Source organism: Prolixibacter sp. NT017 (assembly GCF_009617875.1).
Lineage (GTDB): Bacteria > Bacteroidota > Bacteroidia > Bacteroidales > Prolixibacteraceae > Prolixibacter.
The window spans coordinates 288,357-749,729 of sequence record NZ_BLAV01000001.1 but is presented as its reverse complement, the minus strand read 5'-3'; the positions used below and the strand labels follow the sequence as shown (position 1 = coordinate 749,729).

372 protein-coding genes, 2 tRNA genes, 1 other RNA gene and 1 CRISPR repeat array (2 of these 376 running past the window's edge) are annotated in these 461,373 nt (G+C 44.5%); of the genes, 185 read left to right on the top strand and 190 right to left on the bottom strand.

Translation table 11 applies throughout. From position 1 onward, the window contains the following. Window positions 1–423, top strand: partial view of a pitrilysin family protein gene (locus tag GJU87_RS02990; protein WP_153638142.1) — the 3' portion only. The gene continues 2,394 nt to the left of window position 1, outside the view; the window shows 423 of its 2,817 coding nt (coding positions 2,395–2,817); its start codon lies off the left edge, out of view; its stop codon occupies window positions 421–423. Between the two features lie 580 nt (window positions 424–1,003). Here GJU87_RS02990 and GJU87_RS02985 read toward each other — a convergent pair. The 4 genes from GJU87_RS02985 to GJU87_RS02970 all read right to left on the bottom strand — a co-directional run bounded on the left by GJU87_RS02985 (window position 1,004) and on the right by GJU87_RS02970 (window position 4,788). Continuing rightward, window positions 1,004–1,897 carry an IS3 family transposase gene (locus tag GJU87_RS02985; RefSeq protein WP_153638141.1) on the bottom strand — a complete coding sequence of 298 codons (894 nt, stop codon included), beginning with the start codon at window positions 1,895–1,897 and terminating at the stop codon, window positions 1,004–1,006. 14 nt (window positions 1,898–1,911) lie between these two features. Further along, window positions 1,912–2,319 carry a hypothetical protein gene (locus tag GJU87_RS02980; RefSeq protein ID WP_153637049.1) on the bottom strand — a complete coding sequence of 136 codons (408 nt, stop codon included), beginning with the start codon at window positions 2,317–2,319 and terminating at the stop codon, window positions 1,912–1,914. A 60-nt stretch (window positions 2,320–2,379) separates the two neighbouring features. After that, on the bottom strand, window positions 2,380–3,099 hold the full coding sequence (locus GJU87_RS02975; RefSeq protein ID WP_106543272.1) for a nucleotidyltransferase family protein: 720 nt from the start codon (window positions 3,097–3,099) through the stop codon (window positions 2,380–2,382). A gap of 258 nt (window positions 3,100–3,357) precedes the next feature. Then, window positions 3,358–4,788 carry a phosphotransferase gene (locus GJU87_RS02970; RefSeq protein ID WP_106543273.1) on the bottom strand — a complete coding sequence of 477 codons (1,431 nt, stop codon included), beginning with the start codon at window positions 4,786–4,788 and terminating at the stop codon, window positions 3,358–3,360. 239 nt (window positions 4,789–5,027) lie between these two features. Here GJU87_RS02970 and GJU87_RS02965 point away from each other — a divergent pair, with 239 nt between their 5' ends. Together GJU87_RS02965 and GJU87_RS02960 are read left to right on the top strand one after the other, a co-directional pair. After that, the gene (locus tag GJU87_RS02965; RefSeq protein ID WP_153638140.1) at window positions 5,028–7,049 is read left to right on the top strand and encodes a glycoside hydrolase family 97 protein; all 2,022 of its coding nucleotides are present in this window, start codon (window positions 5,028–5,030) and stop codon (window positions 7,047–7,049) included. Window positions 7,050–7,674: 625 nt separating this feature from the next. After that, complete coding sequence (locus tag GJU87_RS02960) at window positions 7,675–8,022, top strand: DsrE family protein (RefSeq protein WP_153638139.1); 348 nt, start codon at window positions 7,675–7,677, stop codon at window positions 8,020–8,022. 11 nt (window positions 8,023–8,033) lie between these two features. Here GJU87_RS02960 and GJU87_RS02955 read toward each other — a convergent pair whose 3' ends face one another. Continuing rightward, entirely contained in the window at window positions 8,034–8,810 is a 777-nt protein-coding gene (locus GJU87_RS02955; protein ID WP_153638138.1) for a creatininase family protein, read from the bottom strand. A 213-nt stretch (window positions 8,811–9,023) separates the two neighbouring features. On the opposite strand from GJU87_RS02955, the gene amrB reads away from it, so the two are divergent. The 6 genes from amrB to GJU87_RS02930 all read left to right on the top strand — a co-directional run bounded on the left by amrB (window position 9,024) and on the right by GJU87_RS02930 (window position 17,069). Beyond that, on the top strand, window positions 9,024–10,493 hold the full coding sequence (gene amrB / locus GJU87_RS02950; RefSeq protein ID WP_153638137.1) for an AmmeMemoRadiSam system protein B: 1,470 nt from the start codon (window positions 9,024–9,026) through the stop codon (window positions 10,491–10,493). A 2-nt stretch (window positions 10,494–10,495) separates the two neighbouring features. Further along, entirely contained in the window at window positions 10,496–12,949 is a 2,454-nt protein-coding gene (locus tag GJU87_RS02945) for a hypothetical protein (RefSeq protein ID WP_153638136.1), read from the top strand. Between the two features lie 27 nt (window positions 12,950–12,976). After that, entirely contained in the window at window positions 12,977–13,762 is a 786-nt protein-coding gene (locus tag GJU87_RS02940; RefSeq protein ID WP_228491838.1) for a radical SAM protein, read from the top strand. A gap of 1 nt (window position 13,763) precedes the next feature. Then, window positions 13,764–14,096, top strand: a complete 333-nt coding sequence (locus GJU87_RS21395; protein ID WP_228491836.1) for a hypothetical protein — start codon at window positions 13,764–13,766, stop codon at window positions 14,094–14,096. A 170-nt stretch (window positions 14,097–14,266) separates the two neighbouring features. Continuing rightward, window positions 14,267–15,052, top strand: a complete 786-nt coding sequence (locus GJU87_RS02935; RefSeq protein ID WP_153638135.1) for a PhzF family phenazine biosynthesis protein — start codon at window positions 14,267–14,269, stop codon at window positions 15,050–15,052. Between the two features lie 40 nt (window positions 15,053–15,092). Further along, window positions 15,093–17,069, top strand: a complete 1,977-nt coding sequence (locus GJU87_RS02930) for a sialate O-acetylesterase (protein WP_228491835.1) — start codon at window positions 15,093–15,095, stop codon at window positions 17,067–17,069. 72 nt (window positions 17,070–17,141) lie between these two features. Here GJU87_RS02930 and GJU87_RS02925 read toward each other — a convergent pair whose 3' ends face one another. From GJU87_RS02925 to GJU87_RS02905, 5 genes are all read right to left on the bottom strand, one after another. Beyond that, window positions 17,142–17,672, bottom strand: a complete 531-nt coding sequence (locus GJU87_RS02925) for a hypothetical protein (protein WP_106543281.1) — start codon at window positions 17,670–17,672, stop codon at window positions 17,142–17,144. Window positions 17,673–17,996: 324 nt separating this feature from the next. Further along, a complete protein-coding gene (locus GJU87_RS02920; RefSeq protein WP_153638134.1) occupies window positions 17,997–19,124 on the bottom strand; it encodes an SGNH/GDSL hydrolase family protein in 1,128 nt (375 codons plus the stop codon). A 110-nt stretch (window positions 19,125–19,234) separates the two neighbouring features. Further along, complete coding sequence (locus GJU87_RS02915) at window positions 19,235–19,888, bottom strand: vancomycin high temperature exclusion protein (RefSeq protein WP_228491833.1); 654 nt, start codon at window positions 19,886–19,888, stop codon at window positions 19,235–19,237. A 12-nt stretch (window positions 19,889–19,900) separates the two neighbouring features. Then, window positions 19,901–21,262: a PAS domain-containing sensor histidine kinase gene (locus GJU87_RS02910; protein WP_153638133.1), complete on the bottom strand. Its 1,362-nt coding sequence runs from the start codon at window positions 21,260–21,262 to the stop codon at window positions 19,901–19,903. Then, window positions 21,252–22,625, bottom strand: a complete 1,374-nt coding sequence (locus tag GJU87_RS02905; protein WP_153638132.1) for a sigma-54 dependent transcriptional regulator — start codon at window positions 22,623–22,625, stop codon at window positions 21,252–21,254. Before GJU87_RS02905 ends, GJU87_RS02910 begins: the two co-directional genes overlap by 11 nt. A 308-nt stretch (window positions 22,626–22,933) precedes the next feature. Here GJU87_RS02905 and GJU87_RS02900 point away from each other — a divergent pair, with 308 nt between their 5' ends. The 4 genes from GJU87_RS02900 (at window position 22,934) to GJU87_RS02885 (ending at window position 28,071) form a co-directional block, all read left to right on the top strand. Continuing rightward, window positions 22,934–23,623: an ABC transporter ATP-binding protein gene (locus GJU87_RS02900; RefSeq protein WP_153638131.1), complete on the top strand. Its 690-nt coding sequence runs from the start codon at window positions 22,934–22,936 to the stop codon at window positions 23,621–23,623. A gap of 13 nt (window positions 23,624–23,636) precedes the next feature. Beyond that, window positions 23,637–26,153 carry an FtsX-like permease family protein gene (locus tag GJU87_RS02895; protein WP_194831425.1) on the top strand — a complete coding sequence of 839 codons (2,517 nt, stop codon included), beginning with the start codon at window positions 23,637–23,639 and terminating at the stop codon, window positions 26,151–26,153. A gap of 498 nt (window positions 26,154–26,651) precedes the next feature. After that, window positions 26,652–27,053: a hypothetical protein gene (locus tag GJU87_RS02890; RefSeq protein ID WP_153638129.1), complete on the top strand. Its 402-nt coding sequence runs from the start codon at window positions 26,652–26,654 to the stop codon at window positions 27,051–27,053. 562 nt (window positions 27,054–27,615) lie between these two features. Beyond that, a complete protein-coding gene (locus GJU87_RS02885; RefSeq protein WP_153638128.1) occupies window positions 27,616–28,071 on the top strand; it encodes a hypothetical protein in 456 nt (151 codons plus the stop codon). A 168-nt stretch (window positions 28,072–28,239) separates the two neighbouring features. Here the strand turns inward: GJU87_RS02885 and GJU87_RS02880 are convergent, their stop codons facing one another. The 4 genes from GJU87_RS02880 to GJU87_RS02865 all read right to left on the bottom strand — a co-directional run bounded on the left by GJU87_RS02880 (window position 28,240) and on the right by GJU87_RS02865 (window position 32,608). Then, complete coding sequence (locus GJU87_RS02880; RefSeq protein ID WP_153638127.1) at window positions 28,240–29,451, bottom strand: aminopeptidase C; 1,212 nt, start codon at window positions 29,449–29,451, stop codon at window positions 28,240–28,242. 152 nt (window positions 29,452–29,603) lie between these two features. Continuing rightward, window positions 29,604–30,299, bottom strand: coding sequence for a lycopene cyclase domain-containing protein (locus GJU87_RS02875; RefSeq protein WP_153638126.1), 696 nt, complete (start codon window positions 30,297–30,299; stop codon window positions 29,604–29,606). 4 nt (window positions 30,300–30,303) lie between these two features. Further along, window positions 30,304–31,140, bottom strand: coding sequence for a phytoene/squalene synthase family protein (locus GJU87_RS02870; RefSeq protein ID WP_153638125.1), 837 nt, complete (start codon window positions 31,138–31,140; stop codon window positions 30,304–30,306). After that, window positions 31,112–32,608, bottom strand: coding sequence for an NAD(P)/FAD-dependent oxidoreductase (locus GJU87_RS02865; RefSeq protein ID WP_153638124.1), 1,497 nt, complete (start codon window positions 32,606–32,608; stop codon window positions 31,112–31,114). The genes GJU87_RS02870 and GJU87_RS02865 overlap by 29 nt, the downstream gene beginning before the upstream one ends. A gap of 254 nt (window positions 32,609–32,862) precedes the next feature. Between GJU87_RS02865 and crtD the strand changes: the two genes are divergently transcribed. The 7 genes from crtD to GJU87_RS02830 all read left to right on the top strand — a co-directional run bounded on the left by crtD (window position 32,863) and on the right by GJU87_RS02830 (window position 38,812). Next, on the top strand, window positions 32,863–34,323 hold the full coding sequence (gene crtD / locus GJU87_RS02860) for a 1-hydroxycarotenoid 3,4-desaturase CrtD (protein WP_153638123.1): 1,461 nt from the start codon (window positions 32,863–32,865) through the stop codon (window positions 34,321–34,323). 5 nt (window positions 34,324–34,328) lie between these two features. Next, window positions 34,329–34,982 (top strand): carotenoid biosynthesis protein, encoded by a 654-nt coding sequence (locus GJU87_RS02855; protein WP_153638122.1) that lies wholly within the window; start codon window positions 34,329–34,331, stop codon window positions 34,980–34,982. Between the two features lie 2 nt (window positions 34,983–34,984). Next, entirely contained in the window at window positions 34,985–35,665 is a 681-nt protein-coding gene (locus GJU87_RS02850; protein WP_153638121.1) for a fatty acid desaturase, read from the top strand. Then, on the top strand, window positions 35,662–36,279 hold the full coding sequence (locus GJU87_RS02845; RefSeq protein ID WP_153638120.1) for a 1-acyl-sn-glycerol-3-phosphate acyltransferase: 618 nt from the start codon (window positions 35,662–35,664) through the stop codon (window positions 36,277–36,279). Before GJU87_RS02850 ends, GJU87_RS02845 begins: the two co-directional genes overlap by 4 nt. A 2-nt stretch (window positions 36,280–36,281) precedes the next feature. Further along, the gene (locus GJU87_RS02840) at window positions 36,282–37,382 is read left to right on the top strand and encodes a glycosyltransferase family 2 protein (protein WP_153638119.1); all 1,101 of its coding nucleotides are present in this window, start codon (window positions 36,282–36,284) and stop codon (window positions 37,380–37,382) included. Continuing rightward, window positions 37,352–38,116, top strand: a complete 765-nt coding sequence (locus GJU87_RS02835; protein ID WP_153638118.1) for a tetratricopeptide repeat protein — start codon at window positions 37,352–37,354, stop codon at window positions 38,114–38,116. Before GJU87_RS02840 ends, GJU87_RS02835 begins: the two co-directional genes overlap by 31 nt. Before the next feature lie 141 nt (window positions 38,117–38,257). After that, window positions 38,258–38,812 carry a hypothetical protein gene (locus GJU87_RS02830; RefSeq protein WP_153638117.1) on the top strand — a complete coding sequence of 185 codons (555 nt, stop codon included), beginning with the start codon at window positions 38,258–38,260 and terminating at the stop codon, window positions 38,810–38,812. A 5-nt stretch (window positions 38,813–38,817) separates the two neighbouring features. On the opposite strand, the gene GJU87_RS02825 is transcribed toward GJU87_RS02830, so the two are convergent. Then, window positions 38,818–39,384 carry a DNA-3-methyladenine glycosylase I gene (locus tag GJU87_RS02825; RefSeq protein ID WP_153638116.1) on the bottom strand — a complete coding sequence of 189 codons (567 nt, stop codon included), beginning with the start codon at window positions 39,382–39,384 and terminating at the stop codon, window positions 38,818–38,820. Between the two features lie 99 nt (window positions 39,385–39,483). Between GJU87_RS02825 and GJU87_RS02820 the strand changes: the two genes are divergently transcribed. The 4 genes from GJU87_RS02820 (at window position 39,484) to kdsA (ending at window position 43,976) form a co-directional block, all read left to right on the top strand. Then, window positions 39,484–41,490 (top strand): tetratricopeptide repeat protein, encoded by a 2,007-nt coding sequence (locus tag GJU87_RS02820; RefSeq protein ID WP_146142046.1) that lies wholly within the window; start codon window positions 39,484–39,486, stop codon window positions 41,488–41,490. Window positions 41,491–41,493: 3 nt separating this feature from the next. Next, window positions 41,494–41,727 carry a hypothetical protein gene (locus tag GJU87_RS02815; protein WP_106543302.1) on the top strand — a complete coding sequence of 78 codons (234 nt, stop codon included), beginning with the start codon at window positions 41,494–41,496 and terminating at the stop codon, window positions 41,725–41,727. Then, a complete protein-coding gene (locus GJU87_RS02810; RefSeq protein ID WP_153638115.1) occupies window positions 41,724–43,004 on the top strand; it encodes a replication-associated recombination protein A in 1,281 nt (426 codons plus the stop codon). The genes GJU87_RS02815 and GJU87_RS02810 overlap by 4 nt, the downstream gene beginning before the upstream one ends. A gap of 147 nt (window positions 43,005–43,151) precedes the next feature. Then, window positions 43,152–43,976, top strand: a complete 825-nt coding sequence (gene kdsA / locus GJU87_RS02805; RefSeq protein ID WP_153638114.1) for a 3-deoxy-8-phosphooctulonate synthase — start codon at window positions 43,152–43,154, stop codon at window positions 43,974–43,976. A gap of 61 nt (window positions 43,977–44,037) precedes the next feature. On the opposite strand, the gene GJU87_RS02800 is transcribed toward kdsA, so the two are convergent. Further along, window positions 44,038–45,270: a nucleoside recognition domain-containing protein gene (locus GJU87_RS02800; RefSeq protein WP_106543305.1), complete on the bottom strand. Its 1,233-nt coding sequence runs from the start codon at window positions 45,268–45,270 to the stop codon at window positions 44,038–44,040. 376 nt (window positions 45,271–45,646) lie between these two features. Here GJU87_RS02800 and GJU87_RS02795 point away from each other — a divergent pair, with 376 nt between their 5' ends. Then, window positions 45,647–46,408 (top strand): outer membrane beta-barrel protein, encoded by a 762-nt coding sequence (locus GJU87_RS02795; RefSeq protein ID WP_194831424.1) that lies wholly within the window; start codon window positions 45,647–45,649, stop codon window positions 46,406–46,408. Between the two features lie 137 nt (window positions 46,409–46,545). On the opposite strand, the gene GJU87_RS02790 is transcribed toward GJU87_RS02795, so the two are convergent. Genes GJU87_RS02790 through GJU87_RS02780 form a run of 3 tightly spaced genes read right to left on the bottom strand, consistent with a single transcriptional unit; the run spans window position 46,546 to window position 52,612 of the window. Next, a complete protein-coding gene (locus tag GJU87_RS02790; RefSeq protein WP_153638112.1) occupies window positions 46,546–47,604 on the bottom strand; it encodes a hypothetical protein in 1,059 nt (352 codons plus the stop codon). 12 nt (window positions 47,605–47,616) lie between these two features. Beyond that, a complete protein-coding gene (locus GJU87_RS02785; RefSeq protein ID WP_153638111.1) occupies window positions 47,617–49,338 on the bottom strand; it encodes a RagB/SusD family nutrient uptake outer membrane protein in 1,722 nt (573 codons plus the stop codon). A 28-nt stretch (window positions 49,339–49,366) separates the two neighbouring features. After that, entirely contained in the window at window positions 49,367–52,612 is a 3,246-nt protein-coding gene (locus tag GJU87_RS02780; RefSeq protein ID WP_153638110.1) for a TonB-dependent receptor, read from the bottom strand. A 732-nt stretch (window positions 52,613–53,344) separates the two neighbouring features. On the opposite strand from GJU87_RS02780, the gene GJU87_RS02775 reads away from it, so the two are divergent. From GJU87_RS02775 to GJU87_RS02560, 44 genes are all read left to right on the top strand, one after another. Further along, on the top strand, window positions 53,345–53,863 hold the full coding sequence (locus tag GJU87_RS02775; RefSeq protein ID WP_194831423.1) for a UpxY family transcription antiterminator: 519 nt from the start codon (window positions 53,345–53,347) through the stop codon (window positions 53,861–53,863). 874 nt (window positions 53,864–54,737) lie between these two features. After that, window positions 54,738–57,167 carry an SLBB domain-containing protein gene (locus GJU87_RS02770; RefSeq protein WP_153638108.1) on the top strand — a complete coding sequence of 810 codons (2,430 nt, stop codon included), beginning with the start codon at window positions 54,738–54,740 and terminating at the stop codon, window positions 57,165–57,167. A 109-nt stretch (window positions 57,168–57,276) separates the two neighbouring features. After that, complete coding sequence (locus tag GJU87_RS02765; RefSeq protein ID WP_153638107.1) at window positions 57,277–57,663, top strand: GxxExxY protein; 387 nt, start codon at window positions 57,277–57,279, stop codon at window positions 57,661–57,663. A gap of 70 nt (window positions 57,664–57,733) precedes the next feature. Beyond that, complete coding sequence (locus GJU87_RS02760) at window positions 57,734–58,864, top strand: Wzz/FepE/Etk N-terminal domain-containing protein (protein WP_153638106.1); 1,131 nt, start codon at window positions 57,734–57,736, stop codon at window positions 58,862–58,864. Window positions 58,865–58,906: 42 nt separating this feature from the next. Continuing rightward, window positions 58,907–59,056: a GxxExxY protein gene (locus tag GJU87_RS02755; RefSeq protein WP_153638105.1), complete on the top strand. Its 150-nt coding sequence runs from the start codon at window positions 58,907–58,909 to the stop codon at window positions 59,054–59,056. A gap of 91 nt (window positions 59,057–59,147) precedes the next feature. Further along, window positions 59,148–59,399, top strand: a complete 252-nt coding sequence (locus GJU87_RS02750; RefSeq protein ID WP_228491832.1) for a GxxExxY protein — start codon at window positions 59,148–59,150, stop codon at window positions 59,397–59,399. Window positions 59,400–59,648: 249 nt separating this feature from the next. Further along, entirely contained in the window at window positions 59,649–60,176 is a 528-nt protein-coding gene (locus GJU87_RS02745; protein ID WP_228491831.1) for a hypothetical protein, read from the top strand. Between the two features lie 207 nt (window positions 60,177–60,383). Beyond that, window positions 60,384–60,686 carry a nucleotidyltransferase domain-containing protein gene (locus GJU87_RS02740; protein WP_153638102.1) on the top strand — a complete coding sequence of 101 codons (303 nt, stop codon included), beginning with the start codon at window positions 60,384–60,386 and terminating at the stop codon, window positions 60,684–60,686. 23 nt (window positions 60,687–60,709) lie between these two features. Beyond that, on the top strand, window positions 60,710–61,201 hold the full coding sequence (locus tag GJU87_RS02735; RefSeq protein WP_153638101.1) for a hypothetical protein: 492 nt from the start codon (window positions 60,710–60,712) through the stop codon (window positions 61,199–61,201). A 680-nt stretch (window positions 61,202–61,881) separates the two neighbouring features. Next, a complete protein-coding gene (locus tag GJU87_RS02730; protein ID WP_228491830.1) occupies window positions 61,882–62,247 on the top strand; it encodes a nucleotidyltransferase substrate binding protein in 366 nt (121 codons plus the stop codon). Further along, on the top strand, window positions 62,232–62,543 hold the full coding sequence (locus GJU87_RS02725) for a nucleotidyltransferase domain-containing protein (RefSeq protein WP_153638100.1): 312 nt from the start codon (window positions 62,232–62,234) through the stop codon (window positions 62,541–62,543). The genes GJU87_RS02730 and GJU87_RS02725 overlap by 16 nt, the downstream gene beginning before the upstream one ends. 286 nt (window positions 62,544–62,829) lie before the next feature. Then, window positions 62,830–64,359, top strand: coding sequence for a UDP-glucose 6-dehydrogenase (locus GJU87_RS02720; RefSeq protein ID WP_153638099.1), 1,530 nt, complete (start codon window positions 62,830–62,832; stop codon window positions 64,357–64,359). A 71-nt stretch (window positions 64,360–64,430) separates the two neighbouring features. Continuing rightward, window positions 64,431–65,453 carry a UDP-N-acetylglucosamine 4,6-dehydratase (inverting) gene (gene pseB / locus GJU87_RS02715; RefSeq protein ID WP_153638098.1) on the top strand — a complete coding sequence of 341 codons (1,023 nt, stop codon included), beginning with the start codon at window positions 64,431–64,433 and terminating at the stop codon, window positions 65,451–65,453. 2 nt (window positions 65,454–65,455) lie between these two features. Then, the gene (gene pseC / locus GJU87_RS02710) at window positions 65,456–66,661 is read left to right on the top strand and encodes a UDP-4-amino-4,6-dideoxy-N-acetyl-beta-L-altrosamine transaminase (RefSeq protein ID WP_153638097.1); all 1,206 of its coding nucleotides are present in this window, start codon (window positions 65,456–65,458) and stop codon (window positions 66,659–66,661) included. Further along, window positions 66,654–67,343, top strand: coding sequence for a pseudaminic acid cytidylyltransferase (gene pseF / locus GJU87_RS02705; RefSeq protein WP_153638096.1), 690 nt, complete (start codon window positions 66,654–66,656; stop codon window positions 67,341–67,343). The genes pseC and pseF overlap by 8 nt, the downstream gene beginning before the upstream one ends. Then, window positions 67,336–68,328, top strand: a complete 993-nt coding sequence (gene pseG / locus GJU87_RS02700; RefSeq protein WP_153638095.1) for a UDP-2,4-diacetamido-2,4,6-trideoxy-beta-L-altropyranose hydrolase — start codon at window positions 67,336–67,338, stop codon at window positions 68,326–68,328. Before pseF ends, pseG begins: the two co-directional genes overlap by 8 nt. Then, window positions 68,325–69,197: a methionyl-tRNA formyltransferase gene (locus GJU87_RS02695; RefSeq protein WP_153638094.1), complete on the top strand. Its 873-nt coding sequence runs from the start codon at window positions 68,325–68,327 to the stop codon at window positions 69,195–69,197. Before pseG ends, GJU87_RS02695 begins: the two co-directional genes overlap by 4 nt. A gap of 2 nt (window positions 69,198–69,199) precedes the next feature. Next, window positions 69,200–70,240 carry a pseudaminic acid synthase gene (gene pseI, locus GJU87_RS02690; protein ID WP_153638093.1) on the top strand — a complete coding sequence of 347 codons (1,041 nt, stop codon included), beginning with the start codon at window positions 69,200–69,202 and terminating at the stop codon, window positions 70,238–70,240. Between the two features lie 275 nt (window positions 70,241–70,515). Further along, entirely contained in the window at window positions 70,516–71,790 is a 1,275-nt protein-coding gene (locus GJU87_RS02685; protein WP_153638092.1) for a lipopolysaccharide biosynthesis protein, read from the top strand. Window positions 71,791–71,811: 21 nt separating this feature from the next. Continuing rightward, a complete protein-coding gene (locus GJU87_RS02680; protein WP_194831422.1) occupies window positions 71,812–73,035 on the top strand; it encodes a putative nucleotide-diphospho-sugar transferase in 1,224 nt (407 codons plus the stop codon). A gap of 69 nt (window positions 73,036–73,104) precedes the next feature. Next, window positions 73,105–73,971: a 6-hydroxymethylpterin diphosphokinase MptE-like protein gene (locus GJU87_RS02675; protein ID WP_153638090.1), complete on the top strand. Its 867-nt coding sequence runs from the start codon at window positions 73,105–73,107 to the stop codon at window positions 73,969–73,971. After that, window positions 73,968–75,302, top strand: a complete 1,335-nt coding sequence (wzy, locus tag GJU87_RS02670) for an O-antigen polysaccharide polymerase Wzy (RefSeq protein WP_153638089.1) — start codon at window positions 73,968–73,970, stop codon at window positions 75,300–75,302. The genes GJU87_RS02675 and wzy overlap by 4 nt, the downstream gene beginning before the upstream one ends. Window positions 75,303–75,325: 23 nt before the next feature. Then, window positions 75,326–76,075, top strand: a complete 750-nt coding sequence (locus GJU87_RS02665) for a glycosyltransferase family 2 protein (RefSeq protein ID WP_153638088.1) — start codon at window positions 75,326–75,328, stop codon at window positions 76,073–76,075. Between the two features lies 1 nt (window position 76,076). Then, a complete protein-coding gene (locus tag GJU87_RS02660) occupies window positions 76,077–77,069 on the top strand; it encodes an NAD-dependent epimerase/dehydratase family protein (protein WP_153638087.1) in 993 nt (330 codons plus the stop codon). A gap of 73 nt (window positions 77,070–77,142) precedes the next feature. Next, window positions 77,143–78,018 carry a glucose-1-phosphate thymidylyltransferase RfbA gene (gene rfbA, locus GJU87_RS02655; protein WP_153638086.1) on the top strand — a complete coding sequence of 292 codons (876 nt, stop codon included), beginning with the start codon at window positions 77,143–77,145 and terminating at the stop codon, window positions 78,016–78,018. Window positions 78,019–78,214: 196 nt separating this feature from the next. Further along, on the top strand, window positions 78,215–78,508 hold the full coding sequence (locus GJU87_RS02650) for a GIY-YIG nuclease family protein (protein ID WP_153638085.1): 294 nt from the start codon (window positions 78,215–78,217) through the stop codon (window positions 78,506–78,508). 331 nt (window positions 78,509–78,839) lie between these two features. Continuing rightward, complete coding sequence (gene rfbC, locus GJU87_RS02645) at window positions 78,840–79,400, top strand: dTDP-4-dehydrorhamnose 3,5-epimerase (RefSeq protein ID WP_153638084.1); 561 nt, start codon at window positions 78,840–78,842, stop codon at window positions 79,398–79,400. Window positions 79,401–79,630: 230 nt separating this feature from the next. Continuing rightward, window positions 79,631–80,650 (top strand): dTDP-glucose 4,6-dehydratase, encoded by a 1,020-nt coding sequence (gene rfbB / locus GJU87_RS02640; protein ID WP_153638083.1) that lies wholly within the window; start codon window positions 79,631–79,633, stop codon window positions 80,648–80,650. A 337-nt stretch (window positions 80,651–80,987) separates the two neighbouring features. After that, entirely contained in the window at window positions 80,988–82,196 is a 1,209-nt protein-coding gene (locus GJU87_RS02635) for an IS256 family transposase (RefSeq protein WP_153638082.1), read from the top strand. A gap of 570 nt (window positions 82,197–82,766) precedes the next feature. Then, window positions 82,767–83,423 (top strand): hypothetical protein, encoded by a 657-nt coding sequence (locus GJU87_RS02630; protein WP_153638081.1) that lies wholly within the window; start codon window positions 82,767–82,769, stop codon window positions 83,421–83,423. 780 nt (window positions 83,424–84,203) lie between these two features. Next, window positions 84,204–85,385 (top strand): GDP-mannose 4,6-dehydratase, encoded by a 1,182-nt coding sequence (gene gmd / locus GJU87_RS02625; protein WP_153638080.1) that lies wholly within the window; start codon window positions 84,204–84,206, stop codon window positions 85,383–85,385. Between the two features lie 66 nt (window positions 85,386–85,451). Then, a complete protein-coding gene (locus GJU87_RS02620) occupies window positions 85,452–85,826 on the top strand; it encodes a four helix bundle protein (protein ID WP_153638079.1) in 375 nt (124 codons plus the stop codon). Window positions 85,827–85,891: 65 nt separating this feature from the next. Beyond that, window positions 85,892–87,127: a GDP-L-fucose synthase gene (locus tag GJU87_RS02615; RefSeq protein WP_153638078.1), complete on the top strand. Its 1,236-nt coding sequence runs from the start codon at window positions 85,892–85,894 to the stop codon at window positions 87,125–87,127. Between the two features lie 150 nt (window positions 87,128–87,277). Beyond that, window positions 87,278–88,420 (top strand): adenylyltransferase/cytidyltransferase family protein, encoded by a 1,143-nt coding sequence (locus tag GJU87_RS02610; protein ID WP_153638077.1) that lies wholly within the window; start codon window positions 87,278–87,280, stop codon window positions 88,418–88,420. Between the two features lie 187 nt (window positions 88,421–88,607). Beyond that, window positions 88,608–89,678: a mannose-1-phosphate guanylyltransferase gene (locus GJU87_RS02605; RefSeq protein ID WP_153638076.1), complete on the top strand. Its 1,071-nt coding sequence runs from the start codon at window positions 88,608–88,610 to the stop codon at window positions 89,676–89,678. A 716-nt stretch (window positions 89,679–90,394) separates the two neighbouring features. Next, complete coding sequence (locus tag GJU87_RS02600; RefSeq protein WP_153638075.1) at window positions 90,395–91,606, top strand: glycosyltransferase family 4 protein; 1,212 nt, start codon at window positions 90,395–90,397, stop codon at window positions 91,604–91,606. A gap of 1,153 nt (window positions 91,607–92,759) precedes the next feature. Next, on the top strand, window positions 92,760–92,942 hold the full coding sequence (locus GJU87_RS02595) for a hypothetical protein (protein ID WP_153638074.1): 183 nt from the start codon (window positions 92,760–92,762) through the stop codon (window positions 92,940–92,942). Window positions 92,943–93,878: 936 nt separating this feature from the next. Next, entirely contained in the window at window positions 93,879–94,973 is a 1,095-nt protein-coding gene (locus GJU87_RS02590; RefSeq protein ID WP_153638073.1) for a glycosyltransferase family 4 protein, read from the top strand. 552 nt (window positions 94,974–95,525) lie between these two features. Next, window positions 95,526–96,611 carry a DUF2027 domain-containing protein gene (locus tag GJU87_RS02585; protein WP_153638072.1) on the top strand — a complete coding sequence of 362 codons (1,086 nt, stop codon included), beginning with the start codon at window positions 95,526–95,528 and terminating at the stop codon, window positions 96,609–96,611. Between the two features lie 241 nt (window positions 96,612–96,852). Then, window positions 96,853–97,134, top strand: a complete 282-nt coding sequence (locus tag GJU87_RS02580; protein WP_305071370.1) for a four helix bundle protein — start codon at window positions 96,853–96,855, stop codon at window positions 97,132–97,134. 207 nt (window positions 97,135–97,341) lie between these two features. Beyond that, an RNA gene (gene rnpB, locus GJU87_RS02575) (RNase P RNA component class A) lies at window positions 97,342–97,737 on the top strand. 46 nt (window positions 97,738–97,783) lie between these two features. Next, a complete protein-coding gene (locus tag GJU87_RS02570; RefSeq protein ID WP_153638071.1) occupies window positions 97,784–98,137 on the top strand; it encodes a four helix bundle protein in 354 nt (117 codons plus the stop codon). Between the two features lie 57 nt (window positions 98,138–98,194). Next, window positions 98,195–99,613 carry a capsule assembly Wzi family protein gene (locus GJU87_RS02565; protein ID WP_153638070.1) on the top strand — a complete coding sequence of 473 codons (1,419 nt, stop codon included), beginning with the start codon at window positions 98,195–98,197 and terminating at the stop codon, window positions 99,611–99,613. Between the two features lie 39 nt (window positions 99,614–99,652). Beyond that, the gene (locus GJU87_RS02560; protein ID WP_153638069.1) at window positions 99,653–100,882 is read left to right on the top strand and encodes an S-adenosylmethionine:tRNA ribosyltransferase-isomerase; all 1,230 of its coding nucleotides are present in this window, start codon (window positions 99,653–99,655) and stop codon (window positions 100,880–100,882) included. A gap of 157 nt (window positions 100,883–101,039) precedes the next feature. Here the strand turns inward: GJU87_RS02560 and GJU87_RS02555 are convergent, their stop codons facing one another. After that, a complete protein-coding gene (locus GJU87_RS02555) occupies window positions 101,040–102,731 on the bottom strand; it encodes a sodium:alanine symporter family protein (protein ID WP_153638068.1) in 1,692 nt (563 codons plus the stop codon). Window positions 102,732–103,027: 296 nt separating this feature from the next. Here GJU87_RS02555 and GJU87_RS02550 point away from each other — a divergent pair, with 296 nt between their 5' ends. From GJU87_RS02550 to GJU87_RS02540, 3 genes are all read left to right on the top strand, one after another. Further along, window positions 103,028–103,288 (top strand): hypothetical protein, encoded by a 261-nt coding sequence (locus tag GJU87_RS02550; RefSeq protein WP_106542235.1) that lies wholly within the window; start codon window positions 103,028–103,030, stop codon window positions 103,286–103,288. 12 nt (window positions 103,289–103,300) lie between these two features. Then, entirely contained in the window at window positions 103,301–103,501 is a 201-nt protein-coding gene (locus GJU87_RS02545) for a PspC domain-containing protein (RefSeq protein ID WP_106542236.1), read from the top strand. Window positions 103,502–103,876: 375 nt separating this feature from the next. Beyond that, window positions 103,877–105,079 (top strand): hypothetical protein, encoded by a 1,203-nt coding sequence (locus tag GJU87_RS02540; protein WP_153638067.1) that lies wholly within the window; start codon window positions 103,877–103,879, stop codon window positions 105,077–105,079. 100 nt (window positions 105,080–105,179) lie between these two features. On the opposite strand, the gene GJU87_RS02535 is transcribed toward GJU87_RS02540, so the two are convergent. Then, window positions 105,180–107,312: a Tex family protein gene (locus tag GJU87_RS02535; protein ID WP_153638066.1), complete on the bottom strand. Its 2,133-nt coding sequence runs from the start codon at window positions 107,310–107,312 to the stop codon at window positions 105,180–105,182. Between the two features lie 211 nt (window positions 107,313–107,523). Here GJU87_RS02535 and GJU87_RS02530 point away from each other — a divergent pair, with 211 nt between their 5' ends. Genes GJU87_RS02530 through GJU87_RS02515 form a run of 4 tightly spaced genes read left to right on the top strand, consistent with a single transcriptional unit; the run spans window position 107,524 to window position 110,659 of the window. Continuing rightward, entirely contained in the window at window positions 107,524–108,489 is a 966-nt protein-coding gene (locus tag GJU87_RS02530) for a hypothetical protein (RefSeq protein ID WP_153638065.1), read from the top strand. 23 nt (window positions 108,490–108,512) lie between these two features. Then, window positions 108,513–109,607, top strand: a complete 1,095-nt coding sequence (locus GJU87_RS02525; RefSeq protein WP_153638064.1) for a sensor histidine kinase — start codon at window positions 108,513–108,515, stop codon at window positions 109,605–109,607. Further along, on the top strand, window positions 109,604–110,359 hold the full coding sequence (locus GJU87_RS02520) for a LytTR family DNA-binding domain-containing protein (protein WP_153638063.1): 756 nt from the start codon (window positions 109,604–109,606) through the stop codon (window positions 110,357–110,359). Before GJU87_RS02525 ends, GJU87_RS02520 begins: the two co-directional genes overlap by 4 nt. Window positions 110,360–110,413: 54 nt before the next feature. Then, entirely contained in the window at window positions 110,414–110,659 is a 246-nt protein-coding gene (locus GJU87_RS02515) for a hypothetical protein (protein ID WP_153638062.1), read from the top strand. 31 nt (window positions 110,660–110,690) lie between these two features. On the opposite strand, the gene GJU87_RS02510 is transcribed toward GJU87_RS02515, so the two are convergent. Further along, window positions 110,691–111,467 (bottom strand): NUDIX domain-containing protein, encoded by a 777-nt coding sequence (locus GJU87_RS02510; protein ID WP_228491829.1) that lies wholly within the window; start codon window positions 111,465–111,467, stop codon window positions 110,691–110,693. A 269-nt stretch (window positions 111,468–111,736) separates the two neighbouring features. On the opposite strand from GJU87_RS02510, the gene GJU87_RS02505 reads away from it, so the two are divergent. After that, window positions 111,737–114,196 (top strand): glycoside hydrolase family 3 C-terminal domain-containing protein, encoded by a 2,460-nt coding sequence (locus GJU87_RS02505; protein ID WP_194831421.1) that lies wholly within the window; start codon window positions 111,737–111,739, stop codon window positions 114,194–114,196. Window positions 114,197–114,437: 241 nt separating this feature from the next. Here GJU87_RS02505 and GJU87_RS02500 read toward each other — a convergent pair whose 3' ends face one another. Beyond that, the gene (locus tag GJU87_RS02500) at window positions 114,438–115,379 is read right to left on the bottom strand and encodes an aldo/keto reductase (protein WP_153638061.1); all 942 of its coding nucleotides are present in this window, start codon (window positions 115,377–115,379) and stop codon (window positions 114,438–114,440) included. 371 nt (window positions 115,380–115,750) lie between these two features. On the opposite strand from GJU87_RS02500, the gene GJU87_RS02495 reads away from it, so the two are divergent. The 5 genes from GJU87_RS02495 (at window position 115,751) to GJU87_RS02475 (ending at window position 119,723) form a co-directional block, all read left to right on the top strand. Continuing rightward, window positions 115,751–116,716: a PD40 domain-containing protein gene (locus GJU87_RS02495; protein WP_153638060.1), complete on the top strand. Its 966-nt coding sequence runs from the start codon at window positions 115,751–115,753 to the stop codon at window positions 116,714–116,716. A gap of 63 nt (window positions 116,717–116,779) precedes the next feature. Further along, window positions 116,780–117,478: an HAD family hydrolase gene (locus tag GJU87_RS02490; protein ID WP_153638059.1), complete on the top strand. Its 699-nt coding sequence runs from the start codon at window positions 116,780–116,782 to the stop codon at window positions 117,476–117,478. Continuing rightward, a complete protein-coding gene (locus tag GJU87_RS02485) occupies window positions 117,471–118,097 on the top strand; it encodes a chloramphenicol acetyltransferase (protein WP_153638058.1) in 627 nt (208 codons plus the stop codon). The genes GJU87_RS02490 and GJU87_RS02485 overlap by 8 nt, the downstream gene beginning before the upstream one ends. Window positions 118,098–118,219: 122 nt before the next feature. Continuing rightward, window positions 118,220–119,149: an NAD-dependent epimerase/dehydratase family protein gene (locus GJU87_RS02480; protein ID WP_153638057.1), complete on the top strand. Its 930-nt coding sequence runs from the start codon at window positions 118,220–118,222 to the stop codon at window positions 119,147–119,149. Window positions 119,150–119,267: 118 nt separating this feature from the next. Beyond that, window positions 119,268–119,723 carry an RpiB/LacA/LacB family sugar-phosphate isomerase gene (locus GJU87_RS02475; RefSeq protein WP_106542248.1) on the top strand — a complete coding sequence of 152 codons (456 nt, stop codon included), beginning with the start codon at window positions 119,268–119,270 and terminating at the stop codon, window positions 119,721–119,723. Between the two features lie 295 nt (window positions 119,724–120,018). Here GJU87_RS02475 and GJU87_RS02470 read toward each other — a convergent pair whose 3' ends face one another. From GJU87_RS02470 to GJU87_RS02450, 5 genes are all read right to left on the bottom strand, one after another. After that, window positions 120,019–120,504, bottom strand: a complete 486-nt coding sequence (locus GJU87_RS02470; protein WP_153638056.1) for a hypothetical protein — start codon at window positions 120,502–120,504, stop codon at window positions 120,019–120,021. Between the two features lie 193 nt (window positions 120,505–120,697). Continuing rightward, entirely contained in the window at window positions 120,698–121,267 is a 570-nt protein-coding gene (locus GJU87_RS02465; protein ID WP_153638055.1) for a hypothetical protein, read from the bottom strand. 198 nt (window positions 121,268–121,465) lie between these two features. Continuing rightward, window positions 121,466–122,260 carry a hypothetical protein gene (locus GJU87_RS02460; protein WP_153638054.1) on the bottom strand — a complete coding sequence of 265 codons (795 nt, stop codon included), beginning with the start codon at window positions 122,258–122,260 and terminating at the stop codon, window positions 121,466–121,468. A 152-nt stretch (window positions 122,261–122,412) separates the two neighbouring features. Next, complete coding sequence (locus tag GJU87_RS02455) at window positions 122,413–123,405, bottom strand: hypothetical protein (RefSeq protein WP_153638053.1); 993 nt, start codon at window positions 123,403–123,405, stop codon at window positions 122,413–122,415. A 166-nt stretch (window positions 123,406–123,571) separates the two neighbouring features. Further along, the gene (locus GJU87_RS02450) at window positions 123,572–124,216 is read right to left on the bottom strand and encodes a hypothetical protein (protein WP_153638052.1); all 645 of its coding nucleotides are present in this window, start codon (window positions 124,214–124,216) and stop codon (window positions 123,572–123,574) included. A 907-nt stretch (window positions 124,217–125,123) separates the two neighbouring features. Here GJU87_RS02450 and GJU87_RS02445 point away from each other — a divergent pair. Together GJU87_RS02445 and GJU87_RS02440 are read left to right on the top strand one after the other, a co-directional pair. Continuing rightward, window positions 125,124–125,843, top strand: a complete 720-nt coding sequence (locus GJU87_RS02445; RefSeq protein ID WP_153638051.1) for a DUF6261 family protein — start codon at window positions 125,124–125,126, stop codon at window positions 125,841–125,843. 753 nt (window positions 125,844–126,596) lie between these two features. After that, the gene (locus tag GJU87_RS02440; protein ID WP_106542255.1) at window positions 126,597–126,830 is read left to right on the top strand and encodes a 4a-hydroxytetrahydrobiopterin dehydratase; all 234 of its coding nucleotides are present in this window, start codon (window positions 126,597–126,599) and stop codon (window positions 126,828–126,830) included. Here the strand turns inward: GJU87_RS02440 and GJU87_RS02435 are convergent. From GJU87_RS02435 to GJU87_RS02420, 4 genes are all read right to left on the bottom strand, one after another. Continuing rightward, window positions 126,827–129,451 carry a phosphatidylglycerol lysyltransferase domain-containing protein gene (locus GJU87_RS02435; RefSeq protein ID WP_153638050.1) on the bottom strand — a complete coding sequence of 875 codons (2,625 nt, stop codon included), beginning with the start codon at window positions 129,449–129,451 and terminating at the stop codon, window positions 126,827–126,829. The two genes, GJU87_RS02440 and GJU87_RS02435, sit on opposite strands and share 4 nt — an antisense overlap. A gap of 419 nt (window positions 129,452–129,870) precedes the next feature. Further along, the gene (locus GJU87_RS02430) at window positions 129,871–131,958 is read right to left on the bottom strand and encodes a copper-translocating P-type ATPase (protein ID WP_153638049.1); all 2,088 of its coding nucleotides are present in this window, start codon (window positions 131,956–131,958) and stop codon (window positions 129,871–129,873) included. Window positions 131,959–132,115: 157 nt separating this feature from the next. After that, entirely contained in the window at window positions 132,116–132,721 is a 606-nt protein-coding gene (locus GJU87_RS02425) for a hypothetical protein (RefSeq protein ID WP_153638048.1), read from the bottom strand. Window positions 132,722–132,775: 54 nt separating this feature from the next. Then, on the bottom strand, window positions 132,776–132,988 hold the full coding sequence (locus tag GJU87_RS02420) for a hypothetical protein (RefSeq protein ID WP_106542259.1): 213 nt from the start codon (window positions 132,986–132,988) through the stop codon (window positions 132,776–132,778). A 318-nt stretch (window positions 132,989–133,306) separates the two neighbouring features. Here GJU87_RS02420 and GJU87_RS02415 point away from each other — a divergent pair, with 318 nt between their 5' ends. The 4 genes from GJU87_RS02415 (at window position 133,307) to GJU87_RS02400 (ending at window position 135,731) form a co-directional block, all read left to right on the top strand. Then, complete coding sequence (locus GJU87_RS02415; protein WP_194831420.1) at window positions 133,307–133,549, top strand: DUF2007-related protein; 243 nt, start codon at window positions 133,307–133,309, stop codon at window positions 133,547–133,549. Between the two features lie 6 nt (window positions 133,550–133,555). Further along, window positions 133,556–133,942: a diacylglycerol kinase gene (locus GJU87_RS02410; RefSeq protein ID WP_153638046.1), complete on the top strand. Its 387-nt coding sequence runs from the start codon at window positions 133,556–133,558 to the stop codon at window positions 133,940–133,942. A gap of 13 nt (window positions 133,943–133,955) precedes the next feature. Beyond that, window positions 133,956–134,339, top strand: coding sequence for a VOC family protein (locus GJU87_RS02405; RefSeq protein ID WP_153638045.1), 384 nt, complete (start codon window positions 133,956–133,958; stop codon window positions 134,337–134,339). Window positions 134,340–134,477: 138 nt separating this feature from the next. After that, window positions 134,478–135,731, top strand: a complete 1,254-nt coding sequence (locus tag GJU87_RS02400; RefSeq protein WP_153638044.1) for a DUF4153 domain-containing protein — start codon at window positions 134,478–134,480, stop codon at window positions 135,729–135,731. Here GJU87_RS02400 and dinB read toward each other — a convergent pair. Further along, window positions 135,728–136,801 (bottom strand): DNA polymerase IV, encoded by a 1,074-nt coding sequence (gene dinB, locus GJU87_RS02395; RefSeq protein ID WP_153638043.1) that lies wholly within the window; start codon window positions 136,799–136,801, stop codon window positions 135,728–135,730. The two genes, GJU87_RS02400 and dinB, sit on opposite strands and share 4 nt — an antisense overlap. Window positions 136,802–136,941: 140 nt before the next feature. On the opposite strand from dinB, the gene GJU87_RS02390 reads away from it, so the two are divergent. Continuing rightward, complete coding sequence (locus GJU87_RS02390; protein ID WP_153638042.1) at window positions 136,942–137,643, top strand: XRE family transcriptional regulator; 702 nt, start codon at window positions 136,942–136,944, stop codon at window positions 137,641–137,643. 11 nt (window positions 137,644–137,654) lie between these two features. On the opposite strand, the gene GJU87_RS02385 is transcribed toward GJU87_RS02390, so the two are convergent. From GJU87_RS02385 to GJU87_RS02365, 5 genes are all read right to left on the bottom strand, one after another. Then, complete coding sequence (locus GJU87_RS02385; protein WP_153638041.1) at window positions 137,655–138,923, bottom strand: DEAD/DEAH box helicase; 1,269 nt, start codon at window positions 138,921–138,923, stop codon at window positions 137,655–137,657. A gap of 98 nt (window positions 138,924–139,021) precedes the next feature. Next, window positions 139,022–140,209 (bottom strand): class I SAM-dependent rRNA methyltransferase, encoded by a 1,188-nt coding sequence (locus tag GJU87_RS02380; RefSeq protein ID WP_153638040.1) that lies wholly within the window; start codon window positions 140,207–140,209, stop codon window positions 139,022–139,024. Between the two features lie 60 nt (window positions 140,210–140,269). Continuing rightward, a complete protein-coding gene (locus tag GJU87_RS02375) occupies window positions 140,270–140,878 on the bottom strand; it encodes a 3'-5' exonuclease (protein ID WP_153638039.1) in 609 nt (202 codons plus the stop codon). A gap of 14 nt (window positions 140,879–140,892) precedes the next feature. Beyond that, window positions 140,893–141,525 carry a DUF5063 domain-containing protein gene (locus GJU87_RS02370; RefSeq protein ID WP_153638038.1) on the bottom strand — a complete coding sequence of 211 codons (633 nt, stop codon included), beginning with the start codon at window positions 141,523–141,525 and terminating at the stop codon, window positions 140,893–140,895. Between the two features lie 86 nt (window positions 141,526–141,611). Beyond that, window positions 141,612–143,519 (bottom strand): ATP-dependent DNA helicase RecQ, encoded by a 1,908-nt coding sequence (locus GJU87_RS02365; RefSeq protein WP_153638037.1) that lies wholly within the window; start codon window positions 143,517–143,519, stop codon window positions 141,612–141,614. A 161-nt stretch (window positions 143,520–143,680) separates the two neighbouring features. On the opposite strand from GJU87_RS02365, the gene guaB reads away from it, so the two are divergent. From guaB to GJU87_RS02335, 6 genes are all read left to right on the top strand, one after another. After that, window positions 143,681–145,159 (top strand): IMP dehydrogenase, encoded by a 1,479-nt coding sequence (guaB, locus tag GJU87_RS02360; protein WP_153638036.1) that lies wholly within the window; start codon window positions 143,681–143,683, stop codon window positions 145,157–145,159. A gap of 64 nt (window positions 145,160–145,223) precedes the next feature. After that, on the top strand, window positions 145,224–147,173 hold the full coding sequence (locus GJU87_RS02355; protein ID WP_153638035.1) for a peptidylprolyl isomerase: 1,950 nt from the start codon (window positions 145,224–145,226) through the stop codon (window positions 147,171–147,173). Then, on the top strand, window positions 147,170–148,021 hold the full coding sequence (locus GJU87_RS02350; RefSeq protein WP_153638034.1) for a hypothetical protein: 852 nt from the start codon (window positions 147,170–147,172) through the stop codon (window positions 148,019–148,021). Before GJU87_RS02355 ends, GJU87_RS02350 begins: the two co-directional genes overlap by 4 nt. Before the next feature lie 109 nt (window positions 148,022–148,130). Then, entirely contained in the window at window positions 148,131–149,486 is a 1,356-nt protein-coding gene (locus GJU87_RS02345) for a peptidylprolyl isomerase (protein WP_153638033.1), read from the top strand. Window positions 149,487–149,497: 11 nt separating this feature from the next. Continuing rightward, a complete protein-coding gene (locus GJU87_RS02340; protein ID WP_153638032.1) occupies window positions 149,498–150,463 on the top strand; it encodes a MoxR family ATPase in 966 nt (321 codons plus the stop codon). A gap of 31 nt (window positions 150,464–150,494) precedes the next feature. Beyond that, entirely contained in the window at window positions 150,495–152,186 is a 1,692-nt protein-coding gene (locus GJU87_RS02335) for an OstA-like protein (RefSeq protein WP_153638031.1), read from the top strand. Window positions 152,187–152,198: 12 nt separating this feature from the next. On the opposite strand, the gene GJU87_RS02330 is transcribed toward GJU87_RS02335, so the two are convergent. The 4 genes from GJU87_RS02330 to GJU87_RS02315 all read right to left on the bottom strand — a co-directional run bounded on the left by GJU87_RS02330 (window position 152,199) and on the right by GJU87_RS02315 (window position 154,594). Next, window positions 152,199–152,420 (bottom strand): DUF2795 domain-containing protein, encoded by a 222-nt coding sequence (locus GJU87_RS02330; protein WP_073170646.1) that lies wholly within the window; start codon window positions 152,418–152,420, stop codon window positions 152,199–152,201. Window positions 152,421–152,507: 87 nt separating this feature from the next. After that, the gene (locus GJU87_RS02325; RefSeq protein ID WP_153638030.1) at window positions 152,508–153,053 is read right to left on the bottom strand and encodes a cob(I)yrinic acid a,c-diamide adenosyltransferase; all 546 of its coding nucleotides are present in this window, start codon (window positions 153,051–153,053) and stop codon (window positions 152,508–152,510) included. Between the two features lie 17 nt (window positions 153,054–153,070). Further along, window positions 153,071–153,769, bottom strand: coding sequence for an ABC transporter ATP-binding protein (locus GJU87_RS02320; RefSeq protein ID WP_153638029.1), 699 nt, complete (start codon window positions 153,767–153,769; stop codon window positions 153,071–153,073). Between the two features lie 63 nt (window positions 153,770–153,832). Then, entirely contained in the window at window positions 153,833–154,594 is a 762-nt protein-coding gene (locus GJU87_RS02315) for a hypothetical protein (RefSeq protein ID WP_153638028.1), read from the bottom strand. A 100-nt stretch (window positions 154,595–154,694) separates the two neighbouring features. Between GJU87_RS02315 and recG the strand changes: the two genes are divergently transcribed. The 9 genes from recG to rsxA all read left to right on the top strand — a co-directional run bounded on the left by recG (window position 154,695) and on the right by rsxA (window position 164,430). After that, window positions 154,695–156,803, top strand: coding sequence for an ATP-dependent DNA helicase RecG (gene recG, locus GJU87_RS02310; RefSeq protein WP_153638027.1), 2,109 nt, complete (start codon window positions 154,695–154,697; stop codon window positions 156,801–156,803). Window positions 156,804–156,849: 46 nt separating this feature from the next. Next, window positions 156,850–158,700, top strand: a complete 1,851-nt coding sequence (locus tag GJU87_RS02305) for a sensor histidine kinase (protein ID WP_153638026.1) — start codon at window positions 156,850–156,852, stop codon at window positions 158,698–158,700. 210 nt (window positions 158,701–158,910) lie between these two features. After that, entirely contained in the window at window positions 158,911–159,333 is a 423-nt protein-coding gene (locus GJU87_RS02300; RefSeq protein ID WP_153638025.1) for a SoxR reducing system RseC family protein, read from the top strand. Between the two features lie 12 nt (window positions 159,334–159,345). After that, window positions 159,346–160,233, top strand: a complete 888-nt coding sequence (locus GJU87_RS02295; RefSeq protein ID WP_153638024.1) for a Fe-S cluster domain-containing protein — start codon at window positions 159,346–159,348, stop codon at window positions 160,231–160,233. A gap of 38 nt (window positions 160,234–160,271) precedes the next feature. After that, the gene (rsxC, locus tag GJU87_RS02290; RefSeq protein WP_194831419.1) at window positions 160,272–161,609 is read left to right on the top strand and encodes an electron transport complex subunit RsxC; all 1,338 of its coding nucleotides are present in this window, start codon (window positions 160,272–160,274) and stop codon (window positions 161,607–161,609) included. 39 nt (window positions 161,610–161,648) lie between these two features. Beyond that, window positions 161,649–162,629 carry an RnfABCDGE type electron transport complex subunit D gene (locus tag GJU87_RS02285; protein ID WP_153638023.1) on the top strand — a complete coding sequence of 327 codons (981 nt, stop codon included), beginning with the start codon at window positions 161,649–161,651 and terminating at the stop codon, window positions 162,627–162,629. Next, window positions 162,626–163,270 (top strand): RnfABCDGE type electron transport complex subunit G, encoded by a 645-nt coding sequence (locus GJU87_RS02280; protein ID WP_228491827.1) that lies wholly within the window; start codon window positions 162,626–162,628, stop codon window positions 163,268–163,270. The genes GJU87_RS02285 and GJU87_RS02280 overlap by 4 nt, the downstream gene beginning before the upstream one ends. Then, window positions 163,267–163,851 carry an electron transport complex subunit RsxE gene (rsxE, locus tag GJU87_RS21320; protein WP_194831418.1) on the top strand — a complete coding sequence of 195 codons (585 nt, stop codon included), beginning with the start codon at window positions 163,267–163,269 and terminating at the stop codon, window positions 163,849–163,851. The genes GJU87_RS02280 and rsxE overlap by 4 nt, the downstream gene beginning before the upstream one ends. Before the next feature lie 6 nt (window positions 163,852–163,857). Further along, window positions 163,858–164,430 (top strand): electron transport complex subunit RsxA, encoded by a 573-nt coding sequence (gene rsxA / locus GJU87_RS21315; protein WP_106542286.1) that lies wholly within the window; start codon window positions 163,858–163,860, stop codon window positions 164,428–164,430. Here the strand turns inward: rsxA and GJU87_RS02270 are convergent. From GJU87_RS02270 to bcp, 8 genes are all read right to left on the bottom strand, one after another. Beyond that, window positions 164,427–164,681, bottom strand: coding sequence for a hypothetical protein (locus tag GJU87_RS02270; protein ID WP_153638022.1), 255 nt, complete (start codon window positions 164,679–164,681; stop codon window positions 164,427–164,429). The two genes, rsxA and GJU87_RS02270, sit on opposite strands and share 4 nt — an antisense overlap. Window positions 164,682–164,885: 204 nt before the next feature. Further along, window positions 164,886–166,979, bottom strand: coding sequence for a S9 family peptidase (locus tag GJU87_RS02265; RefSeq protein ID WP_153638021.1), 2,094 nt, complete (start codon window positions 166,977–166,979; stop codon window positions 164,886–164,888). 135 nt (window positions 166,980–167,114) lie between these two features. Then, the gene (locus GJU87_RS02260) at window positions 167,115–167,816 is read right to left on the bottom strand and encodes a NigD-like C-terminal domain-containing protein (protein ID WP_228491826.1); all 702 of its coding nucleotides are present in this window, start codon (window positions 167,814–167,816) and stop codon (window positions 167,115–167,117) included. A 159-nt stretch (window positions 167,817–167,975) separates the two neighbouring features. Then, window positions 167,976–169,277, bottom strand: coding sequence for a threonine synthase (thrC, locus tag GJU87_RS02255; RefSeq protein WP_153638019.1), 1,302 nt, complete (start codon window positions 169,275–169,277; stop codon window positions 167,976–167,978). A gap of 3 nt (window positions 169,278–169,280) precedes the next feature. Continuing rightward, a complete protein-coding gene (locus GJU87_RS02250) occupies window positions 169,281–170,492 on the bottom strand; it encodes a cofactor-independent phosphoglycerate mutase (RefSeq protein WP_153638018.1) in 1,212 nt (403 codons plus the stop codon). Window positions 170,493–170,525: 33 nt separating this feature from the next. Further along, the gene (thrA, locus tag GJU87_RS02245; RefSeq protein ID WP_153638017.1) at window positions 170,526–172,949 is read right to left on the bottom strand and encodes a bifunctional aspartate kinase/homoserine dehydrogenase I; all 2,424 of its coding nucleotides are present in this window, start codon (window positions 172,947–172,949) and stop codon (window positions 170,526–170,528) included. A gap of 105 nt (window positions 172,950–173,054) precedes the next feature. Then, window positions 173,055–174,077, bottom strand: a complete 1,023-nt coding sequence (gene recA / locus GJU87_RS02240; protein WP_153638016.1) for a recombinase RecA — start codon at window positions 174,075–174,077, stop codon at window positions 173,055–173,057. Between the two features lie 21 nt (window positions 174,078–174,098). Continuing rightward, a complete protein-coding gene (gene bcp, locus GJU87_RS02235) occupies window positions 174,099–174,563 on the bottom strand; it encodes a thioredoxin-dependent thiol peroxidase (protein WP_153638015.1) in 465 nt (154 codons plus the stop codon). Between the two features lie 180 nt (window positions 174,564–174,743). On the opposite strand from bcp, the gene GJU87_RS02230 reads away from it, so the two are divergent. From GJU87_RS02230 to floA, 4 genes are read left to right on the top strand one after another with little or no spacing between them, the layout of a single operon-like run. After that, entirely contained in the window at window positions 174,744–176,270 is a 1,527-nt protein-coding gene (locus GJU87_RS02230; RefSeq protein WP_194831417.1) for an SPOR domain-containing protein, read from the top strand. A gap of 60 nt (window positions 176,271–176,330) precedes the next feature. After that, on the top strand, window positions 176,331–176,654 hold the full coding sequence (locus tag GJU87_RS02225) for an ATP-dependent Clp protease adaptor ClpS (RefSeq protein WP_228491825.1): 324 nt from the start codon (window positions 176,331–176,333) through the stop codon (window positions 176,652–176,654). 36 nt (window positions 176,655–176,690) lie between these two features. Continuing rightward, the gene (locus tag GJU87_RS02220; RefSeq protein ID WP_153638013.1) at window positions 176,691–177,170 is read left to right on the top strand and encodes an NfeD family protein; all 480 of its coding nucleotides are present in this window, start codon (window positions 176,691–176,693) and stop codon (window positions 177,168–177,170) included. Further along, on the top strand, window positions 177,167–178,162 hold the full coding sequence (floA, locus tag GJU87_RS02215) for a flotillin-like protein FloA (RefSeq protein ID WP_106542297.1): 996 nt from the start codon (window positions 177,167–177,169) through the stop codon (window positions 178,160–178,162). The genes GJU87_RS02220 and floA overlap by 4 nt, the downstream gene beginning before the upstream one ends. Before the next feature lie 1,316 nt (window positions 178,163–179,478). On the opposite strand, the gene GJU87_RS02210 is transcribed toward floA, so the two are convergent. Next, the gene (locus GJU87_RS02210) at window positions 179,479–180,933 is read right to left on the bottom strand and encodes an SDR family oxidoreductase (RefSeq protein WP_153638012.1); all 1,455 of its coding nucleotides are present in this window, start codon (window positions 180,931–180,933) and stop codon (window positions 179,479–179,481) included. Between the two features lie 302 nt (window positions 180,934–181,235). Here GJU87_RS02210 and GJU87_RS02205 point away from each other — a divergent pair, with 302 nt between their 5' ends. Together GJU87_RS02205 and GJU87_RS02200 are read left to right on the top strand one after the other, a co-directional pair. Continuing rightward, complete coding sequence (locus GJU87_RS02205; RefSeq protein WP_106542299.1) at window positions 181,236–182,087, top strand: UDP-2,3-diacylglucosamine diphosphatase; 852 nt, start codon at window positions 181,236–181,238, stop codon at window positions 182,085–182,087. Then, window positions 182,084–183,157, top strand: a complete 1,074-nt coding sequence (locus GJU87_RS02200; protein ID WP_153638011.1) for a glycosyltransferase family protein — start codon at window positions 182,084–182,086, stop codon at window positions 183,155–183,157. The genes GJU87_RS02205 and GJU87_RS02200 overlap by 4 nt, the downstream gene beginning before the upstream one ends. Before the next feature lie 110 nt (window positions 183,158–183,267). Here GJU87_RS02200 and GJU87_RS02195 read toward each other — a convergent pair whose 3' ends face one another. Both GJU87_RS02195 and treF read right to left on the bottom strand, forming a co-directional pair. Continuing rightward, window positions 183,268–186,810, bottom strand: a complete 3,543-nt coding sequence (locus GJU87_RS02195; protein WP_153638010.1) for a PAS domain-containing sensor histidine kinase — start codon at window positions 186,808–186,810, stop codon at window positions 183,268–183,270. Between the two features lie 136 nt (window positions 186,811–186,946). After that, entirely contained in the window at window positions 186,947–188,581 is a 1,635-nt protein-coding gene (gene treF / locus GJU87_RS02190) for an alpha,alpha-trehalase TreF (protein ID WP_153638009.1), read from the bottom strand. 406 nt (window positions 188,582–188,987) lie between these two features. On the opposite strand from treF, the gene GJU87_RS02185 reads away from it, so the two are divergent. From GJU87_RS02185 to GJU87_RS02155, 7 genes are all read left to right on the top strand, one after another. Then, window positions 188,988–190,373 carry an MFS transporter gene (locus GJU87_RS02185; protein WP_228491824.1) on the top strand — a complete coding sequence of 462 codons (1,386 nt, stop codon included), beginning with the start codon at window positions 188,988–188,990 and terminating at the stop codon, window positions 190,371–190,373. Window positions 190,374–190,617: 244 nt separating this feature from the next. Further along, window positions 190,618–190,938, top strand: a complete 321-nt coding sequence (locus GJU87_RS02180) for a hypothetical protein (RefSeq protein ID WP_153638008.1) — start codon at window positions 190,618–190,620, stop codon at window positions 190,936–190,938. A gap of 168 nt (window positions 190,939–191,106) precedes the next feature. Next, entirely contained in the window at window positions 191,107–191,499 is a 393-nt protein-coding gene (locus GJU87_RS02175; RefSeq protein WP_106542304.1) for an HU family DNA-binding protein, read from the top strand. A 311-nt stretch (window positions 191,500–191,810) separates the two neighbouring features. Further along, complete coding sequence (locus GJU87_RS02170; RefSeq protein ID WP_106542305.1) at window positions 191,811–192,176, top strand: hypothetical protein; 366 nt, start codon at window positions 191,811–191,813, stop codon at window positions 192,174–192,176. Between the two features lie 114 nt (window positions 192,177–192,290). Continuing rightward, window positions 192,291–192,878: a class I SAM-dependent methyltransferase gene (locus GJU87_RS02165; RefSeq protein ID WP_153638007.1), complete on the top strand. Its 588-nt coding sequence runs from the start codon at window positions 192,291–192,293 to the stop codon at window positions 192,876–192,878. Between the two features lie 232 nt (window positions 192,879–193,110). After that, on the top strand, window positions 193,111–194,010 hold the full coding sequence (locus tag GJU87_RS02160) for a hypothetical protein (protein WP_106542307.1): 900 nt from the start codon (window positions 193,111–193,113) through the stop codon (window positions 194,008–194,010). Window positions 194,011–194,175: 165 nt separating this feature from the next. After that, window positions 194,176–194,892, top strand: coding sequence for a dienelactone hydrolase family protein (locus GJU87_RS02155; RefSeq protein ID WP_153638006.1), 717 nt, complete (start codon window positions 194,176–194,178; stop codon window positions 194,890–194,892). A gap of 81 nt (window positions 194,893–194,973) precedes the next feature. On the opposite strand, the gene GJU87_RS02150 is transcribed toward GJU87_RS02155, so the two are convergent. The 3 genes from GJU87_RS02150 to GJU87_RS02140 all read right to left on the bottom strand — a co-directional run bounded on the left by GJU87_RS02150 (window position 194,974) and on the right by GJU87_RS02140 (window position 196,771). Further along, window positions 194,974–195,738, bottom strand: coding sequence for a hypothetical protein (locus tag GJU87_RS02150; RefSeq protein ID WP_153638005.1), 765 nt, complete (start codon window positions 195,736–195,738; stop codon window positions 194,974–194,976). Between the two features lie 136 nt (window positions 195,739–195,874). Beyond that, complete coding sequence (locus GJU87_RS02145; protein WP_228491823.1) at window positions 195,875–196,111, bottom strand: hypothetical protein; 237 nt, start codon at window positions 196,109–196,111, stop codon at window positions 195,875–195,877. 90 nt (window positions 196,112–196,201) lie between these two features. Further along, window positions 196,202–196,771 carry a hypothetical protein gene (locus tag GJU87_RS02140; RefSeq protein ID WP_153638004.1) on the bottom strand — a complete coding sequence of 190 codons (570 nt, stop codon included), beginning with the start codon at window positions 196,769–196,771 and terminating at the stop codon, window positions 196,202–196,204. Between the two features lie 179 nt (window positions 196,772–196,950). On the opposite strand from GJU87_RS02140, the gene GJU87_RS02135 reads away from it, so the two are divergent. From GJU87_RS02135 to GJU87_RS02125, 3 genes are all read left to right on the top strand, one after another. Continuing rightward, on the top strand, window positions 196,951–197,910 hold the full coding sequence (locus GJU87_RS02135) for an integron integrase (protein WP_153638003.1): 960 nt from the start codon (window positions 196,951–196,953) through the stop codon (window positions 197,908–197,910). Between the two features lie 117 nt (window positions 197,911–198,027). After that, window positions 198,028–198,486 carry a DoxX family protein gene (locus GJU87_RS02130; RefSeq protein ID WP_153638002.1) on the top strand — a complete coding sequence of 153 codons (459 nt, stop codon included), beginning with the start codon at window positions 198,028–198,030 and terminating at the stop codon, window positions 198,484–198,486. Next, the gene (locus GJU87_RS02125) at window positions 198,483–199,217 is read left to right on the top strand and encodes a hemerythrin domain-containing protein (protein ID WP_153638001.1); all 735 of its coding nucleotides are present in this window, start codon (window positions 198,483–198,485) and stop codon (window positions 199,215–199,217) included. Before GJU87_RS02130 ends, GJU87_RS02125 begins: the two co-directional genes overlap by 4 nt. On the opposite strand, the gene GJU87_RS02120 is transcribed toward GJU87_RS02125, so the two are convergent. From GJU87_RS02120 to GJU87_RS02085, 8 genes are all read right to left on the bottom strand, one after another. Next, window positions 199,212–200,495: a hypothetical protein gene (locus tag GJU87_RS02120; protein WP_153638000.1), complete on the bottom strand. Its 1,284-nt coding sequence runs from the start codon at window positions 200,493–200,495 to the stop codon at window positions 199,212–199,214. The genes GJU87_RS02125 and GJU87_RS02120 overlap by 6 nt on opposite strands. A gap of 336 nt (window positions 200,496–200,831) precedes the next feature. Continuing rightward, entirely contained in the window at window positions 200,832–201,488 is a 657-nt protein-coding gene (locus GJU87_RS02115; protein WP_153637999.1) for a DUF2202 domain-containing protein, read from the bottom strand. Window positions 201,489–201,807: 319 nt separating this feature from the next. Continuing rightward, window positions 201,808–203,268 carry a glycoside hydrolase family 30 beta sandwich domain-containing protein gene (locus GJU87_RS02110; RefSeq protein ID WP_153637998.1) on the bottom strand — a complete coding sequence of 487 codons (1,461 nt, stop codon included), beginning with the start codon at window positions 203,266–203,268 and terminating at the stop codon, window positions 201,808–201,810. A 21-nt stretch (window positions 203,269–203,289) separates the two neighbouring features. After that, window positions 203,290–204,738 (bottom strand): glycoside hydrolase family 30 beta sandwich domain-containing protein, encoded by a 1,449-nt coding sequence (locus GJU87_RS02105; RefSeq protein ID WP_228491822.1) that lies wholly within the window; start codon window positions 204,736–204,738, stop codon window positions 203,290–203,292. Between the two features lie 50 nt (window positions 204,739–204,788). Further along, the gene (locus GJU87_RS02100; protein WP_194831416.1) at window positions 204,789–206,513 is read right to left on the bottom strand and encodes a SusE domain-containing protein; all 1,725 of its coding nucleotides are present in this window, start codon (window positions 206,511–206,513) and stop codon (window positions 204,789–204,791) included. A 145-nt stretch (window positions 206,514–206,658) separates the two neighbouring features. Next, entirely contained in the window at window positions 206,659–208,149 is a 1,491-nt protein-coding gene (locus tag GJU87_RS02095) for a RagB/SusD family nutrient uptake outer membrane protein (protein WP_153637996.1), read from the bottom strand. Between the two features lie 13 nt (window positions 208,150–208,162). Beyond that, a complete protein-coding gene (locus GJU87_RS02090; RefSeq protein WP_228491821.1) occupies window positions 208,163–211,138 on the bottom strand; it encodes a TonB-dependent receptor in 2,976 nt (991 codons plus the stop codon). 562 nt (window positions 211,139–211,700) lie between these two features. Next, entirely contained in the window at window positions 211,701–213,356 is a 1,656-nt protein-coding gene (locus GJU87_RS02085; protein ID WP_153637995.1) for a DUF6377 domain-containing protein, read from the bottom strand. A 378-nt stretch (window positions 213,357–213,734) separates the two neighbouring features. Here GJU87_RS02085 and dcp point away from each other — a divergent pair, with 378 nt between their 5' ends. After that, window positions 213,735–215,882: a peptidyl-dipeptidase Dcp gene (gene dcp, locus GJU87_RS02080; RefSeq protein ID WP_153637994.1), complete on the top strand. Its 2,148-nt coding sequence runs from the start codon at window positions 213,735–213,737 to the stop codon at window positions 215,880–215,882. Between the two features lie 205 nt (window positions 215,883–216,087). Here the strand turns inward: dcp and GJU87_RS02075 are convergent, their stop codons facing one another. The 4 genes from GJU87_RS02075 to GJU87_RS02060 form a co-directional block, all read right to left on the bottom strand. Further along, window positions 216,088–216,669: an NADPH-dependent FMN reductase gene (locus GJU87_RS02075; protein ID WP_153637993.1), complete on the bottom strand. Its 582-nt coding sequence runs from the start codon at window positions 216,667–216,669 to the stop codon at window positions 216,088–216,090. A gap of 180 nt (window positions 216,670–216,849) precedes the next feature. Next, window positions 216,850–217,770 carry a LuxR C-terminal-related transcriptional regulator gene (locus GJU87_RS02070; protein ID WP_153637992.1) on the bottom strand — a complete coding sequence of 307 codons (921 nt, stop codon included), beginning with the start codon at window positions 217,768–217,770 and terminating at the stop codon, window positions 216,850–216,852. A gap of 165 nt (window positions 217,771–217,935) precedes the next feature. After that, window positions 217,936–225,294, bottom strand: coding sequence for an S-layer family protein (locus GJU87_RS02065; protein WP_153637991.1), 7,359 nt, complete (start codon window positions 225,292–225,294; stop codon window positions 217,936–217,938). Between the two features lie 994 nt (window positions 225,295–226,288). Next, window positions 226,289–227,020 carry a DUF6261 family protein gene (locus GJU87_RS02060; protein WP_153637990.1) on the bottom strand — a complete coding sequence of 244 codons (732 nt, stop codon included), beginning with the start codon at window positions 227,018–227,020 and terminating at the stop codon, window positions 226,289–226,291. A gap of 1,255 nt (window positions 227,021–228,275) precedes the next feature. On the opposite strand from GJU87_RS02060, the gene GJU87_RS02055 reads away from it, so the two are divergent. The 12 genes from GJU87_RS02055 to GJU87_RS02000 all read left to right on the top strand — a co-directional run bounded on the left by GJU87_RS02055 (window position 228,276) and on the right by GJU87_RS02000 (window position 239,978). Next, the gene (locus GJU87_RS02055; protein ID WP_153637989.1) at window positions 228,276–228,725 is read left to right on the top strand and encodes a hypothetical protein; all 450 of its coding nucleotides are present in this window, start codon (window positions 228,276–228,278) and stop codon (window positions 228,723–228,725) included. Between the two features lie 164 nt (window positions 228,726–228,889). Continuing rightward, a complete protein-coding gene (locus GJU87_RS02050) occupies window positions 228,890–229,393 on the top strand; it encodes a GNAT family N-acetyltransferase (RefSeq protein WP_153637988.1) in 504 nt (167 codons plus the stop codon). Window positions 229,394–229,685: 292 nt separating this feature from the next. After that, window positions 229,686–229,967: a hypothetical protein gene (locus tag GJU87_RS02045; protein WP_153637987.1), complete on the top strand. Its 282-nt coding sequence runs from the start codon at window positions 229,686–229,688 to the stop codon at window positions 229,965–229,967. Further along, on the top strand, window positions 229,960–230,523 hold the full coding sequence (locus tag GJU87_RS02040; RefSeq protein ID WP_153637986.1) for a class I SAM-dependent methyltransferase: 564 nt from the start codon (window positions 229,960–229,962) through the stop codon (window positions 230,521–230,523). Before GJU87_RS02045 ends, GJU87_RS02040 begins: the two co-directional genes overlap by 8 nt. A 144-nt stretch (window positions 230,524–230,667) precedes the next feature. Continuing rightward, entirely contained in the window at window positions 230,668–231,405 is a 738-nt protein-coding gene (locus GJU87_RS02035) for a carboxypeptidase-like regulatory domain-containing protein (protein ID WP_153637985.1), read from the top strand. A 196-nt stretch (window positions 231,406–231,601) separates the two neighbouring features. Continuing rightward, window positions 231,602–232,288, top strand: a complete 687-nt coding sequence (locus GJU87_RS02030; RefSeq protein WP_153637984.1) for a hypothetical protein — start codon at window positions 231,602–231,604, stop codon at window positions 232,286–232,288. 262 nt (window positions 232,289–232,550) lie between these two features. Continuing rightward, the gene (locus GJU87_RS02025) at window positions 232,551–233,873 is read left to right on the top strand and encodes an MFS transporter (RefSeq protein ID WP_153637983.1); all 1,323 of its coding nucleotides are present in this window, start codon (window positions 232,551–232,553) and stop codon (window positions 233,871–233,873) included. Between the two features lie 152 nt (window positions 233,874–234,025). Further along, a complete protein-coding gene (locus GJU87_RS02020) occupies window positions 234,026–234,979 on the top strand; it encodes an L-threonylcarbamoyladenylate synthase (protein WP_153637982.1) in 954 nt (317 codons plus the stop codon). Between the two features lie 293 nt (window positions 234,980–235,272). Then, entirely contained in the window at window positions 235,273–235,776 is a 504-nt protein-coding gene (locus tag GJU87_RS02015) for an RNA polymerase sigma factor (RefSeq protein WP_153637981.1), read from the top strand. A 4-nt stretch (window positions 235,777–235,780) separates the two neighbouring features. Beyond that, window positions 235,781–236,446, top strand: a complete 666-nt coding sequence (locus GJU87_RS02010) for a hypothetical protein (protein WP_153637980.1) — start codon at window positions 235,781–235,783, stop codon at window positions 236,444–236,446. Window positions 236,447–236,672: 226 nt separating this feature from the next. After that, entirely contained in the window at window positions 236,673–237,509 is an 837-nt protein-coding gene (locus GJU87_RS02005; protein ID WP_153637979.1) for a hypothetical protein, read from the top strand. Between the two features lie 15 nt (window positions 237,510–237,524). After that, window positions 237,525–239,978 carry a bifunctional YncE family protein/alkaline phosphatase family protein gene (locus GJU87_RS02000; protein WP_153637978.1) on the top strand — a complete coding sequence of 818 codons (2,454 nt, stop codon included), beginning with the start codon at window positions 237,525–237,527 and terminating at the stop codon, window positions 239,976–239,978. A gap of 142 nt (window positions 239,979–240,120) precedes the next feature. Here GJU87_RS02000 and GJU87_RS01995 read toward each other — a convergent pair whose 3' ends face one another. The 6 genes from GJU87_RS01995 to GJU87_RS01975 form a co-directional block, all read right to left on the bottom strand. Next, complete coding sequence (locus GJU87_RS01995; protein WP_194831415.1) at window positions 240,121–242,334, bottom strand: glycoside hydrolase family 3 C-terminal domain-containing protein; 2,214 nt, start codon at window positions 242,332–242,334, stop codon at window positions 240,121–240,123. A gap of 276 nt (window positions 242,335–242,610) precedes the next feature. Beyond that, window positions 242,611–243,249, bottom strand: a complete 639-nt coding sequence (gene nth / locus GJU87_RS01990) for an endonuclease III (RefSeq protein WP_153637977.1) — start codon at window positions 243,247–243,249, stop codon at window positions 242,611–242,613. Window positions 243,250–243,675: 426 nt separating this feature from the next. Continuing rightward, window positions 243,676–244,374: a hypothetical protein gene (locus GJU87_RS01985; RefSeq protein ID WP_153637976.1), complete on the bottom strand. Its 699-nt coding sequence runs from the start codon at window positions 244,372–244,374 to the stop codon at window positions 243,676–243,678. A 116-nt stretch (window positions 244,375–244,490) separates the two neighbouring features. Further along, on the bottom strand, window positions 244,491–244,787 hold the full coding sequence (locus tag GJU87_RS01980; protein ID WP_153637975.1) for a hypothetical protein: 297 nt from the start codon (window positions 244,785–244,787) through the stop codon (window positions 244,491–244,493). A gap of 185 nt (window positions 244,788–244,972) precedes the next feature. Beyond that, on the bottom strand, window positions 244,973–245,095 hold the full coding sequence (locus tag GJU87_RS21550) for a hypothetical protein (protein WP_255454154.1): 123 nt from the start codon (window positions 245,093–245,095) through the stop codon (window positions 244,973–244,975). Between the two features lie 346 nt (window positions 245,096–245,441). Then, window positions 245,442–247,073 carry a carboxylesterase/lipase family protein gene (locus GJU87_RS01975; RefSeq protein WP_228491820.1) on the bottom strand — a complete coding sequence of 544 codons (1,632 nt, stop codon included), beginning with the start codon at window positions 247,071–247,073 and terminating at the stop codon, window positions 245,442–245,444. Between the two features lie 322 nt (window positions 247,074–247,395). On the opposite strand from GJU87_RS01975, the gene GJU87_RS01970 reads away from it, so the two are divergent. Continuing rightward, window positions 247,396–248,085, top strand: coding sequence for a hypothetical protein (locus tag GJU87_RS01970; RefSeq protein WP_153637973.1), 690 nt, complete (start codon window positions 247,396–247,398; stop codon window positions 248,083–248,085). Between the two features lie 170 nt (window positions 248,086–248,255). Here GJU87_RS01970 and GJU87_RS01965 read toward each other — a convergent pair whose 3' ends face one another. The 7 genes from GJU87_RS01965 to GJU87_RS01935 form a co-directional block, all read right to left on the bottom strand. Next, window positions 248,256–250,154, bottom strand: coding sequence for a glycoside hydrolase family 97 protein (locus GJU87_RS01965; RefSeq protein WP_153637972.1), 1,899 nt, complete (start codon window positions 250,152–250,154; stop codon window positions 248,256–248,258). Between the two features lie 103 nt (window positions 250,155–250,257). Beyond that, window positions 250,258–251,904: an alpha-L-fucosidase gene (locus GJU87_RS01960; RefSeq protein WP_153637971.1), complete on the bottom strand. Its 1,647-nt coding sequence runs from the start codon at window positions 251,902–251,904 to the stop codon at window positions 250,258–250,260. 55 nt (window positions 251,905–251,959) lie between these two features. Next, window positions 251,960–253,264 carry an L-fucose:H+ symporter permease gene (gene fucP, locus GJU87_RS01955; RefSeq protein ID WP_153637970.1) on the bottom strand — a complete coding sequence of 435 codons (1,305 nt, stop codon included), beginning with the start codon at window positions 253,262–253,264 and terminating at the stop codon, window positions 251,960–251,962. 48 nt (window positions 253,265–253,312) lie between these two features. Next, on the bottom strand, window positions 253,313–254,329 hold the full coding sequence (locus GJU87_RS01950) for a zinc-binding alcohol dehydrogenase family protein (RefSeq protein ID WP_153637969.1): 1,017 nt from the start codon (window positions 254,327–254,329) through the stop codon (window positions 253,313–253,315). A gap of 11 nt (window positions 254,330–254,340) precedes the next feature. Beyond that, entirely contained in the window at window positions 254,341–255,168 is an 828-nt protein-coding gene (locus GJU87_RS01945; RefSeq protein ID WP_153637968.1) for an amidohydrolase, read from the bottom strand. A gap of 13 nt (window positions 255,169–255,181) precedes the next feature. Further along, window positions 255,182–256,225 (bottom strand): aldo/keto reductase, encoded by a 1,044-nt coding sequence (locus GJU87_RS01940; RefSeq protein ID WP_153637967.1) that lies wholly within the window; start codon window positions 256,223–256,225, stop codon window positions 255,182–255,184. Next, window positions 256,225–256,617 carry an L-rhamnose mutarotase gene (locus GJU87_RS01935; protein ID WP_153637966.1) on the bottom strand — a complete coding sequence of 131 codons (393 nt, stop codon included), beginning with the start codon at window positions 256,615–256,617 and terminating at the stop codon, window positions 256,225–256,227. Before GJU87_RS01935 ends, GJU87_RS01940 begins: the two co-directional genes overlap by 1 nt. A 264-nt stretch (window positions 256,618–256,881) precedes the next feature. Between GJU87_RS01935 and GJU87_RS01930 the strand changes: the two genes are divergently transcribed. Beyond that, entirely contained in the window at window positions 256,882–257,898 is a 1,017-nt protein-coding gene (locus tag GJU87_RS01930; protein WP_153637965.1) for a LacI family DNA-binding transcriptional regulator, read from the top strand. A gap of 200 nt (window positions 257,899–258,098) precedes the next feature. Here the strand turns inward: GJU87_RS01930 and GJU87_RS01925 are convergent, their stop codons facing one another. Then, window positions 258,099–259,817: a glycoside hydrolase family 43 protein gene (locus GJU87_RS01925; RefSeq protein WP_153637964.1), complete on the bottom strand. Its 1,719-nt coding sequence runs from the start codon at window positions 259,815–259,817 to the stop codon at window positions 258,099–258,101. A gap of 490 nt (window positions 259,818–260,307) precedes the next feature. Between GJU87_RS01925 and GJU87_RS01920 the strand changes: the two genes are divergently transcribed. The 17 genes from GJU87_RS01920 (at window position 260,308) to GJU87_RS01840 (ending at window position 288,552) form a co-directional block, all read left to right on the top strand. Then, a complete protein-coding gene (locus GJU87_RS01920) occupies window positions 260,308–261,177 on the top strand; it encodes an esterase family protein (RefSeq protein ID WP_153637963.1) in 870 nt (289 codons plus the stop codon). 144 nt (window positions 261,178–261,321) lie between these two features. Further along, window positions 261,322–262,248: an alpha/beta hydrolase gene (locus tag GJU87_RS01915; protein WP_153637962.1), complete on the top strand. Its 927-nt coding sequence runs from the start codon at window positions 261,322–261,324 to the stop codon at window positions 262,246–262,248. 204 nt (window positions 262,249–262,452) lie between these two features. After that, window positions 262,453–263,298 (top strand): sialate O-acetylesterase, encoded by an 846-nt coding sequence (locus GJU87_RS01910; protein WP_228491819.1) that lies wholly within the window; start codon window positions 262,453–262,455, stop codon window positions 263,296–263,298. Window positions 263,299–263,354: 56 nt separating this feature from the next. Then, window positions 263,355–265,142 (top strand): family 43 glycosylhydrolase, encoded by a 1,788-nt coding sequence (locus GJU87_RS01905; RefSeq protein WP_228491818.1) that lies wholly within the window; start codon window positions 263,355–263,357, stop codon window positions 265,140–265,142. Window positions 265,143–265,174: 32 nt separating this feature from the next. Continuing rightward, window positions 265,175–266,506 (top strand): glycoside hydrolase family 43 protein, encoded by a 1,332-nt coding sequence (locus tag GJU87_RS01900; RefSeq protein ID WP_153637961.1) that lies wholly within the window; start codon window positions 265,175–265,177, stop codon window positions 266,504–266,506. A gap of 21 nt (window positions 266,507–266,527) precedes the next feature. Further along, a complete protein-coding gene (locus tag GJU87_RS01895; RefSeq protein WP_153637960.1) occupies window positions 266,528–268,987 on the top strand; it encodes a TIM-barrel domain-containing protein in 2,460 nt (819 codons plus the stop codon). Window positions 268,988–269,313: 326 nt separating this feature from the next. Further along, the gene (xyl3A, locus tag GJU87_RS01890; protein WP_153637959.1) at window positions 269,314–271,929 is read left to right on the top strand and encodes a xylan 1,4-beta-xylosidase; all 2,616 of its coding nucleotides are present in this window, start codon (window positions 269,314–269,316) and stop codon (window positions 271,927–271,929) included. Between the two features lie 45 nt (window positions 271,930–271,974). Beyond that, window positions 271,975–273,099, top strand: a complete 1,125-nt coding sequence (locus GJU87_RS01885; protein ID WP_153637958.1) for an alpha/beta hydrolase-fold protein — start codon at window positions 271,975–271,977, stop codon at window positions 273,097–273,099. 19 nt (window positions 273,100–273,118) lie between these two features. Continuing rightward, a complete protein-coding gene (locus GJU87_RS01880) occupies window positions 273,119–274,288 on the top strand; it encodes an alpha/beta hydrolase-fold protein (RefSeq protein WP_153637957.1) in 1,170 nt (389 codons plus the stop codon). A gap of 16 nt (window positions 274,289–274,304) precedes the next feature. Continuing rightward, complete coding sequence (locus GJU87_RS01875) at window positions 274,305–275,870, top strand: carboxylesterase/lipase family protein (protein WP_153637956.1); 1,566 nt, start codon at window positions 274,305–274,307, stop codon at window positions 275,868–275,870. Window positions 275,871–276,165: 295 nt separating this feature from the next. Next, window positions 276,166–278,778, top strand: coding sequence for a glycoside hydrolase family 31 protein (locus GJU87_RS01870; protein WP_153637955.1), 2,613 nt, complete (start codon window positions 276,166–276,168; stop codon window positions 278,776–278,778). A gap of 18 nt (window positions 278,779–278,796) precedes the next feature. Next, on the top strand, window positions 278,797–279,762 hold the full coding sequence (locus GJU87_RS01865) for a glycoside hydrolase family 43 protein (protein ID WP_153637954.1): 966 nt from the start codon (window positions 278,797–278,799) through the stop codon (window positions 279,760–279,762). Between the two features lie 56 nt (window positions 279,763–279,818). Beyond that, complete coding sequence (locus GJU87_RS01860; RefSeq protein ID WP_153637953.1) at window positions 279,819–281,396, top strand: glycoside hydrolase 43 family protein; 1,578 nt, start codon at window positions 279,819–279,821, stop codon at window positions 281,394–281,396. A 69-nt stretch (window positions 281,397–281,465) separates the two neighbouring features. Next, window positions 281,466–283,115, top strand: a complete 1,650-nt coding sequence (locus tag GJU87_RS01855; RefSeq protein WP_228491817.1) for a glycoside hydrolase family 27 protein — start codon at window positions 281,466–281,468, stop codon at window positions 283,113–283,115. 53 nt (window positions 283,116–283,168) lie between these two features. Continuing rightward, window positions 283,169–284,530 (top strand): family 43 glycosylhydrolase, encoded by a 1,362-nt coding sequence (locus tag GJU87_RS01850; RefSeq protein WP_153637951.1) that lies wholly within the window; start codon window positions 283,169–283,171, stop codon window positions 284,528–284,530. Window positions 284,531–284,560: 30 nt separating this feature from the next. Continuing rightward, a complete protein-coding gene (locus GJU87_RS01845; protein WP_153637950.1) occupies window positions 284,561–286,090 on the top strand; it encodes an alpha-L-arabinofuranosidase C-terminal domain-containing protein in 1,530 nt (509 codons plus the stop codon). Window positions 286,091–286,095: 5 nt separating this feature from the next. Beyond that, window positions 286,096–288,552 (top strand): glycoside hydrolase N-terminal domain-containing protein, encoded by a 2,457-nt coding sequence (locus GJU87_RS01840; protein ID WP_228491815.1) that lies wholly within the window; start codon window positions 286,096–286,098, stop codon window positions 288,550–288,552. A 729-nt stretch (window positions 288,553–289,281) separates the two neighbouring features. On the opposite strand, the gene GJU87_RS01835 is transcribed toward GJU87_RS01840, so the two are convergent. From GJU87_RS01835 to GJU87_RS01790, 10 genes are all read right to left on the bottom strand, one after another. Beyond that, entirely contained in the window at window positions 289,282–290,253 is a 972-nt protein-coding gene (locus GJU87_RS01835) for a glycoside hydrolase family 43 protein (RefSeq protein ID WP_153637949.1), read from the bottom strand. An 11-nt stretch (window positions 290,254–290,264) separates the two neighbouring features. Next, window positions 290,265–291,422, bottom strand: coding sequence for an endo-1,4-beta-xylanase (locus tag GJU87_RS01830; protein WP_153637948.1), 1,158 nt, complete (start codon window positions 291,420–291,422; stop codon window positions 290,265–290,267). A 26-nt stretch (window positions 291,423–291,448) separates the two neighbouring features. Further along, the gene (locus GJU87_RS01825) at window positions 291,449–292,912 is read right to left on the bottom strand and encodes an MFS transporter (protein WP_153637947.1); all 1,464 of its coding nucleotides are present in this window, start codon (window positions 292,910–292,912) and stop codon (window positions 291,449–291,451) included. Window positions 292,913–293,500: 588 nt separating this feature from the next. Then, on the bottom strand, window positions 293,501–295,123 hold the full coding sequence (locus GJU87_RS01820) for a glycoside hydrolase (RefSeq protein WP_228491814.1): 1,623 nt from the start codon (window positions 295,121–295,123) through the stop codon (window positions 293,501–293,503). 108 nt (window positions 295,124–295,231) lie between these two features. Next, window positions 295,232–297,481, bottom strand: coding sequence for a family 43 glycosylhydrolase (locus GJU87_RS01815; protein ID WP_194831414.1), 2,250 nt, complete (start codon window positions 297,479–297,481; stop codon window positions 295,232–295,234). 318 nt (window positions 297,482–297,799) lie between these two features. Beyond that, window positions 297,800–298,843, bottom strand: a complete 1,044-nt coding sequence (locus GJU87_RS01810; protein ID WP_153637945.1) for a DUF5627 domain-containing protein — start codon at window positions 298,841–298,843, stop codon at window positions 297,800–297,802. Window positions 298,844–298,873: 30 nt separating this feature from the next. Continuing rightward, a complete protein-coding gene (locus tag GJU87_RS01805; protein WP_153637944.1) occupies window positions 298,874–300,631 on the bottom strand; it encodes a RagB/SusD family nutrient uptake outer membrane protein in 1,758 nt (585 codons plus the stop codon). Window positions 300,632–300,654: 23 nt separating this feature from the next. After that, a complete protein-coding gene (locus tag GJU87_RS01800) occupies window positions 300,655–303,483 on the bottom strand; it encodes a SusC/RagA family TonB-linked outer membrane protein (protein ID WP_228491813.1) in 2,829 nt (942 codons plus the stop codon). 25 nt (window positions 303,484–303,508) lie between these two features. Beyond that, complete coding sequence (locus tag GJU87_RS01795) at window positions 303,509–305,329, bottom strand: RagB/SusD family nutrient uptake outer membrane protein (RefSeq protein WP_153637943.1); 1,821 nt, start codon at window positions 305,327–305,329, stop codon at window positions 303,509–303,511. Window positions 305,330–305,339: 10 nt separating this feature from the next. After that, window positions 305,340–308,495 carry a TonB-dependent receptor gene (locus GJU87_RS01790; RefSeq protein WP_153637942.1) on the bottom strand — a complete coding sequence of 1,052 codons (3,156 nt, stop codon included), beginning with the start codon at window positions 308,493–308,495 and terminating at the stop codon, window positions 305,340–305,342. Between the two features lie 544 nt (window positions 308,496–309,039). Between GJU87_RS01790 and GJU87_RS01785 the strand changes: the two genes are divergently transcribed. Beyond that, window positions 309,040–309,210, top strand: coding sequence for a hypothetical protein (locus GJU87_RS01785; RefSeq protein ID WP_153637941.1), 171 nt, complete (start codon window positions 309,040–309,042; stop codon window positions 309,208–309,210). A gap of 346 nt (window positions 309,211–309,556) precedes the next feature. Here GJU87_RS01785 and GJU87_RS01780 read toward each other — a convergent pair whose 3' ends face one another. From GJU87_RS01780 to GJU87_RS01740, 10 genes are all read right to left on the bottom strand, one after another. Continuing rightward, the gene (locus tag GJU87_RS01780) at window positions 309,557–313,369 is read right to left on the bottom strand and encodes a hybrid sensor histidine kinase/response regulator transcription factor (RefSeq protein WP_228491812.1); all 3,813 of its coding nucleotides are present in this window, start codon (window positions 313,367–313,369) and stop codon (window positions 309,557–309,559) included. Between the two features lie 736 nt (window positions 313,370–314,105). Beyond that, the gene (locus GJU87_RS21740; RefSeq protein WP_373921483.1) at window positions 314,106–314,381 is read right to left on the bottom strand and encodes a hypothetical protein; all 276 of its coding nucleotides are present in this window, start codon (window positions 314,379–314,381) and stop codon (window positions 314,106–314,108) included. Between the two features lie 1,257 nt (window positions 314,382–315,638). Then, window positions 315,639–317,072: a glycoside hydrolase family 125 protein gene (locus GJU87_RS01775; RefSeq protein ID WP_153637940.1), complete on the bottom strand. Its 1,434-nt coding sequence runs from the start codon at window positions 317,070–317,072 to the stop codon at window positions 315,639–315,641. Between the two features lie 44 nt (window positions 317,073–317,116). Beyond that, window positions 317,117–319,255 carry a GH92 family glycosyl hydrolase gene (locus tag GJU87_RS01770; RefSeq protein ID WP_153637939.1) on the bottom strand — a complete coding sequence of 713 codons (2,139 nt, stop codon included), beginning with the start codon at window positions 319,253–319,255 and terminating at the stop codon, window positions 317,117–317,119. A gap of 92 nt (window positions 319,256–319,347) precedes the next feature. Then, window positions 319,348–321,336 (bottom strand): glycoside hydrolase family 97 protein, encoded by a 1,989-nt coding sequence (locus GJU87_RS01765; RefSeq protein ID WP_153637938.1) that lies wholly within the window; start codon window positions 321,334–321,336, stop codon window positions 319,348–319,350. A gap of 209 nt (window positions 321,337–321,545) precedes the next feature. Continuing rightward, window positions 321,546–322,676 carry a glycoside hydrolase family 76 protein gene (locus tag GJU87_RS01760; protein WP_153637937.1) on the bottom strand — a complete coding sequence of 377 codons (1,131 nt, stop codon included), beginning with the start codon at window positions 322,674–322,676 and terminating at the stop codon, window positions 321,546–321,548. 78 nt (window positions 322,677–322,754) lie between these two features. Further along, window positions 322,755–323,900 (bottom strand): SusE domain-containing protein, encoded by a 1,146-nt coding sequence (locus GJU87_RS01755; RefSeq protein WP_153637936.1) that lies wholly within the window; start codon window positions 323,898–323,900, stop codon window positions 322,755–322,757. A gap of 43 nt (window positions 323,901–323,943) precedes the next feature. Further along, a complete protein-coding gene (locus GJU87_RS01750; RefSeq protein WP_228491811.1) occupies window positions 323,944–325,584 on the bottom strand; it encodes a RagB/SusD family nutrient uptake outer membrane protein in 1,641 nt (546 codons plus the stop codon). Window positions 325,585–325,592: 8 nt separating this feature from the next. Continuing rightward, a complete protein-coding gene (locus tag GJU87_RS01745; RefSeq protein ID WP_228491810.1) occupies window positions 325,593–328,820 on the bottom strand; it encodes a TonB-dependent receptor in 3,228 nt (1,075 codons plus the stop codon). 334 nt (window positions 328,821–329,154) lie between these two features. Then, on the bottom strand, window positions 329,155–330,141 hold the full coding sequence (locus tag GJU87_RS01740; RefSeq protein WP_153637934.1) for a FecR family protein: 987 nt from the start codon (window positions 330,139–330,141) through the stop codon (window positions 329,155–329,157). Window positions 330,142–330,455: 314 nt separating this feature from the next. Between GJU87_RS01740 and GJU87_RS01735 the strand changes: the two genes are divergently transcribed. Beyond that, window positions 330,456–331,028 carry an RNA polymerase sigma factor gene (locus GJU87_RS01735; protein ID WP_153637933.1) on the top strand — a complete coding sequence of 191 codons (573 nt, stop codon included), beginning with the start codon at window positions 330,456–330,458 and terminating at the stop codon, window positions 331,026–331,028. A 204-nt stretch (window positions 331,029–331,232) separates the two neighbouring features. On the opposite strand, the gene GJU87_RS01730 is transcribed toward GJU87_RS01735, so the two are convergent. The 10 genes from GJU87_RS01730 to GJU87_RS01685 all read right to left on the bottom strand — a co-directional run bounded on the left by GJU87_RS01730 (window position 331,233) and on the right by GJU87_RS01685 (window position 351,828). Beyond that, window positions 331,233–332,417, bottom strand: coding sequence for a sugar MFS transporter (locus GJU87_RS01730; RefSeq protein ID WP_153637932.1), 1,185 nt, complete (start codon window positions 332,415–332,417; stop codon window positions 331,233–331,235). Window positions 332,418–332,449: 32 nt separating this feature from the next. After that, window positions 332,450–333,385, bottom strand: coding sequence for an ROK family protein (locus GJU87_RS01725; RefSeq protein WP_153637931.1), 936 nt, complete (start codon window positions 333,383–333,385; stop codon window positions 332,450–332,452). Window positions 333,386–333,578: 193 nt separating this feature from the next. After that, window positions 333,579–336,818: a glycoside hydrolase family 38 C-terminal domain-containing protein gene (locus tag GJU87_RS01720; RefSeq protein ID WP_153637930.1), complete on the bottom strand. Its 3,240-nt coding sequence runs from the start codon at window positions 336,816–336,818 to the stop codon at window positions 333,579–333,581. Window positions 336,819–336,957: 139 nt separating this feature from the next. Beyond that, a complete protein-coding gene (locus GJU87_RS01715) occupies window positions 336,958–339,471 on the bottom strand; it encodes a glutaminase family protein (protein ID WP_228491809.1) in 2,514 nt (837 codons plus the stop codon). Between the two features lie 531 nt (window positions 339,472–340,002). Beyond that, window positions 340,003–342,183 (bottom strand): hypothetical protein, encoded by a 2,181-nt coding sequence (locus GJU87_RS01710; RefSeq protein ID WP_153637929.1) that lies wholly within the window; start codon window positions 342,181–342,183, stop codon window positions 340,003–340,005. A gap of 197 nt (window positions 342,184–342,380) precedes the next feature. Beyond that, window positions 342,381–343,196 carry a DUF3823 domain-containing protein gene (locus GJU87_RS01705; RefSeq protein ID WP_153637928.1) on the bottom strand — a complete coding sequence of 272 codons (816 nt, stop codon included), beginning with the start codon at window positions 343,194–343,196 and terminating at the stop codon, window positions 342,381–342,383. 35 nt (window positions 343,197–343,231) lie between these two features. Then, window positions 343,232–345,289 carry a RagB/SusD family nutrient uptake outer membrane protein gene (locus tag GJU87_RS01700; protein WP_153637927.1) on the bottom strand — a complete coding sequence of 686 codons (2,058 nt, stop codon included), beginning with the start codon at window positions 345,287–345,289 and terminating at the stop codon, window positions 343,232–343,234. A 42-nt stretch (window positions 345,290–345,331) separates the two neighbouring features. Next, complete coding sequence (locus tag GJU87_RS01695; protein WP_153637926.1) at window positions 345,332–348,502, bottom strand: TonB-dependent receptor; 3,171 nt, start codon at window positions 348,500–348,502, stop codon at window positions 345,332–345,334. A gap of 23 nt (window positions 348,503–348,525) precedes the next feature. Beyond that, on the bottom strand, window positions 348,526–349,980 hold the full coding sequence (locus GJU87_RS01690) for a glycoside hydrolase family 76 protein (RefSeq protein ID WP_153637925.1): 1,455 nt from the start codon (window positions 349,978–349,980) through the stop codon (window positions 348,526–348,528). 18 nt (window positions 349,981–349,998) lie between these two features. Further along, the gene (locus GJU87_RS01685; protein WP_153637924.1) at window positions 349,999–351,828 is read right to left on the bottom strand and encodes a collagen binding domain-containing protein; all 1,830 of its coding nucleotides are present in this window, start codon (window positions 351,826–351,828) and stop codon (window positions 349,999–350,001) included. Window positions 351,829–352,108: 280 nt separating this feature from the next. On the opposite strand from GJU87_RS01685, the gene GJU87_RS01680 reads away from it, so the two are divergent. After that, window positions 352,109–354,607, top strand: a complete 2,499-nt coding sequence (locus GJU87_RS01680; RefSeq protein ID WP_153637923.1) for a DNA-binding transcriptional activator — start codon at window positions 352,109–352,111, stop codon at window positions 354,605–354,607. A 710-nt stretch (window positions 354,608–355,317) separates the two neighbouring features. Here GJU87_RS01680 and GJU87_RS01675 read toward each other — a convergent pair. The 14 genes from GJU87_RS01675 to GJU87_RS01610 form a co-directional block, all read right to left on the bottom strand. After that, window positions 355,318–356,466, bottom strand: coding sequence for an aldose epimerase family protein (locus tag GJU87_RS01675; protein WP_153637922.1), 1,149 nt, complete (start codon window positions 356,464–356,466; stop codon window positions 355,318–355,320). Between the two features lie 106 nt (window positions 356,467–356,572). Beyond that, window positions 356,573–357,550 carry a glycoside hydrolase family 43 protein gene (locus GJU87_RS01670; RefSeq protein ID WP_153637921.1) on the bottom strand — a complete coding sequence of 326 codons (978 nt, stop codon included), beginning with the start codon at window positions 357,548–357,550 and terminating at the stop codon, window positions 356,573–356,575. A gap of 100 nt (window positions 357,551–357,650) precedes the next feature. Next, on the bottom strand, window positions 357,651–359,498 hold the full coding sequence (locus GJU87_RS01665) for a glycoside hydrolase family 2 protein (RefSeq protein ID WP_153637920.1): 1,848 nt from the start codon (window positions 359,496–359,498) through the stop codon (window positions 357,651–357,653). A gap of 69 nt (window positions 359,499–359,567) precedes the next feature. After that, window positions 359,568–360,527 (bottom strand): glycoside hydrolase family 43 protein, encoded by a 960-nt coding sequence (locus tag GJU87_RS01660; protein ID WP_153637919.1) that lies wholly within the window; start codon window positions 360,525–360,527, stop codon window positions 359,568–359,570. A gap of 148 nt (window positions 360,528–360,675) precedes the next feature. Continuing rightward, window positions 360,676–362,301 carry an arylsulfatase gene (locus GJU87_RS01655; protein WP_153637918.1) on the bottom strand — a complete coding sequence of 542 codons (1,626 nt, stop codon included), beginning with the start codon at window positions 362,299–362,301 and terminating at the stop codon, window positions 360,676–360,678. A gap of 70 nt (window positions 362,302–362,371) precedes the next feature. Beyond that, window positions 362,372–363,430 (bottom strand): 1,4-beta-xylanase, encoded by a 1,059-nt coding sequence (locus tag GJU87_RS01650; RefSeq protein WP_153637917.1) that lies wholly within the window; start codon window positions 363,428–363,430, stop codon window positions 362,372–362,374. 119 nt (window positions 363,431–363,549) lie between these two features. After that, a complete protein-coding gene (locus tag GJU87_RS01645) occupies window positions 363,550–364,629 on the bottom strand; it encodes a family 43 glycosylhydrolase (RefSeq protein WP_228491808.1) in 1,080 nt (359 codons plus the stop codon). 158 nt (window positions 364,630–364,787) lie between these two features. After that, window positions 364,788–366,629, bottom strand: coding sequence for a beta-L-arabinofuranosidase domain-containing protein (locus GJU87_RS01640; protein ID WP_228491807.1), 1,842 nt, complete (start codon window positions 366,627–366,629; stop codon window positions 364,788–364,790). A 409-nt stretch (window positions 366,630–367,038) separates the two neighbouring features. Then, window positions 367,039–369,486 (bottom strand): glutaminase family protein, encoded by a 2,448-nt coding sequence (locus GJU87_RS01635; RefSeq protein WP_228491806.1) that lies wholly within the window; start codon window positions 369,484–369,486, stop codon window positions 367,039–367,041. A gap of 175 nt (window positions 369,487–369,661) precedes the next feature. After that, the gene (locus tag GJU87_RS01630) at window positions 369,662–370,363 is read right to left on the bottom strand and encodes a DUF3823 domain-containing protein (protein WP_153637914.1); all 702 of its coding nucleotides are present in this window, start codon (window positions 370,361–370,363) and stop codon (window positions 369,662–369,664) included. Between the two features lie 5 nt (window positions 370,364–370,368). Further along, window positions 370,369–372,246, bottom strand: coding sequence for a RagB/SusD family nutrient uptake outer membrane protein (locus GJU87_RS01625; protein ID WP_153637913.1), 1,878 nt, complete (start codon window positions 372,244–372,246; stop codon window positions 370,369–370,371). A gap of 21 nt (window positions 372,247–372,267) precedes the next feature. Further along, on the bottom strand, window positions 372,268–375,600 hold the full coding sequence (locus GJU87_RS01620; protein ID WP_228491805.1) for a TonB-dependent receptor: 3,333 nt from the start codon (window positions 375,598–375,600) through the stop codon (window positions 372,268–372,270). 186 nt (window positions 375,601–375,786) lie between these two features. Next, window positions 375,787–376,794 (bottom strand): FecR family protein, encoded by a 1,008-nt coding sequence (locus GJU87_RS01615; RefSeq protein ID WP_194831412.1) that lies wholly within the window; start codon window positions 376,792–376,794, stop codon window positions 375,787–375,789. Between the two features lie 368 nt (window positions 376,795–377,162). Beyond that, window positions 377,163–377,771, bottom strand: coding sequence for an RNA polymerase sigma factor (locus GJU87_RS01610; protein WP_153637910.1), 609 nt, complete (start codon window positions 377,769–377,771; stop codon window positions 377,163–377,165). A gap of 486 nt (window positions 377,772–378,257) precedes the next feature. Between GJU87_RS01610 and GJU87_RS01605 the strand changes: the two genes are divergently transcribed. Both GJU87_RS01605 and GJU87_RS01600 read left to right on the top strand, forming a co-directional pair. After that, window positions 378,258–378,530 (top strand): hypothetical protein, encoded by a 273-nt coding sequence (locus GJU87_RS01605; RefSeq protein ID WP_153637909.1) that lies wholly within the window; start codon window positions 378,258–378,260, stop codon window positions 378,528–378,530. Beyond that, entirely contained in the window at window positions 378,497–379,054 is a 558-nt protein-coding gene (locus GJU87_RS01600) for a transposase (RefSeq protein ID WP_153637908.1), read from the top strand. The genes GJU87_RS01605 and GJU87_RS01600 overlap by 34 nt, the downstream gene beginning before the upstream one ends. Before the next feature lie 168 nt (window positions 379,055–379,222). On the opposite strand, the gene GJU87_RS01595 is transcribed toward GJU87_RS01600, so the two are convergent. From GJU87_RS01595 to GJU87_RS01495, 22 genes are all read right to left on the bottom strand, one after another. Beyond that, window positions 379,223–379,837, bottom strand: a complete 615-nt coding sequence (locus tag GJU87_RS01595) for a DUF1062 domain-containing protein (protein WP_153637907.1) — start codon at window positions 379,835–379,837, stop codon at window positions 379,223–379,225. 1,090 nt (window positions 379,838–380,927) lie between these two features. Further along, window positions 380,928–381,524: a peptide deformylase gene (gene def, locus GJU87_RS01585; protein WP_153637905.1), complete on the bottom strand. Its 597-nt coding sequence runs from the start codon at window positions 381,522–381,524 to the stop codon at window positions 380,928–380,930. 62 nt (window positions 381,525–381,586) lie between these two features. Beyond that, window positions 381,587–382,153: a Crp/Fnr family transcriptional regulator gene (locus GJU87_RS01580; RefSeq protein WP_153637904.1), complete on the bottom strand. Its 567-nt coding sequence runs from the start codon at window positions 382,151–382,153 to the stop codon at window positions 381,587–381,589. A 105-nt stretch (window positions 382,154–382,258) separates the two neighbouring features. Continuing rightward, window positions 382,259–382,870 carry a WD40 repeat domain-containing protein gene (locus GJU87_RS01575; RefSeq protein WP_153637903.1) on the bottom strand — a complete coding sequence of 204 codons (612 nt, stop codon included), beginning with the start codon at window positions 382,868–382,870 and terminating at the stop codon, window positions 382,259–382,261. A 216-nt stretch (window positions 382,871–383,086) separates the two neighbouring features. After that, the gene (locus GJU87_RS01570; RefSeq protein ID WP_153637902.1) at window positions 383,087–383,932 is read right to left on the bottom strand and encodes a class I SAM-dependent methyltransferase; all 846 of its coding nucleotides are present in this window, start codon (window positions 383,930–383,932) and stop codon (window positions 383,087–383,089) included. A 30-nt stretch (window positions 383,933–383,962) separates the two neighbouring features. Then, window positions 383,963–384,421 carry an SRPBCC domain-containing protein gene (locus GJU87_RS01565; protein WP_228491804.1) on the bottom strand — a complete coding sequence of 153 codons (459 nt, stop codon included), beginning with the start codon at window positions 384,419–384,421 and terminating at the stop codon, window positions 383,963–383,965. Window positions 384,422–384,651: 230 nt separating this feature from the next. Further along, window positions 384,652–385,488, bottom strand: coding sequence for an SDR family NAD(P)-dependent oxidoreductase (locus GJU87_RS01560; protein WP_153637900.1), 837 nt, complete (start codon window positions 385,486–385,488; stop codon window positions 384,652–384,654). A gap of 193 nt (window positions 385,489–385,681) precedes the next feature. Then, window positions 385,682–386,083, bottom strand: a complete 402-nt coding sequence (locus tag GJU87_RS01555; protein ID WP_153637899.1) for an SRPBCC family protein — start codon at window positions 386,081–386,083, stop codon at window positions 385,682–385,684. 348 nt (window positions 386,084–386,431) lie between these two features. Beyond that, entirely contained in the window at window positions 386,432–386,779 is a 348-nt protein-coding gene (locus GJU87_RS01550; protein ID WP_153637898.1) for a cupin domain-containing protein, read from the bottom strand. 13 nt (window positions 386,780–386,792) lie between these two features. After that, a complete protein-coding gene (locus tag GJU87_RS01545; RefSeq protein ID WP_153637897.1) occupies window positions 386,793–388,313 on the bottom strand; it encodes a PepSY-associated TM helix domain-containing protein in 1,521 nt (506 codons plus the stop codon). Between the two features lie 30 nt (window positions 388,314–388,343). Next, window positions 388,344–388,862, bottom strand: a complete 519-nt coding sequence (locus tag GJU87_RS01540; RefSeq protein ID WP_194831411.1) for a hemerythrin domain-containing protein — start codon at window positions 388,860–388,862, stop codon at window positions 388,344–388,346. Between the two features lie 50 nt (window positions 388,863–388,912). Further along, window positions 388,913–390,103 (bottom strand): PAS domain-containing protein, encoded by a 1,191-nt coding sequence (locus GJU87_RS01535; protein WP_153637895.1) that lies wholly within the window; start codon window positions 390,101–390,103, stop codon window positions 388,913–388,915. Window positions 390,104–390,424: 321 nt separating this feature from the next. After that, a complete protein-coding gene (locus GJU87_RS01530; RefSeq protein WP_153637894.1) occupies window positions 390,425–390,841 on the bottom strand; it encodes an Rrf2 family transcriptional regulator in 417 nt (138 codons plus the stop codon). 518 nt (window positions 390,842–391,359) lie between these two features. Then, entirely contained in the window at window positions 391,360–391,431 is a 72-nt protein-coding gene (locus GJU87_RS21735; RefSeq protein WP_373921482.1) for a hypothetical protein, read from the bottom strand. A 14-nt stretch (window positions 391,432–391,445) separates the two neighbouring features. After that, window positions 391,446–391,616, bottom strand: a complete 171-nt coding sequence (locus tag GJU87_RS21730) for a hypothetical protein (protein WP_373921471.1) — start codon at window positions 391,614–391,616, stop codon at window positions 391,446–391,448. A gap of 12 nt (window positions 391,617–391,628) precedes the next feature. Further along, complete coding sequence (locus GJU87_RS21725; protein WP_373921470.1) at window positions 391,629–391,751, bottom strand: hypothetical protein; 123 nt, start codon at window positions 391,749–391,751, stop codon at window positions 391,629–391,631. A gap of 70 nt (window positions 391,752–391,821) precedes the next feature. Next, a complete protein-coding gene (locus GJU87_RS01520; protein WP_153637893.1) occupies window positions 391,822–392,385 on the bottom strand; it encodes an alpha/beta hydrolase in 564 nt (187 codons plus the stop codon). A gap of 12 nt (window positions 392,386–392,397) precedes the next feature. Next, entirely contained in the window at window positions 392,398–392,610 is a 213-nt protein-coding gene (locus GJU87_RS21385; RefSeq protein WP_228491802.1) for a glyoxalase/bleomycin resistance/extradiol dioxygenase family protein, read from the bottom strand. Window positions 392,611–392,903: 293 nt separating this feature from the next. Next, window positions 392,904–393,701: an alpha/beta fold hydrolase gene (locus GJU87_RS01510; protein WP_228491801.1), complete on the bottom strand. Its 798-nt coding sequence runs from the start codon at window positions 393,699–393,701 to the stop codon at window positions 392,904–392,906. Between the two features lie 160 nt (window positions 393,702–393,861). After that, window positions 393,862–394,413 (bottom strand): dihydrofolate reductase family protein, encoded by a 552-nt coding sequence (locus GJU87_RS01505; RefSeq protein WP_153637892.1) that lies wholly within the window; start codon window positions 394,411–394,413, stop codon window positions 393,862–393,864. A gap of 102 nt (window positions 394,414–394,515) precedes the next feature. After that, the gene (locus tag GJU87_RS01500) at window positions 394,516–395,109 is read right to left on the bottom strand and encodes a Crp/Fnr family transcriptional regulator (protein ID WP_153637891.1); all 594 of its coding nucleotides are present in this window, start codon (window positions 395,107–395,109) and stop codon (window positions 394,516–394,518) included. Between the two features lie 459 nt (window positions 395,110–395,568). Continuing rightward, window positions 395,569–396,036: an SRPBCC family protein gene (locus GJU87_RS01495; RefSeq protein ID WP_228491800.1), complete on the bottom strand. Its 468-nt coding sequence runs from the start codon at window positions 396,034–396,036 to the stop codon at window positions 395,569–395,571. Between the two features lie 284 nt (window positions 396,037–396,320). On the opposite strand from GJU87_RS01495, the gene GJU87_RS01490 reads away from it, so the two are divergent. Beyond that, on the top strand, window positions 396,321–396,965 hold the full coding sequence (locus GJU87_RS01490; RefSeq protein ID WP_153637890.1) for a TMEM175 family protein: 645 nt from the start codon (window positions 396,321–396,323) through the stop codon (window positions 396,963–396,965). Between the two features lie 551 nt (window positions 396,966–397,516). Then, window positions 397,517–403,579: a CRISPR direct-repeat array (repeat unit 30 nt; unit sequence ATTTCAATTCCAGTATGGTGCGATTGGGAG). 253 nt (window positions 403,580–403,832) lie between these two features. Here GJU87_RS01490 and cas2 read toward each other — a convergent pair. The 17 genes from cas2 to GJU87_RS21540 form a co-directional block, all read right to left on the bottom strand. Then, the gene (gene cas2, locus GJU87_RS01485) at window positions 403,833–404,132 is read right to left on the bottom strand and encodes a CRISPR-associated endonuclease Cas2 (RefSeq protein WP_228491799.1); all 300 of its coding nucleotides are present in this window, start codon (window positions 404,130–404,132) and stop codon (window positions 403,833–403,835) included. Window positions 404,133–404,296: 164 nt separating this feature from the next. After that, window positions 404,297–404,488 carry a four helix bundle protein gene (locus GJU87_RS01480; protein WP_228491798.1) on the bottom strand — a complete coding sequence of 64 codons (192 nt, stop codon included), beginning with the start codon at window positions 404,486–404,488 and terminating at the stop codon, window positions 404,297–404,299. 67 nt (window positions 404,489–404,555) lie between these two features. Beyond that, entirely contained in the window at window positions 404,556–405,560 is a 1,005-nt protein-coding gene (gene cas1b / locus GJU87_RS01475) for a type I-B CRISPR-associated endonuclease Cas1b (RefSeq protein WP_153637889.1), read from the bottom strand. A 61-nt stretch (window positions 405,561–405,621) separates the two neighbouring features. Continuing rightward, window positions 405,622–405,975: a four helix bundle protein gene (locus GJU87_RS01470; protein WP_153637888.1), complete on the bottom strand. Its 354-nt coding sequence runs from the start codon at window positions 405,973–405,975 to the stop codon at window positions 405,622–405,624. A 70-nt stretch (window positions 405,976–406,045) separates the two neighbouring features. Continuing rightward, window positions 406,046–406,558 carry a CRISPR-associated protein Cas4 gene (gene cas4 / locus GJU87_RS01465; protein WP_153637887.1) on the bottom strand — a complete coding sequence of 171 codons (513 nt, stop codon included), beginning with the start codon at window positions 406,556–406,558 and terminating at the stop codon, window positions 406,046–406,048. Window positions 406,559–406,613: 55 nt separating this feature from the next. Then, a complete protein-coding gene (locus GJU87_RS01460) occupies window positions 406,614–407,210 on the bottom strand; it encodes a hypothetical protein (protein WP_153637886.1) in 597 nt (198 codons plus the stop codon). A gap of 122 nt (window positions 407,211–407,332) precedes the next feature. Continuing rightward, window positions 407,333–409,615 carry a CRISPR-associated helicase Cas3' gene (cas3, locus tag GJU87_RS01455; protein ID WP_373921481.1) on the bottom strand — a complete coding sequence of 761 codons (2,283 nt, stop codon included), beginning with the start codon at window positions 409,613–409,615 and terminating at the stop codon, window positions 407,333–407,335. Further along, window positions 409,615–410,274 carry a type I-B CRISPR-associated protein Cas5b gene (gene cas5b / locus GJU87_RS01450; protein ID WP_153637884.1) on the bottom strand — a complete coding sequence of 220 codons (660 nt, stop codon included), beginning with the start codon at window positions 410,272–410,274 and terminating at the stop codon, window positions 409,615–409,617. Before cas5b ends, cas3 begins: the two co-directional genes overlap by 1 nt. Continuing rightward, entirely contained in the window at window positions 410,274–411,371 is a 1,098-nt protein-coding gene (gene cas7i, locus GJU87_RS01445; protein ID WP_153637883.1) for a type I-B CRISPR-associated protein Cas7/Cst2/DevR, read from the bottom strand. Before cas7i ends, cas5b begins: the two co-directional genes overlap by 1 nt. Window positions 411,372–411,384: 13 nt before the next feature. Then, window positions 411,385–412,821: a type I-B CRISPR-associated protein Cas8b1/Cst1 gene (locus GJU87_RS01440; RefSeq protein WP_228491797.1), complete on the bottom strand. Its 1,437-nt coding sequence runs from the start codon at window positions 412,819–412,821 to the stop codon at window positions 411,385–411,387. Between the two features lie 9 nt (window positions 412,822–412,830). Next, entirely contained in the window at window positions 412,831–413,514 is a 684-nt protein-coding gene (locus GJU87_RS01435; RefSeq protein ID WP_194831410.1) for a hypothetical protein, read from the bottom strand. 217 nt (window positions 413,515–413,731) lie between these two features. After that, a complete protein-coding gene (locus tag GJU87_RS01430) occupies window positions 413,732–414,121 on the bottom strand; it encodes a hypothetical protein (protein ID WP_153637882.1) in 390 nt (129 codons plus the stop codon). Between the two features lie 149 nt (window positions 414,122–414,270). After that, a complete protein-coding gene (locus GJU87_RS01425) occupies window positions 414,271–414,657 on the bottom strand; it encodes an HU family DNA-binding protein (RefSeq protein WP_153637881.1) in 387 nt (128 codons plus the stop codon). A gap of 198 nt (window positions 414,658–414,855) precedes the next feature. Then, window positions 414,856–415,680, bottom strand: a complete 825-nt coding sequence (gene cas6, locus GJU87_RS01420) for a CRISPR-associated endoribonuclease Cas6 (protein ID WP_153637880.1) — start codon at window positions 415,678–415,680, stop codon at window positions 414,856–414,858. A gap of 315 nt (window positions 415,681–415,995) precedes the next feature. Then, the gene (locus GJU87_RS01415) at window positions 415,996–416,346 is read right to left on the bottom strand and encodes a hypothetical protein (RefSeq protein WP_153637879.1); all 351 of its coding nucleotides are present in this window, start codon (window positions 416,344–416,346) and stop codon (window positions 415,996–415,998) included. A 119-nt stretch (window positions 416,347–416,465) separates the two neighbouring features. After that, window positions 416,466–416,693 (bottom strand): hypothetical protein, encoded by a 228-nt coding sequence (locus GJU87_RS01410; protein WP_153637878.1) that lies wholly within the window; start codon window positions 416,691–416,693, stop codon window positions 416,466–416,468. A 34-nt stretch (window positions 416,694–416,727) separates the two neighbouring features. Next, entirely contained in the window at window positions 416,728–416,850 is a 123-nt protein-coding gene (locus GJU87_RS21540; RefSeq protein WP_255454153.1) for a hypothetical protein, read from the bottom strand. Window positions 416,851–418,036: 1,186 nt separating this feature from the next. On the opposite strand from GJU87_RS21540, the gene GJU87_RS01405 reads away from it, so the two are divergent. The 10 genes from GJU87_RS01405 (at window position 418,037) to GJU87_RS01360 (ending at window position 425,740) form a co-directional block, all read left to right on the top strand. Continuing rightward, window positions 418,037–418,885 (top strand): AraC family transcriptional regulator, encoded by an 849-nt coding sequence (locus GJU87_RS01405; RefSeq protein WP_194831409.1) that lies wholly within the window; start codon window positions 418,037–418,039, stop codon window positions 418,883–418,885. Window positions 418,886–419,000: 115 nt separating this feature from the next. Beyond that, window positions 419,001–419,681 (top strand): peroxiredoxin-like family protein, encoded by a 681-nt coding sequence (locus GJU87_RS01400; RefSeq protein ID WP_153637876.1) that lies wholly within the window; start codon window positions 419,001–419,003, stop codon window positions 419,679–419,681. A 292-nt stretch (window positions 419,682–419,973) separates the two neighbouring features. Next, complete coding sequence (locus tag GJU87_RS01395; protein WP_153637875.1) at window positions 419,974–420,588, top strand: heavy-metal-associated domain-containing protein; 615 nt, start codon at window positions 419,974–419,976, stop codon at window positions 420,586–420,588. 80 nt (window positions 420,589–420,668) lie between these two features. Further along, window positions 420,669–421,049 carry an SDR family NAD(P)-dependent oxidoreductase gene (locus GJU87_RS01390; RefSeq protein WP_153637874.1) on the top strand — a complete coding sequence of 127 codons (381 nt, stop codon included), beginning with the start codon at window positions 420,669–420,671 and terminating at the stop codon, window positions 421,047–421,049. A 335-nt stretch (window positions 421,050–421,384) separates the two neighbouring features. Continuing rightward, window positions 421,385–422,317 (top strand): DMT family transporter, encoded by a 933-nt coding sequence (locus GJU87_RS01385; RefSeq protein ID WP_194831408.1) that lies wholly within the window; start codon window positions 421,385–421,387, stop codon window positions 422,315–422,317. Window positions 422,318–422,637: 320 nt separating this feature from the next. After that, the gene (locus GJU87_RS01380) at window positions 422,638–423,021 is read left to right on the top strand and encodes a DoxX family membrane protein (protein ID WP_153637872.1); all 384 of its coding nucleotides are present in this window, start codon (window positions 422,638–422,640) and stop codon (window positions 423,019–423,021) included. Between the two features lie 245 nt (window positions 423,022–423,266). After that, the gene (locus GJU87_RS01375; protein ID WP_153637871.1) at window positions 423,267–424,109 is read left to right on the top strand and encodes a methylated-DNA--[protein]-cysteine S-methyltransferase; all 843 of its coding nucleotides are present in this window, start codon (window positions 423,267–423,269) and stop codon (window positions 424,107–424,109) included. An 81-nt stretch (window positions 424,110–424,190) separates the two neighbouring features. Beyond that, window positions 424,191–424,904: a 2OG-Fe(II) oxygenase gene (locus GJU87_RS01370; RefSeq protein ID WP_153637870.1), complete on the top strand. Its 714-nt coding sequence runs from the start codon at window positions 424,191–424,193 to the stop codon at window positions 424,902–424,904. A 3-nt stretch (window positions 424,905–424,907) separates the two neighbouring features. After that, window positions 424,908–425,153, top strand: coding sequence for an Ada metal-binding domain-containing protein (locus GJU87_RS01365; protein ID WP_153637869.1), 246 nt, complete (start codon window positions 424,908–424,910; stop codon window positions 425,151–425,153). Further along, window positions 425,132–425,740: an alpha-ketoglutarate-dependent dioxygenase AlkB gene (locus tag GJU87_RS01360; RefSeq protein WP_153637868.1), complete on the top strand. Its 609-nt coding sequence runs from the start codon at window positions 425,132–425,134 to the stop codon at window positions 425,738–425,740. The genes GJU87_RS01365 and GJU87_RS01360 overlap by 22 nt, the downstream gene beginning before the upstream one ends. Before the next feature lie 543 nt (window positions 425,741–426,283). Here GJU87_RS01360 and GJU87_RS01355 read toward each other — a convergent pair. The 5 genes from GJU87_RS01355 to GJU87_RS01335 form a co-directional block, all read right to left on the bottom strand. Beyond that, a complete protein-coding gene (locus tag GJU87_RS01355; RefSeq protein ID WP_153637867.1) occupies window positions 426,284–426,673 on the bottom strand; it encodes a tyrosine-type recombinase/integrase in 390 nt (129 codons plus the stop codon). A gap of 306 nt (window positions 426,674–426,979) precedes the next feature. Continuing rightward, a tRNA-Pro gene (locus GJU87_RS01350) sits at window positions 426,980–427,054 on the bottom strand. Between the two features lie 37 nt (window positions 427,055–427,091). Next, window positions 427,092–427,181: transfer RNA gene (locus GJU87_RS01345), tRNA-Ser, on the bottom strand. Window positions 427,182–427,793: 612 nt separating this feature from the next. Then, window positions 427,794–428,729, bottom strand: a complete 936-nt coding sequence (locus GJU87_RS01340; RefSeq protein WP_228491796.1) for a bifunctional UDP-sugar hydrolase/5'-nucleotidase — start codon at window positions 428,727–428,729, stop codon at window positions 427,794–427,796. Continuing rightward, the gene (locus tag GJU87_RS01335; protein ID WP_153637866.1) at window positions 428,704–429,507 is read right to left on the bottom strand and encodes a 5'-nucleotidase C-terminal domain-containing protein; all 804 of its coding nucleotides are present in this window, start codon (window positions 429,505–429,507) and stop codon (window positions 428,704–428,706) included. Before GJU87_RS01335 ends, GJU87_RS01340 begins: the two co-directional genes overlap by 26 nt. Window positions 429,508–429,661: 154 nt before the next feature. Here GJU87_RS01335 and GJU87_RS01330 point away from each other — a divergent pair, with 154 nt between their 5' ends. Together GJU87_RS01330 and GJU87_RS01325 are read left to right on the top strand one after the other, a co-directional pair. Next, on the top strand, window positions 429,662–430,675 hold the full coding sequence (locus GJU87_RS01330; protein WP_153637865.1) for an N-acetylmuramoyl-L-alanine amidase: 1,014 nt from the start codon (window positions 429,662–429,664) through the stop codon (window positions 430,673–430,675). Continuing rightward, window positions 430,672–431,094, top strand: coding sequence for a thiol-disulfide oxidoreductase DCC family protein (locus tag GJU87_RS01325; protein ID WP_153637864.1), 423 nt, complete (start codon window positions 430,672–430,674; stop codon window positions 431,092–431,094). Before GJU87_RS01330 ends, GJU87_RS01325 begins: the two co-directional genes overlap by 4 nt. 12 nt (window positions 431,095–431,106) lie before the next feature. Here GJU87_RS01325 and GJU87_RS01320 read toward each other — a convergent pair whose 3' ends face one another. From GJU87_RS01320 to GJU87_RS01285, 8 genes are all read right to left on the bottom strand, one after another. Continuing rightward, on the bottom strand, window positions 431,107–431,649 hold the full coding sequence (locus tag GJU87_RS01320) for a DUF4924 family protein (RefSeq protein WP_153637863.1): 543 nt from the start codon (window positions 431,647–431,649) through the stop codon (window positions 431,107–431,109). Window positions 431,650–431,705: 56 nt separating this feature from the next. Next, window positions 431,706–432,086 (bottom strand): RNA-binding S4 domain-containing protein, encoded by a 381-nt coding sequence (locus GJU87_RS01315; RefSeq protein WP_153637862.1) that lies wholly within the window; start codon window positions 432,084–432,086, stop codon window positions 431,706–431,708. 38 nt (window positions 432,087–432,124) lie between these two features. Next, complete coding sequence (gene pth / locus GJU87_RS01310) at window positions 432,125–432,688, bottom strand: aminoacyl-tRNA hydrolase (protein WP_153637861.1); 564 nt, start codon at window positions 432,686–432,688, stop codon at window positions 432,125–432,127. Window positions 432,689–432,703: 15 nt separating this feature from the next. Beyond that, window positions 432,704–433,288 carry a 50S ribosomal protein L25/general stress protein Ctc gene (locus GJU87_RS01305; RefSeq protein ID WP_153637860.1) on the bottom strand — a complete coding sequence of 195 codons (585 nt, stop codon included), beginning with the start codon at window positions 433,286–433,288 and terminating at the stop codon, window positions 432,704–432,706. A gap of 202 nt (window positions 433,289–433,490) precedes the next feature. Beyond that, a complete protein-coding gene (locus GJU87_RS01300) occupies window positions 433,491–434,426 on the bottom strand; it encodes a ribose-phosphate pyrophosphokinase (protein ID WP_106542395.1) in 936 nt (311 codons plus the stop codon). 138 nt (window positions 434,427–434,564) lie between these two features. After that, window positions 434,565–435,167 (bottom strand): ribosome biogenesis GTP-binding protein YihA/YsxC, encoded by a 603-nt coding sequence (gene yihA, locus GJU87_RS01295; protein WP_153637859.1) that lies wholly within the window; start codon window positions 435,165–435,167, stop codon window positions 434,565–434,567. Between the two features lie 55 nt (window positions 435,168–435,222). After that, window positions 435,223–436,212: a type I phosphomannose isomerase catalytic subunit gene (locus GJU87_RS01290; RefSeq protein ID WP_153637858.1), complete on the bottom strand. Its 990-nt coding sequence runs from the start codon at window positions 436,210–436,212 to the stop codon at window positions 435,223–435,225. 81 nt (window positions 436,213–436,293) lie between these two features. Next, complete coding sequence (locus tag GJU87_RS01285) at window positions 436,294–436,596, bottom strand: Dabb family protein (protein WP_153637857.1); 303 nt, start codon at window positions 436,594–436,596, stop codon at window positions 436,294–436,296. 184 nt (window positions 436,597–436,780) lie between these two features. Here GJU87_RS01285 and udk point away from each other — a divergent pair, with 184 nt between their 5' ends. Together udk and GJU87_RS01275 are read left to right on the top strand one after the other, a co-directional pair. After that, entirely contained in the window at window positions 436,781–437,398 is a 618-nt protein-coding gene (udk, locus tag GJU87_RS01280; protein WP_106542399.1) for a uridine kinase, read from the top strand. Window positions 437,399–437,409: 11 nt separating this feature from the next. After that, window positions 437,410–438,141 (top strand): 3'-5' exonuclease, encoded by a 732-nt coding sequence (locus GJU87_RS01275; RefSeq protein ID WP_153637856.1) that lies wholly within the window; start codon window positions 437,410–437,412, stop codon window positions 438,139–438,141. A gap of 62 nt (window positions 438,142–438,203) precedes the next feature. Here GJU87_RS01275 and smpB read toward each other — a convergent pair whose 3' ends face one another. Both smpB and GJU87_RS01265 read right to left on the bottom strand, forming a co-directional pair. After that, window positions 438,204–438,659, bottom strand: coding sequence for an SsrA-binding protein SmpB (gene smpB, locus GJU87_RS01270; RefSeq protein WP_153637855.1), 456 nt, complete (start codon window positions 438,657–438,659; stop codon window positions 438,204–438,206). A 42-nt stretch (window positions 438,660–438,701) separates the two neighbouring features. Beyond that, the gene (locus GJU87_RS01265; protein ID WP_153637854.1) at window positions 438,702–439,286 is read right to left on the bottom strand and encodes a Yip1 family protein; all 585 of its coding nucleotides are present in this window, start codon (window positions 439,284–439,286) and stop codon (window positions 438,702–438,704) included. A 106-nt stretch (window positions 439,287–439,392) separates the two neighbouring features. Here GJU87_RS01265 and miaA point away from each other — a divergent pair, with 106 nt between their 5' ends. Both miaA and map read left to right on the top strand, forming a co-directional pair. Then, window positions 439,393–440,295 (top strand): tRNA (adenosine(37)-N6)-dimethylallyltransferase MiaA, encoded by a 903-nt coding sequence (gene miaA, locus GJU87_RS01260; protein ID WP_228491795.1) that lies wholly within the window; start codon window positions 439,393–439,395, stop codon window positions 440,293–440,295. Window positions 440,296–440,411: 116 nt separating this feature from the next. Continuing rightward, a complete protein-coding gene (gene map / locus GJU87_RS01255) occupies window positions 440,412–441,188 on the top strand; it encodes a type I methionyl aminopeptidase (protein WP_153637852.1) in 777 nt (258 codons plus the stop codon). Between the two features lie 84 nt (window positions 441,189–441,272). Here the strand turns inward: map and GJU87_RS01250 are convergent, their stop codons facing one another. The 4 genes from GJU87_RS01250 to GJU87_RS01235 all read right to left on the bottom strand — a co-directional run bounded on the left by GJU87_RS01250 (window position 441,273) and on the right by GJU87_RS01235 (window position 446,191). Then, window positions 441,273–441,908: a cysteine hydrolase family protein gene (locus GJU87_RS01250; protein ID WP_153637851.1), complete on the bottom strand. Its 636-nt coding sequence runs from the start codon at window positions 441,906–441,908 to the stop codon at window positions 441,273–441,275. Window positions 441,909–441,999: 91 nt separating this feature from the next. Beyond that, the gene (locus GJU87_RS01245; protein WP_153637850.1) at window positions 442,000–444,021 is read right to left on the bottom strand and encodes a cytochrome c biogenesis protein CcdA; all 2,022 of its coding nucleotides are present in this window, start codon (window positions 444,019–444,021) and stop codon (window positions 442,000–442,002) included. 111 nt (window positions 444,022–444,132) lie between these two features. Then, the gene (locus GJU87_RS01240) at window positions 444,133–445,680 is read right to left on the bottom strand and encodes an Rne/Rng family ribonuclease (RefSeq protein WP_153637849.1); all 1,548 of its coding nucleotides are present in this window, start codon (window positions 445,678–445,680) and stop codon (window positions 444,133–444,135) included. A 226-nt stretch (window positions 445,681–445,906) separates the two neighbouring features. Next, window positions 445,907–446,191 (bottom strand): HU family DNA-binding protein, encoded by a 285-nt coding sequence (locus GJU87_RS01235; protein ID WP_025864131.1) that lies wholly within the window; start codon window positions 446,189–446,191, stop codon window positions 445,907–445,909. A 132-nt stretch (window positions 446,192–446,323) separates the two neighbouring features. Between GJU87_RS01235 and mutY the strand changes: the two genes are divergently transcribed. The 7 genes from mutY (at window position 446,324) to pgl (ending at window position 452,992) form a co-directional block, all read left to right on the top strand. Further along, window positions 446,324–447,388 carry an A/G-specific adenine glycosylase gene (gene mutY / locus GJU87_RS01230; protein ID WP_153637848.1) on the top strand — a complete coding sequence of 355 codons (1,065 nt, stop codon included), beginning with the start codon at window positions 446,324–446,326 and terminating at the stop codon, window positions 447,386–447,388. A gap of 91 nt (window positions 447,389–447,479) precedes the next feature. Further along, window positions 447,480–447,926: a single-stranded DNA-binding protein gene (locus GJU87_RS01225; RefSeq protein ID WP_153637847.1), complete on the top strand. Its 447-nt coding sequence runs from the start codon at window positions 447,480–447,482 to the stop codon at window positions 447,924–447,926. Between the two features lie 18 nt (window positions 447,927–447,944). Beyond that, window positions 447,945–449,291, top strand: coding sequence for a gliding motility-associated protein GldE (gldE, locus tag GJU87_RS01220; RefSeq protein WP_153637846.1), 1,347 nt, complete (start codon window positions 447,945–447,947; stop codon window positions 449,289–449,291). Between the two features lies 1 nt (window position 449,292). Beyond that, window positions 449,293–449,895 (top strand): gliding motility lipoprotein GldD, encoded by a 603-nt coding sequence (gene gldD, locus GJU87_RS01215; protein ID WP_228491794.1) that lies wholly within the window; start codon window positions 449,293–449,295, stop codon window positions 449,893–449,895. After that, on the top strand, window positions 449,895–450,536 hold the full coding sequence (locus tag GJU87_RS01210) for a 4'-phosphopantetheinyl transferase superfamily protein (protein WP_106542411.1): 642 nt from the start codon (window positions 449,895–449,897) through the stop codon (window positions 450,534–450,536). Before gldD ends, GJU87_RS01210 begins: the two co-directional genes overlap by 1 nt. A gap of 203 nt (window positions 450,537–450,739) precedes the next feature. Next, window positions 450,740–452,251, top strand: a complete 1,512-nt coding sequence (zwf, locus tag GJU87_RS01205) for a glucose-6-phosphate dehydrogenase (RefSeq protein ID WP_153637845.1) — start codon at window positions 450,740–450,742, stop codon at window positions 452,249–452,251. A 15-nt stretch (window positions 452,252–452,266) separates the two neighbouring features. Then, a complete protein-coding gene (pgl, locus tag GJU87_RS01200) occupies window positions 452,267–452,992 on the top strand; it encodes a 6-phosphogluconolactonase (protein WP_153637844.1) in 726 nt (241 codons plus the stop codon). Window positions 452,993–453,066: 74 nt separating this feature from the next. Here the strand turns inward: pgl and trxB are convergent, their stop codons facing one another. The 4 genes from trxB to GJU87_RS01180 form a co-directional block, all read right to left on the bottom strand. After that, window positions 453,067–454,026: a thioredoxin-disulfide reductase gene (gene trxB / locus GJU87_RS01195; RefSeq protein ID WP_153637843.1), complete on the bottom strand. Its 960-nt coding sequence runs from the start codon at window positions 454,024–454,026 to the stop codon at window positions 453,067–453,069. A 92-nt stretch (window positions 454,027–454,118) separates the two neighbouring features. Next, a complete protein-coding gene (locus GJU87_RS01190; RefSeq protein ID WP_106542415.1) occupies window positions 454,119–454,469 on the bottom strand; it encodes a thioredoxin family protein in 351 nt (116 codons plus the stop codon). 286 nt (window positions 454,470–454,755) lie between these two features. After that, entirely contained in the window at window positions 454,756–455,553 is a 798-nt protein-coding gene (locus GJU87_RS01185; protein ID WP_153637842.1) for a DUF6599 family protein, read from the bottom strand. After that, entirely contained in the window at window positions 455,553–456,725 is a 1,173-nt protein-coding gene (locus GJU87_RS01180) for a DUF362 domain-containing protein (protein WP_153637841.1), read from the bottom strand. The genes GJU87_RS01185 and GJU87_RS01180 overlap by 1 nt, the downstream gene beginning before the upstream one ends. Before the next feature lie 148 nt (window positions 456,726–456,873). Here GJU87_RS01180 and GJU87_RS01175 point away from each other — a divergent pair, with 148 nt between their 5' ends. After that, on the top strand, window positions 456,874–457,563 hold the full coding sequence (locus GJU87_RS01175; RefSeq protein ID WP_153637840.1) for an NUDIX domain-containing protein: 690 nt from the start codon (window positions 456,874–456,876) through the stop codon (window positions 457,561–457,563). 130 nt (window positions 457,564–457,693) lie between these two features. Here GJU87_RS01175 and GJU87_RS01170 read toward each other — a convergent pair whose 3' ends face one another. Further along, complete coding sequence (locus tag GJU87_RS01170) at window positions 457,694–458,020, bottom strand: hypothetical protein (protein ID WP_153637839.1); 327 nt, start codon at window positions 458,018–458,020, stop codon at window positions 457,694–457,696. Between the two features lie 226 nt (window positions 458,021–458,246). Beyond that, a complete protein-coding gene (gene ychF / locus GJU87_RS01165; protein WP_153641307.1) occupies window positions 458,247–459,347 on the bottom strand; it encodes a redox-regulated ATPase YchF in 1,101 nt (366 codons plus the stop codon). A gap of 216 nt (window positions 459,348–459,563) precedes the next feature. On the opposite strand from ychF, the gene GJU87_RS01160 reads away from it, so the two are divergent. From GJU87_RS01160 to GJU87_RS01150, 3 genes are all read left to right on the top strand, one after another. Beyond that, a complete protein-coding gene (locus tag GJU87_RS01160; RefSeq protein WP_153637838.1) occupies window positions 459,564–460,310 on the top strand; it encodes an NUDIX hydrolase in 747 nt (248 codons plus the stop codon). 72 nt (window positions 460,311–460,382) lie between these two features. Beyond that, window positions 460,383–460,928, top strand: a complete 546-nt coding sequence (locus GJU87_RS01155) for an RNA polymerase sigma factor (protein ID WP_153637837.1) — start codon at window positions 460,383–460,385, stop codon at window positions 460,926–460,928. A gap of 62 nt (window positions 460,929–460,990) precedes the next feature. Continuing rightward, window positions 460,991–461,373: the 5' portion of a hypothetical protein gene (locus GJU87_RS01150; RefSeq protein WP_153637836.1), read on the top strand. The gene runs 109 nt beyond the window's last position; 383 of the gene's 492 nt are visible here — the first part of the coding sequence; its start codon is at window positions 460,991–460,993; the stop codon falls past the right edge of the window.

Here is a 461,373-nt window from a genome sequence, read left to right as displayed (position 1 = left end):
GACAAATCCAGTGTATATTACATCGGAGCACAACCTTCGTTCAATAAACTTCCGGAACCGGAATATACCATGACGATTTATTATGGTACCGCTCCGGAGAAAATTGACACACTGAAAACAGCTGTTTTCGATGAAATCAAGGATCTGCTCAAAAATGGTCCGTCTCAGGAAGAAGTACACAAAGCAATGGAAAAGATGTTGCGTGAGCGTGAAACCAATCTCCGTGAAAACAGCTACTGGCTGAGCGCACTGAAATCGTACTACCTGAATCATGACGGTGATTTCTCAACCTTCAACCAGTTCAATACCGAGGTAAATGCCCTGAATCCAAAAGAATTGCAGAAGGCAGCCAAATGGGTTTGGGATTTCAACAACTACATAAGTGTTGCGTTGCTTCCTGAAAAAGGAACAAAAGACAAATAACCGGCATTCCCGATAGGATAAAAAAAGAAGGTGTCCCCGAGGTAGCTCTGCAGTTTCCAAACGCTGGAGTTAACCGACAGGGACACCTTTTTTGCATCCGAAAATTCGTTTTAGGACGAAATGCTTTCAGTCTCTGCCACATCCCACCGATACCCGCGTGTAGCAGTAAGTACCCCGCACGAAGCAACACACGACTGACTGGTAGCAAGCCGTGCCGTATGTGTAGCAACACAAGACTGACAGGTAGCAGGCCACGCCGTATGTGTAGCAACGCACCACTGACCTGTAGCAGCCCATGCCGCACGTGTAGCAATTGACCTCTCCTAAATATTTTGACCTCCCCTAAAATAGCTTGACAGATTTATACTTAATTGGTGAGTCCGGTTGCTTGTTATTTCGTAACAACTGGATTCCAAATATACTTCTTTTTATCTTCCTGCCCGGTCCGTCGTTTGTAAGAGTAAAACCTGAAAACAGAGTTCAGATTGTTTCTAAACCCTGAAGTAGCCGGAAACTCTCTCTGTTATTCCTGTTCTCTCATCACAGGTTTTCTCTTACACCGGGTTCGTTCGACAGATTTTTATGTATCACCTGATTCACGCTTCAACGGATAGGACCGCTTTTTCCAGTGTTTCTTTAATGTTCCGGTTTGCTTATGTGCATCAGTGGGGAACATCATGTCCACACTACGATGCGGCCGTTTATGATTGTATTTGTATACAGCGAGTTTTACCGCTTCCAGGGCTGCGTGATAATCGGCAAAAGTGTCCTGTAAGCTGTACTCTCCCTTCAGAATACCATTAACACGTTCGGCTACCGCATTTTCATAAGGGTCTCCGTTTTCAGTCATAGATATGTTGATTTTAGCTCCTTTCAGGTAGTTCACGTAATCATTGCAGCAATACTGAATCCCCCTGTCGGAGTGATGAATCAGGTTCGGCTTTACACCTTCGCCGGCAACGGCCATTCTTAGGGCATTTAAGGCCCCTTCACTGGTCAGGTCGGGCCAGAGGCTCCATCCGACAATTTTCTTCGAATAGGCATCGGTTACCAGGGACAGGTAGACAAAGCCTTTTTCGGTTCGCAGGTAAGTAATATCACTGACCCAGAGTCTGCCTGAACTGACCAGTTCGATATCCCGGATTAGATTGGGATATTTACGGTAAAAATGGTTCGAATTAGTGGTTTTCGGGCCCCGCTTACGGCGCCGCACCAACAAACCGTGCTCCCCGAGCAGGTTGAAAAACTTGTCTCTTCCGTATTTGATGTTGTGTTCCTGTAGTGTGGAAGTCAGTAATAAAAGGAGTTTCTCTGCTCCCATGCGGGGATGTTCGCGGCGAAGTATTTTTACCTGCTTCAAAATGAACACCTCCTGCATTTGTTTTACTGAGTGACGCTTTTTGCTATCGTACCAGGCCTGGCGGCTAAACCCAAACAGTTCACACAGTACCGATTTGGATACCAACGGGTACATGTGTGCCAGTACATCTACTGTTTGGGGCCAGACTTTTTTCGAATCTCTAATTTGTAGTCCTGCTCAGCAATGTCAATCATCGTATTCAGGCCCACATTTTTCATCTTCGCCAGTTCAAGCTGTTTTTCCAGCTCTTTGATACGCTTCTCCAGCGCTTTTACATCTGTTCTTTCTTTTCCACTCATCGCCTGTAAAGATAAGTGAATATCATCGGAATAACGTTCCTGCCAGTTCCTGATAATGCGCCGGTACTGGGAACCTAAATCAAACCGGTCGCGTGCCTGCTGAAAACTCATCTTTTCTGCATCTATCTGGCCGACCAACCAGCGCCTGAAACTAACTTCGTAAGCATTGTAATTAATCGGTTTTTCCTGAAATCCTTCCATGTGATCGCTTAACATGGCCTCTTTTCCTTTCTTCATTTTCCTGACTTTTTACGTCAAGCTATTTCAGGACAAGACATTTTCCTACCGGGATGTTCGTTATTCTGAGAGTCTTTCTTCGGCAACCTGCAACTGCTCCAGTTTGCCCAAATCCATCCACAAATCTGAAGTATCTTCGAATCCATAAATGGCATTCTGCGCAGCTAACCGCAAATACATGTGAATAATTGGAAATTTGCCCGTTTCAGTAATTAAGGGAAAAACGGAAGGCTCGATGATATGAATGCCGCTAAAAGCGAACTTTTCGACTTTCGGTGTTTGCCGGGCCATTTTCACTTCACCGGTTTTGATATTGGTCCAACCGGACAATTGCATATCCTCATCGAACAACAAATAACGAGAAGTGTCCCGCCTGCGAACAACTAATGTAGCCAGCGCCTTACGTTCCTTGTGCCATTGCAGTAACTTTTTCAAATCGAGGGAGCACAATACATCTACATTGTACACCAGGAAAGGTTCCGAATCTTCCAGCAACGGCCGGGCCTTCAGTATGCCTCCGCCTGTATCGAGCAATTCATCGCGCTCATCGGAAATTCGGATATCCAGTCCAAAGTTGTTATTCCTTTCCAGGAAGTCAATAATCTGGTCGCCGAAATGATGAATGTTCACCACAATCTCTTCAAAGCCGGCACTACTCACCTTTTCGATGGCTCGTTGAAGCAAAGTTTTTCCGGCAACTTCCACCAAGGCTTTGGGCTTGTTATCGGTGAGCGGACGAAGGCGGGTTCCCAGACCCGCTGCAAAAATCAGGGCTTTCATAGGTTTCGGCAATATTTAAAAATTGACTTTTTGTTTCTTCACGAAAATAAAAAAACATCGGCGGTTCACAGAGTAAACCGCCGACATCATGTATTCTGTTGAATAAATTAACTTTTTACTTTCCGAGGCTTGCAGACCTTTTTTTCCTTCAAGGTCACTTTGCCGCATTTCTTGCACTCGTACTTAGGATTCTCAGGAGGTTTGTACTCCTTCTTCGACTTACACAAAGTTTTTGACATAACTACTTTTTGCTACTAATCACAGAGCTTCCTGCTCTCTGTGGAAAGTAACAACACGAACCGGATATTTGTTTTTCAGGTGTTCTGTAAGCCGTTCCGCCGCGTACACCGAGCGATGCTGCCCTCCGGTACACCCAAAACTCACCATCAGATGGTTAAACTTGCGTTCGATATATTTCTCCACGCTTTGATCGACCAAATTGAAAACAGGCCGGAGAAAATCTTCCATTTCCGATTCTTCTTCAAAGAAAGAAATGACTTCCGGGTCTTTTCCCGTCAGGGTTTTGTATTGATCGTACCTACCGGGATTGTGCACAGCGCGACAGTCAAAAATATAGCCGCCTCCGTTCCCGGAAGGATCTTGTGGTACTCCTTTCTTATATGAAAAGCTGGTAATCCGAACCGTCATTTCATCCTGCTTCGACGCAATCTTCTTCAGTGTTTCTGATTCCGGCAACGAACGGAGAACCTTTTCCAGTTCCGGCAACTCAATTGGGAACGAAAATTTATCGAGCACAATCACCAGGTTCTCCAACGCATACGGGATACTCTTCAGGAAGTGCTCTTTCTTTTCATAAAATCCACGGAATCCATACGCCCCCATCGACTGCATCATACGAATCAAAACGTAGCCGTAGAAATATTCACGGAAATCTTTCCGGTTAACCGGATGATATTTTTCTAATTCATCGAGATATGCTTCCAGTAACTCATCTCGAACCGGTTGCGGAATGTCGGCTTTCGAATCATACAGCAATGATGCCAAATCGTATTGCAACGCTCCTTTTCGTCCTCCCTGGTAATCGATGAACCAGGGTTCGCCGTCCATCAACATCACGTTGCGACTTTGGAAATCGCGATAGAGGAAAAAGTCTCTTTCAACCTCCAGCAAATAATCGGTGAAACGCTGAAAATCGTCCTCCAGCGATTGTTCGTCGAACGAAATCTTGGCCAACTTCAGAAAATAATACTTGAAGTAGTTCAGGTCCCACATCATCGATTGCCGATCGAATGCATCGCGCGGATAACAATAGCTATAATCGATATTCTTCCCGGCCTCAATCTGTACTTTTGGCAACTGCGACACCACCTTGCGGTACACATCGACTATCTTCTCCGAAAAACCATCTTTTTCACGAACATCACTCAGAAACTGGAACAAGGTGGTATTCCCCAAATCCTGCTGCAGATAAATATGCTTTTCGGTTTCCTCGCTGTATATCTCCGGCGCATTGATACCACTTGTCCGCAACGCTTTCGAAAATTCGATAAACGCCCGGTTTTCTTTATCGTCTTCATTCCAGGCACCAATCACGTTACGTTTGTCCGAAACCAACCGGCAATATTCCCGATAGGAACCGGAAGGTGGCAATACCTCGATATCCGTTACTTTCTCGCCAAACGTTTTCTCAAATAATCCGATGATATGTTGTTGTGTCGTCTTTTTCAATGCATCAATGGTTTTAGCAGTTCAAATGTAAGGATTCGCCCGGAAATTCTAAAGCTATCTGTCCGGCGTAAAGAAAAGCATTTTTCGTTGAACAGGAATCATAACGCCAGCGCAAATTCCATTCCCCGTGTCGTTTCCGATAGCTTTAACTAAAGTATCAAATCAAAATCACTGAGGCCGTTTCAAACTTTTTCAGTAAATTATTTGTACTAATAAACGTAGCCTAATCTAACAGACATATGAAAAAATACCCAAACATATTTCCCGCCATCAGTACCGTATTTCTCATCATCGCTGCCATATTCATTTTAAGTCGCTGCGAGGAAAACCCAACCACTTCCCGAACAGTCGTCTCTCCCGACGAAACACTGAACGTGACCTTCTATCTCGACCACGAAGGAAAACCCTTCTATTCGGCCAAACTGGGCGAAAAACCACTATTCTATAAATCGCAACTGGGCTTCGAATTAAAAGGCGCTCCCAATCTACTCGATGATTTCGTTGCCACCCGGTTCGACCGCGATCAGGTCGACCAAACCTGGACACAGCCCTGGGGTGAGCAAAAGGAGATTCGGAACAACTACCGTGAGTTAAAGATTGAACTGAAAGAACAGCATGGTTTGCACCGGAAAATGAACATTATATTCAGAGTGTACAACGAAGGCTTTGCTTTCCGTTACGAGTTCCCGGGGCAAGAAAACCTGAAAGATTTCGAAATATCCAACGAAGTGACAGGGTTCGCCTTCAGCGGCGACCACACTGCCTGGTCGATTCCGGCATATGGCGACAACCGTTACGAGTATCTTTACACCAGCCATCCTCTTTCAGAATTAACAGATACTGTTTGTACACCGCTTACGCTGGAAACCAAAAGCGGAAACTATATCAGTATACATGAAGCTGCACTGGTCGATTATGCTTCCATGTCATTATATCATTCGGGAAATAATAAACTGCGTTGCGATCTGGTGCCGTGGTCCGATGGTGTGAAAGTAAAAACATCAGCTCCCCGGGTTACTCCCTGGCGGACCGTTCTGGTTTCCTCAACCGCCGCCGGATTGATGAATTCACGAATGCTCCTCAACCTGAATGAGCCGAATCAACTGGGAGATGTTTCCTGGATAAAACCAACAAAATTTGTAGGAATCTGGTGGTCGTTGCACCTCGGAAAAGAAACCTGGCAGTACTCTCCCACACATGGAGCTAACACGCAAAATGTGATGAAGTACATCGACTTTGCCGCGAAGGCCGGCATTGGGGCAGTGCTCGTCGAAGGTTGGAACCAAGGCTGGGAAGACTGGAAATTCAGTTTCACCAAGCCTTATCCCGATTTCGACATCAAAAAAATAACCGACTACGCGCGCAAAAAGGGTGTACAACTAATCGGTCACAACGAAACAGGTGCCGATGTAGCCAATTACGAACAGCAACTCGATTCTGCTTTCAACTTCTATCAGAAATACGGTGTCCATTATGTGAAAACCGGTTATGTTGGTTCGCGCGTAAATGGAAAAGAGTGGCATCACGGGCAGTTCATGGTCAATCATTATTTACATATGGTTCAGGAAGCAGCCAAACGGCACATCATGCTCGATGTTCATGAGCCCATCATCCCTACTGGTTTGCGGCGAACCTATCCCAATCTTATGTCGGGAGAAGGGGCCCGCGGACAGGAATATAATGCCTGGAGCGAAGATGGAGGGAATCCGCCGGAACACACCACCATTCTGCCTTTTACCCGCTTGCTGGCTGGCCCGATGGACTTTACACCTGGTATTTTTGAACTTACGCTGAAAGACAAGCCGCACAACCAGGTCAATACCACACTGGCCAAGCAATTGGCACTTTATGTTGTACTCTACAGTCCACTGCAAATGGTTCCCGATTTACCCGAAAATTACCAGGGGCACCCGGCCTTTCAGTTCATTCACGATGTTCCCGTCGATTGGGAATATTCCAAAGCTATTAATGGTGAAATTGGCGATTATGTTACGGTTATCCGGAAAGACCGGAACAGCCGCGATTGGTACCTGGGAGCTATTACGGATGAAGACCCGCGAAAGATTGAAGTCCCGCTGAGTTTCCTGGCAAAGGGAAGAAAATACACGGCCGAGATGTACCTCGACGGCCCACAGGCCAACTACAGCAACAACCCGGTATCCATTGAGATTACTAAAAAGGAAGTCAACCGTCGTACCACATTACGCCTGAACTTAGCCCCCGGCGGAGGTGCTGCCATCCGTTTTACTCCCGCCCGGTAACCTTGATTTACAACCGGATTTCAAAAACAAAAAGAGAGGATGTCCTTTTCAGGACATCCTCTCCGTGTTAAAGGCATTTATCAAGCAACTTTAATCATCAACCAAATCAACACCTGATAGAATTTTGATAAATGCTTTTTAACGAAAATTGTTTCCGGGATATCATGACCATTTTCCCGCAACATTTTCACTTTAGTAAACAACAGGCAAGCACCATGGTTTAGGTCGCACCTCGCTTTTAAGAATAATTCTTAATAATAAACATTACTTGATTAACTTCTTAGCAAGATACCCCAGAAAGAATTATATAAAGTAACGTTTGGGGCTATTTTAAGGCACTCCAGTTTTCGTTTTCTCTCATTTGTAAAGCTCAATTCATAGTCCTGCAGTGCAAAAACATCATTTTCGCGAACGAATGAAATAATCACAGGTTTCCGGCGCCGCTGATATCATTCCAAAGAAAGACGCATAATACCTTCGCTCCGCGTACGAAACCAATGGTAACATCTCTTCACATTATTAAACAGGAAATTCTTTTCGCCGTGGTAGCTTTATTGTAAATTTAAGGAATCAGAGCAATTGCACGTTAAATTACTCACTTGTAGAATCACAAAATACCTGAGATATGAAAGATCATGACGATCACTTAGCAGTTATTTGGGCAAGTGGCGATCCGGATGTTGCCGAAAAGGTTTGCCTCATGTACACCCACAACGCGCATCTTCAACATTGGTTTCAGGAAGTGCGGTTAATCGTATGGGGTCCATCGGCCAAGCTGCTGACCGAAAATGAAAGTTTGCAGAAACAAATTAGGGACATGCTGAATAACGGACTCACCGTTGAAGCATGCGCAACCTGTGCCAGCATGTACGGCATCACCGATCAGCTCCGGCAATTGGGCATAGACGTGCGTCCGATGGGCGTACCACTGACCAGTTACCTGAAAGACGGCTGGAAAGTACTCACATTCTGATCTCCTGAATATCAGAGCTGATCCGGGTCGATGTACATATCTTCCGGAGTTGTTGTAGCCATATCGTAAAAAAAGGTACCAACCTTTTCGGAAACATGTCGGAAAAAGCGTTCGCCTTTCTCCCTTGTAGCCTCTTTGGGATTTCCAATTCCCGTGTCGGTCGTAACCTGTGTCCACTTGCGTTCGGACCAGGCCCAACCTTCGCGTAAAGCCGGAATGCGGGGAACTTTCGCTTTACCTTCGCCAGCATCTTCCAGCGAGCGCACCAAATCGGGTCGAAACAATTGCATCAGGCTGGTTTCCATCTCACCGGCGTGTTCACCGACATCTTCAAAAAAGTCCTCTATTCCGGGCATTTTGAACCAATGGCACTGCGACAGTAACATTTGCGGAAAACGAAGATTCAATTCCCGGATGTGCATTTTAAAGTCGTTCCCACCATGCGAATTCAGAATCACCAGCTTCTTTATTCCCTGACGATTCAGCACAGTAATCAAATCGTCGAGAATCGCCAACTGCGTCGAGGGATTCAGGTTCATATCAAGTTTCACATCTGGCTGTCCGGTATTCACACCATAGGCAATAGCCGGCAAAACAATCACCTTCGCTCCTTTTTCCCATGCGATTTTTGCCGATTCCCAGGCAAAATATTCCGATTCAAAAACATCGGTGGCATAGGGTAAGTGGAGATTGTGAGCCTCGGTGGCTCCCCAGGGAAGAATAGCCAGTTCATAATCAATTTCACGAACGGTTTTCCAATTGGTTTCAGCAAGAATATACGGTCTCATAGCTCGCCAGTTTTTCCCGAAAATAGTCATTTTCAGAATAGAATGCCATTCATCCGGCAATTCCGTACCGATATGGGATTTTATCTCGACACTATTTATACTTATTATAATCAACACTATACAGAGACTTCACAACCAATAATCTCCGACAATTCTTGATGGATGAGTCAAGCTATTTCTTAATTTTAAAGGTAAACCAATAATACCTGAGCCATGAGAACACACATTCCGTTTCGGGTCATCGTGGTTTTGCTGCTGCTATTCCCGGGACAGCTGCTAGCACAAGACAGGCAGCCTGCCGTAGCCGGTTCCTTCTATCCGGGAAATGCAGGTACGCTTAAAAAAGAGCTGAGTCAACTCTTTCAAAATACGAGTACCCAAACAGATTCGTCAATTGCCGCACTGATTGTTCCCCATGCCGGTTATATCTTTTCAGGAAAAGTAGCCGCCACCGGATATGCTCAAATTCCTGCCGGAAAAGCATACAAGAATGTGTTTGTCATTGGCGTATCACATCGGATTCGTTTCAGTGGAGTTTCCATTTATCCTCATGGAAATTATATAACTCCGTTGGGGAAAATTCCGGTGAACGAGACATTAGCCGAAAAGCTAATAGCAGAGAACAGCTTCATCCATTTTGTTCCCAAAGCACACCAGAGCGAACATTCCATTGAAGTTCAGTTACCTTTTCTGCAATATCATTTGAAAAAAGGATTTCGCATCGTTCCCATACTAACCGGAGATTCCAATCCAGCAACGACTCGAAAACTGGCAGAAGCACTTTTGCCCTACTTCACCGGCGACAACCTGTTCATTATTAGCACCGATTTTTCACATTATCCGACGAATGCGACTGCACAAAAGGTGGATAAAGAAACGGCTGATGCGATTCTTTCCGGGAAACCGGAACAATTACAAAAGGTATGTCAGAAAACAGCTCCCAATCCGCCGGAAAATGTGTTGACCCGCCTCTGCGGCGAAAGTGGCGTACTCACTCTCATGGAGATGGTCTCGGGAAAACCGGACTATCATTACCATCAAATTACCTATCAAAACTCCGCCGCCAGTTCGGCGGGCGATCCCAGCAGAGTCGTTGGGTACTACGCTATTTCGGTAACAAGAAACAAAGAGCAGACATTTCATCTAACCGAAAATGACAAAAGCTATTTACTCAAACTGGCCAGAAGTAGCATTGAAACGTATTTAAAAACCGGCACGGTTCAGAAAATTGCCCCAGGTTATCCTGAAGACCTTCAGCAACATTGCGGTGCCTTTGTGACATTAACAGAAGATGGAAAACTGCGCGGTTGCATCGGGCAATTCAATCCGTCGATTCCGTTGGTGGAAGTCGTCCGGAATATGGCGATTGCCGCCGCCACAAAAGACAACCGTTTTCAGCCTGTTCAGTTACCCGAAATGAAATCCATTGAAATCGAGATTTCTGTTTTGACTCCGCTGCACAAAATCAAAAATGCCGAGGAATTCACGCCCGGGAAACAGGGAATCTACATCAAAAAAGGAAACCGTAGCGGAACCTACTTGCCACAGGTAGCCGAGCAAACCGGCTGGGACCGGGAAAAAATGCTTGGCCATTGCTCCCGAGACAAAGCCGGCATCGGGTGGAACGGCTGGAAAGACGCTGAACTATACACCTACGAAGCCATTGTTTTTCATGAAAAATAAACATGAATACGCCCTACAGCATCATACCCATTTTGTCAGGTACCCTGCTTGCCTATTTTATTACCTGGATATTGAGCCGTCAGAAATGGATTTCCCGTAACGTTCACCGGCAAATTTGGAACACGCTGCTGCTAATTACCTTCCTCTTCACAATCGTTCTGGGACTGTTGCTGGCACTGAAAGCCAATTACAATCTGAAGTTTGCCTTTCTCGACGAAGCCTTACCGGTGCATGTTGACTTTGGGATTGCGATGAGCATTATTGGCCTGCTACATATTTTCTGGCACCTCAACTACTTTAAACGCTTGTTTGGAAAAGAAACGGAACCAAAGTCTACAGAAACATCAGAAGAGAAACAAGTTGACATCCGGAAGACTCCTTTACTTTTTCCTTTTATTTTGGGATTTGTCACCCTTACGGGACAACTGGTTCTGTTCCGTGACTACCTGGCTATCTTCGGAGGTAATGCCTTGTATGTCGGCATTTTGCTTTCCCTTTGGTTAATTCTTACCGGAGTTGGGACACAACTGGCCCGGGACAAAGCTTTTTCAGTTACCAAGATAATCCGGATGCTCCTCATGTTGACAGTACTTCCCTCCATCAGCATTCTCATCATCCGGATAACACATGGCTGGCTTTTCGAAACGGGAACAGAAACCGGTCCATTAAGCTTTGCTTTCTTTGCCCTGTTTACGCTAGCTCCACTTTGTCTCACCGGCGGATTGGTATTTCCGGTTTTAAGCCAGCATCGGCCGGGCGAAACCACCGGTCTGATTTACTCGTGGGAATCGGCAGGGAGTTTGCTTGCTGGTATGTTGTTCAGTTTTGTATGGGTATTTCTCATCTCGCCTATTCAAACCGTGGCGCTCACCGGAATTATCAGCCTGGCATTATTACTCTTCCTTCGAAGAAGGATGAAAGAAATTCCTCTTTACACAACCTCAGCCATTACAATACTTCTAGTCTTCCTGGCCATTTTTCCTCCGGAGAAATCAACAAGAGCCTCCCTTTTCCCGGGACAGCAAATTCAAAGCATTATTCAAAGCATCTCCGGTGAACTGGTAATTACGAAAGCGGAAAGTCAATCCAATGTATTCGAAAACAGCCGACTTCTTTACTCCCAGGGAAGTCCTTCGGCAGCTGAGGAACCGGTTCATTATGCCTTATCCCAGCTTGCACACGTCAATCAAATAGCCGTAGTTTCCGGAGCGTTAACAGGGGTTCTGACAGAATGCCTGAAATACCACCCCAACCGGATCGACTACTTCGAAGTGAATGGCAAGTTACTGGAACTGGAGCAGCAGAGTCATGCCATTCCAAATGATTCCCTCATTCACATCCACCGGACCGATTTTCAGCGCTGGATTGCTCAACATCCCGCTCAATATGACGGTGTACTCTTAAACATTCCGCCTCCGGAAACACCTTCGGCCAGCCGGTTCTATAGCAAAGAATTCTTCCGAAGCATCCGGAAAAAACTCTCCGATAGCGGAGTCGTTGCCATCCCTTTGTTGTCAACCGCCAATTACCTAGATCCAACCACGGTTCGTCTCTATCAATCCGTTGTAGCAACTATCCAACCTTATTTCAAACATTGGCTTATCCTTCCGGGAAACCGGGATATTTTGCTGGTTTCAAACGGTAAATTACACGCCAACATTTTAACCCGGGTCAATGATTTGGGCATCATGACCAATTACATCGCTTATTTTGTCGATGAGTCAGAATTGGTTACCCGAAGCCACGAATATGCGGAGATGATGACAAACGGAGCACCAATGGTCTGGGCCAATCATCCCATCGCAGTGAGTTATTTTACCGGTTTCTGGCTGAAAAAGCACGGCCTTTCCTACATTCTTTTCGGGACCATACTCTTTGTCATTTTCATCTTCCTGATAAGTTTCACACGAGGCATTTCCCGAAGCATGTTCGCTGCCGGCTTTACAGCGTCCACGATGGAGATTATTCCGCTTATACTGATTCAGTCGGCATTCGGATATTCCTATTACCTGATTGGAGTTATTTTCACCCTTTTCATGGCCGGACTCACGCTGGGAGCGCGTTGGAAAATAGCTGAAGGACCAAAAAGTAATGACCGGATTTACCGGCAGCACATCTGGTTTATGGTCTTGCTGATATTGCAGTGGGCCATTGCCGGATGGCTTTCTCCCGGAAGAACGGTCATTTATATTGCCTCGGAACTGCTGCTGATTGCTCTCACCGGATGGCTAACCGGACGAATGTTTCAACTAATTTCCAGGCAATACCAACCCAAAACGGAAGCTCCGGCGATGGTGTACAAAGCTGATCTGTACGGCTCGGCCGGAGGCGCCATGTTAGTATCGGTGTTTTTGGTTCCGTTGCTTGGAATTAACCTGACACTCATCGTACTTTTAATGATGCATCTCCTCCTGACCTTTGTGTCGAAACACAGAACTTCTTCGGTTTCAACCTGAAAAACGCAAACGCAAAAAATTTTCGTCATGAAAGCACCTTCGATATCGAGACGAACATGTATCAAAACCGGATTGATGGGAACGTTGGGAATGGCCTTTATACCGACGTTGGCAGCAAATGACTCCGTTCCCCCAAAATACCAGCGTGAAGCACGTTATTACAAAGTAACCGGTCGCGGAGTAAAGTGCACACTGTGTCCGAATGAGTGCAACATCAGCCTCAACGACACCGGTGACTGCCGGACGCGAATCAACCGCGATAATAAATTATATACAACAGCTTACGGAAACCCGTGCGCTATTCACATCGATCCGGTCGAGAAGAAACCCCTGTATCATTTCCTGCCGGGAAGTCGTTCCTTTTCCATTGCCACGGCTGGGTGTAACCTGGTTTGCCTAAACTGCCAGAACTGGCAAATTTCGCAGGCAACTCCGGCCGAAACCCGGAATCAGGAACTCTTTCCGGAACAAGTAGTTGCTTCGTCCATTGGGAATAACTGTCAATCGATCGCCTATACCTATGCCGAACCGCTTGTGTTTTATGAATACACTTATGATTCATCTGAAAGGGCGCACCAGGAAGGCATCAAAAATATCCTCGTTTCCAACGGGTACGTCAATGAAGAACCGCTCCGCAAACTTTCCAAAGTAATCGATGCGGCCAATATCGATTTAAAATCATTTGACGATGATATTTATGTCAGGCTGAACACCGGTTCGCTGGAACCTGTCCTTCGAACCCTGAAAAATACTAAAAGAGGAAGGTGTTTGGCTCGAAATTACCAACCTGGTTATTCCCGGCTGGACCGATGATATGGACATGATAAAAGAGATGTGCGGCTGGCTGACGAAAAACGGCTTCGACGGAACACCGATACATTTCAGCCGGTTCTTTCCGCAATACAAACTACAGCAGCTGCCGGCGACTCCGGCCGAAACACTTACCAAAGCTCGAAATATCGCGATCCAGGAAGGAATGAAATTCGTGTACATTGGGAACCTGCCGGGAAGTGATGCATCGAATACGCTTTGTCCCAAATGCCATCAGATAGTCATTGAGCGAAAGGGTTTCCGCATTATGCAAAACAATCTGACAGAGGGAAAATGCCAATTTTGTCGCACGCCGGTTCCTGGTGTTTGGAGTTAGAACTACAGATTGAAAAGATCCGAACGAAAACAAAAGTTGCTATCTTTGATTTTCGGCGGACTTAGGAACAAAATGCCTTTCATTTCCAAAAGTAAAACCGCCAAACTGATGACCGATCGCTAACCTTCATTCCTGTTAAGGTTAAATACAAAATCGTTAAAAACGAACACATGAAAATACAGGTTTTTCAGGTCGACGCCTTTGCTTCCGAGCTATTTGAAGGAAATCCGGCTGCTGTTTGTCCGCTGGAAGAATGGCCCGAAGACGAAGTCCTTCAGAATATTGCCATGGAGAACAACTTATCCGAAACAGCATTCTTTGTGCGCAATCTCCACGATTACGAACTCCGGTGGTTTACACCCAAAGTGGAAGTGGCCCTGTGTGGACACGCCACATTGGCTACCGCTCATGTCCTTTTTCATCATTTGGGAAGTACAAAGAATCCGCTCATATTCAAAACCCGCAAAAGCGGTGAATTGCAGGTGAAAAAAGACAAAGGCTTATTAACGCTGAATTTTCCGGCTGATAAGCTGGAACCGGCCCTTCCTCCCAAAGGATTGATTGAAGCATTGGGCAAAAAACCAGAAGAAATCTGGAAAGGGAAAACTGATTACCTGCTATATTATCCCGCCCAGGAAGACATTGAAGAAATGGCTCCGGACTTTTTCCGTCTGGCCAACGTCGAAGCGCGGGGCGTCATCGTAACAGCTCCGGGCTATGAAAGCGATTTTGTTTCCCGTTTTTTTGCCCCAGCCGTTGGGGTGAATGAAGATCCGGTAACCGGCTCAGCACATACCTCGCTAACTCCATTCTGGGCACACCGAATGAACCAGCTGGAATTTGATGCTCTACAACTTAGTGAGCGAGGAGGCAAACTTCGGTGCCATCTTTCAGGTGATCGTGTTTTAATTTCCGGGCAGGCTAAAACATTCCTGGAAGGAACCATCACATTGTAAAACAGAATACGATTCAAACTACTATACAAAAACACACGTTATGAAGATTTTTTCAAGCAATCTTACCAGGATAACACTGGTAATGTTGGTCGTTTTGTCTTTCTCTTTCCAGGGAAAAGCGGAAATAACGATGCCCCGTATTTTTAACTGCGGAATGGTGCTGCAGGAGGGCATGGAAGTTCCCGTTTGGGGCTGGGCCTCACCTCACGAAAAAGTGACTGTTTCCATCGATGGGAATACTGTAAAAACCAGGGCTGACAACAACGGAAAATGGCAACTAAAGCTGCCCGAAATGAATGCCGGAGGTCCTTACTCCATGAAAATAAAAGGGAAAAACACCATCGTTTTCGAAAATATCATGATCGGTGAAGTCTGGGTATGTTCGGGGCAGTCCAACATGGAGTTCCCAGTCGATAGCATCGACCAAAGCTATCGTGGAGTCAATAACTATCGAAAGGAAATGGCAGATGCAGACAACTATCCCGAAATAAGGCTTTTCACTGTTCCCCGAAAAATTGCCCAAACGCCACAAAAGGACATGGATGATGGCGAATGGCTCGAGTGTTCGTCAGCAACCGTAGGAGACTTTTCGGCAGTTGGTTATTTCTTTGCCCGCGATTTATACAAAAAGCTGGGCGTGCCTATTGGAATGATTTGTTCATCATGGGGAGGAACGGTAGCTGAATCATGGACCAGTCCCGAAACGATGGCAAATGATTCTGATTTTGCTCCAATGCTGGCTGCATTGCAAAAATTAGATCTGAAAAAATACAAGGAAAGCAAAGAAGCTGTAATCAAAGCGAAACTGGGCGATCTACCCACCGTTGATAAAGGTTTGGTTGACGGCAAAGCAATTTGGGCTGCAACAGATTTCGACGATTCGGCGTGGAAGTCGATGCAACTCCCCGGATTATGGGAAAGTCGTGGCTATGAATCAATCGATGGCATTGCCTGGTTCCGGAAAACCGTCGAGATATCGCCCGAAGATGCCGGCAAACCGGCGAAGTTGAACCTTCAGAAGATTGATGATTCGGACCAAACCTGGGTAAACGGAATCCCGGTAGGCAAAACCATGAATGCATATGACAAAAACAGGCATTATGATATTCCGAAAGGATTGCTAAGAACTGGTAAAAATGTCATCACGGTACGGGTAGAAGATACCGGAGGCGGCGGTGGAATATATGGCAGCGCGAACCAGTTGAACCTGCAGATTGACGGCAAAAACATTCCACTGGCAGGCGACTGGAAATTTAAGTTTGGTAAGATAGATACCAACGCGATATCTCTGGGACCGAATGACTATCCTACGTTGTTGTATAATGGAATGGTCAGTCCGATAATAGGCTACGGAATAAAAGGAGTTATCTGGTATCAGGGAGAATCGAACGCCGACCGACCTACCCAGTATCAGCGTATTTTTCCGAACCTGATCAAAGACTGGCGCATGCACTGGAACGAAGGCGATTTTCCATTCCTTTTCGTTCAACTAGCGAATTACATGGCTCCGGCTAAACAACCCGGTGATAGCAACTGGGCACGTTTGCGCGAAGCTCAAACCAAAACGCTGGCGTTACCCAATACCGGAATGGCTGTAGCTATTGATATAGGTGAAGGAGGAAATATTCATCCTAAGAACAAACAATCCGTCGGTTACCGACTTTCGTTGCCGGCACTCAAAATCGCTTATAACAAAGACCTGGTATATTCGGGACCAATGTATGACCACATGGATATCGATAAATCAAGAGTTTTCCTCACATTCAATCATGTGGGCGACGGACTCAAGGTTCGCGATAAATATGGCTATCTGAAGGGCTTTGCGGTAGCCGGTGCCGATAAGAAATTCCACTGGGCAAAAGCGGTTGTAGTCAATCCAACCACGGTTGTTGTCTTTAGTTCTGAAGTGAAGAACCCAGTGGCTGTTCGTTACGGGTGGGCAGACAATCCGGATGATGTCAATCTGTATAACAGCGCAGATCTGCCGGCTTCGCCCTTCCGGACCGATAACTGGTAAGTCGGAAGAAAACGATATAAAAAAACAGGCTCACAAATTGAAATGTGAGCCTGTTTTCTTTGTTTCGTATCGTTAAGGTTCCAGCAGGTACGGCCACTGCATACCCGCCAACATCGCCTTCTCCCATATTTTATAGGGTTTCCCCGACATAGATATGCCATACTCGGCTACGGCCTGTGGAAAGGTTACTCCCTTTCTAAAAAGCCAAAACAAATGACTGTCAAATAAACTTCCGGGTGTTATTTTCTGATTCATGGTAACAGCAACATCGAATAAATCATTCTTAATCAATGCTTCCGATACAGGGAGATTTTTATCCTTGTGCAACAGAGGCTCCTGAGCCTGAAGACCTTTTAATACCCTATAAAAAAGACGATAATTCTCGAATTGAATTTTATAGTGATGTTCCTTCTTTGTCTTCTCCCTTATAAACTTGAAGATAATAAATTCACGTTTTACCATGAATTGCCCCGAAGTTATCTGAATCATTTCAGGTACAGTAATTCCGTAATTATATAAGAGAAACAGTATTAACCGTTGCCGATCGGTCGTACTTCTGTTCATAAAATTACGTACATCATCCGGCGAAAAAAACTCATCCATAAATTATGAATTTTTCGAAATACGTTAACTATCCACACAAATTTTACACATGCATAAGTAAAGGCCAGTGCTATTTCAGGAACGTGATAGCTTTCAGTAAAAATTAAACCCCTATTTTAAGTAGCATTCCCAAAAAAACAGATAGACCTAAACGGTAATCCATATCACAAAAATACATATTTTTTCAGAGATTCAAATACCAGTGATATATATTCTTACACATCTTATCAACACTCTTCATTTGAAGTGAAGAACAAAAGAAAAACGTCGGCTATCGGCACAACTATTTCATTGCTATTTCTCTATATTTTTCGGCTATTTCAGTTATTTATTCATGAATTCGTTTCCGTTGTAGGGCCACCCCAAAACGGAGGACATCACCGGGACTAAAAATGCAGCTGTTTTTTTCTGTCCCGAATAGTTCGGATGAGAGTCCGCGCCCAAATCGTGTCCGGGAATCATTAAGTAGGTAGGAACACCAACAAAATAAACGTTATTCACCTGATGAACCTGACGAAATGCTTCGACCATCTCTTTCACGTAAGAATAACAAGGCTCATCAATCATAGGGCCAACGATACAAAACACCGGTACTCCCGGATAATTCTTTTGCACCCGCAAAATCAGGTTTTCATAACCTCTCTGAAATACAGCTTTATCAGGAAAAGGATGAGTAGAAAAATCATTGGTACCCAAATTAATTACCACGGCATCGGGTATCCAATTCGAAAAATTCCATTTGGGCTGCTTCTTCATATCGTACACCTGGTCATACTTTGACGGCATGGGATCCGGCGAAGTTTTCTCTTTATAGCCATAATTCCTTACCACTCCGTATCCCGAATGAGACACCAGGTGGTAGTCCGCATCAAAAGCACGAGCAGTAATTGGTGCATAACTTTTGTAGCTATTCTCGGTCTCCGGCTTGAAGTGAACATTCTTCGATTTCCCTTCTACTCCATAACCACAGGTAATCGAGTTACCAATAAATTGGATTTTATGTTTGGGTACATTCGCCCAGGGAGAAATGACAGCTCCCTCATCCAGATAAATACCGCTAAAAGTGGCTGTTCCCTGCTCTCCTTCAGTTCTTTTAACTATCTCTACCTTATGTAGTTTATTTTTGAGATTATCGGCAATCACCAAAATTGTATCACCGGTAACCTTCATCACCTTTGCGGGAAGATTATCAACCATTACCTGAAAATAATCGTGACGGGTATCACTCATTTTCACGGCACAAGACTTGCCTGTAAACTGAAACTGAATATACACTCCGGGCCAGTCGAAACGAGGATTTTCCTTATCAGAGAAATCAATCCGCCCTACATAACGAATAGCCGGATTGGCCGCGTCGACGAACTGCTTTCCCAATTGCCCGGCAAAGGCCTTGAAATGAAACAGTAGTGCAAGAATGAAAACGAGCGAGAGTTGCGCTTTCCGAAAATTCATAGGATAAGTTTTACGTGTTGAATGGCTAAAAATAGCGATTCTTCGCCGCTCACAGGCTCTTTTAACAAGAATTATGAAATCAGAAAGTCGTTATCCTTCCTGGAAAGGACTCATTCAGGAATTGTTATTTTCTTACCCAGAAAATGAGGTTGAGTTCCGAACAACAGATCGAAATATCCCCGAATTCTCGCACCAGCTTCGCGAAGATGGACCTTCCAGGCCGGTATCCCGGAAACTTCACGAGCATTGTAGCCAATGGCATCAATCCCCTTCAAACGTGCAATAAACACAGCCCGTTCGTTGTGAAAAGGCTGGCTAATGATTGTAAATTTCTGCTGTCCAAAAATCTCACGACAGCGGATGACTGAATCAAACGTTCGAAAACCGGCATAATCTAAATAAATCCGATCAGCCGGAACACCTGCTTCCACCAAATCTTTTTGCATGGTTACCGGCTCGTTATAATTCCGGTAACGGTTATCGCCACTCACAATCAGGTAGCGAACCTTCTTGCTTTTATACAAACGAACAGCTGCTTCAATCCGGTAGCGGTAAAACAGGTTTTCAGTTCCCTCGGAGACGTACTTACTCGTCCCCAAAACGAGTCCACATTTATTCTCGGGAATTTCGGTGAGCGACTGATAAAGATATGGACGTGAATAAACGGACACAATAAGATAACCCGTGAGCAACAGAACAAAACCCGTCAATATACTCCCGACTATCCATTTGCTCAATTTTTTCCGCCACCAACGCCTCATCATAAATTCTTTCGGTTAGAACCGAAGAGTAAAAATAGTTTCTACATCAGGTTCCGAATGCACAGTTAACGTTCCACCATGAAGTCTCAGAATCTGTCTCGACAAACTCAAACCAATACCGCTCCCCTTCGGTTTCGTGGTGAAGAAAGGTACAAAAATTTTGTCCAACACATCAGGCAATATTCCCTGTCCGTTATCGGAAATCTGTATCAGGATTCGGCCCCGCTGATCGAGCGATGACTTCATTGAAAGCTTTGGATTATCCGTTTTATCCAGTGCCTGAATTGAATTGCGAATGAGATTGATAATAACCTGCTCAATGAGTTGCTCGTCTGCCGAAAGCTCCAGATTAGGCGGCTCAACGGAGATATCGCAGGTAATTTCTTTCCGGTGAATTTCCTCTTTCATCAGGGATGAAATCGTGTCGAACAACTTCTGAACCTGGAATATCGTATAATTGGGTTTGGGAATCCGGGTCAAATTCCGGTACGATTCCACAAAGTGAAGCAATCCGGTACTTCGCTTGTGAATCGTTTTCAAAGCCATTTCAACCTCTTCGACAACTTCGGCCTCGCCTTCATCGGAGAAAATATTATCATACCGCTCCCGCACATCTTTAATCAGGTAATCAAGCGTTTGTGTCAACGAGGCAATAGGCGTAATGGAGTTCATGATTTCGTGTGTCAGTACCCTGATGAGTTTCTGCCAACTCTCCATCTCCTTCTCCTCCAGCTCGCTTTGAATATCTTTGATGGAAACCAGTCGAATATTCTTATCGGCCACCTTGAACTCGGTTGCATAAATTGCCAGCTGCAGAATTTCGTCCTTCTCCCGTATCTTAACCAGAATATTGTCTCCGTTGCTGATGTTCATCAAACCGTTCTTCAACTCCGGCGAAACCGCTTCCAGTTCCTTCAGATTTTTCAGTTGCGAAAGCTGAAACAGTTTCTTCGTCGCATTATTTATTAGCTCTACCTCACCATTCTGCCGATAGGCAATTAAGCCAATACCGATATGCTCGACCACCGTCCGCAGATAGAAATAATTTTGTTCCCTCTCTTCCCGAACCTTGCGGAAATCGCTGATAACCTGATTAAACGATTCGCTCAACCTGGCGAACGATTTCCCGGCACCGGAAATCTCATACGTTCTCGAAAAATCGGAATAACGGAGCGATTCGAGGAAGTTGGTAAGCAACGTGTTGGTCGTTTCAACGAAAGATATCAGCGAATAAACTTCATATATCAACACAGCCAATACCAACAGACTCGTTAAATAATAGTCCGTCAACAGAAAGAGAACTACCATCAATACAATGGTAGCAATCAGGGCCAAAACCCTTAAAACAACAGAAAGCCGAAAATTTCTAGAGCCCATATTTTTCAAGTCTGCGGTAAAGTGAGGTTCTTGTCAGTCCAAGCTCCGAAGCAGCCTTGGATATATTACCATGATGCATCTTCATCACTTTCAGAATAACCGTTTTTTCCACCTCATCGAGGTTATAATTTTCGAGGTCAAGTCCCTCGCTGGATTGTGAAACCGTACGCAATTGAAGATCGTCGGCATTGATCCACTCGTCTTCACTCATGATGACTGCCCTTTCAACCACATGCTGAAGTTCCCTGACGTTTCCCGGCCATTTATATTCTTCGAGCCGTTGCATCGCATCCTTCGTTATGCCGCGAACAGCTTTTTTATATTTCCGGGCATACACCGCAAAAAAGTGATTGGCCAGTAAGGGGATATCGCCTTCGCGCTCCCGCAAGGGAGGCAAATCAACCTCCACGGTATTGATCCGGTAAAGTAAATCCTGCCGGAATTTGCCTTCAGCAATCATCTGAGGCAGGTTCATATTTGTCGCACAAATCAACCGGACATCAATTGGCTTGGGTTTGTTCGAACCTACTCGCAAAACTTCTCTCCTTTCCAAAACCGTCAGTAATTTAGCCTGCAAGGGAAGCGACAGGTTACCAATCTCATCCAGAAACAAGGTTCCACCGGAAGCGATTTCGAATCGTCCGGGCCGATCGACTTTAGCATCAGTAAACGAGCCTTTCACGTGTCCAAAAAGTTCACTTTCGAATAGTGTTTCACTAATGGCTCCCAAATCGACACTAATAAACGTCTCGTCCTTCCGAAGGGAATTAGCATGTAAAGCTCGGGCAACCAACTCTTTCCCAGTACCGTTTTCACCGAGAATCAAAACGCTGGCATCCGTTCCAGCCACTTTGCTAATCGAATCGTACACATCCTGCATCTCGGGGGATTTACCGACAAAATCGGCGAAAGATTTGTTCATCACCCGGTTGATAGCCTGCTGCCGAATGCGCAGCTGAGCCAGCTCTCTCTTCGATTTACAAAGGTTTAGGGCTGAATTGATAGTCGCCAGAAGCTTCTCATTTTGCCAGGGTTTCAGAATAAAATCGGTGGCACCTTCCTTTATAGCCCGAACGCTCTTTTCAACATCACCATAAGCTGTGATGAAAAGAACAACTGCCGATGGATCAATTTCCAGTATTTTCTGCAACCAGAAAAACCCCTCCTGCCCGCTGATAGCATCCTTGGTGAAGTTCATATCGAGCAGGATGACATCGAACTCTTCTTTTTTCAGTAAGACCGGAATATTTCCCGGGTCGCTTTCAGTAGTTACCTTTTCTACATGCTGTCGCAGAAGAAGGCGGAGAGAAAACAAAATATCCTCGTTGTCATCTACAACGAGAATCTTCCCAAATTTTTCCATAGGTAGTTTTTTACAGGCATTTACAAGTATTAAGCCACAATTCAGTGCACTCCGTACAGGCCGGCTATTTCTCAATCCTAAGCGAGTAACTATCAATACATACTCGGTAAATGCAATTTACTAAAATAAATTTTCTGTACTTTCAGGAACTGAAATAAATGTACGAATTCGAACACAAACTGTACGCATTCGGACATAAAAATTAAAAGATAAAATTATATTTGCCTGATTATATGACCATTGCAAGTTGGCACAATTCATGGTTGCATTTGTCATAAAAGGATAAAAGCATTCGAACTACATAACTTATGATAAATTTACAGGATATCTCTAAGGTTTTCACAACAAGAGAGGTGGAAACCAGAGCATTAACCAATATAAACCTAACAATAGATGAAGGAGAATTTGTCAGTGTAATGGGACCTTCAGGCTGCGGAAAAACAACCTTGCTGAATATTATGGGCCTGATTGAAACTCCCAGCTCCGGCACTTATTATTTTGACAACCGGATCGTTTCGAGCTTAAGTGAACGTCAACGAACCGATATCCGAAAAGAAAGTTTCTCGTACGTTTTTCAGAGCTTTAATTTGATCGACGAATTAACCGTCCGTGAAAACATTGAGTTGCCACTGATTTACCAAAAAATACATTCGACAGAACGCAAGAAGAGAGTAGACAATTTACTTGACCGGTTCAACCTGGGGCATCGCTCCGATTATTTTCCCCAGCAACTTTCGGGAGGTCAACAGCAAAGGGTTGCCGTAGCCAGAGCGATCGTGAGCAGGCCGCGCATTATTTTAGCTGATGAGCCAACCGGAAACCTGGATAGTACGCATGGCGAAGAAATCATGCGGCTGTTAACCAGCTTGAATGAGGAAGGAACCACCATTGTAATGGTCACCCACTCCAAAATGCATGCACAACGGGCACAACGTATCATCCACCTGTTCGACGGACACGTTGTTACCGAAAATTTCACGATGCCAACCGGAATTTAATCGTCGCAATATCATGATGACCAAAAACTACATAAAGCTGGCGATCCGGAACCTCCGCCGAAACAAGGATTACTTTTTTATCAACGTTTTCGGATTGGCGATCGGTATGGCCTGTGCTATACTGGTAATGCTTCATGTATGGACCCAAACACACTTCGATGATTTTCATCCGGATGACAGCCGGTTGTATCGGGCCACTATCGAATCGAAAATGGGAAGTATCGGAACCAACTTTGCAGTTACCCCTCCCCGATTTGCTTTTGGTTTGAAGAAACGCGTTCCCGAGATTGAACAGGCGTGTCGCATATACAAAAGCGAACGTAAAATTCTGCTGAAAACAAAGAATGACGAAGTTTTGGATGCACCGTCACTCCTTTTTGTCGATTCCACGTTTTTCGATATGTTCGGGTTTAAACTCCTGCAAGGTAATCCTGCCACCTGCCTGTCGAAAGAAAAAAGCATCGTCATTACCAAATCGATGGCGAAAACCTATTTCCCGGAAGGAGCCCTAGGCAAGAAGATTATTTCGGAGAACGATACCAAATGGACAATTACCGGTGTGGTTGAAGATTGTCCGTATAACACGCAAATTCAATACAGTGCATTAGCCTCGCTTCCTACGCTGGAGTTACCCAACAACTCCTGGTTATCGAGCTTTCTCTACACCTACTACCGCTTTAAGCCGGGAGTAGATATGGACAAGCCGGCTCCGCCCAATGCCATTGGCGGCATTACCGATATTGAATATAAATTGCTGCAGGCATACCTCAAAGCCGCGACACCGGAAATTGAGCGAACTACCAAGATGACTCCCCAGGAATTCCATGACATGGGGAATAATTTCATTATCAAACTGCAACAAATTAGCAGAATTCATCTTTTCTCGCATCTCAACTACGAGATGTCGAAGAATGCCAATATTGAAACGCTGATCGTTCTTGGAGCCATTTCGCTGTTAATTATCCTCATTGCTGCCATCAACTACGCTAACCTGTCTACTGCACGATTGGCCGGAAGAACCCGTGAAATCGGAATCCGCAAATTGTTAGGCTCGCACCGGAGAGATATGGCCCGTCAGTTTTTAGCTGAGTCGATTACCATCAGTTTTATTTCGCTATTCCTTGCCCTGGTCATTGTTGAACTGGCTTTCCCACAGCTCGAAGAGATGTATCAGTTTTCGAGTCCGTCACTATCGCAGTCATTGCTCAAACTATCCCCGATAATATTCGGAATTGCTTTAATTACGGGAATCATTGCGGGGTTGTATCCTGCTTTTTATGTTACCCGCTTCACCCCGGCCACCATTTTGCAGAACCAGAAAAAACTGGGCCCACGTGCCAAAGGTTTGCGAGGCGTACTAGTGATTCTTCAGTTCCTATTTTCCATTGTGATCATCTATTCAACCTCGACCATCTACCGACAACTGAATTACATTCAATCCAAAAGCATTGGCTTCGATAAGAATAACTTGCTCGTTTTGGACAATTCAACCGGCTTGGGAGACAACCGTGACGCATTCGCTGAGCGAATAAAAGCTCTACCGCGTGTTACCGATCTCTCTTATTCAAGCGCTGTTCCGGGTCAACTAATCGATATGTATACTTTTCATAGAATGAATGATTCGACCAACCAGAACTATCTTCTGCAGGTAAATTGGGCAGACAATCATTTTCTCAAGACCTATGGTATGCACTTTATCGATTCGACCAAAGCAATACCGGACGAATCGACCGACCCAAATCACCTGTTCAGCCAGTCAAAGGATTCAACGGCTCAATCGGGTAGTGAAATAAAACCAATCGCTGTTATTCTCAATGAAAAAGCAGTGCAATACATGGGACTAAAAGACCCGGTTGGTAAGCATCTTCTCCGTTTGCTCCAAAATGGCGACCAGGTTGAATACACCGTTAAGGGAGTCGTGCGTAATTTTCATTTCGAATCATTTCACGAAGAAGTGCAACCACTGATTTTTCTACCGGAAGTTCCGCGTTTCAGCAGGTTCACCTCCATACGTTTTAAATCTCCGCCTTCCGATAGAGATATTGCAGAAGTGAAAAAAATATGGAAAGAGGAAAACCCAACCACCTTGTTTAGTGAGTTTTCCATGTCGGACAACTTGCAAAAACAGTATACCGAAGAACGCTCGACGGGTGAAGTGGCCGTAGCATTTTCATTCTTTGCCATATTCATTGCCTGCATGGGATTGTACTCACTCATGGCATTGATAACGGTATACCGGACCAAAGAAATTGGTATTAGAAAAGTACTAGGTGCTGGTACACGAGAATTGGTATTCCTTCTATCAAAAGAAACATTGCAGTTGGTCGTATTAGCCAGCTTGCTGGCACTGCCGCTCGCCTACCAGATATCCAGGTTATGGCTATCGAGATTTGCCTACCAGGTTAACCTCAGTATTACCAATTACCTGTTTGTTTCTGCAGCTGTTTTTGCGATAGCTATATTTACTGTTTATCGTCAACTGTGGAGAACAATTAACGCCGACCCAGCTGAGTCACTTAGATACGAATAAGAATATTAAGAACTGAAATAATCAGGGGAGGAAATCAACTGGATTACCTCCCCTTTGCTGTTTATTACAGGAGCCGTCCAGACTCAATTTCACACACACTCCATTAACAACAGCAATACTACCTAATCTATAACCTCATAATTTTACCCACTATAACGCAGCTTATTTTTGAAAATGCTCCCTTTTGCAATTCGTTATATTTAATAGACAGGCAACGCTTACTTTCCCCCTAAGCAGCTATAGGCTTGCCACTAACCAATCCGACTTATCATTTTGACATAATCCCATCAGATGCTGTCTGGTAAGAAGCCAGTCTCTCAACATAAATCAAAATTTTGTTCGGATTCGCACAAGTGAACGAACCAATTCGTTCACTTTTTTGACCTTATCAAACATCAAATGCAAGCATAAAACACTGAAATACTAGCAATTACATGTTATGGCACACATCATGCTTTAGGGTAGGTGATTAACCATCTTAATGAGGAGGGCCATAAAATGAAAGCAAAAGTATTAACCGCACAAGTGAACTACCAACTGGCTGCAGTCCTTTTGGCAGTTCTTCTGAGCCTGACATTCGTCTTTCGGGCTTATTCACAAAGTTCAGATGAACAACTGGCTTTGAATGAAAACGCAACCTATACAGCCGCAATCGAGGCATACGAAAATGATCTTCAGTTGAACACGAATACTTCGGAAGCAGAAGAAAATTTCGGGCGGGCTGTCGTCTTTAACCGCTTCGAAACCGACAATGAACTGGACATCGAATTGTGGATGTACTGTGATTACTACTGGACAGGTGTACCATGTGAAGCATTACTTAACCCTTCAGTAATTGAGGAAGAACCTCTAAAGGTTGAAGAGTGGATGCACGACAATCATTACTGGAGTGGCAAATAAACATCCGATGTGCCCTCTCCTGTAATTCAATATACCCCAAACCCGGAATAAGCTTCCGGGTTTTTTGTCGCTCATAGGTTTCTACCTTCGCCAGAAGAACCTCTTTCTGAGTCACTCTTTCTCAAAAAGTCTTCTTAACAATCGTTTATGGCACACTTTATGTAATAAACTAGGTACAGAGTTTAAGGAAAATGATTTTCAAGATATTTTAAAAAGATTGGTTTTGAATTTGATTACAGCACCAGTTATTGAGTAATTGTATTGAAAGAGTGCCCGGTTTTCTTCGGGCACTCTTTTTTTACACTTTAAAGGCTACCATCCCGGAACTTCACATCTAGTACCCACATTTTACCGGTAAAATCAACTGTCTCATCTACCGAAAAAATTTGCTCCGAAATGTTCGGAATCGTACACAGTGTGTTCTAATTCGTTCAAAATGATACAAGTCGGAAGCAAACAATAAATCCCATTACTTTCTACATATGAGCGACTTAAGCTTTTTGGCACGCAAACTGTAATAACAGAGGCAAACGGACAAAAACAAGTAAAAAAAAATAAAGTCATGAAAGCACAAGCATTAAAATCAACAAAAAGGGTCATCGCTACCATCATGATAGTTTTAACAGTAGGTGTAACCAGTATCGCTAATGCTCAGGGAATTTCGGCATTCATTGCCATGTTCTCGCCAGCAGCCAATCTCTCCAGCACTTCTCTCGAAGCAGTTTCGGACATCAATGTTACTGCTGAAGCCGATAATTCACTGGAAGTAGAAAACTGGATGAGTAACGAAAACTACTGGACCGGAAGCGAACAAGACAACCAGTTAAATATCGAAAATTGGATGAGCAATGAAAACTACTGGGGAGTTAACAATAAGGAAGATGCATCAGACAGCTCGCTGACCATTCAAAACTGGATGACCTCCAACAGCTACTGGATGGGACCTGAAAAAGAATCAGACCAGAAACTGGCAATGGAAAACTGGATGACATCGAATGAATACTGGGGAGTAAAATAAATAATTTTCAATACAGAGGTTTTAGATTAAGTATACAGCACAAGTGAGTTAGTTTTTCGATTTTCTTCAAAAAAAGCCCGGCAATCATGTCGGGCTTTATTTTTCTAAAAAAGAAAAGGTTGCAGACATCAAGCCCGCAACCTCTCTATATTTTTTCAGCACTTCTTCTTAAAGTCCCAGCTTTTCCCTAATTGCTTTCGGAATAGCATTTTTATTTACCATGATACAAGTGGTCTTGTAACGAACGTAAGGTTTCGAAGCATAGAAGTATCCGTCCCATGCGTTATAATCACCCCACGAATTTTTCACTTTGTAGTACATGGTACCGTTTTGATCTTTAGCCAAACCGATAATGTGCATTCCGTGATCGTCGGTTGTTTGCCAATCGTCGAATGCTTCCTGGCGTATTTCCTGGGTAATGTGCTTCTCTTTTCCGGGCTTATCCATTTTGTAGAGTTCCTCATTCTTCTGTTTGTCAGTCAGCTTTTCCCATTTAGACAGTTCAGAATTCGTCATATCCTTCACATCTGCATCCGGAACGACTGCAACTCCTTTTTTAGAAGTAGAAAATCCTTTCTCACTCACATCGGCAGCCCAGGCAACGGTATAACCGTTATTCAGCGAATTGTCGATAATTTTCATCATCTCGTCCAGCGGAACATTGTACACTTCGTCCCACTCCCAGTTATCCGGCACTTCGAGTTTGAACTTAGAGTAGAAAGGATGATGCGTAAACGAAGTAATTTCGACATAATCATTAGGATTCAAACCGCAATATTCGTTGGCAAAAGTCTTCGGAGTATAATCTTTCCCTTTGTATTCAAATTTTGTCGGCAAGTCACCAAGATACGCATCCAGCGTTCCGGTTACTGATTCTTCCCACGCAGTAGAAAGCTTCTTGTTTTTGTTTTCAATCACTGCATCAACAATACCTTTCAACACGTCGTCCATCTCCCCATGAACATGCTTCTTCTCTCCGTAGTTAAGACCAGTGTATACATCTTCCGGAACAATACCGTAGTTTTTCAGCACGTAGGTCACATCGTGGAAAGCACCACCGGGACCGAAATTCAGGTTTCCGTGCAAACGTACGGTCTTAATTGCCTTGTCGATATAGCAATGGTAAACCACAAACATTTCCGAAAGATTAACCTTCGGCTTGCCCATACGCAACATTTCCGACTCGAGAAAAGAGAGGCCGCTGAATGCCCAGCACGTTCCAGAACGATATTGATCTTTAACCGAAGTATGGGGTAACTCTTTGACGGTCGTAAAATGATAGCCTTCTTCTTTATTACTCTTCTCCTTGTCCTGTGCCGAAACATTCCACGTAAATGCTAATAACCCAGCCAGGAGCATAAAAAACTTAAAACGATTCATTAGAGATATTTAATTTATATGTTAACTACATTTAACTCATAGCCAACGAAAATATGAAAATAATTAACGGCAACAAACGACTAAGATCACAATTGGTTAACGAGAAATTAACAGAAAGCGTGTCTTCGTGTTTCAAGTACACTTATTACCTGTCACTTACTATTTCTCCGCAAAAGCACTTTGTAAAAATCAGTCACCATTAAAAGCAGCAAAAACAAATAGACAAAATCTTCAAGCGGAATGGTCATAAGACGCACGCCAATATTATCGGACGGGTTGTACCGAACAACCGGAAGGCTGGTGAGGATTCCGTTCACAATCGAGAATGGAATTAAGGCAATCAGGTAGGCAATCAGAAAGTGGGCCAGCCAGTTAATACGACGCCTAAAAATGAGAATCATAACGAGATAAGAAGCAGTCAGAAGTGACACAATAAAGGTGTAGTACCGGTTTCTGAAATAAAGAGAGAAAGCTAACAAGAGGCCAGCTAAAACAACCAAAATTGCTCTATTTAAACGCTTTGACCGAAATTCCGCTCCCGGGAAATAAAAAACAATTACATCAAAAATAAACAAACAGCTGAACGGGATAATCAGGAAAAAAAGCCACTCTTCCACCGGAAGGTGCCAAATCTGCCATCCAACAATGTACTTTTCATTGAACCCCCAGATAGCGGCCTGGGTAAAAATGACATCCCACAAAATGAACAGTACCGCTGCCCGCAAGATGGCAGGAAACAGAAATTTCCAGCACTTATGGTAATGCACCTTCTTGTCGAAACTAAGCAATAACGGCCCGAGAAGGCTCAGGAATAAAAGAATAAAATATGTATACTTTCCGGTAGCCATTTAATTAAATAATCAAACCAAAAGCATGACGGGCATACGCCGTAAAAAGCAATGTCATTTTTCGAAATCCGGGAACACGTAGCCGCGCTTTCAGGATATGATTTGGTTTGGTGTGTTTAATTTTTTCGAATAATTTACGATAATACAAATAGGCAAGATAAACCCCAAGCCGGACGTCGCGGTGTAGCCTGATGATTCCCTGAAAAGCCTCTTTAAAATCAGCTTCAATATCCTCCTCTATTTTTCGCTTGGCTTCCTCATCAAAACATGAAAAGTTGATGTCATGAAAATAAAGGCGTCCTTTCCCCTGGTAATCATCTTTGATGTCGCGCAGGAAATTTACTTTCTGAAAAACCTCTCCCAGCTTCCTCGCCGGATAAACCAATTCCTGGTAAGTCTTGTCATCATCGGGATAAAAAACACGCAGACACATCAATCCAACCACTTCGGCTGAGCCATAAATGTAGTTCTTGAGCCGCTTTTCATCGTACACATCAAAATCCAGGTCCATCTCCATGCTGTCGAGAAAAGCATCGATGAGCTGATGATCGATATGATATTTGTTTACCACATGCTGGAAACTGTTCAGCACCGGGTTCATACTAATGCCCCGCTCAATTGCCTCGTAAGTTTGCTTCCGGAACTCTTGCAAAAGCTCCCGTTGCTGATACTCGAAGAAGGTATCGACAATCTCATCCGCAAAACGGACATAACCATAAATGGAGTAAATCGCATCACGATAACGGGGTTTCAACATCAAAATCCCGAGCGAGAACGATGTGCTGTAGTTCCGGGTGGTAACACGACTACAGTCAATGCTGGTTTTCAGATACAAGTCCATAAGCCTGATTTATTCGTTCAGTAACTAACCGGGAGCTGATAACCGTCATTGGCAAACCCGTGCCGGGCGTGGTCGAAGCTCCAACATAAAATACATTGCGGAAATATTCATCGAAGTTCCGGGGACGCAATCCTCCAACCTGCATCAGGTTATGTCCCAGTCCTAAACCGCTTCCGCGGAACAACCTGAATTTCGACTCCCATTCGACAGGTGAGAAAACCGTTCGCGAGACAATGCGCTCCCTCAAATTCGTTCCGGTCCGTTCGGAAAAATCATCAATTATCCGATCGGCAATCTCGTCAGCATCGTCCCACGAGGGTTTGTATCTCCTATCGGGAACAGGACAAAGGATAAAAACACTTTCGTGCCCTTCCGGAGCGTAATCCGGATTATGCATCGACGGAATATTGACGTAGTAATACGGCTGGTCGAGGCTCACTTTGTTTTCAAAAATTCCTCCTGCATATTCCTCAAAATTCTTCCGCAGGAAATAATTATGGTGATACATGTCATCCAGCTTCCCTTTGATTCCGAGGTAAATTGTCAACGGGGCCATGGTCCAGTTCATCTTATCCAGCTTGGCTTCAGAATAAGCCGGTCGTTTCAAAACTGCTCCACGGAACCAGGCTGCGTCAGCGTTTATCACATAGGCATCGGCATTCCAGACCTTTCCTTCACCGTCTACCAAACCGGTTATCTTTTTACCATCCGCCCGGTAGTCGACAATCTCGGTATCGAAGGCGAACTGAACGCCTCTCTTCTTCAGTTCATCCATCAGCGTAGTGACAATTTTGTACATGCCACCTTCCACGTTGTAATAGCCGTCGTGTTCCATTTCGGTATATGACAGCAGAGTGAAAACCGCCGGCGTGTTGAACGGCGTATTTCCCAGGAAGAAGCCAACCAACGAAAAAATCACTTTTACTTCGAACGAGGTAAAATGACGTTCCAGCTCTTTCCACATCGTTCGAAACAATTTCGGCGCATGCTTCAGCGGAACCCGCGTTAATTGCAATGCGTACTGCAAAATCGAATCGAAATTTCGTCGAATGATAACCTGTTCGGTATCGTGAAACAAACGGCCTGTTTCATCCAAAAAACGGCGCATCTTCTTCTCAAAATCAGGCTCTACATCCCCGAATTCATTAGCCAACTGACTTAGTTTCTTGTAAATTAAACGTGGTTTACTTTCATCGGCGAAATGAACAGCATATAATGGGTCTAACTCGACAAAACGGAAGGGCATCTCCAACCCACAATAATCCATGAGTTCGCGAAACTCGTAACTCATGCTGAAAAAGGTCGGCCCCAGGTCCCAGGAAAAACCATCTTTTTGCAGAAGATTCAACCGGCCTCCGGCCTGGTTATTCTTCTCTACCATCGTCACCCGATACCCGTCAGACGACAGACGGAGTGCGGTAGACAAGCCTCCAAGACCGGCACCAACAACTATAACTGATTTTTCCATTCGTCAATAGATTAGAAAGATTCTTACTTTATAAATCATTAGATTGAGTCCTTAAAAACAGTAAGAAATCAAAATATTGTTTAATGTTTTATTTGCAAAGTTAAACAAAATTATTTTCCTTTGGTTCAAAGGGCAATGGTTATTTTTATTAAAATGTTAGAAATTCTATTTAGTCAGGCTGCAAGTATGTCAAGGACAACAGCTTAAATTATTTATAATTTACACAAATAAAAAGATAATCACCACATATTCGCATGAAAAAGGTAATCGTCATTGGAGCAGGAATTGGAGGATTGGCATCAGCAATTCGTTTGGCCGCAAAAAATCACCAAGTAACTGTTATTGAGCAGGAATCACAACCCGGCGGAAAGATGTCTGAAATCAGAACCGGAGATTTTCGTTTCGACACGGGGCCGTCGTTGTTAACCTTACCTCACCTGGTAGAAGAGCTTTTTGAGCTGCTGGGCGAAAATGCCGAAGACTATCTCTCCATTCGAAAACTGGAGGAATCATGCCGCTATTTTTATCCGGAAGGAAAAAGGATTCGTGCCTGGACATCGCCGGAAAGATTTAGCGATGAGCTTGAGTCGAAATTAGGAGAACCCAAAGAGAATACGCTACGCTACCTGAAAAAGGCAAAACGATTATACCACTTTACAGCAGACCTGTTTATTTTCTCATCTCTTCACCGACTAAAGACATTCCGTAACCGGAAAGCGTTTGGCACGTTGATGCGTCCCGGATTGCTCGATCCTTTTCGGTCACTGCATCAGGCTAACAGACGAGCTTTTCAGACCAGGGAAGCGCAGCAGATATTTGACCGGTATGCCACTTACAACGGCTCCGATCCTTTCCGGGCTCCCGCAACCCTGAAAATCATCTCCCACCTGGAACACAACACCGGCGCATTTTTCCCTTCCGGAGGGATGTACAAAATTGCCAGCGAATTGCATCAGCTCGCTATGCGCCACGGAGTAACTTTTCGGTTCAACACACGGGTCGAATCACTAACAACTTCAAATGGAAAAGTAACCGGAGTGGAAGCGGGCAACCAACATATCCCGGCCGATATAGTCATCAGTGATATCGACATTCATCACTTCAAACGACAGTTTTTAAACCAGCAGGTTCAGAGAAAAGAACGGCCGGAGTTGTCTTCCTCGGCGTTAATTTTCTTCTGGGGAATGGATACCCAAAGCGACGAAACGGGCTTGCACAACATTTTCTTCAGTTCAAACTACATGGAAGAGTTTAGAATGTTGTTTTCGCAAGCCGCTATCAGCGATGACCCGACCATTTATCTCTACATCAGCAGTAAGATGGAAGCCGGAGACGCCCCCTCAGGAAAGGAAAACTGGTTTGTCATGGTAAACGCCCCGGCTGACAATGGACAAAACTGGAACAATTTGATTGAGCGGACGCGTCGGCATATCATAGCCAAACTGGAAGCACAACTCAACATGGAGATCGAAAAACATATTTTAGTCGAAAAACGTTTAACTCCAAGAGATATCGAGCGCCGTACCAGCTCTGAAGCCGGGGCCCTTTACGGCTCCAGCTCCAATAACATTTTCTCCGCTTTCATGCGGCATCCTAATTTCAGTAAACAACTGAAAGGCCTGTATTTTACAGGAGGAAGTGTGCATCCGGGAGGTGGAATTCCTCTTTGCCTGGCTTCGGCAAAAATTGTATCCGACATGATACCCAAAGAATAACGACCATGAAAAACCTCCGAAAATCATTACAAAACGTTTCACAGGTTACCTTACGCAGAGTGTTGATGTTGTTTTACGCCGTTGGCCTCATCGGATTGGTTTTTCCTGATTCACGGCCATTTTTCCAGGCCATCACACCCATTTTTCTGGTTGCAACCATCGTTTTGCTATATCTCTTCGAGGAAAATCCGACCCCAGTATTGTATATCGCATCGTTTCTGGTCTTTGCCATCGGTTTCTTCGTTGAAGTAATGGGCGTAAAAACAGGACACGTTTTCGGAGTGTATGAATACGGCACTACCCTCGGCCCAAAACTCTTTGAAACGCCCATTATTATTGGTGTTTTATGGCTGATTCAAATCTACTGTGTTTATACGATATTAGAACCATTTTCATTTCCATTATGGCTGAAGGCGCTTATCGGAGCCGTTATATTGGTCGTATTCGATTTGATACTCGAACCGGCAGCAGTTAAAACCGGAATGTGGAACTGGAGCAATGGCGAAGTGCCGTTTCAAAACTACCTGGCGTGGTTCATCACGTCAGTCGTGATGCTCGATCTGTTCCATCTGTTTCGTTTAAAAACAAAAAATCATATGGCCTTGCCATTAATGGCGATACAGCTCGTATTTTTTCTTTTCCTCGGAATTTTGCTGTAATCATGGGAATTCTGCTAGCCGTCATTATCATCCTCTTCTGGGCTACACACCTTCTCTATTCCCTGCTTTATGTCCAGACTACCATGGCAAACCCGTGGATGTGGTTTCATATGCTGGTTCAGGGATACCTGTACACCGGTCTTTTCATCACGGCTCACGATGCCATGCACGGCACAGTTTCCGCTAATCGGAAAATCAACAATTCACTGGGCTGGCTCGCAGCCTTTTTGTTTGCAGGCATGTTGTTCCCAAGACTCCGCCGCAAGCACATGCTTCATCATCAATTTCCGGGTACGGAAAAAGACCCCGATTTCAATGAACGCCATCAGAACTTCTGGCTCTGGTGGTTTGGCTTCATGAAAAATTATGTCACCTGGTACCAGCTAATCATCATGGCAGTACTGTTCAATCTGTTGGCTATTATCTTCCCTCAACCGGCAATTTTCACTTTCTGGGTCATCCCGGCTTTTCTGGGAACACTGCAACTTTTCTATTATGGAACTTATATTCCTCACCGGAAACCACATACACCGGACATGGATATTCACCGGACCCGAACGCAGAAACGCAACCATCTGAAAGCCATGCTTACCTGCTATTTTTTTGGCTACCATCACGAGCATCATCTGTTTCCACGTATTCCCTGGTGGCGACTCTACCAAACAAAAGAGCAACAAACATGATAAAAGCAAAACATCTCTTTTGGCAAACTAATTTCTTCAATGTTTATGTACCGCTCATCCTCCGATGGGACTTTAGTAAAGTAACATTCGTCAACCAACCTCCGGTTTCAGATGAATCGATTCTGTTAATCGGCAACCATTTTTCGTGGTGGGACGGATTCATCGCTTATCACCTCAACCGGAAGTTTTGGAACAAGCGCTTTCATGTGATGATGCTGGAAAAAGAGCTTACACAACGGATGTTTCTGAACAAAGCCGGCGCTTACTCCATCAACAAAGGCAACCGCAGCATCCTGGAAACCATGAACTACACAGCCGAACTGCTGCAGGAACCCGGCAATTTGGTGGTCATCTACCCACAGGGAAAAATTCAGTCAATATATAACCGCTCTTTTTCTTTCGAGAAAGGAATCAGGTTCCTGACTGACCGGAGCAACCTTAATTTCCGGATTGTCTACTACGTGGCTATGGTCGATTATTTTTCCAACCGCCGCCCCGGACTGTATCTCTATTTTCAGGACAAAGGCCTTTCCGGAAATTCTTCCTACCCGGACATTGAGAATGATTTCAACCACTTTTACCGTGACTGCATTGCTCAGCAAACTAACCAATAAGGATGTACCTATTTGCAACCATATCGTTTGTATTCCTGTGTTTACGGCTTATCATCGCCGTTCTGAACTTCCTTACCCGCCCAACGAATTTCGCGTCTTCCCTCCCGGAAGAAAATCCAAGGGTATCAATTCTGATTCCGGTCCGCAACGAAGAACACAACTTACCGGCTTTACTCGAATCGCTCAGCAAGTTGACTTACCCGGATTATGAAGTCATCATCTGCAACGACCATTCCACAGACGGTACAACTGATATTCTGTACGAATTCACGCAACAAACAGAAAATTTTCGATGGTTCACCAGTGAAGAACTTCCCGCCGGATGGCTGGGAAAGAACTTCGCCTGTCACCAGCTCGCCGAAAAAGCAGCCGGAGATTACCTGCTCTTCCTCGACGCAGATGTCCATGCTCAACCCGACTTTCTGGCGCCCCTTATTAGCCGGGCCGTGGAGGCAAAACTTTCACTCCTCTCCATCTTTCCCCGACAGGTTATGCATTCGCAAGGGGAAAAATCAACAGTCCCGTTAATGAACTGGATATTGCTTAGCCTGCTGCCCTTGCCTCTAGTCAGGTTATCGAAGAAGACTTCGCTGGCGGCTGCCAATGGCCAGTTCATACTATTCGAAGCAGGCAACTACCGTGAAAATAGATGGCATGAACAGGTAAAAGTGGAAAATGTAGAGGACATTTTAATTATGAAAAGAATGAAGAAAGCAGGCTATCCGACAGAAGTGCTGGCAAACTTCGGTGCAGTTTCCTGTCGAATGTACTCCTCCTGCCGGGAAGCAGTGGAAGGTTTCTCGCGTAATATTCATCAGTATTTCGGAGGTAGCTCAGCCATTATGTTGCTCTTCTGGTTGCTCACCGTTCCGGGAATTTTGCTGGCCTTGTTGATGCTTCCAGTAACAGGAATGTTCATATTAATCGGGCAAATTCTTCTTTTGAGAATTATCATCTCGTTACACAGCGGCCAGTCAGTTTGGACCAACCTCTACTATCATCCGGCACAAATGGCTGCCTTAACAAACATCATCGCCCGGAACCTTCTGGGGAAACACAAAAAAACCGTAAAATGGAAAGATCGGGAAATACCTTTTGGCTGACAGTGTGTTTTCTTCTGGTTGCCGGTCTGTCCAACGCTTTTCCGCAAGAAAAACAACCGAAAGAAACACCTCTTGATTCCATCCGGCATCAAATAAAAACCAGCTATCTTCAAAGTAAAATGGACAACTGGCCGTCGCTCATTGACCAACTTGAGCGCCAGCCAGGGTCAGATGATTTCAACTTCATTTTTACGCTCTGTCAGGCCCAATATGGCTATATTGGATATCTCCTTTCGGAAAAAAAGAAGAAAGAAGCCAAACAGCGCATCGAAAAGACAATGACAATTCTGGATCAGGCCATTATTCAATACCCGGATTCAGCAAAACTCTATACTTTAAAAGCAGCTCTCATCGGTTATCAAATAGGTTTAAAACCATGGAAAGCGCCTTGGTTGGGGCCACAAAGCCAGGAAAACATTGAGCTGGCTAAAAAGTTAGATCCAAAGGAACCTAGTGTATGGTTTGAAGAGGGAAACAGTTACTTCTTCCGTCCGACTATTTTTGGTGGCAGTCGCGAAACAGCTATCCGGAATTATGAAAAAGCCTGGAAATTGATAAATGCCGAACCAGATGCGAAAAAAAACTGGTTCTATTATTATGTCGGGGCGTGGCTGAGCAACGCATATCTGGAAGAGAACCGAAAAAAGGAAGCAAACAATTTATTGAAAGAACTACTAACCGAAGCCCCCGATTTCAAATGGGTTAGTGAAGAGTTGCTTCCGCGAAGCAAGTAATGACAGTTTTCAACAGAAAGCAACCGTCATAAAACTTGAAAAAACAATAAAAAACCTTAGTAAATTAAGGGAATACACAACATTTTCTTAATTTAATGGTTGGCATATTTTGCACCGAAGACAGAAAAGAAAAAAAAGAAAATGGATAGCACTATCAGGAAAAATAAAATCATTGACGCATTAAAACTGGAACTTCGCTGGCATCCGGAAGCAAGGCTAGCGGATCTATATAAAAACTTCTTCCAGGACCGTTATGGCCCCGGCCATCTGGTAGAAGATGTCGACCGTGCGTATGACTACCTGGAAAGAGAGGTCAGAGAAGCGAAACAGTTTGATGTTCCCGATTTGCTTCCTCTGGGTTACCGCCAGCAGTTTTTCAGAGTTAACCTGAAACTGCTGAAAGAAGATGTTATTCCAATCGAGGTCTTTTTTCCGCTTTTCCTGGAAAGTGCGCAGTCCGTGAATCCACCTGAAATAACGGAGTGGAGAGCAGAGTGGAATGATATTCTCGAAATTATCAGGGAAATCACACCTGCGCTCAACAATTTTGCCGAAGACGAAAAAGCGCTCGAAGACCAGCTGCAAAGTGAAAATTACGTGGGGCATCACAGCCAGGTTTACGAAAAGCTTTACCACCCGCATTACCGGCTGCTGGATTTTTCGCGCGCCAACTTTCTGAAAAAACGGTATCTATAAAATGATTATTCTGCTACTTCTTTGTACCTAAAGCAATCTACCAGGTGATCATTCACCATGCCGGTAGCCTGCATGTGTGCATACACGATAGTAGGCCCAACAAATTTAAACCCGCGCTTTTTTAAATCCTTTGAGATTTTTACCGACAGCCGAGTTTGTGCAGGAATTTCATTCAGTTTCTTCCACTTGTTCTGAATCGGTTTCCCGTCAACAAAGCTCCAGATGTATTTATCGAACGACCCAAATTCCTCCTGCACTTTCAGGAAAGCCTGCGCATTGGTAACGGCAGAATTAATTTTCAGACGGTTGCGAATCAGATCGGGGCGTTGCAGCAGTTCTTCGATTTTTGCTGCATCATAACGGGCAACCTTTTCCGGATCGAACTGGTCGAAAGCATCCCGGTAGGCTTCACGCCGTTTCAGAATAGTTATCCAGCTCAACCCGGCTTGGGCTCCTTCCAAAATCAGGAATTCGAACAGTTTCCGATCATCATGGACCGGAACGCCCCATTCTTCATCGTGGTAACGGATATAAATATCTTCGTTGGTACTCCAGGAACATCGGTGCATCATGGCTTGTTTTTTGTTGTAAGGTAAAATTAAAAAACCATCAGGTACGAAACACCTATAAAATGTTATTTTTGTTCATCATATAATCCGGGATTCTTGCCGATGAAAAGACTGATTTCACTATTATTTCTTGTAATGAGCGTGTTGCCGGCCATGGCCCAGCTCAACACCGACCACTATTTTTATGTCGGCAAGAGTCGAATATATTTTGGCAACTACGTAGGCGCTATCGAAAATTTCAATATCGTTATTAAACTGAAGCCTTACCTTCCCGAGCCTTATTTTTATCGGGCTGTTGCCAAATATTACCTCGAAGATTACCGTGGAGCCAAGGAAGACCTGGACAAAGCAATTTCCATCAAGCCTTTTTACCCCGAAGCCTACATGGAGCGCGGTATGGCGAACCACGAACTAGGTGATTTGAAAGCAGCCATAGCCGATTACGATAAAGCAATTCAACTCGATAATGACAATGCCGCCATTTACAACAACCGCGGAATTGCCAAGGTGTCGATGGACAGCATCGATTCCGGAATTGCAGATTACACCAAGGCGATAGAGCTCGATCCGACAATGGCCAATGCCTATTTGAACCGAAGTTCGGCCAAGCAAATGAAAGGAGATTTGGACGGTGCCATTGCCGACTGTAACAAGGCTATTCATTTGCGTCCTCACTTTGCCAGCGCCTGGCTGATGCGCGGTATTGCCAAATTTGAAAAGGAAGATTATGCCGGTGCATTAAAAGATTACGACATCTGTATCCGACTGGATTCTAAAATGGCACAAGCATTTGTCAACCGCGGAATTGTCAAACACAAACTGGGTGACCCTGAAGGTGCAATTATCGACTATGACATGGCCATTAAGCTGAATCCGAATATCGCGGTAGCCTGGTTGAACAGGGGGATCGCCCGGGAAACACTGGGAAGGCCCGGAGCAAAACAAGATTACGCGATGGCAAAACAGCTCGACCCACGTTTTGCCGAACAAGAAAGAAGATACGAAGAAGAACAGCGTCGTCAACAACAGCAATACTACGCTTCGGCTGGTTCTTCATCCTCACAGAAAAAAAGTCAACAACAAGGAAAACAGACAGCACAAGCAGGAAGCACACAACAGCAAAATACGGCCGCCAAAGTCGATTCGACTTCAACTAAATCTTCTGTGCAGGCTGGCAACACATTGGCTGCAGCTGACTCAACCAGCAATAAATCGAAAGCAACCGGCCCATACACCCGAAAACGCCGCCGCCGCCTCATCGTGGTGGATGATGAAGGAGACGTGAAAGAAACGGAAATAACCGATGGCAAAGTTCAAAACCGGAATGTCATCATCAAACTGGAGCCGGATTTTTCCATCTCGATGTTCCACAAAGACTCGGTTGATTACGACAAGCTGCAGTATTACAGCATGACCATCGATGCATTGAACCAAAAGAATCACAACGACCCATTCCTGGTTATCACGAACAAGCCGGCAAGAGACAACGACTGGCGCATGCAGCAATACCGCGATCGGATAGCACTGGAAACTGCCATTCTTCAAACCAATCCAAAAGACGAAAGGGCTTATTTGAACCGGGCGATTTATTACGCTTTGGATAACAAATTCAACGAGGCAATTCAGAATTATGACAAGGTGATTTCTCAGGATTCGCATAACCTGCTGGCCTACTTCGGCAGAGCGACAGCCCGCATGCAAATGACCGATTATATTCAATCATTGAATACGTTGCCAGAGCCCGAGACCATCAATCTAGGTGGAAAAAACGCCGCTTCACAGAACAACAAACCGAAGACACAGGAACAAATACTCGACTACGAAAAAGTCATCAAGGATTACGAAACGGTGATTTACATGAATCCAAAATTCATCTTTGCATGGTTCAACATGGCCAATACCAAAGTGAAGAAAAAAGATTATTACAGTGCCCTGGATGACTATTCGAAAGCCATTAAGCTCGAGCCTGACTTTGCGGAAGCCTATTTCAACCGGGGGCTGACCCGGATTTATCTGAACGATATCGATGGCGGCGCGTTGGATTTGAGTAAAGCTGGTGAGCTGGGAATTGACGAAGCCTACAGCATTATCAAACAATATTGCAATTGATGTATGGACAACTATCGGTTGAAAAATCTTTCAGATGATGAATTAAAGCGTAAAATCAATCAACTGCGTGCACTTATCTGGGCCGCAGTGGGCCTGATCATAGCGCTTGAGGTTTTTCTGCTGGCAACCGGGCGTAGTAACGTCCTGCTGGTCGTACTACTGTTTCCATTGACACCATTTATCCTGCGTTCGAACAAGTACTACCGGGAATACCGGAAAAGAAAAGGAGAATTATGAGCAGCAACCAGCCTCTTGCTGAACGTCTGCGCCCGAAAACATTGCATGATTATATCGGGCAACAACACCTGGTCGGTGAAAATGCCGTCCTGCGCAAAATGATTGAATCAGGAAATATTTCCTCGATCATTCTATGGGGGCCGCCTGGAGTAGGAAAAACTACACTGGCCAAAATTATTGCGAATACACTGCACCGGCCGTTTTATGTGTTGAGTGCCATTAATTCAGGCGTAAAAGATGTTCGGGAGGTCATTGAAAAAGCGCAAAAACAGCAATTTTTCTCCTCGCCCAACCCGATTCTCTTCATTGATGAGATTCACCGGTTCAGTAAGGCCCAGCAGGATTCGCTACTTGGAGCCGTAGAACAAGGAATCGTGACTTTGATTGGTGCTACTACGGAAAACCCTTCGTTCGAAGTTATTTCTGCACTTCTCAGTCGCTGCCAGGTATATGTTTTAAAATCACTGGAAAAAGAAGACTTGTTGACTCTCCTCAACCGGGCATTAACCGAAGACACCGAGCTGTCCAAAAAGAAAATCACGGTAGAGGAACATGAATCATTGTTGCGTTATTCAGGCGGCGACGCACGAAAACTGTTGAATATCCTCGAAGTCGTTCTCAATGCAGAAGAAGGTGATGAATTTGTGTTGAACAACGAAAAAGTCACCAACCGTTTGCAGGAAAACTTGTCGATGTACGACAAGAAAGGCGAAATGCATTACGATGTAATTTCAGCCTTCATCAAGTCGGTTCGTGGCAGCGATCCCGATGCAGCCGTTTATTACCTCGCCCGCATGCTCGACGGTGGCGAAGACATCAAATTCATCGCCCGGCGTCTCGTTATTCTGGCATCCGAAGATGTCGGGTTGGCCAATCCCAATGCACTACTCCTGAGTCAAAGCACGTTCGATGCCGTCCACAAAGTCGGTATGCCCGAAGCCCGGATCATCCTTTCGGAATGCACGATTTACCTGGCCACCTCGCCCAAAAGCAATTCAGCTTACGAAGCCATCGACAGTGCCCTGGCAGAGGTTCGGAATTCCGGTCATCAGCCGGTGCCGCTGCATCTGCGCAACGCCCCAACCAAGCTGATGAAAGAATTGGGCTACCAGAAGGGTTATAAATATGCTCACTCGTACGACGGGAATTTCGCTGAACAGGATTTCCTTCCGGAGAAACTTCGTACGAAGCGATTCTATCATCCGCAAAACAACCCGGCAGAGCAGAAAATTCTGGAGCGATTGAAGCAATGGTGGAAACAACGTTTCACAAAATAATTCAGTAATCTGAATTTCTTTTGGTTACGAAAACAAATCAAATTCAGTCAGAATTTACGGGTTTTTCACTACCATTGCAGTCCCGTTTACGGCATACAAATGTTTGATATCGGGATAGTTTGAATAAGAAAGAACAAGTACATTACCATGATTTTTAACGGAATTGACCATATCCGGCACAAAGAGAGCGACAATTTCTTCCTCCTGGCCGGCCCCTGCGCCATTGAAGAAGAAACCCTGGCGCTGAAAATTGCAGAGCGTATTGTTCGTATCACCGACGACCTGAAAATCCCATACATTTTCAAAGGCTCCTACCGGAAAGCCAATCGGTCGCGCCTCGATTCCTTCACCGGCATCGGCGACGAAAAAGCGCTGAAAATTCTGCGTAAAGTGAACGAAACGTTCGGTGTTCCCACTGTTACCGATTTCCACAGTGCACCTGAAGCGGCTATGGCAGCCGAATATGTCGACATGTTGCAGATACCGGCATTCCTCTGCCGCCAAACCGACATCCTGGTAGCAGCTGCCAAAACCGGCAAAGTCGTCAACATTAAAAAGGGACAATTTCTTTCGGCCGAAGCCATGAAATTTGCGGTAGATAAAGTGAGAGAATCCGGTAACCCGAATGTGGTCATCACCGAAAGGGGAAGCACCTTTGGGTACCAGGATTTGGTAGTGGATTATCGCGGCATACCGGAAATGAAGGAAACCAATGAGTGCCCGGTTGTGATGGACATCACACATTCACTGCAACAACCCAACCAGTCATCCGGAGTTACGGGAGGAAAGCCCGAGCTGATTGAAACGATTGCCCGGGGAGCTATTGCGGTGGGCACGGACGGTTTGTTCATAGAAACACATCCCGATCCGGCCAGTGCCAAATCGGACGGAGCCAATATGCTCCACCTCGACAAACTGGAAAACATGCTGAAAAGGCTCACCATCCTGAGACAAGCCGTTAATCAGCTATAAAAATATTTTCCGGAAAGGAACAGATTAGCAGGAATGCGGGTAACTTCCCTTTCCTGCTTTTTTAATGGAAGAACATATAGGAAATCAGGATCGCTGCGACGATACCTGTAAAATCGGCAATCAATCCGCAGGTTACCGCATACTTGGTATTCTTGATACCAACCGAGCCAAAGTAGACAGCCAAAATATAAAAAGTCGTATCGGTTGCTCCCTGCACGGTGGACGCTACCCGCCCGACGAATGAATCGGGACCGTAATTTTTCATCGCATCCACCATCATGCCCCGTGCGCCGCTACCACTCAACGGTTTCATCAAAGCGGTGGGCAATGCATCCACAAAGTCGGTGTTAATTCCCATTGAATGAAATATCCAGGCAATCCCGCTCGTTATAAAATCCAGCGCCCCTGAAGCCCGGAACACGCCAATAGCAACCAGAATGGCCACCAGGTACGGAATAATTTTAATCGCTGTCGAAAAGCCGTCCTTTGCCCCCTCGATGAAGGTTTGATACACGTTGATTTTCCTGACGACTCCCAACGTGATGAATGCGATAATGGTGGAAAACAGAATCACATTGCTCCCCACCTGCGAGTAAAGTGTCACCTGGTCTTTCGACAGAGTCGACATCCAGGCAATCATACCGACAATCAAAAGTGTCAATCCGCCAAGATAAGCCAGAATCACTTTATCGTAAAGTTTGATGCGCTGGTAAATGGAAACGCTGATAACACCGGCCAGCGTAGAAAAAAATGTGGCCAGTAATATGGGAATAAAAATATCCGCCGGATCGGCCGCTCCCAATTGTGCCCGGTACACCATCACCGATATGGGAATGAGCGTTAACCCCGACGTATTCAATACCAGGAACATGATCTGCGGATTCGAGGCAGTCTTCTTCGATGGATTGGTCGCCTGCATCTCTTTCATGGCCTGCAATCCCATCGGAGTAGCTGCATTGTCCAGTCCCAGCATATTCGCCGCCAGATTCATCATAATAGAACCATAAGCCGGATGGTCTTTCCCCAAATCGGGAAACAGCTTATTGAAGAAAGGCCCGATAAGACGGGAAAAAATCTTCACTACTCCCCCTTTTTCACCTATCCGCATGATTCCCATCCATAGAGTTAAAACGCCGGTTAAACCAAGAGAAATTTGGAATCCGGTTTTGGCCATATCAAAGGTGGATGCTACCATATCGGTAAAAACCGAGGTGTCTCCAAAGAATATGAGTTTGACCAAACCGAAAACAAATGCAGTAAGAAAAAAGAAAATCCAAATGTAATTCAATGCCATAAAAAGCGTTTTATATTTCAGGATGGGTCCGGATGAGGTAACAATTTGTTACTGCCGGAGCGGAATCAGGCGTAAATTTAAAAAAATCCGGGAGCATATCTTTACCAGAATCGGGTAGCTTTCATAATTATTCTGCGATAATTGCTTTTCGCGAAAGAAATATCCGTAGAGTCTACAAGAAAAGATACTGGTTGTCAAATCATTTTCATGAAATTGTCAGTTTTAACAACTGACAACGAAACGTTATTGCGTCTTTTCCCGTCAAGTAGATAGATCGCAACGGCGGGAAGAAATTCCGGATTCCGCCTGATTAATACGAATAAAAAATATACTTTGGCTTAAGGAACCTGTTTGATTTTACTTAAAAATGAATTATATGAAATACATATCTGTCCTTTCATTGCTTCTGTTATTCACCGTCAATGCTTCAGCGCAATCCGAAAACTGGTCGTTTGCGTTGTCAATGGGTGGCGCCTGGCCAGTGAATGCCTTCAAAAACAATAATCCGGACAATGTGAAAGCCGGTCATGCCGAAAAAGGTTTCAACATGACGCTTGAGTCGAACTACGCACTCCAGGATAATCTGTCGCTCACCGGAATGCTCAATTTCGGCAACAATCCGGTCAACCGGGATGGCGTTGGCACCAGGCTGGAAAACATGTTCAAACAGAACTACGACATCACCGCAGCTGAGCGGGATTACCTAAAACTAAATTCCAACTCATGGCTTTGGGGAAGTATTTTGGTAGGGCCGAGATACAGTATCAATTTCAACACCTTCAGTTGGGATTTTCAGGCGCTGGGAGGCGTAAATGTCAATTTGGTGCCCAACCAGCAGCTTACTTATGACAATCCGAATAATAACTGGTTTTATATCAATCATGCCACCAACCGGAATAACCTGGCATTTGCCTGGAAAGCAGGAACAGCTCTGCGCTTCGCCGTCTCTCCACGAACAAATTTACAGGTTGGCCTGAGCTACTTTCAATCGTCTGCTAAAATTTCCCGCGAAGAAAAAGAAGTAGATAAAGGAACCGGCACCAATCTTACCAGAGCCATCCTAAGCGAGGAAAGTAATCACTACACGCTTTCTACTCTGAATGCTACCATTGGGTTCGTTTATTATTTGGACATTTAATCAATTGAATAAACGAGAAGGAAATTATTCGTCTACTCCTCTGTCTGTAAACAATATCTCAGTAATAAAATAAAGAGAAAATGAAATGAGGGAAACCAAATGGTCTCCCTCATTTTATTTATTTACGAACTAGTTAACTATTCAAGATATTTTCGCTCGAAACTAATAGCAACCTGATCTTCCTGACCAGCAAAAGCACCTTGCAACTCAGTGATTTTCAACAGACCATAATAAGTAATTGTATTAGTATCAACGATTCTGACTGTTTTGTAGATATAATATTCGTCTACCGTAGCATCATTTACTGTAGTGACAGCAACTCCGGAATTAAACTCATCTTCAATCGTGTTTACATCGGCTGTGGTATAAACTGCCTCAGTAGTCTTGACAAATTCCGCACTTCCAAGTGACGTAAATCCTACAGATTGTCCGGGTACAACAACCCTTGCAATATCACTAGAATCAACATTCGAGACTTTCACAAACGCACCATCAACAAAATCATAAGCCATAGTATCCTGGCTGAGCGTGAAATTGTCAGAGGCGGGGAAAGTGTACTTACCAACCACAAACGAAACAGAATGACTTACCGAACCATTTGCATTAGTAGCAGTTACGCTGTAAGTCACCGTATCTCCCTCGGCAAACTCATCACCACTAAAAACAATATCATCACTACTCACATCCCAGCCACCGGTTTTGGATACCTCAACCGCTGAACCACTGTTTATTTTTTGCATAACAGTAATTGCATCAGGAGTAGTCGAAGCCGCATCTATTTCGTAGGTAATGGTATCATTCACAGAGTTTAGAATTACTGCACCAGGCTCAGATACAGACAGCGGATCCATCATAGTGAAAATTGCATACGCATATGAAACATAACCATTGATTGTCGCTGTAAACTCAACCTGTTTAGTATCATCTACAGATGAAATTCCGAGCTGAGATTTTGTCGCAGTAAAAGTTCCTTTTCCACTAGATAAAGAAACAGTCACACCAACATTTGTATTTACTTCTGTAGCGGTCGCATCTGCCTCAATACTAGCTGAGGCTCCTGGATCCAGAAGATAAACATTCGTATTCTGGACAATAATGTCTGTACGATTTGGATTATATTCCCAGTTATTATCTTCTTCGCATGAAGCAAAGAACAGGGCAAGAACTGGTAACAAAAGAAATATTTTCTTCATCATGATTCAATTTTATTAATATCCGGGATTTTGAGTTAAAACACTTTGTCCGTCAGCCACAGAAAGGTCAATCTGTGTTTGCGGAATCGGGAAATACTCGTTCTTACCGGCCGTAAAACTGGTACCGGAAAGGTGAGTTCGCTTGGTAGATTCTTCAGCCAGATATGCGTTCATCACATCAGCAGCTATGCCCCAACGTACCAGGTCGAAGAAACGCATACCTTCCATCGCAAACTCGAGACGCATTTCCCACTGCACGGCGCGCAAAGCGTATGCCTGATTGGGGAATGACGTATACGGCTCAACATCATAGTTGGCAGCAGGTGTACCATCATCAAATTTGACAACAGAACTATTCTTCGCACGATTACGAATCTGGTTGACCAGATTCATCGCTGTACCCAAATCGTTTTCCTGGGCAGCTACTTCAGCACGCCACAGAATAACGTGAGCCAAACGATACATGCGATAGTTGTTTGCATTAACACCGGTTGCCCAACCGGAAGTAGTTGACAACGTTCCTCTTTCCGATTTCAGGAACATGTTTTTCTTATACAAATAAGGACCACCGTTACCAACGTCACGAACCCAGGTTTTATTTCCCTGAACACCCCAGTCAAGATAAGGAATACCAGGACGCCCAACGGTAAAATCCAAACGCGGGTCAACCGGATCAGTATACGTATTAGTTAAGATAACATCTCCTGAAGCATCCAGACTTGGAATATCTGAATTATTGAAGGTATCGAATAATGGAAGACCATTCGCATCTACCTTGTACGCATTCACCAGGTTTTGAGAAGGCTGGTGGAATCCGCAACATACACCAATATCCGGTGCATACGGGAAGTTCAGTGCGTCACCATAACCTCCGTTGAACGATTCAGGAGCACCATCATTCACTGAATACTGCACCTCAAAAATCGATTCTTTGTTGTTATTATAGGCAATCAGGTAGTTCTGCTGAAAATCATCCATCAAAACAAACGGACCATTATTAATAACATCATCCAACAACGGCTTGGCTTCGCTGTACTTTTCTTCGAACATGTATACTCTGGCTAAAGCGGTCTCTGCGGCCCATTTGGTAGCGTAACCAACATTAGATTCTGATTCGTTGAGGTTTTGTACTGCGAATTGGAAGTCCGCTTCGATTTCCGGCCACAACATGTGATCATTCGGAACAGCTTCGGGTGCCTCTGTATTCTCATCGATATAAGGCACTTTTTTGTAAGTACGGGTCATATCGAAATAGAAGTGCGCACGCAGGAAACGAGCCTGACCCGCAAACCACGCTTTCTTATCCGCCGATACAACATCATCCGGAGTTGCGGCAATCGCTCTCAACACATCATTACAGCGTGAGATACCATCATACAATGCATGCCATTTGTCCGATACATAACCGTTAGTTGAAGTAACTTCAAAACGCTCAATCGGATTGATAGTCGACTGGTCACCAGCTTCCGATCCTTTATAAGCATCGTCAGAAGCGACCGATCCCCACACCCAGTTCGATACGGAACCGGCCCAGGCGTAGGTACCAGCCCATCCGGCATCGGTACCTTCACCGTCAAGCGCAGCATACGCTCCAATCAACAGAGCATTCAATCCCTTCTCATTATAGAACTGGGAAATTGATGCGGCACCTTTTGGTTTTAATTCAAACCAGCTGTCGGAGCAGGAATAAAATGTTCCGACAACAGCCAATAAGGTTAGGAAAATTATCTTTTTCATAATGAATTTCTTTTTAAGTTCCTTTTAATTACAAGTTCAGATTCACACCAAACATGAAGGTTTGTGCTGTCGGATAAACACCTTCGTCTACCCCCAGACGTTGGTCCGCATTACCCGCAGTATCGCGAATTTCCGGATCCAGTCCACTGTAATCAGTAATCGTAAACAGGTTAGTAGCCTGGAAGTAAACACGCAGGCGATCGATTCCCCAACGGTTAGACAGACGTGCAGGCAGGGTATAACCCAACTGGAAATCCTTCATCCGGAAATAAGAACCGTCTTCAACAAAGAAACTGTTCGGGTCCTGACTGGTCTCATCGTTCGATTCAGCAATCGGCAATGAGATTTTTTCGCCGTTGGCATACCGTTCAACTGTCCACGATTCGTACAGACGCTTTTTGCTTCGGTTACCGGCAAAGTTGTTGAAATCAATCCAGCGGTTCACATAGTTGATAACATCGTTTCCAAGTGATCCCTGGAAGAACATGGTCATGTCAAAGTTCTTATAGGTCATATCGATGTTCAAACCATAAGTCAGGTCCGGGTGAGGACTACCAATATAAGTACGGTCATTGTCAGCATCAATTACACCGTCACCATTCTGATCCTTGTATTTGAAGCGACCAGGTTTGTTGTAATCACCGAAGGCTGGCCATGAATTCGCCTCATCCCAACTGTTAAAAATACCAACAACCTCATAACCGTAGAAGGAAGAAATCGGATGTCCGGCTTCTGAACGGGTATAAGTACGTTGGCGCAGGTTGGCTCCCCAAAGAACCTCAGCCGAATTATCATTCAACTTAATGACTTCATTCTTGTAATGCGATGCATTAGCCCTTACGTTATAGATGAAATCCTTACCTACTTTTCCGTGGTAAGTCAGCATGATATCATAACCGGTGTTCTTCATGTCACCGATATTCACTGATGGACGGGTTGCATTACCATAGGTAGCAGGTAACTGTACCGGATAAAGCATATCGGTTGTTTTCTTGTCATACCAGTCAAAATTAAGTTCCAACCGGTTATCCAGAATGGTCATATCCAACCCAATGTCTGTAGTAGTAGTGGTTTCCCATTTTACATCCGGGTTAGCCAGCGAAGTATTGTTAAAACCGGCTGATGAAGATGTATTGTCTCCGGAAACGGAATAGAACGACATCCAACTGGTAGCACTATAAATGGCATAAGTATCATAGTTACCAATCTGGTCGTTACCGTTTTGTCCCCAACCGGCACGCAGTTTCAGGTCATCCAGCCACGGGACGTCGCCCATAAAGCTTTCTTCTGAAATACGCCATCCGACTGAGAATGCAGGGAAAGTACCCCAACGGTTAGCAGCTCCGAATCGGGAAGATGCATCACGGCGAACAACAGCTTCCAGCAGGTATTTGTGCATGTAGTCATAGTTCAAACGACCAAAATAGGAGAACGTTTTCCAGTCAGTAGCATAACCGGTATTCACCTGGTTGATCTCACCGGCATTCAGATAGCGGTAATCAACATCGTCCGAGAAGAACTTGCTACGTCCGGCTGTGAACTCTTCATATTTATTGGAAACAGCTTCAGAACCCAACAATACATTAATGTAATGCGTATTGTTTATGGTCTTATTATAGTTCAGCGTGTTCGCCCAGTTCCACTGCAAAGTATAACCATGATATTCGGAAAGGCTGTTGGTGGCAATCGCTTCGGCGAATTCGATGTTACGAATGGTATAATCCTTGCTACGGCCATTGTTCAAATCGATCCCAAACAGCGTTTTGAAAGTCAAATCTTTCATCGGCTTAATTTCCGCATAGCCATTGGCCAGAACGCGCAAATCGGTGCCCCAGTCATCTTTATCACGGGTCAGGTTCGCAACCGGGTTGGCTCCGTTACCGGTTCCGTTTGCTTTGGTACCGGCGAAATTGCCCATAATATCGTAAACCGGAACAATAGGCTGCATACGATAAGCCTGTGATACAGCGTTACCTTCATCGTTGTTGGTTCCGTACGAACCTTGACGTTTGGTGTAGGTAACTCCCAGGCTCTGTCCCATCTTCAACCAATCGGTCAGCTGAGCATCCATATTCGAACGCATCGAATAACGCTCAAAACCAGTATGTATCACAACACCTTCCTGGTTCAGGTATCCCATACTTACGGCATAGGTACCTTTTTCGGTTCCACCGGAAATATTAACGTTATATTCCTGAATGGGTGCCGGATCAAAAATCTCGTCATACCAATCAGTACCCTGCTTGTTGGCGCGGGTAATCAGGTTCAGCGGCCCTTTGGTATCATCATTGTTGTAGGTAGAAGGGTCAGTCATCGGCTCACCTTCAAACGCAAAGGTAGGGATGATATAATCCGGAATCTGCGGAGAAGCTCCGGTTCCGTACTGTGGGTGATTAGGTACAACGGTCGCTCCCGTCAGATAACTGTCATTGGCAGCTACCATCCAAACCAAATCACCATATTCCTTGGTATTCAACAGGTCAAGTTTATTGGTCGTACGCTGAACACCATAACGGGCGTCGAAGCTTACTTTCGGTTTACCGGCTTTACCACGTTTAGTAGTGATAATAACAACACCGTTTGCAGCACGCACCCCGTAAATAGCTGCCGAAGAAGCATCTTTCAATACGGTCATCGACTCAATATCGTTCGGGTTAATACGGCTCAATCCACCGGTTGTCGGCACTCCGTCAATCACGAACAAAGGGTTGTTGTTATTAATGGTACCATAACCACGGATACGAACCGTAGCGTCACCACCAGGAGAGTTGTCGTTGGTAATGGTTACACCGGCAACACGTCCCTGCAGACGAGAGGCAGCGTTCGCAGCAGGAACAGCACGAAGCTCATCCTCCGAAACAGAAGCTACGGAACCGGTCAACGATTTTTTCTGTTGGGTACCATAACCCACAACCACCACTTCATCTACTCCCACAACGTCAGGAGCCAAGGTGGCACTAATATTGGTCTGATCCCCTATCTCAATTTCCTGCGTTTTCATACCAATGTACGAAACCACTAATGTTTCAGCATCTGCAGGAACACCGGTCAGGGTATACTCACCATTAAGGTCGGTAACTGTACCAACAGATGTACCTTTCACCATGACGGTTACACCCGGAATAGGCACTCCGTCCTCACCGGTTACTGTACCGCTTAAGGTCTTTGTTTGCGCAAAGGCTGATCCTGCCATAAAAACAAACAGAAGGAGCATGGTCAGGAGCTTCCTTGTCCAATTTCCATCCGGAACAGAACTCAGATTACATTTTTTCATAGATAATAGATTTAGATTAGTAAAAAATGGATACTTGTTGCGTGTATCTGTTAGTTGTATTGAACAGCAAAAGCCATTCAACTACTAGTTAGTTTCAAATTTTAAAATGAAGAAACGATCCCGAAACGGATCAGGGTAAGTTACAGTTAGTTTCAATGCATGCGGCAACAATGAGCCACATGAATGTAGCATTTCATTGTACTTCATAATATTCGGTTCAGTTAGCTTCGTTAGTTTGTTAGCAGTGGCAATTTAAACATTTTTTTACAAAATTTAATTTTTACACAAAAAAGTTTACCGACACATGAATCCGAACAATACCAGAAAAACATGAACAGTTAAATATGAATCAATTACACCAAAAACAACAAACCAAAATCCATTAACTTTTTTTCACAAAAGGCGTCAGTAACAGTTCGATTTTCACGAAAAGAAGTCGAAAGACGCCCGTCTTCTTGTCAAAAACACAGTTTAAACCGACATAAAATCCGAACACTTCAACATCAAAGTTGATTTACTCTAAAATTTCCTCTCCAATTTAGTCTGCAGCTGTTCGGAATCAATTAATTTCCTTTCTTATGATGACACTCAACAGTCAACCAAACAGAACAATGCAAAACGATAGGATACCCAATAACCTGCTTAAAAAAAATCAAATGAACTCCCCGCACTTTCATGGCTTTTTATAGATTTGCATTCAGAATAAACCTGAAGCACAATAAACACCGGGGAATGGAAGCCACAAAAGAATCTCTGACGCGCTGGTATGCGGTATATGTAAAAAGCCGTTCTGAAAAGAAAGTGCTGCAAACACTTGCTGAGAAAGATATCGAGGCTTACTTGCCCATCCAGAAAAAACTCCGTCAGTGGAGCGACAGGAAGAAGCTGGTAGAAATGCCGCTGATGCCCGGCTATGTCTTTGTTCATATCAACCGGAAGGATTACGACCGGGTACTTCAAACAGAACATGTTGTATGCTACATTACCTTTGGAGGCAAAGCGGCACCCGTGCGCGACGAAGACATCGAATCGCTGAAAAAAATGCTTCACCAGGACCAGATCAAAGTGGAACTGACCCGCGAAGATTTGAAGACCGGCGAAATGGTCGAGATTCTTTCCGGCCCCTTAATGGGCATGAAAGGAGAACTTGTCCAAATCAAAGGAAAAAACAAAGTAGGTATTCGTTTACAGCCCGTTGGCTACACAGTCATGGTCGAAGTTCCCATCTCCGAATTGGCAGTTACCCGTTAACCGTTCATCAAAAAGTTTTGCACGTTCATCAAAGATTTTGATACGTTCACCATCATTTTTTGACCATTCGCCACAATTTTAACAATTCCCTTACGTTTCAGATTTTGAGTAATATTTTTATTCATTACATTTGACCGTGTAATCCGCACAAGGCAAGGTTACACGTATTTTTAAAAGACTAAAACAGATGAATCACTGGCACACTGACGGTTAATAATGAACAACAATTGTAGTTCAATTTTCAACCGCTGCCAATAATTTTGCCTGCTCACCCATTCCATATGGGACTGAGGAGGCGAAGCTGTGAAAAGAAGACGCTTCGCGATTAGAGGTTACAGGTTTCAGGTTGAGCTTCGCGGTTTCTGTTGTTACTGTAGTTACTATTGTTCACCTCCGGTTCGTCCGGTAGCAGTCAGGCAGGGCCACGATACATCGTCGCCGCACAGTGATCAGATATTAGTCATAGGTTTCAGGCTGCGCAACTTTCGACCTCTTCATCACACATTATTCATTATTAATTGGTTGAAGGGTTTCAGATTGGACAGAGTCTAAGTGTTAAGTAAGAGACTTAGAGACAGGAGATTTTAGACATGGGCCCCCGATACTTCGATCGCGATTTCGCTTTGCTCAACTTTTGACTCTAGACCTTTGACTTTCAACGTTCGACCTTTATTACTAAAGACTCCACGCAGAGGCCGCAAAGAAAATTCACGCTAATCACTTTTTGCCATAGCAACGTCGAAGCGCAATTAGCGTAATTGGCCTTAATTAGCGTAATTCATATTTATTGGAATTGACTGCGTCGAACTACGTTTCGTGTAATTCGCCCTAATTCGTGTAATCCGTATTTTACAAATAATTATATAATCCGAATATGTTGAAGTTGAAAACCATTTTCACCCTGGTGATACTGTCACTGACTCTGACGGTTTCGCAGGGAATGGCACAAACCCAAAGTAGCGATATCAATCCATCGCAGGTGGATGTAAGTAAGCTAAGCGATGCTCAGGTCCGTAAAATCATGAAGGAAATACAGGACCGCGGTTTGACACAGGAACAGGCCGTCGCGCTGGCCAAAGCACGGGGCGCATCCCAGGCGCAAATTGACCAGCTGATGGCACGAATCCAGCAGCTGCAAAATGGTACGGGCCTCGAACAGCCTGTTAAGGAAGACACTTCAACGGAAACACCAACGGCACAAACCGACTCCCTTTCGGTGAAAGCCCCCATTTTACCCACGCCGGAAAACGAAAAAGTCTTTGGCTTCAAACTGTTCAATTCAAAAAATCTCACCTTCGAACCCTCTGTCAATATTCCTACACCCAAAGATTATGTATTAGGCATTGGCGACGAATTGGTGATTACGGTTTGGGGAGCCTCTCAGGCCACTTACCAGCTGACCATCGACCAAAATGGCGCCATCAACATCCCCGATATCGGTCCGGTATATGTGGCAGGCAGCACGTTCGAAGAAGCCAACAAGCAAATTCAAAAACGACTTATCAGTATTTACAGCGGACTTTCAGGTGCCAATCCCAACACCTATGCAGAAGTCAGCATGGGAACGGTTCGCAGCATCAAAGTCAATGTCATTGGCGATGTGAATGCACCGGGAACCTATACCCTGCCGGCCACTGCTTCCGCGTTCAACGCGCTTTACCTTTCCGGTGGACCTACTGAGAATGGTTCGTTCAGAAACATCCAGGTGATTCGTGGCGGCAAAGTCGTTCACACCATCGATGTATACGACTTCCTGGTCAATGCCAACCCAAAAGCCAACGTGCAGTTGCGCGACCAGGATATCCTTTTTGTCCCCACCTACGAAGAACGCATTGACGTTGAAGGCGCCTTCAAACGCGATGGTTTGTTTGAAGTGAAAAAAGGGGAAACACTGGCCAACCTGATCAAATATGCCGGTGGTTTTGCCGAAAATGCCTACACACAAAACATTTCGGTTACCCGGAATACAGAAAAGGAAAAAAGCATTCAGGACGTCGACCATGCTCAATTCAGCAAATTCACCATGCAAAATGGCGATATGGTGAAAGCCGACACTTTGCTCGACCGGTACACCAACCGCGTCACCATCAACGGAGCCGTTTTCCGTCCCGGTTCCTACCAGTGGAAAGAGGGAATGAAACTCTCCGACCTGCTGAAAAAAGCGGACGGTCCCAAAGAAGAAGCGTTCCTCAACCGTGCCATCCTCTCCCGCCGCAAAGCCAACTGGGAGTGGGAAAACATCGCTTTCAACCTGGGTGATGTGGAAAAAGGCACGTGGGATACCGATCTCAGGCCCAATGATGTGGTCACCATCCGCTCCATCTTCGATATGCGGGAAGACCAGACAGTGAATATTGTGGGAGAGGTACTCAATCCCGGCAAGTTCCCTTACAATGACAAAATGACATTGGAAGACCTGATTTTCCGCGCTGGTGGCTTCAAGGAAAATGCCGATGTGGGCTTCATCGAAGTGGCCCGCCGGCTGAGTCACAGCGAAGCGTCGGAAACGACCAACCAGCTGTCGCACATTTTCACCTTTCAGGTCCCCCGGAATTTAAAACTGAACCCGAAGGATGCCGGTTTTGTTCTGGAACCGTTCGACCAGGTATATGTACGCCGCGCACCCGGATACCGCGACCAGGGAAGTGTAATGGTTGACGGGGAAGTTGTTTACGCCGGGAGTTACAGCATCGCGCACAAAAACGAGCGCATTTCCGACATCATCAACCGGGCCGGAGGCTTTACCCGGGACGCTTACCTGAAGGGAGCGACCCTCACCCGCAGCACCGGCTTAACCCAGGAAGAGATCGATGCTCGTAAAACCTTGATGGAAAAAGACAGTACCCTGAAGTTAGATATCACTCCCAAACAACTGGTCGGTATCGATCTGCAGAAAATCATGGCCAATCCCGGCAGTGATATCGACCTCATGCTGATGCCCGGTGACGAGCTGCACATTCCGAAAAAGATGCAGACCATCAAGGTATCCGGTGGTGTGATGAACCCGGTAGCACAGACCTTTGAACAAGGAAAATCCCTCCGGAGTTACATCAATAAAGCCGGAGGTTTTGCCCCGCGCGCACGGCGCGGAAAGGTGTATGTCATCTACCCCAACGGTACAACAGCTACAACCCACTCCTTCCTGTTCCTCGCCCGGAACTATCCGAAAATAACACCCGGCAGCGAAATCATCGTCCCGGCCCGCCCGGATAAGGAAGGCATGTCCGCCGCTCAATGGATCAGCCTCTCCAGTGCCCTTAGCGCCATGTCGTTAACGATCGTCACACTGGTAAATAAATTGTAACATAACTGATAGACCTTATTGATTTAGTCACGCGAAACGAAGTTCGACGAAGTCAATTTAAATCATACCAATTACACGAATTTAAAGCGAATTACACGAATTGGGTGCGATGGATATCCTTTTCAAACAAGAAAGCTACCAAATCATCGGGGCATGCATGAAGGTCCATCGAACCTTAGGACCTGGATTCTTGGAAAGTGTTTATGCCGAAGCGTTAGAAAAAGAATTATCGACCAGAAATATTCCACATCATCGTGAAATCAAACTGGAGGTACACTACGAAGAAAAGCCGATGAATAAATTCTTTAAGGCCGACTTTCTTTGCTTCGACAAAATCATCTTGGAAATCAAGAGTAAAACATTTTTATTGAAAATAGACGAACAGCAAACCATCAATTACATCAAAGCAGCCAATCTTCCCGTCGGACTTTTAGTCAACTTTGGTGAAAAAAGTCTTCGATGGAAACGGTTTGCCAACTCGAAAGCATACTATTGAACGAAGTGTAATTCGCGTAATTCGCTAAAATTCGCGTAATCCTTCTTCATTAAAAAATACATCTACAGAAATGACAGAAGAAAAAAATTATAATCCAGGTGCCACCGCCGACGACGAAATCGATCTCATTCAGATGGCGAAGACCCTCTGGGAAGGACGGAAAACCATCATCAAAACGGTAGCCATCTTTGCGGTGCTGGGCCTGTTGGTAGCGCTCTTTAGTGCCAAACAGTACACCGCTGCCACCACCATGGTACCCCAGGGCGCCGGTGGCCAGTCCAAACTGGGAGGTCTTTCCGGCCTGGCAGCCATGGCTGGTTTTAACCTCAATATTGGCAGCAACTCCGATATCACGCCGGCCGTCTATCCGCAAATCATCTCCAGTGTACCCTTCCAGTTGGAACTGATGAAAACCAAGCTCACTTTCAAAGGCATCGACCATCCGGTATCGCTTTTCGATTACTACACCGAATATGACAAGCCCAATCCTCTCATTAAATACACCATTGGCTTGCCGGGAGTCATCCTGAAAGCCATCAAAGGAAAACCGGAAGACGGAACTTCGTCCGGCAACAACGGTCCCATCCGGCTAACCAATGGCCAACGGAAAGTACAAAAGAAACTGGCCGATTTGGTCTCCATCGATTACAACGACAAGGACGGCTATGTCACCCTCACGTGTAACATGCCGGAAGCGTTGCCCGCTGCACAACTGGCAGAGCACACGCAGAAAATGCTGCAGCAGTACATCACCGACTTCAAGGTAAAGAAAGCGAAGGCCAATCTCGAGTTCGTGCAGCAACGGTACGACGAAACAAAGAAACAGTTTGAAAAGGCGCAGAACGAACTGGCCCGATTCCGCGACCGCAACAAAAATGTGGCCACCGCCATGGCACAAACTGAACTGGAGCGTTTGAACAGCAATTACAACCTCTTATCGAGTGTCTATACCGAGCTGGCCAAACAACTGGAGCAGGCCAAAATTCAGGTGAAAGAAGACACGCCGGTCTTCACCATCATCGAGCCGGTATCCGTTCCCCTGGAAAAATCCAAGCCCAACAGACCGATGATCCTCATCATCTGGATCTTCCTCGGTGGCATCATCGGCACAGGAGTCGTCTTCGGAAGAGAGTATTTGCAGCAGTTCAAGGAGCGCTGGAATTCTACCGATGAGGACGAAACAGAAAACATCGAGAGTTAATCTTTATAATATTACGCTAATTATAGCTAATTCCGCGAATTGATGTCAGAGCTTTTACTCAAGGACAAAGTATTCTCGATCATTGGAGCCTGTATGAAAGTTCACAGAACATTAGGACCGGGATTTTTAGAAAGTGTTTATGCTGAAGCATTAGAGAAAGAATTAACGACCACCCCTCCAAACCTCCCCTAAAGGGGCGGCTTAAGGGTCTGCTCAGAGTTTCAAGGCTTCGAAATAAAATAGGCTAATTCAGCGATGCTAACAAAAGCAAAAATTCATCGGAGTGACAAGTCCCCTTCAGGGGATTAGGGGTGATTTAACCGATGTCAAACTGGACAAGTACTTCAAAGCTGACTTTTTTTGCTTTGACAAAATCATCCTGGAAATCAAAAGTAAAACCATTTTATTAAAGATAGACGAACAGCAAACCATCAACTACATCAAAGCAGCCAATCTTCCCGTCGGACTCCTGGTCAATTTTGGGGAGAAAAGTCTCCGATGGAAACGGTTCGTCAACTCAAAAGCACACTATTGAACGAAGCCAATTGGCGTAATTAGCTAAAATTCGCGTAATCTCTTTCAATAGAATTCGCGTAATCAAAATAAACAACAAGTTGAACGAAGCCTAATTCGCGTAATTCGCCATAATTAGCGTAATCCAAATAAGATTTATGAATCGCCCAACCACCCCCTCAAAAACACCATTAGTAGCCAATATCAATACCTAATCACTCGATCGATCGTGCTGGAATCCCTCATTACATCCCAAACAAGAATTAAGCTGTTGCTGAAGTTTTTCCTCAACAGCAGTACCTCGTCTTACCTGCGTGGGCTGGCCGATGAATTCAACGAGTCATCCAACGCCATCCGCGTGGAGCTGAACCGTTTCGAACAGGCCGGGTTGCTCACATCGAGCTTCGACGGCAACAAAAAGATGTTCACAGCGAATACAAAACATCCGTTGTTCCGCGACATCCACAGCATCCTCATGAAACATGTGGGGATCGACCACGTGGTCAGTGATCTGATCCGTAAGCTGGGGCATGTGTCCCGCGCCTGGCTGACCGGCGAAATGGCTGCCGGCCGCGAGAGCCGCATCATCGACATCATCCTGGTCGGCGAAAACATCGACCGCAACTACCTCGGCCGCCTCACGACCAGCGCCGAAAAGATGACCGATCGCAAAATACGCACCCTCTGCATCACCGAGGAGGAAGAACAGGAGTACCTGAAAAGTGAAAAGAATGCCCTGCTCCTTTGGGAAGCAGACGAGAAACAGGAAGAAGTAGGCGGGGAGAAAAAGAGTTCTTGAAGGGGCAACATGCTATCGCCCCGGGTAATTACCCCTCTCCCAACCTCTCCCCAAATGGAGACAGGAGTTAGGCCGGAGCCTTCGAAACATAATCAGCGTCAATCCGTGATTAAAATCCGCGAAAATCCGCGATCTCCATTGGAAAACAGACGCCCATAGTAAAGACCTAAAAAATTCTTAACACTTAAATCTTTTTATCTTTGTTTTATGCGTTTAACTCAATTCGAAATAGAGACGATCACCCAGCTGGCCCGGAAATATTTTGGGAAAAATGCCCGTGTGTTTCTGTTTGGATCAAGAACCGACGACAAGAAAAGAGGAGGAGACATCGATTTATTTGTCAAAAATGACATGGAAAGTCTTTTAACGCTGGAAGCCAAGATCCATTTCCTGGCCGACTTAAAAAACCGTATCGGAGATCAAAAAATCGATCTGGTTTTTGATAACGTTCACACACGACACAAAACAAATTTCTATCGTTCCATCAGGCAGCATCAAATTGAATTATAAACAACACCCGGCACAAAATAGCAATGGCCAGTAAACGAGCAGAAAACAGGAACAAACTCACAGAAGCGTTGCAATTAGGTAAAATCCATTGTGAACGAATGAGTTTTGCCTGGCATAAAATTCATAACAGGTTTCCGCTGCCCCCGGAAATATACCAGGCACTCGAACCGGAAGAATCAAGTTTCTTTGACCAGTTGATTTTTCGTTTTTCAAAATTACAGGATTGCATGGGAGGCAAACTCTTCCCCTCCCTGCTGGAAAATCTGGATGAAGAAATTAGAGAGAAGCCCTTTATCGATATCCTGACACGACTGGAAGAACTGAATATACTGAAAAGCAAAGAAGACTGGCTCTTGCTTCGTGAAACAAGGAATACGGTGACACACGAATACCCCTTCATCACAGATGAAGTGATTGAAGGATTAAACCTGTTGAACAAACATTACAAGCTGATTCTTTCTATCTGGAACGACTTTGTAACGTACATCGACAAACGGTTCCAACCTGAAACCTGAAACCGCGAGAGGGAGAATGGGCGAAAGGCAATGAAAAATTGGAATGGGAGAAAGGACCAAGGTGTAAGGCTTAAGGTAAATAAAGATTTAATTCCCGGATTTACGCGGGTAAACTTCGATTCAACGGGATGCTCTGATTACCCCGGAGGGGTATAATCTTAATAACCCGGGGTAAGGAGGTCACGACGCTACCCCGGTAGAATGACCCGCATGGGAAAGAGGCGCACCCCCGACCGCCATCGGGGCCGGTAATGTTTGAAAGTCGTCCCTAACCGGTGCCGCACATAATGCACAAAAACAATGTTCAACGAAATCAATTATATCGAAAACATCAACCCGGCATACACGGATGCCCTTCCAGGGTATGGAGCCGCTAAGGGCAACATGTTATCGCCCCGGGTAATTGCCCCTCTCCCAACCTCTCCCCGAATTGGGGAAAGAAGTTTGGCCGGAGCCTTCGAAAACACAAACAGCGTTAATCCGTGAAATCATCAGTGCTAATCCGCGACCACAAATCCGTGTTAATCCGCGATTTCAAAATCCGTGTTAATCCAAACCTTAATTGAAAAACAGACTTTCTTAGTTTAATACCCTCAAAATATAGTTCTACAAAACCAACAATTATCTGTACGATGACCGATATCCGGTGGAAACAACGATTTTCCAATTAAAAAAAGGCATTGACCACCCTGAAGAAGGGTGTTCACCAATACCACGAAAAAGGCCTCTCCGACCTGGAGAAGCAAGGCCTGATTCAGGGGTTTGAGTTCACGCACAAACTTTGCTGGAAGGTCATGCAGGACTTTTTAAAAGACCAGGGAGAAGCCAATATATACGGTTCTAAAGATGCCACCCGCATGGCCTTTAACCGGGGGCTAATCACCAACGGGACTGTCTGGATGGATATGATTGCAGACAGAAACCTGACGTCACATACCTACCGGGAAGAAATTTCGGAACAAATTCTGGACCGGATCGTCCACGCCTATTATGATTTGTTTACCGGCTTCGAAAAGAAAATGGATGAGTTATGCCATACGGATTAAGCGATGCAACAATTGCCTTGCTGAAAAAAGTGTTCGACCGCTACGAACAAGTCAGTGAAGTCATCCTTTACGGCTCGCGTGCCAAAGGAAACTATGCCGAAGGCTCCGACATCGACCTGACCCTAAAAGGGCAGGAACTCGAATTCTCGGATTTGCAGAATATCAGTAAGGATATTGACGATTTGCTGTTGCCCTGGATGGTAGACATTTCGATCTTTACCACCATCAAAAACAACGACTTAATTGAGCACATACAACAGGTTGGAAAAACGATATACAAACGACCCCGGCCATGATAAACCGGATGTATGCCCGTCGAGGTTACGGGGAAGTTAGGGACGATATGCTATCGCCACGGCTAATACCCCAACCTCTCCCCGAATTGGGGAAAGAAATTTGGCCGGAGCACAATTGGCGTAATTAGCTAAAATTCGCGTAATCTCTTTCAATAGAATTCGCGTAATTAAAATAAACACACAGTTGAACGAAGCACAATTATCGTAATTCGCTTTAATTAGCGTAATCAAAAATATTTGAAGAATATTTCCTTAATCAATATACAACCCGCAACATCAACGAAATATGATTCCATCAAAAGTAACAAACATCGCCTGCATAGGCGCCGGATACGTGGGAGGGCCTACCATGGCCGTTATCGCGCAGAAATGCCCCCATATCAAAGTTACTGTGGTAGATATTAACGAGCAGCGTATCGCCGACTGGAATGATGCCGACCTCGATAAATTACCGGTGTACGAACCCGGCCTCGACCAGGTGGTAGCCGAAGCCCGCGGTCGCAATCTCTTTTTCTCCACCGATGTGGAAAAGGCTATTCGCGAAGCGCAGATGATCTTCATCTCGGTCAATACCCCCACCAAAACGTACGGGGTAGGAAAAGGCATGGCGGCCGACCTGAAATACGTGGAGCTCTGCGCCCGGCAAATTGCAGAAGTCGCCACCGAGGACAAAATCGTTGTGGAAAAATCCACCCTCCCGGTCCGCACTGCCCAATCCATCCGAACCATATTGGATGCCTCCCGTTCTCCCCATCACCCTCTCTCCTCTTCACCCCTTCTCCCTGGCTCCCCCTCTCCGGATTCATCTCCCGCTCCCCGCTTCTCCGTATTATCCAACCCGGAATTCCTCGCCGAAGGCACTGCCGTGAAGGATCTACACAACCCCGACCGTGTTCTCATCGGAGGCGAGGAAGATGAAGACGGCCAACGAGCCATGGAAGCGCTGGTGGATGTGTATGCCAACTGGGTGCCGCGCGAACGCATCCTCACCACCCGGGTCTGGTCTTCGGAGCTGTCAAAGCTCACGGCCAACGCCTTCCTGGCACAACGCATCTCGTCCATCAATGCCCTGTCGGCCTTGTGTGAGAAAACAGGTGCCGATGTCGACGAGGTAGCCCATGCCATTGGGACCGACAGCCGCATTGGCCCCAAATTCCTGAAATCCTCCGTCGGTTTCGGGGGAAGCTGTTTCCAAAAGGACATTCTCAACCTGGTGTATCTCTGCCGCCATTTCAATCTGCCCGAGGTAGCCGATTACTGGGAGCAGGTGGTAAAACTGAACGATTACCAGAAACACCGGTTTGCCAAACAAATCATCGACACCCTCTTCAATACCGTGTCCGGGAAGAAGATTGCATTCCTGGGCTGGGCGTTTAAGAAGGATACCAACGATACCCGTGAGTCCGCCGCCATCTACGTAGCCGACGAACTCCTGCAGGACCACGCCGAGATTCATATTTATGATCCCAAAGTAACTAAAGAACGCATTTATGCCGATCTCGAATACCTACAGGAACACAGAAGAGAAAACAGTTCGCATAATTCCTCCAATTCGCGTAATTCGCTTGAATTCGCGAAATTATCCCCGGCATTGATCAGGGAACTAATGCATGTACATGCCGATCCTTACGAAGCGCTAAAAGACTCGCATGCCATAGCGGTACTCACTGAATGGGACGAGTTCCCCACCTACGACTGGCAAAAAATCTACAACGTCATGCGTAAACCGGCTTTTGTGTTCGACGGACGAAATATCCTGAACAGAGAAGGGCTTAAGGGCATAGGGTTCGAAATAAAGGGGATTGGGAAAGGATAAGAGTTGATCCCATTTTAAATCAACGAATAAGAAAATAGCTCTAAAATATTAATCATAAAATCTCAAATCAAATGCTCAACGAAAAAGCAATTTTAATTACCGGAGGAACCGGTTCATTTGGTAAGAAATTTACAGAAACCATTTTAAGCAGATATCCTAACGTCAAAAGGCTAGTCATCTATTCTCGTGATGAACTTAAGCAGTTTGAAATGAAACAGATGTACCCCCCACATAAATACCCACAACTTCGTTTTTTTATTGGGGACGTTCGTGATGCTGCCAGATTGAAAAGAGCCTGTGAAGGTGTTGATGTCATTATTCATGCTGCTGCAATAAAACAAGTCGATACTGCAGAATATAACCCTGACGAGTGTATTAAGACCAATGTTAACGGAGCTCAAAATGTAATCGACGCGGCCCTGGCTACCAATGTCAGGGATGTTGTGGCTCTTTCGACTGATAAAGCATGCGCGCCAATTAACCTGTATGGCGCAACCAAATTAGTTTCTGATAAACTGATAACGGCAGCCAACAATATGAAAGGGAAACGAGATATTCGTTTTTCAGCAGTACGATATGGGAACGTAATGGGATCGAGAGGTTCCGTTATACCTTTCTTCATGAGCAAACGGGAAAATGGAAATGGAACATTACCCATCACTCACCAAGAGATGACCCGATTCAATATCTCCTTACAAGCGGGAGTCGATTTGGTAATGTATGCGATAGAACATCATCTGGGCGGCGAAATATTTATCCCAAAAATTCCATCCTATAAAATTATGGATGTTGCCAAAGCCATTGCTCCTTCGAAAGACACTGAAGTTGTTGGTATCAGGCCAGGAGAAAAATTACATGAAGAAATGATCACCGAAACAGATGCACTCAACACGATTGATTTAGGAAAATATTATGCCATCCTCCCATCGGTGTCCTTTGCTCATACTAAAGAGGACTACATGAAGCATCACAATGCGGAAGCTGTTCCCGCAGGATTTAAGTACAATTCCGGAACAAATACGGATTGGGAGACAGTTGAATCTCTACGTGGAGCAATTATCGAACATGTGGATCCAAATTTTAAACCATTGTAGAAATGAAATCCATCCCTTACGGCAGACAGCATATCACACAGGCGGATATTGATGCAGTAGTTGAGGTACTCCGTGCTGACTATCTAACCCAAGGCCCTAAAATCGCCGAATTTGAGCAGGCTTTTGCGAACTATATAGGTAGCCGTTATGCAGTTGCGGTTGCCAACGGAACCGCTGCTCTGCACCTTTGTACTTTAGCACTGGGAGTTCAACCGGGTAATAAAGTAATTACAACTCCCATTACCTTTGCGGCTTCAGCAAATTGTGTCCGTTATGCAGGTGGAGATGTTGTTTTTGCAGATATTGAACCGGAAACCTACCTCTTAGATATTAAAAAGGTTGAAGAATTATTGAACAACGCTCCGGAAGGTACATATAAGGGAATCATTCCTGTTGATTTTGCCGGACGAAGTGTTGATCTGGAAGCTTTCCGAAAGTTAGCCGATAAGTACAACTGCTGGATTATTGAAGATGCTTGTCACGCACCTGGAGGGTATTTCATCGATTCCAATGAAAAAAAACAATTTTGCGGCAATAGTCAATTTGCCGATCTGGCCATTTTTTCCTTTCACCCGGTAAAACACATTGCTGCAGGGGAAGGTGGCATGATTACCACGAACGATGAAAAACTCTATCAAAAACTTCTTACGCTTCGAACCCACGGTATATTGAAAGACGTAGAGCTTTTCCAAAATTCGCCACAAGTTGCATACGGAAATAACCATGAAGCAGAAAATACAAATACTGCAACATATCCGGGCTGGTATTACGAAATGCAGGAACTGGGTTTCAACTACCGCCTCACTGATTTCCAGGCAGCATTGGGGAATGAACAGCTAAAACGGGCTGATGAAGGTTTAAAACGAAGAAGAGAAATAGCTCAAACGTATGATGAGGCATTCAAAGGCAAATCGTTTATTAAAGGGCAATCGGGTGTTGTTGATGGTCACGCATACCATTTGTATGTGATCGAAGTAAATAATCGCAAAGAACTGTATGAACACCTCAGAGCAAATAATATTTTCGTTCAGATTCATTATGTTCCGGTGCATCTGATGCCTTATTACAGGCAATTTGGATGGAAAAATGGGGATCTGCCTGCAGCTGAAAGATATTATAACCGATGTATCAGCTTACCCATGTACCCAACGTTGACAGATGAGGAACAACAATACGTTATCCAGAAAATCAATGAATGCTATGAGTAATCTATGCATTATTCCTGCCCGTGGCGGAAGTAAACGAATTCCTAAAAAGAACGTCAAAGATTTTTTAGGGAAACCGATCATCGCCTACTCCATTGTAACAGCCCTAAAAAGTAATCTTTTCGATGAGGTTATGGTCTCAACCGATGATCCGGAAATCGCAAAAACCGCTTTAAAGTACGGGGCCAAAGTGCCTTTTATGCGATCAGGAGAAAATGCAAATGACTTTGCCACACTGACCGATGTGCTCATTGAAGTGGTAAACCAATACAAAAAAGCTGGAAAATTTTTTGAAAACATCTGTTGTATTTTGCCAACTGCTCCGTTAACCACCTCTACACGTATTGATGAAGCATTTAAGAAACTTGTCAAAGAAGGATTAGAATCTTCAGTTCCGGTTGTGGAATTTTCTTATCCTATCTTAAGGGCTTTAGAATTTGATCAGAACTACAAACTAAAAATGGTTTGGCCTGAATACGTAAAAACCAGAAGTCAGGATTTAAAACCAACTTTCCATGATACCGGTTCGTTTTATTGGGTAAAAGAAGCAGCTTTAATGGAGCAAAAATCTTTGTTTTGCAAAAATGGAGGCGCAATTGTACTTCCAGAAAACGAAGTTCAGGATATCGATACCTTGACCGATTGGAGATTAGCTGAAATGAAATATAAGTTGATACATGGGTAAGCGCACAATCATTTTCAGAGCCGATGGAAACGAATCGATAGGGATGGGGCATTTCATTCGTACTTTGGCTCTTGCAGAAATGCTTAACCAGGATTTCCATTGTATTTTTGCAACAAAAACTCCATCACAATATCAAATAGACGAAATTGAAAAGGTTTGCCACAAAAGAATCGATTTACCTACAGATAAAACGCATTTCACAAAATTCCTTGACCTTTTAAATGGAGATGAAATTGTAGTACTTGACAACTATTATTTCACAACTCAATATCAACATGAAATCAAGAATAAAGGATGTCGTTTAGTCTGTATTGATGATCTTCATGATGAACATTTTGTTGCAGATATAATCATTAACCACGCAGAAGGTATTAGTTCTGAAGATTATTCGGTAGAACCCTATTCTCAACTTTTGTTAGGTTACAACTACGCTTTATTGAGAAAGGAATATTTGGAAGAGGACATCAATTTAGACAACAAAAAGTATTCATACTTTCTTATGATGGGAGGAGCAGATCCGCATAACCTTACTCATCATATCTTAAATATCCTCGAACTTAAGGAGACTAAATTACCAATTGCCGTCGTCGTCGGTTCTGGATACAAAGAGAATTCTTCTCTAAGTAAATTTTGTAATGTTGCTTTATTTAAGAGCATCACTTCAGCACAGGTTTTCAGATTAATGCTCCAATCACAATTTGGAATCCTTCCTGCAAGTACAGTAGCAATTGAGGCATGCGCTGCCAGATTGCCTTTCATTTGTGGATACTTTATCAATAACCAGTCCGAAATTTATAATGGAATAAAAACGAGTAACCTGGCTGTCTGCATTGGAAATTATCTTGATATAAATGAAAAAAAACTACTTACTGCCCAGAGGAAACTGTCTGAAATAAATACTGTAGACACAATCAAAATAAACCAAAGAACAAAACTCGATAAAAAATCAAAAGAAAGATTTCTCAAAGTATTTCATTCACTATGACAAACAAAATCGGCTTTCTGGTTTCTGGCGAATTGGGTTTGCATTGTTTAAAGCATATTGATAACATTATTAAGCCCCAATTCATTTTTACTGATAAAAACTCTACAGGTATTATCCAATATGCAGAAATTAATAAAATCCCAGTCTTTATTGGTAATCCCAGAAAGAAAGACTCAACCTCTTTTTTAAAAAAGTTCAATACAGATATCATTTTTTCGATTAACTATCTATTTATTGTTAATGATGATGTTTTGGACTTTCCCGAAACTCACGCTATCAACTTCCACGGTTCCTTACTGCCTAAATACAGGGGGAGAACGCCACATGTTTGGGCGATTATCAACGGCGAAAAAGAAACAGGAATTACAGCCCATTTGATGGAGAAGGGATGTGATACGGGAGACATCGTTTTGCAGGAAAGATTTGAAATCAATCCAAGCGCCACGGGAAATGACATCTTACACATTTACAAAGAGAAGTATCCATTGATGGTCGAGAAAATTCTCGATATGATAGCTAATAATAAATTAGTCACTCAGAAACAGAACAACAAAGAAGCCACATATTTTGGCAAAAGGACGCCGGAAGATGGTCATATCAACTGGGACTGGCAGAAAGAGAGAATTTACAATTGGGTTAGAGCTCAGGCAATGCCATATCCGGGAGCATTCTCTTACCTAAACGGGAAAAAAGTAATAATTGACAAAATATGCTTTACTGACTTTGGATACGATAATGAAATGCCAAATGGCTTGATCATTCAAACAGAACCTGAAATACTGGTAAAAACTCCTAATGGAGTGGTTAAACTCCTTCAAATACGAGATCAAAACACTATTAGTTTTAATGAAAACGATCAACTCATCTAGCTATGAAAATAGGAAGTTTCGATTTTGAAAAAGGCAAAAATACCCTGATTATTGCTGAATTATCTGCAAATCATGGACACAATAAGGAGATTGCATTAGAGACAATTAGAGCTGCCAAAAGGGCTGGTGCAGATGCTATTAAGTTACAGACTTATACAGCAGACACGTTAACAATTGATTGTAAAAACGAGTACTTTACCATCCAGGAAGGATTGTGGAAAGGGAAAACACTTTATGAATTGTATGGTGAAGCATACACTCCCTGGGAGTGGCATGAGAATCTGTTTAATGAAGCCAAAAAGGAAGGACTAATCTGTTTCTCGACACCATTTGATAAAACTTCAGTCGATTTTTTGGAGCAGTTCAATCCACCAGCGTACAAAATTGCTTCATTCGAGATTCAGGATATTCCCCTAATTGAATACACTGCATCTAAAGGTAGACCCATTATTATGTCAACAGGAATTGCCGAGATCGAAGACATTGAACTGGCTGTGAAAACCTGTCGCGGTGTTGGAAATAATGACATTACCCTACTAAAATGTACCTCTTCTTACCCAGCCCCAATAGAAGAAGCCAACCTCAATACAATCCCCGACCTTAAACAACGCTTTGGAGTGGAGGTCGGTTTATCCGATCACACCTTGGGCATTGTGGCTCCGGTAGTTGCCACAACACTCGGTGCACGTGTCATTGAAAAACATTTCATTTTGGATAAATCGATTGGTGGTCCAGATGCCTCCTTTTCGCTCGATGAAAAAGAATTCACCGAGATGGTTACAGCAGTTCGTCAAGCAGAGAAAGCAGTTGGGAAAGTTTCCTACTCACTTACAGAGAAAGTTAAGGCAAGTAGGAAATTCGCTCGTTCTCTTTTTGTGGCAAAAGACATGAAGGCGGGTGATATTTTTACTGAAGAGAACGTGCGTTCCATTCGCCCTGGGTATGGTTTGCACCCAAAATATTTGAAAGATGTTATTGGTAAAACAGCTACGAAAGAACTTGAAAAGGGAACACCGTTAAGTTTAAGGCATGTAAATAATTAATAAATGTCCTTAAGGAGCTATTCAAATACGTCTCTCAATCAACGGAATATGAAAAATCCAGTTACTCATCAGAAATAATTACTATACGAATGGTAACATATAGAATCCTCCTAAAATTCCAGAAAAAATATTACCAATTTCTTCAGTCAGAATGCAGCACCATAAATAATCGATTCAAAATTGTGTTTTTGTAGCTTATATTGTGACAATATGCAGGAGATTCGATGCATAAAACTGAGATTGCGCTATAATTAAATATAATCCAGAAATTATAGATGAAACCACTAACTACTTTAAAAAATAAATTAAATCAAATTTCAAACAGCCGTAAACTAGGATTAGAATTTCTCATTTATAATATTATAGGTAACATTTTTACTTTTCTGTTAAATTTGATATTACCTTTTTTGTTGTCTACGGACAATTACGGGTATTTTGCATTATTATTTTCTATTTACAACTTAGGTGCTGCATTTTTTACTTTTGGCTTAAATGTTAGTATAATTAAATTTACAGTTAGAAAGAATGAAAATGAAAATACACTACTAGACAGTCTTATAAGCTGGGCAATTGTTACGTTCATACCATTAGTCATCTTAATTATTATTTCGTACTACCTGACAAGTAACAATATACTCCACACCTCTTTCAAAGCGCTAGTTCTGGTAGTTTTCGCTAGTTCGCTAATTTCAATACAAAGAATAGTATTATCATATCATATTGCTACCGAAAGCATTAAGAAGTATGGTGTTTTATTTATTTCCAACAAGATAATTCAATTCATACCGATTATTTTAGTAGCATTACTTTTTTCAAACTCGACTTTTATTAATGTTTTACCTTACCTCTTCTTACTCCAGAGTTTTACATTAATTTCCTTCATTCTCATTTCCGAGAGAAGAGATATTTTTCATAGACTTAGCAGCAAAAAGAATATATTTAAAATAATAAAATTTACATTACCGCTTTCAGTTAATACATTTGGCAGTTTCGGTTATAGTTATGGATTCAATGTATTTATATCTCCTTTCCTAACACTTAGTCAGTTGGGAATTTTAAATATTTTCAACCAATTATCAAGCATTGCTTCCATTACAATTAATGCACTAAATAATGGTTATATCCCTACTTTTTACAGAAACTTTCCCGATAGACCGAAACAAGCAATAATAGATTTTCTTAAATATATATTTCAAAATTCACTACCCTTAATAATAATTGTTTTTATCGTAGGTTTTGCATATAAAACTATTTCACTTAATTCAAACAGTGATTATAGCATAATCCTACTTACAATCTATTGTATCGGTGTATTTCTGTACGCTTTTAAAGCGATAGGTAGTAATATATTAATAATTGAAGGAAAAACCATGAGGACCTCTACAATAACTATCTTCACATCAGTAATAAATATTACGATGGCAATAATTTTCACAAAATATTTCGGTTTTTTTGGATGTATTACTAGCCTAAGTATTGGCTACATATTGCAATCCATGGTTTTTAATTATGTACTTCTTAATCATCACGCTATTAAAATTCATCAATAACCCAGGAAAATTTCAATGTTTATGAATAACAATATTTCCATTTTTACCGTATGTAATGTCGCATATTTGAATAAAGTTTCAGTATTAGCGAAATCAGTTTTTAAGAACACCGGAATTAAATTGGACATTTTCGTTTTTGACATAAAAAGAGAAGTTAATGTTAATTCAAGATACTGTCAAATCACGTGGATAGAAGAGCTGGAAATTCCTAATCTCAAAAAATTGGCTTTTAAATATACAGTAATTGAATTAACAACTGCTTTAAAACCGTATATAGCCTTAAAGCTTCTTGAGAAAAATAACAAAGTGATTTTCTTTGACCCAGACGTAATGGTTTTCAATTCTTTAAATAGCATATTTGACAACCTAGACCAGAATCCCATAGTAATAACACCTCATTATTTCCATCCTAAGATAAATGGTTTGATTGACGATGCAAGACTAATGAGGTTTGGTTCTTTCAACTTAGGATTCTTTGCGGTAAATAATTCTGACTATAGTAAGGAATTTCTGACCTGGTGGTCAGAACGATGTTTAACAGATGGATTTGATGATACACAATTTGGAATTTTCACTGACCAAAAATGGGTCAGTATTGCACCAAATTTTTTCCCGCAGATTCACATTACATATGATCCCGGCTATAACGTGGCATTTTGGAATATTGATGAACGAACAATCACTAAAAATTCAGAAGGAAAATACATCGTTAACAAGGAATATCCTTTATCATTCTTCCATTTTAGCTCATTCTCCTCGGAATTTCCTGAGAAACTAACTGCTAAAAATTTTAATTTAGGAGAAAACGCGCCTGAGCTAATTTCAGAAATATCTGTCTTGTATTCTAATGAATTAAGAAAGCATAATAATATATCTAGTGACACAACGTACTCTTTTGATTATATGTCTGATGGCAGATATATCTCTCCAGCTTTAAGACGGGCTTATGCTTCGATGATGAACAAACTCCCGGAAAATCACGATCCTTTTGACAGTAAAGATATTATTGCAACATTCGCTAAGAAAAACCATTTATTTCAAAAAAATAACAAACGATATTCGGCAAATGGATATAAAAACGTTGGCGAAAATACTTGGAAATTCAAAATAGTATATGTCTTAATGAAGTTTACATTAAGGATTATTGGCCCGAATAACTTCATGAATCTTTCTAGACTATTAGTCTACTTGTCAAGCTATCATAAAATTGATGAAATGTGGAAATATGGTAACAACGAGAAATAAATAGTATTACTAAAAATTAAATCAGTCTCTTTCTTTAATATAGAGCACTAATATACCAGACGAATCTATATGAAAAATATATTAATAAAATTGTATAGTTTTTCAAAGAACTCCTTCAACTCTTTAGTTTCTACTTTGAGTGTGCTAATTTTCAGTTCCTTCTCGTGTAATAAGAGTCTTAAAAAATGTAAAACTAAATTTGATATCCTGGATGAATGTATTGTGATGGGTAATGGCCCATCGCTAACCACATTTTTAGAAAAAAATACAGCAGCAGCAGCAGGGAAGCATGTGTTTGCAGTTAACTTTTTTTGCAATACAGAATATTTCGAAAAAATAAAACCTTCCTTCTATGTTTTATTAGATCCAAATATATTTTCTACTCCTTTAAAAACTGCTTTGAAAGACAATGTTGAAGAATTAATAGAAAGATTTAAAAAAATTTCATGGGAGATGTATTTGTTTGTCCCGTATAAATTCAAAAAATCATTGTTTACTCAACAACTCAACAATAAAAATATTAAAATCGTCCCGTTCAATTCCACACCAGTTCAAGGATATAGTTTCCTGGAAAATTGGCTATTTAAAAGGAATCTTGGAATGCCAAGGCCACAAACAGTAATAAATGCTGCGATTTTTCTAGCTCTAAATATGGAGTTTAAAGTAATTCATTTATTTGGTGTCGAGCAATCTTGGTTAAAATATTTATCAATTAATGATGACAACAGCATTAGTGTAGGTCTGTCACATTTTTACAAAGACTCTGACAAAACAGGCGAAAATAGGACGCTCAGTGAGTTTCTCACCTCTCAAGCAACTGTTTTTAAAAGTCATATGAGGTTACAAAGATATTCTGAAAGAAATGAGCAACTCATTTTAAATCACACATCAGGCTCCTATATAGACGCATACAAAAGAACAAATCAATTTCTATGAAAAATTTCATCTTATTTTTCATATTATCTACCTTTGCTTTAACAACTATTTACATAACGAGCACCCCAGGAAGCAGCCAAGTGGATATATTATTTTCACTAGAAGCTATTCTAATTAGCTTCTCACTATTTTATCTAAGAAAAACACCTTTCTCATTATTTCAAATCTTTCATTTATTTTTCTTTATATTTTTTTGCATTGCTCCTATCGCACAGTTTCACCACGGAACTATAATGTGGAAAAGAACAAATATTTTTACCTTATCAGACTATACTATCGCAATATTATATATAATATTAATAATCGTGATTTTTAATATATCCTATATAATATCTTATAAAATAATAAAAATCAAACAAAGTACAGAACATAAATTTTCAAAACTTAGTACAAAACATGAGTTTATTCTTATATCTGTCTCATTAATTTCTTTTTTCATTGTTTTAGCATGGAATGATTTTAATTATTTCTCTGTACTATTTAGAGGTGGCGTATTTGCTACTAAAATAAACATAGAGAGTACATCTCTCGTTTTAATTATTAGGTTTTTCATACGACCAATCGGAATCTTTCTGTTTTTATTAGCCAAACAAAGAGGAGTGAAACACAACATTTCTTTATTCGTACTAGGATTTATCGCAATTATTACTGCACCTCCAACCGGCATGCCAAGATTTGCTGCTGCATGCTTATATCTGCCCATTGTATTAACTTTTTTCCCTTTTTTTCAAAGGAAAAACAGAATTGTAATTTTATTACTTTTTGGTTTGCTATTTATATTTCCTTTACTTAATAATTTTAGACACTTCTCTGGAAATCAAAATATTTCCATATTCGCAAATTTTGATACGATGTTTCTTAGTGGTGATTTCGATGCTTTTCAAAATTTCATGTATGTCGTAAAATATAATATTATAACTTTTGGTCATCAGCTTGCCGGAGTGTTGCTATTCTGGGTACCTCGCTCGATCTGGCCTTCAAAACCAATAGGCAGTGGTTTCTATATCGCCGATTTGTTGAATTTGCAATTCAATAACATATCAATGCCATTCTTTGGTGAAGCCTATATTAATTTTGGTTTTCTAGGATTGATCATATTTGCGAGTACGATAGGATACACACTAGCTTACGTTGACAAATATTATACTAACAATTATAAAAAGAACAACTTATTCAACATATTTTATTTCGTATTATTCGGTCTGCTTTTTTATATGCAAAGAGGCGATCTAATAAATTCATTTTCATATCTATGTAGTTTCTCTTTGTTATACTTTATTTTTTCCAGATTGATAAATAAATTTACTATTACAAGAGAATTCGCTTCCTAAATCACATTTTAAAATTCATATCAATGAACCTATCTGTTATTACAGCCACATATAATAGCTCCACTTTCGTTGCCCAATGTATAAAATCAATAAAAAATCAAACTTATTCGGATATTGAACATATTATTATAGATGGCAAATCAAAAGACAATACACTTGAAATCATAAAAACCACTCCAAACAGGATAACCAAAATTATATCAGAACCAGACAACGGTATTTACGATGCCATGAACAAAGGGATTCAATTGGCATCCGGCGACGTAGTTGGTATTCTCAATTCAGACGATTTCTATGCTTCTGATACAATCATCGAAGAGATTGTCAATATTTTTGAAGCTACTAGTTGTGATTGCGTCTATGGAAATTTAGATTTCGTGAAAGCGGAAGAGCCTCAAAAAGTGATTCGTCGCTGGAAAAGTTCCCCTTTTGTTTCTGGCAGCTTCTCCAAAGGTTGGCATCCACCCCATCCAACTTTCTTTGTACGAAGAGAGATATATGAAAAATATGGAACTTTTGATACTTCACTAAACGTTTCGGCAGACTTTGAATTAATGCTTCGGTTTTTGGAGAAATACCAAATAAAGCATCAATATATTGATAAAACCATTGTGAACATGCGTTATGGAGGAGAGAGCACGGGCAGTTTGAAGAAAATTATTGAGGGCAATAAGAATATTATGAAAGCTTTTCGAAAAAATAATATTCCGGTTTCTCCATTTTATCCTATTATTCGCTTATTACCCAAGCTAAAACAGTTCATTACCAAATAATATGAATAAGATTCTACTTATCGGAGCTTCAGGTTTTGTCGGCACCCGAGTACTCGATATAACCAAAGAAGAGTTTAGTACTTCGAACTTCGACAAACAACAAAGCATCTACCATCCTGAAACAACCACAATTGGGGATGTTCGAAATCAAACCGAACTGGACAATGCGCTGCAAAACCAGGAAGCTGTCGTACTGTTGGCGGCTGAACACCGTGACGATGTCAGTCCGGTTTCGTTATACTACGACGTCAATGTGCAGGGTGCCAGAAATGTTTTGGAGGCAATGGACAAGAATGGTGTAAAGAACATCATCTTTACGAGTTCTGTAGCCGTTTACGGATTGAACAAAAAGAATCCGGATGAAAACCACCCAGCCGATCCATTCAATCACTACGGCAAGAGCAAATGGCAGGCAGAAGAAGTTTTACGGAAATGGCATCAAAAAGATCCCGAAAACCGTTCGCTAACCATTATTCGGCCGACCGTCATATTTGGAGAACGCAACAGGGGAAATGTATTCAACCTGCTCAAACAAATCGCTTCCGGTAAATTCCTCATGGTGGGCAAAGGAACCAATAAAAAGTCCATGGCCTATGTGGGGAATATTGCAGCGTTCATCAAATTTCAGTTAGACAATCTACAACCGGGGTATCTGGTTTACAATTACATCGATAAACCCGATTTCAATATGAATGAGTTGGTGGCACAGGTGGAGAAAAGCCTAAATAAAAATATCCCGTCAACACATTTTCCCTATTGGTTGGGAATGTTAGGCGGTTACGGCTTCGATGTACTAAGCAAAGTAACAGGCAAAAAATTTGCGGTCAGCTCCGTTCGCGTCAAAAAGTTCTGTGCCACTACCCAGTTTGATGCTGCTAAAGCACACAGTTCCGGTTTCAAGGCTCCGTTTACTTTAGCCGAAGGATTACATCGGACGCTTCACTATGAATTCATCGACACAGAAAAGGACGGAGTCACTTTTGAAAGTGAATAAAGTATCATCTGCATCACAGTTCAACGCCACCAATTAAACTTATAAACGCTTCAACGATTAAACAAGATTTCCAATGAAAGGCATCATCCTTGCCGGCGGTTCCGGCACGCGGCTCTACCCCATTACCAAGGGGATTTCCAAACAGTTATTACCGATTTTTGACAAACCGATGATCTATTACCCACTGTCGGTGCTTATGCTGGCAGGCATCCGGGAAGTGCTCATCATCTCCACACCGGAAGATCTACCGGGTTTTCAAAAATTATTGGGCAGTGGTGAAGATTTAGGCATGCAATTCAGTTACAAAGAACAACCCAGTCCGGATGGACTGGCCCAGGCATTCACCATCGGGGAAGAATTTATCGGAAACAATAGCGTCTGCATGGTCTTGGGTGATAACATCTTTTACGGCCACGGCCTGGTGGATTTGTTGAAACAAGCTCGCAGAAACGTGGAAGAAGAGGGCAAACCTACCGTATTTGGGTATTATGTGAACGACCCGGAACGTTACGGAGTGGCCACGTTCGATAAAGAAGGCAATGTCACCTCTATCGAAGAAAAACCGGAAAAACCGGCTTCCAACTATGCCGTAGTAGGGCTCTATTTCTACACCAATGATGTAGTAGAAGTTGCCAAAAACATTCAGCCCTCCGCTCGTGGAGAGTACGAAATTACCACGGTTAACCAGCACTACCTGGACGAAGGCCGGTTAAAAGTGGAACTAATGGGCCGCGGCTATGCCTGGCTCGATACCGGCACACACGAATCCTTCCTCGATGCCAGTCAATTTATCCAGACCGTCGAAACCCGTCAGGGACTTAAAATTGCCTGCATTGAAGAAATCGCATACAAAATGGGCTACATCGATGCCAACCAGGTCCGCCAACTCGCTGAACCGTTGAAAAAGAACGGTTACGGACAATATTTGTTGAAGCTGGTCGCTGAGTAATCCTGTCATTGCGAGGAACGACGAAGGAGTGACGCGGCAATCTCCCCTTAGTCTGTCATTGCGAGGAACGAAGAAGGAGTGACGCGGCAATCCCCCGACAAACGCACTGCACCCAAACGGAGCGACAAAGAAACACATTGAACAACAGATTGCTTCGTCGTGCCTCCTCGCAATGACAGCACAATGAAGGACACCCATGCAATACCGTACCTACCAAACCTACATCCTGACCAACAAGAACCACATGGTTCTGTATACAGGAGTAACGTCCGACCTGAAGCAACGGGTAGAAGAACACAAACGAAAAGCCTACCCAAAATCCTTTACTGCTCGGTACAATGTGGATATTCTGGTTTGGTTCGAACAATACTTCGACATTGGTGAGGCCATTGCAAGGGAGAAGCAGATCAAGGCCGGTTCCCGACAAAAGAAAATTGACTTAATCAACTCCATGAATCCAGAATGGGAGGATTTATACGAAGAGTTGTAACTGTCATTGCGAGGGAGGAGGTACGACGACTGCGGCAATCTCTTGACAAACGCTGTGTCCCCAAACGAAGCGACTGCGGCAATCTCCAGATAAACGCTCTGCCCTAACATCAGGACAAAGAAACTCATTAAAACAACAGATTGCTTCGTCGTACCTCCTCGCAATGACACTTCATTGTGGCTGTCATTGCGAGGGAGCGACATAGGAGCGACCGCGGCAATCTCCCCTCTTCCTGTCATTGCGAGGAGCGACGAAGGAGTGACGCGGCAATCTCCCAACGAAAAACGCTACCAATAAACGAAGAACGACACAACAAAAAATATTTAAATACATGACCTTCACCCAAACCACCATCCCCGGTGTTTTCGTTATCGAACCCAAAGTTTTCGGAGATGCACGCGGATATTTCTTTGAATCATTCAGTCAAAAAGAATTTGAACAACATATTGGTGCTATCAACTTTGTACAGGATAACGAATCCCGTTCAACAAGGGGCGTTCTGCGCGGACTCCATTTTCAGCGTCCGCCGTTTGCCCAGGCCAAACTGGTCCGTTGCATCGAAGGAGAAGTGCTCGATGTAGCCGTCGATCTGCGCCAGGGATCACCGACCAACAAACAATACGTGGCGGTAAAACTCACCGGAGAAAACAAACGCCAGCTATTCATTCCCCGCGGTTTTGCCCACGGGTTCGTGGTATTGAGTGAAACGGCCACTTTTGCCTATAAAGTAGATAACGTGTATGCTCCCGACCATGACGGTGGCATCGCCTGGAACGATCCGGAAATCAATGTTGACTGGCAAATTGATGGTTCGGAAGTACTGCTTTCTGCCAAAGACCAGGCATTAAAACCATTGAGCGAAACAGACATTCCATTTGAATACAAACAGTAGAAGATAAATTCAACAGATTGCTTCGTCGTACCTCCTCGCAATGACACTTCGTTGGGGCTGTCATTGCGAAAGAGGAGGCAACGACGACTGCGGCAATCTGCAGATTAATGCTCTGCTCCCAAACGAAGTGACCGCGGCAATCTCCCCTTAGTCTGTCATTGCGAGGCCGACAAAGGAGGCCGCGGCAATCTCACGCTTAACATCTAACACGAATAGAAACACAACCAACAATGAAACATATCCTAGTCACAGGCGGTGCCGGATTCATCGGCGCCAACTTCATTCCCTACTACCTGGAAGCCCATCCCGACACTTTCATCATCAATCTCGACAAACTGACCTATGCAGGCGACCTGAACAACCTCTCCGAAGTGGAAAACCACAATCGCTATGAGTTAGTGAAAGGAGACATCGGTAACCGTGAACTGGTAGAATACCTGTTTGCCAAATATGATATCCGGGGGGTATTTCATTTCGCCGCCGAATCGCATGTCGACAACTCCATCACCGGGCCGGAGGTTTTCATCCGTACCAACGTGAATGGAACTTTCAATCTATTAGATGTCGCTTACAAATACTGGATGGAAAAGCCCTTCACCGTGAAACCGGGTTACGAAGCGTGCCGTTTTCACCACATCTCGACTGATGAGGTATACGGAACGCTGGGTGTCGAAGGCCTGTTCGAAGAAACCACGCCTTATGCGCCCAACAGTCCCTATTCGGCGTCCAAAGCCAGTTCCGATCTGATTGTTCGGGCTTATTTCCATACCTACGGAATGAATGTCACCACCAGCAATTGTTCCAATAACTATGGTCCCAAACAACATGATGAGAAGCTCATTCCGATCATCATCCGAAAAGCATTGGCCAAAGAGCCTATCCCCATTTACGGTGATGGCAAAAACATCCGTGACTGGTTATACGTACTAGATCACTGCAAAGGCATCGACCTGGTGGAGCAGAAGGGCAAATCAGGTGAAACCTACAATATTGGCGGCCGCAACGAACGCGACAACCTGTTTATCGTAAACCACATCTGTCAACTGCTCGATGAAAGGGCACCGCGTAATGATGGAAAGAAATACGCCGACCTTATCACTTTCGTCACCGACCGTGCCGGCCACGACCGCCGCTACGCCATCGATGCCACCAAAATCGAAACCCAGCTCGGCTGGCAAGCCGATGAAAATTTCGAGTCCGGCATCATTAAAACCGTCGTTTGGTACCTGGAGAAATATATCGGTCGGTAGTTAGGAAAATCGGTAGCAGAGAAGCTAAGAATGTGAGAGGACGGGAAAGTGAGAATTTCACATGGTCCCGCACAACCATTAAAATACGCCCCTCATCACAACCACCGGCCCAAAGCCCATCTCTATGTTAGAGAGGGGTTGGGGTGAGTAGAAATCAACCGGCCGACCAAAAAAACACCGCCAGAACAAACAGAAAAACAGATTTTAAACCTGTCCGTGAACATCAGTCAAAACAATCTGTGCCCATCCGTGGAAACTTAAGACTGACACAGTTCAGAGTCTGTTCAGCCAACTGTGTCAAGGAATAATTGAATAACAAATTATAACTTGTAGCATTATGGAGGAACAGAAATTTGACTATGAAGCCTTTGAGAAGGAAGCTATCGAGCAACTGAAAAAGGGAAAGAAGCTTGAAGGGAAAGGCGGGGTGTTGGCTCCGTTATTGCAACGGCTGCTAAATGCAAGCCTTCATGGAGAACTTGACGCCCATCTACAGGAAGGTGAAACGCAAAATCGCCGTAACGGCAAGGGGACAAAGAAGGTAAAAACAAGTTTTGGCGAAATCGAAATCGATTCACCCCGGGATCGTGAAAGCAGCTTCTCACCGCAGATTGTCCGCAAACGGCAGCTGACCCTGGGAGATGGAATCGATCACAAAGTGATTTCTCTTTATGCCAAAGGGATGAGTTATGAGAGCATTTGTGAACACCTGGAAGATTTATATGGCATCACACTTTCTCCGGCCACATTAAGCGCAATAACCGACCGTATTATGCCCGAGGTTTACCAGTGGCAAAACCGTCCGTTGGAGGCTTTATATCCGATTGTATGGCTCGATGCAGTCCATTACAAAGTGCGTAGTGAAGGAAGGATTGTTCACAAAGCAGTTTATCATGTTCTCGGAGTCGGTCAGGATGGCATAAAAGAAATACTGGGGATGTATATCGGTGAGAAAGAGGGAGCTAAATTTTGGTTACAGGTGCTGAGCGACCTTCAGAACCGGGGAGTCAAAGACATCCTGATTGCCTGCATTGATAACCTGACTGGCTTTAAAGAAGCTATCGAAAGTATCTTTCCCAAAACCGATGTTCAACTATGTGTGATTCACCAAATCCGTAATTCCTTTAAATATTTACGTAAAAAAGATTACAAGGAGTTTGTAGCTGACCTGCGATTAATTTATACCGCTCTAAATTACCAGGAAGGGGAAAGGAATCTGGACAAGTTTGATGAAAAATGGGGGAAGCAATACCCTGCTGTCATTCGTTCATGGAGGAATAACTGGGACGGACTCAGTACTTTTTTCCACTACCCCTATGAGCTCCGCAGGCTCATGTACACCACCAACATCATCGAAAGTTATCACAGCCAGTTACGTAAAATCACCAAAAGCAAGAGAATATTTCCAAACGACGCAGCTCTGTTAAAGCTGCTGTACCTGATAACAATAAGAATAACAGAAAAATGGTCGAGGCCAATTAAGAACTGGAAAAATACGTTAGCTCAACTTTCAATACTATATGAAGAGAGAATGAATCCTGAATAATTTTTTCTTTTCCAAAACCCTGTTTTTAACTGAAGGGCTTTGAAAAAGAAAAATTTAAGACTGACACAGTTCATTGAATAGACCCACAGTTCATTGAATAGACCCTTGAATAGACCCCATAATTCATTGAACAGTTCCAAAACATGTTCCGGATACATACTTTTTCTTACGGCGCACCCTAAAACATGTTAAGCATACATACTTTTCCACGCAGCGATGGTCAAAACATGTTAAGCATACATACTTTTTCGCGCAGCAGTGGCTAAAACATGTTAAGCATACATACATTTCGCTCCAGTAAAGGCCATATTATGCTAAGCAACATGTGTTTCATCAACTACATTTATCAAAAAAATATTCAGACAATATAAAATAGGTGAAATCAGAGCATAATAAGCCAAAATAACCCATCAATAGATAATTATAATTAACAATTATATGTCAGCTATCATACCAATAAGCGTAGAATACCTACTTTTCGAATAATCAATAGTATTGTTTGATTTTTTTACTCATACTAAAATTTGTAACTTCTTGTAACAAAAATTAATTAATCTAAAATTTTAAACCATGGGTAAAGACCAATCAATTAACGATTTCATGGAAGACTGTCGCATCAAGATTTACAATGCATCCAGCGACGAAATTATCAGCGCCCGCCTCCTCCCCTTCGGATACGACGAGGCCAAACACACCGCCAACAAAACAATCTACACCGACACGGTAGCGCTCGTTAAGAAAAATGAAAACGAAAATGCCGAATGGCAAACGGCCAGCGAACTATTCAACAACCAGCAGAAAAAGACCCGGAAGGATTTCTCCCGGATTAGGAAAAAACTGAAATTCTACTATCCGGCCTCCTCTGCCGAAGCAAATACATTGGGACTCTACGAAGACAAAATCACCAAATACACCGACTTCCTGCAGGTAGCCAAAAACTTTTATGGTAACCTGGTGGGCATGCAGGAAGTGCTCGATAAACTGGCACCGTTTGGGTATACCCTCGAATCGGTTCAGGCGCTGCAGGCAGATGTAGACCAACTCGATATTCTCCGCGCCGATCGCGAAAAAGAAGGCGGGGATGCCCAATACGCCACCAAAGAACGGAATACCAAAATGGATGAACTCTACGAAGCAGCCAATGAGATTGCTCGTCTGGCCAAGCTCATCTTCGAGGATGACGAGGCACAATATCTCGAAAAACTCGGCATCATCGCCCGTTCGTAAAAAAATGAATCAGGTAACCCAATCCGTTACCTGATGCTCATAAATACACGCGATCCCATCTTATCAGCAAGGTGGGATCGCGCTCAGTTAAAATGGTGCCAAAAGCAAACAACAGATTGCTTCGTCCCGACGCGCGTATCATCTTCACACCCTGTCGGTGGTTGGAAACCCCGACAGTGGTCATCTCACCACAACCATCAAAATAAACGACGAATCTCATCACAATCACCGGCCAAAACCCCTCTTTGTGTCAGAGAGGGGTTGGGGTGAGTAGTTAAAATTAGTTTTAAGTACTAAGATTTAAGTGTTAAGAAAGACGATGACGCCAGAAGCGAGAACTTTCGACTTTCGACTATCGACCTTCGACCCTTTATTTTATTTCCGGCTCCGTAGGGCCACGATATATCGTGGCCGTGTACTACACCGCCTCTATCATATTTTATCTAGTGCACTGTGTGCGGCGCAATAACGTTTCCGTTTCAATCCGAATCGAACCGTGCGCCTCGTTTAAATGCGTGGCATTCATTCCCCAAGGCGTTGCCATTGGGCTAAATTAAACCGGCCTTTCAGGCCTTGCAGTCAATTGGCACCGAAGCGCATCCGTGTCAATCAGTGATAGCAATCCGTGTTAATCCTTCAGCGAAAGCAGCCTCGAAGCAATTGACTTTGTCGAACTTCATTTCGTGTAATTCGCCCTAATTCGCGTAATCTTTGTTATCGTTATTAATATTTGCATTTTTAACTTTCAGAATATAAATCAACAATAAAATACCTTAATAAATGTCACAAAAAGTAGCTTTGATTACCGGTGTCACCGGACAGGATGGCGCCTACCTGAGTGAATACCTGCTGAAAAAAGGATACATCGTACACGGCATCAAACGCCGCTCCTCGTTGTTCAATACCGACCGCATCGATCACCTGTACCAGGACCCGCACGTGGAGCACCGGAACTTCATTCTCCATTACGGCGACCTCACCGACTCGATGAACCTCACCCGCATCATCCAGGAGGTACAACCCGACGAGATATACAACCTGGCGGCCATGAGTCACGTAGCTGTCAGCTTCGAAACCCCCGAATATGTGGGCAATGCCGATGGTCTGGGAACGCTCCGCATCCTGGAAGCCGTTCGTCTCTTAGGCTTAACCGAAAAAACCCGTATCTACCAGGCATCCACCTCCGAACTGTATGGCATGGTACAGGAGGTGCCGCAAAGCGAGAAAACACCGTTCTATCCCCGTTCCCCCTATGCCGTAGCGAAACTGTACGCCTACTGGATTACGGTAAACTACCGTGAAGCATACAAAATGCATGCGAGCAACGGAATTCTCTTTAATCATGAGTCCCCTATCCGTGGTGAAACATTTGTGACCCGGAAAGTAACCCGCGCCCTCAGCCGTATCGCATTAGGCATGCAGGATAAAGTCTTCATGGGAAACCTGTCCAGCAAACGCGACTGGGGACATGCCAAGGATTACGTACGGGCCATGTACCTCATCCTGCAACAGGACCAACCCGATGATTATGTAATTGCAACCGGTATCACCACCACCATTCGTGACTTTATCAAAAAGGCTGCAGCCGAAGTGGGTATGGAAATTACCTTCCAGGGCGAAGGCGTCGATGAAAAAGGATACCTGACCGCTGTCGATGAGAAAGTATTCAGCCAAAAAGTCGGAGAACAATATCTTGAAGGCATCAAAGCGCGAATCACACCTTCTCACGCTCTCACTTCCGCATCTTCCCCACTCGTGGCAGTCGACCCGGCTTATTTCCGTCCGACGGAAGTAGACCTGCTGATTGGCGACCCAACCAAATCGAACACCGTACTGGGATGGAAACCTGAATATGACCTTGACGGCCTCATCAAAGACATGATGCAATCCGACATCAAAGTCATGCAAAAAGATGCCTGGCTAAAGGAAGGGGGGTATAGAATTATGAACTACTTCGAGTAAGAATTTTAAAAGAATGAAGATGTGAGGGTGAGAAGATGAGAAAGTGAGATGATAAATTTCGTGAATATGCAGATCATCAATAGTCATAGGGAATTGAAAGTTTATCAACAGGCATTTGAAAGTGCCATGAAGATATATATGCTTTCTAAATCATTTCCTAAAGAAGAAACATATTCACTGACTGATCAAATAAGACGTTCATCCCGATCGGTATGCAGTAATATAGCAGAAGCGTTCAGAAGAAGGAAATATCCTAAATCATTTTCCTCAAAATTGAGTGAGAGTGAAGCTGAAGCTGCTGAAACACAAAATTGGCTCGATTTTGCACTGAAATGTGATTACATTACAGCAGACATGCATATAAAACTTGATCAGGAATATGAACACATTATCGGAATGCTTGTCAACATGCAAAAGCACCCCGAAAAATGGGGCATTTGATCTCACATTCACATTTTCTCACATTCTCACTTTCACACCTTCGATTTTTAATTAGCATATAACACATGGAACAAAACAGCAAAATATACATCGCCGGCCATCGCGGACTTGTCGGTTCGGCTATTCTGAAAAACTTAAAAGAAAAAGGGTACACCAATTTTGTATTGCGCACACATAGCAAATTGGACCTGACCAATCAGCAGGCCGTAGCTGATTTCTTTGCCGAAGAAAAACCCGAATACGTTTTTCTGGCGGCAGCCAAAGTAGGCGGCATTGTGGCCAACAACACCTACCGGGGACAATTCATCTACGAGAACCTGATGATTCAGAACAATGTCATCCACGCGGCATACAAAAACAACGTCAAAAAACTGATGTTCCTGGGCAGTACCTGCATCTATCCACGGGAAGCGCCGCAGCCTATGCCCGAAGATTCGCTCCTCACCTCTCCGCTGGAATACACCAACGAGCCCTATGCCATTGCCAAAATAGCCGGCATTAAGTTGTGTGAGAGTTACAACCTGCAATACGGCACCAACTACATCTCGGTGATGCCGACCAACCTCTATGGTCCCAACGACAACTTCGACCTGGAAAAATCACACGTACTTCCTGCACTCCTTCGCAAAGCCCATCTGGGTAAATGTCTCGAAGAAGGCAACTGGGAAACGCTCCGCGCCGATCTGGACAAAAATCCGGTAGAAGGGGTTAATGGAAAAGCCTCCGAAGAACAAATACTGGAAACGCTGGAGAAATACGGGATACGAAGTCAAAAGTCAAAAGTCAAAAGTCAAAAGTCGAACGATGACCTGGGACCTTCGACCTTAGACCTTAGACCAGTCTCTATCGAGATATGGGGAAGTGGCAAGCCCATGCGCGAATTCCTCTGGTCGGAAGACATGGCCGATGCATGTGTATTCTTGATGGAAAATGTTGAATTCACCGATATTATTGAAAGTCAAAGGTCAAAAGTTGAGCAAAGCGAAATCCCGACCTTAGGCGTCGGGGTCAAAGGTCAAAAGTCAGATGAGGACCTGAGACCTTCAGACATTCGACGTTCGACAGAGATTAGAAACACCCACATCAACATCGGTACCGGAAAAGAAGTCTCCATCAAACAGCTGGCAGAACTCATCAAGGAAAAAGTTGGTTTCAAAGGCGATTTGGTCTTCAACACCGACAAACCGGATGGAACCCTACGCAAACTAACCGATCCGTCCAAACTCCACCAACTGGGCTGGCAGCACAAAATCGAAATCGAAGACGGCATCGAACAAATGTATAACTGGTACCTTGGTTAGGAGAAAGAGAGAAGGTGAGAAGGTGAGAAAATGGGAAAATGAGAACTCTCACCTTCACACGTTCCCACCTTCTCACATTCTATTCTTCAGGAATTTATACCTTCCCATCCCCGAATCGTCTGTGTCAACCTGTGGATAAACTATAAAACTATGCCAAACCAAAAAGTATTTGTATCCGGTTGTTTTGATATGCTCCATTCGGGGCATGTCGCATTTTTCGAGGAAGCAGCCACCCACGGCGACCTTTATGTCGGCCTGGGTTCCGACCGGAATATCGAGCAATTAAAAGGACGTAAAACCATCAATACCGAGCAGGAACGACTCTACATGGTCAAATCCCTGAAGCATGTAAAAGATGCCTGGATAAACCAGGGAATGGGGCTGCTCGATTTTATGGAAGAACTGGAAGCACTCCGTCCCGATATTTTCTTTGTGAACGAAGACGGTTACACACCCGATAAGAAAACCCTATGCAGCAAACTCGGTATCGAGCTAAGGGTGAGTAAACGTATCCCGCATGCCGATCTGCCGGCCCGCTCCACCACCGCCTTACGACAGGAGTGCCGTATTCCTTACCGGCTGGATCTGGCTGGCGGTTGGCTTGACCAACCCTACGTGTCGAAATTACATCCCGGACCGGTGATCACCATCTCCATTGAGCCCGACTTCGAGTTCAACGACCGGAGCGGAATGTCCAGCAGTACACGCAAGCGGGCCATCGAATTATGGCATACGGATATTCCCGATGATGACAAGGAGAAACTGGCTTATACCCTCTTCTGTGTCGAAAATCCTCCGGGACGGAAATACGTCAGTGGATCGCAGGATGCCGTCGGAATTGTCTTTCCCGGCATCAATAAGCTCGATTACTCACAGGAACAGTACTGGCCCGAAAAGATTACTCCTTTTACCAACGAAGACACGTTAAAGTGGCTGGAGCGACGCTTGTGGTTCATTAACCTTTCACCACGCGAAAGTGGTTATGATGTTCTCTCTGATACGGCAATTACAGAGCAGGGAGCCCGGGAACTGGCTGAAGCAGCCGAAGGTGTCTGGAAAGCCATTCAGAAAAAAGACATTAAATCATTCGGACAGCAATTCCGTCGTTCATTTGAAGCACAAATCAGCATGTTTCCGCACATGGTGAATGAACACATTTGGGAACAAATCAAACAATACGAAAATACGGCACTCGGATGGAAAATATCCGGTGCCGGCGGAGGTGGCTACCTGGTTCTGGTTTGCGAAGAACCTGTTCCCAATGCCATGCAAATCAAGATCAGAAGGCCATAGATAAAAAAGTATTAAGTGTTATGTTTTAAGTGTTAAGAAGTAAAACCCAAGACGTCAGACCTTCGACTTTCGACCTTGGACCTTCCCCTAAACCTTAAACCATATGCCCTATCCCCTACACCTCACATTTCATTTTTTCACCAACATATATTTTCTTCGCACTTTATAAAAAGATAGAATACAACTTATGAACACCAACAACTATCTCGTCATCATGGCCGGAGGCATCGGCAGCCGGTTCTGGCCCATGAGTACAGCAGAAAAGCCTAAACAGTTTCTGGACGTATTAGGAACCGGGAGAACTTTACTTCAACAAACCGTTCACCGTTTCCGGAATATCGTTCCCAACGAAAACATCTACATTGTCACTTCAGCCAACTACCAACAACTGGTACTGGAACAAATACCGGAGCTAACTTCCGGACAAGTCTTGCTGGAACCCTGTATGCGGAACACAGCGCCTTGCATCGCCTATGCAGCCTGGAAAATCAATCAGCAAAACCCGGAAGCCAACATCGTGGTTGCTCCTTCCGACCACCTCATCACTGATGAGTCGCAATTTGAGCAAGTCATTCAATCCGGACTGTCCTTCACCGCTGCGAACGATACCCTGCTTACGTTAGGCATGAAACCACATCGCCCCGAGACCGGCTACGGTTACATTCAGGCTGGTGAAGAAGAGGATGAGCTGTCCATCCATTCCGTGAAAGCTTTTAAAGAGAAGCCCAATCGCGAAACTGCCCAACAATATCTCGACGAAGGAAATTACTACTGGAACTCAGGTATATTTATCTGGAGTGTGCAAAGCATCATGAAAGCTATCCGGTCGTATCTTCCCGACATCGCTGAGATATTCGATCAAGGTGAGAATGTCTATTACACCGAAAAAGAGCAGGACTTCATCAACGAGATGTTCCCGGCTTGTCCGAAGATTTCCGTAGACTACGGCATCATGGAAAAAGCCGACAATATTTTTGTCATGCCGGCCGACTTCGGCTGGAGCGACCTGGGAACCTGGGGCAGCCTGTGGGAGAAACGGGATCGCAATCACAATGGCAACACGGTAGTCGGCAGTGGCGTTCATCTCTTCGAATGCTCCGATACGATTGTCCATGTTCCCAATGAACGCCCGATGGTGTTGCAGGGACTGGACGGTTACATCGTGGTGGAAGCCAACGGTGTACTACTGGTCTGCAAAAAAGAGGAAGAACAGCGCATCAAAGATTTCCGCGAAAGCGTGGTAACAATGAAAAATTAAAAATGAGAAATTAAACATATTTATAAAACAGTCAACGACCGGCTCATCGATGCATTTCATTGGTGAGCCGGTTGTCTTTTGTGGAAAATCCTTTGCAACCTTGCGTGAAACAAGATTCTCATGGTCTCCCCATCCCCCTCTCTCCATTTCACTAATTCTCACTTTCACATTTTCTCACATTCACTTGTTCAAAGTCGGCATTGCGGCGCAGGAACGCTATCATTTCAATCCCGGTCTGAATATGCGCCTCTTTTAAATGCTTCGCATTCGACCCCGGGGCGTCGTCGTGACCTCCTTCCCCCGGGCTTTGGACTTACGGCCCTCCAGGCCTTATTGTAAGCAACATCAAAGCGTCAATCCGTGGCATCCGTGAATCAAATCCGTGTCAATCCTCTTACAACAGCAACATCGAAGCGCTAATTCGCGTAATTGACTTCGTCGAACTTCGTTTCGCTCTAATTCGCGTAATTCGTGCTATCGTAATTGACCTAGTCGAACTTCGTTTCGTTAGGGTTGACTGGGCTGAGGCAAAAAATTCGCGTAATTCGTATTTTCAGGCAACCTTTTTCATACAAAGAGCATCAATTATGGAGATGCACACAATGAAACCCGAACAACTACGTTAAAGTTAAGTATGATTTAAAGTAGAAGTAATACGGGGTAAAGTGCAGATTGCCTACATTTGTGCGTCTCTTAACCTCAAACTTATAGAAGACATGCCAGAAATCATTTATGTGATACTGAGTTTCGGACTTTCGCTACTGATTGCGGTCAGGAGCATTCCAACCATCATCAGTGTCGCCCACCAAAAACACCTGTTCGACGAACCGAACGGACGTTCAGCCGCCACACAGGTGGTACCTACCCTCGGAGGAATCGCCATCTTTTTAGGTTTTGTGTTGAGCGTAACCATTGCCGGCAACGGCTTTGTGATGCCCGGATTGAAGTACATCCTGGCTGCCGTTATCATCATGTTCTTCGTGGGGCTGAAAGACGATATTCTTTCGCTCTCTCCATGGAAAAAACTGGCAGCTCAGCTGGCATCGGCCTTCATGCTGATTGTTTTGGCAGATATCCGCTTTACCAACCTCCACGGTTTTATGGGCATTCATGAAATAAGCTATCCGGTTAGCTTTTTGCTTTCCGGTTTTGTGATGATCGTTTTCATCAACGCCTTCAACCTGATTGACGGTATCGACGGCCTGGCTTCCGGTATCAGCATCATTGCAGCCGGTGTGCTGGGAGTATGGTTCTACCTGGCAGGACATATCGAATACACCATTCTGGCCTTTTCACTCATTGGTGCGCTGAGTGGATTTTTCTACTTCAATGTCTACGGAAAAAAGAACAAGATATTCATGGGCGATACCGGCTCCCTCATTCTGGGAACCATCATGTCGGTCCTGGTTATTCAGTTCAACGAGCTGAACATCATACAAACCCGTCCGTTTGCAATCGCATCGGCGCCGGCAGTATCGTTTGGCATTCTCATCTACCCGCTGTTCGATACTATCCGGGTATTTGCCATCCGTATGTACCAGGGACGGTCGCCGTTTTCACCCGACAAGAACCACATCCACCACCGCCTGCTGGCTTTGGGGATGTCGCATAAGCAAGCCACCTTTACTTTATTGGCCGTTTCAGCACTTTATGTTGTTCCGGTGTTTTTGCTGCAGGGACTGGGCATCTGGGGACTGATGGCTGTCAACCTCACATTTGCCATGGGCTCGGTAATGCTGCTGGGAAGGCACATCCAAATAAGACAGTTAATTCGGAAAGACGATCCATTCCAGCAGATTTTAATTCCCCGGCGCAACGAACGCCTGATCGACATGCCAGGATTGGAAAGGCAGGATAAAAAACCGGCTGCTGTACGTCGTGGCCTGGTGAGAGCACTCAGTCAGCTCGATAAGATTAGTTTCTGGTAAACACGAATTACGCTAATTATACCCCGCACACAGTTCTATCGCGCACAAATTACGCCAATTAGGGCTCCGATGTTAGTTACAAAGCCTGAAGGGCCGTAAGCCCATAGCCCAGGGTAACCCGAGATGGACATCGAGGGGCCGCCCTGGGGTAAAGTAGCGTACCTTTGCAAGAGGCGCACCTTTCTACCCCGATTGAAAAACTGAATAACTTGCGCCGCAGATGCTGGCATCGAATTGAAATAGTCATTAGGGGCGTACATCCGGCAACGGCGTATCGTGGTCTTGGCAGGCCGGAAGCGAAATCATCGGTCAACCATTTCCAGGATCCACAATCCACGTCTCTCTTCTAATATCTGATGCCTTTTATCTTAACAACAGAAACTGCGCAGCCCAACCAGGCCGGTAAAAGCTGCTATAGGCACCACCAATCGCGTGATCTTACTCCTCCCCGGGTGGGGAGGCTGGGTGGGGCAAAAAACAAACCTGAAATTCTTATATGTTAACCATCAACGCTTCCCCCGATAGCTGTCGTGGGGTACGGCGCAACAACTTCTATTCTCCAATTAACACCGGGTATGCGCCTTTGACTATCGATACAACCATTCCCGGGCTTTCCCGGAACGCCACCCAGGACCAAATACCTGCATCGAAACGCCTTTTCTTAAAACTTAACACCTAACACTTAAAACTTTTTTCAACAGAAACATTTCGCCCCATAGGATGGGGATAATACAAAGCCACGATATATCGTGGCCCTACCAGGCCGGCGCTGAATGGAACCAGGTGCTCATCCCTGTTCAACGATGCCTTTGTGAACATAGCGGTTTCTTTGCGTTCCTGGTGGTTACTCTCTTTTACCACGAAGCACCAAAAATCCCCTTCATCAAATCCGAACTGGCAAACCCAAGCCAAAGTTGACGGGTTAAAGGCTGAGCCAGGCCAAATTCCGGCTGTAACGTCGGGGTCAAAGGTCTAATGTCTATAATCTCTTGTATGGAGTCTTTTACTTAAAACTTAACACTCTATCTAACAACAGAAACTGCGCAGCCAACCAGGCCGGTAAAAGCTGTTATAAGCACCACCAATCGCGTGATCTTACTCCTCCCCGGGTGGGGAGGCTGGGTGGGGCAAAAACCAAACCTGGAATTCTTATATGTTAACCATCAACGCTTCCCCCGATAGCCGTCGTGACGTACGGCGCAACAACTTCTATTCTCCAATTAACGTCGAATATGTGCCTCTGACTATCGATACAACCATTCCCGGGGTTCCCCGGAACGCCACCCAGGACCAAATACCTCCATCGAAACGCCTTCTCTTAAAACTTAACACCTAACACTTAAAACTTGACACGCTACTCTAACCACAGGATGGGGATAATACAAAGCCACGATATATCGTGGCCCTACCAGGCCGGTGCCGAATGGAACCGAGGTGCTCACCCCTTTTCAACGATACCCTTGTGAACATTGCGCTTTCTTTGCGTTCCTGGTGGTTACTCTCTTTTACCACGAAGCACACTAAGTTTTACACACAACGAACATAAAAATCCCCTTCACCAAAGTCAAACGACAAACCAAGGTCAAAGTTGACAGGGTTAAAGGTTGAGCCAGGCCAAATCCCGGCCGTAGCGTCGGAGTCAAAGGTCTAATGTCTAAAATCTCTTATCTGGAGTCTTTTACTTAAAACTTAACACTCTATCTAACAACAGAAACTGCGCAGCCCAACCAGGCCGGTAAAAGCTGTTATAGGCACCACCAATCGCGTGCTCTTACTCCTCCCCGGGTGGGGAGGCTGGGTGGGGCAAAAAACAAACCTGGAATTCTTATATGTTAACCATCAACGCTTCCCCCGATAGCTGTCGTGACGTGCGGCGCAACAACGTATCCGCTTTTCATGAGGCCGTAATGTGCGCCTTGGATTGTTGCCTACCATCCAACCCGGGCTTTCCCGGACCGCCACCCCAGGACCAAATACCTCCATCGAAACGCCTTCTCTTAAAACTTAACACCTAACACTTAAAACTTGACACACTCTCTAACCACAGGAGCCACAAAGCCCAACCTGAAACATGAAACCTGAAACCAGACCATCTAACATCAGAATCCAATTTGGAATGATTCCAGCAGCAATCACCTATAAATCAGGTTTCGAAGCCCCAAAATATGCTGTAGAATTATTTTGTTTACAGAAATATTCATTTAACTTTGCACAGATTATATGTAAGACAGACACCAACAGTTCTTATTGTAATAAAATTTAACCTCAAAAAATGAACACATTGAAGGAAGTCATCTACTTGTTTGTCACCTTCATCATGGCCGCCGGATTAACCTATTTTTCCATCCCGACCTTAATCAAGGTAGCCCGATTGAAGCACCTCTACGACGAACCCAATCACCGTTCAGCCGCAACCACGATTGTTCCCACACTGGGGGGTGTAGCCATTTATGTCGGTTTTATCATTAGCATGATTATCGGTAGCAATGGTTTCATGTTTTCCGAAATCAAGTACATCATCGCAGCATTGACCATCATGCTCTTCATTGGCCTCAAAGACGATATTGTCGATATGGCGCCGAAGAAAAAGCTGTTGGGGCAGCTCCTCGCCTCACTTATCGTCATCATCCTGGGCAACATCCGCTTCACCAGCCTGCACGGATTTCTCGGTATTTACGAAATCCCGTTCCTGGTCAGTGTACCGTTAACGTTGTTTGTGATGATCGTGCTGATTAATGCCCTCAACCTGATTGACGGTATCGATGGACTGGCATCGGGAATTACCATCCTGACCGCAGCAACTTTCGGCGGCTGGTTTTTTGCTACCGGACATTACGCTTACGCGATAACGGCGTTTGCGCTGGCTGGTTCACTAACCTCGTTCTTCTGGTTCAACGTATTCGGCAAAGAGAATAAGATATTTATGGGTGACACCGGCTCCCTCATTTTGGGGACCATCATGTCGGTACTGGTCATTCAATTCAACGAATTCAATATCGGTCTGAGCGGTATCCATGCCTTCAAAGGTGCACCGGCCATTTCCATCGGCATCATGATTATCCCGTTGATTGATACGCTGCGGGTATTCGTATTACGCATTCTTCGTGGTACTTCGCCTTTCACGGCCGACCGGAACCACATCCACCACAAACTGCTGGATTTGGGTATGAGCCATCTGCAGGCCACCCTCACCATTCTGACGATTAACCTCGGCTTCATTGCCCTGAGCATATCGCTGCAAAACGTCCCGGTAGGAAAAGCGTTTATGATTATTGCACCGCTGGCCGTTTTAATGTCCAGTGTTCCGTCATACCTGCTGCGCCGTAAAAAAATCCGCGAAACAGCATTGCAGACTTATCCGGATTGAAAAGAAGACAGCTAGACTTTAGAATAAAGACATTAGACAAAAGAGCCGGGTTATTCGAACCCGGTCTTTTTTTCGTCATACAACCTCACATTCAAGCCTTGAACATTACAACTACAGAAACTACAGGCAGTAACCTGAAACCACTCCTATCTTCAAACCTCAAATCTGAAAACTTCCCCTTAACTTAAAATTTCTATCGCCTACTTGTCTTTCATCTAACGTCTAAAGTCTGGCGTCAGTCTCCTTTAAACTCTTCGAACGATATAAGCTACAGAAACGGCAGCTTAACCTGAAACCTTATAAACAATTAGTAATGGGCAATGAACAATGAAGACGCGCAAGGGATACGGTGTATGAGGTAAGTTTAAGGTAGACGAACACAACCTGAAACTATTCTTAAAACTTAACACCTAACACATAAAACTTTTTTCAACCTGAAATTTTCCCATAAAACTTAAAACTATCCTAACATCGCAACAAATCTACTGTCTCTCCTCTAACGTCTATTGTCTGGTATTTTGTACCTTCGCAGGAATAAAAACAGACAGCAACATGCAAATCAAAATAGGAGACCGCGTACGATTTTTAAATGATGTAGGCGGCGGGAAAGTAACATCCATCATCAACCCGAATATGGTGAATGTGGAAACGGAAGACGGGTTTGAATTGCCTACCCTGGTAACTGAACTGGTTGTAGTGAGTGGCGGAGACACCTACGGTATGCCCGATGAAGCTTCCGAAAAGAATACGGTAGCGGATGCACCCACAACAACAAAAGCAGCTTCAGAAGACGAAGAGGAAGAAGCCGAGCCGGAATTCTATGGTTTTGCCGAAATCAACCAGGTGGAAGGCAACGACCAGCCACGATTCATATTTGCCGTAGTTCCTGAGGATGCCAACAATGCGGTAGGTGCAGGAATTACCCTCTACCTAATCAACGATTGCAACTACTCCGTTTTATACCAGTTTGCCTATCGTCGTGATAAGAACTACGAAACCCGCGACAGCGGCACACTGGAACCCAATACCCGCATCCAGTTGGAGCAACTGACGCAGGCCGATTTAGGTGATCTCCCTGCTTTCTGTTTCCAGTTACTATATTTCCGGAAGCATTCCACTTCGATGGAAGCGCCGGTACAAAAGGAAATCACACTCAACCCGGTCAAATTCTATAAGCAGAACTCGTTTTCGAAGAACGATTACTTCCGGAAACCGGCCATGACCTTCTCCCTGGTGACCGATCCGCTGACAGCAGAATTGGAAAAGCTGTCTGACAAAGAATTCAATAAAATGGTCAGGGAAAAAGAGAAGCCGTCCAAAAAGAAGATGAAGACAGTCACGCTCCCGAACCAGGATTTGGTCGAAATCGATTTGCACATAGAGGAGTTGATGGACGACACCCGTGGCCTGTCCAATGCCGACATGCTGAAAGTTCAGATGGACACCTTCCGGGAAGAACTGGCCAAAGCCATCGAAATCGGAGTGAAAAAGATTGTCTTCATACATGGTGTAGGCAATGGTGTGCTGAAAAATGAGCTCCGTCGCGAGTTGCAACGCAAATACCGTAAATACTCCTTTCAGGATGCCTCTTTCCAGGAATACGGATTCGGTGCCACAATGGTGAACCTGAAGCGATGATCTTGAGAGCGGAACTGAGAATGGGTGAAACGGTGAGTGGGAGAAAATGAGAGTGGGAGATTAGCGATAAGAAGACCAGGTGACTTGAAAACGGATTAATGGGCTATTTTTCTTAATTTCATTATGTCTTAAAAAGTCGACCTCATGAAGAAAATGATTCGGACGCATAATGAGTTGGAAGTATATCAGATAGCATTTAAAACAGCCCAAAAAGATTCACCAACTGACGATTCATTTTCCGATGGAAGAACGCTATTCGTTGACAGACCAGATCAGGAGAAGTTCAAGATCGGTTGCCGCAAATTTGGCCGAGGCTTACCGAAAAAGGCGTTATCCAAAGGCTTTTGTTTCAAAACTATCGGATGCAGAAGGAGAGGCTGCAGAAACGCAGGTCTGGCTTCAGTTTGCTCGTTCATTTGGCTATCTCTCACAAGATGAAGAACAGCACCTGAGTTCGTTATATGACCAAATCATTGGAAAAATTGTCACCATGATAAATGCTCCGGAGAAATGGTCGCTTTAATACCGATGAGAAATTCTCCCGGTTCCCCTCTCGCCACTTCCTCCAATCACCTCTTCTCTCCGTTTCTCCCACTCTCTTTTTCACCAATTCACCGCCTCACCGTTTCTCCCCTTCTCATCTTCTCCCCATCTCCGTTTCTCCCACTCACCCACTCACCATTTCTCCCTCACCCATACAGTTCTCAATATTATTCAGTATTTTCGTCCCGTCGCAGACCGTTCTATCGCGTTCCTTTCGGGGAATGAGGAAAGTCCGGGCAACACAGGGCGCCATGCTTCCTAACGGGAAGGCGGGTGTAAGCCTGCAGCAGTGTAACAGAAAACAACCGCTGCTCCGGGCCTCGGTCCTAAACAGTAAGGGTGAAAAGGCGGGGTAAGAGCCCACCGGTATCTGTGGCAACACAGGTAGCCGTACGCCTCATGGGTTGTAAGGCCAAATATATTGCGAGTCCGCAAGGACACAGTGCGGCCCGCGCTGGTTTCGGTTCGCCGGAAGTCGCAAGGGGTAGGCTGCTCGAGGCTGCCGGTGACGGTAGTCCCAGATAAATGATAGAAACTTTGCTTCGGCAAGGTACAGAACCCGGCTTACAGGTCTGCGATTTTTTAATTATTAGACAACAAGACATTAGAGGAAAGAAAAAAGACCATCAATGTCACATGCATTCGAGAAACTGGAAGTATGGAAACGAAGCTTCGATTTAACAACGAAGATTTATCTGGAATTTGAAAAATATCCGTTGTACGCACTGCGTGAACAAATTTTTCGCTCATCGCTTTCTATTCCCAGTAACATAGCTGAGGGGGCAGAACGTAGTTCCGATAAGGACTTCATCCGCTTTTTGCATATAGCAAAAGGCTCTGCTGCAGAATTGCGAACACAACTCATGCTGGTTGAAAAGTTGAACAATCATTCTTCTAAATCGGTCACTGATATGATTAAGGAGTTAAATGAAATTTCTTCCATGCTGCATGGCTTAATCGAAAGACTGAAACAACAACTGTAGTTTATTATCGGATGTTACTCATCTAATATCTCAAGTCTACCATCTAAAATCTTTTTAATGAAATACTTCGCCACCATCATCCTCCTGAGCTTCAGCTCGGTTTTATTTGCTCAGAAATCCGGATTTGCCCCGGTCTTTAATACGTCCTTCAGCAGTTATGCCTCTTCGGGTGACGACCTGCCCTTTTGGATGACTGCGAACCAGAATGGTATGTTCACCATGCACAACAGTAGCTACCAACTAGTGCAGGCCGGGCTGAACAGAAGTCTCGAACGTGACTCTGCCAAAACCTGGGGATACATGTACGGAGCCAATTTCGTGTATGGCTATGCCGGCGCTTCCGATTTTCAGGTCAATCAATACTGGGCCGGATTGAGATATAAATGGTTGATATTACGGGCAGGGGCCAAACCGGAACCGATTCAATATGCCGGGCTCTCGTCTACCAATGGCAACATGTACTGGTCCAATAATTCACGACCGCTTCCGGGAGTTACCCTTTCCACCGATGGCTTCATTCCATTCCTCTTTTGGAAAAACTGGTTCTCGTTTAAGGCCGAATACCAGGAGAATTTCCTTCGCGACGACCGCTATGTGATGGACAGCCATCTGCATCATAAAAATTTATATTTACGAGCGGAGTTACCAAAAAACTGGAGAATCACAGCCGGACTGGAACACTGGGTTTTTTGGGGTGGTACTTCATCCGATCCGAGATACGGAAAACTTCCCGGAATGAAAGATTATCTTCGATACATTCTCGGCCAAGCCGGAAGCAGCACTGCTCCGGAAACCGATATTCTAAATGCCGAAGGAAATACACTGGGAATGTACAAACTGGAGGTGAAAAAAGGATATAGTAACTTTGACCTAACCTTTTACTACAACCACCCATTCGAGGATGCGTCGGGCCTGGAAATGGCCAACGTGCGTGATGGTTTGTGGGGGCTGCACTATACCAACACCAACCGGAAAGCATTCCTCACCGATGCTGTGGTCGAATACATGAATACCCGCAACCAAAGTGGATCATTCCACGATGTTCTTGCCCCAACACCTGATAACCCTACTCGACGGCACGGACGCGGGAATGACGACTATTTCAATCACGGGGTTTACAAATCGGGATATGTGTACGAGAATCGCATGATGGGAACGCCGTTCTTCATTCCCAACATTAATAGCGAGGGAATCTCCACTGGCTTTCGCAGCACACGCATGTGGATGCAACATTTCGGCTTAAAAGGTAATCTGTGCAGTCACTTGACATGGAAAACCATGCTATCCTGGTCGCGAAACTTTGGTAGGTATAATGCGCCTTATCCTTCACCGTTGAATGAATTCTCATTTCTGGCGGAAAGCCGGTACCACAGCAGCAAATTACCATTCGATGTGAAGTTCGGTGTAGCCGGAGACTATGGAGACCGCTTTCAGAAACGTATCGGCGCTTATGCCGGGATTCACTATGCATTCTAATTAATAAATTAATCGCTTAAATCACGATTTCCCGCTTGCATGTTTCAATCAAAAAATCTTCAAAATATTTCCGTACAGGAGTTCACCTACGATTTACCAGACGAACGCATTGCCAAATATCCGTTAGAAGAACGCGATCAATCGCAATTGCTCATCTGGAACCAGGGACAAATCTCCGATGACACATTCAGGAATCTTTCTGCCCATTTGCCGGAAAAGACTCTGCTGGTATTCAACAATACCCGGGTCATTCGGGCGCGGTTGCATTTCCGGAAACAGACCGGCGCCCGAATCGAGATATTTTGCTTAGAACCCACCACTCCAGCTGACTATGCTCTTTCCTTCACGCAAACGGAAAAATGCCGGTGGAAATGCATTGTGGGTAACCTGAAAAAGTGGAAAGGCGAAATCCTGGAACAAACGCTGGAGTTGAACGGCGAAACTATCAAATTCCGTGCAGAAAGAATCGGTGAAGCAGGCAATGCACAGGAAATTGAGTTTTCCTGGGATAACCCGGCTTTTACCTTCTCCGAACTGCTGGAAGCGACCGGAAACATTCCTATTCCTCCGTATCTACACCGCGAGTCGGAAGAAAGCGACCTGACGCGTTATCAGACGGTTTATTCCCGCATCAAAGGTTCGGTTGCTGCGCCAACAGCCGGTTTGCATTTCACCGAAAGGGTATTTGACTCTTTACCTGAAAAAGGTATTGAACGGGCAGAGCTTACCCTGCACGTAGGTGCCGGTACCTTTCAGCCGGTCAAATCAGACACTATCGGCGGCCACGAGATGCATACCGAGCACATTCTGGTAGAGAAAACCTTCATCGAGCAACTTCGTGATAAGCTGGATTCGGTGGTAGCCGTTGGAACGACTTCCATCCGCACACTGGAGAGTCTGTACTGGATTGGTAAGAAACTGATAGAAAATCCGGAGCTGAGTGAAAAGAAACTGCTGGTAGCCCAGTGGGAACCTTACCAGGAAGAAAATCATCTTCCTTCTCCAAAAGAAGCTTTGACAGCGGTGATTGATTACCTTTCCCGCAACAACATGGACAAACTGAACACAGCCACGCAGATTATTATCCTGCCGGGATATGAGTTTCGCATCATCAGGGGAATGATTACCAATTTCCACCAGCCGCAAAGTACCTTGTTGCTACTCATTTCAGCTTTTCTGGGCGATGACTGGAAGCGCGTCTACCAGCATGCCATGGAAAACAATTACCGGTTCCTCAGCTACGGCGATTCGAATTTGTATATCAAATAAGAGCAAAGACTTCAGACGCAAGAGTAGAGACAATAGAAGATTCCTGTTTTCATTGAATACTCATAAAACGGAGCGTCAACAACAGAAACAATCGTAACTACAGAAACCGCGGAGCTCAACATGAAACTTGTAACCTGAAATCTCTTTAACTTTATTTTTACCCTTTCGGGACCTTCTCTCCTGGGAAACGATCGGCATATTCCACCCAGAAGTTTCTGACCTCCGATTTCATCTCTTTCCGGAGCAATAAAATACCGATCAGGTTGGGAATGGTCATCATAGCAATGGTGATGCCGGAGAATGTCCAGACGATCGTCGTATCGACAAACGAAGCCAGGAAGAATCCGATAACGTAAATGATACGGTAATAAATTACGGTATGTACACCGAATAGATAGGTCATGGCCCGACCACCGTAATACGACCAGGAAATAGCTGTAGAAAACGCAAACAACAGCAAGCCTATCGAAACGATATAACTACCGTAACGACCAAACCAGCTTTTGGTGAAGGCCACCGTGGTTAACGGTGCGCTATGTAACAACGATCTTCCCCTGAAATAATAGTCACTCAATTCCGGGACTTTCCCATCCTCTACTTCAATTTTCCCCGTATAGAGCTCATTATCCCGGGTGTATACTTTTACATGGTCGGCAATGGAACGGGCGTGAATAATGGTCAGGTTATTCTGAATGGCGCCGTTTTTCACGGTTAAATCACCTGAGAAACGAGGAAATTCGGAATCATTTTCCCGTCCATTCAGGTCTTTTCTCAAATCTTTCAGCTCGGCTTTATTACTTTGATCTACCGGATGGGCCAGAATTTCCAAATCGGCAGCCTGAAAACGGTTTTCAAACTTTTTGTTCCAAACTCCCGATGACAAAAGCACCAGTCCGGTTAGCGAACAAATAATGATGGTATCGATGAATGGTTCCAGCAAGGCTACCAATCCCTCCGATACCGGCTCATGTGCACGGGCAGCAGCGTGGGCAATCGGCGCCGATCCCTGACCCGCCTCGTTCGAAAACAAGCCCCGGTTCACACCCCGGTTAAAGGCAAATGAAAAACCAGCTCCCAGGAATCCTCCGGCAGCGGCCGTTCCGGTGAATACATCACGGAAGATGGAGATAAAAGAAGGGATAATATTCTCATAGTTATACAGAATAACGGCAAATGCTCCGATGAAATAGATGAGTGCCATGGCCGGCACCAGCTTGGACGTCACCTTGGCAATACGCTTAATTCCGCCAATAATAACCAGTCCAAGTAAAACAGCCAGGATGGCTCCTGATAATATCTTATTGATGCCCCACGTGGCAAACAGTGAATTGGAGATACTGTTGATCTGCGGCAAACTTCCTGTTCCAAACGAAGAAAGAATGGTGGCAATAGCAAAAATGACCGCCAGCCAACGCATATTTAGCCGGTTTTTCATGTAAAACATCGGTCCACCGGCAATACTGCCATCCGATGCCTTTTCGCGGTACTTATGCGAAAGGGTCACCTCCACAAACTTGGTGGTCATACCCAGCATAGCTGTTACCAGCATCCAAAATAAGGCAGCTGGTCCTCCCAGGTGAATAGCCAAAGCTACACCGGCAATGTTTCCTGTTCCTACGGTTCCTGAAAGTGCTGTCGTTAACGCCTGAAAGTGGGACGTGTCTCCTTCATCGCCTTCCTTATCGAACTTACCACGAACGATGCGAAGTGAGTGTTTCAAATAACGGAATTGGGGAAATTTCAGGTAAATGGTAAAAAACAAGCCGGTTCCCAAAAGCAAAAAAACAAACCATTGCGAACCGCCTACATAACTGTCAATCAATGAAAGAATCTCGTTCAGTTTTTCCATGAAACAGGTTTTAAGGTTAAGCGACAGCTTCCAAAAATAGGAATATTACAATGGAATCAAAGATTTGGCGGGGATTAATCCTTTCGACGAGCCGTTCTATCAAGTGATAACTTCACTAATCGTCAGCAGGGAAAAAATATATCTTCTTCCCTTTACATTTAAATATTTCCGGGAAACCGGAATGATAAGTAAGATTAACATTCGGGCATCAATTACTTTACAAAAATTCCTTACTTTTGGTAAGGATTCCGGCAGGTCCGGTTCATTTGAATTTTAATCAATCAAATTCAGATACTATGTTACCAAAGTTTCTTTTTGCTGATAACTCGCAAGAGTTACCTGATAACATCTTCATTGTTCACACCGAACAACCTCGTTTTATCGTTCAATGTGACATTGAAGGTTTCTGGACCAACCAGGAAGTTTATTGGCTTGATGATAAGCCGGAAAGCGATGAATTGATCTCGGAGTTGCTCGATCAGGCTGCCGATTTTATGGAGATGGAGCTGGAAAATCAGGAGCGGCTGTACGACGAAGAAGAAGATGATGAAGACTAAAATAAACTAATCATGCAAACCGGAGCACCTAAACGACTGATACGCTCGAGAACCGATCGAATGATTGCCGGTGTTTGCGGAGGGTTGGCTCTGTATTTTGATTTAGATGTCAGCCTTATTCGGATTCTGTTCGTGATATTAACACTTTTCACCGCAGGATTTCCCGGTATTCTGGTTTACATTATCATGTGGATAGTCGTTCCCGAACAATAACCCTCTTCTCATCTGCATCTTCTTTTCATCTGATGAAGGTGCGGGATTGGTGTGTCTTGTCCAAAAATACTCATGTTTCTATCAGAACGATTTTCCCACTTTCATCCGACACATAAAAAGCACATTGCCAATCTATTGACTTTCTCAAATCAATTTCTTAATTTTCATTAAGTAAACTAACCGGAATTTAGTTGTATTACTGAGCACCTCCCCCTCTATAACCTGCATCAGTAATCATCCAATTTGTCTTTTATAGAAAAAACTGGGGAGTGCTCACCCTTCACGGGAAAAGTACACCCTAATTTCGTGCGTTCATCCGAAAACAAGCAACCAATCAAACCCAAATACAATTAACCAATCTTAAAACGTAACATTATGAAACAACTTTTTACGCTAATCTTTTCTCTGTTGATCTGTATGTCGCTTTCAGCCATTGCTGAAGAAGGCGGCGGAAACAGCGGCAACAACGGAAATAACTCCGGCCAGCAACAGGGTAACAATGGTAACTCTGGTAACAATGGCAATCAGGGGAATCAAGGAAACAACGGCAACAGTGGTAACCATGAGAATGGGGAAGAAGGCGAAGAAGATGAAGGTGAACACGAAGGTGGCTCTGGTGGTAATCATGAAGGCGGAAACGGCGGGAACCACGAAGATGGCGATCACGAAGAAGGTGAAGAAGGCGGCGGTCAGGGAAACAATTCTGCTTACATCATTCAGATTGGCGGAAATAACCGTGCCTACATCAACCAGGAAAGCGTGCATAACGGCATCGCTTCTATCGACATCAATGGAAATGACAACAACGCCTACATCATGCAAAAAGGCAATGGCGGAATCGCTGGTTCATCTTACGAAGCCACAACCGATCCATGTCATGGCTTTTCTGTTATCTTCTCCAACGGAGATCCATCCGGTTGGAGTTCTACACAATGTCTGAGCAACATTGAACTCGCTTGTGGAAAAGAACTGGTTATTACGCCGGCAAGCTTTTCGTTTGCGTTGGTGGCCCCCGGAATACATATCAATGGCGACAAGAACAAAGCCATGATTGAACAACGGGGAAAAACCGGAATTGCGGGAATTCAAATTACCGGCGACAAAAACATCGCTAAAATTGACCAACGAGGCAATTCAGGCCAGGCATACATCAACATTACATCGGGCGAACTGAGAGGTAATGTCAGAGGCTTAATCGCCAACATTTCTCAACGAGGCAAAACCAACTTTGCCTACACTATCCTGAAAGGCATCTCAACCGATCCGTCGATTAAAGCCGGAGCAATTATCCTGCAGGAAGGCAACTCCAACAACGCGCTACAATATTCCGAAGGAAATGACATTCAACTCGGAATTGATCAGAGTGGCAACAGCAACGTCGCACGCCAGGTAAACAAGGGTGATGTCATTTTCATGGGAATCAAACAAAGTGGTAGCAGCAACGTAGCCATTGAAATGTCAACCGGAAACTACAACAAAAGCTACATTGAACAGAATGGAAGCCGGAACGAGGCTTTGATTCTCCAGGGACAACCCAACGTCTGCGGAGTAACAGGCCCTTCAGTTTCGGTCAACTAACCCTTCCGAAACAAAGATTTCCAGAAAAATAGATCGATATATTTGGGTGAGGTGAGGCAGACTTGAAGGTCTGCCTCTATTTTTATTACCCTAATATGGTCTATCTTTCTGCCTGTTTCAACGAAAGTGAAATTCGCTTTCGCGGAATATCGACCTCCAATACTTTTACCGTCACGTGTTGGTGCAATTTCACCACTTCATTCGGATCGGAAATAAAGCGGTCGGCCAGTTCACTAATGTGCACCAAGCCATCCTGTTTAACGCCAACATCGACAAAGCAGCCAAATTTGGTGATGTTGGTAACAATTCCGGGCACGACCATTCCTGGCTGTAAATCGGTGATGGAGAAAATGCCCTCGGCAAATTCAAATACCTTGATTCCGGAACGCGGGTCACGACCCGGCTTCGCTAATTCAGAAATAATATCGGTCAATGTCGGCAATCCAACCTCGTCATCCACATAGCGGTTCAAATCAAGCGACTTCCTTAATTCCTTACTGGCAATCAAATCGGTCACCTGTTTGCCTAAGTCTTTTGCCATTTTCTGCACAAGCGAATAACGCTCAGGATGCACTGCCGAATTGTCCAGTGGATTGGCTGCATCGGGAATGCGAAGGAAGCCGGCGCTTTGTTCATATGCTTTTGGCCCCATCCGGGGAACCGTCTTCAATGCTTCGCGCGAAGCAAAAGGGCCATTTTCTTTGCGATAGTCAACAATATTCTGAGCCAGCGTAGCGCCCAAACCGGAAACGTACGTTAGCAGATGTTTGCTGGCCGTATTCACATTCACCCCCACCAGGTTCACACACGATTCGACGACTGTGTCCAGACTTTTCTGCAATTGCTTTTGGTCAACATCGTGCTGGTACTGCCCCACTCCGATTGATTTCGGCTCAATCTTCACCAATTCAGCCAGCGGGTCCATCAGACGGCGGCCAATGGATACCGAACCACGAACTGTCACATCGTACTGTGGAAATTCCTCGCGGGCCACTTTCGATGCGGAATAAATGGAAGCTCCGTCTTCGCTCACCACAAAAACCTGCAAATCGCGATCGTAATGAGTGTTCTTCACAAAATGTTCCGTCTCGCGGCTGGCTGTTCCGTTTCCGATGGCAATCGCTTCAATCTTATAAGTGCTCACCAATGCGGCCAGCTTCTTTTTCGATTGCTTCACTTCCGATTGCGGCGGATGCGGATAAATGGTTTCGTTATGCAACAGGTTGCCTTGCGCATCGAGGCAAACCACCTTGCAACCGGTCCGGTATCCCGGGTCGACTGCCAAAACCCGTTTTTGTCCAAGTGGTGACGAGAGCAGTAACTGGCGAAGGTTTTCAGCAAAGACACCAATTGCTTCCGTGTCGGCTCCCTCTTTCGAGGAGTTAAAGAATTCCGTTTCAATAGAAGGTGCCAAAAGACGTTTGTAACTATCCTTCACCGCCAGGGAAACTTGGTCGGCACTCGCATTGCGGCCTTTTACAAAAAGTCGCTCCAAGCGCTCCAGTACGCGATCTTCGTCAGGAGAAATCGACAGTTTCAGGAAGCCCTCTTTCTCGCCGCGACGCATCGCCAGCATCCGGTGCGACGGACAACGTTTCAGCGGCTCTTCCCACTCAAAATAATCGCGGTATTTAATTCCCTCTTCCTCCTTCCCTTTCACCAAACGGGAACGAATCACTCCATCGCGGGAGAAAATATTCCGAACGATGTTCCGGGCCGCTTGATTCTCATTCACCCATTCCGCAAGAATATCACGGGCTCCGGCCAGGGCATCCTCAACGGTTGGCACCTCATCCGACAGGAAACGTCCGGCACGTCCTTCCGGATCGTTCTCAAACTGCTTCATCACAATTTTCGCCAGCGGTTCCAATCCTTTTTCCCGTGCAATGGTAGCTCGGGTACGGCGTTTGGGTTTGTACGGAAGGTAAATGTCCTCCAACTCATTTGGCTCAAGACAGTCTTCTATTTTCTTTTGAAGCTCCGGAGTCAATTGTTCCTGTTCTTCAATAGTCTTCAGAATCGTCGCTTTACGCTTTTCCAACTCCGTCAGCTTCTCCAACTCCTCTTTGATGTTGCCAACGGCTACCTCATCCAGGCTACCGGTCGCTTCTTTCCGGTAACGGGAAATAAACGGAACCGTAGCGCCTTCTTCCAGCAAAGAAATGGTATTCCGAACCTGACGTTCATTGATATTCAGCCTTTCGGCGATGATATGATTGAATTTTGCGTCCATTTAGATTGAATTAAGGAACCCAAATTTACTGAAAACAGCAGGGATTTCCGCACGATAGTTATCCACAATAATAGAGTTACGAAGCAAAAACGGATTCCGGTTCGAAGGACAAAATCAACGATTCATGGACACGATTCTCCTACCCAAACTCTTTTTCTTTCTTCCCCCCTTTTGTCACCGTTACTTTGGACTAAACCTTAAAAAATAAGCCATGAAAAAATTGAACACTTTTTATCACATCGTCATCATTACACTGATGATAGCCTTCGGTTCAGGATTAAATGTGACAGCACAACCGCTAACCGAAAATCTGGCCGGAACATATAACCTGGCTGCTCCCCGCTCCGCGGAGGTCCAGTATTTTCATATGGAAACCGTACTAATTAATCGTGCTCCCGACGGCGTGGAAACCGGAAGAGAGAAATATATTCTCGATTTGAAATGCGAACCTTCCGGCCTAACCGGGAAAAATGGAGATACCTACACCTGTCTGCAATTTGCCGTCCAAAAGGACAGCGGTAAAGTCGCAACCATCCCGGCACTCAAGAATTGGAGTTATGTTTTCACTGGAGGTCACGATGACAAAGGCCAGGTATTGGGCATCGAACATGCCAAATTTGAAAACCTAACCGACAGCAACGGGCAACCCTTAGCAGCTAATCAATCGTACTTTGTATACAATACATTCATCGATTTTCATGCGTTTTGCGATGTTTTTGGCAGTCCAACCCAAGCTGGGAAAGGCATACAGGACCTCCATAAGATTGGCGACAAAATCGTCCACGCCGCAGCCAACTCCGAAGCGCCGGTCGACTTAGGAAGTAGTGTGAGCAAAGGCTCAACATTCACGAATGGAGAAATCACACTCAACTTCAAAGGTTTGTCAAGAACAAATGGCACACCTTTAGCTTTGGTCGGGTTCGATTCTGGTGACAGTCATTTCGTTATGAACATGGAACCCGCTCCCGGCTTTACGGTAAAAACCCGCGGAAGTTCACATTATTGGGGCGATTTGTACGTCAACCTGAAAACCCATTGGATTAGCCATGTGGAAATGGAAGAAGTAGTGGTAGCACAGACCAAACTTCCGGCTCCCAACAATCCGGTTTCATCGGTCACCGTCCGTCATTCCGTTATCCGGAATATGGCTCAACCCGAAATTCTCTCAGTCAAATAATTTGTAACTTTTAGACGGGTGAAATGAATTCTAACCTTGCATTTCGTCCGGCTGATGAAACCAACAAAGTCATGAAAAACCAGTACGAAAGAAGTTTTTTCCGTCCGGATACGTTAGGATACCACATCAAAATGATTGCCGTATCCGCTTCTCTTATTATCGTGTCCTCTCTTTTACAAGGCTCTCCTTTACTCACTGAAGGACATATAGTCGGCTTCATTTTGATTCTATTTCAAGTGGAATTGTATACCTGGCTGGGAGTTCACTTTTTCCGATCGTTACCTGGTGAATCGGGGAAAGGTGCCATGCGAAAAATATTGAGACGTTTTGTTTGGTTCTATCTGACCTGTTTCGTTGCTGCCGCTATCATTTTCACACTGGTAATGGGCGGATTATTTCTCTGGCACGGAGATCCCCTCCGTGAGTTGTTTCCGCATCTTATCCACCAGGAACTGAGTGGTTGGTTAGTTGGAACAAACTTTGGATTGCTGGGCGGTACACTCATTTTCCTATACATCCAGTGGAACGATGCCATGAAGCGCGAACAACGGCTAAGGGAAGAAAACCTGATTTTTCAGAACCAAACATTGAAAAACCAAGTCAATCCACATTTTCTGTTCAATAGTCTGAACACACTGTCTTCACTGGTTAATACCAATCCGGAGCTGGCCGAACAATTTACCGGTAAACTGGCACAGATCTATCGATACATACTGGAAAACAATGCGAAGGACAGCGTCATGTTAAATGACGAATTAAATTTCGTTCAGGATTATTTCTACCTGCATAAAATACGCGATGAAGATAAAATCAACCTGACAATTGATATTCCGGATACAAATGGATATCAAATTCTGCCGGTTTCGTTGCAATTGCTTATCGAAAATGCGTTGAAACACAACATGGCGACACGGGAAAATCCGCTGGAAATAAAACTGCAAATAGAGGACAATTCAATCGTGGTTTCCAACAACCTGCAGCCCATGGCTACGCTTCCGCAGTCGGTGGGAACGGGACTGAAAAACCTGGCTGAACGAATCAGGTTGTCCACAGGAAAAGAATTAATCGTTGAAAATAACCGCGAAACCTTTATTGTTAAGATACCTTTGTTATTATGAAAGTACTGCTTGTCGAAGATGAAAAGCCGGCAGCACAAAAGATGGCCCGACTGCTAAAACAGACGGCTCCTGATGCCGACTTAGTGGCAATAACCGAAACCGTAGAAGATACGGTTAACTGGCTACAGGAGCACGGAGAACCTGATCTGATCCTGATGGACATTCATCTGGACGACGGGTTATGTTTCGAAATTTTCGACACGGTGAAAGTAACTGCCCCGGTTATCTTTACCACCGCATACGATGAGTATGCCATCCGGGCATTTAAAGTCAACAGCATCGATTACCTGCTGAAACCGGTTGGAGAAGAAATGTTACGAAAAGCCCTGGATAAATACCGCGCCATCCACGAAAAATACCACTATGGTCAAGCTGGTTACCGGCATTTGCTTCAGGAGTTTTCGGCAGCCTACAAATCCCGTTTTCTGCTAAAAATCGGAAGCCGTTACAAATCGGTATCTGTTAATCAAATCAAGTATATCTTCAGCAGCGACGGGAACGTTTTTCTTCAAAATACCGATGGGCAGGCATTCGCATTGGAATTTTCGCTCGACCATGTTCAAAAGCTACTCGACCCGGCCGATTTTTTCCGGATCAACCGCAATTGTCTCATACACATCGATGCTGTTGAAGAGATGGTTGCTTACTCTTCAAGTCGTTTGCAACTGCATGTTAAAGAAGAAAAACCGCAGGAAATGTTTGTGGTAAGCCGCGACCGTGTTCCTGAATTTAAACGTTGGATGGATCGGTAGACCGGAGAAATCTATATCTTCGTGGAAAGATATACACCACAAAAAGTCATACTTATGAAAAATCCAATTGTATCCGTTATTCTATTTGCCATCGTCGGCTTGATACTGGGTTACCTGATTTTTGGACGGATTTCAGGGGAATATGTCGACATCAGCACCATATTCCACGGTTCATCAGGTGCGCTGGAGTCGTTTGGCCGCAAACTGGCCGGAATTACCAAAATGCGCCAGAACATCCTTATTTCGGGTGGCGTTGGAGCAGTTGTCGGATACATCGTTTACCTGATTCGCAAGAAGTAAATTTGCTGATAGTCGTTGGCAAAAAATAAAATTACCAACCGCCCTGAAGACCTTCCTTCAGGGCTTTTTGATATTGTTCCAGATTGAATTTGTACAAATACGGCGCTTTATGTGCACCACCTTTACGACGCTCATCCAATCTGTCAAGAATGCCGTAAGCCAGCATTCTTCGCTGAAAGTTTCTCCGGTCGAGCGTTTTGCCCAGAATGGTTTCATACAACTTTTGCAGCTCCGGCATGGTGAATTTTTCAGGAAGAAGATTATATCCAATAGGCAGGTAATTCAACTGCCGCCGCATGGTTTCCAGGGCTGCACCGATAATTTCATTGTGGTCGAGTATCAATTCACCGACGTTATCAAGGTCGAACCATTCACAAGCTTCACTGTCCCATCCTTCTGCAGGAATAGCTTTCTCATAGTCAACCAACGCATAAAACCCAACGGAAATAAATCGCTTTGTCAGCCAGTTATTCTCCTCAACCACGATTCCTTCACTACGCATCAGCTCTAAAAACTTCTCGGTATTGGAGCGATGAATGTCGCTAAACACATGAAACTGGCGCAGAAAGATATCATTCAGCCCGGTTCGTTCATTCAACACACGGTCGGCAGCTTCTTCCATGGTTTCTTTTTTTAAAACGAAACCCCCGGGCAATGCCCACCGATCGTCATGACGGATTTTCAACAGGAGAACTTTCAACTGGTTGGCATGAAATCCAAAAATGACACAATCGAGTGAAATATGCGCCATGAAGTGCTCATCTCCCCGATTGATAAACTCGTGCATTTCCTGTTTTTGCTCCATCATGAAAATTTTACTGCAAATAAAATCAATTTTTTGTTTCAGTTTCAAATGAAAATAAATATCATTGTGTCAGTAAAACACATTGGTAAATGTAGACATTTTCTGAATCACGAAAAAGTCCGTATTTTAAACAAAGCTAACCAACAGATATACAACCAACCGGAAAGCTTTATCCTGAAATAGAAATTTGGTGTTTTACTGAGAACTGGTAAAAATAAAACGACCTGAAGAAGCTTGTTTAAAACAATAAAACCGGATTTAATTAAGAACCTATGAAACAATTTCGCAAACATTTGCTCCTCGGAGCACTATTTCTAATGTTCTCATCTCACTGGGCAACAGCCCAGGAACCGAAGTTGGGTGAAGCCTCGATTTCGAAAGTAATTTCGGCTATGACACTGCAACAAAAAGCCGAATTGGTCATCGGTACCGGAATGCATTTCGAAATTCCCGATTCTATCAAAGCCAAACTGCCCGGAGGAGGCGCCAATTCACCTTTTTTCCAGGCTCCTGATACAACACTGGGAAAGGCCTACAACGAAATGCTGGAGAAACTGCAGAAGATAGTTCCCGGTGCTGCCGGACATACAGCCATGTTCCCCGAGTTCAATATATCAACAATGGTTTTGACCGACGGTCCTGCCGGGCTGCGTATTCAGCCAAAGCGAAAAGGCACCGATCAAACTTTTTATTGCACCGCTTTCCCGATTGCAACCTTACTGGCATCTACCTGGGACAAAGACCTGGTGACCAAAGTAGGTGAAGCCATGGGCAATGAGGTATTGGAATACGGTTCCGACGTGCTGCTGGCACCCGGAATGAACATTCAACGTAACCCACTGTGTGGTCGTAACTTTGAGTATTACTCAGAAGATCCGTTTGTAACCGGACAAATGGCAGCTGCTATGGTGAAGGGTATCCAGTCGGAAGGCGTGGGTACATCCATCAAACACTTTGTGGCCAACAACCAGGAAACCAACCGTCTTTCGGTAAACACCATCGTCAGCGAGCGGGCACTTCGCGAAATCTATCTCGAAGGATTCCGGATTGCCGTCGAAGAAGCCAATCCATGGACGGTGATGTCATCATACAACAAAGTGAACGGAACGTACACGTCCGAAAGTGGTGACCTGCTGACCAAAATCCTGCGCGACGATTGGGGATTCAAAGGTTATGTGATGACAGACTGGACCGGTGGAAGCGATGTGATTGCTCAGATGGAAGCCGGCAACGATTTGATTATGCCTGGAAATACCAAACAGATTCATGAAATCATCGACGCTGTAAAATCAGGTAAGCTGGCCGAAAAAATACTCGACAGAAACATCGCCCGCATCCTGAAAGTATTAATGATGTCGCCCGATTACAAAGGATTCCATCATACCGATAAACCGGATCTGAAAGCACACGCTGCCATCACCCGCCGGGCTGCTACCGACGGAATGGTGCTACTGAAAAACGATAATTCTGCACTTCCCCTACCGGGAAATGTGAAAAAGATAGCTGCTTTTGGAAATACTTCTTATGAAATGATTACCGGTGGAACGGGAAGTGGTGACGTAAACGAAGCATATACCATTTCGCTGACCGACGGTCTGAAAAACGATGGTTACACAACCGATGCGTCGTTGAAAGGTACTTATGAATCTTACATTAAGGACGAAAGAGCTCATCAGCCAAAACCGAAGAATATTCTGGCTGCTATGATGGGTGCCAAGATGCCGGTTGCAGAAATGAATGTAACTCCGGAGCTGGCAAAAGAGATGGCTGCCAAAACCGATGTGGCTTTGATTACCATTGGACGTAACTCAGGCGAAGGTAGTGACCGCTCTGCTGGTCCCGGTGATTTTGAGTTGACAAACACCGAAAAAGCGATGATTAAAAACGTGACCGACGCTTATCATGCTGCCGGCAAAAAAACCATCGTTATTCTAAATATTGGTGGCGTAATCGAAACAGCCAGCTGGCGAGACATTCCGGACGCCATTCTGTTAGCATGGCAACCTGGACAGGAATCCGGTAATTCTATCGCCGATGTTCTGAGTGGAAAAGCCAATCCATCCGGAAAACTCGCTGTTACTTTCCCGATGAAATATTCCGATGTTCCTTCATCTGACAATTTCCCGGGCCATGCAGTGAAGACTGACAAACCGATGGACGACAAAGCCGATGGTTCAGGTTTCTCTTTCATGCGCCGCGTTCCGTGGGAAGTGACTTATCACGATGGCATTTATGTGGGCTATCGTTATTATGATGCATTCAACGTAAAACCGGCCTATGAATTCGGTTACGGACTTTCATATACAAACTTCGAATACAGCAACCTAAAACTGAGCTCTGATAAATTCGATGGTTCGCTGACCATTACCATGAATGTGAAAAATATCGGAAAAGTAGCCGGACAGGAAGCCGTTCAGCTTTATGTTAGTACCCCGAAAGGGTCCATTAATAAGCCGGTTAAAGAATTGAAGGATTTCGGTAAAACGAAATCGCTGAAACCGGGCGAATCGCAAACACTCACCTTCAAACTCAGCCCAAGAAGCCTGGCATCATTCCACACCGATTCGTCGGAATGGATTGCCGATGCCGGAACGTATAAAGTAGAAGTTGGTGCTTCGTCGCGGGATATTCGTTTGAACGGAACCTTCGACCTTGACAAGGAACTGATGGTGAAAAAGGTGAACAAGGCATTAGCTCCGGCAGCACCTGTTAAGGAAATTCAACCCAGGTAAGTTTTAGGTAAAGCGATTAGTAATAAAAAGGTGTTTCCCTGCGTATCTCTTGCCAGGGAATACCTTTTCTCCAAATGCTTAAAGAGAAAATTTTTGATTTTCATTGATTAACAAATACAAGGAAGAAGTTTTAGACAACTCGATTTTTTCACTTTTTGATTGACTGTTAATTTACATTTGAAGTGTAAAAAAAGCGCCTCTGAGCAGGGCGCTTTTTTCATTTGTATGATTATATGTGTTCTCAATCAAGATTCTCCCGGATGGCTTTATTGATTTTTTGCAAATCATCTAAGGTCAAAGTGAAACTGCAGGCTTCTGCATTCTCACGAGCTTGCTTGTCGCTCTTCGCTCCCACCAAAACTGAAGTGATTCCCAACTGACTAAATGTCCAGTTAATGGCCACCTGTGCAACGGTTTTGTTATGCTCCCGGGCAACTGACTTCAAAACCTTGATGACCTTTTGCACTTTCGACCATTCCGGTTCCTGGTAGTAGTTATAAAACTTGTCCCGGAAATCACCTTCTTTGAAAGTAGGAATCTCTTTAAATTTTCCGGTCAGCAGGCCCCCTGCCAATGTTCCGTACGAAATAATTCCCAATCCGTTTTCCTGGCAATAGGAAACCACATCTTTCTCTATGCTCCTCTCGAGCATAGAGTACTGAGGCTGCAGGCTAACGAGCGGAGTAATCTTTCTGACCTCATCCATCTGCTCAGGCGTAAAGTTGGAAACACCCAAATAACGGAATTTCCCCGCTTTTTTGATTTTCTCAATCGCCTCCAGCGTATCTTCAATCGGGGTATCGGGATCAGGCCAGTGTAGTTGGTACAAATCGATGTAGTCGGTATTCAGGCGACGAAGCGAATCATCAATCTCTTTCATGACCGATTCCGGCTTCAGGTTTTTGACGAAATCATCTTTCGTTCGAACGATTCCGCATTTGGTCGCCACCACCACCTGGTCGCGATAGCCTTTAATGGCTTTTCCAACCACCTCTTCTGCGTGACCGGCTCCATACGCAGGAGCTGTGTCAATCAAATTAATTCCCGCATCTATTCCGGCCCGAAGCGCATATATCGATTCACTGTCATCGACATGGCCGAAAAAATCGTTTCCCATGGCCCATGTTCCCAGCCCAACGGCAGTAACACTCAAGTCCGTGTTATGAATTCTTCGTATGAACATAATAACATTTTAATTTTTCCACTGCATCGTGCACACAAACAATGGATCAGCTTAATTTGCATGCGCTGCAACGTAATATGAAGTTTCAATTTAAGCTAAACTCAGAACGTATAACTGAAGTCAACGGTTCAGCCGCAATGGCTAAGAAGTCAGGACGAAGGTCCGGACAAAAGGAAATCAGGTTGTTGGTAGCATTCTTCCCAAAAGGGAGATTAAAGATAAAAAGTCGTGGCATTCCTCCCAAAAGAATTCCCGTTCACTCCGGGAAAATAGTTCCCGGAAGCCTTATCTTTATCAGAGCATAAAGTTAATTAACCTAAGGCCATTACAAAATGGTCTACTGAATTCAAACCACTAAACAAACTTCATCGATGAAAAAAATGCTTCTTCTTCTCGTCCTGTTGACTGGAATTAGTATTACAGGACACACACAGGACTCATCGGAGGAAATCGTTCCTTTTATGCCGGAATTAATGGCCCGTTTCCCTAATGTTCGTGATGTAGCCATTTCTCCCGACGGCTCCGAAATCTATTTCTCGGTTTCTTCCTTCCGGAAGGAATTTTATGCCATCATCGTCATTAAAAAGGATGGTGATGAGTGGAGCGAACCGGTCGTTGCTCCATTCTCAGGTCAGTACAACGATTTGGAGCCAGCCTTTTCACCCGATGGACTAAAGCTCTTTTTTGCCTCACAACGTCCGCTGCATGATACCATCAACGAGCCTAAGGACTGGGATATATGGTATGTCGAACGAAAAAGCCCGGATGCTGAATGGTCGGCACCAATCAATCCGGGTGCGCCCCTCAATTCCGACGGAAACGAGTTTTACCCTTCGGTAACGAACAAGGGCGATGTATATTTTACAACCACACCGAACGAAAATACCGACAAGGAAGATATTTTTGTCAGTCGTTACAGCAAGAAAGGCTTTTCCCGGCCCGTTGCACTTCCGGCCGAAGTAAACACTGATGGTTACGAATTCAACGCGTTCATCGCTCCCGACGAATCCTACCTGATTTTTTCGTCTTTTGGAAGGGAAGATGACAACGGCGGCGGCGATCTGTACATCGCTTTCCGCGGAAGCGATGGAAAATGGCAGCCTGCACAAAACATGGGGCCAGAAATTAACAGCGAACAGCTCGATTATTGTCCGTTTGTCGATGGCCATACACAAACTTTATATTTCACGAGTGAAAGCAGCAATGTCCGGAAATATTTCGACCGGCCACAGACGCTGGAAGCGCTTGAAGACGAGTTCTATCAGTTCGAAAACGGGTTGAGCCGGATTTACCAAATGCCATTTTCGGTAGAAGATTACCAAACAAAAACCGAGTAAAAACGGTATAAATTGAAAACCGCGGGACTGTTATTAAAATCCCGGCAGGAATGAAACTTAGAAATGAAGAACATTAAAGTAATTGCCTTTGACGGCGACGACACCCTGTGGGTGAATGAACCGTATTACCAGGAAACAGAAACACAATTTTGCAACTTATTAACGGCTTACCTTCCGGAAGAGGAAACTCGAAAAGTCCTATTCCAAACCGAAATAGAAAACCTCCCGCTTTATGGTTACGGAGCCAAAGGATTTACCCTTTCGATGATGGAAACAGCCCTGAAAATATCGGAAAACCGATTGGAACCATCCGTTCTGCAAGAAATCATCCGCTTGGGAAAAACACTGCTCGATAAGCCAATTGAACTGCTCGACGGCGTTCAGTCCGTTCTTGCCTCGCTTCAAAACCGATATAAACTCGTATTGGCTACCAAAGGCGATTTGCTCGACCAGGAGCGAAAGCTGTTCAAATCCGGCTTAAATCCGTTTTTTCACCACATCGAAATTATGAGCAACAAGAAAGAAGATGACTACGAAAAGTTGCTTCACCATCTCGATATCGAACCGGAAGAGTTTTTGATGGTAGGCAATTCCCTGCCTTCCGATATCATTCCTGTCGTCAAACTCGGCGGATTTGGAATCCACGTGCCCTATCACACGACGTGGCAACACGAGGAGGTTGCCAGGCACAACCTGGATACAAAATACTACCGTGAAATCGAAAAGCTCAGTGAAATCCCGGAACTTTTAAGCCATGAATAAAATTGATCTCTCCAACTGGAACCGGCGCGAACATTTCGCCTTTTTCAGTCAGTTCGATGAACCCTTCTTCAGCATCGTTAGCGAAGTCGATTGCACCGTTGCCTACCGGAAAGCGAAAGAGCACGGCATTCCGTTTTTCGTCTGGTACCTCTATCAATCGCTTCAGGCCGCCAACCTGACAGAGCCTTTCCGCTACCGGATTATTGACGGCGAGGTGGTTATTCTTGATGAAGTCCATGCCTCCTCAACCGTTGCCCGCGACGACCACACATTCGGCTTTACCTTCATGCCCTACCGGGAAGATCTGAAAGCCTTTGTTGCCGAAGCCTTACCCGAAATCGAACGGGTTCAACAACTGGAAGGAATTTGCTTTGATGAGCAAACCAGTCGCATCGACGTCATTCACTATTCGTCGATACCGTGGATCAACTTTACGGCATTAACCCACGCCCGTCACAATGCGCGAAAAGATTCTGTTCCGAAAATCTCATTCGGTCAGTATCGTGAAAAAAATGGCAAATTGCTGATGCCGGTGTCGATATCCGTACACCATGGACTGATGGACGGCTATCACGTTGGACAGTTTTTGGAGAAATTTCAGGAACTACTTGAATCATAGGAGATGGAAAATTGCATATTACAAGGTGATACTGAACAAAGATTTCATTTTTCGGTTTTAATCCGAAAGCATCGAATCCGGATGCAGAATGAAGACAGTATGTAACCTATAAACGAATGACCATGCAAACCATTTTAGGCGCAGGAGGTGCCATTGGCATTGACCTCGCGAAAGAACTTTTGGCTTACACCGACAAAATCCGGTTGGTAAGCCGGAACCCGGTAAGAGTGAATGCCGGAGACGAGCTTTTCCCGGCCGATTTGACCAAAGCCGAAAGCATCGATGAAGCAGTGAAAGGCTCCGACGTTGTTTACCTCGTAGTCGGATTTCCGTACGACATCAAGGTATGGCGTAGAGTATGGCCACAAGTTATGACCGACGTGATTGCCGCCTGCAAGAAACACAATGCCAAACTGGTTTTCTTCGATAATATCTACATGTATGACCGGGATGCATTGGGCTACATGACTGAAGAAACTCCCATCCGGCCAACCAGTAAGAAAGGGGAGATTCGCCGCCAGATTGCCCAGCAATTGCAGGATGAAACGGCCTCCGGTGGACTCACCGCCCTCATCGCGCGTTCGGCCGATTTCCTTGGATTGACCAACAGCGTTCCGGTCGAGATGGTGTATAAAAACCTGGCCAAAGGGAAAAAGGCACAATGGTTGGCCGATGCCAACAAAGTGCATCAATATACATTCGTTCCCGATGCAGCCAAAGCGACCGCGATGCTCGGCAATGCCCCCGATGTATGGAACCAGGTCTGGCATTTACCCACCGATCATTCCCGGTTAACCGGAAAAGACTGGATTGGGCTTTTTGCCAAAGCGCTGAACACTGAGCCTAAGTTTACCGTCGTTCCCGGTTGGATGCTGGGAGTCATTGGACTTTTCATGCCCATCATGCGGGAGCTGAAAGAGATGAACTACCAGAACGATCGCGACTATGTTTTCGACAGCACCAAATTCGAGCAACGTTTTGGCTTTACGCCTACCCAACCGGAAGATGCCGTAAAATATGTGGTCGGGAAATTAAAAGAGCTGGAAAGCTAAGTGAGTATTTGAGGTATTGTTAACCTATCGTCATGAAGCCGGGCCGCTGACAAAACAATCGCCGCCACCTTGAAAAAATTCCTAAATTTGCTCAGCTAAAAATTAAAAACACACACAAATGATTTACCTGGCATCTGACCACGCAGGATTCGAGCTAAAAAAACAGATCGGCGAGTTCCTGAAAGAGATGAACCTTGATTTTGAAGATGTGGGTCCACACACCTATGACGCACAGGATGATTACCCCGATTTCATTATTCCGGCAGCCGAGAAAGTAGCCGAAAAACCATTGGAAAACAAAGGCATTGTGCTGGGTGGTTCCGGTCAGGGCGAAGCACTGGCGGCCAACAAAGTAAAAGGCGTACGGGCAGCGCTTTATTACGGCGGTTCAACCGACATCATCACCTTGTCGCGCGTGCACAACAACGCCAACGTACTCTCACTTGGAGCCCGTTTTCTGACAATGGACGAAATCAAAGAAGTCATCAAACTCTGGCTGGCAACCGATTTTACCGAAGAAGAGCGCCATGCAAGACGGTTGGACAAAATTCTCGACTACGAGATGAAGAAATAAGTCGGTTCAAAATAGTTGGATATAGGCTAAAAAGGCTTCCTGTTAACGGGAAGCTTTTTTTTCAGCAGGAAGGCGCAAAGTCATCCGGGAATAGGACAAAAGCAGTGTGCGTTTCGCAAAAAAGAATGTAACCAAAGCATCGTTCAAGCGGGAAGCGATACCGGGTCGTTTCGACCGCCTAACGTTCCCGCGGTGGGGTGTCGTGCGGTTGACTGTCCCACGAAGTGGAGACTGTCAAGCCGAAAACGACAGCATACGGAATAAGATTTTGCCAGTTAAAAAGAAACCGCATGCACTATGACCGTGTGTTGTGCTTTCGTGCTTTTTCAATTAATTTTATTTTTTCTCTAAATTCTTTGCTGTTGTGAGGCGGAGTGTCTTCATAGGTTATATAACCTTCGTCATTCCCGCAAAATTCTTTGATTTCCTTAAAAATCTTGTCTTCAATCTCCGTGTTGGGATATTTTGTCTCACAAAAAATTCCCATGATTACATAGCCATCGTCTGTGAAGAAAATCTCAGCTCCCCTTAATTCTGATTTTATAGGGTTTGCCCAATATAGGCTGTGTTTAATTGATTTATTCTCAACTAAGAATTTTACAGCTTCATGAGCTGTTTTGAAATTCTCAACAGGGTTGTTCTCATATTGAGGAACTTCATATTCGTCTGCCGTCTCTCTTCTTTCCGGAACGAAATGGTCAAGGAATTCTTTAATAAAAGATTCAGTCCTTTTATCAGTTAATGCATAACAGTCCGCAAAATATCCTTCGTATTCGTCCATTAATTTTTCTTTTTTTTCTAATGCCGCACAACGGTCACTTGTAAGTTGTCGGGGCGTTCCGACGCTTCGGCCCCGAATTTTCGGGGGAAGAGCGTTCCCGTCCGAAGGACACGGAACTGCGAAACGAGCCCCGACCAATCGGGGCGCAGTTGGCATACCACCAACCCCCCCTGCAATATGTACCGTGTTAGCGTTAGTTTTTTATTTCTTTAAATTCTGTCAATTTAATTAATGGTTTATTTTCATGGTCAAAATGACAGTCAAATCTGAACTGGAATAATTTTGACTCAACCTCGTAATTCTGATAATAGGAAAATTTATCTATATCCTCGTAATTCCTATTGGAATAGAAAATCATGTAACGCAGTATTTTTTTCTCTTCTTCTGTTAGTTTCTCTTGGTTTTTAAAAATGTATCTAATCAATGATTTTTTGGGAACTTTAGGAAGTTCATTATGAATATTCCAACTATAACTATTTTTTAAATGAATCCAAGTACTATCAGATTTAAAGTAAATCCTCACATTACTTGAATCAACAATTTGGGTTGTTTTCGAATTCAATGAATCAATGATATTCGCATTTATTTTAGGATTGCATCTTATACTTATCATCTGACTATTTAACTCCAGAAAAACGCTCAAATCTCTATCGTGTTTATAATCTTTGAAAACCAATGCGTTTTTTCCCTCGATAGGTTTTGCATTCTGTCCCATCGCAACATATCCAAGTGAAAGTATTATTATAAATATGATTGATTTCATTGACATAAAAACTCTGTTGTTTTCAGTTAAAATTACCGCCAACGGTCACTTGCAAGTTGTCGTTGCGTTCCGATGCCTCGGAATCAAAGAGCGTCTGTGTCCGGTAGGACATGACGGTCAAGAAAGGAGCAGAGACAACACACACCACTGCACCCGCAATGCAATTTGCAATATGTTAGGCAACGTAATTTATTCTCATCATATATTATATCTGTCATAGAATGTACTCAATTCTCCAAATATAAAATCCTTTTTATCAATCGTTCCGAATGTACAGAAACCTAGTATGTTGTAGTTCAATTCAAAACTTTTCCCAAATGTTGATGAAAACTCCTTAAAAAAGTCTTTAAATTCTTTGAATTTTATCAAGTCAACATGCCACAAAACCGGCTGAAAAAATAATTTATCATTAGCCTCTGATAAATCAATTCCTACAGTTTCCTTCTCTATTTTCTCTTTCATCTTTCCAAACAAAAATATTTTTAAGTTATTTAAAGTCTGAAAATCATCTTTAATATGAATATTGACTACTTCTATTAAAATCTCTTTATTTTGAGGCGTTCGAAAAAGAAAATCTTTTGGTTTTGCAGATGGAAAACAGATTTTGTCTTCAATTCTAATTAATTCATATCCATAGTCTGTCAATTTTTTCAGAACTGCCAATTCTCCAATCGGATTGAGATAATTTAAGTCTTTAAAATTTGTTATTTTACCGATTAAAATTTCTCTAAATTTCCGTTTCTCTTTTGATATTTTCTGTAAGTTTTTAGCTAAAAATTCGCAATATCTTAGAAAGTAGATTGGAAATTGTTCTCCACTCTCTGCGTGTAATAACAATCCAACTATATTTGCTTCAGTCGCAATACCCAACTTTAAATGATTGGCCTCAAAATCATAATCAAGTCCTTTCCAATCAATTTTTGCTTTTTTTGTTAAAGCATAAATTGTCGGGCAATGTTTTTCAAATAATATTTCTGAGCGATATTGTTCCATTTTATGTTGCCTAACGGTTGGTACATGTTGTCGGGGCGGATTTCGGAGAGCGTTCCTGTCCGAAGGACACGGAACTGCGAAACGAGAATCCGCAGTTGGCGTACCACCGAACCCCGCCCTGCAATATGTACTGTGTTAGCGGTTCGGGCTTTTTATTTTGTTGTCTTGAATACATTGTCAATGATAGTTTCTATTGCTTTTTTTGTTTTTGGAACGTTGTCAATATTTAAATAATCACTAAGTCTGTAAGCAATTGTTTCAGGACTTGGATTGTCAATTAGACTTGGGTTCAATCGTCGTAGCCAAAGGGATTGGTTTAACCGTTCTCCAACTGTTGTGCAATAAATTAAACTGTCAAGTGCTATCAAACTGAGTGGTCGCCCGATTGTCAACCATTTATTTGCCCTTTCCCAAGTAAACTTTGAACTTGCAGCAAGTTGTCCCCAGGTTGAAGAAATATTTTTGATTCTCTCACTTACTTTCTCAATCCAATCAAGTGACTTGTCGCTTTGGAAGTAGAGAAGTGCAGAAACGTTTTCAGATAAAAATTTGTCGTTGCCGCTTTCAAGTTCTCTTGTAAGAATTTTAAATGCTTCGTCTGAATCCAAACACTTTGTTATCGGTTCTGCAAATATTTGAAGTTCATTTTCTCGTCTGTTTTCCCATTCCTCCTTTATCCATTCTTCTGCTTTCCTCCCAATTACCTTTCCAGCTATTTCATAGGCTTTGTAATTGATAGCACGATTATAATCTACCTTTTCGTGAAGTCTTTTTAAAACTTCCAACTTGTCAAACTTTTGAAGCTCTATTAAAACAAAATTGTCCGTAAAATACTGAACAAATGCAAAGTCAATAAGTCTGTTTAAGTCACTTTTGATTTGTTGAAAGTCTGGAAACGGAAATTTATCAGCATCGATTACTTCAATTTCTGATTGCATTGCTTCTCCAGTGTCATAATCGTAAAAGTCATCGTGCAGATAGTAGCCGTGCCCATGAATTGCAGTTAAATTGAAAAACTCCAAAGGTCTTAACGCTTTGTTTAACAGTCTGTCGTGGCAAGACAAACACAAACGATAAGGATTTTGTCCTTCGTCAAAAAGTTCTTCAACTTCAATTTCTCTTATATTACAACTTTCACATTTCATTGTTTGTGTCGTCTTTCAGCCTGACCGCTAACGGTCACTTGCAAGTTGTCGTTGCGGATTTCGAAGAGCGTCAGTGTCCGCCAGGACATGACGTTCAAGAAAGGAGCAGAGACAACGCACACCACTGCACCCGCAATGCAATTTGCAATTTGTTGTAGCACGTTTTTTATTCAATTTTATAAAATCTTTTTTCGTAATAATATTCGTTTTTGCTATTATCAATCAAATGTTTGCCTCTGATTTTCCACACTTCATTCTCAAAATATTCATACATATTGTCAACAGGAAAGTCAACCGAAACTATCTTGAAATAGTCATTTGGCGAATCGGAAATCACAATGTCTTTGAGACCGATAAAGCTTATCTTGATGCTGTCATATTCTTGTTTAGGAAAAGTCATCAATCCATTTGCGTCTGAAATAGATTTAAATATTGTGTCAGTATCATAGAACATCAGTCCATTAGCACCAATTAATGCCGTAGAATCTGAGAAATACAATTGAAATTCGATTTTTGACGAATTATTGATTTTTTTGTCAAGTAGATAGAAATTTGGGGTTGCGTCTTTTATTCGATGGAAGTCACTATTTAGAATTAAACTATTTCCATTAAAGTTCCATTTCCCAGTTTCTTTTCCAAAAAGCCCGCCTATTTGCCAATTATAAACAAAGTTTGAATCTTGTTTCAAAATAATCGATGAGCCCCACTCAAATCCCCCTTTAGTCCTGTAACGACCAGAGATGGTTTGAAAATTATAAACTGTACAAGAAGTCAGTAATAGAATCAATGATATTTTGACGATTTGCTTCACTCAGTTTTTGGTTTTTCAAAATGTGCTACAACTAGCTTACATGTCTACTAAAACTACCATATATTTCCCGTACAGGAGTGTTATGTGTACCTTTTGTATTTTATATTTCCGGTTCTGGTTGACAACGGCTACTTGTTCGTTCGGTTTTCATGTTGTTGGTTCATTTGGTTCCTCAAGGTAAAAAAATCTCCCAAAAACTCATTCTCACCTTCTTCAGTGAGTCCTGTTTTTGGGGCTCCCAAATTTCCGTTCGCATACCAGATCGATACGTTCACCATAAAAAAACGACCGTTCGTCAAAAAAATTGGGTGGGCTAACTTTTTCTATTTAAATTCAATTCACGGTTTTCGACAGACAGATTAATCAGCAAAAATTTTGTGGGGAATGAGACGAGAGATGGAAAAACCGTCACCGCGTTCATTGACCAAATCAGCTTGTTGTATTCACACACTGCTGAACAATTCGCTGTAGCTGCCGATGGCATGTTAGCACGTTAACTGAGGAATCTGGCTTCAGCCAGGCTATTCGTCTGCGTTAAACGGAGCATCTGGCTCCAGCCAGCCTGTCCGTCCAAATTTTTTGGTGTGTCTGGCGCGAGCCAGCCTGTTCATCAAAATTAATCGGAGTACCTGTCGCCGGCCAGCCTCTTCATTTAAGATTTTCGGACTATCTGGCGCGGGCCAGGCGGTTCATTTGCGTCACGCGATGTAGCTGGCTCCAGCCAGGTTGTTTATCTGGATTAAACGAAGTGTCTGGCCTCAGCCAGGGAATTCATTTGAATCACACGGGGCGTCTGGGTAGCGCCATGCAGTTCAACGCGGTATGGCAGGGTACACCGGAAATTGATAGCTGTTACCGCCATACCAAATGAAGACTAATTAACAAACCACTAATAAAATCAATACTTATGGAAAGACCTGCGTTTTATCAACTCACCCAGGATGATGTTTATACATTTACCGATCGTTTTTTAGCATTGCAGAAGAATGCCACTTCAGAAACACTGGATTTATCACTCATTATTAGTCCGCTGGATAGCATCTTTCAACGGTACGAATTAGTTCTCCGCAAGGAGCGAAAGAGTGAATATACCGTTAAGTTAGCTGCAGCCGACGAGGTGCGCGACCGGGCCTACCTGGCGTTGCGCCATTACCTGGTGGCCTGCTCGTATGCCAGTTTGGAGGGGTATGCTGCCGCCGCCGATACCCTGCTGAGTATTTTCAAACGGCTGGGCTGGTCAATGCACAGTTTAGGATACCAGAACGAATCGTCGCGGCTGGGGAACCTGATAGCCGAACTGCAGCAGGAGGGAAATGCTGCATTGCTGACCACAGTTGAAGCAACGGCCTGGTTGGAACGTTTGATGACGGCAGCCGACGCATTTGAGGCAATGTACCAGCAGAAACTGACCGCAGAGGCCGCCGATCATACCACTTCGGCGTACCGGTTGCGGAAGGTTCTGCAACAACAAATCGAAATGAACTTGTCGTGGATGGAAGTGCAGCAACAGTTCAACAAATCGGACGAACTGGCCACCCTCATCGGGCAAGTAAACGAGTTAACAGCAAATACCATGACCACCGCCCGGGCCAACAGCACCCGGAAGTCGTCGGTGGAAGAAGAATAATTGTTTTATTGGTTATCATTTTTGTTACTCATGCTTGTAGTTACATTTTTGGTTTAGTCGCCGGGCAAATGTCCGGCGGCTTTTTTTTTATTCTCCCCTGTAGGTGGTTGGAAACCCCGACATTGATTCGCTTTGGAGCAGATGCGTTGAATTGATTTTTATTGCCCCATCCGGGGAGGAGATCGGTCGCGAAGAGGGTGTACGAAAAGTCCAAAGAGCATTTTCAGAACTGGCAAATTGTAAGTACAGCTTAATTTGCTCACCCCTAAATCCCCTGAAGGGGACTTTAAGCCGCCCCTTTAGGGGAGGTTTGGAGGGGTGAAACGGAAGGCCCGATTACAATCTGTAAGCTTCAAATCTTGCTGTGGTACTTTTCGTACGCCCTCTTTTTGTACGGCCTGAAAGGCCAGGTTACTTCAGCCCGGTGGCAACGCCCCGGGAAAACGTGATGCAATATAGAGGCGTGGTCGCGCGAGGGTGTTGATTGAAAAGGGGATATTGTTTCGACCGCAATGGAGCGGAGCATTTCAAAAAAGATAAATTTCATGTTAACCTGCCCTTACAGGGCGACGGTCATTTCGTGGGCTACTATCCCAAGGCGGTGCCATTGGGCTGAATTAAACTGTCCCTTCGGGACGGAATATCATGAGCTGCCAAAGTCCCGTGGAGGACAATATGATAGTAGAAAACGGGGTACACCGGAACATCAGGAAACAATCCGGCGGCCTGATTCGTTGGACAAATAAAAAGCTTATGAAGTGGGAAGAAAAAAACAATCAACTGGAAAAAGAATTCACCTTCAACAACTTTGTGGAAGCGGTCGATTTCGTTAACCGGGTAAAAGAACCGGCTGAAGCGATGCAACACCACCCCGATATTTTTATTCACAGCTATAAAAAGGTGAAAATTACGCTGACCACACACAGCGAGGGGCATGTGACACTGAAAGACCACGAACTGGCCGGAAAAATCGACGAGCTTGCTTAAGGCTTGATGACTTTCCGCAGTACGCCAGGCAAACTGAACAGGTCGTAATCGTTGTTGTAGATGATGTACTTGTTGACCCAGCGGGGTGAAAACTTATCCTTGAAACTCTTCAGCCCCTTGTAGTGGGCAAACGAGCGAAGCTTTTCGTACGCAAAGCGGATGGACTTCTCGGGGAAGTTACGCCCGGCGTCAATGCCCGCCATCGGGGCAAAGCCCATGTTCACCGCTTTGAACCCCTCCTTTTTCAGGAAGAAAAACATCTCCACCATCAAAAACTCAATGGTACCATTGGGCGCGTCCTTGGTTTTCCGGATTAAATCGTAAGTGGCCTCGCCTTCCACATAATCAGGCATGATGTTGGCAAAGGCAATCACCTTTTCCTCCGGACTTTCGATGGTCAGGATGGTTTGCTGCTTCAGTTCGTCGAAATCGAAAATGCCCTGCGAGAAGACCATTTCGCCATACCCGCGGTCGTCGAGCCATTCGTTCGATACTGCGTGGATTTTCTGCAGCGTTCCGTCCTTTACCGGAGGACGGTGCACGTTGAAAGTGTAACCGGCATCACGCAGTTTGTTGTTCGAATTCCGAAGTGACTTCTTCTCTTTTCCATCCGTGTTAAACGTCTCCATTTCCAGGATGGCCTCCTGACCGAAGTTCAGGGATTTCAGTTCGAGCGATTCATACACCGGCAAACTCTCTTCCGGTATGCGGTAATAAATGCTCTTCATCCCGTTGCCTTTGCAGAATTTTTCGAACTCGAGAATGATAACTGCCATGTCCTCATCGTTGGCGCAAACCGGATTTTCCAGTACCACCGCATAATTCCCGGCCACCCGGTACGACACGAATCCTTCTACACCTTCAGCGATGAAGAGCAGCTTGTCAGAATAGGTCTTGAAATAATCGAGCGGCGACCGGCCGTATTTCTGCACGAGTTTCTTTGCTTTCTCCAGCTCCGTTTCATCAATTTCCACCTCAATCACGTAAGGACGGATGAGTGAGTAGAGCAAAAATGCCATCGAAAGAAAACCGGAAATATTGATCGAACGCAGGAATGCTCTTGAATAAGCGCTGGTCGGATGCAAAATGTCGCTTCGGTACAAAAAGAAGTTCTGAATCGTATATTTCACCGACTGGTAGAAACTGAAGTCGATATTGAAGCGGGTTTTATCGAGGAAGTAGAAGCCCACCACACCGTAAATCAATACCGCCAACATGGTAAGCAGCGATGCCGCCAGCCCAATTCGGCCCAGCCGGGCGCTGTTCTGCACATAGTACTGTCGACGGGTAATCACCAATGCAATCAGCAAGAATAGCGAAAGCGTGGCTTCTTCGTAGTCGATGGCTTTGAACAGGTTTCCGAGGATGGACACAACAGTCAAGCCCAGGGCCATGTACCAGGCCGTTTTCGAGCCCTTTAGCAGGAAAGCGGAAACCACCAGCAACAGCAGTCCCACGGCAAAAACCGCGTCGTTGGAGATGTGCATAGCCGACAAGGGAAGGAAATTGTGCAGCATCTGGACCCGGCTGTGAATGGCCGGCGTCAAGGCTGAGATAATATTGACAATTCCGACCGCAAACGTCAGAAGAACCGGCAGCACTCGCAGTATCAGGTTATTCCTGACAAAGAGAAAACTAAATGCGCCCGCCAGCAACATTAACCAGAATTCGAAAAAGCGGTAGAGGAACGTGGCCGCAACAGCATCCGTCAGTGAGTAGCCATAGCGGACTAGAATAAAACTCAGCGAAAGCTCAATGGCTCCCAAACCACGCAGGAACGGCGAAGCGATCAGGAACAACACCGAGATGACGTAGCCCATCACCGCTGCTTCGATCGAAATGGGCAATCCCAGCGCCCACATCGCGATAAGCAGATGAGCAATCCCGATAAATTCGATAACTACCGAGACGATAACCGTGGCCAGAAATCCTTTCCGGTTAACGGCCACTGCCAGTATTTCATTGATCTGGGCTTCGAATGACGGACTCAGTTTGACAATCCACTGATACAGTTTCCCTCTTCGGACAATGGAGCGGAAAGCCCAGACAAATAGGAGAATCAATAAGATGGAACCACCCAGGGCGTACACCTCGTCGGATGAGACGGTGTGTTGAACGGCAGAAATGAGGATAGCCGGAACCGCCACAATCACCACCGACAGAATGCCCACGAACGCGTAGATGGAAGAGGCAAAGTGAATTTGCGATTTGGTTACCTGTTGCTCTTCGATGTCGCGGGTGAAGAATGCCAGCGAAGAGATTCCGCCTGCCGGCAGAAAAACGCTCACGAAATTGCGTTTCAGAAACAAAATCATGGCGCTGCGCAAGGTGATGCGCTGGTTCACACTACGAAAACTGTAGAAGTACATCAATCCCTGCACGCCTATGTAAATGGCTGCCAGAGCAACACCGGCCAGCACCTTCAGCCGGGAGGCGTTTTCCAGCGTCTCGCGGATTTGCACCAACTCCGACCGTTCGTGCTTCACGAAATAAACGGCCAGGCCAATAAACAGAAAAGCCAGAATGGCCTGAAAGATAATACGACGGTTTTCGCGAATGAGGGTGATGGTCATTTGCGGTAATTCGCGCCGCCAGCGAGCACTCTTCAAATTTATCTGCATCAGTGATTGTGATTATACCACCGTAAACAAAGTTAACAAAATGAAGTTTTGCTTTCACGACTTTTTATGAGCAGGTATGTTTTGCTGCGGCCCACGTTCCCGGCTAAACTGACCTTCTTCTCCCAGCTACCGGGTCCTTCTATTCCGGTACGAACCCTTTCGCCCCTCTTACCGAGCTTTTCTAGCTTGGTCCAGACCATTTCTGTCCTGGTCCGGACCATTTCTCCCCAGCTCCCGTGCCTTTTTCCCCAGGTACAGCCCCTTTCTATTCCGGTACGGAGCCTTTTCTCCCCAGTCCTGCCCCTCTCAACCCAGGTACCGACCTCTTCAATCCAGGTACGGCCCCGTTTTGTCTGATGACCGGGCATTTCTACCTTTTACTTCAGCATTTCTGACGGGTGCCCGGGCATTTCTTCCGGTTACCCGCCTGTACCGGCTACCATTTTTCGCTTCAGCAGCTGAGCATTGATGGCTACGATGACGGTACTCAGACTCATGAAGACGGCTCCCACCGCCGGGCTAATCAGAATTCCGGCACCATACAGCACACCGGCTGCCAGCGGGATGGCCACCACGTTGTATGCGGTTGCCCAGATGAAGTTCTGAATCATCTTCTTATACGTTTCTTTACCGAAAAGAATCAACGCCGAAATGTCGAGCGGATTGCTGTTGACCAGGATGATATCGGCGGTTTCGGCAGCGATGTCGGTTCCTGAGCCCACGGCAATCCCTACATCGGCAGTTGCCAGGGCCGGCGCATCGTTGATACCGTCACCCGTCATGGCTACAAACTCGCCGCTTTTCTGGTATTCCTTCACTTTTTCCAGTTTCTGGTCGGGCAGCACGCCGGCAAAATAATCGTCGAGGCCCAGCTCGTCTGCTACACTTTTGGCTACTTGTTCATTATCACCGGTCATCATGACCAGTTTCAGACCTGCTTTCTTCAGCTGCTTAACCGCCTGGTACGACTCCTCGCGTATTTCGTCAGCCATGGCGATGAAACCGGCCAGCTCTTCGTCGACCAGTACGAACACAACCGTTTCCTGGTTATTTTTAAACGCCTCGTCCGGCAGTTCGATGTTTTGCTCCTTCACGTAATCCGGGCTTACCACCTTCACGTTCTTCCCATCGACGGACGCCTGAATTCCTTTTCCCGTTAAGGAATCGAACTCTTTCGCCCCGGGAACATCGACGCCTTCGTCTTTCACCTTCTGCATAATTCCGGCGGCCAGCGGGTGTTCCGATTGTGCCTCCAGGGCACCGGCCAGTTTCAGCACCTCTTTATCCGAAAATTTTTCCGCGAAAGCGCCATACCGGGTGACCCCGAAATTCCCTTTGGTGAGCGTACCCGTTTTATCGAACACCAGCAGGGAAACTTTCCGGGCATTCTCGAAAGCCGTCCGGTTCCGGATCAGGAGTCCGCGTCGAGCCGACACAGCAGTAGAAATAGCCACGACCAACGGTACCGCCAGCCCCAATGCGTGCGGACAGGTAATCACCATCACGGTGGCCATCCGCTCCAGCGCAAAGACAAACGATTTTCCCAGAGCCAGCCAGGTAGCCAGTGTTCCGAACCCGATGGTCAGCGCAATCAGCGTCAGCCAGAAGGCAATCCGGTCGGCCAGGTGTTGTGTGCGCGACTTCTCGGCCTGCGCATCCCGCACCATGTTGATGACCTTGTTCAAATAGGCATCCTCGCCCACCTGCTTCACTGTCACTTCCAGCGAACCATTTCCGTTAACCGTACCGCCAATCACCTCGTCGCCGGTCGATTTTTTCACCGGTTTCGATTCGCCGGTTACCATCGCTTCGTTCACGTTGCTCTCGCCTTTGCTCACTTCGCCGTCCACGGGAATTTTCTCGCCCGGACGTACCAGCACCACATCATCCTGGTTGAGTTGGTCGACCTTCACATCTTCGGTTTCGCCATTGGACAAACGGTGAGCTTCCGAAGGCATCATCTCGACGAGCATCTGCAACGAGCGGGACGCTCCCACTACGGATTTCATCTCGATCCAGTGGCCCAGCAACATGATATCGATTAAGGTAGCCAGCTCCCAGAAAAAGGTCTGCCCTTTCACACCAAATGTAGTGGCCGAACTGTATCCCCAGGCGACGGTTACCGCTACCGCGATGAGGGTCATCATGCCCGGCAGCTTTTGTTTCAGCTCCGATACGAGTCCTTTTAAAAACGGCCAGCCCCCGTAGAAATAGATGAAGGTGGACAGGACAAACAGCAGGTAGTTGCTGAAGCCCAGGTTGAGCTGATAGCCCAACAGGTTTTGAATCATGGGCGACAGCACCAGGATAGGGATGGTCACGATGAGCGAAATCCAGAACCTTCGCCGGAAATCGACAATCATGTGCGCGTGGTGCCCCGCATGATCGTGATGAGAATGGTCATGATGCCCGTGTTCCGAATTTCCGTGTTGATGGTGATGTTCCTGGTGTTGATGATGATGTTCACCATGCTGATGATCGGTATGATGTTCGTGTTGATGATCCATAGTTGCTTTTTTAGGTTAACAAAATCGATAACTGAACGAATGCACCGTCCGGAGGAGATTGATGACAACGCAAAAATTTTCGGAACGGGTGAAGCCGATTTACGACTTCACTCATTCCGAATAAGGGTATTTCTATTTAATAATACGCCTCAACTCATTAATTGTTCATCATTCCTCTTCTCATTCTGTTGTTGTACATGTTGCCATTCTGCATGGAATTCATCATCCAACCCTGAAATTCCTTCTGCTGTGAATCGTTCAGAACTGACTCCATCTGCTGCACAGTTTTATAGGCATCTATTCCGATATTAATTCCTGCATCGGTGCAACTCTGCAGCTGTTTACGCACTACTTCGGGTGAAGCATTATTTTGCAGCAATGACTGCAGTTTCAGTTGCCGTTTTTGTCGTAAAGCCTGCATGTCGACCTCTTTCTTCTGATAAGCCGTTTGCAGGTCAATCAGTTTCTCGGTCTGGTCGGAAGTAAGCGCCAATTGTGACTGCATATGAGGCAGCATAGCCACCACGCGTTCGTACCGCCACATGGGCAAAGTTCCGCCCATCATCATCATGTGAGAATAGTTACCATTCATCATGCCCTGGCCCATCATTCCGCCGGACATCATTCCGTAGTTTCCCTGCATCATCATGCCGGATTGGTTATGCATGTTACGCATGGTTCCCTGATTCATGTTTGATTGTGCTTCAGCTGTTAGCCCTGTTGCCAGGAGTACAGCGACAATCAGTACCGCAATTTTCTTCATCTTAAATTCTCCTCTAATTTTTTATTTCAACATCTGATTCTTTACATCGGGCCATCACCCGGAAACAGTTTGTGCCGATTTATTTTCGTTGCAATCGGTAATTTCTTTCACCTGGCAGGCTGCGCATCCTTCCGAGCTATCGTTGGGATCCATCGAGCAAGAGTGGGCTTCGAATGTTGCTTTCGGATCGAAAAGCATTTTCACTCCCAACGCTAACATCACGATGGCTACCAGTACAATTGATATGAGAAATATTTTGAAAAACATGACTCCTGATTTTTATGATTCAACTTCGGTTACCTGTGTATTGTATACCATTGCTAGTTCCTGTTGTGTAGCTTTTGATCGATTTCCGTTTTCATCGGAACCTCCTTCCCTTTTGATTTCAAAGGTAAAACCAACCCGCAAGCTAGCTGTTACACAATCTGTGATAAGATTTATACATTCTGCAGGTTATCCTGTTTTTTAGATTTTTTAACATGAAATCTTCTTATGAGGCTGTTGGTTGTCTTCAATTTCCTGTTGCTGGAATTGAGTTTTATGAATTAACTGCTAACTTTAGTCATCATCAAAGTATCTATGACCATGAATGATATAAAAGCCGTTGAAGTGTTTGCCGGAACCAGTTGGGAATCCGGTTTAGTGAAAAGCCTGCTGGAAAATGCGGAGATTGAAGTATTTGTTCAGGATGAAATACAGGGAAATTTAGTGCCCTGGTACACGAGTCCCGGAGGAACAAGTTCGATCCGACTGGTGGTTTCCAGCGAAGATGAAGAAAAAGCCCGCGAAGTAGTAAACCAGTATTTGACTGATACAGCCCACCGTTAACCGTAAATGGAAAAATCAAACGATAACTTTTTTGTCCGCAGAAAACGGGCCTTTGGCCATGCCGGGAGAGGATTGCGTCTCCTTGCCGGGAAAGAGGTTCATTTCCGCATACACCTGATCGCTTTCATCGTGGTGCTGGCGGTTGGTTGGTGGACAGGACTCTCCACTGTCGAATGGCTTAGCATTATCATTGTGAGCGGACTGGTGCTTGCGGCCGAGGCCTTTAACAGCGTACTGGAACGACTTTGCGACTTCGTATCGCCGGAGTATCATGCACGAATAAAAGATATCAAAGATATGTCGGCAGCAGCCGTTACCCTGGCAGCGATTGCAGCCTTTGTCACCGGATTGATTATTTTCATTCCCAAACTTATTTTCCCACTGTTTTCATAACCGAAAAGAATAGATGAAGATCGAACACATTGCTATCTGGACGCTCCATCTGGAAGAGATGAAAACGTTCTATGAGACTTATTTCTCGGCGAAAGCCGGAAAACAATACCACAACCCGGCCAAACAGTTTCGCTCGTATTTTCTTTCGTTTGATGAAGGTCCGCGAATGGAGCTGATGCACCGGCCGGGAATGAGTCAGAACTCGGGCAGCACCGATCTGACCGGCATCACACACCTGGCCTTTTCGGCAGGCAGCAGGGCAGCTGTTGACCAACTCACTGAAAAGTTACGCCACGAAGGATATGTTGTTGCTGGAGAACCCCGCGTAACCGGAGACGGCTACTACGAAAGCGTCATTCTCGATCCGGATGGAAACCATATTGAAATTACCGAGTAAAACAAAATGCCGGATATAAATGTCTTCTCTTTACATACCATGGTTGACTTGCCATGATGAATGATGTAAATTTACTCTGCGGACACTCCAACCATGCCTGAAACATGAATCTACAACTAACCAGTAAAAAGCTATTTTGTGAAGAGTTCCATTTATAATAATCTGAATAATCCTGAAAAGCTGGAAGAGCTTTACCAGTCCAATCCCAAACGGTTTGAGGCAGCCTTTCGGGAACTATCTCCTTACCTCACCGATAAGCCGGGCTTTGACTTTTGGATGGCCCGCCTTGATTACCAGAAAACGGAAACACCCGCCGAAAAGGAACGGTACCGAAATAGTCTTTGGTTGCTGGTTCTTTGCAGTGTTTTTGCCATTTTCCTCATCCGGCTCCCCGACATAGCCGGATGGAAGGCCGAGGATTTTTATCCGCCCAATGCGCCGTTCATCGTCTTTGCAGCGATGACTATTTACATTTTCTTCGACCGGAAAAGATGGAGCAAAAGTCGCTTTGGCCAGGTTATCGTCTTGTTGATTGTTCCTGCGATCTACATCAATCTGCTGCCGGGCTATTTTAACAACGACATCAGTAGGTTGATCTATATCCATTCCCCTGTACTTCTTTGGGGCATCTTTGGCTGGGTTTATATCAATTTCAACCGGAGGGATTTGTCGCGTCGCGCTGTTTTCATCCGTGCCAACGGCGATATCATCATACTGACCGGCTTACTCCTGATTGCCGGCGGCATCATGACGGGGTTAACACTGGGCCTCTTCGATGTAATTCATCTCAACATTAAAAGATTCTATCTATTCAATATCGTTCCTGCCGGGTTGGTTTCCGCTCCCATAGTTAGTTTGTGGGTTATCCGGCACCACCCGACCATCACGAATAAACTCGCCCCGGTCATCGCCCGAATATTCACACCATTGGTTTTTCTCTCATTGCTCGCCTATCTGGTTGCGCTTCCATGGGCCGGCCCGAATTTATTCAGCGACCGTGAATTTCTGTTGCTCTTCAACCTGATGTTGCTCGCCGTTGCGGCCATCATTGCTTTCTCTATATCGGAAACCAAGCAGAAAGCCAGCCGTTTCAATCTTTACATGTTGTTTGGACTGACCGTTATGGCCGGAATTGCGAACCTGATGGCTTTAGTTGCCATTGTGCACCGCATCAGCGAATACGGGATTACGCCCAACCGCTTTTCGGTTATCGCCATCAATATTCTGCTGTTTGTCCACTTGATATTTATCGGACGGCGATTGGGGCAGGTCATTTTTCATGGCAAAAAAGTCCAGGTTGTGGAAAAAGCGATCACGTCGTATTTGCCGGTCTATCTGCTGTGGGCAGGATTCGTCGTTTTCTTTTTCCCGATTATTTTCGGCGCCTATTAAAACTCCAGCGTAAGCTGAACAGGAATTCCTTCGCCCGGGAGGGTTAAATTTGACATGGTCAAGCCCAAAAGACGAACTCCTTTTTGTGCCGCTTCGTCGTAAGGCAACAAATCTACACCAGTGCGGTAGAGCTGTTCCATGCCAATAACGCTTCCGCTGAAGGTATGGCTCCGGGTAATCTGCTCGAAGTCGGCATATTTCACTTTTAACGTGATGGTTTTTCCCATCGCCTGCTTCTTCTTCACCCGGTTCCAGACAATTTCGGCAATGATTTCCAGTTCGTGTTGCAACTCTTTCGCATCATACAAATCACGGTCAAAGGTCCTCTCGCCGCCGATGGATTTTCGTTCCCGGTTCGGGTTTACCGGACGATTGTCAATACCCCGGGCAATATCGTAGTAATAGCTTCCGGCTTTGCCAAACGAACGAATGAGTTCAGCCCGATCGAATTTCTTCAGGTCGCGACCAAAATGAATGCCCATTTCATGTAAGCGGGCTGCCGTTACTTTTCCAACCCCGAAGAACTTATCAATCTCCAGTTTTTCCACAAATGCTTCAGCCTCTTCTGGCGGAATGACGAACAAGCCATCCGGTTTCCGGTAGTCGGAAGCAATCTTTGCCAGGAATTTGTTGCAGGAAACGCCCGCAGAAGCTGTCAGATTCACTTCTTCTTTTATTCGCTGCTTGATTTCACAGGCAATCAACGTTGCCGACGGTTTTCCTTTCTTGTGAAAAGTAACATCCAGAAAAGCCTCGTCGAGCGAAAGCGGCTCCACCAAATCGGTATATTCATGAAAAATAGATTGGATGTGCTCTGAAACCTGGCGGTAGATATCAAAATGAGGTTTCACGAAAATCAGGTTAGGACATTTTCGGGCAGCCGTTACCGAGGGCATGGCCGATCTGACACCGTACCTCCTCGCTTCGTAACTGGCCGCAGCCACCACACCCCGCTGCCGGCTTCCACCAACAGCAACAGGTTTTCCACGTAATTCGGGATTATCGCGCTGCTCCACTGACGCATAGAAAGCGTCCATGTCGATATGGATAATTTTTCTGGCCGGTTCCATCACGGATTTCGTCTATACAAAGTTAACAGGGAAATTGAATTTTGTATTCCAATTCTTCTGTCCGCTTCTTTAAACCCACTTAATTTATTGGTATTTCAGACGGCATACGTTATTTTTGCCGGCCTTGTAATTTTGAGACCATGCACTGTTTAGCTAACAATATACAATACCTCCGTACCCGGAAATCGATGTCGCAACGCCAGCTGGCCAGCCAGGTAAAGCTGAGTGTTTCCACCATTCGCTCCGTCGAAAAAGGAAATTCGTTACCAAGGCTCACCACACTACAAAAGCTGGCTGAAGCTTTCAACTACTCGCTGGATGAGTTGCTCCGTACCGATTTGAAAAGTCAGGCAGAGACCATTCCGGAAAACCTGGATGGCTCAAAGATTCGCGTACTGCCAATTATGGTGGACGAGGAGAGCCAACAGGAGAAAGTATCTTTGGTTCCGGTTAAAGCAGTAGCCGGTTATGTGCGCGGGCTTTCGGACACGACATACATTGCCGGACTTTCTCATTTCGCCATGCCTTTTCCTGAACTGTCCGCTGAGCGTACCTACCGGGTTTTTCAGATTGAAGGAGAAAGTATGCTTCCGGTGCTACCGGGCTCATACATCATTTGTGAATATTTGCAGGATTGGGCGCTCATTCGTCCGGGAAACCTTTATGTGGTGGTCACCCGCGACGACGGCATTGTTTTCAAAAGGCTTTACCCCGGGAAGGAAAAGCACTTGCTCGAATTCCACTCCGATAATCCGGAATTCGAGCCTTATACCCTGGAGTTGAGTAATATTTTGGAAATCTGGCCAGCCCGTGGCTTTGTCAGTTTTACCTTTCCTGAATAACAGACGGTCTGTTAATTCCTTTTACCAGAATTTGGCGTTCCCGGCTTTCGACCTTTGCCGCCGGAGCGCTGTCCGCCACCTTTTCCACCTTTACGGTAGGGCTTTCCACGGCCTTTCCCTTTAAACTCCCTCGGATTGTATTCAGGTGATTTTCCCAATTCGGGAGGAACCGGCACTTTGGTCACTTCCCGCTCAATCAGGTTTTCAATCTTCTTGAAATCGTGCTGATCTTTTTCAGTAATGAAGGTAATGGCAACACCGGAGCGCTGCGCACGCGCCGTCCGGCCAATACGGTGCACATAATCCTCGGCATCGTTGGGCACATCGAAGTTCAGCACCAGGTCGATGCCTTCGATATCGATTCCGCGGGAAAGAATATCGGTAGCCACCAGAATTTGTGTTTTCTTATTCCGGAAGTTGCGCAGTACTTCCTCCCGTTCCCCCTGATCCAAATCAGAACTAATACCATCCGTGCGGAATTTCATCTTCTTCAGCTCCCGCACAATCTGCGTTACATTTGCCTTCCGGGAAGTAAAAATGAGGATGCTCTCAAAATCCTCTTTATCCTTCAACAGACTGCTAACCAAATGCAGTTTCTGAGGCTCGTAAGCCATGTAAGCCACCTGCAGAATATTTTCAGCCGGCTTGGAAATTGCTATGTTCACCTCTTCCGGGTTCCGAAGAATGTTATTGGCCAGTTTGCGGATTTTAGGCGGCATAGTAGCCGAGAAAAGCAACGTCTGCCTTTCGACGGGCAACTCGCGAACAATTCTCATAATGTCATCGAAAAAGCCCATGTCAAGCATCCGGTCGGCTTCGTCCAGAATCAGGTGACGAACCGTCGAGAAGTCTCCGTAACGCAAATTCATGTGCGCCAGTAACCGTCCGGGTGTGGCCACAATAATGTCGGCACCTTTTCGGAGTGCTACTCTCTGCCGCTCGAAAGCGTTCGCTTCGCCACCGCCATATACGGCAATCGATGAAACCGGGCAAAAGTAGGAAAAGCCTTCTATTTGCTGATCGATTTGCAGCACCAGCTCCCTCGTCGGGGCGATGATGAGCGTATCGATTCCTTTGCTGCCTTCGCGGGAAACGCGGTTGAGTACCGGCAACAGGTAAGCTGCTGTTTTCCCGGTTCCAGTCTGGGCACAGGCAATCAGGTCCTTTTCCTGAAAAATAACCGGCATGGCCAATTCCTGCACAGGCGTGCAGTCCTCAAATCCCATGGATTCGAGTCCGTCCATTACTTCCGGTTCAAAATCAAATTCGGTGAATTTCAATGTTATTGGGTTTACTGTTTTTAATTCTTTAAACTGAGTTGGGTATACGCTCCGGAGATTTTATTCCGAAACAATTCATTTTCCTGCTAAGCTATAAACTATTCGACATAAAGCACTAGTCCCTTCAAATATTCTCCTTCCGGATGATAAATATCGATTGGATGATCAGCTGGTTGCGTCAGTTGATGCAGGATGCGCACCTTTCGTTTCGCGATAGCCGCACCTGAAAAAACCGCCTGCCGGAACTGGTCCTTGCTCACCGCTTGCGAGCAGGAGAAGGTGAAGACAATTCCACCGGAACGAATCTGCGAAAAAGCTCTTGCATTGAGCTTCTTGTAACCCTGTAAAGCTTGTCGCACCACTCGCTGATGCTTCGCAAAAGCGGGCGGGTCGAGTACAATCAGGTCGTACTTGTCTTTAATGTCGCGCATGAAATCAAATGCGTCGGCTGTAAAAGCCTCGTGCCTTTTGTCGCCCGGAAAATTCAGTTCCACATTCCGGTTGGTCAATTCAATGGCTTTCGCCGAAGCATCGACTGAATGGACGAGTCGCGCACCACCATTCATGGCATAAAACGAAAAGCCTCCGGAATAGCAGAACATATTCAGTACATCGCGATCTTTGGCATAATCGGCAAGCAATTTCCGGTTTTCTCTTTGGTCAACGAAGAACCCGGTTTTTTGTCCGGTTTCCCAGTCCACTTCGAATTTGTTGCCGTATTCCATCACTTCCCGGGTGATCGATTCGCCCCACAGGTAACCATCCTCCGGTTCTACATCCGCTTTGTAGGGAAGCGTTTTGGCACTTTTATCATAAATAGCTGTTACCCGCTCGCCCAGCACGTTCCGGATGGCTTCAGCAATCAACGAACGGTTGAGCCACATACCCACCGAGTGCGCTTGATAAACCACCGTGCCATTGTAATAGTCGACGATGAGTCCCGGCATACCGTCGCCTTCGCCATGAATGAGCCTGAATACATTGGTATCGTCCCGTTCCGTTAATCCGATCTCCTGACGGAGTTTCCACGCCGATGCAATTTTTTCGGTCCAGAAGGCCAAATCAGGAACTTCTTCCTCGAAAGAGAAAACCCGCACCATGATGGAGCCAATCTGGTAGTGTCCAAATCCAAGAAAACGACGCTCATGATTGTAAACAGCCACGACATCGCCCTCTTCCACCGGACCTTTTACTTTTTGAATAGCACCTGAAAAAATCCACGGATGAAACCGAAGCAACGATTCATCCTTACCCTTTTTCAGAATGATTTTTGAAAAACCTTGCATTTGCTTTATTGATGGTTAATTAACGATACCGGGAATGAATAAGGTATCGTCCTGTCGGGATCAGATAGCCATCTGACCTTCCATTTCGAGCAGGCGAACATATATTTCATACGAAACCCAGGCATCAGTTGCCGCATAAATTTGTTGCGGCACCGTTAAAACCGGAGCTTCCCAGTTAGTCAAACGCTGTGATTTAGAAATACGGAATCCCAATACAATGCCGGCCAGTTTCTTCAGACTGAAATTCTCAATGCCGAAATCCTTGACGTACTCCTGCAACTCGACAAATCCTCCCGGACGGAAATGATTGACATTCTTCAAAATCTTGATATCGTCACGAATGGCTGCCCCGCTTTTTACAATTTTCGGATTGGAAAGGATACGAACCAAACTTTCCGGAAGGCCGATTTTGTTAATGCGGAATAAAAATGCTTTGTCAGAAGTAGAAAGCTGAAGAAGAGCCACCGGATTGGTTTGCCCTTTTTTGAATGAAGGACGCGTTTCAGTATCAAAACCAAGAATGAGCTGCTGCTCCAGATAACGAGCCGCTTCATCCACCTGTTCCAGTGTTTCGACAAGCTGAATCTCTCCCTCGAAATGACTCAAAGGCAATTCGTTCAGTTCATCTTTCGAAATACACTTATGTAAAACAGTTGTTTCTTCCTTCATAATTAAAAATCTTCCTACTCCCCTCTGAAATTCTTGAATTGCTGTTTCAGAATCCAGTCAGGACTATCAATTTGTTCCTCATCATCTTTCTTTTCAGCCTCTTTCTTCTTTGCATCTTCAGACAGATCCACATCGCCAAAAGTGAGATTGTGCAATGCACGAAGACCGTTAACCAGACGCTGTCCCCAGTATTCTGCAAAATTATTACGACACTCCAATAACGCATCGTTCATCACTTCAACGGTGCCAATGCGATAAGAAAGAATGAAATCTTTCAGATCCTGATAGATATCGGCCATATTTTCCGCCAGGCTTCCTTCAACAGGACCTTCGCTGTATTGCATCATTGGATCGAAAACTTCCAGGTAGGCGTCGTGCTCGCCAAGTTTCACCTGCAATTTCCGGTGCAGGTAGTTGTAATCTTCTTCAGCAACAAACTTTTCCGGCTCATCCTCCAGCATTTCCTCCACTTCCGGAAGCAGAGAAGCTTTCAGGTAAAGCAACGGAAAAATCTTTTGCATCTTATGCACGAAATCCTTCCTGTTAAGATCATCCATCGTTTCCAACGTGGCGCAATACTCATTGGCCACTGTCACGAACTCGATTACGTTGACTGAATAGACAATATGTGAAGTTTCCCCTTCCATTAGCTGATGAGAAATGTTTTTTCTAAATCAGCCACAAAGGTAATATAAAAAAGCGAGAGACCTCAGGAGTTTGCCTTAAGCTTCAGTCAGGATTCTCTACAATGTAAACGTCCGTCGGAACCGTTTATTATGTCGCCATTATCTAGCATCCAGCGGGTCACACCCAACACTTGTTTTTCCTTTCCATCCACTTCGCGCACCAACTCCTGAATAGCCAGCGGCTGTTCAAGTAGCAATTCGTTTACCTTCCGGGAAATATGTTCGAACTCCGAGCGGGTTACACCAGCCTGATGTTCCCGCCGGCAAACATCGCATTCACCGCACGGTTGCCCATCCGTTTGTCCGAAATAATTGAGCAGAACCACGCTCCGGCATTGCTCTTCCTGCGCCGCGTAATGAATGACGGCATCCACCCGGTCGAGAAACTGCTGTTTGCGAATGGCATAATTCTCCGGACTGATTTTGATGCGTTTTTCTTCAATGCGTTCCTTCGTAAAAATGATCAGCGCACTTTTTCGGCGCGGAATATAGTGAACCACTTTCAATGTATTCAGGCGGCTCAGGTATTCCTTCACCACATCAACAGTCGTTTTGGCCCGTTGCGCCAGAATTTGCTCATTTACTACCGTGAATTCGCTGAAAACACCGGTATAAGAGCGGAGCAGCAACTTGACAAATGCATCGAACGAAGCATTGGCGACCTGGAACTTATAAAGTTCATCCCGGGTTATCCGGAAAAAGATACGCGACGAATGTTCCAATTCGTCCGTGAACTCCAGATAACCTTCTCGCTGCAGTATTTTCAGACAATGAAAAACCGCCAATGGCTGGAGGTTGAAATTACGCGAAAAGTCAGCCAGGTTAAAATCGAACACGCGTCCTTTTCCTGTCCCAACGGCTACGCTAAAATAATTTCCCAGCGCCTTGTACACCCGGCGAATCATCTCCATTTCCGGAAAACTGTCGGTTACTTGCTTATGCAATCGGCGCTTGTCGGTCGCATTGAACAGCAAAACAGCCGCCGCCCTTTTACCATCACGACCGGCCCGGCCGGCTTCCTGAAAGTAAGCCTCCAGCGAATCAGGCAAATCGACGTGAATCACAAAACGGACATCCGGCTTATCGATGCCCATTCCAAACGCATTGGTGGCAACAATGACCCGCGACTTGCCACTCATCCATTCATCCTGCTTCCGTGCGCGGATTTCAGGTGCCAACCCGGCATGGTAAAAATCGGCGGAGACACGCTCTCTTCTCAGCAATTCGGTAATCTCCCGGGTTTTCTTCCGGCTCCGAACGTAAACCACACCGCTGCCTTTCGCTTTTTTCACCGTTTCCACCAGATAGCCCAGCTTGTCTTCCTTTTGCCGGACCATGTACACCAGGTTTTCACGGTAGAAACTCTTTTGCAGGACATTCTTCTCTTTGAATTTCAGCTTATCCTGAATATCATCGACCACATCGGGAGTAGCTGTCGCTGTCAGCGCCAATATGGGAACTTCCGGGAAATGTTCACGCAAAGAAGCGATATTCAGATACGAAGGACGAAAATCATAACCCCATTGCGAGATACAATGCGCTTCGTCCACCGTAATCAAATTCAGGTTCATCCGGTGCAGGTACTCCTGAAACGAAGCGCTGGCCAATCGTTCCGGAGAAACGTATAGAAACTTGTAATCGCCATAAACCGCGTTCTTCAGGGTTACATCAATCTCCATCGAAGTCATTCCCGAGTATACGGCCAATGCTTTGATGCAGCGCTTTTTCAGATTCTCCACCTGATCTTTCATGAGCGCAATCAGCGGCGTTACAACCAGGCATAATCCCTCGTTTGCCATCGAGAAAACCTGGAACGTAATGGACTTTCCACCTCCGGTAGGCATTAATCCCAACGTATCTTTCCCCGAGACAACCGATTGAATAATCTCCTCCTGCAACGGACGAAAATCGTCGTAGCCCCAGTATTTCTTTAATATTTCGTGAAAATCGCTCATATGATCAGTTGCACAAATTTAGGAAATACCCTCATCAAAAACAGAGCAATTCATTTTCTTTCATATCACTGTTGATTTCTGGTCTAAACCTCCATATCAGATGAAGTACATTTCACACATTTTTCTTATTTTAGCCCATCATTCACCTAAAAGCTTTACCCATGTCGTTTCTGTCCGATAAAGTTGTTCATGAAGGCCTCACCTTTGATGATGTGCTGCTCGTACCTGCCTACTCAGAAGTGCTCCCCAGAGACGTGGATATCTCTTCCAATTTTACCCGGAATATCCGGTTGAATACGCCCATTGTTTCGGCGGCCATGGATACTGTGACCGATTCGAAGCTGGCTATCGCGATTGCCCGCGAAGGAGGCATCGGGGTGATTCACAAAAACATGAGCATCGAAGCGCAGGCAAAGCAGGTGACGATTGTGAAACGGGCAGAAAACGGAATGATTTACGACCCCATTACTATCTCGAAAGAGAAGAAAGTGGGTGATGCTCTCTCCATAATGGAAACATTCAAGATTGGGGGAATTCCCGTGGTAGATGCTGCCGGTTTACTGGTAGGGATTGTGACCAATCGCGACCTCCGGTTTGAACGCGATTTGCAGCGCCCCATAGCGGAAGTGATGACAGTCGAAAATCTGATTACCACTGATGTATCGACCAACCTGGAAAAGGCTGCCGATATTTTGCAACAATATAAAATCGAAAAGCTCCCCGTTGTCGATAAGCACAACAAACTCATTGGACTGGTTACCTACAAGGACATTACCAAAGCGAAAGACAAGCCGCGGGCTTGTAAAGATGAGAAGGGCCGCTTGCGCGTAGCCGCTGCGGTTGGTGTAGCACGTGATACTATTGAACGAATTGATGCGCTGGTGGAAGCACAGGTAGATGCCATTGTGATTGACACCGCACATGGTCATTCGCGTGGCGTGTTGGAAATGCTGAAAAAGGCAAAAAATAAATATCCCGAGAAGGAATTCGTCGTTGGAAATATTGGTACGGCTGAAGCTGCCTCCGAGCTCGTTTTCGCCGGGGCGGATGCTGTTAAAGTTGGTATCGGGCCAGGTTCCATTTGCACCACCCGCATCGTGGCCGGCGTGGGTATACCGCAACTTTCGGCTATTTACAGTGTGGCCAAAGCCATTAAAAACAGTGGCGTTCCGATTATCGCTGACGGCGGACTGCGCTATTCCGGCGATATCGTGAAAGCACTGGCTGCCGGTGCGCACAGTGTGATGGCCGGTTCTTTGTTTGCCGGTGTGGAAGAGTCACCCGGCGAAACCATCATTTACCAAGGACGGAAATTTAAATCCTACCGGGGAATGGGCTCCATCGAAGCCATGCAGGAAGGTTCAAAAGACCGCTATTTCCAGGATGTTGAAGATGACATAAAAAAACTGGTTCCGGAAGGCATTGTTGCCCGGGTTCCATACAAAGGCACATTGTACGAGGTACTTTTTCAGATGGTTGGTGGCCTGCGGGCTGGAATGGGATACTGCGGAGCACATAACATTCACAAGTTGCACGAAGCAAAATTCACCCGAATCACCAATGCAGGCGTTACCGAAAGTCATCCGCATGATGTTTCCATTACCCGTGAGGCACCTAATTATTCACGGGATAACAATTAATGTCATTTTCGACAACACAAAAAACGACATACTTTTCATTTTTAGCTAAATAGCCCTTAAGTTCATGCTCAAATCCATTTGCAGTGTACTGCTCCTTCTCCTGCTAACGTTAACCGGAATTTCGGCTAATGCCAAAGAGAAACAGGTCATCATGACCATTGGCGGCGATAAAATTTACAGCGATGAATTTCTCCGGATGTACCGTAAAAATAATTTGAGTCTGCCGGATTCCCTCCAGAAAACGCCACAACAGTATTTACAGCTTTTCATCGACTTTAAACTAAAAGTTCGGGCAGCGGAAGCGCACGGAATGGATACGCTCAGTTCCTTCAAAAGCGAACTGGCCCGTTACCGGGAAGAAGCGGCCTCTCCTTACCTGACCGATTCCACCATCGACGAACAGTTGGTACGGACAATGTACCACCGGATGACGACCGAGGTAAAAGCTTCGCATATCCTGATACGGATTCCGCGCAATGCCTCTCCGGCCGACACACTGAAAGCATGGAATCAAATCAACGACCTGCGTCAGCGAGCCGTGAATGGAGACGATTTTGCCAAGTTAGCCCTCAACTATTCACAAGATCCATCGGCCAGGAACAACAAAGGTGAACTGGGTTATTTCAGTGGCTTCATGATGGTATATCCATTTGAAAAAGCAGCTTATGAAACTCCTGTGGGACAAATCTCTCCCATCGTTCGCACCCGTTTTGGTTATCACCTGATAAAAGTTGAAGACAAAAGGCCATCGCCGGGCGAAATGCACGCAGCGCACATCATGTTTTTTGTCCGTCCGGGAAGCAGTCCGGAAGCAGAGGCACAAATCCACGCAAAAGCAGATAGTGTTTACCGAATGCTGCAAAACGGCGCCGACTTTGCTCAACTGGCAAAAAAATACTCCGACGATAAAAAGAGTGGCGCAAATGGTGGCGTGCTGCCCTGGTTCCGTTCCGGACGAATGATTCCCGAAATTGCAGAAACAGCCTTTGCTCTGAAGAATGATGGCGATTACTCAAAGCCCGTTCGCTCGCCGTATGGCTGGCACATCGTTAAAAGATTAGCGGTCAAACCGGTCCCCACCTTCGATGAATTGCGTCCGAAGATTGTAGCAAACCTGAAAAAATCTCCGGAAAGGAATCAGGAAGCTAAAGCAGCTTTCATCAGGAAATTAAAATCGGAATACACGCTCAACGAAAATCCGACTACACAGGAATGGCTTTCTTCGTTAAACGGAAGTACCAAAGACTCACTTCAGGCGAAAGCCGAATCGACGACAAACAAACCACTGTTCAGCATCAACAAAAAACCTTTTAGCCAGGCTGAATTCATCAATTTCATTCAGCAAAAAAAACACAACCACAAGCCACTGACCAAAGAACAAATCGATAATTATTACGACCATTTTAAAGACCAAAGTTTTCTGAAGTACGAAGATTCGCAGCTTGAAAAGAAATACCCGGATTTCCGGTTATTGGTAAAAGAGTACCACGATGGCCTTCTGCTATTCAATATTACCGACCAAAAAGTCTGGCAGAAAGCAGCAAAGGACACGACAGGGCTGAAGGAATTTTATGCAAATCATCGTGAAAATTACCGAACGGAAAGATATTTCGGCGGGACTGTTTATCTTTGTCCCTCGCATAAAATTGCGACTGAGGTTGATAAAATGGTAGAAGCGGGCAAAGACAGTACAATCATCATCCAAAAACTTAAAAACCTTGAAGGTTTTTCTCACCGAACGGGAAAATTCAAAGAGGGAGACAACCCCGCTGTCGATTTTTACATCTTCAATGATAAGGACACAATAACAAAGACACAAGCCGGATTAGCTGTATTGCAGGGCAAATCGCACCCCAGGGGGTATGAGCCGCTAAAAGACGTAAGGGGAACCTGCCTGGCAGACTACCAGGATTACCTTGAAAAACAATGGGTAAAACAGCTGCGGCAGAAATATCCGGTGAAAGTGAAACAGCAGGCAATAAACAGAATTTTGAAGCACACGGCAGAAAAATGAGGAACATATTTTTAGCACTGGCAGGCATAGTGATTCTTTTTACAGCCTGTCAGAAAGGAAACAAGGGAAACGGAAAAAATGCAATTGCGAAAGTTGGTGATAAATACCTTTACCGGGAAGATTTAGCCAGTGCCCTGCCGAAAGATATCAACAGCACAGACAGTACCAGGCTGGCGAGCGACTATATTCAACGATGGATTCACCAAGAATTGATTTTGCAAAAGGCGGAAGAAAACCTGACCCCGGAACAGAAAAATGTGGAACACGAACTGCAGGAATACCGGGCATCGTTGTTAATCCATAAATACCAGGAAGAATGGGTTCACCAACGACTCGACACCGCAGTAACAGAAAAAGACATTCGGGATTTTTACGACCATAATCCTGAGAAATTCAACCTCAACCAGGATCTGATTCAGGGAATTTACATGGAAGTTCCCAAGGAAGTAGACCATACCAGCGAAATCAAAAAGTGGATGTTGTCCAATAAATCGGAAGACATCTCGGCCTTGGAAGTATTTAGTTTTCAATATGCTACCAAATATGACAATTTTTCAAGCAAGTGGATGGAATTCAGCCGCATTGAATCACGTTTACCGATGGAAATTATGAATACGGACCGCTTTTTGCGACGGAATAATTTCATTGAAACCACCGATTCCGTCAGTGCTTATTACGTTGCTATTAAAGATTTTCGCGTAAAAGGGGAAAAAGCTCCGTTCAACTTTGTGAAGGATCGGATAGAAAACTTAATTTTGAACAGCCGAAAAATGGAGCTAATAAAGGAGCTAGAGAAAAAAATTTACGAAAAAGGGGAAGAAGACAATCTTTTCACCATCATGAAATGAACATGATTCCCGGAAACACTTATTGAAATAACGCTTCCCGATCATGCGAATTCCATGTGGCAATTAAAAAAGATTAGAGATAAACACAAGAAATGATAATCATTACGATATGCTGAAACATACATTGAAAATTTTACTGCCAGTTCTGTTTTTATTCGCAGGTTCGGCTCAAACCTTTGCTCAGGACAAAGTCATCGACCAGATAGTTGCTGTTGTTGGAGGAAACATCATTCTGAAATCGGATATCGAAACACAGTATCTGCAGATGCAGGCACAGGGTGCCACCTCTACCGGAGACATGAAGTGTGAGATTCTGGAGAACTTGCTCGAACAAAAATTGCTGTTGGCAGAAGCACAACTCGATACAACCATTACGGTGACGGATAACCAGATCAACCAGGAGATGGACCGCCGGATGCAGTACTTCATCGAGCATATTGGTTCGGAAAAAGCCGTGGAAGAGTATTTCCATAAGCCCATCATTCAAATCAAGGCTGATATGGAAGACGCCATCCGGGAACAATTGATGACGCAACAGATGCACTCGAAAATTACCGAAAACGTGTCTGTAACGCCTTCCGAAGTTCGTCGTTTCTATAAAAACATGAAACCGGATGAAATTCCAATGGTGAAAGAACAGCTTCAGTATGCTGAAATTACCGTTCTCCCCAAAATCAGTGAGAAAGAAGACCTCCGGGTAAAAACTCAGCTTCGTGACCTGAAAAGAAGGGTGGAAAACGGAGAAAACTTTGCCACACTGGCTGTACTCTATTCCGAAGGACCTTCGGCACGTAACGGTGGTGAACTGGGCTACCTGGGACGTGGCCAGCTCGACCCGGCCTTTGCAGCCGTTGCTTTCAACCTGAAGCCGGGCAAAGTATCGAAAGTGGTGAAGAGTGAAATGGGTTACCACATCATTCAGCTCATCGACCGGAAAGGTGAAAAAGTGAATGTACGACACATTATTATTAAACCGAAGGTGAGTCCGAAAGAACTGGATCACGCCAAAGAGCATATCGACAGCATCGCCGACTACATTCGCCGCGACAGTATTTCGTGGGAGCGCGCTGCTTACCTCTATTCGTTCGACAAAGATACCCGGAACAATAGCGGGCTGGTAATTAATCCGAATACCGGTTCTTCCAAGTTCGAAGTAAGTCAGTTAGATCCAGCTGTTAGTAAGGTGATCACCAAGTTGAAAATCGGCGAAATTTCCGATCCCTTCCTCATGCAGGATCCCAAACGTCAGCGGCAGGTTTATACCATCGTTAAACTACTGGACAAAAGCAAACCGCACAAAGCGAACCTGGCAGAAGATTACCAGATGCTGAGTGATATGTGCCTGCAGAAGAAAAAGGAAAAGGTATATCAGAACTGGATTGCTGACCGGGTAGCCAAAACGTACGTTCGTATCGACGATTCGTATGTCAATTGTAACTTCAAGTTCAAGAACTGGGTTAAATAATCACCTGGAACATGATGTTTAAGAATGATACAGAAGCCGTCGATGCTTTACGCGTAAAGCACGATGAGCTTCTTAGCGAAATACAAAAAGTTATCTATGGTCAGGACGAGATTATCAAGGAAGTCCTGATTTCCATTTTCAGTAAAGGACATTGTCTGCTGATTGGTGTTCCCGGATTGGCTAAAACGCTCTTGGTGAATACCATTGCGCGGGTACTTGGCTTGCATTACAAACGCATCCAGTTTACACCCGACTTAATGCCATCCGATATTATCGGTACCGAAATTCTGGATAAAGACCGGGCATTCAAATTTGTAAAAGGCCCACTGTTCGCCAATATCATTCTGGCCGACGAAATTAACCGTACGCCGCCGAAAACGCAGGCAGCTCTGTTGGAAGCCATGCAGGAAAAATCGGTGACCTCAGCCGGAACAAGCTATAAGTTGGAAGAACCTTTCTTCGTGCTGGCCACACAGAATCCGATTGAGCAGGAAGGAACCTATCCCCTTCCCGAAGCACAGCTCGACAGGTTTATGTTCTCCATCTGGCTCGATTATCCGGCTCACGAAGATGAAATGACTATCGTGAAGAACACCACTTCCGATTTTAAAAATGAAGCAAAGAATGTTATTTCGGCTGAAGAGATTCTTCACTTCCAGGAATTGATTAAACGTGTGCCCATCAACGACAACGTGCTACGATATGCTGTAACGCTGGCCGCCAAAACCCGTCCGGGAACCGAGCATGCGCCGGCAATTACCAATGAATACCTGAAGTGGGGTGCTGGCCCGAGGGCATCACAATATCTTGTAACAGGAGCTAAAACCCACGCAGCGCTGCACGGCAAATATTCGCCGGATATCGAGGACGTAAAAGCGGTCGCAACAGCCATTCTACGCCACCGGATTATCAAAAACTACAGGGCGGAAGCCGAAGGAATTGGTGTGGATGACATCATCGCACAACTCATGAAATAACCACGTCTGCCACTAATTTGAAAAACCACGAATGAAGCTACCGGCAACATATAAAAATGCCTTCCTCTTTCTGTTAACAGTTATTGCCCTGTTTTCACTGCAATCCTATACTCCTCAGTCACAGCCTCAGAAAAAAAAGAGACGAATAGAACTGGATCATGCCGACAGCTTGATGTACAACGAAAAAATCGTCGCTGATGCACAACGTCTAATCGGACATGTGCGACTGCATCACCAGGGAATTGTTATGATGTGTGACAGTGCCTATTCATACAATAGTAAAAACATGGTAGATGCCTTTGGAAATGTTCACATCATCCAGGGCGACACACTCAACTTATACGGACAATACATCAATTACAACGGCGACACCAAAATGGCTAAAGTCCGCCGGGACGTGAAACTCGTAAACAAAACCATCACCCTGACCACCGACTCGCTCGATTTCAACATGAATACGAATATCGGGTATTATAACCACGGTGGAAAAATCGTCGACACAGCGAACGTTCTAACCAGCTGGGTTGGCCGCTATTATGCCGATCGTGATTTGTTTTTCTTCAAGGACTCGGTGAAGGTGACCAACAAAGATTTTGTGATGCACGCTGATACGCTGGAGTACCAAAGCGAAAAAGAACGTGTCATCATTGTCGGCCCCACAACCATTGAAGGAACCAAAGAAAAAGGAAAGCTCTTCTCCAGAAGTGGATGGTACGATACACAGACGAATATTTCGGAGTTGTACAAAGATTCGCGGCTCGAACGCAATGACCAGATTCTGGAAGGCGATACATTATACTACAACAAAACGACCGGCGACGGACGGGCTTTTCACAAGGTGAAGCTTACCGACCTGAAGAACCACACCGTCATCACTGGCAAGCGTGCCATTTACAACGAAATCAGCGACAAAGCGATGGTGACCGATTCGGCGTTATTCATGCAGTATTCAAAAAAAGATACGCTGTTTATGCATGCCGACACGCTGCGTTCGGTTCCTGATACATCAGTAACTAAAGATACATTACGAACTAAAAAAGACGACAAGAAGATATTCCTGGCTTACTTTGGTGTCCGTTTTTACCGTGCCGATCTGCAGGGCAAATGTGATTCGTTGGCCTACCGGATGAAAGATTCAACCATCGAGATGTATCATGATCCGGTATTGTGGTCGAAGAATAACCAGATGACAGCTGACGTAGTAAAAATGACCACGCATGAAAAATCACCGGATATCGTGAATATGGAGAACAATTCCTTCATCATCTCCGAAGAAGATTCGGCCAAATTCAACCAAATAAGTGGAAAAGACATGCTCGGCTATATCAGGGATAACAACCTGTACAAAGTGGAAGTCAACGGGAATGGTCGCTCAATTTATTTCGCAAAGGATAAAGACAAATATATCGGTCTGAACCGTGTTGAAAGCAGTAATATCAATATCTATCTGACCGACGGGCACATTAACAATATCACCTTTATCACCCGACCCGATGCCAAAATGCTTCCGCTAGACGACGTAAATACAAGTGAAACGATGCTGCAGGGATTTAACTGGCGACCGAAAGAGAGACCCAAAAACCGGTATGACATTTTCCCTAAAAAAGAGCAGGCCAAGGGAAAGAAAACACCAGGCAAGAAAGCTTTGGCGCCAAAAGAAAAAGCGCAGAAACAAAACAAGATTGAATCTGCGCCCAAATCTCTTTCAAGGACACGTGACTAAATAAAAACCTATTTAATATTCATCTTCATTGAAGAAGAAATCATCCTTACTTGGATAATCAGGCCATATATCTTCTATGGATTCATATACTTCGCCCTCATCCTCAATTTCCTGTAAATTCTCGATGACCTCTAAAGGTGCTCCTGATCGGATAGCATAGTCGATCAACTCATCCTTGCTCGCAGGCCAGGGAGCATCCTCTAATTTTGAAGCTAGTTCCAATGTCCAGTACATAATATTATTTAATTATATTATATTTTGCTTTTTCTGCGATTATAAGCATTTTTTTTTAAAACTTAATGCCTAATTTTCAATCTTTTTTTAGGCTTTCCAGGCAATTTCATCCGCCCCTGTATCATACGATACCTTCCGGGATAAGACAAACAGGTAATCTGACAAACGGTTCAAATATTTAATTATTTCGTGCGGTATGTCGACATTTTGCGACAATTTATAGACATTTCGTTCAGCTCTGCGGCAAACTGTGCGCGCCAGGTGACAGTACGAAACCGGATTATTTCCACCGGGAAGGATGAAATGAGTCAGCGCCGGAAGCTCAGCCAGAATCTTATCCATCTCTTTTTCCAACTGTTTAACATCATCGTCGCAACACGGAAGATGCTCCTTGTTATCGACGCGATCGGTATCGGTGGCTAACCGGGCCCCTATTACGAATAATTTATTCTGAATCTGAATAAGTTCCCCTTTATCGGATTGCATGATATCCTGCGAACGAATCAAACCAATCCATGAGTTCAGTTCATCAACCGTTCCATAAGCTTCGAGCCGTAAATCAGACTTGGGAACTCGCGAGCCACCAATCAGTCCGGTAGTTCCGTCATCTCCGGTGCGGGTATATACACTCATTTGAAAAAGATTTAGCGTTAATAAATCGGGTTACTGTTACGGTAATCGGCTTCAACCTCACCATCCTTGAGTTTGATAATGCGATGTGCGTGCCGGGCAATATCTTCTTCGTGGGTAACCAGAATAATGGTATTTCCCAGTTTATGAATTTCAGCAAAGAGTTTCATTATTTCCTCCGAAATCTTCGAATCGAGGTTACCGGTCGGCTCATCCGCCAGCAAAATAGACGGATGATTCACCAACGCGCGGGCTACAGCTACGCGTTGTCGCTGACCACCCGACAACTCATTCGGCTTGTGCTCCACGCGATCTTCCAGGCCCACCTGAATCAACTGCTCCATCGCCTGTTTTTCTCGTTTTTTCCGGCCAATACCGGCATAAACCAAAGGCAACATTACATTTTCGAGGGCAGAATAGCGGGGCAACAAATTGAAGGTTTGAAATACAAAACCAATCTCATCGTTGCGTATCTCCGCCAATCGATCGTCATCCAACGCCCCCACATCGATATCACTCAGATGATAAGAACCGGAAGTGGGTGTATCCAGACAGCCGATAATATTCATCAAGGTGGATTTTCCCGAGCCGGACGCTCCCATGATGGTCACATAATCGCCCTTGTCAATCGACAGTGATACTGAACGTAAAGCGTGAACCACCTGTGTCCCGACATAGTAGTTCTTAACGATGTTGTTGAGTTGAATGACTTTTTCCATTTAACAGAATATTTCAACTTTATACAAAGTTAACGGAATTGCAACGGTACATCCAATGCCTTGTTAATATCTTATCACAAAATTTTCTTTTTGCAAATCCGGAAGGCAGATAGCCAAACCCAAGGTAAAGAAATCGAGGGAGACACGCACAAATTGGTTCGTTGTCAGTTCACTCCAAATCTCCTCCATTTCCTGAGACTCATGAATGCCGTTAACCACGATTGCCTTGGGCTTTTCGCCCGGATTTCTGACAATATTCTGAATAACTTCGCGACAGCGAACGGAATCTTCCGGATAACTCAAAACAACGAAAGCGTCTTTCATATCCAAAGCATAAAAATCAGGCAAACCGTCGTGTATCTTCACATTTTCAACGCCGGCGGTATCGAGCAGATACTTTGTCACGGGCAGTAATTCCTTTTTCCCATCATAATGATTCACTGAAATCCGACTATCTGCTTTCGCCAGATACAAAGACGTCATTCCGGTAACCGGACCAATGCAAACGATATGTTTTGGCTGAAATTCGTTGATCAGCCGAAACAACATCTTTCCATACTTCGGCAACAGGTCAAACCTTCTGACCAGCAACTTCAGCTTTTCCGGGACATCCTCATGCGTCGACGTACTTCCGGAAACTTTCACATTCGACCGCATCAACGATGCCCATACGCCATCAATCGTCTCATAGGCGTAATAATTTCCATCGTTTTCAATCACGTTTGTCAGCAATCCGAAAAGATATGGAGAGTGAATTCCGTGTCCGCGACGGTGACGAGCATTGAGCCAATATGAAATTTGTCGTTTTAAGCGAAATAAGGACATAAACGGTTATTGAAAGGGTGCATTTCTTTCTCGCAAAAGTCAGGTTTTTCCTTCATTCCCGCGCACGAATCCAAGTATAATTTATTGTTATATTTGCTTCATGCCTGAATTTCTTGACCAAGATATCAAATTCCTGCCGGGAGTAGGTCCCAGGCGTGCCAGTTTGCTGAACAGCGAGCTGAAGATTTTTACTTTCCGGGATTTGCTTTATTACTTTCCTTTCAAATATGTCGACCGAACCCGATTTTACAGCATTCGGGAGATTGACACCAAGTTACCGTATATCCAGGTAAAGGGCCGGATTACCGGCAGCGAAGTAGTCGGAGAAGGACGTAGCCAGAGGCTCGTAGCCTATTTCACCGATGGCACCGGCGTGCTGGAACTGGTTTGGTTCAAAGGCATTAAATACGTCCGTTCGTCGCTGAAAACCACCAAACAATATGTCGTTTTTGGGAAGCCGACCGAATTCAACGGGCAATACAATATTGTTCATCCCGAACTGGAGGAAGTCGATAACCAACAAAGCAAGCAGGCACAAGGCTATATCCAGGCTTTTTACAACACGACGGACAAACTGAAGAAGAGTTTTCTGAACTCAAAAGTAATTTTGAAGCTTCAGCAGAATCTTTTTCCGCTGGCCAAAGGAAAACTCAGGGAAACTTTGCCAGCATGGCTGGTTGAAAAATATAATCTGATGTCGCTGCCTGAAGCCATCGGAAATATTCATTTTCCGCAAAATCCGAATGCCTTACGCAAAGCGGAATACCGACTAAAATTCGAAGAGCTGTTTTACATTCAGCTAAAAATACTCCATCTGAAAGCCGACCGGCAACAAAAATTCCGGGGACATCCTTTCACCATCATCGGTGATTACTTCAACGAATTTTTCCATAATCACCTCCCCTTCGAACTGACCGGAGCGCAAAAGCGGGTCATCAAAGAGATTCGGAAAGATGTGGGTTCCGGCAAACAGATGAACCGGCTATTACAGGGAGATGTGGGAAGCGGAAAAACCATGGTGGGTTTGATGACCATGCTGATGGCGCTCGATAACGGTTTTCAGTCGAGCATGATGGCACCCACTGAGATTCTGGCCAACCAACACTACGCCTCCATCAGGAAATTTCTGGGCAACATGTCGGTAAATGTTCGCTTGCTCACTGGTTCCACCAAAAAATCGGAACGAAAAGAGATTCATGAGCAACTCGAAAACGGCGAACTTCACATTCTGATTGGCACCCATGCACTGCTCGAAGAAAAAGTGAAGTTCAAAAACCTAGGGATGGTCATTATCGACGAACAACACCGGTTTGGTGTAGCCCAACGTGCCCGCTTGTGGCGGAAGAATTATGTTCCGCCTCACGTGTTGGTTATGACTGCAACACCGATTCCGCGGACGCTCGCCATGACCGTTTACGGCGATTTGGACGTTTCCGTCATTGACGAATTGCCTCCTGGAAGGAAACCCATCAAAACCATGCACTTCTTCGAGAACAACCGCAAGAAGGTGTATGATTTTATGCGAAAAGAGATTGAAATTGGACGCCAGATTTACATGGTATATCCGCTCATATCCGAATCGGAGAAGATGGATTTCAAAAACCTGGAAGAAGGATATAAACATATCAAAACCGCGTTTCCCGAGCCCAAATACCACGTGAGCATGGTGCACGGCAGAATGCGTCCGGCAGACAAAGATGCTGAGATGATGCGTTTCAAGAACGGGGAAACAAACATCATGGTGGCTACTACCGTTATTGAAGTGGGCGTAGACGTTCCTAACGCTTCGGTGATGGTGATCGAAAGTACCGAGCGCTTTGGACTGTCACAGCTTCACCAATTGCGCGGTCGTGTAGGACGCGGTGCAGAACAATCGTTTTGTATCCTGATGTCGAAATATAAACTGGGGGCCGAAAGCCGGAAACGCATCGAAACCATGGTGGCAACCAACGATGGATTCGAAATAGCCGAAGCCGACATGAAACTCCGCGGACCGGGCGATATTGAAGGAACGCAACAGTCGGGCATGGCCTTCGACATGAAAATTGCAAATATCGCCAAAGATGGTCAGATACTGCAGTATGCACGCGACATTGCGACTGATATTTTGGATGATGATCCTACATTAGCCAAACCGGAAAATAACCTGATGCGCAAACAATTGATAGCATTACGAAAAAACCACTTAAATTGGAGCTCGATAAGTTAATGAGATTCCATAACTTGAACTTTACCTGATTTGCTTTTTTCAACCGATGAATAAAACGCTAAAAAATAACAACCAACGAAGCATATTTTACCGGTATTTTTTCACCTATGCCTTACTTTTCGGCGGTTTTGCCGCGCTATTCTTCCTACCCTACTTACGCATTCGCATTGACGAATTCATCGGTAACATCCAGCTACAGGAGAAAAATAAAATTGCCGTTCAATATCGTAGTTTACTTGATGACATTGCCTTCGTGGTAACCGATATCATGTTTCTCTCACACGAAGAGCACATGAACGAGTATGTCAACCAGCCCAATCCTCAGGATAAAAAAGCACTCGTTCGTGAGTTCAGTAACCTGATGATGCAAAAATCGTTTTACGATCAGATTCGGTTCATCGACCAAAATGGCATGGAACGTCTCCGGGTAAAAATGGACAAAGAAGGAAAACCTTATCAAGTGCAGGAAGATGGGATGCAAAACAAAGCCGACCAGGAATTTTTTCAGCATACCATTCGACTCAAACCTTACGAAGTATACCTTTCGCCACTTGACATGAACGTGGAGAACGGCAAAATCGAGCTTCCGCTAAAACCCATCATCCGGATTGCAACGCCTATTCCTGACAAAGACGGTATGGTGAAAGGTATTCTTGTTCTCAATCTGAATGCAGGTTATGCATTGCGCAAATATATTGAAGGCGACGGAAGCCGGCAGGGTAATTCTCTTCTGGTCAACCGTTCGGGCTATTACCTGCTTCACCCTGACCCCACCAAAACCTGGTCGTTCATCGATGAAGGAAATTCACGCAAGACTTTCCGGGACGATTTTCCAGAGGCTCACAAGAAAATATGGGCCGATAAAAACGGGCAATTCCGAAACAATGAAGGACTTTTCACTTTCCAGACTTTACATCCGCTAACGCGAATCAAGGAAGTTTACCGGGCATTGAACCTTCCGCTCGACAGCCTCCCGATATTTGGCGAATCACAGGATTATCTCTTCAAAGTAATTTCGCATGTACCTGAATCAAGAATAAAAGAAGGAGAAAGAAGAATTTACGGACGATTGGGAGCGCTCTTTTTAGCAGTGTTCGTTCTATTGCTTTTCCTGGCACGATCAGTTGCTAAAACCCTGACTCACCGCAGACTTTATGAGATAAAACTGAAACTATCGGAAGAGGAATTGCGCAAAGCCAATGCGACCAAAGATAAATTTATTAGCCTGCTGGCACACGACTTAAAGAATCCACTTTCGTCCATCATGGGTTTTGCCGAAGTTTTGCAAAGCAAAGATGAAGCTTTCTCGGAAGAACAACGCCGGAGTTTCGCCAAAGTCATTCGTCATTCGTCGCGCAGCATGGTCGATTTGATTGACGATGTACTCGACTGGTGGCATGCACAAAGCGGAACTCTCGCCGTTCAGGCTGAGGAGTTCGACGTAAAAGAACTGGTTGAAGCCGTCCTGATTCTGCCAGCCGGTCAGGCCGAAAAGAAAGATATAACACTGGTAACCAAATTTGAAGAGGGCATGTATGCTTATGCCGATCCGAAAATGATTGCCACGGTCATCCGGAACCTAGTATCCAATGCCATCAAATTTTCGCATCGCGGAGGAGAGGTCATCATCAGTGGTAAGAAAGAGCATCACCGGATAACAATTAGTATTCAAGACTTTGGGATAGGAATATCAGAATCCAACCAGAAGAAATTATTCCAGGTGGGGCATAAATTTTATACTAAAGGAACCGAAAATGAATCGGGTACCGGGATTGGATTGATCCTGTGTAAAGAATTCCTGGAAAAAAACAATAGCGCCATCGAAGTAGAGAGCGCCGAAAACAAAGGAACCATCTTCCGGTTCCGCCTTCCGGCATCAGAAGATAGCAATACTTAGCAAGCTTGCTTTTTTCAAATTTTTCCTAAAACCTGACTATCAACACAATTCATTCTCTCCTTATTTCGAATTATCTATATATCGAATTGTATATATTTTATTTAAAACAATGCTAAATTACCAATAGGTGTTTAAAGATATATACTCAATAATCTGATAGATAAAAAAGCTCGTTACATTTGCGGGAAAATTTTCTACCGTTTAGGAAAAATGGAAAACAAGGGAAATATCTTCCATCGGGGAGTTGTAAAGTTTGTGGATGACCATCGGATAGTAGTTGGAATCGTTTCCCAGTCAGCATGTGTGTCATGTTCGGTTAATGGTTCGTGCAACATGTCCGATGTCAAGGAAAAGGAAGTGGAGATTGAGAGCTGGAAAGGCACCTATACAAGGGGAGAATTTGTCGAAGTTATTGCCAGCGAATCACAGGGGTTCCGGGCACTTTTTGTAGCATATATCCTGCCCCTTATTATACTTTTGATCACACTCATCGTTTTGCTTCAGACTACCGGCAATGAATCGCTGGCAGCAGCAGCTTCTTTGGGTGTTTTGGTGCCGTACTACGGTGTTTTATATCTTCTGCAAGAAAAAATCAAACAAAAACTGAATTTTAGTATTCGAAAACTGAACTAAACCTCAGATAAAATGAGCATTACACTGATTTATACTGTCGTTGTTCTCAGCGCCATCGGGATCATTGCTGCGATCATCCTGTATTACGTATCACAAAAATTCATGGTTCACGAAGATCCGCGTATCGACCAGATCGAGGAAGCGCTTCCAAGCGCCAATTGTGGTGGTTGTGGATATGCCGGTTGTCGTGCTTTCGCCGAAGCTTGTGTGGAAGAAAACGAGTTGAGCAGCTTGTTTTGCCCGGTTGGTGGAAACGAATGCATGAACGAAGTTGCCAATATTCTCGGCTTGGAAGCAGTACAGAAAGCTCCCAAGGTAGCTGTACTTCGTTGTAACGGAACATGCGACCATCGTCCGAAGACCAACCAATTCGACGGAGCCAAATCCTGTTCAGCCGCTTCTTCACTTTACAGTGGCGAAACCGCATGTGCTTTTGGCTGCCTGGGTTACGGCGATTGTGTGGATGTCTGCGATTTCGATGCATTGCACATGAATCCTGAAACCGGTCTGCCGGAAGTAGACGACGAAAAATGTACCGCATGTGGTGCCTGCGTCGATGCCTGTCCGAAAGACTTGTTCGAGTTGCGTAAGAAGATGCCGAAAGACCGCAAGATTTACGTGGCCTGCCGCAATGAGGATAAAGGTGCCGCCGCCAAAAAAGCCTGCGACGTTGCCTGTATCGGTTGTAGCAAATGTTTCAAAGAGTGTCCGTTCGATGCCATTACCATGGAAAACAACCTGGCCTTCATCGATTCGGATAAGTGTAAGCTTTGCCGCAAGTGTGTGACCGTTTGTCCTACCGGCTCCATCATCGAAGAGAATTTCCCGCCGAGGAAAATCAAACCCGAGAAGGTAGCCGAGCCGACATCAGCTGGTCCCGATTCAACAGATAAAGCCTAAGAACTAAACGAATAATTAACGATAAACTGGAGGTCAACGTGTTAAAGACATTCAAAATGGGAGGTGTTCACCCGGCCGAGAATAAATTGTCAGCCGGTAAAGCCATTGAAAAGCTTCCCCTCCCGAAAACCGTCAGTATTCCCGTTGCTCAACATATCGGTGCTCCCGCCACCGTAGTGGTTAAACGCGGCGACGAAGTCAAAGTCGGTACGGTAATCGCGCAAAGTTCGGGATTTGTATCCACCAATATCCATTCATCCGTTTCCGGGAAAGTGAAGAAGATTGATGATGTGATGGATTCGTCCGGATACAAGAAAAAAGCAGTCATCATCGATGTTGAAGGTGATGAATGGGAAGAAGGTATCGATACTTCCGAGAACCTGATTAGAGAAACACATCTGGACGCCAAGGAGATTAATGCAAAAGTTCTGGCAGCCGGAATCGTCGGTTTGGGTGGAGCCACCTTCCCAACACACGTGAAACTGAGCCCGCCTCCGGGAATGACTGCCGAGGTACTGCTCATCAATGGTGTGGAGTGTGAACCTTACCTCACCTCCGACCATCGCCTGATGCTGGAAAAAGGCGCTGAAATTATTGTCGGCACCAAGCTCCTGATGAAATCGCTGGGCGTGAATAAAGCGGTAATTGGTATCGAAAACAATAAACCCGACGCGATTACCCGCATGCAGGAGCTCACTGTCAACGAATCGGGAATCTCAGTTCAACCGCTGAAAGTGAAATATCCGCAGGGTGGTGAAAAGCAGTTAATCAAAGCTGTTACCGGTAAGGAAGTTCCCTCAGGGGCACTGCCGATTGCTGTTGGTGCGGTGGTAAATAACGTAGGTACAGCTTTCGCCGTTTACGAAGCGGTGATGAAAAATAAACCGCTGGTCGAGCGAGTGGTTACCGTAACCGGAAAATCGGTCAAAGAACCGTCGAACCTGATGGTGCGCATCGGTACGCCGGTTACCGACCTGGTAGAAGCCGCTGGCGGCATGCCCGAAGATACAGGCAAAGTGATTAGCGGTGGCCCAATGATGGGACGCGCCGTTACGACCCTGGAAGTTCCGGTAACCAAAGGAACGTCAGGCATTCTCCTCATCCGCGACGAAGAAGCTAAGCGAAACGAGGTGGAACCTTGTATCCGGTGTGGTAAATGTGTGAATGTTTGCCCCATGGGACTCGAGCCTTACCTGTTGATGACCATGTCGGAGAAGAAACTGTGGGAACGCAGCGAAGACCGTCATGTGATGGATTGCATCGAGTGCGGCTCCTGTTCGTTCACCTGTCCGTCCAACCGCCCGTTACTGGATTACATCCGGTTGGGAAAAGGAACGGTGGGCAAACTCATCCGGGCACGGAAATCACAGAACTAATCGAATATTAATCAGACAAAACAAACAGCAAAAATACCGATGAATAAACTGCTAACCGTATCACCTTCCCCGCACGTACAGGGTGACGAGTCCATACGGAAAATCATGTACGGCGTGGTACTGGCCATGTTACCGGCCTTCGCCATGTCGGTTATGTTTTTCGGCTGGAACAGCGTAAAGGTGACACTCATTGCCATAGCGGCGAGTGTATTCTTCGAATATGTAATTCAAAAGTATATCATGAAGGTCAAGCCCACGGTCGATGATGGTTCTGCCATCGTTACCGGGATTTTACTGGCCTTTAACGTACCGGTCGGATTGCCGGTGTGGCTCATTGTTCTGGGAGCATTGGTCGCCATTGGCGTAGGTAAAATGTCGTTCGGCGGACTGGGACAAAACCCGTTCAACCCGGCATTGGTGGGACGTGTTTTCCTGCTTATCTCCTTCCCCGTTCAGATGACCACCTGGACAGCCAACAAAGTTGTGGCTGACGGTTTCTCCGGTGCCACACCCCTCGGGCTGCTGAAAGAAGGATTGAAGAATGGCGAAACCATTTCTCAAATCACATCTCAGCTTCCAAGTCATTTCGACCTCTTCTGGGGTAACATGAGTGGTTCACTGGGTGAAATTTCCGCTGTTGCATTGCTGTTGGGTGGTGTTTACATGCTCTGGAAGAAAATCATTAGCTGGCATACGCCGGTTGCCGTTTTGGGAACCATCTTCATTTTCGAAGGAATTTTATGGTTAGCCAATCCGGACCGTTTCATGGACCCGATGTTCCACCTGTTCACTGGTGGTGCCATGCTTGGAGCCATCTTCATGGCAACTGACATGGTCAGCTCACCAATGACACATCTGGGACAATTGATTTTCGGAATCGGTATCGGAATTATTACCGTGCTCATCCGAAACTTTGGGGCGTATCCGGAAGGTATTTCTTTCGCGATTCTCATCATGAACGCGTTCACCCCGCTGATCAATGCCTATGTCAAACCTGCTAGATTCGGGAGGGTTGCATGATGGCTAAAAGAGATTCGAGTTTCATCAACATGCTGGTAACGCTGTTTGCTGTTACCTTCATCGCCTCGGCATCGCTTGGTTTGGTGAACGAATTCACCCGAGATGCCATCAAAAAAGCCAACATTAAGGCACAGGAAAAAGCGATAGCCTCGGTACTTCCCAAATTCGACAAGCTGGGAAAAAGTCTGATGGTACTTCCAAAAGACGGGCCCGATAGTCTGGAATTATTCCCGGCATACGACGCACAGGGAAAAGAAGTTGGAACCGCCGTTAAATCGTATACCAACAAAGGTTTCTCGGGCCACTTCACCATCATGGTCGGCTTCAAACCTGACGGCACTATTTCCGGTTACGAAGTATTGCAACACCAGGAAACACCTGGACTGGGTTCCAAGATGGGCGAATGGTTCCGGAACAAGGATAAACCGAAACAAGACATCATCGGGAAAAATCCCGGCATGGTAAATTTCCACGTATCGAAAGACGGTGGAGATATCGACGCGATTACAGCGGCTACCATTTCATCGCGCGCATTTCTGGATGCCGTACGCAGGGCGTATAACACCTGGAAAAATGAATCGGATGGAATGAGCGGCTCAACAACCAAAAACGAAGCTCAAACGGAAGGAGGTAACTCATGAATCAGATGAAAAACTTCACCAAAGGATTCCTGAAAGAGAATCCGGTATTTGTACTCCTGCTGGGAATGTGTCCCACGCTGGGTGTCACCTCATCTGCTATCAACGGGATGGGCATGGGACTGGCAACGACCTTCGTGCTGGTGATGGCCAACTTCGTGGTATCATTAGTGAAAAGTGGTATTCCGGATAAAGTTCGTATTCCAAGCTTCATCGTCATCATCGCTACTTTCGTAACCATCGTTCAGCTGACCATGCAGGCTTACCTGCCATCGCTGTACGAAAGTCTGGGATTGTTCATCCCGCTTATCGTGGTCAACTGTATCGTACTCGGACGTGCCGAAGCATTCGCATCGAAAAACACTGTATGGTCATCCATCGTCGACGGTTTGGGCATGGGACTGGGGTTCACGTTTGCTCTGACTTTGTTAGGAGCTGTTCGCGAATTCCTCGGAAGCGGTAAGATTTTCGGATTAACCATCTATCCGGAACATTACGGCAGCCTGATTTTCGTACTCGCTCCCGGAGCCTTCATCGCGCTGGGTTACCTGATTGCCATCATCAACAAACTCAAAAAAGCCTGATAAGTTATGCAATACATTATCATTATCATATCGGCCATTTTTGTCAATAACATCGTACTGGCACAGTTCCTCGGAATCTGTCCTTTCCTCGGTGTTTCGAAAAAGACGTCAACCGCTATCGGTATGGCCGGAGCCGTTGCCTTTGTGATGACACTGGCAACCATAGTGACCTATTTGATTCAGTACAATATTTTGGTGCCGTTGAACGTGGCTTACCTTCAGACCATTTCGTTCATCCTGGTGATTGCTGCGCTGGTTCAGCTGGTCGAAATCATCCTGAAAAAGGTAAGTCCTGCACTCTATCAGGCATTGGGAGTTTTCCTTCCGTTGATTACCACGAACTGTGCTATTCTTGGTGTAGCCATTCTGACCATTCAGAAAGACTTTAACCTGATGGAAGGCGTGGTTTATGCCATCTCTACCGCCATCGGTTTTGGATTGGCGCTGGTAATTTTCGCTGGATTGCGCGAGCACCTCGACTTGATGAATGTACCGAAAGGTTTGAAGGGAACGCCTATCGCACTGATTACCGCCGGTATTCTGGCGATGGCCTTCATGGGATTCTCCGGAATCGTTTAAGCCGAAAAATTCATACGAATTCGATATAAAAAAGCTGCCTTGATAGATGTCGGGGCAGCTTTTTTATGTTTGTTCTTGTTTTCCCAATAGGTGGAGGTTTTCTCCACTTCCGTAATCCCGTTCCCGCCTTTGGCCAATATTTCCTCATCGCTGGTAGAGACTTTCTCTACATTTGGGGACTTTTTCTCTCTTCTGGTTAACACCATCACCACTCTTTCAGATATTCCCGCGTCTCTTTCAATGTTCTTCACCAGTTTAGCAGTTATTTTCTCTTGTCTTTCGACCCTTTCCCCGCCTCTTTCAGTGTCTTCCTCCACTCTTTCGATGTTTTCCTCCGCGGAGAAAATGGTTGCTAAACAGCGATAACATTGTGCGCATTTCCCGGGAAAACGTTATTACACAAAAAAAGGCCACCTCAACCGAGGCAGCCTTAACTATCTTATCAGGAAAAATCCTTATTTCAGGTATTTATCGAGCCAGTTGAAGAAGACCCGTTGCCACAAAATACCATCCTGTGCCTGCAATACCCAGTGACTCTCTTCCGGGAAGTACAGGAACTCGGCCGGCAATCCGCGCAGACGGGCTGCATTGAATGCTGCTTCACCCTGCGTATAGGGAATCCGGTAATCATGGCCACCGTGAATGACCAGAATCGGGGCATCCCAGTTCTGAACGTACTTATGCGGAGAAAACTTGGCATATGATTTCATCGCTACCGGGTTTTTGAAATCCCAGTACGAACCGCCCAAATCCCAGTTCACAAACCACATCTCTTCCGTAGTGGTGTACATCGCTTCCATGTTGAAAATACCGTCGTGCGAGATAAAGGCTTTGAAGTAGCCGTTGTTGTGTCCGGCCAGATAATAAACCGAGTATCCACCAAAACTGGCGCCAACGGCACCCAAACGGTTGTTATCCACGTAAGGCTCTTTAGCTACTGCTTTGATGGCCGACATATAATCGTCCATCGCCAGGCCACCGTAGTCGCCGGAGATTTCTTCATTCCACTTGGTACCGAAACCAGGCAATCCGCGACGGTTCGGGGCAACGATGATGTAATCGTTGGCAGCCATCATCTGGAAGTTCCAGCGGTACGACCAGAACTGGCTAACCGTGCTCTGCGGTCCACCTTCGCAATAGAGCAAAGTCGGATATTTCTTGTTCGGATCGAAATGCGGCGGATAAATTACCCACACCAGTTCCTTCTTGTTATCAACCGTTTTTACCCAACGTTTTTCCACCTTACCGAAAGTGAGCTGGTCGAGGTATTTTTTGTTGATAGCGGTAATCTGCATCGCTTTTCCATCAGCCGGGTTCACACTGTACAGGTCAGCTGGGTGCGACATGGAAACGCGCTGTCCGATTAGTTTATCACCGGCAAGCATCACACTCTGATAGTTGTGTACTCCGTCTGTAATTCTGTGAATGCTGTCAGCAGCTACGTCCAGCGAATACATTTCGTCGGTAGCGTGAATATCGGAAATGAAATAAATCGTCTTACTGTCGGCAGACCACAGCAAGCCGTGGACATTCTGATCGAAATTCTTCGAATAGTCCATCTTATCGCCGGTTGCCAGATCTGCAATAAAGAGGCGGTTTTTATCCGATTCGTAACCGTCATGCTCCATGCTTTCCCACGCCAGCTTTTTGCCGTCGGGCGAGAAAACCGGATTGATATCGTAGCCCATCATACCTTTGGTATAGTTGATGGTTTCGCCATTGGCAATATCATAGATATAGATATCGGAATTGGTCGAAAGCGCATAAGCGCGGCCAACTTTCTTCTTGCAGGTGTAAGCAATCTTCTTCCCGTCGGGCGAGAAATTAATCTGCTCGATGCCACCAAATGGTTTCATCGGGGTGTCAAAGCGCTCACCTTTCATGATATCGGTTCCGGCTACCACATTATTCTCGTTGTAATCGGTTACGAAAACATGCTGGTAAGTGTAATCATGCCACTGGTCCCAGTGCACATACATCAGGTCCGTTTCCAGGCGGGCGTTTGCTTTCGGAAGGTCAGGGAAGAGATCGTGCACACTCTTGTCAAGCTTCACTGCTTTGATGTAGAGAATCCGGTCCTGGGTAGGCGCATACTTGAATCCGATGATGCCGCCATCGATGTGTGAAACCTGATGTTTGGCAGAACCGTCAGGGTTCATTTCCCACAACTGCGTGCTACCCGATTTGGAAGAAAGGTAACCAATCTTCTTGCCGTCAGGGCGCCATTGCGGATTATATTCCTTCTCCGGCGTATCGGTCAACTGCACCGGTGTACCTCCATCGGTGGAAACCGAATACAAATCGCGGTACGATTTATTTTCCGGAATATTGAAATAGGTTACAGCATACACGACCGATTTTCCATCGGGTGAAACTTCCGCTTCGCTCATACGGCCAAAAGACCAGAGCACTTCGGGAGTCATAATGTCGGAGGTCAGCTTGGGAACCTCAGGCACAAAATTCTTTTTCTCCACTTTCGGCGCTTTGGTGGTACAGGCCATCAGGCCGACCATTAATAGCGGAAGTGAGAAAAGAGCCAGTTTTTTCATTGTACAACAATTTTCTGATTTGACACAAATTTAACCGGAATTATTATTTGGTCAAGAACGGGCAAAACAAAACCCGCTATGTTACACAGCGGGTTTTTGCTTTTTCTGTTTATGAACAACAATTAATCAACTCGGTCAGCTGCCGTAATGGTACGTCATAACGGGCTCCTGAACGGTCTGACCGTCATAGTTGGTATAACGGACAATGAAATTAATTGAATCGTTGCCGGCTGCTTTCAGTGTTCCCAGCTTGAAGCTGACGATTCCTGAAGTTCGGTAAGCCTGCTCATCACCACGGGCATTGTGTGTCAAATCGAGCATGTAAGGCTGGTCTACCCCGTTTCCGGTTTCATCATTCACCAGGTTAATATAGTGCGTTGAACCAGCCGTGTAGAAGGAAATCTCCAGATTGAGAATACTATCCTGCGACATCCAGATGTCTTTCACATTGACCGGATCGTAGCCCATGCTATCAGCAGAAACCTCGGAAGCATTCGAAATGTTTTTGTAGAGAATTTCCCTTAAATCGTTCACTTTTCCGTAATAGGTGAGTGAACCATCGCTGTTGGTCTTATCATCCAACGGATTGAAATTCACCCATACCCGCTGATTATTGTAAACATTGAAATAGGGAACCGATGTAGCCATCGGAACAAAGGAATCGCCGTTGTCCAGCTGAATCACGTATGAATTATCACTCGGATTCTCTTTCTGAACAACGCCCAGGCTGACGATGAAGTCGCCTACAGAGTATTTTCCGTCGTCATCCAAATCACAGGATGTAACAAACACAGCCAGGAACGATGCGCCTAGCAGCAGTGTTAAAACCTTTCTCATATTCATACTTTTCTCTCTTTATTTAGCTCAAATTGTATAAACATGATACAAAAATCGTGTCAAAGGTTGCGTTGCAAAGCTTACTATCAGATGTTTTTTAACAAAAAAGGTCATTGCTTCAAAACAACGACCTTTTGATATTTCAGATATAGGAAATTTCTATTCCGCGTGTTCCAGCAAAAAGGCTTTGAATGTTTCGAACGAAGCGCCTAACGAATCAATCACACGTTCGTTGCGCAGGAAGTTCTCCAGGCGTTCGGGCATCGGGACATTACCCTTCCCAATCACACCCTCTACTGTTTCGGTAAACTTGGCCGGATGGGCTGTTTCCAGGAAAATCCCGGCTTCATCGGGTTGCAGGTTATCTTCCAATGCCTGGTAACCAGTGGCTCCGTGCGGATCGAGTAGATAGCCGGTTTCCTTATAAATCCGACCCAATGTTTCGCGAATTTCTTCGTCAGTGTATCGAGTTCCGGAAATATCCTTGCGAATGGCTTCCACATCATCCTGATACAAATCGAGAATACGGGCAAAGTTGCTAGGATCTCCCACATCCATAGCATTGGCAATGGTAGCCACCGACGGACGCGGTTTGAATTCACCGGTTTTCAGGTACTCAAACACCACATCGTTGCGGTTATTGGCAGCAATAAAACGGTGGACCGGAAGTCCCATCCGTTTGGCAAATAGTCCGGCCGTCAGATTGCCAAAGTTACCGCTGGGCACCGAGAAGACCACTTTTTTATCCTTTTCGGGAAGACGGGCCCACGCATTAAAATAGTAGAACGCCTGTGGCAGAAAACGCGCCACATTGATCGAGTTGGCTGAAGTCAGCGTCAGTTGCTTCTTCAGCTCATCATCCATGAAAGCAGATTTCACCAATCGCTGGCAATCGTCAAACGTACCGTCAATCTCCAGCGCGGTAATGTTATGTCCCAGCGTAGTAAACTGCTTCTCCTGAATTTCGCTCACTTTCCCTTTCGGGTACAGTACGTAAACGTGAATTCCGGGTACGTTGAAAAATCCGTTCGCTACCGCGCTGCCGGTATCACCGGAAGTCGCAACCAGCACGTTCACTCGTCCGTTTTGCTTTGCCAGGAAATAGCCCAGCAAACGTGCCATAAACCGCGCCCCAACATCTTTAAAAGCCAACGTTGGACCATGAAAAAGTTCGAGCGAATAAATGGAATCACGTACATGCACCAGCGGCGCATCGAACGAGAGCGTATCAAACACAATCTCCTGCAAATCGGCTTCCGGAATATCCTCGCCAAAGAAACGTTTCGCCACTTCGAAAGCAATTTCACGGAAAGTGAACGATTCCATCTCCTTGAAAAACCATGCCGGAAGCGGAACAATGCGTTCGGGCATGTACAATCCACGATCGGGCGCGAGGCCTTCGGTTACGGCTGTACGCAAATTAACTTTCGGAGCCTTTTTCTCTGTACTGTAATATTCCATGAGCTATTCAATTCCAAGAAATTTCTTCATAAACTGGTTGCCTTTCACCGTACCGTAACTGCCTTTGGCCGCAGCTGATTCCGAATATTCGGTTACCTCATCAGGCGTTTCCCCCGGGCGGTAAATCACGAATGGAATGGCGTCACGAGTGTGCGTCCTGATTTTCCACGGAGTCGGATGATCGGGCAACAACGCCATCGCTACCGGCTCGTCCATCTTCTCTGCCTCTTCCAACAGGAAACGAACCACGCGGTTATCGAGGTATTCAATGGTTTTCACTTTCAAATCATAGTCACCTTCATGCCCCGCCTCATCACTCGCTTCGATATGAAGATAGACAAAATCGTGATCACGCAAAGCATCGATGGTAGCCTGCGCCTTGCCCTCGTAATTCGTATCGTACAAACCGGTGGCGCCTTCCACTTTGATGACATCCATGCCGGCATACACGCCAATCCCCTGAATGAGATCGACGGCCGAAATCACAGCTCCGGGACCCAGACCATACATTTCCTGTAGGGTTTGCATCTTCGGTTTGTAACCGGGCGACCAGGGCCATACCGATGTTGCGGGATCTTTCCCGGCTTCCCTCCTTTTCCGGTTCACCGGATGGTTGGCTAATATTTTTTGAGAATCCAGAATCAACTGACGAATCAACTCGGCCGTTTCTTTGCCTGCCGGCGATGAAGCTTCCGGCAGTAAGCCAGCAAAAGGCTTTTCCGGCACATCGTGCGGAGGCACACATTTCACCATTTTGTTTCCGCCTTTAATGACGAGCAAATGACGGTAGGAAACACCCGGATAAAATCGAACCTTATCGGTTCCCAGTTTTTCATTCAGATAATCAATCAACTCAGCCCCTTCTTCCGTTCCAATATGGCCGGCTGAGTGGTTCTTCAGAATATCGCCTTCCACGCAAACCAGGTTGCAGCGCATGGCCAAATCATCCGGCTGAAGTTCGACTCCCATGCTGGCAGCTTCCAACACGCCACGACCTTCAAAAACGGCTTCCACGTCGTAGCCGAGTACTGCCATGTTTGCCACCTCGCTTCCCGGATGCAACGACTCGGGTATGGTCTTGAATAATCCGCTTTTCCCCATTTCCGCCAGCTTATCCAAATGCGGAGTCTTAGCAGCCATCAGCGGAGTGAGATTATTTTTGGAAGGATCTGGTAAATCAGCCATCCCGTCTCCAAGGATTACAATATATTTCATCTTCTTTCTAATCTATTTTCAATTCCACATCCGTTATATATTCGAAACTTTGATCAAATCGGCAAACACGCCGGCTGCCGTCACTGCAGCACCGGCTCCGTATCCTTTGATTTGCATCGGGAATTCGTTGTACCGTTCGCTCGTCAGTAACACGATGTTGTTACTTCCTTCCAGATCGAAAAACGGATGGTATGAATTGACCACGCGCAAAGCAACCTCCGCCTGACCATTCTCGAATTTACCAACAAAACGCCAGCGTTGGTTATTCGCGACCAATTCCTTCCGGCGTTGCTCAAATTCTTCATCCATCTCATGGATGGTATTCCAGAATTCATCCAATGTACCGTCGAAGTATTTCTGCGGAATAAACGACTCCATCTTCACATCCTCTTTCTCTATTTCGTAACCGGATTCGCGGGCCAGAATAACCAGTTTTCGCACCACATCGATACCACTCAAATCGATTCGTGGATCGGGTTCGGCAAAACCTTGTTCCTTCGCCATCCGGATAGCCTGACTCAACGGAATCTCTTCGCTCAGTGTATTAAAAATGAAGTTCAGTGTTCCCGAGAGCACCGCTTCGATGCGTTGAATCCGGTCACCCGAACGTTGCAGATCGTTAATCGTTGAAATCAATGGTAGGCCAGCGCCCACGTTGGTTTCGAACAGGAACTTCACGCCTTTTTTGCTGGCGGTATCTTTCAGTTTTTTATAGCGTTCAAACGACGATGATGCCGCCACTTTGTTAGCGGCCACCACCGAAATGAAGTTATCGATGATATGGAAGTAGTGTTCAGCAATTTCCGCATTCGCCGTACAATCGACAAACACCGAGTTGAACATATTCAGATCAATCATCTTCTGGCAAAAAGCCGACATATTCGACTTCTCTTCCGAAGACTTTAGCAAATTATCTACTTCGCTTACCTGGATACCATCGCGGTCGAAATACATCTTTCGTGAATTCGCCACGCCGGCCAATTTAATCTTCAGACGATGTTCCCGCATCAAACGGGGTTGCTGTCGCTCAATCTGCTTCAGCAAGTCTCGCCCAACGGTTCCGATTCCTACCAGGAAGATATTCAGTTCGATATAAGGAGACAAGAAGAACGACTCGTGCACCACGTTCAGCGTTTTTCGCAAATCGGAGTGTTTCACGACCCAGGAAATATTCTGCTCGGAAGCTCCCTGGGCAATCGCGACCACATTGATTCCGTTTTTCCCGATGGTATGAAAAAGCTTTCCGGCAATACCGGCCGAATGCTTCATGTGCTCTCCGACAATCGCCACGATGGAGAGATTTTCTTCTACCGTGATTTTATTGATACGTCCGGAAGCAATCTCTGCGGCAAATTCATTTTCGATGCCTTCCTTCGCCACTTCAGCACAGCCTGAATCAACTGCAAAACTGATGGAGTTTTCCGATGAAGCCTGTGAGATGAGGATCACATTGATCTCCTTCTGCGCCAACACACCAAAAATCCGGGAAGATATTCCGGTCACGCCAATCATACCCAGTCCCTGAACGGTTATGAGGGTAATGCCTGACATAGAAGAAATTCCCTTGATGGGTCGGTCCTTCCAATCTGTTTCTTCCAATCCAATCAACGTACCTTCGGCCTCGGGCGCCATCGTATTTTTTATCTGAACAGGAATTCCCTTTTTGTACACCGGCAAGATGGTCGGCGGGTAAATTACCTTCGCACCAAAGTGCGATAACTCCATTGCCTCCGAGTAAGTTAAAGAAGGAATCGGATATGCTTTACTGATGACGCGCGGATCAGCAGTCATAAAGCCATCCACGTCGGTCCAGATTTCAAGCTTTTCCGCATCAAGTGCAGCCGCAAACAAAGCTGCTGTATAATCGGAACCACCACGACCAAGCGTTGTCATCACACCATTTGACGAAGACGAAATAAAACCGGGAGCTACCGCTACACCTTTCAGGTTCCCGCAACGCTCAGCAATTAATTGGTAGGTTTTGTCCAAATCGACATATGCACGGCCAAAATTTTCATCTGTCTTAATAACCGCAGCGCTGTCAACGAGTTCTGCATCCAAAAATTCACTAATCAGTAATGACGACATTCGTTCGCCAAAACCAACAATTTTATCGAGTGTTTTCGGAGTTAGTTCATAAATCAGCGAAACTCCCTGAAATATTTTTTCCAGTTCCTCAAAGTAAGGATGCAATTTCGCCAGAACCCTGTTCAGTTGTTCGCCTGCAAAAAGTTGTTCGGCCATCTCTTCGTGCCGCGTTCGAATCGCTGATAAACCTGTTGTAAATTCTCCACCTTCGGCTGTTGTTCGGGCTGTCAGCAGCAACGTATCCGTAATGCCGCCAAGTGCCGATACCACCACGATGACAGGGGTATTTTGTCCTTTTACAATCTCGCCGATTCTTCTTACATTTTCATACGAACCGACTGACGTTCCTCCGAATTTCAAAATCTTCATGGGCAAAATATTATGAATTATCAGCTATTCATTTGCACAAAGGTTAAAAAAAATCTGAACCGGGATTTCCCCGGTCCAGAATCACATGTATTTCTTAAGAAAAATTTATTGCTCGACCGACGAAGTAATGGCTTCCAGAATTTTTGTTTCTAATTCCTCTGCCAACTCCGGATTGTCTTTCAGCAGGTTTTTCACGCTTTCGCGCCCCTGTCCGAGTTTTGTTTCGCCGTAGCTAAACCAAGAACCACTCTTCTTAATGATGTTCAAATCAACACCCAGGTCAATAATTTCACCCGTTTTCGAAATACCTTCACCATACATAATGTCGAATTCCGCTTTGCGGAAAGGTGGAGCGACTTTGTTTTTCACCACTTTCACACGTGTATGGTTTCCCTGTACTTCTTCACCATCTTTAATCTGACCGATACGACGGATATCCAGACGAACGGAAGCGTAGAACTTCAGCGCATTACCACCGGTGGTTGTTTCCGGGTTACCGAACATCACGCCAATTTTCTCACGCAACTGGTTAATGAAGATACAGCAGGTTTTGGTACGGCTGATGTTACCCGTTAGTTTACGCAGCGCCTGCGACATCAGACGGGCCTGCAAACCAACACGTGCATCACCCATCTCGCCTTCAATTTCTGCTTTTGGCGTTAACGCAGCTACCGAGTCAATTACGACCAGGTCTACCGCTCCGGAACGAATCAGGTTATCAGCAATTTCCAATGCCTGTTCACCGTTGTCGGGTTGCGAAATCAACAACTCATCGATATCCACACCTAACTTTCGGGCATAAAACGGGTCGAAAGCATGTTCCGCATCGATGATAGCTGCGATGCCGCCTTGCTTTTGTGTTTCAGCAATGGCATGAATTGCCAGCGTGGTTTTACCGGATGATTCCGGTCCGTAAATTTCAATAACGCGACCTTTGGGATAACCGCCAACACCCAATGCCACATCCAGAGAGACAGAGCCTGACGGAATAGCAGGAACATCTTCATGCGCGCGGTCTCCCATACGCATAATAGAGCCCTTCCCGTAACTCTTCTCAATTTTGTCCATTGTCAGCTGAAGTGCTTTCAGCTTTTCTTTGTTTACATTCTGCTGTTCTTCTTTAGCCATATAATTAAGCGTAATTTAGTTTCAAAGGTCGAGTTCTCCGGCTATTTGTTTTGTGTGTTCCTTAGTTTTCACTTTCCGGAAGATTTTCTCAATAATCCCTTCTTCATTAATAACAAACGTGGTACGCAAAACTCCCATGTAAGTCTTGCCGTACAGTTTCTTTTCGCCCCAGGCACCATAGGCCTGCAGGAGTTCTTTGTCAGGATCAGAAATTAAATTGAATTTCAATCCATATTTATCGATAAATTTCCGGTGCGATTGTTCGGAGTCGGGACTGACTCCTACCACTTCATATCCTTTTGAAATCCAGTAATCGTAGTTATCATTCAGGTCACAGGCTTCGGCAGTGCATCCCGGCGTATTATCTTTCGGGTAAAAATACAGAATTAACTTCTTCCCTTTGAAATCATTAAGCGAAATAGTTTCACCTTCTTGGTTTTTACCTTTAAAATCAGGAGCTTTATCTCCTTCGTTTAGTTCTTTCATCGTCATAAATTTGGGCTGATTAATACAAATATACTTTAAAATAGGATCACCACATAAAACAGATTATTAAAAGTGGTGTTCAAATTGATGACCGAGTTAGCGGAAAATAACCCAAAATTTGTATTTTTAACTCACGGACATCAATCGAAAAGAGCTTTTCATTCCCAAAGAGAAAAAAAAATGAAACCAAAGCACCGGATTTTAAACGTTTTCTTTGTACTCACTTTACTCTCCATGTTGCCGTTGAATGTATCAGCGCAACGAGAAAGAGATTTAGAGGCTAAGGCCGCTGATTATTTTCACGATCAGAACTATCAGGAAGCACTTCCGCTCTACAAAGAGTTGGTGAAGATGTATCCTGAAGATGAAGAACTCAATTACTGCTATGGAGTTTCCATGGTAGAAACTGAGCACTATGGCCCCGATGCATGGAAAGCGCTGTTAACGGCTTCTCTCGGGCGGGTACCGTCTGATGTTTATTTCTATTTGGGAAAATGTTTCCATGCCGAGTCCGACTGGGATTTGGCCACAAAATACTATCAGCGTTTTGCCGATTATGGCCGGAATAAGGATTTGAAGCGGCTGGGATTAAGAGAATACATGGATCTGTGTAGTCGAAAAATCAATCCATTTAAAGCTGCCACAGCCGAGAAAAAACCGCAAAAAGATACGGTAAAGCCGGTGGCAAATCAGGAAAAGCCGTCTTACGAATCATTCATCGCACTCACAGCAGAACAGAAAAAACACCATCCTGAACTCTTTACTGAGAATGCACAATCGGTAAAGCCCGAAAATATTGACAGCTCCAACAACGTACCGGTATCGGAAGTAACAGCAGAGCAAAAAGAAAAATACCCGCATTTGTTTGCTACCGAGAAGATCAACTCAGAAGAAGATTCCTCGAAAGAGATGACGCCCCCTCCACTTGTGCCGAAGAAAAAGACATTCCCTTCACCCGCGGGGTTGGATAATGCCTGGTTCAATTTCCAGGTGAACAGCCGTATCAAATACCATGAGCTGAAGGACTTCCGCACCCCTGAAGGAAAATCGATCTTCGCCAAAGGTTGGATTGCCAGTATCCGGCAGGACTCGTTGGCAGCAGCAACCCATCATTTGCGTAAAGAATACGAAGGACAGGATCCGAAAGATAATGCCGAACTGGCACAAAAAATTCTCGAAGCCGAGCAGCTCTCCTACAAATTAATGAGAGAAAGAGAAGATTACTTCCGTAAGGCCCGGCAAGCCGAGCAACAATACTGGGATGGCCAACCCGATAATGAAATTCAGCAATTTGCTGACGCGCTTCAGAAGAAGCAGGAACAACATGTAAAAGAGCGGCAGGAAGCATTAGCCGCCGAGCAGCCGGCTCCTGCAGCAAAGCCTAAACCGGTTGTTAAAAAGCCGGTTGTTACACCGCCCGCTGATCAAATTGAATACCGGGTTCAAATCGGTTCCTTCAGCAAAGGATTGCCGGCCTATATTCAGCGGTTGTACGACAAGCTTTCAAAATTCAGGAAAATAGACCACTACACCGATGATAAAGGAATCGTTGTATATACCGTAGGAAAACTCAGCGATTACCATGATGCCGTTAACCTGAAAAAACAACTTCGGCAGGAAGGTGCCAGTGATGCATTTGTTGTTGCGTATAAGAACGGGGAAAGGATTAAGGTGAGTGATGCGCTGAAAATTCAGAAGGGTAAATAAACGTTTTTATTAACCAATGTCCTTTCTTTCCGTGAAATTTGGAAATTGTTACTAATTTTAATGGAAAGTAACCTGCGCAAGGTTCAGCATGTAAAACAGCAATTTCACATGGGAACACAGAAGAAAAAACAACATAGTGTAACAGAAGAGGTCGAAAAGGAAAAAAGATATTCGTTGTTTCTTCATAACGATGATTTCCATTCGTTCGATTACGTGATTGATGCGTTGATGGATATTTGTAACCACAGCACGCAACAAGCTACGCAATGCACTTATCTCGTTCATTTTAAAGGCAAGTGCGACATAAAGCAAGGCTCCATGGAATATCTCAGGCCTATGCGTCAGGCCTTGTCCGGAAGAAGCCTAAAGGCAACAATTAAATAAGCAATCAATTAATTATTCACCTACTTTCATACTCTAATGACTATTCTGACCATACTGCTCCTCGTCTTTCTGGGAATCGTTTTGTTACTTCTCGAATTTGCTGTTATTCCCGGAATCACCATCGCAGGAATTGGAGGTATGGTGCTATTCGGTTACAGTATCTACCTGGCATTTGATACCTATGGCGTAGCCGCCGGAATAGGGACACTGCTTTTCATCATCATCATTGTTCCGATATTAATGTTCAGGATTCTGAAAGGAAAACTCGGGGACAAAATGTCTTTGAAGTCGACCATTATCGGCAAAACCAATTTGATTGAAGATACCCGTTTCCATGCAGGCGACAAAGGAGTTACCGTTACACGGCTCGGTCCTATCGGGAAGGTGGAATTTGACGGACAGGTAATGGAGGGGAAATCAATCGGTCCCATGTTGGATGCCGGCACCGAAGTTGAAATTGTAAAAGTTTTAAAGAATCAAATAATCGTTAAACCTATAAAAAAAGAAGAGTTATGATTCCAGGAACTGTGGGAATAATTGTCGGGATAGTCGTCCTGCTGATTATCTTCCTTTATTTTATACCGATTGGACTTTGGTTTTCAGCCATTGTATCAGGGGTAAGAATTTCGTTGATGCAACTATTCCTGATGCGCTTCCGTAAAGTTCCTCCGGGTGTGATTACCCGGGCGATGATTGAAGCGCATAAAGCAGGTTTGGGAGGAATCAAACGTGATTTACTCGAAGCTCACTACCTTGCCGGCGGACATGTTGCCAGCGTTGTACATGCGCTGGTTTCTGCTGAAAAAGCAAACATCGATCTACCGTTTAATATGGCTACCGCTATCGATCTTGCGGGTCGTGACGTATTCGAAGCTGTTCAAATGTCGGTTAACCCGAAAGTAATCGATACTCCGCCGGTAACAGCCGTATCAAAAGACGGTATTCAGCTGATTTGTAAAGCCCGTGTAACCGTACGCGCTGCCATCAAGCAGTTGGTTGGTGGAGCCGGTGAAGAAACCGTTCTCGCACGTGTTGGTGAGGGTATTGTATCGTCTATCGGTTCATCCTTCTCACACAAAGAGGTGCTGGAAAATCCGGATTCCATTTCACGTGTCGTGTTGGAAAAAGGACTCGACGCCGGTACTGCTTTTGAGATTCTGTCAATCGATATCGCTGATATTGACATCGGTAAAAACATCGGTGCTGTTCTACAAATGGACCAGGCTGAAGCAGACAAAAATATTGCACAGGCGAAAGCTGAGGAACGCCGGGCTATGGCCGTTGCACTCGAACAGGAAATGCGTGCCAAAGCTCAGGAAGCCCGCGCCAAGGTTATCGAGGCAGAAGTTCAGGTACCGCTGGCTATTTCCGAAGCCTTCAAAAACGGAAACCTCGGCATCATGGACTACATGAAATATAAGAACATCAATGCCGACACCGCTATGCGCGATTCGATTGCCAGAGATGAAAACAGCAGTTCATCTTCCGACAACAGTCAATCAGAATAATAAAGTCGATTCATACCTAAAGAAAGGGACGAAATAATTCGTTCCTTTTTTTTTGTGCTTAACTTTTTTCGCAAAACCTCTACCTCGCAATCGTTTGCGAAATATTTTTAACATTGCCTTAATAAAATATAGTGTTTTAAAACATACATTTGTCATGTGATTTTTATTCATAGGTTTGGATTTAGTTAGTTTTTATTGGTTTAGTTAGTTTTAGTTAGGTTGGAAAAGGATAGATGCCCGTCTATCCTTTTTTTATGTCCAAAAACATTATAAACTAACCAATTACAAAAATCCCCTTACCTTCTTCCTGTCTCGAAAAGAATGAACGGGAAAGCCGGAAAAGAAGCATACCAAAAACGATCATCTTTTTCATATTCTTTTAAAAGTAGCTTAACACAGAAATATGTTTTTCAGCATATATTTGTAATAGATTTTTATTCATAGGTTTGGATTTAGTTAGTTTTATTGGTTTAGTTAGGTTGGAAAGGATAGATGCCCGTCTATCCTTTTTCTTTTGCCTAAGTTTTTGTGCCGACACCCACCTGTGAAAAATGGAAATTGAAAAACAACTTGAAATATTGAATTGGATGGAGAGACAATTGGTATGACTTATTATCCATTTAATCTTCTTTTAAAAGTGACTTAACACAAAAACATGTTTTTCAGCATATATTTGTAATAGATTTTTTATTCATAGGTTTGGATTTAGTTAGTTTTATTGGTTTAGTTAGGTTGGAAAGGATAGATGCCCGTCTATCCTTTTTTTATGTCTCACTTTTCTGTCGGAGCCAACATTACAATTCAAATCTGAAAAATGGTCTTTACCTTTTTCCAAAACCCAACCAACACAAGCAAAGGCAACTTCTTTTCGGGAAAAATATTTCGACAATGTCTTTAATTTTTAAGAGATGCTTAACACAGAAACATGTTTTTCAACATATATTTGCATCGATTTTTCAAGCATAGGTTTGGAATTAGTTAGTTTTATGGATTAGTTAGTTTAGTTAGGTTGGAAAAGGATAGATCTCATCTATCCTTTTTTTCATTAACAACATCACGTCATATTGTGTCGTAAAACACGAGCTGACAAAGTGAGAAATCCTGAATTGTAAGATTATTTCAAATCTTTTTAAAATATTTTTAAAAGTGACTTAACACAGAAACATGTTTTTCAGCATATATTTGTAATAGATTTTTTATTCATAGGTTTGGATTTAGTTAGTTTTATTGGTTTAGTTAGGTTGGAAAGGATAGATGCCCGTCTATCCTTTTTTTTATGTCCAAAAATTTTGGAATGACTTAGGATGAGTTCAACTCTATGCATCGGATTCAGGGCGAGAACGAACAATTTGACGAATCATTCCCCGGAAAATGAAGAAGTGAAAAGGCTGGCTCAAATACCAGTATAAACGCCCAAACAACCCTCGCGGACGAAAAGTCGCCACCTGGTAAAGCCAGGTATGTTCGTTTCCACGAACCATCTTAAACTCCAGCCAAGCCTCGCCGGGTAGTTTCATTTCAGCAAAAAGCAATAACCGTCCCCCCTCTTTATCGGCATACAAAACCCGCCAAAAGTCCAGTGCATCGCCGTTTTTTATCTCGTTCGGAAGCCTCCGGCCACGTCTTAAACCGACACCTCCAACCAGCTTATCGAGCAGTCCGCGTAATTTCCAAAGCCAGTTAGCATAATACCAGCCCCGCTCGCCGCCAATTGACCAAATATTTTCAAGCACTGCTTTTTCCGATACATCTACTTTTTTTCTTTTCACGTCTTTAAAACAACCAAACCGAGGTACCTCAATATGTCTTGACAGGTTCCCCTCCAGACGGCCGCTGGCAAAAGCATCCTTCCAACTCGAAATTACCATATTCTGCTCAATCCGGTCATAAGCCAGCTTCACGGCTTCCCGAAAGGAAATTGGTTGATGTCCAAGCATTTCCGACAACCGATTATCCTTACATACGACTTCAACTTTCATGCTGTCGACCAGGTTGACGGCCAACTTGTATGATATAGCCGTGACAAAATATAGCCAGTAGGATGACAAACGGGGCGTCATAACCGGAACGGTAACAATGTATCGTTTCAACCCTCTAGCCCTGGCAAACTGAATCATCATTTCCCGGTAGGTAAGAATTTCCGGACCTCCGATATCGAAACGTTGATCGAAAAAGCGTTCATCCAGCAAAACCTGCGTCAGGTAATAAATAACGTCGCGAATGGCAATCGGCTGAGATTTGGTCAGTACCCACCGGGGCGTTACCATGAAGGGAAGTTTCTCGACCAAATCGCGTATAATCTCGAACGAGGCACTTCCCGAACCGACAATAATTCCTGCCTGTAAAATGGTTGTATGGTAGTTGCCTCCCGCCAGAATATCTCCGACTTTCTGCCTCGATTGCAAATGCTTCGAAAGCTTTTTGTCATTGCTAATGCCACCAAGATAAATGACCTGCTGAACACCAGCTTCCTCTGCGAACTTCCGAAAATTCATCGCCGTTTGAGCTTCCAGCACATCGAACGAATCGATGGACGAGGACATGGAATGTATTAAGTAATAAGCCACATCAATCCCGGTAGGAAATTGTTCAACTGATTTAATACTCAGAAAATCAATTTCCAGAATAGTAAGTTGATCCGAAGGCAGGTTATTCGCTGCGAACCTTTGCTTGTCGCGTACACAGCAAACCACTTCATGTCCCTGTTCCAACAAAACCGGGAGAAGCCTTTTCCCGATATAACCCGTAGCACCAGTCAGTAATATCTTCACTTTAACAGTTATTTTATTCGTTAAGTAACAAAAGCAACAACGCTCTCATTAATTAAACGCAGAATGCCTTACGAAAGATTAAAAAAACAGTAAATACGCGCAACCTCAGCCGACAGGTACACTACAATAGAAAAGTAAAAGCCTCAGTGTTATGCAGAAATTAACTCCATACTACATTAATATGACAGCTAGTATTCTGCTAACAATAACCTTTCGTTTTATTCACTATACGGTCATGTCGCCTTAACAGCCAAATCGCTGAACATGACTTAATTGCCATATGCGAATTTTGATAAAAACGTATGACTAAACGAAGAAAAGTTGACCTGGTGGTTCTGTCCGACATTCACCTTGGAACCGGCGGAAGCCACGCTGTCGAATTGCTGAAATACCTTAAAAGCATTCGTCCCAAAACCTTAATTCTGAACGGTGACATCATCGACATCTGGCAGTTCAGGAAACGCTATTTCCCAAAATCACATTTGAAAGTAATCAAACATCTGCTGGGAATGGCGTCCAAGCGAACCACCGTGTATTACATTACCGGGAACCACGACGAAATGTTCCGTCGTTTCAGCGGACTGAAAATTGGCAAGCTGAAAATAGTCAACCAACTGGAGCTGGACCTGGACGGAAACCGCAGCTGGTTTTTCCACGGCGATGTTTTTGATGTGGTGATGCAGTATTCCAAATGGCTGGCCAAACTCGGTGCAATCGGATACGATACCTTAATTTGGCTAAATACAAAAGTCAACTGGATCAACCGTCAATTCGGATTTGAACCCGTTTCCTTCTCAAAAAAGGTGAAGAACTCGGTGAAAGGCGCCGTTAAATACATCAACTCTTTCGAAGACACGGCTGCATCGTTAGGCGCACGGAAGGGTTACAAAAACATTGTCTGCGGCCACATTCATCACCCCGAGATCAAAGAACTGGAATTCCCGCAAGGAAACATTACCTACCTGAATTCCGGCGATTGGATTGAAAACCTCACCAGCCTGGAGTACAACGATGGCGAGTGGAAGATTTTCAGTTTCCGTGACGACTTCGTGGAGGAAGACGGCTTTACTCCCAACGAACGTGAACAACTGGTCGACTTCGATCCGAAAGAACTTTTCCAGATACTGTTAAACGAATTTCAAGCGGAAGCGTGAAAGTTCTATACGCCATACAAGGAACCGGAAATGGTCATTTGAGCCGGGCACGGGACATTATTCCGGTAATCGAAGAATATGCTCAGCTCGACATTCTGGTCAGCGGAACGCAAGCTGAAGTTGAGTTGGGCTACCCGGTTAAATACCGGAAAAAAGGACTGGGCTTTGTCTTCGGTAAAAACGGAGGAATCGATATCCTGAGCACTTATCGCGATGCCGACATTTCAAGCCTGATGAAGGAGATTAACACCCTTCCGGTAGAAAACTATGACCTGGTCATTAACGATTTCGAACCGGTTTCGGCATGGGCTTGTCGCCGAAAAAAAGTACCGTGCATTTCACTTAGTCACCAGGCTTCGTTGCTGAGCAAGATAGTGCCCCGTCCGAAAAAGAAAGATCCCGTAGCTACTTTCCTCCTGGAAAACTACGCTCCGACCGATTTCCAGCTGAGTTTTCACTTTGCTTCGTACGACGAGAATATTTTTACGCCGGTTATCCGGAAACAAGTCCGGAACACTGAGTCCGAGGACAAAGGACACTATACAGTGTATCTTCCGGCATTTGACGATAAGAAGCTGATAAAAAGACTTTCGGCATTTAGTGATACCCGCTGGGAAATTTTTTCCAAGCACACCCGGTCGACTTATCAGAAGGAAAACATCACGATTCGCCCTGTTTCGAACGAGGCATTTCTGAAAAGCATGGCCGAATCGACAGGCGTACTTTGCGGAGCCGGTTTTGAAACTCCAGCAGAAGCTTTATTCCTGGGCAAGAAATTGATGGTAGTTCCGATGAAAGGTCAGTATGAACAGCAATGCAATGCAGCTGCGTTGAGACAGATGGGGGTACCAGTTATCAAAAATCTAAAAGAAAAGAATCTACCGAAGATTGGTGAGTGGTTAACGAATGGCAAGCCCATTCCGGTTTTCTACCCCGACCAAACCCGGACTATCGTGAAGCAGATATTCGAAGAATATATCTGGATGCTCAAAGATAACGAGCCCGAAAACAATTTACTGATCAGAGAATATTGTCGCACCAACACACCCAAATATGAAATAGCTGATTAACCGACTGAATTGAAACAAAGCCACACACACAGTCCCTCCTATTTATTTATCAAATAACAGTAATCCATTTTCCCGTACAAAAGCAGCCCGGAATCTCCCTCCGGGCTCTTTTATATCTGATTGTTTCCTGCCAAAGGAATTGTGAAGTAAAAAACCGAGCCTTTTTTCGGAGCCGATTCCACACCAATTTGTCCGCCCATCAATTGTACAAGGCTTTCGGCTATGCTAAGGCCCAAACCAGTTCCCCCGATAGCTTGCTTCTGAGCGCTCACGGTTCGGTAAAAGCGTTCGAAAATCTTTTTTTGATCTTCTTTTCGAATCCCCATTCCTGTATCGCGGACGAAAAAGCGTGCCTCGCTCTCCTCAATGGTGTAGCCTACTTCAATCGTTCCTTCGCGGGTATATTTGATGGCGTTGGAGAGAAAGCTTGACATGACCTGTCGGATTTTCTCACGGTCAGCAGTCAAACGATCCTGTCCGGCCGTATTGGGAAGTCTTTTAAGCAGCGTTATGGGCTTACTTCGCACTTCGCGACGGAACGATAGGTGCAAGTCTTCCAGGAGCTCGGATGGGCAAAAATCTGTTTCTTTCAACGGTATTGCTTCCGTATCCAAGCGGGAAACAGCCATCACATCGTCTATAATATTCAACAGATGATCAGCATTTGAATTGATAATACGAACAAACTGTCCACGTTCTTCCGAGTCGATATGCTCCTCCAGCAAATTGGTAAAACCAACAATAGCGTTCATCGGTGTTCTGATTTCGTGACTTATATTAGCCAGAAAAGCCGATTTCAGCTTATCTCCTTCTTCTGCCTGTTCTTTCGCTTTCACCAGCGCTTTTTCCATTTGCTTGTACTCGGTAATATCGGTCACAACACCTTTAAGGCGGGTTAGTACGCCATTTTCGAACAACGGAACGATACGATTATTTAACCACCGGTATTGGCCTCCCGGAAGAACGATTCGCACCTCTTCCTCAATCATCTGCTTCTCAATCTTCAGTCGCTCAAAGGTTTTCTTTACCAGGTAGTGATCGTCTGGCAATAATCGATCGAGGAATTCACGGTAGGATACCCCGTCTTCTCTCGAATCCATTCCAAATATGCTGTTGCAGTTTTCCGACGCATGTAAGGTCTCGTTAACCAAATCGTACTCCCAATCTCCCATCCGGGCAATTTCCTGTGCCTCTCTCAGCGATGCCTCACTTTTCTTCAGCTCGTTTTCAGCCCGTTTCTTATCGGTCACATCTTCCATGATAACGATGTACTGAGTAATTTCTCCGGCATCGTTGGTAATGGGCGATATTGTTACGTTTTCCCAATAAAAGCTGCCGTTCTTTTTACGGTTCAGAAACTCACCTTTCCACTCCTTTCCCTGCCTTAAAGAAGAGAGCATTGTATGGAAATCTTCTTCCGGAAGGTGACCCGGATTCATAATTCTCGGACTCCGGCCTTTTACATCTTCCAGTGAATATCCGGTTAAGGCCGAAAAACGAGGATTGACATACTGAATCAAACCATCGGCACCGGTAATCACAAAGGAAGCCGGGCTCTGCTCGACCGCAACACTTAAGGTCATCAACATTTCCTCAGCCTTTTTCCGGGGTGTAACATCGTGCACAATGGCGTGCACCATAGGTTTACCACGAAGAATAATAGGGCCGCTAAATACCTCCACATCACAGGTAGAATGATCCGCTTTCCGATGCTTAAACTCGTAGTGATTATGCGTTGAATAATCGACCTGACGCAACCGGTCCCTTATTTCGTTGGGAGAAAGCGTATTGATATCCGCAATATTCATCGAAGTGAGCTCTTCGTATGTCCATCCGTAGAAGTCGACTGCGGCATGATTGACATCAATGATATTGCCGTTTTCCTTGTCAATCAAAAACATCACCGCATGGTTATTGCTGAATAAGGTGCGGTAGCGTTCCTCACTTTCGTGTAAAGCGTTCAGCGCTTTGCTTCGTTCAGTCACATCAGTTGCCAGAACCAAACGTGCCGGGCGGCCATTAAAAGTAAGGCGATGAGAGCTGATAGCAACGCTAATAATTTCCCCGTTTTTCTTCTTGTGTCGCCACTCCCCGGCCCAGTCGAAGTCATCCTCATGCCTTCCCAAATCGATCATCAACTGTGGAACATCTTCTTCCGGACGGATATCTTGTATCGTCATTGACAGAAATTCCGTCCGTGAGTATTTATAATGTTTAACAGCCGCATTGTTTACTTCTATAAAACGACAGGTCTCCAGGTCGTAAATCCACATAGGGTGCGGATTATTCTGAAACAGGTATTTATACTTTTGCTTACTCTCAATGAGTGCTTTTTCCGCTTTCTTCTGTTCGGTGATATCTTCAACACTGGCCCAAATATATTTAACCCCTTTTTCGATCATAATCTGACCTTTGAGCCTCACAGGCACGAGATGACCGTCTTTATGGATATATTCCTTTTCGTATGGTCCAAAATGTTCCTGATGTGATAAACTTTTCAGCTGTTCTTTTTCACTTTCCCGATAGGGTTGAGGTATCAAATCCGAATAAGACAACTTTAGCGCTTCTCTACGACTATACCCAATAATTTCGAGCATTGCGGAATTCATGTCAACCAGTTTTCCTTCCAGCGCTGCCAATACCAGTCCAATCGAAGTAAGGTTAAAAAGATTTCGATTATATTCCCGGCTCTCTTTTAAGTTATTCTCTGTCTCTTTTCGTTCCGTGATATCCATTACGATGCCCTCAAGAGCAATCAACTCGCCATCGCCATTGTATACTCCGCTTCCCTGTTCCCAGACCCACTTAATACTTCCATCGGCTGTACGAATCTGGTACTCGCCCTGATAAACGCTTCTCTCTTCGATAGCCTGCTGCCAATCATTCCACAGCGACTCCCGATATTCTTCGACAACCAATTCACCATACGATATAACCCGGTTATTAATGAATTCTTCCGGTTGATATCCGGTGAGTTTCACACACCCACGGCTCACATATTCCATCGTCCAGTCTACATCATTCCTGCAACGGTATATCAAACCGGGAACATGTCCAAGAAGAGAAGAATGTAAGCTAAAATTATCCGGCAGCAGAACTCCTTCTTCAGTAACCTGATGGTTTTCGGCTTCATTAGATAACCTTTCAACCGTCTGTTCAACCAACAGCGTCAATACCGGAGCCATCTTAGCCAATTGCTGAAAATTGTCATCATCGATAGTCGCCTCATTCTGAATCCCCCAGAACAGTATCATCCCATTTAACCTGTTGCCCCCCAATAACGGAAGACTAAATACCGGAAGTGAATCCGCAGGAACTGTTTTTCCATCCGAAGTATTCTCTTCCTTCGAAGAGATTATCCGGGGCTTTCGATGGTTGCTCCATTGATATACGACCGGAAACCAATCGGGGAGTTCGTTATCTGGCACGATAACCGAAAGGTTAGAAAAAACAATGTCGAATTCTTTTCCCCCGGAGCGGGAAAAAACCGATAAGGCCCGGGCGTTTGCTAAATTCTGAAGAAAAGATAACAAAGACATCGAGAAAGAACCATCTCTCGAAATAATTGCGAGAAAATCATCAAAGGCCTTTTCAGCAATATCGCTGTCGTTTTGCATCAGGTCAGCTTCCGGGGTTACGTTTTTCATCATCATGAAACAAGCGTCCAGGTTAGCAGGTTAAAGTTGGTAAGTTAATTAAAATCTTTATGTTGTCGAAAAAAAATCATTCCATATCTATGCTGTTCAACGGAACAGCTAATTTGGGATGACGAGCAACATATAAAAAAGGTTACCTTTCAGCAGCCAGTCGCTGATAAACTCCGTTCGTCCATCCAAAACCGTCCTGATTGGGATATTCGCCACCACCACCGGGCACTTCCGGATTGACCACATTGTATTTCTCTTCCACGCGGTGATACTTGTGATAAACTTCCTCGTTCACCTTCATCCAGCGTTGTTTGATTTCGTTCGCCAATGCGTTAAAATCATAATTGCGGAGTCCCTGAATGGTCATCCACTGCAGTGGTGCCCAGCCGTTGGGTGAATCCCATTGCTGACCGGTATTATAGGGTGTCGTGGCCACTCCACCTGCCTTCAGCAACTCGTCCTCAACCATTTCCTTTATTCCGGCAGCCTGTTTGGCGGAAGCCATGTGGAAGAAAAGAGGATAAACAGCGGCCAGCGAAAAAATGCCTGTCTGTTTTCCCGTGGTATAATCGTAGTCGAAATAGTATCCTTTATCAGCATTCCAGCAATACTGGTTCAATGCCTCCAGCCGATTCTGTGCTTTTTGCTCATACCGGGCAAAGGAAGTCGAATCGCCCTTCAGCTTGTAAGCTTGAGCAATGGTCTTTTCCATGTTGTACATCAACGCATTCAGGTCGACCGGAACAATGTCTGTAGTATGCATGGTATACAAAGGAAAACTGCCATCAGGAGCTTCTTTCAGCCAACGGCTCGAGAAGTCCCATCCCGATTCAGCAGCCGATCGAATATCGCGGTACATTTTCAATGTATCCAGTGATGGATTAAGAGCCAATGCTTTTTTTACCGTCTGAACGTCTTCGCGATAAGCTTCCGAACGAGGAAAATCCCCTTTATCATAATACCTGTTCAACAAAGTTCCGCCATCCATCCGAACGACATGCCCACAAGCGGACTTGGCATCGTTAACATTATTGGCTCCGTGCATCCAAAACCGATATTCTTCAACCATGTAAGGCAAATAGTGCACATACACTGAGTCATCCTTTTTTAATCGTGCCAACAGGCTTACCATCAATGCGAAGAAAGGTGGTTGCGACCGGGTGAGATAATACGTCCGGTTACCGTTCGGGATAAACCCAATGGTATCAATCAGGTAAGCAAAGTTATCAATCATCGAGTTAATGATATCAACCCGACCATCGGTTGCCAGTCCCAACATGGTAAAATAGCTATCCCAATAGTACACTTCGCGGAAACGTCCGCCGGGCACTACATACATGTTAGGCAACGGAATAAGTGTTCCTGAATGGGCCACATCGGGTTGCCGCGCCAATACTGACCACAGATTCCGGATATGTTCACGGATAGGCAATGTGTCTGGACTACTGATTGGATGATAGGTTGGGATAATGAAGTGCTTCTCCAAGAACTGCTTGAGCACTTTAGTATCATCCTTATCAGCAACCGTTTCATAGGCTTTTCGAATCTCCGCCGGAGATTCCTTCGGAACACAATCGACGAAAGTTTTACTGTCGGGGAAGATGTCGGACTTTTGTACATCGTAAAATAATTGCCCATAAAGGGCCTGAGGCGTGCCAACATCGACGGGTTGAGGAGTTTGTTTCTGACAACTGGTTGCGGACGCAACCAATAGGGTTAACAACAGCCAGAAAAACGGTCGGTGGATTGCCTGCCGGAAAGCATAAGAATTTTTCATATTCTCTATTTTACTCCTAAATTGCCTTGTACCTACCCCACGTCGGGATAGTTTACCAAATTAATGATAACAGAACATTTGGGTAACCAGGTACGTTTGTTTCCTTAATCCAAAGCTTCCGGCAAAACTTTGTTTGCTCCTACAATACATCCTACCAGAAACTTCTGAACCAAAAATACGACATCTCAAGCAAAAAAAACAGCAGCAAGTAGAATTTCCAATGGCTCACTTTCCGTCTTCATGAATAAACAATTATGTTATCAATTAAAAAACAGACCAATAGACGCTCTCACCGTTAATTCAACTTTATGTAAAAAACTTTCAATTCACTCTCCCCATGGTGAATCGCCAATTAACAAAAGCATAATATGAAACGCACGCCCCCTGAGGACAACATGAAGCGGGAATGACTAATTTTGAGGTTTCATTCCCCGGCTTAAAGATCTCGTGTTTTACGTTAAAGAACCAACCGGGAGAATGGAACTTCTTCTCTATGCATACACCCGGAAACACACATTGGTCGAAAACCCTGAAGGGACTAAAGAATACCTTTCGTTCGCTGCAATACCGCAATTACCGGCTTTTCTTCGGGGGACAAAGCATCTCACTCATCGGTACCTGGATTCAGCGCATCGCCATGCCTTGGTTGGTGTATCACCTGACCGGCTCAGTAGTTCTATTAGGTGTTGTCGGCTTTGCCGGCCAAATCCCTACTTTCCTGCTGGCCTCCTATGCCGGTGTTATTACCGACCGCCGGAACCGCTACCATATTCTGATTGCCACCCAGGTACTCGCCATGCTGCAGGCACTTACCCTGGCGCTGCTTTTCTTTCTCGGCATCATCCAGGTTTGGCACATCATTGCCCTCAGCATTTTGCTTGGCCTCATCAATGCATTCGATGTGCCCGCCCGGCAGTCGTTCGTTATAGAGATGGTGGAGAAGAAGCAGGATTTAGGCAACGCCATTGCGCTGAACTCCTCCATGGTGAACGGTGCCCGATTACTGGGCCCCTCCATTGCGGGCGTGTTGATTGCCGTTACCGGAGAAGGTGTTTGCTTCCTCATCAACGGGCTGAGTTACCTGGTGGTCATCGCGTCGTTGCTGAATATGAAAGTCACTCCGCGTCAAATCAGCAAAAAGACGACACGCATCATCGAGGAACTGAAGGAAGGTTATCACTACACGTTTGGCTTTGCGCCCATCAAATCCATCATTCTGCTGCTGGCATTGGTCAGCCTGATGGGCATGCCTTACAATGTACTAATGCCGGTATTTGCCAAAGAGGTCCTTCACGGCGACTCACATACCTTTGGTTTCCTGATGGGCGCTTCAGGGCTGGGAGCCATTACAGGCGCCATGTACCTGGCTTCGCGTAAGAATGTGATTGGCCTGGAACGACTGATTCCGGCAGCAGCTGCCGTTTTCGGACTGGGACTGATTGCCTTTTCGCAATCCCGGTTTTTCTGGTTGTCGATGCCACTGATGGTCATTACCGGCCTTGGAATGATGCTGACGATGGCCTCCAGCAACACGGTGATTCAAACGGTGGTCGACGACAGCAAGCGTGGCCGCGTGATGAGTTTTTATGCGATGGCTTTTATGGGCACTGCGCCTTTCGGAAGTTTGTTTGCCGGAGCCGTCGCGAAAGCCGTCGGTGCCCCGCTGACGTTAACGATTGGCGGTGTGGCTGTTGTTCTGGGCGCCCTCCTGTTTGCCCGCCAACTTCCCAAAATCCGGGAAGGCATCTTACCGGTGTACCGGGAAATGGGGATTCGCTCCGGAAAACAATAGCCCCCATAAACATTTTCCCGGTTCAAGTACCCCAAACCTAATTTTTCATAAATTGGGAAAGCAAATTTGATTTTTCACTCTTGATACTTTGTTGCTCATGTTCAAACAAAAGCCTCAAACGATAGTTTTGAAAGCTGTCACGATTATTCTCGTTAGCTTTCTGTTCTTTAGTTGCGATTCAAATCTTCTTCATAAAACCCCAATCGACAATTTTAAGGGAACGTGGCAACTCAAGGGGAGAACCATGTTTGACGGAATTAAAATAAAAATCACCGAGGATAAGAACGGCAATTTCGTGGGCAAAGTTGTAGAACTAAATGACAACAAATATGTCGACTTGTTTGTCAACGTGGGAGATACATGGGTAACCGGCATCGGTCGCTCATCCAATTTTGAGTTTGTTCTGACCGAAAAGAAAATCGCCAGTCAATTGTTTTCACTATACGGGCTGGATACCACACAAGACTACGAAGTGAAATTTATTGACAATAATACATTTGGACTTGGGACAGGCAGCGCTGATCCTGGCCAGTCATCCATCAGGTATATCCGGGTGACACCTTGAAAAGCTAAAAAACGATTAATGACCATAAAACCTCTTCGTCCATTATTCACTCAATCATAATATCCATACCATTAAAAATTTAAATTGACTCTAAATAGTTATTATGCTAACTTGAAGAGACAAATACCAGGATAGACTCCTATTTTACTAACTTAAATTTTTAACCAAATGAGTATCAATTACAAGGTGATACCGCGGAAAAATCCGGGTAATATTACCGCAGATCCCAAGTATTATGCGTCGATCAACAGCAAAGGACGCAGAAACAACCGCTACATTGCCAAGCAAATTGCCGACCGCTCTTCCCTCAACGAAATGGATGTATTATCGGTTATCGAAGGTTTCCTGCAAATTGTTCCCACAACCCTAACCGACGGCTATACTGTCGACCTGGGTGATTTTGGCACCATGAACCTGATAGCCAAAAGTCAGGCTGCCGAAACCGAAGAGGATTTTAACAGTAGTTTAATTGAAGGCGCTAAAGTAGCTTTCCGCCCCGGAAAGCTGTTCCGTAAAGAACTGAATGCCGCGGAATTCGTCAAACTCAACCACGCCGAATAGCATATAAAGGTTAATTGATTGGTTATCCTCGGGACTTTAATAAAACAAGGTCCCGATCTAATTTCAAGAAAGTCCGGATCTTTTCACGACAAGGTCCGGATCTTTTTTGAAGAAGGTACCGATCTCCTTTCAATCAGGTCCGGTCTTTTTTAAAAAAAGTCCGGACCTTCTTTCAATGAAGTCCCGATCTGGTTTACTCCAACTTTTAATCACCCAAAGGATTTCACAAAAATCGCTGAAAAACAGGCACAAGAAATACACGCAACGAAATCATTCATCCCCGCATCTTACCGGTACCTAAACGAAACGCCATGACTGGAAGAACCATCCTGCTCGGATTACTTTTATTCATCGCTGCACAACCGGGGTGCAAAAAAAACGATGACCTCCCCCCGGAGAAACAAATTCTGGGTGTGTGGGTATCGACCAGCACAGAAGACATTCTCGATTTCACGGATGAAGATACTTTCTACAAATCGAACAAAAATATCCACGAACCCTATCGTTACCAACTCGAAAAAGATTCAATAGAAATTCAGTACGTTGGAGAATCTTTCATTGCGGTACCCCCCACCAAACACAAATACACCATTAGCGGTAGCCGACTCACCATCGATTTCGCCAGTAAACATTGTTTTGGCTTTCCTACTGAACTTCTCACCTTCGTGAAAAGATAAGCATTGCACATCTCTTCATTTCCCTTTTTTCAGAAATCTCTCTTTGTGCAACATTTAATTGTTGCGTACAAAATTTTGTAACTTTCGCCCCTGAAACTTCGGAATATTCAGGCCATGAGCAAACGAGAGAAAAAGGACATCGGCGGCAGGCTGGCCGGCAAAGGCGTGTTTCCCCACGAAATGGCTTTTACCCTGCTCATTCCCTTGCGGAATATGTTTCTCTCGCCCAGGCAGCTCATCAAACGACTCGAACTGAATCCATCGTCCAAAGTACTGGAAGTAGGTCCCGGACCGGGCTATTTTAGCGTGAAAGTGGCAAAAGCCATTCCCGACGGCGAACTGGTACTGGCCGACATTCAGCAGGAAATGCTCGATTATGCCAAAAAGCGCGTCGACAAACGGGGCCTTACCAACGTATCGTATTCGCTTTGCAACGGCCAGACTTTCCCTTTCCCCGACGAATATTTCGATCGCATCTTCCTGGTCACTGTTATTGGTGAAGTCGAAAACCAGGAAGCTTACCTCAAAGAGTTCCTCAGGATACTGAAAAAGGGAGGCATCCTCTCCATCTCGGAACTTGCGGGCGACCCGGACAAAATGAGCACCACCGAAATTAAAGCACTCTGTGAAAATGCCGGATTCACGTTAGACAAAATTCACGGTAACAAACGAAATTACACCGCCAATTTTCGAAAGGAATAACACTCTTTCTTTGTGTAACTCCTCCGGAGTAACAAATCCCCTTACCAGCTTCGTCCTACAATACTTAATGCCCTACGGGCAAAAATTCTGCGTTGGACTCCTACTCTACTACTCTTCCATAACCTTATGCTATCAAACACATGCGGGTAATGATGAAATCACATAACTATTTAAAAGGTTAAATATATTTTTACATGGATAACTAAATCATAACCTTTAAATCAAACCTATCATGAGAATTACGGGAATTATCCTGCTGACTTTCTTGTCCTTCCAGTTGGCCGTAGCCCAAAATCTGAAACCTTACATCCTCGGGGTTGAATCAGCCGAAAGCGTGGCTGACCTCAAAGGAAGAGTGGCAACGAACCTGGAACAAAACGGCATTCAGGTTGTGGGACAATACGAACCGGCTGCCGATGCCAACCGCTGGCTGCTCGTTGTTACATCGCCGGAGTTGCAAAAAGCGGTGGAAACCGTTGGCGGCCTCACCGGCTTTGCTTCCACACTACGCGTAGCCATTACGAAAGAAGACGGCAAGACGCTGGTCACTTATACCAATCCGGAATATTGGGGAAACGCATACTTCCGCGATGATTACAATAAAGTAGCGTCCGATTATGCCGCATTAACAGCTCACCTGGAAAGCGCCATGAAAGCGACCGGCACTTTCGTGGGAAAACCATTCGGCTCGGAAAAAGGATTGTCGATAAAAGACCTGCACAAGTACCACTACATGATCGGGATGCCCCGCTTTGACGACACGGTAGAACTGGGTGAATTTGATAATTACCAAACAGCGTTGAATAAAGTCAACTCATCAGTCGATAAAGGCGTGCCGAATGTAAAAGAGGTGTACAAAGTGGCCATTCCCGGCAAGGATTTAACCCTGTACGGATTTGCCCTTTCGGGAGAAGACGGCGAAAGCGATTTCCTCCCGACCATCGACATTAGCCAACCAAAGCATACCGCTTTTCTGCCATACGAAGTGCTGGTGGACGGCAACCAGGTGTTGATGTTGCACGGCCGGTACCGGATTGCGCTCTCATTCCCCGACCTGACCATGGGAATCTTCACCAAAATCATGTCGACCCCGGGCAACATCAAAGATATGCTGGAACAACTGACAGAATAACCATTCGAAACCAACTACCTACCTATGACGATACCCTATTTAGGGGCAAAGGCCAGTGAATTCACTTTCGCTGGCTTTTTTTATACTCTTTAACGCTCTCACCGAAACTTAGCTTGCCAACTGCTCGTTATGAGGAAAGATTACTCCTGATAAAACGAAGTTATTATGATTCGGACAGAAACAATTACTTACCACGATGCAGACCAGACCTTCGAAGGGAAAATCAGTTGGGACGATTCCCTTAACGGGAAAAAACCGGGCATTCTCATTGCCCATGCTTTCGGCGGTCAATCTGATTTTGAAACAGGAAAATCAGTCGAACTGGCCGAACTGGGCTACGTTGGAATGGCTATCGACATTTACGGGAAAGGACGCCGGGCTTCTAATCCGGAAGAAGCCGCTAAGCTAATGGCCGAGTTCAACAATGATCGCGCCTTGCTGCTGAAACGCATGGAACTTTCGTTGAAAACACTGCGGGATCATCCGGAGGTAGATGAAGATAAAACAGGCGCTATTGGATTTTGCTTCGGCGGGAAATGTGCCCTCGACCTGGCTCGTTCAGGAGCCGATGTAAAAGGTGTTGTTAGCCTTCACGGCATGTTTGATAAGCCCGGCCTTCCGGAAGAAAACCCAATAAAGGCTTCCATACTTGTGCTTCATGGCTGGGACGATCCACTGGCAAAACCAGAAATGTTTGTAGAATTCGCCAATGAAATGACCGAAAGAAAGGCCGACTGGCAGATGCACGCCTTTGGACATACCGGCCACGCCTTTACCAATCCAAAAGCCAACGCGCCCGAAAGAGGATTATTTTATCAACCCACATCAAGCAAAAGAGCCTGGAAAGCCATGGCTGACTTCTTTGAAGAAATGTTTGTATAAAAATAAAACAGGGCAGCACATAAAAGCACTGCCCTGTTTTCATCGATTCAATTACACATCTGAGTCCTGAAATTCTATTTTCTACATACCTTTTGCTTTCACCGATAAATCTTTCCGCCATTGCACCACATAACCATAAACATCTGAATAACTATTCACAAGTTTGTCATGCACCATTTTGGCTTTTTCCTCACCCAACACACGCTTGGTAAAATCTCTCCACTTCTCTTTCGGTCCTTCCATTTCTGCCCAATTTTTATAGGGAAAAACGAGATCAACGACCAATGCTGAACCTCCGTTAACATTCCAGATGACACCATAATAGTCCTTTCTCCCCTCCTTTTTAATCGCGTCACCATACGCTTTAATGGCATTATAGAAATCCATTCCATGCCCGGGATTCAGCTTATAGGCATATACCTGAATAAGATTCACCTCGTCGTTATTTGGATACCAGTTCACAAGCGTCGTATCATTGGCTGATATTTCGCTCGTAATTTTGGCTATGTACGGGCTTACATTCTTTACAAACTCAGCGGATCCCTTAGCATTAAAATCCTCGTAGTTGTCGAAATCGGCCCAGCTATGACCACCTGAGCGAATAATGAAATCCCCCATGTTCTTGCCGTTTACCACCTGGTAAATATTCCAGTTCCAGGGATCGCCATTGTCCATTCGCCATTGAGCGTGTTGCTTCAAGGCATTTTGAAAGGCTCCACTTTCACCGTCTTTTACCTTGACATAATATACCTTAGCCAAATTCTTCGATTGGGCAAACAGACCATTTGCTGTAAGGCCGAACATAACAACGACCATTAAACCAACTAGCAGTGTCCTTTTTTTCATAGTGTATCTATTTTGGTTATTTGTTGAAATAAAAATTCTCTTATCGCGTATATATTCGGACATAGACCAGTACGCTTCTAAGCCCAACGAGAACCTATCTTATCCAAACGAGCCTGTCCCAATTCTTCGGGGCTCATCACCACATGAAACTCCACTTTGGCTTCAAATGCCAGGAACCAGGGCTCTGCCAGCGCAGGAACCGTGAAGCTTTTTCCAGGTTAGCCTGAATAACGACAGCCCGCAAACCTTCCAATTCAGTAAAATAAGCTGCTTCCGGTTTAGTTTCGTCCAGGATGGTTTTCATTTTCGACTCAACGCTTCCGTCTCGGACTGCAGCATTGAACTTTGAATGCGGCATTCGGACAATCATCATGATACGCATGATCCATACTCCTTTCTTTTGGTTAAACATTCCCTTATCAACCTTCCGGAAGCAAAGCACCTAAGACAAAACCTGCAGACTTTACAGCCGGTGAGGTGTGTAATTGTTCGCGGCATACGATGCCAGCTCTTCGTCAATTTTCGAAACGCGGGCTACTGCGGTTGTGATTTGTTCGCGGGTCAGGATTCCTCCTTCGGAAGGAACAGCTGCAATAGCCAGCCACAGTGGGAACGAGATGGTATGGATGCCGGTATATTTCAACCGGTGGTGCTCCCGGCACAGAACCACCAGGTTACGCGCATCATCGGGAGTGTCAAGAAATTTTTTGGTTTTCGAAAGTTCTGTCAAATACTGGTGTAGTTTTTCAGGATTGTCGACGGAAGCGATGTAGTCTTCGTCGTAAAATTCTATTGCGTTAAGAATATTGGTTACTTTTTGGGGTGAAAGCGCATTCCAAAATGCCCATTCAAAAACATGATGAACTTCGCGGTCTTCTTTTTTCCCACATACCCAACAGGGTGCTCCGCATTCATCACGTATCAGTTTTTTGTTCTTACGGAAGAGAGATGACTCTCTTCGTTCGTTATGTGCCGGTATCCAGTATTGTTCTTCGAATGTGCCTTTTTTAAAATGCTCAACCAGTTTCGACATATATCGCCTCCTCGTTTTAGTTCGTATTACACTGTTAACGAACCTATTAAATTTACAACACTAAACAGCGGCAATCAATAGACTAATGAAAAAGCATAGTATGAGATATATCGTCAGAACGTAGCATTTTGATGGATAATAGCTTAGATTTGTAGTAATATGCACAAAATGGTTATCCCATGGAGCACACTGAGTTTTTAGATGAAGTCAGGGATATCATCCACAAAAACCATTTCAGCAGCAGTACCGAAAAGAGTTACCTGGCTTGGATATACCGCTTCATCATCTTCAACAACAAGCAACACCCGAAGGAGATGGGTGCCCCCGAAGTAACTGAATACCTTGATTACCTGAGCCAAAAGCGCAGTGTTTCCCCCTCGACCCGCAACCAGGCACTCAATGCACTTGTTTTTCTGTATACCAAAGTGTTGAGTATTCCCTTTGATGATTTCCATTCGAAACATTTCAAAATCAAGAAAAAACTACCAACGATTTTGACTCGCGAAGAGGTGCAGGAGATTCTGAACGACCTGCAGGGAGAGTTCCGTTTGATGGCGTCGTTAATTTACGGCAGTGGTTTGAAACTGAACGAATGTCTGCGCTTACGTATTCGTGATATCAATATAGAGAAAGAAGAAATCATTGTCCGGGACGAAAACAACGAGATGGAACGAAAGACCTTGTTGCCATCGCTGCTCATTCCACGATTATCCAGACAAATCCAAAAAATCAGTATCCAATTCGAAGAAAACAAATTAATCCCAGGCTTTGCAGGTACCAACCTTCCGGAACCTATCCAAAAAGCACATCCCGAAGCAGCGATGGAATGGGACTGGCAATACCTTTTTCCTTCCGGGAAACCGAGTACCGAGAATGGCTCAGAGAAGCTTTTCCAACACCACATTCATGAAAATCACCTGCAAAAAGCCGTAAAAGAAGCGGTACGCCATACCGGAATTTCCAAACATGTTTCCTGTTATACTTTCCGGCATAGCTTTGCCACTCATCTTTTAGAAGACGGTTATTGCATCGAAACGGTTCAACGATTACTGGGACACAAAGACATCCGGAATACTATGGTTTACAAGCAAGTACTAAACAACAATCGATTCACTGTGCGCAGTCCTCTTGATATATAATTACACTAACATCTGAACAGATCTCCTGCCAACCTGTTATACCACTGACAATGAATCGCACCTGAAGCAACTTGCGTACAACGATTTGACCAGTCGTTGAAAAACATCCATGTTGCTATGTCAGAAAAGAATAACCTTCTTAACCGCCTCCTCGTAACCGTACACAACAACAGCGCACTTCTCATCAGGTTAACTGTCGGGCTCATTTTTCTGTCGGAGGGAATCCAGAAGTTTCTTTTCCCAGATGCCCTGGGAACCGGCCGTTTTGTGAGAATTGGTTTTAGCCATGCCGAATTCTGGGCTTACCTCACTGCTGTCTTCGAGACTGCCTCCGCTCTGCTCATCCTCCCGGGATTATTTACCCGAATCGCCTCCATTCCACTGCTCATCATCATGATAACAGCTTTTGTCGCTACCAAATGGCCCATACTGATGCACGAAGGATTCTGGACTTTTGCTCATGAATACCGCACGGACTTTGCCATGACAGTGCTGCTTATCTATCTGCTTCTCTACGGAAGTGGCAAAATTTCCATCGATTACCGATTATCAAAACGATTAAAACAGAAATCATGAAAAAATTCAACCGACCATCCAATCATCCTTTCGGAAAGCCGAATGAAGAACGACGCCAATTCATGAAAAACGGTCTGCTGTTAGGCTCACTTGCCGGAATAGCTGGTTTGGGGCTCCTGCCGGGTTGCGAAAAGGAAGAAGGCGAAGATGTGGCTCCGCCGGAAGACCTGATGCGTGAACACGGCGCACTGAACCGGATTCTACTTATCTACGATACCTGCCGAATACACTTGTCCACTGGCGAATCGTTCGATGTATCGGTCCTCAACAACTCAGCCCAAATCATTCGGAATTTTATCGAGGATTACCACGAAAAGCTGGAGGAAAACTACCTGTTCCCTCGTTTCGAAAAGGCCAACTTGCTGACTGATTTAGTTGCAACGCTGCGTAAACAGCACAAAGCTGGTCGCGACGTAACCGCCCAAATCATCCAACTGGCGAACATGAATTCCCTTTCGAATGAAGACAATGCGAAACAGATGATTGAGTTGCTGCGATCATTCAATACGATGTACCGTCCGCACGAAGCCCGGGAAGACACGGTGCTTTTCCCTGCCTTACGGAAGATTATCTCTAGAAACGAATTTTACTCGTTGGGGGAAGATTTTGAAAAGAAAGAACACGAACTATTCGGGCAGGACGGCTTCGAAAGCGTCGTGGAAAAAGTAGCCGATCTCGAAAAGAAACTCGGTATATACGATTTGAGCCAGTTCACACCACAAAAACTATAAAATAGCAATGTATGACTTTCCTTCTTTACGGAGAGCATAATGTCTTTTTAGCTCAAATTCCAACATTGGCGGTTCTGCTTTCAAGTAGTTCAAAATCTGTTCAGCCCGGGGAATCTTTTTAGCTGGTTTTTTAGCTTTGTCTTTGGCAAATTCGAGTACAGGACCGCAGCCAGCCTCTTCAAACATTACTTTTAATGTTTGATTTTCATAAATATCGGAATTGACAAATGAACTCAACTTACATAAGTTCAGATAAGCAATATCTTCTTTGGACAAACCGGTATTCGAACACAATTTTTGTTCTTCTGGTGTACCGCACTGCGTAACCAGAAGGAAAGTCCGAATAATTATCTTCCTTTTCATTAAGTCGGCAACCAGATAACCGATTTTATATCCCAGTACACGATACTCAATTAAATAGGAATGATGGCGATACGGAATAACCGTTGGTTCTGCGAGAGAGTCATACATACACCAGCGAAGCTCTCCCGGGGCTAACAAATCCACCCGCTCGCTCAAACGGCGAAGTGCATGACTTTGTATATAAACATTTAATAGTTCGGGATATTCTGCTGTTTCGAGATGTAGTACTTCAGCCTTAAGTTTCAGCGGGACAAATTCTTCGATAGCAAAACCTACCTGGTAGGCAGGGCGCCGTGAACCACCTGTTTTGATATGAATGACTGGATTTGCAACCCTACTAACTATAAATGCAGCAAACACTCCCCGATGGGCACTTTGCCCTCCTCTCCATTCGAACTGAACCGGATAATGATCGATATCAATTCCATCATAGATCATTCCCAGATTTGTTTTTAACGTCTTTATCAGCAACTCAAGTTCGTCACCAAACAGATTTTCCGTAATTGGTCGCATTTCCTCAAAAAAATTATCACCTTTCGGAAAATTAGGATTTGGCTCTCGCAAAATAAAAGCATAAATAGTCAGGCCTGTAGTCAGATAGTCATACGCGCTAATTTGATAATCAGTATCTGAAATATCCACTTTATATTCATCCAGATAATAATATAAAGCTTCGGTCATCATTTTCGCATGTTTTGCCGATAAAGAACAACCGTCTTCCGGTTTTATTTTTGGCGCACGCATTCGCAACTTCCAGAGGTATTGCAATTCACGTTCGGAAATCTGTCGGAATAGATGTTCCTTTTCAATAAGAGTGAAAAAATGCCTGACTTTCCGGTAAAATTTTTTTCGTTGTTCGGCTTGTGCTTGTTTTTGTTGCTGCGCCGATGGTCGTTTTTTTCTTCGCTTCGACATGGGAAGTGAGTTAGGTTAAATGCAATTTTACCTCTCCACATCGCATATCGGAATATCAGCATTGGTCAGTTAAACGACAGGAGAGGGTTCGGTTTCTCCTGAATTTAATAATTAAAGTGCTAGATCGTTCAAATTGTATTGTAAAACATATAGAAATCAAGACATAAAACTCGCATGCAAGGTTGATTAAGCAAAAAAATAGCTGACTGCTGCTATGATATCAAGTACCGTCAATAGCCAGCTATTTATTTCCAAACCTATGAAGAAAGCTATTAGCTCAGTGTTCAATGAAAGCCCTGAAATATTTATCGATGAAATGTTGCGGGCGGTAAAATATTATTGCCCGATAATCGCATCATAAGCATCGGCATCCATAACCTGCGGCTCGTAAGTAATTCCCAAAGAAGCCAGATTGCGGACGAATGCGCGAAGATGATTGGTTGAACCTTTTAGCAAATTGGCATAAACTATTTCTACGTTGGCATTTTCTACCTTTTCCAGCCAGTTATTCAAATCGACAATGTCAGTCTCTTCAATTAACGCGCCGACCTTCAGTGCCTCTTCAATTCCAGCGCGTCCTTGTTCAACTAACGTATCGTAGAGGCTTTGTAAATCTGGATTCACGAATACACCACGCTCATCGGAAGCCGGATTTACAACGTTATAACCATCAATCAGAAAAAGGACGGCATCCATATGGCGCTGTTCACTTTTCGAAACATTGTCGAATACACGAAGGTCATGAACGTCAAACATTTCCAGATAAACATCGCGGGCGACTTTTTCTTCTTCTATCATGAATTGCAGACTGGCAACTTCCTCATCAGTCAGGTCACCAGCTAAATTGCCATCATCATCAATTATTAAAGAGAGTGCTTTTACCTCAGAAGCCTGAACTTCATCGGCAGATACAGAGGGGTTTTCGCTACAGGAGGTTACGATAATTAGTGCGGCTATTGCAAGGAATGCAATAAAGAAACTCGTTTTTTTCATCACAACTGATTTTAAGTTCGACTACAAATAATTCAAAAGATGCAGCATTTGAAGAGTCTCAGCTCCGTCGTCGGCAAACAACCATTTAACAGTGAGTTATTCTCAGCAAATGCTACATTTTTTCAGTGTACCGCATGAGACGAATTTTACCCTACACCAATTGGAAAATAATCTTCTATAAATCAGTTCTCTCCCGTTAAAATCTATGTTTTAGGTAAAAAATTATCCTCCAGTGGAAAAAAAAAGCTGACAACAGATACTTCGATATCCGTCGTCAGCTGACTTGCAAACCTATGAAATCCTGTTTGTCTACATATACTTAGTACACCAGCGTTTGAATGGCATGCGCCGGTATTTCCAGGTGTGTTTCCGCTTGTCCTACAATCAGGTTGTAAGTAACCGGGCTGTCGGAACCATTCATCACCACCGTGGCCATCTTTCCGTCTTTATTCATGAAAGAAGTACTGAGCAGTGTACTCCGGCTGGAAGCCGTACTGATGCGCTTCGCTCCCGGATGAATGAATTTGGAGAAATGACCGATGTAATAATAAGCCGGCGTGAAATTCAGTTCGCCGGTTCGGGTATCGGCATGTACGGGCGCGAAACAGAAGTTGCCCACATGATTCGGGCCGCCATTCTGATCGAGGAGAATATTCCAGTCTGTCCAGCCTACCGTTCCGTTGTTGAAATCGTGAATCATATTGCTCCCGTAACGCTCGGCATTAGACCAGCGCTGGTATTCTTCCGGCGTAAATGCCTCGTTACACCCTTCGGTGAACAACAGGTTCTTATCAGGATAAGATTCCTTCACTACTTGCTCATTGTCCCATTTGGGTTTCGCGCCGGTCCAGGTTTCGTACCAGTGCATTCCCATTCCCCAGGCATATTTAGCCGCATCCGGATCACCGAAAATGGTGTTGGCGCGGTCGACCATCAAATCACGATTGTGGTCCCAGACAATGATTTTCTTATCTCCAAAGCCTGCTTTTTCCATGGTCGGACCGAGGAAGTTTTTCAGGAAATCCCTTTCTTCAGCAGCTGTATATACACATGACTCCCACGTCTGCACAGCCATTGGCTCGTTTTGAATGGTAATTCCCCAAATCGGAATTCCTCGTTTTTGGTATGCCTGAATAAACTTCACATAGTAGTTGGCCCACGCCTGATCATACTCCGGAAGCAATTTTCCGCCGTGCAGCAAACTCTTGTTGCTTTTCATGAAAGCCGGCGGACTCCACGGGCTGGCAAACAAAACCATATGACCGCCAGCCTCGGCAATCGCTCTTTTAATCATCGGAATACGGTATTTCATATCATGAGCTACCGAGAAAGTTTTCAGATCTTTATCCCCATCTTCCACGTAAGTGTAACTCTCGCTACTAAAGTCGCAACTACCAATATTCGTCCGCATCAGCGAATAATCGATACCACTTTTTCCGTAATAAGCCGCCAACAATTCCTTCTGTTTATCAGCCGGAAGCTGAGCAAACACCTCTGCCGAAGCGTCAGTAATTGCACCACCGATTCCCAGGAATGACTGGAAAGACTTCTTCGGATTAACGAAAATGGAAATTTCCGTTTCTTTGGGTTGAATAGCTTTCTGAAAGCTCGATTCACCGGTATGAGCCAGGCGCAGATTGGTATCTTTCGCCGTAGTGAATACCTCAATTTTCTTTCCGCTGGTCGAAAAATCAGGTGCGGTCGTGTCTTTCTTTTCCTGAACTGGCTGAGCGCACGACCAGGCCCAAAAGACAGTAACAATTATTAAGGAGTACTTCATCTGGTTTTATTTATTGTTCGATTACCAAATATATGTTCCCACAGCGCCTCCTGCAAGTGTGCTGCACACTGTTTCTTCGCCGAGTTTCACATTGAATGCCTGGGTAACCGAAGCATCGTTCAAAACAATCAGTACAGTTGAACCATCGGGTGTTTTGAAGGCCACGTTGGGCAAGTTACCGGGTTGACTGCTCGAGATACGTTTCGAGCCAGGACGAACAAATTTGGACGCATGAGCAATGATGTAGTAGGCCGGATTCCTCTTCACATTGTCACCGTCGATGGTTAACGCTCCCAAACACTGCGAACAACCTCCATCGGTGTGTGGTTCCAGGCTTGAATTCGCTGCCAGGTTCCATTCCAGAACGGTTTTGCACCAGTTCCGGCTTGCGCCGATGATTAATTCCCGGGTATGCCATTTCAAATCACTCGGGAAGTCCCCCGGAGCACCAATCCACTGCTCTGTAAAGTACAGGTTCTTATCAGGATAGCTGTTATGCAAAGCAGCCAGACTGTTAATAGAACCGGCATAAAGATGGAACGCTGCACCATCAACATATTGCGAGGCATCAGCATCGTTGTATATTTCTGCCGGGTAATCGGTCCGGTCGCAATTATGATCGTAAACAATAATTTTTGTTTGAATTCCTGCTGCTTTAAACGCAGGTCCAAGGCTCGTTTTAATAAACGCCGCCTGTTCCGTGGCCGGCATATACATACTCGGATTGTTTCCGTCATGCAGCGGCTCATTCTGAATGGTAATGGCATCGATGGTAATTCCTTCCTGCGCCATCCCTTCAATATACTTCACGAAATATTTCGCGTATGCATCGTAATATTCAGGTTTCAGACTACCGCCGACGGAATTATTGTTGGTTTTCATCCACAATGGCGCCGACCAGGGCGAACCCAGTATTTTGATATTTGGATTGATTGTCAGAATCTCTTTCAGAACCGGAATCAGGTATTGCCGGTCGGGAGCCAACGAAAAATGGTCCATGTTGACATCCGTTTGACCGGAAGGCAAATCGTCGTATGAAAATACGGAAGCATCCAAATCGGAAGCTCCGATGCTGATACGAAGGTAACTGATACCGATATTGTTATCGTTATCATCGAACAACTCTGTCAGCAAAGCATGTCGTTTGGCAGCCGACATGTTGTAAAGATGCATGGCACTTCCGCCGGTTAGCGCGAAACCAAAGCCATCCATGGTCTGAAATGTTGTCGATGGATCAATTTCAATCGTTGGCAAATTACTATTCGTCGACTCGGTTAAACTGTTTTCCTGCGGTGAAAACAACACCGATTTATCAGGCTTAGTCAGATAGAAAGCTACATCTACCGGCACCGAAGGAGGTGGCGGAGGTGCGGGAGTTGCCTCTTTTTTGTCGTTACACCGCCATCCCATCACACTCAATGTCAACAATGCAGCCAATCCAACCGTTAATTTTCTCTTTCCAACCATCATTCAATTCGTTAAGGAACCAGGTGGCCGAAACCACCTGGCTTTATTTTAGTTTAGTTTTTGACAAACTGGTAAGTTCCTGTTTGATAGTCATCACTCACAACAATCGTTGCCGTATAGTTACCATCAGCTGTCAGGTTATCAAAGTTTTCACCACCGTTATTGGTCATCGTACCACTCAATGCAGAAGGATCGTCTGCTCCGAACTGCACGTCCCACGGCGAGTTGAATTTCATCAGGTAACCTGCTTTCAGGTCTGTTGTTACCGTAAAGGTATAAGGATGAACGTAAGTCATCACAAACTCATCGCGCGTATCCCAGTTCGACCAGTGGAACAACTTCATGTTGTAATAATACCAGCTCGCTTTCGCTGAAGAGAAATCAATGTTCAGCATGTAAGCCTGGTCTTGTTCAACCGTCATACCATCGGCGCTTTCTGACAAATCAGAAGTTCCGGCCACCTTATCAGCAGTAGGATTATCAGAAGCACCCACATTTCCGCTCAACGCGTAACTGGTTCCCGAACCATCGGATGCACTGTTCAGGGTATACGCTACGCCACTTTGCAATGCCAGATAAGTACCCGAAGTAAAGGTATCACCATCTTTGGTCAATTCCTTCATCATTGTTCCATCAGCGAACAGATAAAGGTGATCTGGTGTCGCAACCGGACCAGCAGCATTCGGATCACGCTCAATGGTGTAGGTATACGGATCGTTGGACAAGTCGAGCGTGAAGATGCACTGCCCCGACAACGTTGACTGGTCATCCTCGAATGAGATACCCAGCTCATTTCCTTCCGATTCCATGATGAGCGAATTATCAGTACCGACAATGTGCTTCAGCAGATAGCCCCAGTCGCCGTTAGCGCGGAATACAAATCCACCTTTATCGAGCAGATTGATGCTGCCTTTCCAGACACCGCCGCCCTGGTATTGCAGAGGTTCGTCACCTCCCCAACCGCCATCGATGATACCACCAACAATACTCCATTTGTCAATTTTCAGTAATGAATAGGTGTTGTTATCCAAATCAACCGAGATACGGTAAACAGCTGAATCGGGAGCAACAATCGCGGTACCTGATTTCACCAGGTTTCCGTCAGAACCACCATATTGATGAGCCGGCAGACTCGTAGCGCTGAAGAATTTAAAGGCTTTTCCTTTATCCAGATGAGTGTAAGCTTCGTAACGGTTCAGTCCGTTTCCATTGGCATCCTTCAGACGGCGCATCGGAATTGCTTTCGACAAATCCGTGCCGGTCTCTGTAGCTTCTCCTGAAACATAGAGAGAAGTCGGAATAATTTCGTGTTGGAAACGGGTCACCAGCAAATCGCCCGAGGAGTAAGTGCTTTTACTCAAACAGCTGGCAACGACGGCCCAGGTCACTTTCGATTCGGCATCCGCCGGATAACCGGCCAGCGACATCGCTTCATTCAGCTGACTGGCCGAAATGGACGCGGTAAGTGCGGCACCCGTGTTCGCCGCTTTCACCGAAAGAATCGGCGTATCGAAACTGGTTGAACCGGCAGTATCGATTACGACAGAATAATAGACGCCAAAACCAGCCGTGGAAGAGGCCCCTGTCCAGGTAAAGACGATAGTTGAATCAGGTTTGTTCTCATCCAAAACGATGGATGAATTCGTCGCCGGAGAAACAATCGCAGGATCACTTAGCTCCCAGTTTCCTTCCGGCGCAAGATTATCTTTTTCGGTGCACGACCAACCGGCAAACAACAGCGCGATGACCGTGAGCAATAAACTATATCTTGTCTTCATTTTTTTCATTTGTTGTTTGAAAGAGACATGGTCCGGGCGTCACCATAAATGCCCTTAAATTCGTTGTCCTCCTGAATGGAGAGTCCAACTAGCAACCACCCTTCCATGTCCTTTCATGTAACATAAATTTCAATATTATCCAGTACTAAAGCGGATTCTGCTCCAGCTGCGGGTTTCTGTCAAGTTCCTGCTGCGGAATCGGGAGCAGAGTTTTGGCTTCCGTTGCATTATACGGTGTAGGCTGACCAGTCCTAAGGTCAATTTCCTGCAGGTTGTTCATGGTCGAAACCACCAGGTTGTGACGTTTCAGATCATCCCAACGCTGTCCTTCCTGGGCCAGCTCCAGACGGCGTTCGTTGAGAATCGCCGTACGCAAGGCATCTTTCGTAGCCGTTTGCGCGGCAGTCAGTGGTGCCAGGTTTACGCGGGCGCGGATTTTATTTACCTCAGCAGCTGCATCGGTCAAGTCACCGGTTTCGTTCAAAGCTTCTGCTTTCAGCAAGACAATGTCTCCGTAACGAAGAATGTACAACCGGTCGGTACTGGCCCATCCCATCGCGTTCTTCATTTTGTAGGCAAACGGGATGCTGCTGCCTTTGGCATTGCCCCAATATTCATCAATCCAGTCGTTCACTTTTTCGAAAATAACGCTGGCGTTTTTCCGCACTACATCGCCTTCTGCATCGTAAGCATCAATCAGGTTATGCGACGGGACAACAAATTTCCGCCAGGTGTCGCCACTCAGCGACGGAGGCAACATCATCTGCGGGGCCCAGTTTCCTTCACTTCCGCCGGTGTATTGTACTTCCAGAATCGATTCGGCATTGTTGTAATGATTACCATCGAACAGGTCTGCATAGTTATCCAGCAAACGGTAATTGGCGGTGCTGGCTTCCACTTTGGCAATGTATTCCAACGCTTTGGCATAGTCATGTGCTGGTTCCTGAGCACAGGCTTTCGCGGCAAGCGCATAAGCAGCACCGGCAGTGGCACGGGCCTTGTTCACCGTTGCATCGCTACCGTATGTATCCGGTAACAGTTTGGCTGCTGCGTCCAGATCTTTCAGAATCTGAGCATACACTTCTGCTTCGGTAGCACGAGGCAGTTGTGTTTTACCCGGATCGGTCGTTGTGGTCGATTCGAGAACCAGGGGTACCCCGCCCCAGTTTTTTGCCAGGTTGTAGTAGTGCAGCGCTCTCAGAAACAGAGCTTCTCCCTTAATCTGCTGTCTGCGCTCGTCGGTCAGTTTGGGATCGGTAACGTCCGGTAGCCGGTCAAGTACGGTGTTGGCCTTCAGAATCCCATTATAGAGAGACGACCACCACCCCAGTATACGACTATTCGTGGGGGTGATATTGAATAGATCAATGGCAAAAATCTCCGGGTTATCTCCTCCGGCATAGTCATTATCCGTACGAACATCTTCCAACAGAATCTGATCCCACACATAGTAGTCAGACGACTGAAAAGTCTCATACGCACCGGTCAGTGCGGCCTCGATTTGATTGGCGGTAGAATAGGCACTGCCACTCGTCTCTTCCGAGATGGGAGTCAAATCGAGATAGTTGTCACAGGCAGCCGCCAAAAAGAGGATCGCTGCGCTGAGGATATATTTTTTGAATGAATGAAAATTCATATCTCTATCTTTTTTAGAAAGTTATATTTAAACCAAAGATGATGTTCCGGGTCTGTGGATACGTACCATAATCGATGCCTTTTGCCGTATTGGAAGTTCCGAAGGCGTTCACCTCCGGGTCAAATCCAGAGTAGTCAGTCAATGTCCAGAGGTTTTCGCCGGTGGCATACACCTTCACGTTCTGCATCTTCACTTTGTCCGTCCATGCTTTCGGCAGTTGGTAGCTCAGGGTAACTGTTTTCAAACGGAGGTAAGAACCATCTTCGATAAAACGGCTGGAAATACGTGAGTTATCATAGCTCCCCCAGCTGGCTTTCGGAATATCAGTCTGGTCACCGGGTTGTCTCCAGCGGCGCAGTACAGCCGTCGACTGGTTCTGCGGGCCGGTCATGCCTTCAATCTCCATGCGGGAAGCATTCAACATATCGTTTCCTTGCGAACCTTGCAGGAATACGGACAAAGACAGTGATTTATAGCTGACGTTGTTGGTCATACCGTAAATGAATTTCGGGTTGGCGTCACCAATCACTACGCGATCGTCAGCCGAAGGCGTGAAAGTACTGGAGCCATCTTTAGCGATGTAATAAGCATTACCGGTCTGCGGGTCAACACCACCCCAAACATAGCCGAAGAGTGTTCCGAGCGGCAGGCCTTCTTTCACCAGGCTGGCATCGCCACGGTTCGTAATACCTCCGGCAAAGATCTCTTGTCCAACCAAATCAACGACTTTGTTCCGGTTGAAGGAGATATTGAAATTCGTTGACCAGTTGATGGCTTTCTTCACGTTGACCGTAGTCAAATTGAATTCCAGGCCTTTGTTCTGCAGTTTGCCTACGTTCTGGATAGCTGAATCGAACCCGGTACTGCGGGGCAGCGGTGCATTCAACAACAGGTCGCTGGTGTTCCGGATATAAGCATCAGCTGAAAACCGGATGCGTCCGCGAAAAACAGACAAATCAAGACCTACGTTGGTCTGTTCCGACTGCTCCCATTTCAAGTTCCGGTTTTCTACCGAAGAAGGATATGTTCCTGGCAGTGTAGAACCACCAATCGGATAATTAGCTCCACTTCCTACGCGTCCAAACCAGGCATAGTTTGTAATCTGGTCGTTACCAACAACACCCCAACCGGCACGTAATTTCAGGTCGTCGAGGAAACTCAGGTCCTGCATGAACGGTTCCTGCGAAATACGCCATCCGATGGATGATGATGGGAAATATCCCCAACGGTTGTCCGGACCGAAAACACTGGAAGCATCGGCACGGAAGTTAACGGTCAGCAGATACTTGTCTTTGAAACTGTAGTTGATACGTCCCAGAAAGGAAGTATTCCGCTTTTTAGCCTTATCGGAAGACGCCGCAATCATTTCAGAACCACCATTGGTTGTCTGAACACCGTTGCCGGAAAAGTTGCGGGTTTCGATATGGGCGTTTTCCCAGTAAAACTCCTGGATAACACTACCGGCTAATGCTTCGATTTTGTGTGAGCCTAACGTTTTATTGAAAGTCAAAGTGTTATCCCAAATGTAGTAGCTGGTTTTGTTGGTATTGTTAATTCCCTGTCCGTTCAAAGCACGACCGTAGCTGGTCAGGAACGGATCGAGGAAATAATCGTAAATTTCATTGCGATCATCGATACCCAGATTCGTTTTAAAACTAAAATCTTTCAGGAAATCGATTTTAGCATACACATTCCCCAGTATTCGCTGGCTCTTGTATTTGCGATTCGAACCATCGGTGCTGGCAATCGGGTTTTCCCAGTTTTGGAATGGGTTGCTGGTAAACGTTCCATCCGGATTATAAATGCCAATAACAGGGGGAGTTGTTAACGCTCCAAGCAGTACACCGCCTTTGTCTACACCCTGGTTATCATTCACGTCCACATCCGAATAAACCGAGTAAGCCATGCGGGTTCCCACGGTCAGCCACTTATTCACTTCCTGGTCGAGGTTGATTTTGAAGTTGTAGCGGTTCATCTGCGCACTGCGGACAGCACCAACCTGTTCAACCCAGCCGCCTGACATGTAGTAAGAAGTTTTATTGCTTTTTCCGGAAACGGACAACTGATAATTTTGTGAACGTCCGTTCTGGAAAATCTCTTTCTGCCAGTCGGTATTGTGAGTATACAACGACCAGTCGGTGTTTTTTCCCATTTCGGTCATCAGGTCGCGATATTGCTCACCGTTCAATACCGGCAAGGTTCTCCATACCTGGGAGAAACCATTGTACACATCCAGTTTCACGGTCGGGCGATCGGTAGTTCCTTTATAGGTTGTAATCAACACAACACCGTTTGCTCCCTGAGCACCATAAATAGCTGCCGAAGAAGCATCTTTCAGGATTGAAATACTCTGAATGTCAGCCGGATTTATGGAACGGGTATCGGTTGTCGGTACACCGTCGACCACGTAAAGCGGCTCACTTCCGGCAGTAATGGAGTTCGTTCCGCGAATGCGAATACTAAATCCCTGAGAAGGTTTTCCAGAACTGGAAAGTACCTGTACGCCGGCCGCTTTACCTTCGATGAGTGCCCCCATTTGCGTATTGGGTCGCGAGTCCATCTGTTTGGAATCGACCATGGCAACAGATCCGGTTACATCTTTTTTCTGCTGAGTACCATAACCAACCACCACCACTTCATCGAGGCCCGTTACATTCTCTTCCATGGTCACATCAATGGTTGCGCGATTGCCAATGCTCACGTCTTTGGTCTTCATACCAATAAAACTGAAAGTGAGCACACCATCAGCAGGAATATCTCCCGAAAGGGAATACTGTCCATCAAAATTGGTGATAGTACCAGTTGATGTTCCTTTCACCATAACGGTAACCGAAGGAATGGGCTCCCCGGATTTGTCCGTCACAGTTCCTGTAATCGTTCGTTGCTGTGCATACGAACTTACCGACAGGAGCAATCCTGCCAGAAGGCATAAAACAGATTTATGCCAGAGACGAATTTTCAAGAACGTCATTGTTTTTTCTTTTTTCATAGGATTATTTGTTTACCTTCCATTGCATTATCAGGCTATCCGCGCATTATGCTATAACACATAACTTTCGCCCGCCCGTTGCCAGACGCAGCCTGACATTCAGATGCAATTCTTTCTCGTTACCGGCTGCAGATTTCCGCCGGAATAGCTGTATTCAACTCGAAAAGTTTATCGGAGTTTTTATCCCTCTTTGGTAGGCCTATGCTAGCCCCGTAACGAAAGGACAAAACAGGATGGTTTCACACACCGATGTGTTTAACGTCTTCTTCATAGCGATTGTAATTTTAAGTTAGCAATTGTGCCCAATTGGTTGTCTGACGGAATATCAAAAAGCTCCACCCGATTTTCAGGTTTTAAAGCGATGGTAAATAGAATGAGATTGGGAAGGAATTACGAATGACGGTAGGGAAAATATAGATAAAAGTAGGACATCTAAAATGATTATTGTCTCATTTTATGGCACTTGCATTTTTTCGGAGATTCAAAAAAAGTGGATGGTTTAAACCCGAAATGAGTACAAATTTACCTCTCAGACGTAAAAAAGGGGGGAAATTTCGGTCTGCTATTCGCTTGAAAATTCTCCGATTTTCATCACGTAATCTTCGAAGTCGTCGCGGGGAACGACAGCCCTGTTTTTCACTTTCACCCGGTAATTATAAATGGTGTTTACCGAATAGCGTAAAAGCTTGGCGATGGCGGCACTATCGGAGATTCCCAGCCGGATTAAAGCGAAAATGCGCAGTTCGGTATTTAGCATTTCGCCCTTCTTCACGGTAATTTGCTCATCCTCTTTCAACAAGGCGTTGAATTCTTCCACGAAAGTGGGATAAATCTGCAGGAAGGTATGATCGAAATTATCGTAAAACTCCCGGATTTCGTCTTCGATCAAACGCTTCGATTTGGTTCGCTCGAACAGTTCCGACACTTCCCGGTCGGCAATTTGCTTGTTCACATTCCGGCGGAAGCCATCAAGCTTATCGATATAATCGGAGCAAATGCTGAAGAAGCTGCCGATGTATTGTTCCTTCACATGATTCGATTCAGAAAGTTGGCTGTTCAACTCATTCAGCTGAGTATTCGCTTCGGAAAGATGGCCGTTCAAATCACGAAGTTTCAGATTGACGGCCTGCAAATCCTTCCGGGCACGGGCCAATTTCTTCACCTGACTGTAAATAAATAATATGGAGAGCAACAACACAACCGACAGCAGACTAATGATAATAAGCAGGTTGCGCAGGTGTGCCTTTTGCTTATCGCTTTTCTTTTGATAAGCTGCTGTCACCACGGGCAGAATGTTCGATATCTGCATGTACCGAAGCCGCGAGTTGAAATAAGCCGCATCTTCGAATGAGAACTTGATGTACTCGTAAGCCCGATCAATTTTATTTTGATGGTAGAGGATTGTCGAAAGCGCTGCCATCGATGCATTGTCTTTCACCGCCGCCCGGATATCGGACATCGCCGACAGAATCAGGTATTTTTCGCGTTTTTCTGTATTGTTTTGCAGCTGATAGGACAAGGAACGATCGAACGTAATCATCGAATACTCCCGGGTTCCCATCTGCGTCATCGCCAAACGCTTGCTGTTCACCCAGCGACACGAATCATATTCACCGGCATCCCGGTACTGTTTTTCCTCGATGGCCAGGTAAGCTTCCGAGTTTGGGTCGAGCAGCTTCACCACCGAATCACGGTAGGCTTTATACAACTTGTAGTATTTACCTGCATTTTCCTTCACCTGGTTATATACGTTCAGGTCGGAATACACGTGCATGAAATCGTGGTAGTAATTCGGTAATAGTTTTTCCGAAAGGTGTTTCCGATCGACTTCGTGCAAAATATCCAGCGCCTCTTTGTACCTGCCCGATGAAGCCAGAATTCCCGAAAGGTTAATGCGGGTCTCATTCAGCATCGTTTCATTATCCAGGTCACGGGCCAGCTGGAAATTCAGGTCGATGTAGTGGAGGGCCGAATCGAAGTTGAACGGGATATACTCATCAAGGATACGGTTATTAATGTAATACCGTTGAGACGAACTCAATCCCGGATCATTGAGTAAGCTTTTGATGCTCTTTATCTTTTGCAGCTTTACTTGTTCATATTGCTTTCGCTGCTTCATGGTTACATCCAGCTGATGTAACAACGAATCAATCTCGCTGGCCATGGTCATCTGCCAGCTTCCTGCGAAAAGAATAAGCAACAACAGTAACTTCCTCATTCTGCAAAATTAAAAAACAATAACAGGTCTTTGATACGATGAATTAACAGAAGTCTTCAAATATACTTTATTTGACAATAAGTGAATCGTTTAGATCAAACATAAAGGTCCGATTTTAGTTATCATGTCATGAAGCATATTCACATCCCATCATTCATCAGGGATATTCCCAACATATTTTTTTATTTTCGTTGGTTATTTAGAACGACTCTTTCTAACACTCCCCGTTAGATGGGAGCCAATACAGACGCATTTATTCATTCAAATTTTAAAACAGACAGAATGAAATGAGCATGATTCTTCGAAATACCAATAGAAATAAGTATTTTCCAATCATGCGAATTCCATGTGGTAATTTAAAAAGTAAAAGACAAACACATGAAACGACATCTTTCTTTTTTGCTGATTGCGCTGGCGGTTGTGATAACCTCCTGCAGCAATGGCAACAACGGCAAATCAGCCAATTCTAAAACCACCGATTTGAAGAACAACCCCTTTATGAAACCCAGCACCTTGCCCTACGGCGCCCCGGATTTCACCAAAATCAAAGACAGCGATTTTCAGCCTGCCATGGAGGAAGGCATGAAAGAACAACTGGCTGCCATTGAGAAAATTGCCAACAATCCGGAAGCTCCGACGTTTGACAACACCCTGGTAGCCATGGAAAAAACCGGTCAGCTATTGAACCGCGTTTATGGCGTATTTAACCTGTTGGCAGGTGCCAATACCAATCCTACCATTCAAAAAATTGGCGAAGAAGAGGCGCCAAAACTGGCAGCTCACCACGATGCCATTTACCTCAATAGCAAACTCTTTAAGCGCGTAAAAACGATTTACAACGAGCGTGACACATTGAATCTCGATCCGGAATCGAAAAAGCTGGTAGAGTATTATTATCAGCAGTTCCAACTGGCCGGAGCGAATCTTTCGGATGCCGACAAGGCGAAATTGAAAAAACTGAACGAAGAGGAAGCAACGCTTAGCGCCCAGTTCACCAACCGTCTTCTGGCTGCAGCCAAAGCCGGAGCCCTGGTCGTAGATAACAAGGAAAAACTGGCTGGACTGTCGAACGCCGAAATTCAAACGGCAGCACAAGATGCCAAAGCCGACAAGCAGGATGGTAAATACCTGATTCCGCTGCAGAACACCACGCAGCAGCCGGATCTCCAGTCGTTGACCAACCGCAAGGTTCGTCACGAACTGTTCGAGCACTCCTGGACCCGTGCCGAGCAAGGCGATAAAAACGATACCCGCGCCATCATTTCCCGCTTAGCGGAAATCCGTGCCGACCAGGCCCAATTGCTCGGTTACAAAAACTTTGCTGCCTGGAAACTGCAGGACCAGATGGCTAAAACTCCCGAAGCAGTAGAAAAATTCCTCGGCAAACTGGTTCCTGCCGCTACCGCGAAAGCAGAACGTGAAGCAGCCGAAATCCAGAAAGTCATCGACAAAAACAAAGGCGGTTTCAAACTGCAGCCATGGGACTGGAACTTCTATGCTGAAAAAGTGCGGAAAGCCAAATACGATCTCGACGAAAACCAGATCAAACCCTATTTTGAGCTGAACAACGTACTGGAAAATGGTGTGTTCTATGCCGCTCACGAACTGTACGGACTGACTTTCAAAGAGCGTCATGACATTCCGGTTTACCAGAAGGATGTTCGTGTATTCGACGTGATTGACAAAGACAGTACCACCATCGGTTTGTTCTATTGCGACTACTTCAAACGCGACAACAAATCGGGCGGTGCCTGGATGGATAACATCATCGGACAGTCTAAATTGTTAGGTACTAAGCCGGTTATTTACAACGTTTGCAACTTCACCAAACCTGCTGAAGGACAACCAGCATTGCTGAGCTTCGACGACGTAACCACTATGTTCCACGAGTTCGGTCACGCCCTTCACGGCTTCTTCGCCGATCAGGAGTATCCCAGCCTTTCAGGAACAGCAGTTGCCCGCGACTTTGTGGAATTCCCATCTCAGTTTAACGAGCACTGGGCGATGTACCCGAAAGTGTTTAAACACTACGCGGTGAATTACAAAACCGGCAAACCGATGCCGAAAGAATTGGTTGACAAAATCAAGAAATCAGCTACGTTCAACCAGGGTTACGCTCTGACTGAATTGCTGGCTGCCGCCGAACTGGATATGCAATGGCACACCATCCCGGCAGGCGATTCCATCAAGAATGTAGACCAGTTTGAGACCAATGCGCTGCAGAAAACGCACCTGAACCTGGAGCAGGTTCCGCCGCGTTACCGCTCCACTTACTTCCTCCACATCTGGGGAAATGGTTATGCAGCTGGCTACTATGCATACCTGTGGACCGAAATGCTGGACGACGATGCTTATGCATGGTTTGAAGAAAATGGTGGTCTGACCCGCGCCAACGGTCAGCGTTTCCGCGACATGATCTTGTCTCGTGGTAACACCGAAGATTACGAGAAGATGTACAAAGCATTCCGCGGCCGCGATCCGGAAATCGGACCGATGCTGAAAAACCGCGGTCTGGTAGCAGAATAGTTTATTCTTAGCCGAAATAATAAGTACCTGGATTGCCCCTGGTTCCTGCCTGGAATCAGGGGTATCTTTTTATACCAAAAAATCAGGACTATTATCCGGACTTAAAAAGGTCGACGATCGTCGAAAAGATTTCTTCATTGACTTAGAAACCCTGCATTCACCCACATTGTATTTCTTATACGGGTGTATACACAGGTTTTCCACATCAGTTTCTCATGTATTGAACAGCTACTTCTTCTGCTGTTTTCTTTTGATGAAGTGCTTCGGCAAACCACAAGAAATCCGATACAAATTGATTGACCTGTTCAACAATCAAGTCATTCTGCGGCTCATAATTATCATCGAATGCTTCATGGATTCCGGCAATTAATAATTTACCCGGAAGGGGAAAAGCACCCAGGCTCAGAATAACGTGCTGCAGTTGGGTCGAAGCATTAATTCCGCCCATCTTACCGGTCGATGTAGAAACCACGCCAATGGGCTTCCGTTTGAACTCCGCCCAGTAATAGTCCAGCGTATTCTTTAGTGCGCCGGAGAAGCTTCCCTGGTATTCGGGGGTTACAAAAATCAGGGCATCGGCCTCTTCCAGTCGCAGGCGGATACTTTCGACGATCTTCCCGGCAGCCGGACTGTCATCGAGACTGCCAAAAACAGGAAGCGGGGTTTTCAGCAAATCGATCACATCCGTTTCCATGTCCTCTTCTTTTAACAATTTGTCCAGATAGTATGCTGCTTTGTGTGACTGGCGTCCGGGACGGACAGCTCCCAACAGTATGGCTATTTTCATCTTTGTGTCTGTTTTATAAAATGAATTTCTATTGATTGATGTTGTGTCGCAGATACCAATGATGAACGACACGACAAAGATGAAGCAAACCGGGCACCCCGGAAACAGACTAAAGGACAGAAGTGAACCTGTACCATCGGACAGGTGTCCGACATGCTGCATTATCTTATAAACTACAAATCAGAGTAATCCACGCTGAATAGCTGTCTCGACTGCCTCTGTACGAGTTTGTGCAAACAGTTTGGACAGAATCGATGAAATGTGGTATTTAACGGTGCGTTCCGAAATAAACAGCTGGTCGGCAATTTGCTTGTTGGTCATTCCTTTTTTTACCAGCACCAATACCTCCAGTTCCCGGTTGGTTAACGGCGACGTGGGATAATGGAAAGCATTGTCAGCAACCTTTTCAATGGTTTCTTCGCCAACCTCTTCGCGAATAAGAAGCAGTTGTCGGTGCAATTCCTGTGCTTTTTCCAATGACGATTGCACATTCTTATCTGCGCTTTTAGTCTGCTGAAGAGATTGTACCAGCTCGTCCATTCCCGGTTCAATCACCCGGTTGAGTACTTCCATGACTGCCGACGGCCGGTTCTGCTGCTCTTCCTGCCGGCGCGTCCGCTGAACCGCGATACTAATCAGCTCCGCAATGGTATTCAAAACCGACAGTTTCTTTTCATCCAGTTCCTGGGTTTGCTTACTCACCAGGTTAATCAGTCCGACCTTTTGTCCTTCGATGGAAATCGGAATGGTAGCATGGAACTTCAAGCCGCGTGTACCGGCTGTGATATCCTTCAAACGGGTACAGGTAATCTCACTGATGTTGCGAGCTTCCGAAATGCCATCCGCCAGGTACGAATCGATGCAGTAACAGTTGCCGGAAAGCCGCTCCGGATAACGACTGAGTGCTGGCGGCAGGTTATACGAAGCCGCCAGGTACACCGAGTGCGTACCTTCCTGTACCAGCCAAATCCAGCCGGTTTCGAGGTGCAATAATTCCACCGTCTTTTCCAGTGCTATTCGCAAAGCGGAATGCAACGAGAACTCCTTGTTCAGGTTCCTGGCAATTTCGTACAGATGGGCAAAATACTCGTTGTCTTCCATGATTCAATCTTTCCGGATGATATGACTTCAACAAACATACGGAGTTCTGGTTTGATTCTCCCATTACACTCTTTCCATTCCTAACAATTCGGTTGATCACCACAGATGAAAAGAGGCCAGAGAAGTTACCTCCCCTGGCCCCAGATAATATTTACCCTCTTATTCTTATCGTCTGATGACGCGTCGGGTCACTACCTTATGATCAGCTTTTATCCTCAAAATGTACATCCCCTGATGGTAAGCCCCCAGATTCAACGTTACATTGTCAGTGACTCCATTCCACTGTTTCAACTGTACTCCCTGAAGACTGTACAACGCCACATCAAATTCGGTGTTCGCCAACTGAACATGAACCTTATCGTGAGTGGCCGTTGGATATACCTTCACCAGCTTTTCTACCGAATGATCATCAACGCCGGTGGCTGTAACCACTGTCGCCTGCAAATTGACCACATAAGGATTTTTGTTTGGATCGTTATTCTCAATGCTTATCGCAGCAGTTTTGGTTCCAATAGAAGAGGGCGCAAACCGCACCACAAAAGTGGTCGACGACGAAGCTGCAACCATTGACTCCGGCTGCTGAATGATTTCGAAATCGCTGGCATCAGCACCGGAAAGCGAGATGGGAGTGGTCAGAGTTAAAGTCCCGATTCCGTTGTTTTCAATAGTAAATGTTGTATCGGTACTGGTATTCACCGTCTGAGTTCCAAAGTCAAAGGTCCCATCTGCAGCCAGTGCCTCAGCTTCCTGAAACAGGTCCATGGCCGGCGGGTCATCCGTTCCCGTAATCGTAATGGTAACCTGTTGCGTGGTGCCGTCGGTGGCAGTGAACGTGTGGGTATCGGTGACGGTAGCGCCGGCTGCCAGGCTCTGCACCTTGCTTTCGTCCAGCGTATAGGTCCAGGTTCCGGAAGCAAGAACAAAACTACCGTAGCCATTATCTCCAACCGTAGAAGCTTCGTCAGCAAACGAAGGACTGGTTGCTGCATCCACATCACTAATGGATAGCGTTCCGGTAGCCGTTACCGGGCTGTCGCCGATGTTTCCTTCAGTCACCGAGCCGGTAAATGTTCCCGCCAATACCGGCGGGTCATCCGTACCCGTAATGGTAATCGTAATCTGCTGTGTCGTACCGTCGGTGGCGGTATAGGTGTGCCTATCGGTGACGGTAGCGCCGGCTGCCAGGCTCTGCACCTTGCTTTCGTCCAGCGTATAGGTCCAGGTTCCGGAAGCAAGAACAAAGCTGCCGTAGCCATTATCTCCAACCGTAGAAGCTTCATCAGCAAACGAAGGACTGGTTGCTGCATCCACATCACTAATGGATAGCGTTCCGGTAGCCGTTACCGGGCTGTCGCCGATGTTTCCTTCGGTCACCGAACCGGCAAACGTTCCCGACACAACCGGCGGGTCATCCGTACCCGTAATGGTAATCGTAATCTGCTGTGTCGTACCGTCGGTGGCGGTATAGGTGTGCCTATCGGTGACGGTAGCGCCGGCTGCCAGGCTCTGCACCTTGCTTTCGTCCAGCGTATAGGTCCAGGTTCCGGAAGCAAGAACAAAGCTGCCGTAGCCATTATCTCCAACCGTAGAAGCTTCATCAGCAAACGAAGGACTGGTTGCTGCATCCACATCACTAATGGATAGCGTTCCGGTAGCCGTTACCGGGCTGTCGCCGATGTTTCCTTCGGTCACCGAACCGGCAAACGTTCCCGACACAACCGGCGGGTCATCCGTACCCGTAATGGTAATCGTAATCTGTTGTGTCGTACCGTCAGTGGCAGTGTAGGTATGTGTATCGGTGACGGTAGCGCCGGCTGCCAGGCTCTGCACCTTACTCTCGTCTAACGTATAAGTCCAGGTTCCGGAAACAAGAACAAAACTACCGTAGCCATTATCTCCAACCGTAGAAGCTTCGTCAGCAAACGAAGGACTGGTTGCTGCATCCACATCACTAATGGATAGCGTTCCCGTAGCCGTTACCGGGCTGTCGCCGGTGTTTCCCTCGGTCACTGAGCCGGTAAATGTTCCCGCCAATACCGGCGGGTCATCCGTACCCGTAATGGTAATCGTAATCTGTTGTGTGGTGCCGTCGGTGGCAGTGTACGTGTGGGTATCGGTAACCGTAGCGCCGGCTGCCAGGCTCTGCACCTTGCTTTCGTCCAGCGTATAGGTCCAGTTCCCGGAAGCAAGAACAAAACTACCGTAGCCATTATCTCCAACCGTAGAAGCTTCGTCAGCAAACGAAGGACTGGTTGCTGCATCCACATCACTAATGGACAGCGTTCCGGTAGCTGTTACCGGGCTGTCGCCGATGTTTCCTTCGGTCACCGAACCGGCAAACGTTCCCGACACAACCGGCGGATCGTTCACCGCCGTGACATGAACCGTTTGTGTTACCGGTGTACTATCATCGGTACCATCGCTCACGATAAAACTGATTGTCCGGGGCGATGTGGAAGGATTGTTCGAAGAATTTGCATAGCTCACCGCTCTCAGGGCAGTCTGCCATTGAGCAAGGGTTGCGGTAGAGCCGGACGATGCCATCGTCAGGACTCCGGTAGAACTGTTATAGCTCGCCGAAATATTCCCCATCGTACTGCCGTCATTGGCAAAAGCCAATACATCTTCATCGGATGCAAAGTTTCCGCTGACAGAAACGGTTGCCGATGCGAGCGTGGCATTATCCACATCCGAAACCGTAATTCCCGCATCGATGACCGATGCGGCATCGCCTTCGGTGAAATCAAGTGCGGTAGATGAAGTCGTAACGACAGGTGCATTGTTCACTGCCGTGATGGTAACTGAGGCCGTCCCGGTATTGGAGGACTGCGTGTCGCTGCCACCGTTCGCCGTACCGCCATTGTCTTTTACGCTTCCCACATAGAAGCTGCGATAGTTGTACCCGTAAGCCGTTGGATCATTGCTTGTACTCAACCACTTGATTCCGTCAATCACCGCATCGAATTGAGCAGTGGACAAGTTGCCGCCCGAAAGTGTTACAGTTGCCGGATGATCGGCGCCCCCCACTTGCGTAACAACATAGCTCAGTCCATTTCCACCGGTGGTCCCGGAATTACCATCCACAACGACAATGGAAGTACCGTCGATGGTCAGAGTTTCGTCTGTCGTGCCGTCGGCGTGGGTCATCCCCACTACAAAGCCAGTAATATTTTGGCCGCTCTCAACCGTCGACGATGTCGTTCCCGAGAACAATGCAACCGCACTACCGCCTTCGGTAAAGCTTGCCGTAGCACCGGTTGTCGAAGAGGTCGGTGCATCGTTAACGGCCGTTATGCCAATGCTAACATCGGCGTTGCCACTGGTTCCGCCATCACCGTCATTCACGGTCACCCGCGCTGTACGGGTCGAATTGTCAGGCGTAGTCGTATTGCTGTTGCTGTAAGTCAGTGCCTGCAGTAAGGCCGAAGTGGCCGTGGGAGTAGCGTTGGCACTCAACGAAATGACCAAATCGTTCGTTCCGCTACCTCCTGTGAAAGTACCTATCGTAGCTCCTCCGTAGGTCACACTACTGCCGGAGACTCCTATCTGTCCTGCACCGGTGCCTTGATTGGCAATTGCCAGAACATCTTCCGATGCCACCCGGTTAGTCACCAGGGAGACGGTCACATTTCCTCCGCTGAAATTGGTATTATCGGCATCACTGACATTCGCTGCCGTACCGGTGTCCAGTGCAACCGCACTGCCTTTTTCGGTAAACGAGGCGTTGTCACCATTCAGGTTCGATACCACCGGTGCAACGTTCGCCGGGGTCGTTAATGTCAAGTCGTTACCATCACCGCCAACATAGCTTGCTTTTAACACCGTGCCATTACCGCCGGAAGTCAGAGTGGCGCCTTCCGCCAGATTGGCAAACGTTCCGGTTATGGCATCCGAACCGTCATTGTTGATGATGGTATAGCTAACACTTTTTCCGGCGGAATAATTGTGCGCGACAGAAATGGTTGCGCCGGTGACATCTACCGTACCGGATACAGCTACCTGGTCGTAGCCGGTACCAGCTGTGTTTCCGTTAATATCTATTACCAGCATACCGCCGGAACTCACATTCAGGTTACCGTTAACCGTCAGAGTGCCTACGCTGTTTCCCGGAGCCAGGGTACCTCCGCTCTGTACTGTCAGCGTTGGAGTTCCGCTGCCAAAAACCGAGCCATCGCCGGCCAGCGTGGCCGTATTGCCTACCGTTAGCGAAGCGGTGCCCGACAAAGCGCCTGTAACCATCAGCGTACCGGCGCTAATTGTCGTGCTGCCGGTATAGGTGTCGGTGTTGCTTAGCGTCAGCGAAGCGCTGCCCTGTTTGGTCAGACTTCCGCTTCCGCTGACAACTCCCGACAGGGTGGCATCAGCCGAAGCACGAACCGTTGAACTGCCGGACAAGTTAACTGCATTATCAATCGTTGTCGCACCACTGACAGCAAGGGTGCTGCCCGCCAGGTTAACCGCACCTGTCCCAAGGTTGCTGTCGGAAGCAACCTGAAGTATTCCCGCGGAGGTACTGGTCGTACCCGAATAGGTATTGCTACCGCTAAGGGTGAGCGTACCGGTTCCGGTTTTCGTCAGGTTGCCGGTACCGCTAATCACTCCCGACAAGGTAGCATTGGCCGAAGTATTCACCGTAGCGTTGCCGCTGAGGACCACTGCATTGTCAACCGTGGTAGCTCCCGTAAGGGCCAGGTTTGTACCTGACGATAACGTCAGGGCACCGTTGCCGAGATTGCTGTCACTACTCACACTGAGCGTACCCGCATCAACAGTAGTAGTACCCGAATACGTATTCGTACCGGAGAGGGTCAGTGTTCCCGGACCGGATTTGACGAGGTTGTTCGCACCTGTGATGATGCCGGACAACGTAACGGCTGCGCTGTTATCGATGGTAGAAGTACCGTTTAAAGCGATGCTGTTATCGATGGTCGTCGGCCCGGTGACCGCTAGCGTGGAAGCGTTATCCAGTGTGAGTGTTCCTGTTCCCAGGTTACTGTCGCCGGCGACGGACAATGTTCCTGCAAAAACCGTTGTAGTGCCGGCAAAAGTGTTGCTACCGTTCAACCGAAGGATAGCTGCCCCTGTTTTGGTCAGGTTTCCGGTACCGGAAATCACGCCGGTAAAATCGGTTATGTTGGCACCGCCCCCGCCGCCGATACTCATGGTACCGCCATTGGCCCCCAGGACAACATTGTTTGCGATGGTCCGGGTAGTACCGGCGGTCCCTGTAACGGTACACTGCAAGGTACCACCATCGAGCGTCAGATTGCCCGATGGCAGCGAACCGGGCGCACTGACTCCGGCTGAAAGGGTTCCCCCGGTGACTGATATCGCCCCGGACCAACCAGCGTTATTGCTCCCGGAACTTAACGTTAAGGTACCCGACCCTGTTTTACTCAGGTTCCCGGAGCCGGACAGCGTGGAGTTAACAGTCGCGCTACTGCTGCCACTCCAGGTGAGGACATCGCCGCTGCCCAGCGTAATGGTATTGCTGTTGATAGATACGCCACCGGCATTACCGGTATTCACAGTCAAACTTTCGTTAATGGACAGGTTCCCGGCCAGCGCTATCGTCTGTGATGCCAGCGACGAACCAAAAACAATCGTCTGGCTACCGGTATTATCGGCAGCAGCGATGGCAACGGCTTCGCTCAAACTAACACCATTGGAAACATCGATGCTGGTTGCATCCGTCGAATTGGTCACATATATCGTATTGCTGGTCACGGTCACATCAGCGGTAGCAGAAGTATTCCCATCGCTCAGGCTAAACCGGAGGGTAGCATCACCTGCCGGCGTATCGTTCCGGTAGTCGGTGTGCCGGATGACATCCTGCACCAAAGCAGTTGTGGCGGAGGTACCGCTGCTCGTGAAACTGATGGTCAGTACGCCGCCGGTATTGGTAAAGGTGGCAAACGTTAGTCCGCCCGATTGCAGGTCACTGCCACTCACGGTGAAAAGAGCGCCGGAGGTATCAAAGCCAAAAACATCGCTGCTGATGGCAGTTCCTGCACGTTGAACAGAGAGGCTGCCCCCAGCCCAATCGCCGTTTCCGCCATTCAGTGCGTCAAATTCGGCATCGCTGGCGGTGGCATCGCCCAAAGCATCCAATGCCACGGTATTGCCAACACCTCCCCAGGCATTACTGTCTCCATCGAGGTTCGAGAGAACAGGCGTTGTATTCACCCCGGAAACCGTAATCTGATTCCCGGTCAGGTCCGAAATATCACCGCCCGTAACGTTACTGTTCCAGTCGTCGGCAGCAGCCAGGTCATAATTCGTTCCGTCAAGCGACGAAGTTCCGTTGTTATTCAGTAGACCGGCCACGCCTGACTGGTCCGCGCCATTCAGCGTAACCGAAAACGAAGTGGCATCGGTAATCTCCACGTCACTGCTGGTCAGCGTATAATTTCCGTTGTTTTCTCCGATTACCGTCAGTTTATTCACCGTAATATCGTTCGCGGCACCGGGTACCCTCACCAGGTTGGTACCGGCTACCGCCAGCACATGAGTACTGGCATTGTAAGTAGCCGAAGTGATAGTTGGCGACATCACATTGCTGACGGTAATGCCATTTCCGGTAACATCAGCCGGTGAAGCAGCCGTTGCGTCCCAGCCGGAAGCACCGGCCAGGTTATAGGTAGTATTGTCCACCGAATAGGTACCGTTCCTGTTTAATATACCGTTGATGGCCAGTTGATCGCTCGCATTCAATCCAACCGAGAAGCTGGTACTGCCCGAAGCTGTAACCGCAGAAACAGAACCGGTCAGGGTATAGGTTGCGCCGCCCTGTCCGGTGAGGGTTAGTTTGGTCGGGTCTATCACATCCCCCGACGTCATATTGGTCCCGGTAACTGCCAGTATGCCGGTAGAGGCATCGTAGGTGGCATTGGAAATAGTGGGTGAAGGAGTAACCGCACTACTCACCTGGATATTGTTGATGCTATGATTGGTGGCAGACTGGTCGCCCAAATATCCTCCGGCACTGATGTAGAATCGCACCTCATCGACATTCTCGAAAGCTGAGCCCAACGTAACGGTGATTGGGTTATAAGAAGCATCAAATCCCTGAAAGGTGGTAGAAGCGACTTCACTCCCATTTCGATATCCCTTAATGGTATTGGTAAATGGATTACTTTCCCCCCAATTATAATAATCAAACTTCATCAAACGGAATTCACTACCGTCTGCAGATTTGATATCCATCCCTTTCGAGCCGCTATTGTTAGGGTTCGTCAAGGCTGAAAACGATGAGTTGGCACTAGCAAGCCAGCTGTTGTTCTCCCAACTTAAAGCGGACTGCATCGTCCCGTTTACATCCGAGATGTTGAAAATCTGGATATCAATGTCGCTGATAGGCGTTGAACCTCCATCGCCATCCTGAGCGATATAATCCGAGAGACCAGCAGTACTCGAAAAAGTAAGTGTTGGGCTGGATGACAGCGTGGTTTGTGCCCCAGCATTTTGCAGGAAGAAGAGGGCAATCAGTAGAAAAAACAGTTTTAGGATTGGAATCTTTTTCATTGTCGAATCGTCTTTGATTATGGTTTGGATAAATTCTTTCAGGACAATGCACTGCCAACTGAAAGAGGAAAATCGTGTAAAACAGAATCACTGCTCATACAATTCAAATCTTGTTGAGAACCGCAGCTACCTGTTTCGTTCACCATGCCAGGCATTTTTTTGGATTAGTCATTATCAATTCACACACTCTGTTACAGGTCCCATAGCGGTATTTCAGCCGTTCCATGCCAATTCATTCCACAAGACCTTTTTTTCGTTCCGCGAATGCTTGCGCAGGCGAGCGTTGTTATAGCGCATTCTATTTCGGACCTATTTGTCCTTTATTTAACGATGCGAAGATAAAAGATATTGTTCCGGATACCTCTTTCGAATAAAATTCTATTGATTATTTAACATACACATGCACTTACTTTTTAGAGTATAAAAGCACAACCGCGAAATGATTCCGGGAAGTATTTTCTACTCATCCCAACCCTTCTCTAACATAGAGAAGGACCAGCGGCACTGCAAAATTGCGGGGACTCAATTCCAAAATCGCCCTCCTTCCATTCCAAAGGAACAGCTTATTTCAGCCCAACGGCAACGCCCCCGATGTTCGTCAGGACAGGCTTGGGGTAAAAAAGTGCCGTACATTGACCATCGCCCTGAAGGGGCGGGTTAAAACCTATCAACAAAACGAGGGTGTCACTGCAAAATCTCAATTACCTGATTCAAAAACGAAAATTCAACCAGCATTGCAATAAAAAGCAAACGCTGAATGAACCGCCGCCCCCTGGTTCCGTGCGTCCGTCCTTCGCGACCGCTCTCCTCCCCAGGGGAGGCCGGGAGGGGCAATAAAACCAATTCAACGCATCAGCTCCCAAATAAACCTCTGCCAGGATCTGCAGCCTCTGACAGGGTGCGGGCATAAAAAAAACCGCCGGACAATCGCCCGGCGGCTAAACCAATAATTAATAACCTCAAAAACGTATGATGAGCAACCAGGATAAGTGCGTTATTCTTCTTCCAAAGCCTCTTCCTCCGCCGATTTCCGGGTGGCATTGGCCCGGGCCGTCGTCATGGTGTGGGCAATTAATTCGTCGACCTGCCCGATGAGGGTGGTCAGCTTGTCCGACGGGTTGAACTTCTGTTGTACTTCCAGCCACGACAGGCTCATTTCAATCTGCTCCTGCAAAACTTTCCGCAAACGGTAGGCCGAGGTGTTTGTATCGGCTGCTTCCGCGGTCAGTTTTTGCTGAAAAATAGCCTCGAAGGCATCGGCAGCTGTCATCAGGCGTTCCAGCCAGGCAGTCCCCTGAACCGTGGTCAGCAACGCGGCGTTTTCTTCCTGTCCCAGCTCAGCTATCAGGTTCCCCAGGCGCGACGATTCGGTCTGGTAGCTGGCCAGTTGCATCGACCAGCCCAGCCGTTTAAGAATGCTCAGCAGCGTATCGGCAGCAGCCTTATATCCCTCAACGCTGGCATACGAGCAGGCCACCAGGTAATGACGCAGCGCCAGGTACGCCCGGTCGCGCGCCTCGTCGGCCGCCGCCAGCTTAGCGGTATATTCGCTTTTCCGCTCTCTTTTGTACGCCGTTTCAAACCGGAGAAATACCGATTCGAGCGGGGCTATCACCGCCGACAAATCGAATGTTTCCGAAACGGCAGATTTCAATAATTCGAGAAAACGCTGACTGAATGTGTAATATCCGTCGACCGGAAGGATCGAATAAACTAGTTTTTTCATGTGATAAACATTTTAAAAGGTTAGTATATAAAATTTGATATGATTTGATTCGTTCGGTTATGCCCTGCCTGGTGCCAACAACATACCTCGGTTCCCGGAAGCTATAAATCGGATGCTGAGTTCCTCCCTGTATCCGTGGAAGTACCAAATCAGACGCTGAGTTGGTTCCTGTATCCGCAGAAGTACCGAATCAGATGCTGAGTTCGTTCCTGTATCTGTAGAAGTAGCAAATCGGATGCCGAGTTCGTTCCTGTATCTGTGGAAGTACCAAATCGGATGCTGAGTTGGTCCCTGTATCTGTAGAAGTACCAAATCAGACGCTGAGTTGGTCCCTGTATCTGTAGAAGTACCAAATCGGATGCTGAGTTGGTCCCTGTATCTGTAGAAGTAGCAAATCAGACGCTGAGTTGGTCCCTGTATCTGTAGAAGTAGCAAATCAGACGCTGAGTTGGTCCCTATATCTGTAGAAGTACCAAATCAGATGCTGAGTTGGTCCCTATATCTGTAGAAGTACCAAATCAGATGCTGAGTTCGTTCCTGTATCTGTAGAAGTACCAAATCGGATGCTGAGTTGTTACTTATACCGGCAGAAACACTTCGTCCGGTGCCAACGAAACAGTCCGAATGGTTCGGATTGATTCGATTGGGTGCCGTTGACAGACCGGGATGTATCATTTTCAATGAACGCACAACGGTTCATCACTCCCACTGTCACTCTTCACAAACTTCCGGCTAACATCTGTCCTTCTCCAAAAACCGTATAATCAATATAGATTAAACTTTCCGGCTATGCCATTTTTTTTGATGAACGTGCGAAACTTTTTGATGAATGGCCGGATCTGTTGAGCGAACAAAAATTATGATAATAGAAAAACAGCGTTTTCAGGAAGGTCAAAAACCGGTTTCCGGATGTTTTTTGTTAAATTGGGAAAGCGAAATGACCGAACAGATGAAACGAGCATAATTCGTTAAAGCAGAAACACGAATGAGAATTTGTCATGCAAGTTCCATCCGGTAATTAATAAACAAAAATTCACGGATGAAAACTAACTGCATCAAACCAAGACAGAAATCGTGTGAGGTGACAGAAATTTCGCCGCATGTGAGCCTGTCCGCTCTTGCAAAAAGAAAAAGTCCATTGGTTTTGTTTTTGCACCGTAAACCTGGACTGACAGACAATTGAAAAACAATGCATATATACGATATATAACGCATATGCAATATCGTAAGTTGGCGGTAATTTTAATAAAACCAAATGGAGAAATTTGAAATCATAGGAGAAAACGGATTTGTCCGGATTATTTTGACAAAAGTTATAGGATTTCCTGAAACAACGAGTGTTTTTGGTGGATATGACACTGAAAGTACAATTGAAATTAGAAGTTCAAATTACTATGTGAAAGGATTGCTCTGGATAACGACCGGAAATATTTTTAATTTCTTCCAAGAGTTAGAGAAATGCCAAAAGAATTTAGATGGAATTGCCCGACTTGAATCTTACGAGAACAATCTTCAATTGACTATAAAATACGATGAAACAGGACATGTCATTACCAATGGAAAATTTGTTGAAAATTATATGCTGAAGAATATACTAGATTTTGAAATAACAGGAGACCAAACCTTCATGAACTCAACAGTCAACGAATTGGATGATATTTATAAAAAATATGGAGACAATAAAGGAATAAACTACAGCCGCTAACATTTTGTCATATGGCAGGCGGGGTGTTTCTCGGTTTGACAAGTCAGACCTCGTGCCCACTTTCTTACTGGTCTGACAGCTCCGATTGCTTCGGAACCGCCCGACCACCTACAAGTGACCGTCAGCATTCATTGTAAAACGACAATCATCAACTGACAAATATTATGAATATTATAGATATTGTAGAAATCAAGTCTGACCAAGTTGAACAGTATAAAAAGTTCCTGACTTTCGGACTTATTAATGACGAAGAAAATTTTCGTATAACACCTAATGACGACTTAAATGCGCCTTTCCCAACGGAAGACAAGTTGGACAGTTTTTCACTTGGGGCATATTCAGACAATGAATTAGTAGGTGTAGTAAGTTTTGCACGTGACGGCAAAGACAGAGAAAAATTAAAGCATAAAGGTATTCTGTTTAGAATGTATGTTTCCAAAGATTTTCGTGGACAAGGAATTGCAAAAAAGTTAATTGAGAAAGTAATTGAAAGAGTGAAGCAAATCTCTGACATTGAACAAATCAATTTGACAGTAATTGCAAATAATGACAAAGCAAAAAAACTCTACGAGAAATTTGGCTTCGTCACTTTTAGTTCTGAAAGCAAAGCAATAAAATGGAAGGAAAAATATTTTACTGAAGACCAAATGGTATTGCAACTGAAATAAAACAACGAACCGCTAACATTTTTTATACGTAATGGCGGATGATGTGTCAAATATCAAGGTTTCCATCCCTGTCAGACTGCGTAGCGGCCCGACAGGGATGAACCATGCAGTCGGCCACTACTCATACAATTTGTCGTTAGACGTCATATTAAAAAACAAAATATGATTCGAAATTACTTTTATTTAATTGTTGGACTTCTATGTATTCTTTTTGCAGTTGCTCACACACTGAATGGAATCGAGACGGTTCTGTCAAGTTTAGACCGTTCCCAAATTTGAAAACACAGCAAAAGTGGCGTTTACCTATGTATGGCATACAATAGGCATAGAAAATCTTGTTTTTGGAATAGCTTTACTAATAATGGCATTTCAACAGAATCTATTAAAAGTAAAGTTTACCGCCTGGCTAATTATTGCTGTTTTAACAATGCGCTGGATAGTAATTTCATATATTACCGTAATGAGTAGTAAAGGTAATTGTACGCTATTAATACCCGATGCGATTACAATTTTTGTAGTAATTATTTTGCTTTTACCTGGGACAAAAGTAAAGGAGCAAATTTTAAATGAATGATTTTTCCAACATCCATTTGCACCCAATAGAAAATGCTGGTGCTTTAGATAGCCGACTTCGACTATTATTACAGAATCCGAGAAGAATATTGAAAAAATATGTTCGCCCGGGTATGACCGTTCTTGATTTAGGTTGTGGAACAGGCTACTTTACATTAGAAATGGCAAAATTGCTTAACGGAAAAGGGAAAGTCATAGCAATTGATGTGCAGGAAGGAATGCTTGAAATATTGAAACGTAAATTACGTAATAGTGAATTACAAAAGCTAATTGAAATTCACAACAGCGAAGAAAATGAAATCTGTTTGACAGAAAAAGTTGATTTTATCTTTGCCTTTTATTCTTTTCACGAAATGAAATATATTGACCACATTATTCGTGACCTGACAAGAATTGTAAAACCTGAGACGATGATTTATATTTCCGAACAAAAATTTCACGTTTCGAAAAATAAGTTCAACAAAATAATTGAAAAGATGGAAACCAGAGGATTTGAAATCTGTGAAAGACCAGAGATATTTTTTAGCAGAACAGTAATAATGAAAATAAGACAATAGAAACTACGACCGCCTACTATGCGGTATAAAATGCAACTTTTCATACTGCCATCCGTTAGCAACTATTTTACGAAAATTCTCAGAACTGTAACTTTTTATATTTTCACGTTGTCTAATAAAAAGTACTAATGACAAACATGCAATATGAAACAATTAATGGTTCTTTTTTTCTTAGCTGTTAGCGGCTTGAACCTATATGCACAAGACACTATCAACATCCATGGACGTGTAACAGACTTCAAAGACACCCCTTTAGACAGTGTAACAGTTCGATTGAAGAATAAAAAATTTGAAAATCTATATGAAACCCTAACAGATAAGGATGGATATTTTTCTATGAGAGTAGAAAAAAAGACATACTGTTGTTTATATGCGATAAGATTAGATGATTATGGAAAGACAAAACTTGAGTATTGGGCATGGAATATTCCGGCATACAATGATTTGGAAATAAATCCAAAATATGAGCGAATGGAAATTTATGGGATGAATGCCTTTGAACCACAAGTTAGTCCGTACGATACATACATGGTATATTTTAGACCTATGAGCTTAACCAAGTCTTTAGAATTTCAAGGAAGAAATAATAAAAAAGAACTTGAACAGAAGGCTATTACAGCGAAAAAAATAATAGACATTGCCCCAAATACAATTTCAAAAGATGAGCTACGGGCTAGTATAAATGGATACAAATCTGAAGTTATCGGCATAAAAAAGGTAACTGAATATGCAAGAGGAGCCTATATGTATGGTTTTTTGGTACAAATTCGAAAACCAGAAAATTCTGAGAAGTTGGATTTGAATTATAATAAGATTTCCATTGTTCTTCATTCAAAAGAAACTGATGAATATGGCATGGGTGAATGCTTTGTGAAAAGATAGAAATAAAAACATTTACTGTTTTACACGTAATGGCGGATGATGAATTAAATATCAAGGCTCCCAGCTCTGTCAAACTACGTAGCGGCCCGAAAGGGTTGTACCATGCAATCGGCCGCTACTCACACAGCAAACCGCAATAAACCGGGCAGAACGATGAACCACTGCTAAACAATTAGGATGTAAAAACAAGAATGATATGATAAAGAAAAGTATAGCGGTTGTCTTTTTAATTCTTGCCTGTTGCACAACTCAACGTCTCACAACAACGCCTAACCTTCAATTAATCCGTGTTGATAATAATAGGAGACAAAGCCATAATTACGAGGCAGAAGTTAATTTTACCAGGGTGCGAAATAAGAACTACCAGTTTAGTGTCGCCATCAAAAACAATTCGAACAATCCTGTTTCAGTTGATCCTTCCCTGTTTTCGTACATTTTTTGGCCGGGAAAAAATAAAATAAGCCCTCAAATTTACTGTGTAAACCCTGACGAAACAATCAACAGATTGGAAAGGCAAAAGGACAGCCTGATGAATGAAAAAAATCCCTATTCGCTGAAAGGGGAAAATACAAAAGAGATAGTAAAAAATGGACTTATTCAGGGAACCGTAGCAGCTATTTTTGGCCAGGATCCTAAAAAATGGGAGTCGCAAAGAGAAGAGGATGAATATAACTGGGAACAAGACCATAGTGCCCGGTTAAGCAGGGTAGAAAAAGAACTTGATTTTTGGAATAACCGTGCTTTGTTACCTCAAAACGTCGCTCCAAATACTAAAATTAGCGGGGAGGTCCTGTTTCCGGTTGCCATGAGCATAAAAGGACTGCAGATTAGCATTCTGTTACAAAATGACACGCTGAATTTTGGGTTTAAACAGTCAAACTAACCATCATATTCCATTTACGACACACAAGAGGCTGCCCCAAAAGCCTCTCATATCCGGCCTCATTTCTCATACTTGCCGGAACTAAAACCACCATTCTTCCTTTCTGTTTCAAACCATGGGGTTCTGCGTGAAAAGCCAGCCCGTTACTGGCACCTACCAGCGTCCCGGGGCCGCACTCTGCAAACTATTCCCCCGCAAGCGTGTTAAAAAAGTAGCACCTCAACGATTAACACGTCAAAAAACGGAATAAGCCAGTTGCAGAATGATTAAGAAATTGTATCGCTACCTCACCAAAGACAACGATGACGAACAAGTATGCACCGAAATATCGGAGGAGGCCTGCCGGTACGTTCCCCGGAATTTCTTCCTGACCATCTTCAGCCAGATTTTCACCAAACTCGGCGATACGTTGAGCAATCCCAAAACGGTTTTAACCTGGCTGATGAGCTATGTGAGCGCTCCGGTCTATCTGATTAGCTTCATTGTCCCCATTCGGGAGTCGGGCGCCATGGTTCCGCAGGTGCTGTTTGCCAAATACATTAACAAGCGGGCAGTGAGGAAGTGGATTTGGGTGCTGGGTTCGCTGCTTCAGTTTCTCGCCATCGCATCGATTGGTTTCATCGTACTGAACTTTGAGGGACGCACGGCAGGATGGCTCATCATTGTTGCCCTGGTATTCTTTAGTTTATCGAGAAGCCTCAGTTCTTTGTCGTCGAAAGCCATTACCGGGAAGACCATCCCAAAAAACCGGCGGGGAAAACTGAAGGGATACTCCGTTTCGGCATCGGGTGTTTTGGTTTTGGTAGCCGGTCTGTACATTCTTTACCAATCGCATCACCATCCCACCCTCTCGTTTTACAGCGCCATCATCTTTTTTGCCGCCGCAACGTGGCTGGTGGCTGCCGTGATTTATTCGCGCATCAAAGAGTTTCCGTCGGATGTGGTACCGGAAGATGAAGAGGAGAACAGCGCGGTCTCGCACCTGAGCCTGCTAAAAACCGACCAGCATTTCCGCAATTTCATTATTGCCCGCACCCTGCTGTTGTGCTCGGCCCTGTCGGCTCCGTTTTACGTGATACTGGCGCAACGATACGTGGGGAAAGAAGCCTATCTCCTGGGGCTGTTTGTGATCGCTAAAGGAGTTGCCTCCATCGTCAGTTCGCCCATTTGGGGGAAATATGCCGACAAATCGAGCAAGAATGTGATGTCGACAGCCATACTGATTGCTTCGGGATTGGGAATTGCCACTTTCTTCATCGCCCGGTACACCGACTCGGTTAGAAGTTACCACTGGATTTATCCGGCTGCCTTTTTCATTTTAGGAATTGCCCACCAGGGCGTCCGGCTGGGAAGAAAGACTTATGTGATCGACATGGCTACCGGGAACGAGCGTATTAACTATGTGTCGATTAGCAATACGCTGATTGGTATCATCCTGCTGCTGGTAGGAAGCCTGAGCGCTTTGGTATCGTTGCTTTCGGTTGAAGGCGTTGTTTTGTTCCTATCGTTGCTGGGGCTGCTGGGCGCTTACCGAAGCTATCGCCTACCCAACGTAGAGAAGCGGGTGAAGACAGGCGAGGAATGAAAAAGACCATTTATCGCATGGCAGAAGTGTAAAGCGCCGGAATATTTTTCCAATACTCTTTCTTGTGCTATTTTTGCAGCCGGATTAATGAACCTTTGCAGGACAACGTTGTATTTGGAATGCAACATGTCAAAAAATAGCTAGGAAGAAGGATGGATCGACAAAACAACATGGAGCTGGCGGCTCGATTGATTCAGGAAGGAAAACTGGTAGCCTTCCCTACCGAAACCGTTTATGGTTTGGGAGCCAACGCGCTTGACCCGATGGCAGTAGCCAAAATTTTCGCGCTGAAAGAGCGTCCTTCGTTCGACCCGCTCATCATCCATATTGCTGATCTGGACGACCTGAAAAAGCTGACGGCTGAGGTGGACGACCGAGTTTACGTGCTGGCAGAAAAATTCTGGCCCGGCTCGCTAACCCTGGTGCTTCCCAAAAGCAAACTGGTTCCCGACATCGTTACTTCAGGACTGCCTACCGTGGGCATTCGCATGCCTGCGAATGAAATTGCCCGCGAACTCATCAGAACATCCGGCCGACCGATTGCCGCTCCCAGCGCCAATAAATTTGGCCGCATCAGCCCCACCACAGCCAACCATGTGAGAAAGCAGCTGCCCGACGTCGACTACATTCTGGACGGCGGAAAAACGACGGTTGGTATCGAATCCACCATCATCGAGCTCACCGAAAAAGGGTTCCGGATTTTGCGCAATGGCATCATCACCAAAGAGGACATCGAAGAAGTTTTATCTTTCGACGATTCCGAAAAAACAGAATCGATCGTTGCCCCGGGAATGGTGAAATCGCATTACAGCCCGGTGAAAAAAATGATTGTGGCCGACGAAAATATTCCGGTAGATATTGATAAAAGCAAAGCTGGTTTGCTGTCGTTTACCGGAAAACAGGAAAACGGCTACCGGAAAGTCATCCGAATGTCGGAGAACAACGATTTGAAAGAGTACGCCGTGAACATGTTCGATGCGATGCATACCTTCGAAGACGACAGCGAAATCGAAATCATTGTTGCTGAACCGGTGGCCGAAACCGGCATTGGCAAAGCCATCATGGACCGACTGAGAAAGGCAGAATATAACTGGAGAAAAGGTTAATCCCGTCGCATTAGCTACACTCTTTCTTCGTTTATCGATTTGCTGCCAGCCACCCACCTCCCGTCCGCGACAATCAACCTAAGCAATCATCGTACATTTGTTTTCATCACCCCAACGGAAAGTAAGAATAAAAAAAAATTCGCCGGTGTGTGATTTTTTTGAAGGCCGCGCGATAAATGGGGTAAACAAAACCAAAAAGAAAACAAGATGTGTAGATGCAGAACGAATATAACCGGCCCAAACAGCGAAACTTGTGAAAACACACAGGCATTGTCCGTTAAAAACTAAACGGGATGAATAACAGGAAAATGGGAGATCATACCGAGATAGTTCATCTCATAGAGGAACACCGGAGACTCATATACAAGGTCGTCAACAGTTATTGCTCCGATATTCATGAACAGGAGGATCTGCTCCAGGAAATCATTTTTCAAATCATCAAAGGATATGAGAAATTCGATCACGGGGTGAAAGTAACCACCTGGATGTACAAAGTAGCTTTCAACGTTTCCATCTCGCACTACCGGAAACTAAGAAGCCGGCAAAAATATGTGGTAGCGATGCCGGAGAAACTGGTCAGCGTGGAAGAAGACGAAGAGCCTGAAATCGATGAAAATCTCAAACGGCTGCGGGAACTCATTGACGAACTCGACCCGTTGAACAAGGCGATATTCATTATGTACCTGGATGAAAACAGCCATGCCGAAATCTCGGAAGCGATGGGAATTTCGGTCAGTAACGTGGGCACCAAAATCAACCGGATCAAAAAACAACTCAAGAAAAAATTTAATCAATAACATCATGGAAAACGTCAATATACACGAACTCTGGAAACAGAATGAAGCATTGCTCGACAGTACCCGCAAACTCAATGCGACACTCTTACGGGAAGTCAAATTGGACAAAGCCAAATCATCCCTGAAAAGTCTGCTTTTCCTTCCCATCAGTACCCTGATTTTTTTCCTCTTCGCCACATCCTATGCCCTCTATTTCGCGGTAGCGAATTGGGGAGCCTGGTACTTCATGTTCTCAGCCGCTGTTGTGGCCATATTCTCAGTTATGCTGGTCGTTTCATCCTTCAAACAGCTACAACAAATCCTTTCGGTCGATTACAACGCCCCTATCGTGAAACTCCAGAAAGATATTTCGAAGATCAAATTCTCGGTGGTGACCAATTTGCGAATCGGAGCATGGATTCTTCCGTTCAGCCCGTTCATTGGCTTGTTTGTCGTGAAAGCGCTGTTTCAATTCGATATGGTGGAAGTGATGAATTACAACATGGTCTTCTCCTTCGGCATCGCCACCATCATCCTGGAAGCATTGTCGTTGATGGCACTCAGGGCCCTCAGACCTAAAAACATCAACAAAAGATGGTTGAACTGGATGTTACAGGGAAGCGGCAGCCAGGTGGATGAAGCACTCGGCTTCCTGAAACAAATAGAGGAGTTTGAGCGGGAAGAAAAGTGAAAAGGCTTTCAAAACCCATTCGATAAAAACATTTCTGTCATCAAGTTTTAACCCAGACTTTACGAAAGACTGAAAGGTTTCGTGTTCCTTTATGTGGAATGATTTTAATTAATGCATCTTTGTTCTCCATAATATGCAAAAAGTGGAAACCCTCGTTGCTTTCGGGCGTTTACAAAACATGATTCAATAATATGCTTATCAAGTCTAAGGCAAAATGAACAGTCGTATGAACAAAAAACTCCTGCTCCTGGCCCTTTCAGGAATGCTGAGTTTCTCAGCCATGGCACAAACCGTTGATGACAACAGTCTGTATGTTGAGCCATCCAACCGGACGCCAGAACCTTTTCTCTTCTCGGTTTCAACACTTACTCCGGACGATCATTCCTGGAGTGTAAACTATTCCAGCAGTTACGGTAAACGCTCCGAAGAGCTCTTTGGGTACGACGGCGTTGGTCAGCAGTTCGCCTTAAAGGGCTATTTAGGCCATCGGTTCACCTTGTACGTGAACGCCGCACTGGGCTTCCAGACCGACCAGAATGTTGTCAGTTCGCAGCAAGCGGAAATCATCCGTGATGTCATTGGTGGAAAGAAAGCCACCGGATTGCGACTCGGAGTCGGGCTGGGATTGCAACGCGACTTCAGCAATGTCACCTCGGCATTAAGCAGGATAACTGCATCATGGGAAGCTTCCCGCTGGGACATCGGAGGAAATGTATTACTGGAAAAGGCATTTTCCAGCAACCGTGATAAAATTGACATCCTCACAAGCCTGGGTGTCCAATATCAGTTATTAGGCAGTTTGTACGGCGGAGTAGAAGCCGTAGGAGAAGATTTGGAAGGCCTTTGGGACCCGGAAGAAGCCGAAGGTGGTGCCAAAATACTGGTAGGTCCTTCGCTCAACCTGGTTCCCAGCGCATCCCGTTTTTCCTTTTCCCTCTCTGGTGGTCCCGTCATGTACGCCTCCCGCAGCAATGAGACCAATCCCGCCGCCATCCGGGAACTACCATCACAGGCGGGTTTGATGGTACGTGCGCGAATTGTCTTCAATCTTTCAGGTAGTTAAAAATAATTTCACCAGATGAGTCACATTTACAAAGCCGGGGTCATCCTGGCTATTCTTATTACATTTCTATTTCAGGGAAAACCCGCCTCAGCACAAACGCCGGGCCCCACCGGGCAGGCCCAACAGGTTTTGTTGCCTAACGGCTGGAAATTAAGTCCGGCCGGAACAGCTCTAACTCTTGGTGATTTACCGCTCAACCTGCAAGTCAGTCCGTCGGGGAAATATGCAGCTGTAACCAACAATGGCGAAAGTACGCAAACGGTACAGTTGATCGACCCGAAGCACGAGAAGTTACTCGACACGAAAGTGGTTGGCAAATCGTGGTACGGGTTGGCCTTCAGTCATAATGAAAAGCACCTGTATGCCTCCGGCGGATACGACAACATCATTCTTGATTTTCACCTGAACAACAATCGACTCAGCGTCCCCGATACCATTCGGTTGGCAAAACCCTGGCCCAAAGGCAGAGTTTGTCCTACCGGGATAGCGGTTACCAAAAACGACCGGGTTCTGTACACGGTAACCAAAGAGGACAACCGCATTTACACCATCGACCTGAAAACGAAAAGGGTCACAGATAGCGTTCCGTTGCCGGGAATAGCGTACAGCTGTGTGTTGTCGCCCGACCAGAAGAAATTGTATGTTTCGCTGTGGGGGAAAAATCATGTGGTTGTTTTCAACACAACGCAAAAAAAGATCACCAACGAGATCAAAACGGGTAGTCATCCAAATGAGTTAGTCCTGAATAAAAAAGGTACGATTCTGTTTGTTGCTAACGCGAATGACAACACAGTTTCGGTTATTAACACCGACAAAAACAAGGTCATCGAAACGCTTTCAGCAGCGCTTTATCCAACCCGTTTAACCGGCTCAACCACCGATGGGCTGGCTTTGTCGAAGGACGAAAAGACCTTGTACATTGCCAATGCGGACAACAATTGTTTAGCCGTGTTTGATGTCTCCGAACCGGGAGATAGCAAGAGTAAAGGCTTCATCCCGGTAGGATGGTACCCTACCAATGTAAAAACACTGGGCAACAAAATTTTGGTGACCAACGGGAAAGGCTTCACTTCGATGGCCAACCCGGACGGACCGCAACCCGTATCGAAAAAAGACGACAGCGGTTATCAGCAGGGGATTTCGGCGAAGAAACATGTGCAGTACATTGCCGGGCTATTCAAGGGCGCGCTCTCGTTTATTGACAATCCGGATGAAGCACTGCTAAAGAATTACACCCGCCAGGTTTACGCCAACACGCCGTTCAACGAGAAAAAGGTAAAAGACGCGCCGGGCGAAAAGGGAAATCCCATTCCCCGCAAGAAAGGTGACGTCTCTCCCATCAAATACGTCTTCTACATCATCAAGGAAAATCGCACCTACGACCAGGTGATGGGCGACGTGAAAAAAGGGAACGGTGTTGATTCACTCTGTATTTTCGGAAAAAAAGTAACTCCCAACCATCATGCCATTGCCAACGATTTTGTGTTGCTGGACAACTTCTATACCGACGCGGAGGTGAGTGCTGACGGTCACAACTGGAGCATGGCGGCCTATGCCACCGACGTAGTAGAAAAAACGTGGCCTACTTATTATGGCAGTCGGGGTGGAACCTACGGCTACGAAGGGCAGATGAAAGCGAGCTACCCACGCGATGGCTATATCTGGAACTACTGCCAGCGGGCCGGAGTGAGTTACCGCAGTTACGGCGAGTTCTGCAACATGGGCAAAACATCGCTGAAAGCACTGAAAGGCCATATTTGTCCAAAGTCACCCGGCTTCGACCTGAATATTAAAGACCAGGTCCGGGTAGATGCCTGGATGCACGACTTTGATTCGTTGGTTACCCGCCATGCCGTTCCGCATTTCAACACCATCCGGCTGTCGAATGACCACACCAGCGGGCAGCATTTGGGAAGTATTGCGCCACGGGCTGCCGTCGCTGATAACGATTTGGCACTGGGCCGTTTCCTCGAACACCTTTCCCACAGTCCAATTTGGAAAGAATCGGTAGTTTTTGTCTTGGAAGACGATGCGCAGAACGGCCCCGACCATGTGGACGCACACCGCTCACCGGTATTTGTAGCCGGCCCGTATGTGAAGCGCGACACGGTTATTCACGACATGTATTCCACTTCAGGGGTACTACGGACCATTGAATTGATTCTGGGCCTGCCGCCCATGAGCCAATACGATGCGGCCGCCACTCCGCTCTACAAGTGTTTCACCAATCATCCCGATTTTACGCCCTACGAACATAAGCCGGCCAACATCGACCTGAACAAACGCAATGTAGCCGTAAACGCCAGTAGCAAGCTATCGGCCACCTTCGACTTTTCGCACGAAGACGCGGCTCCGGATATCGCTTTGAACGAAGTCATCTGGAAAGCGATTAAAGGCGAAAACACCGTCATGCCTGCCCCGCGTCACAGTGCATTCGTAGTTCCTGTGAAAGACGATGACGACGATTAGGCAAAGAGCAACAAAATATTGATGATTCAAAACAAAAAGAGCCGGGAAAATTTCCGGCTCTTTTTATCATATCGAAATCTTTCAATTCATACCGGGTAGCTCATCTCCGCCAGGGAAAATTCGCTAACCGGTATATCGTATCTTATTTCAAAAGTTGGGCAACATCAACAGACATCTCCTGGCATTTCGATGCCCCTAACGCTGTGCTCCGGTTCCCGGGAAGCGATCCGCCAATCCAAAGCTTGTAGTTGCCTTTTCGAAGCACCCGTTTTCCCGCTTCATTAACCTCCGTGAAAGCTTTTTCGGGCAATTCAAACTGAACAACTTTCGACTGGCCTGCAGGCACAGATACGCGTTGAAAAGCGACCAGTGAATAAAAGGGATCGCCCTTTCCGGCTAACGGGGAACTGGTATACATCTGAGCCACCTCCTCGGCATCAAATTTACCGGTGTTCGAAATCGTTACTTTGGCGGTTATCTTGCCATCCGGGCCTGCGCCGATAGTCATTTTACTATATTCGAATTTGGAATAGGAGAGTCCAAAGCCAAACGGGAAAAGTGGTTCCTTCTCCATGTATTTGTACGTACGCCCCTTCATCGAATAATCCTCATAAGGAGGAAGATCGTTAACCGATTTAGGTACTGTGAACGGTAACCGTCCGGAAGGAACAGCATCGCCAAAAAGGATATTACCAACTGCGGTTCCGCCTTCTTCACCCGGGTACCAGACATATAAAACGGCATCGGCAATATCATAAATTTCGGGAATGGCGATTGGCGAACCACCTGTAATCACGACAACCAATGGGTTACCTTTCCCCTTCGCTTTAATTTTCTTGAGAAAGTCGATCTGGCTTTGCGGAAGCCTGATGTCCTTCCGGTCGCCTTTATGCTCTGAAGCAATGGCAGCTCCCTCTTCGCCTTCCACTAATCCGTTAATCCCCATCACAGCAATGCAAACATCGGCCGCAGCAGCTCCTCCGGTGACATAATCCATCGGATTTACATTTTTCTGGTAAGGAAGTTGACCATAACGGTAATTGATGGTCGTTCCCAGGCTCAATTGGCTGACAATTCCGTCCAGAATGTTGACGGTATTGTTGTTAACGCCATAGTAATTCCCCAACAGCACCTCCTCGTTAGCCGCTTGCGGGCCGGTGACAAAAACACTTTTCAGATCCTTTTTTAGTGGAAGAACATGGTTTTTATTCTTCACCAGGACGATTGATTTTTCTGCTTCCTCGAGCGCCAGTTTTCGATGCTCGCTGGAGCCAATAACATCCGGCGAAATATGCGCATATGGATTATCCCGGTTGTCGTCAAAAAATCCCAGGCGAAACTTGGTTCTCAACAAATCGTGCAAGGCTTTGTCAATATCTTTTTCTGTCACCAGCTTTTCATCCAGTGCTTTTTTCAGGCTCTCAAATGTCCTCCCGCAATTCAAATCCAGGCCGGCTTTAATGGCCATTGATGAAGCTTCTTCAGGCGTCTTTGCAAGATGATGATCTTTCCAGATATCCTGAATTGCTCCGCAATCGGAAACAATGTGCCCTTTAAAACCCCACTGTTTGGTGAGAATATCCTGTAACAGAAAGGGACTCGCACAGCTGGCTTCTCCATCTGTTCGGTTGTATGCTCCCATGACGGCCTCAACCTTTGCCTCTTTCACAAGGGCTTCAAAAGCCGGCAGATAAGTTTCCCATAAGTCTTTGGGAGAAACCACCGCGTTGAACTGATGCCTAAACGCCTCCGGTCCGGAGTGTACGGCAAAATGCTTCGCACAGGCAGCAGCTTTCAGGTAGTTGGGATTATTTCCCTGCAATCCTTCAACGAATGCCACTCCGATTCGGGATGTCAGAAAGGGATCTTCGCCATACGTTTCCTGCCCCCGGCCCCAACGCGGGTCTCGAAAGATATTCACATTCGGTGTCCAGAAGGTCAGACCGGCATACCGGTTATAATTCCCCATTTTCTGGGCGATGTTAAACTTTGCCCGGGCTTCGTCGGAAATGGCAGTTGCTACCTGGAAAGCCAGTTTGGTGTCGAAGGTTGCCCCTAAAGCAATGGCCTGCGGGAATACCGTCGCTCTTCCGTTGCGCGCCACGCCATGGAGACATTCGTTCCACCAGTCGTATTCCTTAACGCCCAGTCGCGGTATCGGGGCGTTGGCATTCATCAACTGACTAATTTTCTCATCAACGGTCATCGCCGAAATCAGGGCATCGATTCGGTCTTCCATCGGCAACGACATGTCGTACCACTCAAAGTTTGCTTCATTAGGTTTCTTTTCCTGAGCCATTAATCCTGCATGAAAAAAATGAAACAGGACGAGCAAGGCAATTACTTTTGTCTTCATAGGAGTTATCAATATAAGTTATTATTCAAATTGGTTTAATTAATTCGCTGCCCGCTTTAACCAGCCCTTTCCCGATGTGACGTCCCCCTACCGGTTCTCTTCTATCTCATCCGTAATCCGCCGCAAAACCATGCCATCACCGGTAGAGTTCAGATCCCACCACCTTTATTTCCGTAAAAATCTGAGAAAACAAATTTGTAGAAAAAGTGTAAAAAAAACACGAATTCCACAGCAAAACTCAACAGTCTCTTCCAATAACGCTACGTATCAGTAGTTTTACCGTCTCGCTTCTCTGTAATACCGGCAAACGGAATTCATGACACACTGCTCGCACCTGGGATTGCTCGGACGGCAAATCTCACGTCCGAGGAAAGAGATCGACATACCTGCTTCATTCCACCGCTCCTGCGGGATGGCTGCCATCAATTGCTTCTCAATCTTTTCCGGCTTAGGCTTTTCTTCCTGCATAGCAATCCCTAACCGCGGAGCCACGCGTACCACATGTAAATCGACGATAATGCCCTCAGCCGAATCTCCCGATTCCCGGATAATTACATTGGCCGATTTTCTTCCGATACCCGGTAGCTTGACCAACTCGTCCAGGGTTCGGGGAATATTTTCATCCGCTCCAACCATTCCGGCCATTTTGATGAGCCACTTCGATTTGTTGCCAAAATTCCGGACCGAGCCAATGTGTTGTTGTAAATCGGCTGGCTCAGCCCTCGAAAGCGCCTCCATATCCGGGTAGGCCTCAAAGAATCCGGGCGCCACCTCGTTGATGTGTTTGTCCGAATCCTGAGCAGATAAAACAACCATCACCACCAGTTGGTAGCGGTTCTTATAATCCAAAGGGTGCTGACGTTTTCCGTATTGCTGAAATAGCGGTTCTAATTCCTGTGTCCAATTTATTTCCATAGCCTGCTCATTTAGTTACCAAGAATATCAATTGCCATTAAAAGTAGGGAAAATCGGCCGCTTACAAAATTCAGTGAAATGAAGAAGGAGTTAAAGCACTGCTCTGACTCCTTCTTTATTTTAACTGTTACTACCGGTTATTGTTCTTTGGCAGCCGCAGCAAAAACCTGTCAGCGTTAAACATCCTGTTTTCCCGACGCTGTCAGGTGCTTTGCACGCTGACAGGTCTGCGGGATATTCTTATGCCACCGTCAGGGTTTACAACCACTGACGGGGAATAGGCCACGACCCTGTCGGTGGTCGGAGAACCCCGACAGTGGTCTGCCATCTTGCAACAATAACCCTGACAGGGTTCAGAACCCTGTCAGGGCAGTAAGCCTTTTCATTTCCCCGCCAGGTGGTACCAGGCCGGCGGGGAAAGAGAGTTTAGAGGTCGTCAGACGGTTCGTCTGTTTCGCCCGGAGCACTACTCGTGCTGGTTAGGGTGTATTTGCTCAGGCGGGCCGGATCGTTGCGATAGATGATCTGTGCCGCTTCGCTGAGGGGAACCAGCAACTGGTACACCTCGTTCAGGCGTTTCACCCGTTCCTGGGTCAGCACGCCCCGCTCCTTCTTGAACTTCTCCTGGCCAATATTCGACTCACGCAGTTCGGTGGCTACCTCGGAGACGGTTGTAATCACATCTTCGCCGCAACCCGCAGCTACCAACTCATCGTGATGTGCGGTGGCCTGGTCGCCCAGCGTTTCCATGAACAATACCATTTTCGCCTGGCTGTCGCGCGCCTTCTTGTAGTCGTTCAAACCAAACTGGTTCTGGACTGCTACATTTCCGTTGAACGCTTTGCGGACAAAGTAGGCCAGGTTGGAGTAGGCATCGCTGCTCTTTTTCATAGCAGCATCCACCTTCTGCGTCCATTCACCCATCTCGTCAATGACCACGTCATCCGGTTTGACTTCCTTCACCTGGGCTACAGCTCCCTGGACCGTTGTCACATAGTCGGCCGTCAGCGTTGAATCAAAGGCTGTAAAATCACCGATATCATCACCCAGTGATGCCGCAATCACGTCGGCTGTTTCCAGCATTTCTGCATCCGATTTCGAATACATTCGATCATTTTTTCCCATTTTACTTACTTTTAAATTTCTATTTCAATTAACGATGGGGGTAAGCGGATGTACAGGGTGTTGACCTGTCAGAGTAGCACCATTTCATCCACTTCCCCCGTTTTTATAACCGGTAGTCAGCGCCCACACCATGGCGGATGCCGGCCACCACTCAGCGAACAGTCCCCACTACTTAGCGAAGTCTGACCACCACTTAGCGAACGTTCCCCACCACTCAGCGAGGTCTGACCACCACATAGCGAACGATCCCCACCACTCAGCGAGGTCTGACCACCACATAGCGAACGATCCCCACCACTCAGCGAAGTCCGCCCACCACTTAGCGAACGATCCCCACCAGTGGTTACACCCGGGTGTGGGCTGGCCACCAACGCCATGGTACCGGTTGGCGTTATGGAAGTGGTGTGGTTCATTGTTTTTGGTTGTTTTGGGTTGTTTGTTCTTTTCGACCTGACAGCGTCGTCAGACCTGTCAGCGTCAAACATCTTTTTTCCCGACGCTGTCAGGAGCTTCACACGCTGACAGGTCCGCGGTTATTTTTCGACCACCGTCAGGGTCTGTGACCACTGACGGGGTTAGGAAACGACTGTTCATGGGTTTAGTCTCTCCTGCCCGGAGCGAGCGGGATATTTTTCTCATTGATAGGATAAACATGGGAATGGGTTACCTCCGGAGTGAGGTTTCCCTGTTGGGTCAAAAGGTTGTTCGTCGGTCGTTTCATCAGTCTCGGTTTAAGGTTATACTTTTCTGTTTCAGCCTGGAATCACCTATCGATTCCGGTTGTTTTCTTTTTTCCCCCGTAAACTGATGCTATTGTTTTCTGTCTGTGGCTAGCCGGGCGATCGTCCGGCTGAACCAAAATGATAGTCTAACTTAATCATTATATCGTTAAGAATCAATCTAAAAAAAGTCAATTACCCTGCAATATAGCTTCTTGCTGCGTGTATTAATGACCGATCACTTATTGCCAGCTGGTAACTCTTTTCCCGAAAACGGAAGATATCACCAATAAAAAAGGAGCTAAAGCACTGCTCTAACTCCTTCTTCATTTCAAATGTTACTATCGGTTATTGTTCTTTGGGGAAGAACAGCTTATCCATGAACCGGTAGCGGGCTTCCAGCTCCGGGTCTTTCTTCTGATAGGTATCCACATTGATCTGCATGACCGGGGCCACGGGCTGGTTATTCACTGCTTCCCATTCGGGGACACCCAGGCCGTTCGGGTTACCGGTTTTCACGAAATTGGCGTAATACATCTGGAAAATATCCGAAACGATGTAGTCGCCCGGCTGCCAATCGTACACCCGGTTGGTGGGCAGGTTCCCCATCGCGTATTCGATATCGGCCGAATGCACCGCTCCGGTGGCTCTCGGTGGTTTGGGAGCGCTCTTGTCTTTGTTATCCTGGACACCGCCGGCCAGTCCGGCTGTTTTGCCCGCCATCGCGGCTACCATTTCGGGCCGGGGATGACAGAAGTGGTAACGGTACACCTGTTCGCCGCCGGTTTTGGCCTGCATCTCACTCCATTTCCAGGTACTGAATGCAATGAACAGGTCGGAAGCCAAATCGATGCCTCCCTGCCCCATCACAGAGGCGTCGTCGGTAATATGATACTTCTGCAGCACTTCGTCGGTTTGATCGCCAAACCGTCCTTTGAGCGCTTCTTTCAGATTTTCCAGTGTCGGCTTTTTCCCACGCAGCAAAAAGCCCGGCGCCATCTCCTCGGAGTTCCAGCCCACCAACAACGGGACATGAGCTTGTTTCCCTTCCGAAAAGATTTTCACCGGTTGTTCGGGCAGGAAATAGCCGTCGATGACGGTGGCAAAGCGGGGCGCTTTCATGTGCAGCAATTTCTTAGCCGGGATAGCCCTCAGGTCGGCCAGCGACTGGTATCCCTCCTTTTCAGCATACGCTTCGCCGGCTTTCTCCGCCTCCTTTAAGGGTTCGGGCGACAGGGCTCCCATGAGTGAGCCACTGGAACCAATCGCCTGCTCGAACAGGTTTCTCGACAGCGGGGAGCACATCAGCGCGCTCACCGAAATCGAGCCGGCCGATTCACCGGCAATGGTAATGCGATTGGGATCGCCGCCAAATGCCTTGATATTTTCTTTCACCCACTTCAACGCGGCCACCTGGTCGAGGAATCCGTAGTTCCCCGATGCGTGATTGGGCGACTCCTTCGTCAGTCCGGGATAGGAGAAGAACCCGAAGATGCCGAGCCGGTAATTGGCGGTAATGGTAATCATACCCCGCCGGGCCATCCGTTCGCCACCGTAACGGGGCTCACTGCCGGCACCGGCAATCAGTCCGCCGCCATAAAAATAAACCAGCACGGGAAGACCTTCTTTCCCGGTTTTGGAAGGCGTCCAGACATTCAGATAGAGGCAATCCTCGCTCATCGAATCGGTGCCAAAATTCATATCACCAAACACCGGCAATTGCATAGGATTGGGGCCGAAATGGTCCGCTTTGCGAATCCCCTCCCAGTTTTTCGCCGGCTGAGGTTCCCTCCAGCGCCATTTTCCTACCGGTGGAGCAGCAAATGGAATTCCTTTAAAAACGTCGACACCCGACTCGTTGACACCTTCCAATACCCCGTTTTGAGTCGTCACGCGGGGATGCTGGCCGGTTAACTGGGCAAAAACGCCGACAGCCAGGAAGAGTAGTGTGATGGTTAGAAAACTTCTTTTGGTATGCATATCCATTTGCTTTAGTGATTTAATGATAGTTTTCACTTCCCGTGAATAGAAGTGTTACTGTGCAAAATACATTTTCATTGACATAAAACCAACATAAATAGCGGTCGGAATAAGAATTGCGCACATATCGGAAATATCCGGAAGCAAACCCCAAAACAGAAATCAGTGATTCAATTTAAAGGTCTTGCAGAGATTATAACGACCTGCCAATACATACAAAATATCTACAATGAGAATTCAAATAACCAAAATTGGAACAACATTTATTCCCTGAGTAATAACTTCATCATCGAATTCGTAATCATATTAAACCAACAAATCTATGAAACCAGTTTGGATATTTTTCTTGCTTCTGTCTTTTAGCTATCCCGCACTTTCGCAGGTTTCTCAAACGACAATCGACTTAGATAATCTTTCTGACAAAATCAGCTATGAGGAAAGCAAAACCGCTACACTCGATGGTGTTTACGTAGAGGGAACCCCTTATTTAAACAAAGAATTTACTCGGGGCGAGGTAGTCATAGACGATAGCATCAAGTACCACAACATTCCACTTAGATACAATATTTACACAGATAAAATTCAGTTTTTGAATGCTCAGAATCAAATACGGGTACTCGACAATTCGCAACAGACCTACAGATTTGATTTTGGGAACCACACATTTACTATTTGTGATTACCTGGGCGACAAAGGTAAAGTCAAACACGGCGTTTTGGAAGTACTGGCCGATGGACACATTCAACTGTACAAGAAATACCAGGTAGATTTTGAGCAAGCCACAAAGGCAATTGGATACAAAGAAGCCGAACCCAACCGATTTGTCAGGCAGGATGACGAACTCCTGATCGCTGTGGGAAAAGCTGTTCCTCAAAAAATTCGCCCCAACAAAAAACTGCTAAAAAAACTGGCACAGTTTAAACCCAATATTGAACAATACGCCAAAAGTCATCGCCTGAAACCGAAATCAGAGCAAGATCTCATTCAACTCATACAATACTGCAATAACTAAAAGATACAAGCAAAGCACCTGATGGGCAAATAGAACAATCATTCAATGAGAACGCCCCAGAGGATATTGATGATTTGAAACCAAAGAGACTTGCTGTTTTTTGTTTTGTGTAAAAAAAATATCTGATGCAGGTCAGCAGGCCAGCATCAGATATTACCTTCGTTTGTTGTTTATTTTATCACTGCAACAAATCCTCCTCGCGGAAGACACTCCGCGCTCATTTTCCGGTTCTTCCTGTTAAGACGAACATCCTTACGAATATCAAAACTTTTGTCATCGGCACCATCTTTAATGATGGTCATTCGCTTACCCAAAGGAGAAAGCCCGCTTAGCGAAAACGAAAGTGTTTTCGGATCGTTTGTACCGTTGATGCCAGCCACATACCAAACCTTTCCTTTTCTGCGTGCAATAACCACGTCAACACCCGGATACCCGGCCAACAGTTTTGTATCATCCCATGCAGTTGGAAGGTTGGAAAGAAAGTCTTTGACTGGCTTTGCAAATGAATAGTAAACCGAAGGCCTGTCCGGCATATGCTGTATCCCGGATTCAAAAAGAAGAGGAAGCGCCAGTTCCTGCCCATAAGTAGTAATGTGCGGATGTTGTGAATTAGAGAAAGTACCGGGAGTATAATCCATCGATCCGATAACATTTCGGGTAAAGGGCAATGTAGCATTGTGTTCAGCAGCCCGGTTGGTCAGGACACCGTTATTGTTATACCATTCGGCACCGTACACGGCTTCCATGCTCACCAGATTTGGATAGGTACGCTGCCAGCCCCGGGGAATGGTACATCCATGAAAATTGAGCAGTAATTTATATGGAATAGCATCTTCTAACAGATTAATGTAGTAATTCATCGTAGCGGCGTTATCGTCCGGGAAAAAATCGACTTTGATACCGGCCACTCCGATTTTGTGCAACCACGCGTATTCTTTCAACCGGTTTTCTTTTTCATTTAGCCGGAAAAACGGTCCCCCACCAGCGGGCATCCAGGCCGTACTGGAATTATACCATAACAAGGGTTTGATGCCTTTACTTAAGGCATACTTTACTGCATCTTCTACATTTCCCCCATTGGTCATATCATCCCATTGCCAATCGATTAAAGCGTAAGGCCACTTCATGTTAGCTGCCAAATCGATATACTTTTTCACAACCTTAAAATCCTTTGAGCCGTGATTATTTGCCCAGTAAATCCACGAGGCCAGTCCTGGTTTGACCCAATCGGTGTTACTTATCACCGAAGGATCAGACACGTCGGTGACCAACGTTGACTCTACGATTTCGTTAAGCGGACCGATAATAAGAACCCGCCAGGGAGAAGTCCATTCGCCGGAAAAGGGCAGTTTTTTGTCAACCAATTTCACCCGGTAAGTATTCAGATCCGTAGTGTTGTCCAGAAAAGAACCACAATGGTCCCGCTCGATATTCGCTTCGGTAACTAACACGAAAACCGAATCTTGCGGCTCGATAAGAGCCGGATAATTCCATCGGGTGCCGTTCTGCTTTTTATTCCCAATGCCATTTGTCGACATTGGATAGAAACCTTCGTAGCCGCCGTTAAATTTTTGTATCCAACGTTTTTTACCGTTGGCAACAGGATATTCAGTAAACTCATTGGTAATATTTCCCGATGCACCGGAAGCTTTCAGGTTATATCGGAACGCTATGCCGTCATTGTATACGCGGAACGTAACACCAAGCGTCTGCCCTTTACTATTTTGAAAACGGTAAGTGCTTTCGTTGGCAGAATTGACACAATGACTTCTTTTGCCAGTCAGCATCATATAATCATCCTTGTGTAACCTGGGCTTTGAAGCGGATACTATTTTCAAGTCTCCTGAGAAATCCTGCGACTCAGTCAACATGCCCAATTTTACTTTAGAAAAAACACTTTGTCCGTTATAGTCAACAGAAAAATAAGCTTCGCCACCACTACTAACCGGAGAACAGGCTACATCAACATGTAGTTTACCATCCGGAGAAGATAAAATATCGGAAGCATATAAATATCCGCGTCCGCAAAAGAGAACCATTACTAATGCTAAAACTTTAAATAATCTCATACTGCTAAGTATTTTATTTGCCTGTTTATGTATGGAGAACCCAGGTATTCCCCCAAAAGCTTTCCTCCGATCTTTCCGACAGATACCTTACCATGGAAAACATTCACGAACGAATCTTCAAGGCAAATGCTATCTTACCCGGAACTTTTCCCGGCAAGGTTACATGTAAGCCCTCTGTGTCGCGGGTAAATTGCAAGGGTTGTGATATTCCCAACATCTGAACGGAGCGAATCTGCCCGGGCCAGTGCTCTGAATTTCCCGATAAGGAACGAATCGTAACCTTTCCGTCTTTGGGGAAACGCAATACCATCGCATAAAGCGTGCTTTTATCTTTAGATTGTGTAAAGCGGATATCCTGCGCCGTAAACGGTTTCTTCTGGACATCGCTCTGCCCGTCAAATTGTCCTTTCTCGGACGACTTGGTAGATGGTCCCTCACCATATATTTTCCAAGGACGAGTGGCATAAATAGCTTCGCCGTTTACTTTCAGCCATTCGCCAATTTCTTTGACAATTTGTATCTCATCCGAATCGGGCATACCACCCCGTTGCAGAGGCACACTCAACATCAGGTTCCCGTTTTTACTGACGATATCTGCCAACATGGGGATGACGGTAGAAGCCGTTTTATAGGAGTGATTCTCAAAAATGGCGCGATCGTAATGCCACGACCCAATACAGGTATCTGTCTGCCAGGGTAAGGGCAATATTCCATTCGCCTTTCCTCGTTCAATATCGTAAACGATGGAACGCTTCTGAATATCATTGAGGTGTTTCCCGGTGATGACCGCCTGGTTATTCCCCATATTCCATTTCAAACTGGAATTGTAAAAATGCGCTGCCAGCTTCAGTCCTATCGCTTTATCTACCTCGTACAGCGGAAGCACATCATCGTCGAAATAAATCATGTCAGGTTTATAATCATCCAGCAACTGTTTGGTCCGACGGAAGAATTTTTCCTGATACGCTTTATCCGGAAGACTGCTTCCCTGTTTCGGGTCCCAGTCCCACACCAGTTTCTTTCCCGGCTTATGATTCTGGGCATAAAGCGCCTGAGGATCGAGGCCTTCCCACCATTTACCCCGTCCGTCTTCTTTGGTCATGGTCCCGTCGTAAGGAACACCCGCCAACGGGCCACTTTTGTCAGCTCCCTGTGCTGGTTCATACCACGACCAGGTGTGGGAAGCATGAACACTGACAGCAAAACGAAGTCCGTGTTTCCGGGCTGCCTTTTCCCAGCCCCCGATCAAATCCTTCCCGGGACCTAAATTCACCGAGTTCCACGGTTGATACCGGGAATTAAAGTTATCGAAGTTATCATGGTGATTGGCGAGCGCCATAAAGTACTGAGCTCCATTTTCCCTGTAAAAGGATAACAATTGATCCGGATTAAAATCGGCTGCCTTCCACTGGTGAATAATGTCTTTGAAACCTTTCACCGAAGGATGGCCATACTCAGCCAGGTGCGATTTATAATCCCTGCTTCCTTCAATGTACATTTCACGTGCATACCAATCGCCATGCTCCGGTTGGCACTGAGGTCCCCAATGTGCCCATATTCCGAATTTAGCATCGCGAAACCATTCCGGCACCTCGTAGCGTTGCAAGGAATCCCAATCAGGTGCAAATGGCCCCCCGGCTATTTCATCTTCCGATTGTGGGTTAAGCAGGCCGGATGCAACGCTTTGACGCGCCAGCATCACTCCCGGCACCGATAATCCCAGCAATTTAATCAGTGATCTTCGTTTCATGTCAATGGCTTTATGATATTGGACAATTAATCAAGTATTTATTTCATCGATGCAGCTATGCATTACCCGATGGCAAGTTGAACCGCTGGCACCGCCAGCCATACAAAGCGATAATGATAAAACAGAAGAGCGGCAGGATAAATGAAAAATTAACCGCTGGCAAACCGGCCACCTGTCCCAAATCAATGATAGCTCCCTGCAATGGTGGAAGCAAAGCGCCTCCCACAATCGCCATCACAAGTCCGGATGCGCCCAAAGGCGTATCATTCGGATCAACTTTCTCCAATGCGATTCCATAAATTGTGGGAAACATCAACGACATAAAGGCCGATGTGGCAATGAGGCTGTATAGACCGCCCATACCCTGAATAAAAATCGCCCCTGCCGATGTAATAATTCCGCCTAGCGCAAATACGGTCAATAATTTCCGGGAATTGACATATTTCATCAAAAAGGTGCTGATAAAGCGGCTACCCAGAAAAACACCCATTGCTACCATATTATACCCCTCGGCTGCTGAATAAGAAATACCCAGATGATCGGCATATTGAATAATGAAAGTCCAGCACATAATTTGGGCCGCCACATAAAACAGCTGGGCGATTACCCCTTCCCTGTATAACTTGTTTTTCAATAAACGTTTTGTCGTTTTTCTGATGTGAATTTGATGTTCCGGATTGGTTACCGGAATTTTAGCCAATGCTATTACCACGAACATCACGCAAACCACAATCCCAAGCAAAACATAGGGGTTCCTGATAATCATGAGATCGTGAGCCCGGATAACTGCTTTTTGTGAAGCTCCCAGTGTATTAAAGATCAAATTCCCTGTCGAGTCCTTAGCACTCGATTGCAATGAATTAAGAATATATGTTGAAGCCACAAACATGCCTAAAAGTGAGCCCATAGGGTTGAATGCCTGTGCCAGATTCAATCTCCGGGTTGCCGTTTCTTTCCTGCCCATAGAAAGGATGAACGGATTGGATGTGGTTTCCAGAAATGCCAGTCCGAAGGTCAAAATGTACAGAGACAGCAAAAAGAATCCAAACATTTCAAACCGGGCCGCAGGATAAAACATCAGTGCCCCGATGGCATATAACCCCAACCCCATTAAAATTCCCTTCTTGTAGCTAAAACGCTGGATAAATAAAGCCGCGGGAATCGCCATGGTAGCATAGCCTCCGTAAAAAGCAAACTGTACCAACGCTGCCCTGGCATTGGATATCTCCATTACGGTCCGGAAGGCTGCCACCATCGGATTGGTGATATCATTGGCAAATCCCCACAGGGCAAACAAACTGGTGATCAAAACAAAAGGGAAAAGATATTTTCGTTCGACCACAGGTAAAGACTTATTCATTGGATGATGGATTTAATAGCGTTTCATTGAAATTTGACACTGGAATTACTAAAACCGGACCAGTATTTTCATAACTTTTCCCGGATTCTCGGTCCACTTCTGCATTGCCGTTCCCGCCTCCTCCGGTTTTACAATATCGGAAATCAAATTTATTTCATTTAAACTGCCTGACTTGAGAAACCGGATGACTGATTCAAAGTCGGAGGGACTAGCGTTTCTAGCTCCCATTATCTTCAGTTCCTTCTGGACCCACAGCTTCGTTTTAAACTGAATTTCGTCGCTCGCATAGCCGATGCAAACCACTCGTCCGGCAAAACTCACCTCCTGAATGGCTGCCTGATAGGTTTCTGACCTGCCCACGGCCTCAACCACCACCGAAGGACCGTTACCTCTGGTTATTTTCATCAATTCTTCATGAAGATCCTGTCGGACCGAATTAATCACATAGTTCGCTCCGGCAGATTTGGCTTTTTCCAGTTTTACATCATCCACATCTGCCGCAATAACTGTTGCTCCACGAAGGTTCGCCCGAACAATCGCTCCATAACCAATCATACCGCACCCGATAACCAGCACCGTATCCCAGTCGGTCACCATCCCGTTATCCACGGCATGAAAACCAACCGTTAAAGGTTCGACCAGTGCCAGCTGTTTTTCATTCAATGCATCTTCCGACAATACCTTTTGCCATGGTACCGATATGTATTCGGCCATAGCACCATCGCGCTGTACACCCAACGTCTCATTGTTCTTACAGGCATTGAACCTTTTTTGCCGGCAGGCCATACATTGCCCGCAATTGGTATAAGGCACAACTGTTACCTGCTGTCCTTTCAGAAAACTTTCGGGAACATCAGCTCCCAGTTCCTCAATAACAGCCGAAATCTCGTGCCCGGGTATTCTGGGATAGCTTACCAGCGGATTTTTCCCAAGATATGAACTTAGGTCGGAACCGCAGAAACCAACATATTTCACTTTCAACAGTATTTCACCAGTCCCCGGGATGGGTTTTTCCCGTTCATTAATACTTATTAATCCCGGTTCTACTATCTCGATTGTCTTCATTTGATTTTTCTTTACAGATGATATACATATTGTGCATTCCCGCCGAAAATCAGCTCTTGTTCATCATGACTTAACGTCGAAAAAAAACGCAAAACCAAATCAAACCACTTACTATATTCTGTTGCGACCAAACACACTGGCCAGTCGGAGCCAAAGAGCAAACGCCCTGGCCCAAAAGCATCCAACACCGTTTCCAAATAAGGTTGAAGCTGCTCCTCCGTCCAGGTCCGGTAATTGGCTTCTGTCACCATCCCGCTTACCTTGCAAAATACATTATCGCAGCGCCCCAGCTCCTTCAGGTCTTGTTTCCACCGGGTAATTTTGTTCTGTTTGATTTCCGGTTTGCCAATATGATCCAGTACAAAAAGCTGTTCGGGATGTTGTTTTACAAAGCGGATAGCTGCAGGCAACTGATGAGCAAAAATCAATACATCATAAGCAAGTCCGTAATCTTTTAGCAGGGCAATTCCCCTGTTAAATTCACGGCCCATCAAAAATTCCGGCTCCGGCTCTCCCTGCACAACATGTCGTACGCCTTTCAACGCTGAGAACCCGGAATACTTTTCGAGCAAATCTTTTATATTCCTTTGGCGAAGCGGCAACCACCCAACAATTCCTTTGATAAATTCGTTTTCTGATGCCAGTTTCAATAACCAGTCAGTTTCCTCAATCGATTGTCGTGCCTGTATTGAAACAACTCCCTCAACCGGTGTTTCCAATATGGTTTCCTGCAGGTTTACCGGTAAGAAATCTCTTCGGATAGCGGACATCTCATCATCAATCCAGTTATATTCCACCGGATCATATTCCCAAAAATGATGATGTGCATCAATGATCATACAAATACAATTGTTACAGGTATGGATAATTTCTACTAATTATTTCCTCTTTCTTCAGCTCCTCCCAAAAATCCGTTGGCAATGTGTTTTCCAATACCTTCCTATTGTCTGCGATACGTTCAGGTTTACTCGGATTCAGTGCCACTGCCTTCACAGCGTGTGGCGAAATACCAAATTTCAGGCAGGCATCTCCCGGCTTTACATTGTGCTTACTGCAGATACGGAAAAAATTATCGCGCCAACCAAACAGCTGACGGTCCTCCTGAAGCTCAGGATTCAGCTTTCGATAATTAAAATAAGCTCCACCAGTCAGGAATCCGGCATTAAAAACAGCTGAGTTTATCACGCATACACTATCTTGTTCCAATTCATCCATGAAGCGAAGCAACTCAGCGGGGTGATCATATATTGTAAATGAATTGGCAAACATCACCCAGTCGAAGCCTATACGGTGATATAATTCCCTGATAACGGCCCAATCTTTGGCACCAATACCTACTGCTCGCACCAATCCTTTATTCTTCAGCTCAAACAGAGCTTGATAAGCTTCAACGATATCTTCCAAACGCTCCTCTCGTTCCTGCTCATTTGAAGCCCCGGCAAGATACTCATCCGGATCATGCACCGAAACCACCTCACTTTTGTACCTGTTCCCCAATAAATCGTTTCCCTGTTTCCAGCACTTTAAAATTCCTTTATAACTAATTTTCTGTACCGCATCGAACCGGAGATTCGCCCAAACTCCCCTTTCAAATGAAGGTTCACTTCCCTCCAGGGAAACACGGTACCACCCCAGTTTATTACTGATTATCACCTTTTCAGGATGAACTCCCAGTTTTTCCAAACCGGCACCAATTACCTCCAGGGCCAAACCGGCACCATATTTACCGGCACTGTCAATCATTACAGGACCTTCAGATTCGTGAAACCAGGCCTTCATAATGGCCATTTTTTCATCCTCCGTCAGCTCCCGATAAAGATTTCCCAGAAAACTGGTTCCATAGATGATCGGTGGAAAACAAATGCCTGTTTTACCAAGCGTTCTTTGCTCGCTCATTAATCGTTCTTTTTTAGCTGCCCTTCACTGGCAGAATAAACCTCTTGCTGGTCCATCTCGAAAATGCGTTCCATCAGTTGCCACTTCTCATCTGCCGAAGCTTTATCAGAGCTTTGCTGGTACTTAGATACATGAGCCTCCCATTCAGACTGACGGGGCATCGCTGCTAATCGTTTCATATCCCGTTCATGGTCAAATTCGGGCACAGTATCCATTATCATGAATAGAATATTACCATGTATGTAGATTTCCATATCCAGAATTCCGACTGCTTTCATGCCCTCCGTTATCTCCGGCCACGATGCTCCAGGCGCATGTACCTTTTTATAGGCATCAATTAACCGCGGATCGTTTTCCAAAGACAAAGTCTTACAATAGCGTTTATATTTCATGTGCTTATATCTTATTTTTTAATTGCCGCGTAGAACCCGCCGATAACATATGAATGTCTTTATAGATTCCTTGTCACGGCTCGTTTCTTGAAAACATTTTTCAACAAGTTCTATAAAATTGAAAATCAAACAACACAAGATATGCAGACTTCTTCATGCAAAGCTTTGCGCAAAGCTTTGCGGTCACTAAAAAATGTTTAATAACATTGTTGAAGAAATCATCCGCGATAAATTAATTAGCTTTGAGCAAGAATCGCATCATCTATGGGGAATCGGTATATTTCGTTGAAAGATCTGGCAAACGAACTGCATGTTTCTATATCGACCGTTTCCAGAGCACTGAAAGATCATCCGGATATCAGTGTGGAAATGCGGCAGAAAGTAAAAAAGCTGGCGCAGGAGAGAAACTATTCTCCTAATCCGCTGGCCATGGGATTACTGAAACAGACGACCGGGATGATAGGTGTTATTGTTCCTGATGTGGTAACCCATTTTTATGCTTCTATCATTGCCGGGATTGAAAGCCTTGCACGAAAAAAAGGCTATTTTGTTGTGATTGCCAGTTCGGGCGAATCATACGAAAAAGAGGTTGAAGCCGTTGAAAACCTGGTAAAAGCAAGAGTAGACGGCCTGATTGTATGCCTAAGTCAGGAAACACAAACCTACCACCATTTCGAAAAAATAATCGAACAAAATATTCCGCTGGTTTTCTTCGACCGGGTTTGCCTGGAAAACCGGGTTTCTTGCGTTACTGCAGACAATATAGATGCTTCCAAGCGAATTGTACACCATTTTAAAAACCAAGGCTACAAGCGTATTGCATTCATATCCGGACCTCGTCATTTAAATATTTCAAAGGAACGATTAGCTGGTTACATGGAAGGTTTGAATGAAGCTGGTTATCCTTTTTCTCCAGAGTTGGTTGAACAGTGTAATTTAAGTTTGGAGTCAGCCAAATCAGCCATGAGTCGACTGTTACAATTACCCAATCCTCCCGATGCTGTTTTTGGTATCAATGACACAGTTGCTTTCGGTGCGATGAAGGAAATAAAGGAACAAAAACTACGAATCCCAAAAGACATTGGTTTAGTGGGATTTACAGATGAGTTCCATGCAACGGTCGTGGAGCCTCCACTAACCTCCATCACACATCCGACATTTAAAATTGGCCAGGAAGCGGCTAAACAATTTTTTAAAAGGATGAAGTATCAAGACACACATCATGTTAGCATCCTCAAAACAAATCTAATAGAAAGAGCCTCGTCGGTACGAAATAGGTAAGTAGACATCCCCTTCGCTTCACTTGCACATTTGTCAAACTATGTTGAATATAAAAAAGATGGACTCTGTTCTATTCCAAATCAGAGTCCATCAGCTGCTACATCTATGAAAAAATGTCGATATCCTAAAACATAACGATGGCTTACAAAGCAAAAATTCTGTTAATTAGCTACTAAGAATTTCTGTCAACAATTCACTTCCTACTTGCGTGTAGCATACATTCCAATGGTTGTTCCCGTAAATCCAAATGAATTGGCGGTGGATAAATAATAAGCATCTATATCCTTGCAAAGGCTTTGCCAAGCTCCATCGCCGGATGCATAGTAAAAGTCATAAGTCTTTCCTTTGGAAACAACTTTCAATCGAATTGGGGTAGTTCCTCCGGCAATCCGATTACTTGCTAAAGTGAAGTCTCCTGAATCCGTTATCTTCTCAAGACTTACTTTTCTGCCTCCATCCAGTTTTCCTACTGAAAGAAAATATTGATGCTTTTCATCTTTCAAGAGCAAAAGTCCGGCGGTTTCTTTTTCATTGGTTGGCTCGAAATACAATTTTGTCGTGCATACAAATTTGTGATGTTGCATTCTTCGACAAACATAAGCGGGAGCTTTCAGCTCTGTAGAGGAAACATCCGCACACTTAAGGCTTAAATATCCGGGATTACTAGTTAAAGAGTAAAGGGAATCGATCGGTTCTCTTAAAGTCATCCATTCATCATCCAGCTTCCCGGAGTTAAAATCATCGTCCTTTTCGAAATTCCCAAATGTGCAAATTGAATCTCTTTTCACACCCACCATGCGAACGATTCTGGGAACTACCTCATTACCCTTTGTTATGTATGGGAAGCCATCATCGCTCCATTTTATAGGCAACAAAAAAGTCTCACGTCCCAGGTTCTCAAACTTATTCCCGATGGGACGACACGCCAGAAAAACGGCCCACCATTCTCCGTTTCCCTTCTGTACCAAATCTGCATGGCCTGCACATGTAATTGGAACAGGCCGGTTCGGGTCAAGATTCTTCTGAGTCAGAATTGGATTTTTGTCCCAGGGAGTGAATTTTCCCATAGGTGTATCGCCTCTGAATATCACTTCCGAATGATTGACCGATGTGCCTCCCTCCGCACACATCAGGTAATACTTACCATTGATCTTATACATGTGAGGCCCCTCAATCCATATCGGCTTTTCAGCGAGGTTCACCCCACCATTAACCAACATAATCCTTGGACCAAACGTTTTCTCCTTTTCTACATCAAACTGTTGAATACGGATGGCCCGATGTCCTTCATATTTCGAACCACCAACCGGCTCGTCATTATTGACAATGTATGCTTTACCGTCATCATCGAAAAAGAAAGAAGGATCAATTCCATGCACGTCAGGTAACCAAACAGGATCGGACCATTCACCAAACGGATCTTTTGTTTTCACGAAGAAATTTCCGCCTCCAACATTGGTGGTAATCATATAGTAAGTCTGGTTATGGGGATTATAACTTATAGCCGGAGCAAAAATTCCCTGGCTTACTCGTTGTCCATTGAGCTTTAATTGAGAAGGCCTGTCCAGAACGTTCCCGATTTGCTTCCAATTTACCAGGTCTTTACTATGAAAAATCGGTACACCAGGGAAATATGAAAAAGTGGATGTTACAAGAAAATAATCATCGCCATTTTTACAAATGCTGGGGTCGGAATACCATCCGGGCAAAATCGGATTGTAGAAGTAATCGTCGCCCGGCAAAGGATTTTGTTTGTAAAAATCATCGTCCCCACGATAATTGAAATAATCAAAATGGGCTACAAAACCATCTTTCGAGAAATGAGCTGTTTTTGATTTTGCGCCAGAGGAACAACCCGAAAGCGAAAAACAACACAAAGAGATCAGCCCCAAATAAATGTAAGAAAGCAGTCTAGTCATCAGGAATGTAGTTAAAAAGATTTATTATTAACTAACGAATCTGCCCGACAATAGAAACAGATTCAGTAAACGGTTTATCGGTCAAAAATGATTCTTCAACCAATACTGCAATATATATATCACTCCTCAATCTGCATTTGAATTTTGAGTATCTGACTTTTGATTTGAGGTATTTTTAATGTTCTGGTTTGCTGATACGAAAAACGAAACATTCGCAAAGACCTCAAGATTTCCTCTGACGGTTTCCCTCTTAACAATAATCAGAACCTGCATTTGAAGGCAATACGTTTGTACCCAAAAAAAACACTGGAGAGAACACAGTTTATCTATTTTTTCAAAAAGATTATCCGGATTTGAAACCTTAACAACAGAGCAATTTGTAATTTTTCAACATCAATATTCAGTCATAGCGGGCACATTCTAAGCCGCTGCAATATCAACAACCTGAAGAGACAATTACAAAACACTAAATCAATATTTACGATAACCTATGAAAAGACTAATTTTTATTCTCTCTGCCATGCTGCTTACCAGTATGACAGCGGTTTCGCAAAATCTTGTGAAACAGGCACCGCAAGGTTTCGACGTGGTGAAATCCGACATCCCTCACGGAAAAATCGATACCATCGTCTACCATTCATCAACTGTAGAAACAAGCCGAAAGGCCCTGGTTTATACTCCACCAGGATATTCAAAAAAGAAAAAATATCCGGTTCTTTATCTTTTACACGGGATAGGCGGAGATGAATACGCTTGGCAGAAGAACGGGCATATGCAAAATATACTTGACAATCTGTATGCCGAGAAAAAGGTGGAACCCATGATTGTGGTGATGCCCAACGGTCGGGCCATGAAGGATGACAGGCCTGTTGGAAACATCTTTGACAAAGACAAAGTTGAAGCTTTTGCAACGTTTGAAAAGGATTTACTCAGTGACCTGATTCCTTACATTGAAAAGAACTATCCGGTCATGAAAGATCGCGAACATCGTGCACTTGCGGGACTGTCGATGGGCGGCGGACAATCGTTGAATTTTGGACTGGGGCATCTCGATAAATTTGCATGGGTAGGTGGTTTTTCTTCTGCCCCGAACACCAAAAAACCGGAAGTACTGGTGCCCAGTCCGGAAAAAGCAAAAAAACAGCTCAAATTGCTATGGATTTCCTGTGGCGACCAGGATAACCTGATCACGTTCAGCAAACGGACTCACGACTATCTCGTTGCGCATCATGTTCCCCACATTTATCACGTCGTCCCGGGCGGACATCATGATTTCAGCGTATGGAAGGATAACCTGTACATGTTCTCACAACTGCTTTTTAAGCCGGTTTCTCCCGCCGTTTTTTCAGAAAATGATTAACGATATAGGGGAAAACAAAAAATTTACCCGAACGAGATACGTTGACAATTTGACCTGATGCAAGACGGGAGGACGAGCATATGCCTATGAACCCGGTCCCCACACAATGGCCAAAACAACTGTTCACTCGCTATTTCAATGAAGATGAAAAAAATACGAAACAAACCAATTTATCCGCTGAATTTAGGAATCAGCTGTCTGCTGCTTTTGCTTTTGTTTCCCACATTAGTAAATGCACAAAAGATCATCAAATTATATCCCGACACTATCCCGAACGCAAAGGTCAACGACATAAAAGAAGTATATACCTCAGGAATGTACAGAGGAGTGACCCACCCCACTCTCGAAATATATCTTCCTGAAAAAGAAAATGCTTCCGGAACGGCCGTTGTGATTTGCCCGGGCGGTGGATACAGTGTGTTGGTTTACCAGGGAGAAGGCGTATCGACGGCAAAGAAATTTGCGGCGCACGGAGTTGCTGCTTTTGTGCTTAAATACCGGCTTCCCGATGATTCGACCATGAGGAATAAAACAATTGGCCCTCTGCAGGATGCGCAACAAGCCATTAAAGTAGTCCGGGAAAACGCAGCCAAATGGGGAATTGCTCCAAACAAAATTGGAATCATGGGCTTTTCGGCCGGCGGACATCTGGCTTCAACTGAAGCAACCCATTATAAGAAGGCACTCATTGAAAACAATCATCATACAAGCCTTCGTCCCGATTTTCAAATTTTGGCTTACCCGGTCATAAGCATGGAGGATAGTTTGACACACTTCGGTTCGAGGATCATGCTACTGGGTAAGAATCCCACCCAGGCTACGATTGACGAATTCTCAAACGAATTGCATGTCAATGAAAATACTCCACCCGCATATATAACCCATGCAGGTGACGATACATTAGTTGACGTGGACAACAGCATCATCTATTTCGAGAAATTGAGACATCTCCACGTTCCTGCGGAATTGCATATTTACCAAAAAGGCGGCCATGGCTTTATTTTCAGACAGGAAGGTTGGATGGTCCCTCTATTTCAATGGATGAAGGATTCGAACTTAATTGATGATTAATAAGCCGCCATCGCATTCACTAAAAGCACCAATAAAAGAAGCAAAAGGGGCGGTCGCTCCCTTCAATTGCGTCGGCAATTTTAACGTTCAAACACTTTTAAAATACAACGTTAACTACTTGATGCTCCTTACCGCTTTTTCTGAAATGCACCTGATAACAACCGATTAAATAATAACGAACATAAAATAAGCTAAATAAACATCATGAAAATAAAACTATTCGCAGTTGTTGGATTACTTCTGTTCAGTATGAACGCTTTTTCACAGGATCCTAATTTCTATATTTTTTTGTGTTTCGGGCAATCGAACATGGAAGGCCATGCCAAATTTGAACCTCAGGACAGCACGGTAGACAGTAGGTTCCAGGTTTTAGAAGCCGTAAATTGTCCAAAGCTGGGAAGAGAAATGGGCCATTGGTATACAGCTGTTCCTCCTTTGTGCCGATGCAATACGGGCTTAACTCCTGCAGACTATTTCGGTCGGACTTTGGTTGCCAATCTTCCGAAAAATATTAAAGTCGGCGTAATCAATGTTGCTGTCGGAGGCTGTAAAATCGAACTTTTCGAAAAGGACCACTACAAGGCATATATCAAAACAGCGCCGGACTGGATGATCAATATGATCAACCAATACGACGGAAATCCTTACGCCCGTCTTGTAGAAATGGCTAAAATCGCTCAGAAATCGGGGGTAGTTAAGGGAATACTCCTGCACCAGGGAGAGTCAAACACCGGAGACAAGGAATGGCCCAATAAAGTAAAAGGGATTTACGATAACCTAATCACAGATCTAAACCTGAATGCCAAATCGGTTCCCCTTTTGGCCGGTGAGCTAGTGAGCAAAGGAGAAGGTGGCGCTTGCGCAAGTATGAACGCCATTATCGACAAGCTCCCCGAAACGATTCCGAACTCATATATCATTTCGTCCGATGGATGTCCGGGCATATCTGACCACTTGCATTTTACCGCCGAAGGGTACCGGATTTTAGGAAAACGCTACGGAGAGAAGATGCTTTCGATATTGGGCTATAACGTCAATAATAAAAAATAGCTAAACGTTGTACATCGCGAAGTGCGAAAACTGGTTAAAGTGATAAAAACATTGGAATGAAGAATTTTTCAAAAATCATATCTATAATATTACTGTCCTTATTGATAACGCCTTTTGCAGGACATGCTCAAAACCCAATCATTCAGACCATTTATACAGCCGATCCGGCACCAATGGTCTATAACGATACAGTATACTTATATACGGGGCATGACGAAGATGGCTCCAACTGGTTCACCATGAAGAACTGGCATGTTTATTCCACCACCGACATGGTTAACTGGACAGACCATGGTTCACCATTGTCACTCAAAAAGTTCAAATGGGCTAAAAAGGATGCATGGGCAGGACAGTGTATCGAACGAAATGGCAAATTTTATTGGTATGTACCCATGAATCAAGACAATGGTAAAGGCATGGCAATTGGCGTTGCTGTATCCGACAGGCCAACAGGCCCCTTTGTTGATGCACTTGGCAAACTGCTTGTGACCACCGGCTGGGGAGATATTGATCCTACCGTGTATATCGACGATGATGGACAAGCCTATCTGTACTGGGGAAATCCGCAGCTTTACTATGTCAAGCTCAATAAAGACATGATTTCGTATGACAAGAATGTGGGAATTGTGAAAGTTCCGCTCACTGCAAAGAGTTTTAAACTCAGGATTATCAACGCTAAAAAAACTTTTAAGTGGGCTAAATCAATTAACGGGCTGGCATCGCATACCGTTAAAAACACTTCCGGCAACAAGTACTATTGGTATGTAAGCGCAATCGATAAGCGAACAAATAAAAAAGTTATTGGCGTGGCCGTCGGTGATAAAGCCATCGGCCCGTTCACGGATGTCCTTGGTAAACCCTTGATTTCGGAACATTGCGGTAAAGGGAACATTAACCCGACAATTGTCTTTAACGACGCCAAACAACCCTATTTAACCTGGGGAAATTCAAAGCTTTGGTATGTAAAGCTTAACAGTGATATGAGTTCGTACGATCAAAAGGTCGGTATCAGGCCAATTCCCTCGGACAAAAAAGATTGGTTTGTTTCCAAAATAAAAAGAACAGTAAACAGCACCGGCAAACGATTTACGACCTATGAGGAAGGACCATGGTTCTACAAACGAAATGGCTTGTATTATCTGATATATCCGGCCGGTGGCGTACCTGAACATTTGGCCTACTCTACCAGTACAGGCCAGACCGGGCCATGGGTATACCAGGATACAATCATGCCGGTCATTGGCAAAGGTGGTGCTTTCACCAATCATCCCGGAATTATTGACTATAAAGGGAAATCGTTCCTCTTTTATCATGATGGAGCCTTACCTGGTGGCGGCGGTTTCGACCGTTCTGTTTGTGTTGAAGAATTTAAATACAATCCGGATGGCACCATTCCGAGAATTGCCGCGACAAAAGCGGGAGTCGTGAAAGGAGTTGCCAACCTGAATCCGTATATCCGCCAGCAAGCCGAAACAATCGCATGGGAAGAAGGTGTAGAAACAGCTTCAGACAGTATTACCGGCATTTATGTAACCGATATCGACAATGGTGACTATATTAAAGTACGCAGTGTCGATTTTGGCAAGGGAGCCGGGTCGTTCGAAGCCAGCGTCGCATCTGCTTCCACAGGAGGCAAAATTGAAATTCACCTCGATAGTGTAACCGGTGCCCTATTGGGTGCATGCCCTGTCAAAAACACCGGCGGATGGCAACACTGGGATATTCAATCCTGTGGTGTAAAAAATGTGAAAGGAGTACATGATCTATTTTTTGTATTCAAAGGTGCTCAAGGCAATTTATTCAACTTCGACTGGTGGCAACTACATTCACACAACGCCCGATAACTTTAAAAATAAAAACAGCTTAATCGACAACAATGAAAATTTCATCCCGAATACTTACGACATTGTCAGCCTTGCTGACAATCACTTTTACCGCTACGGCACAGAACCCCATTATCCAAACCAAATATACCGCCGACCCGGCTCCCATGGTCTATAACGACACCGTATTCCTTTATACAACTCATGATGAAGACGATGCGACCGGTTTCAAGATGCTCAACTGGTTGCTCTATACCTCTACGGATATGGTAAACTGGACCGACCACGGAATTGTAGCCTCATTGAAGAATTTTAGCTGGGCCAGGCAGGATAATGGTGCCTGGGCTCCGCAATGTGTAGCGCGGAACGGAAAGTTCTACCTCTATTGCCCGATGCACGGCGGTGGAATTGGTGTTTTGGTTTCCGACAGTCCGTACGGCCCCTTTAAAGATCCGCTGGGAACGAGGTTGATCAACGATGACCACATCTGGAATGATATTGATCCGACCGTTTTGATTGACGACGATGGACAGGCTTATTTATATTGGGGAAACCCTGATCTTTACTACGTGAAACTAAATAAAGATATGATTTCCTACTCCGGCGAAATCGTCAAGGTAGCATCCAAGCCTCAAAATTATCAGGAAGGTCCGTGGGTTTGGAAGCGAAGCGGACATTACTACCTGGCCTACGCCTCCACCTGTTGTCCGGAAGCCATTGGCTATGCAATGAGTGATTCGCCCACAGGTCCCTGGGAATATAAAGGGATGATCATGGACGTGACACCGAAGTCCCGGGGAAACCATCCCGGAATTATTGACTACAAAGGAAATTCGTATTGTTTCGGCCTGAATTATGATCTACTCAAAGAGACCACCCAAAAACATTTCGAGCGTCGTTCCGTGTCGGTCGATCAAATGACCTACAACGATGACGGGATCATCCAAAAACTACCGTATTGGTCAGCAACAGGTCCCAAAAGATTAGGAACGGTAGATCCGTATCAAAGAGTGGAAGCCGAAACCATTGCCTGGAGTCACGGTCTGAAAACAAGGCAGAACAGCAAGGTGGGAGTTTACGTAACAGACGTCGATAGTGGCAATTACATTAAGGTACAGGGTGTCGATTTTCAAAAAGGCGCTAAGTCATTCGAAGCCGGCGTCGCGTCTGCTTCCAAAGGAGGTAAAATTGAAATTCATCTTGATAGTGAAACCGGTACGTTATTGGGTGTGTGTCCTGTCAAAGATACCGGCGGATGGCAGGAATGGTCGCTCCAATCCTGCAAGGTGAAAAAAGTAAAGGGGGTTCATGATCTCTTCTTTGTTTTCAAAGGTGCTCAAGGCAATTTATTCAACTTCGACTGGTGGAAGTTCAAGGCACAATAAACTGAATTAAAAATTGATAAAATGAAGTTATTACGCACTGGCATATTGATGTCCCTGGTTCTTGCTATGAGCATGACTGCCAAAGGACAATCCTATCAGAAAACAGATACCGGGATCCGTACGGTGGTTGCATCTGTAGGGATTGAAATCCAGTTTTATTCTCCTTCAACGGTACGGATATTAAAATGGCCGGCAGGAACAACCTTTACAAAAAAAAGCCTTTCGGTTATTGAAAAGCCACAAAAAACAGATTTTCGGGTCAGGCAGTCAGGTGGCAACCTCTTACTTAAAAGTAAGAAGCTCCAGATCAGTCTGAATTTATCCAGCGGACAGGTTGAATTTTCTACTTCATCAGGGAAACCGCTGCTAAAGGAAGAAAAGTCGGGCGTTAAATTCACCAACTACAACGATGCCGGGGAAAAAACATACAATGTATACCAGGCATTTGTTCTGGATAAGAACGAAGACATTTATGGGCTGGGGCAGCAGCAGCAAGGAAGACTGGTTCAGCGAAACCTGAAACTACACATGATACAGGGAAATACTGACGATTATGTCCCCTTTTTCGTGTCGGACAAAGGCTATGGAATGTTTTGGGATAACTACTCTCCAACCACCTTTTCTGACAACCAGGAAAGGACATTCTTCAAATCAGACGTAGGTAATTGTGTTGACTACTATTTTATGTACGGCAATAGTCCCGACGGAGCAATCGCACGTATGCGTGACCTGACCGGGCAAGCTCCTATGTTCCCTTTGTGGACATTTGGCTATTGGCAAAGTAAGGAACGGTACAAAAGCCAGGACGAACTGATTGGAGTAGTCAGGAAATACCGTGAGTTAGGCGTCCCGTTGGATGGAATTATACAGGACTGGCAGTATTGGGGCAACAATTACCTGTGGAATGCCATGGAGTTCCTGAATACGGAGTACTACAATCCACAAAAAATGGTGGATGATGTGCACAGTATGAACGCACACATGATTATCTCCATTTGGTCGTCGTTTGGCCCAATGACCAAACCTTACCGGGATTTAAACAAAATAGGTGCACTTTTAAGCTTTAAAACCTGGCCTGAATCGGGCGTTCAAAAGTGGCCGCCCAATATGGACTATCCGTCAGGCGTCAGAGTTTATGATGCATATAATCCCAAAGCACGCGACATTTACTGGAAGTATTCGAACAAAGGTATTTTCTCTCTGGGAATCGACGGATGGTGGATGGATTCCACCGAACCGGATCACCTGGAATTCAAACCTTCCGACCTGGATGAAAAAACCTATTTGGGCCCGTTCCGTAAAGTTCGGAATGCCTATCCATTGATGACAGTCGGCGGGGTTTATAAGCACCAGCGCGCTGTCACTTCTGCCAAACGCGTGTTCATCCTTACCCGGTCGGCATTTGCCGGTCAGCAGCGTTATGCTGCCAATACCTGGTCAGGCGATGTTAGCTCGTCATGGCAATCATTGCGCAATCAAATTCCTGCCGGGCTGAACTTCTCCTTAAGTGGTATTCCTTACTGGAATTGCGATATCGGCGGTTTCTTTGCCGGTGCCTATAACCGAAGTTGGAATGGCAGTAAGGGAGCAAAAAATCCATTATTCCAGGAGCTCTACGTTCGATGGCTGCAGTTTGGAGCATTCACACCAATGATGCGTTCGCACGGAACCGATATTCCCAGGGAAATTTATCAATTTGGGAAAAAGGGAGAGCCTGTTTACGATGCAATAGCAAAAGCCATAAATCTGCGTTATTCCCTTCTACCTTATATATACGCCGATGCGTGGCAGGTCACACACAACCAGTCGACTATGATGCGGGCCCTGATGATGGATTTTAACGATCCAAAAGTCAGGAATATGAATAATGAGTACATGTTTGGGAAATCAATATTGGTAGCCCCGATTGTCCATGCCCAATACACACCCGAAACGATAGTCAAAACGGATCCAAACTCCGGGTGGAACAAGAATAATAATACGGAAAATAAGCCCAAAGCGACTGCCATTGATTTTACTCAGTCAAAATCGAAAAAGGTTTATTTACCTGCCGGAACTGTATGGTATGACTTCTGGACAAATGAGAAGCACAAAGGCGGTCAGGAAATTAATCAGAAAACAGAGATTGACGAGATTCCTTTGTACATCAAAGCCGGAAGCATCATTCCGTTCGGACCCAAAGTACAGTATGCCACCCAGAAAAAATGGGACGACTTGGAAATACGTGTTTATCCCGGCGCTAATGGTCAATTCACCTTATATGAAGATGAAAACGACAATTATGATTATGAAAAAGGAATTTATTCGACCATTACCTTCAACTGGAATAATGCACGAAAAATTTTAACCATCAACAGCCGGAAAGGGACTTTCCCGGGAATGCTCGGGCAACGAAAATTTCGAATCATTCTGGTTTCGCCCAACAACGGTGCCGGCAAAACCGTGACCTATACCGGAAAGAAATTATCGGTAAAACTTTAGTCTGCCCGCTCTGGGAACATAACGGTTACCGATATCCGATATCGGGGGATTAGGTAGCGTTCGAAGAACGAAATAAATCATCCCACGACAGGAAAAATCAGAATAAATGCTCATCCGTTGTTCAGGAGCCGCACTCCCGGAACAACGGATGAGTTAAACGTGCATTGGAAACAGGTTCCGGTTATTCTTTTCGTCACATTTTATCTCGTAGTGATCAGGAATATCCATTCTGCCATAGCCTGAAGCACACCATATATCCCAATTTTAAAACAGCGTATCTAAAATTAAAAACGCAACAGAGACTCAATTATTAACTTTAAGTCCAAATGAACCTAATTAAAGCAATTGTGAAAAAATACTTGATTTTAGTTGTTTGCTTCTGGGCTTCAACGACTGTCCGGGCACAACAATATCCATTTCAGAATCCTCAATTAACTACTAAGGAGAGAGCTAAGGATTTAGTTTCAAGACTAACCCTCGATGAAAAAGTAACGCTGATGTGCGACCAGTCAGATCCGGTACCCCGATTAGGGATCAAACGGTTCAACTGGTGGAGCGAAGCGTTACACGGATATGCCAACAATGATAATGTTACGGTTTTTCCTGAACCAATCGGTATGGCTGCTTCCTTCGACGATGCGTTGCTGTATAAAATTTACAACGCCGTTTCAGACGAAGCCCGTGCCAAATACAACCAATGGATCAAGGCGGGAAATGAAAATAAGCGCTTTCTCAGCCTTTCGGTGTGGACGCCAAATGTAAATATCTTCCGTGACCCTCGTTGGGGACGTGGTCAGGAAACGTATGGCGAAGACCCCTACCTGACTTCGCGGATGGGCATACAGGTGGTCAGAGGATTACAGGGTCCGGAGAATGCTAAATACCGTAAATTACTGGCTTGTGCCAAACACTTTGCTGTTCATTCAGGTCCGGAATGGAGCCGCCACGAACTCAACCTGAATAGTGTTAGTCCGCGGGAGCTATACGAAACCTATCTGCCGGCATTTAAAGCACTGGTACAAAAAGCAGACGTGCGGCAGGTAATGTGCGCTTATCAGCGTCTGGATGACGAACCGTGCTGTGGAAGCACCCGCTTGTTACAACGGATTCTTCGTGATGACTGGGGATATAAATATTTGGTTGTATCAGACTGTGGTGCCATCACCGATTTTTTTACGTCACACAAAGTTTCTTCCGACGCAGTTCACGCGGCATCAAAGGCCGTATTAGCCGGGACCGATGTGGAATGTGTCTGGCAAAATTATCCTTTTAAGAAATTGACAGATGCAGTTGAGAGAGGTTTGATCAGGGAAGAAGACATCAACAAAAGTTTGATGCGTGTGCTGGAAGGACGGTTCGACCTGGGAGAAATGGATCCCGATTCAATCGTTCCCTGGGCACAAATCCCGCCATCGGTTTTGAATGAAAAAGAACATCAGGAGCTTGCCCTTGAGATGGCACGTGAAACCATGACGCTGCTTCAGAATAAAAATCATGTCCTACCACTGTCAAAATCGGGAAAGAAAATAGCCGTGATTGGACCCAATGCCGACGACAAACCAATGTTGTGGGGCAATTACAACGGTACACCCGTGCGTACCATCTCAATTCTGGACGGGATAAAAACAAAACTTCCGGCTGGAAAGATTCTATACGATAAGGGGTGTGATCTGGTCGAAGATAAAGTAACCCAAAGTTATTTCGCTCAATGCTCGTTTGACGGCAAACCCGGATTTAAAGCAACCTATTGGAATAATCCCGACCGCAAAGGAGATGCTGTAATCACGCAGCAGATTGTCAATCCGATAAAGATGACAACTGCCGGGCAACACGAATTTGCATCGGGTGTGAAACTGGAAGGTTTTTCGGCTGTGTACCAAACCGAATTTGTACCTAAAACTACTGAAGAAATCGTGTTTAAAGGCGGCGCAACCGGGCATTTTGAATTGTTGGTGAATGGAGAATTCCTGAAAAAATATGACAACTGGAGAACACTTTCATCAAGAGTTCCTTTTAAGGTTGAAGCGGGTAAAAAATATTCTATTGAAATTCGCTACGCACAGCTGAATAACTGGCAGGCAAACATCGAATTCAATTTTGGAAAAGAAGTGGATGTGGATTATACCGACCTGATTAAGAAACTGAAAGGCATTGATGAGGTGGTCTTTGTTGGTGGTCTTTCCGGTAAGTTGGAAGGCGAAGAAATGCCGGTTTCGTATCCCGGATTCAAAGGAGGTGACCGCACCAATATAGATCTTCCAGCCGTACAGCGCAATTGTTTAAAAGCGTTGAAAGAAGCAGGCAAGCAGGTGATTTTTGTGAATTGCTCGGGTTCTGCTATCGCTTTAACTCCTGAAACTGAAAGTTGCGATGCTATTTTGCAGGCATGGTATGGCGGTGAATCGGGCGGACAAGCAGTTGCAGACGTGCTTTTTGGCGATTACAATCCATCGGGGAAACTACCGATCACATTCTATAAAAGTTCCGATCAGCTCAAAGACTTTGAAGACTATTCGATGCAGGGCCGCACGTATCGTTACATGAACGATGCCCTGTTCCCTTTCGGTTATGGATTGAGCTACACAACATTTGATATTGGTACAGCCAAACTTGATAAGACAAAGATTAATCGGGATGAATCTATTCGAATGACGATCCCGGTGACCAACACAGGTGAAAGAGACGGTACTGAAATCGTGCAGGTGTATGTACATAAGGTCAATGACATTGATGGCCCCATAAAAACACTGAAAGGGTTTAAACGAGTCCGTGTTACTACCGGCAAAACAGAGCAGGCAACCATTATGCTTCCACCTTCATCGTTCGAATTCTATGATTGGAATACACGTCGAATGAAGGTAACCTCTGGTGAATATGAAGTATTTTACGGAACCAGTTCGGATTCAAACGATTTAAAAAAGACCAACATTACCGTCCTCTAATCGTGAAATATCAGTTTAACGAATCATAACCATAACGACAAAACAATGAAAACTCATCTGACAATTCTTGCATTCCTACTTCTGTTGGCCGGTTCGTCTTGTTTAGCGCAGAACAGCCAGCCAGCGATCAAAGAAGATTTCAAATCTTCAAGTCTCAATCAACCCGGGAAAAAATATCCGATGGTCAACTCACAGGGCTATGCCCGTTTTCGCATTGAAGCTCCGGATGCGCAAAGTGTTGTCGTAAGTCTGGGCCTCGGTGGTACCAAAGGCGGCACTCCCCTCACAAAAACTAAAGATGGCTCCTGGATGGGAACCACGGCAGGCCCGATGGACGAAGGTTTTCACTATTACCATGTAACAATTGATGGCGGTGTTTTCAACGACCCCGGAGCGTGTAATTTTTATGGTTCAACCCGTTGGGAAAGTGGCATCGAGATACCAGCTCATGATCAGGATTTTTACGCACTGAAAGATGTGCCTCACGGGAATGTTCAGCAATTTTTTTTTCCTTCAAAAAGTACCAATTCGGTTCGAAGAGCATTTGTCTACACTCCTCCCAGTTACGATAAAAATGTGAATCAACGGTATCCTGTTCTGTACCTGCAACACGGCTGGGGCGAAAACGAAACAGCATGGTTCAACCAGGGGCATGCTAATTTGATTATGGACAACCTGATTGCTGAAGGTAAAATCAAGCCTTTCATCATTGTAACGACTTATGGAATGACCAACGAAATCAAGTTCGGGGGACTCCGAAACTTCGACATCAAACCATTCCAGACAGTTTTGACTGAAGAGTTGATCCCTTACGTTGATACGCATTTCAGGACAAAAGCCGACCAGGCTCATCGGGCAATGGCCGGACTCTCGATGGGTGGCATGGAAACACACATGATCACGCTGAACAAGCCTGAAGTGTTTTCTTATTATGCCCTGCTGAGTGGCGGTTTATACAAGCCCGAAGAAATCAAAGACAAATCAAAGGTTAAACTCATCTTTATCAGTTGCGGCAGCAAAGAAAGACCCGATGGTGTTAAGAATGCAGTTGCTGCACTTAAAGAAGCCGGATTCAACGCGGTTTCGTACATTTCGGAAGGTACAGCACACGAATTTCTGACCTGGCGGCGAAGCCTGCATGAGTTGGCGCCACTGCTTTTCACGAAATAAGACATAACCTGAAGTCAAGATGAAACAAAAATCAATATTTTTTGCACTGGCAGCTACCTTTTTAAGTGTAATTTGCTTTGCACAAACCAATCAAACGGTTGTCGAAAATTTCAAACCGTCAACAGTCAATCAACCGGGGAAGCAATATCCGATGGTTAATTCCGAGGGACGGGTACGGGTTCAACTGTCGGCACCCGAGGCACACAAAGTTCAGCTTGATATTGGCGGTGTGAAGTACGATCTGGTAAAAAACGACAAAGGTGTCTGGACCGGCGAGTCGGCTCCTCAGGATCCCGGTTTTCATTACTACCAATTAAATATCGACGGTGCTTCGGTGCCAGATCCGGGCAGCCTGTACTTTTATGGAGCCGGCCGTTGGGGAAGCGGTATTGAAATCCCAGCGGAGGATCAGGACTTCTATGCCTTAAAAGATGTTCCTCACGGTTTGGTGAGCGAAAATCTTTATTTCTCGAAAATCACCGGAACATGGAGACGTTGCTTTGTGTACACTCCGGCAGGCTATCAGAAAGATACAGAAACCCGTTATCCGGTGCTCTATCTTCAGCATGGAAGCTTTGAAGATGAGACTGGCTGGTCGGCGCAGGGAAGGGCAAACCTGATTTTGGATAACCTGATTGCAGCCAAAAAAGCGGTGCCCATGATCATCGTCATGGACAATGGCTATGCTTATAAACCTCAGGATAACTCTGAAACAAATGCTGGCACTCACCCACCTTCCGCTTTTGAAGAAGTAATGATCAACGAAATCATTCCGATGATTGATTCCCGGTACCGAACGATTGCTGACCGCGAGCACCGCGCTATTGCCGGTTTATCGATGGGAGCCAATCAAACGATGCGGATTATCATGAACAACCTGGATAAGTTTGCTTACTACGGTGGTTTTAGCGGGACTTCCAATTACCCAAGCTCCGATGAAATTGATCCGGCTACTTTTCTGAACGGAAAATTCAACGATGGGAATGCGATTAACAGGCAAATAAAAGTGTTTTGGCTAGGCTTGGGGACCAAAGAACCCAAACCCTTTCCTGCCTCAGTCGGCGCATTTCGAAATATGCTTGAAAAACAAGGCATAAAATACCATTTCTACCAATCGCCGGGTACTTCACACGAATGGCTTACCTGGCGCAGAGATCTCAATAATTTTGCTCCATTATTATTCAAATAAAAAAACCAATCAACCAATGAAACGAATATCTTTTTTAATTGCATCGATTATGATAATTGCCTGTGGGTGCAGCACTTCGCTCCAACCTGGGCAAGTTAGAGTGGAACAGGGAGTTTTGCAGGGAACAGTCACCGATAGTCTGACGATTTTCAAGGGGATTCCCTTTGCAGCACCTCCTGTGGGCGACTTGCGCTGGAAAGCACCTCAACCCGCTGCAAAATGGAAAGGTGTGAGAGAGGCAACTAAATTTGCCCCGGCCCCAATGCAGGGAGGAAATCCACCTTCGGGTAAAAGCGAAGATTGTCTGTATCTGAACGTATGGACTCCGGCCAAATCAGCCAACGACAAGATTCCGGTACTCGTTTGGATTTATGGTGGAGGCTTTAGCTTTGGCTCCACGTCAGAACCTGGATATAACGGAGCGAAACTGGCAAAAAAAGGTGTCGTGCTGGTAAGCATAGCCTATCGTGTCGGTCAGCTTGGATTTTTGGCTCATCCCGAATTGAGTGCTGAAAGTCCAAATCACGTTTCAGGAAATTATGGTTTACTCGACCAGATAGCCGGATTAAAATGGATTAAGAAAAATATTGCCGCATTCGGTGGCGACCCAAACAGGGTGACCATTTTCGGTGAGTCTGCAGGCGGAATTTCCGTGAGCATGCTGTGTGCCTCACCGTTAGCCAAAGGATTGTTCGAAGGAGCAATTTCGGAAAGCGGCGGATCATTTGGCCCAACACGACCGACAACGTATCCCGGCGAAAACATGAAAACGCTCAAACAAGCGGAAGCAGATGGCGAAGCTTACATGCATAAACTTGGTGCTTCGTCCATTGCCGAACTTCGTAAGATGGATGCAGAAAAATTTATCCCTTCAGGATGGGCAATGGCTGGAGGCTGGCCAATTGTAGATGGTTATGTCATTCCCGGCGACCAGCACAATCTGTACGAAGAAGGAAAATATAACGATGTTCCGGTTCTAATCGGCTACAACTCCGATGAAGGTGCAAGTTTTTCTCATTACAAGACTCCGGAAGATTACATTGCAGATGTAAAAAAACGTTATGGCAAATTTGCAGATGTATTAATCAAAGCCTATCCGGCCGGAACAAATACAGTACCGAAAACAGCACGCGACCTGATGCGTGATGCCGCATTTGGATGGCAGACCTGGAGTTGGGCTCGGCTTCAATCGAAAACCGGTAAATCAAAAGTTTTCTATTATTACTTCGACCAGCACCCCGACTACCCCAAAGATTCTCCATGGGCGGGGCATGGTTCGCCGCATGGGCAGGAAGTGGCCTATGTATTCAATCATATCGATCCAAATAGCCCACATACCTCTGCGACAGATGTGAAAATCTCAGATGCCATGGCAACCTATTGGACCAACTTTGCCAAATACGGTGATCCAAACGGTGAAGGACTGCCCCAATGGCCTGCTTTTAGCAATGCCAACCCGGATGTGATGTATTTCAGTCAGACACCGCATGTGGGGCCTGTGCCCAGTGCAGAATCTTTACAGGTTTTGGATGACTATTTCAAATGGAGAAGAACACCGGAAGGTGAAGCCTGGGCGAAATAGATTGTGGTTGCACTGATTTGTACAGCCAGGTTCGGCATTTAGCAATAATGTAGAACCCACTCCTAAGGATAATAATGGTGGGATATTGGATCATCCGTCAAAGATCGACAACCAACTCTTCAATCTTTGACGGATGAAGAAGAGCGATGGTTCCTGGCTCGCCCATGATATCGGTCAAGGGACGACAGCATCCGTGCAACCACTCGGAAGCAACCGACCGGGAGAGAAACCGCTCCCATCGGAAAATTAGGGAGAACATGACAATGCCTCCAACGAACAATTTTATGGATAAACGATGAAACGAAAACTCCTCTTGCTGATTTGCCTGATACCTTCGATTGCATTCGGAAAGGTATATAAAACATATACGCTGCAGAATGACCGCCTTTCCATACAACTCGATAAGGGTGTGCTGGATATTATTCCGTTATCAGATTATGCTATCAGAATCCGGTTTGAGAAAGACTCGATGAAAGAAAAGCGGGAACTCATCCTTATCAATAAACTTCCCGTTCCAAAGTTCAGGTTTTCGGAAAGTGATTCAAATCTTCGGTTAAGTACCAAAGCGGTAAGCGTAATATTTGACAAGGCAAGCGGAGCAATCAGGTTTACCGATAAAAACGGAAAAGTATTTCTGAGCGAAACTCCGGGGAGTCGGAAACTAAAGTCCAATACCATAATGGGTGAGCCATGTTTTGTTGCTGAACAAAGTTTCGATTCGCCCAAAAACGAATACTTGTTTGGTTTGGGACAATTCCAGGATGGACATCTCAACTTGCGGAATGTCAGTCGAAAGTTGATACAGGTCAATTCACAAATATCCATTCCCTTTCTTTATTCGAGCAGAGGATACGGAATTCTCTGGCATCAGTACGGACTGACGTATTTCAATCCGGCCGATAATAAGGTGCCATTGACAAAGAAAAATGAAGCAACAGGAGGTAATCAGGATGTAGATGTAACAACGACCTCGGGAACACAGAAAGTTTCGCGGCAGCAATCCCTCTATTCCGGACAGTTTACTGTTCCGGCAAACGGGAAATATACCCTAATGCTCGACCTTGGGAAAATGGATAGTCGCTATTTTTTAACCGTAGACGATTCCATTTGCATTGATGAGTCGAATCTATGGCTCCCCCCGGCAATCAGTACAACCATTCCGCTAAAAGCCGGGAAACATCAGGCGAAAGTGATCTGCAAGTCGTCCAATACTCCAACATTATCGTGGAAACCGGTAAACGATGAAACAGCATTCCGTTCGCCCGATGCAAAATCGCTGGACTACATAGTTTTCTATGGGAAGAATGCGGATGAAGTCGTTCGGCGCTATCGCAATTTATCCGGCAATGTTCCGATGCTTCCGCTTTGGGCCTATGGATTTTGGCAGTGCCGGGAACGTTATTCATCGAGTAAGCAGCTGGTTGAAACCGTTCAGGAGTTTCGAAAAAAAAAGTTGCCCATGGACGTGATTGTTCAGGATTGGCAGTATTGGGGCAAAAATGGCTGGGGAGTTCCCATCCTGGACAAAACAAATTATCCGAATCCTTCCGGGTTTATCAAAGAACTACACGAACTAAATGCTCATTTCTGCATTTCTATCTGGTCAAATCCCGATAAGAATTCAGAACTGGGAAAGAGGTACGTAGCCCAAAAACTATTCATTCCTGACACAAAATGGTTGGACTATTTCAATCCAAAAACCAGAGAAACGTATTGGAATACGCTTAAAACAAATTTATTTGACCACGGAGTCGATTCGTGGTGGATGGATGCAACGGAGCCCGAAAACGATGCATTGGCGGGCACGCATACCTGGTTTGGATTGGGCGATTTTTACCGGCTTACCTATCCATTGTTCGTAAGCCAAGCCGTCTACGAAGGACAACGCCATACAACATCCGCCAAAAGAGTTTGCATTTTAACCCGTTCGGCTTTTGCCGGTCAGCAACGCTACGGGACCATCAACTGGTCGGGAGATATTGGCGGCACGTGGGATTCTTTTAGAAGACAAATTGTGGCTGGTCTCGACTATTCACTGACAGGAATGCCGTACTGGACAACCGATATTGGAGGATTTTTCCGTCCAGGCAATTCTCAATATACCGATAAAAAATATCATGAATTGCTCATCCGCTGGTACCAGTGGGGAGTTTTTAACCCAATTTTCCGTATTCATGGCTACCAGTCAGAAACCGAAGCATGGAAGTACGGCCAACAAGTTGAGGATGATATGCGGAAAATGCTTGAGCTACGCTATCGGCTAATGCCCTACATCTACTCCAACGCATGGCAAATTACCCATAATGGTTCAACCATGATGCGGCCTTTGGTGATGGATTTCAATGGAGATACTACCGCTATGCAACAGCAGGCGGAATACATGTTTGGCAAGGCATTCCTCGTAGCTCCCGTGACCCAATCCGGTATGCACGATTGGCCAGTCTATTTGCCCCGGGGAACTTCCTGGTACAATTTCTGGACCGGACGACAATTAGACGGCGGAAAGACAATCCATGCAGCCGCTCCGTTGGACCAAATTCCGTTGTTCGTCAGAGCCGGTTCCATTGTTCCAATGGGAAAATTCCAGCAGTATACCGGACAAAAATCTGCTGATACAATTGAGGTGCGCATCTACAAAGGCGCCGATGGCCGGTTCACTCTATACGAAGACGAAGGAGATAGTTACGATTACGAAAAAGGCAGCTACACATTGATTCCATTCACATGGAACGACCAACGGCAAACGCTTACCATTGGAAAGCGCCGGGGAGAATATCCCGGATGTCTGATGGAACGCTACTTCAACCTCGTATTGGTGAGTACATCGAAAGGCATCGGTACAGGTGTTGAGAAAACTCCGAAAAGGGTGAAATATACCGGAAAAAGAATTGAAATAAAGATGAACTAATTCAAAATATTGTTCGAGATGAAAAGACAGCTAAAAACGTACATCCTGCTTTTAATTGCGATGGTGGCAGTTGAAAGCGGGCGAGCACAGAATCCTATCATCACCAAATTGTTTACAGCCGATCCGGCACCGATGGTTTACCATGATACGGTTTTCCTGTATACCGGACACGATACAGCATCTGTAACGGCAACCAATTATCACATGCCCGACTGGCATGTTTTCTCGTCTACAGATATGGTTCACTGGAAAGATTATGGCGCCTGCTTATCGCCGAAAACCTTTTCATGGGCTACCGGAGATGCCTACGCTGCACAATGTATCTATCGTAATGGCAAATTCTATTGGTATGTGGCGACTTTTCACAAAAAGGACAAAAATAGCAATGGAGGAGCAGCTATTGGCGTGGCTGTTTCCGACAGACCCACCGGCCCGTTTAAGGATGCGATTGGGAAAGCACTCATCACAAACGAAATGACAACCGACATGAAATATGGCTGGGATGATATCGACCCGACGGTATTTATCGACGACGATGGGCAGGCTTATCTATTCTGGGGAAACGGGAGTTGCAAGTGGATTAAGCTCAAAGATAATATGATTGAAGCTGACGGTCCCATCCATACGTTTAAGCCCAAACACTACATTGAAGGTCCCTGGGTTTATAAACGAAAAGGCTTGTATTATTTAGTCTATGCCGGGGCCGGAACCAAACCCGAAATGATTGAGTACTGCACGGCGAAAAGTCCGGAAGGACCGTGGACCTACCGGGGAATCATCGAGGGAAATGTCGAAAACAGCTTCACAACCCATCCCGGCATCATCGACTATCACGGCGAGACCTACTTCTTTTATCACAACGGGGCACTTCCGACAGGAGGAAGCTACCGGCGTTCGATATGCGTGGACTATATGTATTACAACCCCGATGGGACGATAAAGAAAGTAATACAGACCAAGAAGGGGGTAGAACCTGTTAAATAATTTTGTTTTCAATCCATCATCAAAACTGGTTTTTAAGTAAGCCCAAATACATTACCATGAAAAAATTAAGTTTCATTTTCATAATCATCCTGCTCACTAGTTTTTCAATAAAAACATTTGCTCAGGAAAAATCAGCGCATAACCCCATCATATATGCCGATGTTCCGGACGAGTCAATGATTCGGGTGGGCGATACCTATTACATGAGTAGCACTACCATGCACATGAGTCCGGGAGTGCCGATCATGAAGTCGAAAGATCTTGTCAACTGGCAAATCGTGAGTTATGCTTACGATACACTGGCCAATGTGGATGCTCTGAACCTTGTAAATGGAAAAAGTTCTTACGGAAGAGGATCGTGGGCCAGTAGCTTGCGGTACCACAACGGTACTTACTATGTCTCCACCTTCGCCCAAACAACCGGGAAGACCTACATCTATTCAACAAAGGATATTGAAAAAGGTCCCTGGAAAGAATCTTCATTCCGCCCCAGCTTCCACGATAACTCGCTGTTTTTTGATGATGATGGCCGCATTTACATGATTTACGGTGCCGGAAAACTTCACCTGGTCGAATTGAAGAAAGATCTTTCGGGTGTGAGAGAAGGCTCGGATCGGGTGCTTATCGAGAATGCAAGCGCGCCTGCCGGTTCGAACATCATGCTCGGCGCCGAAGGCTCCCAGCTGTTTAAAGTGAATGGCAAATACTACCTGTTTAACATTACCTGGCCGCGTGGCGGAATGCGTACGGTCGTTATCCACCGGGCCGATGAAATTACGGGGCCTTATGAAGGAAAACTGGGATTACAGGACAAAGGAGTAGCCCAGGGCGGTTTGATTGATACACCGGATGGAAAATGGTTTGCCTACTTATTTCAGGATCATGGCTCCGTTGGACGTATCCCGTATCTCGTTCCCGTAAAATGGGAAAATGGTTGGCCGGTATTGGGAGTTAACGGCAAAGTGCCTGATGTCCTGCCGGGGCTTCCCGCCAATAAAAGCTTAATTCCGGGAATTGTTAACTCCGATGATTTTAACCGGAGCAAAGGAGAAGCTGCATTGCCTTTGGTTTGGCAATGGAATCATAACCCCGACAATAAATTGTGGTCGGTAGCCCAGCGGAAAGGGTACCTGCGCCTGACAACCGGCCGTGTTGATACCAGTTTCCTGATGGTCCGAAACACCCTGACTCAACGTACAATCGGACCGGTATGCTCCGGGGCTACCTCACTTGATGTGTCGAACATGAAAGAAGGCGATTTTGCCGGGCTTGCTCTTTTGCAGAAAAAATACGGACTGGTAGGAGTTAAATTCAAAAACAGCGGGAAATCGATTGTGATGGTAAGCGCCGAATCGGGAGAGCCGGTTGAGATTACAAGTATTCCGTTGAACCAGAAAACAGTTTACCTGAAAGCTGAATGTGATTTCAGAAACCGTACCGACAAAGCGCATTTTTTCTATAGCCTCGATGGCAAATCATGGAAATCAATCGGAGCACAACTTCAAATGCAATACACCATTCCACAGTTCATGGGGTACCGGTTCGGACTATTCAATTATGCCACCCAAACCCCTGGCGGTTATGTCGATTTCGATTATTTCCACATAGCTAATCACATTTCGTCAGAAGATTAAAATAAGTAATACCACAGACAATTATCCAAACCGATGAGAACACATAAATCAACACCCGGAAAATATCGGATGACAGCAATCAGAAAAGTGGTGATATCCTCACTGCTTGCTTTACTTTTTTCGGTTCCGGTTAAAGCTCAGCAGAAGTCGGATACCAGCCATTCCCAGACACCGCTGATGGGATGGGCCAGCTGGAATCAGTTCGGTCCCCATATCAGCGAAAGCCTGATTAAACGGCAAGCCGACGCCATGGTATCGTCAGGATTATCAGCTGCAGGATTTCAATACATCAATATCGATGATGGTTTCTTCGATGGCCGCTATCCCGACGGAAAATTAAGAATTGATTCGGTGAAATTTTCTGACGGGATGAAGGCTGTGGCCGATTATATTCACTCCAAAGGATTAAAAGCCGGCTTTTATACGGAAGCCGGAGAAAACACCTGCGGTTCGATATACAGCCACCAGCCCGGTGGTGTTGGTGGCGGACTTTACGGCCACGACCAGCAAGACATCAACCTGATTTTTAAAACATGGGGATTCGATTTCCTGAAGGTAGATTATTGCGGCGGCCTGAAGCAAAAGCTCGACGAAAAAACACGGTATACCGAAATTCGCAAAGCGATTGACAACACTGGTCGCACAGATATCAACTTTAACGTTTGCCGGTGGCAATTCCCCGGTACCTGGGTTACCCGAATAGCCAGTTCATGGCGAATGTCGCATGACATCAACTACGTCCCCGGTTCCAAACCCAAATGGAAAAGTATCATCAGCATTATCAACCTGAGCAAATACCTAGCTCCTTATGCCAGTCCGGGCCATTATAATGATATGGACATGCTGGAAGTTGGCCGGGGAATGACTGCCAATGAAGACAGAAGCCACTTTTCGATGTGGTGCATCCTTTCGTCGCCTTTGGTACTGGGTCTGGACATGACCAAAATGAGCGAGGAAACGAAGGCCATCATTACCAACCCGGAAGTTATCGCCGTCAATCAGGATACAACGGGCTTACAGGCCCACTTACTGTATGAACAAGACAGCTTGCAAGTTTGGGCAAAGCATCTGAACGGGCGACAAAGTAAAGAATTTGCCGTGGCGTTATTGAATCAGAGCATGACCCCGGCAACCATTTCGGTTAAATGGAAGGACTTAAATATCGTTGGAAGCGCTAAAGTGCGCGACCTCTGGGCCCGTGCGGATTTGGGTTCAAGAGATTCTGTGTATTCAGCAACCGTACCGGGCCACGGTATTTCATTCATTAAGGTAACAGCCCATAAAACGAAGTTGAAAGATGTTTTCGAAGCAGAGTATGCGTGGCTCAACGACTTTAACCTGACACAACACAGTGAGACACTTCCGGGACTGGCAAAACCTGTCGGAGACAGCATTTGCTCTGGTAAGGCAAAAGTCATTCAAATCGGTAACCGGCCCGATAATTATATCGAATTTCAGCATGTTTACGCCCGGAAGGCCGGCCAATACAACCTCTCTCTTTACTACCTATCGGGAGAAGACCGTAACGCAACGCTTTCTGTCAACGGAACCGATATTCCCCTCTCCTGCCTCAACTCAGGCGGATGGGATAAAATTGCCCGGGAAACGCTACCGGTCAAATTGCATAAAGGCTACAATATCATTCGCATTTCAAATGCTACGGACTGGGCACCTGACATAGACCGAATTGAAATCGACTTAAATAAAAAACACAGGTAATTGCCGAAATTTTAAATCTGACAAATCAGTTCATCAATCAAAAGCTTAAACCAATGAAAAAACACCATCGCAAATTGTCCGTACTAATCATCCTGATACTCTTTTGCCTGAACAATACGCAAGCTCAAAATCCAATCATCCGTAATCAGTTTACTGCTGACCCTTCAGTAAGAGTATTCAACGGGAAAATATACCTCTTCCCGTCGCACGACATCCCTACGCCCCCCGGGAAAGGGTTGAGAGAAAAATGGTTCTGCATGGAAGACTATCATGTGTTTTCATCCTCCAACCTGACTGATTGGACGGATCATGGTATCGTCGTGAGCCAATACAATGTCCCCTGGGTCGACTCAACGTCCTACAGCATGTGGGCGCCCGATTGCATTGAACGAAACGGGAAGTATTATTTCTATTTTCCGGCCAATACAAAAACGGTTGGCCCAAACGGCAGAAAGAACTTCGGAATAGGCGTGGCTATAGCCGACAAACCGGAAGGCCCGTATGTTCCGCAGGCAAAGCCAATCGAAGGGGTCCATGGAATTGATCCGAACGTATTTATCGACAAAGACGGACAGGCCTATCTCTACTGGGCCATGGGAAATATTTATGTGGCCAAACTGAAAGACAACATGCTGGAACTAGCCTCAGAACCTCAGAAGATTGAAAACCTTCCTGAAAAAGGATTGAAAGAAGGCCCTTATTTATTCGAACGAAAGGGAATTTACTACCTGACTTATCCGCATGTAGAACATAAAATTGAACGGTTGGAATACGCCATTGGTGATAATCCGATGGGGCCATTCAAAGTTACCGGTGTCGTCATGGATGAATCGCCAATGCATTGCTGGACCAACCATCAATCAATGATTCAATATAAGAATCAATGGTATCTTTTCTATCATCAGGATGCCTTGTCGCCCAACTTCGATAAGAACAGGTCAGTTTGTATCGACAGCCTGTTCTTCAATCCTGACGGAACCATACAAAAAGTAACACCAACGTTACGCGGAGTGGGAACAACCCCGGCAACCCGGGAAATCCAGATTGACCGGTACAGTCACATCAGCGGAAAGGGCGTATCCGTTGCGTTCCTCGATTCGCTCGATACCTTTAAAGGCTGGAAGACCCTATTTAATACCCAAGGCGCCTGGGTAAAGTACAATGCGGTCGACTTCGGGAATAAAAAACTCAAGTCGGTTCAGGTGAGAGCCCTGTCACAACAGGGAGGAAAAATACAGATACGGTTGGACAAACCTGACGGTCCCCTGTTGTCCGAAGTAAAAATTCCCAAAGGAAACCAATGGGCAACCACCGATGTGCCCGCTTCGAACTATCAAAAAGGAGTTCACAACCTGGTCGTTGTACAACAATCCAACTCACCGGTCGAAATTGACTGGGTCCAATTTAAACGGTAAGAAAAAACTAAATCAATAAAAATATCTGTCATGAAAAAAGTATTCACGCTTTTGGGCCTTGCTCTTCCTCTTTTCCTGAGCGCCCAAACAGCTAAAATTAGAATCGATGTTGACCGGACTATCGGAAAGATTGATCCGAATATTTATGGTGTATTTATGGAGCCTATCCACTTTAACGGAGCAAGGATGGGATTACCCGATACGGTAAGCTTCAATACCCTTTACGGGAATTTGTACGATCCCTCCTCCCCGCTTGCCGATAAAGACGGTTTCCGGAAGGATTACATCGACGCCGCGAAAGAACTTAAGGTAACAAACATGCGCTGGCCGGGCGGGAACTACGTGATGGCCTATAACTGGGAAGATGGTATCGGGCCGAAAAGCCAGCGCCCCGTTCGCGTGAATATGGCCTGGGGCGGAACCGATAACAACCATGTAGGAACCGACGAATGGGTGGAATTAAATAAGTCCATCGGAAGTGACAACGTTGTGTGTGTCAACCTCGGCCTTGGAGACATCCAAAACGCATGCCATTGGCTGGAATACTGTAACTACCCGAAGGGAACCTACTACTCGGATTTACGCATTAAATACGGGCATAAAGAACCTTACAACATCAAAATATGGGACCTTGGTAACGAAGTAGACGGCGCTCCGTGGGAACTGGGCCACAAAACGGCCGATGATTATGTGAAAACAGCAAGGGAAGCCGCCAAGGCAATGAAGTCCATCGACCCGACCATCCGTTTTGTTGCTTCCGGATCGTCGTACTACGAAAGTACCGGCAAATGGATTGACTGGAACCGGAAGGTACTGGAAGGTCTTGGCGATAAAATTAATTACCTCTCCATTCACCGTTACTGGGAAAAGTCACCCGACTATTACACCTACATGGGCCAAAGTGCAATGGATTTTGACGAAAAGATTCGCATAACCGCCGATGAAATTCAAACAGCTAAAGCAAAGAAAGACTTCACCAACCCGATTTATGTTTCGGTAGATGAATATGGCGCTTTCGGGAGTAATTTCCGGTCGGTACTGTCCGTGGCACAATGCCTGAATTCCTTTGTTCGTCACGCCGATGTAGTGAAGATGGCCAACTTTACCATGTTTACCTCATTGCTGGGAAGCGACCGCGAAAAAGGAACCTACAAAACGCCGCTGTTCTACATTTTCAAGTCATTTTCCAACAATTGCCTCGGCAATTCGGTCGATACCTATGTGGCTTGCGATACCTTTAATACCGAAAAATACAAAGGCATTCCGTACCTCGACGTTACGTCGGTCTATTCGCCCGAAACCCAAACACTTTACATCAACGTGATTAACCGGAACAAGGACAAGGCAATTACCGCCGATATACTGCCCACCTCCGGCGAAATGACAGGGAAAGCAGTGGCCGGCATCATCGACAGTCAGTCGCTCGAGACACCGTTCTCGTTCGATAAACAATCACAATATATTCCGGTAACGAAGGAAATCAAAACAAACAAAACCGGGTTGACCTACTCATTTCTTCCCCATTCGTTTACCCAGATAAAAGTGGAAATCAAAAAATAATAACAGTGAAGAGAATCCTTTTATTCTGGCTCGTGATGGGGTGTGTAGCCGGTGCCTACGCCCAAAACGACTCACTTTTGAAGCTTTGGTATTTGCACCCGGCCAAACAATGGGTCGAAGCTCTGCCTGTCGGGAATGGCCGCCTGGGGGCGATGGTCTTTGGCGACCCAAATCACGAAACCATTCAACTGAACGAGAGTTCCGTGTGGGCCGGTCAACCCAACCGGAACGATAACCTGAAGGCCAAAGAGGCGTTGCCCGAAGTCCGCAAATTGATTTTTGAAGGGAAATACAAAGAAGCAGAGACACTGGTTAACCAGGATTTTATCAGCAAAAAGTCTCAGGGCATGCCCTACCAAACGGTAGGCAACCTTCGTCTTTCCTTTCCGGGACACGAAAACTACTCGGACTACTACCGTGAACTCGACATCGACAAAGCCGTAGCGAGCAGTCGGTATAACGTGAACGGCGTACATTATACGACACATGTACTGTCCTCGTATCCCGACCAGGTAATTGTTGCCCGTATTTCGGCCGATAAACCGGGCGCCGTCAGCTTTTCCGCCACAATGGACCGTCCGGGACCGTCTAAAATGCTCAACCTGTCAACACAAGGTAACAACGAACTCGTACTGTCGGGTACAACCAGCGACCACGAGACGGTTAAAGGCGCCGTCCGATTCGAAGCCCGGGTAAAAGTGGTTCCCCGGGGCGGTACAGTATCCGCCAACGATACCGTCGTAAAAGTTTCCAATGCCGATGCGGCAACCATCTACATCTCCATTGCCACCAACGTTAAAAACTACAACGACATCAGTGGCAATGCCGATGCTTTGGCAAGTTCCTATCTTCAGCAGGCGCTAAAGAAAAGCTACGAGCAGATACAGAAAGCCAGCACAGCCGACTACCGGAAATATTTTCAACGGGTAATACTCGACCTGGGAGTAACGGATTCGGTGAAAAATCCCACCGATGTTCGCCTTGCGCAATTTGCCGGCGATAATGATCCGCAACTGGTAGCTCTGTACTTCCAGTTTGGCCGCTACCTGCTCATCTCTTCTTCGCGACCGGGAGGACAGCCGGCGAACCTGCAGGGAATATGGAACAACCAGCTTTACCCACCATGGGACAGCAAATACACCATCAACATCAATACCGAAATGAACTACTGGCCGTCGGAAGTCACAAACCTGACGGAGATGAACGAGCCCTTGATTCAGATGGTTCGCGAACTTTCGCAAACCGGAATAAAAACCGCTGAAGATATGTACGGAGCCGGTGGCTGGACAACCCATCACAATACCGATATCTGGCGCATTACCGGCCCCATAGACGGAGCCAACTGGGGAATGTGGCCCATGGGCGGCGTATGGCTTTCACAGCATCTGTTCTACAAATACGCCTTCGGTGGCGATAAAGAATACCTGAAGTCCATCTACCCGGTAGTGAAAGGAGCGGCAAAGTTTCTGCTCGATTTCATGGTGGAAGAGCCGGAACATCACTGGCTGGTTGTTTGTCCCTCCATTTCGCCGGAGCATATTCCGCCGGGACACAGCACTTCTTTAACTGCCGGCGCTACCATGGATAATCAATTGGCGTTCGATCTGTTTAGCAAAACCATCATGGCCGCAAAAATCCTGCATACCGACGATGCCTTTGTTGCCCGGCTTCAGGATGCGATCAAACGTCTTCCTCCTATGCAAATCGGGCGCTGGGGGCAGTTACAGGAGTGGTTGCACGACTGGGATAGTCCGAATGATCATCACCGCCATGTATCGCATTTGTATGGCTTATACCCGTCGAATCAAATTTCGCCATACCGTACCCCAAAATTGTTTTCTGCTGCCAGAACATCGCTTTTGGCACGCGGCGATGAATCGACCGGGTGGTCGATGGGATGGAAAGTAAACCTCTGGGCGCGGCTGCTCGATGGAAACCATGCCTATAAATTAATCACGGACCAGCTGAGACCGGTGAACCATTCGAGAGGAATGGAAGGCGGAGGCACCTACCCCAACCTGTTCGATGCCCATCCCCCGTTCCAAATTGACGGTAACTTCGGCTGTACCTCGGGTATTGCAGAGATGTTGTTACAAAGCCAGGATGGCGCCGTTCAGCTGTTGCCGGCACTTCCAACGGCATGGAAAGAAGGTAGCATATCAGGACTCAGGGCCCGGGGTGGTTTCACAGTCGATATAAAATGGAAAAACGGTGAACTGGCCTACGCAACCATCCACTCAACCGACGGAGGTAATTGCCGCCTGCGCTCATATGTTCCGCTAAAGGGCAAAGGACTGAAGAAAGCCAAAGGGCAGAATACCAATCCTTTTTTCGCCATTCCGCCTCAGAAGAGTCCGCTGGTACACTCAAAAGTTCCGTTAGACTTGCCCAAACTGAAAAAAGTATACGAGTATGATATCCCGACCCGAAAGGGAGATGTTATTGAAGTAAGGAAAATGTAGTTTGATAAATAACGACATGCAATAAGGAATAAAAGCAAACCTTAATCAAACAACCAACTACTGCAAAGGTCGTCCGTTTTTCGGACGGCCTTTTTTTGTTGCAGCTCAAAAAAAAGCAGGAAACTCTCCGTCGTTATATGCCATAAGAGTAAAGCGAATTTTATGTGAAATGAAGTCCACCTTTAAACACCGGAATTACAATTCCCAAACCATCTGCCACTCGTGTTCAAAACCTAAACGCAGAAGGTTTCCATCTTTCTACGTATAACGATGGAAAGAGAAACGTATAAAGACGCCGCGAGAAACGTATAAAGGGTGAGGTGAGAAACGTATAAAGACGGTGGGAGAACAGTATAAAGATGACAAGAGAACAGTATAAGTTTTCACCGTCCGGAAATTAATCATCATTTAACATCTTCTTGCGATGGTTCAACCCCAGCTATACAACTCATTCACTACTCTTTCTGGCGATATTGAATATTCCGTCACAGTACACTTTATTGTTATAAACAGTCATTCATAACTACCTGGAAATATCTTTAACCCGAATGGCAGAAGAATGTAAATGAACATACCAGAATAACATGTGCTAAATAAATAATCGGAAGCTCCTTAAAAAGAAGCTTCCGATATTTAATAGTCAATCTAACTGAAACAAAACTAACTAAACCTATTTCTATAACAACTTTGGAAATGTTTATTCTGACAGATACTTTAGGTATCTCAATTCTAATCTTCTATTCCTTCAATCGTTTTAATGCTCCCCTCTTTCGTATATTCCAGTTCAATCACTTTCATGCTTCGCAACCATGTTTTGCCGCCCGACGGAACACTGTCGTGATAGAACAGGTACCACTTGCCTTTAAACTCCACAATGGAATGGTGAGTTGTCCAGCCAACCACCGGTGTAAGAATCACTCCCTGGTAAGTAAAAGGACCGTAAGGGTTGTCACCAACTGCATAACACAGTTTGTGAGTGTCACCCGTTGAATACGAGAAGTAGTATTTCCCTTTGTATTTGTGCATCCACGATGCCTCAAAGAACCGGCGTTCGTTATCACCTGCTTTCAACGGCTCTCCGTTTTCGTCAAGTATAATTACCGCTTTCGGCTCCTCGCCAAATTCGAGCATATCGTCATCGAGTTTCACCACCCGCGAAGGCAATGCAGGCTGTTCGTCATCGGGAAGCTGTCCGCATTCAATGGCTTTGTTATCGCGGTAGCGTTGTAATTGGCCACCCCACAAGCCACCAAAATACATGTAATGAGTACCATCGTCGTCACAAAAAACACAGGGGTCAATCGAATAACTCCCTCTGATTGGATTGTCAAGCGGAACGAAAGGTCCTTCCGGTTTCTCACTCACAGCGACGCCGATTCGGAAAATATCAGTCTTGTCCTTCAACGGAAAGTACAAATAATATTTCCCATTCTTAAAAGCTGCATCACAATCCCACAGTTGTCTTCCGGCCCACCGGATGTCTTTTACATCCAGTGCCACTCCATGGTCAGTCACTTCTCCGTCAATGGAGTCCATTGAAAATACGTGATAGTCACGCATATCAAAATGGTCGCCGTTATCATTCTCAGGAATGCCCGCATCGATGTCGTGTGAAGGGTAGATATACAGTTTGCCATTAAAAACGTGTACTGCCGGATCGGCTGTATACATGTGTTCAACCAGGTATCTTGATTTTTTCATTGACATATAAATTAATCGGCTTTCGGATAATTCATTGCCGCATCAATAATTTCTTTTACTACAGGTTTAGGCTGATTATTCCGATCGAACAACAGCGGATAATCGGTGCGACCTCTGACCGGCCAGTTATTTTTCCACGACTGTCCGTCGTTTACTCCCCAGAGCGTAACCCGTTCGATTACATCCTGATGTTTCAAAAAGAGTTTGAAGAAGTCCAGGTAGCGCTGGTTGAATGCCTGGGCTACACTGTCGGGAAGTGCTTCTGCATAAGGATTCAATTTCTTATCATACTTGAAATTGTCAGACACATTCGCGCCTGTATGGAAGTCCGGGTTAGGTAGAACAGAGAGATCCAATTCGGAGATATTTATTTTCACACCCAAACCGGCAAAGGCTTCGAGGCTTTTTTCAAACTCATCAATATCAGGGTGTGTTAATCCAATATGCCCTTGCATGCCAATGCCATCAATCCGGACGCCCTCGCTTTGAAGTTCTTTTACCATCCGGATGACTCCTTCCCTTTTTTGCGGATTGGCCATCGAATAATCGTTATAGTATAGTTCGGCATTGGGATCCGCTTCATGGGCAAATTCGAAGGCAAGCTTGATAAAATCGGGACCAATGATTTGGTAAAACTTGCTTTTCCGTAAGGAACCGTCGTCCAGTACTGCTTCATTAACTACGTCCCATCCTTTAACTTTTCCTTTGAAGTGCTCCACCACGGTGGAAATGTATTTCTTCATCCGCGCAATCATAACGTCACGCGACACATCGTGTCCCAGACTATCTGTAAAGAACCACCGAGGAGCCTGAGAATGCCAGATTAAGGTATGACCGGTGACAAACAAATGATTATCTAATCCAAATTTCACAAACTTATCAGCCGTCGAAAAGTCAAAAAAACCTTCCTGGGGTTCGAGATGCCCGCTCTTCATACAATTTTCAGCAACGATCGCATCAAACTGTTTTTTAACCACCTTCAGTGAACCAGAATCTCTTCCAAGTATCTGCGGAATATTTAGTGCTGTGCCAATATGGAATTTACCGGCAAATGCATTTTTCAACGTAAGGTCTTCTCTTGTTTCCGGGCTCTTTGCACAGCCACTTATCACTATCGTGGCGAGCAACAACACCCTGGCGATTTGGTTTCGTTTTTTGTTTATTTTCATAGGAATCAATCTATTATTTACAAATTCTATTTTCTTCGAAGCATCAACTCTTCCTGTATTTGGATTTCCTTTTTCTTATCAATCTCATAGAAGAACAGAAAGGCAACCCCGATACAAAAAGTCAAAGCAGGAAAAACACTAACAGATAGTTTTATACCGGTAATTGTACCGGGAGATTGAACTGGTAATTGTGGATCGTAGCCATATACAGCCAATATGCCGGCAACTAATGCCCCACCAATACTAAGCCCGGCTTTCAATCCAAAAATCATGGCCGAAAATACGATAGCAGTTGCCCGGCGTTTGTTCTTCCACTCGGAATAGTCGGCCACATCGGCAATCATTGCCCATAATAAAGGTGTTGATATTCCGTAAAAGAATCCATGGGCAAGTTGAGTTCCGAAAACCAGCGCAATAGATTGCGGACCATAAAACAGGAAAAGCAACAGGCACACAGCCGAAAGAAACAGGCTAGCTCCAAAAACATCACGCTTTCCATATTTATCAGCCAGTCTTTTTGAAAAAGCAATTCCCACAATCATCATGATGATACCTCCCCCATTGAAAAGGCTAAACCCGGAGGTCGGGGCATCCTTGGGCCACGTAAAACCATGCAGTCCCATCCTGATAAGCAAGTTGTTCAATCCATTAATAAAATCGTTGAATCCAATATTCTGAAGGAAATCGGCCAGATGTTTCGCACTCAGATAGTTTTCAAAATAATAAACATACATTCCCCCCTTAAGCGATAACGTGATGAAAACGAATATGGTAAGGACAAGCATAATGAGCCAGGGCCGGTTTCGAACCAAATCCTTCAGGTCGTCTTTTACACTGGTTTTCTGCTCCGGATTAGGCACAACCCGTTCGCGGGTAGTCAGAAACGTGATCAAAAAGAAAACAACTCCGGTTACAGCGAAAATGCCGATTGTATGTTCAAATCCTTTAGTCTTGTCTCCATCTCCCAAAATAAGTACGAGGGGTAACAACAATCCCTGCACAATAAACTGGGCAATCATTACGGCAACAAAGCGGTAAGACGAGATACTGTTACGTTCAGCCATATCCCCCGTTAGTACGCCACTCAGTGATGCATAAGGCAGGTTATTCGCTGAATAGGTAATAACCAATAAAATGTATGTAATCAGCGCATAGGCAATTTTTCCTCCCGGGCTAAAATCGGGAGTACTGAAGGCTAGTATGGCAATGATACCGAATGGGAAAGCGGTCCATAATATCCAGGGCCGGAACTTACCCCAGCGTGTATTGGTCCGGTCAGCGATGATGCCCATAACCGGATTAAAAAATGCGCCAACCATACCACCTGTGAATATAATGGCTGATGCTGTTCCCGGTGGAATTTTGTATACGTCCGTATAAAAGAATGCCAAAAAGGTCATTAAGGTTTGAAAAATCAGGTTCGCAGCCAGGTCACCCAAGCTGTAACCGATTTTTTCGAGAACGGTAACTTTCGAAGAAGTTGTTTTCATTTGTAGATTTTTTATCGTGCCAATCAAATGTGACGAGCCACCACGTTTTGCACAAATTGATTTTTTGGTTCGGAATTGTTAAGCAATCTCAATTGAGACACTCATTGCATAATAAAATTCCGGTTTTTCACCAGAGTAATTTCCTGTTAAGACTCACATCACGGTGGAGTTCTACGTTTAGAAGGCATGTAGTGTCTGGATTCATTTTGTCTGTTTTATTTATCGGGCGGAGAAAGAATTAAACACCTCATGATCTTCTATTATTCGACGACTATCAGGCTCAATTCAAAATCCTTAATCAAGTTAGATGGCTAAAATTATCGATACCACCCCATATGGACTTTTGATTTGAGATATTTCACTTCAAATTTGAGACACGAAACTTCCCGTTAAAAAAAATTACTCGTTATCAATCGTTTTAAAAAGAGGGAAATATTCAGGACTTAAATTGGATAACGTAAAAACAGAGCCCGGATAATTCTGGCTCTGTCCTGTTTTTAGTTATCAATAAATGATGCTCTATTGACAAGCTAATTATTGCAGATACTAAATAAAAACTCACTTCAATGCCCGGTTTTCCTAAATCAATCATTCAATGACAATCGTTGTAACACTATTGGCAGTTATATCCACAGTTACATTAGTATTATCCGGGGTCAGATTTTCCATTTTCCGGTTGACAAACTCTGAGGTTGTATATGCCACAGCTGATGAGACGACCGTTGAATTGATCAGGTTGACACCCGGAACATCCACATTGGTTGGATTAACAATTGCCACAACAATTTTATTGTCTCCTTTGTAGGCAGTAATTATCAATCCGGATGATGTATTCTCAAGCCGGGCTTGTATTCGAACATATCCTGGCCTGACGAATTTGGCAAACTGAGACATGGCATAACCTCTTTTTAAAATCTGTCCCCGGGTTGTTCCTCTTTCACCATCGCCCAGAAAGGAATAATAACGACGAATGTACCACCAAATGTATGCGTTCCAGTTATCCATCATAGCGGTTTGAATCTCTCTGACCATCTTCATTGATTCATCCCAAATGGTTTTCACACCCGTATTCCCGGTCCAGTTATCAGGATTATTACCGCTATCGAGATTTAATAAGTGTTCCGTCATCCAAATTTCTTTCCCTTTTTGTACGGCTAACGGATAAGGTTCAAGGCCCGCTCCATACAAGTGACCACCAATAATATCCAGATTATCAGCGGCAACCGGGTCATTCAAAATATCGTCGGTATATGCCTGATTGAAATTCAGCGATTCGGCCGCCAGCACCTTAGCTCCCTTAATGCCACCGGCATAGTTTTTCACAAAATTGAACATCTCCGAAGTCGTATATTCGCATCCCTCGTATGGTGCTTTCCAGTCGGGTTCGTTCTGTATGGAAACCACATCGACAGTAGCACCTTGTGAGCTCATATACTGGATGAACTCATTTATGTAATTAACAAAGTCGGCATAATGTGTCTCCAGCAAAGAACCACCGCCATCCACACTGTTGTTACTTTTCCATACAGCAGGTGGCGACCAGGGAGTAGCCAATACTTTCACATGATGGGCATTGGCACCTTTAATACTGTTGACCAGGCCTGCCCAATCGTTTTTATCAGAAGACAACCGTACTCTCAAAATTGACAGTCCCAAATCATTGTCTCCTGTGCCAAAAGCCAAATCCATTTCTGAAGATGATAGATAATCTGTTCCCCAAATGGCGTTAGCACCGCCAAACCCGGACACAGTTTGGTAAGTGATGCTGGGATCAATTGTCACATTCTGTTTCACGACAGGTTTGGCAGCCTGGATAATAACAATGGTATCGCTCAGATTATCCGTAACAGAAGAGATAATAACCTGCTGACGATTTTGGGTACTCGTCAGATTAGAGCCATATATGATGCTGACAGAAGTCTGCGTGTTCTCTTCATAGGCTGAACCAGCATTAGCCGGAGTAATTTGGGTGATAAACTTCTGCCCTTCTTTCGCATCGCCAGCTTTTATATTCCAGGTTGTATAGGACGATTCCACTTCAATGCTGATCGTTCCGCCATCCGTTGAAAGTTCTTCCAAGGGAACGGTACTCTCAATGAACGAAAGCGAAGCATTCTTCGGTACAATATCCCCGGAGTTTTTACTACATGCAACGAACAAAAAGAGAATCCCCCAAAAGCACCATTTCATGTATTTCGGCAGGTTATTCATTTTTATTTAGCTCAGTTTAATCAATTGGTTTATCCATCGTTAGCATCAAATCGGATATGACAGATATCGACTTCAGATATATTTATCGTGATTTAAGTATACTCCTTATTATTGAACAAATATTTTGGAACTGGCCGATAAAGTATTGTTCGATACTTTCAGGATATACATATCCTTGTTTAATTCAAGTCTTAAAGTGGTAGCATTAATTTCTGCACTATAAGATTTCTTTGCCATGCCCCTTCCCAGCATATCATAAATCGACAAATCCTTAAAATAAAAATCGGACGTGACATTGATTTTATCCTCTGTCGGATTAGGAAATATTTTCAGGGTACCTCGCGCTCTCAGGTCATTTACAGAGGTTGGTCTGGAAGACGTTGCAAAAACCAGATTTTTTACCGTCATGAAATTTTCATTGTCTCGCCCGATAAATCTGAGATAAACGTCATGCATGCCGGTTGTTGCAATAGTTGGGGCAGTAAAGATTTTAAATGAACCCGAACCACCGGTATTTGAAATCTTACAGGTTGCTATTTTCTTTCCGGTGCCAATCGAATCCAGCCAAACCTCTACGGTCGCATCGTGAACGCATGAAGCCGTAATCTTTACAGAATCACAGGTCTTAGCATAATCATCACTACCAAACTCAACACCTGCATACAATGCCCAGTCTCCGTTATGAATATCACCCAATGCATATTCACCTGCTGACACCTGGATGCGCCTGGTACCAAGCTGGTTTGCCGGACACTCAGCCAGAATAGGCGTGTAGGCATCCCGGTAGATATACAAATCGAAATCTGCACTCCTGCTGCCCTGTACATATAATCCCTGCCGGTTACCGCACCAGCCATTAAAATCGGCACTGTAACTATCCATTTTTGAAACATCAATATCTCTCCCCACTTTGATCCAATCAAATCCATCTGTACTGTAATAGCCAGAAAGTATATGATCATTTCTTAGCAGTTTCAACCAGATGACATTCCCGGTCTGATTTGCTGAATTATAGATAGCATTACCATAACTGAACCGTGCAACTTTTTTTCCGTCAGAATTTAGCGTACAGAAAACCTTTGCAAAAAGGTTTTCCTTACCGTTCATGATACGAATTCCTGCTTCATCATTAGTAGAAGATGGACTGAAATCAACCCTGGTTATCAGCGAATAGTTATGTTCCGGATCGGTTTTAATAATTGTATTGGGTTTCTCAATTGATTTCGGCGTTAACCGAATCCAACCCGGACGAACAGTCAGAGACCATGTATTATCAGGTGTATAGCCTAAAAAAGACCATTCCGGATTAAGCTTGTCACTGGTAAAAAAGTCAGCTTTGGGAACCATCCACGGTATTCCGCTACTGGATAATTTGGGTGCGGTAAAACTTCGGTTAGAAGGATAATCGGCTACCGCATTATTATTTGCATCATAGTGAACCTGATTTAATAAGCCTTGCCTTCCCTGGCCAAACCATTCCCCCTTGTTACCTCTGGCCCATACGGGATGTACAACCCAACTGGTACTATCATCAATCATCACTGCAGCCGAGCTATGATTTGGTCCGGAAAATATGGCAGTGGCTTTCCCCGGGTCGTTTTCATTAAAAAAATCGACAGGACTTGTCCAGGCTGAAGAATCAGCGGTCAATGTTTTACTCCTCATGTATTTTTGACCACCACTTACATCCCTTGCAAATGAATAATAATAGTACCCATTACGCTTCCACATAACAGGTCCCTCTGCCCAACTATATGGGAAACGTCCATTAGAATCCTTTGCATTCAACCACTTTAAATTATAAACAACACCAGTCGGTTGGCCATCCTTACTCAATTCAACTATTCCATTATTCTGTTGGCCATTTTTTACCACCATATACCATTTCCCATCATCATCAATGAAGATAGAATTATCATATCCGAGCGGATATGGTAATTGTGGAGGATTCTGAACTTTCACCGGCATGCTCCATGGTCCCTCAGGTTTATCTGCAGTTGTAAAGTACATACTCCCATGGCTGAAGAAAAACCAATACTTATGATTGTAGAAAACCATCTGTCCACCCCAGCAACCGCCCTGCGGCTTATCACCATAATCTTTCCAATTTGCTGATACAGGTTGAGCAATAGCTTCCCAGTGCACTAAATCGGTCGAGTGATAAATAACCGGAGTCGGATTAAAAGACGAGCCCGTTGTATAAAAGTCGTGTCCAACTTTTGTCAATGTACAGTCGGAATGATCGCCCGGAATTACCGGATTATTGTAGGTTTTAAATGATACTGACTGACAATGAGCAGCATTAGTCCCCAGCATATATATAATCATATATAACAGGACAAAAAATATCTTTTTCACGCTATAAACCGTTTTTAACTTTGATGTTTTAATAAGATGAGAAATTCTGCTCTCCCGATATGAAATCCCGACGACCTCCATATCACTCCTAGTGTGATGTCATGCACCAGGCACATTTGTATACTTTGCGTAATATCCTTCGCTGACGACACCTTCATTTTTCCATATACCGACCCCATCACGTATCCAAATGACTGACAAGGGCCTTCAACGAGAATCGTTACGACATCTAGCTGATGTCACACACGCCTTCTCATATAAAAATATTGGAGAGGCTTTGAAGACCTCTCCAATATGATATAGCTCTAACTTATTTGATTAATTGCCGACAACATAGGGGGTAAACGTTTCCATTTTTACGTTCCGATCCCGAATGACCAGTGTATCGGTAAACGAATGTGTTGTCGTTCCAAAATCGACGTTGTATTTCAGGTGCATCACATCGTGTTTTTCACCGCCCCAGGAATCTCCATTTTCTACAAAATCACCACTACCCGTGATAGTATAACCAGCAGAATCAGGATTAGAGACAGTGCATTTCCCTGAATCATCCACTTTAATTCTGAGTTCGAAAGGCATTTCGGTTGCATCTCCTTTGTTTACTGTTTTAAGCACAATAGAAACCTCATCCATCGACAACGTTTTCGCGGTAACAACTTCATCATCTACCGTATATTCCTGATGATAAACGATTGTCGTATCCAGAGAACTGTTTCCACCATTGCCTTTCACGTCGTCTACACCTCTTCTCAGGTAACTACCATTCCAAGGATTCACATACTTGACACCGTAAAGAATGTAATTCTTAGGAACAATTGTCCAATCAGCAGCCACCCGCGGATCAGGGTTATCCATACTGCTCTTTCCGCTCAATATCGAATCAGCATTTTCTACCGACGTAATACGCACAGGAATAACAAACGTGTTTTTAATCGAACGGGGATCAGCAAAGAAGGCATCGGTAAGTTGCACTTCAATTCCCCCCACGATGGAATCAGCAGGAATGACGAGCTGCTTATCACTTGAAAGCGTGTAATAATTTGATGGCATAGCGATCACATCATCTCCGGATGCATCATCAAATTTCAGATTGTCACAGAGCGAATTGTCTACTTCAATGTGAAGTATCCTGTCAACGTTATTATTGTACACTCCTCCCATAGTTGCCATAATTTTGCATTTGTGCGCATTATCGAGGGTGTTGTCGTAGATATCCTTTCCGAGTACCAATGTCCTCACCGGAGCCTGGTAAGGAAAATACACCGTAGTATATTTATAATCAGGGAACGACCAGTCCTGATTATGGCAAGCACTCATCAGGAAAGGAAGAGCTATTAATAAGATATAAAAAATCCTTTTCATTGTTCTAAAGTTTAAAGTTGTAACTGAGCATTACCAACCTGCATTCTGTTCCAGATTATTTGCTTTAAGTATTTCATTATATGGAATCGGTCCATAGTACATGTAATCACTATATTGCCTTTTCTCGACAGTACTAAACTGGAAATTTCCACCGGTAATACGGACTCCCAGGGCAGGATCAGTAATGCTTTCCTTCCAACGGCGCAGATCCCAAAAGCGGAAACCTTCGAAGCACAATTCCAATCGTCTTTCGTTGTGGATCAGTTTTCTCATATCCTCCTTTGTGCTAATGGATGCCAAATAGTCATCAGGTTGAGAAATACCAGCTCTTTCACGTAATGCAGCAATGACATCACGTGCAGAATATCCGTGAGTTCCTTCACCATCAGGTCCCCAGGCCTCGTTTGCCGCCTCTGCATAATCGAGGAATATCTCGGTATAACGAATACGCGCAACATAATGCTTTTGTGTATTGGTATTCACTGGGTCAAGATTGACATCTTCACGAAGCAGTTTGCGCATATAGTAACCGGTACGTGTAGAGGTTGAAATAGCATCCAGTCCGTCGTCGGTTTTTCCTACCTCGGTATAGACAGTCGATCCACCGGGACCTTCCGAACTTCCGTTCACAACAACATACTTGTTTAACCGAGGGTCGCGATTCGCATAAGGGTTGTTGGGATCATAACCACTGTTAGCGTCAGTGATGGGATAACCATTGGCCATTGGAAAAGCGTTCACCAAATTTTGGGTTGGATTAACTCGTCCCTTACCATACAGACTCGGTGGATAATTATCCGATTCCAAACTATTCTCATCACTTATATTTGTTCTCCAAAGCACCTCAGCAGGATTAGCCCCTGCGGATAAACCATCAATCTCACCCGAGTTAGACTTGGCATACCAGGAGCCTCCATTGCTTGCCATACCAGAGACACCACCAATCAAATCAAGAACCTTCGCCGCATCATCCGCTGCATCCGACCACTTTACAGTGGTTCCCTGATTAAAGGCAGGACTTGCTGCGAGTAACGAAATCCGGGCACGTATTGCTTTAACAATGCGAGCAGTTAGTCGTTGTCGATTGTAGGCACCAAACACCCTGTTATAATCAGAAACATTTGTTTTACCTGCATATTTGTCTGGTATCTCACTGGTGCTATTGATATCCTCAAAGTCGAGAGGCAAATATTTCTCGGCTTGATCGAGATCCTTATAAATTTGCTGCACACACTCTTCAAATGTATTACGCGGCAGATTAAAATCAGACTTAGCATCCAAAGGTTCAGTCAAGATCGGTACTCCTAAAAGTCTACCGTCTGAAGTCCATCCACCATGAGCCTGTAAAAGGTAGTACATAAAGAGAGCACGTAATCCGTACGCTTCTCCTTTAGTCCGATCATTGAACATTTCTTTAGTGTACTCACCGGTGGTCGCCCAATCGACCTTATCGGTTTCTTTCAATATCCTATTTAAATATTGAATGGCTGCAAAACCGCTGGTCCATTCTTCCATCGGATTATTCATAGCCGACCATTGACCAGTAGCCATCGAGAGATATTGGTTATTTCCGTCATTCGTTACCGCATCATCTGTAGCAACATCATTGAATGAATAACTTCCGGAGGGTAACCGAACGTAACCGTTTAGCAGGAGTCCCTCTGCAAATGCTGCATCGCTATATATATCGTCCAAACCACGGTTGTTTTCATCAGCAGGAGATAGAAAATCCTGACAACCGGAGAAAACCAAGGCTATGGCTAACAATATGATTAATTTCTTTTTCATATTCATGTCTGTTTTTTTGTCCCTTAAAATTCAGCTTTGATACCCATATTGTAGAAGCGTGTCTGGGGTACCCCACCAACGTTCAGCTGCAGAATATCCTTATTCTTTGAAATAGTCAGCAGGTTTGAGCCACTGACATAAATATTCAAACCTTTCAGATAAGAGTTTTGCAAAACACTCTTCGGCAAAGAATAAGTCAACTGTACCTTAGAAAGATCGACACGATCAGTACTGTAAGTCCAGAAATCTGAGTTACGGAAGTTATTGTTTCCACTTAGAGTAGTTAACCGAGGATAGGTTGCAGTATTCTTATTTTCTTCAGTCCAGCTGTTGCGGACGACATCTGAATACTTTCTATCACCGTATACCCAATAATAGTCACTGTTCTTCATGCCTGTTCCTCCAATCGACGTTGTTCCCAGGACAAAAAGTGTCAAGTCTTTCCATTGGGCTGTAAAATTTAATCCGCCGGTAAACGTACTTCCCCAATGTCCGATCATTACTTCATCTCGTTCATCAATCACACCGTCTCCGTTCTGATCTTTGTACTTAATATCACCCGGCTTAACCTCACCAAATTTCTGCAATGCATGGCCGTCAATATCAGCTTGGTCGGCGAAAAAACCTTCGCTCTGCAAGCCGAAAATAGCATCAACCGGTTTACCGGCACGATTGCGATACGAGTCTTCATAAAGCTCATCGCGCTTCAATGCTTTTGTCTTTACATAGGTTCCGGCTGCACCAATCGTCAAATTCACTTCTCCCAACTGTTTATGGAAATTCAACTGAAAATCAAATCCATGATAGCTGTTTGCTTCAAAATTTGTATAAGGCACAAAAGAGGTTTCGGGGTAAGAAGTATAAAAATAACTCGGATATTGCGTATAAGCCTGAACAGGCATTCCATCCTTTTTGATAAAGAATGCAGTCGCCTTGAGATCCAGTTTCCGGTTAAACAAAGAGCTTTCTATTCCGAAATTGACTTCCTTTCGCTTGGTATAGGCCAAATTTCTGTTTGCCCCACGTAAAATGGTGGTCGTTCTGTTCGTGAAATTTCCATCCTGCCATGAAAAATAGGCAGTGGGAGCGTAAACAGCATCGTACAAATAATAGTTGTCAATATCCAAATCGGTGTTGACAACACCAGCGGAGGCGGTCAGCTTTAAGCGATTAACAACGTCGGAACCTTTCAGAAAACCTTCATCGCTCAATACCCATCCCAGATTCAGAGTTGGTGAAAAAGCAACTCGTTTTTTGGTAGACAATTTAGTCGAGTTAACAACAGCGCCACTGAAGTCGACGTAGTATTTGTGCGCGTAATTGTATGCCATCTGAACTCCAAGATTGGCGTTAGTGCCATACTGGAAATTGCCGGTTTGTCGTTGCCGGGTTGCCGCAGCAACCAACATGGCAGATACGTTATGCTTTTCCTTGAAAGTATTCACATAGTCGAAGTGAAAATTAAAATCAATCACCTGATCGTTCCAATTGTCACTCAGGTTTTGAGTCCCGGTATTACTATCTTTATTGTATTTGGTAAGACTGGTAATGGAATCATTATTAGCGTCCCAAGTCGGCACATAGACAGCATAAGTATTATTAATCGATTCATTATACGTATTCGAATAGTCTACACTCATTTGTCCATGAAAGGACAAGCCTTGCAAAAACTTGTTAAGGTCGGCGTTAACTCCGCCAGTATACTGAAACTGACGACTGGTGAAAGTAGTATGTCCAGCCGCATATGCATCGGCAATCGGGTTGGTGAGATATTGCTGAGAGCCTCCCAACAAATATTTTCCATCAATAATATGCCGGCTGTTAGCCACCAACTGCTGAGCAGCATCCGAGGTTTTCGAAATTAAATCAATCGGGATAAGTGGTGAAAAACGATGAGGCTGAATAGAAGCCGCCTCATTCCAATAATTACCATTTGCCGAGCGACTGTCATAGAATACTGTTGATACATTAACATAAGTAGTGATATAGTCATTAATCTTTAAATCAATATTACCACGTACATTCAACCGGTTATTTGTCTCGTTGTTTCCTTCACCAATTTTCAACAACGAATTCTGGTTCTGAAAGCCAACCTCGGCATAAAATCGGGCACGATCGTTACCACCCGAAAACTGCGCATTAGCAGAATAGGTGTTAAACAACTTGCGTAAATAATCGGACGAATAGTAGTTAACGTCCGGGTATCGATACGGATTTGATTGAGTTGCATAATTACTAATCGTGGCATCATCATACAAAGGAGCAAGTCCGTCATTCACTGAAGCCTGATTGTAATACTTCATGTATTCAGCTGAGCCAAGATATTTTGGATAAGCTATCGGCATGTTAACACCTGCGTTAGCGCGAACACTAGTCCAACGTTTACCAGCTTTTCCTCGCTTTGTCGTAATCTGAATTACTCCGTTGGCAGCACGACTACCATATAGTACTACTGCATTAGCGCCTTTCAAAAATGTAATCTGCGCGATTTCACTTGGCGTAACATCGTTTATAGAACGAGGGACTCCGTCAATTAGTACTAACGCTTTTCCCATATTCCACAGATTATTTCCACCAACAAAAGCGGCAACACCATCCAACGGATTAGTACTATACCCCTTATCCAGGTAATCTGAAGGATTCAATACGGAGATAGCACCGGACACGTCTTTCTCTTTTTCAGTCCTATATGCTACATTCACCGATTTATCGCCGGCTCCGTAAACCACATGTACCAAAGAGTCATTTCCGGAAGTGGCAGTATTTTCAATATTGGAAGTTTGTCCTGCAGCTCCCCCAATGAAACCGAAGCACATTCCGAATAAAATCAATCCTATTCTTATTAGTTTCATTATTCTTCCTTTTTAGTTAAGTTATTTACCATCCCGGATTCTGACCAAATGAAGGATAGAGTGATACATCGTCAATTTTCAGTGGCAACCAATAGTCTTTGGGTTCAAAGGGACGCGTCAAAATCACTTTTTCTTTCATATTGATTGGTTTACCATCAGGACCACGGTCAAAATCGACTTCGGTTTTTTCCCGGTATTTCAATTCTCCTGCAAGCATCCAACGCCTTAAATCATTAAAACGGAAGTCACCCTCAAAACCGAGTTCAACAGCACGCTCACGAACAATTTCGCCCATAAACTTATCTTTGTCGGCTACATATTTCTGTGCAACCGGACCAGCTCCACTGCGGGTTCGTACCTTGTTGAATGCCTCCTCAGCAGTCATATATCCGGGATAACTAGCAGTTGCCGAACCATATCCTTGCAAAACTGCTTCGGAATACATCAGGTAAACATCGGCCAAACGCATATAGGACAAGTGCATGTAATTGTCGGGAAAATTATCGATACTATTGGCCGTCATTGGCGTCAGTTTTCGAAGCAGATAGCCGGTACGACCTGTAGCCTGGGCATTTCGACTGTGACCTCCATTGTATAGTGCCGCATAACGATACTTTTCTTTGTCAGCCGGAGCGGAACCTTTAATTACCTGATCGCCGTCAATAACAATGTCGTGGTAAAAGCGTGGATCACGATTAGCCCAGGGATCTGCCGGATCATAACCAGATTGGGGATCATCGATCGGCAAACCATTAGCCATACCATAATTTTCAACAAACCGGGCATTCGGAGATGAATAACCACCACCAATATTTGCCTCCGTAAACAGGGAACTTGGCCCCCAGGGACAACCTAAAAACCAAGAGCTATAAACAGGTGACTGAAAAATGGTTTCTGGATATCCCGGTATTGCTCCGTTTCGTCCACTACTATAAAAAAGATTGCTGTAATTCGAGAAATCAACTAACCTTACTTTAGTAGCTCCGCTATCGACATACTTCAATAATTCAGCAAATGCTGCTGCTGCTTTCTGACAATAGTCAGCGTTAAATGTGGCACTGCCGGTAGAAGATTTATTCATCAGGGGGCTTCCTGCATAGAGATAATCTTTGCCTAAATAGCCCAACGCTGTTATCTTGGTGATTCGCTGTTCGTTTTTACCCAAAGTAAGCTTCCCTGCCTCAGTATTATCCCAATCAACTGGTAAAAGGTCGGCAGCTTCCCTAAAGTCCCGGGCCACACTATCAGCCAGCTGTTGATAACTCAGACGTGGCAATTCCAGTTTTTCGTTAGATGATAACACATGATTTATGTATGGAAGTCCTCCCCAGTAAGTCATCAGTTCGAAATGGAACCAGCCACGGAAAAACAACAATTGACCCTTAATCAGATCCTTCTCTTCCTGAGTCGCATCTGTTAGCAGATCCAAATTCTCCAAGCCTAAATTCGCTTTACGAATAGCATACCAGGCATTGGGCCACAGACCTCTCCCCCGATCACCAGCTCCAGTTACAACAGAGCCATTATCTAACCAGGAAATCCACGAGCTGTTTGTCCAACCCCAGTAATCTCCCTTATCAAATATGTCATCCAGCCATATTCCACCGTCTTTATGAACTACCGCATCGCCCATATTCCAATCTGTGGCCCAGTTCGCCGAAGTATAATCAGGAACGCAACTATACAGCATTTCTGTATATCCCTGAAAGTTAGTGAAGTTGATAAAAGCATCCGTTGACGAAACTTCCGCCTCAGGTGCCCTGTCGAGAAATTTAGTACAAGCGGTCAGTCCGATTATCGAGAAAAAGACCAGACCTCTTAAAATATTTTTTATATATCTTTTCATTACGCCTGTTTTAGAAAGTTAAATTAAGCCCAAGATTGATGCGTCTCACTGTAGGATAGGCTGTAGATGCCCCCATATTAACTTCACGGTCATCCGGCATCTTCGTCCATAACAATAAGTTATCGCCGTTCAAATAAACACGAAGAGAATTAGCACCAATTCGGTCAAGCCAGGATGATATATTGCTCCTGAACGTATAAGCAATCTCAGCATTCTTCAATCGAACGTAGGAGCCGTCGTACAAATACGTGGTTCCCGTATAGGCCATGTGAGAATCCCACCGCGGCATCGGTATATTCGCGTTCGGATTGTCTTTCGTCCAAACTGTACCATTGTTGTAAGCCCTGTCAATATGTCCCGAGAAATCGGCCAGTGACAAATAGCGATTGGCATTGTTTACACCGTAGAACTGCACAAAAGCGCTAAATCCTTTCCAATCGACACCGATTTTTGCGCTATATGTATTCTGAGGACGCTCGGGATATCCATAGGGCACATTATCGTAAGAGTCAATCACTCCATCGCCGTTAAAATCCACGATATAAAGGTTCCCTGGTAGTTTTTCTGCATCATATGTATTCAACCGGGTACTACTGTAAACCTGATCCCATGTATTATAGTAACCATCACTTATCATGGAACGGGTTTGCCCAATTTGCTTTCCTTCAGTTTTCAAATAATTATCTTTGAGCAGCGGATCATCCGCTTCAATAACCCGATCCTTCGCATGTGACATATTAAAGTTCCCCCACAGGCGAACTCCGTTAGGTAATGTCTTATTAACACGTAATTCTAATTCATAACCTTTTACACGAACCTTACCAAGGTTAGCCATTGCCGGTGTACCTCCAAAATATGAAGGAACCGCCCGGCTGTTGCCTGCCAAGAGAATATCAGTCCGGTAATCGTTGAAAACATCTACACTACCTGCGAATAAGTTATTCAGGAAAGAATAATCTACTCCAAAATTAGCTTTTGCAACCTTCTCCCAATGAATATCAGGGTTTCCAATTTTGGATTCCGACCACCACGTATAAGGACTGGTATCGGAACTGGTTGATCCCAAATGCGTATTTCCACCATAGGTCCACTGGGTCATATAGAGCCATCGTTCACTCACGTTGTCATCTCCTACCAATCCATAGGAAGCACGAAGTTTCAGCATATCCAGAAATTTCAATGACTTCATGAATCCTTCCTGGCTAATCATCCATCCTACAGCTCCGGAAGGGAAAAAAGCAAAACGATTGCTGGGGCCAAACTTCTCCGAACCGTTATAGGCACCATTTACCTCAAGAAAGTATTTGGATGCATAATTATAAGTGACACGGGAAACCCAGTCCTCACGAAAATGCTGAAATTCACTACCCGTAGCGTATTGGTCACGACTAAACACTCCCATAGCTGTTACGTCGTGCTGCCCGAATTTTCTGCCATAGTTTAGCTGTAACTCATAATATAACTTACGGTAGTTTTCACTCCCTCCCCATCTGTTTGTATACGTTTCATCAGCCCGGGGACTCCAACGCGTTGGTATAAAATCAAACTGGTTTGTCCCTAAATATTGAGTATAGGTTGCTTCTCCAGTAGCAGGATCTATCCATTTTTGTTGGATATTGCCATTGTCATAAATTCCTCCTACGGTTTTAAAGGTATTATCGTAAGAGAGTGTACCTTTCGCATTCAGCCCCTTTAAGAGCATACTTAAATCCTGCTTCAATGTATAATCAGTATTAATCCGGGTAGTTGTAATTTTCCGGATACCGTTATTGGCTATTGTAGCAGCGGAGTTAATAGCATCAACCTCGTGCTTGAAATAGTATCCCCACGAACCATCAGGATATTTAGGTAAGTAGGCGTCCGGTGGGGTACTGTAAATACTACTCCAAATACGATATTCCCAGTCGTCCTGGCCGTATGCATCCTGCTTAACACCATAAGAACCGGAAAGATTAACCGTCAGAACAGTCGTTTTAGTCAAATTGAAATCTAAGTTACTTCGAACATTGAGACGGTTGTATCCATATCCAGGATTATAAGATTTCCCATTGGGGATCTTCTTCAAAATATCACCTTCGTATAGATAGTCGACCGAAGTGAAATATTTAACGAAAGAAGTACCACCCGAAGCATTCACATTGACGTTATGGTCCATAGCAAATTTTTTGATCATCACGTCGTGCCAATCCACGTTCGGGTAGCGCTCTCTTTCTGTTTCATTGGCAGGATTACGATACTTATTGAGTATTGCCTGAGGCAGGTATTCATCCCACGCTGACGGATAAAGCGCCAATTCACGTTCGATTGCTTGATTTCGCAAATTCAGCGCATCATAAGAGTCGTATTTACTCGCCAGTTTCGATGGCAATTTCATGGTTGTATTAGCAGTAACCCGTATCTGAGCCTTACCTTCCTTTCCATGCTTTGTGGTAATCAAAATTACACCATTCGCGCCTCTTACACCATATACCGCAGTAGCCGACGCATCCTTTAATACAGAGATACTGGCAATCGAACTAACATCCACACTGTTCATTGGTCGTTCGATTCCATCGACCAAAATCAGCGGATCGCTGTTATTCCACGTACTTTGACCCCGAATATAAATCTTGGGATCTTCGGCTCCAGGAGTTCCTTGTGTTGAAACAGTTATAACTCCCGGTAAATTACCGGTTAAAGCTTGCCCCACAGTCGGAACACCTCCAGACTTCTCCAGGACTTCGCCTTTGGTCTGCGCTATTGCGCCAACCACACTCTTCTTTTTCTGCTGACCATATCCAACCACAACTGTTTCATTCAACTGAACCGATTGAGGCTTTAAGACAACAGTAATACTCTTTTTTGTATCAACCGGAATTTCCTGTGCCTTCATGCCGATGAAAGAAACCATAAGTGCTTTTGCCCCTTCTGGCACTTTGAGAGAGAACTTTCCGTTTACATCAGTAACAACACCAATCGTTGGCTCTCCTTTTACCACAACTGCAGCTCCGACAATTGGTTCGTGCTGTTCGTCTACCACAGTACCATGAACGTAAGTCTCGTTTTGTGCAAACACTGATGTACTACTGCAAATTAGCAATAAGACCATCCCGATTCCTGTGACAAACAACTTCAATCTTAATGCTGATAAAGAAATCGTTTGATATTGTATCTTTCTGTTTTTCATTTCCTATATTAATTTCATTATCTATATCTTTTGACAGTTTTTCACTAACAAGAAATATTCAGGTGACTATTTTGTCGTAAATAATCATTGCCCTCTCAAGAGGCATACAGTAGTTGTTCTTTGTCTTAATCATAGGCTTGAATTTTAAATCGATTTTAGTTATTCAATGAGTAGTCGTAGTTACAAATCACTTGATATGAGAATCATGTGTATTAAGCTCAAATAAGCGTGCTGCAGAAGAAGTCAGAAAATTCCTGAAAATGAAAAAGTAATCTACAATCCTGATGATATGCTTTTTGTCTGCTTCAATTGGAGTAGAGTGAATCGCAAGAGATCCCAACACACAAAATACCCGATAAGTATTCCGATAACTCCACTTACAAATACAGCTTCTAAAGCTATGCACAACAAACTATTTAACTGACTCATATCATCATGATAATGAGATATCTTCTTGCATTGCAGTTTACATTCCAACTCACCAAATCAACCTACCATCTGGCAACGTTGATTTATCACCCGAAGTCAGCAGGCAATCAAACTCATGCAATTAATAAGTGATACTGCACAATCTTCTGAACAAGAAGAAGATGAGGGCATAGGAATTTTAATTTTAGAAAAAGCCAAACGCTTTACCGGTCGTAATGATGATTTATTCATAGCAACAATGTTAGGTTTGAAAAATTTATCTTACTGGCGTAAAACTAAACCCTGACATTATTTTGATATTTCAATTACAGACACAGATTTTTAAATTTGAGATACAAATAAATGGAGAGAATCAAAAATAATACAAATCACTCACATTGTGCACATTAACAACAAACACCCTAACCTCAATCCTAAGTCATATGTTAAATAAACTTCTTGGCGATATACTTTTGTAATTTTAGATTTTGATTTTAAAATTTAGATTTTCACCACCCGGACACAACATTCTATAACCTAAATATCAACTATTTAATAATGCATAAAAAAAAACTGACATACGACGACTCTTCATATACCAGTTTAACAAACATACATCAGCTGCAACCACGACCAGACCAATCCATACCAACCTACAATATATCCGTCGGAGATTTTCCAAAGTGCTTTTTAAATACTGTACTAAAATATCCGACACTGGAGAATCCGCATAATTCGCTTATTTCTGTGACTGTGTGACGCCCCCCTTGCAAGAGCTCCAACGCGTGATCCAGCCGAACGCTTTTTACGAAATCTGTGGGAGATTGATCCGTCAGAGATTTAACCTTCTTGTACAATAGAGATGAACTCACGTTCATGGCAGATGCAAATTCATCTTTGTTGAATTCGGTATTGGAAATATTTGCCCTGACAACCTCTAACATCTGTTTTACAAACTTATCATTCATCTCATTTGCCAATATAGATTCCTGCTCGTCGCTCCTTATTAATTTCAGAGCCTTTTCCCTTACTGCATTTCGGTTCTGAACAATTGATTTTATCTTCTGTATCAAAACAGACACATCAAATGGTTTGGTCAAATAATCATCGGCCCCCAGTCCCAGACCATGCAACTTCTGCGCTTTTGCAGACATAGATGTAAGAAGAATGACAGGAATGTGAGAAGTCTCGTAAGTTGACTTCATCTTTTGGCACAATTCGAAGCCATCCATATTAGGCATCATAATATCCGAAACAACCAAGTCAGGCATGCTCTTCTGAATGAACCTCCACGCCTCATCACCATCGCCAGCATCGTGCACTTCAAATTGTTCCCGAAATGCATTCCTCAAAAACCCTCTTAAATCATCATTATCCTCAACCACCAAAATCCGCATTCTAGTCAGCGGAGCCTGAACAGGTGGTTCTTGGAGCTCCTCGTTGTCCACAGATAAAGGTGAAACAGTGGTCTCGCTTCTTTCACCTTTCCTGAGGGACTCTTCATCCGGCAATATTTTTTTCTTTGGAATAACCACCTGAAATGTAGTTCCTGTATTTTCCTGGCTAGTGCAAAAAATATCGCCGCCATGCATATGAATATAATTCCTGGTCAGTATAAGCCCGATGCCTGAACCAACTATTTTTGAGTTTATCGCATTCTCTGCCCGGTAAAACTCTTTAAAAAGCTGCCGTTGGGCCTTTTTACTTATACCAATACCATGATCTGTTACTTCCACACTCCATTTACTATCGTTGCATTCCAAACTAATGTGAACCTCAGAATTGGGATGAGAATACTTGATTGCATTTGATAAGAGATTATCCAAAACTTTCTCAATCAAAACTTCATCCAAAGCCGCTTCATAGCTCGATTGATTTGAATCGAAGACAAGACGGATATCTTTGCTTTTCGCCAGTGATTCAAACATCTGGATTCTATTTTGAATCACTTTCACTACATCTGTCATCGTCAGGTTAAGTTGCTCTTTTCCAACATCAACCTTCTCAAAGTCCATTAATTGTGTAACTACCGAAGATAAACGGCGGGCTTGTTCGGTTGCCAGATTTAAATAATAACGTCCAAGTTTACTCAGATTCGACTCTTTATTCAGTTCTTCAATGGGTGCACCGATAAGAGTCAGCGAAGTACGAATATCATGCACAGTATTTGTGAAAAAACGAATTTTTTCTTCGGAGTGTTGCTTCTTGAGCCTATCGATATAGTATGCAAAAACAATTATTGTTATTCCCATGACAAAAAGGAATATCAAAAACTTAAACCAGCCAAGTTGCCAAAAAGGGGGAATCATATGCAAAACGATAGTCCGCTCATCAATCAGATGAGAGATTGAACCATCATACATCTTGATTTTCAACGCATAATCTCCACTCGGAATATTAGCATAAGTAAGTGTATGATTACCGGAAGGCGTACTCCACTGATTATCCAATCCTTCCAGTTTCCACGAGAATTTCGAATCTGCGACAGAGGTACCTACTGAGACCAAACTAAGAGTCAGCGTATTCTGCGTATACTTTAGAGAAATAGATTTCAGACTATCAAGAGGGCTTTTTAGCTTGAATTTTGGTATATCGCGAATTGAACGCCCCGAAATCAAAAGATCCTGGAAATAGATTTTTCCTTTGGGGTTTACCCTATGTATTGATTTGGGATTGAATATCACGGCTCCACGGTTCGTACCCCAAATCAATCGACCATCCCTAAGTTGATAGTTTGCATCCCGATTAAATGATACATGAGAAAGAGCCACACGAGATGGATACACAAGCACACTATTGTCATTAGGATCGAAACGACATAATCCATTTTCGGTACCTAACCACAAAAAGCCTTTAGCATATGAAATGCTGTTGACAAAATTTGATGGTAAACCCGATTTTGTAGTGAATGTGCCTGACTTATGAGTTTTGACGTTATACCACACCAATCCATCCCCACTGGTACACAGCCATATAACATCTCCTCTTACCAGAATATCATAAACCAGAAATCCATCCAACAACCGGGTCGCTTCTCCGGTGCGTTTGTCTAACATCAACAATCCATAGGTGCAACCAAGTAAAATCTTCCCGGGTGAAAGCTCCTTAATAACATCAACTGGAAAATTGGGATAGGAACGAACTTTATCCTCTTTGTCCGAGTAACAAATTAAATCCCCCTGAACCCCACCAATCCATATATCTCCCTGAGAATCCTTAAGAATACTAAAGACATAATTAACCGAAATTTTAGAGCCTCTGATCCCTTTGGAATAATGCGCCAGTTCCCTCCCATTCCGACTATCCAACACATATACACCCGAAGAATAAGTACCCGCCCAAATTCTTCCTCGATTATCTTCAGATAGGGAAAGAAAAACCTGCGCTTGTTTTTTCTCGTTTTTGTAATAAGAACTCCACTTATTGTTTTTTGTATCCCAGCGACTTATCCCATTATTTGTTGCAAACCAAATATTCCGGTCTCCATCTTCACAAACACTATTAACATCATTATCGACCAGCGAGTTGTGATTATTAATCATATGTTCCACTCTCTCAACCTGAGGAGTTGCCTGCTCAAAATATGAAAGCCCCCCGCTATAGGTGCATACCCAAACCCTCCTTGAATCATCGCAAAAGATATCGTAAACTCCATTTCCATTAAGAGATGTTGGATTATCAGCATCTTGTTTGTACACGTTAAGAATCTGATCGTTATTTTTATTCAACTCCCAAATTCCTTGTCCATCGATCCCAAGCAATAGGGTTGAATCGGAGTTCGCCTCAACAGCCAAAATCGGTTGTTTAGGTAAACCATTTATTTTATGGCTCGATACTTTTGTATTATCAGAGGTGAGATAAAACATCCCGCTAGACAAAGTTCCGACCCACAGTCTCTGAGATTTTTTATCGTAATACAATTTTGAAACATTGATATCTTCAGGTATTCCCTTATAAAACAGCTCTGTGTCCCCGTCATGAGTATCCAATAGTGTGATCTTGTTTAGATGAGCAACAAATAATTTGTCTCTTGTATACCATTCCAAGCCATTAATATTAGTATCGTACTTTCCAACTTGTGCCAGCTTTCCGTCAGCATATCGATAAAGCCCCGCCGATGTTCCTAACCAGATAACATTGTTGTCGCTAACCAGCATATTATTTACACTTAAATACTGGTTGGACATCATTTTACTAAGATTGACCAGTAAATCAAAACGGTCATAGACAGAGTTATATTTAAAAATCTGCCCGTTGTTCGTATAGGCAAAAAGAACAGATTTTTTCTTGTTAAAAGCGAGCTTAACGCTAATGACATCAGCGGTTTCATAGGGAAGCTTATAAATGTGATAATCATCTTCGGCAAGTCTTAAAATTCCCATCTTGGAAGAAACCCAAATGAAACCATAATTGTCCTTCATGACTTCATTAGTCTCTCTTAAAGAAATGCCAAATTTCTTGTTCATATCATGAAACTGAACATTGGCAGAAAACGAGACTATACTTGAAAACAACAAAAACATCAAGAGTAACCCCTTCACTATGATAAGCTTACTTTTCCCCATCTTTTCGACATAAGTTCCATTTCCGGAATAAGTGTAAATTATACAAATCTAAACAATACAAACAGCCATCCAAATAAATCTGCTTCTAATTCACCCTTCTCATGTCCTGTGCTTTGTCATGCTCCCTCAAATATATACAAGAATTTCACTGGGGTTTTGATAACTGTTATTAAGCATCAGATGGTTTGAATGAGTACTGAGTTTATTCGCGAATAATGAAGGTTATTCAGTTGGATCGACCAACCTTAATTGATGACATCTTCCCTCAACAATAGTCAGTTTCTTTATCAAATCTTTTTTTTCCGATTCTTGCTGCCGAAATCCTTTACCAAAGAGAGGTGGAACTTAGATAAGACCAGTCTTGTCTATTGTGACAATGAGAATAGCCAAAGTGATGGGGTGATCGGCAGAAAGACTTTTGGGACTTGCGAAAAACCGGAATACTTTTGAACATGGTAGAATAGTCCCCCGTGTCATCATAATTCACGGCCACAGAATACTGAAACGCCCGAAAATGATCGTCTCCAAATAAACCGAAACCCGTGCTAAATTCTCTGCGGTGAAAAAAAATTTTTATGCCGTGAGAATTTATTTTTGTGCTGTGAAAAAAAAATTTCCACGGCGCAGAATTTTACGGTCATCCCCCCCTTTTCGTGCAGCTTACTGTTTTCAGCATTTCTTTTATCTCTTTGCCCGGAGAAAAAACGACTTTCGCTCCTTTAATTGTAGTGGCATTTGCTTCATCAGCGGTCGCTTTCCCTTCGGCACTGATGCTGCCCCAAAGGCTGCTCACCCCATCCAATCGGACAATTTGCCCGTCAACCAGTAAACAGCTGACAATAGAAACGATGGCATACAAAACCGCACAAATGTCGGCTCCTCTGACCGTATTGGCTTCCTTCGAACAATTCAGTTATGTTATCCAGATTGTCTCCCCTGATGAATCCATAAGATTTGCGGGAAAATTATTTATCAGTTGATTACATCTCGCACAGAACAAATAGGGTGTTTTGCTTCGTAACTGGATAATACAGGAAAGCAGGAGTCACAGGAAGATAAATATCTTGTTTGGTCAGGTTGTTAAACGGTTGTTTCATCAGTCTCGGTTTGAAATTGAAATTATCCGTCTCAATCGGGAATCTTTTACAAATACCGGTTTTTTCCCTTTGTAAATTAATAATTGCCACTTATTCGCATTTGATGACTTATTTCGAAAACAGAAGATATCACAAACAAAAAAGGGGTTAAAGCATCGCTCTACCCCCTTCATTTTCGACGAGGTACCAGGATTCAACCCCCTCTTTACTTTTATATGAAAAACAACTATTTGCCGCAAACGCTTAAAAACAGATCACCTTATAGTTCACGCAATTCAGAATGCATTTATTATAAACACGTTATACGTTTATTTCAAAAGGAAAAATGTGGATCAAATGCGAAAAACCACTAAATCATTAAGCACCTCATGATGAGAAATATACGTCATTCCTCATGGTGTATAAGAATAACAATCTTGCTTATTTTTGATTCATCAAAGTATTATGAAACAATTCCAAAAACCTCAATCACAAAGGAATACAATCTGATAAAATTCTGAAATATGAACTTAAGAAAAGAAAACAGTCGAAAAAAATGTCATGGAATTCCACGAGTCTACTCAGACACTAGAGACTATAACCAAAGGGTAACGTAGAATCCAACCTTTGTCCTCAGAATGGGGAAAACCGGGTATTGATGAAAGGTATTTTTACGATTATTACCAAACTTATTACGATATCGAGCTGGAAAAGAAGAAGAAATAAAAATCTCCCTCTGACTTGTCGAAAATACAAAGAGTAATATCTGGGGATATAGACAAAACAGACTGGTTAAACGTGAGCCCAGTAAATTAAACACGTTTTTGAACAGGGAGATGAACGACAGATTATTTGCCTCCCAGAAAAAGATGAAGTTTTAAAGGTATTAGAACATTTGAAAGTTCTGTTGTAAATTGATGCGTCGCAAAGGCATTTAGCACCAGAATCAGATGTTTCCTACCAGTAAAAATGTTTTCTCATGGACTGAGCAATAAGACGCGCTTTGAAAATGGACTCTCCCCCGTTATGGAAGAAGAGTCCGCTAATCTACTATCTATGAAAAAACCTGCCAGTTGTTTGTCTTCTGTCGTTGTTTATTCCAGGCATTTCATTTTTCCTTCGTTAACCAATTTTAGAATTAACTCCCCGAAAAGTGTGTTAGCCCAGGCAAACCATGAACGGGTGAACGTCATGGGATTATCCTTATGAAATGCTTCATGCATAAATCCAGTCCCCGCATCCGTGTCTCGAAGAGTTTTCACACACCATGAAATTTCTCTGTCGTCCGTGCTCGTCATTGCCCTCATAATAATACTCATGGGCCAAACCATATCGTACCCAATATGTGGGCCGCCAATTCCTTCCGCTGCCTTCCCCTTAAAAAAATAGGGATTATCCTCACTCCACACCAGTTCCCGGGTGTTCTGATAAGTTTCATTATCTGACTCCACACACCCAAGATAGGGCAATGCCAATAAACTTGGCACATTACTGTCATCCATCAAAGTTGCATTACCAAATCCATCCACCTCGTAGGCAAAAACCTTTCCATATTTGGGATGTTCAATTATCGCGTAACGCTGAATAGCATCTTCCACCTCAGTTGCCAATGCTCTGCATTTTTCCGCAAAAACTTTATCACCATAGATTTCTTCACTAATATCTGACATCTGTTTTAGTGATGTAACAGCAAACAAGTTGGACGGAACAAGAAAACCATAAGTGGTTGCGTCATCGGACGGACGAAATGCGGAATTTATGAGTCCGACCGGATTGAGCGGCCGGCCGTGTCCGTTGTTCGAGAGGGTATCAAGTTGACGGGTTGTTTCCCGTTCAAATTTATAAGGGCCCAATCCCTCTTTCCGTTGTTGAGTGACGAAGGTTTTATAGATCAATTCAGCTGCTTTTTTCCATTTTTCGTCGAAAGGATGAATATCACCGGTTTTCTGCCAGTAATGCCAGGCAAGCCGAACAGGATAACACAAAGAATCAATCTCCCATTTTCGCTCATGCAAGCCTGGCTTCATATCCGTCAGGTCACTCATCCATTCACTTTTCTCCGTCTCATCTTTATTGAATGCATTTGCATAAGGATCGAAAAGAATACATTGCGTTTGTCTGTTGATGACACCGGAAAGCAACGCTTTCAATTCCGAATCCTGGTTCACCAACGGGAGATAGGGCCACACCTGGGCAGAAGAGTCGCGGAGCCACATAGCATGAATATCACCGGTAATCACAAATGTATCAGGGCGTCCGTCAATTTTTGTGAATTCCACAGTTGTATCAAGCGTATTAGGATAACAATTCTCAAACATCCAGGCCAGCTTGGGGTCTTTTATTTTGGCTTTTGTATCCCTGACCGCTGTTTCAACGGCTTGAGAGGTAAAATTGCGTTTCGATGGTTCAGGGCGTTTCGACCGGAACGCAGTCATTTGCTTTTTTCCTTTCACCACATTCAGACCGGAAATGGTCAGGCCCGCAGTGGTAAGCGTCCCTGTTCTGATAAAGTTCCTTCGGGTAGTCATATTTTTCTGGATTTAGATTCTGTTTGACATGAATATCCTTGTCGCTATTCAGTTGTGATAATTATTCTACCTCCCTCTTTCAATTTTTTATGGGAAATAAACCAGCCATCTAGCGGTTGTTGATCATAGGTGATACTACGGATCCGCTTTCCGACACCTTTCCTCTCAATCGTGAATGTTGACTGATCATCCAGACGGATCTCGACCTTATCAAAAACCGGTACCGTAACGATATAATTTGGGTCAGCCGGAGAGTAGGGATATAGCCCGATAGCATTAAATACATACCAGGAAGACATTTCGCCTGCATCATCCATTCCGCATAAAGCCAATCCGTCTTTTCCCATACCGTAGAAATGGTTCATAATACTGTCGATGACCGCCTGTGATTTTGGCTGTTTCCCTATAAAATAATAGAGGTAGGGATAGTTATGGTCGGGCTGGTTTCCATGACAATATTGACCGATAAAAGAAGAGACATTTCTGGCTATGTATTTGCTATTCCAGGGAATCGTAAATAAAGAATCCAGCTTTTCTTCAAATGCCTTTTTACTTGGGTATAGATCGATTAGTCCCCGCGGATTTTGCGGTACAAAAAAAGACGATTGCCAGGCATTAGCTTCCCGATACATATATTCATAATATGGGTATTCAGGATTGAACGGTGTCACCCATTTCCCATTTGCAAGACGCCCCCTCATCAGACCTGATGAAGGATCGAACAGGTGTCGATAGTTTTCCGAACGTTTCATCAAAGCCTGATAATTTTTCTGGTCATGAAATACTTTTGCAAGCAAAGCTACCGCATAGTCATCGTAAGCATATTCCAGTGTTTTGGTAACAGCCGCTTTCGCCTTGGTCTCTACATTTGGATTCTTTACCTCCGGGGTGGATATATATCCTTTCTCGATGTATTCTGCCAGGTAAGGTCTCGTACCGCCTGCCACCGTAGCATTTCTAAGCAGCAGACGATAAGCCTCTTTCGTATCAAAATTATGGATTCCTCTAAGATAAGAACCGGCAATAAATGCTGCCGCATGGTCTCCATGAAAGAATGTTGGGATAAACCCTGTAACCTCTCCCCGATCCACCAGCGATTGAATAACATCACCGGTAACTCCAGGCGATAGCCATCCCAATAATACCAACTTGTTCCTGTAAGTATCCCAAAGTGAAGGAAGCGTATAATACCTGAAATTCTTTTTCACGACTTTGCCACCCTCATCCATAAATTGACCATTCACATCACTTCGCAAAGCAGGCCACAAAAAAGACCGATACAAAGAGGAATAAAACAGCTCCTTTTGTTCTTCGGTACCTCCCGAAACCACGACTTTCGAAAGCAGATTCTCCCATTCGTCAGCAGCCTCGTCTTTTACCTCTTCAAAACTTTTGTTGCCCAATTCAGCTTCCAGATTTTCCCTGGCATTAGCAACGCTTACAAATGAAAGGCCTATTTTCATTTCCAGAGCTGCTGTGTCTTGTTTAAAACTGACAACAGGCAGATCTTTACCGCTTTGCTTCAACTCCTCTATTCGTTGAATCTCTATATTGGTCTGAGCATAAAAATAAATCCGGGACCCGGTTTCCTGATAGCCACTGAAGGCATGTGCGCCTTCCTGTTTTATCCCCCAATCCCGGACACGCTCATTGGAAACGGGCAGGTTTACAACGAGTTTTTTATTGTCGCCTTTCGGATAAGAATAACGGTGAAAACCACAATGTAAAGTGGAAGTCAACTCAGCATTAATTCCATACCGTTTCAGGTTCACTTGATAATATCCGGGATGAGCAGATTCATCATCATGGCTAAAGACTGACCCAAAGTTATCGGCGGATATTTTTCCTGATACCGGTAAAACGGGTATATTACACAAGTTCCAGTGTCCTTTACACGTATGAGTAAAAGCTTGTATAATGGTATCCTCATATTGGTATCCGGCCCCTGTATGAAATTTGGTTACCGGACTTAACTGCACCATAGCGTTAGGAACTGAAGCTCCGGGAAATACCAATCCGGCCCAAACCCGCCACCCCTCAGGAGGGTGGTAGCCAATATCCTGAGTGTTTGTTAAGGGAGCAGTTCCTAAAAAGGGATTGACATATTGTGTTAATTTTTTTTGTGCCTGCAACGAACCCGCCAGCATCAGTCCGACCAGTACGGTAACTATCTGTTTTATCATGCTATTAAATTATTTCTTTAATAAATTGGACAACCGCCCAGAGCATTGGTGCGGTTGCCCTTCCTCCAATCTCAATCAATTCTGTTGTAAATTCATTGAAACACAGCGGTCCATCCTCCATCGCGAACCATATGGATTTGCAAACTGTCACCCTGTTGAACTGTTTTGGTTATTTTTCTATAATCCATGGCCTGGACGTCTGCATTTATACCATCCTCAAAAGCAGTCATCTGGTAGCTTCGTCCCGTGGTTAAAAAATTAAGATGGAGCGTCAAATCACAGACAGAACTATTGGTTATTGCTCCGATGAACCATTTATCCCCTCTTCGCTTTGCGACAACGAAATATGAGCCAACCCGGGCTGCCATTACCCTGGTTTCATCCCAGAGCACCGGAACATGAGTGATAAAATCTGTGCATTCCTTTTCCCGGTAGTAATAAAACGGGTTATCTGCCAACATCTGGAGGCCGCTTTCAAAAACCACATACAAGGCTAGTTGGTAGGCACGCGTCCCCATGCTTTCCGGGTTCGTTCGTGTTGAGCAGTAATCTTCCGGATGTACAGAGGTCATGGCACCTGGCGTAAAATCCATTGGTCCCACCACATTCCGAATAAACGGGAGATAAGCATTATTATCAGGAGTCGCCCTTCCTCCGCTAATATTCTGTTCCATTCCGACCACTCCCTCGTAAGCAAGAATATTGGGAAAAGCCCGCTCCATTCCTGCCGGTTTAAAAGCTCCATGGTAGTCGACAAACAGATGATATTGGGCTGCCTCCCTCGCTACACGCTCGTAGAAATTGACCATCCATTGATCACTCCGATCCATGAAATCAATCTTTACGCCGGCAATTCCCCATTTACTGAACGTTTTGAAAAGTTCCGGATGATTTTGAACCGTAAGCCAGGTAAGCCACAGGATAATTTTAACATGCCTGGTCTGACCATAGTGGATGAGCCGAAACAAATCGATATTAGGGTTTGGTGTATATGGGTCCAGTGTACTTTTAGCCCAGCCTTCATCCATGATGATATAAGGGATACCAAATTTAGAAGCAAAATCGATATAATATTTATATGAATTGGTGTTATATCCCGATTTAAAATCGACTCCGTACAAACGAGCGTCGTGCCACCATTCCCAGGTCACCTGGCCAGGCTTAATCCAGTCAGTTTTTCCCAGTTGATTTGTCCGTGATAACTTAAAGACCATTTCATTTTCGAATATTTGTCGGTCGTTATGACTAATCATGAACACCCTCCACGGAAAGCTTCTGTTTCCATCGGTCCGGGCGATATAATTAGCTCTTTTCACGATCTTCAAACTCCGATCGCCATCCGGACCAAATTCCAGAGGGCATTTGGGGAAAACTCCTTTTGATCGGTTTCCTTTTTCTCCTTTCAAAAATAAACATGGATAGTCAAATAGATCTGCTTCTGATACCAGGATTTTATATCCTTTCCGGGTATCGATCAACACCGGTAACGTACTTTTATGCAAATCCGCATTCTTCCCTGAAGTTGTTCGGACATAGGAAATCTCATAAGCAGTCCGAAACGAAGCAGTTGGCGTAACCACCATATCACAGGTATCAGGAGTGTGCAAGTCGACTACTTCATCCGTCACATCTATTTTCCGCTCTCCCTGCCGGGTAACGAAACGATAAGCAACCCCATCATTGTATGCTCTGAATTCGACCGAATAGTGTTTTTGAAAACGTAGTACCAACACATTACAATTGTTATTAACTAATGCGTTTCGAAGCGGCACCGGACGCTTAATCGTTTCATTGATAGTATAGATGCGATGTGCGACCAATTCCGGATTGCTTCCTAAAGTTTCGTCTTTCAGAGCAAGAGCCATCGAGCAACTATCCATCAAAACCGTATCATCATAACAAACGGCATAATCTATATGGTCGGTTAAATTAATTGCTATGTTGATATGACCGTCCGGAGAATGAAGGTCAAAAAAAGATTTTTCAGCCAGGGCAGGAATAACCGGAAAAGCCAGCAGAAACAGTACCAAAAGTATGTGACTGTAACGAGTCGGATAAATCGCATGTTTGTGTTTTGTCATTTTACAGGTTTGATTTAATCAGTTGTCAGGTCTCCGGAACTACCAGAGCGAAATCTAAATCAGAACATACATATACTCATCAAAATGAATGCGTTATAAATTTTCAACCACAAAACCTGAATTAAGGCGGACCTTTTAGCGTAAGAGCAATCCAATGAAAACGGGAAGTGTTCTCCTTTATGACAAATCTTACATCAACTTGACATTCATTATGGATTTGCCAGCAGCAAAGCCGCCGCTTCAATCAGCATGGAACCACTTAGTTGTTCAGTTAATCCTGTCGCGCTTACAGGTTTTGTTTTCCAATACGTACTATAAAAGACCTGTTGTTTATTGGTGCCTTCTCTCCAAAGTATTTCGGCATTGTGTTTTAGGAATGTCAAATAGCGTTTTTGTGTTCCAGAGTCCAAATCAGGCAGCTTGATTAATTCGCTGAAATACCGGATAAAAATGCCTTTGAACAAGCCTCCGTCGCCAGAACCTTCGTCTTTCAACAACTGATCATTGCTATTAACCAATGTATTTAAGGTGTAATCAGCGGCTTTCACGGCATCGTTCAGATAACTCTTATCTCCTGTAATCTTGTACAATTCCAATGCCGCTCCCAAAAAAGTACCTTGATTATAGGTAAAAACCCAACTCGTTTTTATCTCTCCTGTTTTCGCATCCAGGTTATCATAAACCGCACCACTGGCAGGATTAAAAAGTGTCTCCTTTTCCCAGTTATAGATTTTGATGGCCCATTCTTTGTTTGATTCATCCCCGAACCTCTCATATAAAAGAGCAGCCAGTACAGCAGCTGGTCCGTTTGAGCAGGCGTTTTTACTGTACAATTCAGACTTATTCCAGGCAATGCCCCCCCCGCCGTTTGTATTCCAGCCTGTCTGGATATCGGACCATACCGTTTCGGCTGCCGTTTTGAAGCGGGTATCACCGGTTGCATCATACACGCGAAGCATAGCCAAAGCATTCCATTCCATGTCATCATAAAAATGATTCAGGAATGAGCCGCCATTTCCTGCCTTCACTCCATCGTACCATTGATTGATAATCGACAGATAGGTATTGTCCCCCGTCCTTTTGTAGGCATCTACCAATACATTTAACGCGTGAGCCTGCGGCCAGTATTGAAAATTGTTGTTGCCGTCGCTACTACTGTTAAAATAATGAACCGATGCATTCCAGAAATTATCAGTCAAACTCATGCTGCTGCTATCTGCAGCATCATTCCAATCAATAGTATATTCTCCATTCCCTTCACCACCAGACGGTGTATTGTCCTTTCCACAGGCCTGAACTATTGCTACCAATAGTAACAGAAAATAATAGGTTCTTTTCATTGGCTTTATTTTCTTCGGTTAGAATAAAATGAGGGGGCAGGCATACACCTGCCCCCAGGTTTATGTAGTTAACTTGGTTTACTGATCGCCAACTTTTACCACAGAATGAGTGTATGGTTCTTCGGCTCTGAAGTAAGCGGTTACATCCACCAAAGCCATATCCATCTCACTTGCAAACTTGAATTTCCCGTCCCATTGGCTGTCATTCACCGGATACAGATAGTAATAAGAAGCCGGACTTGAAGCCGTCGGTCGACTGTCGGTGTTGGGCGTTCCCCACCATTCATCAACCGTATCTCCTGTACTGGTCAGCGTAGTCATCTTGAACTTATACCGTTCATCCCGTCCCCACGATTCCTGTTTGAAGGTAATCGGCTGATTGGTTGCTTTAAAGGTTCCATCACCGACATAATCCATGGAGAAAAGGAATGAATTGGTCGGGCAGAAAAAGAGTTGAAAATCGGTGATCTCCGTGTAAACAGTTGACCCAAGGTTGAAATCCAGGTGAATACGATAAACCCCCGTTTTTTCGACAGTCGAGTTTTTATCACCTTCTTTGAGCAGACCGTTTTCTACATAAAACTGTCTCGGAGTTCCCACTTTTGCGTCGGTAAAGTGGTATGATTTACCAGCTTCCAGTTTAGTATATACGTCAAACTCGCCATTAGCAACAGATTTCATCATGGTTGCTTTGGACAAATCGGTTCCTCCTTCGCTAGCGTCACCAGTTACGTATACATCTACAGGAATATCTGCAAACCCAGCCAAACGGGTAATTTCAAGTGTCCGGCTCTCTTCAGCTTGCAAATCATTAATTCCTTTAGATGAAAACACCGTCCAGATAATCTTCCCTGTTGCCGAAGACTCGATTCCGGCCATTCCAGCAATTTTATTCAGTAATTTGTGAGTAATTGTCGCATGGTTGTATGCACCATTATTATCTGAAGCCATCCGGTATACAGGAGCGGAAAAATCCCCTCCTTCCTTGTCAAACGCTACTTCGTACAATACCATTCCGCTATCTTCGGCCTTAGCTGGTTCCCACTCAAAATAGAGAGAGGCTGAAGCCGAGCTTTGCAGAACGACGGATTTAGCATCAGCCGGTTCATAAAGCATCTTTACGGCTGTGACGCGGGTATCTTTTAGTTCTTCATCGTTCGTACATCCCAGAATAGCAATAACCAATGATGATAATATAGTTAGTTTTATTAATAATGTTTTCATGACCAATATATTAGGTTTTTGTTTTTACTTTTCATATTTCAAATCAATAGCCAGAATTCTGTCCCAGAGAAGGATTCAAGTCTTTTTGCGACTGCGGTACTGCCCATAGATAATCACGTTCCGGATTAAAGGAGCGTTTATCCAACCGGATATATCCATCGTCAATTCCCGGATCCCCAAAACGGGCACCGTGCGGATAACCATTCAGCACATTCTCTGCGGTCTTCCAGCGACGGATGTCAAAGATGCGTAGCCCTTCGACCGCCAATTCAGACCGGCGTTCATTACGAATAATACCACGAAGCTCTGCTGTGGACCAGGCACTGTTAAAGTTCAGAGCATATGCATCGGAAAAACCAGCCCGCTCACGGATTTTTTGAATTGTTTCGTCCCATACACTTTGATTCATTTCACCCAATTCATTCTTTGCCTCCGCATACATCAACAAAACGTCAGCATACCGAATAAGAATCAGATTGAGTCCTGAAGCAAAAGTCGTAGTAGATGTCGGGTCATAATATTTTCGCAAATAATACCCGGTAGAAGTAGCATTTGTTCCTTGTCCCTTATACTCATCTACTGCTGATGTCTCGTCCGGAGCACTACCCGGTTTTATATAAATAGTCTTAGTTGTACCATCAGGCTTCTTCCACTGATAACCATCATAAACCACGGTGGCTGTAAGTCTTGGATCCCGGTTGACATAAGGATTATCTTCTGAATATCCGGAATTCGGGTCGTCGATTGTTCGTCCATTCAATGTCAGATAACTGTCTACAAGCTCCTGCGTGGGAGCCATTGCATTCACTCTGGCACCTACAGACTGCGGCGCATAATCGTAAAATTCGCTCCAGGTTCTCAATTCCGGCACATACTCCACGTCCAGGATGACCTCTTCATTATTCTCATTCTCGGGAAGGAAAAGTCCTTCATAAGACGGGAACAATGCATAATGGCCATAATCGTCAGAATTGATCAACTCTTCACAGGTAGCGGCCACATTTTCCCAATCATTACTATAAAGGTAAGTCCTCGCCTTTAAGGCTACAGCAGCCCCCGATGTGATACGTCCCGCATCGTCAGTTGAATACTCCTCACGTGTGGGCAGCTCGGGAATGATCTCATCCAGTTCTTTTCTCACGAAAGCCAACACTTCTTCATGCGAAGTTCTTTCAATGGTTTTCGACTCAGATAATGACAGATCATGATCAAACAACGGAACATCGCCAAACCAGGTTGTTAAACGAAAAAACAGATACGCTCTGATAAACCGGGCTTCCGCCTTCATCCTCGTTTTTAGTGCCTCATCCATTTCCGGTACACGATCCACATTCTCGAGGAAAGTGTGGCAGGTTTTTATTCCAGCATAACAATCCCTCCACTCGTTAGCGAAACGATTATTGGATGCATCGGCCTGACCCGAAGAGATTAATTTTTCATCGGGTGTACCACGTCCTTCATAGATATTATCGGACAAAGCCTCTGTAGAAAAGAAATAACCACTACTGTACATTTGGTTGTACGCCATACTCAGCACCATGTTGGCCTTCTCGGCGGAAGTCCAGTAGTTTTCCTCAGTAAATTTATTCGTTGGAGCGAGATTCAGATCATTGCAGGATGTCAGCAATACGATGAGCAAACCTGCAAGACCTGTACAATATTTAAAGAAAGTCTTTTTCATCATGTTTCATTTTAGAATTGCACATCAACACCAAATCCGTAATAGCGCAGTGTTGGATAATTACGTCCACTGTTAGCTCCGGTACCACCGGTTCCTCCCATATTGCTTCCGAATTCCGTCGATTCCGGATCGATAAATGAGACATTAGCCAGGGTTAACAGGTTCTGAGCATTCAGGGTAAAACGCAACTTTTGAATACCCACTTTAGTCGTTATTCTCTTGGGAAGAGTATACCCCAATTGAATGTTCTTCAAACGAATATAAGAAGCATTAAAGATGTAGAGATCAGAAGCTTTACCAAAATTATTGGTATTAGATGCCGAACCAGAGGAAGCCAGTCTCGGCCATCTGGCGTCGGGATTGACGGGGGTCCAGAAATCCAGTTGGTGTTTATACATCACATAGGAGTAATTTGCATGGAAAGGTTCCACCAATTCGCCACGGAGAAACATTTCACGTTTCCCAACTCCCTGGAACAGCATATTCAGGTCGAAACCATTCCAGGTTAAATTATAAGTCAGGCCAAACGTATACCGGGGAAATGCATTACCAATAATCGTTCGGTCCTTATCATCAATCACTCCATCATTATTCAGATCTTTATATTTTACATCTCCTGGTTGCACGGTTGCTCCAATCGGAAGTGCGCTGTTATTTATCTCCTCGTAGCTCTGGAAATATCCATCGGTTTTGTAGCCATAGTATGAGCCCAAGGCTGCTCCTTCACGAATGATCTTCTGCATCTGATCACTGGAGTTAATCTGTTCATTTCCTCCAAAATCCGTGACGGTATTCTTTGTGTCAGCCACATTCAATTTAATATCATGTACAAATTTTCCTGTTTTTACATGATAACTCAACGTAGCTTCCCAGCCCTCATTTTTCATTTCTCCTGCATTTTCCTTAGCAACTGCACCTCCAAAAACAGTTGGAACAACAGGGGTCAGAAGGATTTGAGATGTGACTTTATTGAAGTAATCGAGTGATACATAAAACTGGTTGTTGAAGAATGTCGCATCGGCACCGATGTTGAAATTAGCCGATTGTTCCCATTGCAGTTCGCTGTTTCCAAAGTCAAAACCTGTACCGGATACTGCATGATTATTAAAACCATATATATTGGTATAAACGGTATAAGTAGTGAAATAGGCATAGTCATCGACATTTTGATTTCCCAAAATACCGTAGGAGCCTCTAATTTTCAAATCTCCGACATTCTTCTTATACCTTGACATAAAACCCTCTTCCGACAATCGCCATCCAGCTGACACAGACGGGAAAAATCCCCAACGGTAATCCTTGGCAAACTTGGAAGAACCATCATAACGAAAACTAAACTCGCCATAATATTTGTCGTTGTAAGTATAACCTGCACGGCCAAATGCAGAATAGATGCTTCGCTCCTGCGTTTGAGCCGGCGTATTGTAGCTGCTGGGATCGATCTCTGTGTCCGATTCCGGGAGTCCCAAATCTCTATCCGTATATTTCTTCTTGATTTCATTAGCCTGTCGGGTATATGACTCATTCGAGACCCCCAATAGTCCGGTTACCTTATGCACTTCATTAAAAGTTCGGTTGTAATCAAGTAAGAATTGTGTGTTCAGTATATATCTCTTTTCATTATAATCTTCCGTGTTCCGGTTACTATTAGCATAGGAACTCGGTTGTGTTGCTGTTTCACTTGCATAAAAGGGGACTTCCAGACTGCGAATAAAACGATGATTGGCACTCAAATCCAATCCCACCAGCCCTTTCGCTATCAACCCATTAGCCACTTCCAACTCGACATCCAGACTCCCCAGGAAATTATCATTGTCCTTTTTCTGGTAGCCGCCTGCTTCGAGCAAGCCCAGCGGGTTGAACTCCGATAGCACATCATTTATCAAATAATGACCATTATCGGCTTTCATCTTATAGGTATAATAAGGAGGAATACGCCCCCCATCTACAATCAGCGTTCCTGCGCCAGCGTTAGGAGCCTTTTGCATCGTCCGATTGTAAGCCATGTTAGCGCTTACTTTTAGCTTTCCATACTGATTCACCAGGTTTGTTCTGAAATTGTAGCGCTCAATTCCGAAATTTCCAACGAAGTTACTTTCCTGATTAAAATAACCCGTTGAAATCATGTAGGACGAGTTCTCCGTTCCCCCTGAGATACTGGCACTGTAATTTTGCTGCATCGCATCTTTTAAAATACCATCCAAAAACCACTGTCCATCACCGTGCTTTTGAAAATCCCGGATTTGCTCAGGAGTAAACACTGGTGAAGAACCACCGTTAATTAAAGCCTGGTTTTTCAACAAGGCATTTTGGTATCCAGGAACCGGTTCATATAACACATCAGGAGACTGGATTCCGACCATGGAATTAAAACGAACAACTGGCTTACCACCTTTGGTCCCTTTCTTGGTGGTCACCAATATCACACCATTGGAAGACCTCGAACCATAAATAGCCGCACTACCAGCATCTTTCAACACCGAAATATTATCAATATCATTGGGATTTAACTCATTCAGGCTTTCCATCTCAGTAATGACCCCGTCAATCACAATTAACGGATCATTGTTGTTCATGGTACTGATTCCCCGAATATTGATATTCATGCTATTGTCATTGGGGTTCATGCTTCGCTGCTGAATTGTCAGGTTCGCAGCTGCCCCCTGCAATGCCTGCATCGTATTGCCGACAGGCCGGTCTTCCAGTATTTTTGCGTTCACCTGATCGACTGCTCCGATCAGGTTCTTCTTCTGACGGGTACCATATCCGACCACGACCACCTCATCCAGTCCGGTGGATTTATCTCTCATAACCACATCTATCCTACTCTTTCCATCAACGGAAATTTCCTGTGGCTCCATTCCTACAAAAGAGAAGACCAGGACAGCATCATCAGGTACATTCGTGAGGGTATAATTCCCGTCAACATCTGTAATGGTTCCATTCGTCGTCCCTTTAACAAGAATTGTAGTCCCGGGAATAGGTTCTCCATCTTTACCCGTTACTTTTCCGGTTATTACTTTTGACTGATTAACCGGAATCTTAGGCTCTCCCTCATTCTCTTGAAACAGGGCAACCTGTCGACCAATAATCCGGAATTGAATGCCCGTCCCACTCAGAATTTCACTCAGTATATCCTGAATATCCCGATCCCGTATGTCAACGGTGACCTTTTTATCCGTCTGAATATTATCTGAATAGAAAAACCGAAATTCACTTTGATTTTCAATTTTCTTCAAGACCTGTCCAATAGTTTCATTCTTGGCGGACAAGGATAATTTGGTTGATTGCGCGTAGGTTTCGGAGGCTAAAACTGAGAAAGCCGACAAGCACAGTATAAAAAAGCTCAGTTTCATACGTATTAAAAGTTTAACAAAGAAATATCCTAAAGGGACTTCCTTCAGTCTCTTTTTTTTCATAGGTTTGAAATGTTTAAATGAATAATTTTCAACAATTATTTTTCGAACAGGTGGAAAGGTTCGCGGCTTTTCCACCTATTTCTTACAAACCACTTCCCCGCGTGGTTTATTTATTACCAGTTAGGATTTACTTCATAGGCAATTCTTTTATTAGTTATTTATTGGCATTAGTACTTTTTCTGTATATAGTTAGTTTTCTTGCATCTTTGTTGTAGGCATATTTGACTGGAAGTGTAATTTCCATCAATTCCATAATCTCCCGAATAGACTCAAACTCGATATTCGCCGTTAACCGGAGATCCATTAAAGAAGGGTCGTCCACGTGAATATCTACATTATACCAACGTTCCAGACGTTTAACAACTGCCGATAACGGTTCATTCTGAAAGATCAGTCGATCATGAATCCATGCAGAAAAAATCCGGGTATCCACTTTACTTAGGGTAATCGATTCTTGCAGCGTATCAATATGTGCCTGTTCTCCTGGAGTTAGAAAATCACGAGCCCCTGAGCGTGTCTCCAACATGACTTTACCCCGCTCCAGCGTTACAACAGGAATTTCATTCCTGTACGCCATAACGTCAAAAGCCGTTCCCATTACATTCACATCAAACCGGGAGGTTTTAACCGTAAAGGGATCGCCGTTCTTTGCAACGTCGAAATAGGCTTCTCCCGTCAATTCAACGAGTCTTTTTCCTCCTACAAATTTTGCAGGGAATCTAAGAGATGAACCTGAATTTAACCATACCGTAGAACCGTCTGGTAACTGAAATGATGTCTTCGATGCCAACGGAGTTGAAACAGTCTGATAAACAGCTGGCACATTTCTCCCCTTATATACCTGCAAGAAATAGGTTACTGCCAAAGGAATGAATAAGACCGCAGCAACCCTTACCAGGTAAGTCATCATCTTTCTGGATCTCGGAACCGGAACTTCCTGGCTGTTGATCCGATAGTGAATCTGATGCAACGTATCTGATAAATCCGGAGCTTCATCATACAAAGGCATAGTGTTCCAATCCTCCAGCATGTTAGTCGACAATTCATTTTCATTTCCCTGCTTTGTAATCAAGTCGACGAACAGGTTAAACTCATCCTCCTCACACCGGTTTTCCAGATATTTTTGAAAAAATTTCTTCACAATATTTCCCTTTACATATGTTTAAACGCTTAGGTCAGACAAAACCCCCACCAATTTTTAACATTTTTTTTATTTTCTATGTATTTATTCATTCATACTTATCCCCAAAAGAAAATTCTCTTCTGTAAACTTCCGCCAGAACAATAACTAAATGTATGGTTTCGTGCATATAAGGAGGGTCAAAAAAAAATAAGACAAGGATGTCTTCATAGATTCCTGTTTCTTATTGGTTAATGTTAATACCGATAAAATACAGGAAAGAAAACATTTTTTGTAGTTTTACGACAGTCATATTCGTTGAAGCCAACTAAACCATGGATGACATTAAATTAATAAAACGTTTTAAGGCTGGTGAGAAGATCGCGATTAACGAATTATATGACCGGTACAGCAGCAAACTTTATCGTTTCGCACTCGGGTACCTGAAATCAGATGCTGAAGCCAGAGACATTGTCCAGGAGGTGTTCATTCGTCTCTGGAATAACCGAAAAAATTTAGCAGAAAGCACCCAATTCGAAGCTTTTCTTTTTACGGTAACCAAAAATATCATTGTATCAGCATTTCGAAAGAAAATAACCGAAAAGGAGTACCTCGATCATCTAAGATACTTGGTCATAGACAATCATTCTGACACAGAGACTCAGGTAGATTATGCATTGTTGTCCGAAAAGGTAAGTGGCTTAATTACCCAACTACCAGAGCAACAAAAAAAGGTCTACATTCTTAGTAAGGAAAAAGGATATACCAACAAAGCAATTGCAGAAGAACTGGATATTTCGATAAAAACGGTTGAACGCCACATTACCAAAGCCCGTCGTTTTCTGAAAGAAAACCTGGAGAACTACGGTATAATCGCCTTGCTGTTTTATGAATTGTTCATTCGCTGAAAAAAGGCTTTCAAACTACTTCCGATTAGGCCTTTCCATTGGACAAACTAAATTTCCACCAATCCGCATACGCCCGCTCTTCCGCTATCCCATCTGACTGGCTTATTTTTTCAGTCTTTCCCAGTCGAATGGAATACAGAATAAAATAAAAGGGCCCTCCATTGCCTTTAAAGTATCAATGAAGTTCCCTTCTAATTTAAACATCTACACCCCCGAGACCTTTCGGTGTACAGCAAAAGCTATGTATACCAGGTAGAGTGCACTGAGCAATATGACAAGAACAGCTCCTACCTGTGAGCCAAGCGCATCGGACAACAACCCCATGAAAAAAGGAATGACAGCTCCGCCAAACACTCCGGTAATCATCAACCCCGAAATCTCGTTGGCTTTATCGGGACGCGATTGGATAGCCATTCCAAATATGATTGGAAAAATATTGGCAATCGTAAACCCCACCACAGCAAAGAGACCAAAGATCAGCACCTCATTTCCGGCAAAAATCAGCATAAATAATGCCAGTGCCGCTATGATGATATTCCACTTAAAAAACTTCTCTGAGGAATAGTGCGCCAGCAGGAATGTTCCCAGGAAAGTTCCCATCGTACGAAAGGCAAAGTAAACGCTCGGTCCGTACCCCGCGTTGATAGCTGACAGACCACCACGCTCCATCAATATTTTAGAGGAAGCCGTATTGATACCAACGTCAACACCTACCACAAACAGAATTCCCAGAAAAAGCAAGAGAATGGTCCGATCTTTCAAAATTCCCATCACACTGCCAAAAGTATTCACTTGTTCCTCCACCGAAGATTCTTTTATGGGAGTAGCCAACAACCAAATCGTAGACAAAAGGGTAATAACAGCATAAATTGGGAAGATATACCGCCAGCTTCCCAGGGCAGTAGCAGCGAAAGCTGCGATAAAAGGTGCACTGAATGAAGAAGTAGCTTTCACAAACTGACCTGCTGTCAGGCTACTGGTCAGCTTATCTCCTTTTACAACGTTGGTCAACAAAGGATTCAACGATACCTGCAATATGGTATTGGCTATTCCCAGCAAAGCGAATGCTGTCAACGACACCACGAAAGTATAGTCAATCAAAGGCAAAAACATAGCTACGATTGTCAAAACATTACTGAGAACCACAGTTTTCTTCCGCCCAATTTTATTCATCAAAATCCCGGTGGGAACCGAAAATATGAGAAACATTGAAAACAAAGCTACCGGAATCAGGTTCGACAAAGTATCCCGGAAGTCGGGACTGTAATCACTCAGCAGATCCACTTTCACGTGCGCAGAGGTAATACCAACCACGTCACAGAAGCCCATCACAAAGAAGCCGAACAGTACCGGCAATACATGTACATATTTGTTTTTTTGTGTTTGCATTTGTCGTTTTATTAAGTAGATGATCCGAGAATTCACATTTTTGATAGTACCGGCTCAATGTGCCGCCAATAGACTGAATCAAGCATGCGAGCACTCCCGATAATAGCTGCATCTTCCCTAAGTCCTGAAGAGACTACACGGGTTTCGACCTTAAGTGACGATAGTTCTGCTTTAAAGGCCGGTCCAAAGAGTGACCAGGCTCCCATGACATTACCACCAATAACCAGGGTTTCGGCTTCAAAATCTTTCAGCCATGGTCCTAAAAAAACACCCAGATTGGAACCAAACTCCATAAACAGCTCTCTCGCTTCGAGCTGTCCAAGAATTGCCTGCTCTGCGACGTCTTTCACACCAGCAATTATTTCCCCGGAGATATCAGCCCAACGGGCAACGAACCAACGGGTAGAAAAGTAATCATCGGCAATACCTTCCATGAAGGGAAGATGCCATACACAGCCCATCTCCGGAACTCCATCACCTTCCACGACCGGAACACCGTCCAATACGAAGGCCGAGCCAAAACCAGTTCCAAGCGTGATCGAAACACTTTTCGTCGTTCCCATGGCTTGCCCCTGCCAGGCTTCGCCTACCGCAAATGCAGAGGCATCATTCATAAACCGCAGGGAAGCTTCTGTCGACAATTCCAAACGGGTAGCTAGTTCCTGTTGTACATTAACCCCATAAAGACTTTCAAACTTGGCTACTTTTTCGAATAGGGCAATCCCTTTGTCATAAGCAAACGGACCAGGCATGGCAAAACCAATTCCAGACAAGCTGTCCGGATCAACCCCGGTAATAGCCTGTTTCAAGGCTTCTTCCCACCCATTCAGAATATTATTGGCTGAAGACTGATTATCGATCTTCCGTTCCGCCCGACTTGATTCAACAATACACCCTTTAACCATGTCTACCAGGGCGCAACTGATATGGCTGCCACCAATATCAGCGCCAATAGCATATCTTTTCATAGTATTCTAAATTCTTTTTTACGTGCTTTATGCTTTTATCAGAATCGATATTCGCTTGAAGTTCCGGGAAACTAAAAACCTGATTGGTCTGAGACATAATGTACCCTGGACCTCAATTCCGGATACAAAGTCAAAAAGAATATTTCTACTTCACCTCATACCCGGAATTCAGGTTCATTTCAACGGTTATACCCTAGCGAATTGTCACGGCTCTTGCGTCGTGAAAATCATCATATAAAGGATGTAATGGTTTTGCTGTACCTCCTGAACCATCAACTGCTGTTATTGCCAGCACCTTGATTTTATCATTATTTGGTAACTTGATACTCCGGATGCCAGCAGGTACCTTTAATTCGTATTGATACAGATAACAGTATTGGTAGGCGAGATTCTTTGACGGATAAGCCTGATGACGATGTGAAGCAAACCACGCGATATCATCTCGCTTCACGTACGGGCCGTCTATCGATTTAACCGTGTGTCCATCGTCGGCAAAGTTTCGATGATAAAACTGGCCTATGTAACCAGACCATCCCTGAATATTCAGCGAATGAACTTCACCTCCAACCATGAAATTTCCACGTGTATCCTGTGTTGCTGCAGCAAGTATACAAACTCGGTCAAACTGTCCCCCCGGGAGTTTGATTTCTTGACCTTTACAACTAACAGCGTTATTCATGCCATCATCTTTACTCGCTGTACGAAACTGAATTCCTTTACTATTGATAACGCCAGGAACCATTTCTGCTGGCAGACTTGATCTCCAGGCAAAATTGCCATCGTCCCGGTTATCATCAAAACTCATCACATCCTGGTTATAAGGCAGCTCTAGTTGAACCTGTCTGACTGAACCAGACATACCATCCGACACCAATTTGACTGCGTAACTCCGAACCGCATCGTGAGTCAAAGAAAAATCCAACCGATTCCCTGAAAACGTAGCCGGACCAACTTTGCGTTCCTGACCGTCCACCTCATAAGCATCCGCAATTTTTCCATGAAATAAAACCTGAGCGTTTTTCATCTCCTTACCAGATAATTCATTCAACCGAATCAGGTAGTAATCGCCGTGTTCCATCTTTTTAAAAGCCATAACCCCGGCTTGCGGAGTGCTCAAAGAAAGAAATGATACATATTTGCTCCATGCCCCATTATGCCTGGGTACTTCAAAAGCCATCAGAGGTTGATTAAAGTATTTCCCCTGCCAGGCGGACTGACCTTGTTGCCAGCCACCTTTGTGTCCGTAAAGACCATAACGAAACTTCTGCACTCCCCAATCCTGAGTATCCTGATAACGGCACCAATTCCACCGGGAATTGACCTCCGGAGTGAACAGCAGGGTTAAACGAAGGGTGTTATCCGAAGGCTTGTCTGAGCCATATTTACAATCTTCCAGTATTGTTACACCATAATCGCCACTTTTATCAGTCAGGTCAAACCATTTCTTAGACGGGACTTCATATTTCAGGTGATCGTTATTACCCCTCATAATCGTTCCCAACCCAAGGTTGTAGGTAGCTTCCGGATTACTGACCGTTAAAGGGAAAGCAGCTTTTAGGCTCACTCCCTTCGATTGCCAGTCAGCTGTATTCGAGACCTCCACACGCTTTCCCGCTTCTCCTGAAGAAAGACTAATAACCTGGCTGATGGAAGAATTACGTCCTTTACGGGTCACTTCAACAGCCACACGAACAGGTCCGTTCTCAACAACTCTCACAGTCGCGGATTTATCCATATAGCCTACCGGTGATTTCTGCCGATCTTTCCAGTCCATATTCCAGGAAGGCCATTCGGCAGGAGCTTCGTGCAGGAACTCCAAACGGGCTGGAGATGCCAACAACTCTTTCCGGGCTTTTTTGTCAAAAATACTAGCGACATCGCCATTATCTCCCAGCGTTACCTTGTAATACGCATTTTCCAGCGTGCGCTCAGTTGCCTTCAGCTTGTGAGAAACATTCTCCGTTTTTTTAGCTTCCCGAATATCGAAAACAGCCAATCCTACCGAAGGAACTTTTGCCAGAAACAAAATCTTCATTACATGCCCTTCCCGACTCTCTATCTGTGTAGGAACTGCTTTTCCTCTTCGATCGAATACCTGCACATTTGCCGGCATCTTTTCGTAGGTCAAACTAGCCATAACAACATCTTCCCGGCTGTGGGCAACCGGATTGTATACAACGACCGAACGACCTTTCACTTCCGTATTCATTCGGTTGCTCAGTTCTTCAATCGAATTTTTTAATACGCTTGCAAAACCATTAGCAGCAATAAATTCATCGTTCCAGGCGTATTCGTAAGCTTTTGGGATGGAGGTTCCGGGAAGAATATCGTGAAACTGACTTCCCAACACTAATTCCCATGAGGCATTTAGTTTTCTGAAAGGATAATGGGCTAAACGAGCATGATCTGCCACTGCTGCCAAAGGCTCAGCAGCCCTGGCGAGTACCTCATTTTTTCGGTTCATCCGTTTCACATAGGCCTGAGAGGTTAACGACCCTGAACTGTGTTCTGTCAATAAGAGATCTCCCTTGTAACGGGGTAATTTCCTTCGGATTTCAGGAGTAATATCTTTGTACATCTGGTCTGAAGAGGTCAGCACTACCTGAAGTTTACTGTCGGTTTGGTTCAAGCTGCCAACGGCATTTTTCACATCACGCTCCCTCGGGGCTCCTCCTTGATCTCCTACACCGTAATAGCGATAATCAAACGAAATATCGTAATCTTCTTTATCCTTGTTCAACCGGGCATTCCAACTGCTGTCCCGATCCAGCCGCGAAACAACGTGACCATTGTAGCTGGTAGCGTTTAACGCTGCAACAACCCCTTTGTCATCAGGACCGTTCCAGACACCCACGTTAAAAGGAATACCGGCTGCTGAGTGCCAGGTCAATTTTTGTGTTGAAAAACCAAGTAAACCACAGTGATGCAAAACGCTGGGTAGATTAGCCACAAATCCAAAACAGTCAGGCAACATATAGTCTACACTCTCCTCTCCAAACTCTTTACGGAAGTAGTTATTCCCGTATAGTACCTGCCGAATCAGTGATTCGGAAGAAGAGATATTTACCTCACCTTCATCTACCGACGAACCCGAAACATACCAACGCCCCTGGTGAATGTAGCTCCGAACCTTTTCATAAAGCTTAGGATAATACTCCTTCATCATTTCGTAGCGCCGGGAGCCTGTAAAATTGAAAACATAATCCGGGTACCGCTCAAACAGATGAAAATTTTCCGTCATTATATTTCGGATATATTCATTAATGGTCTCCGGATAATCCCAGTTCCATTCAGTATCCAGATGTGCATAACCAATGGTATACAACACTTTGTCCTTATTAATGTCATATGGTGCCCTTCTTTGCAGAGGCTGGGCATAGCCAAAGACGGAAAACAGAACTCCCGCCAAAAACATACTTAACCTGATTTTCATTAGTTCGTTAATTTTTGATTGATTTTAAACAGGAGTAAAGCCCCGCCGGACTGCCATTTCCGGCGGGGATGTTTGGTTTACTCTCTGATTTTAATTAGGATATAGGATATTAGATATTTCGCAAAATCTATGCGATAGATTACTTTGGTGGTTCTTTTTCCAGCATTTTAATAAAATACCCGCCCACAACCGAACGTGCCTGAAAGCCTACCTGTTTGGCATTGGTCGTTTCGTACCAGTCGGTCATCGGAACCCGGTCGGGAGTTTCCGTCACGAAGCGGTGCAGGCGGTCTATGAATTGTTCAAAATCGGCCTGGTTATCAGCCAGTGTTGCTGTCCAGACAATCCAGTCGGCTTTGGTATAGGTTTTCCGGTTGTCAAGCGGCAAACCGTACTGGTTCTGTTTGGTCAGGTAGTAGGCAATTTCCTTCTTCGCTACTTCCCTTGGGAAAATATTAAACTCGAGCAACTTGTCCCATACTAAATTATATTTCTGACTCCAGGTTCCGGGCTTGTCAAACGTCAGCCGGTAATGGTCGCCATCATTAGCCATCGTTTGCCATCTTTGGGCCATCTCTTTAGCAGCTGATGTGTACTTTTGGGCAATATCGGTCTTGCCCAGCATCTCAGCCAGTTTACCGTATCCTTCTATTCCCATGATGGCTTTAATCGACAGGTTCGTGTTGTGCGCAAAATGTCCGGCAAAATCGTCGGTACATAACTGGTTTTCCGGATCCAGTCCGTTTGCAAGCAGATAATTAGCCCAGATCGTCAGCACTTTCCAGTGCTTAGCAGCATAACCGGCATTCCCTTCCATCCTGGCAATGGCTGTTGTCAGGATAATCATGTTGCCACATTCTTCCACCGGCATATCTCCTCCATAAGTCTGTCCGTTGGCTTTCGGATAAGTACCCACATCGTGTGCCGCAAACGGTTTGGTCCATTTACCGCTTTCCGAATAATAGAATATCGGGTTCAGCATGCCCTTCAACAATTCCGGATTATAATACAGGAACAAGGGAGCAGAGGGGTAAGTGACGTCAACCGTCCCGATCGAACCGTTACTGAAATTCTCTTTCGACAGGAAAAGAATGTTTCCATTCGGATCTTTCACCAGTTTGTGAGCAGCAATCGACTGCCGGTAAGCCAATACGCACAAATCAGCATATTTCTTTCCGCCGGCAGCAAGAGTTTCCTTCCTAAGCTTATTATCAAACTGCTCACAACGTTCAATCACTGAGTCGTGTTCTTTTTCGGCAGACTGCAAAGCATCGTCGAAAGTGATTGTCCCCTTGTGCGTCCACCAGGCCTTCAGATTAGTACCAAAATACTGGATTGATTCGATATCGTTATAACCGATCATTACATAACCATCCGAAGTTTTTTGGGAAACCTGCCCCAGGTTTTCCACACAAGCCATGGCCGGCATCGACCGGGTCATTTTTGCTGTTAGTTCGTTTGGTCCGGAAGGCACTTTCCCGTTTTCGGCAAAAGCTGTTTTGGTATCAAAATAGTTTCCAAGTGCAACAGAGCTGTTCTCACTTTTACCGGCAGCCAGATAGACATAGCCCCAATCGATGCGCACATTATCGCCTTTCTTTTCCAGGATCGGCTGTTCAGTGGTTCCGGCTTTTACATATTCAATGTTACCGGTTTCACCTTTGCTGACCTGAACTTCCTGACTTACATCATTCACTGCCCACTGCGGCGTAATTTCAAAGTAAAGCTGAACATTATGTTTGGCTCTATCGTTCGAAGTCACCTGGTAGTTGATATAGTCGATCGGGCGTGAAAGCAGATCCAGGTCGTTTGGTAAAAGCGGTGCTACAAACTGAATATCCAGATTAACCGGGCCGGCAGTGAAGCTGTAGTGCGTTTGTGTCGCGGAAAGCGAAACACTGTTTTGTGTTGCGGTCCCGGCAAAAACTTCTTTTTGGTCACCATCGGTGTAGAGCCCGAAATCGACATAAGCCAGTCCGCCGGTATTCGTACAATGTCCGGCCAGGATATTTTTACCGTCCTTATTCAACAGTTTCGGATCTATTTTTAACACGACATCATTTTTTGCCGAATGCCCCGTATTGACGATTTCTTTTCCGTTCAGGTAAAGTTGAAAATCATCATCGTGTGAATAAATCAAATAGAGGTTTGCATCTGCTGCCGTTTTTGGAGTGGAGAACTCGCGTCTTACCCAGATTTCTTTGGTGTTCCATTCGGTGCCAATGGCTTTCATTCCGGAGGTACCAAAAGCAGCTTTCCCCCTTTCCCAGCTGTGGTCGTTAAAACCGGATGTCTCCCAGTTTTTTTCGGGTGTTTTGGTGGTGTATCTTCCTTTCCAGGCTTCTTCGTTAGCCATAGGAACCAGCGTTTTCAACGGGATATTTTCCCTGCCCATAAAACGATAAACTTTCCCATCGACCCGAATAGCGCCAATCAGTGAATGTATCTTCCCCGTCCAATGTTTCACAGGACTATTAAACAAGGTGTCTGTTTCACTCCATGCACTGGTATAAGGATCAACAGTAATCAGCGGGTATGCCGGAGCACGGAAGGAAACAGCATCGGTCTCACTTCGCTTTACATGCGACTGCGTACAGGAAAAAAGAAGAAACAGTATTCCTGTGAACAGGTACAAATTCAGTGTTCTCATCATTTTGTTTGGTTTACGTATTAAGTCTCTAATTCTTCACATTTCTATATCTACAATGCCATCTTCAGAAAAATCATCTCCTCGTTTTTCTCTACTGCAACACCTTAAGTATTAAAGCATCCTACGTTTCTCCTTATCGGAAAAACCGACAATCATAGTTAATCTGAGCACAATATCATTCAGATGCTGCGTGGAGCACTAAGAACCATTTCTCATTCAGATGACAACCTCAAAAGCCGAAGCAGAAGATTCACGTCTGTCAGATATCAAATTTCGTTTTGGGGAACAATAGAGGATTAACAACAAGCGTACGACACTAATCAAAGAATTTATCAGCGCAAACATTCCGACTTTAAATTCAGTCTTTCTGCTAAAAGCGATAGTATCGGTATCTCCGGGCCCGCGAAACCCATTCTAATATTCATCAGGAAAATATTTCGAATATTAGAGACGCTATGTTGTGTTAGCCGTAAAGTTATGTTTTATCATTTAATCTGAAAAATATTTTTTGAATTTTACATTCATCAACGAGGTTTACCATTCGATCTTCACTGTAATACCGTCGGGGCTGTTTTCAAACCCCATCCAGTATGTGTGGGATTGATTATCCCATGAAGTCTGAACATTCGGAAGCTCATTTCCTCCTGCATCCTGCGCCTGAACTTTCCTGGGTTTTTTGGGTAAAAGAATCCGCATACTGTTGGTTGTTTTCAGTGGACTTTTCACTAAAAACGAGTATTGTTTCCTTTTCCTCGTTTCGTCATAAACCCGCGCGGCGGCAGCTAAGACCTGTGGCTTCTTCTTGCTTTTCACCCGGTGGAGATCAAAAAGCAGAGCTTCCCTACCGGGTTGAACTGTTTTCACACTTAAAACCGGTAGCTTGGGATCATATAGGTCGATAAAAGCTCCATGTATTGTAAAAGGTTTGGAGTCTACTCCCTCATCCACCACAGAGACAATATCATAAGATCCACGTTCCAGGTAGAAACTATTTTTAAACACCAATTTACCTGCATGGGCAGATTTTTCATACGCATTCTTAACAATATGGATGAATGACGCATCTCCCCCTTTTTTCAGAACAAATTCTTTAGGGTCTTCCCTGATGACATACACCACCCCTTTCCCCACAGTATATTGACCAGCAGGCAGATCAGGATTGAGCCCCATTTTTACGAACAAATCTTCAGACGGCGCTTTGTATCTATTCCCCTCCTTATTCCACCACTCTTCAACGGATTGATACGGATCATCATCCCGACCACAATAAATTAAGACTCCTCCATTTTGAACCCAGTTCGTCAAATATTCATGCCCTTCTCCAGACATTGGTTTCATGTTAGAGTAACTCATAATAAGCACCTTGGTGTTTTTAAGTGCTTCCGGGTAGGACAGGTTTTCCATGTGGGATATTCCGACCGGCACTCCTCTCTTTAACAAGGGTAAAGTTTGTCCGTAGAAATTGGAAAAACGGGGATCTCGATAGCCATCATGTTCCGGAAACTGCTGGAACATCAGTGAATTGCTCATTAGGATAGAGATTCCCTGAGAACCGCTAACGGCATGATTTGAAACAGGCATTTTGTTTAATGCATTTATCATCACCTGCATTTGTGTTGAATAATACCTCGGGATCAGCACCTCCTTGTCGCTTCCGGCCAACCGGTAAGGACGGGTATATATTCTTTCCGGCCAAGGCATTACTTCGTAGTTATTAACCGTGGGGTACAGCAATTCTGCCGTAAATGTTGCCTCATAATTCTGTTTGTAATCCTGCCAGTTTCTGGGCCAATCCTCAACCGGATCAGTTAAAAGAAACAACTTGCGATGTGTGGGGGCGGTCATCGATACCATAGAGCCATATTCCAGAAAAGCTGTTTCAAATACCCGCTCTTTTGCTTTTCCGTTAAAGTAGTTGGGTTCACGTGAAGTACCAGTCCAAACCTGTGCGATGTAACCATCCACACAAGGCAAAGAAGCCAAACTGGCTTCCGGACTAACAATTTTCCATTGCGAATAATTCACCAGCGAATGAGTCGGGACGTAACATTTCACATCCATTCCTTTACTTTTCCCATACTCTTTTGCATAAGTAAACACCTCATTCAGCGCGCGGTAATACAAATGATATTTCAACTTGTTTGCCAGGTAGGTGTTTTCCGGGGATTTGTCCTGTGGCCTCCAGTCGAATCCATAGAAAGCCTTCCATTCCCGCCTAAACGCTTCACTGTAGCCCGCACGGGCCCAGAATTCAGGTTCCTCCATGAAAATTGCCTTAACACCAGCATCGATTACTCTTTTGACATGTTTCTCTTTTAGGTACTTCAAATAATTTTCGGAAGGAACAATATATGGAACCATGTGCCCGTGCCAAATGGTATCACCATTCTGTTGTACCTGACCTTCGTCCAGGTGCATTTTCCCGTCCCACTGTCCGGTAAAATAGTCTTGGTATTCGCCCCAGGCGATACCCGTCATAAAATGAGCAACATAACCATGGTCTCTCCACGATTTCAGACGCTCTTCAAAAGAAACCCGTTTCGACCTGTCGGAAGGATTTCCTCCAACGCCATATACCATAACAGCATCGGCTCTTACATCAATCGTAGGCATCCACTCACGTGAAGTCTGAAAGGTTGTTTTAACCGAATCATGGGTTTGCGCAAACAGCTGAACCGTAAGCGCAACAAAACAGATGACTAGTAGCTTTCTCATTGTTAATCATTTTTTTGACAGTTCATCACAAGGAAGAGAAGGGGTTAGGTTCCCTGAATATTCACACCAAACTCATCCAAGCCAACGTGGGGGGACGAGCCATGTTTCATATAAAATTTTAGCTGATTATCGACCAAAGTATAAAAGTTTAAAGCCACCTTGTAAAAAGATGACTTTAAACCTCTGACCTTTCTATTTTAAGGAATCATAACTTCCTCTGGTGCGTTATAGTTCCAACGCCTTGTACCGCTTCCCCTGGGAGTATCATAGTTGATACGTGCGGCAGCACGAACAAATACAACCCGACCGGAAGGAATTGTTCCGTTGGATTCAATGGTAATTGTTTCACCCAATAGTGAGTTAAACTCGGAGCCCGAATATTCAATCTTACTTGACCAACGGTCGTCGCGGGCGCGGTATCCTACCGACGAGGAATAGCTGACAAACAATTGAATATCGGTCACATTCAGGAAGCTATTGCTATAACCGCCCATTGGTTCAATTTTGGAACGGAAATCTTCCTCCGAAACGCCCCTTGTAACACGTACCTTCGCTGTAATTTTACCATTGGTTACAACCGGTTCGCTTACCCATTCTACTTTCAGAAAAGGTTGAACTTCGAATTTTACTTTCGTAACACCTTCAATATTGACCGTTTGTGTTTCATCCGCTAACGGAACACCACGGTTGTCTTCCCGGACCAATGGGATAAAAGGTCCAAAAAGATTGACGTTGTAGGTCCCTTTAAACAGTTTTGTATTTTGGAAAGTCCCGTCGGGCATACAATTAAAATCAGGGTTATGGCTCACATTATCGCCATAACTAAGTTCAGTCAAACGCACCGTGATCCCTTCGCTTCCCTGATCGGTAAGCACTGGTTCACCCGTAGCTGCATCTACAACTTCTCCTTGCAAAGTTTCTGCCGGTGCTGCATAGTTATCCAGTTCAAACATGCTGCATGAAGTGAACGAAAACAGCGTTAACGAAAATATATAAATTGCTATTTTTTTCATATCCTGTGTCGTCTTATGTTTAATCGCAAAATTCATTATCTATTCGGTTGCTGATCGATTACCGGACTTTTTGCTACCTCTCCACCTGGAATCGCAAAGTAGTAGTCAACAATATTATACTCGAATGTTTTCAGGCTTACCCACTGAAAATGGGCATCGAAGAAGTATTTTCCACTTTCGGTAGAGAAAAACGGATACAATCCGCGGAACCGATACCGGGCATTATTACTGAACAGATTCTTGTCCCTCTTTTCTCCCCAGAAGCCATCACGTCCTTCGTAGTGTTCAACCCGCCAGCGACGCAGGTCCCACTTGGTCTTATGCTCTAAAGCCAATTCTTTACGACGTTCTTTACGAACGATGTTACGTCCGGCTACATCGGGAGTGATACTACCGGTAAGTAAACTGGCCCCGGCTCTTTCACGGATACTGTTAACCGCATGAGTAGCTACCTGCATCAAGTCATCTCCATCAGGTGAAGATTCTCCGGCCAATGAAAGCTCCACCGCAGCCTCAGCAGCATTCAATAATACTTCGGCATAACGCATCAGGATGAAATGTTGATCGGATTTTCCTTCACCAGCTTCAAAAGAAGGATCGGGATTCAGCCACTTACGGTCATACAATCCGGTAAGGCAACCTTCGCCGTTGTTATAGAAAGGGCCATTGGCTCCGGCAGCGGTCATTTCGGTACCATTGTAATCAACAATCTCCTGACCGTTACCTTCCCTTGGACTTAGGTACAACGTTTTTGGGTCTCCCTTGTAGGCATCCAGATTCTGATAGCGTGTTTCAGCTGCCTGGTAAGAGTAATCGTTAAATAAAGGTTTAACTGGCTCGGACCCCGTATATACTCCGGCACGAATTTCAATTTTCTTACCTTTAAACATGTCACCCGGAAAAATCACATAGGCACGTAGACGAGGTTCAGCATCTTTGAAAAAGTCCAATGGCGAATCATACATCAGGTAGTTACCGTTCGTGTTCGATGTCCCGTCTGTTACCCGGATTGTTCCATCACTATAACGATCGAAACCGTCATACAATTCCATAAAATCAAGCGTAGGACAAGTTCCTGATGCCAAAGGCGCTTTAAAGATAAAAGGGGCACTGTACGCGTCGAACCCGTGCGTCATTGTAGGGTAAGTGTATTCTTTTACATAGATATTTTCCGGGCTGTCCTCATCGCTGAACATGTCGACCATATTCTGATATTGAGCTTCCGGATCGTTGGCTGCCCACTTTTTCATGTAAAGCGCATATTTTCCACTTTTTATCACTTCCTGAGCAGCTAGATAAGCTTCCCTGAAGTACTTTTTCGAAGCAGCTTGCCAGGAATTTTCAGCAAAACCAATTACGCGAACGCCTGTTTTCTGTCCAAAACCGGTTAAACGGCCGGCAACAGTTTCGTTGTATTTGGCGACACTACCAGCGTACAACATTGCTTCCGATTTGAAAGACAACGCAACATATTTGTTTGCATATCCGGTCTTCGGGCTGTTCGGCTGCAACAGAGCAACTGCCTGATCAAAGTCGGCAAGAACCTGGTCCCAGGTTTCCTCTTCCGAGGAGCGTGGCACTTCCAATTTATCCTCTTCCGCAGGGTAAGGAATTACATGGGTGACCAGCGGTACTCCTCCAAAACGTCTTGCCATGGCATAAAACACGGTAGCCCGTACAAAATATGCTTCACCCAAATAATGGTTGTACATCACTTCCGGGTAGGAACTTTTGTAATTAGGTAAATTCTCAATCAGATAATTGGCATCTCGCAATAAGGTGAAGGCCTGCCCCCAATACGGAGTGTTCTCTCCGGTAAAAGCTGTACAAATTCCGTCCCGGTTCAATGCTTCACCTGTTCCGGAAATCCCTATTGCCCCTAACCAGGAGTTAAAATTGATCCCCCACTGAGCCATGTACTTAAAGTCCTCAAAGGGCATATGGCTGTACATCCGTGCCATATAAATCTCCATACCAGATTCATTTGTCAGGAGATCATCGTCGCTAATGATATTTTTGGGTGCAATATCCAACTTCGTGCAAGCAGAAGAGAATATCAAGGCGATCAGTGATAGTATTAATATCCTTTTCATATTATAATCTGATTTATAATTCATAAGTCCTGAATTCAATTATTAAAATGATAAAGACACACCCACGGTATAGGTTTTACTCAGCGGATACATCCGTCCAAGGTCGTTGTCGGGATGTTCCGGATCGACAAATTTCACCCCCGTTATGGTAAACAGGTTATAAGCATTGGCAAATACACGCATATTCATCGACGATAATGCATTCACCCTCGGAAGGGTATAGCCAAATTCGATACTCTTCAAGCGCAAGTACGCTGTACTTACACGATTGAATTCTGAGTTACCAATTGGATAGTGTCCGGTGAAGCCATAATACCCGGTTACCCATTCCGTTTCAGGATCGTAAGGGTCTGCCTGTGGATCAACCGGATGCCAACGATCCAGATATTGTACCAGGGTACCGCCTCCATTGCTTCCCCAAATGGAATACAATGGTTCCTTATATTCCATTGAACCAAGTGCCGACCCTTGCAGGAGAAAGTTCATATCAAAGTTTTTGTATGAACACTCATAGCTCAAACTAAAGTTCATCCATGGTGTTTGATCGAAGGCGAACGGATGTTCATCCAATCCGTTAATTTCACCGTCACCGTTCCAATCAAGGTATTTGTAATCACCTGGCAAAACGTCTCTTTCTTTATAGAGGCCGTATGACCAAATATCTTTCCAGTTTTCAAAACGTCCTGCCGATTCATAACCGAATTGCACGCCCTGATAACGGTTTGTCAGGTTATCGTGGCGCCACTCGTCATAAGAATTTGCATAAGGTCCTTGTCCGGAAGCAATCTCATGTTTCTGACGGGTAACTGTAGCAATCGCTTTTACACTGTAAGCAAAATGGCCTATCTTGTTTCGGTGAGTCAATTCCAGGTCCATACCAAAATGACGGTCGCTATCCAAATTCTCAATTGGAGCAGTAGCACCTACAACGGTCGGCAAATCGGCGCCACGACGAGCAAAAATCCCTTTCCGGTGACGATCGAAGTAGTCGAATGAGAATCCAAACAGTCCGTCCCACCCTTCAAAGTCAATACCAATATCCAATGTATGCGAAGTCAGCCAACTATAGGACTCATTGGGGATCGGCAACCGCGATACCCCATAAACAAATTGGTTTCCGAAGATATAGCCTGGAGCATATTGGTTGTAATACCCTTTTGCCGCGTTGCCACTGGTAGCCGGATAGGTATAACCATTTACCCAGCCGTACTCTGCACTTCCATCGTCTCCCAGCACTCCATAGCTACCGCGCAGCTTCAACTGATTTACAAATTCAAGTTGTGAAACCGATTTAAAGAAGGGCTCTTCCGACACACGCCAGCCGACAGATGCTGAAGGGAAAAATCCCCACTGGTGTCCCGGGGCAAATTTTGATGAACCGTCATAACGGAATTGCCCCTCAACAATGTAACGGTCTGCAAAGGTATAGTTCAAACGCCCTATCAAAGCTGAGTTGGCAAGCTCATAAATATCATTTGAACCGCTTTGCATACCCCCAAGCTGATTTTCGTCGATACCTGCGAAAAGGTATTCCATCCCAAAAGCCAGGTCGCGTTGTGCATAATAGTTATCGCCGGTGCGCTTTTGAGTTTCCCAGCCGACAAGTCCGCTCAACTTGTGAACTTCGTTGAAAGTACGTTTATAGTTAAGGATAAATTGTCCCAGCGTTTGCTGCTTGCTGTAAAATTCGCGTCTCAGTTGGTTGGGAGAACTCGGATTATACAATTTTGCATCGTACGAATCAGTTAATTCGTTATATGCATATTGATAATATTCTTTACGGAAAATAGTATTGTCGTCCATGCGGTAGTCGTAACTAAACAAGGCTTTGGCCGACAATCCTCTCAACGCATTCGACAAGGTGCCAAAGTCGAAATTCAACGCTGCCGATGACTGGAAATATTTTTGATCGTATTTACGGTATCCTGAAATATCTGAAGTCATTTCGGCAACCGTATTTTCCTCCAGGTCTAACCCTTCGTAGCTAAGCATGGTCTGTTCCGGGTCTGCATATGCCGGGAACAGTACCCCTTGTCTCCAGTAATTGCGGATAATATCAACTGCACTGGAATAAGGATTGTTACGTTCGTCAGCAATACCGCTCAGGTTCAGGTTAAATTTCAACCCTTTTAATATCTCAGTGCTGACATTTGAACGTAAATTCATTTTATGATAGTTCAAATCTCCTGACTTAAAGAAACCATCCTGATCCATGTATCCAATACTGACATAGTACTGTGTTTTTTCCGTTCCGCCATTAATGCTTACATCGTGTTGCGTTTGTGGCGAAAAATTGGAAAACAGCAGAGAGGTCCAGTCTGCCGCACGGCGGGTACCATTGCGGAAATCTTCAAAATCCTGTTGGGTATAAATAATGGTACCCCCGTTGATATTATTCATCGACCTCTCATTATAAAGCGTCATGGTTTCGAATGGATTTGCAAGTACCGGCATCCCGGAAGGTTCCTGCAAGGTGTAAGAACCATTATAAGATACTTTCACTTTTCCTCCTTTCGAACCTTTCTTGGTCGTTACAAGCACAACACCATTACCTGCCCGTACACCGTAGATAGCTGCCGACGCATCTTTCAAGACAGATACGTCTTCAATATCATTAGGGTTCAAACGTTGAAACTCACCGACTGTGCGGGGAACACCGTCGATAACCACCAACGGGGCCCCCAAACCACGAATGTCGAAATTACTGTTATAGGCACCGGGCTCGGCGCTTTTTTGCCAAACACGTACCCCGGCAATCCTACCAGTCAACATGTTCTCCGGGTTTTCATTTTTGGTTTTACGCAAATCTCCCCCTTTTACACTGGCTACAGCTCCTGTTAGTGTGACCTTCCTTTGCGTGCCATAGCCAACGACAACAACTTCATCAAGATTTTGCTTATCCATCTGCAATGTCACGTTGATAGTGGAGCGCCCGTCAGCGCTTTCTTCTTTTGTGATAAAGCCAAGAAACCTATATACCAACGTAGCGTTTTGAGGTGCTTCAATAGTATACTTTCCGTTAGAATCGGTAATAGTTCCTATCGTGGTATTTTTGACCGCCACAGTTGCACCTATAATCGGCTCGCTTTTGCTGTCGGTAACAATACCCGATATCGTGGTATTCTGCGCCCATGATGCCAAAGGCATAAAAATCATGACAAATACGATCAGACGTAAAAATTGCGCAACTTTTATGTATCGATTTTCAGTCATAAGTATATTAAATTTGTTTAGTGTTATTTCTCCAGTTCATATCGGGATAGTACTGCATATTCAGCAGAAAAAGCAAAATTGAACATGGCTTCAGTATTGTTTTTATTATTATCGTAACTCCAGCCTACCAACAAGTTTGTGGGAAGAAACCCGTTGTAAAGGAAGTTCTCATACCCATAGTCGAGATTTTTCTGGAAACTATCAATGTAATTTGCCACATTGCCATACGCTGGAAAAAGAGCAACATAACCCCGCATCAGCACGCCGTTGAACCAGTCATTAAAACCGCTAATATCATAGGTGTAGTAGCCGGATAAGGTTTGTCCGGGTTTAGCAAAGTAAGTAAAGCTCGCATCCGCCAGTCTTCTTCCATCAGTCAAATACTGGTCATCTCCGGTAACCCGGTACAAGTCTGCGGCTCCCGAAAGCATTGTTCCGCTGTTGTAGCTGATAGCTGGTCCAACCTGATCTCGACAAGAAATACCCTTACGGTATACCGTCCCATTCACCGTCTCAGTTTCAGGACTGCCGGGAGAACACCCTCCCATCATATCATTGTATACCCCATCCGCCCGCAGTAAATATTTTTTCTGCCAGGCGTAGATTTTCTTTGCAAAGTTTAGGTAGTACTCACTTTTATTAACCTGTCTGGTTTTGCGGGTCTCTTTATCAGAAGAGTCAACGTAATGAGAGGTAATCACATCTGCCTTATCTTTATATAATTCCGACAACCACACCAGGGGGCTGACCATTGGCCCGTTGCTGCACGAGTGTTTGGTTACGTAACCGGGGCCCCAGGTAATACCGCCAATTTCGTTTCCGTTGGCATCGAGGGTACAATCCCAACCATCCAGAACGTATTGGGTCAAGTATTCGGCCTTCATCAAATACTCCTCGTTATCCGTATTTCTGTATGCCTCAATTAACTCACGGATCAGCCACATTTGATCGTCGTAAACGTTTAGAATGCCGCTCACATCCGCAGAACCTTTTGCGTTGTTACGATTAACACCATACACCGACCATTCCCTGGTTTGAGTGTATGATGTCAGCTCAAAAGTTCCGAGATAATAATCCGCGTTTTCATACAGTTGGTGCAACAATTCCGAGTAATGCTGAAAGTTGTCGCTATAAAGCGTTGCATCGCCGTTTTCCTTTTGAGCTTCGAGCCCACGGAGGATCGCATTAACGGCCTCAATTGCACTGGTGTACATCCAGACACTTCCTTTCTCTTCTGAACGTCCCTTGGTGTAGGGGTTATAATACCTGGCCATGGCCATTCCGGCTCCAGTGAAATGGGCTTCAACAGCATTGTCCGTTAGCTCCATCGCTCGCTGGAGATTCTCTACTGATGTGCTCGTCCCCTCCGCCGGCGGATTTGGTCCATCCGGATCGCTATCCGATGTAGTCTCGCTACACGCCGAGGTTAAAAGTAAAACCAAGGCATATGTAGCGAGAATAGTTTTGAAAATTTTCATTCTATTTCCTATCTATTTCTAGTTCAATTCAATCGAGTGTATCACCAGCTTATTCTCACCGGTATTAGCAGCTCCGTTATATACTCCCAGCACAATGGTTACGTCTTTACCATCAAACTGCGACAAATCGTACACGAACGAAGCATAGCCTTCAGGGTTTCCGGCACCACCGTCACCGTGTTTAAACTTCATGCATCCGTCTGCAGCTTCTTCTGCTTGCTGAGCAGTGTTGGAAGTTGGGATGACATTTGTGACCGTTCCGTCGTTTTGAATGGCGGTAATTTTGAAGAATGTATAATTGTCTCCGAAGTTACGGGTGCTAAACGTTAGCTGATCGTGTCCAGAGGCGATTGAGAATTTCGCATACAAGTAGGACTCCGGGACTTTGGTATCAACGTCTGCAGTATTACGTGTTTTAATGATGTAACCTTCCGATGGAAATACTTCAGGGTCTTTTCTCAAAGGAACGAACGACCACTCCGCTGCTACGTGGGCTACAGCCCGCCATGCCTGATAGGCCGCCGGATATCCATCCGTCATGCTGACATCCCTTCCTGCACTGATCGGACTGATACCTGTAAAAGAATATTTTGTCTGTGGCATGGTCGAACGAACTGTTCCCATTGGCAATTTCCAACCTGCTACAGCTTCATCCCCTGGTAACCATCCTGTTCCTTCAACTTTTTGGTCGGAAAAACGAATCGCTCTCAAGACTAGTTGCTTCCAGTAATCGCCCGTTTCGTGACGATAGATACCAATTGCGATGATCACTTCTTTGCCAACATAGTCACTTAGGTCAAACTCAACATCGGTGTAATCACCCGATCCCCAGGTTTTCGTCTCACCCACCTTCACGGCAACCGGTTGCGCTTCAGAGAGGTCGACGACCTGCACACCATAATAGGCAGGACTTGCATCGTCCGCATTGTGCGTACGGATTCGCAAAGACATGATTTTATTATCTTCAGTGATCAACTTACTTCCATAGGTGTAAGAGTCGAATACATCCATGTCGGCTGGATTGTTTTGTTGGTCCCCGTCGTTACGAATACGCAAGGTGGTACCTTCCCATTGTTCTTGCCAGTTTCCCCAAAAAGTGAGCGAACACATGTAGTCGCAGGCCCAGTCCCAGTGAGGATAGGCATCGGCATTGCCACCTCCGCGATATTCATTGTAGTACCATTTATCGGCGCTCATTAAGTCTTCCGCAGTCAGGCCACGAAGCACCTCCTGTGCCCCCATTTCAATGTTCAGGCTCACCACGCCATTAACAAAGCTTTCCGGAGTAATCGCTTTTGTAATTGTGACATAGTTTGCTTTAGTGAATGTTACTGTATAGTCGTCAATAATTAAATTATTGATTGAAAAGCTACCGTCGGCACCGGTAACCACATCGTTATCAACTCCCAGACTCACAGTCACTCCTTCAAGCGGAGTTCCGCCATTTTTAGCATCGATAACGGTACCGGTAATGCTGGCCGAGGCGTTTACCATTGAAACACTGGCGTTAGCTATACCATCCACAAACTTGTCGGCATTAACGGTAACGCTAACCGCTAACCAACCATCTTTTGCAAATTTTACAGCATGTACCGTCAACGATACGTTTTCTGCAGTATAGGTTCCATCTGCAGCCGTCGTAACAACAATGTCGTCTTCGTTTACTCCCGTAATAGTTACTTGCACATCGGATACAGGTTGACCACTTTCATCGGTAACAGTACCTGTTACTGTTCCAAACACGGGCCCCTGTGGGCCGTCATTCTTGTTACAAGAACTAACTGATACGATAATTGTACCCAGCAATGCAGCGAAAGCAAATGCTTTTAAGAATTCAATTAGCTTCATATTTTATTAAATTAGGTTAAAACATGTCCAGTCCCGGGAGCAAAAACCAGTTTGCTCAAGCCAAAACTGTCATTCAGGATTTCTTTTTAGTCGCTGCAAATGTTATCGGATGGTGGTTAAAATATGGGTTAAAATCGGGTTAAAACGAACAAAAATTTATTAATCTAACCCATAATCCTCCGACCGAGGGAATAATCACAAGCCTAAAATTCATACCGCTCATGCTGCCGGATTTTTTAATACCTTTGTTCCCGGATTTCGTTAAAAGTGTGACTTATCAATGAGGTTGTATGCGCTTGTATTTTTGCTATCGGTACTCCTGCCGTTGAATAAATCCTTGTTGGGAGGATTAAAGTTTCATGGTGGCGAAAAACCAATAGTTCAACGGACATCATACAATGTTTTTGGAACGAGAAGTGTAAGTTTCACGAATAAGTTCGATATTGAATTTAATATCTCACTTTACCCAACCACTGAAATTGGCTACATTATCCGAATTAAAAACGAAAAGAGTAACCGAATCTATAATCTGTATTACGATGCGCAGGGCGATGATTATAAATTCGAGTTCAACGAAGAAGGAAAAGACAACCTCATTTATGCCAGAATTGCTAGAAAAGAGCTAATTAACCTCCACTGGTTTAAAATGAAGCTTTCTTTCGACTTGGTAAACGACTCCATAAAACTGACCATCCATAACCGAAAATTTGGCATCGGCAATGTTGACCTTCCGAATACTTACTACCCCATCGTTCTTTTCGGGAAAAGCGATCATATTATTGATGTCCCTTCTTTTGCTATAAAAGATTTATCCATTGGCAATAACGAGAAATACATCTTTCCGTTAAAAGAGAGTGAAGGTTCAATCGTTTATAACAAAAAAGGCCAAGCAATCGGGAAAGTGACCAATCCTGAATGGCTGATCAACGACTCCTACCACTGGAGATATAAAACCTCGTTTAAATCAAAATCGGTAGCAGGCACCAACTACAATCCAAAGAAGAAGGAATTTTATTATTTCAACGACGATTCGATATATATTTATAATGTAAGGTCGGGCAAAACAGAAATAAAAGTTTTTGATAAGAAATGTCCGGTAAAGCTCATCCTTGGCACGAACTTCATTGATGTAAAAAACGACAAGCTTTATTCTTATGAAGTTTTTTATGAAGGCCAATACCATGGAGCGACCGTTGCCAGTCTCGACCTAAACACTTACCAATGGACACCGGAGACTTCTCAACAGCTTCCAACGCAATTACACCATCACGGTTCTTTTTTCGATCCGGATAAACAACAATACACGATTTTCGGTGGATTTGGAAGTATGCACTACAGCAAAAAATTTTTCACGTACGATATCGAAAATAAGGAATGGAGAAACCGGGATGGTTTTTCTGGAGACTTCCTGTCACCACGTTATTTCTCCTCCGTTGGTTATTTAAAAGAAAAGAATTCCGTTTACATTTTTGGAGGAATGGGAAACGAATCAGGGCAACAAACCGTTGGCAGGAGATATTACTATGATCTCTACAAGGTCGATCTCAACACAAAAAAAATCACCAAATGTTGGCAGATACCGTGGAATAAAGACAATGTTGTTCCCGTGCGGGGCATGATCGTTTTAAATGATTCGTGTTTCTATACCTTATGTTACCCGGAACATTTCTCAAACTCTTATTTGAAACTATACCGTTTTTCGTTGATAGACGGGAGCAACGAAGTGCTGGGAGACTCCATCCCGATACATTCCGATAAAATCACGACCAATGCAAATTTATACTACGACGACCAACTGAACAACCTATATGCAACGGTCCAGGAATTTGACGATGACATTGCTTCCGACCTGAAGATCTATTCACTCGCCTTTCCCCCAATTACTGCAGACGAAATAAAAAGCTATTCAAAGAAAGGGATGAGTATTGCTGCCATGTGGATGATTATTCTTGCAAGCATTTCTGTTTTGGGCATTGTTTATTTAGTGAATAAAAAAATTCGGCAGCGTCGGAAAGCAAACGAAGCCGGACTTGCCACTCTGCATGATGCTGATGGAAAAGTAAAAGCCTTAACAAAACCCAATTCAATCTATTTGTTTGGTGACTTTATGGTCCGCAACAGGAATAATAAGGATATTACTTACCTATTCAGTGCCAAACTGAAGCAAGTCTTCTGTTTGATTTTGCAATATAGCGCTGAAGGCGGAATTACCTCGCAACGCTTAAGCAACGTTTTATGGCCGGGGCGCCCTGCAGCGAACGTAAAAAACTCAAGGGGAGTAACCATTAACAACCTGCGGAAAGCACTGGGTGAACTTGATGGGATTGAGCTGATCTACGAAAAAGGTTGTTTCAAAATCATTCAAACAAACGAATTCTATTGCGATTATGTTCGGTGTCTCGAGCTCATTTCGAACCATGATTTTGACGAATCAAGGGAAGAACTAATTGGAATTATTACCCGTGGCAAATTCCTAAAGCATTCCGATCATGAACTCTATGACTCATTTAAAGAGAAAATGGAACAGAAGCTGGAACCCATCCTTCTCCTCGAAATTGAGAAGTCGTTTCATGCAGAAGCGTACCAAACAACGATTGATCTTGCCGAGGCACTATTCGGCATCGATCCGCTCAACAGCACCGTGCTGAGCTACCAGATAAAAGCAATGCAAAGACTCAAAATGACCGAGGAAGCCATGATAAAATACCAGGCTTTTGTCATTGAGTATAAAAACATCATGGGAACCGACTTCCCACATTCATTAAAATCTTTGAGTTAACAAGGATAAATCACGAAACACTGGTTGCAACAGCGTTTGTTGAAAACGATATCAGTAAACGATGGGCAATCGGTATCATCACCGTTATAGCTGCATTATTCACCTTGATTTTTGCCATGGTGAATCATTTTCTTCAATTGAACAGATAATGGTCAGTCGATCCGATGTACTACCTTGCTTCGCTCTCATCTTAATTGGTCATCAAACCTGATTGATTAACAAAATAATTTATAAAAGAGAACGCATTGGGGAAAACTGCTGCAGATAGTTATTCCCAATGCGTTTTTGTTCTATCAGTTTTGCGATGCGCTTCATATTACTGCACGAAGTTCATCTCATGAGTTTGCTATGAGCATCTCGCCGGATTTTCTTCTTCATCTCCCCAGAGAAAGTTCTTCATCTTTGTCAGGAAACTTCTTCATCTTCACATAGAAAGTTCTTCATCTTTCGGCGTAAAGTTCTTCATCGCGCGGAGTTGAGATGCGCTTCGGAAAACAGGGATCGCAAAGGGGTTCGAGATCGCGCTATATCAAGCTTTAAAGCTTTTCGTTTTTTGCATTCGCCCTTCAGGGCTCTGGCCACCGGTTTACCAACCGGCGACCAGATTTTGCCCGGCTCAAATTCTTATGCGACGCAGCACTGAACGGTAAGGAATAGATAACGCATTCAGGATAAAAAATATCTTCTTTTTCAGTTTCAGCATATGCCTCTCACTCTACGCTAAACCGATAAATCGATGAAGTTTGGTAAACCTCTCCCGGACGCAGAATGACAGAGGGAAAATCAGGATGATTTGGAGAATCCGGGAAATGTTGCGTTTCCAAGGCAAATGCATTCCGATAGTTGTAGTGTTTACCCGATTTACCTATATCGCTTCCGTCCATGAAATTACCTCCATAGAACTGCAAACCGGGCTCTTCAGTAAAGATATCCATCTTTCTTCCGCTGGAAGGATCAAAAACAGTTGCCGCCCAACTCATTTCGCCATCCGCTGTCTTATTCAATACAAAATTGTGATCGTATCCCCGACCGTTCTTCAATTGCTCGTTTGTAGCCTGTTTCGGTAAATCCTGACCAATGGGCTTTGCCTTTCGGAAATCGAATGGGGTACCTTCAACCGGTTCATTTTTCCCAAAAGGTATCATTGTTGAATCCACCGGAGTGTAATCGTCAGCGTTGATAGTCAACAACTGGTTATTGATCGTTCCGCTACCTTCTCCCGCCAGGTTGTAGAAAGCATGATTGGTCAGATTCACCGGTGTCGCTTTATCCGTGGTAGCCCGATAGTCAATACGCAAAGCATTATTCCAGGTCAGCGTGTAGGTTACTTCGACGGTCAGATTGCCCGGATAGCCCATTTCCCCGTCTTTCGAGAAGTAACCGAGCACCAGCGAACTGTCCGTTTTCGATTTTACGCTCCATACTTCATTGTGAAAACCTCCCGGGCCTCCGTGAAGATGATTCACACCGTTATTCAGTGGCAGTGTATATGTCACCCCATCAAGGGTAAACCGCCCTTTGGCAATCCGGTTTCCAACCCGGCCAATCAGAGCTCCGTAAAAAGGTTCGTGCGACTTGATATAACTGTCAAGATTATCGAAACCTAATACAACATCAGCTTTTTGCCCATCCCGGTCCGGAGCGCATAAACTCACAATACGGCCGCCATAATTGGTAATAGCAGTCGTCAAATCGCCATTGTGCAGAAAATAAAGATCTGTCTTCTCACCATTTATAACTCTTTGAAAATTTTTGACATCCAGATGGGCACAAGTCGTTGTACTTTTTTTCTCCTGACTGCAGCCTCCCAGTAAAAATCCTACTGTCGCCACTGCTAACAGGTATTTCGTTAGTTTCATGTCTCTATGGTTTGTGAGTTGATAATAAATGCTTTTTCATTGGAACGTCCCTTGCATCTCGTCCTTAAAATCTCCAATCGGATACGAGATCAAGTCGATGCTTACCTTATTTTGATAAATCTCTTTCAGCGACACCTTCCCGGGTTATTTTTACCGGAACAATAAATCCACGGGCATCAAAATACATTCGGTCAATACAAGTAACCCGGTGATTGGCGTCCGTCTCACCCAATGGCCTGCGATGATAAACGATGTACCATTCATCTTTCCCAGGGATTTTTATGACAGAATGATGACCTGCGCCGGTTGCTACATGAGGGTCTTGTTTCAGTATCACTCCAATCCGCTTAAAAGGTCCGAAAGGAGAATCAGCCATGGCATAGGCTACCCGGTAATTTGGTCCGCCCCAACCGCCTTCGGACCACATAAAGTAATACTTTCCGTGACGAACGAACATATCAGGTCCCTCAACGTAGTCCTCAGGTGTTATCTCTTTGAAAACTATCCCATCCTTAAAAGGAAGAAAGCCGGTAAAATCATCCTTCAGCCGTGCGATATTGCAATGCCCCCAACCACCGTAAATCAGGTAATACCGACCATCTTTATCATGAAATACGAACTGATCAATCGGTTGAGCACCATGATGAAATTTATTCAGTAACGGTTTCCCCAGATAATCTTTGTAAGGTCCATCCGGTCGATCAGAAATGCCAATTCCAATACCCCCTTCCTGGTCACTATGCTGAATATCGTTAGCTGCAAAAAACAGGAAATAATGGTTATCCTTTTTTACAATAGCCGGTGCCCACATCGCCCTGTGTGCCCATTTTACCGCTGACGTATCTATAATGCGCGGATGTTTTTGCCAGTCAACCAAATTTGGTGAGGAGAATGCATCCAGAAAGACCTGCTCATCATACGGTGCAGAATAAGTGGGATAGATCCAATATTGGTTCCCAAAGATGGTTCCCTCCGGATCAGCATACCACCCTTTAATTATGGGATTTCCCGACATACGGGGCTGCTGTGCAGCCAAATGTCCAATAAACAAAAAGAAAATTAAACATACACTACTAATCTTCATAATGGTAGTTATTTGAAGGATTGCTTAAAGATAAGCTCTCTCAAATCGACGGAAGAGCTTCTTGTTTGCTATCTGTGAAAAAATCTCTTTCGCAGCCCATTTACTTCTGCTTTTCAAACAATACTGAATGAATTTTTTTCAATGTATCCACCGGTATTTTGATCACCTTCCGGTCGTAAGTCATCAAACCGTTAACCTCTCCTTCCACATCGGTAGTCTGCGTGTAAACTGCTGCCGACAAACCTTTCGTTTTCTCCATTTCAACAATCTGATTGAATTTTGCGATGTAATTCCTGAGCAGTTCGTCTGCCGAGTGATATGTTTGATATCCCCAATTTCCTGTATCCGGGTTCCATAAGTGCCCCTTTACCGGATACCCGATACCTCCGAATTCGCCAATCACCGAAGCCCGGTTGAGCGATACCGGCGGAACATGTACTTCTTTCTGATAAGTGTGTATATCATACATATCGCCGCAAGGACGCAGAGCCCACCCCGTAACGGCATCCACGAGGCGCGTCGGATCGAGTTCCCTGACCATCCCGGCAATTCTGCACGTAGCATACTGCCCCCAACCTTCGTTGAAAGGAACCCATACGACAATGGACGGCGAATTGTAGTGCAAATCAATCATCCGCCGTAGTTCATGTTCATAGTCTTCTGCATGGGCCGTCCGGACTTCCAGATCCCGGCTATCGGGGGAAATATGCTGAACATCTACCGGCCGCTTTTTGCCTTCTTCCCCGATAACCACCATCCCGGAGGGCATGTCCTGCCAGACCAGCATCCCCAGTTTGTCGCAATAGTAATACCAGCGGGCCGGCTCTACCTTGATGTGTTTCCGGATCATATTGAAGCCCATCTCTTTGGTCACTTCAATATCGTATTTCATGGCCTCATCGGACGGCGGTGTGTACAAACCATCGGGCCACCAGCCCTGATCCAGCGGTCCGTACTGGAACAACGGCTTATTGTTCAGGAAGAGGTACTTATTCCCACCTTTGTCGCCCAGACTGATCTTTCGCATTCCAAAATAGCTTTTCACATGATCCAACACTTCACCCAAACGGTTAGTGAGCGTCAAATCCATGTGGTACAATACCGGGTGGTCCGGCGACCAAAGTTGGGGACTTTCAATATCAATAACCGCTTCTTTGTCTGCCTTCACCTCCTGTTTGGCGACCTCTTTTCCATTTAACGAAATGGCAATTTGAACGTTGTATACCGGTTTCAATGGTTTATTCAGCATCGGAATGACCGAAACCGTTTTGGCATCAATGTCCGGCGTCGTTTTTACTTCCTGAAGATATGCTTCACGCGAAACGGCTTCGAGCCAGACAGTTTGCCAGATGCCACTCACCGGGGTATACCAGATACCTTCCTGCGAAAGTTGCTGTTTACCCCGGGGCTGCGAACCGGTATTGGTTGGATCGGTTACGGTTACCACTAACTCATTAGGTCCTTTTTTACTTAAATACTTAGTAATGTCAAATGAAAAACGGTCGTAGCCCCCCTTGTGCGAACCAATCAAAAGGCCGTTGACATAAACCGTTGTTGAATAATCCACCGCTTCGAAATTCAGGATAACGCTCTTTCCTTTCCAACCGGAAGGAATGGTAAAACGACGCTTGTACCAGAGCCTATCGTCGGGTAAGAAAGAACGTCCAACACCCGACAGGGAAGATTCGATGCAAAACGGCACCAAAATATTGCCCTGAAATTTCCGGGGTTCGACCTTGTCATCCTTCAATATGGCATACTTCCACAACCCGTTCAGCGACATCCAGTCCGAACGCTCGAACTGGGGCCGCGGGTATTCTTTCCATACATTTTCAGGGGTGACTGTTGCAGCCCACCTGGTTTTTATCCTGCTTCCGGCAGGTGTCCAGTTTTGTGCCAACAACGGGAGGCTAAAAATCAAGATTACAATCGTCAGTTTAGCTTTCATATTATTCATTGTTAAATTATCTTCTCCGTTTGTATTCCTTTTGAGATACAGGTTAGCTATATCTGCAGATTATTGCTTACGGTGTCGAATCTTTATTTTCGGTGGCCTTATTTTCAGCAGATCAGGTCCTCCGTCCGGGTTTGGAATAAATTCACACCGGTTGATATGTACAATACGGGGACTGAGTTGTGCAGCACTGAAATGGGAATGATAAACAATGTACAGGTTCCCCTTCCGGTCTCTGAAGAAGCCACAATGCCCGGGACCGGTTATCTTATCAGTTGATGAAACAATGGGGTTTCCTTTGTATTTTGTCCAGGGCCCCGTCGGCTTTGGTGCCGTTGCATAACCGATGCTATAATCAGGGTTGGCAAAATGGTTGGCCGAATAAACCAGATAGTAGCTATTGTTGTGCTTTAGCATGAAGGGGCCTTCATTCACCCTGGCAACGGGCTTCTTCCTACTTAGTTCCCATTTTTGGGATGCTCCGAAGCATTTCCGAACGGTATTTTCTTTAACGGATTGAAGGTCGTCATTCAGCTCACATCTCCAAATTACGTTTCCATTGGTAAAGGCCACATAATAAAGATATTTATGTCCATTGTCTATAAACATATGAGGATCAATTGCCTTTGTTGATATCAAAGGCTTTTTTACTTCCTGCACAAACGGCCCGAGAGGACTATTGCTTGTAGCCACAGCAATGTGCTCTTCGGCGCAAAAGAACATATAATACCGGTTATCCAAATGATACACTTCGGGAGCCCAGAACCCTTTCTCTCCCCATACATCACTTTTTACCAAAGCAAAACCACCGGTTGCCCCTACAGGTCCGGTCCAATCATTTAAATTTTTGGACCGGTATACTTTTATCCCCTCTTGAGCATCTGATGTACCGTACATATAGTAAGTTCCCCGGTCGTTTAAAATAAACGGATCTCCCATTTTCACAGGTTCCTGAGCCGAAACAAGGGTGTTTACACATTGCAGTAATGCTGAAACAAACAGGATACTAAATAATCTCGCCATGGTCTAAATTTTAACCTCCTGAATACTTTTCAAGATGGCCCCTCCTCAAATAGAGGGGCCATTTTTCCAACATCTATGAAAAGAAAACGTACTACATGTTTGGTTTACAGAAAAATTTATTGAAAAGCTACAGGGGCATAGCTATATTTTAATGTTTAGAGTTTATTCCTTCCGATACAGCCCATTTTTCCCAGGCTTGATTCATCTCTTTGACCTTTTCGGGATACTTTGCAGACAGATCATGGGTCTCTGTGTGATCTGAAGTCAGATTGAACAGCTCCCAGGAATGACGAGAAAGGGCAGACATCTTCCAGTCGCCGATGCGAATGGCCCGTCCCCCTTCATGCTCCCAGTACAACGTATCATGCAGCACCTGCGTTTTTCCGAGAATCAATGGCATCAGGCTCTTCCCGTCCAGTTTAGGGGTCTTCGTTCCGTTGATACTGTCTGGGTAAGTAGCCCCGGCCACCTCCAGGCAGGTCGGCAGGATATCGATTACATGTGCGACTCCGCGATTCAACGTACCGGCAAGTCCGCTAAGTTTAGCCGGCCAGTTTACGATAAAAGGTGTGGCACTTCCGCCTTCATATGACTCCTTCTTCCAGTAACGAAAAGGTGTATTCGATGCGCTGGCCCATGCCCGTCCGATATAGTTCCACGTGGTTTCCGGCCCCGGATGGTCCGAGTTATATTCGATGATGGTTGAATCGCGCGTGAAACCGGGGCGGTCAAAACCCGGCGGATAACCCCGCTCGTATGAGGCCCCGTTATCTGACAATACAAAAATGATCGTATTCTCATACTGACCATTTTTCTTCAAAGCAGCGATGATTTTGCCCACTCCCTGGTCCACATGGTCCACCATCGCAGCGTGCACCGACATACAGGCGGATTCATAGGCCTTCTTCTTACAGTCTGCCCAACTCTGTCCCGAGGAGTTCATTGGTAACGGGTACATTGTACTGTCGATGAGTCCCATCTGAACCATCCTCCGGTAACGCTCCCTGCGTAATACTTCCCATCCCTCCTTATACGTGTCTCGGTATTTCGCAATATCCTTTTCCGGCGCCATCAGCGGCCAGTGAGGGGCATCTTCCGCCACGTACAAAAAGAACGGTTTATTATCCTTCTTATAACTGTCCAGCATCTCGATGGACTTCTGCGTAATAAAGTCCGTCATATAAAAGCTGTCCGGAACCGTCTTGATCGGCTCCTCGTTATGCACCAGGCTGAAAGGGTCATAGTAGTCAACCACTCCCCAGATGACTCCCCAGTGATCCTCGAAACCCCGGTTGCACGGGTAGCTCTGCAAAGGAGCAAACGGTCCGTGATCTGTCCGATGGGCCAGCCAGCGGAGCTGTTCATTACGGTCCGGCAGTGGTTTGGTTTGCGACAGATGCCACTTCCCGGCCATGCCCGTATGATAACCATTATCCTTTAAAACCTCCGCAATCGTTGCCGCATTCCGGTTCAGGTTGACGCCCATCCCGTTAATTCCGGCGGCCTGGGCATAAAGTCCGGTCAGCAACGAAGCACGCGTGGGACAGCAACGGGCGCAGTTATGCATCTGGGTAAAACGAACTCCCGCAGATGCCAGCTGGTTGATATTCGGAGTCTGGATCTCACCTCCATAGCACCCCAAATCCGAATAACCAGAGTCATCCAACATAATTAACAAGATATTTGGACGCTCTACCTTTTTAGTATCACTGGTGCACCCAGAAAATATCAGTCCTCCAAGCGCTAACAGCTGTATTGCTTTTAGATGATTCATTATATACAGTATTTTTCCCCGAGAAAATTAAACGGCTCCTACCATAACACCATTTTCCAGCAGTGCAAAATCAAATGCCTTGATTGCTTTTCGTCAGACTCATGATCAGGTCAACCTCATCTTGCTTGTATGGTGTTCCGTCCTGGCGGAATATGTCGTGAAACCATAGCTTGGGGTCGGAACCATCAGGAATTGGTTCATCCCACGCATATTTTGTATTGGTTTTGCCGGTAACCAGGCCCCAATTGATAGCGCCGATGTGTTCTTTCTTCAGCAATGGCATGATATTCTTAAATAAGCTGTTGTTGCGCCGAGCCATATATTCGGTACAAACGAGAGGACGATCATAGTCTTCCAACGTGTCAATCGCGGCTTGATGATTTTCAGGGCCTTCATAGTTATGATAGGTTACAATATCGGAATGATTAACCTGATAAGTATTTAACCGGGACAAAGAACGGTTCCATACTCCGGCAGTCAGAGGCTGACTTGGTCGTACCTCCCATCCCCACTGAAAAACTTTTTTCAGCAAAGGAAGCGACCTGTTTCCATATCCTGAATTACCCGGCTCATTGTATAAATCCCAGATAGCAACGCGATCATCATTCCCAAAGGTTGTGAGGATATCTTTCACATATGCATGTAAAGTATTAATTAATTCCGGTTTCCGGAACAACAGATCACCCGGATCCCGAACCCAGCCGGAATTGTGAACTCCCGGTTTCGGAGCCGGTTGTTTGCCTGCATGATAGGTTGCGTTCCAGCAATCGTCGAAGAATACAAAAATCGTCTTGATACCATGTCGGTGAGCGATTGTTAGGTACTGGTTCATTCGGTCCTTAAATCCGACTTTATTTTCCTGCCATGCCAGATGATGAAGGTACACACGCATACAGTTCATACCAATGTCCTCCGCCCATCCCAACTCCCGATCGATAGTGGTTGTATCAAAGGTCGATTCCTGCCACATTTCCAGCTGATTCACAGCTGTACTGGGAATAAAATCACACCCTCGCAGCCAGCCATTTTCCAGTTCCCACTGATTGGCCTCCTGTTGCGCCCAGATTTTCTGGACAGTAACAATCAACTTTTTCTTTTGCGTTGTACTGCGGCAAGCTGCAAATATCATTGGCGTTATTATTAACAGATAATAGATTTGCCTTTTCATTATTGAATGGATTATTAGTTTTTATTCGATTGTTTAATGACAAATTTTAAAGAATAAACATGCTCAAATCAGTTTTGAGTCTATTTCGTTTCAGCCTGTTCAATTGCCACCTCTCCTGAAGGACGGCTAATCTCTTTTCCCGTGGGAACCGGGACACCAAAATGTGGAGTTCCGTCGACATTCCAGGTAAAAGATTGCATACGAACATCGCGGTCCCATCCCGGAGAGGAACTTTTCTTCGAATGATAAACAATCCAGTCCTCAGTCCCATCGGGTGACTTTACAAAAGAACAGTGCCCCACTCCATAAACCTTCGAAGTTCCATGAAATACCGGACCCTTTTTCTTCCAATTGGAAGGATCGAGTACGTTACCGTCGGGATTCATTAGTTGCAACATTCCCAAACGATAATCTACCAACCAGGATTCACGGCACGAATAAACAATGAAAATCTGGTTGCCATGCTTCAATATTTCCGGTCCCTCATTCAAATTAAGAGGACCGCCCGTTTCCCAGCTTTCTTCCGGAGATGATAACAGTACACGTTTCCCTTTCATGGTATACGGATTCTTCATCTCGGATATATATAGATTCTGCGATGTAGCATCCGTATCCATTTGCTTTTCCCAACCCGACCAAATCGCATATAGCTTTCCCTGGTGTTCAAGTACAGTCATATCAATCGCCCAGATGTTGCTACCAGAATTATCCGGATTATCTCCGGTATAAAGCATTCCCATATCCTCATAGTCGCTGAAAACATCATCTGTAGCCGAACGCAATACTCCGGTCCTTTGATGAATAAAAGGCGGTCCGGAAACACCGGCGGCATAGTAAACGTACCAATGCCCATCGAAGAAATGAATCTCCGGAGCCCAGACACAGTTACTGTTCCAACCGCTTGAGGGTGCACGCCATATTGTTTTTAATTTGCCCCAACGCGTCATATATTTTGAGCGAGAAACGACGATCGTATTATTAACGGAGTAACAGTAAATATAATGACCTCCATGCCTGGTCATCCAAGGGTCTGCCCCATCCCAAACGGGGTTGGTAAAGGTTGTTTTCACCTGCGGCTCTGCAAAAACTGGTGATTCGTTGCAGCCTGTAAAAAACGCGAGTTCGAAAAACAGAATAATTAGCAATTTCTTTCTCATCATTTGTCATTTAAGGTATTACAGGAGGAGCGCTAAATAAATATTAGTCTCTCCTCGTTAATCGATAACGCTCTTTACGATAGGATAAAAGAAACCGTACAACTGATTTCTTCTAAACGTCAGCCTTACATATTTCTGTGTCAGAAAAACATTTTCACTGGCTAATTCAACGAAGGAAATGCCGAGATACGCAAACGGGCCGCCCCCATAGGTATCAATGTGATATTCTCCACCGGTGTTTGAACGTCAACAGGGTAAGAAGGCAGCACAGCTGCCAATCCATACTGATCAATGCCCCAGGAGGGAATTCGCTGCCCTCTCGCCCGAATTTCAATTGGCACAGCAGATAAAGTAAATGGGAAATCATCCTTCGGCCACTTCTTATGAACAATTTTCAACGATGCGGAGAGATCGTTTTTGTCCAACACTAATCCGTAGTTCCAGGGACTTCCCGGTTCTATTTCATAGGCCGGCCATTTTTGCGGATCAGCTGTTTTCTGCCATTTGGAATCGCCAATAGCGGATTTTGTGTTACTAATCTTCTTGTATTTTTCAGCTATTTTCAACGAAAATGTCAAAGGGCCGTAGTTTACAGAAACACTATTTTGATTAACCTGCCAGGTGCGGCATGACAGCCTCATGGGCAATTCAAGCTTGATTTGGTCATTATTGCTCCATTCCCGTTCAATTCGAATGAAGGCATCGGGGGAAGCACTGGCCGTTACCTGCTTTCCATTGATCAGAACCGAAGCTTGTTCACACCATCCGGGGATACGCAAATAAATCGGGAAGCTCACTTTTTGAGGAGTATTAAGGGTAAAACGCACCTCCTGTTCAAAGGGATAATGGGTGTCCTCAGTAAGTGTCACCTCCGTTCCGTCTCCGACCTTCGCTTTAGTTACACAGGCGTTGTACATAACTGCCGCCAAACCATTGTCATTACTGGCCATCACCAGGTTCTCCAGGTAATACGGAAGTGCATGACCATGATTGTGCTGGCAACAGCGGCTACTGAACGGATTCATCGCCAGAAAAGGACCATTGTTTGCAATCCCGGGCGAATGGTTTTTGTCATCAGCTGTGACCTGATTAGGACAAGTAATGTAACGAAGCGCTTTCATATCGGGCGTGAAAGCAGCAGGAAAACTGTTGAAAAGTACATCCTCACAATTATCCGCCCACATTGGGTCCCCGGTAATTCGTGTTAATATTCCATCTGAGGTCATCTGCTCAGCAAAGCCACAAGTTTCTGTTCCCTGTCTCGGATCGATGTACCCCATTCTGGCATTTTCGTCGGCACCAAACATGCCTCCGGGAACCTGTCCAAAGGTTCTGCGAATCAAAAAGTAATCATTGTATGTTGCCTTTAAATCATCCGAATCACCTGTTTGCATATAGTAAGTTGCAGGTTCACGGAAGCATTCGGCGATATTCACATTGTGCCAGTTTGGAAGCGTTGATTCCTGTTCCCAGTTCGCCGTATTACGATGAATTTTCTGGGCCAGATCCAGCAGGAATTTATCCCCCGTAAGATTGTAAAGCCAGTAAACACTATACAAATTATCTCCGCCCCTGCTGTTTTCCCAATAGCTGGAAAGAAACTCTTTATCCGGCACAGCCAATTCAAATCGGAAATATTTCGTCATGAAGGGAATAACACGTACGTCGTGGGTATATTCATAATAATTCTGCAACGTGAACAATACAACCATGTTAGGCCAAAAATCCAGGTTGCCATTGTCCGAGCGAACTTCCGGCCCAAACCAGCCATTTTCCTTTTGACTTTTGAGAATCGCATTTATCCAAATCATCGTCTCCTTCTTCATGGCCGGGTCGTCAAATATAAAGGCCATATCGGAGTAACCGCGAAGCCAATAGGGTACCTCCTCCCAGCCATGATCACCTCCTTCTGACAACCAGGCATTATTGTCTTTTTCGAGCCAGGCACTAATCTCCCCCAAATGCCCGCATAACCCGTTCTTCTGAAGTTCAAGCCATTTCAAAATCCACCCCTTAGGATGTATGCTTCCTAAGGGTAATTTGATAAATGATGCAGGAATCAGAGGTTTCCGATTACCGGGATAAAAAGTATTTCGAGCACTCGTTACAGGTTTGGTAATTACATGAACATTGGTGTTATCTCTCCTATCATGACAGCCCGAAAGGCTGAATGATAGGAACAATAACAAACTCATATAACAGATAGCTTGCTTCATAATTTTTCTCTTTGGCTACTTTGTTTCGTCTACAATAATTAAAACTGTTGGGGCTCTGTACCCCTTGTAAGAATACAGGGTCCCTATCAGTCAAAAAACAAACCCGGGCTTATTTATCCATCAATAAACCTGACTACTAATCAGCAGTATACTACGAATCAGAAATTGTCGGCTTCATCTCGCCCTGGAGCATTGGTTATTTTTTCTCTTTTTGTTCCAACATTTTAATAAAATATCCACCAACGACCGAACGCGCCTGAAATCCAACCTTTTTCGCATTTATGGTTTCGTACCAGTCACTCATTGGAACCCGGTCCGGAGTTTCGGTTACAAACCGGTATAGACCCGAGATGAGCTTCTCAAAATCCTGCTGATTTTCCGCCAGGGTAGCAGTCCACACTTCCCAATCGGCTTTTGTGTAAGTTTTTCGGCTGTCAAGCGGCAAACCATATGGATTCAGTTTGGTCAGATAATAGGCCACCTCTTTCTGTGCAACCTCAGGAGGAAAGATGTTCAGATGCAAAATCCTGTTCCAAACCAGGTTGTATTTCTGACTCCAGGTATCCGGTTTATCAAAGGTAAGACGGTAATGATCACCGTCATTGGCCATCTGCATCCATTTCCGGGCCATTGCTTTAGCCGCCTCAGTGTATTTTTTAGCTGTAGATGCTTCCCCCAGTATTCCTGCCAGCTTGCCATAGCAGGCAATTCCCATGATGGCCTTAATCGACAGGTTGGTATTGTGGGCAAAATGACCTGCAAAATCATCGGTACACAATTGGTTTTCCGGGTCCATCCCCTTATCCATAAGATAATTGGCCCAGATAGTCAATACCTTCCAGTGTTTCTTCGCATATTCCGCATTACCTTCCATTTGTGCAATGGCAGCTGTCAGGATAACCATATTTCCGCTCTCCTCTACCGGCATATCGCCGCCATAGGTCTGCCCGTTGGCCTTTGGATAGGTCCCCACATCATGAGCGGCAAAGGGCTTGGTCCATTTTCCACTCTCCGAAAAATAAAAGATAGGGTTCAACATCCCCTTCAACAGTTCCGGGTTGTATTTCAGGAACAATGGTGCCGAGGGGTAGGTCACATCAACTGTTCCGATAGAACCGTTGCTGAAATTTTCTTTCGACAAAAACAAAATATTGCCTTTCGGATCCCGCGTTAGTTTGTGTGCTGCTATCGACTGGCTAAAAGCCAGAACGCACAGGTCGGCATACTCTTTTCCTCCTGTTAAAAAGGCTTCTTTCCACAGTTGATTATCGAACTTTGCACAGCTGTCGAGCACTTGTTCATGCTCTGCTGCAGCAGCCTGCAGGGCATCCCCCATAGAGACCTTGCCGTTCCTGGTCCACCATGCTTTCAAATTCTGTCCGAAGTACTGAATGGATTCAATATCGTTGTAGCCAATCATCAAAAATCCCTTCACCGGCTGGTTGAAAACCTTTCCAAGCTTCTCTTCACAGGCCATCGCGGGCATATTTCGTGTCATTTTTGCTGTAAGCTCCTGCTTTCCGACAGGAATGGCTCCATTCTTAACAAACGCTTTTTTCGTCTCAAAATAATTTCCGATTGACATCGAAGATTGAGGATTACCGCTGGTAGCCAGGTACACATACCCCCAATCAATTCGCACATCATCACCCTTCTTCTGAAGAATTGGCTGCTCTGTAGTTCCTGCTTTCAAATAGGAGATATTGCCGGTTTTTCCCCGGGATACCCGAATCTCCTGACTTACTTCATTTACCGCCCATTGGGGAGTCATTTCAAAATAAAGCTGTACCTGATGTTCTTTTCCATCGTTCGAACGGACCTGATAATTAATATAATCGATGGGACGTGAGAGCAAATCCAGATCACTGGGCAGCAACGGAGCAGTAAAAGTAAGTCCGAGATTTACCGGTCCGCAAGTAAAACCATAGTAGGTCTGTGTTGCAGACAAAGCCACACTATCCTGGAACGCCGTACGGGTAAATATTTCCGACTGGCTGTTTTCACGATAAAGGCCGAAATCGACATAAGCACCGCCGGTTCTGTTATGACAATGGGCTGCAATTACATTTTGACCTCCGGGAACAAGCAAATTCTTATCCAATTTCAGTACCACATTGTTTTTCCAACTGTAACCGGTATCCACCAGCTTTTTTCCGTTCAGGTAAAGTTCGAAGTTATCATCATGTGAGTAAATCAAATAGATATCATTTGCCGGTAATTCTGAGGGTAACTGAAAATCACGACGAACCCAAATATCTTTGGTTTCCCATAGAGTAGACAAAGTAGGCATCCCGGAAGTGCCGAACGCGGCTCTACCCGACTTCCAACCGGCTTCTGAAAAGTTTTTTTGCTCCCAGCCAGTCTCCGGCTTCTGCATGGTATACTTCCCCTCCCATGGTTCTTCTTTTGCCATAGGCAAAATGGCAACCCAAGGGATGTCCTCTTTTCCCATAAACCGGTACACCTCACCATCAACGCGGATAGCCCCAATGAGGGAATGAGTTTTTCCCGTCCAGTGACGGATCGGGCTATTATAGAGCGTATCGGTTTCACTCCAGGCACTGGTGTATGGATCAACAGTCACCAGTGGGTAGGCAGGTGCACGGAAAGATGTAGCAATAGGTTGCGCACCCGCTTTCTTCATTGCTATGCCAGCTACAAACATAAATCCTATTGATAATAGGGATATTAATTGACCAATGCGAAACATACTATATCTTGGTTTGTCTTATTACAATAACTGAGAAATATTCCGAAGAATAAAGAGGGACTGATCAGGTTAACGTTGCTCCTGAACAGTCCCTAAAAAAAACAAAATCTTAAAATTCCACCTTTTGAACAGGAGAAAAGATCATATCCTCAACACCTACAATCTTAATCCCAACACGTGCATAAACATAATTTTGCGTTGGAACCAAGTCCGGTACTGTCACAGTCATATTGATAGAATTGGGATCTGATACATCTCCCCCTGCTATTTCTGCGGTTGCAACATTGGCTCTAAAATCAACAAACTGCGTTTTATTGACATATAAATCAACCCGCTCGATATCCCGTGCATCCGCATCAGTAATAATCTTTTCTGCTTTAAATCTAGCCGTCAAATCTCTTCCCGAGACTGAAAACTGAGGATTTCGGACCATGTAATATGGTTCTACCTCTATATCCATATTCTGACTTCCTTTTAAGTCTACGATAATAGTATCAGAACCGGTTTCTGCATTAACTTTATTCCTGAAAGGTCCTTGTGAGGAAGGAATAACCAGTTTGTATTTGGCATTGAAAAGCAATGCAGAATAAGCGCCATCCTGATTTACTACGACATCGATGGGATAGCTCTTTTGCCAACCAGGTTCCCACAACTGAAAAGTGACATCATTATAGCTTACATTAATAGGTTCTCCGTTATATACAATATTTCCTTTTAAATAGGATTGGGGTTCTGAATAGTTGTCATATTCACATGCTGAAAGAAATGCAGCTACAATCCCCAGTAGTATTATAAATTTGAACTTGATCATTTTCTTTAGTTTTGATTAGGATTTCTAACAATTTGTGGATTGTTATTCAAAATTTCATCGCTGATTTTCGAATAATAATTACCTAAACGGAATCTATCTGCACCCGTCACCTGAGCAGGCAAGTGTTGAACATAAACATATTTGCCGTCATTTGGATCCCCGGGCGCATAATATTTGTAAGGCCATAAGCCAAATACCCGGTTACTTACTTCATCAGCTTTCCATGGTTTTGTTGTAAGCGGCAATGATTCTCCATTCCAGACAATATGAGCCAAACGCCACCGCTTCATATCCCAGAGTTCATGGCCTTCAAAAGCCAATTCAACCTTCCGTTCATGAACGATACGATCGAAAGTCATATCTGCTGCTGTTAAGTCAGTTTTAAATCCTGCTCTTCTCCGAACAACATCCATATAGGTCGCAGCTTTTTCAGGTTGCCCCAGTTCAAATGCAGCTTCAGCAGCATTTAAGTAAACCTCTGCAAGTCGGTAGCGCACCCACCATACCTCGCTGTTTAACCCACGTTGACCAGAACCTGCTGCTGTGTCCATAAACTTCCTTACGTAAAATCCTGTCTGAGCGGTAAACTCCAAACCATCAATAGGTCCGTCAAAGCCGACCACCTGAGCTACTTCTCCATTGGGAAGTTCCTTACGAGCACCATATGTATCTCCGGTAATAATCGCCCCATCGGCCTGCATATAACCGGCCCAGATATCCAGATCTTTCCCTTTGTATTTAGAGCCGGGAATCATTACGGTTCCCGCAAGCCGAGCGTCGCGGCCAGCAAAAATATCACTTGGATTATCGTAATAGATAAAGTTACCATCTGCTGTATTTGTCTGGAAAGTTTCAAACGTATTATCCAATTTTTCAAAAGATTGGACCAGATTTAAAGAAGGATTCAGCCGTCCCCCTTCCAGATCCTCGGCTCCGGACCATGGTTGGTTTTGCAATGTAAATGGCTCGACCTTACCACTCTGAAGTTTAAAATCTTTTACAAAAATAACTTCCGGATTAGCATTCTTATCAATGAAAAGACTGGCAAAGTTCTCAGACAGATTTTCTTTTTTCTGATACAGAGCATAAGTTCCGCTATTGATTAGTTCTTCCGCGGCACTAAGAGCTTTTTGGTAATAACTGGTAGCCATATTAGCCGGAATGCCAACTTCACCGCCAGACAAAGTAACATTAGGTGTGTTCGCCCCGTATTTCGCTATAGAGCCAGCATAGAGAGCTACCCTTGATTCCATCGCCAAAATTAACCCTTGAGTGGCTCTCCCTTTAATATTCACATCATTGGGAAGATCCTTTTTTATCGCATCGAGTTCACTAAGAATAAAATCATACACTTCCGATTCTTTAGCTCGCGGATATTGCAAGTAGGAAGGGTCCCCACTAAAGTCATAAGTAAGTGGTTCCAGAATAAGCGGCACTCCTCCCATGCGTTTCACTAACTCAAAATAAGCCGTTGCTCTCAAGAAACGTCCTTCTGCAATAAACCGGGCTTTATCGGCCGGAGCTAAGCTATTGGTAAGATCTGATTCAGCTTTTTGGATAAAAAGATTAATCTCCCGGATGTAATTGTAATTCCATAACGACCATTCTCCGTAGCCCCAATCATTATTTTTACTTCGCCAATAATCTCCGTTCGCCGAACCAAATCCTTCGTCAAAATCAGCATAATTCCACCAATTCTCGATGGTTTGATACTCCGGAATTCGGTCATATAAATCGGCAACTACTGAAAGTATAAGGCTTTTATCAGTCCATACCTGATCGTCTATCAAAATATTCGTAGGTTCCCGGTCCAGGAAAGCTTTATCATCACATCCCCAGACGAAAGCCAAGGATAACAACAATATTGAAATATATTTTTTCATTTTTCTACTTCCTTTTTTAGATTAGAATGAAAGGTTGACACCGACATTTACCATGCGATTTTGCGGATACTGCAGACCATTTTGGTCCATAATCTCAGGCTCGACACCTAATTTCTTGAGATTATCAAATGAAACAAGGTTGTACGAGTTTACGTAGAAACGCGCTTTTTGCATACCCACTTTGGCAATCAGGTTTTTGGGAATACTATATCCAATCTCAAGCGTTCTCAACCTGAGATAACGCACATTAGTTAACCAGAATGTCGAATTCTTGTTATAGTTGTTATGCCATCCGGTATTAAAACGCAATGCCGGATATCTACCGGGAATCCACTCACTATTTAAATCAAAAGGATCGGCCCGGTGCCAGCGGTCATCATAGAATTGTTTTAACAAGTTGCCTCCATTCTGATACGGCCAACGCATTTCCCATCCTTGGTTGTATGAATACATAGAACCACCCGAGAAATCAGCCCGAAGATCAAATCCCTTAAACTGTGCAGCAATATTGAAACCAAAGTTCAAAATCGGGTTACGGTCTCTCGGATAACCTATCGGTCGCTCATCATACCCATTAATTACCCCGTCACCGTTAACGTCCTTGTATATTAAGTCTCCGGGTAACATCGTTTTGTTTCCTTCGCCATCGTTATTCACGGGCCAGGAGTTTATCTGGTCGAACGACTGGAACTGACCAACAACCTCATACCCCCAATAAGTCCCGGTCCATCTATCTTCCGAAGAATTACGATAAAAATCCCATGAATTACCGAAAGTGGGCTTGTAAGAACTTAAAAAACGGTTACGCGCATAAGAAACATTTGCACCAACCGTGTAAGATAAGTCTCCAACCTTTCCATTATAATTAATCGAGGCCTCTGCTCCCATCGTTGCATCACTGTTGACATTTTCATCAGGCAAGGTATATCCAAGTTCACTTGGAACCAGAACATCATACTTTCTACCTCTCAACCCTTCGCGCTTACGATAAAAATAATCTACCGTACCACTCAATTTTCCTCCCCAAAAAGAATAGTCTGCCCCGACGTCCGTAATCTTACTTGTATACCAGCTAATAGAGGTGATAGGAACGCCCCGGTCTCTTGAACCTTTGATGACCTCCCCATCCATTATCACTGTAGAGGTAGCATAGTTGTACCCTGTTAAGTAGTCAAAGTCGCCAATGCCTACATTATCATCTCCCAGTTCACCATAGGAAGCTCGTAATTTCAGGTCAAATGTACTCTCTCCCAACAGAGCTTTTGCAAAATTCTCCTCGGTAATCCGCCATCCAATAGAAGTTGACGGGAAAAATCCCCAGCGACGGTCAGATGCAAATTTCCATGAGCCATCTTCACGTCCGGCAACTTCCAAATAATACTTATTAGCGTAATTATAGGTCAATCGACCGATATAGCCGATACGCGCCTGCGTCCAATCTTTGTCATCGTAAGTATCCATATCAGCAAACTGTATGAGAGGCAAAGCATTGGTTTTTGGCACTGCATGAACCCATACATCCAGTTCCCTTCTTTCAATACGTTCAGCAACATAAGTGGCAGCGATGGTATGCTTTCCAAAGGTTTTATTGTAGTTCAACTGCCCTTGCATCACATTTTCGAAAACTTTGTGAGTACCTCTCTCACGCCAGGGATTCTTATTTGCAAAAGTGATTTTATATTCATCGGTTTCCGGATAATAGGTGTAAGCATCGTAAGTGTACTCATGTCCGTTCATCAAACGATCTGCAAAATAGTATGAATAGGTTCCCTTAGCCGATAGTCCATCTATTGGCAAATCATAATCACCCGTGAAATTCAACTGCATTACACGCCAATCTTCATGCCAGTATCCTGAATTGGCTTTATTCAACAATCCCCAGTTGGTATCCATGTGTCCTATATTATTGATATAATTGGGATTGTCATTAGCATATGGACGTTCTGTTGGACGGTTTCTGAAGAGTGCAAAACGCGGTGCCCAGTAGTCGTCGGTTCCGGGAACTCCAGGATTATCTCGTGTTTCAATCCGTCCGTTAATAGAGACTCCTACTTTGAATCGCTTGGTAATCTTAGCATCTATATTCGACTGCAAGTTGGTACGGGCAAAGGTGAACTGACGTCCCAAAACCGAATTTTGATCCAGGCGAGTGAGCGACAAATAATAATTAATTTTATCTGAGCCTCCTGTGGCGTTAATATTAAATGATGTTTGAGGAGAATTGGGTTTGATAATAAAATCATACCAGTCGAAACTTTGGTAGCCAGGCTCGGTTCCGGCCTTCCACTTAGCAAGTTCTTCCGGAGTAATATTGGTATGCCCATCAAGATTCATTTCTGCATCAGCTTTACCAAGCATCCAATCATATGCATTGACTGTCTCCGGAAAACGTGACCAATTTTGCCATCCGGTATATGCATCTACGTTAATTGTGTTTTTTGAACCTAACTTACCTCTTTTGGTGGTGACCACCACAACTCCGTTAGCTGCACGCACACCATAAATAGCGGCGGATGCATCTTTCAATACACTAATACTTTCGATATCGTTAGGAGACAAATTATTAAATTGGCCCGCATCTTTCTGAATTCCATCAATTACATACAGCGGATCTCCCATGTTACGTATTTGAATATTAGCACTGGCACCTGGTCGTCCATCCGGCATTCGAAAAGAGACTCCCGCAATTTTACCAGCCAATGCAGAACTAACTGTTGTGGCGTGAACATCCTCCAGATCCTTTGATGTCACCCCCGAAATCGCCCCGGTAAGAGACTCCTTCTTCTGCACTCCATAGCCAACTGCCACAACTTCGTCCAAGCCTATAGAAGCTTCTTCCAGCCGTACATTAATCACATGTCGTTTTCCTATATTTACCTCCTGAGTTTTCATTCCAACAAATGAAAAAACCAACGTTTTCACGTCCGGCTTCACTTCCAGAGAATAATTTCCATCACTATCAGTAATCGTTCCGTTATTGGTTCCTTTTGCAACAATTGTCACCCCGGGAACTGGAGAACCGGAAGTATCAGTTACTTTCCCAACAACAGTATTAGATTCCTGCTGCACGATAGTTGCTTCATTATTTATTTTTCGATGAATAACTATCTGACGTTTATAAATATTAAAACTTACATTCTGTCCTTTCAAAACCTCCTCCAATATTTGATCTACGGATGCTTCTTTCAGACGAATGCGAACCCGACGAGTAACATCCAGGTCATCGCTATTATACAGAAATACAAAATCACTATTATCCTCTATATAACTTAGAACGTCTCTTATCGTCCCATTATCAACATTGATATTGAGGCGGGTTGACTGTGCATAGCTATTATCAGCTAAAGCCGTCATTAGTGATACACATATTAAGAACAAAGTTAAGCGCATGATTCGCCATAATTTAATTAGACCTCCCCCCCGAGGAAGGTCCGCAAGTGGATTTTTTTTCATAGCTTTGTAAAGCTTTAAGCGTTAATAAATGCTGATTTTAATTGGTATTTAATTAGACCGGGAAATGCGTCACCATTTTCCGGTTTTTCATTTTACCTCATAATTATTCTCGTTTAGTTTAACAAATATTACTCCGGCTGCTTGTTCCAGATATTTGAAAGCATTATCACGTCCCTGACTAAGATCAAGCTTCCCGGTAATTGGAATAGTAGATTGTAACGGATTCTGATAGTTGATATGAATATTGTAATAACGTTCTAACTTCTTTGTAATCCGGCTCAAGTCAGCTCCATGAAAACTGAGTAAACCTTTTGTCCAGGAAGTATAATTACTGGCAACGACAGATTTTATCTTTGTATTTCGACTGTTCTTATTGAAAGATGCCATCTGATTCGGTTCAAGCTTTAAATCCTTTGAAAAGAATCCGGCTCCCTCCGTATGTAAACTCACCGATCCTTCGGCAAGAACAGTCTGAATGATATCATCCTCGGGGTATGCCGAAACGTTAAATTTAGTCCCCAAAACTTTTATATCCTGTCCTCCGGCCCGAACGATAAATGGCTGATCAGGATTTTTATGAACATGGAAGAAAGCCTCCCCAATCAAATATACTTCTCTTGTTTTTTTAATAAAACGCGAGGGATAAACTAATCGGCTTCCAGCATTCAACCAAACAACGGTTCCATCAGACAAACAAACTTTTGAATGACTGCCATAAGGAATAATCAGCTGATTCATTACCGGATTATTGTTGTCCTTATCTGCATTGACCACATGTCCCCCATTGAGCATAATGGTATCCCGCTTTGAATAATCCAACACCGATTCCTTACCTTTTAGGTCAATCTTGTCTTTATTGTTCAAAATCAAAACAGGCTCGCTGCTATTAACAGGGATTGCTGTTTGTTCCGCAAAAAAATCAGGCTGATTCGGCTTTAGCCAGAAATAGACAGAACCGCCTCCAACCGTAAAAAACAAAAGGGCGATCGCTGCATATTGTGAAATGGATTTGAGTAAACGAATTCTCTTTTCTTTTCGGTCAATCAAATCCAACTGCTCCAAAATTCGTTTGGCAATGGTCTTCTTTTCTATCAACGAAAACTCGCTCTCCGAATACCGCATCTGATCAAATTGTCTTTTCAGATCGTCAATATATCGGGCTTCGTCCGGATTTAACTGCATATATTTTTGCCAGTAGTCTTCCAACTCCGGTGAAGGATGATAAATCCACTTGAAAAATAAGGGGTTCTCTATGAGCCTCTCGTATATATTCATCCGTTTAACATTTATTCACAAACAAGAGTAAGAATCTCCCAAAACGGGACAAAAATATTACATGTTGAAAAACATAAATCAACCAAACATAGTGACTGTGAGATGATTTGATCACAAAAAAAAGTTAAAAAACGAACTTTTCTGTTAAATCCGGGAGTTGATTAAGGAAATAGACTAAAGAAAGGTTTCTATTCTGCGAAGTAAATGAAAAGCAATTCGAGCGGATTCTTCGACAATTGACTGCGTAAACCATCCAGTAAACGGTATACTTGCTTTTTTACTGTATCGGGCTTAATGTCGAGAATACGGCCGATCTCAACGTAGGAAAGTCCACTGTTGAACTTCAGGTACAAAAGTTCCCGTTGTACGGGATTTAAACTTTTTAAATGAGCCTGAAGCTTCAACAATCCTTCATCCAACATCTCCTCCTGCTCATTTCGTTCTTCAAGTTCGAACTTCAAATAAAAACTATTGGATTGAATATCTGCCAGTTTTATTCCGCTTTGTTCTTTAAGTTTCCTGAATATATTTCTTTTCAATGTTTTAAACAGGTAAAACTCAAGTGAACCAGGATTTCTTAATTCTGTACCGTATTTATAAATGTCAATAAAAACATCCTGAATGCAGTCTTTTAACATCTCATGGTCCGATGTAACTTTTGAGCCATAAGCAAAAAGCACATCTGAAAACTCGTTATAAATAGTTTCAAAAGCTCTCCGATCTCCCTCCCTGAATTTATTCCAAACCAATTCCCAATAATCTCTTTTTCGATTTGTATGATCTGGATAATTATTCATAGGATACAAAATTAATCTCTAAAAATAGAATTTTGTATTAATGCAACAAAAAATTGCTCAATAGCAGTTGCCTGGAAGACCAAGTATTCGTTCGCCCTCCAAACCTAACTTCTCACCGATAAACCTAAGATGCCCACAACAGATGCAATCCCACTTTCAACCACTGCCCTCTCTTTCAAGTTGTAAAAAACGTGTATTCTTCGTTAAGCAATGTTCGATAGTCATCCGCAGACTGTTCGCAAGTACCTCTATCAGAACTTTCTTTCCGACAATTCTCTTATTTGTTGTCGAAGACACTTCAGTCTAGTTGGCAAATACAGATGGAATGTGGTATCTCGCAGGAACAACCACACTGTAGATAATTGCTCCGTTCCTTTTTTTACTTCCTCTACACAATTGCGCGTAATGATATTGCTGAAACGAATTTCCTGACTCAAGTTTCATAGGAAAAAGATACAATGGCTGAAGAGCTCAATAAAAAGCCGGTTGTCTCTCCAGGCGGCAGACATGGTAACCATTATCGAAGACCGGGAAGAAGATATTTATAAACAATTTAGTGATGCGCCTGGTGGAACGGTTCACCTTTTGGTTCGCGACAGCCAGAATCGTAAGTTGGATAACGGGAAAAGGCTGCATGCCCATTTAAAGGAACTACCCGTGCAGGGAAGCTACGAAATGGATATTGTGCAGTCAACTCCATCGGGATATCAAAAACGCAAGCCCGGATGCAGGTCCGTTTTGACCGGGTTACCCTGCTGAAGCCTGGCCGGCTTAGAGACGAATCACCTGAACGGGTATCCCTTTCAGTAGTCGATGTTTCCGAAGTTAATTATCCGGAGGCGTCGCAACAGGTAAACTGGAAGCTGTTGACTACTCATCCGGTTAATTCAGTAGCGGACGCCCTTCAGATAGTACGTTGGTATTCCCAACGGTGGTATATTGAGCAATTGTTTCGTCTGCTAAAAAGAAAAGGATTCCAGCTAGAGCACAGTGAACTGGAAAGCGGGTGGGCTATCCGCAAACTAACCATCATGGCCATGCAAAGTGCCTTAACTATTTTACAGCTGAAATTCGCCTTGCAACAAAGTGAGCAGATGCCTGCCAAACAGAGTTTTTCTTCCGGACAGATAAAATGCCTGAAACTGCTGAACGAAAAATACCAGGGGAAAACAGAAAAACAAAGAAATCCATATAGTCCTGAAACCCTGGCCTGGGCGGCATGGATAATTGCCCGGATTGGAGGATGGAAAGCCTATCAGTCTCAAAGCCCCCGGGATAGATAACATTAAAAGAAGGAATGGATCGCTTTGAAGATATCTTCCAGGGATTCATGATTCTTATGGGTGACCAAGATGTGTGTACACCGTAGCCTATAGCCGGGGATATCTTTCTCCTTTCAAGGTTTAAATTACCATTTTATGGTCGGATCAAAACGATTCGCTCCATTATTCTTATCCCCAGGTATGGTATACGCTTCTCAATTTTTCACTGTTTATCTGAACAATGTCGCCGTCTTTAACCTTGTGCCTCTTTTCCAAATGTTTTTCCTGAACAGATATCACTCCTTCTTCAATCAATTTATTTAATCTACTGGCCGATAGCTCCAAACATACCCTGAGAACGGACGACAATTTAAGACGAAAATCAAAAGGACATTTAATCTTGAACGCCACAGCTTCCGTATAGAAATTCAAAATGTCCTCAATTGAGACGTTTTCGTGCTTCACATCGTACTCAACGCTATCAAAGTCAAGTTCAACATTATTGCGTCGGCTTACTTCATGGGAGAATGCATACGCCCAGACAGTTTCCGTATTATTTTCCAAAAAATTGTTGAACAGATTTTTGGAAATCAGCTCTGGCTTGGTTCGGGAAAACAGGGACATGTTATAGGTATTATCGCATTTTATACACCTGTAGACTAACCATATATCAATGTTCTTTTTTTGGGCGTTCATTCTGAATTTCTCGCTGCAGTAAAATCGGTCACTTTCACAATGATTGCATTTTCTTTTTAAAAGAGGGAGGTTTGCAGCCTTTACCTCCCAGGTATATTCTATACTCATAATTTATAGTCGTGCTTAATATTCTTTTTAAATTTTCCGGTATTATCCACGACATAACCATTTCCAACCTGCGTAAAGGTCAGAAACCGCCATTGCAGATGCTATTGCTCATAGAAGCAACGTCGCGAATAATATGATCAATCGAAAACCTGTTCAGGTAGAAGCACCCAAACAAAAAGAATGATTAGCCTGTGGTTATGAGGCTAATACTAAGCTCCTATAAATTTAAGAGTTGTTCCCAAAATACGAGTCATTTGATTTTGTGCAATAAAAGTAGGCATTACTGGGACCAATGCCTAACAACGAATCAAATTCTTTGCTCGTTTTTCGAAGCTCTCGTTCATAAATTCTCTGTCGACCAATAGACCTGCTATCGTACCCGTTGGCAACTATGACCACTGGATGACCTATTCTCGAATTTTGCGACTACACGCCCCGAAGCCAAAGTCAGACAAATTTACCTGTTTCACAATCCCAAACGCAAGGTATGGTTCCGCTACGAAACCACGGCCGATTTACACCGAAACCTGGTGTTCAATCCGTATGCTGGCGAAGTCGTGCGCGATGCAAGCAAACGCACGCGTTTTTTCTATGTCGCAGCGCTACCTATTATTCGGAAAAACAGGAAAAGTAATTACCGGAATTTTTTGCATCAGTTTCATTGTTTTGGTAATTTCAGGCTATATCATCTGGTGGCCTGAACGCAAAAATGTACGTCGGTTATTCCGTTTCGGGATCCGAAGAATTTTATTTACATGAGCTTACACATGGTTCTCGGATTCTGGACCGGGATGTTCATTCTGGCAACAGCTTCCACCGGATTGGTGCTCCTATCCAACTGTTGAAAAAGTGCTCTAGCTCCTCGCCGACCGACACTGCAAAGTTTCCAAAGTGAAACCCGATCACCCGGATCACCAAGGCAGGAACAGATGGACTTCTGTCAAAGCATGGTATATGAAACCAACAGCATTTTCACTTATCCCGGCGATTTGCGTTTGATTTTTCCTGAAAAACCGGAAAATAGTATCCGCATCCGAAAAACACATCTTGATTGGTACATTCCGTACCAACTGATTTTGACTTATTCGATTCAGGATCTGTTTCCTTTCGGAAAATTCATTGGATAGTTAGTTTCAACCCGACCGTTAATGATCCTCTTCAGCCTGGACTGTATCAGTCTTTTTGTAATCGGTTTCAAATGGTCGATATACAATATTCCCTCAACATGATCGTATTCATGTTGAATTATTCTGGCTGTAGTTCCGCTAAATGTTTGGGTTTGTTTTATGAAATCAGAGTTGTAATATTCAACTGTAATCGACCATGGTCTTCTAACTGGTTGTGATAACCCGGGAATACTCAGGCATCCCTCTTCGTCTTCCCAGTACTGTTCGGAACGTTTAGTAATTCGGGCGTTAATAAAAGCTTCCTTAATACCTCTGTCCTCACTTTGGTAGTATGTCGCCCGGTCTGATTCATCAAGACTCTCAAAAGTCGATTTGCTGTCAACAATGAACAACCGGATGGGTACACCCACTTGTGGCGCGGCCAACCCGCTCCCATTGGCGTTTTGCATAGTCTCCCACATGTTGTCAATCAATCTGTCGAGCTCAGGATAATCAGCAGACAATTCTTGAGATTTTTCTTTTAGCATTCTGTGCCCGATGGCCAGGATGGGGATTCTCATATTCGGTCCATTTTTGTACTTCAAAATTCTGAAGAACCATCGGAACAGGCAATGAACCTATGTTAACTTATTTGCCGTCTTATCCTGCTTAATCCTTGTGGCGTTATTCCGATATAAGAGGCAATATATTTTAACGGTACGAGTTTCAGAATGTCAGGTTGTTCACGAAACAATCGCAAATACCTCTCTTTTGCATTGTACCTAAGCAGCGACAATTCTCTTCTGCTTTTTGCCAGAAAAAGCTTCTCGGATGCAAAACGTCCCAGATAGTTTCCGACTTGGGTTTGACTGTATACCTCTTGTAAATCAGCGTAAGAAATCTGCCAGGCAATTGTTTCGGTCAACGCTTGCAACGCGTATTCCGAGGGGGTCTGCGTCAGAAATGAATCATAGGCACAAGTAAACTCCTTGCCAAAACTGAAATTGAATGTTAACTCATTTTCCATATCCGGAATGTAAAACCGAACGGTCCCGGACTCAATAAATGACAAGTAATTTTCCGTATCTCCTTTCCCGGTGATGATTTCTTTTTTGTCAAACACTCTTTTCTGGAAGTGAGCGGCAATAAAATCCCATTCCGATTCTCTCAATTTGACAATCCGTTCATAATATTCTCTAAGATACCCCATCTTGAAAAGGACTTTTTATGGTTCACACTAACAAAGACGAAAACGAATCAATTAAATCTTCACTCCCTGGACTAAAAATTTCTCTTAATTCCACTAACCCTGATCTTATTCTGCCAGTTCCCAAATCCTGACAGTACCATAAGAGCCAGCCACTATGTATCTTCCATCCGGAGAAAATCGCACAAATTTAGGTGTCTCGTTTCTTAGTTTGGTAGGATAATCTGCAAATTTACCCGATCTTACATTCCAGACCCTGACTGCTCCAAACACACCAGCGGCCATATGCTTTCCGGCAGGAGAAAAACAGACATACTTCGGGGTTTCATTCTTCAATTTTGTCGGAAAGTCCCTGTATTCATTCGACTGCAGCTCCCAAACTCTTACAGCACCGAATACTCCGGCAGCAATATAATTTCCATCCGATGAGAAGCGGACGAAAGCCGGTGTTTCATTCTTCAGTTTGGTCGGATAATCTTTAAATTCATTGGACTGACTCCTCCAAACCCTTACGGCCCCCAAAACGCCGGCGGCAATACATTTCCCATCAGGCGAGAATTCAGCATAGTTCGGTGTTTCATTCCGGGCCACCGTTTTATAACTTCTCACCGACTCCTGACCGACAAGAGTTGATGGAAAAAAAACAACAGAAGCGATTAATAAATTCAGAATCCCGTATTTGTTGTCTTTTCCAAAAAAAACTCTGCCAATTTTCATCATTTTTCTTTTTGTTTTAACAGGAATGAGTTGCTTTCTCCATCTTCAATCAATGCCTTTAAGTTAATGATTGTCTCTCAAACCATATCTCCCGGAGTTCACCTTACTTTCAAAGCTGTATGTATGATATAAGCATGATGAAGGTTCTCTAGGGTAGCTTTCGTTATTCTCAAATTTCTTTTCATTGTTTCCATAATCACCTTCCCAACTAGCTAATCCCTAATCCGATTTAGACGTAGTTCCCAACAGAAATATCTCTCCGCTGGCAGGTAGAAGGTTGTCAGTTCTGTTAGAAAAATAAGAATATTCCAAATCCTTCGTTGTCACCAATCTCACATCGTTTATACCTGCTTCAGTTCCCAATGCCAATAGCTCATCAGGAGAGAAAAAACTCATCATAGGTGTTCCGGCTTCCTGCGCACCTTTTTCGGCCAAATTCTGCATCGCCCGGTCTTCTTCATCCAGTAAATCCACCGGCAAATAAAATGAGATAGCAACTTTCGAACCGGGGGCCAATTCAGCCACTTGATTTAACATGGCAACATTGGCTTCTCTGGTCAGGTATAAACTAACGCCCGTGCAGGTTAAAACTGTCGGTTGATTGACATCAAATCCCGCTTTCAACAATCGGTCCCACCACGAAGACATCTCAAAATTAACCCCAACGTAATGTAGAAATTTCGGAATGCGAAAACCAAGTTCAGTTAATCGCTGTCGCTTCCAATCCAAAGTTGCCGTACGGTCAATTTCGTATATTTGAAGTTTGGAGGCAATGCCTGTCTTCCGTTGAGCAAATGTATCAAGTCCTGCCCCAAGAACAACCAACTGACTAATTCCCCGTTTGCTTTGATCAACAATGAAATCCTCAACAAAGCGGGCCCTGCCTACAACCGACGCCCGAAGTCGCTGAGTGAATCGCATATCAGGACGTTGCTGCCAGTCATCGGATGGAGCTACCAGTTTCAAACCGATTTCATCTTCCAGAATATAAGGTTCTGCATCCACCTGAACGTGCAAAGCTCTCCATAACGCCGTTCTTACGGCCGTATTATCCGGTCTCTCCATGACTCCGTCTTGTCTTAATTTAGTCGTATTCTATTGGTATTGCCAGGCGAGCTGTTCCAATGCCATGGGCCAGGCCTGCTCATGTCCGTTTCTGGAATCTTCATCAGGAAAACCCGAATGACTCAATCTCAACAATGTCTTGTCCCCTTTAGGGATGAATTCCACAGTGACTACCGTTTCGGCACCTGATGTACCTCCCTCGCCTGTTATCCAGGTGATTTGTACCAACTCGCTTGGTACAACCTGCAGAAAACGCCCGTAATGCGGATATCTGAAAAGCTCGGAATTTTCATCCGGTTGAAATTCGGTTTCAAAGAAAAAAGGAGTATTAACCTGTCCCGTCATTAAAACAGACCCCGGTGCTGCAAACCAGGTATCGAATTCTTTGGTCCAAGCCCTAAACAGTATTTCTGCTTCCAGGTCCATTTCCTTTTCAACAGTTAGCGAATAAGGCCGCCCCGAAAGATCGGGTTCACGAAATATTTTCATACTTGAATTCATTTTGTTAAATCATCCAAGCCCCTTCAATAACAAAAGGCCAAACAGCGCTTAAGGTATTTCTAATTTTATTACAAAGTATCTCTATTGGGACTACCCGAAGATAAAGAAAAAGTTTCAGGTGTCGACAGGACGCCGAACCGTGTATGTACCTGGTCCAACTATTCAGGCAGTTGATAGCAAATAAAATAGGTGTTAATGTCCTGTTGTACAAAATAAGATCACCTATTCATATCCTCAATCTTTCTCAAACCAAAACCGCGCCTTAAAAGCTTATCAAATGTTCGCTGCGGTAACAATATCCTGAGATAAGGTATCCAACGGGCTCCAGCCCCTACTCCATAACGAAAACGAGGTGAACGGGTTCGTGCTATTTTCAGGATGAGCCTTGCCACTTTCATTGGATCACCTCCTTTGCCCATGCTATCCTGCAATGTCTGACGGGCAGCCGATCGTACTGCATTATACTCAGGATTAGTCTCCTTTGATATCGATGCTGCGTTGATGACATTGGTTTTAAACGCCGCAGGTTCAACCAGAGAAACATCGATGCCAAAAGGCCAGACCTCGTGTCGTAAAGCCTCTGTATATCCGGAGAGCGCATGTTTAGAAGCAGAATAAAAAGCCTCCCCCGGTTCACCAACCCAAGCGGCTAAGGAGCCTATATTGATTATTCTCCCATTTCTGTGTTTTCTCATAAAGGGCAAGATAGCATTGGTCACTCGAACAACACCAAAAAAGTTGGTTTCAAATACCGAGTACACCTCCTTCATTGTAGTCTCTTCAACTATACCCAGATGTTCGACACCAGCATTGTTAACTAGTATATCGATGCGTTCTACCTTTGCCAATACTTCTGCTACACATTGTCTGACAGACTCATCGGAACATACGTTTAGTTCCAGCATTTCAACACCTTCTGCATCCGGGACTTTACGTCGGCTGGTACCTAAAACACGAAAACCTTGGTTCGCGAATACCTGAGCGGTTATCTTTCCAATACCCGAAGACGCTCCGGTGATCAGAACTGTTTGTTTAGCTGTCTCATTTTGTACCATTCTATAACATTTAAGTGAAACGGTTAAACCTGATTATTTCTCCACATACAACGATGAACCGTATTATTTTACAGACCAGACAGGAATCTAACTACAGGACTATTTTTTGTAATGACCTACCTAACAAGTCCTTTGTTTCAAATGAATCATCACTCAACAAATATCCTTACGGGGATGCCCTAAATTCTGTATCTCACGATTCCTCTTCCATGAGTTTCTTCAATCGCTTTAAGTCTCGTTCAACAGCTTTCGCATCTTGCTTGAACTCCTCTTCTGACCGTCCAGGCATCCAAAACAATGTAAAGATCAATTCGCAGCCTTCGCCATTTGCCATCACTCTCATGGGATTATCGACTATTGTTCCGTCAGGGAGTGCAACCTGATGATCCAAAATCCCGAATTCATTCTGTGGCGTAATTTCTATTTTTAAGTTTCCAAGGTCCGTTCCAGCTAACCAAATACTGTTCTTTTTGGTTATTGAATCAATAAATTCAACCCACATAGGAAAATTCGCAGGATTAGAAGTAAATCTATACACTTCATCTACAGCTCGTTCAATCGAAATACTAATATTCTTTACAGGATGAATTGCCATATTTTTAATTTTACAATTGTATCAGAAATTGATTCTTTCTGTTTTAAACTTGCCCTTCAGCGGCTGCATACTAATTGGTTTCTATTCATACAGAAACCATTCTTTTCGTTATGGGACCAACTGGAGAGCGTTAATTCTGATTTTCGAATTTAACCAAAAACGATATACCAACGCAAAAGATTCCAATGAAGAGGTTTACCGGATGGTATAGATAGGTACCAATTCATGCATAAAAGCCCCTATTGTGACCAACAAGGGCTTTACGCATTTATCTTCAGCTAATGTCTCGAAAAACTGAGAGAAGCTTGCAAAAAAAAACGTATGGGAAAGCAGCTTTCCTATACCTGCCTATTCTGACGACTTTATCTTTCCCGGACCAGACGGTCGGGGTGCTTTAGTAACCAGAACGCGGGCAACTCGTTCAGATTCGTTAAGTAATGAATGAACAATGTTTGCCGGACTCTCAATTAAGGTCCCTTCATCAAAACGTTCCGACTCGTCGCCTATCAATACGGTCAGTTTTCCCTCCAGAACATAAAAAGTAACGTCGACCGGAGTAGCGTGAGGTTTTAATCCCTCTCCTGGCTGCAGGGTCATGTGCATGATCTGCGCAGAGGGATCATCATACATCTTGTGTACTTCTACTCCATGCGGATTCTCCTTTTTAGGAGCTGACTGAATCGTTCTTGCAATCATATCTTTATTATTTTTAGTGTTTGAATTTTTTTCGATATACTATATATCCACTAATCACTACCATGGCAGATATTAAACTGACCAACGGGACCAACAGAATATAAAAATCTCCCAACAGAAAGTGAAAGAAACGTCCGGTATGAATTTCCAGTGACAGACTCCACAACGACATACGTGATTCCGTGACGATCTGCTCAGGCATCTCAGGAAATGGTGGCGCATGGTGAAGCGGAATGATGCCCCGGTCGTAATCAACCAGATATTGTTCCCCGTTGGGTTTGGTGATCATCCCTGTCACCTTGTAGTTCCCGATGGGGCGTCCCGACGGATTTCCCTTGTATAGCTTCCCGTTGGTATAATCAAAAATGTCGGGATGACCGGGTTGCCAGCGAAATAAACCGGTGAACGAACCGACCAGAAATGCACTGTCACCAGTACATTCCAACGCGTTGATACCCATAACGCTCACTGGTGGTTGTATCTGGAAAGGCACAGGTGTAAGTGTCCCTTGATTCATATGAAACATTCCTTCGGAAGTCGATAGCATCCAACGTTTTTCACGCTCGTCGAAACGGAGGGCCCGAAGTTTATCATGCCACGGATTGGGCTGGTCCATTTTCGAATATTTGACAGGAGATATCTTGGCATTCGCCACAGCAATCAATGCCGGTGGCCGCAGAAACATCCCGGTAAAGAAGAGAATGAAGAGAAAGATGAAAAACCAGGCCCCGATTTTGTTATGCCATTTGAGGGACCATCGGTTCACGTTAGACGGGTATTGGATCGTCTTCTTTTTCCTTTTCCTTCGTTTGATCCATCCCGGGAAAAAGAAATAGATAAGCCCGGTAACCGAAAGAAAAACAGTCACCAACCCCAGGAAGTCAACAAAAAGCTGGCCCGGCAATCCGAAGATCTCCCCCGAGTGAATCTGCCAAATGGTTAAAAACAAAGGAACAGTATTTCGGTATCCGACAGGTTCGTTCAGTTCAATCTTTTGAAACCGAGTATGAATGCCAGCTGATTTTCCTTTAAATAGCCAGGAACGGTTAAGGGCATAGATGGTATCGTTGATACTTTGAACAGCAACAAACCGGTTGATCTGTACATCAAGTGGAAATTTCACCCATTGCCCTTCAGACGTATCAAAAGCATACAAGCCAAACTGTGTGGCTGCATACAGATGCCCATCTGCTGCCCGGTGAAGATCAAATATCTTCCGGTTGTCTGCACCATAAGGAAAACCGGCATTAAGCGACCGATAGTTTTCGAATGTGGAATCGGTCACCCAAATGCCGATATTTCCGTATACCATGATGCTATCCGGGTGGATAATTAAATTCCCCTTCAAAGCACTGTTGTTCCAGTGATGATACTGAAAGTTGTCCGGCAAATTACTCCGGTCTACATCCAGACCGGAAAAAAACTGCCGGTGATTCATAAATATGCCGGTAATACCATAGTACAGTAACAAAAAAGATACGATTACTCCCGGCCACCGGTGTAGTTTCTTCCAACGCGATCTGACTGCTCCCATCACCCCAAATCCCTTTTATCATCCATTCATTTAGTCAGCAAATAAAGTTTCATACCTTTTCACTGTCTCTGCGGTCAGCGTTACAGAATCGGCTTCCCGGTAACGCTGCAAAACCGTCTCTTTCCGGAGCTCGTCCAGCGCCTCTTCGGCCATGGGATAGAGGATATGGTCCTCCTTATAGATGTGTCCCTGCAATAACCGGCAATAATTATGCGCATTGGCTATCACGGCGGGTACATCCTTCTCGTCGAGGGCCTTCTCCATGTTCCGCACAAACCCGCGGCTCTCCTCGTGCTCATACAGCATCACCGGAATCGGGTTGCAATGCAGGCAATCCTGGTTCTCGAGCATCGCCTCAAAAAGAATCTTTTCCTCTTTGGCATGATGGTATTTATCGGCATAATTCCGGATGAAATCGATGGTTTGTTCAATAAACTTCGGATTCAGAATCCCTCCGCATTCCAGCCTTTGGCACTCCTCCAGCACCTCGTCTATCACCCGTAAAATGTTTCGATGTTCCGCTGTTAATTGTTCTGTTACGTTTTTCATGTTATCCTGATTTAATGGTTCTATTTGAGGCATTCTCCCGTGTTCCATCATCAATCCCAATCCAGCAGTCGTCGGTCACCAGTCATCTTCTGAATACCTGATATTTCCTGAGTGACCTCCAGTGTCCCTTTAAACCTGCCTTGCTCATCACGTACAGCGTAGTACCGAATAAGTATATATTGAGACCCCATATGGATCCGGAAAGAAGCTTCATCCTTTTCCCCCCTCCTGAAGGAATCTACGATCCGGTTGACGACATCCACGCTTTCGGCAGGATGGCAGTTTTGTACCTTCCGACCAATAATACCAGTCGCCCTGGGGAAGATCCGGTGTTTGGGTGACGAGAAGTAAGCTACGGTATCAGATTCGTCCACGAAAGTGATATCCACCGGAAGGTGATTCAACAGCAATTCTGTTTGTTCGACGGTGAGCTGTCCGGTTTTGAAGTGTATCTGCTGATGGGTTTTTCTGCTCTGTTTCTCCGGCAAAGCAGGCATTTCCACTTCGGTAAAAGAGAATCCAATCCCGGCCGCCTGGACCAGCATATCATCCAACTCTGCTGAATCAGCCTGCTCCAGCAGGAGGGGAAAAAGCACTTTCTCTTCCCGGAAGATAATGGTATGGATGTTGAACCAAACCAGGCCACTGACCCGGTTGAACGCTTGCAAATCAAAAGATTTTGCCTGTAACAGCTTAAGTGCCGTCTTGATATTTCTTCGAATATCATCATGAAAACTCCACATCAGCCTCAGGCATTGATGGTGGCTCCACTTCTTTTCGATAAAGGGGAACAGGATATTTTCCTTGATCACATAATGGCTCTCGAAACGTTGAAGTGCTTCAAAACGGCTGTGCAAAGCCGTACGTATTCCTTCCGTCACCTCCCTGTTCAGTGACTTGATCAGGGGTTTGGTTTCCTCCATTAGAAGAGAAACACCACCGTTATCTCGTACCAGGTAATCGATGAACGAGTTTGCCGGCGGCTCAATGGAGGGATACTGACAAAGGGTCTTGTACAGGATATTGAACAGCTTGTTGGAGGCCATTTTCAGCTCGTCCATGTCCGGTCCCTGTTCCATTACCCGGTCGAAAGCCAACAAGATGTCAGCGGGAATAAATCGGGTAGTCTGTATACCATACGCTTCCACCAGTTCCCTGCCCTTCTCCCGGTTCAGGATACCCGCCAAGTAAGCCGCTAAAGCTGCAACTCTCTTCTCCGATTTCTGTGTAAATTCCGACATTCGCGTTAGATTTTGAAAACAGCCCCTGCTCACTAGTCAGGGACTGTTTCTGAATACTACCTGTTCAATCTGCCAATTTCTTGGCGAAGTATGTTTTGTGTACCAGGTCATAAAAAATGATCAGACCGCCAAGGATCATTAACCCATCGGGTAAAGTGCTGAATCACATCCGATCCTTCAGCGGCTCGACAATACTGTGCTGGCGAGTATAAAAATATCCTTTCCCGGCTCGTGAACTTGTCCGGTAGTGTCTCTTTCATTCTGAAAAAATTTAATCAGCTTTTAATGCTACCTACATGTAGTATATATGTGTAAAAAAAATCAAAACTTCATGACGTGCTTACTTTTTACAATATCCGCCAGGGTGGTTGTCTGTAAAAACCGAACCGTGTCCGTTTTAATCTCATTCCATTGATCGTGCAAAGCACAGGGATTCGCATTGGAACACTCTCCAAATCCTAGTACACAGCCAGTGTATTTACTAATATCTTCTACGGCGCTGATGATATCAATCAGGTACAATTCGGTGTGCGGCTTACTGATTTCATAGCCTCCTTCACGCCCCTGAACAGACTTTACCAATCCCTTCCGGGCAAGATTGGTCATCAGCCCCCGCAAATACTTATCAGAGATTTTCAATCGCTCCACCAGTTGCTTGGCTGAGAACAACTGCTCCCCCTGCAGAGCCATATAGCTCAAAATGCGAATGGCATAGCGTGATGTATTGGTTAAATTCATGCGAACTCAAAAAACTTTTACTATTTCCGAACAAATATAGAAATTTCCCCTTAAATACTACTATCAGGTAGTATTAAAAATACACAAAAATTAACGGATTGATTTTGTTAATACTATACTACATTTGCATTTAATCCGCTCTCATCTGATGATTTTCGATGAAAGATGAAACAAATCCTTTTCTGATATTATCGCCGACAGCGACTAGCTATACCTGCAAAAACTGACATTGAAGGTTTGCTTCCTATCTACATTTCCATTCATCAGTTCGTTTGTAAATCCGCAATTGTAGACTATGTTACCAATAGTGAAACGAGCAAACAAATCAACAAATACCTAATTCCACAATGTTGTTTTTAAGCCAAATTAAGGACTAAACCTGATATCCCACTACAATCACCTCCCTACATACATTCTCGGTTCTCGGTCAGGAAAGAATTTACCTATCATTCAACCCCTTCCCATCCATAATCTGTAGGATACATTTTCCCACCCACGACGTGCGGGTTTTCGATTGTTTAAGCTGGCCGAAATGAAAAAAGAAAAGCCCGTTGTCGTCCGGGAGTTAGGGCCTCGAAAGCAGTTTTCAGCGCCGGACTTTCATTCAGTTTTGTTTGAAATTTTTCCGGAACAGGATAATCTTTCGTCTTTTCATCTCCACTTTCAGGCCGGCTTTCTCTACCTCAACGGCTTCGAAGATATAGGCTTTGCTGGTCGCTTCCAGTTCAACGATTTCCTGCAGGCTGGTGAACCGGATCTGGCGTCCTGCCTGCACATTCTCCGTTTGCTAAATGAAAATGCCGTTGGTGTCTTTCAGTAAAGAACCTTTGAAAAACAGCAGTACACAGTATTCCTTAAAGCCTTGTATCAATACCAGGTTGCTGTTCTGGTGGGTATAACAGAGATGCATCCATTTCACTTCTTCGTTCAGGCCACAACCGAGAACATATCTTTTGTTGATAAGACTTCATTTTTCTCCCCTATCTCATAAATACTGGTTTTCTTAGTGCCTTTATATCCATTGCGACCGGAGTCAAATCATTATTAAGTTGATGTCCACCGCTGTTTATTTCACGAAAAGTTGCCCAGGGCAACTTTTGTCGATAAAGCAAAAATTGGTCAAATGATACCACTTCGTCATCATGACAGTGGTAAAAAAAGATGGGAACATCTTGAGGCAGTCTATTATCAAATGCTTCGTCCAGTTTAAGTCCCTGCACCCACTCCTCGCCACCGCTCCAGAAAGGTGTTGAGATAAGAAAAACCCCAACGATCCGATTTTTCATCTCATTTTCAGACAGATACTTCATCAGGAGTGATGCTCCCAGTGAATGCCCCACCAAGATAACGTCTTTCTTAATCCCTACGATTTCATCACCTATTTGTTGGCACCACCCAAAATCAGGCTTATCTTCAATAAACATCCGAGGGTAATACACACTGTAAGTTTCTCCAAGAGCTTCGCACAATGAAGCTACCAGCTTTGTATCAGCTTCATATCCTCCGTCGCCTCCACCTTGTATAAATAACACATGCCCGGTCATATTATATTTGTTTCATTTTTCAAATTCGTGAAATTCGCTTGTCGTTAAAAAATATCCGTCGGGGTCACGAAGAGAGAATTCTCTCTTCATTGGTCCGGGATTCAACTGAATATCTTCTTCTATTTTCCAACCTTCCCCTAAAGCGCTTTTGTATATTGCATCCATATTCTCTGTCCTAAAGTAAAGCATAAAGCCATTCCCTGAGGTAATACCTGGATTTGTCATTGTTGGGTGATTGTCCATTTCCCATTGATGAAGGCATAGAACGATCTCATTTGTTTCAGATTTCAGAACTGCAAAACCGTGTCCTTCCGGATGTATTTCTGAGTCCTAATATTCTTTCATACCATTTTGCACTGCTGTCCACATCCTGAACTGCCATTATTGGACAACTTTTGTCGTTTTGAAAAGATTCTAATATTAGTCTGTTTTTCAGCTTATTGCTACCGGAGAAAGTGTTCGGCAGGAATTAAATTATCACCTGTTGTTATAATAAGTCCTCTTAGATACGGTTTAATTCACTTGTCAAAAAAGGTCTTGAACTTTGGTAATAACACTTTTGCACTGACCATATGGTCTTGGCCATCAATCTCCTCAAAAACTGCGTTAGGTACTACTTCCGCTATTTGTGGGCCGACGGTACGAATGTTTTCTGGACTTTTACTTCCCACAAATATGCGTGTCGGTGTTTTGATGCCCTTAAATCGCTCCAGTGGAGGAAAGTCTTTTGTAAGTTCTATATCATATGCGAGTGTTGGCGCAAGTGTATGCATTATCTTCCATCCTGGAGAAAGCGGCAATAACCATACGAAGAATTTTGGCATACCGATACCGCTCAAAAATGTTTTCATGGCTCGTTTGTTACTCCCCTCTGAAAGTAGTGTCAATACTTTATTTGCCAGTTTTTTATATTTTTCCTTTCCAGCCTCGTTATGAACATAGGGTGCGTCATATATCACCACTTTTTCTACTTTTTTACCAAGTTTCAAAGCAGTCTCAAGTGCTAAAACCGCTCCCGAGGAGTGTCCGTACAAATTTGCTTTTCCTCCGGCAGCATCGATTAGTGCTTCTATATCGTCAACTTCTTTTTCTGTTGAATAAGGTTTCGTATCAGAACTATTTCCCCGACCGCGACGATCATAGTTGTACATAGTAAAACTTTGTGAAAAGGTTTTCACAGCCTGTAGTACCGGGGAAAAATTTCGAAACACACTCGCCCCTGTAATATTTATTAAAACAGGTCCCGAACCGCTAATATCATATGCGATTTTTGTACCATCTTTAGACGTAACATATTTCATATTTCTTTTGTCCATAATATTATTTCGCTAAGCAAATCCACCGTAAAACCTATAAATAAATTGCTTCCCGTATCGAACTACTACCGCCAAAGTTTTTTAAGCCGATTTTCCCGAGTCATCTTTAAAATAAAGCTTTTGCACTATAAAATTCTTGCGTTGCCGGTTCGTTGTTTTGTCATTCCTTTTCGGGTTGATAATAAAGAATTACAGCTCCATTATTAAAGGTTTTATTCCTAACGAGCTTAAAAATAATCCTGTCGTTTATGTCTTCGAATAATGGCAATCCCTTACCTTCAACCATTGGATGAATGCAAAGTTGCAATTCATCAATCAAGTTAAGTTTCAGTAGTTGTATAATTAAGCTGCGACTACCAACAAAAATATTTTTACCGGGTTGTTTCCTGAGTTCCGAAACTTCATCTTCTAAATCACGTTTTGCTAATGTAGCACTCTCCCAGTCTACACTTTTAATTGTCCGGGAGAAAACTATTTTCGGAATTTTGTCGATAGCCGTAGCAAAGTCATTCATTGATTTTTCCTTGGAAGGATTTTCCAGCAGGGTTCGCCAAAACTCCATAAGCTGATATGTAGTCCTGCCATATAGAATCCCACCTCCCTGGCCTAATAGTTCGGTATAGTGTTGATGTATTTCTGCATCAGGTATTCCAGCAGTATGGTCGCAAACCCCATCAAGTGTCATATTGATTGCAGCAATTACTTTTCTCATTTTCCCCTGTTTAACTATTTGTTTGTTCTACTGCACTAAAGTATCAAAGAGTTGATGAACCAAACTTGTCATAGGACAGTAAATGAAGTGTCAAAAAATGAATTACATTTTTGACACTTTATTTCTAATTCTGCTTAGGGAAGTATCTGTAATTCCAAGATATGAGGCAATATGCTTAATTGGCGCTTCTTTCAAAATTTGCGGTCTTTCTTTTATTAAAGAAAGATACCTGTCAGTCGCTGAATCAGCAATTATTGAAACAGAATGTTTTTTTAATAAGAACAACTGTTGCGACATCCACATACGCCCCCACTCAGCAACTTCTGGAATATTTTGGTATAGACGTTGAAAATCATCAAAAGTAATTTTCCAACATTTACATGGTGTTAGTGCTTGAATGTTTTCTTTGGCAGGAATTTGCATGAATAGCGAGTTTGCTTCAATCACAATTTCATTGTTACAGAAAAACTGTGTGGTAATGTCGTTACCCTTATAGTCGTGAACAAACGCACGAACTAATCCGCTTTCAAGACAATAATATTCTTTAGATGTTTCGCCTTGTCTTAAAAGAAATTCGTTTTTCTGAAATACTACTTCGGTATGTGCCTGAAAAACTTCTTCAAGTATTTTGTCTGTTAAACCGTTGTCGCAATAAATGTGTTGCAAAGTTCTATTTGACAAATCTCTTATTACCATTTCAAATTTCTGTGTATTGTCTTTCTGCCTGGTTCTGCAATGACCGCTACCCAGTGTGTAAATTCACCGTGCTTATCCCCTGAATATAAATACATTGCGCACCTATAATGTTGAATTCTTAAAAGTCAGCCCCTCTGAACCAACAAACCATTCCAGGTAAACGCCCCAGGTATTTTACATAAAAAATAACAGGTTAGTATGTCTATCGATACTTCAGATTCGTACGCTTGAAAAATTTATTGCGCCCTCAACCATTCGCAAGAAACAATTTGGCAAAAAACAAGCACCTGTAGACTAACCACTTTCGCCATTCATGTAATGTATGTCAAGTAATACTTGGTGCTACTCCAGTCCGGCAGAGCAGAAATCAATGCGAGAATCCGCACTCTGTACACCGTCGAATCCACTTATAAAATTTACACGTTGTTAGTGGTTCACTGTTTTTTTGTCAATTTATTGTCAGTGATTACTAACTTCTTTCGGGTATTTGTCACCGATTAAGTTCAAATGAATGTTATGTTCTAAGTATGCCTTTAGCCCGTCCAACACTGTCGTAAAACCACCTGTGCTGTCCTTGATTGTTTGAATTAAATCGTCTCCTGTTTCTTTGAACCCGTAATTTTTGATTACTACATAAGTCTTGTCATTTGTCAATGAAGTAAACTCGAAGTCAACTGTCGTTACCGGGTCACCCCACTCGATTGAAATTTTTTTGTTTGGGATAATATCTTTTACAAACACATTTACTGACGCACCATACATTTCCCACTTCCAGGTAACTGTTTTACCGATTTCTAATTGACTGCTTGATTTTGTAAACCAAAAGTTGGCCGTGATTTTTGGGTCAATGAATGCTTGAAAAACTGTTGAGACAGGTTTTCTGATTAGCATTTGAGTTTCTACTGTCGGAATTTGCTTTTTCGTCATTTTACTATCTCTTTAAAATTCGCATTTTCTTATTTCATTGCCAGGGTTTTCTCCTACATTAACCACTAACCAGAGTGTAAATCCATTGTTCTTATACCTCCGAATAGGAATGTATTGTGCACCTATGATGTTGAGTCCTTAAAAGCTCAGTCCCTCTGAACGAACAAACCATTCAAGGCAAACGCTTCAGATATTTATATGCAAAAAAACCTGACAGGTTTCAGAAACCTATCAGGTTGGAAATACTTCTAATTTTCATATCTTTTCGGCATTAAACCGCGCTTATGAAAAAGAGCTCGTTCAAAAAAGAAATCGCTTTCGAGCGAGTATTATTTTTTGGTGATGCCATCGTAGCTATTGCGATTACTATACTTGCGCTGAACCTCAAACTGGATGTGCCTGCGACCGAGGACCTGACATTTACAGACTTGGTGCTTCCCTGGAAGAGTATCCTTGCCTTTACATTATCCTTTATCAATATAGCTGGATTTTGGAAAACCCATCACGATTTCTTTGCCTACATCCACAAGATGGACGACAGACTTCTCACGTTACATATCATGTGGTTGTTTTTCATCGTCACACTTCCCTTCTCGACCACCGTACTGAGCTTGCATTTTAGCAACAGCCCGGCCATTTTCCTCTATAGTCTGAATATTTTATTGATAACGCTCGTCCAATTCTTTATTTGGGAATACGCGATGATGCGGGAAAACTTCTCAAATGAAGACAGCATCAGTGATGAAGTCAGAAGACGTTTTCAAATTATGTGTCAACTGGATATAATAAACGGAGTTATTGCAGTCGTGCTGTCCTTCTTTTTCCCCGTACTCGCCTTTATCCTATTATTTACCAAAGTACCCATCTTTGTCATTGCAACGATTTATATGGCCAGACAACGAAGGAAGAAAACAACAACCCGACGGTAGTCCGGTCTATGATCTTTGCCCCTTACATAAAACCATCACCAAAGAAAAACCTGACAGGTCTAAACGCTATGAAATCGTGGAAAGGAGTTTAGTCCTTTTTCCCTTCCATCAACTTCTCCATCATCACCACTTTGTCCTTTTTGACTGCTAGCAAGCGTTCATAAAGCAGGATACAACGCGCCGGCAGCCAAATTAAAAGTATTATTCGACTCAAAAAATACTACTCCGAAAGCCAGTATTATTACAACACTAATTCCACATTGGTACGATTAGAAGTTGTCATTGCGAACGGCAGTAAAGCAATTTCCTATTTCAATTGCTCCCTACCACAACCGAAACGCAACCCGGTCGCGAAACCTGAAGGCTTTCCTCCCGACACTTCGGGATTGGTACGCTCGGAGATGAGCGATTTGTCCGGCGTAGTTTCTCCTACATTATTTCAATTCCAACATAGTACGACTGGGAGGTGTCATTGCGAACGACAGTGAAGCAATCTGGTTCATTTCAATTGCTCCCTCGCACATCCGTAACACCACCCGGTCGCGAAGCCTAAAGGCTTTCCAGTATGGTGCGATTGGGAGTACAAAGCCTATCATGGTATGGGTTGACGGTATTAATTTCAATTCCAGTATGGTGCGATTGGGAGTTTCTCTTTTTATGTTTTCTGCGTTCGTTTACCAATTTCAATTCCAGTATGGTGCGATTGGGAGGGCATATCCTTTTTACCCTTCACCACTATTTCCTGATTTCAATTCCAGTATGGTGCGATTGGGAGCGGTTCACACGTTGATAAGATGAACAACTTCTTTCAAATTTCAATTCCAGTATGGTGCGATTGGGAGGTAACAGAAGTGAGCATCTTCGCAAACCGTTGTATATTTCAATTCCAGTATGGTGCGATTGGGAGGAATAGTGGTGAGTTTATACAGGTTGATCAACTGAAATTTCAATTCCAGTATGGTGCGATTGGGAGATCGAATGTAAATAAATGGAGTCGTTGGTCACCGATTTCAATTCCAGTATGGTGCGATTGGGAGGGTTACTGCCCAGAATGCCGAGCAGGTAAATTACACATTTCAATTCCAGTATGGTGCGATTGGGAGAGAAACACATGACCTTGCTCATCGTCTTTACGCTTATTTCAATTCCAGTATGGTGCGATTGGGAGTCTCGTATGGGATTGCACTACGCAATGTTGACAGTATTTCAATTCCAGTATGGTGCGATTGGGAGTTTCAACCGCTTTCGGCGAAACTGCATTGTTCTTAATTTCAATTCCAGTATGGTGCGATTGGGAGCGTCGAAATCGAAAACGAATCGCAGCGTTTCATCGAATTTCAATTCCACTTTGGTGCGATTGGGAGTCGAATACTGAAACTCGATGTAATTAATCGTCCCTAATTTCAATTCCACTTTGGTGCGATTGGGAGTTCACAGGAGAAACATCAGAGTACTTCTGGATCAATTTCAATTCCACTTTGGTGCGATTGGGAGGGATGGCACCAGGTAGGTTATCGATGCATGTATCACCATTTCAATTCCACTTTGGTGCGATTGGGAGAACAAGGATGGTTTTGTGTTCAACGACGGGAATAAATTTCAATTCCACTTTGGTGCGATTGGGAGACGAATGATTTCATTCTCTTCATTCGTGAACGTGAATTTCAATTCCACTTTGGTGCGATTGGGAGAAGTATATCCGTAATACTAGTAGGAATAAGATTGATATTTCAATTCCACTTTGGTGCGATTGGGAGATTGTTTCACAAGCAGCTTCTGCCGGGAATAAACTTATTTCAATTCCACTTTGGTGCGATTGGGAGCTTTTCGGCCAACCTGACCACGAAGCCTTCAAACCAATTTCAATTCCACTTTGGTGCGATTGGGAGGGCACGTTGGGTGTGCTCTCCTTCCCTTCATTGCATATTTCAATTCCACTTTGGTGCGATTGGGAGGAACTGAGGACAGGATTAGGAATGCCTTTTACCTATTTCAATTCCACTTTGGTGCGATTGGGAGACCTTTCACTTTTATACACATTTGTATATCAACTCAATTTCAATTCCACTTTGGTGCGATTGGGAGCCTGGGGTGACGGTGAACTAGTGGATAAAGCTGTAAATTTCAATTCCACTTTGGTGCGATTGGGAGCCGGTTCGGCCTATGATGTTTACTGCATGATCAAGTATTTCAATTCCACTTTGGTGCGATTGGGAGACAATGGCGATGCGGCTGGAGAACCGATGTATGCGCTATTTCAATTCCACTTTGGTGCGATTGGGAGCTTCCCTGATTCAAATTTCAGGAGAACAGATATTATATTTCAATTCCACTTTGGTGCGATTGGGAGTATTACAGCACTAATGCCGTGGTCGACCATACAAAATTTCAATTCCACTTTGGTGCGATTGGGAGGTGTTGAAAAGTTCTATAGTAAATTACCAAATAATCAAATTTCAATTCCACTTTGGTGCGATTGGGAGCGATGTGCAACGCATGATTGATAAAGGTATTCTGGAAATTTCAATTCCACTTTGGTGCGATTGGGAGATACCGTTGCTGTCAACGTGGTAGCACTGCCAACAGATTTCAATTCCACTTTGGTGCGATTGGGAGCCCGGGCCGAAAAAAGCGAAACAGGAGCAGGTTGTTCATTTCAATTCCACTTTGGTGCGATTGGGAGGGAACATTAAATCTTTCAATAGACTGGCTTAATTATGCATTTCAATTCCACTTTGGTGCGATTGGGAGTTGGCATCGACGAGCTCGACAAGTTCATGAGCGAACTGTATTTCAATTCCACTTTGGTGCGATTGGGAGGGCCTGGTGTGTGCGTTCGAATATAGTATGCAGTATTTCAATTCCACTTTGGTGCGATTGGGAGAAGAAATTGAAATGCCAAAACGTAAAATTAAAGTTAATTTCAATTCCACTTTGGTGCGATTGGGAGCCAGTTGGGACGCCTGAAGGCGATGTATGCGTTTAATTTCAATTCCAGTATGGTGCGATTGGGAGTTCAGGGAGCATTAGAAAGCGGGTTCGCATCCATATTTCAATTCCAGTATGGTGCGATTGGGAGGAATTTGCTCAGGAAACTCAATAGACTTGCGTAAAGTATTTCAATTCCAGTATGGTGCGATTGGGAGATAAAAGTGTCGAGGCCCCGCTGGCTCGAACAATTATTTCAATTCCAGTATGGTGCGATTGGGAGAATACCTGGACATTGACGTTAACGACGCTTTTTCCAATTTCAATTCCAGTATGGTGCGATTGGGAGCAAACCTTTGATTCGAGAATGCATGTATTAACCGATATTTCAATTCCAGTATGGTGCGATTGGGAGAGACAGAGGTAAAGCACAGCGAAAGCAAAACTGCCATTTCAATTCCAGTATGGTGCGATTGGGAGACTGGTAGCTTCCACCAGTAAAACCTCTTTGTTTTATTTCAATTCCAGTATGGTGCGATTGGGAGGCAGGATATTTGAAGCAACAGAAGGTTTCGATGATTGATTTCAATTCCAGTATGGTGCGATTGGGAGAATGTATAATGCTTCGTAGTTGTCAAAGTCCTTGTATATTTCAATTCCAGTATGGTGCGATTGGGAGAATCCTCCGGACAAGACGTCGATTTTTCCTCTCCAAAATTTCAATTCCAGTATGGTGCGATTGGGAGTTGGCCGGGATGTGGCCGTAACGGTTCATATAATTGATTTCAATTCCAGTATGGTGCGATTGGGAGATGGGGCGCTTGGGGTTCAGGCGCTCGAATGCCTATTTCAATTCCAGTATGGTGCGATTGGGAGTGGTTTTCCCTTTCCCATTTCCAGATAGAGACCATATTTCAATTCCAGTATGGTGCGATTGGGAGATTCGGGACACAGCGGTATATAGTGACGTTTGAGTGATTTCAATTCCAGTATGGTGCGATTGGGAGAGTTCTCGACCTTCTTTGGACTGATGACTCAGGTGATTTCAATTCCAGTATGGTGCGATTGGGAGTGGGACTTGATTATATTACACCCACCTTGTACTGCAAATTTCAATTCCAGTATGGTGCGATTGGGAGATGTTAAAGCAGAATTAACGCTTCAGGATTCGAAATTTCAATTCCAGTATGGTGCGATTGGGAGATCAAATTTTCAAGCAGTTCGACAGGTTTTTGAGTATTTCAATTCCAGTATGGTGCGATTGGGAGTGAAAACCATTTTGCGGAAAGTACGCCGCTTTTCTCATTTCAATTCCAGTATGGTGCGATTGGGAGTATTTATACGGCTTCATTAAATGCCCTATAACGGAATTTCAATTCCAGTATGGTGCGATTGGGAGGAACATGCCCCTGCTTTGCTATATATATTGTTATATTTCAATTCCAGTATGGTGCGATTGGGAGAACAAAAGCATTGCGGGGGCTTGTCCTTTTTCTTTATTTCAATTCCAGTATGGTGCGATTGGGAGTACATGACCGGAGCGAAGTTGTTTCTAAAACCACGATTTCAATTCCAGTATGGTGCGATTGGGAGGATACCCGCTGAACTTCCTTTTTAATGTTTGCTAAATTTCAATTCCAGTATGGTGCGATTGGGAGAATGGGCTAAACATGCTCAATTCTTTCTTCATATATTTCAATTCCAGTATGGTGCGATTGGGAGGTAGTGGATCGACATTAATAGCTGCCGAAAATCTATTTCAATTCCAGTATGGTGCGATTGGGAGATCAAATAAAACAACCGATCGCAAGATTTCAGCAATTTCAATTCCAGTATGGTGCGATTGGGAGTTACCCAGGCATTGCAAAGGCTATTGCTGAACAGATTTCAATTCCAGTATGGTGCGATTGGGAGGATGCGGCCACGATGAACGGTAATCCGGTTCCTGAATTTCAATTCCAGTATGGTGCGATTGGGAGCTGCTCTCTACCTTCTACTATATCAGTAGGTTTTAGATTTCAATTCCAGTATGGTGCGATTGGGAGCTTATTTACCACAAACGAACTTGATTCTTTCCTTTCATTTCAATTCCAGTATGGTGCGATTGGGAGTTGGTAGGATATTCAGAAAAAAGCGCAATTCGTTTATTTCAATTCCAGTATGGTGCGATTGGGAGAGCAAATTGCGATGTTTTGGAAGTAGCTCAAATAAATTTCAATTCCAGTATGGTGCGATTGGGAGATCAAATTTTCAAGCAGTTCGACAGGTTTTTGAGTATTTCAATTCCAGTATGGTGCGATTGGGAGCGCATTCGGGACAATCTTCAATGAAAACCATTTTGATTTCAATTCCAGTATGGTGCGATTGGGAGAAAGAAGACTTCGTTAATGAAGTGTTGGGATAAACCATTTCAATTCCAGTATGGTGCGATTGGGAGTCTGTCCTAGAATTAATGAAGCGACTTTACAAAGTATTTCAATTCCAGTATGGTGCGATTGGGAGTGCAATTAGGAATAAAGCCTCCCCCGTTGATAAAATTTCAATTCCAGTATGGTGCGATTGGGAGTGTATTTTGAGACAAAATCGAAGCCGTTGAACCTGAATTTCAATTCCAGTATGGTGCGATTGGGAGGCATGTTTAGAAACGGCAGGCTGACACTTCAAAATGCTATTTCAATTCCAGTATGGTGCGATTGGGAGTGACAGAAAAGAATTCAAGAAAAAAATTGATTCTTTCCGATTTCAATTCCAGTATGGTGCGATTGGGAGGAGTTGGATGCAATTTCTCATTTTTTGTATCTCGATTTCAATTCCAGTATGGTGCGATTGGGAGATTTTCATTATCAATCTGAATCTTTCCGTCATTGTTATTTCAATTCCAGTATGGTGCGATTGGGAGAGGCACGAGAAGTGAAAGTGCAATGAAGATTTACGAAAATTTCAATTCCAGTATGGTGCGATTGGGAGTAGTTGTTAATACCAATGATATTACTATTAAAAAATTTCAATTCCAGTATGGTGCGATTGGGAGCAGGGAATTATGGATACCGATCAAATAGTTTTGTTTTATTTCAATTCCAGTATGGTGCGATTGGGAGGCTGTCAATACCTTTCCTACTTTACGTTTTGAAAATTTCAATTCCAGTATGGTGCGATTGGGAGCAGTTTCAGACTCGAATAGCTGGCCTTTTGAATAATTTCAATTCCAGTATGGTGCGATTGGGAGAAAATCGAAAATCTTTTTTTCCGTAGTTCAAAAATATTTCAATTCCAGTATGGTGCGATTGGGAGGAACTTGAAGAAGTTCTTCTTGAATCCCTCCGGTATTTCAATTCCAGTATGGTGCGATTGGGAGATTCATTTGCAAACACGGAAGGTTTTATTTATGCTTATTTCAATTCCAGTATGGTGCGATTGGGAGCCCGAATTAACTCTATTTATTTCCTCTACTGATACAACATTTCAATTCCAGTATGGTGCGATTGGGAGTAATATCGAAAGAACATCCCTCACTTTTTTAATTAATTTCAATTCCAGTATGGTGCGATTGGGAGACAAAAGGAGTTTCCAAAGATAGAGGTCTTTTAAGCAATTTCAATTCCAGTATGGTGCGATTGGGAGTAATGCCGTCCGTTTCGGCATGTTCCTCTAACGGCATTTCAATTCCAGTATGGTGCGATTGGGAGCCGTTCGACGACTCGTAAAAAAACGCCTGTTTTCAGGCGGTTCAGCGATTCAAATATATGTAATATTTCCCTTTCAAGTTGTCGACCCACAATAACAAAATTTCGCCGGGGAACCGACAACAATAGTTAGTGTACACATTTTCAATACGTCAATGAACGTTGAGGCCTTTACACCGGCCTCGGGTCAACTCTCCACCAGGTGCTTTAGTCGGCACCGACAACTGGAAGTTGACCAAAACCAATATAAATCAGCCTATAAGAAATTATCGACAGAAGAACGTTCCTCGCCTACAATCTCTTTTTCAAGCCACCGTTCATTGCGTGAACGAAAGATAATCAAACTGTCTTTATCTTCCATCAAACGGTTCGCTCTTATTTTCAGCTCTTCGAGCTTCACTTCGGTGATTTCGCCCTCGAATACCGAATTCTGAATCCAGCAAAGGTAGCGGCGGCAAAGTTTCAGCATCTTGCCTACCCGCTTTTCCCCAATGTCGTATACAAGTATTACATACATATTAATAATGAGTGAATGAGTGAATGAAGCGGTCATCATTTCCGGCTTAGTGTTTTGCGGGCCTTAGCCATCATCGAAGTAATTTCATTGGCCTCATTTAATAACCGGTGAGCCCCATCGGTGTTTGTTTAATTTGATTAAAAGTTCAAGCAGGAAGCCACTTTCATCTCCTTCTTCGATTACAATCGATATTTACTGTAAAACTAAGCCTGTGAACGTGCCCTGCACGATGCCCGGTAATTAGCTCCAACCGAGGTTCCCGGGCGTAGCAATTGATCACCGATCCGGTAACCAACATGATTTTTAGGCAGCTGCGAACAAAAAGCAATAATATCCAAAGCAAACTGCTTGGTTCGAACCTTCATCTTTTGTATCAAAAGCTCTTTTTCAGTCATAACTATATTTTTTTCAGCAACTCTTCTATTCAATCATTCTCTCATTTAATCATTCAATCATTGCTCATCACCACCACATCTTAAACGGCTGATAATCTTCAATACCCAAAATGTGTTTCTGCAGCTTGTAGCATTCGAGTTTTACCAAATGTTTATAGCTAACCGAGCGGTTCAGCGTCCGATGCCTGATGGTTTCCTGTAAACGCTCTTCAAAAGCTTTCACAAAAATCTTCTTCCCGTTAGGTTTCAATACCACCCTGTTAACGGCATCTTCAAAGTGACGGGGCTGCAGCTCTTTTTTATTCAGCAGTTTAAAAATAACACGGTCGACCAGCAACGGCTTAAAAATCTCGGCTAAATCAAGCGACAGAGAAAAGCGGCGGTCGCCCGGCTGATGCAAAAAGCTCACCGTTGGGTTAAGCTGTGTTTGATGAATGGCCCGCAATGCCTGGCTGTAGCACATCATGTTACCGAACGATATCAGCGCATTCACTTCATTTTGCGGTGGCCGGTAGGTACGTCCGCTCATACTAAAATCGTTGATGATTAACTCGAAGGCTTCGTAATAGGTTTTCCGGATGTTCCCTTCCACTCCCATCAGCTCATCGATGGCCGTGGTTTGAGGAATACGGGCAGCGTATCCTTCAATTATCCCGATAATCGGCTCCAAATCTTTGCCCCGGCTGTTGTAATAGCGCAGGTTCTTCAACATGTTATGGGCCGCTCCGGTTAAAATTTTCTGGGCAATCACCTGCCGTTTCAGCTTACTCTGTTGCACCTTAACTTGCGCAATCAGCATCTTACCCGAAAGAAGAGCTTCGCGCGGCATAAACGAACCCGTGTAATTTTCGTAGTAATCGAAAAAATGGATGGGAATTTGCTGCTGTCCCAGGAAATTGTAGAGTGCAGCATTCGCATCGAGATTGCCAAAACAGTACAGCTCTTCCACATTCTCCACCGGAAGAAAACGTGGTTTCTGTTCGTTTCCGTCCTCATCATACGGCGTAAACTTCAGTGTATTGTCACGACGTTGCAGCCGGCCGGGATTGAATAGGTAGTAGGTGCGTTTCATATAAATTAATTTGCTGATGAGTTAATTTGCTAATATGCTGATTTGCTGATTTGCTAATGGGTTAATTGGGGCGCTTATTTTTGGCGGTGCTTATTATTTTGCTTAGTAGCTTTTGTATCGGTAGTAGTTGCGCATAAAGTTCTTTTGATGAAGGATAATGCTGACTTTTTTCGCATAGTGTTAACCAGTATTCGGTTTCACAAGCCTCTTTGGCTGCTATTTTTAGTTTATGAATAAAATCAACTCTACTTTCCGATGACTGCGCTTCATGAATATTTGCACCGATTGATGTTCCTGAGCGCAACAATTGCCTGGCAATAACATATTTATTTCGCTGTTCCAATTCTTCACTGAATTCGATTACTGCCAGAGCAAAATCTACACTCTTTTCAACTATCACATTTCTATTTTCCATTTCATTACCTTTATTCGTAAAATCAGCATATTAACCCATCAGCATATTAGCACATTAACCCATTAGCACATCATCCCCCCTCTTCTCCGCTGTAACAAAAATCGTAGTAGCTGCATTTCCGGCAGATGGGTAGTTCGATTCTCTCAGGGCATTTATCGGCGGTGGCAATGGCTTCAGTTTCCGTCAGAATGCTCTTCAGTTCTTCCCGGTCGCGTTCACTCAGCAACACCTCCTGCGTTTGTCGCAATCGGGGGTATTCCAGCAAACCGGTCACACCGTCAATACCTGCCTGCTCCATCAGCCAGATGTAATATTTTACCTGCCACACATGCGTGTCTTCCAACCGGTCGGATTTCTTCACCTCATGAATAACCTTATCGCGCGTATCGTAATAATCAATCTTTACGGGGCCGAGGTCCACCTCTTTGAAGCGTTCAGTCCGCTGGGCATAGCTGGTCTCGTGAATCAATTTCCCCTCGTACACCAAATCGGAGTTCGATTCCATATTGATTCCATTACTGAACAGCCACAATTTGCGGTGACAGGTAAAAAAGTAACTTAGTTGGGTTCCGGTGATGGTCATAAGTGATGAAATGAATGAATTATTGAATGAAGGAATGAGGGAATGAATGGATGCATCATGTCTGGTTATTGTCTTTTTTTGTTTTTGCTTTCAGTTTGTAATAGTCCTGAACAAAGAGACCCGCCCCCAGGACATATAAGTAGTCATCGAGCAACAGGAGATGGTCGGCTTCCAGATTCAGAATGTTTTCGGAATAAAATTCGGTCAGCGCTTCTTTCATTTTATGGTGAACCTGATGGACAAAATGGTCTCCCCGCATTTCCTCTTCAAAATCTTCCCAAATAAGTTTCCGAAACACCTCAGGGGTAATATCGGGACGCTCACGGACATATTCTTTTACTCTTTCTTCCGCATCCTCTTCTGTCAACGGTTTGGGCACAGGATTTACCCCTTCAACCGGCCTTCCCGTGTACCAATAGCCCTCGGCCGTATTCAGGTATTCCATTGTTTCGTTGGCGTATTCCTCGGCCAGCTGTTTCAAGGGTTCAGTAAGGTTAGTCCGGTAAACTTCCATTTCGGGCCAGTACGCAAAAACCAAATCAAAGAGTTCCTGCGAAAGCTTCAGATGAAAAGCTTCTGCCCGCTCCTTCATGGCTTCCAGCTCTTCGCCCATCCGTTTATAGAACTGGTATTTTTCTTCTCTCGATTCCATTGGTGCTATTGGTTAGGGTTATTTCTTCGAAACAAATTTCGTCAGGAGCAACGGGATAGTAGCCCAACGGCACATCCTGACAACATGAGCGCCGGAGGTGCGACACACAATACAGATCAACTTCACATAAAAACATCATCTGATAATATTCTTTCTTCAATATCCAATTGCAACCCTAATTCCGAATCATATTTTCTTTCTATGATGTAATAAGATTGTTCTTTCAATTCATCCTTATACTTTAACTGAAATGCAGATACATTCCGACGAATACCATCTCCGTTACTCAGCGCCATAAACCGCCGTTTTGAAACGGAAACTTTTAAAGATTCAGCTTTTATGAATTGGTTTGATTCAAGTAATTCCCGATATTCCTTCTCAAGAATTGATGGCAATACTTTCACTCCATCAAATTGCTTCTCGAACTCTTCCTCCCGGTGTGAATCGTAAATAAAGGGTGCCAGATTTTCTTCAACCGCGATTTTTAAGTTGAAGTAAACCCTGTCAAAATCATCCTTATCCTTTACCGACCAACTAGGATAAACCTTATCAATATAATATTGAAGTTTATCCTCTGCGATTATCCCTGAATTACCCGATTCAATATCCCTTAATGCACTAAGTGTCCTGGTTATTACTTCCTTATTTTTATAAATGTAATTGTCGACTTCATTTCGTTCTGAAAAAACAATGCAATCACATGGCGGACGGTAATATCCGTTTACCCGGTGACGATTAACCCGTCCAAACCGTTGTAACAAGGCATCAAGTGGAGCGAGTTCGGTAAAAATTACATCGTAATCAATATCCAGGCTCACTTCAATAGCCTGGGTTCCAACCAGAAGTTCCACTTCGTCAGACGTCAGTTCTACTTCTTTCTTATTCCGATCAACTCCGTTAAAAGCACTATGCAGCAACACTTTTTTTGAGGCATGCAAATCATTGTAAATATTCTGTGCTTGTTTTATTGTATTGCAAACCACCAAGACCTTATCACCGGTATCTATCCGTTTTTGAATATCGTCAATGTGTTCTGAAAGCAGCCCTCCGGCAACATTAATCCGATGACGGGTGAACGACTGATAAAGTCCTTCATCTGCTTTGATTTCGGTGTATTCTCCAATAGCTTCGGCAAACTCTTTTTTTAAAAATGTTGGCAAGGTAGCTGTCATTAAACAAACCTTTACATTCAAGAAACGAGCAGCAAATTCAATCAGTATTTTTATTTGTGCAGTTACTTCGGGGTCGTATGCGTGAATCTCATCGAATATGAAATAGCCCCCAGCCATTTCAAAAATACCTTTCTCAAATCCTTTTAACCCGAATATCGATTTCAACAACTGAAAAGGAGTTGCCACTTTTAAAGGAGGCACCAGTGCACGAAAACTTTCCTTTAATTCATGCTTTAACTTCTCGTTTTTTGCACTATATTCTTCTTCGCCGAATCTACTCTCGATATATTCCGATAACTTCCCGTGTAAGACGCCCACAATCTCGTTATGCCCTTGCATCTTTTTATCCAGCCGCTCAAACATGGCATTGATTGATGCCGTAAATGGTAGAATATAAAAAGTCCGTCCTTGTCCGTTCTCTTTCATTTGTTTGTGCAGCCACATGAACGAAGCTTCTGTTTTTCCTGAACCGGTAGGAGCAGTAAGGACGACGTCTCCGTTTGTTTCCGATGCTTTTTTCTGGTGAGAGTAAGGAGCCCAATTCGTATTATACAAAAAATCGAAATGCCTTTCTTCTAAAACATTTACGTTAAAAATCCCGGCCGATGCCAAATGATCGCATTGTTTTAAAGCGCCGGCAGCCAATAACAATTCCTGAAAGTTCGTTTTGTTTGAATTAATCGGCTCGCGCGTATAATCCTTTACCAATTTCATGGGTAGAGCCAGCGAACTTGGTTTCAAGGATACATCGTATTCTTTCAGGAATGATTGGATAAATCGTTCATTCAACTTTTGAGTTTCTTCCTCCCAATCCAATTTCCCGTCTTCGCTTAGCGAAAATATATCTTCACCTGTTTTATACCCCTTTTGAATATGGTCAAACAGAAAACTGAAATCTTTGTGATGCCCGGCAACAATTAGTTTCAAAAGCAATTTATCCTCTTCCAGCAAATCCAAGCGATCAATAAATGGCGTTGAAAACAACTCATGCCGCTGATGATACCAATCTCTGGAATTTCCTTTTAGCATTTTTTGAAATCCCAAATGCGATTTTCCCAAATCGTGAAAAACGATGCCTAAACGTACAAGCTCCCAGAAATGGTTTAAATCACCCACTGGTAAACGCCCAAATGCTTTTCTAAGCGATTCGTACACATTTAAGCATTCGTCAATGTGCTGTTTCAGTAAAACGGGAGGTTCTGATTTTGCCAGAACCTCCTGATTGCTTAACATCATACTTCGAATTTATGCAAGAAAATGTCACTATCGAATTCTTCCAAGTCAGGCCGATATCCGGTTAACGGTGACTGAACCGGATTATAGCAGGAGATAACAGAGTACGGTTCCGTCCCAAGATTTCTCCTGGGAATGGTGTTGGAAAAGTATTTAGGCAAGGCCTGAATCTGACCAGCCAAATAGTTTCCGTTAAACGGAACAACCTGTCCTGCAAATCGGGCATTGTTTACTTCATTCAATTCCACCTTTTCAATGCTTTCGATTCCCGCTAAATCGCCACTACGTCCCAATAATAGTTGATAAGCAGGTTGCCGGAAAGCAGCAATCAAATCTTCATTGGTTAGGTAAAGAAACAACTTACAATCATAAAGGAACTCGCGCTGAATAACATTCGGTTTAACTGTTGCCTCCGGATAATTCTTATCGTTTGCCTTTATCTGGTAAATGGTTTCCAAATCAACAGTCTTTATTTTAAAGCTGAAGTAGTATCCCAACGTTATTTCCCTGTTCTCCCAATATCTCCCCGATGCTGCATTAATTAAGCCCATTACTGTACTCACCGGCGGAACTTCAAGCGTCGGTTGGAAACCCGAAATTAGATTCGGATACCTGAAGCTTGATGTCCACGAGCTTATTTTAATACGGAATGCTTTCATCAGTCAATCTGGGATTTCATTTGCTCACAATACTGATCGATCGCCTCATTTACTGGCAACACTTTTACCTTAGGTATATCTGTCATCGTTTCGAGGTTTTTCAATTGCCCTGCAATTTCATCCATAAATCCGCTTCTGCGACCGATAAACACTGTCCCTTCAAAGGTGTCCCGGTAATCTTTTAAAACCTCAATCAAACCATCTATATTGAATACCATTTCTTCATCGCGCTGGCCACGGTTGCTGACCACGTGGCTGAATGGATGATTCCCGGTAGTTGTTGTAGCCAGAATGATGAACTTTGGAGTAACATCTCCCATGTTATTCGTTTGCATCGCCCCACCGTTAATGACTTTAAGCGCCTGGATTGTATCCCCGGCTCTTTGTATTCGCATATCTTTCGAAAGACGAATGAGCTTTTTCGGCTTTCCCTTTGCATCAACAACAAAAGGATCGTCAATTTCCTTTGCTCCGCTTTTTAGCGCTTCTTCCTGTAGCAATACCGACAAATTCTTATACCCGGTTCTATCATAATTTGAGAAGGTTCCAACCATGGAAAGATCTAGACTAAACATACCTTTCATAATTGCAGAATACTCCTGTTTCTCGTAAGGAACTGCGTCCCCTTCCTGACGGGCCATACTTGACCAATTTTGTGCAGGAGCTACACTTGTCGCAGATATAATAGCCGAATTCTTTAATGGCGAAACGCGGGTTACTGTTACATTCGTCATCTTCACATTTCCCTTTTTATCCTTTTTCGGTTCACCGTTTTCATCCAATTCAGCATCTTTGGCTGCGCGCATATAGCCAAAAACATCATCATCAGGAAATTCCAATGGATTTGCATGGGTATAGGCTATTTTTCCATCACGAACAATCGGAGATAACTTCCACTTTGCGTTCTTTTGCAGAGCTTCACGCCACCAGTAGCGCCAGGCTTGCCCAGAAACGTATACATAATTACGACCGTTTTTACGAATTGATTTGGTAGCAATTGCATTATCATTATTGCTTTGCGTATTTTTCCCGGCATTATTTAATGCCACAACATCTACGTCGATTAATACAAATCCTTGTGTTTTGATATTTTTCATACTTTGAGATATTTTATTCGTTAATAGCTTCATTTTCCGGTTCGAGTTCTAAATCATCTGATAGCAAGTCCTTTTCATGGAGTTCCTGATAAACAGCAATTAATAAAATGTCCCTTATTTCAGCCCAATAAGAGCCATCGGGGAACAAATAATCCACATAATCATTTACTGAGATAATCGGGTTCTTATTGCCTTCCTGATAGTTTGGCGAAATTGCCTGCTTTAATAGAAAACGGCGCAACTCAGATGCATTCTTTGCTCCGTCTAGTGCCTTTATCCGTTTTTTAGCTTTCTCAATATCTTCTTCCCTGACCAAAAAAGCTGCCAGTTCTTTGATTTTTGCAATGGTTTCTTTTTTCATACCAATAATATTTTGTTGATAAATAGATACTATTTCAAATTTAAATGGATGTTTGCGTGACCAGCGAAGTATGTCTCTCCGAATATTTTCCGCGTTCAGAAGCTTATCGTAAATAGGGTTCGTCCACTTTTTGTATTCTCCTGGTTCGACAATTTCGGTTTCCTTTGACTTAACCAATTCAAATTTTCCGGACACACTATTATACCTGGCCCCTTTATGTTTTCCATCAAAGTAATGAGAGCGTACAAATAACTGCCAGTCTTCACTAAATCTGGCTTGCATACAGGTTCTGTAAAACAGGAATGCATTAGCGGGGAGTTGGTATAATTGAATTTCCGGAGTAGCACCGAAGTTAGTAAAATGATAAAGGGTCAGCGAAGGCAAAACATGACCTTCACCAAATTTTGCCAATTGAGAAAGTGCCTGATCAACAAATCCGAAAATGGCATTGGCAGGTTTATTCAAATTCGATTTAGCCACACCGTCGGAAAGCCCCAAGCCAATCTCATGAAGATTCTGTTCTACTGTATGCCTAACAAAGAGTTTACTCAATTCTTTCTCGCTGCTTTGCAATAGCATAATCTTGCCTTGTAGTTGTTGACAGGCAAATGGGACAAAATGGATCCGAATAAGAGCCTCTCTCGAAAGCGCAATTCCTTTTTGAAAAAAATGATGAAAATTAATCAAAGTGCCCGAACCGGTCATTACCGAATTATCCCTGCCCCCAGGGAATAATTTTGTTTCACGCCCGGTAATGCGGCAGTAACCAATTTCCGACAATTCTGTCTCACTAATCAGTCCCTTAAAATATTTTAAAGTCTCATCTATTTTCTTCGGACCCTTAAAAGCCGGCTGAGTGATTTTCGAATTCAGAAAGAAAGCATTAATCTTCCCCTTCCATTTCTCGACATAGATCTTTGTTACATAGTCAATCAGTTCCAGAATATCCTTTTCGGGGAATCGCTTCGAAAGATATTCAATAGCAAATCCACCGGCATCGGCAAACGGATCGCCTGTTGGCCTTATCAGCCATTCGTAGTCAATGGTTTTGTAGGTTTGTTTCATATTGAGAGGTTTTAATTTTTTCATTTCGTTATTTTACATCTCCAACCACTCTTCAATTTTCATCACCTCCACCTTTTGGTTGTGCATTGCCCTAAAATTAGCTTCACTGTCGAACCAGCCGATGACTGCATCGCGGTGCAGCTTTGTGGACTTTATCGAAATGCAGCTCAGATAGCTGCTCCACGGATATTCTATCGGATGTTCACAAAAACCATGATGTATGGGGTTATTGTGTATGTAAAGAATAACCTGTTTCAAATAATTTTCGTTGTCAATCAGTTTGCGTTTAAACGGGCGCTCGAACAAGGCACCGCGGGTTTCGTTACGTTTATTCAAATATTTACCGTATGCATTAAACAGATGCGAAAAATGTTTTACAGGCTCCGGACGTTTTAAATTATTAATGTCGACTCTTTCAGGTTCTCCGAACTCTGAAAGGTCAGTCGTCGTTTGAAACCTGACAGAGTCGTCAGACCTGTCAGAGTTTAATTTTTTGTAGTAACCAATCTTTTCTTTTTCCTTCACCCTCACCAACGTATGAAAATGATTCTTCATCAACACCCACGCATAGGTATCGGCTATTGGTTCAATATACTTGTCATACAAACTCAAAAAGTACTCGTAGTTATTAGCTTCGCAAAACAAATTGCGTCCGCCAACCGCATGATTGTAGATGTGATAAAACTGTCCGTATATTAAGGGCTCAAACTGTTGCATCGTTCTTGCTTTAATTCGCTTATTACTAATCCTGACAGGCTTTTATAATATCGAAGACTCTCGTTCCAGGTCGTCGACAAAATTGGTTCGTTCCCGTATCATGTTACAATCATTTTGGGTTTCAGATTAGCACCCGCAAACGGAGCGTCTGTTGGCCTTGTCAGCCATTCGTAGTCAATAATTTTACAGGTTTCCTTCATATTCGTAACCTTTTGTTTTACTCCTTCACTTTTTCGAACACCGCGCTTTTGATTGCTTCGTGGAGGCGTTTTCCGGGATGAAACTGAATGTTGACCTTTTTAATATGACCGGCCGATACAGCCTCTTCGCTTTCGGCCGGAAGTCCCTGTATGGAGGTCCAGAAGGTGCCTAATCCATCCAGTTCAATGCGATATCCCTGTGCCAGCTTCCTGGACAGGTAAAACTCCAGCGCCTTCACAACGTGATACACCGTTAGTTTATTCAGAGATGTTTCAAATTCAAGGTCTGCCGACACTTCATCCAGGGTTATTTTTGGCTGGCCGGCTATCCTGGGGTAGTAATGTGCCGAATCATCATTTCTTCGGCCGGGTTTTGACTTTCGTTCTGCTTTAAATCGGATACACATTGAGCTATTTCTTTGAATTTTGAACCCCCAGTTTTTTAAGGCATTGCAGAGGGTCAAAATTTTATGCTGTGAAAAAAAATTTTTATGCCGTAAGAATTTTTTTTTGTGCCGTGAAAAAAAAATCTTCACGGCACAAAATTTTGGAAGGATCAGCTTTCTCTGGTATAGGTTACCGTTTTCAGCATATCCTTGAGTTCTTTACCCGGGGAAAACAGAACTCTCGCACCCTTGATGGTGGAGGCGTTTACTTCCTCGGCTGTAGCTTTACCTTCACTGCTGATGCTGACGCGCAAACTCCCCAAATCGCCCAACCGCACAATCCGTCCATTAGCCAGTGAATCCTTCATTACATCTACCATGGCATATACCACCGCCCGAATATCAGCACCACTTACTGTACTGATCTTCTCAATAGCCTTGGTCAGATCCTCCAGGTCGAGTTCGCCGTTCATTTGCGGACTGGCATAGTACTTCTTGGTACCACCACCCACAACGCCGGGTTCTCCTCTTTCAATGACATTAAATTTTATAGCCATAGGCCTAAAATTTTATGGTTTAACATTCCTAACCGGTGCAATTCCCTTTGGGGTTGATGTCCTTTCCGAAACGTCTGTTTTCCGGAAGGAGGTGCGATTATTTCGATACGTACTGTAAGGGGTTATCACTGCTGACGGGGTCCGATTTCCGGCGGTTCCGGGTCTGTTGCTTTTTTCATGGTTTTTCGTTTTGGTTTGTTATTTTATGTTTGTCGGTTGTTTAGCACTGTGAGGGGCTGAGACCACTGACGGGGAGGGCTCCACCCAGCCGAAGCCGGTGGCATTTTTCTCGCCCATGCCGGCCGATAAAATCAATTGATGCAGCTGAGCCGGAGCTGTCAGCTCGAAATGGTATTTAAAGCCCCGCACTTTGCTTTCGCCGGGTGAATAAGGTTTAATCGTAGTGAGTTTCGATTTGGGAGTGCTGGTTAGTGTAAACCGAAAAGGAAAATCATGGGGCAAAGGTTCCACCCCGGGTACTGAATCGTATTTATGCACCAGATGCTGTTTCAGGAGCTCTTCGTATCGTTTGTCCTTAGGCGAAAGGTACTGTGCATATTTATCGCCTTCCTCCCAGGTGCTGATTACGACAGGCGATGTTGCCCGGTATTTGCTTTTTAATGCAACCATGGGTTCCGAAAGACGTTCAACGCCCGACACTGTTAGGTCGATTCCGTTAAAACGGTCACCCAGGAAGAATTCCTGTTGATTGAACAGGCCGATAATGAATCTCTCTGCAGCCTCGCTCAGGTGAAAGGCGACCTTCAGAATTAGCATATCACGCTGCAATTCAAAAAGGGCTTTCTCTTTCCAAACTTTTGGACGCCCCAGTTCTAAAGGAGAATAACTAAATAACTTGAAACGTTTCTTTTCGGTTTTATATCCCTCAGCATGAAGAAACTCAGCAAATTCTCCGTCAGCACGCCTCAATACTTTATACACCCACGCTCCTATGAAATACTGGTAATCCATGGGTAACATTCGTTGCTTACCTGTACGATGAAATGTAAGTTGGAATCTCATTTCGGTTTGACGTTAGTTTATTCATTTGTTGGTCTTGTTTAGTTACAACATTTCGGAGTTTACATCCTTATCAGACATTCAAAAACATCCTATATGCTTAGGCCTTTGCTTTGAAGAGGGCAACTCCTCAACAGCAATCTTAGTAAAATGGGTAGGTAAAAAGCAAAGCGTTTGGAAGATTGAATTTATCAATAAAATGTAATTTTGCAAAAAATAACTTGACCGCTTTTTCACCATATCGTTAATCTGTGTCCTTTTCCTGTTTTTTTAACTATCATCAGGTCTACAACAACTGAAAGGGATGGGAGCGAACAGCTAATTCTCTTCGATGTCGTCAAGAAGCATTTGCTGGTATAGCGGTCCCAAATCGGCAATAATTTTTTGGGCGTCGGGATTGCCTTGTTCGGCCTTCTCCTTCACCGCATAGTAAAAGCTGATGGAGTTACCCAGGAGCTTCCGGTCCAGGTACTCCTTTGCACTCTCCAGCAACGGTTTCAATTGCTTTATAATCGCGAGCAACCGGGTCAACTCTACTTCCTCTTCAGGTGTGAGAACCGGAAGTTGGGCCAGGCGCATGATCTCGGCAGTAATTTGAGGCAGTTTATCGCCAATGAGCTTTAAAGCGCCGGAAATTTTATCATCGTTGTTCTCTTCTTTGTTTTTCATCTGTTCGTGTTTTTTATGGATCCGAATTCCTGTTGGTGCTCAGAGACCCCGACAGTGGTTTGATCTTCTCCCCATATACCACCGTCAGGGTTTAACAACCACTGACGGGGTGGGAAAACTCACCCCAAATACCTACCGCTCACACACCCTTCGACGTGGATGCGGGACCAGCCGTCGTGTTGTTCGATGGCTTCCGGGTCATCGTCGAGAATGCCGGTTGCGCCTTTGAGGAGGTTAATAATCCGGTCGGATGCACCGCCGGTAACAATGCTTCCTAACAGGGGAAGGCCTTTTTTGAGCAAGGTTTCGCCCAACTTTCGCAGGCCGCTTTTCTTGTCTTTTTTCATGTGTATAGGATTGGTAGGTAAATGATTGATCGGCTTAGTCTCTCCGCCCCTGAGCGAGCAGGCTATTTTTCTCATTGATAGGATAAACACGGGAACCGGTTACCTCCGGAGTGAGATTTCCCTGTCGGGTCAAAAGGTTGTTCGTCAGTCGTTTCATCAGTCTCAGTTTAAGATTATACTTGTCACTTTCAGCCGGGAATCACCCGTTGATTCCGGTTGTTTTCTTTTTTCCCCCGTAAACTGATGCTATTGTTTTCTGTCTGTGGCTAGCCGGGCGATCGCCCGGTTGAACCAAAATGATAGCCTAACTTAATCATTATATCGTTAAGAGTCAATCTAAACAAGAGTTTAATTTACTGACATTGTGGTGTTCATTCATCAGAACCGCACAAAATATTTCGTAAGAATGACGGGATTGTAGATGATAAATTTAATATTGCGACAGTCTCTTTACAGTTTCCTGGAAAAATACAGATATAAGTACATACACTGTTGTTTCCCGCTATTCCTTTATACATTAGCTCAAAGGCGGGAAAATTACATCAACAGTGATTATATATTAACTCTTTGTTTTTGCAATTAATTAAGTATTTCTCATCGGTCCTTTCCCGCCTTTACTTTGGACAGAAAAACAAGACCGCCTGACATCTAAGTAACAACGCCCCCTGGCCTCTCCCTTTTCTTATGAGAATTCAATGTTTTTTTAGTATCCGGGGACCAATCGGTAGAAAAGTTATGATGGCGTCTAAGGCCATAGCAGGTGTGAAAAATGAAGCAACACCGGGCATTGCCGGCAAAACATGCAGGCGGTTGCGGAATTATAGAGTATGTATGGAAATCCTGATAAAACGACCTTTCTTCCTATTTGTCAACCCCAAAAATCACAGCTCGCGGATTAAGGTAAATTTTTTACAAGACAAGTCCATTCACTGGTTCTATATTAGCCCAAACCAGGAGTCTGAAACAATAGCCTATAGTCTTCGTTCAAGAGAAATAAGAATTTGAGCAGAATTCAACAATGTATGCAAATAATTGGTTCATATATACAAAAACTTCAACTCGAAAAAGGAAGTTCGTCGCAAGAAATCGCCTCGATGTTAGAACTCTCACCCGCCCGTTGGGAGAATATTGTAAGGGGCAGAACGCAGATTACCCGGGACCATATTTACAAACTTTCACTATATTTTAATCAGCCTGTAAAAGATCTGCTTATTCATTACCAATACGGAAGATTATTATCAGAAACTACAGATAAGAACGACCTTCAAATAAACCTGTCCGGTGAATCAATACAGTTTCCAGTCGGAATACGAGGCATTGGCGCTTCAAAAAGATTTCAGAACATGCTGGAGTACATGAATAAACTACACGAAAGCAAACTAACGATAATACCACACGAACCATCTGCGTCGCTCAGCCAATACATCGATTCCATAACCTATTGCAGGGGCCATAACCTGGATTATCCCTTTGAAAAGATCATACCGGATGGAACGGTACAACTATTGATTCATCTGGATGGCGAAGAACGGACGATAATCTCGGATGCAGCAACCCGGCGAACAAAAAAAGCCTGGGTATCGGGCATACAAAGAAGGCAGCATATTTACCGGCTGAGGGGAAATGAAACGATTGTGTATATTCGGTTTCGACCGGGCGGCTTTCACGCTTTAACACAAATTCCACAGTGGGAACTTGAGGACGAAATTATTGATGCTGAATTACTGTTGGGGAATTCAATTTCACGGCTTTGGGAGGAGCTTCATGATTGTTCGGCAATTCCGGATATTTTCATGAAAATTGAGCAGTTCTTCTTAAATCGAATCAATGGGCAACTGAACCTTGCCGCTCAAGTCGTCGGCTACGTCACAAATTACATTGACCATCCACTTCCGGTACTCATTAAAAAGACCGGTTATTCTCAAAAACATCTAATCCAGCTGTTCAAAAAGCACATTGGGGTTACACCAAAATACTTTCAGCGCATCAAACGATTCAATCAGGTTTTAAATGATTTACAAACGACGGCCTCCGATAGTATTGACTGGTCGGGCATCGTTTACAAAAATGGCTTTTACGATCAATCGCATCTGATCAAAGAATTTAAGCACTTTGCCAACATACAACCTCAGGCTTTTATTGATTCGGCACCCACCTGTACAACATTTCTCCATTCCAAAGTCCTTTATTGAAGTCGCCGGCTAATTTCGGCGCTGTAACATTTATATTTTACATAGTGGCATGTAAATTTTTTACAATGCATGAATATCTCTTCGCGATATTTTTGTTTGGAAATCAATAACGAAGATGAGAGCAGAAACTAAAAGAAAAAGGGATCGCAAAGGAGACAAAAAATCAGGACCGTCTAAATTGTTAATCAACAAGATACATCCCGGGGAATACATCCCCCTTCAGGAACTTGTTACCATTAGAGGAGTTCCGATTCGAATTCCCTCGAAAAAGCAACTGGTTCATCTGCAGTTCAGGCGATTTGCCGGATGTCCGGTTTGCAATTTACATTTACAAACCTATGTCCGCAGATATCGGGATATTGTTTCAGCAGGTATTCAGGAAGTGGTTATCTTCCATTCATCGGTTGATGATTTGCTAGTTTATGCAGACAAGCTACCATTTGCGGTTGTTGCAGACCCGAACAAACTACTCTATACCAAATTTGGAGTCGAATCATCACCAAAGGCTTTGCTCAATCCGAGGGCCTGGTGGCCAATTCTTCGTGCCGTCCTCCACAGTGTGGGAGAGATCATCCAAAAACAGAGTGTTGTACCTCCTGTCAATCCGGATGGCGGAAGCTTTGGCCTCCCGGCCGATTTTCTGATTGACAAAGACGGTTGGTTAATCGACTGTAAGTATGGTGAACACGCCGATGACCAATGGTCGGTTAACGAATTGCTGCATATTGTTCAGGAATCAGTCGCTCCAGACTACTCCAACTGGTCACGAGCGAATTCGTCCTTGAAAATTACATAACAACAAAAAGAAAGGTCAACTGGGGAAACATCTATTATATTTCCGAACCTTCAATAATCGTCCGGCATAGGATTTTTCGCCTCCCAACCAATTTACCCAATGGTTTCTCTGTTTGAAGTGAACGGTACTTTGCGGCTTTCCCCGGAAACAGGAAAGCGTACTCAGTTGAATATGACAGGCAAAAAATAAAAGAAACCATTCGAACCCGAATCAAACGACTTTGACTGCTAGAACAGTTGCTCTTATCAGAATCGGGAATAACCCATTTTATCAATTCTAAAACATATTTAAAATGAAAAAATCGTATCAAATTACAGGAATGACTTGCGAGGGCTGTAAAAAACTGGTGCATGACAGCCTAATAAAAGTTGATGGCGTAGATAAGGTTGATATTGATCTCGAAAGTGGTCAAGGCACAATCGACTCGAAAAACATAGTTCAAATAGCGGTTTTACAGCGCGCGTTGTCAAATACTCTGTACAAAATATCTGAAGCGGAAGACGAGGCAGAAGAAACAGGGGAAACTCGTTCAGAGCAGTACCGAAAGCTTGTTATTGATTACGTTACAGCGATTGGACAATTTGACGATGAAAAACTCAGAAGTTGCCTTCACCCAAATTTTGAATTTGATGGTGGTATGAAAACAAACTCAGCAAGCGATTTCATTAATATGTTGGCTGAACACGCTTCTTCCGGACATGCTGGTATCCTGAAAAATGAAATCCGGGCCATTTTTTTAGATGGAGATGAAGCTTGTGTGATTTATGATATGCACACGAACAAATCTGTTCCCCCCGTGACTTTTATGGAACAACTCGTTTTTGAGAATAAAAAGTTGAAATCCACAAAAATGAAGTTTGAACGTCCGAAGATGGAGAAGTTGATAGCAGCAATTCAAAGTGCCTAATCACAAAAACCGAAGTTTTACAAATCTGCAAAAGCATGGAAAAAAGAGCAAGATCGCCCTGGTAACCGTCCAACCGAAGGATAGGGAAAGAGGTTGTCAGACGATTAGGCAAAAGAAGCTTAAAAGTGATAGTCGACGTCCGGGATTTCCCTAAAGGGATTCGTTTGAAAACCGAATTTCAGCATGAGAATCTGCATATCGATATATTGGAACTGGATATCGCAAATCCAGTGAGCATATTCTCCGCCGTTGCGTTCGTCGAAAAGCAATACGGTCGGATAGACATTTTAGTTAACAATGCCGGAGTTTTGTTGGATAAAGGAGTTTCCACACTTGATTCCAAAGAGTCAACTATCAGAGAGACACTTGAGACTAATTTCTTCGGTGCTTTTGAACCATTTTCAGTAAATCAAGAACCATCAGGGAAATTCTTCCATGATAAAAAAGAGATTTCTTGGTAAGAAATAAACAAATGAGCGTATTACTGGTTTCGATTAACCGTTGGAACAATAGTCGAAAGCGATGTGGAAACCGACTAGTCGACCGTCAAAAGTTTCCAAAAGTCCGGGTTGTCACTCCCAGTCACCGTCCATTTGACGGATATAAGCTCTTGAAACGACATATAACTTGAAGAAAATTAAAAAAACAACAATGCAAGAAGTAAACTGACTACAAATAAAGGCCGATCACCAAGTTTTATTTAAGGTTTTACAAAACAGAAAACGACAATTTGTATAGTAAAAGCAAGTAAGAGAGGATACGAATGAGATCCCATAATCCAATAATCTATCAACTTATGATTAGGAACTATAAAGTAACAAGCCAAGGTCCTCTTTCATGGATTTTACTCTTCGCTCTGATGTTGGTATGGGGAAGCTCTTTCATTTTGATGAAAAAGGGATTGATTTATTTTACTGGTAGGGAAGTTGGTTTGCTTCGTATCAGCATAGCTTTTATGGTTTTATTGCCCTTTGCTATAAAAAGGCTTAGGATCATTGAACGAAAATACTTTCTTTTTCTGACCATTTCGGGAACTATAGGAAGTTTGGCGCCTGCCATACTATTTGCCACTTCAGAAACCAGAATAGATAGTGCCTTGGCAGGAACTTTAAATTCATTAACTCCATTGTTCACACTGATAATCGGACTTCTTTTTTTCAAGCAAAAAACAAATTGGTTTAATGTTCTTGGAGTACTCATTGGGCTATTAGGAGCCATTGGCCTAATTCTCTCTAACAGCAAAGGGAAACTGCAAGGAGATACATTTTATGCTTCACTGGTGGTTTTTGCAACAATACTTTATGGAGTCAACATAAACTTTATAAAGCATTTCTTTAAAGGAATCAATGCATTGGACATTGTTGTCATGTCATTTTTCTTTACAGGCATTCCAACATTAATCTATACTTTAATTTTTACACCTGTTATTCACAAATTGGCATTGCATCCTGAGGCATGGAACGGTATAGGTTATATTGCAATTTTAGCAGTCGCTGGAACCGGCCTTGCGTTGATTATCCATAATTATCTGATAAAAATAACGACCGCCGTTTTTGCATCATCGGTTACTTATCTGATTCCTGCAGTTGCAATAGCATGGGGTCTGCTGGACGGGGAACAACTTTCCTCCTTCTTTTTTGTGTGGTTTTCGGTAATTCTGGGCGGAGTATTCCTTGTCAACACCAAAACGTTGGGTAACGAGGTCATTTTAAGGTTAAGAAAACAATGACTTCATAGACTCAAAAAAGGATTGACAAAATTTTATTTGGCATTAAACAAATTTCACATAAAAAATGAAACAAAAAGTTGTGCTATCCATAAAGATTAAAAGTGTATGTTTTAGTGTGCGTCATGTGGGACACACATTTCCCATATAACACCAAGCAAGAACGATACCCACAGGTTCAACCTCTAATTGAAACACTGGAACCAATACCCAACTTCGTGATAATAGATAGAATAACACCTCATCAATCATAAATATTGCCTGAAAGGCAATGACGCAAAAAATATCATCAAAATTTTCACTGTTAAACCGAGAAATTCAAGATGGAAATACTGTTTTTAGTCGCAAGAGTAGTTGTAGGCATCTACTTTTTGGAAAATGCAAGTCATCATTTTTTTCAGTTCAATATGGTTAGCAATTTTGCTAAATCGAGGGGAGTACCAATGGCGGGAACAGCGGTCATCGCAGGAGGTGTGTTATTATTGTTGGGCGGCTCAAGCATTCTTACAGGTTTTGAACCAGACTTCGGCGTGGTTTCATTAATCATGTTCCTCCTGCCCGTAACGTTAACTGTACATACATTCTGGAGATTCAAGGACCCGATGACCAGAATGACCGAGAGAATAAATTTCACCAAAAATCTGGCGCTTGCAGGATGCTTGACAATGCTCCTTTTCGTACCACAGCCATGGCCAATGAGCATCTAAAGGAACATAATTTTCCGTTCTGAAACTTCATTAAAGAAAGCGCCGAGCATTTCTTCCTATTCCGATGTCCCGGAAGGAGTTTCCTGGAAATTTACAGAAATTCCGGATAACCAGGTAAGCCCCGCAAAGGTTTTATCTACCAAAAACTGGTTGTTTGTGAGAAAGGTGAATAATAGCAAGATTCGGGTAGTATGACGATTTGAGCTTTCCGATGTTTGTATCAGAAACTGGCAAATAATAAAATCATGGAAAAGCAAGAAACCTACAATTACGCCCGAATTGAAGAGGCCATTCATTTCTTAAGAAATAATTTCAGGAAACAACCCAGCCTCGAAGAAATTGCAGAGCAAGTTCATCTCAGCCCCTTTCATTTTCAACGGCTTTTCGCTGAATGGGCGGGGACGACCCCAAAGAAGTTCCTACAATACACGAGCGTTGAGTATGCTAAAAAACTATTGAGAGAAAATCGGGCTACGCTGTTCGATACGGCTTTTGAAACAGGCCTTTCAGGAACCGGTAGACTTCATGATCTTTTTGTTTCGATTGAAGGTATGACGCCTGCTGAATATAAAAATGGCGGAGAGAAACTTCATATTAATTACAGTTTTGCCGAAAGCCCTTTTGGTAATATCCTGGTTGCTTCAACCCCCAAGGGTATTTGTCATCTATCATTTTATGAAAAGCAGACAGGCGCATTTGCGATTTTACAAAATCAGTTTCCCAATGCGCTATTCCGGCAAAATACTGATTTAATTCAGGAAAATGCACTGAATATTTTCACTCGTGACTGGAGTAAACTGAACGAGGTCAAACTCCATCTGAAAGGAACGAAGTTCCAGTTAAAAGTATGGGAGTCGTTACTGAAAATTCCGTTGGGAAGATTGTCCACGTATGGGAATATAGCCCGCGAGATCGAGCAGCCTACAGCCTCCAGAGGTGTCGGCTCTGCAATTGGGAAAAATCCCGTAGCCTACTTGATCCCATGCCACAGAGTAATTCAATCCACGGGAATGCTAAGCGGTTACCGCTGGGGAACAGCGCGAAAATCGGCGATTATTGGCTGGGAGGCAGCCAAACTAAATGATTAATCGAGTAAGATTCGGATTTCCATAACAATTATTTCGTCTCGCCTTTACACCATCAAATTCTTGTCGATAAAAAGGGATATAATGAAACCGATTGAAAAAAGAATAGACAAAATCGACTGGCCGACTGTTGGCGAAGAACTTCATCAGAAAGGATACGCAATTATTTCAAAATTCTTATCCAAAGAATCCTGTAAAACATTGCTGGCTCTTTATGACCAACCCGAAGGCTATCGTAAAAAAGTAGTAATGGCCCGTCACCGGTTTGGTCTAGGTGAATACAAATACTTCGATTATCCACTGCCCGATTTAATCGAAACAATCAGAAGCAAGGTATATCCCTATCTTGCTCCTATTGCCAATTCCTGGATGCGAGTTCTCCGGACCGGGAAATCTTTCCCGTCAGCATTAGACGATTTACGGAAGCTTTGTCTCGACAATCGTCAGGACAAGCCAACTCCGCTAATATTGCGCTACGAAAAAGGCGGATTCAATACCATGCATCAGGATTTATACGGTGAAGTTTACTTTCCGATGCAGCTGGTCTTATTCCTTAATGAACCAGGTATGGATTACGAAGGAGGTGAATTCGTATTGATCCAACAAACTCCCAGAGCTCAATCAAAGGCGATTGTTTTAACGCCTCGAAAAGGCGATATGCTGATATTTCCGACCAATTTCCGTCCGGCGAAGGGGAACAACGGATATTACAGGGCTGCAATGAAACACGGTGTCAGTGAATTACATTCAGGGAAAAGACATACATTAGGAATCATATTTCATGATGCACAGTCTTAGCTCATGATCCGGCACACAGAAATAGACAAGGCCAGTTTGCACTCAAAGATTAGACATCATGAACTCACATTTGCCGGTAACGGAAAATTAAAAATCTACGGAACACTTTCCTGTTCCTCTGGTAAAAAGATGAAACAGGAAAATCGTCTGTTTTTTACTTCCGAACAGGAAGCCCTCGAAAGGGGGTACAGGCCTTGTGGAAATTGCATGAAGAAAGAATATCACAAATGGATTTGTTCAACACACTGATCAACGAGAATAAAAACCTTCTGCCCAAAGACGGAACCGTGAATTACTTTGGTAGAATACTGTCAAAGCAGAAGGCCGACGATTACCTGCGATATCTGCTGACCTCAATTCAGTGGAAGCATGATGAAGCTATAGTATATGGGAAACACCTTCTGACAAAAAGAGAAGTAGCATGGTATGGAGATGAAAATTATGACTATGCTTACTCCGGTGTAACACGCCGGGCTTTGTCCTGGACAAACGAACTACTGGAACTCAAAGCTCTTGTTGAGAATAAAATAAACGAGAAATTCAATTCTTGTTTACTAAATCTGTATCACTCAGGTGAAGAAGGGATGGCCTGGCACAGTGATGCTGAAAAAGATTTAAAAAAGAACGGCACCATTGCTTCTTTGAGCTTCGGCGCTGAACGCAAATTCAGCTTAAAACACAAACACACAAAAGAAAAACTCTCCTTCGCTTTAGCGCATGGTAGTCTTTTAATCATGAAAGATGAGACTCAGACTCACTGGTTACACAGTTTACCTAAAATGAGAAAGGTTCATCAACCCAGAATAAATCTGACATTTCGCACGATTATCCGCTAGCAAGCAGAATATTAAAAAGAGATTCTTTTATATCCGCATCCCGCATTTTAATTTCAATTATTAATCACCCCGTCTAATTCTTGACTCACATCAAGTGGAGTTATGACTCTATATCCATATTTCGAATTGGAATTACCGCAATGAAAGAACAAATCCGATTCAAAAAATTAGTTCTCCATATTATTTTGCTAGTTACCATGATATGTGTTTTCTGCATGTTATTTAAGCTGTCCAACTCTAAACCATGCGGGGGTGAGCCTAGTGAAAGTCAGGTTTCAAAGAAGACGTCACTTCCCGGGAAAAATTCCAAAACATATCCCTCACCCACCAAAAGACGGTGTAATCTTCCAATTGAGATTCCAATTTCAAAAGCGCCAATGGTTCACTAAAGAAATTGTACCGAAAAAAAGGAAACAAAAACCGACAGTTACAAGTCAACAAAAAACAGCTCAAAAAGTCATCAAAACCATAATCGTCATCGGCTGACATTCATTGCAGAGTCCTTCTTCTATATGAAGAAAAATCATTCTTTAAATTCAATACTTATTCGCCCAGCTTATCCCTCAATTTACTCATCTCCTTGCCCAATTTTGTCTCTACCACTTTTGCATAAATCTGAGTTGTACTCAATTTGGAATGCCCCAGCATTTTGCCGACCGATTCAATCGGAACACCATTACATAAAGTTATGGTGGTGGCAAATGTGTGGCGTGACAGATGAAAAGTAAGGTTTTTGTATTCATCCGCAAGGATTCGCCCCCTCCCTTTTTGTGGATTCCAGACTTTGACATCAACAAATTTTTTGATAGAAATTTCACAGCGCTCTTTATTCACTGTAACACGGGCATAAATAGGCGCTTTGCCCCCTATGAGCTTGCTCTTCCGTATGACAAAATGAACGCCCAAAGTAGCAGTCATTACTTTCCTTTTCATATCAATTCGTTTTAAAAAAGATGAAATCACTTGGATGGTCACCTAATAGGTCACCTAAAAGTGTCCTAAATCGCTCTATTCTGCATCTAAACCACCTAAACCGGGTCAAACGACAACCTTTCAAACACCCAGTATTTACTAGCCATGCAGCGCCAACGATGAACCAAAATTAATCACAAAAAAAAGGTCACCTTATAGTTCACACGGCAACCGGTTTTTAATGGTTTGAATTGATATGACAAAAAATAAGAAAGCCTGCTAATCATACGATTAACAGGCTTTTGATTCAGAATGAATCTTGATTCGTCGGGGTACCAGGATTCGAACCTGGGACCCCCTGCTCCCAAAGCAGGTGCGCTAACCGGACTGCGCTACACCCCGAATCGTAAAAAAAGACTCCCGGAGGAATCCGCTGATGTGGCGGAGAGAGGGGGATTCGAACCCCCGGTACGGTTACCCGTACGGCAGTTTAGCAAACTGCTGGTTTCAGCCACTCACCCACCTCTCCGTTGATTTTGGGTGCTGCAAATGTAGAAATGATTTTCACTTGCTCAAAATAATTTTTACAAAAAATAACGGCCACCTGCACTTTAACTTAACATCACAACACATCATGTTGATTTTATGTACATTACAGTACGCATATTAACATAAACGTTAAATATTGCAAAACAGGTTTTCTCAATGATTTAAGAATCAGAGAGGTTTACCTCCGAATATGGAACATGAGCATAAAAAAGCGCCCGAACGCTTGGAAAATTGGGAGATGCGGTGTACTTTCGATGTAGTGATAGTTAAGAACGTTCATTGAAAACGAAATAATGTTTCCGCATTAATTCCTGTATATTGGTAAACTCAACGTTATTAATAGTACCGAGTAAGCTTATGATTGCTAAGACAGGCCTTACTCCACTTTCGGGTGGAGGCAGTTTTACTGCCATTGGAAGTCTGACCAGTCAGGCACTCAAATCCTGTTTCATCGGGGTTTTACACAACTAGGGGTTAATGCGGTTTTTTTATGTCTTCTTCAAAACGAATATCGCTCTCACTTCCTTTTTGCCATACAAAAATCCCCAACCATTTCCGGCCGGGGAATATCTTTTAACAGTCTTTGTTGTATTTACTTGATTGGGATTGCCGTATATTCCGGTTTGGTATCTCCTTTGCGCGTTACGTAAAAGTCGATACGTCCGAGGAGCAAACCGGCCCATCCTACCTGGTTCACCAAAATCTGCTTGCCAGCTTTGTTGGTATGCATTTCCGGACGTTCGAGGAACGTATGCGTATGACCGCCAATAATCAGATCGGTAGCATAGGTATTATCTGCGATCACCTGGTCGCTCACTTTGTCGTCCCGGTATTTGTATCCCAGATGCGAGAGGCAGACAACCATGTCCGCTCCCTGTTCTTCACGTAAGTATTTCTCCTGTTCCAACGCCACCTTCAACGGGTCGAGGTAACGGGTTTTCCCAAAGTTGTTGGGTGCCACCAGACCGTTCAGTTCAACACCGAGTCCGTATACTCCAATCCTGATTCCTCCCCGCTCGAATACTTTGTTCTTCATCGTCTTCCCGGCAAGGATGGTATCGGAAAAATCGTAATTGGAGCAGATAAACGGGAATTTCGCATGCGGCAATTGCTTGTCAATTCCTTCCAAACCATTGTCGAACTCGTGGTTTCCAATGGTGGCTGCATCATAACCGACTTCGCTCATCAGTTCAAACTCCAGCTTTCCTTTATAGAAGTTGAAATAGGGAGTTCCCTGGAAAACATCGCCGGCATCAAGCAGCAGAATATTCTTTTCTTCTTTTCGTATTTGATTGATCAACGCACTACGACGAGCCATTCCCCCTTCGTTTGCATGACGGGGCGCATCGGCCGGAAACGGATCGATATGCGAGTGCCAATCATTGGTATGCAGAATGCTCAATTTGGTGTAGTCATCACTCTTAGCAGCCAGCGAAACGGCAGCTTTTCCCAACAAGCCTACACCAACCGAGCCGGCCGCCAGGTTCTTGATAAACGTTCTCCTATTTTGCATGATAAATCCTCCCATCGAGTTTTGCTGTTGCCATCTTTCCTTCTTCACCCAGCTTCCGCATATGAGCGATAATCAGATCACGCAGCTTCACACCGGTATTTATCCGCTGCAGATTCTTCGATAACGTCTTGCTACCATCACCGCCATCGGCCAAATAATCACTCGTTACCATCCAGTACGTTTTGTCGTTATCCAGCGGCTCTCCGTCAACGCGACATTTGATGGCTTTGTCTTTCCGGATACCGAAACGCATTCCGGCAACACCTTCTCCGCCCCGCGAAGCCATGTGATTCATCAAACGACGCAAATCACTGCCTTTCAACTTCAGCAAAACCACTTCATTTTCGAAAGGCATCAGTTCAAAGATATTTTTTACCGTCACTTCTCCTTTCGGGATGGGTGCCCGAAAACCTCCCCGGTTCATGTAGCTCACCGCAGGATGGACATCCGGATATTTCTCTTGACAGATTGCTTTCCCTTCAGCCAAAACCAAATCGGACACAAAATTTCCCAGCAGACTTTCCGGTCTTCCGGCAAGCAGCGCCTCCTGAGCAACACAAAGTTTTTGGGACATCTGTGCCTCCAGGCTATCGCGATAAGGTTGTATTTGGGCTTGAATTTTAGGGTCGGCCGACACCTTCAGTGTGGAATCCAGTTTGATGTTCTGATACTGTGCCTGGCCAACAGTTGCAGTATGCTGCTGACACGATGCCAGGGCCGATGCCAATACCAGCAACAGGAAAAACTTCCGCATTCGTTCAATTTTCATCAGTGGAAACAAAAGTCTATTCATTTTTGTAATGGTTGAAAATAACAAAACATTCCCTAAACTATTTATGACGGAACAAGGTTAATTGGTAAATACCTCTTCAGAAGTATTGATTTTGTCTGAAACTGAGGTTATTTTAGCAAAAAAGTGAAGTAGGATTAAAAAAGGCACCAACCTAATGCACAAAAAGATTCCCGAATCTCCCTCCATTCTCATCCGTATTACCATCCACACCATTTTTATTCTCTTTTGGTTTGGGAATAGCTTTGCGCAGAATTCAGACCACCCGGAAGTAAAAGCGAAAAGAGGCGACGGTATTTATAACTTACTGGAAAGAAATGGTCTTCCTGCCGGCGAATATCTGAATAAATTCATCGAACTGAATAAGTCGAAGCTGGGGCCGAACAATACTTTATATGAGGGACAAAGCTATCTGCTTCCGGTAGCCACATTGTATGCCGAAGAACCACTGTTTGGTAAAGAGTACGAGAAGGTGCGGATTCAGGACCGAAAACTGGAAGGCGCTGTATTTTACCTCGTAAGCGGACACGGAGGTCCTGATCCGGGAGCGATGGGGAAAATTGGTAAGCACCGGTTAACCGAAGACGAATATGCCTACGACGTCACATTGCGACTGGGCAGAGCGCTGATTCAACACGGAGCCAAAGTATATTTCATTATTCGTGACCCGAAAGACGGAATCCGCGACGAATATTATTTAGAGAATCGTTCGGATGAATATTGTTACCCACACCAGAAAATACCGCTCGACCAAAACGAACGGCTTCGTCAACGGGCGGCCACGGTGAATGAGCTGTACAAGCGAGACCCGTCATCCAAATATAAACGATGCATCGTCATCCATGTGGATGCGCGGAACCGGCACCGAAACATCGACCTTTTCTTCTATCACTTCGAAAAAAGCAAGAGCGGTGAACAACTGGCCGAAGCGATGCGCCATTCCATGAAAGTAAATTATAAGGAGAACCAACCGAATCGTGGATACAACGGCACCGTAACGAGCAGGCGGCTATACATGCTCACACGAACCAACCCCACGGCGGTTTACATCGAAATGGGGAACATCAACCACACACGCGATCAGCAGCGACTCATCTACCCCGATAATCGACAGGCACTGGCGGATTGGCTGACCGAAGGAATCGTCAAAGACTATCAATCGCGTCAATGAATTCCGGAGATAGAAATAAGGAAGGAATAGGGCCCGTCATCCTTTTCGACGGCGTATGTAACCTATGCAACGCATCTGTTCGGTTTATTCTGAAATATGAGAAGAGTCCGCGCTACCGCTTTGCTCCGTTGCAAGGGAAATTTGCCTCTGAAGTTCGCTACCAATATGCTCTTCCGGAAGATGCAGACAGCGTCGTTCTTATCGAGAAGAACCAGGTTTTTACCGCTTCGACAGCTGCCTTGCGGATTGCCCGTCACCTGAAAGCTCCGTGGAACTGGCTGGTTATCTTTAACGTTTTGCCGGTTTCCTTCCGGGATAAAGTTTATCACTGGATAGCCCGAAACCGGTATCGTTGGTTTGGCAAGAAAGAGGTTTGCGAAATTCCGTCACCGGAAATTGCGCACCGCTTTCTCGACTGAAAATCGTAATGGCTACAACTCCAGTTTTCCGCTTTCGTATTGCTTGTAATATTGCGCCAGGTGCGCCAAGAACTGGCTGAACATCTTCACCGAAGCCAACGTACCCGGAGATACATCTTCGCCTTTCAGTTTTAACAGCAACACCCCATACAGAGCATTTAGGCTTGTTTCAATATCATTTTCTCCGGCACCTCCCGCTTTCACGGAAAACTCATCGATAAACGGCTTGGCCTGACGGAACAGCATATCGTACTGCGGAAGCTGGCCGCTTTTCGTCACCAACAAATGGAATTCATACAAATCATTCACCTGGTTCTTATTGATTTGCAGATGTCCTTTCTCCTTGATATTCTCACGCTCCATCATCAGAACCAGGTTTTCATACCAACGGGCTATCTCCTCCCGTTCTCCGTCCTTACTGTCAAACTTGTCCACAATATTTTTGCGGATGCGCTCCATATCGAACTGGTTGGCCCGAATCAGATCTTCCAACTGCCACATGTAGAGGATGTACTCAACAATATTCTCTTTCCGTTTTTGACGAGCAATTAACATCGAACAAAAATTTTAGTGTTGATTTGAATTTGAAAAGCGATGAAAAGATGGAGAGATTACCAGTCTCCTTTGAACCGGTCGATATCGCGGCGCTCTTTTTTGGTTGGGCGCCCCGTTCCCCGTTCGCGTTCGAACCAGCTCATGTTCTTCTGCATTTCCAGAATTTCCAGTTCCGAGGCCGGTGTGACGTCTTCCATATATTCCGGAACCAGTTTAGCTCCCACCCGCTTCTGGATAAGCTGCTTCACTTTGTACGAATACCTCACCGGATTTTTCCGCACTTCGATCACCTCACCGGGTTTTAACGTCCGCGAAGGTTTCACCGATTGTCCATCAATGGTTACCCGTCCTTTCTTGCAGGCATCCGTAGCAATGCTCCTGGTTTTGAAAACCCGCACAGCCCACAGCCATTTATCTACACGAACCTGATCTTCCATGATGCAAAATTATAAAACGGAGATGGCAACAACAAAGGTCATTTGTTATTGAACTGGCTCATGGCCCGGTGAACGCCGATGGTTCCAAAAGCCTTGATGATATCGATACAAAGCTCGATTCGTTCGGGAAGGACATCTTCCTCTTCCGGCGACCACTTTCCAAGTACATGGTCAATTTGGTATCCTTTCGGGAAATCGTCACCGATACCAAACCGCAAACGGGCGTAGTCCTGGCGGCCCAACACCTGGTTAATGTTCTTCAAACCATTGTGACCGGCATCGCTCCCTTTGGCCCGCAGACGGATTTTTCCCAGCGGCAAAGCCAGGTCATCCACCAGAATCAGAACCTTGTCGACCGGGATTTTCTCCTTCTGCATCCAGTAATGCACCGCCCTTCCACTCAAGTTCATATACGTGGAAGGTTTCAGGAGAATGAAGGTGCGCCCGGCATGTTTCATTTCAGCGACAGCGCCATAACGCTTATCGCTAAAAGAAATATTGGACGCTCCGGCAAGAGCATCCAATATTTTAAATCCGATATTGTGTCGGGTATTTTGATATTCTTCCCCGATATTTCCTAAACCTACTATCAGGTACTTCAAAACACAATTGCTTTATTAGTTTCCGCCTTTGGCAGCTGCAGTCATTGCCGCACGTGCTGCACGGGTGATTACTACGCTGGCTACCGGAACAGACTTGTTATTCAGGATTTCCAGACCTGCAGCCTGAACATCACCTACACGAATACTTTCACCTAATTCCAGTGCAGTTACATCGATATTGATTGTATCGGGCAGGTCTTTTGCCAAACCTTTTACACGCAATACGCGGAGGTTGGTTTTCAGACGTCCACCTTTCTGGATACCTTTTGCAAAACCAGTGAGTTTAACAGGAATGTTGATTTTAACCGGCTTGTCTTCGGTAATGCGAAGGAAGTCGATGTGCAAAATCTCGTCAGTTACCGGATGGAACTGAATGTCCTGCATGATAGCCTGGTATTTCTTTCCACCGATTTCAATGTTAATCAGATAAACATTGGGTGTATAGATTACATGACGGAATTCACCTGCTTCAGCCTCAAAGTGAATCGGCTCTTCGCCACCATAAAGTACGCAAGGAACTTTACCTTCGGCGCGCAGTTTTTTCGTCTCTTTTTTTCCTACTGCTGTACGGGCAGTACCTTTTACTTCAAACGTTTTCATCGTAAATAAATTAATTTAATTTTTAAGTGCTTACTCAGATCTCCCTCCTTTTTCAGGAAGGCATCCGCATCACACCAGTAAAGGTATGCTGCAAAATCGGGCGCAAATATAGCAAATAATCCGGTGAAATCTTCACGTAAGGAGAATTTTCACACACAATCTCCGGCAAAGTCTTTCAACGGATTACGTCTGTCAAATATCATTAAATGAACGAAGTACTGATTGATTCGTTCTTGTAAACCTTCTGAATAACGTCAGCAATCAGACCGGAGCACGAAATAATTTTAATCTTTTCCGACTTTTTCCTTAACGGGATGGAGTCGGTAAAATAAATCTCGTCGAGATCCGATTCATCAATTCGTTCGTATGCCGGACCAGAAAGAACAGCATGTGTAGCGAACGCACGTACGCTGTTAGCTCCCTTTTCTTTCATCAGATTAGCAGCCTTGGCAATGGTTCCGGCAGTATCTATCATGTCATCGATAATCACCACGTCTTTCCCTTTCACGTCGCCAATAACGGTCATATTACCAACCACATTGGCCTGGCTGCGCGATTTATGGCAAATCACCATGTCAGTTCCCAATAATTTGGCGTACGTGTTAGCCCGTTTGGTTCCACCCACATCCGGTGAAGCTACCACCAGGTTCTCCAGGTTCATTTTCCGGATATGCGGAATAAACAAAGTTGAAGCCGTCAGGTGATCAACCGGTACATCGAAGAATCCCTGAATCTGATCGGCATGCAAATCCATGGTAATCAACCGGTCGATTCCGGCGGCTGAAAGCATGTCGGCCATTAGTTTGGCACCAATCGAAACGCGCGGTTTGTCTTTCCTGTCCTGACGGGCGTATCCAAAGTAAGGAATAACCGCAATAATTTTGTAAGCCGAAGCCCGTTTGGCAGCGTCAATCATCAGCAACAGTTCCAGAATGTTATCAGCCGGCGGGAAAGTCGACTGGACAATGAAACAGTGAGAACCGCGAATGGTCTCTTCGTAGCATGGCTCAAATTCGCCGTCCGAAAAAACCGGGCAAGACGATCGCCCCAGGTGCAAATCGGCACTACTGGATATTTTTTCTGCTAAATAACGGGTTTGGGTTCCTGAAAAGATTTTGATGGGAGCATTTCCAGCCATTTCCTCTGATTTTCAAGTTTGAAGTTGCATGTAGTTCAGGTGCGCAAATGTAACAATAATGCCTCAACTACTAAATGGGTAAAATCACTTTTTATCAAAAATACAGCAAGCCGAATGCATCCGGCGAGCGTTACTTACTTATTCGTAGCTTCCATCATTAATCTGCTGAATGAAGTCCAGAACCTCATCTCTTCCTGTTTCCGAAGTAGCCGATGTAACAAAGTGCGGAGGCAATTCTTCCCAGCTCTTCAGCATCTCGCGCCGGTAAGCCGCCAGGTTTTTATCGACCTGCGTTTTTCCCAATTTGTCTGCTTTGGTGAAAACCATGGCAAATGGAATTCCGCTTACTCCCAGCCAGTTCATAAAGTCCAGGTCGATTTCCTGCGGCTCCAGACGGATATCAATCAGCACCATCACACAATAAAGGTTTTTCCGCGAAAGCATGTATTCACGAATAAAATTCATCCACTTATTGCGCTGATTACGCATCACTTTGGCGTAACCATAGCCGGGTAAATCGACCAGGTACCATTCGTTGTTAATCAGAAAGTGATTGATCAGCTGGGTCTTCCCCGGTTGTCCGGATGTTTTGGCCAGCTTCTTATGATTGGTCAGCATGTTAATCAGCGACGACTTCCCTACATTCGAGCGTCCAATAAACGCATACTCGGGCCGATCGCTTTTCGGACATTTCGCGGGGTCGGTATTGCTGATAACAAATTTGGCGCTATTAATCTGCATAAGTCATTCGTGATTAAAAAGGGGAACGTTGCCAGCCATTCCCCTTCGATATATTTTACTTAATATAAACTTCCAGTAATTTCACTTCCTGCCCGTCTTTCGGCACCAGAATGAAATTCTCTACCGAGGCCGGGACCAGAATCGTTTCTCCTTTCGAGACTTCCATCGCCTTCTCTTCTCCCCAGCTGATAGCGTAATTACCTTCCAGACACATGTAGATAACGAAAGAATCGAGCTCGTTGTAATCGCGCTCCACCGAATGTGTTAACTCGAGCAAATTCGTGGTAAAATACGGGCAACTCACCAACTCGGAAGACTGATTCTTGTGCGAATGATAATGCGTGCCGTACTCTTTTTCGAACGTGTAATCGATGGCATCGAGCGCGAATTCGGTATGAAGTTCGCGGGTATTGCCCTTGTCGTCTTTACGGTTGTAATCATAAATCCGGTAGGTAACATCCGATGTTTGCTGAATTTCGGCAACCACAATACCTTTTCCAATGGCATGAACACGTCCGGCTGGCATGAAGAACACATCCCCCGCTTTCACTTTCTCTGTATTGAGAATCTCCATCAGGGTATTCTTCTCCAGGTGTCCGAGGTACTTTTTCTGGTCGACTTCCTGGTTGAAACCGGCAATCAGTTCTGCTCCTTCATCTGCCTGAACAACGTACCACATTTCGGTTTTACCGAAAGCGTTGTGTCGTTCTTTCGACATTTCGTCGTTGGGATGCACCTGAATAGAGAGATCATCATTCGCATCGATGAATTTGATGAGCAGCGGAAATTCCAAACCGAACTTCTCATACACTTTCTCACCAACCAGTTCACCCATGTACACCTCGATGAGTTCCTGCAGATTATTTCCCGTCAGGAAACCGTTGGCAACAACCGAAATTTCGTTCTGAACGCCCGATATTTCCCATGATTCCCCGCAATTGGGTAACGGCGAAAATTCCTTGTTCAGAAGTTGTTTCAACTTTTGACCGCCCCAAATCTTGTCTTTATATATTGGCTGAAACTTAAATGGATATAATTCTTGCACGTCTTACGCTTTTGGATGTTAATGATTTAGATTAAATGTAGAAAGAGTCTAAAGTTGATTTCCTTCCCGAAAGGAATAAAATCAGAAATTGAAATCGACGGCAGCCCGTTCGGTCGTCAGTTCTTTCACCAGATCAATCACCTTCAGATGTTCCGGATGAACGCGATACACATCCAAATCGTCGATACTTTCAAAATGGGTGACCAGACAAATGTCGAAGGACGGCGCATCCAACGTGTAGTGCTGATTTACTTCGATGTGTTTCAATTCGGAAATTTCGTTCTTTAAGTTGAGAAGAGCTGCCGTCAGTTTTTCAATCGCCTCTTTCTTAGCCGATGACGAGTCAAAATCTTTCATTTTGAACAGCACGGTATGGTTAATCATAATGAGAATGGTTTTTATTGTTGTTCCAAATTTCTTTTGCGAAATTAATACTTTATAATTTTACCGCCAGTTTTTTTAAAAAGGCACCGAAAATGATCCCGCAGATTTAACGAAGATTGATATATTTGATCGGATCAGGCAAAGGGCTGATTGGTACAATTTACAGAACAATTAAAACGCGAACATGCTTGTTATTGGAATTGCCGGAGGAACCGGCTCGGGAAAAACCACCGTGGTAAAAAAAATTATTGAAAGCCTTCCGGAAGGCGATGTGGAGGTTTTGGCACAGGATGCCTACTACCGTGACAACAGCGACATTCCGCTGGAGGAGCGACAGAAAATAAATTTCGACCATCCCGATGCCATCGAGTTTGAGCTGCTCGCCGAACATATTCGGCAACTCAAAACGGGAAACACGGTTGCACAGCCCATCTATTCCTACCTCACCTGTACGCGTGCCGAGGAAACCATTCCAGTCAAACCCAAAAAGGTAATCATCGTAGAAGGAATTCTTTGTCTGGCCCCGAAAGAGCTGCGCGATTTGATGAACATCCGGATTTTTGTGGATTGCGAAGCCGACTTGCGCCTTTCACGCGTCATCCAGCGCGATATCATTGAGCGGGGAAGAAACGTGGCACAGGTACTTGAGCGTTACGAGAAAACCGTTCGTCCCAGTCACCTGCAGTTTATCGAACCGACCAAACGCTACGCCGACATCATTGTGCCGCAGGGCGGGCAGAACACCGTAGCTATCGACATTATCACTCAATACATCGAAAAACATCTGAACGACAACGCTTAAAACCAACACCTATGCTTGATCACCTCAAACCTGAACACGTACTTTATCTCGACATTGAAACCGTTCCATTGACCCAGTCGCTGGACAAAATGCCCGAACGGCTGCAAGAACAATGGACCAAAAAAGCAACCAACATTGGTTCTGAAGAAGATTCGCCGGAAGATTTGTTCCAACGCGCCGGCATTTACGCCGAATTCGGAAAAATCATCTGCATTTCAGCCGGAACCATCTACCGGAAAGGCAAGCAACGCGTGTACCGGGTGAAATCGTTTTACGGTGCCGATGAAAAGCAGTTGCTGATTGATTTCGCCGAAATGCTGGATAAATTTACAGCTACACCAACGCACAAACTTTGTGCCCACAACGGACAGGAATTTGATTTTCCGTGGATTGCCCGCCGCATGCTCATTCATGGACTAAAGCTTCCGAAAATACTCGACATTGCCGGCGCCAAGCCTTGGGAAATCCGGGATACGCTGATCGACACCATGCAACTTTGGAAGTTTGGTGACTACAAGCATTACACGTCGCTCAACCTGTTGTGTGCCGTTTTCGACATTCCGACTCCCAAAGATGATATCGACGGAAGTCAGGTAGCTGCAGTCTATTATGAAGAAGGAGACCTGGAACGGATTGCCCGCTATTGCGAAAAGGATACGCTGGCCGTAGCACAGCTGCTGCTTCGCTACAAAGGTGAACCGCTGATTGCACCGGACGCCGTGGAAATCGCTTTACCGAACTGAGTGAAATAAAAAATCCCTGAAGGTTATTTCCTCCAAGGATTATATATCGTTAAAAAAAAGATTTACATCTTCTTCATGCGATCCATTTCGCGTTTCGCATCTTTTCGTTTCAACGTCTCACGCTTATCATGAAGCTTCTTACCTTTTGCTAAAGCTATCTCCAGCTTTGCCAAACCGCGATCGTTAATAAACAAGCGGATGGGAATAATCGTCAAACCCGACTCTTTGGTCTTCCGCTCCAGTTTACGCAACTCTTTCTTATTCAGCAACAGCTTACGCTCACGCCTCGTTTCATGATTATAGTGGGTTCCCCAGGCATATTCGGCAATATGAAGGTTCTTCACATACAACTCGCCCCTCGAAAAGTAACAATACGCGTCTGAAAGACCTGCTTTCCCCAGCCGTATCGATTTTATTTCAGTGCCCAACAAAACCAGTCCTGCTACGAATTTGTCGATAAACTCGTACTCGAAACTAGCCCTGCGGTTCTTGATATTTATTTTTTGTTGTAATGCCATCGTTCTCCTTTGATAGTATAATGCAAAAATACCGCCTAATGTTTAGGCAAATGCCATCAGGAAGGTTGTCAGGAAATAACGGATGAAGGCAAAAACAAGAATCATTAACAATACCGATGTGATAAAAAATCCAATGTGTTTTTGTTCCGGTATATCTTCGAATAAAACAGGTATTCCGACATAAAAAATGTAAAAAGAATACAAGCCCAGTACACCCAATGGATACAAGGCCGGAATCAATCCGGTTACCATCGAAATAATCAATGTCGGTGCTGACGAGTATATAATCAGGTTAGCCGAACGCCGCAAATTCTTTGCTCCTCCAAAACTTTTGACCAACTCGTTGACCAAATATGTACTGGCATATACCGACAGCAAAAAGCCAAAGAACTCGCGCAAGCCATCCGCCATCAACAGGTTACCGTCCAGCCCGATATTGACTTTCTGTATAATACGCCCCAGCAACGAAGCCACTGTGGACAACAAAAGCAAGGGCAGCAAAAAATTCCGGACAACCAGGTTCATGGTTACATTCTCTTCGAGGATGTTTTTCCATTCGTCCTTTGGTTGCAGAATTAGCGCCTTACTACGCTCATAAATTCCGGAAACCAGTTTTTTAAAATCCATTAATCCTTCCTTTAATTCTACAAAAATAACTTATTTTGACATTCTCAAAATATTTCATCATTAAATCGGGCTCCTCCACAATACAATGTCAGTACTAAAATACAATATGGTAACTATACTCGGAGCGACAGCTTCGGGAAAGACAGCCGTAGCAACCCATTTAGCCAAATCGCTGAATGGAGAAGTCATCTCTGCCGATTCCCGGCAGGTGTACCGGGGAATGGATATTGGTACCGGGAAAGACCTTTCGGAATACATTATTGATGGAGAATTAGTACCCTACCACCTGATTGATATTGCGGATGCCGGATACCAGTACAATGTTTTCGAATACCAAAGGGACTTTCTGGACGTCTTCGCGAAGATGCAGAAACGCGAAAAGTTTCCTGTGTTATGCGGCGGAACCGGTTTGTACATCGAGGCGGTACTGAAAGGCTATAAGCTAATCCAGGTTCCGGTGAACGAAGCACGCCGACAAGAGCTGCAGGCCATGTCGCTGGAGGAGTTGACTCAAATTCTTTCCGCCTACAAAGAACTGCACAACACCAGCGACATCGAGAACAAAAAAAGGGCAGTCAGGGCCATCGAAATTGAGGAATATTACCAGGAACATCCCGAAATCGACTTGTCCTTCCCCGAAATCAACAGCCTAATTGTTGGCGTCAAGTTCGACCGCGACTCCAGGCGCCGCCGCATCACGCAACGATTAAAGGACCGGCTGGAAAACGGAATGATTGAGGAGGTAGAGAAACTGCTGGTCAGTGGGCTTTCGCCGGAATCACTAACCTACTATGGTTTGGAATATAAATTCCTGACGCAGTATGTCACTGGAGAAATCACGTACGACGAAATGTTTCGCAGCTTGAATACGGCCATTCATCAATTTTCGAAGCGACAAATGACCTGGTTCCGGAAGATGGAACGCGAAGGTTTCGACATCCACTGGCTCGACGGTTACACTCCCCTTCCGGAGAAAATAGAACGAATCACCCGCTGGCTGCAATCGTAATCATCCTGATTTTCTGGCAAAAAATATTATTCAAAACAAAAGACAGGTACCTTCTGTTATTTTGAATTGATTATGAATTTATCCAATTTTGCGCAAATTTATCGAACATAATTAATATGAGCATTCGCATCAAAACCCAGGAACAAATTGAAGGCATACGCAAAAGCTCTAAACTGGCAGCGGAAACGCTGGAATTCATTGAACCACATGTTAAAGCAGGAGTTTCAACCGAACACCTCGACAATCTGATTCATCAGTTTATACTTGACCACGGCGCGATTCCTGCCACCTTAAATTATAACGGTTACCCGAAATCAAGCTGTATCTCACTGAATGAGGTAGTTTGCCACGGCATCCCTTCTCCTGATACTGTATTGAAAGACGGTGATATTTTGAATATCGATGTAACGACGATACTCGACGGTTACTATGGTGACACCAGCAGAATGTATACCGTAGGCGAAGTGAGCGACAAAGCATTGAAGCTAATTGATGTAACCAAGCACTGTCTCGATTTAGGGATTCAGCAGGTTCGTCCGGGCAACTATCTTGGAAATATTGGTTATGTGATTTCCCGCTATGCTACATCGCAAGGGTTTAGCGTAGTATATGAATTCTGTGGCCACGGTGTTGGTGTGGAGTTCCACGAAGACCCTCAGGTTGACCACTCATCGAGAAAAAACAGCGGCCCCAAATTACGCCCGGGTATGACCTTCACCATTGAGCCCATGATTAACCTGGGACGCCCGCGTGTAAAACTCGACAAGCATGACGGGTGGACTGCCCGCACCATCGACGACCAGCTCTCGGCACAGTTTGAACATACGATACTCGTAACCGAAACCGGTTGTGAAGTACTCACTGATATTTCGGATGAATATCCGATTTCCTGAAAAAATTATTTTGCAAAAGAAAAGGATTGCAGCGTTTGCAATCCTTTTTTTATGACTTGTTTTCGATAGTTTCGAAATAACCAACTAGCCCATATATTTGTCTACGTCGCTGAACGAAATCATCGTCACTCCCAGCTTCTTCCATTTCTCGAAAGGTAAAGGAATATTCGGAAGTTCTTTAATGGCATCGGAGAAAACGAATACTTCCTTGCCTCTTTCTGCCAAACCGGTCACCGCCTGGTCGACACACACATTGGTCGTCACACCATAAACAAATACACGGTCGGGTTGAATAATGTCAAGTACTTTTTCGGTGTAAGGATTTCCGGCAAACACATCGAAGGCATCTTTCCGGATCAATATATTCCGGAAACGCTCGGGATTGTCGAAACGGGAATCCAGTATTAACTCCTGGTTCCAATCGATAATAATCGGCCGTTCCGGGTCGGTTTCGGGAATGTACATAGCCCCCTTGCTTTCCGCCATGCAATGCGGAGGAAACGTGTTCACAAAATCCGGATGATTGGAAAGTTCAGCCGAATTAACCAGGTGATAATCGGCAGTGTTCACTACCCGTAAGTTGTGCTCGCCGGCAAACCGGGTAATTTTTTCAAGAAGCGGCCGAATCTCTTCTGCGCCCTGCACATAAAGCTTTCCATCGGGCTCCATAAAATCGACCTGCGTATCAACATTCCAGAAAATAATATTAGGACGTTCCATAACACATGCGTTTTAACAAACTCAGTAAAGTTAAAATAAACCGACCTAAAAAAAGAAAAACCCTCCGGTTTTCGGAGGGTTTAACTGTATCTTATTCGTCGTTTCGCTTCTTATACTCGGCCAATCCCTTATCCAGGAAATCAACAAAGTGGTCGGGATTCAAGTCCCGGGCCGTTGGCTGTGTCAGCATCTTTCCGTTATTATCGAGTAATACATAATAAGGCTGTGCATTCACGCCAAAATGGGAAATCTGGAAATCAGCATATTTCTTTCCCAACGTCTTTTTAATCTTGCCGTCGTAGGTCGACTTGACCCAGTCTTTTTCAGGCAATTTGGTTTTATCGTCCACATACAGGGCTATGATGACATAATCATTCTCGAGTCGCTCCAGCACGCGCGGATCCGACCAAACATTTGCTTCCATCTCACGACAGTTGACACATCCGTGTCCGGTGAAGTCGATAAATACCGGTTTGTGCTGTTTCTTGGCGCAAGCCATTCCCTGGTCGTAATCGAAATATCCCTGCAGGCCATGCGGCAATTCAAGGAAGTCGGAATATTTTGGTTTTTCGCACAGCGTTGACGAATCTCCGTCTTTGAAGCCGTACGTTCCACTAGTACTGTTCACCAGCTTTACTTCATCCCTGATGATTTTATGCAAATCGAAATCATGGGTGGCCATCGGCGGCAGGTAACCTGAAATTGCTTTCAACGGAGCCCCAAACATACCGGGAATCAGATACACCACGAACGAGAAGGTGACTATCGACAGCAACAACCGGGGCACGGTCACGTGGGGCACTTCACTGTCGTGCGCAAACTTCATTTTTCCTAAAAGATAGAATCCCAACATGGCGAAAATCACAATCCAGAACGCCAGATACACTTCGCGATCGAGGATTCCCCAGTGATAAGTTTGGTCGGCAATACTCAGGAACTTCAGTCCAAGAGCTAATTCCAAAAATCCGAGAACCACTTTCACAGAGTTGAGCCAGCCACCCGATTTGGGCAAATTACTCAGCCATTGCGGGAAGAAGGCAAACAGCGTAAACGGCAGGGCAAAAGCCATCGCAAAGCCAAACATGCCAATCACCGGTTTCAGAATCATTCCTCCGGCCGACTCTACGAGAATAGCGCCTACGATTGGACCAGTACACGAAAATGAGACCAGCACCAGCGTGAGTGCCATGAAGAATGAGCCTCCAAATCCTCCTTTATCTGCTTTCCGATCGCTGCGGTTCACCCAACTACTGGGCAGCACAATTTCGAATGCGCCAAAGAATGAAAACGCAAAAACAAGGAAAATAGTAAAGAAGAGGATATTGGGTAACCAGTGCGTGCTAAGCCAGTTGGCAAAACCCGGGCCTAACGTCACCGCTACAATCGTTCCAATCAACGTATAAATCAGGATAATTGAAAAGCCGTATACCAATGCCTGCATCTTCGCCCGCACCTTCGACTCACTGCTGTGCATAAAGAATGAAACCGTCATCGGAATCATCGGGAATACACAGGGAGTTAATATGGCAGCCAAACCGGCAAGAAAACTGAAAAGGAAAAACCATCCCAATCCGTGATGCTTCGTCCCCAACGGCTCGATTGGCTCAACAGGAGTTGTTTTTTCTTCTGCAGGAGCAGCTACCGCCTCCTTCTTACCTCCGTTAAATGAGAAAGAAAAATCCTTATCGGTTGGCGGTAAACAGGTTTCGTCGTTACAACTCATAAACTCGACTGAGCCCTTTATTTCCAAAGGTTTGTCGGTTAATAGTTTTACGCGTTGTACAAACACAGCTTCGTGCGCATAGTACTCGAGCTCCATTTGAAAAGTCTGATCAAACTTCTTGATCATCGGACTTTTTGCCTGCAGTTTTCCATTTAATTCAAAGCCGTCGTTCGGTTTGATATTAATGGAGGTCTTAACCGGTCCGCCGGGAGGAAGATCGGTAGAATAGAGATGCCATCCCTGGTCGATCGATGCCTTGAACGTCAAATCATACACGCTGTCGGACACCTGCTTTTGCTCATAAGTCCATTTTACCGGTTCCAGAATTTGAGAAAAAGCGGGCAAAGAGCTTACTACCAGGAATAATGCAAACAGAATATATCGTTTCATCAGGTTGTAGTTCTTTTATTTATGTATTTAAATTTTTCAATAAGTTCAAAAGTATAAAAAAAAAACGGCTCAATCATGTGACCAATGATCGAGCCGTTTTCATTTTTTTTATTAGAAGATAATTTCCTCTTGATTCTCATCGAGATACTTTGACTCGAGGAAATTAAGCGAGGCAACCTCGTCGATTACTACCCGCTTTCGGAATTCAAACATCCACCGGAGCCTTTTCGAAGGAAATCCCTTCGTCAAAAAGGCAGCCACAAAGGGATGCAGCTGAATTGTCAATCTTTTCTTTGCCAGCTCACCGAAGATGAATTTAACCCGCTGTTCGATCTCTTCTGTAAAGAGAACGGTCGGTGTCACTTTACCGGTTCCTTTACAAACCGGACACACCTCAGTCGTATCAATATTCATCTCGGGGCGCACCCTCTGTCTGGTGATCTGCATCAGACAGAACTTGCTCAAAGGAAGGATATTGTGCTTTGTTCGGTCAGCACCCATCGCCTCCTTCATCTTATCGAAAACTTTCTGACGGTTTTCATTACCGTGCATATCGATAAAATCGATCACAATAATGCCACCCATATCGCGCAGCCTGAGTTGTCGTGCAATCTCATCGGCTGCAGCAAGGTTAACCTCCAGGGCATTTGTCTCCTGATTTCCGCTTTTCGAGCGATTCCCGCTATTGACATCAATAACATGGAATGCTTCGGTATGCTCTATAATCAGGTAGGCACCGCTCTTAAAAGAAACGGTTTTACCAAAAGATGCTTTGATCTGTTTATCTATTCCAAAGTGTTCGAAAATGGGAGCCCGACCGCTGTAATATTTTACAATCTTTTTCTTTTCCGGGGCAATTGTGCCCAGGTAATCTTTAATTTCAATGGCAGCTTCCTGGTCATTAACCATGATACTACCAAAGTCTGGCGTATACACATCGCGAATCATCGCAATGGTACGGTCGAGTTCGCCCAGAACCAACGACGGCGCATTATGCCGGCTCAGCTTAGCCATGGCATTTTCAAATTTTGCAACCAGTCGTTTTAGTTCCTGATCCAATTCTGCAACACGTTTTCCTTCAGCAGCTGTTCGAATAATTACCCCATACCGTTTGGGGCGAATGCTTTGAATTAATTTTTTCAGCCGATTTTTCTCTTCGGTTGATTTAATTTTCTGCGAAACAGAAACTTTATCGCTGAATGGCATTAACACCATGTTACGGCCAGCGACAGAAATTTCAGAGGTTAACCGGGGGCCTTTGGTAGAGATGGGCTCTTTGGCAATCTGGACCAGAATACTCTGGCCTTGTTTCACCACCTCGGTAATTTTTCCCTCTTTGTTAATGTCCGGATCCGGATGGATTTTGGATACGGGCACGAACTTGCTTTTTTTCGAACCGGCAAGCTTCAGGAATTTGTTCAGTGTCTGGAATTGAGGTCCCAGATCCAAATAATGAAGGAACGCATCTTTTTCGTAGCCTACATCAACAAAGGCAGCATTCAAGCCGGGCATAATCTTTTTGACTTTCCCGAGGTAGATGTCTCCTACCGCGAACTTGGCGTTGCTGTCCTCGCTGTTGAGTTCAACCAGTCTTTTGTTTTCGAGTAAGGCAATTTCTACGTGTGAGGGTGATACATCAATAATTAGTTCATTACTCACGGCCTTAACTCATTTTACAAACAATAATAATTTCAAATTTAGCTTAAACACAATAAACCTAAAGCGCTTTTGCACTTTAGGTTTACCGATAGTTAAGCCATTATCGAAAGCTTATTTACTTCTTCTTCTTATGACGATTTTTCCGCAAGCGTTTTTTCCGCTTGTGCGTCGCCATCTTATGTCTTTTCCTTTTTTTACCGCTAGGCATAATTTTAGGCTTTAAAAATTATTTTACGTTATTCTTTACCTTATTCACGAACGACTTAGCAGGTTTGAAAGCCGGAATGAAGTGTTCAGGAATAATAATAGTTGTATTTTTTGAGATGTTGCGGGCAGTTTTCTCAGCGCGCTTTTTAACGATAAAGCTACCGAAGCCACGCAGATAAACATTTTTTCCATCAACCAACGAACCAGAAACGGTTTCCATGAATGCTTCAACAGTTTTCTGTACAGTAACTTTTTCGATACCAGTGTTCTTCGAAATCTCGTTTACGATATCTGCCTTTGTCATTGCTATTAATTTAATTATACACTTCTTTCTTAAAATTTTGGTGAACAAAGATAGACTTTTTCGAATGATTAAAGAAATACAAATCAATTATTTTTGTTCCATTGAATTAAAATTTAGTTTATTTAACAAAAAATGAGCAAATTTGCCAAATATCTGATTGACTGGTACAAAAGCAATGGGCGCGAGCTTCCATGGCGCGAAACCCGTGATCCATATACGATTTGGGTCTCTGAAATCATTCTTCAACAGACAAGAATCAGCCAGGGGACAGCGTATTTTCATCGCTTTATTGAACAATATCCTGACGTTTCTAAATTAGCTTCGGCTGATGAACATGATGTTTTAAAACTTTGGCAGGGACTAGGATATTACTCCCGTGCACGCAACATGCTTGCGGCTGCCCGACAGGTAATGGAACAGTTCAATGGTCGCTTTCCAAACACCTACAAAGAGCTATTACTATTAAAAGGAGTTGGAGAATACACCGCAGGAGCCATTGCTTCCATTGCTTTTAACCTGCCACATGCTGCAGTGGATGGTAATGTACTGCGCGTTTTGTCACGGGTTTACGCCATCGACACACCCATCAATTCAACAAAAGGGAAAAAGCTCTTCGCCGAGCTGGCAAACGATTTGGTTCCGAAAAAGGAGCCAGCCACATTCAACCAGGCTATTATGGATTTTGGGGCTATGCAATGTACTCCGCAAAAACCCGATTGTGCCAGCTGTCCGTTAGCCGAAATGTGCCAGGCCTATATTAACAATAGTGTAGAAGCTCATCCGGTGAAAGAAAAAAAGACCAAAATCAGGGACCGGTACATGCATTATTTGTTTATCAGGGACGAAAAATCGACTTGGCTCGAAAAACGAAACGGACAGGACATCTGGAAAAACATGTACCAGCTTCCGCTGATTGAATCATATGACGTACTGTTGCCGGAACAGATTCTGCAATCAGGCGAATGGATGGCGATTTTCAGCGAAGCACAAATCGAGGTTCGTTCCATTTCTGAGGAAATTATTCATCTGCTCAGCCACAGGAAAATACACGCGTTCTTTTATGAAATACAACTAATAAAAGGCAAAGTTGATTATCCGGCAACCCCCGTTTTTTTGAAAGATATTTTTAATTTTGCCGTACCGAAACTAATTGAAAATTACCTGGCTGATAGAATCCATGTAACTCAATCACAGTAAAGCTTATACGTTTCAGAGGCAGAGAATCGTTTTTTTGAAAAGAAAATCGGTTTTCGTAAATTTAATTTTATTCATTAAAATTGCTTTAAATATGTCTATCAACAAAGTTATCTTAGTCGGAAACGTCGGGAAAGATCCCGAAATCAGGCACCTGGACAACAACGTATCCGTTGCCAATTTTCCATTAGCCACCTCTGAAACCTACACCAACAAGAATGGTGAGAGAATAACAAACACAGAGTGGCATAACGTTGTAGCATGGCGAGGCCTTGCCGAGGTATGCGAAAAATATGTACAGAAAGGAAAACAGCTGTACATTGAAGGAAAGATTCGGACGCGCTCATATGAGCAGGACGGAACGAAAAAGTACATGACGGAGATTTTTGCCGATACTTTGCAAATGCTGGGTCGGAAAGATGATTTCCAGAATGACTCAGCACCTGATCGCTCTTCGGCTACCGTGAATGAGCCAAACGGAAACAATGGCTCCTTCGACAATTCTCCGGGAGAAACTGAAGAAGACGATTTACCATTTTGATACTAAAATATTTATAGTTTGGAAACAGACGTAGTTCCTCCGTCGGGGGCCCATTGGGAAGGCATTCACTTTTATCCATTTACGATCGAGACACTGATTGGGCTCCTGGTGTTGCTTTTATTACTAATCATTTCTGCATTGATCTCAGGATCCGAAGTGGCTTTTTTCTCTCTGGGTCCCAAAGATAAACATGAGCTTGAAGAGAACAAGAGCCGTTCCAACGCTCTTGTTCTCCGTCTGCTCACTATTCCTGAGCAATTGCTGGCCACTATCCTGGTAGGGAATAATTTTGTCAACATCGGAATCGTCATTTTATCGGCACACATCACCAATTTGCTGATAGATTTTTCCGCAGCTCCCACGCTGGGATTTATTTTCCAAGCCGTTGTCATCACCTTTTTGCTGCTTCTCTTTGGTGAGATTATTCCGAAGGTATATGCAACGCAATATCCCCGTTCGTTTGCTGTGCGGATGGCTCCCATGCTAAACGGACTGGAAAAGGTGACCCGGCCACTGAATCATATCCTGATTACCACCACAGCCTTCGTTAACAAACGAGCAACCAAACACCGGAAATACCTTTCAATTGACGAAATTTCGAAAGCTCTTGAACTTACAGACGAAATGGAGTTTACCGAAGACAAGGAAATTCTGGAAGGGATCGTTAAGTTTGGGAACAAGAGCGTGACCGATATCATGCGTTCCCGCGTCGATTTAATCACGCTCGACATTCGCGACGACTACACCGAGGTACTGAAAGTCATAAACGATTCGGGCTACAGCCGGATTCCGGTCTATTCCGAAACATTCGACAATATCCGGGGTATCTTATACATCAAAGATTTGCTGGCTCACCTCAACAAGGGCAATACGTTCCGCTGGCAGTCGCTTTTGCGCCCGCCATTTTATGTCCCGGAGTCGAAAAAAATTGATGAGCTGCTGGAAGAATTCCAGAAGAACAAAGTTCACATGGCCATTGTCGTAGACGAATATGGAGGCACGTCGGGACTGGTGACACTTGAAGATGTACTGGAAGAAATTGTAGGTGATATTGCCGACGAGTTTGACGAAGACGAGGAATACTATACGCGGATTGGTGAGAATGAGTATCTTTTCGATGGAAAAACGATGCTCAATGATTTCTACAAAGTATTTGATGTTCCGGAAACGATTTTCGACGGACAAAAAGGTGATGCAGATACGCTTGCCGGATTGATACTCGAACTTCAGGGAGAAATACCGGCTAAAAACGAAAAAATTGAATGCGACGATTTTCTGTTTCAGATTGAAGAATCAGATGCGCGCCGCATTAAGAGCATACGGGTATTCATCGCGCGTGAAAATGAGAAGGGAGAAAATATCTGATATGGGAAGACGAATTCACAGGATGCATTTACCAATCATCATTATTTTGGTGATTATGATGATGAGCATGATTTCATGTAAACACGAATACACACCGAAACCAATAGGTTATTTTCGTATTGCATTTCCGAAAAAGGCTTATCATCAGATGAATGAGAACTTGCCTTACACCTTTAAAATTCCGGATTATTCCAGTATTTCAAGAGACTCGGATTACCAGGCAAAGCCGTATTGGATTAACATCGATGTTCCGTCCAATAAAGCTTCCATTCACATCAGCTATAAAGCCGTACACGGTAATCTGGCAAAATACACCGAAGAATCGAGAATGCTGGCCTACAAGCATGCACAAAAAGCCAGTGCTATCGACGAAAAAATTTACATCAACCGGGCGAATAAAGTCTACGGAACGCTTTACAATATCAAGGGAAACGTAGCCTCGCCCATGCAATTCTACCTAACTGACAGCACACGTCACTTCATTCGCGGAGCACTGTATATACGCGAAATTCCTAATGTGGACAGCTTACAACCTGTCATTAACTTCCTGGAACAGGATGTTGTTCAACTGGTCGAATCAACCAAATGGAAAGACGTTAAATAATGCCTCTTTTTACGAACGAAAATATCGATGATGCCTTACTTGGCCTCTGGGAAATAACCGAAACGCCGGAGGAATTAAGGCAAATTGTCACGTTGACTCCTGCAGAAGAACAGGAATTCAAATCCTTCACCAACCTGCGCAGGCAACGTGAATGGCTGGCAACCCGGGCTCTTCTTCAGCAAATGCTCGACGAGCCATTTGAAATCCGTCATCTGACCGACGGTAAACCCGTATTGGAAGATACCCCTTACCATATCAGCATTTCCCATTCGTCAGAATACGCTGCTGTGCTGTTGCACGAAGAGATGCAACCTGGTCTCGACATCGAGAATGTTTCGCGCTCCATTGACAGAGTAGCTCCCCGCTTTCTTTCAGCCGAAGAGCTGCAAAATTGCCTGACCAATGACGGCTATTCAAACATCAAGTTATTTATGCACTGGTGTGCGAAAGAGGCCATCTTCAAGATGATTCCTCATCAGGGCGTTGAATTCTCAACGCAAATCCAGATTCCCGCTTTCGAAATGACCGGCTCAAACGGTTCGTTTACCGGACTGTTCAAAGGCTTGTTCGGCACCGATCACATCGACCTGAACTACCGCTTTGTTGAAGACAACCTGATGGTTTGGGGACTCTACGAATAATCCGGGAATAGATGAATGAAACACCCAAAATGAATTCGCTGATGCAAAATGCTTTCAGCAGATTTGCGCTATCCCAACGTCCTGATTAAGAACTGTGATTTACGACTTTTAACAGAAGCTTATCCTTCCCAACTAAACAAATGGAGGGGGATCTGTTTTATATAGGTGAGTAAATTTAGCATCTGCAAAAAAAGATATAAACAATGAATACACCCGAATCACATATTCTAGTCATATTCGGTGCATCAGGCGATTTAACCAAAAGAAAACTGATCCCGGCTATATGCAAGTTGCATAACGGTAAAAGATTGCCGGAAAAGTTTGCCATTCTGGGCGCCAGTCGTACTGAAATGACCGATGAGGAATTCCGCGAAAGCGTTACCGATTTCCTGCCGAAGGACGATGACCAGTGCAAATGCGATGAGTTCCTCGAAAAACTCTATTATCAACCACTGGGAACCGCTGATGCCGATGAGTACGGTAAACTGAAGGACCGGTTGGAAGAGCTGAAAAAAAAGCTGGATATTCCCGGCAATTATATTTTCTACCTCTCCACTCCGCCTAAGTTATACGGAGTAATCCCGGCCAATCTGGCATCGGTTGGTTTAAATCAACAGGAAGATGGTTATACCCGGTTGATTGTGGAAAAACCTTTCGGGAATAATCTGGAAACAGCACAAAAGCTGAACAAGGAACTGCTCAACTACTTCGATGAAAAGCAGATTTACCGTATTGACCACTATTTGGGTAAAGAAACCGTCCAGAACATGTTAGTGGCCCGCTTCTCCAACGGAATTTTCGAGCCGATTTGGAATCGGAACTTCATAGAGCGCGTGGAAATTTCTTCCGCTGAAAGTCTGGGAGTGGAAGGAAGGGGCGGTTACTACGACCAATCCGGTGCCATGCGCGACATGGTTCAGAATCACCTCCTGCAATTGGTCGGAATGGTCGGAATGGAACCTCCCGTGGTGGCTGAAGCAGATGCCATTCGTAACGAAACGCTGAAAGTTTTCCAGTCACTCAGACCACTCGAGCCTGAAGAAATTCGCTCAAATGTGATTCGCGGCCAGTACATGGAGTCGCGTATCAAGAATGAGCCGGTCAAAGGCTACCGGGGCGAGAAAGGAGTCGATCCTGAATCGCGGACAGAGACCTTCCTGGCAATGAAATTTTACATTGACAACTGGCGCTGGGCCGGCGTTCCTTTTTATCTCCGTACCGGGAAAAAATTACCAACGCGTGTAACCGAAGTCGTCATTAAATTCCGTCCTACACCACATCACCTTTTCCAGGAGGACGGAATGACTGCCCATGTCACCAACCAGTTGATCATTCGCATACAGCCCGATGAAGGCATTCTGCTCAAGTTCGGATTGAAGGAACCGGGAGCCGGCTTCCGGGTTCAGCCGGTGAATATGGATTTCCACTACAGCGATTTATCGGATGTAGAATTGCCAACCGCTTACGAGCGTCTTTTACTCGATTGCATGATGGGCGACCAAACACTTTATCTGCGCGGCGATGCAGTAGAAGCAGCGTGGAGATTCGTTCAGCCCATTCTCAATGCCTGGGAAGAAAATCCGTCACTTCCGATTTATGGATATCCGGCCGGTTCGTGGGGACCGCAGGAAGCCGACGACCTGATTGAAGGCGAAGATACCTGGCGGTATCCATGTAAAAATCTTTCCGACGACGGAACTTATTGCGAATTGTAAAATCAGACAGGAGCAATGGAACCTGAATTAAAAATATACAACGATGCAGCCAGCGTAACCGAAGCTTTTGCCAAAAACCTGGCTCAGTGGATTAAAGAAAGTAGAAGTCCGTTTTTTCACATTGCCCTTTCGGGCGGAAGCACACCCAAACTGTTATTCAAGCATTTGGCTAACAACTATAAAAATGTCATTGAATGGAGTAAAGTGCATTTTTGGTGGGGTGATGAGCGGATGGTTCCGGCTGACGACGACGAAAGCAACTACAAAATGACCAACGAATTACTGCTTTCTCAAATCAATATTCCGGAAGGAAATATTCACCGGATACGGGGAGAAGAAGATCCACCAACCGAGTCAGTCCGCTACGGCGACGAAATTGAATCGCTGGTTCCTGAAAAGGAAACCTGGCCGGCTTTCAATTTGATTATCTTAGGAATGGGTGACGACGGACACACGGCTTCCATCTTCCCGAATCAAATGGAATTGCTTCATTCGCTCGATGTTTGCGAAGTGGCGACACATCCTTCTTCGGGACAAAAAAGAATCACCTTAACAGGAAAAGTGCTGAACAGTGCTGAGAAAACTGCCTTTCTGGTAACAGGAGAAAATAAAGCAGATAGGTTGCAGGAGATATTTTCCGATTCGGACAAGGGGCGCCTGCTGCCTGCATACCACATTCATCCGGCAGGGGAACTATATTGGTTCGTCGATCAGGCGGCAGCCGGAAAACTGGAGAAATAATAAAAAATTACCCGTATACTATTGGGACAATCTTGTCCAATAAAAGTATACGGGTTTATTTTTTTTCGAGCTTATTATGCTTCCGATAAATCTTTCTGCTTTCGCTTTATTTCGTTGACGTATTCTGCAGCTGAGAGAGCTGCTATCGTTCCGTCGGCGACAGCTGTTGTCACTTGGCGGTAAGGCTTTTTAACACTATCACCGGCACCATACACTCCGGGAATATTAGTTTTCATACGGTCATCTGTCAACAGTTCGCCGTATTCATTCAGCTCAACCACATCTTTAAAGAAGGCTGTATTCGGAACGTAACCGATGAAAATAAACGTTCCTTCCACATTGACAATCTTCTCCTCACCTGTCCGCATATTCTTCACCCTGGCAGCTTCCAGGTTTTCGTTTCCGATGAATTCCTGAATCATGGATTCCATCTCGAACTCAATTTTTTCGTTCTCACGGGCATCGCGGATGGCGTGTTCAAATCCCTGGAAATGATCGAACTGGTGAACGATGGTCACTTTCGATGCGTATTTCGTCAGTGAAACAGCTTCTTCCAGTGCTGAATTACCACCACCAACTACAATAATTTCCTTGTCCTGAAAGAAATCGCCATCGCAGGTGGCACAGTAGGAAATACCTCTCCCCTTGAATTCTCCCTCACCCGGAACATTCAACATGCGTGGACGACCGCCCGGTGCCAGAATAACTGTATGGGCAGCGTATGTATCTTTTCCGTTGACTTCAACGGTTTTGGTTTCGCTCTTCAGATCGACTGCGGTTATGTGCAGGTTCGATTTTATTTTGCAGCCAAACGACTTGGCCTGCTTCTTCATTATATTTCCCAGTTGATATCCGCTGGTGGATTCAACTCCGGGATAATTGGCAATTTCGTGCGTCAGCACCAACTGCCCGCCTGGCGTACCCTCATTAAGAATAAGTGTACTGAGTTTAGCCCGCGATGTATAAATTCCGGCAGCTAAACCGGCAGCTCCTGCCCCCAGAATAATAACATCATAAATGGTATCGTCTTTCATCTGATTCCAATCTTAAAGTGTTTCCCGGTTGAACCGGAAGAAAGCTGAACCTGCTGCAAATCTACTCTGACAGCAGGCCAGCTTTGTCAATTTTATTTCGGCTCGCCAAACTGTTCGTTAAGAATAGCAGTAACCTGATCCATGGACTGAATGCTGCTGGTAGCTTTTACGAGTTTACCGTTTTTGTAATATACAGTGAACGGAAGTCCCATAAAACCGCGGCATTCGGGAGCATTACGAATGACAGCTGATTCAGGATTATCAAATTCCATATCAGCAAAAGTTACGTGAGTATAGTCATCTTCCAGCTCTTCCATAATTCCGTAAACCGGAACACACATGGGGCCCATACGACCACAGCAAATCATTACATTATCATTCTCCTCGATGAACTTCTGATGCTCATCGGCGGTCATAATGTGCTTCAAGTTGGTTTGTAACATGATTTCAACTAATTAATGAGTAAACAATATTTTTAAATATATTGATACCTAGATATCAAATGGCATACCAAATCACTTCCTAAAAGACAAACACAAAACACAAAAAGCTCACTACAAACAAATTAAAAAGGTTCGACCCCGATCGCCACATTGTCCTGACACAACAAAAGACTGTCAAATCGTCACTTTCGTTGCCAATAGCAAACTTTTCTATTGAAAAATAAAAAAGCCACCCATAAGAGGGTGGCCTTTCAAATCAAAAACCAATTATATAATAACGAAAATCTTAATTTCCCCAAACAATCAGCTGGTCTCCCGCTAGTATATAATCCTTATTTGCAGCACTTCCCGGCAAGCCGGATTCATTGTCTGCTTCAATCAATGCCTTAAATTTGGGTGGTATACCGCCGGAATTCCATGTCAGAACCAACAATGTTTTGTCATGAACCGGCAACATCCAAAGTTGATAATGCTCCCAACCCGATAAAAAGTCAGCCCAGGATGAATAGCCGTTTTGTACGCCAAGCCGACCCATCATCAATTTCAGTTTCACCCGGTTATCAATACTGAGATTTTCCTTTATTTTCGACGGGAACTCAACTTCGGGCTGCCCTTTCAGCTTTTGCTCAAATAACCGACCAATCTGCAATGCTGTCCCAATAGCTTTGGAACTTCCGGACTGGTTGACAATATTGACGTAATACTTGCCCGACACGATTTGATATTGGTAAGCATTCAGGCAGTCGTTCGAAACCAGCGTGTCACTTCCCACCTTGCAGCGAAAACGGCTGACTGAATAGATGCCAAAAGCCGACAGTGGATTATTCATCTCAAAAATGTCAACCTGAAAAGTGACATCGTTGCATGTCACCGTTTGAGAAGTGAGTTTCTGAAAGCCATATTCGAGGTAAAGATCGGCACCGCCATCCATGTATCCCCAAAGGGAACCACCGTCGTATGTTTTCGTTTCGGTTACTTTCAAACCAGGAAATTCATCATCATTCAACGCCACCTTATCGGCAGCAATCGCCTGTGATATCATGACAAACAGAAAGAAAACCAGGTAATAAATACTCTTAAACATTATGCTTTTATTTCGATGTTTTCCAATGTTATTTTCGATGGATTCGCTTCGCCCAAACCGTAACCGGAAGCCAGTTCCATGAACTTTGTTCCGTTAGGAGATTCTTTTTTCTGAACGCCTTCTTCCATTCTTTTCTTCAAAACCACGTCGTAGGCAATGCGATCAACAGCCACGGGGTCGCTACCAAGCAGAATCGTTTTGTAGTTGGTCAGAAACTGCGGGTTGGCAGCGGGGCCACCATCGAAGCAACCTTTTAAACCATCCACAATATTCAGCACCACTTTATCGCGCAAAGGCGGAAAGGCACAAACCTGCGCTGTTGTCTCCGACCAAAGCTGCTTATGCAATCTCCCCGTATTGCTGATACTACCAAAAGCCAAATTTTTCATACAACAGGTAACCGTCGTTCCGGCATTTTTCAAAATCGGGATATTGATGATTTTATCCACCTCCTGGGTAATAATCTTAGTGAAGTACGATTCCTTTCCTCCATTCACCATGTAAGGCAACGTGTACTCATCGTACTCACCGTTGACATCAGCCCAGTAGTACCAGTCTTTGTCAATATTCTTTTCTCCGTAAAGGATACCGCCCTTGTCGAAAAATCCCCCGTCTTTGTCTTGTTGCTCCGTTCCGCGAATAGTAATTCCCGGGTAATTCTCTTCCGTAAAACCGGTTTCGTGCAACTGCATTTCTCTCCGGTCCCAAATGACAATGTCCGACCGCGAGATTCCCGATTCCTCCAATTGCTTCACTACTGCCTTTACAACCGCATGACTTGTCGTTAGTAGTTTTCCGGCAACGGGATTCACTTTCAAACCAATCTTCTCTCCCGGTTTCACAAATTTCCGCCAGGCTTTGTGCAGTTTCTTTTCTCCTGTCAGTTTGAGGAGCCCGTCTGCAATCATCCGATATGCTTCCGATTCAACTAGCTGATTATCGACCACACTGTTCGGATGAACCACTTTTACAACCCGGGCCGGATACTCCCCCGGCATGGAATTTTTATTGCGCGAATATTCCAACGCTTTGTTAATGTTGGTTTCCGGTTTTTCGCTTTCGGCGGAAGCCATGACACTTTTCGGCATCCCAGCCATCAAAACCGAGCCGGCACCTCCGGCTGACAGCAGCCTGAAGAAGCTTCGACGTGAAAAGGACGATTTCTGTTTCATAAGTCAAATGGGTTTTCATGTTAGTATGAATGGATACCAAAATGTTACATTCATAAACCAGAAATTTATCTTTTCATATTTCAGAAAATAAGGATAAACTTGTGGTATCAACAAAAGTGTTCGTCTGACACGTGAAATTTATTTAACGATGGTGGAATATTATTCCCAACAAACACCTTTCTTATTAGCCCTCGACGTTATTATCTTCGGATTCGACGAAGAAGGATTGAAGCTACTGCTCATCAAACGAGGATTTAAGCCCTGCAAAGGACAATGGTCGCTGATGGGCGGTTTCCTGAAAGAAGATGAAGATATGGAACAGGCTGCCGACCGGGTTTTGCATCAACTGACCGGGCTGAGCGATTTGTATCTGGAACAGCTTCGTCTTTACAGCAAACCAAAACGAGATTCAGAAGGACGCGTCATTTCGATGGCATACTACGCGTTGATGAAAACCGACCACCAAGATTCGGAACAGTTAGAAAAATACAATGCGCAGTGGTTTAAAATAGACGAAATTCCCGAGCTTGTTTTCGATCACCGGGAAATGGTCAACCATGCGCTGGCGCGATTACGCCGGAGATGCAAAACGCAGCCTATCGGTTTCGAGCTTCTGCCTGACAAATTTACCATTCCGCAACTCCAAAAATTATACGAAGCTATTTTAGGCATCGAACTGGACAAACGGAACTTCCGGAAGAAAATATTGTCGATGGACCTCCTTCAGAAACTGGAGGAAAAAGACAAAAGCAGTTCCCGTAAAGGTGCCTTTTTGTATCAGTTCGACAAAGAAAAATATGATCGGTTAATTGGCGAAGGATTCAGCTTTGCGGTATAACTACCATAAAAACTAAGCGGGGCACGCATCTTTCAACGTGCCCCGCTCATTTTCATCCAGGATACGGGATTAATTTAACACACTAAATCCTACCTCAGAAATCTTTTCCTCATTGCGGTTGCGGTAAAGTTTAGACTTCCTGGCAGTTCTCAATATACCAGGAAACCGGATGTTCTCTACCGGAAATCAACTCTTCGAGCAATTTGTGATCATCCCATTTACTGTGATAACTGCAAGTTTGATCAAGCGCCCTGGAGAGCAAAAGCCACTCCTGAACGACAGCCATCGTCAGCCGGCCTTCGAATTCCTTCAAAATAGACAGGCAACGAGGATTAATCAGATCAACTTTAGGCTCTTCCCGTTTGAGCGATTCACGCGTAGTAAAAAGATGATCTTCAACTTTGATGAATTCATTTTCATCCAGCGTTACACTGAAATTGAATGTTACTGTACTCATGTTGGCACCTCCTGATAGATTAATTCCACATATCAGTAATTTAATACATTAGTGGGAATAATTGAAGCAAAAATGCTCCTGAACAGTAGGTTATTAAACATATCTTTCTCGTTGTAAAGAAAGAAGGTCAGTAAAACTGAATCGTCCGGCTTATATAGAATGCAACCAAATAAGAAAGCCGGATACAAATGTACCCGGCTCTTTTCTATAATGATTGACTTGAATGCTAAACGTTAAAGCGGAAATGCATGATATCTCCGTCCTGTACAACATACTCCTTCCCTTCGACCGAAATCTTTCCTGCGTCACGGCAAGCGGCTTCCGATCCTAGAGTCACGTAATCGTCGTACTTAATTACCTCGGCACGGATAAATCCTTTTTCGAAATCGGTGTGAATAATGCCGGCTGCACCCGGAGCTTTGGTTCCTTTCTTAAAGGTCCAGGCTCTCGATTCGTCCGCACCGGTCGTGAAGTAGGTTTCCAGATTCAACAACTGGTATGCCGAATGAATCAGTTTGTTCACACCCGGTTCATCCAGTCCCAAATCTTCCAGGAAAAGTTGTTTCTCTTCGTAAGTCTCGAGCTCTGCAATATCGGCTTCGGTAGCCGCAGCGATAATCAGCATTTCAGCATTTTCACCAGCAATATTTTCTTTTACCTTTTCGGTGAAAGCGTTGCCTGAAGCTGCTGATGCTTCATCGACATTGCAAACATACAACACCGGTTTATCCGTAAGAAGGAAGAAATCGTGTATCAACTCTTTCTCATCCTCGGTCAGGTCAACCGCGCGCACCGACGTTCCAGATTCCAGGGCAGCCTTCAGCTTCTCGGCTACAGCCAAAGCCTTCATCGCTGCTTTGTCCATACCAACGCGCGCCTGCTTCTGCAAACGGGCAATCCGGTTCTCCACGGTTTCCAAATCCTTCAGCTGAAGCTCGGTGTCAATTACCTCCTTATCGCGAACCGGGTCAATTGTTCCGTCGACATGCGTAATATTTTCGTTTTCGAAACAGCGCAAAACGTGAATAATGGCATCCACCTCGCGAATGTTGGCCAGAAACTGGTTACCCAATCCTTCACCCTTGCTCGCGCCCTTCACCAAACCAGCGATGTCAACAATTTCAACGGTAGTAGGAACAACCCGTTTCGGTTTGTCAATCTTCTCCAGCTCAATCAACCGCCTATCGGGAACAGTAATTACGCCCACGTTGGGTTCAATGGTACAGAAGGGAAAATTGGCCGATTGCGCCCGTGCATTCGACAAACAGTTAAACAAGGTTGATTTTCCGACGTTGGGCAGGCCAACGATTCCACATTGCAATGCCATCTTATTCTCCTTACGTTTAAAATTTTCGGTGGGCAAAGTTACTATTTTCTGCGAGAAGAAACTGATCATTCTTCACTGGTTCAGCGACTATTTCATTGGGCCAGTTTTTCGTTCTGTTTTCCTGAATAACAGGCATAAACCTATTTGACAACATCATTTAAAAGGAAATTCGTGGGATTTTAATCAGGATTTCTACTTTTGTAGAAAAGTGAGAATATGAACATCATCCCTTCGCTCTCGATTGACTGCGTGATCTTTGGCTTCCATGAGAAGAAACTGAAAGTGCTGTTGCTGGAATACGACAAGGAACAACTTGATTCGCCGAATAAAAGTCCCGATAGTTTTGCACCCTATGCAGAAACTGAGCCTGACGGAAAGTTTCCGTACGAAAAACCCATCGGTTTGCCAGGCGGCCACGTTCCGGTTGATCGTTCCATCAACGATTTTGCCCGGGATATTCTGGAAACAGCGACAGGGATAAAAGATATTTATTTAAAGCAGCTGGGCGCCTTTGGCGAAACGGAGCGTGTCTCCTTTCTCCGGGTTGTTTCGGTTGTTTATTATGCCCTGATCAATCCCGAACATTACAGCATTCGCGGTTCCAGCTTGCTGAAATCGCTGGAATGGTATGATATTGATGAGGTTCCGGAACTGATTTTCGACCACAATGCCATGATTGAAAAAGCGCTCAAGCGCCTGCGCGAAGAGGTACAAATCAGGCCGGTTGGCTTTCATCTTCTTCCCGAGATGTTCACACTCACGCAATTGCAACAACTGTACGAAACGGTTCTGGGAATCGAACTCGATACCAGGAATTTCCGCAAGAAAATACAGAAAATGCATCTCGTGGTCGATACCGGGAAGATGCAAACCGGCGTAGCACACCGCGCAGCCAGGCTTTTCAGGTTCGATAAAAAGGTATACGAAATGCTGGCAGAACAAAGTTTCTCATTCAGGGTATAGCCAGCGTTTAAACCTTTATCTTTATTCTCAGTCTTATTTTTGATTTGAATAAGAAGGGAATTCCGCATTTGCATGGACATCGACGAAAGTGATTTAATAAGCGAACTAAAGGACGAAACCAGACGAGCTATGGCCTTTCACATCCTGGTAAAATCATACCAGGAGCGTTTGTATTGGCACGTCCGGAAGATCGTTGTAAATCATGATGATACAGATGACGTCCTGCAGAATGTGTTTTTGAAAGTCTGGAAGAGTGTTGAGAATTTTCGGGCCGATTCCAGCCTGTTTACCTGGTTGTACCGCATTGCCACCAACGAAGCGTTGAGTTTTATCAACGAGCAAAAACGAAAATCCCATCATTTACTGGATGAAGGAAGTGAATTCCTGTTGTCGACACTGGAGGCCGACGAATATTTTGAGGGGGACCAGGCGCAAAAAAAATTACAGAAAGCCATCCTGACGCTACCCGATAAACAGCGGTTGGTTTTCAACATGAAATATTTCGACGAGATGAAATACCATGAGATGGCTGAAATACTGGAAACATCGGTGGGAGCACTGAAAGCTTCTTACCATCATGCGGTGAAAAAAATTGAAGCATACATTGAACACAATTAACTTTAATGAATTAAACCTTTGATAACGAATCGTGTCTAAAATTCTGAAAGCTGAAAAATCCGATGAAGGAGAAAAAAGAACATAAGGAGTCGCCACTGTCCCAGATAAAAAGGGAAAGTCCGTTTGGTACGCCGGAGGCTTATTTCGATACCTTCTCCGAACGATTGAACAGTCGTATTCAGGCTGAAGAAAAACCGGTCACGCGGCAGCGGTGGTTAAACATTTTCAAGCCGGTTGTAGGGCTGGCCGCCAGTTTCGCGCTGGTTTTCTTTCTGTTGTATGTTCCGCTGGAAAATTTTCTTCCGCAAATCTGGAATAATTACCTGACCAAACATCCGGGCAATACCGTTCAGACAGTTGCAAACAATGACAGCTATTTTGAAACATTGATGAACTATCAGGTGTTTTCCAGCTCTGACGATCTTCAGATCCTGAGCACCCTGAA

Coding starts and splice junctions, on each gene's coding strand:
- GJU87_RS01690 (WP_153637925.1), bottom strand. CDS start 349,980: ATGAAAATTTTCAAAACTATTCTCGCTACATATGCCTTGGTTTTACTT.
- GJU87_RS02295 (WP_153638024.1), top strand. CDS start 159,346: ATGAGCATTACACTGATTTATACTGTCGTTGTTCTCAGCGCCATCGGG.
- GJU87_RS02560 (WP_153638069.1), top strand. CDS start 99,653: ATGTTTCAATCAAAAAATCTTCAAAATATTTCCGTACAGGAGTTCACC.
- GJU87_RS02375 (WP_153638039.1), bottom strand. CDS start 140,878: ATGAAGGAAGAAACAACTGTTTTACATAAGTGTATTTCGAAAGATGAA.
- GJU87_RS02475 (WP_106542248.1), top strand. CDS start 119,268: ATGATTTACCTGGCATCTGACCACGCAGGATTCGAGCTAAAAAAACAG.
- GJU87_RS01545 (WP_153637897.1), bottom strand. CDS start 388,313: ATGGGAGCAGTCAGATCGCGTTGGAAGAAACTACACCGGTGGCCGGGA.
- GJU87_RS01480 (WP_228491798.1), bottom strand. CDS start 404,488: ATGACTGAAAAAGAGCTTTTGATACAAAAGATGAAGGTTCGAACCAAG.
- GJU87_RS02130 (WP_153638002.1), top strand. CDS start 198,028: ATGTCAGAAAAGAATAACCTTCTTAACCGCCTCCTCGTAACCGTACAC.
- GJU87_RS01340 (WP_228491796.1), bottom strand. CDS start 428,729: ATGGGAGGATTTATCATGCAAAATAGGAGAACGTTTATCAAGAACCTG.
- GJU87_RS01380 (WP_153637872.1), top strand. CDS start 422,638: ATGGAAATACTGTTTTTAGTCGCAAGAGTAGTTGTAGGCATCTACTTT.
- GJU87_RS02885 (WP_153638128.1), top strand. CDS start 27,616: ATGAAAGCACAAGCATTAAAATCAACAAAAAGGGTCATCGCTACCATC.
- GJU87_RS02495 (WP_153638060.1), top strand. CDS start 115,751: ATGAAAAAAATGCTTCTTCTTCTCGTCCTGTTGACTGGAATTAGTATT.
- GJU87_RS02620 (WP_153638079.1), top strand. CDS start 85,452: ATGCAGATCATCAATAGTCATAGGGAATTGAAAGTTTATCAACAGGCA.
- gldD (WP_228491794.1), top strand. CDS start 449,293: ATGGGAAGACGAATTCACAGGATGCATTTACCAATCATCATTATTTTG.
- GJU87_RS01665 (WP_153637920.1), bottom strand. CDS start 359,498: ATGAAAGCTAAACTGACGATTGTAATCTTGATTTTTAGCCTCCCGTTG.
- GJU87_RS02390 (WP_153638042.1), top strand. CDS start 136,942: ATGCACTGTTTAGCTAACAATATACAATACCTCCGTACCCGGAAATCG.
- GJU87_RS02435 (WP_153638050.1), bottom strand. CDS start 129,451: ATGCAGATAAATTTGAAGAGTGCTCGCTGGCGGCGCGAATTACCGCAA.
- recA (WP_153638016.1), bottom strand. CDS start 174,077: ATGGCTAAAGAAGAACAGCAGAATGTAAACAAAGAAAAGCTGAAAGCA.
- GJU87_RS01855 (WP_228491817.1), top strand. CDS start 281,466: ATGACAGCAATCAGAAAAGTGGTGATATCCTCACTGCTTGCTTTACTT.
- GJU87_RS02615 (WP_153638078.1), top strand. CDS start 85,892: ATGGAACAAAACAGCAAAATATACATCGCCGGCCATCGCGGACTTGTC.
- GJU87_RS02335 (WP_153638031.1), top strand. CDS start 150,495: ATGAAGCTACCGGCAACATATAAAAATGCCTTCCTCTTTCTGTTAACA.
- GJU87_RS01695 (WP_153637926.1), bottom strand. CDS start 348,502: ATGACTGAAAATCGATACATAAAAGTTGCGCAATTTTTACGTCTGATC.
- GJU87_RS02520 (WP_153638063.1), top strand. CDS start 109,604: ATGAAAGTACTGCTTGTCGAAGATGAAAAGCCGGCAGCACAAAAGATG.
- GJU87_RS01735 (WP_153637933.1), top strand. CDS start 330,456: ATGGATGACATTAAATTAATAAAACGTTTTAAGGCTGGTGAGAAGATC.
- GJU87_RS01775 (WP_153637940.1), bottom strand. CDS start 317,072: ATGACTACCCGAAGGAACTTTATCAGAACAGGGACGCTTACCACTGCG.
- GJU87_RS02780 (WP_153638110.1), bottom strand. CDS start 52,612: ATGAAAAAATGTAATCTGAGTTCTGTTCCGGATGGAAATTGGACAAGG.
- GJU87_RS01265 (WP_153637854.1), bottom strand. CDS start 439,286: ATGGATTTTAAAAAACTGGTTTCCGGAATTTATGAGCGTAGTAAGGCG.
- thrA (WP_153638017.1), bottom strand. CDS start 172,949: ATGAAGATTTTGAAATTCGGAGGAACGTCAGTCGGTTCGTATGAAAAT.
- zwf (WP_153637845.1), top strand. CDS start 450,740: ATGAATACACCCGAATCACATATTCTAGTCATATTCGGTGCATCAGGC.
- GJU87_RS02850 (WP_153638121.1), top strand. CDS start 34,985: ATGGGAATTCTGCTAGCCGTCATTATCATCCTCTTCTGGGCTACACAC.
- GJU87_RS01895 (WP_153637960.1), top strand. CDS start 266,528: ATGAAGTTATTACGCACTGGCATATTGATGTCCCTGGTTCTTGCTATG.
- GJU87_RS01825 (WP_153637947.1), bottom strand. CDS start 292,912: ATGAAAACAACTTCTTCGAAAGTTACCGTTCTCGAAAAAATCGGTTAC.
- GJU87_RS01180 (WP_153637841.1), bottom strand. CDS start 456,725: ATGAAACAGAAATCGTCCTTTTCACGTCGAAGCTTCTTCAGGCTGCTG.
- rsxE (WP_194831418.1), top strand. CDS start 163,267: ATGAATCAGATGAAAAACTTCACCAAAGGATTCCTGAAAGAGAATCCG.
- GJU87_RS02880 (WP_153638127.1), bottom strand. CDS start 29,451: ATGAATCGTTTTAAGTTTTTTATGCTCCTGGCTGGGTTATTAGCATTT.
- rsxA (WP_106542286.1), top strand. CDS start 163,858: ATGCAATACATTATCATTATCATATCGGCCATTTTTGTCAATAACATC.
- gmd (WP_153638080.1), top strand. CDS start 84,204: ATGTCACAAAAAGTAGCTTTGATTACCGGTGTCACCGGACAGGATGGC.
- GJU87_RS01915 (WP_153637962.1), top strand. CDS start 261,322: ATGAAAAAAATACGAAACAAACCAATTTATCCGCTGAATTTAGGAATC.
- GJU87_RS02960 (WP_153638139.1), top strand. CDS start 7,675: ATGAAAGATCATGACGATCACTTAGCAGTTATTTGGGCAAGTGGCGAT.
- GJU87_RS02250 (WP_153638018.1), bottom strand. CDS start 170,492: ATGAAATATATTGTAATCCTTGGAGACGGGATGGCTGATTTACCAGAT.
- GJU87_RS01335 (WP_153637866.1), bottom strand. CDS start 429,507: ATGAATAGACTTTTGTTTCCACTGATGAAAATTGAACGAATGCGGAAG.
- GJU87_RS02420 (WP_106542259.1), bottom strand. CDS start 132,988: ATGTTTTTCAAAATATTTCTCATATCAATTGTACTGGTAGCCATCGTG.
- GJU87_RS01495 (WP_228491800.1), bottom strand. CDS start 396,036: ATGACGAAAAAGCAAATTCCGACAGTAGAAACTCAAATGCTAATCAGA.
- GJU87_RS01720 (WP_153637930.1), bottom strand. CDS start 336,818: ATGAAAATCAGGTTAAGTATGTTTTTGGCGGGAGTTCTGTTTTCCGTC.
- GJU87_RS02610 (WP_153638077.1), top strand. CDS start 87,278: ATGCCAAACCAAAAAGTATTTGTATCCGGTTGTTTTGATATGCTCCAT.
- GJU87_RS01305 (WP_153637860.1), bottom strand. CDS start 433,288: ATGAAAACGTTTGAAGTAAAAGGTACTGCCCGTACAGCAGTAGGAAAA.
- GJU87_RS01555 (WP_153637899.1), bottom strand. CDS start 386,083: ATGGCAATTCATCCTGTAAAGAATATTAGTATTTCGATTGAACGAGCT.
- GJU87_RS02600 (WP_153638075.1), top strand. CDS start 90,395: ATGCCAGAAATCATTTATGTGATACTGAGTTTCGGACTTTCGCTACTG.
- xyl3A (WP_153637959.1), top strand. CDS start 269,314: ATGAACCTAATTAAAGCAATTGTGAAAAAATACTTGATTTTAGTTGTT.
- cas7i (WP_153637883.1), bottom strand. CDS start 411,371: ATGAAAAATATCAAAACACAAGGATTTGTATTAATCGACGTAGATGTT.
- GJU87_RS02030 (WP_153637984.1), top strand. CDS start 231,602: ATGATAAAGAAAAGTATAGCGGTTGTCTTTTTAATTCTTGCCTGTTGC.
- GJU87_RS02060 (WP_153637990.1), bottom strand. CDS start 227,020: ATGAAAAAACTAGTTTATTCGATCCTTCCGGTCGACGGATATTACACA.
- GJU87_RS01170 (WP_153637839.1), bottom strand. CDS start 458,020: ATGAGTACAGTAACATTCAATTTCAGTGTAACGCTGGATGAAAATGAA.
- GJU87_RS01425 (WP_153637881.1), bottom strand. CDS start 414,657: ATGGCTATAAAATTTAATGTCATTGAAAGAGGAGAACCCGGCGTTGTG.
- GJU87_RS21540 (WP_255454153.1), bottom strand. CDS start 416,850: ATGAAACGACTGACGAACAACCTTTTGACCCGACAGGGAAATCTCACT.
- GJU87_RS02650 (WP_153638085.1), top strand. CDS start 78,215: ATGCAATACCGTACCTACCAAACCTACATCCTGACCAACAAGAACCAC.
- GJU87_RS02825 (WP_153638116.1), bottom strand. CDS start 39,384: ATGATGCACCGATGTTCCTGGAGTACCAACGAAGATATTTATATCCGT.
- GJU87_RS02915 (WP_228491833.1), bottom strand. CDS start 19,888: ATGATGAGGCGTTGGTGGCGGAAAAAATTGAGCAAATGGATAGTCGGG.
- GJU87_RS01865 (WP_153637954.1), top strand. CDS start 278,797: ATGAAAAGACAGCTAAAAACGTACATCCTGCTTTTAATTGCGATGGTG.
- GJU87_RS02955 (WP_153638138.1), bottom strand. CDS start 8,810: ATGAGACCGTATATTCTTGCTGAAACCAATTGGAAAACCGTTCGTGAA.
- GJU87_RS01490 (WP_153637890.1), top strand. CDS start 396,321: ATGAAAAAGAGCTCGTTCAAAAAAGAAATCGCTTTCGAGCGAGTATTA.
- GJU87_RS01770 (WP_153637939.1), bottom strand. CDS start 319,255: ATGATAAAACAGATAGTTACCGTACTGGTCGGACTGATGCTGGCGGGT.
- GJU87_RS02115 (WP_153637999.1), bottom strand. CDS start 201,488: ATGAAAAAAACGAGTTTCTTTATTGCATTCCTTGCAATAGCCGCACTA.
- GJU87_RS01970 (WP_153637973.1), top strand. CDS start 247,396: ATGAAACCAGTTTGGATATTTTTCTTGCTTCTGTCTTTTAGCTATCCC.
- GJU87_RS02355 (WP_153638035.1), top strand. CDS start 145,224: ATGCTCAAATCCATTTGCAGTGTACTGCTCCTTCTCCTGCTAACGTTA.
- cas6 (WP_153637880.1), bottom strand. CDS start 415,680: ATGAGATTCCAACTTACATTTCATCGTACAGGTAAGCAACGAATGTTA.
- GJU87_RS01560 (WP_153637900.1), bottom strand. CDS start 385,488: ATGGTACAAAATGAGACAGCTAAACAAACAGTTCTGATCACCGGAGCG.
- GJU87_RS02195 (WP_153638010.1), bottom strand. CDS start 186,810: ATGATGATGAAAAACGTAACCCCGGAAGCTGACCTGATGCAAAACGAC.
- GJU87_RS01860 (WP_153637953.1), top strand. CDS start 279,819: ATGAAAAAATTAAGTTTCATTTTCATAATCATCCTGCTCACTAGTTTT.
- recG (WP_153638027.1), top strand. CDS start 154,695: ATGCCTGAATTTCTTGACCAAGATATCAAATTCCTGCCGGGAGTAGGT.
- floA (WP_106542297.1), top strand. CDS start 177,167: ATGATTCCAGGAACTGTGGGAATAATTGTCGGGATAGTCGTCCTGCTG.
- GJU87_RS02500 (WP_153638061.1), bottom strand. CDS start 115,379: ATGTTCATACGAAGAATTCATAACACGGACTTGAGTGTTACTGCCGTT.
- GJU87_RS02940 (WP_228491838.1), top strand. CDS start 12,977: ATGAAAGCACCTTCGATATCGAGACGAACATGTATCAAAACCGGATTG.
- GJU87_RS02785 (WP_153638111.1), bottom strand. CDS start 49,338: ATGAAAAAGATAATTTTCCTAACCTTATTGGCTGTTGTCGGAACATTT.
- GJU87_RS01510 (WP_228491801.1), bottom strand. CDS start 393,701: ATGGACAAAAGAAATATGAAATATGTTACGTCTAAAGATGGTACAAAA.
- dcp (WP_153637994.1), top strand. CDS start 213,735: ATGAAACGACATCTTTCTTTTTTGCTGATTGCGCTGGCGGTTGTGATA.
- GJU87_RS02050 (WP_153637988.1), top strand. CDS start 228,890: ATGAATATTATAGATATTGTAGAAATCAAGTCTGACCAAGTTGAACAG.
- GJU87_RS02675 (WP_153638090.1), top strand. CDS start 73,105: ATGAAAAATATATTAATAAAATTGTATAGTTTTTCAAAGAACTCCTTC.
- GJU87_RS01190 (WP_106542415.1), bottom strand. CDS start 454,469: ATGTTACAAACCAACTTGAAGCACATTATGACCGCCGATGAGCATCAG.
- GJU87_RS02170 (WP_106542305.1), top strand. CDS start 191,811: ATGACTGGAAGAACCATCCTGCTCGGATTACTTTTATTCATCGCTGCA.
- GJU87_RS02430 (WP_153638049.1), bottom strand. CDS start 131,958: ATGGATCATCAACACGAACATCATACCGATCATCAGCATGGTGAACAT.
- GJU87_RS01670 (WP_153637921.1), bottom strand. CDS start 357,550: ATGAAGATTAGTAGTGTATGTTTAATTTTCTTTTTGTTTATTGGACAT.
- GJU87_RS01785 (WP_153637941.1), top strand. CDS start 309,040: ATGCAATTAATAAGTGATACTGCACAATCTTCTGAACAAGAAGAAGAT.
- GJU87_RS01405 (WP_194831409.1), top strand. CDS start 418,037: ATGCTGGAGTACATGAATAAACTACACGAAAGCAAACTAACGATAATA.
- GJU87_RS01645 (WP_228491808.1), bottom strand. CDS start 364,629: ATGATGAGAAAGAAATTGCTAATTATTCTGTTTTTCGAACTCGCGTTT.
- GJU87_RS02480 (WP_153638057.1), top strand. CDS start 118,220: ATGCAAACCATTTTAGGCGCAGGAGGTGCCATTGGCATTGACCTCGCG.
- cas3 (WP_373921481.1), bottom strand. CDS start 409,615: ATGTTAAGCAATCAGGAGGTTCTGGCAAAATCAGAACCTCCCGTTTTA.
- GJU87_RS02920 (WP_153638134.1), bottom strand. CDS start 19,124: ATGAATTTTCGGAAAGCGCAACTCTCGCTCGTTTTCATTCTTGCACTA.
- miaA (WP_228491795.1), top strand. CDS start 439,393: ATGGTAACTATACTCGGAGCGACAGCTTCGGGAAAGACAGCCGTAGCA.
- GJU87_RS01900 (WP_153637961.1), top strand. CDS start 265,175: ATGAAAATTTCATCCCGAATACTTACGACATTGTCAGCCTTGCTGACA.
- GJU87_RS01300 (WP_106542395.1), bottom strand. CDS start 434,426: ATGGCTGGAAATGCTCCCATCAAAATCTTTTCAGGAACCCAAACCCGT.
- GJU87_RS02345 (WP_153638033.1), top strand. CDS start 148,131: ATGCTGAAACATACATTGAAAATTTTACTGCCAGTTCTGTTTTTATTC.
- GJU87_RS02570 (WP_153638071.1), top strand. CDS start 97,784: ATGTCACATGCATTCGAGAAACTGGAAGTATGGAAACGAAGCTTCGAT.
- GJU87_RS01400 (WP_153637876.1), top strand. CDS start 419,001: ATGAGAGCAGAAACTAAAAGAAAAAGGGATCGCAAAGGAGACAAAAAA.
- GJU87_RS02830 (WP_153638117.1), top strand. CDS start 38,258: ATGGATAGCACTATCAGGAAAAATAAAATCATTGACGCATTAAAACTG.
- GJU87_RS01870 (WP_153637955.1), top strand. CDS start 276,166: ATGAAACGAAAACTCCTCTTGCTGATTTGCCTGATACCTTCGATTGCA.
- GJU87_RS01540 (WP_194831411.1), bottom strand. CDS start 388,862: ATGAAAAACGTAACAGAACAATTAACAGCGGAACATCGAAACATTTTA.
- bcp (WP_153638015.1), bottom strand. CDS start 174,563: ATGAAAGAACTAAACGAAGGAGATAAAGCTCCTGATTTTAAAGGTAAA.
- GJU87_RS01960 (WP_153637971.1), bottom strand. CDS start 251,904: ATGAAACGAAGATCACTGATTAAATTGCTGGGATTATCGGTGCCGGGA.
- GJU87_RS02935 (WP_153638135.1), top strand. CDS start 14,267: ATGAAAATACAGGTTTTTCAGGTCGACGCCTTTGCTTCCGAGCTATTT.
- GJU87_RS02285 (WP_153638023.1), top strand. CDS start 161,649: ATGAATAAACTGCTAACCGTATCACCTTCCCCGCACGTACAGGGTGAC.
- GJU87_RS01935 (WP_153637966.1), bottom strand. CDS start 256,617: ATGAAATATAAACGCTATTGTAAGACTTTGTCTTTGGAAAACGATCCG.
- GJU87_RS01185 (WP_153637842.1), bottom strand. CDS start 455,553: ATGTTTAAGAGTATTTATTACCTGGTTTTCTTTCTGTTTGTCATGATA.
- GJU87_RS01985 (WP_153637976.1), bottom strand. CDS start 244,374: ATGGGAAAAAATGATCGAATGTATTCGAAATCGGATGCAGAAATGCTG.
- GJU87_RS01610 (WP_153637910.1), bottom strand. CDS start 377,771: ATGAATAATTATCCAGATCATACAAATCGAAAAAGAGATTATTGGGAA.
- GJU87_RS02085 (WP_153637995.1), bottom strand. CDS start 213,356: ATGAGGAAGTTACTGTTGTTGCTTATTCTTTTCGCAGGAAGCTGGCAG.
- amrB (WP_153638137.1), top strand. CDS start 9,024: ATGAGAACACACATTCCGTTTCGGGTCATCGTGGTTTTGCTGCTGCTA.
- GJU87_RS02770 (WP_153638108.1), top strand. CDS start 54,738: ATGTTGAAGTTGAAAACCATTTTCACCCTGGTGATACTGTCACTGACT.
- GJU87_RS02440 (WP_106542255.1), top strand. CDS start 126,597: ATGAAGTGGGAAGAAAAAAACAATCAACTGGAAAAAGAATTCACCTTC.
- GJU87_RS01395 (WP_153637875.1), top strand. CDS start 419,974: ATGAAAAAATCGTATCAAATTACAGGAATGACTTGCGAGGGCTGTAAA.
- GJU87_RS01410 (WP_153637878.1), bottom strand. CDS start 416,693: ATGAAAAAAGACAAGAAAAGCGGCCTGCGAAAGTTGGGCGAAACCTTG.
- GJU87_RS02035 (WP_153637985.1), top strand. CDS start 230,668: ATGAAACAATTAATGGTTCTTTTTTTCTTAGCTGTTAGCGGCTTGAAC.
- GJU87_RS02525 (WP_153638064.1), top strand. CDS start 108,513: ATGAATTCTAACCTTGCATTTCGTCCGGCTGATGAAACCAACAAAGTC.
- GJU87_RS02265 (WP_153638021.1), bottom strand. CDS start 166,979: ATGAAAAAACTGGCTCTTTTCTCACTTCCGCTATTAATGGTCGGCCTG.
- GJU87_RS02545 (WP_106542236.1), top strand. CDS start 103,301: ATGCAAACCGGAGCACCTAAACGACTGATACGCTCGAGAACCGATCGA.
- GJU87_RS21550 (WP_255454154.1), bottom strand. CDS start 245,095: ATGAAACGACCGACGAACAACCTTTTGACCCAACAGGGAAACCTCACT.
- GJU87_RS01980 (WP_153637975.1), bottom strand. CDS start 244,787: ATGAACCACACCACTTCCATAACGCCAACCGGTACCATGGCGTTGGTG.
- GJU87_RS02425 (WP_153638048.1), bottom strand. CDS start 132,721: ATGAAGAAAATTGCGGTACTGATTGTCGCTGTACTCCTGGCAACAGGG.
- GJU87_RS01880 (WP_153637957.1), top strand. CDS start 273,119: ATGAAACAAAAATCAATATTTTTTGCACTGGCAGCTACCTTTTTAAGT.
- GJU87_RS01830 (WP_153637948.1), bottom strand. CDS start 291,422: ATGAAAATAAACAAAAAACGAAACCAAATCGCCAGGGTGTTGTTGCTC.
- GJU87_RS02485 (WP_153638058.1), top strand. CDS start 117,471: ATGAATAAAATTGATCTCTCCAACTGGAACCGGCGCGAACATTTCGCC.
- GJU87_RS21395 (WP_228491836.1), top strand. CDS start 13,764: ATGGACATGATAAAAGAGATGTGCGGCTGGCTGACGAAAAACGGCTTC.
- GJU87_RS21385 (WP_228491802.1), bottom strand. CDS start 392,610: ATGACAAATCCAGGTATTACCTCAGGGAATGGCTTTATGCTTTACTTT.
- GJU87_RS02985 (WP_153638141.1), bottom strand. CDS start 1,897: ATGTACCCGTTGGTATCCAAATCGGTACTGTGTGAACTGTTTGGGTTT.
- smpB (WP_153637855.1), bottom strand. CDS start 438,659: ATGGCATTACAACAAAAAATAAATATCAAGAACCGCAGGGCTAGTTTC.
- GJU87_RS02095 (WP_153637996.1), bottom strand. CDS start 208,149: ATGAATTTTCATTCATTCAAAAAATATATCCTCAGCGCAGCGATCCTC.
- GJU87_RS01675 (WP_153637922.1), bottom strand. CDS start 356,466: ATGAAACTAACGAAATACCTGTTAGCAGTGGCGACAGTAGGATTTTTA.
- GJU87_RS02535 (WP_153638066.1), bottom strand. CDS start 107,312: ATGGACGCAAAATTCAATCATATCATCGCCGAAAGGCTGAATATCAAT.
- GJU87_RS02350 (WP_153638034.1), top strand. CDS start 147,170: ATGAGGAACATATTTTTAGCACTGGCAGGCATAGTGATTCTTTTTACA.
- GJU87_RS02930 (WP_228491835.1), top strand. CDS start 15,093: ATGAAGATTTTTTCAAGCAATCTTACCAGGATAACACTGGTAATGTTG.
- GJU87_RS02315 (WP_153638028.1), bottom strand. CDS start 154,594: ATGTCCTTATTTCGCTTAAAACGACAAATTTCATATTGGCTCAATGCT.
- GJU87_RS02605 (WP_153638076.1), top strand. CDS start 88,608: ATGAACACCAACAACTATCTCGTCATCATGGCCGGAGGCATCGGCAGC.
- GJU87_RS02665 (WP_153638088.1), top strand. CDS start 75,326: ATGAACCTATCTGTTATTACAGCCACATATAATAGCTCCACTTTCGTT.
- GJU87_RS02840 (WP_153638119.1), top strand. CDS start 36,282: ATGTACCTATTTGCAACCATATCGTTTGTATTCCTGTGTTTACGGCTT.
- GJU87_RS02005 (WP_153637979.1), top strand. CDS start 236,673: ATGAACAAAAAACTCCTGCTCCTGGCCCTTTCAGGAATGCTGAGTTTC.
- GJU87_RS01835 (WP_153637949.1), bottom strand. CDS start 290,253: ATGAAAAAATCAAGATACCTGGTTGAACACATGTATACAGCCGATCCG.
- mutY (WP_153637848.1), top strand. CDS start 446,324: ATGAGCAAATTTGCCAAATATCTGATTGACTGGTACAAAAGCAATGGG.
- GJU87_RS01275 (WP_153637856.1), top strand. CDS start 437,410: ATGCTTGATCACCTCAAACCTGAACACGTACTTTATCTCGACATTGAA.
- GJU87_RS01155 (WP_153637837.1), top strand. CDS start 460,383: ATGGACATCGACGAAAGTGATTTAATAAGCGAACTAAAGGACGAAACC.
- GJU87_RS02845 (WP_153638120.1), top strand. CDS start 35,662: ATGATAAAAGCAAAACATCTCTTTTGGCAAACTAATTTCTTCAATGTT.
- GJU87_RS01850 (WP_153637951.1), top strand. CDS start 283,169: ATGAAAAAACACCATCGCAAATTGTCCGTACTAATCATCCTGATACTC.
- GJU87_RS02820 (WP_146142046.1), top strand. CDS start 39,484: ATGAAAAGACTGATTTCACTATTATTTCTTGTAATGAGCGTGTTGCCG.
- GJU87_RS02800 (WP_106543305.1), bottom strand. CDS start 45,270: ATGGCATTGAATTACATTTGGATTTTCTTTTTTCTTACTGCATTTGTT.
- GJU87_RS02020 (WP_153637982.1), top strand. CDS start 234,026: ATGGATCGACAAAACAACATGGAGCTGGCGGCTCGATTGATTCAGGAA.
- rfbC (WP_153638084.1), top strand. CDS start 78,840: ATGACCTTCACCCAAACCACCATCCCCGGTGTTTTCGTTATCGAACCC.
- pseI (WP_153638093.1), top strand. CDS start 69,200: ATGAAAATAGGAAGTTTCGATTTTGAAAAAGGCAAAAATACCCTGATT.
- GJU87_RS01630 (WP_153637914.1), bottom strand. CDS start 370,363: ATGATCAAGTTCAAATTTATAATACTACTGGGGATTGTAGCTGCATTT.
- cas1b (WP_153637889.1), bottom strand. CDS start 405,560: ATGAAACGCACCTACTACCTATTCAATCCCGGCCGGCTGCAACGTCGT.
- GJU87_RS02100 (WP_194831416.1), bottom strand. CDS start 206,513: ATGAAGACAAGATATAGTTTATTGCTCACGGTCATCGCGCTGTTGTTT.
- GJU87_RS02460 (WP_153638054.1), bottom strand. CDS start 122,260: ATGGAACAATATCGCTCAGAAATATTATTTGAAAAACATTGCCCGACA.
- GJU87_RS01790 (WP_153637942.1), bottom strand. CDS start 308,495: ATGAAAAACAGAAAGATACAATATCAAACGATTTCTTTATCAGCATTA.
- GJU87_RS02280 (WP_228491827.1), top strand. CDS start 162,626: ATGATGGCTAAAAGAGATTCGAGTTTCATCAACATGCTGGTAACGCTG.
- GJU87_RS02895 (WP_194831425.1), top strand. CDS start 23,637: ATGATGACCAAAAACTACATAAAGCTGGCGATCCGGAACCTCCGCCGA.
- GJU87_RS01940 (WP_153637967.1), bottom strand. CDS start 256,225: ATGAGCGAGCAAAGAACGCTTGGTAAAACAGGCATTTGTTTTCCACCG.
- GJU87_RS02305 (WP_153638026.1), top strand. CDS start 156,850: ATGAATAAAACGCTAAAAAATAACAACCAACGAAGCATATTTTACCGG.
- GJU87_RS02140 (WP_153638004.1), bottom strand. CDS start 196,771: ATGTCGAAACTGGTTGAGCATTTTAAAAAAGGCACATTCGAAGAACAA.
- crtD (WP_153638123.1), top strand. CDS start 32,863: ATGAAAAAGGTAATCGTCATTGGAGCAGGAATTGGAGGATTGGCATCA.
- pseG (WP_153638095.1), top strand. CDS start 67,336: ATGGGTAAGCGCACAATCATTTTCAGAGCCGATGGAAACGAATCGATA.
- GJU87_RS02660 (WP_153638087.1), top strand. CDS start 76,077: ATGAATAAGATTCTACTTATCGGAGCTTCAGGTTTTGTCGGCACCCGA.
- GJU87_RS01320 (WP_153637863.1), bottom strand. CDS start 431,649: ATGTTAATTGCTCGTCAAAAACGGAAAGAGAATATTGTTGAGTACATC.
- GJU87_RS02330 (WP_073170646.1), bottom strand. CDS start 152,420: ATGTACTGGACATTGGAACTAGCTTCAAAATTAGAGGATGCTCCCTGG.
- GJU87_RS01625 (WP_153637913.1), bottom strand. CDS start 372,246: ATGAAAAAATATATTTCAATATTGTTGTTATCCTTGGCTTTCGTCTGG.
- GJU87_RS01715 (WP_228491809.1), bottom strand. CDS start 339,471: ATGATGAGAACACTGAATTTGTACCTGTTCACAGGAATACTGTTTCTT.
- GJU87_RS02905 (WP_153638132.1), bottom strand. CDS start 22,625: ATGGAAAAATTTGGGAAGATTCTCGTTGTAGATGACAACGAGGATATT.
- GJU87_RS01685 (WP_153637924.1), bottom strand. CDS start 351,828: ATGAAGCTAATTGAATTCTTAAAAGCATTTGCTTTCGCTGCATTGCTG.
- GJU87_RS02075 (WP_153637993.1), bottom strand. CDS start 216,669: ATGAAAATAGCCATACTGTTGGGAGCTGTCCGTCCCGGACGCCAGTCA.
- GJU87_RS01600 (WP_153637908.1), top strand. CDS start 378,497: ATGCAGGTCCGTTTTGACCGGGTTACCCTGCTGAAGCCTGGCCGGCTT.
- cas4 (WP_153637887.1), bottom strand. CDS start 406,558: ATGACCATCACCGGAACCCAACTAAGTTACTTTTTTACCTGTCACCGC.
- GJU87_RS01440 (WP_228491797.1), bottom strand. CDS start 412,821: ATGAAAAAATTAAAACCTCTCAATATGAAACAAACCTACAAAACCATT.
- GJU87_RS01820 (WP_228491814.1), bottom strand. CDS start 295,123: ATGAATAACCTGCCGAAATACATGAAATGGTGCTTTTGGGGGATTCTC.
- GJU87_RS01235 (WP_025864131.1), bottom strand. CDS start 446,191: ATGACAAAGGCAGATATCGTAAACGAGATTTCGAAGAACACTGGTATC.
- GJU87_RS01385 (WP_194831408.1), top strand. CDS start 421,385: ATGATTAGGAACTATAAAGTAACAAGCCAAGGTCCTCTTTCATGGATT.
- GJU87_RS01365 (WP_153637869.1), top strand. CDS start 424,908: ATGATCCGGCACACAGAAATAGACAAGGCCAGTTTGCACTCAAAGATT.
- GJU87_RS02410 (WP_153638046.1), top strand. CDS start 133,556: ATGGAAAAATCAAACGATAACTTTTTTGTCCGCAGAAAACGGGCCTTT.
- GJU87_RS01570 (WP_153637902.1), bottom strand. CDS start 383,932: ATGGAGAGACCGGATAATACGGCCGTAAGAACGGCGTTATGGAGAGCT.
- GJU87_RS02220 (WP_153638013.1), top strand. CDS start 176,691: ATGACTATTCTGACCATACTGCTCCTCGTCTTTCTGGGAATCGTTTTG.
- GJU87_RS02510 (WP_228491829.1), bottom strand. CDS start 111,467: ATGATGGAGCAAAAACAGGAAATGCACGAGTTTATCAATCGGGGAGAT.
- GJU87_RS02160 (WP_106542307.1), top strand. CDS start 193,111: ATGAGAATTACGGGAATTATCCTGCTGACTTTCTTGTCCTTCCAGTTG.
- GJU87_RS02815 (WP_106543302.1), top strand. CDS start 41,494: ATGGACAACTATCGGTTGAAAAATCTTTCAGATGATGAATTAAAGCGT.
- GJU87_RS01905 (WP_228491818.1), top strand. CDS start 263,355: ATGAAGAATTTTTCAAAAATCATATCTATAATATTACTGTCCTTATTG.
- GJU87_RS01285 (WP_153637857.1), bottom strand. CDS start 436,596: ATGATTAACCATACCGTGCTGTTCAAAATGAAAGATTTTGACTCGTCA.
- GJU87_RS01795 (WP_153637943.1), bottom strand. CDS start 305,329: ATGAAAAGATATATAAAAAATATTTTAAGAGGTCTGGTCTTTTTCTCG.
- GJU87_RS01725 (WP_153637931.1), bottom strand. CDS start 333,385: ATGAAAAGATATGCTATTGGCGCTGATATTGGTGGCAGCCATATCAGT.
- GJU87_RS01705 (WP_153637928.1), bottom strand. CDS start 343,196: ATGAAAAAAATAGCAATTTATATATTTTCGTTAACGCTGTTTTCGTTC.
- GJU87_RS02320 (WP_153638029.1), bottom strand. CDS start 153,769: ATGGAAAAAGTCATTCAACTCAACAACATCGTTAAGAACTACTATGTC.
- dinB (WP_153638043.1), bottom strand. CDS start 136,801: ATGGAACCGGCCAGAAAAATTATCCATATCGACATGGACGCTTTCTAT.
- GJU87_RS01565 (WP_228491804.1), bottom strand. CDS start 384,421: ATGAAAATATTTCGTGAACCCGATCTTTCGGGGCGGCCTTATTCGCTA.
- GJU87_RS02090 (WP_228491821.1), bottom strand. CDS start 211,138: ATGAAAAAAGAAAAAACAATGACGTTCTTGAAAATTCGTCTCTGGCAT.
- GJU87_RS02470 (WP_153638056.1), bottom strand. CDS start 120,504: ATGGACGAATACGAAGGATATTTTGCGGACTGTTATGCATTAACTGAT.
- GJU87_RS01355 (WP_153637867.1), bottom strand. CDS start 426,673: ATGAAAAGGAAAGTAATGACTGCTACTTTGGGCGTTCATTTTGTCATA.
- GJU87_RS01360 (WP_153637868.1), top strand. CDS start 425,132: ATGGATTTGTTCAACACACTGATCAACGAGAATAAAAACCTTCTGCCC.
- GJU87_RS01930 (WP_153637965.1), top strand. CDS start 256,882: ATGGGGAATCGGTATATTTCGTTGAAAGATCTGGCAAACGAACTGCAT.
- GJU87_RS02000 (WP_153637978.1), top strand. CDS start 237,525: ATGAGTCACATTTACAAAGCCGGGGTCATCCTGGCTATTCTTATTACA.
- GJU87_RS02740 (WP_153638102.1), top strand. CDS start 60,384: ATGCGTTTAACTCAATTCGAAATAGAGACGATCACCCAGCTGGCCCGG.
- GJU87_RS02875 (WP_153638126.1), bottom strand. CDS start 30,299: ATGGCTACCGGAAAGTATACATATTTTATTCTTTTATTCCTGAGCCTT.
- GJU87_RS01845 (WP_153637950.1), top strand. CDS start 284,561: ATGAAAAAAGTATTCACGCTTTTGGGCCTTGCTCTTCCTCTTTTCCTG.
- GJU87_RS02590 (WP_153638073.1), top strand. CDS start 93,879: ATGAACACATTGAAGGAAGTCATCTACTTGTTTGTCACCTTCATCATG.
- GJU87_RS02550 (WP_106542235.1), top strand. CDS start 103,028: ATGTTACCAAAGTTTCTTTTTGCTGATAACTCGCAAGAGTTACCTGAT.
- GJU87_RS01500 (WP_153637891.1), bottom strand. CDS start 395,109: ATGGTAATAAGAGATTTGTCAAATAGAACTTTGCAACACATTTATTGC.
- GJU87_RS01925 (WP_153637964.1), bottom strand. CDS start 259,817: ATGACTAGACTGCTTTCTTACATTTATTTGGGGCTGATCTCTTTGTGT.
- GJU87_RS02630 (WP_153638081.1), top strand. CDS start 82,767: ATGGGTAAAGACCAATCAATTAACGATTTCATGGAAGACTGTCGCATC.
- GJU87_RS01700 (WP_153637927.1), bottom strand. CDS start 345,289: ATGAAAAGGATATTAATACTATCACTGATCGCCTTGATATTCTCTTCT.
- GJU87_RS02070 (WP_153637992.1), bottom strand. CDS start 217,770: ATGGAAGACAACGAGTATTTTGCCCATCTGTACGAAATTGCCAGGAAC.
- GJU87_RS02175 (WP_106542304.1), top strand. CDS start 191,107: ATGAGTATCAATTACAAGGTGATACCGCGGAAAAATCCGGGTAATATT.
- GJU87_RS01945 (WP_153637968.1), bottom strand. CDS start 255,168: ATGATCATTGATGCACATCATCATTTTTGGGAATATGATCCGGTGGAA.
- GJU87_RS02365 (WP_153638037.1), bottom strand. CDS start 143,519: ATGAGCGATTTTCACGAAATATTAAAGAAATACTGGGGCTACGACGAT.
- GJU87_RS01415 (WP_153637879.1), bottom strand. CDS start 416,346: ATGAAAAACAAAGAAGAGAACAACGATGATAAAATTTCCGGCGCTTTA.
- GJU87_RS01530 (WP_153637894.1), bottom strand. CDS start 390,841: ATGAATTTAACCAATACATCACGCTATGCCATTCGCATTTTGAGCTAT.
- GJU87_RS01710 (WP_153637929.1), bottom strand. CDS start 342,183: ATGAGAAAGCTACTAGTCATCTGTTTTGTTGCGCTTACGGTTCAGCTG.
- GJU87_RS02765 (WP_153638107.1), top strand. CDS start 57,277: ATGGATATCCTTTTCAAACAAGAAAGCTACCAAATCATCGGGGCATGC.
- GJU87_RS02225 (WP_228491825.1), top strand. CDS start 176,331: ATGGAAAGTAACCTGCGCAAGGTTCAGCATGTAAAACAGCAATTTCAC.
- GJU87_RS01580 (WP_153637904.1), bottom strand. CDS start 382,153: ATGGGGTATCTTAGAGAATATTATGAACGGATTGTCAAATTGAGAGAA.
- GJU87_RS02775 (WP_194831423.1), top strand. CDS start 53,345: ATGGAAGCCACAAAAGAATCTCTGACGCGCTGGTATGCGGTATATGTA.
- GJU87_RS01225 (WP_153637847.1), top strand. CDS start 447,480: ATGTCTATCAACAAAGTTATCTTAGTCGGAAACGTCGGGAAAGATCCC.
- GJU87_RS02065 (WP_153637991.1), bottom strand. CDS start 225,294: ATGAAAAAGATTCCAATCCTAAAACTGTTTTTTCTACTGATTGCCCTC.
- GJU87_RS02205 (WP_106542299.1), top strand. CDS start 181,236: ATGACTAAACGAAGAAAAGTTGACCTGGTGGTTCTGTCCGACATTCAC.
- GJU87_RS02505 (WP_194831421.1), top strand. CDS start 111,737: ATGAAACAATTTCGCAAACATTTGCTCCTCGGAGCACTATTTCTAATG.
- GJU87_RS01680 (WP_153637923.1), top strand. CDS start 352,109: ATGAGGTTGTATGCGCTTGTATTTTTGCTATCGGTACTCCTGCCGTTG.
- GJU87_RS01620 (WP_228491805.1), bottom strand. CDS start 375,600: ATGACGGCTTTAGCTGATAATAGCTATGCACAGTCAACCCGCCTCAAT.
- GJU87_RS01250 (WP_153637851.1), bottom strand. CDS start 441,908: ATGGAACGTCCTAATATTATTTTCTGGAATGTTGATACGCAGGTCGAT.
- GJU87_RS02150 (WP_153638005.1), bottom strand. CDS start 195,738: ATGAAAAAAAGGACACTGCTAGTTGGTTTAATGGTCGTTGTTATGTTC.
- GJU87_RS01430 (WP_153637882.1), bottom strand. CDS start 414,121: ATGTGTATCCGATTTAAAGCAGAACGAAAGTCAAAACCCGGCCGAAGA.
- GJU87_RS02180 (WP_153638008.1), top strand. CDS start 190,618: ATGTTTGACGGAATTAAAATAAAAATCACCGAGGATAAGAACGGCAAT.
- GJU87_RS01750 (WP_228491811.1), bottom strand. CDS start 325,584: ATGATGAAAAAGACTTTCTTTAAATATTGTACAGGTCTTGCAGGTTTG.
- GJU87_RS02530 (WP_153638065.1), top strand. CDS start 107,524: ATGAAAAAATTGAACACTTTTTATCACATCGTCATCATTACACTGATG.
- GJU87_RS01730 (WP_153637932.1), bottom strand. CDS start 332,417: ATGCAAACACAAAAAAACAAATATGTACATGTATTGCCGGTACTGTTC.
- GJU87_RS01805 (WP_153637944.1), bottom strand. CDS start 300,631: ATGAAAAAGAAATTAATCATATTGTTAGCCATAGCCTTGGTTTTCTCC.
- kdsA (WP_153638114.1), top strand. CDS start 43,152: ATGATTTTTAACGGAATTGACCATATCCGGCACAAAGAGAGCGACAAT.
- GJU87_RS02415 (WP_194831420.1), top strand. CDS start 133,307: ATGAATGATATAAAAGCCGTTGAAGTGTTTGCCGGAACCAGTTGGGAA.
- GJU87_RS01875 (WP_153637956.1), top strand. CDS start 274,305: ATGAAACGAATATCTTTTTTAATTGCATCGATTATGATAATTGCCTGT.
- GJU87_RS01370 (WP_153637870.1), top strand. CDS start 424,191: ATGAAACCGATTGAAAAAAGAATAGACAAAATCGACTGGCCGACTGTT.
- GJU87_RS02635 (WP_153638082.1), top strand. CDS start 80,988: ATGGAGGAACAGAAATTTGACTATGAAGCCTTTGAGAAGGAAGCTATC.
- GJU87_RS02735 (WP_153638101.1), top strand. CDS start 60,710: ATGGCCAGTAAACGAGCAGAAAACAGGAACAAACTCACAGAAGCGTTG.
- GJU87_RS01765 (WP_153637938.1), bottom strand. CDS start 321,336: ATGACAAAACACAAACATGCGATTTATCCGACTCGTTACAGTCACATA.
- GJU87_RS02725 (WP_153638100.1), top strand. CDS start 62,232: ATGCCATACGGATTAAGCGATGCAACAATTGCCTTGCTGAAAAAAGTG.
- GJU87_RS01965 (WP_153637972.1), bottom strand. CDS start 250,154: ATGAGATTATTTAAAGTTTTAGCATTAGTAATGGTTCTCTTTTGCGGA.
- GJU87_RS02925 (WP_106543281.1), bottom strand. CDS start 17,672: ATGGATGAGTTTTTTTCGCCGGATGATGTACGTAATTTTATGAACAGA.
- GJU87_RS01520 (WP_153637893.1), bottom strand. CDS start 392,385: ATGACCGGGCATGTGTTATTTATACAAGGTGGAGGCGACGGAGGATAT.
- GJU87_RS01210 (WP_106542411.1), top strand. CDS start 449,895: ATGCCTCTTTTTACGAACGAAAATATCGATGATGCCTTACTTGGCCTC.
- GJU87_RS02790 (WP_153638112.1), bottom strand. CDS start 47,604: ATGATGAAGAAAATATTTCTTTTGTTACCAGTTCTTGCCCTGTTCTTT.
- GJU87_RS02380 (WP_153638040.1), bottom strand. CDS start 140,209: ATGCAAGGTTTTTCAAAAATCATTCTGAAAAAGGGTAAGGATGAATCG.
- GJU87_RS02055 (WP_153637989.1), top strand. CDS start 228,276: ATGGAGAAATTTGAAATCATAGGAGAAAACGGATTTGTCCGGATTATT.
- GJU87_RS02135 (WP_153638003.1), top strand. CDS start 196,951: ATGGAGCACACTGAGTTTTTAGATGAAGTCAGGGATATCATCCACAAA.
- GJU87_RS02405 (WP_153638045.1), top strand. CDS start 133,956: ATGAAGATCGAACACATTGCTATCTGGACGCTCCATCTGGAAGAGATG.
- GJU87_RS01160 (WP_153637838.1), top strand. CDS start 459,564: ATGAACATCATCCCTTCGCTCTCGATTGACTGCGTGATCTTTGGCTTC.
- GJU87_RS02755 (WP_153638105.1), top strand. CDS start 58,907: ATGTCAGAGCTTTTACTCAAGGACAAAGTATTCTCGATCATTGGAGCC.
- GJU87_RS01325 (WP_153637864.1), top strand. CDS start 430,672: ATGAATTCCGGAGATAGAAATAAGGAAGGAATAGGGCCCGTCATCCTT.
- GJU87_RS02230 (WP_194831417.1), top strand. CDS start 174,744: ATGAAACCAAAGCACCGGATTTTAAACGTTTTCTTTGTACTCACTTTA.
- pseC (WP_153638097.1), top strand. CDS start 65,456: ATGAAATCCATCCCTTACGGCAGACAGCATATCACACAGGCGGATATT.
- GJU87_RS02185 (WP_228491824.1), top strand. CDS start 188,988: ATGACTAATTTTGAGGTTTCATTCCCCGGCTTAAAGATCTCGTGTTTT.
- GJU87_RS02865 (WP_153638124.1), bottom strand. CDS start 32,608: ATGGAAAAATCAGTTATAGTTGTTGGTGCCGGTCTTGGAGGCTTGTCT.
- GJU87_RS01635 (WP_228491806.1), bottom strand. CDS start 369,486: ATGAAGAAAGCGGGTGCGCAACCTATTGCTACATCTTTCCGTGCACCT.
- GJU87_RS01245 (WP_153637850.1), bottom strand. CDS start 444,021: ATGAAACGATATATTCTGTTTGCATTATTCCTGGTAGTAAGCTCTTTG.
- GJU87_RS21725 (WP_373921470.1), bottom strand. CDS start 391,751: ATGCATCTCTGTTATACCCACCAGAACAGCAACCTGGTATTGATACAA.
- GJU87_RS02010 (WP_153637980.1), top strand. CDS start 235,781: ATGGAAAACGTCAATATACACGAACTCTGGAAACAGAATGAAGCATTG.
- GJU87_RS01535 (WP_153637895.1), bottom strand. CDS start 390,103: ATGTCGGAATTTACACAGAAATCGGAGAAGAGAGTTGCAGCTTTAGCG.
- cas2 (WP_228491799.1), bottom strand. CDS start 404,132: ATGATGACCGCTTCATTCACTCATTCACTCATTATTAATATGTATGTA.
- treF (WP_153638009.1), bottom strand. CDS start 188,581: ATGAAAAATTCTTATGCTTTCCGGCAGGCAATCCACCGACCGTTTTTC.
- GJU87_RS01330 (WP_153637865.1), top strand. CDS start 429,662: ATGCACAAAAAGATTCCCGAATCTCCCTCCATTCTCATCCGTATTACC.
- map (WP_153637852.1), top strand. CDS start 440,412: ATGAGCATTCGCATCAAAACCCAGGAACAAATTGAAGGCATACGCAAA.
- GJU87_RS02595 (WP_153638074.1), top strand. CDS start 92,760: ATGTTAACCATCAACGCTTCCCCCGATAGCCGTCGTGACGTACGGCGC.
- rfbA (WP_153638086.1), top strand. CDS start 77,143: ATGAAAGGCATCATCCTTGCCGGCGGTTCCGGCACGCGGCTCTACCCC.
- GJU87_RS02455 (WP_153638053.1), bottom strand. CDS start 123,405: ATGAAATGTGAAAGTTGTAATATAAGAGAAATTGAAGTTGAAGAACTT.
- GJU87_RS01660 (WP_153637919.1), bottom strand. CDS start 360,527: ATGGCGAGATTATTTAGTATCCTGTTTGTTTCAGCATTACTGCAATGT.
- GJU87_RS02015 (WP_153637981.1), top strand. CDS start 235,273: ATGAATAACAGGAAAATGGGAGATCATACCGAGATAGTTCATCTCATA.
- GJU87_RS01885 (WP_153637958.1), top strand. CDS start 271,975: ATGAAAACTCATCTGACAATTCTTGCATTCCTACTTCTGTTGGCCGGT.
- GJU87_RS01595 (WP_153637907.1), bottom strand. CDS start 379,837: ATGAGTATAGAATATACCTGGGAGGTAAAGGCTGCAAACCTCCCTCTT.
- GJU87_RS02585 (WP_153638072.1), top strand. CDS start 95,526: ATGCAAATCAAAATAGGAGACCGCGTACGATTTTTAAATGATGTAGGC.
- GJU87_RS01920 (WP_153637963.1), top strand. CDS start 260,308: ATGAAAAGACTAATTTTTATTCTCTCTGCCATGCTGCTTACCAGTATG.
- GJU87_RS02515 (WP_153638062.1), top strand. CDS start 110,414: ATGAAAAATCCAATTGTATCCGTTATTCTATTTGCCATCGTCGGCTTG.
- GJU87_RS01575 (WP_153637903.1), bottom strand. CDS start 382,870: ATGATGAAAATTGGCAGAGTTTTTTTTGGAAAAGACAACAAATACGGG.
- GJU87_RS02300 (WP_153638025.1), top strand. CDS start 158,911: ATGGAAAACAAGGGAAATATCTTCCATCGGGGAGTTGTAAAGTTTGTG.
- GJU87_RS02260 (WP_228491826.1), bottom strand. CDS start 167,816: ATGAGAAAGGTTTTAACACTGCTGCTAGGCGCATCGTTCCTGGCTGTG.
- yihA (WP_153637859.1), bottom strand. CDS start 435,167: ATGCAGATTAATAGCGCCAAATTTGTTATCAGCAATACCGACCCCGCG.
- GJU87_RS01650 (WP_153637917.1), bottom strand. CDS start 363,430: ATGATATTTGCAGCTTGCCGCAGTACAACGCAAAAGAAAAAGTTGATT.
- GJU87_RS02025 (WP_153637983.1), top strand. CDS start 232,551: ATGATTAAGAAATTGTATCGCTACCTCACCAAAGACAACGATGACGAA.
- cas5b (WP_153637884.1), bottom strand. CDS start 410,274: ATGAAAGCATTCCGTATTAAAATAAGCTCGTGGACATCAAGCTTCAGG.
- GJU87_RS01975 (WP_228491820.1), bottom strand. CDS start 247,073: ATGCATACCAAAAGAAGTTTTCTAACCATCACACTACTCTTCCTGGCT.
- ychF (WP_153641307.1), bottom strand. CDS start 459,347: ATGGCATTGCAATGTGGAATCGTTGGCCTGCCCAACGTCGGAAAATCA.
- GJU87_RS02910 (WP_153638133.1), bottom strand. CDS start 21,262: ATGGGCTCTAGAAATTTTCGGCTTTCTGTTGTTTTAAGGGTTTTGGCC.
- GJU87_RS02580 (WP_305071370.1), top strand. CDS start 96,853: ATGGAAGAACGCTATTCGTTGACAGACCAGATCAGGAGAAGTTCAAGA.
- GJU87_RS02370 (WP_153638038.1), bottom strand. CDS start 141,525: ATGGAAGGGGAAACTTCACATATTGTCTATTCAGTCAACGTAATCGAG.
- GJU87_RS02465 (WP_153638055.1), bottom strand. CDS start 121,267: ATGAAATCAATCATATTTATAATAATACTTTCACTTGGATATGTTGCG.
- GJU87_RS02155 (WP_153638006.1), top strand. CDS start 194,176: ATGATTCGGACAGAAACAATTACTTACCACGATGCAGACCAGACCTTC.
- GJU87_RS01655 (WP_153637918.1), bottom strand. CDS start 362,301: ATGAATCATCTAAAAGCAATACAGCTGTTAGCGCTTGGAGGACTGATA.
- GJU87_RS01315 (WP_153637862.1), bottom strand. CDS start 432,086: ATGGAAGATCAGGTTCGTGTAGATAAATGGCTGTGGGCTGTGCGGGTT.
- GJU87_RS01810 (WP_153637945.1), bottom strand. CDS start 298,843: ATGAAAAGGATTTTTTATATCTTATTAATAGCTCTTCCTTTCCTGATG.
- trxB (WP_153637843.1), bottom strand. CDS start 454,026: ATGAAAGACGATACCATTTATGATGTTATTATTCTGGGGGCAGGAGCT.
- GJU87_RS01175 (WP_153637840.1), top strand. CDS start 456,874: ATGGTGGAATATTATTCCCAACAAACACCTTTCTTATTAGCCCTCGAC.
- GJU87_RS02325 (WP_153638030.1), bottom strand. CDS start 153,053: ATGAGTGTATATACCCGCACCGGAGATGACGGAACTACCGGACTGATT.
- rfbB (WP_153638083.1), top strand. CDS start 79,631: ATGAAACATATCCTAGTCACAGGCGGTGCCGGATTCATCGGCGCCAAC.
- GJU87_RS01375 (WP_153637871.1), top strand. CDS start 423,267: ATGGAAAAGCAAGAAACCTACAATTACGCCCGAATTGAAGAGGCCATT.
- GJU87_RS02685 (WP_153638092.1), top strand. CDS start 70,516: ATGAAACCACTAACTACTTTAAAAAATAAATTAAATCAAATTTCAAAC.
- GJU87_RS02165 (WP_153638007.1), top strand. CDS start 192,291: ATGAGCAAACGAGAGAAAAAGGACATCGGCGGCAGGCTGGCCGGCAAA.
- pseF (WP_153638096.1), top strand. CDS start 66,654: ATGAGTAATCTATGCATTATTCCTGCCCGTGGCGGAAGTAAACGAATT.
- GJU87_RS02760 (WP_153638106.1), top strand. CDS start 57,734: ATGACAGAAGAAAAAAATTATAATCCAGGTGCCACCGCCGACGACGAA.
- GJU87_RS02125 (WP_153638001.1), top strand. CDS start 198,483: ATGAAAAAATTCAACCGACCATCCAATCATCCTTTCGGAAAGCCGAAT.
- GJU87_RS02680 (WP_194831422.1), top strand. CDS start 71,812: ATGAATAACAATATTTCCATTTTTACCGTATGTAATGTCGCATATTTG.
- GJU87_RS02110 (WP_153637998.1), bottom strand. CDS start 203,268: ATGAAGTACTCCTTAATAATTGTTACTGTCTTTTGGGCCTGGTCGTGC.
- GJU87_RS02490 (WP_153638059.1), top strand. CDS start 116,780: ATGAAGAACATTAAAGTAATTGCCTTTGACGGCGACGACACCCTGTGG.
- GJU87_RS02445 (WP_153638051.1), top strand. CDS start 125,124: ATGGAAAGACCTGCGTTTTATCAACTCACCCAGGATGATGTTTATACA.
- GJU87_RS01760 (WP_153637937.1), bottom strand. CDS start 322,676: ATGAAAAGAACCTATTATTTTCTGTTACTATTGGTAGCAATAGTTCAG.
- GJU87_RS02145 (WP_228491823.1), bottom strand. CDS start 196,111: ATGATGATTGTCCGAATGCCGCATTCAAAGTTCAATGCTGCAGTCCGA.
- GJU87_RS02890 (WP_153638129.1), top strand. CDS start 26,652: ATGAAAGCAAAAGTATTAACCGCACAAGTGAACTACCAACTGGCTGCA.
- fucP (WP_153637970.1), bottom strand. CDS start 253,264: ATGAATAAGTCTTTACCTGTGGTCGAACGAAAATATCTTTTCCCTTTT.
- udk (WP_106542399.1), top strand. CDS start 436,781: ATGCTTGTTATTGGAATTGCCGGAGGAACCGGCTCGGGAAAAACCACC.
- GJU87_RS01755 (WP_153637936.1), bottom strand. CDS start 323,900: ATGAAAACATTATTAATAAAACTAACTATATTATCATCATTGGTTATT.
- GJU87_RS01800 (WP_228491813.1), bottom strand. CDS start 303,483: ATGAAACTAATAAGAATAGGATTGATTTTATTCGGAATGTGCTTCGGT.
- GJU87_RS02695 (WP_153638094.1), top strand. CDS start 68,325: ATGACAAACAAAATCGGCTTTCTGGTTTCTGGCGAATTGGGTTTGCAT.
- GJU87_RS02120 (WP_153638000.1), bottom strand. CDS start 200,495: ATGTCGAAGCGAAGAAAAAAACGACCATCGGCGCAGCAACAAAAACAA.
- GJU87_RS02795 (WP_194831424.1), top strand. CDS start 45,647: ATGAAATACATATCTGTCCTTTCATTGCTTCTGTTATTCACCGTCAAT.
- GJU87_RS02540 (WP_153638067.1), top strand. CDS start 103,877: ATGAAACAACTTTTTACGCTAATCTTTTCTCTGTTGATCTGTATGTCG.
- thrC (WP_153638019.1), bottom strand. CDS start 169,277: ATGGAATATTACAGTACAGAGAAAAAGGCTCCGAAAGTTAATTTGCGT.
- pseB (WP_153638098.1), top strand. CDS start 64,431: ATGCTCAACGAAAAAGCAATTTTAATTACCGGAGGAACCGGTTCATTT.
- GJU87_RS02105 (WP_228491822.1), bottom strand. CDS start 204,738: ATGATGGTTGGAAAGAGAAAATTAACGGTTGGATTGGCTGCATTGTTG.
- GJU87_RS02900 (WP_153638131.1), top strand. CDS start 22,934: ATGATAAATTTACAGGATATCTCTAAGGTTTTCACAACAAGAGAGGTG.
- GJU87_RS01910 (WP_228491819.1), top strand. CDS start 262,453: ATGAAAATAAAACTATTCGCAGTTGTTGGATTACTTCTGTTCAGTATG.
- guaB (WP_153638036.1), top strand. CDS start 143,681: ATGTCGTTTCTGTCCGATAAAGTTGTTCATGAAGGCCTCACCTTTGAT.
- GJU87_RS02945 (WP_153638136.1), top strand. CDS start 10,496: ATGAATACGCCCTACAGCATCATACCCATTTTGTCAGGTACCCTGCTT.
- GJU87_RS02870 (WP_153638125.1), bottom strand. CDS start 31,140: ATGGACTTGTATCTGAAAACCAGCATTGACTGTAGTCGTGTTACCACC.
- GJU87_RS01505 (WP_153637892.1), bottom strand. CDS start 394,413: ATGAGAAAAGTAATTGCTGCAATCAATATGACACTTGATGGGGTTTGC.
- GJU87_RS01550 (WP_153637898.1), bottom strand. CDS start 386,779: ATGATTGCAAGAACGATTCAGTCAGCTCCTAAAAAGGAGAATCCGCAT.
- GJU87_RS01995 (WP_194831415.1), bottom strand. CDS start 242,334: ATGAAGACAAAAGTAATTGCCTTGCTCGTCCTGTTTCATTTTTTTCAT.
- GJU87_RS02810 (WP_153638115.1), top strand. CDS start 41,724: ATGAGCAGCAACCAGCCTCTTGCTGAACGTCTGCGCCCGAAAACATTG.
- GJU87_RS01950 (WP_153637969.1), bottom strand. CDS start 254,329: ATGAAGACAATCGAGATAGTAGAACCGGGATTAATAAGTATTAATGAA.
- GJU87_RS02965 (WP_153638140.1), top strand. CDS start 5,028: ATGAAAAAATACCCAAACATATTTCCCGCCATCAGTACCGTATTTCTC.
- GJU87_RS02555 (WP_153638068.1), bottom strand. CDS start 102,731: ATGGAAAAACTGAACGAGATTCTTTCATTGATTGACAGTTATGTAGGC.
- GJU87_RS02340 (WP_153638032.1), top strand. CDS start 149,498: ATGATGTTTAAGAATGATACAGAAGCCGTCGATGCTTTACGCGTAAAG.
- wzy (WP_153638089.1), top strand. CDS start 73,968: ATGAAAAATTTCATCTTATTTTTCATATTATCTACCTTTGCTTTAACA.
- GJU87_RS01460 (WP_153637886.1), bottom strand. CDS start 407,210: ATGGAATCGAGAGAAGAAAAATACCAGTTCTATAAACGGATGGGCGAA.
- def (WP_153637905.1), bottom strand. CDS start 381,524: ATGAGAATCCCCATCCTGGCCATCGGGCACAGAATGCTAAAAGAAAAA.
- GJU87_RS02040 (WP_153637986.1), top strand. CDS start 229,960: ATGAATGATTTTTCCAACATCCATTTGCACCCAATAGAAAATGCTGGT.
- GJU87_RS01780 (WP_228491812.1), bottom strand. CDS start 313,369: ATGAACAAGAAATTTGGCATTTCTTTAAGAGAGACTAATGAAGTCATG.
- GJU87_RS02975 (WP_106543272.1), bottom strand. CDS start 3,099: ATGAAAGCCCTGATTTTTGCAGCGGGTCTGGGAACCCGCCTTCGTCCG.
- GJU87_RS02980 (WP_153637049.1), bottom strand. CDS start 2,319: ATGAAGAAAGGAAAAGAGGCCATGTTAAGCGATCACATGGAAGGATTT.
- GJU87_RS02720 (WP_153638099.1), top strand. CDS start 62,830: ATGATTCCATCAAAAGTAACAAACATCGCCTGCATAGGCGCCGGATAC.
- GJU87_RS02565 (WP_153638070.1), top strand. CDS start 98,195: ATGAAATACTTCGCCACCATCATCCTCCTGAGCTTCAGCTCGGTTTTA.
- GJU87_RS01435 (WP_194831410.1), bottom strand. CDS start 413,514: ATGCAACAGTTTGAGCCCTTAATATACGGACAGTTTTATCACATCTAC.
- pgl (WP_153637844.1), top strand. CDS start 452,267: ATGGAACCTGAATTAAAAATATACAACGATGCAGCCAGCGTAACCGAA.
- GJU87_RS02855 (WP_153638122.1), top strand. CDS start 34,329: ATGAAAAACCTCCGAAAATCATTACAAAACGTTTCACAGGTTACCTTA.
- nth (WP_153637977.1), bottom strand. CDS start 243,249: ATGGAAATAAATTGGACACAGGAATTAGAACCGCTATTTCAGCAATAC.
- GJU87_RS02835 (WP_153638118.1), top strand. CDS start 37,352: ATGGAAAGATCGGGAAATACCTTTTGGCTGACAGTGTGTTTTCTTCTG.
- GJU87_RS01470 (WP_153637888.1), bottom strand. CDS start 405,975: ATGGAAAATAGAAATGTGATAGTTGAAAAGAGTGTAGATTTTGCTCTG.